The following is a 453243-nucleotide window of genomic DNA, read 5'->3' on the forward strand; positions in this document are numbered from 1 at the left end:
CTCTTGTGTGCGACCAGGCCCTGCCAGTTGAAGACGGCTACATTGGAGCCGCTACGTACCACCTGGTACCAGTGCGCTGTTCCCGACGACTCCCGCTTGAAGGCAAACGCCTCATCGGCCGGACCCGGGTCGGGGACAGGGAGGGCCGTGACGGTCGGGTTGAGGCCCATGTCGTCCTCGTACCCGGTGCAGCTCTTCGCCGCGTCACGGACACGGGTGAGGAGTTCCTCTGCGTCGGCCGCCTTGGCGTAGGCGTACAGCGTGATGTCGGTGGCCTTCGTGTCCGTCTTCGGGTGGACGGAGCGGGCTGCCGCAGCGGTCGGTGCCGGTTCGGGGGAGCGCAGCCGGATGTCTTCCATGGGCTGGCAGGCCGCCGGTTTGGCCGGCTTCCCCTTGCTGCCGAGGACGGTGCCCTGCTTGAAGACGGTGAAAGTGTATTCGGGCAGGTCCGCTTCGGTGACCGCTGCGTTCTCGAGGGCAGCAGCGTTCAGCGGGCCGTCGTTCGGTCTTCCCGACGCCGTCCCCTTTGCCGAGTCCTCGGTCACGGCGCCGCTTCCGCCGTCTCCGGTCGCTTCGTCGCCGCTTCCGCAGCCGGCCAGCAGGGCCACCGCAGCAAGCGCCACCACGACAGCCTGGACTCGCCGCAGTCCGTCCACTCTCATTCCCGCTCCTCCCATACCAGCGCCCGGGCACGTCGGCACCTGGGTCACATCCGGAAGAAGATGGCATAACGCGGCAGGGGTCGCGTCACTCGAAATGCGTACATTCGCTAAGCACACCGGCCAGTTGGAGAACGAGACGGTCGCGGAACCCAGCGAGTGCCTCGATGGGGATCACCGTGTCCGGATGTCGGCCTGCGCGGAGGCGCAGATCATGCCGTTGTCGAATGGCTTGAACCGATACACGCAGACTGCGCATACCGTGCGCATGCCCTTCCGTCGGGCCTCAGAGCCGAAGGGCCCTGCGTCTTCAAGAATCATCTGAGCACCGAGCGGGCCGGTCTGCCCATCTCTGTCGGGATCTCGGCGGCGCCCCGTGGCTGGGCCCTCCGGCACCATGTCCGGGTCCTTCGGCATCCTCTGCCGGAAGGGTTCTGGATGTTCGATGAAGACGACAGACGACGCGGCGACGGGAGGCATGGTGACTACGCCACTGACCTCAGAGCCCTGGAAGCGCTTCTCAGTTCTCCTGGCGGGCTCCACGGCGGTCACCTTCGTGCTCAGTGCAGCGCTCGACGCACTGACGCCAGGGACGCAGCGACGTCGTGCGCACCAACGACCTGTCGCCGACGAGAGCCAGAGTCCCCCCGCTGACTCGAGCGGACCCCTACATCGACGGACAGGAGAAACCGGAGCCACAGCGCAAGCCCGCGGCAGGACGCCGGCAGCCACCGGCCACCCGGGCACCCCTGTACGCACCGCCCGCCCCGCTCGACCGCTGTCCCCGGCCGACCCGTCACCTCCTGAATACCTGCTACCCAGACGGGGGAACTGCCAGGGTTTGTGCCTTCGCCCGCCTCGGGCCAGGCCGACAACCGGCTGCACACCCTCGCGCCCTCATCGTGGCCACCCTGGAGGACCAAACCCATGCGCATCGTCATCGCCCTCGGCGGCAATGCCCTACTGCACCGGGGCGAACGCCCTGACGCGGACGTGCAGGAGACGAACATCGACCGGGTGACCACCGCGATCGCCGGCCTCGCTCTCGAACACGAGATCGTCATCACTCATGGCAACGGACCGCAGATCGGTCTGCTCGCCGAAGAGAGCGCCGCCGATCCGGGGCTGAGCGCTCCGTATCCGCTGGACCTGCTCGGCGCCCAGACACAGGGCATGATCGGTTCGCTGCTGGTGCGTGCGCTGCACGACGCACTGCCGCGGCGTCGGATCGCCGCGCTGGTCACGCACACCCTCGTACGGGCCGATGATCCTGCCTTCGTCCGGCCCACGAAGTTCGTCGGCCAGGTGTGCTCCCGCAAGAAGGCCGAAGCGCTCGCCCGCAAGCAGGGCTGGCACATCGCCAAGGACGACACTGGCTGGCGCCGCGTGGTCCCCTCACCGTCGCCCGAACGGATCCTGGAGACCGAAACCATTCACGAACTTCTGGGCAGCGGTGCCCTGGTCATCTGCGCCGGCGGCGGAGGCGTGCCCGTCACCGCCGACAACGACACCGGTGCACTGACCGGCGCTGAGGCAGTCGTCGACAAGGACCTCACGGCGGCCCTGCTCGCCGAAGACCTCGGGGCCGACTTCCTGCTCATCCTCACCGACGTGCCGTGCGTCTACGCCGGCTACGGCACCCGCGACCCACAGCCCATCCTCGACGCAACGCCCGACGACCTGCGCCGGGGAGACTTCCCGGCCGGCTCCATGGGCCCCAAGGCGGAGGCCGCAGCCCGGTTCGTCGAACGCACCGGAGCATTGGCCGCCATCGGCGCCCGCGACGCGGCCTACGAAATCGTGCACGGGCGGTCGGGGACGCTTGTGCGCCGGGATCTGACCGTTGGCTGACAGGCCCGTGGCTGTACGAAAGCGTGGATGGGCGGGGCTGCGAGGGTCGGCGTTGCGACCAGGGCTGCTGTGGTCGCGGGACGCAACTCGCCGCCTCATGTGAGGACGCCACTTCGGATGGTGACTCGCCCGCGTGTCCCTCCGAAGGGCATGGCTTTCCACATCGACGGTCCTGCGGCCTCAGCGCGGGCCGAGCAGACATGAGGGGGAACGGGCAGAGATGAAAGGGTGGATCGGGCCGGTGCTCTGCCACCCGGTTCTACCCGGACCCGTTCCATGGGGCGGGGCGTCATCACCCACGACCGCCTCTGCCAACGCGACGGGCCGACGGCCCGTGGCTGTTCCTCACGGCCCTCGACCGGGGTGTGCCACGGGTCGTTCTCCGGGATGGCCGGGACCCATGGCCCCTCACCTCCGGGCCTCACCTGGTCCAGGGTGGAAGGACGCGAAAATGCTGTACCAGGCGAAGGATGGGCTGGCTCATGGACCCCAATGACGGTTTCCGCGAACTCGGGCGGCAGGAGTGTCTCCGGCTGATGGCCAAGGTGCCCGTCGGCCGCATCGTCTACACGTGCCAGGCCTTGCCCGCCGTGCTGCCGGTCAACTTCAGCCTGGATGGCGATGGCACGGTCCTGCTGTGCACCTCCGCGGTTTCGGAACTGGTCCGTGCGATCGACGGAGCGGTCGTCGCCTTCGAGGCCGACGACGTCGACGCAGTCCGGCAATCAGGCTGGAGCGTCGTCGTGACGGGCTCGGCGTCGGTGGTGACCGACCCTGCCGAGCATGAGCGCCTCGCTCGCACGGGACCGGTCTCCTGGGTGCCCGCGTCGCAGGAGGTCTTCATCCGCATCGAGCCGGAGCTGGTCACCGGTCGCGAGGTCGTCGGCGGACGCAGCCTGTACGGCGTGGACCTCACTGCCTGAACGTCTCGTCCCTCCCGTTCCCCCATCCGTCGGGGCACAGGGCCCACCGGCCAGACGAAGCGGGCCGGACGGCGTGCAGTCGGCTTCTGTCGGCCTCTGCCTGCGGCGTTCGCGGACGATGAGCATTGTTCGTGAAAACGTCACCACATCCACGTCCACCCGACCGGCCGACCAGTGCGTTACTGCACTCGCCCCCTCCAGGGGGAGGAACGGACGGGAGCAGGGCAATGACTGATGATCATGTGGTCGTCGGAATGGACGGCTCGCTGGTCGCGGTACGGGCGCTGGACTGGGCGCCCTGGACTGGGGCGCCGAGGAGGCGGTGCGCCGCGGCACCGCGCTGCGTATCGTCTACGCCGTGGTTGACCGCGCCGAGGAGGGCCGGTTCTGGCCCCGGCCGCCGAGCGGGTCCACGAACGCCACCTCGGTGCTGTTGGTGGAGACCAGCGCCGTGGAGGGCGGTGCCGTCGCAACACTGGCAGCGGGGAGCGAAGGCGTGGCCGTCACCGTCGTGGGCACCCGCGGGCTCGGCAGTGTCACCGGCTTACTGGCCGGCTCGGTGAGCCGGCGACTGGCCGCACGCGTGCACGGTCCGTTGGTGGTCGCCCGCGGTAGCCACTCCTTGCGAAAGGCAGCGCGAGGTGCTGCTCGGCCTGGGGGAGCGATGCCGACGAGGCCGCAGCCGCTGACGCCTTCGAGGAGGCGGCACGTGGCGGGCCCGGCTGCGCGTCCTGCACTCAGCGACGCACCGGCACATCACCCCCGAACTGCCGTCGCTGACTGCCGCGGCAAGTCCCGGCCAGGAGCGCCAGGCCCGCCACGACCGGGCGGAAGAAGCCGTCCCACGGTTCAGCATCACCTGGCTGCGCGAGGCTGGCGGCCGCCAGCCGCACGGTCCGCACCGGTCCGGCCCATGCTCTGATGGAGGGCACCCACGAGGTCGGCGTCGTGGCCATCGGGACGCGGCAGCACGCGGGCCGGCTCAGTCCGTCGCTCGGCCCGGTCGCGGAGGTCCTGTTGCAGCACGCCCACTGCCCCGTGCCGGTGCCGACGGCCCGTTGACAGACCGCACGAGGCGGATGGCCCGGTCGACCCTGTCGGGGATCCGGCGAACGGGGGAAGGTGGGGACGTACGGACCCGCATATACCTCTGACCGACCCCGATCCGGAAGGGAACCCAGGATGTCCGTCGACCCGCAACAGGCGTCTGCCCCACTCACCGACGACGAGCTGAGGACGCTGGACGCCCACTGGCGCGCCGCGAACTACCTGTCCGTCGGCCAGATCTACCTCATGGCCAACCCTCTGCTGACCGATCCGCTGCGCCCCGAGCACGTCAAGCCGCGCCTTCTCGGCCACTGGGGCACCTCACCCGGCCTGAACCTCGTGTACACCCACCTCAACCGCGTCATCCGGGCCCGTGACCTGGACGCGCTGTGTATCTGGGGCCCCGGTCACGGCGGTCCCGCGGTGGTTGCGGGTTCATGGTTGGAGGGCTCGTACAGCGAGACGTATCCCGACATCACCCGGGACGCGGCCGGCATGGCCCGCCTGTTCAAGCAGTTCTCGTTCCCCGGCGGCGTCCCCAGCCACGTCGCACCCGAGACCCCCGGCTCGATCCACGAGGGCGGCGAGCTTGGCTACTCACTCGCGCACGCCTACGGTGCCGCCTTGGACAATCCCGATCTGGTCGTGGCCTGCGTGATCGGCGACGGCGAGGCCGAGACGGGGCCGTTGGCGGCGTCCTGGCACTCCAACAAGTTCCTCGACCCCGTCCACGACGGCGCCGTCCTGCCGATTCTGCACCTCAACGGCTACAAGATCGCCAACCCCACGGTTCTCGCCCGGCTCCCGGAGCCCGAGCTCGACGAACTGCTCCGGGGCTACGGCCACGACCCCGTCCATGTCACCGGCGACGACCCGGCCTCCGTCCACCGAGCCATGGCGCAGGCCATGGACACCGCCCTGGACCGCATCGCCGCGATCCAGCGGGCCGCACGCGAGGACGGTACGACCGAGCGCCCCCGCTGGCCGGTGATCGTGCTGCGTACACCGAAGGGCTGGACGGGCCCGGCCCAGGTCGACGGGTTGCCGGTGGAGGGAACCTGGCGCTCCCACCAGGTCCCGCTGTCAGCCGTCCGCGACAACCCCGACCACCTGCGGGAGCTGGAGGCTTGGCTGCGCTCATACCGCCCTGAAGAACTGTTCGACGAGCACGGCAGCCCCCGCCCGGACGTCCTGGCCTGTGTCCCGGACGGCGCCCGCAGGCTCGGCGCCACCCCACACGCCAACGGCGGACTGCTGCTGCGTGAACTGCCCCTGCCGCCGCTGGAGCGCTACGCGGTCCCCGTCGACAAACCCGGAGCGACCCTGCACGAACCCACCCGCGTCCTCGGCGACCTGCTCGAAGACGTCATGCGAGGCACCACCGACCGCCGCGACTTCCGCCTGGTAGGGCCGGACGAGACCGCCTCCAACCGGCTCCAGGCCGTCTACGGCGCCAGCGGCAAGGCATGGCAGGCGGAGACCCGGAACGTGGACGAGCACCTGGATCGTCACGGCCGGGTGATGGAGATCCTCTCCGAGCACACCTGCCAGGGTTGGCTGGAGGGCTATCTGCTGACCGGCCGGCACGGGCTGTTCTCCTGCTACGAGGCGTTCGTACACATCGTCGATTCGATGGTCAACCAGCACATCAAGTGGCTGCGTGTGACCCGCCGCATGCCCTGGCGCGCTCCCATCGCCTCCCTCAACTACCTGCTGACCTCACACGTGTGGCGGCAGGACCACAACGGCTTCTCGCACCAGGACCCGGGCTTCGTCGACCACATCCTCAACAAGAGCCCCGAGGTCGTCCGCGTCTACCTGCCGCCGGACGCCAACACCCTGCTGTCGGTGGCCGACCACGCGCTGCGCAGCAAGGACTACGTCAACGTCATCGTCGCGGGCAAGCAGCCCTGCTTCGACTGGCTGACGATGGAGCAGGCCAAGGTCCACTGTGCGCGCGGCGCCGGGATCTGGGAATGGGCCGGTACAGACAGCGGCGAGCGGGAGCCGGACGTGGTGCTCGCGGCCGCCGGAGATGTACCCACACAGGAGGTCTTGGCTGCCGCTCAGCTGCTGCGCACCCATCTGCCGGAACTGGCGGTGCGGGTGGTCAACGTCGTCGACATCGCCCGGCTCATGCCGAGTGAGGAACACCCTCACGGTATGACCGACTTCGAGTACGACGGCCTGTTCACCCCCGACCGGCCGGTGATCTTCGCGTACCACGGCTACCCGTGGCTGATCCACCGCCTGGCCTATCGCCGCACCGGCCACAAGCACCTGCACGTGCGTGGCTACAAGGAGATCGGGACCACGACCACGCCGTTCGACATGGTCGTCCGCAACGACCTCGACCGCTACCGCCTGGTCATGGACGTCATCGACCGTGTGCCCGGCCTCGCGGTGCGTGCTGCGGCTGTACGGCAGCGGATGGAGGATGCCCGCCTGCGCCACCACGAGTGGATCCGCATCCACGGCACCGACCTGCCTGAAGTCGCCGACTGGTCCTGGGACGGCTGACCGATGCCAACGGGCTTCGGACAGGGGGTCGTTCGCGCCGCTGTCCGGGGCCTTGCAGCCCCTCCGGCGGGCGCCGACGGCGCGGGATATTGAAGCCGCAACGAGCAGGACAACACCTCAGGCGCAGCTCCCTCGGAGGGATGGGCATCATGGCAGTTCACGAGCATCCGCACCGCCATCTCGGATTCCGCTTCCCGTCGCGGCGCAGGGCCAGACGGCTCCCACCTCCGCGGATGAGGCGGCCGCCGCCGCGACCGCGACCAGCGCGTACGTGTTCGCCGGGCTCCGCCTGCTGGCCGGGTTCATCTTCCTGCGGGCGTTCCTGGACAAGACGTTCGGCTTCAGCTACGCCAGGCAGTCCGGCGAGGGCTGGATCGATGGCGGCTCGCCGACCAAGGGCTTCCTCAGCAGTGTCGCCGTTGGGCCGATGGAGTCCACCTTCCACGAGTGGGCGGGCACCGCTTGGGCGGACTGGCTGTTCATGCTCGGCCTGGGCGGCATCGGCCTCGCCCTGATCGCGGGCGTCGGCCTGCGGCTCACCGCCGCTGCCGGCACCGCGATGATGGCGCTGATGTGGATCACGGAGTGGCCGCCGGCCAAGCACCTGTCCGACGGGTCGGCGAGCATGTCGACCAACCCGTTCGCCGACTACCGCCTCATCTACGCCGTCGTCCTGATCGCCCTCGCGGGTGCCGGTGCCACCTGGGGCCTGGGCCGGGCCTGGGCGCAGCTGCCCTTCGTCAGCCGCAACCGCTGGCTGCTCTGAGTCCCACACGCTCGTCGGACCAGGGCGCCTCCGTTCGTGGGCGGGGCGCCCCGGTCCGTTCGTGTCCCCTCCGGCCCGGTGAAACACTCGGCCCGACCGGGCCCAACGGCCCGGCAAGCGCGTGACGGATGGCGCGCCCCGGGTACGCCGGCAGTCCCTCCTCGCGGGCACCCGCGAGCGACGAGCCCCGACAGTGGACAGTTCACCTGCACAGGTGAGGAAGAGACCGGCGGTGACAGCAACGATGGCAGCTGGACCCCGGGCGACGATCCAGGTATGCCGCGTAGCGAGGGACGGTCGGCCACGGCCTGGGCTCGGCCCTGCCCGTCGGCCTCCAGGCGGCCAGGACACCGGTGAGCCCCGCCGGACCGCGCCGAGAACGGCATCCGGCGTCCTCCGTTGTTTGGCGGGAACCCCTGGCGCTGGGGCGTCCGCCCCGCCCCGTGCCGGGCGCTCGGACGGCCGGGCACGGCACGGGAGACGGATGTGCCACGGCGTCGTCGTTCCCTCAAGGCGCCCCCGGAGCTCCTGCCGCGGGAGCGGCCTGGCATGCCGTTCGAGCGAGGACGTCCGGTCCCGCCGCAACTCCCGCCCGGGCAGTGGCAACCATCCCGTGAGCTGGGCCGATGGTCCCGCAGCGGTGCCCGGTCGCCCCTGTCGGACGAGGACCTCACGGGCAGACACTGAAGTCCGAGGGACTCCCGACACCGAAAGCGGGGAACCGCTCATGCCCGTCACCGGCACACCCATCAGTCACTCCTCCGCCTACCTGGTCCGCGCGGCCGTGACCGCGCCGTCGCTCCACAACACCCAGCCCTGGCGCTTCGTCGCGGACGGCGACAGGGATCTCGAACTGCACGCGGACACCCGTCGCTGCCTGCCGCTCGCCGACCCCCGCGGGCGGGAACTGCTGCTCGGCTGCGGGGCGGCCCTGTTCAACGTGCGGCTGGCCATGCTCCACCTCGGCTTCCGGCCCCTTGTGCGTGTTTTCCCCGACCTGCGGCAGCCCGCTCACCTCGCCACGGTCGCCTGGGGCGCCTACACCCGGCCCACAGCGGAGGAACAGCGCCTGTTCGACGCCTTGGGGCTGCGGCACACCGCGCACGGCCCGTTCCTGCCGGAGCCGTTGCCCGCCGGCCTCGTCGCCGCGTTGCGTGAGCAGGCCGACTGTGAAGGCGCCCGGCTGCACGTCGTGGGGGACGCTGTGGACCGCCGCCTGGTGGCCGCGCTGGTACGTGCGGGGGAGGACACCCACCGGGCCGACGAACGGTTCGCCGCCGAACAGGCGGGATGGGCCTGGCAGCCCGTGCGGCCGAGGCGTGACGGGGTGCCGGCCGACGCCGGCGTGCGTCACCCCGACGCGACCGCTCTCGCCGGTCGCGACTACGCCAGTCTGGCCGGCGCGAGCCCTCGGCATCCCCGGCCCTGGTCAGCGCGGACGGGTGAGGTGGTCCTGCTGGCCACCGATCGGGACGACCCGTCCACCTGGCTGACGGCCGGACAGGCCCTTCAGCGGATGCTGCTGCACGCGGCAGGACTCGGCGTGATGGCGGCCTTCCACACCCAGCCCTTGGAGGTGCCGGAACTGCGGGAACGCGTCCGGCGGACGCTCACCGCCGGGCAGTACCCGCAGGTCATCCTCCGCCTGGGACACCCGCCGTACGTGCGTTCCACGCCGCGCCGGGGCCTGGCAGAGGTACTCGCCAGTGCTCGGGTGTGAGGGACCTGGCCCACTGCGCACGGAGGCCGGGCGGAACCCGCGAAGGGGCCGCCCGGCCTCCGTGCGCGGTGGGAACGCAGAGCCGGGCCGGCAGTAGCCGGCCCGGCAGCACGCGCCGTCAGCCGTAGTAGGCGGCGCGCATGAGCGCCTGCATGTCGTCCAGCATCGGCATGCGCGGGTTGGCCGGCGCGCACTGGTCCTCGTAGGCGTTCAGCGCCTGCTGCGGCAGAGCCGCCAGGAACGTCTCCTCGTCGACCCCGAGCGACCTGAACGTCGGCTCGATGCCGACGGCCTCGCGCAGCCGCTCGACGGCCACGGCGAGGGACTCCACGCCCTCGGCCGCGGTGGCGGCCGGCAGTCCGAGCGCCCGCGCGATCTCCTGGAAGCGCTCGGGCGCCCGGTAGCTCTCGTACTTCGGCCACCCGGTGAGCTTCGCCGGCACCGTGCCGTTGTAGCGGATCACGTGGGGCAGCAGCACCGCGTTGGTTCGGCCGTGCGCGATGTGGAAGGTGGCGCCGAGCGTGTGCGACATGGCGTGCACGATGCCGAGGAAGGCGTTGCCGAAGGCCATGCCCGCGATGGTGCCGGCGTTGTGCATCTTCTCGCGGGCCTCCGGGGCGCCGTCACGGTCGTTCACCGCGGCCTCGATGTTCCGGAAGATCAGCCGGATCGCGTGCAGGGCGAGCCCGTCGGTGAAGTCGTTGGCGTAGACGGAGACGTATGCCTCGATCGCGTGGGTGAGGGCGTCGAAGCCGCTGTCCGCGGCGAGCGCCGGCGGCAGCGCCGCGGTGAGCATCGGGTCGACGATGGCGACGCTCGGGGTGAGCGCGTAGTCGGCCAGCGGATACTTCTTGCCGGTGGCCGGGTCGGAGATGACGGCGAACGGGGTGACCTCGGCGCCGGTGCCCGAGGTGGTCGGCACGCACACCAGCCGGGCCAGTCGGCCCAGCTCCGGGAAGCGGAAGGCGCGCTTGCGGATGTCGGAGAACTTCTGCCGCATGTCCGCGAAGTCGACGTCCACGCCGGCCGCGTGCTGCTCGTACAGCAGCCACATCACCTTCGCGGCGTCCATCGGGGAGCCGCCGCCAAGGGCGATGATGGTGTCCGGGCGGAAGTCGCCCATCAGACGGGCGCCGTCGCGCACCGAGTCGATGCTGGGCTCCGGCTGGACGTTGTCGATGATCTGCAGCACCACCGGCTCACGGCGCCGCTGCAGGACCCGGCTGATCCGGTCGACGAAGCCGAGCCGGGTCATCGTCGCGTCGGTGACGATCGTGACGCGGTGGACGTCGGGCATCGAGGCCAGGTAGCGGATGGACTGCGGCTCGAAGTAGATCTTCGGCGGCACCTTGAACCACTGGAGGTTGTTGCGGCGGGCGGAGACCCGCTTGATGTTGAGCAGCTGTGCGGCCGAGACGTTGTTCGACACCGAGGTGCTCCCCCAGGAGCCGCAGCCCAGCGTGAGCGAGGGCAGCAGGCCGTTGTAGATGCCGCCGATCGCGCCCTGCGACGACGGGGAGTTGACGATGACGCGGACCGTCTTCATCCGCCGGCCGTACGCCTCGGCGACCGCACGGTCCTCGGTGTGGACGACGGCGCTGTGGCCCTGGCCGTGGAAGGCGACCATGTCGGCGGCCAGGTCGAAGCCGTGGCGCTCGTCCTCGGCCCGCAGCACGGCCAGCACCGGGCAGAGCTTCTCCCGGGTCAGCGGCTCGTCCGGGCCGACCCGTCCGGCCTCCACCAGGATGAGCGAAGTGCCCTCCGGCACGCTGAAACCGGCCTGCTCGGCGATCCACACGGGGCTCTGCCCGACCGCGGCGGCGTTCACCTTCGGCTCGCAGCCGCCGCCCGGGGCGCGGCCCGCCGGGAAGAGGAACGCCTCCAGCTTCGCCTTCTCCTCGGCGGTCGCCAGGTGGGCGTGCAGGGTGCGGAACTCGGCGAGCGCCGCGTCGTAGATCTCCGCGTCGAGGATCACGGCCTGCTCGGAGGCGCAGATCATGCCGTTGTCGAACGACTTCGACAGGACCAGGTCGTTGACCGCGCGGGGGAGCTTCGCGCTGCGGTGCACGTAGGCCGGGACGTTGCCCGCGCCCACGCCGAGCGCCGGCTTGCCCGCCGAGTAGGCGGCCTTCACCATGGCGTTGCCGCCGGTGGCGAGGATCAGCGCGACCCCGGGGTGCCTCATCAGGATGCCGGTCGCCTCCACGGACGGCTCCTCGATCCACTGCACGCAGTTCTCCGGGGCCCCCGCGGCGACCGCCGCGTCACGGACCACGCGCGCCGCCTCGGCGCTGCACCGCTGGGCGGACGGGTGGAAGGCGAACACCACGGGGTTGCGGGTCTTCAGCGACATCAGCGCCTTGAAGACCGTGGTGGAAGTCGGGTTGGTGACGGGGGTGACCGCGGCCACCACACCCACCGGCTCAGCGATCTCCACCATGTCCTCGATGTCGTCGCGGGCGACGACGCCGACCGTCTTCATGCTCCCCATGCTGTGGGTGACGTGCTCGCAGGCGAACATGTTCTTGACGGCCTTGTCCTCGAACAGCCCGCGCCCCGTCTCCTCGACGGCCAGCCGGGCCAGGGCCGTGTGCTGGTCCAGGGCGGCGACCGACGCCTTGGCGACGATGTGGTCGACCTGCTCCTGGGTGAGGGACTCGTAGTCGGCGAGGGCCTTCAGGCCTCCCTCGACCAGGCGGTCGACGGCGACCGCGGCGTCCGACGGCGCCTCGGTCGCGGTTGTGACGCTGGTCGGCGTGTGCTGTCGGGTCATGGGTCTGCCTCCGTGGGGAGCTGGTTGGCCGGGTGGTGGTGCGAGCGGTGAGGTGCCCCGGGCGAGTGGTGTGGTGCGGCGCCGAAGCCGCGGTGGCCGCTTCCGTCATCCACTCTCCCGTCGAACGCGATGCGGATCCGGATGCCGAAGGGCCTCGACGCGGCCCGTACGGCCCGGCCGGGCAGGGACCGGTCGGCCCTGCCCGGCCGGGGACCACCGGACGGCCGCTCAGTTTCCGGGGCCGCCGCGCCACGGAGGCGGCGCGGACGTCCTGCGGGCGTCCTCCGCCCGGTGCGCCACGCGTTCCACACGGCCCCGCAGCCGGTCGTGGAGACGGTCGGCGAGCTCCCGCACGGTCGCCTCGCGGACGTGGACGACGACGAGGTCCTCGCCCACTTGGAGGTCGGCGCCGGCCCACCACGGCAGCTCCACGTGGGGAGCCGAGGCCCTCAGCACGCGCACCTCGCCGTTCACCGGTCCGAGTCCGGGCCGGCCGAGGGCGGTGGCGACCTTCTCCCGCACGTACGCGAGCGACTCCTCGTCCACGTCGCCGTCGGCGCGGACCCGTACCGCGTCGGTGAGGTCACGGATTCGGGTGTTCCTGGCAGTCATGTGCTCCACTCCCTGCGATCTCCGGGGCTGTGCGACAAGCCTTGCCGCCGCCCGCCGGCGCGGTCAGGGGCCGACCGGGCCCCGGGGCGGGGCCGTTGGGACCCGTGCCTCGGGCCGGACGGTCCGTGGGCGCGCGGCCCCTCATGGCGCAGGCTCGAGGACGTCCGGAGAGCGTCCGGAAGATCCAGGCCCAGGACCCGCCCCAGGAGGGGAAACCTCATGTCGCACGTCATCACCGTAGGGATCGACGGATCACCCGCGAGCCTCGCCGCCGCGCACTGGGCGGCCCGGGAGGCGGTGCGGCGGGGGACCGGTCTCGCCGTGGTGCACGCCTGGCACCCCCACGTCGGTCCCACGCCGCACGTTCCCCAGGACAGCAGCGAGCACGCCTGGGCCGAGGCGACCCTGCGGCAGACGGTCGAGGGACTGCGGAGCGCGCACGCCGGTGCGGACATCCACGGGCGGCTGGTGTGCGACTCGGCCGTCACGGCCCTGACCGCCGCGGCCGCCGACAGCGAGATGCTCGTCCTCGGTTCGCTCAGTCTCGGCGCACTCGGCGGCTTCGTCACGGGTTCCGTGTCGCACCGCGTGGTGGCCCGTTCCCCGCGTCCGGTGGTCTTGGTCAGGGCCGGCCGAGGCGTCGCCGCGGAGCACCTCCCGGCGGTGGACGGCATCGCCCCGGACGAGATACCGCAGACGCCCTGCCGCGAGGTGGTGCTGGGTCTGGACACGGCGCACCCCTGCGACGAGTTGATCGAGTTCGCCTTCGAGGCGGCCCGCCGGCGCGACACCGGGCTGCGCGTGGTGCACGCCTTCCGCACCGACTGGCCTCTGACGGACGCCTCACTGGTCGTCCCGCCCGAGGCCGTGGAACCGGAGCCGCAGGCCCGGGCACGGGCGGACGCGGAACACAAGGTGGCCGCCGTGATCAGCTTCTGGCGGGCGAAGTTCCCGACCGTGCCGGTGACCGGGTGGGTCACCGAGGGCAGGGCGGCGTCCGTCCTGCTGCACGAGGTGAGCGACGCGGGGCTCCTGGTGGTGGGCCGCCGGGAGACCGGCCACCGTGTCGGCGCGCGGATCGGTTCCGTCGCCCACGCCGCACTGCACCATGCCGGCTGCCCCGTCGCCGTGGTCCCGCACGACTGACCCGCCTGCCGGCCGGGCCGAAGGTCCCGGTCGGCAGGGGCCGCAGGGACCGCGGCGATGCCCTCATGGGCACTGCCGTCTCCCGCCCCGTGGGACGACCATCGAAGTGAAGTCAGGACCGACGAGAGGACCCGTGATGACCGCGACGGTGACAACCACCCCCCGGAACGCCGACGCCTGGCGCGAGTTCACCGGCGACGGGTGGCGTGAGCGCGTCGACGTGCGTGACTTCGTCCAGGCCAACTACACCCCCTACGACGGCGACGCGTCCTTCCTGGCCGGGCCCACGGAGCGCACGCGCGCGGTGTGGGAGAAGGTCTGCGCGCTGTTCCCGGAGGAGCGCCGCCGCGGGATCCTCGACGTCGACGCCGCCACGCCCTCCACGATCACCTCGCACGCCCCCGGCTGGATCGACCGGGACCGTGAACTGATCGTCGGGCTCCAGACCGACGCCCCGCTCAAGCGGGCGATCATGCCCAACGGCGGCCTGCGCATGGTCGAGAACGGCCTGCGCGCCTACGGCTACGAGCCCGACCCGGTCGTCTCCGAGATCTTCGGCAAGTACCGCAAGACCCACAACGACGGCGTGTTCGACGCCTACACCCCGACGATGCGCACGGCCCGCAAGGTCGGCATCATCACCGGGCTCCCGGACTCCTACGGCCGTGGCCGGATCATCGGCGACTATCGTCGGGTCGCCCTCTACGGCACCGACCGCCTGATCGAGGCCAAGCGGGCTGAACGCGCCCTACTGGACGAGCGGCCCTCCACCGCGGACGTCATCCGCGACCGGGAGGAACTGGCGGAGCAGGTCAAGGCGCTGAGGGAGCTCACCGAGATGGCGGCCGCCTACGGCTGCGACGTCTCCCGGCCCGCCTCCACCGCGCACGAGGCCGTGCAGTGGCTGTACCTGGGCTACCTGGCCGCCGTGAAGGAGCAGAACGGCGCGGCCATGTCGCTGGGCCGGACCTCGACCTTCCTCGACGTCTACCTTCAGCGCGACCTCGCCGACGGGGTCATCGACGAGTCCCGCGCGCAGGAGCTGATCGACGACTTCGTCATCAAGCTCCGGATGGTCCGCTTCCTGCGCACCCCCGAGTACGACGCCCTCTTCTCCGGCGACCCGACCTGGGTGACCGAGGCGATCGGCGGCATCGGCGAGGACGGACGGCCACTGGTCACCCGCACTTCCTTCCGGTTCCTGCAGACCCTCTACACCCTGGGCCCGGCCCCCGAACCCAACATGACCGTCCTGTGGTCGCCCGGACTGCCCGCCGGCTTCAAGGAGTTCTGCGCCCAGGTCTCCATCGACACCAGCGCCGTCCAGTACGAGTCCGACGAACTGCTGCGCCCGCGCAACGGCGACGACACCGCCATCGCCTGCTGCGTCTCCGCCATGGCGGTCGGCCGGCAGATGCAGTTCTTCGGCGCCCGGGTCAACCTCGCCAAGGCACTGCTGTACGCGATCAACGGCGGCCGGGACGAGATGACCGGCGAGCAGGTGGCCCCGGCCGCCGAGCCGCTGACGGGCGAGTACCTGGAGTACGAAGAGCTGTCGGCGGCCTACGACCGGATGCTGGACTGGCTGGCCGGGACGTACGTCGACGCGCTCAACGTCATCCACTACATGCACGACAAGTACGCCTACGAACGCCTGGAGATGGCGCTGCACGACCACCCCGTGCACCGCTTCATGGCCTGCGGCATCGCCGGCCTCTCCGTCGCCGCCGACAGCCTCTCGGCCGTCAAGCACGCGCGGGTGAAGGTGCTGCGCGACGGGACGGGACTCGCCGTCGACTTCCGCACCGAGGGGGAGTACCCGTCCTACGGCAACGACGACGACCGCGCCGACGCCATCGCCGTCGGCCTGGTGGAGTCGTTCATGGCGAAGGTGCGCACGCACCCCGCCTACCGGGACGCCGAGCACACCCAGTCCGTCCTGACCATCACCTCGAACGTGGTCTACGGCAAGCACACCGGCAACACCCCCGACGGCCGCCGCGCGGGCGAGCCGTTCGCGCCGGGCGCCAACCCGATGAACGGCCGGGACCGGCACGGTGTCGTCGCCTCGGCACTCTCGGTGGCCAAGCTTCCCTTCGAGCAGGCCCGCGACGGCATCTCCCTGACCACCACCATCACCCCCGAGGGTCTCGGCCACGTCCCGGCCGAGCGCGCCGGGCACCTGGTCGGCATCCTCGACGGCTACACGGGAGCCGGCGGGTTCCACATGAACGTCAACGTCCTCGACCGGGCCACCCTGGAGGACGCCATGGAACACCCGGAGAAGTACCCGGAACTGACCATCCGGGTCTCCGGATACGCAGTGAACTTCGTCCGCCTGACCCGTGAGCAGCAGCTCGACGTGATCAGCCGCACCTTCCACGGTGCCCTGTGACCACCGTGCCCACGGGGCCCGTCACCGGCCGGGTGCACTCCTGGGATCTGTCCACCGGCGTGGACGGTCCCGGGACCCGGTTCGTGCTGTTCACCAGCGGCTGCCCGCTGCGCTGCCTGTACTGCGCCAACCCGGACACCTGGCGGATGCGGGACGGACAGGAGCGCACCGTCGACGAGGTGATGGGAGAGATCGACCGCTACCGGCTGTTCATCACCACGGCCGGCGGCGGCGTCACCCTCACCGGCGGCGAGCCGCTGCTCCAGCCCCGGTTCACCGGCGCCGTCCTGCGCCGCTGCAAGGAGGCCGGCCTCCACACCGCGCTCGACACCTCAGGCCTCCTCGGCGAGCGGGCCACCGACGAGCTGCTCGCCGACACCGACCTGGTCCTGCTCGACGTCAAGTCCTTCGACGTCCGCGCCTACCGCCGGCTCACCGGCGGGGCCCTCGCGCCGACCCTGTCCTTCGCCACCCGGCTGAACCGGCTCGGCGTCAAGATCTGGATCCGGTACGTCCTCGTCCCCGGCTGGACCGACGACATGGCGGCGGTGGACGGCCTCGCCGAGTTCGCCGGCGGCCTGGACACCGTGGACCGGGTCGACGTCCTGCCGTTCCACAAGCTCGGCGCGGCCAAGTACGAGGCGCTGGGCATCCCCTTCCCCCTGAAGGACACCCCGTCCCCGGACCCGGAGCTGGTGGAGCGGGTATGCGAGCGGTTCCGCGCACACGGAATGGCGGCCCACTGACCGTCCGGTCCGCGGGCGCGGACTCAGCCGGCCGTCCCGCTCGCGGAGGGCAGCGGAGCCGTCCACTCCAGCAGCGTCCCGGCCGGGTCACGGCGGGTCACCCGGAAGGCGCCCCCGAGCTCCTCGGCGCGGCTGCGCAGGTTGGCCAGACCGCTCCGCCGGACGACCGCCGGGTCGATGCCGCGACCGTCGTCCGCGACGGTCAGCCGCAGCGCTCCCTCGGACGCCTCGGCGCCGACCTCCACCCTGGTGGCCCCGGCGTGCCGGGCGATGTTGGACAGCGCCTCACGCAGCACCGCCACCAGGTGCTCGGCGTGCCCGGCGGGGACGTCGGTGTCCAGCAGTCCGGTCATGCGCAGGGCCGGGGGGAAGCCGAGGTTCTGCGCGGCCTCGTCGGTCAGGGCGAGCAGCCGGGCGCGAAGTCCCCCGTCGCCCTCCTGCCGGTCGCGGTGCTGCAGGCCGAAGATGGTGGTGCGGATGATCCTGATGGTGTCGTCCAGGTCGTCGACGACCCGCTGGATGCGCTCGGCGGCGGTGGGCTGGTCCCGGATCCGGCCGAGTGCCGCCTGCAGGGTCAGGGCGCCGGCGAAGAGCCGCTGGATGACCTGGTCGTGCAGGTCACGGGCGATACGGTCGCGGTCGCCGAGCAGGGCGAGGTGTTCCGCGTCCCGCCGGTGCTCGGCGATCTCCAGCGCCAGCGCCGCCTGGTCGGCGAAGGTGAGGACCATGTCGACGGCCCCCTCGGTGAACGGCGGCCGGCCGGGAAGATTGGCCACCTGCAGCACGCCGCGCACCCCCTTCCGGTCGCCGACGGGGACGAAGAAGGCCGGCCCCAGCGCCACCTGCGAGCCGCTGCCGCCCATGGCACGGGGATCCTCGCTGAGCGCGTCGCTGATGACGGGCTCGCCCGTGCCGTACACCTTCGCCGCGAGCGTGGTGGGGGGCAGGGCGAGGCCGAGCAGCCGGTCGGCCTCGACCCCGGCGGTGGCCTCCACGACCAGGCCCTTGTCGTCGCCGACCGGCCGGGCCAGGGTGACCAGGTCACAGCCGGTCATCTCCCGCACCGTGTCGGCGAGCGAGTGCAGGATCTCCTCCGGAGGCGCCCCCGACAGGAGGGCACGGGTGATGTCCTCGCTGGCGGCCAGGCGACGTTCCCGCTGGCGGCTGTCCTCGTAGAGGCGGGCGTTGTCGATCGCCACGCCCGCGGCGGCGGCCAGGCTCCGCAGCACCGCCTCGTCGTCGGCGTCGAAGGGCACGCCGCCGCGCTTGTCGGTCAGGTACAGGTTGCCGAAGACCTTCTCCCGCACCTGCACGGGGGCGCCGAGGAAGGTCCGCATCGGCGGGTGCCCTGCCGGGAAACCGACGGACTCCCCGTGCGCGCCGAGGTCGTCCAGACGCAGCGGGTGCGGCTCGCGGATCAGCAGCCCCAGGATGCCGTGGCCCCGGGGGTAGTGACCGATGCGCGCGATCGTCGCCTCGTCCATGCCGACGGTGATGAACTGCCGGATCGTTTCCTCTTCGCCCAGCACCCCCAGGGCGCCGTACTCGGCGTCCACCAGGTCGACCGCGGACTGCACGATCCGGCGCAGCAGGTCCTCGAGCTCCAGGTCGCTGCCGATCGCCACCACGGCGTCCAGCAGGGTCTGCATGCGGTCACGGCCGCCGCGGACCCGCTCGACGTGCTCCTGCAGCTCGTTCAGCAACTCGTCCATCCGCAACGGCGGGACAGAACTCCGGCGGCCGTCTCCCGCCTGCTCGTTCCTCACTGCGCTCTCGCCCCTCCGATGTGTGTCGTCAGGGCAAGCATGCCGTACGGGACGCGGTGCGCGACACCGGTCCTTGGCCGGAGCCGCGAAGCGGCCGGGGCCGAACGACCCCCGGAGCGGGCCCGAGCGGCCCGTGGCCCACGACGCGGCACGGGGCGAGGCTGGAGCCAGGAGCAGCGCCCGTACCACCGGGCGCGGGCACCGGGCCCGGCGGACCGCCCGGGCCCGTCACATCACGATGAGAGGAAGATCATGCGCGGCAGTCGGTACACGGTCAGCGACGTCATGACCCACACGGTCGTCTCGGTCGGCCGGGACGCCACGTTCAAGGACGTCGTCGCGATCATGCAGCAGTGGAGGGTCAGCGCCCTGCCCGTGCTGGCCGGGGAGGACCGCGTCGTGGGCATCGTGTCCGAGGCCGACCTCCTGCCCAAGGAGGAGTTCCGCGACAGCGACCCCGACCGCCTCACCCAGAGGGACCGGCTGCTCGACCTGGCGAAGGCGGGCGCCCGCACGGCGGGCGAGCTGATGAGCGCGCCCGCGGTCACCGTCCGCGCGGACGCGCCCCTCGCCGAGGCAGCCCGGGTCATGGCGCGACGGCAGGTCAAGCGGCTCCCCGTCGTCGACGACCGGGGCATGCTCAAGGGCGTGATCAGCCGTGCCGACCTGCTGAAGGTGTTCCTGCGCCCGGACGAGGAGATCGCCGCGGAGGTCCGCCGCGAGGTCGTCGCGTACCTGTTCCCCACCCTGAGGCCCCCGGTGCGGGTGAAGGTCGCGGACGGCGTGGTCACGCTCTGCGGGCGGCTCCGGGACACCTCGATGGTGCCCGTCGCCGCCCGTCTGGCCCGCGCGGTCGAGGGCGTCGTCGACGTCCAGTTCGACCTGAAGGGACCGGGCGCCGCCACACCCGGCGCGTGACCGGCCGGCCGGCGGCCGGGGAGGCAGCCGGCCGGCCGTGGCGATCAGGCCTCGGGGAGCCGGGCCGCGACGTGCTCGGACAGGTCCAGCAGGCGGTTGGCGTAGCCCCACTCGTTGTCGTACCAGCCGAAGACCTTCACCAGGTCCCCGTGGGCCTGGGTGAGCGGCGCGTCCAGGACGCACGAGGCGGGATCGCCGACCACGTCCCGCGAGACGATGGGGGCGTCGGACACCCTCAGCACGCCCTTCAGCGGGCCACCGCGATCCGCCGGCCGTCCACGGTCAGCGACGTGTCGTCGTGCTCGACCCTTCGCCCCAGCCGGCCGTACGTCGAGTCGTACGCCAGCAGGTGCGCCAGCGCCTCCGGCGAGGTGAGGTCGGTGACCGCCACCACTTCCAGATCCGCGTTCGTACCGGCGGCCCTGTCGAGCACACAGCGCAGGTAGTCGCGGCCGATGCGGCCGAAGCCGTTGATGCCCACACGAACGGTCATGTCGGTCCTCCCGGCAAGGGCCGGTCGTCACCCGGTCGCCCCGGGACCCCTCCAGCCTCACCGTCGCGGGCCCGCCGGGGCACGGGCCGTGCGGTACCGGTTCGGGGGACCCTTGGCCCCCTGCCGAGGGCCGGGCGCCCCTCGCGGCGCGGGGCACGGCACCGGCACGCTGAAGACGTGCCGGCCCCCGCGGGTGCCCGTGCCGGCGTCCGCTCCCGGCCCGCCGTCAAGGAGAGAAGATCATGAGATTCCGCACCGTCGGTCAGGTGATGACCTGTGAGGTCGTCCGGGCCCGCCGAGGAACCCAGTTCAAGGAAGTCGTCCGGCTGCTCGACCACCACCGGATCAGCGGCCTGCCGGTGGTCGACGACGACGACAAGGTCGTGGGTGTGGTCTCCGGGACCGATCTGCTCCGGGCACAGGCCTACCGGGACGGCAGCGAGCCCAGGGGAGCCGTCACCGCCGGCGACCTCATGACCAGCCCCGCGATCACCGTTCATCCGGAGCAGTCCGTGCCGGACGCGGCGCGGCTGATGGAGCGCCGTGGTGTGGAGCGGCTGCCCGTGGTGGACGAGGAGGACCGGCTCATCGGCATCGCCACCCGCAGGGACCTTCTGCGGGTCTTCCTCCGCACCGACGACGACCTCCGCCGCCAGGTGGCCGAGGAGGTCCTCACCGGTGCGCTGGGACTGGCGCCCGGCGCCGTCCTCGTTTCCGTCCACGACGGCGTCGTCACCCTCGACGGCCGGATCGAGCGCCGCAGCCAGGCCGCGGAGGCCGTTCACCGGACATGGCGGCTGGAGGGCGTCGTGGGAGTGCTGAACGCGCTGACGTTCCACGTCGACGACACCCAGCCGCGTGTGGCGGCCACCTGGGCTCCCGTCCGGTGACTCCCGCCGGAAGACCCCGGCCGGCGAGAGCCGGTCGGACCGGCCGGAGGGCCTGACCGGCCCACTGACGGCACACCGGTGCCCGGGAAACGCTGAGGGCGAGCGGTTCCGCGGTCGAGGAGCCGGAGACCAGGGAGTTGTGCGATGGCGAAGGCGTATCTGGTGGGCAGTGGGGTCGCGGCACTCGCGGCGGCCGTGTTCCTGATCCGTGACGGCGGATTCGACGGAGGGGACGTCCACCTCTTCGAGGAACGGCCGGACATCGGCGGAAGCCTGAACGCCGGCGGCACGACAGGACCCGGACACACCGTGCCCGGCGGACGCCTGATCGACGCGGGATCACACTGCGCGTTCGACCTGCTGTCGGGCATTCCGAGCCTCGACGACCCGTCGGTGAGCGTGGCGCGGGAGATACTGGAGGACCACGAGAGCTTCCCCCTGGACGACGTCACCCGTCTCGTCGACGGTGAGGGGAGGCCCGTCGACCCTCGTGCGACGGGCCTCTCCGAACGCGACCGGCTCCAGCTCCTCCGGCTGCTGGCGCTCCCCGAGCGGTCGCTGGACGGCGAGCGGATCACCGACTGCTTCGGCGAACACTTCTTCACCTCGGCCTTCTGGCTGGTCTGGTCCACCACGTTCGCCTTCCGGCCGGGCCACAGCGCGGTGGAGTTCCGACGCCATCTCCGGCGCTTCGCCCACCTCCTGCCCGAGTTCGCGACCATGTCCGGCGACCACCGCACCCGGTACCACCAGTACGACTCCCTCGTCCTTCCGCTGGTCGCCTGGCTGCGCGAGCGCGGAGTGTCCTTCCACACGGGCTGCCGTGTCGTCGACCTCGCACTGGCGCCGGGACGGAAGGACATCACGGTCAGGACCCTCCACCTCGCCAGGAACGGACAGAAGGAGAGGATCGCCGTGGCGCCTGAGGACCTGGTTCTGGTGACCAACGGCGCGGTGACCGACGCCGCCGGTTTCGGCTCGCACACCACCCCGCCGCCCGCCCCTCCGCGCCGCTCGGACGCCTGGCTCCTGTGGCACCGGATGGCCCGCGGCCGCGAGGACCTCGGCGACCCGGCGGTCTTCGACAAGAACGTCAAGGAGTCCCTCGGGGTGTCGTTCACCGTGACCACGAAGGACCCCGTGTTCCTCGAGGCGCTGACGGAGTTCAGCGGCCGTGAGACGGGTAGGGGCGGCCTGATGACCCTCACCGGCTCCCCCTGGCTGCTCAGCGTCGTCGCCGACCGGCAGCCGGTCCACCGTGACCAGCCGGAAGGGGTGTCGGTCTGGTGGGGCTACGGCCTGTTCCCCGACCGCCGTGGCGCCCGGACGCCCAAGCCGATGACGCAGTGCTCCGGTCAGGAGATCCTGGAGGAGGTCCTGCACCACCTGCCGCTGGGCGAGGCGGTGGCGGCGCGCGTCCGGCAGACGTCGACGGTCGTGCCCTGCCTGCTCCCGTACTTCACCGGACCGTTCCTGCGCCGCACCCGGGACGACAGGCCCAGGGTCGTGCCCCGGGGCTCGGTGAACCTCGCCTTCGTCGGACACTTCGCCGAGCTCCCCGACGAGGCCGCCTTCACCGTCGAGTACTCGGTGCGGACCGCCTGGACGGCCGTGAGCAGTCTCCTCGATCTGGGCCGGCAGCCCCCGCCCGTGCACAAGGGGTACCACGACCGTCATGTGCTGGCGGCGGCCGCGGAGACCCTGCACCACCGCTGAACCGGGGTCTGACCGAGCTGTCCGCGGCGACCATGTGGAGGCCGGCGGCAATGTGCCCGCGGACCCGCGACCGCCGCACCGGCTGCCGCGGGTCCGTTGATTGCGGGGAAGAGGACGCTGGCCCTCCAGATCGCCCACAACCGGTCCGCCCGCGGGCTGGAAGGGCTGATCTTCACCCGGGACGACCGGGCCGGCGAGGGCAAGCTGTCGTCGCGCCTGGGCCTGGTGACGGACGCGGTGGAGGCCGGCACCGGGTTCGACCTGTACGCGTACGTGGTGGACCGGCTGCAGCGGGGCGGCCGGATCGACTACGTGATCGCCGACGAGGCGCAGTTCTTCGCCCCGGAGCAGGTCGACCAGCTGGCGCGGATCGTGGACGACCTGGAGATGGACGTCTACGCCTTCGGCATCACCACCGACTTCCGCACCCGCCTCTTCCCCGGCTCGCAGCGGCTGATCGAACTCGCCGACCGGGTCGAGACCCTGCAGGTCGAGGCGCTGTGCTGGTGCGGGGCGCGGGCCACGCACAACGCGCGCACGGTGGGCGGCGTGATGGTCGTCGAGGGCGAGCAGGTCATGGTCGGCGACGTCGCCAACCAGCCCGACGAGATCGGCTACGAGGTCCTGTGCCGCCGCCACCACCGCCGGCAGATGACCAGCGCCACGGCCAAGGCGGCGTCACTGTCCCCGGACGTGCTGCCGGTCAGCTCCGGCTGAGTGACGGGACGCTCCGCACTTCGCGCGGCGCGGCGCGCGTGGCGGCGGCCGATGTCCGGTCGAGCGGCCGAACCGCCCGGACCGGGCCGACGGCGGGTGCGGCGGCCCGGACCGGGCGGCGAGAGGGGACGAGGGGCGAGGGCGAGAGGACCGGGCGGCGAGGAGAGTGAGGGGCGGGCGGCGGGTCAGGGGCGGCGGGGGAAGGTGAGGGCCACGGTTGCCGTCAGGGCGATGCCCGCCGTCGCCGCGAGGAGGGCGACGCGCATGCCGTCCACCGTGGCGACCGCCGAGGTCCGCTCGCCGAGGCCCGCGAGGGCGACCAGGACCGCCAGGCCCACCGCGCCGCCGACCTGCTGGGCGGTGGACGCCATGCCCGAGGCGATGCCCTGCTCGTGCCCCGCGACGCCGGCGGAGGCCGCGCCGAACATCAGGGTGTAACCCGCCCCCTGGCCGAGGCCGAGGATCAGGAAGCCGGGGACCAGCGCGGCGTAGGAGCCGTCGGCGGAGATCGTCAGGGCCAGCAGTGCCGTGCCCGACCCGGCGAGGACCAGACTGCCGGTCATCGCGGTGCGCACGCCGAGCCGCGTGGTGACCCGGCCCGCCAGCAGCGAGCCCAGGGTGATCGCCAGCATCGGGACGAGGTAGGCCAGACCGGTCTGCAGGGCGTCGTAGCCGAGCACGTTCTGGAAGTGGACGGTCAGGAAGTAGGCGAGGGTGCCGACGGTCGCCATGTAGAGGAACGTCACCGCCATGCCCGTGCGCAGGCCGCGGTCGCGCAGCAGCCGCAGGGGCGTGCCGCGCGGGGGCCGGGGCGGCCGGACGAGGTCCGGCCGCCGTCGTCGTGGCGGCCATCAGCGGGCCGCCCGCTGGTCCTGGCCGGCGATCTTGGCGGTGCCGAGGGCGATGCGGTTCCAGGTGTTGATGGTGAGGATCAGGGCGAGGACGCGGGCGAGTTCCGGCTCGTCGAAGTGGCGGGCGGCCTCGGCGTAGACGTCGTCGGGGACGCCGGCCCGGGAGACCAGGGTGACGGCCTCGGTCAGGGCGAGGGCGGCCTGCTCCTTGCCCGTGAAGAAGCTCCGGGCCTCGCGCCAGACGCCGATCATGTGCAGGCGGGCCTCGTCCTCGCCTGCCTTGCGGGCGTCGGTGGTGTGCATGTGGAGGCAGTAGGCGCAGCCGTTGAGGAGGGAGGCCCGGATCTGGATCAGCTCGACCAGGGCCGGGTCGATGCCCTCGCGGGCGGCGGCGTCGAAGCCGACGAGGGCCTTGAACGCCTTGGGCGCCGCCTTCGCGAAGTCGAGGCGCGAGGCGTGGTGGTGGCCGGCCGCGGGGGCGGGGGAGAGGGCGGAGGCGGGGGCGGTCGTGGTGTGCGCGGTGTTCGTCATGCTGCGAATCTAGGGCGCGGAAAGACTCCCTCCAGGGTGCATTTCCGTGCCGGATTTCCGGGTCAATTAGGGGCCGCGCCCGTCGGTCGTCGTGCGCGGACCCGACCCCCTCCGGCCGGCGCCCGCCAGGAACCCCCGGCCCGTCGTCCTCCGGCCGCCGCCCGCCGGTCGGTGCCCTCTGGCCGGCCCGCTCCGGTCGGTGCCCTCAGGCCCGTCGCCCTCCGGTCGTCGGCCGTCCGGAGGAAACTTGAGCGCGCGTACGCCCTCCCCGGCGCGGCTCCCGGGTGAGGCGCCCCGGCCCTGGTGGGCGCACCCCGGGGCCCGGGCCGGGCCGGAGCCGTGCCGCTGCCGTCGCGGTCGAGCCCCCGGCCGGCGCGGGCCGGCCTGATTCGTCACCGGCCGCGCGGGGGAGTCCTGGCAGAGGCGTACCCCTCCCCGCGGAAAGGCCGAGCACCCGTGACGGTGAAGCACGAGGCCCACGACAGGAGCCGTGACCTGCAGGTCAACCCGGTGTTCAGCCGCGAGCCCCTGCGGGTGCCCCGGTACCAGCTGCCGGCCGGCGAGATGGAACCGGCCACGGCCTACCAGGTGGTGCACGACGAGCTGATGCTCGACGGCAACGCCCGGCAGAACCTGGCGACCTTCGTCTCCACCTGGGCGGAGCCCGAGGCCCGGCGGCTGATGGACGAGTGCGCCGAGAAGAACATGATCGACAAGGACGAGTACCCGCAGACCGCGGAGCTCGAGGCCCGGTGCGTGCACATGCTCGCCCACCTCTGGCACGCCGAGGACCCCCGGCACGCGATGGGCTGCTCGACCACGGGGTCGAGCGAGGCCGCCATGCTGGGCGGGCTGGCCCTCAAGCGGCGCTGGCAGCACCGCCGCCGTGCCGAGGGCAGGCCCACCGACCGGCCCAACCTGGTCATGGGCAGCAACGTCCAGATCTGCTGGGAGAAGTTCGCCGACTACTTCGAGGTCGAGCCCCGTTACGTGCCCATGGAGGGCGACCACTTCCACCTCACCCCCGACCGGGCGGTCGAGTGGTGCGACGAGAACACCATCGGCGTTGTCGCCGTGCTCGGCTCCACCTTCGACGGCAGCTACGAGCCCGTCGCGGACATCTGCGCGGCCCTGGACGACCTCCAGGCCCGTACCGGAGTGGACGTCCCCGTCCACGTCGACGGCGCCTCCGGCGCGATGATCGCCCCCTTCCTCGACCTCGACCTGCGGTGGGACTTCCGGCTGCCGCGGGTCGCCTCGATCAACACCTCGGGCCACAAGTACGGCCTGGTCATGCCCGGCGTCGGCTGGGCCCTGTGGCGGGACCGCGAGGCCCTGCCCGACGACCTGGTGTTCCACGTCAACTACCTCGGCGGCGACATGCCGACCTTCGCCCTGAACTTCTCCAGGCCGGGGGCCCAGGTCGTCGCCCAGTACTACAACTTCCTGCGGCTGGGCTTCGACGGATACCGGCGGGTCCAGCAGACCTGCCGCGACGTCGCCACCCGGCTGTCCGGGGAGATCGCGCGGCTCGGCCCCTTCGAGCTGATCACCGACGGCAGCGACATCCCCGTCTTCGCCTTCCGGGTGCGCGACGGGGAGCGGCGCTTCAGCGTCTTCGACGTGTCCGCGGCGCTGCGTGAACGGGGCTGGCAGGCCCCCGCCTACACCTTCCCCGAGAACCGCACCGACCTGGCCGTCCTGCGCGTCGTCGTCCGCGTCGACTTCAGCCACGACCTGGCCGACCTGCTCCTGGAGGACCTGCGCCGCGCCCTGAGCCGGCTGGAGACGCAGGACGCCCCCCGGCGGGGCGCGGAGGCCGGCGGCTTCGCCCACGGCGCCGAGACCAGGAACCCCCGCCGTCCCGGTCGCCGGTGACGGCGTACCACCGCTCCACGCCCCACGGAGGAACGCCGTGTGCCGCCTCTTCGGCCTCAGCAGCGCCCCACACCGCACGCACGCCACCTTCTGGCTCCTGGACGCCCCCGACAGCCTCAGCGACCAGAGCCACCGCGACCCCGACGGAACCGGCCTCGGCCACTTCACCGCCGACGGAGACCCCCGCGTCGACAAGGCCCCGGTCGCGGCCTACCGGGACCGGGCCTTCGCCCAGGAGGCCCGCCAGGTCGAGTCGGCGACCTTCGTCGCCCACCTGCGCTTCGCGTCCACCGGCGGCCTGGACACCCGCAACACCCACCCCTTCGAACAGGACGGACGGCTCCTCGCGCACAACGGGGTCGTCGAGGGCCTGGACGCGCTCGACGACCACCTGGGCGAGGACCGTTCGCGGGTGCGGGGCGACACCGACTCCGAGCGGGTCTTCGCCCTGATCACCCGGGAGACCCGGCGGCACGACGGCGACGTCACCGCGGGCATCCGGCAGGCGGCCCGCTGGATCGCCGCGAACCTGCCGGTCTACGCCCTCAACCTGATCCTCGTCACCCCCCGGGAGCTGTGGGCGCTGCGCTACCCGGACACCCACGACCTGTACGTCCTCGAACGCGGGGCCGGCGGCCTGCACGGCGGCCGGCACCTCGACCACAGCGGCAGCGGCGGCCGGATGCGCGTCCACTCCGCGCACCTGGCAAGCCGGCCCGCCGTCGTCGTCGCCAGCGAGCGGATGGACGACAGCCCGGGCTGGCGCCTGATGGAACCCGGAGAACTGCTCCACGTCGGCCCCGGCCTCGGCGTCACGCGGCACGAGGTCCTGTCCGGCCCTCCGGCCCGCCCGCTCGGCCTCGACGACCTGCGGCCCGACGCGGCAGCCTCGCAGAAGGCCGTCTGAGAGCCCTCATCGCGGGTGAGGGCGGGCACCGGCCTCGGCTAGGGTGCACTGCCATGCCGGAACCATGGGTCGATTCGGCGGAGCGCATCGGCAGTGACCTGCACCTGGACCTGTCCGGTCCTGGCAGTCGCCGCGCCGTGCTCATCCGCGCCCTGCGGGAGGCCGTACGCGAGGGACGCCTCGCGCCCGGCACCAGACTGCCGCCCTACCGCTCGCTGGCCGCCGACCTCGGCCTGGCCCGCAACACGGTCGCCGACGCCTACGCCGAACTCGTCGCCGAGGGGTGGCTGACCGCGCGCCGGGGTTCCGGCACCAGGGTGGCGGACCGCGCCGCCCCGCCTCCGCCCGCGCGGAGGCCGAAGCCGGCCGCCCGCCGGCCCGACGCTCCGGCACACAACCTGAGGCAGGGCGCGCCGGAGGCCGCCTCGTTCCCCCGCACGGCCTGGCTGGCCTCCGCCCGGCGGGCGCTGGCCTCCGCACCCGACGAGGTCTTCGGCCCCGGCGACCCGCGCGGCCGCGTCGAGCTGCGCCGCGCGCTCGCCGAGTACCTGGCCCGCGCCCGCGGGGTGCGGGCCGACCCCGACCGGATCGTGGTGTGCTCCGGCGTCGCGCACGCGCTGCGGCTGCTGTTCGACGGTTCGCGCGGCGCGGCCGGCGGCGGGGTGCTGCGCGGACCGTTCGCGGTGGAGTCGTACGGGCTGGGGTTCCACCGCGCGATCCTGGAGAGCGCCGGCGTGCGGACGGTGCCCCTGGGGCTGGACGAACAAGGTGCCACCGTCGAGGAGCTGGCCGATGTGAGACCGAGGGTTCGCGGCGTGCTGCTCACGCCCGCGCACCAGTTCCCCACCGGCGGCCCGCTGCACCCGGCCCGGCGTGCCGCGGTCGTCGACTGGGCGCGGGCCGGCGACGGACTGGTCCTGGAGGACGACTACGACGGGGAGTTCCGCTACGACCGTGAGCCCGTCGGAGCGCTGCAGGGCCTGGACCCCGAACGGGTCGTCCACCTCGGCTCGGTCAGCAAGAGCCTGTCCCCGGCGGTACGGATCGGCTGGATGGTGCTGCCCGACCACCTCGTCGACGGCGTCCTCGCCGCCAAGGGCGAGCGGGAGGCGTGGGCGAGCGTCCTCGACCAGCTGACCCTCGCCGACTTCATCACCTCCGGCCGCTACGACCGGCACGTCCGCCTGATGCGCCGGCGCTACCGGGGCCGGCGCGACCAGCTCGTCACCGCCCTCGCCGAACGGGCCCCGCACGTCACGGCCACGGGCATCGCCGCGGGGCTGCACGCGGTCCTGCGGCTGCCGCCCGGGACGGAGTCGTCCGTGGTCAAGGCCGCCGCCTGGCAGGGGATCGCGCTGGACGGCCTCGCCCACTTCCGTCATCCCGGGGCCACCACCCCGGCCGAGGACGGGCTGGTCATCGGCTACGCCGCCCCGGCGGAACACGCCTACCGGGCCGCCGTCGACGCCCTGCTGCGGGCCCTGCCGCCCGGCGACGTCGCCTAGGATCCGCCCGTTCGCCCCCTCGCTTCTTCGTCCGGCCCGGCCGGGTCACCCGAAGCCGCGGGCGTCCTGCTTGAGGGCGGTGTCCACCGTGAGGGCGGTGGCGACGACCAGGCTGCGCAGGGGCTCCGGCAGCTGCTGGTGGATCTGCAGGACGTAGTTGTCGGCGGTGGTGAAGAGGGTCTTGGCCAGTCCCTCCCAGGTCTTGGTGATGCGGGCGACCTCGGTGCCGGTGTGGTCCACGACGGCGAAGTTCCAGGCGCGCCAGTTCTCCGCGCGGATCTCGCCGAGCGTGGCGCCGTTCGCGGTGATCGCGAACCTGATCTTGCCGATCGCGTTCTGCTGGACGATCTCGCCGACCGGCGTGCCGTCCGGGCGGGTCACCACGACCCGGGACTTGATGAACTTCGCCGGGCGGGTGAGGAGCAGCAGCGGCCGGCCCCAGGCGTCGCGGATCTCCAGCCGGTGGGTCAGGTACTGGTCGAGGCTGCTGACGAAGCGGAGGGCCTTGCGCAGGGTGCTCTGGCCGACCTGGACGACCGAGCCGATGTGGGCGCCCTGCTGGTCCATCACCTTGTACTCGTTGACCAGCTCGACCAGCTTGGCCTTCTGGTTCACGACCAGGACCGGCTCGGTGAAGATCGTGCCGGTGCCGGTCACGGGCGCCTGGACGCCGGCCTGATGCTGGACCTGCCGGGCCACCCGGGGGTCGGGGATCTGGGGGGCCGCCTGCGGCGCGCCCTGCGTGGGCGCGGTCTGCTCGGTCCAGCGGGCGCCGTCCCAGTACCGCAGGAGCTGCGGGGCTCCCTGGGGGTCGGGGTACCAGCCGGCGGGGTGCGTGGGATGTGTGGTCACCTGCGGATGCTACGTGTGTTCGACCGAAACGCGCCATGAGCACGGGAAGCGCCGTCCCCCTCGGGCAGGGACTCCCGGTCCCCTCCGGGCGGGGCGAGGCCGGTCCCCGGCGGCCGCGTGCCCGCCGGCGTCGTCCTCCCACGGGCCCATGGGGCGGTCACTCCCCTTCCAGGTCGTTCGCCCAGCGGGCCGTCTCGTTGAGCGGTGCGACCGTGCAGCCGTCACCGGCGAGCGCAGCAGCCGGACCGTCTGGCTCCAGGTCGCGCCGAAGGTCGGCATCCGGACGGAGTGCTTGCCGGCGCCGCCGGCGACGAGGACGCGGATGTCCTCCGGCGCGCGGGCGATCGCCACCCGGTGTCCCCACGCCTCCGGCAGGAGCCGGTAACCACCCCGCAGACTCGCTTCCCGGAGCTTCTCCGCACCGACCCGGGTGGCGTCGACACGGGCGTTCTCGAACAGGTACTGCTGGACGTCGCCACGCGACAGGCCCGCGTCGGCCAGCAGCCGCGCGTGTTCGGGACCCAGCGCGAGGAACTGGTCGCCGCCGCGGTGGAGGGGGTTGGCGCCGGGCGTCGCCGTGGTCGCCGCGATGGTCCGCAGGAGGTTCGGGGCGGTGGACGACCGGTGGTCGTCGATGTTGTGCGGGCCCTCCACGGCGGCCACCGTGACCAGGTCGTCCGCCGGGTCCCAGCCGTCGGGCCGGTCCAGCTGCGCGCCGAAGGACGGCCAGGGGCTGTCCGCCTGGTTCTCGGCGAAGCAGAACGACCACTTCGCGGGGCGCCGTGGGTCGCCCGGTCGGTGCCGCGGGCCCCCTCGCCCCCGCCGGGGCGGGCGCCGCCGGCGTTCATCGCGACCAGCCGCACGGCACGGCCGATCGTGCCGTTGGCGCGGAACCCGGAGCCCGTGCAGCCCGTCCCGCCCGCGATGCCGAGCTCACCCGCGACCGGGCCCTGGACGACGACCATCAGCGTGCACGGGTGGGTGGTCGTCCGGGAGCCGTACAGGTTGAAGTCCGGCTGCCGCATCGCGACGACCGCGACCTCCAGCACCGGCACGTACGCGGGCAGGCAGCCGGCCATCACCGCGTTGGCGGCGAGCCCGCGCAGGGTCAGCTCCGCGCCGCGCGGGGCGACGGGGCCCAGCAAGGCGTCGGGGTGCCGGGTCGCCGCGGCGAGGAAGCGCTCCACCCGCTCCGGCGTGGGCACGACGACGGGCAGGCCGTCCGTCCATCCCCGCCCGTGCAGCTGCTCGGAGGCGGCCTCCTCGTCGCGGGCTCCCCCGAGACGACGAGGTCCGGTCCCCCTGCGGTCGCTGGACGCGGCGACGCGTGCGCACGTCCTCGCGACACTGGCGAGCATCGCGCCGGGGGCGGCCAAGGAGCCCGCCCAGGCGGAGCCCGCCCAGCGGGAGCCCGCCTAGGACGTGCGGCGGCGTCGCCGGGCGACCGCGTCAGGCGGAGGCGACGCGGGTTCCCCGGGCGTCGGCGGTGTTCCGTTCCGCCCGGGTGGCGGCGGGGGTGAGCAGCCCGAAGGGCGCGCCGTCGGGGTCGGTCAGCTGGGCGGAGCGGCCGTTGAGCCCGTTGGTGGGCGGGCGGCTGATCCGTCCGCCCAGCGCCACCGCGTGCTCGGTCGCGCGGTCCACGTCGGACGTGGCGAAGTAGGTCGTCCAGTGCGCGCCGCCCGCGCGGTGGACGGACAGCCCGGCACCGCGGATGCCGAGTACCGGCCGCCCCGCGTGACGCAGCACCACCCGCTCCTCGGCGGGGGACGGGGCGGTCTCCCGGCCGAGCCCGAAGACGCTCTGGTAGAACCTGACCGCGGATCTCGTCTCCGCCACCACCAGTTCCAGCCAGGCGGGCGTGCCGGGAAGTCCGGGGGCCGGCGGCGGGTACGCGCGCGGCAGGCGCCGCATGCCGAACACCGCGCCCGCCGGGTCCGAGCAGAACGCCACCCGCCCGCCCTCGGCGTCGTCCAGCGGCCCGACGCCCATGGTGCCGCCGCACTGCCGGACGGCCAGGGCCGCGCTGTCGATGTCGTCGGCCGTCAGGAACGGCGTCCACTCGGGGGTGAGCCCGGCACCCGCGGGCAGCAGGCCGATGCCGGCGACCGGACGCCCCTGGGCGGTGGCGATCAGCTCGCGCAGCGGGCCTCCCTTGCCCGGCGTGAACTCCCAGCCCAGCAGCGGCCCGTAGAAGTCGTGGGCGACACCGAGGCCGCGTGTCCTCAGACTCGTCCAGCAGGGCGCCCCGGGTGCGCCCGGTGCGCGTCCGGTGGTGGAGAAGTCATTCACGTCGGCCGCCCCCGTTCTGTCCGTCATCGGTCGGTTCACAGGTTTCCGTTCCCCGGATGCGGGGAGAGGAAAGTCCTTTCTTCTCGGCGGATCCCCGCCCCGGGCCGGAACATGCCCCACCGATGCGTGAGGAGTTCCTCCGTGGACGTCACCCGCACGGTGGGTGCGCGTTCCGGTGCGGTGCGTGACCGAAGTGCCGTGGCGGAGCAGCGTAGCCAACGCTGCGCGGTGTGGCCATCCGGTGCCCGCGCCCGGCGTGGCGCGGTGGCCGGAACGCGCGTGTTGGTGCGGGCGGCGGGGTGTCGGGCAGGATGCGGGCATGAACTCTGCACTGGTGTCGGCCGCCGAGCTGGCCGGTCTGCTGGACGGACCCACTCCTCCCGTACTGCTGGACGTGCGCTGGCAGTTGAGCGTCGCCAAGGCGGGCGGTGAACCCCCGTTCGACGGGCGCGCGGAGTACGAGCGCGGGCACCTTCCCGGCGCCGTCTTCGTGGACCTGGACGGCGAGCTGGCCGCACCGCCGGGGGAGGGGGGACGCCACCCACTGCCGGACCTGGCCGTCTTCGGCGCGGCGATGCGGCGCGCCGGGGTGTCGGCAGGGCGGCCGGTCGTCGCCTACGACGGCGGCATCGGCTGGGGCGCGGCCCGGGCGTGGTGGCTGCTGCGGTGGGCGGGGCACGGGGACGTGCGGGTGCTGGACGGCGGACTGCCGGCCTGGCGGGGGCCGCTCGAGGAAGGGCCGGAAGTGCCGCACGCGGCGGGGGACTTCCTCCCGGAGCCGGGAGCGATGCCGGTGGTCGACGCGCGGGGCGCCGCCGAACTCGCGGAGGCGGCGGACGGGTTGCTGCTGGACGCGCGGGCGGGCGAGCGGTACCGGGGGGAGGTCGAGCCGGTGGACCCGGTGGGCGGGCACATCCCCGGCGCGGTCTCCGCGCCGACCTCGCTGAACGTCGGGCCCGACGGCCTGTTCCGGTCCCCGGCCGAACTGGCCGAGCGGTACCAGGCGTTGGGCGCGGGGCGGGAAGGGGTCCGCGTGGGGGTGTACTGCGGTTCGGGGGTGTCGGCGGCGCAGGAGGTGCTGGCACTGGAGGTGGTGGGCGTACGGGCGGCCCTCTACCCGGGTTCCTGGTCCGAGTGGGTCACCGACCCCGCCCGCCCCGTCGCCAAGGGCTGACCCTCGCCGCCCCGCGCCGGCCTGCGCCGTCCGTGCGGGCGGGGCCGGGTCGGCCAGGGGGCGTCAGGCCGCCCGAGGGGCGGCACGACGGGCGCCGGGGGACGCGGGTGCCCGTACCGCCCCCGGGCGGCGGGCCGCCCGCGTCGCGGGCGCGGGGGTCAGTCGGAGTTCTTCTTGCGGCGGGTGCCGAAGACGATCTCGTCCCAGCTGGGGACCGCCGCACGACGCCCGGGACGCACCCCGTCCGCCTCTGCCTGCCGGTCCGTCGCCCCGATCAACCGGTCCCGGTGGCTGCTGACCGCCCGCGGCATCAGGACGTCCGCGTACGCGGAGCCCGCCCCCGCGGAGGCCGCCGGCGCGGGCGGCTCCTCGACGTCGGGCTCGGTGTCCGGGCCGTCGGGCGCCTCGCCGGGGATCTCCGGGACGACCAGATCGCCGCGGAAGCTCGGCACCGCCTCGAGGAGGCTGGTGAGCGAATCGCTGACGCTCTCCTCCTCCGGGTCGGACGGCTGCGCCTGCGCGGGCACGATCGCGGCCCGCTCCGACCGGTCGCCCCGGTCCCGGTCCCGGTCCCGCTCACGCGGCAGCCGCGCGATCCGCGGCACGAACGGGTGCGCCGGCTCGGCCGGCCCGAGGTCGTCGGACTCGCCGATCAGCGACCGCGCCTCGTCGTCGACCGCGGCGACCAGACGGCGCGGCGGGTCGTAGGTCCAGCTCGCCGTGTGCGGCTCGCCCGCCACGCGGTAGACCAGCAGCACCTCCCAGGTGCCGTCGTCACGACGCCAGGAGTCCCACTGCACGGTGTCCTTGTCGGCGCCGCGCAGCAGCAGCCGCTCCTGCACCGCCTCGCCCAGCGGGGGACCGGTGTTCTCGCCCGGGCGCCGCACCGGGGTCTTGCGCGCGCGCTCCGCCATGAACGCGCGCTCGGCCAGCACGGGGCCCTCGAAACGCCGCACGCGGTCCACCGGGATGCCGGCCAGCTGGGCGACCTCTTCGGCGGTGGCTCCGGCCCTTATACGGGCCTGGATGTCGCGGGGGCGGAGGTGGCTCTCCACCTCGATCTCGATCTGTCCGAGACGGGGACGGTCGCCGCGCACGGCGGCGCGCAGCCGTTCGTCGATCGGAAGCGTGTACTCCGTGCTGTCCGCAGCCTTGAGCACCAGCCGTGTGCCGTCATTGGAGACGGCCACGACACGCAGTTCGGGCATGGGGACCTCCCGGGTGGTGCCTGCCGACGTCACGTGCGTCGCTGCTTCCGCTAGTCGAGTGTGGCCTGCCCGGGTGCAGCCTGCCACAACCTTGCCGAGTTGCCCGGCGTGTCGGGCGCCGGGCCCAGGCTCACCGTCATGGCACGGCTACCTGCTTGCAACGTCAAGTGACCCACATCGGTCACCCTGCGCAACGGCCTCCCTCCCCGGCGCTCCTGACGGATCGCGGTCGCCCAGGCGGGAGTCCGGACCCAGGGCTCCGAACACTACTCCATTCGGGCCACGTGCGTGGATCGGCGCGCCGGTCGAAATCGGGGCGGGTCACCCCAAGATCGTCCCGGCCCGGCGTCCCAAGGTCCGGACGGCCCTTGCGACGTGGCGTGTTTCACGCCCCGGTCCACGCCCCTGATCCCTGCCCCGTCCCGCGGGTTCCAATCGCCCGCGCCGTGATCTTCCGTGCGCGGCACGGGCGGTGGCACGTCGTGGCTACCTCGTCCTGGTCCGCGTCCGGCGCCCGCGTCCGGCGCGCGCCGCTACTCCCCGAGCACCCGCCTCAGGTAGTCGTTCTGGAAACGCCGCTCGGGGTCCAGACGGTTCCTCAGCTCCAGGAATTCGCCGAAACGGGGGTAGACGGCCGCCAGGTGGCCGGCGTCCCGGGTGTGGACCTTGCCCCAGTGAGGTCTGCCCTCGTAGGCCGTGAAGATGCGTTCCGCCATCGTGAAGTAGGCCTGGTACGGGGTGCCCCGGAACATGTGGACGGCGATGTAGGCGCTGTCCCGGCCGGAGGCGGTGGAGAGCGTGATGTCGTCGGCGGGCGCGGTGCGCACCTCCACCGGGAAGCTGACCCGCAGCCCCGAGCGGTCGACCGCGGACCGCAGTTCGCGCAGCGCGTCGACCACCGCGGCGCGCGGCAGGGCGTACTCCATCTCCACGAACCGCACCCGGCGCGGCGAGGTGAACACCTTGTAGGGGATGTCGGTGTAGGTCCGGGCGGAGAGCGCCCGGCTGGATATCCGCGCGATCGCCGGTATGGTCGCCGGCACCGCCCGCCCCAGCCGGTTGACCGCTCCGAAGACGCCGTTGGAGAGGAGCTCGTCCTCCAGCCAGGCGCCGGCCCGGCCCAGCGGGCGCGGCGGTCCGGCGCTGCGGTTGTTGCGCTTGGTGTTGCAGTTGCCGGTGTGGGGAAACCAGTAGAACTCGAAGTGCTCGTTGGACGACCAGAGTTCCTCGAAGGAGCCGGTGACCTGGTCGAAGCTCATCGGCTCCTCGCGCGCGGTCAGCAGGAAGACCGGCTCCACCCGGAACGTCAGGGCGGTGACGACGCCCAGCGCGCCGAGCCCGATCCGCGCGGCGGCGAAGACCTCGGGGTTCTCCTCGCGGGAGCAGGTGAGCACCGAGCCGTCCGCGGTGACGAGTTCCAGGGCGGCGATCTGCGCGGCGATCGAGCCGGACTCCCGGCCGGTGCCGTGGGTCCCGGTGCCGACCGCGCCGGAGACCGTCTGCTCCATGATGTCGCCCATGTTGGTCAGCGACAGACCCTCGCCGGCCAGCGCCGCGTTGAGCTGCTTCAGCGGCGTGCCGGCCCCGACGGTGACCGTCCCGGCGGCCCGGTCCACGCGGTGCACCCCGGCCAGGCGTTCGGGGCGGATCAGCACGCCGTCGGTGGCCGCGGCCGCGGTGAAGGAGTGGCCGCTGCCCACGGGCTTGACCCGCAGCCCCCGTTCCGCCGCGTCGCGCACCGCGGCGGCGACCTCCTCCGCGCTGCCGGGAGCCACCTGCCGGGCCGGGCGGGCGGTGACGTTGCCCGCCCAGTTACGCCAGGTGCCGCTCTGCCGTGTCCGCCGTGTCCGTGCGTTCGCCGTGCTGCTCAACGGTGCCTCCCCGCGACGTTGCCGGCCTGGTCAGCCGGCGGTACCCGAGGAAACCGACCGCCACCGCGGCGGCCCCGGCGACGGCCGGCACCACGTACCCGGTCCGCGCGCCGGCCGAGTCGATCACCAGGCCGGCCACCGAGGACCCCAGTGCGACGCCGACCGCGAGGCCGGTGCTGATCCAGGTCATGCCCTCGGTCAACTGCGCGCGTGGTACGTGCTGCTCGATCAGGGACATCGTGGTGATCATCGTGGGGGCGATGAAGAGGCCCGCGACGAACAGCGCCACGGCCAAGAACGGCAGGTTCCCGACCAGTTGGAGGGGGATCATACTCGCGGCCATCGCACACACACCCGCCAGCCAGCGACGTTCCGGGCGGCCGTGGACGCGCAGCACGCCGAAGACCAGTCCGGCGACGCAGGAACCGGCCGCGTAGACCGCGAGGACCAGGCTGGCCGCGGCCTTGTGGCCCAGCTCCTCGGCGAAGGCGACCGTCACCACGTCGACCGCGCCGAAGACCGTCCCGGTGGCGACGAAGGTGGCCACCAGCACCTGGAGGCCGGGCGAGCGCAGCGCGCTGCCCCGCACGTGCTCCTCGGGCGGGTGCGGCCTCGGCTCGGTGGCGCGCTGGGAGGTCAGCCAGAACACCCCGGTCGCCATGAACAGCGCCGCCAGCAGGGGTCCCGCCTCCGGGAACCAGGCGGTGGACAGGCCGATGGAGACGATCGGGCCGACGATGAAGCAGACCTCGTCGATCACCGACTCGAACGAGTAGGCGGTGTGCAGCATCGGGGTGCCGCGGTAGATGGCCGCCCAGCGGGCCCGCACCATCGAGCCCAGGCTCGGCACGCAGCCGACCAGGGCGGCGAAGACGAACAGGGCGGCGTCCGGCCAGCGCAGGCGCGTCGCCACCAGCAGACCGGCGGCGCCGGTGAGCGCCACGAGGACCGCGGGGCGCAGCACCCGGCTCTGCCCGTGACGGTCCACCAGCCGGGATATCTGAGGGCCGAGCACCGCGGAGGAGAGCGCGATGGTCGCGGAGAGGGCGCCGGCCAGTCCGTAACGGCCGGTGACCTGGGAGATCATGGTGACCACGCCGATGCCCATCATGGACAGCGGCATCCGGCCGACCAGTCCGGCGGCGGAGAAGCCGCGGGTCCCGGGCGGCGCGAAGAGGGCGCGGTAGGGCGAGGGCACGGGCTCTCCGGGGAAAAAGGGGCGTCGCTGCCCAGGTCACGAAGTGGTTGGCCGATACAGCTTACGACTGGTTCGACCAGGTGTGCCCCGGGTGTACGGGCGTCCTGACGGGGAGCGTGGGGGCAAGGGGGGCGCAGGGATGCGGCGACCCGGCCGGGCGGCCCGGTTTCCCCGCCGCCGGTCGCCAGTGGGAGGATCCACTCATGCCAGATGTGCTCGAATCGTCCCCCTACGACGCGTTGCTGCTGCTCTCCTTCGGCGGCCCGGAGGGCCCCGAGGACGTGGTGCCGTTCCTCGAGAACGTCACCCGGGGGCGCGGCATCCCCAAGGAACGCCTCAAGGAGGTGGGCCAGCACTACTTCCTGTTCGGCGGCGTCAGCCCGATCAACGAACAGAACCGCGAGCTCCTGGACGCCCTGCGCGCGGACTTCGCCGGACACGGGCTGGACCTGCCGGTCTACTGGGGCAACCGCAACTGGGCCCCCTACCTCACCGACACCCTGCGCGAGATGGTCCGCGACGGGCGCCGCCGGATCCTGGTGCTGGCCACCAGCGCCTACGCCTCCTACTCGGGCTGCCGGCAGTACCGCGAGAACCTGGCCGACGCCCTGGCCACGCTGGAGGCCGAGGGGCTGGAGCTGCCCCGGGTGGACAAGCTGCGGCACTACTTCAACCACCCGGGCTTCGTGGAGCCGATGGTCGACGGCGTGGTGCGGGCCCTGGAGGACCTCCCCGAGGAGGTGCGCGACGGCGCCCAGCTGGCGTTCACCACCCACTCCATCCCGACCGCCGCGGCGGACACCTCCGGTCCGGTCGGCGAGCACGGTGACGGCGGCGCGTACGTGCGCCAGCACCTTGACGTCGCCCAGGTGATCGCCGAGGCGGTGCGCGGGCGCACCGGCGTGGAGCGGGCCTGGCAGCTGGTCTACCAGTCGCGGTCCGGCGCCCCGCACGTCCCGTGGCTGGAGCCGGACATCTGCGACCACCTCGAGGAGCGGCACGCGGCGGGCGTCCCGGCCGTCGTGATGGTGCCGATCGGTTTCGTCTCCGACCACATGGAGGTCCTCTACGACCTCGACACGGAGGCCAAGGCCAAGGCGGAGGAGCTGGGGCTGCCGGTGCGGCGCTCGGCGACGGTCGGCGCCGACCCGCGGTTCGCGGCGGCGGTCCGCGACATGGTCGTGGAACGGGCCGCCACCGAGCGCGGGCAGTCCGTGAAGCCGTGCGCGCTGGGCGCGCTCGGCGCGAGCCACGACGTGTGCCCGGTGGGCTGCTGCCCCGCCGCGCGCAACCCGAAGCCGGCCGCGGCGGGCGAGGACAGCCCGTACGCCTGAGCGGATCCGTGGGGCGGCGCGCCCGCGCCGCCCCACGGATCCGCCAGAACGCCCCGACCCGCTCCACGACCGCCCCAGACGTACCGACAGGACGCGAGGACACCGTGACGGACCTGCACCAGACGGAGCTGCACCGAGAGCTGCTGGAGATCGCCGGGGAGGCGGCCCGCCGGGCCGGCGAGCTGCTGCGGGACGGCCGCCCCGACGACCTCGAGGTGGCCGCCACCAAGTCGAGCCCCATCGACGTGGTGACCGAGATGGACATCGCCGCCGAGAAGCTGATCGTCGACCTGATAGCGGCCCGCCGCCCCGGGGACGGGTTCCTCGGTGAGGAGGGCGCCTCCTCGGCCGGCACCAGCGGCGTGCGCTGGATCGTCGACCCGCTCGACGGCACCGTCAACTACCTGTACGGCCTGCCGTCCTGGTCGGTCTCGATCGCCGCCGAGGTGGACGGGGCGACGGTGGCCGGGGTGGTGGAGATCCCCATGCGGGGCGAGACCTTCCGCGCCGTGACCGGCGGCGGCGCCTGGGTGACCGGGCCGTCCTGGCAGGGGGAGCGGCGGTTGTCCGTGCGGCCGTCGCCGCCCCTGGACCAGGCGCTGATCGCCACCGGCTTCAACTACGTCACCACCGTGCGCGCCCACCAGGCGGAGGTGGCGCGGGAACTGCTGCCGCTGGTGCGCGACATCCGCCGCGGCGGCTCGGCAGCGGTCGACCTGTGCGACCTGGCGGCGGGGCGCCTCGACGGCTACTACGAGCGCGGACTGCACCCGTGGGACCGGGCGGCCGGGGACCTGATCGCCCGCGAGGCGGGCGCCGTCACCGGCGGACGGGCCGGCGAGCGCCCCTCCGACGACCTCACCGTCGCCGCGACGCAAGGGGTCTTCCGGCCCCTTCAGGAGCTGCTGGAGCGGCTCGGCGCCTGGCACGACTGACCGTGTGACCTGTTTCACCGCGCCCCTGGAGACCGCCCTCCCGGGGGCGCGGCGGAGGCGGTGACCTGCGCACGCGGCGCGGGGTGTCCGCACGGTGAACGTCCGGCCTATGCCAGATTTCCTTGCCGCCCAAGGTTTCCGCCAGGTGACGCGTGGGGAGGACGGTTTCAACCCCGCGATCACGCTCCGCACGTGCCGTACCACCAAGCGGCACGGGCGTCCGGCTTCCCTTTTCCCCGGAGGCGCTGCCGGACACTCCGCCCGGCGTGATCGTCCCTTCCCGACCCACGACCCAGGACGAGGGGGCGCCGCATGGACGCATTCACCGCAGGGCTTCTCCAGCGCATAAGGGCTGCCGAGTCGCACCTCACGCAGGCGCGCGACGAGGGCGACGAGTTCGCCGCCGAGGTGGAGCAGGGAGAACTGGACGACCTGCGCCGTCTGGCCGCCGAGCACGGTGTGGAGGTCGGCGCCGCGAGCGTCTGACACCGACCCCACGGCTCCGTCACCGCGAACGGGCCCCGGCATCGGCCGGGGCCCGTTCCGCGTGTTCCCCGCGGCATCCCGCCCGTACGGGCGGGATGCCGCCTTACAGCCGACTTACCGGCACAAGAGGCAGGATGGAGGCTCCTCCCACCGGTATGTCAGGCCGGTGGAACGTCAGGAAGGAAGGCCGACGTGCGCGTACTCGTCGTCGAGGACGAGCAGCTGCTCGCGGACGCGGTGGCCACCGGTCTGCGCCGCGAGGCGATGGCCGTCGACGTCGTGTACGACGGCGCCGCCGCCCTCGAGCGGATCGGTGTCAACGACTACGACGTGGTCGTCCTCGACCGGGACCTGCCGATGGTGCACGGTGACGACGTGTGCCGCCGGATCGTCGAGCTGGGCGAACCCACCCGGGTGCTGATGCTCACCGCCGCCGGCGACGTCAGCGACCGGGTCGAGGGCCTGGAGCTGGGGGCGGACGACTACCTGCCCAAGCCCTTCGCGTTCAGCGAGCTGATCGCGCGCGTGCGGGCCCTGGGCCGGCGCACCAGCGTGCCGCTGCCGCCGGTGCTGGAGCGGTCAGGCATCCGGCTCGACCCGAACCGGCGCGAGGTCTTCCGGGACGGCCGGCAGATCCATCTCGCCCCCAAGGAGTTCGCGGTGCTCGAGGTGCTGATGCGCAGCGAGGGCGCCGTGGTGTCGGCGGAGCAGTTGCTGGAGAAGGCGTGGGACGAGAACACCGACCCGTTCACCAACGTGGTGCGGGTGACGGTGATGACGCTGCGCCGCAAGCTGGGCGAGCCGCCGGTGATCATCACCGTGCCGGGTTCCGGATACCGGGTCTGAACGCCGTGGCAGCCTCTCCGACCCCGATCCCGCCCCCTCCGCCGCCGGGCGTCCCGCCGCGACCGACCTGGGACCCCAAGGCGGAGCAGCCCTCCTTCCCGTGGCTGCGCCCGACCATCCGGATACGGCTCACGCTGCTCTACGGCGGCATGTTCCTGATCGCCGGCATCGTGCTGCTCTCACTGATCTACCTGCTGGCCGCCCAGGCCATCTCCACCGGCAACCAGCCCCCGTTCAAGATCGTCCAGTACGCCGGCCTCCGGGTCAGCAGTGACCGGTGCCCCGCCGTCAACGGGGAGCTCTCGCTGAGCGCCTTCAACGCGGAGATCGCCCGGTGCGTCAATCTCCAGCGGCAGGACGCCCTGGACAACCTGCTGAGCCGCTCCCTGCTGGCGCTGCTGGGCCTCGCGGTGATCGCGTTCGCCTTCGGCTACGCGATGGCGGGCCGGGTGCTCTCCCCGCTGGGGAAGATCATCCGCACCGCGCGGGCGGTTGCCGGGTCGGACCTGTCCCGCCGGATCGAGCTGGACGGCCCGGACGACGAGCTCAAGGAGCTCGCGGACACCTTCGACGAGATGCTGGAGCGGCTCCAGCGGGCCTTCACGGCCCAGCAGCGGTTCGTCGGCAACGCCTCGCACGAGCTGCGCACGCCGCTGGCCATCAACCGCACCCTGCTGGAGGTGCACCTCTCCGACCCGGGGGCGCCGCCCGAGCTCCAGCAGCTGGGGCGGACCCTGCTCGCCACCAACGAGCGCAGCGAGCAGCTGGTGGAGGGCCTGCTCCTGCTGGCCCGCAGCGACAACCAGATCGTCGAACGCAAGCCGGTCGACCTGGCGGAGGTGGCCGGCCGTGCCCTCGACCAGGTACGCGGCGAGGCGGCCGAGCGGAACGTGGAGTTCCGCGGCGAGCCGTCCTCCGTGGTCGTCCAGGGCAACGGCGTCCTGCTCGAGCGGATCGCGCTGAACCTGGTGCAGAACGCGGTGCGCTACAACGTGCCCGAGGGCGGCTGGGTGGAGGTCTCCACCGGGGCCCAGCACGGCCAGGCGGTGCTGGTGGTGTCCAACACCGGACCGGTGGTGCCGGCCTACGAGATCGACAACCTGTTCGAGCCGTTCCGTCGGCTGAGGACCGAGCGGACCGGCAGCGACAAGGGCGTCGGCCTGGGCCTTTCGATCGTCCGGTCGGTCGCCCGGGCGCACGGCGGGCACATCGCGGCCGTCCCCCGGGAGGGTGGCGGACTGGTGATGCGCGTCACGCTGCCGCTCTGAACGAGTGACCCCCTGTTCGCTCTGCGCTGAATCCCGGCGTGTCGTGTCAAGAGGGCGGCTGTGTGATCGATCACAGAAGCGTCACGGAGAGCGTCTACTCTCCGTGACGACAAGGGGCTCCGAAAATGAGGGAAATCCGGGTTTTCGGGCGTCCTGATGCCGGGCAGTACACGGAGAGATGCCTTTGGACTGGGGCATTCGCAGGGTGTACGGTCCGGTTCGCCATCCGAGCCGATCACTCTTCGGGAGTCCGGTTGGGTGTCGATTGAGTAACAGACCTTGATGTGAGGCAAAATCTCCGCCTCAGGTCGGGCACAAGTCCGGCCTCTCACGCGTTACCTGCGCTGGAGACACCCAAGACCACCCAGAGGGGGAGAGCGACATGGCAACCGACTACGACACTCCACGCAAGACCGACGACGACGTCGACTCGGACAGCCTGGAAGAACTGAAGGCGCGGCGGAACGACAAGTCCACCTCCGCGGTGGACGTCGACGAGTTCGAGGCCGCCGAGGGTCTCGAACTGCCCGGAGCGGACCTCTCCAACGAGGAACTCGCCGTCCGGGTGCTGCCGAAGCAGCAGGACGAGTTCACCTGCATGAGCTGCTTCCTGGTGCACCACCGCAGCCAGCTGGCCCGCGAGAAGAACGGCCAGCCGATCTGCCGCGACTGCGACTGAGGCGGGGCCGGCCGTGCCCGGCTCGACCCCACCCTGGAAGCGCCGTTCCCGCAAGCGGGGAGCGGACCTCGAGTCGTCCGACGGCTCGCACGGCGCACGTGACGCCGAAGAGCGGGGCCCTGATGCCGTGACCGGTGAGGGAGCCCCGCTCGAGACGGCCGGCGGCGGCGCACCGGCGCCGGCCGCGTCCGACGGGCCCGCCGCCCTGCGGCGGTCCGAAGGCCGGCTGCACGCCGCCCTGGGCGTCGTCGCCGAGCGGATCGTCGCCGTCGCGCCCCGTATCCCGGTGCGCGACCTGGACACCCTTCGGCGGCACTTCCCCGGGCTCGGCCCGGAGGAGATCGCCGACCGGCTGGTCGCCGGAGCGGCCAAGGCCTCGGCGGCCGTGGGCGCCGGCGTCGGCGCCGCGAACATGCTGCCGGCCCCGCCGGCCTGGGCCGCCGGAATGGCGACCGAGATCACCGCCGTCGCCGCCGTCGAGCTCAAGCTCGTGGCGGAACTCCACGAGGTCTACGGACGACGGCCCCCGGGCGACCTGCGCGCCCGGAGCATCGCCTACGTGCGGGTCTGGTCCTCCGAGCACGGAGTGGACCCCACCCGGCCCACCACCTTCCGCGCGGTGGTCGACACCGGCCTCAAGCAGCAGCTGAGGCGGCAGATCAAACGGCGCCTGATCCGCAACGTGCCGAACATGCTGCCCTTCATGGTGGGCGCCACGGTGGGCGCCGTCGTCAACCGGCGCGACACCCGGCGGTTCGCCGAACACATCCGCGCCGACCTGCGCAAGGTGCGGGTCCCGTGGGAGCAGCTCCAGGAGCTCCCGCCGCTGGACCGGCACCACGAGCCCCTCGAACTGCCCGAGACCGTGCACGAGGGGCACAAGGGGACCGTGCGCGAGGACCACAAGGGGCACGAGGACCACGAGGCTCCCGGAGGCGAGGGCTCCGGACACGGTGAGCCCGGACGCGACGGCCGCGGGCCCGGGACGCCCGGACCCGGGGACCCCCGCAAGGACTGACCCGGGCGGCTACCGCGCCGCCGGACGGGCCGCCTCGATCGCCGCCGCCAGCCGCTCCGGCTCGCGGGTGGACAGGTAGAGGTAGGGAGTCGGGTCCTGCGGGTCGACGACCTCCACCCGCAGCGCCCTCGGCACGTAGGCGCGCAGCAGCATGAACGCGCGCGGGTCGGCCTTGTGGGACCGCCAGGCGCGGGCCTCGGCCGGGTCCAGGACCTCCGCCGCGCCCAGCGCCCGCAGCGGCACGCGCGCCTCGCCCGCCAGCAGCGAGTCGCCCGCCACCCGGATCCTCGCCGAGCCGTAGGAGCTCACCACGATCGCCGCCGCGGCCCCGCCGAGGACCAGGCCGCCGAGCATCGGCAGCGCCCCGAACGGATAGACGACCAGGGCCGCCGCGACGCCGAGCAGCAGGCTGTACAGCCACCAGTGCCACGGCGCCGACAGGCGCTCGTCGTAGGAGACGACGGCGCGGGCGGGCGACGCCCCGCCGGAGGCCGGGGACGCCCCGGCCGCCGAGGGCGAGGGCGAGGCGGGCGACGACGGGGCGGACTGCCGGGGGTTCTGCGAAGGGGAACGCTCCATGCCGTCAAGCTTGGCACGGTGTCCGCCTCGCGCGTACGCGCGGGTAAGGTCTGCGCCGTGAGTGCAACGAACACGGCCGTGCAGCCCCCCGCCGACGCCGCCGCCCCGGTGCGGCACCCCGAGGCGCCCGCCCCCGGCGAGCCCGTCGGTTCCCACTACGAGAACTGCTTCGGCTGTGGCTCCGGTCAGCCCCACGGACTGCACCTGGCCACCCGGGCGGGCGAGGGCGTGAACGTCACCGCCGAGTTCACCGTGCGCCCCGAGCACCAGGGCGCCCCCGGCCTGGCCCACGGCGGCATCCTCGCCACCGCGCTGGACGACGCGCTGGGCTCCCTGAACTGGCTGCTGCGCACCATCTCGGTCACCGGCCGCCTGGAGACCGACTACCGGCGCCCGGTGCCGGTGGGCAGCGTGCTCCACATCGCGGCCGAGGTCACCGCCGTGGCCGGCCGCAAGATCTACGCCACCGCCGTGGGGCGCCTGGGCGGGCCCGAGGGGCCGGTCGCGGTCCGGGCGGACGCGCTGTTCATCGAGGTCAAGGTCGACCACTTCATCGAGAACGGCCGCAAGGAGGAGATCCAGGCCGTGATGGACGACCCCGACGCGGTGCGCCAGGCGCGTGCCTTCGAGGTGAATCCGTGAGCGACGGCCTCCAGGTGCTGATCCGCCGGATCGACGCCGAGGTGCCGCTGCCCGCCTACGCCCACCCGGGCGACGCGGGCGCCGACCTGCGCACCACCGAGGCGTGCGAACTGGCCCCCGGGGAGCGGGCCGTGCTGCCCACCGGGGTGTCGATCGCCCTCCCCGAGGGGTACGCCGCCTTCGTGCACCCGCGCTCGGGTCTGGCAGCTCGTTGCGGTGTGGCACTGGTGAACGCCCCAGGGACGGTGGATGCCGGGTACCGTGGGGAGATCAAGGTGATCGTGGTGAATCTCGACCCGCGCGAGTCGGTGCGGTTCGAGCGTTTCGACCGGATCGCGCAACTGGTCGTCCAGCAGGTCGAGAGGGTCCGCTTCCAGGAGGTGGCGGAACTTCCCGGCTCGGTACGGGCCGCGGGGGGCTTCGGGTCCACCGGCGGTCATGCCGCGGTGGGCGATGTGGCGGGTGGGAATCGATACGGTTCGGGCGTATCCGACCGGGAAGGACAGTGACGTGTTCGGACGTCGCAAGAAGGGCACTGCCGCCGACGGCGCGGCGGGCGAGGCCGAGCAGGTCGTCGGCGGTGTCGGCAGCGGGGCGGAAGAGGCCGGGCAGGAGCGGGTGAGGCTGGAGCCCGCCCCGCGCCCCGACGGCCCCTGGGACAGCTCCGAGGTCCGTGAGCCGGGCGAGGGCCGCGTGGACCTCGGCGGCATGTTCGTGCCGGGAGTCGACGGCATGGAGCTGCGTGTGGAGGTCGCCGGCGACGCCATCGTCGCCGCGACCGTCGTGCTGCGCGACAGTGCCATCCAGCTGCAGGCCTTCGCCGCTCCCAAGCGTGAGGGCATCTGGGGCGAGGTGCGGGAGGAGATCGCCTCCGGCATCACCCAGCAGGGCGGCATCGTCGACGAGACCGAGGGCCCGCTGGGCTGGGAGCTGCGGGCGCAGGTGCCGGTGAAGCTGCCCGACGGCACGGGCGGCTTCCAGGTCGTGCGGTTCGTCGGCGTCGACGGCCCGCGGTGGTTCCTGCGGGGCGTCATCTCCGGGCAGGGCGCCGTGCAGCCCGAGGCCGCCGGTCTGCTGGAGCACATCTTCCGCGACACGGTCGTGGTCCGGGGCGAGGGGCCGATGGCTCCGCGGGACCCGATCGTGCTGAAGCTGCCGAACGACGCGCAGATGGTGCCGGAGGGCATGCAGGCGCCGGCCGAGGACCAGGGCTCGCGCTTCGCGGGCGGCATCGGCCAGCTCCAGCGCGGCCCGGAGATCTCCGAGATCCGTTAGTCCCCCCCTCCGCCGCGCCCCCGCCGGGGGCGCGGCGGAGTGCGTCCGAGCCCCCGGCGTACGGGCCCGCGCACTCTTCCGGTGGAACCTGCGTCCCGCCCGGCGAGCGTGCGGAAGGCCTCGTTCCGCTTGGGTTCCGGCGGCTCCCGCGGCCCCGGTAGGCTGCAGACATGAGTGCTGTTCCCCGTTCCGACAAGCCGGTGGGCCGCTTCCGCCGCATGATCGACCGGCTCTCCTCGTCCCAGGAGGACCTGGAGCGCGAGGAGCTGCGGGAGGAGACGGACACCGCGGGAATGACCCGAATAGGTGACTGCAGCGACCGGGAGGTCGTCACCGTCACTGGTACCTTGCGCACGGTCACCCTGCGCCCGCGGGCGGGGGTCCCGGCCCTGGAGGCGGAGTTGTTCGACGGCTCGGCCTCGCTGGACCTGGTGTGGCTGGGCAGACGCTCCATCGTGGGCGTGGAGCCCGGGCGCAGGCTGATCGCGTCGGGACGGATCACCCTGATCCGGGGCCGCCGCGTGCTGTTCAACCCCCACTACGAACTGAGACCCCTCGGACGGGAGTAGCCGGTGACGTCGCTCGACAAGCCGACCGAAGAGGCACCGCAGACGGAGCACGACTCACGGGCGGCGACCGAGGCCGCACTCGGCGAGGCCTTCGGCGGGGTCCGCGGCATGATCGAGACGGTCGTGCCCGGCCTGATCTTCGTCGCGATCTACACCGTCAACAAGGACCTGCACGTCTCGGCGATCGCCGCGCTGGCGGTTTCCCTGCTGATGGGCGTCGTCCGGCTGGTCCGCAAGGACACCGTCAAGCACGCCTTCAGCGGCGTCTTCGGGGTGGCCTTCGGCGTGGTGTTCGCGATGATGACGGGCAACGCGAAGGACTTCTACCTGCCCGGCATGCTCTACACGCTGGGTCTCGCGGTGGCCTACCTGCTGTCCACGGCGCTGGGCTTCCCGCTGATCGGCGTGATCCTCGGACCGCTGTTCAAGGAGAACCTGTCCTGGCGCAAGCGGAACCCGGGCCGCAAGAAGGCCTACGCCAAGGCCAGCGTCGCCTGGGGCCTGATCCTGCTCGCCAAGTGCGCGATCCTCTTCCCGCTGTACTGGTGGGCGGACACCACCGAGCTCGGCTGGGTGCTGATCGGGCTGAAGATCCCGCCGTTCCTGCTGGCCGTCTGGCTGACCTGGATCTTCCTGGCGAAGGCGCCCGCCCCCATCGACGTCTTCGCGGAGATGGAGGAGCGGGAGCGGGCCGAGGCGGCGGCCGAGGCCGCGGCCCAGGACCCCGCCGCCGGCACCGCGGGCGTCGAGGCGGCCGAGGGCACCGCGGCCGCCGACGCTCCGGACCAGGGCGGGCGGCACCGGCGCGAGGCCTGACCGTCCCCGGCACCCCACGACGAAGCGGCGGGCCCGCGACACCCTTCCCGGGGTGCCGCGGGCCCGCCGCTCCGTCGTGTGCGGGCCCGCTGCCCGCCCGCCGCCGTCAGACGTTGTTGCGCACGGACAGCAGGGTCTCCAGCTGCTCCTCGCGGTCCTGCGCGGCCACGAAGAGGAGCTCGTCGCCGGCCTCCAGCGAGTCCTCGGGGGAGGGCGCCAGCACCCGCGAGCCGCGGATGATGGTGACCAGCGAGGTGTCCTGCGGCCAGGCCACGTCCCCCACCCGGGTGCCGGCCAGGGCCGACTCCGGGGGCAGGGTGAGCTCGACCAGGTTGGCGTCGCCGTGGCTGAAGCGCAGCAGGCGCACCAGGTCGCCGACGCTCACCGCCTCCTCCACCAGCGCGGACATCAGCCGCGGCGTCGAGACGGCGACGTCCACGCCCCACGCCTCGTTGAAGAGCCACTCGTTCTTCGGGTTGTTGACCCGGGCGACGACCCGCGGCACCCCGTACTCGGTCTTCGCCAGCAGCGAGACCACCAGGTTGACCTTGTCGTCGCCGGTGGCGGCGATGACGACGTTGCAGCGCTGCAGCGCCGCCTCGTCCAGCGAGGTGATCTCGCAGGCGTCGGCGAGCAGCCACTCGGCGCGCGGCACCCGCTCCACCGAGATGGCGGTCGGCGCCTTGTCGATCAGCAGGATCTCGTGGCCGTTCTCCAGCAGCTCGCCCGCGATCGAGCGGCCGACGGCGCCGGCTCCGGCAATGGCGACCCTCATCAGTGCCCCGCCTCCTCTTCCGGACCCTTGGCGAACGCGGCCTCGATCTCGGCCACGTCCTCGGTCCGCATCATGACGTGGACCAGGTCGCCGTCCTGGAGGACGGTCTGCGACGTGGGGATCATCGCCTCGCCGAACCGGGTGAGGAACGCCACCCGCACACCCGTCTCGTCCTGCAGTCGGCTGATCCGGTGGCCGATCCACGCCGGGGAGGTGTGCACCTCGGCCAGCTGGACGCCGCCGGTGGGGTCGCGCCACAGCGGCTCGGCGCCCGAGGGCAGCAGGCGGCGCAGCATCTGGTCCGCCGTCCAGCGGACCGTGGCCACCGTCGGGATGCCCAGACGCTGGTAGACCTCCGCCCGCCGCGGGTCGTAGATGCGCGCCGCGACGTGCTCGATGCCGAACATCTCGCGGGCCACCCGGGCGGCGATGATGTTGGAGTTGTCGCCGCTGGAGACGGCGGCGAAGGCGCCCGCCTCCTCGATGCCGGCCTCACGCAGGGTGTCCTGGTCGAACCCCACACCGGTGACCCGGCGGCCTCCGAAACCGGAACCCAGCCGGCGGAAGGCGGTGGGGTCGCGGTCGATCACGGCGACCGTGTGCCCCTGCTGCTCCAAGGTCTGGGCGAGCGCGGCGCCCACGCGTCCGCAGCCCATGATGACGATGTGCACGACCGTCCTTCCGGTGTCCCGATTGTCGTTCCGCACTGATGCTCTCGAGCCGTACGTGCCGCCCGGCGTCGCCGGCCGACACGAACAGGGTCTCAGACAGCCGCCCAAGGTACACACGCAGCGTCCGGAGCAAACCACCCCCCGCACCGGCCGGGTAAAGCCTTGGCGATGTTTTGCAACCCTTAACGCGATCCTGATGTCCCTGGCGCGGTCCTCCCCCTGCTCGGGCCTACGATCCTCTGTCGTGTCCAAACTGACCGACGTGCCCAAACGCATCCTCATCGGGCGCGCACTCCGCAGCGACCGGCTGGGCGAGACCCTCCTGCCCAAGAGGGTCGCCCTGCCCGTCTTCGCCTCCGACCCGCTCTCCTCCGTGGCCTACGCGCCCGGAGAGGTGCTGCTGGTCCTGTCGATCGCGGGCGTGTCGGCCTACCACTTCAGCCCCTGGATCGCCGTGGCGGTCGTGGTGCTGATGTTCACGGTCGTCGCCTCCTACCGGCAGAACGTGCACGCCTACCCCAGCGGCGGCGGCGACTACGAGGTCGCGACCACGAACCTGGGCCGCCGGGCCGGCAAGACCGTCGCCAGCGCGCTGCTGGTGGACTACGTGCTCACCGTGGCCGTGTCGATCGCCTCGGGCATCGAGAACCTCGGCTCGGCCGTGCCGTTCGTGGTCGAGCACAAGGTCGCCTGCGCGGTCGCCGTGATCGTGCTGCTCACCCTGATGAACCTGCGCGGGGTGAGGGAGTCGGGCAAGCTCTTCGCCGTCCCGACCTACGTCTTCGTCACCGGCGTCTTCGCGATGATCCTCTGGGGCGCCTTCCGCGGCATGTTCCTCGGCGACGACATGCGGGCGCCCACCGCCGACTTCGAGATCCGCGCCGAGCACCAGGGGATCGCCGGGTTCGCCCTGGTCTTCCTGCTGCTGCGGGCCTTCTCCTCCGGCTGCGCCGCGCTGACCGGCGTGGAGGCCATCTCCAACGGCGTGCCCGCCTTCCGCAAGCCGAAGTCCCGCAACGCGGCGACCACCCTGCTGCTGATGGGCACCATCGCCGTCACCATGTTCTGCGGCATCATCGCCCTCGCCATGGCCACCGGCGTCAAGATGGCCGAGGCGCCCGCCCGCGACCTGCTGGAGAACGGCCGGCCGGTGGGCTCCGGCTACGTCCAGGACCCGGTGATCACGCAGGTCGCCGAGGCGGTCTTCGGACACAACACGCTGCCCTTCCTGATCCTCGCCGGAGCCACCGCGCTGGTCCTCTTCCTCGCCGCCAACACCGCCTACAACGGCTTCCCGGTGCTCGGCTCGATCCTGGCCCAGGACCGCTACCTGCCCCGCCAGCTGCACACCCGCGGCGACCGCCTCGCCTTCTCCAACGGCATCGTGCTGCTGGCCGGCGCGGCCGCCCTGCTCGTGGTGGTCTACGACGCGGACTCCACGCGGCTGATCCAGCTCTACATCGTCGGCGTGTTCGTCTCCTTCACCATCAGCCAGATCGGCATGGTCCGGCACTGGAACCGCCACCTGGCGACCGAGCGCGACCAGGCGGCCCGCCGCCGGATGCAGCGCTCGCGCGCCATCAACGCCTTCGGCGCCACCTTCACCGGCCTGGTGCTGGTCGTGGTGCTGCTCACCAAGTTCACCCACGGCGCCTGGGTCGCCCTGCTCGGCATGGTCATCTTCTACGCCACGATGACGGTGATCCGGCGCCACTACGACCGCGTAGCCGAGGAGATCGCCGCGCCCGAGGAGCCCGGCGACGAGAGCCAGCGGCCCTCGCGGGTGCACTCGGTGGTCCTGGTCTCCAAGGTCCACAAGCCGGCCCTGCGGGCCCTGAGCTACGCCCGGATGATGCGCTCCGACACCTTGGAGGCGCTCACCGTCAACGTCGATCCCGCCGAGACGAAGGAACTGCGCGAGGAGTGGGACCGGCGCCGCATCGACGTGCCGCTGAAGGTCCTGGACTCCCCGTACCGCGAGGTCACCCGCCCGGTGGTGGAGTACGTGAAGAACCTGCGCCGGGAGTCCCCGCGCGACGTGGTGTCCGTCTACATCCCCGAGTACGTGGTCGGCCACTGGTACGAGCAGCTGCTCCACAACCAGAGCGCGCTGCGGCTCAAGGGCCGGCTGCTCTTCCAGGCCGGTGTGATGGTCACCTCGGTCCCGTACCAGCTGGAGTCCTCCGAAGTGGCCCGGCTGCGGGCGCGGCGGCGTGCGAACTGGAACGCCCCCGGATCCGTCCGGCGCGGCCCCGCGACCCCCTCGCGCAACGGGGGCAACGGCGAGCGGCGCGACCGGAAGGGCGGGACCCGGGCGGACGGGTCCGAGGGCAGCGGCTCCGCGTGACCTCAGGGTCCGCGTGACCTGAGGGTCCACGTGACCTCAGGGCCCGCGTGACCTCAGGGCCCGCGTGACCGCAGGGCCCGCGTGACCTCAGGGCCCCGCGCCCTGCGCGCCCCGCCCGTCCGGTCCGATACCGGTCCGGACGGGCGGGTGCGCCGACCGCGTAGACTGGTCGGCTGTTGTCCGGACGCGCGCCACCGTCGCGCGCGCCCGATTCGTCACCGAGGTTGTGGAGTCACCCCGCCATGCAGGCACAGGAGAAGAAGTCGCTGGTGGGGGAGGAGTACGAGGTCGAGGTCGGCCCCGTCGCCCACGGCGGGCACTGCATCGCCCGCACCGACGAGGGCCAGGTCCTGTTCGTCCGGCACACGCTGCCCGGCGAGCGCGTCGTCGCCCGCGTCACCGAGGGCGAGGAGGGCGCGCGGTTCCTGCGCGCCGACGCTGTGGAGATCCTTGAGGCGTCCAAGGACCGTGTCGAGGCGCCCTGCCCGTTCGCGGGCCCCGGCAAGTGCGGCGGCTGCGACTGGCAGCACGCCAAGCCGGGCGCCCAGCGCCGGCTCAAGGGCGAGGTCGTCGCCGAGCAGCTGCAGCGCCTCGCCGGGCTCACCCCGGAGGAGGCCGGCTGGGACGGCACCGTCATGCCCGCCGAGGGCGACAAGGTGCCCGCCGGCCAGGTCCCGTCCTGGCGCACCCGCGTCCAGTACGCCGTCGACCCGGGCACCGGGCAGGCCGGTCTGCGCAAGCACCGCTCGCACGAGGTCCAGGTCATCGACCGCTGCCTGATCGCGGCCGAGGGCGTCAGCGAGCTCGGCATCGAGCAGCGTGAGTGGTCCGGCATGGAGAGCGTGGAGGCCATCGCCGCCAGCGGCTCCCAGGACCGCCAGGTCATCCTCACCCCGCGCGAGGGCGCCCGGCTGCCCATCGTCGAGCTGGACCGTCCCGTGTCCGTGATGCGGGTCGGCGAGAAGGACGGCGGGGTGCACCGGGTGCACGGCCGCCCCTTCGTCCGCGAGCGGGCCGACGGCCGCACCTACCGCGTGGGCAGCGGCGGCTTCTGGCAGGTGCACCCGAAGGCCGCGGACACCCTCGTCACCGCCGTGATGCAGGGCCTGCTGCCGCGCAAGGGCGAGACCGCGCTCGACCTGTACTGCGGCGTCGGCCTGTTCGCCGGCGCCCTCGCCGACCGCCTCGGCGACGAGGGCGCGGTGCTCGGCATCGAGTCCGGCAAGCGCGCGGTGGAGGACGCCCGCCACAACCTGGACGGCTTCGACCGGGTCCGCATCGAGCAGGGCAAGGTCGAGGCGGTCCTGCCGCGCACCGGCATCACCGAGGTCGACCTGATCGTCCTCGACCCGCCCCGCGCCGGCGCCGGCCGCAGGACCGTCGCCCACCTCGCCTCCCTCGGCGCACGCCGCGTCGCCTACGTCGCCTGCGACCCGGCCGCCCTCGCCCGCGACCTCGCCTACTTCCGCGACGGCGGCTACCGGGTGCGGACGCTGCGGGTCTTCGACCTGTTCCCGATGACCCACCACGTGGAGTGCGTGGCGATCCTGGAGCCGGTGAAGAAGGGCGCCTGAGCTGCGGTCTCTCTGTTACCGGTCGGCTTGACGTGTTCTCCCCTGCCCAACAGGGTTGGGCGGGCCACACCCTTGCGACCTGTGGTTCTCCGCTGCCGAGAAGCGTGCGGTGGGCGACCCGAGCAGAATCCTGCCGGCGTTTTCCGCTGCTTCTCAGGGCGCGCCATGACATCCCGCGGCTCGGCGGGTCCTGTCGAGCCTTTCCGGACCGAGACCGAGGTGCCGCCTGCGGTCCCCCCCGTCTGCGAAGAGGGGCCTCACCGCGGCCGCGTGCGCCTTGTGAGCACAATGGGCGCCGTGACATCGAGGATGGACTACCAGCACGTATTGGAACAGGTCGCCGAGGAGGTCACGCGGACGCCCGGCCGGGGGCGGTCCGCCGACTACATTCCCGCGCTCGCCGCCCTTGACCCGCGCGTTTTCGGCATGGCCGTCGCCGAGCTGGACGGCACCGTCCACGGAGTGGGTGAGTGGCGCGAGCCGTTCTCCACGCAGTCCATCACCAAGGTCTTCACCCTGACCCTGGGCCTGGCCCTCGAGGGCGACGAACTGTGGGAGCACGTGGGCCGCGAACCTTCCGGCAACCCGTTCAACTCCCTGGTGCAGCTCGAGTACGAGAACGGCATCCCGCGCAACCCGTTCATCAACGCCGGCGCCCTGGTCGTCACCGACCGCCTCCACACCCGCACCGGAGACGCGGCGGGCGAGCTCCTGCGGCTGCTGCGCGCCGAGAGCGGGAACCCGGACCTCGATTTCGATCTGGCGGTCGCCGCCTCGGAGGCCGCGCACGGCGACCGCAACGCGGCCCTCGGCCATTTCATGGCTTCCTACGGCAACATCGACAACCCCGTGCCGCTCCTGCTCGACCAGTACTTCCGCCAGTGCTCGATCAAGGCCTCCTGCGCCGACCTCGCGCTGGCGGCCACCCTCCTGGCCCGGCACGGCGTACGCGCCGACGGCACTCGGCTCCTGACCCGCAGCCAGGCCAAGCAGGTCAACGCCGTCATGCTGACCTGCGGCACGTACGACGCCGCCGGCGACTTCGCCTACCGTGTCGGCCTGCCCGGCAAGAGCGGGGTGGGCGGCGGCATCATCGCCGTCGTGCCCGGTCGCTGCGCCGTGTGCGTGTGGAGTCCCGGTCTGGACGAGCGGGGCAACTCCGTCGCCGGAGTGGCGGCGCTGGACCTCTTCACCACGCTCACCGGGCTGTCGGTGTTCTGATCACGCCGGGCCCGTGGCGGGCCCGCGCATTCCCGTACCCGGCACGCTCCGCCTGTGTGAGCGGGCGGATGCCGCCCACGCGCCCACACCGTGCGAGTACCGACGACGCACGGTGTCGCCACCGTGCGCCTGCGGCATTCACTCGTCAGTCGATGGCGTCGACGACATCCCCGAGGTCGACGAACTTGAAGCCGGTGGCCTCACGGTCGCCGTCGCCGGGGGTTTCCTTGCCGTCCTGGACGACGAGCAGACCGTCGGGGTAGCGGGTACCGAGTGGGGCGTTGAGGGCGGCTGCGCCGTCACAGACCTCGGAGCCGTCGAGGGACGTGGAGGCTGCGGCGACACGGAAGGCGTCCTCGTACTCGTTGTCCTCGTCCCGCTCGCGGTCATAGGCGACGAAGGTGTCGTCGCCCTGGCTGGAGGCGAGCAGGTAGCCGTCGCCGTCCGGCTGGGTGAGGAGGGTCAGGCCTTCGACGTCGGCGCTGAGGTGGGTGCCGCCGAAGCCGGGATCGACGCCGGGCGCGCACTCCTCGGTCTGCTCGTCGTACGTGCCGGGGACGCCGTAGTCGCGCACCTTGTCGACCAGGGTCGGCGTGCCGGTCAGGCCCGCGTCGATGCGCCAGATGCCGACGTCCTCCTGCCCTGCGTAGAGGGTGCCGTCCACCGGGTCCACGACCATGCCCTCGACCTGCGGCAGTTCCCCCGGCTCGGCGCAGGGCGTCCAGGTGGCACCGGTGGGCAGGCGGAAGGAGGAGGGCAGGTCCAGAGTGCGGACCTGGCGGTAGCCGATGGTGCCGACCGGGGTGGCGACCAGTTCCACCAGGGCGATGCGGGTGCGGTTGCGCTGGCTGACCAGGGCGTAGGAGCGGCCGGTGGTGCGGTCGGTCCAGGTGGCCAGGCCGTACGCGGTCCGCTGTTCATTGATCTCGGCCTGGTCGGCGGAGAACACGGGCCGCACGGCCGGGTCGGTGACGTCGGTGAGGGGGCCGCCGGGCTTGTCACGGTCGATGCGGTAGATCCGCAGTCGGTCGTTGCCGCGGTCGCTGACCACCGCGACGTCCGCTCGGACGCCGCCCAGGCGCAGGCCCTGCACCAGGTCGACGTTGTTGAAGCGGCCGGGCTTGTCGTCGGTGCCCGGCCCGGCCGGGGCGGGGATCGACTGGACCTGGCGTGCGTTCAGGTCGTAGATCCGCAGGCCGCCCTGCTTGGCGGTCGCGATGACCAGGCTACGGCCCGGGTCGGCGCTGTTGCGCCAGATCGCCGGGTCGTCCGCGTTGGCGTCACCGCCGGCCTCGTCGTCGAACAGCGGCGCCGTCTCGGCCTTCGGGTGGACGCTGTCGATCCCGGAGGCCTGCGCCGGAAGCGCGAACGAGGTGGCCAGTGTCGTGCACAGAATGAACGCGGAGGCGCCAGTCGCCAGACGGAGCTTCATGTCTCTTCCTTGTATGAGAGGTTTGTCCCGATGGGGAAGACACTCACGGCCATGAACGTCGTGGTCACGACAAGATGATGAATGGCGGTTGAATACATCACGAAACCCGCAGAGTGCGGGGGATCCTGCGGCCGGAGCACGGGCTCCGGCCGCAGGAGCGCTGGTGGGGCGACGGCCCGGTCAGCCGATCGCGACGTCGTCGACCAGGAAGATGGTCGACAGGTAGGCGTCTTCGGTGCCGTCGACCTCCAGCTGACCTTGACCTTGAGGGTGTCGTAGACGCTGGAGCCGGACTCCTGAGTGGTGATCCGCAGCCAGAAGGTGAGCTTCGGGGTGCCGGTGGCCGGGACCGCGACGTTCGACTGGGACAGCGACTCGACGGCGGAGGTGCCGTATCGCCGCCACCCTCACCGTCAGCGTCAAGACGGTCGAGGCGACGCTCACCCGCGTCTACCGGAAACTCGGTCTGCACTCGCGCTTCCAGCTCGCACACGCCGTCACACCAGCACGTGAATGACTCGTGCGGACGGCGCGTGGGGCCGGAAGTCCGGCACCCGCCGCACGACCTGGCGCGACGGACAGCGGGGCGAAGGGGAGGGGGCAAGGCGGGCAAGGCGGGCCTCGTTGCGAGGGTCGGGCGGCTGAGACCCGGACCTGCCCGTATCCGGTACGACTTCGTCGCGTGTGGGTTTTGTCGGGCTCCGCCGATGCGGCTACCGGTACTCCCGGGGCGGGGTGATGATAGAAGTGACGGCGAATGAGACTGGCCGCCCGGACACGCGGTGGAGTGGCCCGCCCGGTTGGAATTGGGGGAATTCATGACGTTCGAGCAGGAGTGGGCGGAACTGCGCTCGGCGGCGGCCGCGCGCGGTTCCATGCGGCTCAACAGCATTCCGGCCGAGGGCGGCGGAGGCGGTGGCGGAGCCGATCTGGTGGTCAACAGGGACGACCTCGGCGCCATCGGCAGCGAGGCGTACGACCTGCTGGGCCGACTGGGCAAGGACGGCGACACCGCCAGCGCCTCCACGGCGGCCGCGGCGACGGCCCTGACCACCGGCAACTTCGTCAGCGGTGCGGCCGTGAAGAAGGTGCACGACTTCTGGCAGACGCATCTCAAGACGCTGCTGGACTCCTGCGCGCACATCTCCAACCACCTCGACTACAGCAAGGCCCAGGCGGCCAAGGACGAGGCGAAGATCCAAGGGGATCTGACGCAGATATCCGTCCTCTCGGAATACATGAAATAGAGCGCGGGGGAGCACTCGGCATGCTGAAGTACGAGGACATAGTCGACGCCCCGGTGGCAAAGCTCAAGGCCGCCGCCGACGACTGGTCGGAGATGGCGGGGAAGCTGGAGAAGCTCGCCACCGACGCTTCCGACGGAATGAAGGCCAAGGCCGACAAGGCGTCCTGGGAGGGCGTCAACGCGGGGGTCACAAGGGAGTTCATCGGCAAGACGGTCAAGGAGTTCTCGGACGCCGCGGCCGAGGCCAAGGGCGTGCACCTGATCCTGCAGGACGGCTACGCGGCCATCAAGAAGGCCAAGGACGACCTGGTCAACATCCGGGACGTCGAGGGGCCCGCGGCCGGTGTCCAGCTGGACGCGGCCGGCAAGGTCACGGCCAAGCACCCGCTGTCCGAGATCCCCGCAGCCCGCCACGACCCCGACTACAGCGAACTGCTGCAGCAGGAGCGGCGGAACATCGAGTCGTGGCAGAGGCGGATCGACCTCATCGTCGACAACTGCAACGACACCGACCTCTCCTTCAAGAACTCCCTCGAGGCCAACGTCACCGACCGCAAGGACTTCGCCGCTCCGACGTACACGAAGCTGGACCAGGAGGAGGCGGCCCGCGCCGCCGCCCTGGCGGCCAAGGGGCGCGACATCACCCACGCCGAACTTCAGCAGCTCAACGAGCTGCTGAAGGACAACAGTTCGTCGGTCGACTTCTCCAAGAACTTCTACGAGAAGCTCGGCCCCGAGAAGTCGCTCGCGTTCTTCGGTCAGCTCTCCACGGACACGTACGAGTACGGCAAGGTCGACAAGGAACGCCTCGCGGACGTCCAGGAACTGCAGAAGAACCTGGGCCTCAACCTGGCCACCGCCTCCCACGACAAGGACTTCACCGACAAGTGGGGCCCGGAGCTCCGCAAGCTGGGCACCGAGCGCGTGCCGCTGTACAAGCACGACTACGGCGGCCCGTACGGATACCAACTGCTCGGCGGGATCATGCGGTACGGGAACTACGACGCGAAGTTCCTCAACCCCATCGCCGAGCACGTCGCGCAGCTGCACCAGAAGGACCCGTACATGTTCGCCGACAACAAGGTGGTGAACAGTCCCTTCAAGAACCCCTTCAACCCCTCCGGCGTGAACGGAGCCGGTTACGACCCGGCCACCGCCATGCTGGAGGCTCTCGGCAACAGCCCGGAAGCGGCCAAGAAGTTCTTCACCGACCCCCCGACCGCCTACAACGAGGACGGTACGGTCAACCACGGGGCCACGGCCGACCTCGGCAAGGACGCGGACGGCAAGCGGATCGACAACTACCTCGACTTCTTCGGCGACGAGAAGTGGGAGTCGTTCCCCGACGTCAACACGCTCGACCAGAAGGAACTCGAGGCGTCGCTCAACCAGATGCCCGACGCCCTCGGCCACGCCCTGGAGGCGGCGACCCTCGGCTACCCGGCCGGGCATCCGGACGCCGGCGTGGTGCGCGACGCGGACAACGCCGCGGTCATGCAGCAAGTCATCGAGAAGTACGGCGAGGACCCCGGTCTGCTCAAGAAGCACGAGGTGATGGCCGACAGCCTGGGCGTCATGGGCGCCGGCTACATCGACGACATCAACTGGGCACTGGAGAAGAACAGCTCAGGCAGCGTGTTCGCCCCGGGCAGCAACCCGGACGGGCACGTCGACTTCGCGGACACCGAGGACGGGAACGGGCGGAGCGCCGTCCGGGGCTTCCTCAGCACCCTGGGGCAGCACCCGGACGCGTACGCCACGGTGTCGACCGCGGAGCAGGCCTACACCCGCAGCGTGCTGGAAGGGACGGTGGGCCCCGACGGGAAGATCGACCAGGGTGCTGCCAGAGCGACCGTACGCGTGGGTGCCGAGGTGCAGGGCATGCTCGACCAGTCCAGGGCCGATCAGGTGGAGGCGACGAACCTCAAGACGCACGAGGAGTACGAGAAGGCGGTCGAGAAGCGGGCGGGCTGGGTCGAGTTCGGGGCCACGGCGGGCATCGCGGCGGGCGTCGCCTTCCTGCCCGCGACCGCGGCCGTGGGTACGGCCGCGGTGCTCATCCCGCTGGCGACGGACACCGCGAGCGGGGCTCTCGAACAGGTCGTGGGCCAGATGGTCGGTGACATCTCCGGTTCCGCCGTGGACGAGCACAAGGAGAAGATGGACGAGCTCACCGACGAGGAGAGGAAGAAGATCTACTCCGCCGGTGAAAGCCTGGCCGAGGCCCCGCTGGAGGACTTCCTGCTGCGGAACGTCGACGACCCTGAGAAGGACGAGTTCGCGCAGGACCTGCGCGAGTCGATGCTGATCGGGTACGGGGTCGGCAACGACCGGGAGAACCAGCAGGGCAACGCCCCGGAGACCGGCTGAGTCCGCTGGACGGCCGAGGACACGTGAGGATGCGAACAGTGATCAGTAGCAGGTCGGCACGCGGAGGGCTCCTCGCTGCGGCGGTGGCCGGGTCGTTGATTCTTGCGGCCACCGCCTGTCAGGGAGACGGTGACGAGGCCCCGGCCGACAAGGCCGTGGCGGGGACGGAACTCTGCGGTGGAGACGCCGTGTCCACCGGCGCGTCCAAGGCGCTGAAGGTGATCACGGGGTCGTCGCGGTTCGGGACGACGGCACCGGAGTCCACCGTCGCGCAGGCCGCGACGGACCTCGTCGAGGCGTGGCCGTACCCCACCGACCGGCGCGACGACATCTGCCGCGTCTACACGGCCGCCGGCGAGCCGGAGTTCGAGCTCAGGATCACCTGGGGGCTGGCGGGCGGTCCTCCGACTCGCACCCCGGCCCCGCAGTTCACCGCGCTGAAGATGGGCGAGGAGACGCTGGCGGCGGAGTACAAGGCAGTCATCCAGTTCGCGTGCCGGAGCGACAGGTTCCCCAACGCGACGAAGCCGGCGCACGTCGCCGTCGGCGTGGAGCGCTGGGGCGTGCGGAGGGAACCCGAGGGTGACGTCGAGGCCTTGAAGGATGCCTACGCGACGGTGGCCCACTCCTTCTCGCTGGCCATGGCCGGGGAACTGCGCTGCGAGAAGAACGGCGGGCTCCCCGCGGAGCCCGTGCTGGATCCCGCGTAGCCGCTGACGCCAAGGGCGACGGCCACGGGCGGACGTCCCCTCCTGCCGCAGGAGGGGACGTCCGCCCGTGGCCGTCGGCGGGCCTAGTCCGTGAGCCGCAGCGCTCGGCGGAACGTCAGCTTCCCGGACGTCTGCATCAGCGCCCGGCGGTAGATCCGCTCGGCGAGCCGGATCACCACGACGGCCGCGGCCAGTGAGATCAGCAGGGCGACGCCCGCCTCCCACCACGCGGCGTCGTCCGAGACCAGCCGGGACGGCATGACCATCACCGAGCCCAGCGGCAGGAAGGACAGCACCGTCTTCACCGTCCCGCTCGCCAGCAGGCTTCCGAACATCATGACCATCAGCAGGGTCGAGACCGGGGTGGTGGCCGACGCGATGTCCTCGTGCCGGGTCGACACCGCCCCGGCCGCGGCGAAGACGCAGGCCAGGACGGCCACGCCCACGGTGTAGAAGACCAGGTACCAGCCCAGCCCCCCGCCGATCTGCTGCAGCAGCTGGTCCCGCCCGGTGGCCAGCAGGGCGACCACCGCCACCCCCGCCAGCAGCGCGATCTGCGCCAGCGCCATCAGCGTGGCGCCGAGCGTCTTGCCGATCAGCAGGTCCCGCACCTTGATCGAGGAGGCGACGATCTCCACGATCCGGTTCTGCTTCTCCTCCACCACGCTGGTGGCCAGCCCGGCGCCCAGCAGCACCGAGGAGAAGTAGAAGAGGAAGGTGAACACGAAGGTCGTGAAGTACAGCGTCATCCCGGACGGCCTGCCCGGTTCCAGCAGCGTGTAGGACACGTCCGCGTCCGCCGCCAGTTCGCTCAGGCTGGTGCCGGCCCTCGCGGCGTTCTGCTCATGACCGCCTGGCGGACGGCGGCGCCTATCCATATCTCCGCGTCGGAGTCCCGCTCGGCGGCGCCCACCAGCTTCCAGCCGCCGCGGTCGCCGGCCGGCAGCAGGCCCGCGTCGGCCTCGTCGTCCAGGACCAGCGCCCGCACCTCGCCGGCCGTGCGGACCTCGCGCAGCTCGAAGCGGACGTCCTCCCCGGACGCCTCGGCGAGCGCGGTGGACGCCTTCAGCAGCTGCCGAGACTGGTCGCCGATCGCCGCGACGCTCACCTCGCGCCCCGAGGCCCCCATGAGGAGCTGGAAGCCGAGCACGCCCAGGATCACCAGCAGCGTGATCCCGGTGGAGACCAGGAACCCCCGGTCGCGGGCCTTCACCGACATCTCCCGGGTGGCGACGATCCACCACGTACGGTCACGCAGGGCGGTCATGCGGTCATCTCCCGGTAGACGTCGGCGACACTCGGCACCAGCTCGGCGAACTCCCGTACCGACCCGCGGCGCAGGGCCTCCGCCAGCACGGCGTCGGCCGTCGCCTGCCCGTCGGCGAGCTCCAGCACGGCACGGCCCTCGCCGTCCTCGATCACCTCGACGCCGGCGAAGCCGTGCAGCCAGCCGGTCTCGCCGCCGGTGACCAGACGGTGTCGGCGCGGGCCGCGGCGGCGCAGCTCCCGGGCGGTGCCGTGGGCGACGACCTTGCCGCCGGAGAGAATCACCAGCCGGTCGGACAGGGCCTCCACCAGCTCCAGCTGGTGCGAGGAGAAGAGCACCGGTACACCGCGCGCCGCGAACTCGCGCAGCACCTGCGTCATGCTGTCCACGGCGCCGGAGTCCAAGCCGGAGAACGGTTCGTCCAGTACGAGCAGCCGGGGATCGCCGAGCAGGGCGGCGGCGATCTGCACCCGCTGCTGGTTGCCCAGCGACAGCGACTCCAGCCGCGAGTCGACCCGGTCGGCCAGCCCGAACCGCTCCAGCAGCGACGTGGCGGACGCACGGGCCGCCGAGGTGCTCAGCCCGCGCAGCCGCCCGAGGTAGACCAGCTGCCCGAGCACCGGCTGCTTCGGGTACAGGCCGCGTTCCTCGGGCATGTAGCCGAACGTCCGCCGGTCGGCGGCGGTCGGTGCGCAGCCGTTCCACCGGACCTCGCCGCCGGTGGGGGCCAGCACACCCATGATCATGCGCATGGTGGTGGTCTTCCCGGCGCCGTTGCCTCCGACGAACCCGGTGACCTTGCCACGCTCCACGTGGAACGACGCCGCGTCCACGGCGACACGGTCGCCGAAGCGGCGTGTCAGGCGGTCCAACTCCAGTACGGAAGTCTCTTCCTGAGGGGGGTGAGGTGGGAGTCCTGATCATGGTCCATCGGGTCGGCGTGGCACAACGGCCTCACGGGGGCCGCGGCGGGAACGGCGGGTTCCCAGTACTTGCCGAAGCGGAGAGGCACGCCCTACCATCGACCGAACGATCGGTCGGTAGGTCGCAGTGGCAGGAAGAGGTGACATGGCGATGACCGCGGAACAGGCCGTCCCGTCGGCCGCCGGCGGTGCGGGCGAGGAGGAGCTCCAGGAGCGGTTCGACGCGACGATCGCCCGGGACCAGCGGATCGAGCCGCGGGACTGGATGCCCGAGGGCTACCGCCGGACGCTGATCCGCCAGGTGGCGCAGCACGCCCACTCGGAGATCATCGGCATGCAGCCGGAGGGCGAGTGGATCACGCGGGCCCCGTCCCTGCGGCGCAAGGCGATCCTGTTCGCCAAGGTGCAGGACGAGGCGGGTCACGGCCTGTACCTCTACTCGGCCGCGGAGACGCTGGGCGTCGACCGCGCCGACCTCACCGAGCGGCTGATCGAGGGCCGGCAGAAGTACTCGTCGATCTTCAACTACCCGACCCTCTCGTTCGCCGACGTCGGCGTCATCGGCTGGTTCGTGGACGGCGCGGCGATCTGCAACCAGGTGCCGCTGTGCCGCAGCTCCTACGGGCCGTACGCGCGGGCGATGGTGCGGATCTGCAAGGAGGAGTCCTTCCACCAGCGGCAGGGCTACGAGATGCTGATGACGATGATGCGCGGCACCGAGGCGCAGCGCGAGATGGTGCAGGACGCGGTGAACCGCTGGTGGTGGCCGTCCCTGATGATGTTCGGCCCGCCGGACGACAACTCGCCCAACTCCGCCCGGTCGATGGCCTGGAAGATCAAGCGGCACAGCAACGACGAACTGCGCCAGCGGTTCGTGGACATGACCGTCCCGCAGGCCGAGAAGCTCGGCGTCACCCTGCCCGACCCCGAGCTGCGCTGGAACGCCGAGCGTGGCCGCCACGACTTCGGCACCCCCGACTGGGACGAGCTGATGCGGGTCATCAAGGGCGACGGTCCGTGCAACGCCGAGCGGATCGAGCGGCGGCGCGCGGCGCACGAGGACGGTGCCTGGGTGCGGGAGGCGGCTGTCGCGCACGCGGCGAAGCAGAGCGGGCGCGCCGGGAGCGGCGCGGAGAGGGGAGTGGCGGCATGACCGGCGAGAAGCGGGACTGGCCGCTGTACGAGGTGTTCGTGCGGGGCAAGCGCGGGCTGAACCACGTCCACGTCGGATCGCTGCACGCGGCCGACGACCGCATGGCGCTCACCCACGCCCGGGACCTCTACACCCGGCGCAACGAGGGCGTGTCGATCTGGGTGGTGCGCAGCGAGCACATATCCGCCTCCACCCGTGACGAGAAGGACCCGTTCTTCGCGCCCAGCGCGGACAAGGTCTACCGCCACCCCACCTTCTACGACATCCCCGACGACGTCCCGCACATCTAGGAGCAGGGCATGAGTGACGACCACGTCTACGCGGCCCTGGCCGAGGGGCACGAGGACGACACCCGGTGGGCCTACGGCACCGGCTTCGAGGACCCGCTGCACGGCGTGGACACCGCCGTCCCGGCGGGCGTCGACGGGGCGGAGCTCGCCGCACTGTGCCTGGAGCTCGGCGACGACGCGCTGGTGAGCGCCCAGCGGCTGGCGGAGTGGACCACCCGTGCCCCCGAGCTGGAGGAGGAGGTGGCGCTCGCCAACATCGGCCTCGACCTGCTCGGGCAGGCGCGCCTGCTCTACGCGCGCGCCGGCCAGGTCGACGGCACCGGCCGCGGTGAGGACGCCTACGCCTACTTCCGTGACGCCGGCGACTTCCGCAACGTGACCCTGGCCGAACTCCCCAACGGGGACTTCGCGTTCAGCACGGCGCGACTGCTGGTGCTGTCCAGCTGGCGGCTGGCCCACCTCCAGGCCCTCACCGCCTCGCCCGACCCGGTGCTGCGGGCCGTCGCCGCCAAGGGCGTCAAGGAACTGACGTACCACCGTCAGTACGCCGCCGAGTGGGTCGTCCGGCTCGGTGACGGCACCGAGGAGTCGCACCGCCGGATGCGTGCCGGCCTGCGGCAGGTGGGCGCGTACCTGGGTGAGCTGTTCGAGGCCCACGACGCCCGCGAGGAGGTCCTCGCCGTCCTCGGGCAGGTCGCCGACACGGCGGGCCTCCCCGTGCCGGAGGCCGTCCCCGGCGACGGGGGAGCGGGCCGCCTGGGCCGTCACACCGAGCACCTCGCCCCGCTGCTGGAGGAACTGCAGTCGGTGGCGCGCGCCCACCCGGGGGCGACATGGTGACCGTCCTCGGGGACGCGCGCCGTGCCCGGCACGTGGCCGAGCAGGTGCCCGACCCGGAACTGCCCATGCTGACCCTGGCGGACCTCGGAGTGCTGCGCGCGGTCGAGGTCGGCGCCGACGGCACGGTCGTCGCGAGCCTCACCCCCACCTACTCCGGCTGCCCCGCGATGGCCGAGATGCGGGCCCAGGTCGCCGCCCGGCTCAAGGAGGCCGGCTTCGGGCGGGTGGAGGTGCGCACGGTGCTCGATCCGCCGTGGACCACGGACTGGATCACCCCCGAGGGGCGGCGCAAGCTCGCCGAGCACGGCATCGCCCCGCCCGGCCCGGCGCCGCGCCACACCTCCGGACCGGTCCCGCTCACGCTGACGCCGACGCGGCGCCTGGTCCCCTGCCCGCGCTGCGGCTCGGCGGACACCGAGGAGACCTCCCGGTTCGGCGCCACGTCCTGCAAGGCGCTGTGGCGCTGCCTCGCCTGCCGCGAGCCGTTCGAGTACGTCAAGGAGATCTGATGGCCGACCAGTTGGCCCCCGCCGGCGAGGCCCCCGCCGCCGGACGGCGCGCGCGTCGCCGGCCGGCCTTCCACACCCTGCGGGTGTCCGCCGTCCAGCGGTTGTGCGAGGACGCGGCCGCGGTGAGCTTCGACGTCCCCGAGGAACTGGCGGAGGAGTTCGCCTTCGCGCCCGGCCAGTCCCTCACCCTGCGCCGCCGGGTCGACGGGCGCGACGAGCGGCGCTCGTACTCCATCTGCTCCGCGGCCGGCGCCCTGCCCCGGATAGGGGTGCGGGTGGTGCCCGGCGGGCTCTTCTCCTCCTGGCTGGTGCACGAGGTGCGGCCCGGCGACGAGGTCGAGGTGATGGCCCCGACCGGCGTCTTCACCCCCGACCTGTCCGTCCCCGGCCACCACGTGCTGGTCGCGGCCGGGTCCGGCGTCACCCCGATGCTGTCCATAGCGGAGTCGGTCCTCGCCGCCGACGTCCGCTCCCGCGTCACGCTCTTCTACGGCAACCGCCGCACCGACTCGGTGATGTTCGCCGACGAGCTGGCCGACCTCAAGGACCTCCACCCGGGCCGCTTCCAGCTCGCGCACGTGCTCTCCCGCGAGCCCCGCGAGGCCGAGCTGCTGTCCGGGCGGCTGGACGCGGAGCGCTTCGCGGCCCTCGTCGACGGCCTGGTCGACGTGCGGGAGGCGGACCACTGGTGGCTGTGCGGCCCGCACGGCATGGTCCTCGACGCCCAGAAGGTCCTCGCCGGGCTGGGCGTCCCCGACGAGCGGGTCCACCAGGAGCTGTTCTTCGCCGGTGACGAGCCGCTGGCGCCGGTGCGCCGGGAGGAGCGGGGGCCCGAGGGGCCGGTCAGCGAGGTCACCGTCGTCCTGGACGGCCGTTCCACCACCTCCGCGCTCTCCCGGGCGGAGACCCTCCTCGACGCGGCCTCCAAGGTCCGCCCCGACCTGCCGTTCGCCTGCAAGGGCGGCGTCTGCGGCACCTGCCGCGCCCTGGTCAGGGACGGCGAGGCGGACATGCGCCGCAACTACGCGCTCGAGGCGGCGGAGGTCGAGGGCGGCTACGTGCTGACCTGCCAGACCTTCCCCTGCTCCGACACCCTGACCGTCGACTTCGACAGCTGACGAGCGCCGCCGGAAACCCTGCGCCGGCCACGGCCGGGCAGGGTCCCCGCGCTGCCCGACCGCGCCCGCACCGTGCGGTGCCGGGCTCCCGCCGCACGGTCCCCGTGCCGTGCCGGGCTCCCGCCGCACGGTGCCCGTGCCGTGCCGGGCTCCCGCCGCAACGGGCACGTGCTTCACGCGGCTCGCACCGCACACGGGACTCGCACCGCACACGGGGCTCGTATCGTGCCGGGCTCCCACCCCACGCGGTGCGTACCGCACGCGGCTCCCACCGCACGCGGCTCCCACCCCACGCGGTGCGTACCGCACGCGGCTCCCACCGCACGGAGCTCGTGCTACACGGGGCTACGCGCACCGCACGCGGTGCGTACCGCACGCGGCTCCCACCGCACGGAGCTCGTGCTACACGCGGCTCGCGCCGCACCGCGCCGGCCCGTCGCGGGTCCCCGGCGGGCACCCGCTGTCACGAGTGGTGACGCCCCGCGCGCGCCGTAACGCGAGGCCGGACGGGTGCCGACGCCGTGGCCGACGGGCGTGGATTCTTCACCTATTATTCAAGCGGCCGCGGGGCGGTCACGCGTTGCCGCACGCGGCGTCCGCGGAACGGTCGGACCGACCGGACGAGGAGCGTGGCCCGCGCCGGAACCTGGGTCCTGGCGGGGACCACATGACGCCGATCATGCGAATCTCGGGGAATCGAGTGTCCGCCGACACGTGCCTGAGTGGTGTGGGACGCCCAGCCCACCCATCCGCGAACGGAAGATCCCCAGGGAGAAGTGAGGTATGCCAGTGATCTGCGTCGGAGGCATGATCGGCACCGGTAAGACGAGCGTCGCCGAGCTGCTGGCCAAGGGACTGGGGAGCCAGGTCTTCTACGAGAGCGTCGAGGACAACCCGATCCTCCCGCTCTTCTACACGGCGAGCCCCGAGGAGATACAGGCGAGGCGCTACCCCTTCCTGCTCCAGCTGTACTTCCTGCAGACCCGGTTCGCCTCGATCAAGGAGGCCTACCGGGAGGGCGACAACGTCCTGGACCGGTCCATCTACGAGGACTGGTACTTCGCCAAGGTCAACCACGAGCTCGGCCGGATCAGCTCCCTCGAGATGCAGGTGTACGAGGGCCTGCTCGACGAGATGATGCGCGAGATCGACGGCCTGCCGTACCGCAAGGCGCCGGACCTGATGGTGTACCTCAAGGCGTCCTTCCCGACGGTGCTGTCCCGGATCGGGATGCGCGGCCGCGACTTCGAGCAGGACGAGAGCCTCGTCGAGTACTACCGCACGCTGTGGGCCGGCTACGACGACTGGGTGCACAAGCACTACTCGGCCAGTGAGGTCCTGGTCATCGACATGGACCGCACGGACGTGGTGAACAACCCCGAGGACGCGGACCGCGTGCTGCGGGAGGTCGAGACGGCCCTCGCGGCTGCCCGCTGCCTGGGCTGAGGCCGCACAGGAAGACGCACCCGGTCGTGGACCGGGTGCGTCTCGCCGTGCCTGGGCTTGGTGTGCCGGGGGGCGTCAGCCGCCCACGTACCAGCTGAAGCCGCCGCTGTTGGCGGCCACGAGCATCAGCACGAGCCACAGGACCACGTCGACGACACCCAGGACGATGCCCGCCTTGGCCAGCCCGCCACCGTTCTTCACTCCCGCCTGGCGCCGCGCCACGACGCCCAGGACGATGGCCAGCGGGCCCAGGATGATGTTCATGATGAACAGGCCGACGATGCCGCAGCACAGGCTCGCGATCGCCAGGCCGTTCGTGCGCGATCCGGAGGACGCGGCCGAGGGGTTGCCGTAACTCGTCATTGCTCACTCCCGGTTGGGGTCGGCTCGCTTCTGTCGTGACATCCGACTGCCCCCATGTCGGGACTACATGTCAAATAGACGTAAGTAAAGCCCGGTTAAGTGACCGAAGGGCGATGGTGCCCGGCGGCCGAGGCGGCCGGAGGCGGCGCGGGCGGCAGGCAGCCGCAACCCGTCCGACCAGGTAACGGTTCCCGGCCCCGGCGGAATCAGCCGCCGTCCCCTCACCAGGTGATCGCACCCGGTCCTTGCCCCGTGAGCCGGTGACCGACGGACCCGGGCCGGACGGCCCCGCGTGGGGGCTGTCGGTGCAGCGGCGCATAATTCGTGCCCGACATAAATGGGATTTAGATATCATCCCCCGGTGGCGAAGCCGGACGACGCGGAGGTCGCGGACCCGCCGGAGTTTTTGCAGGGGCGGTGGCTGTCACGGGGGACGCCGTACCGCCGGGCCGGCCCCCCCGCCGGCCGCCCAAGGCACGCTCACCGACGCGCGCGGCCCTGGTGCACACCGTCGGGCCGACGTGGGCCCCGGCGCGTGACTACTGAGAGAAGGAACCCTTTCCATGAGCACTGACACGGGCTCACCCCCCGCGTCCGAAGCCGGTCCGCAGGCGGCGGACAAGCTGGACCGCGGCGTTCTCAAGATCGCCGGCGTGGTCGTCCTGGGCGCCATCATGTCGATCCTCGACGTCACCGTGGTCAGCGTCGCGCTGCCCACCCTGATGAACGAGTTCGACGCCACCTACGCCACCGTCGCCTGGACGATGACGGCCTACACCCTGGCCCTGGCCGCGGTCATCCCGATCACCGGCTGGGCCGCGGACCGGTTCGGCACCCGGCGTCTGTACCTGGCCTCGATCGTGCTCTTCGTCGGCGGTTCGGCGCTGTGCACCCTCGCCTGGGACATCGGCCCGCTGATCGCCTTCCGTGCGCTGCAGGGCCTCGGCGGCGGCATGCTGATGCCGCTGGGCATGACGATCATGACCCGGGCCGCCGGCCCGGAGCGCGTCGGCCGCGTCATGGCCGTGCTGGGCGTGCCCATGCTGCTCGGCCCGATCGGCGGCCCGATCCTCGGCGGCTGGCTGATCGAGGCGGCCAGCTGGCAGTGGATCTTCCTGATCAACGTGCCGATCGGTGCGATCGCCCTGGTCAGCGCCTGGATCGTGCTGCCCAAGGACGACCCGCAGCCCTCCGCGGCCTTCGACTTCGTCGGCATGCTGCTGCTCTCGCCGGGTCTCGCCCTGTTCCTGTACGGCGTCTCCTCCATCCCGGAGGAGGGCACCGTCACCGCGACCAAGGTGCTGGTGCCGGGCGTGATCGGTCTGGTGCTGGTGGTGGCCTTCGTGGCGCACGCGCTGCGCAAGGCGGACGCGCTGATCGACCTGAGCCTGTTCAGGAACCGCAACGTGACCATCGCCGTGGTCACCATGACGCTGTTCTCGGTCGCGTTCATGGGCGCGATGCTGCTGTTCCCCAGCTACTTCCTCCAGGTCCGCGCCGAGGGCACCCTCAAGACGGGTCTGCTGCTGGCGCCGCAGGGTCTGGGCGCGATGCTGACCATGCCGATCGGCGGTCGCCTCACCGACAAGATGGGCCCGGGCAAGCTGGTGCTGGGCGGCATCGTGGTGATCGGCGCGGCCATGGCGGTGTTCACCCAGGTCGGCGCGGAGACCTCGTACGTCGTGCTGCTGGGCTCGCTGTTCGTGATGGGCATGGGCATGGGCGTCACGATGATGCCGATCATGTCCGCGGCCCTGAGCACGCTGACCGACCACCAGATCGCGCGGGGCTCGACGATGATGAACATCGTCCAGCAGACCGCGGGATCGATCGGCACCGCCGTCATGTCGGTGATCTTCACCGACCACGTGCTCGACAGCAAGGCGGCCGGTGCGTACAGCGCCGTCATGCAGGGCAAGGTGCCCGTCGAGCAGGTGCCGCCGCAGCTGCTGCTGCAGGGCAGGACGGACCTGGCCGAGGCGTTCGGCAGCACCTTCCTGATCGCCCTGGTGCTGATCGCTGCCTGCCTGGTCCCCGCGCTCTTCCTGCCGCGCAACAAGCCCGCCGCGACGGAGGGCGAGACGAAGGCCGCGGCCGTGCCGATGCACTGACCCGCACCTCCACAAGGCTGCCGCCCCGCCGTGCACACGGCGGGGCGGCAGCTTTTCGTCGTTCCCGCCTTCGCGGTGCCCGTGGAACCGGGGAAGATCACCGGTGCGTCTTCGTCTCCGAGTCGTGGGGGAGGGGGCGAGGGCGGGATGCCGGCGTACCGACCGCAGCGGATGTCGGCGAAGGCATGGGCCGGGGCCGGCGCCGCGGGTGTCCTGACGGTGCTGGTGATCGCGCTGATCTGGCTGCCCGGGCCGTGGAGCGACCTGCGGGCGTACGAAGCGGCGCCGGTGTGCCGCGCCGGGCGCTCCGCGGACGACTGCCGGACGGTGACCTGGGCCACGGTGACCGGGACGGAACGCGTGCGCCGCGGCGGCACGGGCGCCTACCGGCTCACGCTCCGCCTCGCCGACGGATCAGAGCGCACGGTGACCCTGGCCGGACTGCGGGGCGGCCTCGGCGGCTCCGTCGGCGAGCGGGCCGGGATCGTCACCTGGCGCGGCTCGGCCGTCGAGGTGGCCCGGGGCCCGGACCGGGACACCGTGACCGGTTCGCGTCTGCTCGCCTGGCGGCCGCCCCTGGTGTTCCTGCTGCTGCTCACGCCCGCCACGGCCGCGGCGCTGTGGACGGCCGGATGGCTGCGACGGCGGCAACGGTGGCTCGGGCGACGGGTCACGGTGCGGGAGGCGGCGCCGGCCGGCGTCGTGCTCGTGGCGGCCGTGGCGGCCGCCGTCGGCGGCCTGCCGATCGCCCTCTCGGCGAGCGGCCCCGAGGACGCGCTGCGTGCCGGGGCATGGCTCCTGCCGGCCGCGGCGGTGGTGGCCGCGCCCTTCGCCCTGTGGGTGTCGGCCCGGCCGTCGAGGGAGCGCCGGGAGGTGCCGGTCAGCCCTCGCACACCGGTCTCGGAGCGGGTCGTGCAGGGCTTCGTGCGGGGTGACGTGCCGTACAGCAAGGAGGGGTTCGACCGTCTGGTGGTGGGCCCCGGGCTGCTCGCCGCCACCCCCGACCCCTCGGGCCGGGTCGCGCGCGCCCCGGTGCCCGTGCTGGAGGTCGTGCGGGTCCGGGAGAGCTGGCCCGACGAGGCCCTGCCGGAGGGCCGGGGGAGCGCGCCGACCCACGTCGTGGAGTGCCGGGACGCGGACCGCGAGGTGCTGATCGTGGTGCGGGCCGAGGACGTGCCGGAGGTGCTGGGAGCGCTGCGCTCCGCCGGCCGCGCCTGAGCCCGGACCGCGACCGGTGCTCCAGTGGGGCTGCAGCCGTCTGCGGCACGGTGGGCGGTGATGGCCGGCAGCCGCAAGGGGCGCCGCAGCGAGGGGAGTTCACCATGTCTCAGTCGGTCGGGATCCGTCCACAGGTCACCGGTGACCTGTACGCCGAGGTGCAGACCTTCTACGCCACGCAGATGCGGCGGGTCGACAGCCTGGACATCGAGGGCTTCGCCGCGACCTTCACCGAGGACGGCGAGATCGTGCACGCGGGCGGCCGGCGGCAGAGCGGCCGGGCGGAGATGCTCGCCGGGATGCGGGCGGCCCTGCCCCGCTACAAGGACATCGCCACCCGGCACTGGTTCGGCCACCTCCTGATCGAGGCCGACCCCGCCGACGAGGACACCGTGCGCGTCTCCTACTACACGCTGGTCACGCAGACTGACCGCGAGGGCAAGGTCTCCTTCCAGCCCACCTTCACCGTGGACGACGTGCTGGTCCGCCGTGACGGGGTCCTGCTGACCCGCTCCCGGGTGATCACGCAGGACGGCCCGGACACCCGCGCCGCAGCAGCCTGACACCGGCGCCCGGCACCGGCGCCGGTGCCGGCACATGGATGAGGGGCCCTCCGGCGGAGGGCCCCTCATCCATGTGCCGCGGGGTTCAGTCGATGCCGCGGCAGATGTGCGGTTCCGAGCCGTCGTCGTCGAGGTCCCCGGCGAGCAGCCAGGCCACCCAGTGGGGTGCTTCGCGCGGACCGCCCAGCGGCGGCAGCGATGCGGCGGTCTTCTCGCGGTCCGGCAGATTCGTCTCCATCGACGACTCCCTTTCGGTCGGCAGATCTTCTCTCCGCTCGATGCGGTCAGGCGTGACAGGAGGGCAGGCCTCCGTGGAAGGCGACCATCTCCTTGAAGGACGCGGCGACGTCGATCCGGGCGCCCGGCGCCAGCCCCTCCAGCTCGGCGTACGCCCGGTGCAGGTTGCCCACCAGGCGCTCGGAGTCGAGGAGGCCGGCGAACGCGCCGAGGTCGGCCTCGCGGGCGGCGGTCAGCGCGCTCACCCGGCGGCGCAGCCCGTCGCGGGCGAGCTCCCGCAGCCACCGCACGTACGCCTCCGTCCGGTCCAGCAGCTCCAGGCCGCCGACCTGCCCGTGGCCGGGGACGACCACCTCGGGGCCGAGGGCGCGCATCCGGGCCAGCGCCCGGAGCGAACCGCTGACGGAGCCCATGAGGAGGTAGGGGGTCACCCCCGACCAGACGACGTCGCCGGCGAACAGCACCCCGCGTTCGGGGACCCAGGCGACGACGTCGTTCGGGGTGTGGGCCGGGCCCACGTCGATGAGCTCGGTGCTCGGGCCGCCGTCGCCGTGCAGGGTGAGCCGGTCGCGGAAGGTGAGGTCCGGCGGGGTCAGGGGCGTGTCGCCCCACTCCACGCCGGGCCACAGGTGCCGCAGGCCCAGGCCCGCCTCGCAGATGTCGGAGCGCGTCCCCTCGTGCGCGACGACGACGGCGCGCGGGACGAACTGGCCGTTGCCGAAGGTGTGGTCGCCGTGGAAGTGGGTGTTGACGACGTAGTCCGGTCCCCCCGGCACCACGCGCTCCACCTCCTCGCGCAGGTGCCGCGCCCGCTCCTCGGTCGCCACCGTGTCGACGAGGACCGAGCGGCCACCGCCGACGACGAGTCCCGCGTTGTTCAGGCACCAGCCGCCCTCCGGCTGGAGATACGCGTACACGTCGTCGGCGACCCGCGTCAGGCTGCCCGGGGCCGCCTTGGAGGCCGCGGCGGCGACGGCGGCCGCCCCCGCGGCAGGAGGGGCGACCGGGGCCGGCGCCGTCACGCGGCGGCCCTCGGCGCCTCGGCGGCGGGCAGCGACCCGAACCGGCCCTGGTGGAACAGCAGCGGGTCCGGCGAGGACGCGCCGCCGGACAGCGCGACCACCCTGCCGATCAGCAGCGTGTGGTCGCCCGCCTCGTGCTCGGCGTGCAGCACGCACTCGACGTACGCCTCGGAGGCGGGCAGCACGGCGTTGCCGGTGACCCCCTCCACGGCGGACAGCCGGCGCATCGCGGCACGCCCCTCCGGCCGGTCGGGCCGGCAGAACTCCTGCGCCAGGTCGCGCTGCGCGTGGGTGAGCACGTTCACCGCGAAGCTGCCCGAGCGCGAGACGCGCGGGCGCATCCGGCCGTCCGCCTTGACCGACACCAGGATCAGCATCGGGTCGAGGGAGACGGAGGTCAGGCTGTTGAGGGTCATCACGATCGTCTCGTCGCCACTGCCCTGGGTGAGCAGGGTGACGCCGGTCGGGAACCGGCCCATGGCGGCTCGGAAGGCGGCCACGTCCGGTTCGGCCAGCGTGGCGCCGGCGGTCACAGCGGGGGTCATGTCGGTACTCCGTTTCAGCTCGTCCGGTCGTCCGTCCGGTGCGGCGGTCAGTAGTTGCCGAGCCCGCCGCACACGTTCAGCGCCTGCGCGGTGATGGAGCCGGCCGTGTCCGACGCGAGGTAGCCGACGAGTCCGGCGACCTCCTCGGGCGTCGAGTAACGGCCCAGCGGGATCTTCGCGTTGAAGCGCTCCTGGATCTCCTGCTCGCTCACCCCGTAGTGGCCCGCGTAGCCCTGCCGGACCCGCTGGGCCATCGGCGTCTCCACGTAACCGGGGCAGACGGCGTTCACGGTGATGCCGGTGGGCGCCAGCTCCTTGCCGACGGCCTTGGTGAAACCGATGACGCCGTGCTTGGACGCGGAGTAGGGCGCGGCGAGCTCGACGCCCTGCTTGCCGCCGGTGGAGGCGATGTTGATGATCCGGCCCCACGAGCCCTCGCGCATCAGCCCCGTGGCGAGCACCTCGCGGGTCACCCGGAAGGTGCCGTTGAGGTTGGTCTCGATCACGTCGTCCCACAGCGTGTCGGGCAGCTCCGCCGTCACGCCGCCGCCGCCGCGCCCCGCGTTGTTGACGAGGATGTCGATGCGCCCGTACTCGGCGACCGCGGCGCCCACCGCCTCCCGGATCTGCTCCGGGGACGTCACGTCGCACACCGTCCCCGACACCTCGCGGCCCAGCTCGCGCTGCTCCTTGACCAGGGTGCGCACGTTCTCGGCGTCGCGGGCCACGCCGAACACCGCGACCCCCTGTTCGGCCAGCAGCTCGGTCACGGCGAGGCCGATCCCGCTGGTCGCGCCGGTGACGAAGGCGACCCGTCGTTGCCCGTCTGTCATCGCGTTCTCCCCATCGCTCGTGTGGCTCGCTCGTGCGGCTCGTTGGGCCGGTCCACTTCGGCTCGACGGTGGGCCCGCCGCCTTGCGGGGTTCTCGGCCCGCGGTGGAGCACCCCTGGAGGACGGACGTTCGAGCGGGGCTCGACAGGCGGCCTAGCCGGGGCCGCCAGTTTGGGCGTAATCGATGCCGTGGCCGGGCGGACACCCGGCCGGCCTGAGCGAGGAGGCCCCGTGCCCGAGCAGACGCAGACGCTGCCTGATGTCAGGAAGTCGGTGACCGTCGCGGCGACGCCCGACGAGAGCTTCCGGATCTTCACCGAGCGGCCGGCCGACTGGTGGCCGCCGAGCCACGTCCTGGTCCGCAAGGAGCGGGCCGGCCTCGCCTTCGAGCCGGGCGTGGGCGGCCGCTACTACGAGTGGGACGTCGAGGGCACCGAGATCGCCTGGGGCCGCATCCTGGAGTGGGAGCCCGGCCGGCGGCTCGTCATGACCTGGCGCATCGACCCCAACTGGCAGTCCATCCCCACCGACGAGGGCGCCAGCGAGATCGAGGTCGACTTCGAGGCGGTGGACGAGGGGCACACCCGCGTCTCCCTCGCCCACGTCAAGCTGGACAACCACGGCCCGGGCGCCGAGCGGGTGTTCAAGGCCCTCGACGGCCCCAGCCCGGGCGAGACGCTGGAACGCTTCGAGCGGGCCGTCACGAACGGACCGGCCGCGTGAGCGTCGACACCGGCGTCGCCGCCCCCGCGCCGGCCACGACGACCGCGCCCCCCGCCGCCCCGCCGGCCCGACTCGCCGACGCCGCGGTCCGGCTGCGGGACCTGGCCGCCGCCCACGCTGCGGACGCCGACACCGCGCGCGGCCTGTACCGCGAGGTCACCCACGGCATCCGCGAGGCCGGGTTCGCCCGGCACTTCGTGTCCGCCCGCTTCGGCGGCACCGAGGGCACCTTCGCCGAGCTCACCCGGGCCGTCATGACCGTCGGCGAGGGCTGCGCCGCCTCCGCCTGGTGCGCCTCGCTGGCCGCCTACTCGGCCCGCTTCGCCGCCCACCTGCCCGAGGCGGGGCACCAGGAGCTGTGGGGCGCCGGTCCGGACACCGTCGTCGCCACCGGGCTGATGCCGGCCGGCCGGGCCGTCCCGGAGAACGGCGGCTGGCGCCTCACCGGCCGCTGGGCGTACGTCAGCGCCGTGGACTTCGCCGACTGGGTGATGGTCTGCGCCGCCGTCCCCGGCGGCGGTGGCGAAGGACCGCCGCAGCTGCGCTTCTTCACCCTGCCGCGCGGGGCGTACAGCGTGCTGGAGACCTGGGACAGCATCGGGATGCGCGCCACCGGCAGCCACACCGTGGTCGTCGAGAACGCGTTCGTGCCGGACCACCTGACGTTCGACCGCACGGACATGCTCACCGGCCGCAACGGCTTCTCCGAGGTGCCCTCGCACAACGTGCCCTTCCAGGCGGTCGGCGGGCTCACCTTCATCGCGCCCGTCGCCGGCGCCGCGACCGGGGCGCTGGCCGCCGTCGCCGACTCGGTCACCGGACGCCGCCGCACCCAGACGGCCGAGCTGACCGTGGTCCGCGCCTCCGGCCGCGTCGACGCCGCCCGCCACCTGGTGGAGCAGAACGCCCAGGTCCTCGACCAGCGGCTGTTCACCCCCGAGCACATGGCGCGCAACGAGCGCAACGCCACCTTCGCCGCCGAGATCCTGCGCGAGGCCGTCACGCTGCTGGTCGGCGCCGCCGGCACCGGCGGGCTCGGCGAGAAGCACCCGCTGCAGCGCCACTGGCGCGACATCACGTCCGCGACCAGCCACGTCGCCCTGCAGTACGACACGGCGGCGCGCAAGAACTACTCGGCGGTCCTGCTCGGCCCCGAGGGGTGAGGAACGGCGGGCTCAGGGGGCGTCCCACCGCGGGCGCCCCTTCGGCCGTTCGGCCCCCGCCGCCACCGTTTTCTTCCCGTACCCGTACACGCATCCCAGCGGAGGATCCATCGTGACTGTCACCCAGGAGACGACCCCCCAGGAGACGGCGCCCCAGGGCGGCGGCTGCCCGGTGGCCGGCGTCTTCCCGTTCAGCGGTTCCAGCTACCGGGGCCCCGCCCCGGCGTACGGCAGCCTGCGCGCCGAGCAGCCGGTCGTGAAGGTGCCGACCGCCGGCGGCGTCGACGCCTGGCTGGTCACCCGGTACGAGGACGTGCGCCGGCTGTCCGCCGACCCCCGGCTCAGCCGGGCCCAGGCCTGCGGCGAGGGCGCGCCCCGGGTGGGCGGCACCATGCACACCACCCCCGAGATGATCATCTCGCTGGACGCGCCCGAGCACTCCCGGCTGCGGAAGCTGGTGGCCGGAGCGTTCACCATGCGGCGGGTCGAGCGGATGCGGGAGAACGTCCAGCGGGTCACCGACGAGCTCCTGGACGACATGGAGGCCAAGACGGCCGCCGGGGACGGCGGCGGGGTGGTGGACCTCGTGCAGCAGCTCGCGGTGCCGCTGCCGCTGACCGTGATCGGCGAGCTGCTGGGCGTGCCGGCGAAGGACCTGCGGGACTTCGAGCAGTGGGCGCGGGCGTTCGCCACGGTCGACGACCGGGCGGGCGGCGAGGAGTCGCTGCACGCGCTGGGCAAGCTGAGCGAGTACATCGTCGGGCTGGTCGCCGACAAGCGGGCGCAGCCGACCGACGACATGCTGTCCGAGCTGATCGCCGCGCGCGACGAGGGCGACCGGCTCAGCGAGGCGGAGCTGGTCACCTTCGGGTTCACGCTCATCGGCGCCGGCTTCGACACGACGGCGAACCAGCTCGCCAACTCGGTGCTGGCGCTGCTGGCGGACCACCGGGACCAGTGGGACCTGCTGGTCGAGGACACCTCCCGCATCCCGCGCGCGGTCGAGGAACTCCTGCGCCACGTCAACCTGTTCGCCACGGACACGTCCGGGTTCCCGCGGATCGCCGCGGAGGACGTCGAGGTGGGCGGCGTGACGATCCCGAAGGGCGACGCGGTGCTGCTGTCCCTCGCCTCGGCCAACCGCGACCCCGAGGTCTTCGACGACCCCGACCGGCTGGACCTGGGCCGTGAGCGCAACCCGCACATCTCCTTCGGGCACGGGATGCACTACTGCCTGGGCAAGCACCTGGGGCGGATGGAGATGGAGGTCGCCATCGAGGGACTGGTGCGGAGGTTCCCGGACCTGCGGCTCGCGGTGCCGGAGAGCGAACTGCCCTGGCACGAAGGGGAGATCAACCACACCCTGACGTCCCTGCCGGTGGTGCGCGGGAGTTGACCCGCCGGCCCCGCGGGGCGTTCGGGTACGGGTGGCCGCGGCCCCGGTCCCTCGGTTGCCGAGGGACCGGGGCCTTCGCCGTCATCCGACGACGGCGACCGGTCCGTCCCAGGCGTTGCGGTCGACGTTGATCGTGTACCCGTTGCGCGTTTCCCTGCTGTTCGCCATGTACTGGTGACCGCGGCTGTGGCCGGTGTACAGCGACGGGTCCCAGGGCCAGTCGGCGGTGGTGGTGTACTGCCTGTCCCACAGCGCGTACCAGAGGTTGCCCGGCAGGTCCGTCCTGTTCGTCGCGGTGGCGACGGCCTTGGCGCTGGAGCTGCTGAAGCCGTAGTAGCCGGCACGGTAGGTCTTGGAGCGCAGCGTCCTGGTGAAGGAGCGCACGTACGTGAGCACGGCGTCGTTGCACGCCTTGTTCGTGAATCGGGATGATCCTCCAGTCGGCCGCGCCGACCGACTTCACCCAGGACGGGGTCGGATTCGCCTGGGTGCAGCCACGGTTCCTGCCGCCCACGTGGACGGCGACGCCGCCGTGGAAACCGTCGGACTTCCAGGCCTTCATCGCGGCCAGGGACGGCGCGGTGCAGGCGTCGAAGGCACGACCCGTGAAGGTCTTCTGGGCGGGCCAGGTGGTCGCCGCCATGGAGGTCTGCGCGGCGACCACGGTGCCAGCGACCACGACGGCGCCCGCCGTGGCCCATGCGAGGTAGCGGCCCTTGCGGGACCGTCGGTGACTGGTCATTGCCCACCCTGTTCGGATCTCGAAGGGGGACGTGGCTGTGCCCGGCTCCTCGCGGAGCCGGGCACGGGGTGGGGCCGGGGGCGGGTCAGGAGGCCGGGGGCGGGGAGACCCAGGTGGCGGTGGAGTCGACCTCGATGGGGCCCTGCGGCGGGACGCCGGCCTCGACGAAGACGAACGCGTGCGCCTGGGTGCTGAACCGCGCGCCCGAGATCTTGCCCAGGTGCACCGCCTGGACGGTGCCCGGTATGGCGCCCCCGTCGGCCCCGCCGTGGGTGATGTAGAAGGCGACCGTGCCGTCACCCCTGTCCTGCCAGTAGCCGGTGGCGGCGTACAGCGGGGAGCCGGCGTCGTCCGGCGGGCCCTGGGCGGAGAGCTTGTGGTCCGGCGCGAAGGTGAACCGCGGCGTCGTCACCGAGGTGGTGCCGTCGGGCAGGTGGACGGTCACCGTGAGGTCCCACACGCCCGCCAGCGGCTTGTTGCGGACCAGCTGGTGGACGGGGGCCGGCGCGGCCGACGCGGTGCCGACCCCGGTCAGGACGGTCAGCACGGCGAACAGCACGCCGAGCAGCCTCAGCGTGGCCGGACGCGGGCGCCGCGTCGGCGCGGCGGCGGGATAGGTCTCAGGCATGGACGGACAGCCTTTCCTCGGATCTCGAACCGGACGGTGACGCTGTGGGGGAGGTGGGGGCTGTGGGGGAGGTGGGGGCTGTGGGGACGGTGGGGGCCGGGGAGGCCGTGGGGGAGTGGGGGGCGCGGGGAAGCTTCTTCAGGTCGAAGCCGGGCTCGCGCGCCGCGGCCGGCGACAGCGCCGTGCCGGCGGCCAGCAGCCGCGCGGTGATCCCGTGGTCGGCGGGACGGTTGACGGACTCGACACCGATCAGCCGGCCCTCGCGGAAGCACAGGACGGAGAACCGGCCGCCCGCCACGTCGCCGACGGTGACGGTCTCGTCGTGACCGGAGGTCAGCCCGGCCATCTGCACCCGCAGCGCGTACTGCTCGGTCCAGAAGCGGGGCACGGCCGTGTACGGGTGCGGCTCGCCGCAGATCGCGGCGGCCACGCAGCGGGCCTGGTCGGTGGCGTTCTGCACGGACTCCAGCCGCATCCGGCGGCCGGTGCGCGGCTCGGGGAAGGAGGCGCAGTCGCCGACCGCCCAGACGTCCGGGTCGGCGGTGCGCAGACCGGCGTCGACCAGGACGCCGTCGTCGACCGCCAGGCCCGCGGCGCGCGCCGGTTCCGTGTTGGGCAGCACCCCGATGCCGACCACCACGAGGTCGGCGCCGATCCGCTCGCCGTCCGCCAGCTCCACGGCGCGGACCCGCTCCCGGTCGTCGCCGTGCAGCACGGCGACCTGGCGGCCGGTGAGGACCCGCACGCCCTGCGCGCGGTGCTCGGCGACGATCCGCTCGGACACGGCCGGCGTCAGCGCGCGGGTCAGCGCCCGGGGCTGGGTCTCCACCACGGTCACCTCGTGACCGAGGCCGCGCGCGGTGGCCGCCACCTCCAGGCCGACGAACCCGGCGCCGACCACCACCAGGCGCAGCGGCGGGCCCTGCAGCGCGCGCCGCAGCACCTCCGCGTCGGCCAGGCCGCGCAGCGTGCGCACCCCGTGCAGGGAGGCGCCGGGCACCGGCAGCGGGCGCGGACGGCAGCCGGTCGCCAGGACCAGCGCGCCGTACGGCAGGCGCAGGCCCGACTCCAGCAGGACCGTGTGCCGCTCCCGGTCCACGGAGACCACCGTCGTGCCGGTCAGCAGCTCGACGTCCTGCTCGGCGTAGAACGAGGCCGGCCGCAGCGGCACGTCCTCGGCCGGCACGGCGCCGGTCAGGTAGCCCTTGGACAGCGGGGGCCGGTGGCAGGGGCCGGGCGGCTCGTCGCCGACGAGGGTGACGCGCCCGGTGTACCCGCGGGCCCGCAGGGCGGCCGCCGTCTCCAGGCCGGCCTGGCCGGCGCCCGCCACCACCACCGCGTGCGGCGCCATCAGCTCTGCGCCTCGGGCAGGTGGACCAGCAGCCCGTCCAGCTCCTCGGTCACCGGCAGCTGGCAGCTCAGGCGGCTGAACTCGGTGCGCTCGCAGGCCGTGCCGTACAGGACGTCGTCCTCGACCTCGTCCATCGCGGGCAGCGGCAGGGTGTTCGCGCTGTCGACGTAGACGTGGCAGGTGCCGCACTGCGCGGACCCGCCGCACTGCGCCTCGATGCCGTCGACGTTGTTCAGCTTGGCTCCCCGCATGACCGTGTTGGGAGCCTCGACGTCGACGACGGTGACCGTTCCGTTCGGATGCTTGTAGGTGATCTTGGCCATGGCGTGGTCTCCTGGGCTGTCGTTCGTACGAATCCGGCCATCCGTGCGCAGGTACGGATCCGAACTGTGGCGACGCCCCCTTCAGCGGCGGTGGAGGGCTTCTGGACCGTCCGGGCCGCTCCAGCCGGTCACCACCGGTGGTCCATCGCCGCGGCGGAGCGTGCCCGGCATGACTGTCACCGATTCGACGGACCGGGCGACCGCACGCCCCCGCGGGGGCACCCGCGGACCACGCCTCGGCCTCGTGCTCGCGGCCTGCTGCCTGGGTCAGTTCATGAACGTGCTGGACGCGTCGGTGGTGAACGTGGCGCTGCCCGTCATCGCCGACGAGCTGGGCTTCACCCGGCACAACCTCCAGTTCGTCAACAACGCCTACACGGTGGTGGTGTGCGGGTTCCTGCTGCTGGGCGGGCGGCTGGCGGACCTGTTCGGCCAGCGTCGCGTGTTCCTGTGCGGGGTCGGCCTGTTCACCTTCGCCAGCCTGGTCGGGGGAGCGGCCGACGCGCCGCTCACCCTGGTGCTCGCCCGCGCCTTCCAGGGGCTCGGGGCCGCCGTCATGGCGCCCGCCACGCTGACCGTGCTCGGCACCACCTTCACCGAACCGGCCGCCCGGGCACGGGCGTTCGGCTGGTGGAGCGCCGTCTCCGGCGCCGCCGGGGCGATCGGCGTGCTGGTCGGCGGGGTGGTCGTGGAGTGGTTCTCCTGGCGCTGGATCTTCCTGGTCAACGTGCCGATCGGGCTGCTGCTGCTCGCCGGCGTGTGGACGGCCGTCCCCGAGACGCGCCCGCGCCGCGCGGAGTCCTCCGCGCGCCTGGACCTGCCGGGCGCGGTGACCGTCACCCTCGGCCTGATGTCCGCCGTGTACGCGGTCTCCCAGTCGCACGCGTACGGCTGGGGCTCGGCCCGGGTGCTCGTCCCGCTCACGGCGGGCGTGCTGCTGCTCGCCGCCTTCCTGCTGATCCAGGCCCGGTTCGCCCGCCACCCCCTGGTCCCCCTGGCGATCTTCCGCAACCGGTCGGTGGCCGCCGCCAACCTGGTCGCCTTCTTCGGGATCGCCGCCCTCTTCAGCACCTTCTACTTCTTCACGCTGGTCCTCCAGCAGGTCCTCGGCCACAGCCCGCTCAGCACCGGGCTCAGCTACCTGCCGCTGTCGCTCGGCATGGCCATGGGCGGCTGGGGCATCGCCCCCTTCGTGCCGCGCACCGGCCCGCGGCCGATCCTGCTGGGCGGCCTCGCCCTCGCCGCGACCGGTCTGCTGCTGCTCTCCCGGGTGGACGCCGGCTCGGCCTACCTCACCGACGTCCTCGGCCCCAGCGCCCTGCTGGGCCTCGGCATGGGCGCCGTCCTCAACGCCACCACCAACGCCGCCACCGCCGGACTCGCCCCGCACCAGACCGGGCTGGCCTCCGGGCTGCTGAACACCACCCGCCAGCTCGGCAGCGCCGTCGGCCTGGTCACCCTCGCCGCCCTCGCCGCCTCCCGGACCGACACCCGGACGGCGGCCGGCGCGCCGCCCGCCGAGGCGCTCGCCTCCGGCTACGGCCTGGCGCTCACCGGGGCCGCCCTGTTCGCGCTGGCCGGTCTGGCGGCCGCCCTGCTCGTGCCGGTCCGGAAGCAGTCCACCTCCTCTCGAGGCGACACCGAGAAGGTGGCGGCCTGACGAGATGGAGGTTTGCGGTGGTGAGCTGGTACCACACTCAGCGGCCCGACTGGTCGCCCGCACCCGGAACGGACCACGTCGAGCACGCGACGATCGAGGTCCCCCGCGACTACGCCGCACCGGAGGGCGAGCGGATCACCCTCGCCCTCTCCCGCCGCCGGGCCACCGACCCGGCCCGCAGGCGCGGCATCCTGCTGGGGGTCAACGGCGGACCCGGCGGCGACTGGGGACGCGGCAGGGACCTGCCCGACGCCTACGCCGCCACCCCCCTCGCCGAGGTGTACGACCTCGTCGGCTTCGACCCGCGCGGCACCGGCGCGTCGACCAACCTGTACGCCGAGGTCACCGTGCCCAAGGTGCCCTTCGACTCCCGGCCGCCGGACGAGGTCTTCGAGGCGATCGCCGAGGACATGCGGCTGCGCGAGGAGGCCTGCGCCCGCGCCGGCGGCGACCTGCGCCCGCACATCAGCACCCGCAACACGGCCCGCGACATGGACGTGATCCGCGCGGTGCTGGGCGAGGAGAAGATCAACTTCGTCGGCTACGCGTACGGCGCCTACGTCGGCGCCGTCTACGGCAGCCTCTTCCCCGCGGCGCTGGACCGGCTGGTGCTGGACTCCTGCGTCGGCCCCGACTGGACCTGGCGCGAGCAGTTCCTCCAGCAGGGCGACGCCGTGCAGCGCAACGTCGACCTGTGGGCGGCCTGGGCGGGCGAACGCGACGGCGCGTTCGGACTCGGGGACTCGCCGGAGCGGGTCCTCGGCACCGTCGAGGAGTCCGTCGCGGCCCTCGAGCGGCTCCCCGAGGACGGCGTGCGGCTGCGCACCCTCTTCGACGGCGCCGTCGGCAACCGGGCCGCCGACCGCGGGCAGTGGGCCACCCTCGGCGCGCTGACCGGCGAGGTCCGCCGGGCCGCCGCAGAGGGCGACGTCGACACCTGCCGGGAACTCCTCGCCGAGCAGGGCACCTGGCGGCCCGCCGACAGCGAGGGCGACCTGCGCGTCGGCGTCCTGGAGGCCATCACCCTCGAGCACGCCTGGCCCAGTGACCTGGAGGTCTTCTACCAGGACATGCGGGAGTTCCGGAAGCGGTTCCCGTACGGGTACGGCGTGCTGCGCGCCTCGCCGTGGGTGGGCGCCTTCCGCCGCTTCGAGGCCCCCGAGGAGCCGACCGTCCTCACCCGCGACGGCTACCCCACCGGGCTGGTCGTCCAGGCCGACGGCGACCCGATGGACCACTACGACGGCGGCGTCGCCATGGCCGGACTCCTCGGCCACCACCTGCTGACCGTCGAGGACTCCGGGGAGCACGAGGTCTACGTGCTCGGCGGCAACCCGCACGTGGACGACGTCGTCCACGCCTACCTGGTGGACGGCGTGCTGCCGCCCCCGCGTTCCTCCTGCCCGGGCCGCACCCCGCGCCCGGACGTCCCCGCCGACGCCGCCTGAACCGGCGCCGCACAACCGTGCCACCTGTGGAGGTGCTGTCTTGAACGTGACCGATGAGGTCCAGGAGACCCCTACGTTCCCCCTCGCCGGCTCGTCCTACCGCTGCCCCGCTCCGCAGTACGCGCGGCTGCGCGAGCAGGGGCCGGTCGTGCGGGTGCACACCGAAGGCGGTGTGGACGCCTGGCTGGTGACCGCGTACGAGGAGGCCAGACAAGCCCTCGCCGACCCCCGGCTGAGCCGCGCCGAGACCGTGAAGCCGGGGGCGCCGAGGATCGGCGGGGCGATGACCTCGTCCCCCGACATGATCATCTCGATGGACGGCGCCGAGCACGCCCGGCTCCGCCGGCTGGCCGCCGGGGCGTTCACCGCCCGCCGCATCGAGGCGATGCGGCCCGGCATCCGGCGGATCGCCGACGGCCTCCTCGACGGCCTGGCCGGCGAGACGGGCACCGTCGACCTGGTCGAGCGGTTCACCGTGCCGATGCCGCTGACCGTCATCGGCGAACTGCTGGGCGTCCCCATGCGGGTGCTGCGGCTGTTCGCCGACAACGCCCGGGACTTCGTCACCGTCGACGACCAGAGCGAGAACTCCGACTCGGTCAACGGCATGGCCAAGCTCTACGAGTACATGACCGAGGTCGTCGCGGAGAAGCGGGCCCACCCGACCCAGGACCTGCTGTCCGACCTGGTGCGGGCCAGGGACAGCGGGGACCGGCTGAGCGAGCAGGAGCTGGTGACCTTCGCCTTCACCCTCATCGGCGCCGGCTTCGACACCACGGCCAACCAGCTCGCCAGCTCGGTGCTCGCGCTGATCGCCCACCACCGCGACCAGTGGCGGTGGCTGGCCGAGGACCGCACCCGCATTCCGCGGGCGGTCGAGGAACTCCTGCGCCACGTCAACCTGTTCTCCACCGACTCGGCCGGCAACCCGCGGATCGCGGCGGAGGACCTGGAGCTCGGCGGGGTGCGCATCGCCAAGGGCGACGCGGTGGTCGTCGCCATCTCCGCGGCCAACCGGGACGCCGCCGTCTTCGCCGACCCGGACCGCATGGACCTGGCCCGCGAGCACAACCCGCACCTGTCCTTCGGCCACGGCATGCACCTGTGCCTGGGCAAGCAGCTCACCCGCATCGAGCTGGAGATAGCGATCGACGGACTGGTGCGCCGCTTCCCCGACCTGGAGCTCGCGGTGCCCGAGAGCGAGGTCCCCTGGCACCTGGGCGGCATCAACCACGCCCTGCACACCCTGCCGGTCCTCCTGAAGCCGTAGGCGCCCGGCCCGCACGACGAGGAAGCCCCCGCCGGACCGGCGGGGGCTTCCTCGTGTCGAGCGCGGTGTCCGGGAGCGGGTCAGGCGCCGGGGGCGTCCTGGGCGACCGCGGCGGGGTCCGCGCCGGCGATCCAGGCGTCCATGGACGGCTTCATGAGCGTGTTGAGCAGCTCGATCCGCACGCCGCCCAGGCCCCGGTGGTAGACCCACATGAGGGCGCCGTCGGCCTCCGCGTCGTTGGACGCCTCCACCGCGAAGCCCTGCGCGGCGAGCTCGCGGGACATCTCCGCGATGCGGCCGCTGTCGGCCCAGTAGCCGACGTGGTGGGCGCCGTTGCTGCCGTCGGACACCCAGACCGTGCCCGGGATCTCCTCGACCAGCTCCAGCCGGGGCTCCTCCAGGGTGAGCGCGAAGCGCTGGGAGGCGTGCTGCAGCCCCCCGTCCGCGGTGCGGGCCGTCACCTCCAGCTCCATCACGGTGGTGAAGTGGTAGCCGGCCGCGGCGCCGAGCGTCTTCATCGCCAGGTCCAGGTCCTCCACGACCAGACCGGTGTGGAACAGGGCCTCGGGGGAGAGCACCGGGCCCGCCGGGGCCTCGTGGCCTTCCGTCGTCTGCGGCATCGGTGTGCGTCCTTTCGTCGGTGGGGGAGGGGACGAGGTTCAGACCTGGCGGGCGCGCACCAGGTCGGCGCCGCCGTCCATGGTCAGGATCTGGCCGGTCACCCAGGCGCTGCTGGGCTCCGACAGCAGCGTGATCCACTGCGAGACGTCCTCGGGGACGCCCGTCACGCCCAGCGGCACGCCCTTGGCGGCCTGCGCGAACAGGTCGTCCACCTGCTCGGAGGTCATGCCGCTGCGCTCGTAGACCTCGGTGCGCACCCAGCCCGGGGCGACCGCGTTGACCCGGATGCCGCGCGGGGCCAGCTCCAGCGCCCAGGAGCGGGTGAAGGTGTCCACCGCCGCCTTGCTCGCGGCGTACACCGAGGCCATCGGCGTCGGGTTGTGGCCCGCCGGGCTGGTGACGAAGACGATGGAGCCGCCCGGCGAACGCAGGCTGGGCAGCAGCCGGTTGGTCAGCACGATCGCGCCGACGACGTTGATGTCGAACAGTTCGCGGGCGGTCGCCGGGTCGATCTCCCCGACCGCGCCGATGGTGTGCACGCCCGCGTTGTGGACCAGGACGTCGAGGACGCCGCCCAGCTCCCCGACCGCCGCGGCGACGGCGTCGGCGCCCTCCTCGGTGCTCACGTCGGCCCGCACCGGGACCAGCGCCGGGTGCAGCGCCGCCGCCTCGGCCAGCCGGTCGGCGCGCCGGCCGGTGATCACCACCTTGGCGGCGCCCTGCTCGGCGAGGTCCAGCGCGGTGGCCAGGCCGATGCCGGTGGCGCCGCCGGTGACCACGGCGTACTTGTGGGTGAACGGCTGCTCGGTCATGTGTTGCGTCCTTTCCGCTCCGCCCGCGCGGCGCGCGGCCGCGGCGGACTCCGGTGTAGGCGGACTCAGATGTAGATGGACCTCGACGTCCAGTCGGGGGTGGGCAGCGCCTTGCGGTCGGTCTTTCCGTTGCCGGTGACCGGCAGGGCGTCCACGGCGACGAAGGCCGCCGGAATCATGTGCTCGGGGACCCGGTCGCGCAGGTAGGAGCGCAGCGCCCGCCGGTCCAGGCCGGCCTCCTCCGGCACCAGCCACGCCACCAGGCGCCGGTCGCCCAGGTGGCTGTCGCGCAGGGCGACGGCCGCGCACCGCACCTGCGGGTGGGCGGCCAGGGTGCTCTCCAGCTCGCCGGGCTCGATGCGGAAGCCGCGCAGCTTGAACTGGTCGTCGTCGCGGCCCAGGAACTCCACGACGCCGTCCGGGCGGCGCCGGGCGAGGTCGCCGCTGCGGTAGAAGCGGCCGGCCGCCGGGTCCCAGGGCGCGGTGACGAACGCCCGCTCCGTCAGGTCCGGGCGCCGCCAGTAGCCGCGGGACACCCCGGCCCCGCCGATCCACAGCTCGCCCGGCGTCCCGTCCGGCACGGGGCGGCCGTCGTCCCCGACGATGCGGACGTCGACGTTCTGCACCGGGGTGCCGATCGGGACGGCGCGGCCCAGGTCCTCGTCCGCGCCGATGCGGTGGCACACGGCGAAGGTGGTGGTCTCGGTGGGCCCGTACCCGTTGACGATCCCGCAGTCAGGCACCGCCCGGCGCAGCTCGTCGATGTGCGGGACGGACAGCACGTCGCCGCCCGCGAGGACCGTGCGCAGGCCCGCGAACGCCTTGACGTCCACCTCGACCTGCCGGTGGAAGAGGGCCGCGGTCAGCCACAGCACGGTCACGCCCTCGTCCCGCAGCAGCGTGCCCAGCTCCTCCGCCTGGACCTGCTGCGCGGGCGCCAGCACCAGCCGGGCGCCGTTCAGCAGGGCGCCCCAGATCTCGAAGGTGGCGGCGTCGAAGGCGACGGGCGCCAGCTGCAGGACGCGGTCCGACGGGCCGAGCGTCACGTAGTTGGGGTCGGTCACCAGGTTGACGATGTTGCGGTGCTCGACCATCACCGCCTTGGGGCGGCCGGTGGAGCCCGAGGTGTACATCAGGTACGCCAGGCCGTCGGCGCGCGCCGGGGAGTCCACCGCCGGTGCGGGGACGTCCGGCTCGCCGGCCGGCCGGGGCGGCACGTGCAGCACCGGCACGCCGTACGGGGCGAAGCGGTCCGCGTCGTCCGGCTCGCACAGCACGGCCCGCACCTCGGCGTCGGAGAGCACCTCGGCGACGCGGCCCGCGGGGTCGGTCAGGCCGACGGGGACGAACGCGGCGCCGGCGTCGAGCACGCCGAGCAGCGCCGCGACCAGCTCCGGGGAGCGCTCCAGGCACACCGCGACCCGGTCGCCCGGCCCGGTGCCGGCGTCCGTGAGCAGGGCGGCCACCGCGCGGGCCCAGCGGTCGAGGCCGGCGTAGCTGAGCCGGTCGTCACCGGCGGAGACCGCCACGGTGGCGGGGGCCTGTGCCACCCGTCGGCGAAACGCCGCGACTACCGATGTCATCGGCTGACTCCTTTCGAGGTCCCGGTCCGGCAGGGTCCGCCCGGCCGCTCGACTGCCGGTGGAATCCGCACGTCCTTTCGAGCGGGTCCAGGCATGCGCGAGCGGGGAGCGGTTGGCTGAAGCGCCGGCTCCGCTTGGTCCGCCGGCCGTCCCACGAGGTCTCCGGCAGCCCCACGAGGGCGCGCCGCCGGGCCCCGGCCGGGTCGTACGGCGGGCCCCCCACCGATCTGGACCGGTACCGCACTCGACGGGAGTACTTTCGTGACCATCCTCGTAACCGGCGCACGCGGCAACGTCGGACGCCGTGTCCTCGACCGCCTGCACGCCGCCGGGCACCCTCTGCGCGCCTCCGGGCGCGTACCCGGCGACCTGTCCGTCCCGCGCGGCGTGGAGGTCGCCGAACTGGACCTCACCCGCCCCGCCACCTTCGACGCCGCGCTGCGCGGCGTGGACGGCGCCTTCCTGTACGCCGAACCCGACGGAGCGAAGGAGTTGTTCGAGGCCGCCGCCCGCGCGGGGGTCCGGCACGTCGTCCTGCTGTCCTCCTCCACCGTCTCCGGCCCGGCCGCCGCGACCGATCCGCTGGCCGCGCACCACGCCGCCGTCGAGGACGCCCTCGCCGCGTCCGCGGTGCCCGGCACCGTGCTGCGCCCCGGAGCGTTCGCGAGCAACGCCCTCGGCTGGAGCCACGCGATCGCCGCCGGGCAGCCGGTGCGGATCCCGTTCGCGGACGCTCACACGGCGCCCGTGCACGAGGACGACATCGCGGACGCCGCCGTCGCCGCGCTCGGTGACGCCTCGTCCGCCGGGCGCACCATCACCCTGTCCGGACCCCGGTCGATCACCTTCCGGGAGCAACTGGCCGTGCTCGGCGCCCTGCTGGGGCGCGAGATCCCGGTGCACGAGCTGACCCGCGAGGAGGCCGAGGAGGAGATGGGACGGTTCATGCCCGCCCCGGTCCTCACCTCGCTGCTCGACCAGTGGGAGGCCGCCGTCGGCCGCCCCGCCGAGGTGCACGACGTCGCACCGGTCACCGGCCGGCCCGGCCGCACCTTCGAGAGCTGGGCGCGCGAGCACCTGGACGCGTTCACCGCCCGGAGCTGACCCCCGGCCCCCGCCCGGCCGCGCGGCGCGCTGTCGAGCGGGGCTCGAGACGAGGCTGCGACGGTGCCCTGAGATGGGCCCCCCACCCCGGTGGGCAGGGCGGCGAACCCGCCCTGCCCGCCGCCGTGCCGCGGGGTCACTTCCGTGACTTGGAGGCCGGAATGTACGACGTCATCGTGGTGGGGGCTCGTGTGGCGGGAGCCGCCTCCGCCCTGCTCCTGGCGCGGGCGGGCCATCGCGTGCTGCTCGTCGACCGGGCGCGGTTCCCCAGCGACACCCTGTCCACGCACTACATCCACCAGCCCGGCATCGCCCGGCTCGCCCGCTGGGGAGTCCTGGACGCCGTCCGCGCCACCGGATGCCCGGCGCTGGAGCGCACCGTCTACCAGGTCGGCGACGACGTCCGGCTGGACGGCGGCACCGTGCCGCACGACGGGCAGTCGGCCGCCTACGCGCCGCGCCGCCACCTGCTGGACCAGATCCTGGTCGACGCCGCGGTCGCCGCCGGCGCCGAGTTCCGCGACGGCTGCTCGGTGTCCGGGCTCGTCTTCGACGGGGACCGGGTCGTGGGCGTCAAGTGCCGCGCGGCGGACGGCTCCCCGGTCGAGGAGCGGGCCCGCCTGGTGGTCGGCGCCGACGGCATGCGCTCGGCCGTCGCCCGCGCCGTCGGCGCCCCGTTCACCGTGCAGGACCCGCTGATGTCCTGCATCTACTACACCTACTGGCAGGGCGTCCCGTCGGGATTCGAGCTGTACGAGCGGCCCGGCCGCTGGATCGGCGCGATCCCCACCAACGACGACGCCACGCTGATCGCCGCCTACTTCCCGCAGGCCGAGTTCGACCAGGTGCGCGGCAACGCGCTGGAGAACTACCTGGAGAACATCCGCACCACCGCCCCCGACCTGTACGAGCGCGCCATGGACGGCGGCGAGCGCGTCGAGCGGCTGCGCGGCACCGGCGACCAGCAGAACTTCTTCCGCACCCCGAGCGGTCCCGGCTGGGCCCTGGTCGGCGACGCCGCCCACCACAAGGACTCGATCACCGCGCGCGGCATCAGCGACGCGTTCCTGCAGGCCGACCTGCTGGCCGACTCCGTCTCCGGGGTGCTCGACCACCCCGAGCAGCTGGAGAAGGGGCTGCGGAGCTACGGGGAGCGGCTGCAGGACGACCTGTTCGAGGGCTACCGCAACACCCTGTTCGTCAGCCGCCTCGAGGTCACCCCCGACCGCCTCGCGATGCTCCGCAGCATCCAGCACTCGCAGGACCTGACCGAGCGCTACTTCGCGGTCGCCGCCGGCGGCATGTCCGTCGACGACCTGTACGACGAGGAACTGCACAACCGGCTGGAGCGGGAGGCGGCGGCATGACGCACACCCCGCCCCCGGCGACCGGCCGGCAGCCCACCCGCACGCACGAGACGACGGAGGTCCCGGTGACCGACACGGAATGGGAGAACGAACTGCGGCTGCTGTTCGGCGAGGTGCTCGGACTGCCGCAGGTGGAGGCCGACGACAGCTTCTTCGACCTGGGCGGCCACTCGCTCCTGGCGTCGAAGCTGACCCGCCGCGTCCAGGAGGCGTTCGGCATCCGCATCCCGGTGCGCCGCGTCTACCAGGCGCCCACCCCCGCCACGCTCGCCGCGTACCTCCACGCGGCCTGAAGGAGAGACCGACATGCGCTGGAGAGACCTGTACGTCGCCGGTGTGGGCGGCTACCTGCCGGAGCGGATCGAGACCGCCGAGGAGGCGATCGCCGACGGCCGGTACACCGAGAAGAAGCGGTCCCTCAACGGCTTCCGCTCCGTCCACGTGGCGGCCCCGCACGAGACCGGCCCCACCATGGCGGCCGAGGCGGGCCGCCGCGCGGTCGCCCGCTCGGGCCACGAGCACGACGAGTTCGGCCTGGTCCTGCACAGCTACATCGGCCACCAGGGCCTCGACTTCTGGACGCCCGCGAGCTTCGTGCAGCGCGAGACGGTCGGCGGCACCGGCCCGGCGTTCGAGATCAAGCAGGGCTGCAACGGCATGCTGGCCGGCTTCGAGGTGGCCGCCTCCTACGTGACCGCCCGCCCGGACGTCACGGCCGCCCTCGTCACCGGCGGCGACGCCTTCCGGATGCCGTACATCGACCGCTGGGGCTCCGACGAGCAGAACGTCGACGGGGACGGCGCCGCGGCGCTGGTCCTGTCCGGCCGCCGCGGCTTCGCCCGGGTGCTGGCCACCTACTCGCACGCCGACCCCTCGCTGGAGCCGATGGGCCGCAGCGGCGCGAGCTGGACCGACGCCCCGTTCACCGGCGGCGCGCCGGTCGGCGTCAGCGAGCGCAAGTCGGACTACCTGCTCGCCGAGGACATGGACTTCGACGACGCGATCGAGAAGATCTCGGCCAGTGTCCAGCTCTCCCTGAAGCAGGCGCTGCACGACGCCGAGGTGGAGCTCGCCGACGTCCGGTTCTTCCTGCACCAGAACCTGGCGCTGTCCATCGTGACCCACGGCCTGTACGGGCTGCTCGGCGTCGACCGGGAGCGCACCACCCACGAGTGGGGCCTGTCGACCGGCATGGTCGGCACCGCGGACCCGGTCCTCGGCCTCAACCGGGTGGTGGAGCGCGGCGAGGTGAAGCCCGGCGACCTGGTGGTGCTGCAGGCGGCCGGCGCCGGCTACGTGTGGACCACCGTCGTCCTGGAGATCCTCGAGACGCCGCAGTGGACCGCCTGACGGCCGCGGCACGGGCCTGACGGCCTGGGCACGGCCCTGACGGCCGCAGGCACGGGCCTGACGGGAACACGCGGAGGGGGAGGGACCGGCACCGGTCCCTCCCCCTCCGCGTGCGCCGTGCCGGCGCCCGGAGTCAGGCGAAGCGGACCTCGCGCGAGGCCGCGGGGCCCGCGGCGAACGCGAGCAGCCGGCCGCCCTCCTCCGTCAGCGCCTCGCGGTCGGCCTCCCGCAGCGGGCCGAACGGCTCCAGCACCAGGGCGGCGGCGCCGCGCGTCTGCTCCAGGCGCCACATGCCCGCCACGAAGCCGTCGACCAGGAACGTCGGCCGGATCAGCCCGTTGCGGGTGAAGACCCGCGCCCGCTGCTCCTCGGTGAGGATCCGTGAACGGTCGGCGTGCGAGAGCAGGATGTTGTCGAAGTCCGGCAGGAAACGCACCGGGGCGGGCGCCCGGCCGCCGGGGCGGGGCGCCCCGGGCAGGTCGAACAGCTCCCGGCCGCTCTCGTCGCGGAACACCGCCAGCCGCGGCCGCAGCCGCTTCACCGCCTCGGCGAGCCGGGTCATGCCGGACCACACCTGCATGTCCTTGACCGAGGCCGGCCCGAACGCGGCGAGGTAGCGCTCGATCATCGTGTCCGGGGCGTCCTGCCCGGCGAGGGGCCGGCCCAGCCACGCCTCGGCGGTGGTGTGCGCGGCCTGGCCGCTCTCGCCCCACAGCCCCCGCGGCGGCACCTGCACCAGCGGCACCAGGTTGCGCACGGCGTTGGCCAGGGCGAACGGGTCCCGCTCCGGCCACCGGTCGGCGAGCCGCTCGCCCAGGCCGCCGAGGGTCAGCGGCTCCCGCTCGACCAGCTCACGCCCGAGCGCCGCCACCTTCTCCAGGTCCAGCCCCTCGAGCTTGCGCCCGAAGGTGCCCTTGAGCCCCTGCCGCAGCGCACCCGCCAGGACCGGCCGCAGCGCGACGCAGTCGTCGGCCGTGACCAGGTGGATCGTGCCGCGCATCAGCACCAGCCGCACCACCTCACGGCTCCTGACGAGCGACGCCAGGTCCTCCACGGCGAAGCCGGCCAGCCGGGTCCACAGGCCGACGTAGGGCGGGTTCGGCGCCTGGGCCTGCATGCCCACCAGGTGCGCGACCGCCCCGGCCGCCGGCAGCGTCGACCGCTCCAGCAGCAACTGCCGGGCCAGCAGCGCCCGGTTGAGGTCCCGCCGGTCCAGCACCCGCATGTCTCCGGTCGTCACGACAAGATGTTCCTTCCTCGGGTCCACTCATGACAGCACGGTGGCGTCCCGGGCCGTGCCCGGGACGCCACCGTCGTACCGCGATCACCGCTCAGCTCATGCGCACCAGCACCGTGCCGCTGTACCGGCGTTCCAGCAGGCCGAGGAACGCCTCCGGCAGGGCGGCCGTGCCGCCCTCGACGACAGTGTGGGGGAAGACGATGCGGCCCTCGGCGAGCCACGGGCCGAACCGCGCGTTCCACTCCTCGATCTGGTCGGGGGTGTGCAGCGTGGCGAAGCCGCGCAGCGTCAGGTCCTTGGTGATGGCCTGCATCAGCGGCAGCCGCGGACTCCCGCCGTCGCCCCCGTGCTGCCCGGCCAGCGCTCCGCACAGCGCGAACCGGGCGCCGCGGGCCGCCACCTGCACCGCCGCCTCGAACTGCTCGCCGCCCACGTTGTCGAAGACCACGTCCAGGCCGTCGGGCGCCAGCTCGGCGAGCTGCTCGGCCACCGGACCCTCGTGGTAGTCGAACGCGGCGTCGAAGCCCAGCTCGTCCACCAGGAAGTCGATCTTCTCCTTGGAGCCGGTGGAGCCGATGACCCGCTTGGCGCCCCGCAGCTTCGCGATCTGGCCGGCCAGCGCGCCGACGCCGTTGGTGGCGCCCGAGACGAACACCGTGTCGCCCTCGCCGACGCCGGCCGTGCCGACCATGCCGTGCCAGGCGGTCGGCCCCTGCGACAGGTAGTACTCGGGCCCCGGCAGCAGCGCGCGGTCGCGCTTGAAGAACCCGTGGGCGTCACCGGTGGCGTACTCGCGCCAGCCCAGGAAGTGCTCGACCAGGTCGCCGACGGCCAGCAGGTCGCTGTTGGAGGCGACGACCGTGCCGACGGTGCGGCCCCACATCGCCACACCCGGCTGGAAGATCGGGATGGGCAGCTTGGTGGCGGGGTTCATCTGGTCGCGCGCCACCGACCCCAGCGTCATCCAGTCGTTGCGCACGACGACCTCACCGGGCCCGGGAGCCGACAGCTCGCTCTCGCCGAACGCGAAGTGGTCCAGGGTGACGTCGCCCTCGGGATAGGCCGCCAGGCGGACCTCCCTGCTGACGGCGGGCAGCTCGACGGTGCTCATGCGGTGCTCCTTCTGAGGTGAACGGGGAGGCTGACCAGGTTGTGGTTGACGTCGCCGGCCCGCCACAGCAGCTCGCCCTCCGGCACGGCCAGGCGCGCGTCGGGGAAGCGGCGGGTCAGCTCCTCCAGCGCGACGGCCAGCTCCACCCGGGCCAGCGGCGCGCCCAGGCAGTGGTGGATGCCGTGGCCGAAGGCCAGGTGCGGGTTGTCGGCCCGGCCGAAGTCCACCGTCTCGGGGTCGGCGAAGACCGCCGCGTCACGGTTGGCCGAGGCGAAGGAGAGGAAGACGGCGTCACCCGCGGGGATCGTCGCCCCGCCGATCTCCACGTCCTCGGTGGCGATCCGGGGCATGCCCGAGGTGTCGTTGCCCGTCAGGTTGACCGTGCGCAGCAGCTCCTCCACCGCGGCGGGCACCTCCTCGGGGTGCTCCCCGAGCCGGCGCCACAGGTCCTGGTGGCGGTCGAGCAGGGTGAGGGCGAAGTTGGAGATCTGGCCCGCGGCCGAGTCGAAGCCGCCGCCCAGCAGGGTGTAGCCCAGGCCGACGAGCTCGCCGAAGTCGAGGCGGTCCTCGCCGTTCCGCGCGGTGATCAGCGCCGACAACACGTCGTCGGCGGGCGCCGCCTGCTTGCCGCCCACCAGCCCGGCGATGTACGCGCCGAGCTTCTCGCGGCCCTCCACGGCCAGCTCCTCCGGCCCGGAGACGTCGGCGAACTGCCGCACCCAGACCAGGAACTGGCCCCGGTCCTCCTCCGGCACGCCGAGCAGCTCGCAGATCACGCCCATGGCCAGCGGCGCGGCGAACCCCTCCACCAGGTCGACCGGCGTGCCGTCCGGCTCCTTCTCCAGGGCGTCGAGCAGCCTGCCGGCCATCTCGCGCACCCGCGGCCGCATGCCCTCGATCCGGGCCGGCGAGAACGCCTGCTCGGCCAGGACGCGCAGCCGGGTGTGGTCCGGCGGGTCGAGGGAGACGATCATCCCGGGCGGGGCCTGGAAGAGGCCGCTGAACTTCGGGGCGTCGGGCGCGTACGAGGCGGCCCGGCTGAAGCGGGTGTCGTCCAGCACCTGCCGGACGTCCGCGTGGCGGGTCACGATCCAGGCGTGACCGCCGCCGTTCCAGCGCACGCGCACCACGGGACGCTCCTCGCGCAGCCGCGTGAAGAGCGGGTCCGGACCCCGGTAACTCGTGTCCGGGAAGGGGAAGACGGGGAGTTCCTCGTCGCTCACCCCGGTTGATCGGGCGGTCATGGCAGTGCCTCCGGGTCTGGATGGGGATCTCGGGCGGGTCCGGCCGTCAGGTCAACGGGGCCAGGAAGGAGCGCAGTTCGCCGACGAGCAGGCCAGGCTGCTCCAGCGCGGGGAAGTGGCCGCCGCGCTCGTGGTCGGTCCAGCGGCGCAGGTCGGTGAAGCGGTGCTCGCACCAGGCGCGGGGCATCCGGCCGTCCTTCGGGAACAGCGAGCAGGCCGTGGGCACGCCGACCGGGCCCAGCGCCATCTTGTTGTGGCTCTCCCAGTAGATCCGGGCGGACGAGGTGGCCGTGCCGGTCAGCCAGGTCAGGGTCACCGCGTCCAGCAGCCGGTCGCGCGGGATGACCTTCTCGACGTCGCCGTCGTGGTCGCTCCAGGCCCAGTACTTCTCGACCATCCAGGCCAGCTGGCCGGCCGGCGAGTCGGACAGGCCGTAACCCAGGGTCTGCGGCCGGGTGGCCTGGAGCACCGAGTAGGCCCCCTCGTTCGCCTGGAACTCCTTCAGCGCGGCCAGGCCGGCCAGGTCGCGCGCGTCCAGTTCGACCTGCTCCTGGGGCGGCCTGGCGAACGGCATCGAGATGTGGATGCCGGTCAGCTGCCCGGTGTCCTTCTCGCCCAGGATCGCGGTGAGGAACGAGCCCCAGTCGGTGCCGTGGGCCGCGTACCGGTCGTAGCCGAGCCTGCGCATCAGCTCCGCCCAGGCGGCGGCGGTGCGCTCCACGGTCCAGCCCGGCGAGCGCGGGGCGTCGCTGAAGCCGAAGCCGGGCAGCGACGGGCAGACCACGTGGAAGGCATCGGCCGGGTCCTCGGGGTCGGTCAACGGGCCGATGACGTCGAGGAACTCGGTGACGTTGCCGGGCCAGCCGTGGCTCAGCAGCAGCGGCCGGGCGCCCTCGTGGCGGGAGCGGACGTGCAGGTAGTGGATGCCCAGGCCGTCGATCTCGGTGCGGAACTGCGGCAGGGCGTTGAGCCGGGCCTCGGTGGCCCGCCAGTCGTAGCCGTCCTGCCAGTGGGCGGCCAGCTCCCGCAGGTAGGCCAGGGGCACGCCCTGCGACCAGTCGTCCACGGTCTCCTCGTCGGGCCACCGGGTGCGGGCCAGCCGCTCGCGCAGGTCGTCGAGGTCACGCTCGGGGACGTCGACGCGGAAGGGCGTCGGTGCGGTGCTCATGCGGCTTCCTCCTGGGCTGCCGGGGGCTCCCGGGTCGCTGAGGGCTGCTGGATCGCCGGGGCCCCGGGCTTCGGCGACACGCTACGGACGGCGGCTGGAGCACCGGTCGAGCGTGCCGGCGGCACGCCCGCCACCCCGGCGGCCCCGGCCGGCGTCACCACTTGACGGGCAGCTCCCACAGCCCGTAGATCACGGCCCCCTCCTTCCGCGGGATCTCCAGGAAGGGCTTGGCGAGCTGCAGCGTCGGGATGCGCTGGAAGAGCTTGCTCCAGACGATCTCCAGCTCCAGGCGGGCGAGGTCCGCGCCGATGCAGTGGTGCACGCCGTGGCCGAAACCGAGGTGCTTGCGCGTGCCGCGGGTGATGTCCAGCTTCTCCGGGTCCGGGAAGACCTCCGGGTCCCGGTTGGCCGCCAGGCCCAGGCACAGGATGCCGTCGCCCTTGCGGATGACCTGGCCGCCGATCTCGATGTCCTCCAGCGCCACCCGCGGCACCGCGGTGTCGCCGATGGTCGCGAACCGCACCAGCTCCTCGACGGCCGGCTTGACCAGCGACGGGTCGGCCAGCAGCAGCGCCAGCTGGTCGGGGTTCTCCAGCAGGCAGGCGGTGCCCAGCGAGATCTGGCTCGCGGTGGTCTCGTGACCGCCGTTCATCAGCAGCCGCACCATGTTGAACAGGTCGCGGTCGGTGTACTCCTCGCCCGAGGCCTCGTAGTCGGCCATCGCGCGGCTCAGCAGGTCCTCGCCGGGTTCGCGCTTCTTCAGCTGGATCAGCTCGCTGATGTAGGCGTTCACCTCGACGATGGCGGCCTGCCGCTCCTCGGTGGAGCTGTGCCCGCCGAGCAGGGCGGTGCCGTGCTTGATGAAGAAGTCGTGCCGGTCCTGCGGGATGCCCAGCAGCTCGCAGATGACCGTCATCGGCACCGGCAGCGAGAAGGCGTGGTGGAAGTCGACCACGGGCGTCATCGCCAGCAGCTTGTCGAGGTGGTCGTCGACGATCTCCTCGATGCGCGGGCGCAGCCGCCGCACCTGCCGGCTGGTGAACGTCAGGGCCGCCTTGCGGCGGGTGGAGCTGTGCGCCTGGCCGTCGTAGCCGATGAACGACGTCTCGGTGCGGTACTCCGGCGGGGCGACGAAGTAGAACGGGAAGTTGTCGTGCTTGCGGGAGGCGCTCACCCGCGGGTCGGTGAGCAGCGTCCGGATGGTCTCGTAGCCGGCGACCGTCCAGATCCGCAGCCCGGATCCGGTCAGCGTGACCTGGGAGACGTCCTTCTCGACGATCTCCTTGTACTCCGCGGGCGGAGTGAACGGGCACTGCCGCTTGTACGGAAAAGTGGCGGCCTCCGCCTCGGCGGCGCCCCGCTCCGTGGCACTGGTGGTCACAGTGGGTCCTTCCTGCTGGGTGGGTCCTCGTGCGGAACCGGACGGACGTGCGTTCCCACGACACGCTGCCAAGGGCCGCTCGGGCGCAGGTGGAGCCGGGACGCGAGGGCTCCAGAGGGCCCCGAGGAGGGCTCCGGCGACGGGCCGCAGCCTTGCCGGATGGGTATCGCAACGACGCAGGGCGCGACCTTCGCGACGGGCCCGCTGAGCGGGCTGCGGGTGGTCGAACTGTCGGCCATCGGCCCGGTCCCGTTCGCCTGCATGATCCTCGCGGACCTGGGCGCCGAGGTGCTCCGCGTGGAGCGGGCCGACGGCGTGCGGTCGTTCGAGCGGTGGCACCGGGAACTCGACCGGGGCCGGCAGCGGCGCGTCGCGCTCGACCTCAAGGACGCGGACGACGTGGCGCGGCTGCTGCGCCTGGTGGACGACGCCGACGTGCTCGTCGAGGGCTTCCGCCCCGGCGTCGCGGAGAGGCTCGGCATCGGGCCCGAGGTGTGCCTCGCGCGCAACCCGTCGCTGGTCTACGCCCGCATGACGGGCTGGGGCCAGGACGGGCCGCTCGCCCGCACCCCCGGACACGACATCAACTACCTCGCGCTGACAGGGGCGTTGCACGCGATCGGGGAGGCGGGCGGTCCGCCCGTCGTCCCGCTCAACCTGCTGGGCGACTTCGGCGGCGGCTCGATGTTCCTGGTCGCCGGGGTGCTCGCCGCCCTGTACGGGAGGGCGGCCACCGGCGCCGGTCAGGTCGTCGACGCGGCGATCGTGGACGGGGTCGGCGCGATGCTCGGCATGCTCACCGCGATGCGGACCGCCGGGCAGTGGCGCGACGAGCGGGGCGCGAACCTCCTGGACGGCGGCGCCCCGTTCTACACCTGCTACGCCTGCGCGGACGGCGGCCACGTCGCCGTCGGGGCCCTGGAGGAACGCTTCTACGCGGCGCTCCTGCACGGGCTCGGCCTCGACGCCCAGGTCCTGCCCGACCGCGACGACCCCGCCAACTGGCCTGCTCTGCGACAGGAGTTCGCCCGCCGCTTCGCCGGCCACGACCGTGACCACTGGACGCGGCTGTTCGAGCCGACCGAGGCGTGCGTGACCCCGGTGCTGACCGCGGCCGAGGCCGCCTCGCACCCCCACCACCGGGCCCGCGACAGCGGCCCGGCCGCCCCGGCGCCGCGCTTCAGCGGCGCTCGAGCGGAACTCCAGCGGCAACCGGCATCCTGCACCTCCGGTGCTGTGAGGCCGTCCGGCCGTCCGTGGCGTTTTTCCGAGGGCCCCACCCGGTCCCCCCAATGATCTGAGAGGTACACCATGGCTATTTCCTCCGAGCAGGCTCCGCCCACGGAGAGGGAGGTACCAACAGCGGGCGAGAGCACCGCCCCCGTCCCGGACGGCGCGGCGACGCCCGACCCGAAGCGGTGGATGGCCCTCCTGGTGCTGCTCGTCGCGGCATTCATGGACATGCTCGACGGCACCATCGCCAACGTGGCCGCCCCGTCGATCCAGCAGGGCATCGGCGGCGGCTACTCCGTCATCCAGTGGGTGCTGGTCGGCTACCAGCTCAGCTTCGCGCTGCTGCTGATCCTCGGCGGACGCCTCGGCGACATCTACGGCCGCAGGAAGATGTTCCTGCTGGGCGTGGTGGGCTTCACCCTGGCCTCGCTGGGGGCCGGCCTCGCCCAGGAGCCGTGGCAGCTGGTCGTCTCCCGCATGGTCCAGGGCGCCTTCGCGGGCATCATGGTGCCGCAGATCCTCGCCATCCTGCACGTCACCTTCTCGGGCAAGGAGCGGGCCGGCGCGTTCGCCATGTACGGAGGCGTGGCCGGTCTGGCCGCCGCCGTCGGCATGGCCGCGGGCGGACCGCTCGCCGACTGGGACCTCTTCGGTCTCGGCTGGCGGCTGATCTTCCTGATCAACATCCCGGTCGGCATCCTCGGCATGATCTACGCCCCGCGCGTGCTGCGCGAGTCGCGTGCCCCGCACGCCCTCAAGCTCGACGTCCGCGGTGTCGTCCTGGCCACCGTCGGCCTCCTGCTGCTGCTCTTCCCGCTGCTGCAGGGCCGTGAGCTGGGCTGGCCGCTGTGGGGCTTCGTGTCGATGGCGGCCTCGGTGCCGGTCCTCGCCGCGTTCGTCATGTGGCAGCGGCGCCGCACGGTGCTGGACGGCTCGCCGCTGATGGAGCTCGCGCTGTTCCGCATCCGCAGCTTCTCCTCCGGCCTCGGCGTCAACCTCGCCTTCTACGTCGGCATCGGCATGTTCAACATCGGCTGGACCGTCTACATGCAGGTCGGCCTCGGCTGGTCCCCGATGCGGGCCGGCATGACCAGCCTGTCCTTCTGCATCGGCGCGTTCCTGACCTCCTCGGCGGCCATGGTCGTCCTGGTGCCCAAGTTCGGCCGCAAGGTGCTGCAGGCCGGCGCGGTCGTCACGGTGACCGGCGCGCTGTACTTCCTGTGGGCCTCCAGCCACTACGGCAGCTCCATCAGCTCCTGGGACCTCGTGGTGCCGATGCTGCTGGTGGGCCTCGGCTTCGGCCTGATCGCCGCCCCGCTGCCGCAGATCGTCATCTCCGAGGTGCCGCAGAAGGACGCCGGCTCCGCCTCCGGCATCGTGCACACCAACGCCCAGCTCGGCTTCGCGGTCGGCGGCGCGCTGGTCAGCGTGGTCTTCTTCGCGGGCCTCGGCGGCAACACCGGCTCCACGATCGACGACCAGGCCGCGAACCTGCGACGCGACCTGGTCGCCACCGCCCACCTCACCCCCGGCGAGGCCGACACCACCGTGGCCGCCTACCGCGCGTGCGCGGTCGACCGGGTCGAGGAGAAGGACCCGTCGGTGGCGCCCGCGAGCTGCGCCGCGGCCCCCCTGCGGGACGAGCGGTCGGCCCCGGTGGTCGCCGAGTACGCCAAGGACGCGCAGGGCGAGTCCTTCGCCCTCAGCCTGGGGACCACCCTGTGGGTGTTCGCCGGCGTGGTCGCCCTCGCCTTCGCGCTGATGTTCGCGATCCCGCGGCAGATGCGCCTGGAGGCGCCCGAGGAGGAGGAGAACGAGGGCGGCAAGGAGCCGGAGACCGCCACGGCCTCCTGACCGCACGGCCTCGCACCACCTCCCGCGCGGCGGGACCGGAGGGACACGCGTCCCCCGGTCCCGCCGCGTCGTCGTCCGCCCGGTCCATCCCCGCTCGAGCGGCCCTCCGGCCCGTCGCCGGACGGTGGGGGACAGCATCCGAGAGCGGCCGGAGAAGCCGGCACGCGAGAACTAGGGAGGGGCGATGGCCGAGCGGGGCTTCCAGCTCTACGACACGACCCTGCGCGACGGCGCCCAGCAGGAAGGCATGGCGCTGACGGTCGAGGACAAGCTCGCCGTCGCCCGCCTGCTCGACGGACTCGGCATCGGGTTCATCGAGGGCGGCTGGCCCGGCGCCGTCCCCAGGGACACCGAGTTCTTCCGCCGGGCCCGCACCGAACTGCGGCTCGAGCACGCCGAACTGGCCGCCTTCGGAGCCACCCGCAGGCCCGGCGTCCGGGCCGCCGACGACCCGCAGGTGCGGGCGCTGCTGGACTCCGGGGCGCCCGTGGTGACGCTGGTCGCCAAGAGCCACACCGGGCACGTCCTGCACGCGCTGCGCACCACCCTGGCGGAGAACCTCGCCATGGTCGACGACACCGTGCGCCACCTGGTGCGCGCCGGCCGCCGCGTCTTCGTCGACGCCGAGCACTACTTCGACGGCCACCAGCTGGACCGCGACTACGCCCTCTCCGTCGTGCGCACCGCCGCCGAGGCGGGCGCGGAGACCGTCGTGCTGTGCGACACCAACGGAGGCTCGCTGCCCGACGAGGTGGCCGCCGTGGTCACCGACACGCTGGCGGCCACCGGCGCCCGGATCGGCATCCACTGCCACAACGACACCGGCTGCGCCGTCGCCAACACCATGGCGGCCGTCGACGCCGGCGCCGACCACGCCCAGGGCACCGCCCACGGCTACGGGGAGCGCTGCGGCAACGCCGACCTGTTCACCGTCGTCGCCAACCTGGTGCTCAAGCGCGGACGGGAGATCGTGCCGCTGGAGCGGCTGGCTGCGCTCGCCGAGACGGGCCGCGCGGTGGCCGAGCTGACCCAGCTGCCCGGGGCGGTCGCCGCCCCCTACATCGGCGCCTCGGCGTTCACCCACAAGGCGGGACTGCACGCCTCCGCGCTGCGCGTGGACCCCGACCTCTACCAGCACACCCGCCCGGCCCTGGTCGGCAACGCCATGCGCACCCTGGTCTCCGACATGGGCGGACGCTCCTCCATCGAGCTCAAGGCCCGGGAACTCGGCTACGACGTGACCGCCGGCTCCCAGGAGGTGGCCCGCGCCGCGCGGCGGGTGAAGGAACTCGAGAACGTGGGCTACAGCTTCGAGTCGGCCGACGCCTCCTTCGAACTCCTGCTGCGCGAGGAGCTGTCGGGCGCCCCGCGGCCGCGCCCCTTCGAGGTGGAGTCGTGGTCGGTCGGCGTGCTGGGGGTCGGCGACGACGAGGTCCGCACCGAGGCCAGCGTGTCCCTGACGGTCGACGGCCGGCCGGTGACCGCCACCGGCCGGGGCAACGGCCCGGTCAACGCCCTGGACACCGCGCTGCACGCCGCGCTCGACCACTGCTTCCCCGCCCTGGCCCGGCTGCGGCTCGTCGACTACCGGGTGCGGGTCCTGGGCGGCGAGAAGGGCAGCGGCGCGGCCGCCCGCGTCCTGATCTCCTACGAGGACGGCGGCCGCCGCTGGAACACCGTCGGCGTCGACGCCAACACCACCGCGGCCAGCTGGCACGCCCTGCTCGACGCCGTCCACTACGTCCTGCTCGACACCGCACCCGCCGGGACGGGCCCGACGGCCGGCCGCCGCGCCGCCGTCGCCGCGGCGGCGGACGGGGCCGAGCCGCTGTGCCCCTGACCTCCGCGCCCCCGACAAGCAGAGCTGGAGAGACAGTGCGTCCCGAAGACGTCTACATACGGGGGACCTCCACCCGGCTCCCCTCCCGCATCGTGCTCGCCGACGCCGTCGCCTCCGGCGCCTGCCCGCCGGGGACGGCCGCCGCCACCGGCATGGAGTCGGTGGCGTACTCGCCCGACGAGTCGGCCGCCGAGATGGCCGCCGCCGCGGCGCGCACCGCGCTGCGCCGGGCCGGCAGCGACGGCGGCGACGTGGACCTGCTGCTGCACGCCGACACCTACCACCAGGGCCAGGACCTGTGGCCGGTCGCCTCGTACATCCAGCGCGAGGCGCTGGGCAACAGCTGCCTGGCCGTCGAGATCCGCCAGATGTCCAACGGCGGACTCGCCGCCCTCGACCTGGCCACCGCCTACCTCACGGCCGGCCACGGCCACGGCGACGCCCTGCTGACCACCGCGGACCGCTTCTGCGCGCCCGGCATCGACCGCTGGACCACCGACCCGGGCACCCCCTACGCCGACGGCGCCACCTCGCTGGTGCTCTCCCGGCGCGGCGGCTACGCCCGCCTGGTGTCCCTCGCGCTGCACGCCGACCCCGAGCTGGAGCCGCTGCACCGCGGCGACGACCCGTTCACCACGGCGCCGTTCGGCCACCGCATGCCCGTCGACTTCGAGGCGGCCAAGAAGGCCTTCGTCGGCCGCACCGGCCTGTCCTACGCCATCACCCGGGCCCACAACGGGCAGCAGACGGTGATCAAGCAGGCCCTCGCCGACGCGGGCTCCGACCTCGCCGAGGCCGACTGGGTGGTGCTGCCGCACTTCGGGCGGCGCCGGCTGACCGCCATCTACTACAAGCCGTTCGGCATCGACCCCGCGCGCACCACCTGGGACTTCAGCCGCACCGTCGGCCACCTCGGCGCGGGCGACCAGTTCGCCGGACTGGACCACCTCGTCTCCTCCGGCCGCGCGGCGCCCGGCGACCGGGTGGTCCTGGTCAGCGTCGGCGCCGGCTACAGCTGGGGCTGCGCCGTCGTCGACGTCCTCGAGCGGCCCTCCTGGGCCGCCGGCGAGACCCCCGCCGACTGACCGCAGTCCTGCCCCGCCGCCCCGCCGCTCCGGTGGCCCGCCGCCCCGGTGGCCCCCGCCCGGCCCGACCGGCGGTCCACCGCCGCTCCAGTTCCGCTCCAGCCGTTCATGCCAGCCTCGAGTTCCGCCCTCCGGCGGACCGTCCGAAGGGAGTTTCGCCGTGGCCCCGACCGCTGCGTCCGAGACCGAAGCACTGCACGTCACCGAGCACTCCATCACCGTGGCCGCGCCGGCCGACACCGTCTACGCGCTGGTGGCCGACGTCGCCGGGTGGCCGCAGGTCTTCGGGCCCACGGTGCACGTCGAGGTGCTGGAGGAGGCCCCCGCCGCGGGCGGCGAGCAGCTCCTGCGCATCTGGGCCGTCGCCGGCGACAAGGTCCGCACCTGGACCTCGCGCCGCGAACTGGACCCGGCCGCCCGCACCATCACCTTCCGCCAGGTCGTCACCGCCGCGCCCGTCGCCTCCATGGGCGGCGAATGGCGCCTGCGGGAACTGGAGGACGGCTCCACCCATGTCACGCTGCTGCACGACTACCGCGCGGTGGACGGCGACCCGGCCGCCGAGGAGCTCATCGAGCGCGCCGTGGACGGCAACAGCCGCGCCGAACTCCTCGCCCTGAAGAACACCGCCGAACTCGGCGACGCCCGCGAGGAACTGCACTTCACGTTCAGCGACTCCGAGACCGTCTTCGGCGCGGCCGGCGACGTCTTCGCCTTCCTCGACCGTGCCGACCTGTGGCCCGAGCGGCTCCCGCACGTGGCCCGCCTCGACCTCACCGAGGACGGCACCGGCATCCAGCACATGGACATGGACACCGCGAGCCCGGACGGCTCCACCCACAACACCACGTCGGTGCGGGTCGTCTTCGAGGACCGCAACGTCATCGTCTACAAGCAGCTCAAGGTGCCGGTCGCGATGAGCGGCCACACCGGGCGCTGGGTGATCGAGACGCTCGGCGACGGCAACGTGCGGGCCACCTCCTGGCACACCGTCACCCTCGACCCGGAGGGCGTGCGCACCGCGCTCGGCCCCGAGGCCACCCTCGCCGAGGCCCGCGCGCTGGTGCGCAAGGCGCTGGGCACCAACAGCTCGACCACCCTCAAGCACGCCAAACGGTTCGCGGAGGAAGCACGTGCCCGGGCGTAGGCAGGAAACCCCGCTCACCGTGATCAACCGGTTCACGGTCAGGGGTGACACCGGCCGCTTCGAACGCGCGTTCCGCGAGCACTCGCAGTACCTGCGGGGCCGGCCGGACTTCGGCTTCCTGGTCACCGTCAGGCTCGTCGACCGTCCCGACGTGTACGTGCACCTCGGGCATTGGCGGACCACCCGCGGCTTCCTCGACACCGTGCACGAGGACGCCTTCCACGGCCACGTCAGGAAGCTCGGCCCCATGGTCGACGCCGAGGCGGACCAGGCCGTCAGCGTGGGCCGGGTGCTGCGCGGGGAGGCCCTGGTGGGGGCGGAGAACGTCGTCCTGACCCGGGCCAGGACCTTCGGCGGCAGCGACTCCTCCGCCTTCCGCCGCCTGTTCGCCGAGACGACGGAGTACTTCGCCGGACTCGACGGCTTCGGCGGCAGCGACCTGCTGCGCTCCACGCTGCACCCCGGCGCCTGGACGGGCGTGCACTGGTGGCGCGACACCGAGGACTGCGAGCGGGCGCTGGCCGGCCGCGGCCACATCTCGCTGCTCGCCCGGATGAGGAACACCGCCGACGTCGAGGTGGAACGCACCCGGCACGTCGCCTACGAGCGCGTCCTGTCCTGAGATGCGCACCCCGCCGGAGCCGAGGACCCGACCGTGCCCGACACGGCCCGGGGGCCTCGGCTCCGGCGCGTGCGGGACGCGAGCCCGCTTCGAGCGGCGGGGCGCAGGCTGTCGGCATGGCGAATCCGATGCGTATCGAGGTGGTCCGCGGCCGGCCCGACGCCGCCGAGCTGGCGGCGGTCACGGCCGTGCTGCTCGCCCTGGCGCGCCGCGCGGGCGAACCCGGCGCGGCGGTCCGGCCCGCGTACGCCGGCTGGAGCGTCAGGAGCGGCGGCCACTGGCCGAGGCCCGCGGGGAACACCCCGTGACCGGCGGCCCGCGGCGAGGCCGCACATCAACGCGTGGCGGAGCCCCCCTCGACGGGTGCGTCGAGGGCCCGGGCCTTACGCCCGCCGACAGCAGAGCCGGCCGGCCCCCGTCCCGGGGGCGGGCGCACGGCGGGGGAGGGGGAGGCGTGATGGACCACCAGACGTTGACGGAGCACATCCGGGCCCAGGCGGTCAGGACGCCGGACCGGGAGGCGCTGGTCCTCCTCACCGAGCACCGCGGCGGCCTGCTGCCGAGGACGATCACCTACGCCGCCCTGGACCGCTCGGTGCGGGGCCTGGCCGCCGTGCTGGCCCGGCACGTCCGCCCGGGCGAGAGGGTGCTCGTCGCCCACCGCTCGCGGGAGCTGTTCGTCACCGCCTTCCTCGCCTGCCTCCACGCGGGCGCCGTCGCCGTGCCCGTCGCCGCGCCCGACGGGCGCGGCCACCACGACCAGCGGGTCGCCGGGATCGTCCGGGAGACGGCCGCGGCCTGCGTGCTCACCTCCACCGACGAGGCCGGCGAGGTGTCGCGGCTGCTCGCCCGCACCGGCCACGGCGACGTCGTCTGCCTGCCCACCGACGGCCCGGCCGCGGCAGCGGACGCCGGCACCGGCGAGCGGGCCGCGCCGGACGCCGACGCGGTCGCCTACCTGCAGTACACCTCCGGCTCGACCCGCGACCCCCGCGGCGTGATCGTCACCCACCGCAGCCTGCTCGCCAACCAGCGGGCCATCCGGCAGGCGCTCGGCACCCGCGAGGGCGTCCGGGTCGGCGGCTGGCTGCCGCTGTACCACGACATGGGCCTGGTGGGGCAGCTGCTGCACCCGCTGTGGCTCGGCGGAACCGCCGTCCTGCTGACCCCCGCCGCCTTCGTCCGGCGTCCCGCGAACTGGCTGGAGACGATCTCCCGTCACCGGCTCGCCGTGAGCGCCGCCCCGGACTTCGCGTACGAGATGTGCGTGCGCCGCGTCAACGACTCCCAGCTCGCCGGGCTCGACCTGTCCTGCTGGGAGACCGCCGTCGACGGCGGCGAGCCCGTCGACGCCACCACCCTGGCCGCGTTCGCCGAGCGGTTCGCCCCGGCCGGGCTGGACCCGCGGGCGCTGACGCCCTGCTACGGCCTGGCCGAGGCCACCCTGATGGTCTCCGGCTCCCGCGAGGACGGCCCGAGCGCCCCGCTCGCCGTCGACGCCGTGGCCCTGGAGAGCGGCCGGCTCGCGGAGCCCGCCGGCCAGGCCCGCCTCCTCGCGCACTGCGGGCCGCCCGCCTCCGCCGACGTGCGGATCGTCGACCCCGACAGCTGCGCCGAGGTCCCGGACGGCCACGTCGGCGAGATCTGGGTCCGCGGCTCGGGCGTCGGCCCCGGCTACTGGGCCCGCCCCGCCGAGACGGCCGCCGCGTTCGGCCGGCGGATCGCCGGACAGGGCGGCGGATACCTGCGCACCGGAGACCTCGGCGCCTTCCGCGACGGCCTGCTGTACGTCACCGGCCGCCTCAAGGACATGATCGTGGTCGCCGGGCGCAACCTGTACCCGCAGGACCTGGAGCGCACGGTCCAGCAGGTCAGCGGGTTGTTCGGCGCGGCCACCGCCTTCGCCGTGCCCGGCGCCCGCGAGAGGATCGTCGTCATCCAGGAGCTGCGGGCGGGCAGCCGCTACGACATCGACCTGGCCGGCCTCGCGTCCGCCGTCCAGCAGCGCATCACCGAGGAGTACGACGTGCGGGCCGCCGCCGTCCTGCTGGTGCGGCCGGGCACGGTCCGCCGGACCACGAGCGGCAAGGTGGAGCGGGCCGCGATGCGCCGCCTGTTCCTGCGCGGCGAACTGGCGCCGCTGCACCAGCGCGTGGAACCCGAGGTCGAGCAACTGCTGGTGGCCGGGGGCGGGCGGTGACCGGCGCACCCGAGCGCGCGGCCGCCCTGGAGCTGGCGTTCGGTCCCCTCGACGACCCGGACAACCCGCTGGGCGCCGCCGCCCTGCTGGCCGCCGACGCGGCCGGCGAGATGCTGCCGCAGGCCGAGCGGGTGCTCGACGACTTCGGACTCAACGCCGAGTTCGTGCCCGCCGACGTCGGCGGCCGGCTCGAGCGGATGGACCACCTGGGCCGACTGCTGCGCCCGGTGTTCCGCCGCGACGCCTCCCTGGGCTTCGGCTACGGCCTCAACTGCTTCTTCGCCGCCGCCCCGGTGTGGACCGCGGGCGACGACGAGCAGCGCCGGCACGCCGCCCGGCTGCTGCTGACCGGCCGGCGCATCGCCGTCGCCCGGCACGAGGTCGCCCACGGCAACGACTTCGTCCGCGACGAGTTCACCGCCCGGCCCGTCCCCGGCGGCGGCCTGGTGCTGGACGGCAGCAAGTCGGCCATCGCCAACGCCTCCCGCGCCACCGGCCTGGTCGTCTTCGCCCGCACCGGGACGGCCGCCCGCGGCCGCAGCCACAGCGTCCTGCTGCTCGACCGCGACGAGCTGCCCGCCGACCGGGTCACCGACCTCGCCCGCCGCACCACGACCGGCATGCGCAGCGCCGAGTTCGGCGGACTGGCGATCACCGACTGCCCGGTGCCCGCCGACGCGGTGCTGGGGGAGATCGGAGACGGCTACGAGCTGTCGCTGCGCTCCTCGCTGCTGATCCGCGGCCTCATCCCGTCGATCGTCCTCGCGGGCGCCGACACCGCGCTGCGCACCGTGGTGCGGTTCGCCGTCCGCCGCCGCGACGACGGCCGCTCGTCCCTGGACGTGCGGCACGTGCGCGACGTCCTCACCGGCGGCTTCCTCGACCTGCTCGTCATCGACTGCCTCGCCCTGGTCGCCACCCGCGCGCTGCACCTGCTGCCCGGGCAGATGAGCGCGTACGCGGCGGCCGCCGCCTACCTGGCCCCCAAGCTGGTCGCGGAGAGCATGGACGAGATGTCGTCGGTGCTGGGCGAGGAGACCTTCGCGCAGGACGGCGCGTACGGCATGTTCCAGAAGCAGCGCCGCGACCTGCCGGTGACCTCCCTCGGGCACGCCGGCAGCGCCGGCCGGCAGGTCAGCATCCTGCCGCAGCTGCCCTACTTCGCGCGGCACGCCTGGTTCGCCGACCCCGAACCACCGCCCTCCCTGTTCCGGCACGACGAGGCGCTCCCCCCACTCGACCTCTCCCAGCTGGTGCTCCTCGGCGACGGCGACCCGCTCGCCGCGACCCTGGTCGCCTGCACCGACCACCTGGAGGCGGCCCGGCCGCCGTACGACGAGGGCGGACCCGTCCTGCGCTTCCTGGTCAGGGTCCTCACCGGCGAACTCGCCGACCTGCAGAAGGCGTTCGAGGACATCGCCGAGGGGGACCGGGAGGCGCTGTCCAGCCCCCGCAGCTTCGGTCTCGCCGACCGCTACACCCTCGTCCTCGCCGCGGCGGCCTGTCTCGGCGTGTGGCGGGAGGAGCGCAGGGCCCCCACGGGACCCTCCGGCGCCTTCCTCGCGGCGCCCGCCTGGGTCACCGCCGCGCTCTACCGCCTCGTCGAACGCCTCGGGCTGCCGCTGCCCGACCGTCCGGAAGGGCAGGAACGGCTGGTACTCGACGAGGTCGTCGCGCGGCTGCACAACCGCCGCAGCTACGACCTCTACGCCTCCCGGCTCGCCTGACCCCCATCCCCCCGCAGAGCACGACAGGGAGCACCCCCATGAACGAGCGACACCACGACGACAAGGACGCCGACGACGACTTCGCCGTCGCGCACCGTGAATGGCTGAGCGAACGCGTCGCCCACTACATCGGGCACCCCGTCGACGACAGCGTGCCGCTGGTCGAGGAGGGCTTCGACTCGGTGGCGGCCCTCAGCCTGTACGGGGACATCGAGGAGGAGTTCGGAGAGCTCATCGAACCCGACGACGTCGAGGCGTACCCCACCGTGCGCCGGCTCGCCGAACTGCTGGCCATGCGCGGCGCGGGCCGGGACGGCAGCCGGGTGCGGACCGCGTTCGTCTTCACCGGGCAGGGCTCCCAGCACCCCGGCATGACCACCGGCCTCTACCGCAACTCCACCGGCTACCGGACCTTCCTGGACGAGGCGGACGCCGCCGTCCGTCCCTGGACGGGACGGTCCGTGGTGGACCTGATCCTCACCGGCGACCCGGCCGTCCACCGCACCGAGCTGACCCAGCCCGCCCTGTTCGCCGTCGGCTACGCCCTGGCGCGCACCCTGGAGGAGGCCGGGGTGCGCCCGGTCGCCGTCCTGGGCCACGGCATCGGCGAGTTCGCGGCCGCCGCCGTCGCCGGCGCGCTGACCCTCGCGGACGCCGCCCGCCTGGCCTGTGCCCGCGGCGCCCTCATGCAGGAACTGCCGCCCGGCGGCGGCATGATGGCCGTCTGCATCACCCCGCACGAGGCGGCCGAACTCGTCGCCGAGGAGCCCGCCGCGGGCATCGGCGCCGTCAACGCGGCCAAGTCGGTGGTGCTCTCCGGCGACCGGGCGGCCCTGGCCCGCATCGAGGGCCGGCTGGCCGAGCGCTCCGTCCGCTGCCGTCACCTGGCCGTCTCGCACGCCTTCCACTCGCCGCTGATGGCCCCGGTGGTCGCCCCGTTCGAGGCCGAACTGCGCAGGATCCGCGGGGCGGCCGCCCGGGTGCCGTTCTACTCGACCGTGCACGGGCGGCTGACCACCGAGCCGCTCTACACCTCCTACTGGAGCGAGCAGATCACCGCCCCCGTCCGGTTCGCCGACGCGGCCCGCGGCCTGCTCGCCCAGCAGACGCCGAGCCACGTCGTCGAGATCGGTCCGCGCGCCGTGCTCACCCCCTACCTGCGGCGGATGGGCGGCGGACCGCGCGGACCCGTCTGCCTGCCGGTGTGCCAGGGGCCGCAGAGCGACGCCGTCGACCTGGCAGGGGTGATCTCCGCCCTCGACGCCGGTCCGCTGGCCGCGGCCCTGCCGGGAGGCACCCGGTGAGGGAGCGGAACGGACGCCCGCTGTGGGCCGCGGGACCGGACGGCCCCTGGGACGAGGCGCGCGCCGAACTGCTGCGCACCGGGACCGTCGTGCTGTACGCGCGGATGGGGCCCTGGCTGCCCGAGGCCGGCTCGGAGGCCGAACTGCGGCGCCGGCTGGGACGCGACTGGCGGCGCTACGAGAGCATGGGGCGGGCCCGCTCACGGGAGCGGTTCGCGGCCTCGCGGCTCATGCTGCGCTGCTCGGCGGCCGCGGTCCTCGGCACCGCGCCCGAACTGGTCGACCTCGCCTACCAGCCGGGCGGCCGCCCCTACGTGCGCGGCTGCGACCAGATCGACGTCAGCCTCAGCCACACGGAGGACGTCATGGTCGTCGGCATCACCCGCCGCGGCCGGATCGGGGTGGACGTCGAGCGCGCCGACCGGCGTCTGGCGCACACCGGCTCCGAACGGCAGGCGTGCACCCCCTACGAGAAGGCGCGGCTGGACGCGGGCGGTGAGGAGGCGCGCAACGACACCATGGTGCGGCTGTGGACCCTGAAGGAGGCCTACAGCAAGGCGCTCGGGCAGGGACTGCGCTTCCGCTTCACCGAGTTCGGCTTCGCCCTGGACGACGCCGGACCCCGCCTGGTGCGGCCGGACGGCACCCCGGTGCCCGGCGGGGAATGGCAGTTCGGCACCTTCCCGGCCGGTGACGGGTACGTGCTGAGCGTCGCCGTCTGGGACGCCGGGTTCGGTGACCTGGCCGACCTGTCGGTGGGCACCATGCTCGACGACGGCATGCTCGACGCGCTGCTCGGCGCGAGCGGCCCGGCCCGCGGCCCGGCCCGCTCAGGGCAGCCAGCCGGCCTCCTCGGCGATGCGGATGGCGTCGATGCGGTTGCGGGCGCCCAGCTTGCCGACGATGGCCGTCAGGTAGTTGCGGACGGTGCCCTTCGACAGGTAGAGGCAGCCGGCGATCTCGGCGGCGTCGGCGCCCCGGGCGGCCAGGCGTAGGACCTCCAGCTCGCGCGGCGACAGCGGGTTCTCCGGGGAGTCCCACGCGGTCAGCGCGAGCTGCGGGTCCACCACCCGGCGGCCGGACGCCACCGACCGCACGGCCAGCGCCAGCTGGTCGGGCGGCGAGTCCTTGAGCAGGAAGCCGGAGACCTGCGCGGACAGGGCACGGCGGAGCGTGCCCGGGCGCCCGAGCGTGGTCAGGATCAGCGTGCGGCAGCTCGGCAGCCGCTCGTGCAGCTCCGCGGCCGCGGTCAGCCCGTCGATGCCCGGCAGGTCGACGTCTATCACCGCCACGTCCGGCTTGCAGGCCAGCGCGGCCTCGACGATGGTGTCACCGCGGTCGACGGTGGACACCACGTGCAGGTCCGGTTCCAGCTGGAGCAGCGCGACGAGCGCGCCCCGGACCATGTGAACGTCCTCCGCCAGGAGGATCCTCACCGACAACATCCTTACCCCCGGTCGGATGACGGTCATGCCACAGCGGTTCTCTCCATGCGGGCCGGCTCGAACATCAGCGGCTCCGCCTCCTCGGCGCTCTGGGGCCGCAGCGGCGCCCACACCTCCAGCAGGAACCCGCCGTCGTCCTGGAGGCCCGCGGAGAGCCCGCCGCCGATGGCGGCCAGGCGGCACCGCAGGTTGTCCAGTCCGCTGCCGCCCGAGTGGTCGGAGAAGATCCGGCCGTGCTCGTGCGGCCGGTCGTTGGTCAGCCGCAGGCGGACCGTTTCGCCGTCCATGGCCGCCTCGATGGCGCACACCCGCACCCGGCTGTGCCGGAGGATGTTGGTGACGCCCTCGCGCAGCGCCGTCGCCAGGACGGTGTCGACCACCGGGTGCAGCCGTCCGCACTGCACGTCCACCCGCGCCCGCACGTCGGCGGCGGCCAGCACGGTCCCGGCGGACTCCGCCTCCTCGGTGAGCGACATGTCGCGGTAGCCGCTGGAGACCAGGCGCACGTCGGCCAGCGCCTGGCGTGCCACCTCGAGGACGGAGGCGATCTCCTTGCGCGCCGTCTCGGGACGCGTGGTGATCAGACGCTGGATGAGTTCCCCCTTCAGCGTGATGGCCGAAAGGCTGTAGCCCAGCAGGTCGTGCAGGTCGCGGGCGAACCGCAGCCGCTCCTGCGCCACGGCCATGCGGGCCAGCTCCTCGCGGGTGTCGTGCACCTCGCGGACCAGGTCGGTGAGGCGGGTCAGGCCGTAGATCACCAGACCGGTCAGCGTGCCGGCGAGGGTGTAGTAGACCACCAGGTCGATCGGCGCCCCCGCCAGCAGGTTGTACACCGGGATGAACGCGATGAGCGCCCCGTAGCTCGGCCAGGCGTAGCGGGCCGGCAGCGTCAGCAGCAGGGAGGCCGCGAGCGGTCCCTCCATGCTGCCCCAGCTGACGCCGAACCAGGCCAGCGGCGCGAACGTGAGCAGCGCCTGGAGCCCGAGCATCAGCGCCTTGCGGCCCGGCGGCCACTGCCGGGCCCCCGGTGAGGAGACCGCCAGCTGCACGCCGAACAGTGCGAGCACCAGCCCGACGCAGACGGTCAGTTCGCCCGCCGGCGGGCTGGTGCGCACCACGTTCAGCACCGTGATGGTGCCGTAGAGGACCAGGGCCACGACGATGATCGCCTGCGCGAGCCGTGGAGCCGGTGCCTGCGTCCGGGGTGAGACCCGAAGGACGTTCCTCGTCGGCATCGCCGCCTCCTAGCGGGGGATCCGTGTGTGGCGGAACGCATGGTATGCCGTGACGCCGGACACAGGTCAACGGTTCGCAGCCGCCGCCGAACTCAGACAAACAGGGGGATCGGGTTGATTTCCCCGTATGGCGTGGGACGTGTCAGCCTGCCCAGCTCGACCGGGGTGTCGAACAGCCGCCCAGGGGCGAAACGCGCCCAGAAGTGACGCAAACCCGGGATGACGACCTTTACCACCGGAAGTCCCACGTCGGGACGGGTCTGGTCGAGCACCAGCATCTCCATGCCCCGGTCGCGGACGAGCCGCTCGGCGAACTCGACGTCCTCGCGCAGGTCCCCGCGGTGCGAAAAGGAGTAGGAAGCGGGGGTGCGCGGGGCTTCGGCCGGATCTTGGCGAAGGTATGGCTGATTCTCCACCGTAGCCCCGTGCCACCAGCGGGTCAGGTCCACGTCGTCGGATACCAGTTCGGCCGATTCCGCTTCCCCTGGCAACAACTGCGCGGCCTCGGTGACCGCCCTGCGCAGCGCCAGCCGCGGGTCGAAGTGGGCGCCGAACCCGAAGGAGACGCCCTGGACCGGTCCCGAGGCGCGCCGGGTCACCGCCGCCATGACCGGGATGCCGAAGTCGGCCGTCAGGTCGAGCACCCACAGTTCCCGGCCGAGCCGCTCGTAGGCGAGGCGGGTGCGGGCGAGCCACGGCTCGTCGAAGGCGTCGAGGTCCACGGCCGGCTGGCGGGTGCGGTTGTACCACCACAGGGCCACCGCGTCGCGTTCCACGAGCTCCAGGAACCCCTGGACGACGGCGTCCTCCGGGCTGCTGCCCGCCGCGTTCCCGTTGGAGTCCGCCCACGGCGCGCAGGCGACGCCGCCCGGCGGCGGGCCGAAGAACAGCATGGAGGTGGGCAGCAGCCGCTGGGCGCCGGCGGTCAGGGACCACACCGGCGTCCAGTCGACCGGCGCCTGCGGGTCGAAGGGCGGGGGGACCTGCTGGAACTGCGAGTGCAGCGGGTTCCACCGGGAGCGTTCCGCGAACTGCCGGTCGGCGAACAGCTGGCAGGCGTTGGGGTGCAGGGCCGCCTCGCCGAGCCCGGCGAGACTGTCGCGCACCACGGGCTCGTCGCCCTGCCGCGCGCCGCAGTAACGTTCCAGCGCCTCGCACAGCGCGCCGACCTCCGCCTCCTCGGGCGTCGTCCCCTTGCCGCCGCTGCGGCCGCGCAGACCGCCCCGCAGACCGGCCAGCGAACGGCTGTCGCCCAGGGCCAGGTTGCGGCCGGCCAGGTAGCGGTTCAGCCCCTCCGGGGACTCCGGGGCGGGCCGCAGCTCCGAGACGATCCCGGTGACCGGGTCGGCCAGGTGGCGGTAGCGGGCCAGCACCGCCGAGGCGCTCAGCGAGCGGTGGTTGCCGCCCACCACACCCGCCTTGGGACTGGAGACCGGCACGAAGGGCCGCAGCACCTGCCGGCCGACCAGCCGCGGATCGCCGCAGACCGGGCACTGCGGCCGGCGGGACACCGGATGCCGCTCGGTGGCCAGGGTGCGGGTGTCCAGGGTGCACACCGCGCGCTGCCCCTCGTAGCGCATCCCCGCCACCCACTTCGCCGCCTCCAGCACCGCGGTGTGCAAACCCAGCGCCCGCACCGCGCCGAAGGAGACCTCCGGGACCGGGACCGTCCCGTCCAGCCCCAGGGCGTGCAGCACCGGCGCCGTCGAGGTGCGGTGCTGGCGCAGCCGGTGCGCCAGGCACGCCCAGCAGGCGGCCCCGTCCTCGCCGAACACCGGGCCCACCCAGGTCTCCGCGCCGGACGGCTTGGCCGGCAGCCAGACCCGGCCGGCCGCCCGGTGCCGGGCGTCCACCTCCGCGAGCCGGGGGTCGAGATAGTCGTCGCACAGCACGAGGGTCAGCGCCGCCTCGCCGGGCTCGTCGGGGCCGACCACCCGCAGACCGGCCGCCCGGCACCCGGCCACCGCCGCGGCCGGGTCGTGGCGTCCGCCCAGATCCACGACCCGCACCGCGTTGAGGCGGAAGGAGGCCGACGCGCTCGGTCCGTGCAGCCCCGCGAACTCCCAGTACGCCTCGGCCGCCGCGTCCGAGGCGGGGTCGTGGTAGCCGACCAGGTCGGCCCGCGCCAGGTCGGCGATCAGGCGCGCCGCGGTGGCCGGCGGCACCGTGGCCGCCGCCTCCCGCAGCACGTCCGACAGGGTGCGGGTGCCGTCCAGCAGCGCCGCGAGCGCCTGCACCTCACGGCCCTGCAGCGCCGTCGTCCCCCACTCCGAGAGGAGGTAGACGGCGTCGCCGTCTATGGCCTCCACCCGCAGATGTCTCTTGAACCCCACCGGCAGCTCCGTGCCGGTCCCCCCGTCGGTGATGGTCATGCAAGCGCCGCCCCGGCCTCACCGGGAAGCGGCGCCATGATGGTGGCGCAGCCGTAACAGCCGCCGGCCGCACCGGAGCCCGGCCGGTCCAGGTGGTCGATGACCAGGGTGCGGCCGATGCCGCCGTCGGCGAGGGAGGCGCCGAAGGCCTCCGCGAAGTCGTCCCCGTACACCGGCTCCGTCGCCGCGAACCCGAACTCGGCGAGGACCGTGACCGGGTCGCTCGTGTAGCGCTGCGCCAGCTCGGGCTCGAGGCCGGCGCGGGCGGTCAGGAGGGCGAAGCGGTGGTCGCCGGAGAGCGGGAGGGGGCCGGAGGCGGCCGGCGCGGAGAGGTGCGTGACGGTGTTCATGGTGATCCCCCTGTGTTGGGTCGGACTCACGAAGCTGCGATCACTTCCCGATGGCCAGGATTCTGCTGGGCGCCGTGGCGGACGGCACAGTGCCGACGTCACCTGCGGGGCATGACATTTTCACGCCCGCCCACGTGACGCCCTCACTGGGACTCGAACGCCGCAGGTGCGAGGCTCGCCGCAGACTTCGCAGCAGCCCGTGCAGGCCCACAACGGACTTGCCGTACGCACCGAAGGAGGGACAGAACATGGAGATCCAGGTCCTGGGACCACTGGTGGCCCGTGAGAACGGGGTGTCCGTCGTCCCCACCGCGGCCAAGCCCCGGCAGATCCTGTCGCTGCTCGCCCTGCAGGCCGACCGGGTGGTGACGGTGGCGACCCTCATGGAGGAGATATGGGGGGAGGACATCCCGCGCAGCGCGGCCACCACCTTGCAGACGTACATCCTCCAGCTGCGCCGCAAGATCGCCGCCGCGCTCGACGGCGACCCGTCCCGCCGGCCCAAGGACGTCCTGGTCACCCAGCACGGGGGATACCTCCTGCAGGTGCAGCCCGGCCAGATCGACGCCCACGAGTTCGCCCGGATCGCCGCGGCGGGACGCGCCGCGCACGAGGCCGGCGACCACCGCACCGCCTCCGACCTGCTGGGCAGGGCGCTGAGGATGTGGCAGGGCTCCGCCCTCGTCGACGTCCGGGTCGGCACCGTCCTCGAGCTGGAGGTGCTGCGGCTGGAGGAGGACCGGATGGCCGCGCTGGAGCGGCGGATCGACGCCGACCTGCGGCTGGGCCGGCACGCCGAGATCGTGCCCGAACTGCGGGTGCTGGTCGCCCGGCACCCCATGCACGAGAACTTCTGCGCCCAGCTGATGACCGCCCTGCACCGCGCCGGCGGCGCCTGGCGCGCCCTGGAGGCCTACCAGCGGCTGCGCGGCACCCTCGTCGACGAGCTCGGCCTGGAGCCCTCGGCCCGCCTGCAGCGGCTGCACCAGGCGGTCCTCTCCGCCGACCCGGCCCTCGACCTCCCGGTGTCCGCCAAGCGCTGACCCCGCGGGGGCCGGGCGCCCCGGCACCCGGCACACCGAGGGCGGACGGGGCGCCGGCGGCGTCGGCGAAGGGCCGCCGGGAGGGCCGAGGCGAGGGCCTTTTGACAGCCCCTCCAGCACGTCTCGAGGCAGCGTTCCTACGTTCGGCCGATGACGATCCTCGAAGAAATCACCCTCGGCCGTGCCGCCCCCGACCTGCGCCGCGCCACCGCGGAACTGCGCCGCCTCAAGGAGGAGGTGAGCCGCGGTCCCGATCCGGCGGCCACCGAACGGCAGCACGCCAAGAACAAGCTGACCGCCCACGAGAGGCTCGACCTCCTCTTCGACGAGGGCACCTTCACCGAGATCGAGCCGCTGCGGCGGCACCGCGCCCACGGCTTCGGCCTGGAGGAGCGCAAGCCGCACGGCGACGGCGTGGTGATCGGCTGGGGCCTGGTCCACGGCCGCACGGTCTTCGCCTACGCGCACGACTTCCGCGTCTTCGCCGGAGCCCTCGGCGAGGCGCACGCCGCGAAGGTGCACAAGGTGATGGACCTGGCCGCCGACGCCGGGGCGCCGCTGGTCAGCCTCAACGACGGCGCCGGCGCGCGCATCCAGGAGGGCGTCACCGCCCTGGCCGGCTACGGCGGCATCTTCCGCCGCAACGTCGCCTCCTCCGGCGTCGTCCCGCAGATCAGCGTGATGCTCGGCCCCTGCGCCGGAGGCGCCGCCTACTCGCCGGCCCTCACCGACTACGTGTTCATGGTCCGCGAGACGGCGCAGATGTTCATCACCGGCCCCGACGTCGTCCAGGCCGTCACCGGCGAGCGGATCACCCACAACGGGCTCGGCGGCGCCGACGTGCACGCCGGCACCTCCGGCGTCTGCCACTTCGCCTACGACAACGAGGCCGACTGCCTGGAGGACGTGCGGTTCCTGCTCGCGCTGCTGCCCTCCAACAACCGCGAGCTGCCGCCCGCCGTGCCCTGCGAGGACCCCGCGGACCGGCGCACCGACGCCCTCACCGACCTGGTGCCGGCCGACCCGGGCCGCAGCTACGACATCCGCGCGGTCATCGAGGAGATCGTCGACGACGGGGAGACCTTCGAGGTCCACGAGGCGTGGGCGCCCAACGTGGTGTGCGCGCTCGCCCGGCTCGACGGCCACCCCGTCGGCATCGTCGCCAACCAGCCCTCGGCGCTGGCCGGCGTGCTGGACATCCACGCCAGCGAGAAGGCCGCCCGGTTCGTGTCGACCTGCGACTCCTTCAACATCCCGCTGGTCACCCTCGTCGACGTGCCCGGCTTCCTGCCCGGCGTCGACCAGGAGCACAACGGCATCATCCGGCACGGCGCCAAGCTGCTGTACGCCTACTGCAACGCGACCGTGCCGCGGATCTCCCTCGTCCTGCGCAAGGCCTACGGCGGCGCGTACATCGTCATGGACTCGCGGTCCATCGGCGCCGACCTGTCCTTCGCCTGGCCCACCAACGAGATCGCGGTGATGGGCGCCGAGGGCGCCGCCAACGTCATCTTCCGCCGTGAGATCGCCGCGGCCGACGACCCCGAGGCGGCGCGGGCCCGCCGCGTCGAGGAGTACCGCACCGAGCTCATGCACCCCTACTTCGCCGCCGAGCGCGGCCTGGTGGACGACGTCATCGACCCGGGGGAGACCCGCGCCGTGCTGATCCGCTCGCTGGCGATGCTGCGGGCCAAGCGGGCCGAGACGCCCTCGCGCAAGCACGGCAACGTGCCCACCTGAGCCGGCCACGGACGCATCCACGCGAACACGAGTCCGGTTCTAGGGGCCGGACGTTCCATGGCTTCACCGGACACCGGCGGCCCGTCACGAAGGGGCCGCCGCCCGGGCTGGCCGGCCGAGGGGGTTCACACCCCCGGACCCCCTCCGGCCCGCCGACACCCAATCGCGACAGCACGGACGAAGGGATCGACAGTGACCCCCACAGTGCCAGCCGGCCGGAGCGCGGCCGCGCACCCGGCTTCGTCGAAGGCCAGGCAGACCACGCGCCGAGTCGTCATCACCGGCCTGGGCGTCGTCGCGCCGGGCGGGGTCGGTGTCAAGGCGTACTGGGACCTGCTCACCGCGGGCCGCACGGCCACCCGCAGGATCTCCTTCTACGACCCCTCACCGTTCCGCTCCCAGGTCGCCGCCGAGGCCGACTTCGACCCGCTCCTGGCGGGTCTGTCCCAGCAGGAGACCCGCAGACTCGACCGGGCCGCGCAGTTCGCGGTCGTCTCCACCCGCGAGGCGCTCGCCGACAGCGGACTGGAGATCGCCTCCCTCGACCCGGGCCGCGTCGGCACGGCCGTGGGCAGCGCGGTCGGCTGCACCACCAGCCTGGAGCGCGAGTACGCCGTCGTCAGCGACAGCGGCCGCAAGTGGAACGTCGACCACGAGTACGCGGTGCCCGAGCTGTACCGGCACTTCGTGCCCAGCTCCATCGCCGCCGAGGTCGGCAGGGCCGCCGGGGCGGAGGGACCGGCCGCGGTCGTCTCCACCGGCTGCACCTCCGGACTCGACTCGCTCGGCCACGCGGTGGAACTCATCCGCGAGGGCTCGGCCGACGTCATGATCGCCGGAGCCACCGAGGCCCCGATCTCCCCGATCACCTCGGCCTGCTTCGACGCCATCCTGGCGACCACCCCGCGCAACGACACCCCGGAGAGCGCCTGCCGGCCCTTCGACCGCACCCGCAGCGGCCTCGTCCTGGGCGAGGGCGCCGCGATCCTGGTCCTGGAGGAGCTGGAGAGCGCCAAGCGGCGCGGCGCGCACATCTACGCCGAGATCGCCGGCTTCGCCTCCCGCTGCAACGCCTACCACATGACCGGACTCAAGCCCGAGGGCATCGAGATGGCCGAGGCCATCGACGCCGCCCTCGCCGAGTCCCGCCTCGCGCCGGACACCGTCGACTACGTCAACGCGCACGGCTCGGGCACCAAGATGAACGACCGTCACGAGACGGGCGCCTTCAAGCGCAGCCTCGGGGAGCACGCGTACCGCACCCCGGTCAGCTCCATCAAATCGATGATCGGCCACTCGCTCGGCGCGATCGGATCCCTGGAGATCGCCGCCTGCGCCCTGGCGATGGAGCACGGCGTCCTGCCGCCCACCGCCAACCTGCACGAGCCCGACCCGGACCTCGACCTCGACTACATCCCGCTCACCGCCCGCGAGAAGAGGGCCGACGTGGTGCTCAGCGTGGGCAGCGGCTTCGGCGGGTTCCAGAGCGCCATGGTGCTGGCCCGTCCGGACAGGAGGACCGCATGACCACCGCAGTGGTGACCGGCCTGGGGATCACCGCCCCCAACGGCCTGGGTACCGAGGAGTACTGGAAGGCCACCCTGGCCGGCGAGTCGGGCCTGGGGCCCGTCACCCGCTTCGACGCCGCCCAGTACCCCTCGTCCGTCGCGGGGGAGGTGCCCGGCTTCGCCGCCGAGGAGCACATCCCCAGCCGGCTGATGCCGCAGACCGACCACATGACCCGGCTCGCGCTCGCCGCGGCCGACTGGGCCCTCACCGACGCGGGCCTGGACGTCGGGGAGTTCCCCGAGTACGGCATCGGCGTGGTCACCTCCGCGTCCGGCGGCGCCGTCGAGTTCGGCCAGCGCGAGCTCCAGAACCTGTGGAGCAAGGGCAAGGAGTACGTCAGCGCCTACCAGTCCTTCGCCTGGTTCTACGCGGTCAACACCGGCCAGATCTCCATCCGGCACAAGCTCCGCGGCCCCAGCGGCGTCCTGCTCACCGAGCAGGCCGGCGGCATCGACGCCATCGGCCACGCCCGCCGCCACATCCGCAAGGGCTTCTCCGCCGTCGTCGCCGGCGGGGTCGACGCCGCGCTCTGCCCCTGGGGCTGGGTGCCGCAGATCGCCTCCGGCCTGATGAGCACGGTCGGCGACCCGGCCCGCGCCTTCCTCCCCTTCTCCGCCGACGCCGCCGGATACGTCCCCGGCGAGGGCGGCGCGATCCTGGTCGTCGAGGACGCCGGCTCGGCCGGCGCCCGCGACGCCGGGAACGTGTACGGCGAGGTCGCCGGGTACGCCGCCACCCTCGACCCGGCGCCCGGCACCGGACGCCCGCCCGGCCTGCGCCGGGCCGCCGAGAACGCCCTCGCCGACGCGGGGATCACCGCCGGGGACGTCGACGTCGTCTTCGCGGACGCCTCCGGCGTGCCGGAGCTCGACCGGGCCGAGGCGCAGGCGCTGACCGACCTGTTCGGCCCGCGCGGCGTCCCGGTCACCGCTCCCAAGACCATGACGGGCCGGCTGCTCGCCGGGGGCGCCGCCCTCGACGCGGCGACCGCGCTCCTCGCCCTGCGCGACGGCGTCGTCCCGCCCACGGTCAACGTGGCCGGCCCGGCCCCCGAGCACACCATCGACCTGGTCACCGAGGCGCGTGAGGCCGACCTGCGCACCGCGCTCGTCCTCGCCCGGGGCCACGGCGGCTTCAACGCCGCGCTCGTCCTGCGCCGCGCCCACTGACACCGGGCGTCCAGGACCCCGCCCGCGGCAGCCCGCCGCGGTCCGGAACCGGCGCTCCCGGGCGCCGGGGGCACGCACGGCCCGCCGCGGCCGCGCGTGCCCGGGGCGACACCGTGCTCCCGCGGATCGCCCTTTTCGTCCCGCACCACCATCGCGCCCAACCGAGAGGACGGCACCAGCCATGACCACCACCACCGCCACCGTGACCCTGGCCGACCTGACCCGCATGCTCCGCGAGAGCGCCGGCGAGGAGGAGGGCGTCGACCTCGACGGCGACGTCATCGACACGCCCTTCATGGACCTCGGCTACGACTCCCTGGCCCTGCTCCAGGTCATCGGCGAGATCCAGCGCGACTACGGGATCAGCATCCCCGACGACGCGGTGGTCGACGCGGAGACCCCGCGCGCGCTCCTCGCCCTCATCAACGCCGGCTCGGCGACCGCTGCCTGAGCCGGACACCGCGCGGACGCCCCGCCCCCGCACTCCCCCGGCGGGGGCGGGGCGCCCGCCTTCCCGCCTGGGGCCCGCACGCCGGGAGTCCGTGCCGGGGTTCCCCGCGTCCGGGGGGTCCGTGCTCGGGGTTCCCCTCGTCCGGGAGGTCCGTGCTCGGGGTTCCCGCGCTTGGGGTTCCCGCGTTTGGGGGTTCGGTGCTCGGGGCTCCCGCGCCCGAGGGTTTCGCGCTTGGGCATTCCGTGCCCGGGCACCCCGCGCTCGGGGATCCTGCGCCCAGGGCTCCGCACTCGGGCATCAGCGCTGGGTCCGCGTTTCCACTGGCGCCCCGGGCTTCGCACCGCACCGCGGGGCTCTCGGCGGCTCCAGGGCCTCGCACACCGGGGCTCTCCGGACCAGGGCCTCGCACACCGGGGCTCTCCGGACCAGCGCTTCGCGGGGGCTCTCCGGACCAGGGCCTCGCGCACCGGGATTCTCCGGACCAGGGCCTCGCACACCGGGGCTCTCCGGACCAGGGCCTCGCACACCGGGGCTCTCCGCACCAGGACTTCGCGCACCACGGCTCTCCGGACCAGCGCTTCGCGCGCCGCAGGGCTCTCCGCACCAGGGCTTCGCGCACCGGGGCCCTCCGCACCAAGGCTTCGCGCACCAGGGCCCTTCGCACCGCGGCTCCGCGCCGCGAGCCCCTTCGCACCGGCGCCCCGCGCTCCAAGGCTTCGCACCACGGCTCGTCGCGCCAGGGCCACGGCACACGCGGCCCGATCCGCGCTCCACGAGGAGGGAACCATGTCACTCACGTCCCAGAGCGCCGTCGTGCGCCGACTGATCGTCAGGCCCGGCCCGGCCCCGCGGGGGACCGCCCCCGTCACGGCGTCCGCCACCGCCGTCTCCGCCGTGCTGCGCGCCTTCGGCCGTTCCCCCGAGGACCTGCCGGCCCGCACCGTGGTCGTCGTCGGCGCCGCCGTCACCGACCCCGGGCTGGGCGCCGAGCACGAGGGTTTCACCGTGCGGACCACCACCACGCCCGGCGCCGCACTGCGCCGCGCGCACCACGAACTCCACGAGGGCACGGCCGACCTCGTCCTGGTCGCCGGCTTCGGGGAGCCCGACGCCCAGACCATCACCGTGTACGCCGTCAAGCGCGCCGCCGAAGCGGTGGCCGACGCGGACTCCGTGCTCGGCGTCCTGGACGTGGACGCCCCGCGCGGCGCCGACACGGCCCCGCCGCTGCGCCCGCTGCCGCCCGAGCCGCGCGGCTCCGACCCCGACCGCCACCGGCTGGTCCTGTGGTCCGGCCGCACCGCCGACGACGAGGCCCAGGTGCGCGGCGAACTCCTGGCCGCGCTCGACCACATGGACCGCCGGGCCTACCCGGCCCTCCCGGCGACGCTGCCCTGCGGCGTCCCGGCGGGAGCGGTGCGGGGCGCCGCCGTCGCCGTGTCCGCGCTCGCCGCCCCCGCCGTCCGGCGGGCCCGCGCCGCCGAGGCCGCCCGGCCCCGCCCGGTCGCCCTGCTCTTCCCGGGCCAGGGCTCCCAGCACGCCGGCATGGCCGCCGGCCTCTACCGCCGCGAACCCGTGTTCACCGCGGCCGTCGACGCCGCCCTGTCCCACATGGGGGAGGAGGGCGCCCGGATCCGCGCGGACTGGCTCGACCCGCGGAACGCGGCGATCGACATCGACGACGTGCGCCGGGCCCAGCCGCTGCTGTTCGCCGTCGACTACGCGCTCGGCCGCATGATCCTCAGCTGGGGCGTGAAGCCGGTCGCCTTCCTCGGCCACAGCGCCGGCGAGCTGGTGGCGGCGACCTTCGCCGGGGTGATCGGCCTGCCCGACGCCGTCGCGATGGTCCTGGCACGGGTCAGGGAGGCCGTGAAGATCCCGGCGGGCGGCATGCTCGCCGTCGCCGCGAGCGAGGAACGGCTGCGCCCCTACCTGGTCGACGGGGTGGCGATCGCCGCGGTCAACGCCAACCAGCAGGTCATGCTGGCCGGCGCGAGCGAGCCGCTGGCCGGCGTCGCGGCCCGCCTGAAGGCCGACGGGCTCACCGCGGTCACCGTCCCCGCCACCAGCCCCTTCCACTCCCCGGCGATGGCGCCCGCCTCCGACGCCGTCGAGGCCGACTACCGCTCCCTCCCGCTGCGCGAGCCGCGGGCGGCGCTGTACTCCGGCTACACCGGCGGCCCGATGAGCCCCGACGACGCCCGCGACCCGCGGTTCTGGGCCCGCCAGATCACCGACACCGTCCACTTCCGGGACGCCCTGGACGACCTGCTCGCCGCCGACGACGTCCTGCTGGTTGAGGCCGGTCCCCGTCAGACCCTCACCGCCTTCGCCCGCCGTCACCGCTCGGTGCGGCTGGGCGCCGGGGCGGTCACCCCGCTGCTGCCGGCCCGCGCCGGCACCCCGGAGGCCGACCGCCAGTCGGTGCTGGCGGCGGCGGCCCGGATCTGGACCGAGGGCCACGACCTCGACCTCGACGCCGTGTCCCGCCTGTGGACCTGGCACGAGGACACCGCCCCGGCCGGACGTGCCGCCCCGCTCGTCCGCGCGGAGGCCGTGAGTGCGTGAGGCACGGCCGGGACCGCCGCGGGCCGACCCGGCCGCGGTGGTCCCGGCGGCGCGCCCGGCCCCGGTCCCCGCGCCGGCCCCGGGGCCGGTCCCGACGGTGCGCCCGGCCCCGGTCCCGGCGGTGGCCCCAGGGCCGGTGCCCGTGCTGGCCACGGGGCCGGTCCCGGCGGCCGTGCCGGACTCGGTGCTGGCAGCGCCCCCAGCGGCGGTGCCGTCCTCGCCCCCGGTGGCGGTGCCGGCGTCGGCCCCGGTGGCGGTGCCGGGGTCGGCCCTGGCTTCGGTTCCGGCGGCGGAGTCCGGCCCGCTTCCGGCGCCGGTCTCCTCGGCGCCGTTGACCACAACGGCGCCGTTGGCCGTAGCGGTGCCGGTGGCGGCAGCGGTGCCGTGGGCCGCAGCGGTGCCGGCGGCCGCAGCGGTGCCGGTGGTGTCCGCGGCGGTGGCCGCGGCAGTGCCCGCGGCGTTTGCGGCGGCGGCCCTGGTGGCCCTGGCGTATCTCGCCCCGGTGTCGGCGGAACAGTGCGTTCCGGATTGTCGGACCCCTGCGGAAGAGTGATCCCCATGACGACTTCCCCCGCCGTAGAGGCGCTGACCACCCCTGCCCAGTACGAGGCCGCGATCGCCCGCGTCCGCGCCGCGGCGCGGGCCTACTACGGCGGCGACGGCGACATCGCCGCCGAGAGCGTCATGGACGACGCGATGTACGACCGGGAACTCCTGGCCGTCGCCGCCTACGAGCAGGCACACCCCGGGCAGGCGGCCGCCGACTCGCCCACCCACCAGGTCGCGGCGGGGGCCGCCCCGGTCGGCGACGTCGCGCACACGGTGCCGATGCTCTCCCTGGACAACGCCTTCTCCGCCGAGCAGCTGACCGCGTGGGGCGAGAGCCTGCAGCGGCGGCTGGGCCGGCCGGTCGAGGGCGGGTACACCGTGGAGCCCAAGCTCGACGGCGCGGCGATCGCCGCCCGCTACCGCGACGGCCGGCTGGTCCAGGTCGTCACCCGCGGCGACGGACGGTTCGGCGAGGACGTCAGCCACGTGATCGGCACCGTCGACGGACTCCCGGAGCGGCTGCGGACCCCGGCCACCGTCGAGGTGCGCGGTGAAGTCCTCTTCACCCAGGCCCAGTTCGAGGACGCGAACCGGATCCGCGCGGAGCACGGCGCGAAGGTGTTCTCCAACCCGCGCAACGGCGCGGCCGGCACCCTGCGCGCCAAGGACCGGCCCTACCGGCTGGGCCTGACCTTCTGGGCGTACGGCGCCGTCGACCTGGACGGCGGATCGTTCCTGCCCGCGGGGGCCCCGCACAGCGAGGTGCTGGCACTGCTGTCGGCGGCGGGCGTGCGGACCACGCGCGACAACCCGGCCGCGCTGCGGTGCGTGCGCACGATCGAGGAGGCGCAGGCGCGCGTCGAGGAGATCCAGGCGATGCGGCCGAGCCTGCCGTTCGGCATCGACGGCGTCGTGGTCAAGGCCGACGACGTCGCCGAGCAGCGGGCGGCCGGCTTCGGGTCCCGCTTCCCCTACTGGGCGATCGCCTACAAGCTCCCGGCGGTCGAGCGGACGACCCGGCTGCTGGACGTCGAGTGGAACGTGGGCCGCACCGGGGTGCTCGCCCCGCGGGCACGGCTCGAGCCGGTGGAGCTCGACGGCACCACCGTCGAGTACGCCACGCTGCACAACCCGGCCGACATACGGCGGCGCGACCTGCACATCGGGGACACCGTCACCGTGTACAAGGCCGGCGACATCATCCCGCGCGTCCAGGCCGCCGTCGTGGGGCTGCGCCCGGCGGACGCCGTGGAGGTGCCGCTGCCCGAGGCGTGCCCGCACTGCGGCGGGGACATCGACCGGAGCCAGGAGCGGTGGCGGTGCGTGAAGGGCGCCGCCTGCCGCCTGCCCGCGCTGATCGCCTACGCCGCGCAGCGCGACTGCCTCGACATCGACGGCCTGGGCACGACGTACGTGAACGCGCTGGTCGCCTCCGGCGCGGTCGCCGACATCGCCGACCTGTACACCCTGGACCTGGAGACGCTGTCCCGCGCCGCCGGCAGCGAGAAGCGCGGCGCGAACCTGGTCGCGCAGATCGAGGCCGCCCGGCTCAAGCCGCTGAGCCGTCAGCTCTGCGCGCTCGGCATCCGCAACACCGGCCGCCGCCTTTCGCAGCGGATCGCCGCCCACTTCCGCACCATGGACGCGGTCCGCGCGGCGGACGCGGAGGCGATGCAGGAGGTCGAGGGCATCGGGCCGGAGAAGGCGCCGGGCATCGTCGCCGCCTTCGCCGAACTCGCGCCGGTGATCGACAAGATGACCGCCGCGGGGGCCACCATGACCGAACCGGTCGGCGAGGGCGCGGGCGAGGGGCCGCTCGTCGGCGAGGACGGCCGCCCCATGAAGGTGGTCGTCACCGGCAAGATGACCGGTCCGCTCGCGGAGCTCGGCCGCACCGCCATGAAGGACCTGATCGAGCGCGCCGGCGGAAAGTCCGGCGACGGCGTCACCGCGCAGACCGCGTACCTGGTGGCGGCGCCCTCCGCGGGCGGCAAGCCGAGCAGCAAGGCGATCAAGGCGGAGCAACTGGGCGTGCGGGTGCTCACCCCGGAGGAGTTCGCCGACCTCCTCGGCGACCTGCTGGACTGACCCACCGCCCGGCCGTGGCCCGGCCACCGCCCGGCTGCCGTCCGACCGTGGCTCCGGCTCGGCCGCCCACGGCCCGCACGGTGTCCCGCTCCACCGCCGCGCGCGCCACCGCCCGGCCGTGTCCCGGCCGCTGCCCACCGTGTCCTGGCCAGTGCCCACCGTGTCCCGGCCAGTGCCCACCGTGGCTCCGGCCCAGTAGCCGACGGCCCGCACCGTGTCCCGCTCCACCGCCGCGCGCTCCAGCGCCGCGGTGCGGGCGGGCCACCGTGGACTCCTCCCGGGCCTCACGTCGGCGCCGGGCGGAGCGTCCCGCCCTTCCCGCCCGCCGGGCGATCCCGGCCGCCCGCCGGACCCCGGCTGTGGGAGCGCGGGTGGCTGGTTCGCGTCACCACCGGGCGCGGCAATTCCGCATGCCGGAGCGTCCGTTGACGGTGGCCGGGCTTCGTGCTTGCATCGGTGCATGCTGCGCCGGACGCTCACCTCCCGCCGCTGTGTCGACCTGGTCAGGGTCGCCGCGGCGCTCTGTCGCACGTCCTGACGTAGCCGGCGCCCCGGCCTCCCCGGGTTCCGCGCCCCCCGCGCTCCGCCGCGTCCCACGCGCCGCACGGGTCCCACGCCCCGCGCACTCCGCGCGACACCCGTCTCCTCCGCGTCCTGCTCGGCGGAGAGGCTCCCGCGCTTCCTCCCGGCGTCGCCGAGGACGTCCCGTCCCCGTGCCGCCGTCGCCCGTGGCGCCGTCGAGCGAGAGCGGACCGTTCGTCGCCCGGCCCGCCGACCGACGCGGGCGCCGCGGCCGCCCACCCCCGCCGCCCGGCGGGAGGGACCGGGGAATGGAACCGCGCACCGGACGGAAACCGGCACCGGGCGGGAGCCGGCCTCCGGGGCCGCCCACGCGTCCGCGCCCGACCCGGCACCCCCCACCCACGCCACCCGGCGTTCCCGACGGAAAGCAGAGACCATGACAGCCACCGCCCCGTACCTGTCCCCGCCCGCCCACGTGATCGCCGACGACGCGGAGGCCCTCGCCGTCGCGGCGGAGCTGGCCGAACGGTTCCGGCACGAGGCCGCCTACCGGGACGCCGAACGCCGGCTCCCGGAGCAGGAGCTGGGCGAGCTCTCGGCGTCCGGCCTGCTGGCGGTGACCGTGCCGGCGGAGTTCGGCGGGGCGGACGTGCGCCAGGAGACCCTCACCGAGATCTTCCGCCTGCTGGCCTCCGCGGACGCCAGCCTGGCGCAGATCCCGCAGAGCCACTTCGTGTACGTCAACGTCCTGCGTCTGCACGGCACCGAGGAGCAGCGGAAATTCTTCTTCGGCGAGATCCTGGGCGGCGCCCGCCTGGGCAACGCGCAGTCCGAGGCGGGCACCCGGCACGTCCAGGACATCCGCACCCGGCTCGAGCCCCTGGGCGACGGTTCGTACCTGCTGACCGGGACCAAGAACTACTGCACGGGCGCCCTGTTCGCCGACTGGATCCCGGTGCTGGCCCGCGCCGAGGACGGCGAACTGCACGTCGCCTACCTGCCGCGCGATGCGGAGGGGCTGACCGTCGTGGACGACTGGGACGGCATGGGCCAGCGCACCACTGCCAGCGGCACCGTCCGGCTGGCTGCGGTGCGGGTGCCCGCCGACCGGATCCTGCCCCACCACCTCACCTTCAGCGGCCCGCAACTGCACGGCGCCGTCGCCCAGTTGCTGCACGCGGCGATCGACGCCGGGATCGCGGACGGCGCCCTCGGCGAGGCGGTGGCGTTCGTGCGGACCAAGTCCCGCCCGTGGTTCGAGGGCGTGGACGCCGGTTACCCCGAGGCCTTCGACGACCCGCTGCTGATCCAGCGCTTCGGTGAGCTCGCCGTCCAGGTGAGAGCCGCCGAGGCGCTGCTGAGCTCGGCGTCCCGCGCCGTGGACGCGGCCCGCGCGGACCTGACCGACGACACCGCGGCGGAGGCCTCGATCGCCGTGGCGGCCGCCAAGGTGACCGCCGGGAAGGCGGCCGTGGAGGTGGCCGACGCCCTCTTCGAGGTGTCCGGCACCCGTTCCGCCCTCGCCTCCCACCAGCTCGACCGGTACTGGCGCGACGCCCGCACCCACACCCTGCACGACCCGGCCCGGTGGAAGATCCAGCACATCGGCCGCCACACCCTGCACGGCACCCGCCCACCCCGCCACGGCCTGCTCTGACGGGCACCGCCCCGGTCCCGGGGCCCGTCCTGCGGATCGTGCACAGGGGTCGCGGGGCTCGCTACTCGGTCCCGTCCCTTGCTCGACCTCGCTCGAGCAAGGGGCCCATCAGCTAGGGGTCGACGAGGTAGCGGGCACGGCAAAGGTGAGGGTAAACGGGGTTCCCGCACGAGCTTCTTGGAGCCCTTCCACTTCGCGGTCCGGTGGTCTTCCGTGACGCGCGTCGAAACGCCGAAGGGGCGGACCGGCAGTATGCATGCGGCCAGGTGGGAGCGGCGCGGGAGGGGTGCCGTCCGCTCTACCGAGGTGCCGCCCCGTGCAGGGCGTGGTCGACCAGGCGGGGGACGACGGACGCGTCGAACGGGGCCTTGAGGACCAGCATCCGGTGGTAGAGGGCGCCCCACAGCTGGTCGACCACGATGTCGAGGTCGGCGTCCTCCCGGAGCAGCCCTGCCCGCTGGGCGGTGCGCAGCCGTGCGCGCGCCAGCTCGCGGCGGGGGCGCCCGTACTCCTCGGCGAAGGCGCGGGCCAGGCCGGGGTCGAGCTGGGCGGCGCCGACCAGCTGCGAGACGGGCCTCTCCGCGCCCTCCTCCTTCAGCCAGCGGACGAAGGCGCCGAGCTGCGCGATCAGGTCGGCCCGCAGGTCACCGGTGTCGGGGAAGTCGAGCACCGGACGGCTGCGGGCGAAGTACGCCTCCGCCGCGAGCGCGCCGGGGGAGGGCCACCACTTGTGCAGGGTCGTCCTGCTCGCCCCCGCCTCCCGGGCCACCCGGTCGAAGGTGAGCGCCTGCAGGCCCTCGTCCAGCAGGATCCGGCCCGCCGCGGTCAGCACGGCCGCGCGCACCTCGGTCGCCGGCCGCCGGCCGCGGCCGGGCCGCCCGCCGGTGGCGGTCTCGTTCTCGGACATCGTCACCCCACCCGTCTTGTGGACAGTCTGTTCATTTCGCCGTAGCCTTGCATATGAACAGTACGTCCATATTCTAGAAGGAGCGCAGTCATGACCGACAGCACCGCAGGACGGGTGGCCCTGGTGACCGGCGGGTCCGGCGGCATCGGGCGGGCCGTCGTCGAGCGGCTGGCCGCCGACGGGTACGCCGTTGCCGTGCACCACGCGGGCAACGCGGCGCGGGCCGAGGAGATCCGCGACCAGGTCACCGCCGCCGGCGGCCGGGCGATCACGGTGGGCGGGGACGTCGCCGACGAGGAGGCGATGGCCCGGGCGTTCGACGCCACCGAGGAGGCCTTCGGCGGGATCGACGTGGTCGTGAACACCGCCGGGATCATGCTCCTGTCGCCCGTCGCGACGCTCGACCTCGCCGACCTGGACCGGATGCACCGGACCAACATCCGCGGCGCCTTCGTCGTGTCCCAGCTGGCGGCGAACCGGCTCCGGCCCGGCGGGGCGATCGTCAACTTCTCCACGTCCGTGACCCGCACCCAGTTCCCCGCCTACGCGGCGTACGCCGCCTCCAAGGCGGCCGTGGAGGGCATGACCCTCATCCTGGCGCGGGAGCTGCGGGGCAAGGACATCACGGTCAACGCCGTCGCCCCCGGCCCCACCGCGACGCCGCTCTTCCTCGCGGACAAGAGCGAGGAGCAGGTCGGCCGGATCGCCGCCATGAACCCGGCGGAGCGCCTCGGCACCCCCGAGGAGATCGCCGGGACCGTCGCCTTCCTCGCCGGTCCCGGCCGCTGGGTCAACGGCCAGGTGCTCTTCGCCAACGGCGGCCTGGCCTGAGCGCCCCCCGCCCGCACGGTGACGCCCCGCCCGGCACCCGCCGCCGCACGGCGACGCCCGGCCCCGGTCCGGGCCCGCACGACGACGCCCGGCCCCCGTCCGGCCCGCACGGCGACGCCCCACCCCGGTCCGGCCCGCACGGCGACACCCGACCCGCCCCGCGCGCATGAAGCCGCCGATCCTGCACACTCGTCCCCCATGGCCAGGTCCAACGACGAGGTTGCCGAGCTCCTGCGGGAGTACGCGGACCTGATCGCGATCACCGGCGGGGACGCGTTCAAGGCGCGCGTGTACGAGAAGGCGGCGCGGGCGATCGGAGGGCACCACGCCGACGTCCGGACGCTCGACGCCGAGGGATTGCGGGAGATCCCGGGGGTCGGCCGGTCGATCGCCGACAAGGTCACCGCGTACCTCTCCACCGGCGACTTCGCCGCGCTGGAGAAGCTGCGGGCGAAGATCCCCGAGGGGGTGCGACGGCTGACGGCCGTCCCGGGGCTCGGCCCCAGGAAGGCGTACACCCTGCACCAGGAACTGGGGGTCTCCTCCGTCGACGAGCTCGTCGAGGCGATCCACGCCGAGCGGTTGCGCGACCTCAAGGGATTCGGCCCGAGGACGGAGGAGAACATCCTCCACGGCGTGGAGCTCATGCGGTCGGCCGGCGGCCGGGCGCTGATCGACGTGGCCCTCGACCTCGCCGAGGACGTGGTCGCCACGCTGTCGCGGATCGACGGCTGCCTGCGGTGCGCGTACGCCGGGTCGCTGCGCCGGGGACGCGAGACCATCGGGGACGTCGACGTGCTGGTGGCGGCCGAGGAGTCCGGGCCGTTCATGGAGGCCTTCGCCGCCCTGCCGTACGTCTCCGAGGTGATCGCCCGCGGCCCGTCCAAGACCTCGGTCCGCACGGACAAGGGCCTCTCCGTCGACCTGCGCGTCGTGCCGCCCGACTCCTGGGGCGCGGCGATGCTGTACTTCACCGGCTCCAAGGCGCACAACATCCGCGTCCGGGAGATCGCCGTGCGGGAGAAACTGAAGCTGTCCGAGTACGGGCTGTTCGACGCGGAGAGCGGCGAGAGGATCGTCTCGCGGGCCGAGGAGGAGGTCTACGCCCGCCTCGGCCTGCCCTGGATCCCGCCGGCGCTGCGGGAGGACCGCGGTGAGATCGAGGCCGCGCGCGAGGACGCACTGCCCGAGCTGATCGAGGAGTCCGACCTGCGGGGAGACCTGCACACGCACACCGACCTCACCGACGGCCTCGCCCCGCTGGAGCGGATGGTCGCCGAGGCCGCGAAGCTCGGGCACGCCTACTACGCGGTCACCGACCACGCGCCCAACCTGTACATGCAGCAGATGACCGAGGAGCGGATCCTGGCCCAGCGCGAGGAGGTCCGCGCCCTCGACGGGGTCTACGGCAGACGGGGCAGGACGGACCGCCGCGGCGGCATGCGGCTGCTGCACGGGGTGGAGCTGAACATCGACCCCGACGGCGAGGTGGACTGGCCGGCCGGCTTCCTGGCCGGGTTCGACGTGTGCGTGGCCTCGATCCACTCGCACTTCGGCCAGAGCCGCGAGGAACTCACCCGGCGTCTCGTCCGCGCCTGCGAGAACCCGCACGTCAACATCATCGGCCACCCCACGACCCGCATCCTCGGCAAACGGCCGGGCATCGAGTTCGACCTCGACGAGGTGTTCGCCGCGTGCGCGCGCACCGGCACCGCCATGGAGATCAACGCGCACCCCAACCGCCTCGACCTGCGCGACGAGGACATCCTGCGGGCCAGGCGGCACGGTGTGCGGTTCGCCATCGACAGCGACGCCCACTCCGTCCCCGACCTGGGCCACCTGCGCTTCGGCGTGGGCACCGCCCGACGGGGCTGGCTCACCGCGGACGAGGTGATCAACACCTGGCCGCTGACCCGCCTGCGCCGCTTCCTGCGCAAGGGCCGCCGCGGCTGACCGGCTTCCGCCGCGGCCGACCGGCATGCGGTCAGGAATGGAACCTCCGGCCACGGCGTGCCAGTGTGACGCGTCACGACCGATCCGACTGGGGGGCCGGAATGAAGCCGGGCACAACGGAGCTGGCGGTGTCGGAGGCGACGCCGCAGGACCTCGAAGGCGTACTGAAGCTCCAGTACCTCTGCTACCAGAGCGAGGCCGAGCGGTACGACGACCACACCCTCCCGCCGCTCACCCAGGACCTGGCGGGTCTGCGCGAGGACCGCGAGGCCGGCGTGCTGCTCGTGGTGCGGCTCGGCAGCGAGGTGGTCGGCTCGGTCCGCGGCCGCCGGCGCGGTGACGCCTTCCACATCGGCCGGCTGGTGGTCCATCCCCGTCTCCAGCGGCGAGGCCTCGGCAGCCGGCTGCTGGCGGCCGTCGAGGAACGGGCGGGCGACGCGGCGTGGCTGGAGCTGTTCACGGGCGACCGCAGCACGGAGCAGCTCGCCCTGTACACCGCCGCCGGCTACCGTCCGTACCGGACCGAACGGGTCGCGCCGCACCTGGGCATGGTCCACCTGCGCAAGGAGGCGGCGGCGGGCCTACCGTCCGTCACCAATTGACGCTCCGACAACCAAGCACGCATGAGCGCACGTTCGATGCCCGCAAGCTATGGCGAAGATCGCCCGGCTCGTGTGAGGCTGCGCGCATGGGTCTCTTCGAACAGGAAAAGCCGGACCGGCTGCGCTCCGACCGCCCCCACTCCGCGCGGGTGTGGAACTACCTCCTCGGCGGCAAGGACAACTACCCTCCCGACCGCGAGGTCGGTGAGGCGATCCTCACCACGTTCCCCGACTTCGCGGCGGTCGCCCGGCAACAGCGGGTCTTCCTCGGCAGGGCCGTGCGGTTCCTGGCCGGGGAGGCGGGCGTGCGGCAGTTCCTGGACGTCGGGACCGGTCTGCCCACCGCGGACAACACCCACGAGGTGGCCCAGCGGATCGCCCCGGAGAGCAGGATCGTCTACGTGGACCACGACCCGCTGGTCCTGGTGCACGCGCAGGCCCTGCTCACCAGCGGCCCGGAGGGCGTCTGCGACTACGTCGAGGCCGACGTGAAGGATCCACTGCGGATCCTCGAGGAGGCGGCGCGCACCCTCGACTTCAGCCGGCCGGTCGGCCTGATGCTGCTGGGGATCATGGGCCAGCTGCCCGACGAGGACGACCCGTGGGGCGTCGTGCGCACGCTGGTGGAGGCCCTGCCGCCGGGCAGCTACCTGGCGCTCTCGGACGGCACGGACACCAGCGACGCGCTGAACACGGCGGTGGCCGCGTACAACGCGCAGTCCGCGCACAACTACCACCTGCGCCCCGCCGAGGACATCGCCCGCTTCTTCGACGGCCTGGAGCTGCTGGAGCCGGGCGTGGTCCGGTCCGCGGACTGGCGGCCGCACCTGTCCGGGCCGATGCCGGAGGCCCCGGCCCACGCGGTGTGCGGGGTCGCCCGCAAGCCCTGACCGCTGCCCGCCCTGACCGCCGCACGCCCGGAGCGCCTGACGCCCGACGCTCCGGACGCCCGGTCTGCCGTCCGCCGCACCCCCGTCACATCCCGGCCGCCGCCTTGATGGCGGCCCGGATGCGCGGGTAGGTGCCGCACCGGCCGACGGTGCGGATGCCGTCGAGGTCGGCCTCGGCGATGCCGCGGCCCTCCTCGGCGACGCGGCGGACCAGGGCGACGGCGGCCATGATCTGGCCCGGCCGGCAGTAGCCGCACTGGGCGACGTCCTGGAGGGAGGGGGCGAACCCCGACACCGGCGGCCAGCCTGTACGGTCGGTGCCCATGACCTCCTCGGACGTCCCGTCGCTGCTCGAGACCGCGTTCACCGGGGCCGCCGAGGGCGCGGGTCCGGACGACGAGATCGCCGCGCGCCTGCTCGACGCCGCCCACGAGCAGTTCTGCCGGATCGGCATCAAGCGGTCCACCATGGCGGACGTGGCCAAGCTGGCCGGCGTCTCCCGCATCACCGTCTACCGCCGCTTCGCCACCAAGGACGTGCTCGTCGAGCAGGTCGTACGGCGGGAGTTGCGGCGCTGCCTCGACCGCTTCGCGCACGACGTCCAAGGCGCCGAGACGGTCGCCGACCGGGTCGAGCTGGGCTTCGTCAGCTCCCTGCGCGCCATCCGCCGCAACGCCCTCATCGGCGGCCTGATGGCCGTGGAGCCGGACGCGGTGGTGCCGTCCATGACCAGCGACGGCGGCCGCACCCTGGCCGCCGTCCGCCAGTTCCTGGCCGGCGGGCTGCGCCGGGAGCAACAGGCGGGCAACGTCTCCGAGGACGTCGACGTCGACCTGGTGGCCGAGATGATGGTGCGGATCTCCGCGTCCTTCCTGGTCATCCCCAGCCACGTCGTCGACATCGAGGACGACGAGCAGATGCGCGCGGTGGCCCGGCGGTTCCTGGTGCCGATGCTCGAGCCACCGCGCCCGGCTCACTCGTAGAGCTCCCCGCTCTCCGCCCGCGCCACCGGCGAGGCCGGCGGCTCGAACCGCTCGCCGTACCGCCCGGCCGGCTCCCGTGCCCGGGCGACGAGCCCGCCCCGCACCCGAGCTTCTTCCTCGGCGACGGCATGCCCATCGCCCCGCGGCCCTCGGCGTACACCCCTGGCCCTTGCGGGGGTGCCCAGGCCGGTCACGAGCCGCAGCACCCGTCCGCCGGTGCCGCCCCGGCCACTTCGGCCGTGGCAGGGCTGTCCAGGAGTACGAGCTGCGGAGCGGGCGCGCAGCAGCCACCGCCGTCCGCCTCAGCGGCATCGGGGGCGTCGAACAGGCCTGCGCCGCCGCAGACCCCGGTCTCGGGCAGGGTCAGTTCCACGCGGTCGGCGGACTCGAGGTCACCGGCGATCGCGGCGGCCACGGAGCGGACCTGCTCGTAGCCGGTCATCGCCAGGAACGTCGGGGCGCGGCCGTAGGACTTCATGCCGACCAGGTACACACCGGGTTCGGGGTGGGAGAGCTCGCGGTGGCCGTGCGGATAGACGGTGCCGCAGGAGTGCTGGTTGGGGTCGATCAGCGGAGCCAGGGCGACGGGCGCCTGGAGGCGCTCGTCGAGGCGCAGGCGCAGCTCGTCGAGAAAGGTCAGATCGGGACGGAACCCGGTCAGCACGATCACTTCGTCGACCGGGTCCAGACGGCGGCCGTCCTCGCCGACCAGGACGAGGCGGCCGTCGTCCGTCCGCTCGATCGCCTCGGTGCGGAAGCCCGTGACCGCGTCCGCGTGACCCTCGTCGACGGCGGCCTTCGCCGCCAGGCCCAGGGCGCCGCGGGCGGGGAGCTGGTCGGCCTCGCCACCGCCGAAGGTGGAGCCGGAGATGCCCCGGCGCAGGATCCACACGCCCTTCGTTCCCGCACCGTCGTCGGACGTGGCGAGGTCGGCGAGGTGGGCGAGCGCGGTGAACGCGGAGGCGCCGGAGCCGATCACGGCGGTGCGCCTGCCCGCGTACCGGGCCCGGACGGCGGCGTCCTTCAGGTCCGGGACGCGGTAGGTGATCCGGTCCGCGGCGGCCTTCTCACCGAGCGCGGGCAGTCCGCTGCCGCCGGCCGGGGACGGCGTGGCCCAGGTGCCGGAGGCGTCGATGACGGCGCGGGCGAGGACGCGCTCCTCGCTGCCGTCGGTGTGGGTGACGTGCACGACGAACGGCTGCTGCTCGCGGTCGGCGTCCACGATCCGGTCCCGTCCGTTGCGGGAGACGCCGGTGACGGTGACGCCGGTGCGGACGCGGTCGCCGAGGACGTCGGCGAGCGGCAGCAGGTAGAGATCGGCCCAGTCGCCGCCGGAGGGATAGGTGGCCGGGTCGGGGCGTGTCCAGCCGGTGGGGGCGAGGAGCTTCTCGGCGGCGGGGTCGACGACCTCGGCCCAGGTGGAGAACAGCCGCACGTGCGCCCACTCGCGCACCGCCGCGCCGGCGGTGGGGCCGGCCTCGAGGACCAGGGGCTCGATGCCCCGGTCGACCAGGTGGGCGGCGGCGGCCAGACCGGCGGGGCCGGCCCCGATCACGACGACGGGCAGTTCGGTGGTGGCGGGCGCGTTCACGGAGACTCCTCGCGTGTTTCGACATCTGTCGATGGCTTGTGCGGCCCAGAATGGCACCTGTATTGATGACCGTCAACATAGACATTCATCGAACCGAGGGCTGCCCGGTGTCCGGCCGGTCGTCGCCGGTGGCGGACCTGCCTCCCTACTGGTTCGACATGTGTCAACATAGATGCATGTCGAATGCGAAGGTGCTGCCGCTGCTCGAGCCCGCCGACGGTCAGGGCGTGGCGCCGTGCTGCCCGCCGCTGACCGAGCGGCCGATGACCGCCGAGGAGGCCGAGACGGCCGCGCGGATGTTCAAGGCGCTCGGCGACCCGGTCCGCCTGCGTCTCTTCTCATCCGTGGCCTCCCACGAGGGCGGGGAGGCGTGCGTGTGCGACATCTCCGACGTGGGGGTCTCCCAGCCCACGGTGTCGCACCACCTGAAGAAGCTCAAGGAGGCCGGGCTGCTCACCTCCGAGCGGCGCGGCACCTGGGTCTACTACCGGGTCGAGCGGTCCGTACTGGCGGCGATGGGCAAGCTGCTGAGCCTGCCGGCCGCGCCCTGACCGCACCGGGTCCTTCTCGCCGGCGAGCCGGCTTCAGGCGCCGCGAGTCCCACTGGTGCTACGACCTGCGTGATGCGTCACGGGGCGTCGTCACCGCGTCGGCGCCGAACCTCCCCCGCCAGGCGAGCGCGACGCGGACCAGCACGATCAGCACCGGCACCTCGATGAGCGGGCCGACGACACCGGACAGGGCCTGGCCCGAGGTGACGCCGAAGGTGGCGATGGCGACCGCGATGGCCAGCTCGAAGTTGTTGCCCGCCGCCGTGAAGGCGAGGGTCGCGGTGCGGTCGTAGGCGAGCCCCAGGGCCTTGCCCAGGAGGAAGGTGCCGAAGAACATCACCGCGAAGTAGACCAGCAGCGGCAGCGCGATCCGGGCGACGTCCCCGGGCTGCGAGGTGATGGTCCTGCCCTGGAGGGCGAAGAGGACGACGATCGTGAACAGCAGCCCGTACAGGGCCCACGGGCCGATCTTCGGCAGGAACCGCTGCTCGTAGTCGGCGCGACCGAGCTTCTTCTCGCCCAGGCGGCGGGTGAGGAAGCCGGCGGCGAGCGGGATGCCGAGGAAGATGACGACGTTGAGCGCGATCCTCCCCATGGAGATGTCGAGGTGCTCGCCGTCGCCGAGACCGAGCCGGCCCGGCAGCAGGTCGAGGTAGAACCAGCCCAGCAGGCCGAACGCGACGACTTGGAAGACGGAGTTCAGGGCGACGAGGACGGCGGCGGCCTCGCGGTCGCCGCAGGCGAGGTCGTTCCAGATGATCACCATGGCGATGCAGCGGGCCAGGCCGACGATGATCAGGCCGGTGCGGTACTCGGGCAGGTCCGGCAGGAAGGTCCACGCGACCGCGAACATGACCGCCGGGCCGACGATCCAGTTGACGACCAGCGACGAGACCATCAGCTTCCGGTCGCCGGTGACGGCGTCGAGCCGGTCGTAGCGGACCTTCGCCAGCACCGGGTACATCATGATCAGCAGCCCGAGCGCGATCGGCAGGGAGATCCCGCCGGTCTCCACCTTCGCCAAGGCGTCGTTCAATCCCGGGACGAGCCGGCCGAGCCCGAGGCCGACGGCCATGGCGAGCAGGATCCAGACCGCGAGGTAGCGGTCCAGGGTGGAGAGCTTCTTGACGATCGATTCCCTGGCCGCCTCGGGGCTCGGGGTGCGGGCCGTGGTCGGCTCGGTGGACGTCACGGGCAGGCCCTCTTGTTCTCGGCGGCGGCGCGGGCGCATGCGGCGAGCTCGGCGAACCGGTCGGAGAGGCCGGCCAGGACGTCGGGCCTGAGCTTGTAGTAGGTGAAGCGGCCGCACGGCTCGGTCTCCACCAGCCCGGCCTCGCGCAGCACCTTCATGTGGTTGGACAGGTTGGTCTGCTTGGCCCCGGTCTCCTCCACCAGGTGCGTCGTGCACAGCGTCTCGCGCGCCAGCAGGGTCACGATCCGCAGCCGCAGCGGATCGCCCAACGCCCGGATCACCTCAGGATCGACTGAAGTCAGCATGCGCTGATAGTGTCACATCACTGTCCGCTGATATCAGCGGATGCTGATGCCGTGACGCATGCGGCCGCCGCGAGACCAGGGAGCCCTTCATGCCCGACAGCCCCGGCACGAAGCCGTCCGTCCTGTTCGTCTGCGTCCACAACGCCGGCCGCTCCCAGATGGCCGCCGCCTGGCTCACCCACCTGGCCGGTGACCGCGTCGAGGTCCGCTCCGCAGGCTCCGCCCCCGGTGACCAGGTCAACCCCGCCGCCGTGGAGGCCATGGCCGAAGTGGGCATCGACATCTCTCAGGAGACACCGAAGATCCTCACCGTGGAGGCGGTGAAGGAGTCCGACGTGTGCGTCACCATGGGCTGCGGCGACACCTGCCCCGTCTTCCCCGGCAAGCGCTACCTGGACTGGAAGCCGGCCGACCCGGCCGGCCAGGCTGTCGAGGCCGTCCGCCCCATCCGCGACGAGATCAAGACCCTGGTCGAGGGCCTGATTGCCGAGATCGTCCCGGCGGAGCCGCAGGCGACCGCGTGAGCGGGACGCGCGGTGCCCTCGTCCCGGATTCCGGCCCGTATCCGGAGACGGCGGACGGCCGCGTCCCGTTCAGCAGATCGACTGGCTGCTGTTGACCAGCGTGTTGTTGCGGAACGTGGTGTTCGTGCCGCAAGGGCTCTCACGGATCGCCGAGTTGGTGACCGTGAGGTTCTGGATCCAGATGTCGGAGTTGTTCGGGAACTCCGTGCGGGCCGCGAGACGGATCTCGCCGCCGCCGCTGACCGTGCCGCTCTGCGCGGCGAGCGTCACGTTGTAACAGTTCTCGATCAGCACCGCGTTGTTGCCGGTGTTGGAGATGCTCACCCGGTCGATGACCGCGCCGCCGCTCTCCGAGACGCAGAACACGCCGCGTCCCCCACCGCGGGCGACCACCTCGCCCACCCGGATGTTGGTCGGGTACGAGCTGCCCACCCGCCCGTTGCGGTTGGCCATCCGGAAGGCGGCGTACCCGGTGCCGGTCCCCGCGTTCTCCGCGTCCACCCTGGTCACGGTGGCGTTGATCGTCTGGTTGAGGAGCAGGCCCGACTCGCCGACGTTGCGGGCGGTGACGGTGCCGATCGTGAGGCCGTCCACGCCGTAGGTCTCCACGGCGTGGCTGGAGGCGCCGGAGACGTACACGTTGTCGATGCGGACGTTGCGGGTCCACTGGCTGGTGTCGCCGCGGTTGTCGATGCGCACGCCCAGGCCCGAGGACAGCCGCATGTCGATCTGGCCGAGGACCACGTTCTGCACGTTGCGCAGGAAGATCCCGTAGAGCGGGGTGCCGGTCACGTTGAGGTGCTGGACCTCCACGTCCCTGGTGCCGCGCGAGTACACCGGCGCCTGGTCGCCCGAGCCGCTGCCGGTGACGTTGATGGTGCCGCAGACGTCCAGGACGGTGTAACTGGGCAGCGAGATGCGCGAGCCCGCCGACATGGACCCCGACCCGCGGACCACCACCCGTTCCTTGTACGTCCGGCCCGCGGTGAGGCTGCCCACCGCCGCCTGGACGGCGGAACGCAGGTCGGAGCCGGTGTACACCGTCGTGGAGCCGCGCCGCGCCGTCCAGGTGGAGCCGCTGAGCACGGCCTCGGCCTGGTACGCGCCGTCCCCGCAGGCCGCTGCCGCCGACGCGGCCGCGGTGAGCCCGGCGGAGGTCCCCTCCTCGGGCGAGGCCAGTGCGGCGGCGGTGGTGGTGAGGGCCAGCGCGGCGGCGGCGAGCGCGCCGACGCGACGCCGCTCGGGCCCGCTCCTGCCCAGCAGCGCGGCGAATAAGGGGAGTTCTGATCGGCGTCCCATGAGGAGGGTCTCCGCTCGGGTCGTCGAACCGGCACGGGGGGAACCGGTTCGTTCACTTGTGGGGATCGTGAGTCTGCTGAGGGCACCGGCGCACCGTCAATGGGCTCTTGCGCCAGGCCGCCCCGTGCGGACGCGACACGTCCTGTTCCGTACGCGCCCGCGTCGTTACGCTGCCCCGGTCACGGACGATCCGGGGGCGGGGCATGGGGGCGCGGGGATGAGGGAGCCGACGTTCGGCATATTGGGCCCGTTGCAGATCAGAGGCCCGATGACCCGCGGTTCCGTCCCGCTCGGCGGGCCCAAGCCGCGGGCGGTCCTGGCGACGCTCCTGCTGCGGCCCGGGGAGTACGTCTCGCTGGACACTTTGACCGAAGTCCTGTGGCCCTCCCGGCCGCCCCGGTCGGCCGTCGCCAACCTTCGCACCTATATACGCGCGTTGCGCGCGGCGCTGGCCGCGGCCGGTGTGGACCACGCGGGGCTGCGCACCCGCCACGGCGGCTACGTCCTGGAGGTTCCCGCCCCCGAGCACGACCTGCTGCTCTTCGAACGCCGCCTCCACCGGGCGCGCACCGCCCGGAACGCGGGCCGGCACGCCGCCGCCCTGCGCGGCTACGAGTCGGCGCTGCGGCTGTGGCGCGGCGACGTCCTGCAGGACCTGCCGGGCAGCGTCCTGTGGGACCCGGCGCTGACCCGCCTGGGCCAGCTGCGCGCCGTCGCCCTCGACGAGTGCCTGCGCCAGCGGCTGCGCGTCGGGGACCACGGGACGCTCGTCGCCGAGCTGCGCGCCCGGATCGCCGCCGACCCGCTGCGCGAGGACCTGTGGCAGCTGCTGGTGCGCGCCCTGGACGGCGCCGGCCGGACCGCGGAGGCCGGCGCCGCGTACGCCGAGGCCCGGCGGCTGCTCGCCGCCGAGCTCGGCGTGCTGCCCGGCACCGCCCTCCGGGCCGCGGGGGAGGCCCTGTTCAGCAGCCGTTCGTGCTGGTCTGGTACCGCACCAGATAGTCGCTCCAGGTGACGCCCTGGACGACGGCGACGACCACCGCCCCGTCGTGGATCTGCTCGTAGTGCAGGTGGGGGGAGAGGGAGTACAGCGCCGAGGTGGCGCCCACCGTGCCGATCCGCTGCCCCCGGGTCACCGTGTCGCCGACCTGCACGTCGCGGCTCTGCAGGTGGGCGTAGCGGGTCCGCCAGCCGTCGCCGTGGCCGATCACGACGGTGTTGCCGTAGCCGGTGTCGGTGGCGTAGTACGACGACAGGACGGTGCCGCCCGCGCTGGCCAGGACCCGGCGGCCGAGGTCGTCGGGGTTGCCCGCGGCGTCGTAGTGGTTCCAGTCGATGGAGTGGGCGGGGCTGTGGCCCTCCCAGTTGCTGCCGCGCCAGCTCTGGTCGCAGACGAACGGCATGCGGAACGCCGGCCGGCCGGCGTCCGCCGCCGCGGACGCCGGCGCGGCCTGCAGCAGCGCGGTGAGCACGGTGAGCCCTGCCACCGCCGCCGGCACGGAGCGCACGGTGCGTCTTCGTAACGCCATGGATCCTCCCAAGTCGTGGGGATGATCCGGCGATTGAAGGGGGCGGGCATACAAAGGGCATACAAGTGCGGGCGGGGTGTGGCCGGGGCGCGGCCGGTCGGAGCGTGGTCAGAGCAGGGAGCCCAGCGGACCCAGGTCGAGGTTGAGGTCGTCGCGGCGGAGGCCGTGCTGGGCACAGAGGTCGTCCATGCGCTGCTCCAGCAGCATCAGGGCGGTGCCCAGCCGGTCCTCCTGCCCGGGCGTGAGGGTGCCCTCCTCGAAGCGGCGGATCGCCTGCTTCTCCATGAGCTGCCGCAGCAGTTCGACCACGGTGAGGACGAGTTCGGCCAGGCCGTCGGCGACCCGTTCGGGGTCGAGGTCGAGGGTGCCGTCGCGGGGGAGGGGAGCGGGGTTCACGGGAGCCTCACAGGGGGCCGCTGTCGGCCCAGGGGGAGGGGACGCGGGCGGAGACGGAGGAGAGCAGGGCACGCAGGGAGAGCCGGACCAGCGGAACGTCGGCGATGGCGATGACCAGGTCGCCGCTGATCACCACGCCGGTGCCGAGCACCCGGTCGAGGAGGTCGACCAGGGGCAGGCCGACCGGCGCGTAGGGCTCCTCCCCGTCCCAGGGGACGGTGGGCGGGAGGCCGTCCTCCCGCGCGTCGGGAAGGATCACGGCGCCCCCGCCCCCGCCCCCGCCGTGGCGGCCGGCTGCTCCGGACGGGCGAAGGAGTAGGGGACCCACGGCCCCGACCAGCTGATCTCCACCGCACGCAGCCGCTCGTCGGCGCGCAGCTGCTCCAGCGCGCCGACGAACTCCGCGCGGCGGGCGTCGTCGACCAGGTAGGCCGCGTTCAGCAGCTGCGGGGCCTTGACGCCGGTCAGCTGCTCGCTCTGCGGGCGGTGGGAGGCCGCGTCCACGGCGTACGCCCGCAACGCCCGGTCGACGGTGAGGGCGAGTGCCCGGGCCCTCTCCTGCCGGTCCCGCAGCACGCGCCGCCGGGCGCTCGCCCGGCTGAGGTAGCTCCGGCCGCCCCCCGCACCGGCCGTGGCGGGCTGCTCGGCGGAACCGGAGGAGGAGGGAGCGGGGGAGGGGGGAGGCGGGGAGGGGGGAGCGGGCGCCTCCCGGACGGAGGCGTGCACCTTGACCGCCCACTCGGTCCGGCCGGCCAGCCGCTTGAGGGCTGCCAGGACGGTCTCCTCCCGGGCGGTCACCGCCGCCACCGCGTTGTCGTCGCTCAGGTAGACCGTGGCCAACGGCAGCGGCACGACCGGCCCGTGGGACGCGGCCGCCGCCACGCCCCGGTGGTGGGCGAGCGCGCACCGCTCCAGCTCCTCGGAACGGTCGAGCCGCTCGGTCAGCGCCTGCTCCTGGAAGTCGCCGGCGGGCACGTCCTGCACCACGAGGACCACCTCCCCCGCCTCCAGGGTGCGCAGGGGGCCGCCCCCTGGGTGTCCGGGGACGGCGGAGAGCGCCTCGCGGGGCGGGCGGGATGCACACAGGGCGAAGAGGTACGTGACGGTGCCGGTGTCGCTGCTGCTCATCGGGTGGGGCTCTCCGTGTACGGGTTCGTCTGCGTCTGCGTCTGCGTCTGCGTGTGCGCGGGTGTGCCGGTGTCGCTGCGCGTGGGCGTGCCGGTGTCGTGTCCGCCCTCGCCGTCGAGGCGGCGTTCCAGGGCCGCCAGGCGTTCGCGCAGCGTCTCGTTCTCCTCGGCCAGGGCGTCCCGGGCGGCGCGGGAGGACATCGCGGGGTCGGTCTCCCACCAGTCGATGCCCGCCCGCTTCGCCGTGTCGACGGAGGCGATGAACAGGCGCAGCCGGATGGTCAGGAGCTCGATGTCCAGCAGGTCGACCTTGATGTCGCCCGCGATGACCACGCCCTTGTCGAGGATGCGTTCCAGGAGGTCGGCGAGGGTGCTGTTGTTGGGCCCCGGGACGTGGACCGTCGTGGCCGTGGGGTCCACCCAGTCGGTCACCTCCGTCACGACGCTCCCCGCCTGCCGCGGCCGCGACCGCGGCGCCGCCGGGGCCGGCCCTCCTCCGGTTCGCTCTCCTCACCGTCCTCGTCGGACTCGGAGTCCCCGGACCGCTCGTCGTCGTCCGTGTCGTCCTCGTCCTCGTCGTCGTACGCGGCCCGTTCGTCGTCGTCGACGTCCTCCTCGTCGGCGTACTCGTCGTCGTCCTCCGCGTCCTCGTCCTCCTCCTCGTCGTCGTACGGCTCCTCGCCCTCGTCGCCGTAGGGCTCGTCGTCGAGCGAGTCGTCCGCCTCGTCCTCCCGGCCCTCCTCCCGGGCGTTCTCCTCGTCCTCCATCGCCTCCTCGTGGCTGCGGACCACCTCGCCCTCGCGGATCTCGCCGCGCCAGCCCTCCAGCTCCTCGTCGCCGTGGAGCGTGACGTGGCGCGCGAAGTGCTTGAGGTCCAGGCGCAGGCGGCGGCCCTGGGCGCGCCACAGGTTGCCGGTCTTCTCGAAGAAGCCCGACGGGAAGTACTCCACCACCAGCACGATGCGGGTCAGCCGCGGGGCGAGTTCGTGGAAGGTGACCGCGCCGCGGGTGGTGCCCTTGGCGCCCTCGGAGCTCCACACGATCCGGTCGTCCGGGATCTGCTCCTGGACGGTGGCCTTCCAACTGCGGCTGGAGGGGCCGACCTTCAGGTTCCAGTCGGAGGTGATCTCGTCCTTCTGGCTCACCCCGCGGACACCCTTGGTGAAGCCGCTGAACTCCTCGAACTGCGTCCACTGGTCGTAGGCCGTGCGCAACGGGACGGCCACGTCGAGGACCTCGACGATGTTGGTGGCCTTGCCGCTCCCCCCGCCGCCCTTTCCTCCGCCTCCTCCGCCGCCGCCTCCGCCCGTCAGCTTGTCCTTGACGTTGTCCTTCATGCCCTTGACCTTCTCGGAGAGCATGACCTTCGCCGGGTTCTCGCCCTTGACGACCCGTCCGGCGATGCGGCCCAGGCCGCCCGCCTTCTCGGCCTTGTCGCCCAGGCCGTCCGCCGAGTCGAGGAGCCGCTCGGTCACGCCGCTGAGCCGGTCACCCGCCTTCGACACCAGGCTGCTGCCCAGCGCTCCGAGCAACTCGCTGAAGGCGTCCTTCAGTTCGTCGATCGGCAGCCCTTCGTCCCGGCCGCCGCCGCGTTCCTGTCGTCCGTTCGCCATGCCGTTCACTTCCCTCGCCGAGAGCCGGAGCCGGACGCCGAGCCGGATCTGGCCGCCGTCTTCTTCTTCACCGCCGCGTTGGCCACCGCCGGCCCGGTCGAGGCCGCGCGGCGCACCGTGGCCCTGCGCGCGCTGCCCCGGTCGGCCGCGGAGTTGCGCAGGCCCGCGGAGCCGGCGGAGGTCCGCCGCGGGACGCCCGCGCCGGCGGCGGGCCCGTCGTCGTCCTCCTCGTCCTCCCCGTCCTCGTCCGCGTAGTCGTCGGCGTCCTCCTCGCGGTCTTCGCCGGACGGCTCCTCGTCGTACGCGTCGTCCTCGTCGTCACGGTCGTCGCGGTCGTCGGCGTCTTCGTCCCCGCGGCCCTCGGCCGCACCGGAGAGACGCTCGCCGCGGTCGCGCAGCGAGTCGCTGAGGTCGAGGAGCTTGCGGCGGGCGGCCGCGGTGACCGCGGCGCGGCCGGCCTCCACCACCTCGTGGCGCACCTGGTCGGCGAGGTCCTGGAACTGCGGGGTCTCCCGCAGCTTGGTGAGGCCCTGGGTGGCGAGCTGGGTGGGGGACATGCTGAAGCGCCGCCCCGCCAGGTAGGTGCCGACGGCCAGGGCCAGCTTGGCCTTCTTCGTCCGGCCGAGGAGGTATCCACCGGCGACGGCCGCGGCCATCGCCGCCTTGCAGTTCTGGTTCATCGAAGTCCCTCGGGAGTACGGGTGCGGGTGCCGGTGGCGGGCCGGCCGCCCACGCGGCGAACAGGGTTCTCCAGCAACCTCAGGAGGCGGTCCTCCTCCTTCTCGAAGGCCGCCTCGTCGATCTCGCCCTCGTCCAGGGCGCGGTGCAGCGCCGCCAGCCGCGCCTGCACCAGACGCGGGTCGCGGGCCTGGCGGTCGGCCTCGCGGGCCAGTTGGTCGGCGATCCACACGGTTCCCCGGACCGGGGCGAAGGGCAGCAGCAGGATCTCGGTGAACAGCCCCACGCCCCCTACCCCCTGGTCCCGGTACCGGCTGCGGGCCTGGTGGACCCGACCGAGCTCGCGGACCTGACGGAGCCGGCGGGCCTGGCGGAGCCGGCGGACCTCGTGAGCCTGGTGGGGCCCGCTCCGGCCGGCCGCGCACGGCCCGCCGCCGGCCCCGTCGTGATGGGGGCGTCCACGAAGCTGTAACAGGGCAGCGGTCCGGTCAGAGAGAGCGCGAGCCGGGGGCCCTGGCGCCGGGCCTGCTCCTCGACGGCACGCCGGAAACGCTGCTCGGCCTCCGCCGGCACCAGGAACGAGGCGCTCAGGACGACTGTGTCGTCCACCTCGCCGCGCGCCGTGCGGCGCGCCAGCGGTGTCAGCCGGTCCAGCACCTCGCGGGCGGCGAGCCGCGCCTCCCGGGTGACCGCCCGGGCCAGGGCCTCACCCAGCCGGACGTTGGCGTCGTAGTCGGGGCGGCGGCGGGTGCGCCGGGCCAGTTCGCGCAGCCCCTCGTCCCGCAGGACCAGGTCCTCGAAGCATCCCGGCACGGTGTGCCCCTTGACGTTCATCTCGACGCAGCCCCGGATCCGCTCCAGCTGCTCCTCGAACCGCGGCCGCTGGTCCCGGAGGTAGGACAGCAGCGTCTCCTCGTCGTGGGCGAGCACGGCGAAGCGCATGGGCAGGACGGGGCCCTGCCGGGCCAGCTCGTCGAGCACCGACTGGTGCGCCGCGAGGTGGCGGCGGCGGGCCCGGATCGCTGCGGGGGCCGAGGAGACCGCCGCGGACAGGGACCCGGAGGTCAGCAGGCGGACGGCGGCTCCGTCCACGCCCCGGGAGCGGGGCGCCCGGACCCCGGCCGCCGCGATCCCGTAGACGTACAGGGAGCCGCCGGCGGCCGGCGGCGCCGCGGGGGCGCCGCCGGAGGGGACGGTGGAAGCAGTGGTGGCCACGGTCAGGCCTCCGAACGGCGGCGTGCGCGCGGCCGGTCCCGGTCGCGCTCCCGGTCCCGGTCGCGGTCGCGCCCACGGTCCCGGGCGGCCCCGGCCGGGCGGCGGCGGTCGTCGTCGGCCCTGCGGCGGCGCTGCCGGGGCCTCTCCTCGTACTCCTCCTCGCCGAGGTCCTCGTCCGCGGCGCCCTCGGCGTAGCCGGCGTCCTCGGCGTCCTCGTCGGCCGGCGCGTCCGTGCCGAGCACGCCGCGCACCTTGTCGCCCAGCGAGCGGCCGGCCTTGCGGGCGCCCGCCTTGACGGCCGTCCTGCCCACGGCCCCGCCGCCGAAGAGTTCCGGCACGGTCTTGCTGCGGGAGGTCCGCTCCAGGTCGAGACGGTTGCAGGCCTCGGCGAACCGCAGATAGGTGTCGACGCTCGCCACGACGATGCGGGCGTCGATCTTTATGATCTCGATGCCGACCAGGGAGACCCGGACGAACACGTCGATGACCATGCCGCGGTCGAGGATCAGGTCGAGGACGTCGTACAGAGTGCCCGCGCGCGGCACGCAGGCCAGTTCGTCGGCGTACGGGGACGGAGTCACGACGGTCATGGGCGTTCCTTCCGGAAGGGGTGCGGCCGCCTACTGGTCGGCGCCCCCGCGCCGGTAGCGAGCGGTGCGGCAGTACTGGACCATCCGGCCGTCGGCGTCCAGTTCCACCTCGTAGGTCGCGAGCAGGCTGGTGGTGTCGGGGATGCGGGCCAGTTCCAGCACGTCGAGGACGACGCTCCAGCCGCCCTCCTCGCTCCGGCGGACCGCCGACACGCCCTCCTGCGGATGGTGGACGAGTGCCGCCAGCTCGTCGGCGGCGCACCGCGCCGCCTCGACCGCGCTGCGGACCCTGCGCTCCCGGGGAGCACGCCTGGTGGCCGTGGCCGAGGCGCGTCGCCGCTCACCGTTGTCTGCCATGGGACAACTCTTGCCTCACCACGCGCTCCGGCGCGTGCGCAGGTGGTCCGACCGGGTGCCCGACCCCACCCCCGGTGGTTCGGAACCCGACCGCAGGGAAACCGTGCCCGGGACACCGCGTGGGACCCGCCCGGCGGGGACGGAAGGACAGGCATGGAGACACAGGACGGCGCGCAGGCGCGCACGGCGACGCCCAGCGGTCTCCGGCTGCCCGGCATCCTGCTGGGGGCGGGTCTCGGAGGGTTCGTCGACGGCATCCTCCTCCACCAGATCCTGCAGTGGCACCACCTGCTCAGCAGCACCGACCAGGACCGCGTCGGGATCCGGTACTACGACCCGGGGACCGTGCCGGGGCTGGAGATGAACACCGTCTGGGACGGCATCTTCCACGCGCTCTGCTGGCTGTTGGTGCTGGCGGGTCTCGCCGTCCTGTACGGCAGGGTGACGCACGACCGGCGGGCGGTGTGGACCTCGCCGGTGCTCTGGGGATGGGTGCTGTTCGGCTGGGGCGTCTTCAACATCGCCGAGGGCCTGCTGAACCATCAGATCCTCGGCGTGCACCACGTGCGCGCCGGTGCGCACCAGGCGTGGTGGGACGCCGGGTTCCTGGTGCTCGGCGTCCTGCTGATGGCGGTCGGCCACCTGGTGCGGCGCCGCGGCCGCGCGGTCGACCCGTCCGCCCCGCGTGAGGCCGGCCGGACGGCCCGCGGCCACGGCGTCTGATGGAGCACGGGCCGCACCACCACCACGACGGCGGCGGCGACCCCGGGGTGCCCGAGCTCCTGGGCTCCGCGTCCGCCCTGCCGGTCCTGCTGGTCCTGGCCGCCCTGGCGTGCGGCTTCCTCCTCGCCGTGCGGCGGGCCCGGCGCCGCAACCCGGCGCGCGGCTGGAACACCCGCCGCACGGTGTCCTTCCTGGCCGGTCTGGCACTGCTCGCCGTGGCGCTGCTGCCCCCGCTGGGACCGGCGGCGCACTCCGACTTCCGCGCGCACATGGCCCAGCACCTGCTGATCGGGATGTACGCCCCGCTCGCCCTGGTGCTGGCCGCGCCGGTCACCCTGCTGCTGCGGGTGCTGCCCGCCGCGTCCGCCCGCCGGGTGACGGCGGTGCTGCACAGCCCGCCGGCCCGCTTCCTCTCCCACCCGGCGGTGGCGCTGCTGCTGAGCACCGGCTCGCTGGTGCCGCTGTACTTCACCCCTCTGTACGGCACCCTCATGGCGCACCCGGCCGGGCACTGGCTGCTGCACCTGCACCTGCTCGCGTCCGGCTGCCTCTTCGCCCACGCCGTCGCCGGACCGGACCCGGCGCCCGCCCGCCCCGGGGTGCCGGCCCGGCTGGTGTACCTCGGGGCCGCGATCGCCGCGCACGCGCTGATCTCGCAGGCCCTGTACGGCGGGTTCCACGTGTACGTCGACGCCCCGGTCGCCGAGGTCCGGCAGGGCGCGGAACTCATGTACTGGGGCGGCGACCTCGCCGAGCTGCTGCTGGCCGGGGCGCTGGTGGCGACCTGGCGGCCGGCACGCCGGCCCGGCGCCGGGTCCGCTGCGGCGCTCGGCCCGGTACGCGCGGCCCCGGACGGGGTACCCGGGCCGGGACGCCGGAGCGCGGCGCACCCGTCGGCCTGAGCAGGACGCGCGGCTCCGGCGCGGGCCCGCACGCCGTGGTGCGTCGGGCCCGGAAGCAGGGCGACGCCGGCAGCACAGGGAGATGAACCGCCATGACGTCCCGCAGCGCCGAACTCCCCTCCCAGGGGGTGACCCTGGACGGCGACCTCGCCGTCCCACCGGGGGCGCGCGGCGTGGTGCTGTTCGCCCACGGCAGCGGCAGCTCACGCCTCAGCCCCCGCAACCGCGCGGTCGCCGAGGGACTGCGCCGGGCGGGGTTCGCGACCCTCCTGATGGACCTGCTGACGCCTGCCGAGGAACGCGAGGACACCGCCACGGCGGCGCTCCGCTTCGACATCGCCCTGCTCTCCGGGCGGCTCGCCGACGCCGTGGACTGGCTGGGCAGCGACCCGGACACCGCCGGCCTGCCGGTCGGCCTGTTCGGCGCGAGCACCGGGGCGGCCGCCGCCCTCACGGCGGCGGCCGGACGGCCGGGCGCGGTCGGCGCGGTCGTCTCCCGGGGCGGCCGCCCCGACCTGGCCGGTGACGCGCTGGCGCGGGTCGGCGCACCGGTGCTGCTGATCGTCGGCGGGCACGACGAGACGGTCCTCGACCTCAACCGGCAGGCCGCCATGCACCTGCCCGGCGTCCACCGCGTCCACGTCGTGGGCGGCGCGACCCACCTCTTCCCGGAACCCGGCGCGCTCGAGGAGGTCACGCGGGCCGCGGCCGACTGGTTCCAGGAGCACCTCGCGGTGCACGGCTGACCGCGGCCGACAGGGGGGGACGACCCGTTACGGGGGAGCGAGGAGACGAGACGTTCATGCGATTCCACGACCGCCGGGAAGCCGGCCAGGAACTCGGATTCCGGCTCATGCAGTGGGCCTCCGACGGCGAACTCTTCGAGCCCGTCGTCCTCGCGCTGCCCCGTGGCGGCGTACCGGTGGCCGCCGAGGTCACCCGCGCCCTCGGCGCGCCGCTGGACGTGCTGGTGGTGCGCAAGATCGGCGTGCCCGGCCGGCCCGAGGTCGGCATCGGCGCCGTCGTCGGCGACGACCCGCCCCTGTTCGACCGGACGTCGCTGGACATGCTGGGCCTGAGCGAGGAACGCCTCGCCGCGGACGTGGCCCGGGAGCGGGAGGAGGTGCGGCGGCGCTCCCTGCGCTACCGGGGCGAGCGGCCCCTGCCGGACGTCCTGCACCGGGCGGTGATCCTCGTCGACGACGGCCTGGCCACCGGCGTCACAGCCCGCGCCGCGCTGCGCCACCTGCGCCGCCGGGAACCCTCCCGGCTGATCCTCGCCGTCCCCGTCGGCGCCCCGCAGGCCGCCGCCGCTCTGCGGGCGGAGGCCGACGACGTGATCTGCCTGCGGCAGCCGCCGGACTTCCAGGCGGTCGGGCTCTGGTACGAGGACTTCGAACAGGTGGGCGACGACGAGGTGATCCGGATCCTCGACGCGTCGAGGCGACAGGAGGCGTCCTCATGAGCGGCGACGGCCCCGGCCGCCAGGACCCCGCGCGCGGTGACCGCCGGGCGGCCGACCGGCGCTCGCGCCGCAGCGGCACGGAACCGGTCACCGCGCGCAGCGCGCTCGGGCTGCGCCTGCTGCTGTCGGCCGTCTTCCTGCCGGTCTTCGTCGCGCTGACGGTCCTCTTCGCCCTCTGGGCCGCCGACGCAGGGCCCGGGGAGAGCCCCGACCGCGGCATGCTGGTCGCCTTCACCGTGGTGTGCGCGCTGGTCGCGCTGCTGGCCGCGGTGGACCTGCTGGTCGTCCTGCGCAGGCGCGGGCGCGCACGCCACGGCGCCTGACACCGGACGGCCGGTGGCCTCGGGGGCGGTCAGTGCAGCCGTGCCGCGAGCAGGGCGATGTCGTCCGTCTTGCCCTTGCCGAACCGGTCCAGGAGCACGTCGCACAGCTCCTCGATCTCGCGCGGGGCCTCGGCGAGGGTCGCCCCCAGTTCGTCGAGGCTCTCGGTGAGGTCCACGCCGGGCACCTCGACCAGGCCGTCGGTGAGGAGCAGCAGCGTCGAGCCCTCCGGCACGTCGTGGCTCACCCCCGGCGGATGCCGCAGGTTCAGGCCCAGCAGCGGGCCGTGCTCGGTCAGATAGCGCGTGGAGCCGTCCGGGTGCCGCAGCAGCGGCGGGATGTGGCCCGCGTTCGCGACGTGGACCCGGCGGGCGCCGGGCTCCACCAGCACCAGGCAGACGGTGACGGTGATCGCCGGCCGCAGCCGGGTGAGCAGGGCGTCCAGCCGGTCCAGCAGGGTGCGCGGGTCGTGGCCCTCGATGGCGTAGGCGCGCAGCGCGTGCCGCACCTCGCCCATGATCATCGCCGCCTGCAGGGAGTGCCCCGCCACGTCGCCGATGGCCAGCAGCAGACCGGCCGGCGTCTCGATCACCTCGTAGAAGTCGCCGCCGATCTCCGAGTCGTCGGCCGCCGGCTCGTAGCGCACCGCGAGGTCGACGCCCGGCAGCTCCGGGAGCCGGTCCGGGAGGAAGGTGCGCTGGAGGGTGAGCACCAGCGCGTGTTCCTCGCTGCGCGAGCGCAGCGCCTCCAGTGCCAGCGCGCACGCCTGGGCCAGCTGCGACAGCAGCTCCCGGTCGTCGACCAGCGTCTCGGCGTCCACGGCGAGCGCGAACGGAGGCCGGCCCTTCTTGGTGCGGGCCAGTATCAGGGCGACCTCGCCGGGGAAGACGTCCGCCCCGGCGGCGTCGCCCTCCCGGCACACCAGGGCACGCCACTCGGCCGCCGGCAGTATCGCCGTCGCCGTGCCGGTGCCGTCGCCGAGCACCCGGCCGGCCAGCAGGTCCAGCAGCCGCGGCTCCGGGGCGGACATGCGCACCGGCGGGGCGTCGCCCGCCGGGACGGGCCCGTGTCCCGGCGCGCGCTCCGCGGAGGCCAGGTGCAGCAGGCGGTTGTCCGGGCTCAGCGCCACGGCCACCGCGGGCGACCCCATCAGCGTGGCCGCGCCCGCCGCGGCCGCCTCGGTGAACGCGCGGCCGTCCCTGGCCGCGTACACCGCCAGGGTGCTGCTGTTGAGGGCCGCCACCCGGGCCGCCAGCCGCTCGGCGCGGCGGCGGGCCCGCGCGTAGCGCAGCGCGGCGGTGACGGTGGCCAGCAGCTCGTCCGGGGCGATCGGCTCCGTGAGGTACGCGTCGGCGCCCCGGTGCAGGCCCTGGGCGCGGTCGCTCACCTCGATGGCGGTCGCCGAGATGTGGATGACCGGCAGCGAGGCGGTGCGCGGGTCCGCCTTGATCTGCTCGCAGACCTCGAAGCCGCTCATGTCGGGCAGCCGCACGTCCACCACGGCCAGCTCCGGCAGCTCCCCGTCCGCCGCCGCGGCCAGCAGGGCCAGGCCCTCCGTGCCGTCGGCGGCCTCCACCACCGTGTGGCCCGCCCGGCGCAGCCAGCTGCTGATGATGTAGCGCTTGGTGTCGTTGTCGTCGAGCACCATCACCTTGGCGACGGCGCTGTCGTGCTGAAGACAGGGGCTCACGACCGTGGGTCCTTCCTGATCGCCCCCTGTGTCCTGCTCTCCCCCCGCTCCGCCCCGTCCCCCCGCTCCGCCCGGTCCCCGCGCAGCACGTGCTCGGTGAAGACCGCCGTGAGCTGCGCCGGCGACAGGGACGCCTTGTCCAGCACCGTGCGGGCGTGCCGGAGACGGCCGTGGTCCAGGCTCTCCCACCGTGCCGAGGTGACCACGACGACCGGGACGCCGCGCAGCTCCGGGTCGGCGGCGAGCTCGGCCAGCACCGCGTAGCCGTCCAGGTCCGGCATCTGCAGGTCCAGCAGGACCGCGTCCGGGCGCTCCTCGCGGACCACCGCGCACGTGCGGCCGCCCCGGTCCACCTCGACGACCCGCTCCGCCAGCTGTTCCAGCAGCGGCCGGACGGCGGCGCGGAAGGCGTCGTCGTCGTCCGCCGTCACCAGGACGGCCAGCAGCGGACCGCCCGCCACCTCGCCTCCCGCCCCGGACGGCGAGGACCGCACCGGCAGCCGCACGGTGACCTCGGTGCCCTGCCCCGGGGCGCTGGTCAGCGCGAGGGTGCCGCCGAGCAGCTCGGTCAGCCGGCGCGCGTACGGCAGGCCCAGACCGGTGCCGGAGCGGCCCCGCTGATGCGGCCCGCGCACCTGGTAGAACTCCTCGAAGATCTGCTGCTGCTCCGCCTCGGGTATGCCCACGCCGGTGTCCGTGACGGTGAAGACCACGAACTCGTCCCCCGCGCCGCCCTCGGTGGCGACGTCGAGCCGCACCGTGCCGGACTCGGTGAACTTCAGCGCGTTGGAGAGCAGGTTGCGCAGGACGCGGGTGAGCATCACCTCGTCGCTGACCACGGTCAGCTCCGGCTCGGCCACGACCAGCTCGGCGTCGCCGTGCCGCGCGTACCCGCGCAGCACGCCCGTCAGCTGACCGAGCAGCGCCCGCAGGTCCACCGGCCCCCAGTTCGGCTCCAGCCGGCCCGACTCCGCCTTCGCGACGTCCAGCAGCTCGTCGACGAGCGCGAGCAGCGTCGCGCCCGAGGCGGCGATCAGGGAGACCTGCCGGTGCTGCTCCTCGTCGAGCCGCTCCGCGTCGAACTCCAGCAGCATCCGCGCCAGACCCACCACGGCGTTGACCGGGGTGCGCAGCTCGTGGCTGACGTTGGCCCAGAACCGGGTCTTCGCCTCGCTCGCCTCCCGCAGCTGGCGCGACTTCTCCTCCAGCTCGGCGTACAGCGCGACGACGCCCCGGTTGGTCTCCTCCAGCTCCTCGGAGAGCTCCGAGTACAGGGCCATCACACCGCGGTTGGTCTCCTCAAGCTCGGCGTTGAGCCGGCGCAGCTCCTCGCGCTGGGCCCGCGACTCCTCCAGCGCCGCTATCAGGTCGACGGTCTGCGCCCGCGCGTCCTCCACCGCGGTCGCCCCCTTGTGGGTCCGCAGGGCCTGACGGGTGCGCTCGACGAGGGCGGGCGCGGGGGCGTCCACGCCCAGCGGCTGCTCGATCACCAGGCTCCGCTCCACGGGCAGGTGCTCCAGCGCCACCAGCCGGGAGGCGGCCCGCAGCGCCTCCGCACCCGGACCCGGGCCGTCCTTCCACACCAGCGCGAAACGCAGGCGGGGGCGCGTTCGGCCGACCAGGGTGCAGGAGACCGTCAGCTCGCAGGACCCGATCAGGTCCCGGCCCAGCTCGCTGAGAGCGGTGGCCAGGCGGATCTGGTCCTGCGGCTCCACGCCGAGCGACCGGGCCGCCGTCTTGCCGCTGCGGCGCAGCACGAAGACGTCCTGCTCGGTGGTGAGGGACAGCGAGACCAGCGGAACCGCCCCGGGGGACGAGGCTGTGCTCACCACGGCCCCTTGGCCACGACGACGCCGGCGTCGTCGCGGCGGACGCCCGCCTCGCGCAGCAGCTGGGCGGCCGCCACCAGTGGCGTGTGGTCGAGGAAACCGGGCAGGTCCGAAGGCTGCCAGCGCTCGGTGAGACCGTCGGAGTGCATCACCACCGCGCCCTGCGGCGGCAGGTCCAGCCGGACGGTGCGCAGGGTCGGCATCTGGTGACCCACGATCCCCGGCGCGGACAGCAGGGAACGCCGCGTCTCGGTCGCCGGGTCGACGACGAAGGTGCTGATGTTGCCGACGCCGCAGAAGAACACGCTGCGGGTCGCGGGCTCGATCCGCGCCACGGCGATCGCGCCGCCGCGGCTGCCGCGCAGCGCCTTGTGCACGTCCTGGAGCACGCCCTCGGGCTGATCCGACGCCGAGTTGCGGAACGCGGTGACCGCGGCCTGCGCGGCACGCCCGGCGAGCGGCCCGTGACCCAGGCCGTCGCAGCACATGACCAGGACGGCCCGCTCGCCGGACGCGGTCACGGCACGGGCAGCGCGCGGGGCACTCCGGTCCCGCAGCGGGGTGGCGTCCTCGGGCGGGGGCCGCAGACCGGTGAGTTCGGCCCACCCCAGGTGCCGGGCGGGCTTCGCGGTACGTCCGGCGGACGCCTCGTCGTCGGGCGCCTCGGAACCGACCGGCAGGGAGGCGGCCGCCTGGCACTCGTCCCGCGCGCCGACCAGGCGCGCCGCCCAGGCGTCGCCGCAGACCTCCTCGCCGGTGATCGTCCGCGTCAGGCCCTCGACCAGCGGTGTGCCGGCGGGCGGCTCCTGCCGCCGGTCCGCCGGCCTCCTCCAGAACCGGGCCGTGAGGACGGTCCCCCGCCCCGGCAGCGAGTGCAGCCGGAAGACGTCCGCGAGCCGGGATATCGCGCCCAGACCGATGCCGAGGGTGCCCGCGGTGGAGGTGCCGTCGGTGAGGGACTTGGCCACGTCGGCCATGCCCGGACCGGCGTCGGTCGTGACGAACTCCACGCCGGCCTCGTGCGGCGTGCGCACGACACGGAGCAGGAGGGCACCGTCGACGGCGTGCCGGCGCAGGTTGGTCGCGGCCTCGCTCACCGCGAGGGCGACCTCGGCGCACCGCTGCTCGTCGAAGCCGATGCGCCGGGCCACCGTCACGGCGGCGATCCGGGCCGCGGCCGGGAAGGACTCCTGGTCGCGGAGCCAGGTGACGTCCTCCGCGTCCAGGACCTCCCAGCTCAGCGGGCCCATTTGGTCACCGCGACCCGGGTTCCGCCGCCGACCTCGGTGTCCAGGGTGAACTCGTCGACCAGGCGGCGTGCGCCGCTGAGACCGAGACCGAGACCTCCGCCGGAGGTCCAGCCGTCGGTCAGCGCCTGGTCGATGTCGGGGATGCCCGGACCGTCGTCGTCGAAGATCGCGCTCACGCCGGTCCGGCCGGCACGCCGGACCAGACCGATGCGCAGGACCCCGCCGCCGCCGTAGACGAGCGTGTTGCGCGCCAGCTCGCTCGCCGCGGTGACCAGCTTGGTCTGGTCGACCAGCGACAGCTTGCAGCGCTGGGCGAGGGTACGCACCAGCTGGCGGGCCCGCACGACGTCGTCGTTCGAGTCGATCGGCATGGTCTCTTCGTCGGCGTCGAGATCGGGCAGCGGCGCCTTCATCGCTGTGCCGGACGGTGGTCGCCCGGCCGTGCCAGCATGGCGAGGCCCTTCTCCAGCGAGAGAGCGGTCCGCACGCCGCCGAGGGACAGGCCCAGCTCGACCAGGGTGATCGCCACGGCGGGTCTCATGCCGACGACCACGGTCTCCGCGTCGAGCATCCGGGAGATGGCGGCGGTGGTGGCGAGCATGCGGCCGACGAACGAGTCGACGATCTCGACCGCGGTGATGTCGATCACCACGCCGCGTGCCCCGGACTCCACGATCCGGCCGGCGAGGTCCTCCTGCAGGTCCAGGACGATCTGGTCCTCCAGGTCCACCTGGATGGACACCAGCAGGACGTCGCCGATCTTCAGTACGGGTACGCGCTCGGTCACGCCTGGCCGCCGTTGCCGGTCAGGTCGCCGCCGCGGCGGCCGAGAGCGTGCTTGAGGGCGTCGGCGAGCGACGCCTTGGTGACGATGTCGCCGAACTGGATGCCCAGGGCCACGATGGTCTGCGCAATCTGCGGGCGGATGCCGGAGATGATGCACTCGGCACCCATCAGCCGGGCGGCCACCACGGTCTTCAGCAGGTGCTGGGCGACCTCGGTGTCCACGGCGGGCACGCCGGTGATGTCGATGATCGCCTGGTCCGCGTCCGCGTCGACCAGGGCCTGGAGCAGCTTCTCCATCACCACCTGGGTGCGGGCCGAGTCGAGGGTGCCGACCAGCGGGACGGCCACCACGCCCTCCCACAGCTTCACCACCGGGGTGGAGAGCTCCATCAGCTGCTCGGACTGCGCGCTGATGATCTCCTCGCGGGTCTTGGCGTAGACCTCGAGCGTGAAGAGCGCGAGCGCGTCCATCAGCTTGCCGAGCTGCAGGTAGGCGTGGATGTCCGCGGCCCCGGTGTCCACCGTCGGCGCCAGGACGTCCTTGCAGGCGAGCACGCTGGTCGCGGTCTCGGTGGGGGTGAACCCCTGCCGGGCGCGGCTGCGCGACAGCTCGGCGAGCAGCGCCCGCAGCTCCGCGTACGCGTCGCCCTGCCAGTCGAACGCGCCGTGGCGCAGTCCGTCCACCAGCGCCGTGTACAGCTCGTTCAGCTCGCGCTCGAGTTCCGCCAGCGAGATCCGGCCGCGCAGCGTGCGCGAGACGGCCTCCACCCATGCCGAGGCCAGCTGGTCGTCCTTCGCTGTCAGCAGTTCGACCAGTCTGCTCGACTCTTCTTGCCCTGCCACCGCTGTGCTCCTTCGATACGCGCCCTGATGACCAGCGGTTTTCACGAGCCCGCCGGCCGTCGTCCACCCGGGCGGACAGCGTGGCCGAAGGGCCGCGCGGGGCGCGCGGGAAGTAGGACGACGGACATCATCTGGCTTCCGATACCCCAGCATGCCTGACACACACCTGCGAATTTTTCGCGAGGGTTCGGTGACCTCCGACGGCCGCCCGAGGGGGCCGGGCGGCCCGGGGCCTCGTGGCACGGGCCGTGGCCGAGTCGTACGGTGGACCGGGGAAAAGGTCCGCGGCGGCCGGAAATGGAGCCTGGCCGACCTGGGGTCGCCGGGGGCGTTTTCACTTCCTTCACAAGGTGAAGTAGCCTCCGGAATCGTCGTTCGACGGGGGCCGATCCCGTGAGCATGAAGCGGAGAACTTCGGGTATACGTGGAGTTCGCCGTGCGGCCCTTCGTCATGGCACCAACACGGAAAGAGGTCGGGCGTGGCTGAGGCGACGGCGGTCGAAGGTACGCGTGGCGCACCGCGGTCGCGGTCCTCGCGCGGGGGCGGGAAGACCGGAGCCGGCAAGATCGGCGAGGCGGAGCTGCGTCAGCTCCTGGCAGGTCTGACCGCGGTACGCGACGGCGACTTCGGGACCCGGCTCTCCGACGAGGAGGACGGCCTCCTCGGCGAGATCGCCACCGTCTTCAACGGGATGGTCGACCAGCTCTCCCTGTTCACCTCCGAGGTGACCCGGGTGGCCCGCGAGGTCGGCACCGAGGGCACCCTGGGCGGTCAGGCCGAGGTCCCCGGCGTCTCCGGCACCTGGGCGGATCTCACCGACTCGGTGAACGCCATGGCCGGCAACCTCACGACCCAGGTCCGCGACATCGCCCAGGTGGCGACCGCGGTGGCCAAGGGCGACCTGTCGCAGAAGATCGACGTCGACGCCCGGGGCGAGATCTTGGAGCTGAAGAACACCGTCAACACGATGGTCGACCAGCTCTCCTCCTTCGCCGACGAGGTCACCCGCGTGGCCCGCGAGGTGGGCAGCGAGGGCCGCCTCGGCGGCCAGGCCGAGGTGCCCGGCGTCGGCGGCGTGTGGCGCGACCTGACCGACTCCGTGAACTTCATGGCCGGCAACCTGACCGACCAGGTCCGCAACATCGCCCAGGTGACCACCGCGGTCGCCAAGGGCGACCTGTCGCAGAAGATCACCGTCAACGCCCGGGGCGAGATCCTGGAGCTGAAGAACACCATCAACACGATGGTCGACCAGCTCTCCTCCTTCGCCGACGAGGTCACCCGCATGGCGCGCGAGGTGGGCACCGAGGGCATTCTCGGCGGCCAGGCGGACGTCAAGGGCGTCTCCGGCACCTGGCGCGACCTGACCGACTCCGTGAACTTCATGGCCGGCAACCTGACGGCCCAGGTGCGCTCCATCGCCCAGGTCGCGACCGCGGTGGCCAAGGGCGACCTGTCGCAGAAGATCACCGTCACCGCGCGCGGCGAGATCCTGGAGCTGAAGAACACCATCAACACGATGGTCGACCAGCTCTCCGCGTTCTCCTACGAGGTGACCCGCGTCGCCCGCGAGGTGGGCACCGAGGGCCGGCTGGGAGGCCAGGCGGACGTCAAGGGCGTCTCCGGCACCTGGAAGGACCTCACCGAGTCGGTCAACGTCATGGCCGACAACCTCACCGCCCAGGTGCGCTCGATCGCCGAGGTCACCACCGCGGTCGCGCAGGGCGACCTGACGCAGAAGATCCGGGTGGACGCCCGTGGCGAGATCCTCGAGCTGAAGGAGACCATCAACACGATGGTCGACCAGCTCTCCGGCTTCGCCGACGAGGTCACCCGGGTGGCCCGCGAGGTGGGCACCGAGGGCAATCTGGGCGGCCAGGCGACCGTGCGCGGCGTCTCCGGCACCTGGAAGGACCTCACCGACAACGTCAACGTGATGGCCTCCAACCTGACCAGCCAGGTGCGCTCCATCGCGCAGGTCGCCACCGCGGTCGCCAGGGGCGACCTGTCGCAGAAGATCACCGTCGAGGCCAAGGGCGAGGTCGCCGCGCTGGCCGGTGTGATCAACACCATGGTCGACACCCTCTCCGCCTTCGCCGACGAGGTCACCCGCGTGGCCCGCGAGGTGGGCACCGAGGGACAGCTCGGCGGCCAGGCCCGGGTGCCCAACGTGGCCGGCACCTGGAAGGACCTGACCGACAACGTCAACTCCATGGCGAACAACCTGACCAACCAGGTGCGCAACATCGCCCTGGTGACCACCGCCGTGGCCAGGGGCGACCTGTCCAAGAAGATCGACGTCGACGCGCGCGGCGAGATCCTGGAGCTCAAGACCACCATCAACACGATGGTCGACCAGCTCTCCGCCTTCGCCGCGGAGGTCACCCGCGTCGCCCGCGAGGTGGGCAGCGAGGGCCGCCTCGGCGGCCAGGCCGAGGTCGAGGGCGTCTCCGGCACCTGGAAGCGCCTCACCGAGAACGTCAACGAGCTGGCCGGGAACCTCACCCGCCAGGTGCGAGCGATCGCCGAGGTCGCCAGCGCCGTGGCCGAGGGCGACCTGACCCGCTCCATCACGGTCGACGCCTCCGGCGAGGTCGCCGAGCTCAAGGACAACATCAACTCCATGGTGGAGTCCCTGCGCGAGACCACCCGGGCCAACCTGGAGCAGGACTGGCTCAAGTCGAACCTGGCGAAGTTCTCCTCCCTGATGCAGGGCCACCGCGACCTCGCCGTCGTCGCCGAGCTCGTCATGGACGAGCTCACCCCGCTGGTCTCCGCCCAGTACGGCGCCTTCTACCTCGCCGAGGAGAACGAGGGGAACACCGAGCTGAGCCTGGTCGGCTCCTACGGACGCCCCACCGCCTTCGAGGGCCACGCCCGCTACCGGCTCGGCGAGTCGCTGGTCGGCCAGGCGGCGCGCAGCCGCCGCACCATCGTCGTCCAGGAGGTGCCCGCCGACTACGTGGCCATCTCCTCGGGGCTCGGCGAGGCCGTCCCGAGCAGCCTGGTGGTCCTCCCGATCGTGGTGGAGGAGCAGGTGCTCGGCGTCATAGAGCTGGGCTCCTTCTCGCCGTTCAAGCAGGTGCACCAGGCCTTCCTGGAGCAGCTGATGGAGACGCTCGGCGTCAACGTCAACACCATCGTCGCCAACGCCCGTACCGACGAGCTGCTCGACGAGTCCCAGCGGCTCACCGCCGAACTCCAGGCCCGCTCCGCGGAGTTGCAGGTCCAGCAGGACGAACTGCAGCGCTCCAACGCCGAGCTGGAGGAGAAGGCCGCGCTGCTGGCCGCGCAGAACCGCGACATCGAGACCAAGAACCTGGAGATCGAGCAGGCCCGTCAGGAACTCGAGGCCCGCGCCCAGCAGCTGGCCCTGGCGTCGAAGTACAAGTCGGAGTTCCTGGCCAACATGAGCCACGAGCTGCGCACCCCGCTCAACAGCCTCCTGATCCTGGCTCAGCTGCTCGCGCAGAACCCGACGCGCAACCTGACGCCCAAGCAGGTCGAGTACGCGGGCATCATCCACTCGGCCGGCTCCGACCTGCTGCAGCTGATCAACGACATCCTCGACCTGTCCAAGGTCGAGGCGGGCAAGATGGACATCAACCCCGAGCAGGTGCCGCTGCGCCAGCTGGTCGAGTACGTCGAGGCCACGTTCCGGCCGATGACGACCCAGAAGAACCTCGACTTCACCGTCTCCACCGCGCCCGGCGTCCCCGAGCAGCTGCTCACCGACGACTCCCGGCTGCGGCAGGTGCTGCGCAACCTTCTGTCCAACGCGGTCAAGTTCACCGAGCACGGCAGCGTCGAGCTGCGCATCGAGACGGCCGAGACCGAGGACGTCCCGCCGTTCGTGCACCGCGGCGGACCGGTCGTCGCCTTCCAGGTGAAGGACACCGGCATCGGCATCGCCGAGCAGCACCTGGAGGCGATCTTCGGGGCGTTCCAGCAGGCCGACGGCACCACCAGCCGCAAGTACGGCGGCACCGGCCTGGGCCTGTCCATCAGCCGGGAGATCGCCCACCTGCTGGGCGGCGCCGTCACGGCCCGCTCCACGGTCGGCGAGGGCAGCACCTTCACGTTGTACCTCCCCGTCTCCCGCGGGGACTGGGAGAACGCCATAGGCGCGTCGCCCACGCCGGCCGCGCTGACCGCCGCCGCCGCCGACGAGTCCCAGGTGATCACCCAGGACGCCCGCCCGACGCCTGACGCCCGCCCCCGGCGACGTCTCCTGGTGGTCGAGGAGCGCAGCCGCGGGCTGCTCTCCCTGGTCGCCGAGAGCGCCGTCGGCGACCTGGCGGGCAGCGCCGGCCTCGGTAAGCCGGCCGGCGACATAGAGGTGATCACCGCGGTGGGCGCCCAGGAGGCCGCCGAGAGCCTGGCCGCCGGCCCGTTCCACTGCGTCGTGCTCGAGATCGACATGCCGCGCGACGAGGCCATCCGCTTCCTGCAGGCGATGGACGGCGACACCGCGCTCTCCACGGTGCCGGTGCTCGCCCACAACAGCCGCCGCCTGGACGTCTCCCAGGAGCAGCAGCTGCAGTTCCTCGCCCGGATGCGTCCGCTGGAGCTGATCTCCAGCCTGGACGAGCTGCGGGAGCGGATCACCCTGCACCTGTCGGCGGAGGAGCCCGGCGACGTCCTGCCCCTGGTACGCCAGGAGGAGAACCGGCGGCCCGCCGAGCGGACCGTGGCCGGCAGCCTCGCCGGGCGGACCGTGCTGGTCGTGGACGACGACGCCCGCAACCTGTACGCGCTCAGCGGCATCCTGGAGCTCCAGGGCATCGAGGTGCTGCACGCCGAGAACGGCCGCAAGGGCATCGAGTCGCTGCACACCCACCCGGAGATCGATCTCATCCTGATGGATGTGATGATGCCGGAGATGGACGGGTACACGGCCACCAGCGCGATCCGCCAGGACCCGCGCTACACGGACCTGCCGATCATCGCCGTGACCGCCAAGGCCATGCCCGGTGACCGGGAGAAGTCCCTGGCCTCGGGGGCCAGCGACTACGTGACCAAGCCCGTGGACGCCAACGACCTGATCGCCTGCATCGAGCGCTGGCTGTCCGACTGACAGTGGTGCGGGGCGCCGCGCGCCCCGCACCGTCCGCCCACGACCAGGAAAGCCCCGCACCCGCCAGCCGTCCACCGCCGACCGAGGAGTCAGCACCACCGTGAGCACTCCCGACAACTCCGCGCACCCCGTGCGGGCGGACGAACTCGTCGCCGGGGAGGGGTCGCGCGTACCCGCTGCCAGGACGGGGCACGACACGCAGCACGTCGCCGGTCCGGACGCCGAGGGCGGGGGCATGGGCCGGCTCGCCGCCACGGTGGCGCGGCTGCGCGACGAGATCCGCGCCGCGCAGGCCGCGGCCGACGGCCGGGCGCTGATCGAGCTCGCCAAGGGCGTCCTGATCGAGCGGCTGGGCTGCGGGCCGACCGCGGCCGGCCGTCAGCTGGCGGCCCTCGCCGAGGAGTCGGGGCTCTCCCAGCTGGAGCTGGCGGCGGACATCGTCAACCAGGCGGCCCGCGACCACGTCACCGAGGTCGCCGCCGACTTCGTCCGCCGCGCCACCGGCCAGGACGACGAGGCGGACCAGGACGTCCTCGAGGCCGAGGACGCCGCCGCGGTCGCGGTCCGGCTGCGCACCGCCGAGAGCGGCGCGGCGGCCGCCGGGGACACCCAGGCCGTCGCCGAGTCGCTGCTGGAGCACGCGCTGACCCCGCTGGGCGCCACCGCGGTGGCCGTCTGGGCGGCCGGCGCCGACGCCTCGCTCTCCCTGGTCGGTCACGCCGGCTTCGCCGCGGACGAGGCGGGCCGGTGGCGCTACGTCCCTCCGGGCGTCTGCACGCTGGCCCGGCAGGCGCTCACCGAACGCGACACCGTGTGCGCCGAGAAGCAGCCCTCCTCCGCGCTGCCCTCCATCGGCTGGTCCCACAACCCGCGCGGCGGGCGGATCGCCGTGCCCGCCGGCACCGGGGGCCGGGTCCACGGCATCCTGGAGATCTGCTGGCCCGAGCCGCTCGGTCCGCAGCCCCCGCAGATCATGCGGCAGGTCGAGGCGCTGGCCGAACTGTGCGCCCACACCCTCGAGGGCGGCCCGGGCTCCGTCGCCACCCCCGCGCCCGACACCTGGCAGACGCCGCAGGACCTGACCGAGTTGGTCGACCTCGCCGAGGGCCTCTACGACCCGGCACTGGTCCTCACCCCGCACCTGTGGCCGGACGGCCGGCTCGCCGACTTCCGCATCCACCACGTCAACAGCCGGTTCACCGACCCGGCGGGCCGGCCCCGCAACGCGGTCGGCGGCACCCTGCTGCTCGAGTCGTACCCGCTCGCCATGGGGGAGAGCGGCCTCTTCGAGAAGATCGAGCGGGTCTACGCGACCGGCGAGGCGTTCCGCTCGCGGCGGATGACGCTGACCACCCTGGTCGACCAGGTGCCGCTGGACACCATCGTCGACGTCAGCGTCAGCCGGCACGGCAACAGCGTGCTGCTGATCTGGCGCGTCGAGGACGACACCGCGCGGCTGGCCAACCTGCTCCAGCACGCCCAGCGGCTCGGCCGGATCGGCGGCTTCGAGGAGAACGTCCTCAGCGGCGAGATCGTCTGGAACGACCAGCTCTTCGACCTCTACGGCCTGCCGCACACCTCCCGCCCGGTGCCGCTGGAGGAGATGGCGGCGCACGCCCACCCCGACGACGCCGTGTCCATCGGGCGCTTCGTCCGCGCCGTGCTGCACCACCGCAGGCCCGCCTCGGCCGCCTTCCGCCTGCAGCGGCCGGACGGCATCACCCGGCACATCCGGGTGGTCGCCGAGCCCGTCCTCGACGAGGACAACCGGCTGCGCTCGGTGCGCGGCGCCTACCAGGACATCTCGGCGCAGCACTGGACCGAGGTCGCGCTGGCCGCCACCCGCGACCAGCTCGCCCACACCGAGCAGCAGGCCGCCGAACGCAACCGGCTCACCCTGCAGCTCCAGCACGCGATCATGCCGCCCAGCCACTCCGGCATGGACAGCCCCGGCCTGCAGGTCGCGGTCCGCTACCGGCCGGCCGAGTCGGAGTCGATGGTCGGCGGCGACTGGTACGACGTGGTGGTGCTGCCCTCCAAGCAGGTCATGCTGTGCGTCGGCGACGTCGCCGGCCACGGCATCGAGGCCGCCACCAGCATGGTCGTGCTGCGCAACGCCATGCGCGGGCTCGCGGTCACCGGCGCCGGTCCCGGCCAGCTGCTGGCCTGGCTGAACATCGTCGCGCACTACCTCACCGAGCACGTCACGGCGACCGCCGTCTGCGGCCTGTACGACCCGGAGACCCGCACGCTGCGCTGGGCCCGCGCCGGGCACCTGCCGCCGGTCCTGATCCGCGGCGAGCAGGCCTCCCCGCTGCAGCCGGCCGGCGGCATCCTGCTGGGCGCCCTCTCCGAGGCGACCTACGAGGAGGCGGAGCTCCAGCTGGACGTCGGTGACACGCTGCTGATGTACACCGACGGCCTGGTCGAGCGCCGCGACGAGTCGGTCCAGGACTCGCTGACCCGGCTGCTGACCAACGCCCGCAAGCCCAACCTCAACCTGGAACAGCGGCTGGACGGACTGCTGACCCACAGCAAGTCCGACACCGACGACGACACCTGCATCATCGGCATCCGGGTCGTCTGACCGCCCGGGCCGCCCGGCCGCCGGACCCCGCGCGGGGGCCCGGCGCCCGTCGTCAGCGCGCCGCCATCGACGCCAGGGCGGTGAGCCCCGCCGCGCAGGCCACGGTGGCGCAGGCGGCCCCCGCGTGGCGGCGCAGCAGGGTGCGCCGCAGGTCCTCGTAGCGTGCCTCGTACTCCTCGCGCAGCCGCTCGGCGCGCTCGGCGGTGTCCTTCAGCAGACGCCGGGTCAGGCCGATGCGCAGCAGCACGTACTGCCGTGCCACCTCCTCCGCCTGCGCCCCGGTCAGCCACGGCAGGCGGGCGCACAGGGTCTCGGCCTCCTCGCGCGCGCTCTCGCGGTGGGCGTGGGCGATCAGGTAGCCCTCCATCTCGACGGCCGGCGAGATCTCGCCGCCGCCCTGCTGCGCGGGGGTCACGTCCTCGACCCCCGGTGGCTCGCCGCGTCCAGGACGTCCCTCTTGCCGTCGTTCTCGTCCTCGTCGAAGGCGGCCAGGTCCGGGTGGTGCAGGTCGAACGCCGGCGACTCGGAGCGGATGCGGGGCAGGGTCTCGAAGTTGTGGCGCGGCGGCGGGCAGGAGGTGGCCCACTCCAGCGAGCGGCCGAAGCCCCACGGGTCGTCCACCGTGATCCGCCGCCCGTACCTGGCCGTCTTCCAGACGTTGTAGAGGAACGGCAGCGTCGACAGGCCGAGCAGGAACGCGGCGATCGAGGAGACCGTGTTGAGGGCGGTGAAGCCGTCGGCGGCCAGGTAGTCGGCGTAGCGACGGGGCATGCCCTCCGCGCCCAGCCAGTGCTGCACCAGGAAGGTGCCGTGGAAGCCCACGAACAGCGTCCAGAAGTGCACCTTCTCCAGCCGCTGGTCCAGCATGGTGCCGGTCATCTTCGGCCACCAGAAGCTGAAGCCGCCGAACATCGCGAACACCACGGTGCCGAACACCACGTAGTGGAAGTGCGCCACCACGAAGTAGGAGTCGGTGACGTGCCAGTCCAGCGGCGGCGAGCCCAGGATCACGCCGGTGAGGCCACCGAAGAGGAAGGTGACCAGGAAGCCCACCGCCCACAGCATCGGCGGCTCGAACGACAGGGAGCCCTTCCACATGGTGCCGATCCAGTTGAAGAACTTCACCCCGGTGGGCACGGCGATCAGGAAGGTCATGAAGGAGAAGAACGGCAGCAGCACACCGCCGGTGGCGAACATGTGGTGCGCCCACACCGCGACCGACAGGCCGGTGATGGCGATGGTCGCCCCGACCAGACCCATGTAGCCGAAGATCGGCTTGCGGGCGAAGACCGGGATGATCTCGCTGATCACCCCGAAGAACGGCAGCGCGATGATGTACACCTCGGGATGGCCGAAGAACCAGAACAGGTGCTGCCACAGCAGCGCCCCGCCGTTCGCCGCCTCGAAGACGTGGGCGCCGAACTTGCGGTCCGCCTCCAGCACGAACAGGGCGGCGGCCAGGACCGGGAAGGCCAGCAGCACCAGCACCGAGGTGAGCAGCACGTTCCAGGTGAAGATCGGCATCCGGAACATGGTCATGCCGGGGGCCCGCAGGCACAGGATCGTGGTGATGAAGTTGACCGCGCCCAGGATGGTGCCGAAGCCGGACAGCGCCAGCCCCATGATCCACAGGTCGCCGCCGAGGTAGCCGGTGCGCCGGATGCCGCTGAGCGGCGTGTACGCCGTCCAGCCGAAGTCCGCGGTGCCCTGCGGCGTGAGGAAGCTGCTGAGCACGATCAGGCTGCCGAAGAGGAACAGCCAGAAGGAGAACGCGTTCAGCCGCGGGAAGGCGACGTCGGGGGAACCGATCTGCAGCGGCATGATCGCGTTGGCGAAACCGGCGAAGGTGGGCGTCGCGAAGAGCAGCAGCATCATCGTGCCGTGCGTGGTGAACGACTGGTTGTACTGCTCGTTGGAGATCAGCTGCAGGCCCGGCCGGGCCAGCTCGGCCCGCATCAGCAGCGCCAGCAGGCCGGCCAGCAGGAAGAAGACGAACGAGCTGATCAGGTAGAGATGACCGATCTTCTTGTGGTCGGTCGTCGTCAGCCAGGAGACCACCACGCGGCCCGCCCTGCGGCGGCCCGCCACGGGTACCGGGGCAACAGGTTCTTCGGTGTGGGACGCCATCGGTCTCCTCGGTCGGTGGCGTGCGGCGCGCTCGACGCGCTCGACGCCTGGGCACGGGTGGACGAGCCCGGCGGCGCCGAGGACGTCGTCGCCCTGCCGTGGTGGCCGCGGCGTCACCGGTCCAGCGGAAGATAGCCGCGCCGGCGGGGCGTCACCGCGCGTCGCCTCCGGGTCCCAGGGCCGAACGGGGGCATGAAACACCCGTGAGGGTGAGGGGAGACCGTGGCCGGTGACGGCCCTGCACGCGGGCGCCCCGGCCCGTGCGGTCCGCCGCCGGGCCGCGGGACGGGACAGGTCAGCGGGCGGCCACCGTCACACCCAGGGCCTGCGCGAAGGCCGGGGCGAGGTCGAGGAGTTGAGCCTGGTCGATGGTGGCGCCGCGCAGCGCCTCCACACCGTCGGCGATGCCCAGCGACGCCGCGCCGCGCAGGTCCACCCCGCGCATGCGGGCGCGGCGCAGCCGGACCCCGTCGAGGACGGTTCCGGGGAAGGACACGTCGGTCAGCGTCGCCTCGCCGAAGTCCACGTCGCGCAGCAGGCAGTCCTCGAACCGGACCTCGCGCAGCGCCGCGGAACGCCAGTTGACCGAGTCCAGCTTGCAGTGCGAGAAGGTCACCCGGCGCAGGGTCGTGCCGAACGCCTGCACCCCGGCCAGCATGCCGGACAGCACCGAGACGTCCATCCACGAGGACTCGGCCAGGTCGGTGCCCACCCAGCGCACCGTGTGGCACCACACGTCGTCGAACCGCGCCCGCCGCATCCGCCCGCCCTCGAACGCCACCGACGTGAAGGCGCACTCGACGAACCGCGCACCGCCCGCCCGGGGTTCCGGGAACTCCCGGTCGTCGGCGTGCACGGTGTCGTAGGTCCCTTCCGTCTCCAGCTCGCCGCGCAACGGCTCCAGGTGGCGCGCGTAGGGAAGTTCGGCGAGCTCACGGGGGACGGCCGGCACGGGGCACCTCGCAGGGGTTCGGGGGAGGGGGGCCGACTCTACCGCCGGCGGGATTGACGGGCGCGTTCCTGGTCACTCGCAGGGCACGACCGCCCGACTCCTTCTTCACGTGAGGCGCCCGCATGACCGAGCAGTCCGCCCCGACCACCCGGCCGCAGTCCGTCGCGGACCTCGACACCGCCGAACTCGGCGGCGAGAACAGCATCCTGGCGCGCCAGCGCCGCGACCACGACGAACTCGACCGGATGATGAACGCCTACGAGCAGGCGGCGACCGACGGCCCGGAGCGCGACGAGCTCTGGAGGTCCATCGTCCAGCTGGTGTTCAGCCACGCCTTCGCCGAGGAGACCGTGCTGTGGCCGCTGCTGCGGCGGGTGTCCGACGACGGCGAGGCGCTGACCGCGGTGGTCGAGGAGGAACACCAGGCCGTCAACGAGCTGGTCGCCAAGGTCGAGGAGGCGGACCCGGCCGACCCCCGCCGCGCGGAGTGGATCGCCGAGGCGTTCGCCCTGATCCGCCAGGACATCCGCGACGAGGAGGACGAACTGCTGCCCCTGCTGCGGGCCGCCCTCGACGACCGGCGGCTGCGCCAGGTCGGCGCGTCCTGGGACGCGGTCCGGCGCGGCGCGCCCACCAGGCCGCACCCCGGCATCCCCCGGCGCCCGCCGGGCAACGCCGTGCTCGGCGTCCCGCTCAGCGGCTACGACCGGCTGCGTGACCTCGGCGCCCGCCGCCCGGGCGTCCTCGCCGGGGCGGCCCTCTCGGTCACCGGCGCGGCCCTGCTGGCGGCGCGGGCCCGGCGGTCGGGGCGCTGACCGCCCTGGCCGTTCCCGGCCGTTTCGAACCCGTCCGTCCCGGTACCCCACCGCTGACAGGACGGACACCGGACGCACTGCCGAGAGGACCGAATGAAGAAGATCATGTGGTTTCCCGTGCTCGCCGCCGGGGCCGTGGCGGTGCGCAAGGCCCGCAGCAGGAAGGCCGGGGACGGCCGGCCAGGTGACCGGTGGCTGACCGTCACCGTCAACCGGCCGCCCGAGGAGGTGGGGTCGAAGGGTGAACTGCCGCCCCCGCTGGACGCCTTCGCGACCCGGATCGACGTGGAGATCCGCACCGCGCCCGGCGACCGCGGGACCGAACTGGCGGTGCGCGCCAAGAAGCGGCCCTCCGCCCTCGCGACGTCCCTGCCGGGGCGGCTGGCCGCCCAGGACCCCCGCCAGGAGCTGCGGGTGGCGCTCCGGGAGGCCAAGTCGCTGCTGGAGACCGGCGAGGTGATGCGGCCGGACGCGCCGCCCACCACCCACGACCGGCCGGGCGGCAAGGTCATCGCACTGGCGAGCCGGAGGTCCGGCGGGGAGGGAGTGCTGTGAAGGCCCTGTGCTGGGAAGGCGTCAACGAGCTGGCCGTCGAACAGGTCCCCGAACCGGAACTGCGCAACGACCAGGACATGATCGTGCGGCTGCTGGCCGGCACGACCTGCGGGTCCGACCTTCACCTGATCGGCGGCTACATCCCCGCCATGCGGGCCGGCGACGTCATCGGTCACGAGTTCGTCGGCGAGGTGGTGGAGACCGGGCGCGGGGTCCGGAAGCACAAGCCCGGCGACCGCGTGGTGGTCTGCTCCTTCATCGGCTGCGGGCGGTGCTGGTACTGCGCCAACGACCTGTGGTCGCTGTGCGACAACACCAACACCAACCCGGGCATCGGCCAGGCACTCTTCGGCTACGAGACGGGCGGCATCTTCGGCTACTCGCACGCCATGGGCGGACTGCGGGGCAGCCACGCGGAGTACGTCCGCGTCCCCTTCGCCGACCACGGGGCCTTCCCCGTGCCCGAGGACGTCGACGACGTCAGCGCCCTGTTCGTCTCCGACTCCGTGCCGACGGGGTGGATGGGCGCGGACCTCGGCGGCGTGAAGCCGGGCGACGTCGTCGCCGTCTGGGGCTGCGGGGCGGTCGGGCAGATGGCCGCGCGGGCCGCCCTCCTCAAGGGGGCCGAGCGGGTCATCTCCATCGACCGGATCCCCGAACGGCTGGCCATGACGGAGCGGTACATCGGGTCCGAGACCATCGACTACACCCGCACCGACGTCGCCGCGGAGCTGCGCGAGCGCACCGGCGGGCGCGGGCCGGACGTCTGCATCGAGGCGGTCGGGCAGGAGGCCCACAGCGACGGCATCGGGCACCTCTACGACAAGGTCAAGCAGCAGCTGCGGCTGCAGACGGACCGGCCGACGGCCGTGCGGCAGGCGATCCACGCCTGCCGCAAGGGCGGCACGGTGTTCGTCCTGGGCGTCTTCGCGGGGGCCGTCGACAAGTTCCCGCTCGGCGCGATCGTCAACAAGGGCCTGACGTTGCGCGGCGCGCAGATGCACGGGCAGCGGTACATCCCGATGCTGCTGGAGAAGGTCGCCGCGGGGGAGATCAGCACCGCGCACCTCGCGACGCACACGGTGCCCCTGGACGAGGCGCCGCGCGCCTACGACCTCTTCAAGCACAAGGAGGACGGCTGCGTCCGAGCGGTGATCCGCCCCTGACCCCTCCACGCCCCGCCCCCGCACGCCCCCTCATGACCCGCCGCCCGCATCCCCGCGGGCGGCGGGTCAGGTGGCGGTGGGGCGGGGCCGGAGGCCGGTGGTGAGTGCGGTGCGGCCCGCGGCGAGGACGCGGTGGGCGCGCGGGGTGGCGTCGGGGAGGTGCGCGGCGAGCAGGTCCAGGGTGGGGTCGAGGCTCTCCGCGGGGACACCGCGGGTGGTCAGGACGTCCGCCGTCCAGGAGACGAACGAGGTGAACAGCTCGTCGTCGTCGACGTACAGCGCCGCCGCGAGGTGGTCGACGACGTGCGCCACGTCCTCCGCGGTCCGCTCGCGCTGCACGTCGTCGTACGCCCGCATCGGCGGGAACCGGTCCTCCAGCGCCGCCAGCGTCTCCCGCACCAGCCGCTGCCTCGCCCGCGTCACCGTCGAGTACTCCTGGTCCGCCAGGTGCGGCAGGTCGTCGACCGGCCGGTGCGCCGGCCGCGGCAGACTCCCGGCCAGCCCCGACTCCAGCACCTCCGCCGCCCCCTGCGCGTTCGGCGCCCACCCGTCCGCGCCCAGCGTCCGCGCGTGCCGCCCGTCCGGCCCGAAGGCCCGCCCGCCCGCCAGGACGGGGAAGCCGGCCGCCTGACAGGCCGCCACCACCCGGTGCGCGGTGGGCAGGTGACGCGGCATCGAACAGGACAGCGCGACCGCCCGCGGCGCCGAGGCGTGCAGGTCGGCGACCAGATGCGGCGTCGGCACGTGCGCCCCGAGGAAACCGACGTCCCAGCCGCGCCGCCGCAGCACCTCCGCGACCAGCCGGGCCGGCAGGGAGTGCCACTCGCCGTCCACGCAGGCCACCGTGATCCGCCCGCGGTGCGGGGGCGGCGGCCGGTACGCCGGGTGGTGGGCGAGGGCCGCCATCACCCGCTCGTTGACGGCGGTGGCGGTGTGCTCCTGGGCCACGGTGATCCGGTTGGCGGCCCACTCCGCGCCGATCCGCTCCTGGACCGGCGCTATCAGCCCCAGCAGCACGTCCTCCACGCTGACGCCCGCGTCCACGGCGTCCAGCACGACACCGGACGCCGTGTACTCGTCGCCCTGGCGCAGGGCCTCCCAAAGGTCCTCGTGGACCTTCGCGGGGACCCGCTCCCACGGGCTGCCGCCGCCGTCCGTGCCGCCGTCCGCGCGGTGCTGTGTCGTCATGCTGCCGGGCCTTCCTCAGAAGCTGAGCGGTACGGGGCCCCGACGGCCACCACCGCGATGTCGTCGTGGTCACCGCCGCCGAGCCAGTCGGCGGCCAGCATGTGCACATGATCCACCAGGGCGTCGACCGGCATGCCGGCGCACCGCCGGAGCGCCGCCGACAGCCGCCCCTGGCCGAACATGTCGTCGCCCAGCGGGCCGCCGCGCGCCTCGGTGATGCCGTCGGTGAACAGCACGCACGTCTCGCCGGGCCGCAGCACGACCTCGGCGGTGGTGGAGCTGATGCTGCGGAACGCGCCGACCAGGGTGCCCCGGGTGGGGACCTCCTCCACCTCGCCCGAGCGGCGGACCACCACCGGTGGCATGTGCCCGGCACTGGTGACCCGCAGCCGCACCAGCGGACCGTCCCGCACCACCGAGGCGAGCGCCAGGGTGACGAAGCGCGGGTTGTCGGGCGCCAGCAGCGCGTCGTTGAGCAGGCCCAGCAGCCGCTGGTGGTCGCCGGAGAGCGGCAGCAGCGCCTGCAGGGTGTTGCGTATCTTGCCGGTCAGCACGGCGGCCTCCAGGCCCTTGCCGCACACGTCGCCCAGCACCACCAGCGTCTCGTCCTGCGGTCCGGGGCCGGGATGGACGTCGTAGAAGTCGCCGCCCACCCGCTCGCTGGCCCCCGAGGGCCGGTAGACGCCCGCGTACTCCACGCCGTGCACGGTGGACAGGTCGGGCGGCAGCAGATTGCGCATCAGGGTCGCGGTGATCGCCGCCTGCTCCGCGTGCAGCCGGGCCGCGGAGAGCGCGGCGCCGGCCCGGGTGGCGAACAGCCGCGCGAAGTCGGGCCCGGGACGGGCGTCGTCCGCGCCGTCGGAGGCTCCCGTGTCGAGCAGCAGCAGCGCCCCGGCGGGCACGCCCTGGCCGGGCAGCGGCGTCAGCGAGGCACGGGTCACCGGCCCGGCCAGCGCCTCGGGCACCGCCCAGGAGGGCAGCACCGACGGGTCCAGCGCGATCGTGGCGGGGGAGGGCAGGCGGCCCCGCAGCGCCTCGTCCAGGTCCGGCACGGCCTCGGGGTCCGCGCGCAGCACCTGGTGCGTGGTCACGCCGTCCGGACCGCACACGGCGACCGGCAGGCCGCGACCGAGCACCGGGGAGACCACCACCGCCGCGTCGGCCAGGTGCTCGGCCGCGAGCCGCGCGGTCAGCTCCATGCAGCGCTCGGGGTTCAGCGTCGCGAGCAGCGCCCCGGAGACCTCGTTGAGCACGGTGCCGACCCGGCGCTCCTCCGCCAGTCGGCGCTCGGCGCGGTGGCGGGCGGTCTCGTCGGTGAGCCACCAGGAGACGCCGCCGTCGTCGGTGAAGACCGCCAGGGCGGTGAACCAGCGGTCGCCCACCGGACCGCAGGCGGGAGGCTTGGGGTCGTCCGACGCGGCCGAGGTCCGGCAGGCGCGCTCGTGCGCCTTGACCAGCCAGGAGGGGGCCGCCTCACGCATCGGCACACCGGCCGCCGCCCGCGGGAGGAGCGCCGCAGCGGCCGCGTTGAGCGTGGCGAGCACCCCCATCGGGTCCGCGGTCAGGACGGGGAAGGGGGCGGTACGGGAAGCACCCCCGTCGAACACGGCGGCCCGGGGGGTTTCGTGGAGGGAACGCGAAGAGTCCACGGATCAGGGGCGCAACAGGTGGATCTGCGCGCCGACCGCCCTTCTGAACGACATTGGTCCTTCCACCATCCCCCGGGGCGGCGGACCGGGGCAAGTGTGGGCGGAGATGTGTGCGTTGTCACGGCCGTGGCCTGGTGCGCTGCCAGCGGGGACGCGCGTCGGGACCGCGCCGTCCGGCGACCGAGGCGCACCGGGGGCACACCCGGCGGACGCGGTCCGCGTCGCCACCGGACTCCGGGAAGGCGTCCTGCCACAGGACGCCGGAGAAGCGGGTCAGCTCCGAACGGCTGATGGACAGCCCGCAGACGGTCTGGTTGGTCCCCGGCTCCCACGCGTGCACCTCGCCCGCGGGAAGCCGGCGCCCGTCCTCCTCGTCGGTCCACCGGCCGGACGCCGCGACCGCGTACCGCTTCGGCTTCGGCACCGGTGTCACCTCCCCGTCACGGTGATCCGCAGGCCGCTGCGCGGCCGGGCCGGCACCCGGTGCAGGGAGATCCGCATGTCCTGGTCGGGCACCTCGTGGTCCAGCCGGGCCAGCCGCAGCGTCAGCGCCTCCAGCAGCGCGATGGTGACCGCCTCACCGGGGCACCGGTGGCCCGTGGCCGGGTCGCCGCCGCCCTGCGGCACCAGTTCGTCGCGCTCCACCGGCCGCTGCAGGAAGCGCTCGGGCCGGAAGACGAACGGGTCGCCCCACAGCTCCTCGTCGTGGTTCTGGCCGAACAGGTCGATGAGCACCATGGCGCCCTCGGGGACCGGCTCGCCCTGGAAGGAGACGTCCGCCGGGGCGCGTCCGCCGACGAACGGGGCGAACGGGTAGAAGCGCCGCAGCTCGTGGACGAAGGCGGCCAGGTAGGCGGCGTCGTCCGCCCACAGCCGGTCCCGGACGTCGGGCCGGTGGTGCAGCAGGTGGCCGGCGAAGGAGAGGAACCAGGTCACCGCGACCGTCGGACGCAGCACGTTGAGCAGCTCGACGCCGGCCACCCGCGGCTCCAGCAGCAGGCCGTCGGCGTCGCGGTGGCGGGCGATCACGTCGAGCGCGGAACCCTCCGGCGGGGACAGCGCGTCGTCGCGGACCTCCTCGACGACGCCGGCCGCCCAGAACTCGCGCCGGGCGCGGGCCCGCCGGGCCCGCCAGTGCCGCGGACCGGCGGTGGCGAAGCCGTCGACCATGGCCACCAGGTCCCGGGCGAGCGGACGGGCGTCCGCCTCCTCGAGCGGCACCCCCGCCCAGCGGCACACGCCCTTGGTGAGCACCACGGCCGCCTCGTCGAACAGCACGACCTCCTCGCGGCCCGCCCAGCCCGGCACCGCCTCCTCCCAGGCGTCGGCGACCCGCTCGGTGAGGTCGGCGACCTGCGCCGGGTCGGCCAGCAGGGACAGGAACATCGCCTTGCGCACCCGGTGGGCCTCCCCGTCCAGGGTGTGCACGGCGCCCTTGCCGAACAGCGTGCTCAGCACCGGCTCCGGAATCGCGGGGCCGCGCACCACGTGGCGCTCGTCGTAGACGAACCGGACGGCCTCCGGGCCGCGCAGCGCCACGGCGGGGCGGCCGGCCAGCCGGGTGCGCAACGGGACGCCGTGCCGGCGGACCAGGCCGGGCAGCCAGTCGTAGCCCTTCAGCAGCAGTGCGGCGGTGCGGTCGGCGAGCGGAGACGTATCGCGGGACATGGCGGGCGAGTGCCCTCCCACGGGGCCGGAAAACTCCCGGCCCGCCCGATCGGGTGTCCGGCGGCGTGAGGCGTCGGCCGTGCGGGTGAGAGTCGGCGTACCCGCGTCCGGGGTGGGCACCGGCCGTGCACAGGGCGGAAGCCGAAGGCCGGCGCCGCCGTGAGGAGGTGGTACGCGATGACCACGAACGACGCGCGTCAGGGCGGTGCCCGCGCACCGGTGCAGCGGGCCGCCCAGGCGGTGGGCCTGGTGTTCGTGCTGGTGGGACTCCTCGGGTTCATCCCCGGGATCACCACCCACTACGGCGACATGGAGTTCGCCTCGCACGAGTCGGGGGCGAAGCTGCTGGGCGTCTTCCAGGTCTCCATCCTGCACAACCTGCTCCACCTGCTCCTCGGCGTCCTCGGCCTGGCCCTGGCCAGGACCGTGCCGGCGGCCCGCGCGTACCTGCTCGGCGGCGGTCTGGTCTACCTGGCGCTGTGGATCTACGGCTTGGTGGTCGACCGGCACAGCGACGCCAACTTCGTGCCGCTGAACACCGCCGACAACTGGCTCCACCTGGGCCTGGGCCTGGGCATGATCGCCCTGGCCCTGGCCCTCACCCGCGGCGACGGCCGCGCGACGGGGACGCACCGGGCGGGCGGGACCGGGGGCGACGGCGGGGTGCGGCCGGCGCGCTGAGGGTTCGAGCGGCGCGAAGGGGTGACTCGCGAGGGGACAGCCCGGCACCCCGCACGGAGGAGGACCCCGTCATGCCCGACCCGAAGGACCACGAGGCCGACGGCGACGCCGACAGGACGCCGCTCGAGGAGGTCACGGGGGAGCGGGACGTCACCCCCGAGGAGGAGCACCGGGACGACGCCCCCGACACCTCCGCCCCCGACGACCCCTCGTCCGACTGACCCGGCCGGCCCGACTGACCCGGCCGGCCCGACCGGTCCGGCACGATCCGAGCCCCCGAGCCGCCCCACCGGCCGGGGGCTTCCCCATGCCCCACGTCCCCGGGGCACGAACGGGACCGCCCGCCGGCGCACTCGGGCGCGGGCGGGCGGTGAGAGGGGCGCGGCAGGGATCAGCGGCCGGTGCTGCCGCCGGTGGTGCGGCGGCGGGCCTGCGAGGGGCGGCTGCGGCGACCGCGGCGGGAGGCCACCGACCGCGAGGCCGGGGCAGCGGCGGGCGGCGCCTGGATGACGACCGGGACACCGGACGGCGCCTGGGCGCCGGTGATCCGGGTCAGCTCCGCCTCGCCCGAGCGGACCCTGGCGATCTGCGGGGTGATGCCGGCGTCGGCCATCAGCCGGTCCATGTCCCGGCGCTGGTTCGGCAGCACCAGCGTCACGACGGTGCCCGACTCGCCCGCCCGCGCGGTGCGGCCGCCACGGTGCAGGTAGTCCTTGTGGTCGGCCGGCGGGTCCACGTTCACGACCAGGTCCAGGTTGTCGACGTGGATGCCGCGCGCCGCAACGTTCGTGGCGACCAGCACGTTCACCAGGCCGTCCTTGAACTGGGCCAGCGTCCGCGTCCGCTGCGGCTGCGACTTGCCGCCGTGCAGCGCCGAGGCCCGCACGCCCACCGACAGCAGGTGCTTGGTGAGCCGGTCCACCGCGTGCTTGGTGTCCAGGAACATGATCACGCGACCGTCGCGGGCGGCGATCTCCGTGGTCGTGGCGTGCTTGTCGGCGTCGAAGACGTGCAGCACGTGGTGCTCCATCGTGGTGACCGCGCCCGCCGACGGGTCCACCGAGTGGACCACCGGGTCGTGCAGGTAGCGGCGCACCAGCAGGTCCACGTTGCGGTCCAGGGTGGCGGAGAACAGCATCCGCTGCCCGTCCGGGCGCACCAGGTCCAGCAGCGCGGTGACCTGCGGCATGAAGCCCATGTCGGTCATCTGGTCGGCCTCGTCGAGGACCGTGATCGAGACCCGGTCCAGCCGGACGTCGCCGCGGTCGATGAGGTCCTTCAGACGGCCCGGGGTGGCCACCACGACCTCCGCGCCGCCGCGCAGCGCGCTCGCCTGGCGGCCGATCGACATGCCGCCGACCACCGTGGTGAGCCGCATCCGCAGGGCGTGCGCGTACGGGGTGAGCGCGTCGGTGACCTGCTGGGCCAGCTCACGGGTGGGCACCAGGACCAGGCCCAGCGGCTGACGGGACTCGGCGCGCTGCCCCGCGAGGCGGGCCAGCAGGGCCAGGCCGAAGGCCAGCGTCTTGCCGGAGCCGGTGCGGCCGCGGCCCAGGACGTCACGCCCGGCCAGCGAGTTCGGCAGCGTGGCCGCCTGGATCGGGAACGGAGCCGTGACGCCCTGCGCCGTCAGCGCGGACAGCAGCGCCGCCGGCAGGTCCAGCTCGGCGAACGCCTCCACGGCCGGCAGCGCCGGGGTGATGGTGGCGGGCGGCGCGAACTCGGCGGAACGGGCCGGCGAGGAGGGACGACGGGTGCCGCCCTTGCGGGACGGGGCGCCCTGACGGCCGCCGCCGGAGCCGGAGCCCTGCGAACGGAAACGGCCGGCGCCGCGGGCGGAGCCGCCCGAGCCGCCGAAACCGGCCGCGGTGCGGCGGTCGGGACGCGAGCCGTTGGAACGTGTGGTGCGGTTCATGCGGAACCTTCCTCGATGCGGCACACGTATCGAGGAATTCCCCCGGGCGGATGAACGCCATGCGGGTATTCGCAATACTGAGCCGGTGAACGGGCGAAACAGGGCCGGCCGGAAAAAGGGCGGGCGACTGCGCCGAAAGAATGAGCCGGACGGGTGGACGGGAGGCGCACCTCCGTCATGGGTTCGTCCGTGCGGTGCGGGCGGCGGCGTGAGGCCGGGCCGCCCGGTGGTGCCGGAAAGCACGGGACTGGGGCCCGCACCCCAAAGTGTGCGGGCCCCAGTCCGTCGTACGCGCGTCGGCGTCAGGCAGGAACGATGTTCTCGGCCTGCGGGCCCTTCTGGCCCTGCGTGACGTCGAAGTTCACCTTCTGGCCCTCCTGAAGCTCACGGAAGCCGGAGGTGGCGATGTTCGAGTAGTGGGCGAAGACGTCGGGGCCGCCGCCGTCCTGCTCGATGAAGCCAAAACCCTTTTCCGAGTTGAACCACTTCACGGTGCCAGATGCCATATTGAATCTCCTTCTGGGGCAGTGCCCGGATCCACACCGTGTGGAACCGGAGTCGCTGCGATGATTTCCCGTCCGGAGATCTCCGGCAAGCGGTGAGACCGCCGAAAACAAAAAGAGTGCTCGTCGACGAAAGGGTCGGAAGAGCACTCGAAGCCTCTGGGAACCAAAACTGCAACTTCTGTGACCGTAGCACAGGTGCAGGGCCGGTGGGTCGGTGGCGGTGCCGGGAGTGACCGGGGTCTCTCCCGTGTCGCCCGCCCCCGTGGTGTGATGACCGGCGGGAAACGGCGGGTGGGACGCCCGCGGGGGAGGAGCGGCGCGGTGGGACCGGCGGATCTGCTGACGGCCACGGGAGTGTGCCGGAGTTACGGGGAACGGGTCGCGCTGCGCGCCGTCCGGCTGGTCGTCCGGCGCGGAGAACGCGTCGCCCTGATGGGGCCGAACGGGTCGGGCAAGTCCACCCTGCTGCGGATCGCCGCCGGACGCGACCGGCCCGACGCCGGGACGGTCACCTTCGACGGCGCGCCGATGAGCGAGAACGACCCGCGGGTGCGGGCCCGGGTGGCAGTCGTCGCCGACACGCCGAGCTGGTACCCGGACCTCACCGTGCGCCAGCACCTGGAGCTGGTGGCCGTCGCCCACGGCGTGGAACGGGAGGGGATCGACACGGCTCTGCGCGCACTGCGCCTTCACGCGCACGGCGGGTCCGTCCCCGGCGCGCTGTCCTCGGGGCAGCTGCAGTCGCTGCTGCTGGCAGCCGCGCTGCTCCGGCCGCGCGACCTGCTGGTGCTCGACGAGCCGGAACAGCGGCTCGACCCCGGCGCCCGGCGCCGCCTGGCCGGCATGGTGCGCGCCGAGGGCGCGCGCGGCACGGCCGTCCTCTACGCGACCCACCACCGCGAGCTGGCGGGTGCCGCGGACCGCGTGGTGCTGATGGAGGACGGGGCGGTGGTCGCGGACGGTCCCGCGGACGAGGTGCTCGCGACGGTGGAACGGTGAGCGGCGGGCCGCCCGTGACTCCGCGTGCCCGGCCCCCGGAGCGGAAGGAGACGCCGCACGAGGACCGGACGGCCGAGGTCCTGGCCTGGCTGAGGGCGCGGCGCGGCGCGGAGCGCGGACGGCGGTTCGTCTCCCGCGCCTACACCGCGCTGGTGCTGCTCGCCGGGTGGTACGGCCTCTTCCTGGCGGGGCTGCTCGCCGAGGTGCGGCAACGGCCGTTCGCCGCGCACGCCGCCGTGGTCGAGGCGGCGCTGCCCGCGGGTCTCGTCGCGGTGGCCGCCGCCGCCCTGTGGGCGGCGCTGCGCGACGCGCTCTGGCGGGGCCCGGTCACGCCGCCCGGACCGGACGTGGACTGGCTGCTGGCCCTGCCGGTGCGGCGGCGGGCGGTGCTGCTGCCGTGGTTCGGGCTGTCCGCCGCTCTCTGGGCGGCCGCCGCGCTGCTGCTGGGAGTCGCCGGGGCGGCCGTGCTCGCGGCGACCGGTCAGGGCGCCCTGGGGCCGCTGACGGCCGCCTGCGCCGGCGCCGCCGTCTGCACGGCCCTGTGGGCCGTCGCCGCCGCGGCGGTGGTCCAGCGTTCGCGCCGGGCGGCGGACGCCGTGCACCGCGCCACCCCGTGGGCGGTGGCGGCCCTGCTGTCGGCGGGCGCCCAGGCGGTCGCCGCGGCGCTGGGGAGCAGGGCGCGGTGGCTGGAGACGGCGGAACTGTGGTCCGGGCCCTGGGGCTGGGCCGCGCAGCCGGTCGTGGCGGCGGCGGGAGGCAGGGCCCCGCTGTGGCCGGTGGCGGTGTTCCTCCTCCTGTCGGTCACGGCCGGCGCGCTGTGGCTCGCCGTGCGGTGCCTGGGGGGCATCCCCGCGGAGACGCTGCGGGTCCGGGCCGGGGCCGCGGGTGGTGTGCTGGCCGGAGTGCTCGCGGCGGACCCGCGGGTGGTGCGCCTGGCTGCGGCCCGCGCGCGGGAGGCCCGGGGCCGGGGGAGGACCGCCCGGTGGGCCGGGCGGCTCGCCGCTCCGCGCTCCCCGCGTCTGCTGACGGTCTGGCGGGACGCCGTGGCCCTGGCGGCAACGCCGCGGCGGACCGCCTCGGCGGTGGCCCTGCTGGGCGGAGCCGTCGCCTGGGCAGCGGCCGCCGCGGCGGGCGGCGCCGGACCGCCGGCCGCCGCGGCGGGCGGCGCCGGACCGCCGGTGACGGCGGCCGCGGCCGTACCGGCCTACGCGGCGGCCGCCCGGCTCCTGGAACCGGCCCGGCTGGACGGGGACGATCCCCGCCGGGCCGCCTGGTCACCGCGGCCGTTCGAGCGGACCGTGGTGGCGCACGCGGTGGTGCCGACGGCCGTGCTGACGGTGGCGGGGGCGGTCGTCGCGCTGGTGACGGGCGGACCCTGGACGCCGGCGGTCGTCGCCGCGGCGGTGTCGGTGATGGTGGCGGCCGGGCTGGTGAGCGCCTACCGCCCGCCCACCCGCGTCGCGCTGCTGTACGGGTCCGCCGCGCTGACCGGAGCCGGGCCGGGACTGGCCCTGCTGTGGAACGCGGCGGGACCTCTGGCGGGCGTCGCCGCGGTGACCGTGCTCCTCGGCGGCGCCGGTGATCCGGGCGCCGGGCGGATGACGGCCTGCTGGGCGGTCACGGCGGTCCTGCTGCTGTGGGCCCGGCGCCGGGCGGCGGCGCTGGTCCGGCCGTGAGAGCGGAACGGCTCCGGCAGGGGAACGGGACAGCTCGACGCGACCGGGCGCGTCACCGAGGTGGTGGACGATGATTGACGATCGGTAAGTCATAACAGCAAGAAGCGCGGCGTGACCGGAGAAGGCCGATACCGGCCCTTGCCGGGGGCGGGGCGGCGGTCCTACGTTCCGGGCGTCGCGTTCCGCGGCGTCCCCCCGTCCCGAGGAGCAACGTGTCCCTGCTCAGACGCCTCCCCGCCCTGATCGCCGTCGTGCTGCTCTCCCTCACCGGTCTCTCCGCCTCCCCGGCGCAGGCCGCCGCGGGCGCGGTCGCCGCCGCCCCCAACTTCAAGGCGCCCTACCCCTGCGGGCAGCGCTGGACGTACAGCCACCACTCCGCCGAGGTGCGCCGCGCCCTGGACTTCGTCCGTGCCGACGGCGGCGCCACCGCCGGCACCCCGGTCCTCGCCTCCGCCGCGGGCACGGCCACCCGCTACTACCAGGCGAGCGGCGCCGGCAACTACATCGTCATCGACCACGGCGGCGGCTGGCGCACCTACTACTTCCACCTCGCGGCGTACTCCGTGCCCAGCGGCGCCTACGTCGGCCAGGGCCAGCAGATCGGCACCACGGGCTCGACCGGGAACTCCTCGGGGGCCCACATCCACTACGAGCAGCTGTACAACGGCACCGGGCAGAACATCGTCATCAACGGCGTCGGGCTGTCCTACCCGGGCTCCTACAACCAGGCCTACCTGACCAGTGACAACGGCTGCGGGGGGAGCGGCGGCGCCGCCTTCACCACCTGGGGGAGCGGGGTCAACGTCCGCGCCGACGCGCGGCTGAGCGCCCCGGTGGTCGCCACCCTGGGCGGGCCGACCGCGGTGTGGGTGGTCTGCCAGAAGCAGGGCGACACGGTCAACGCGGAGGGCTACACCAACAACTGGTGGAGCAAGCTGCGCGACCAGAACGGCTTCGTGTCCAACATCTACATCGACCACCCGTCGGCCCAGTTGCCGGGCGTTCCGCTCTGCTGACCGTGCGGGTGCGGTGAGCCGGCGGTGTCCGGACGGGCCGGGTGTTGGTCCGTCCGGACGCCCACCGGTGGCGTGGGCCGCGGTCAGCCGTTCCGCTGGGATCAGGCGCGACCGAACCCCAGCGAGGAGCCGAGACGTGATGACCACCTGGACCCGCACCGAACTCGCGGGCATCGGCGAAGCGGAAGAACTCGAGATCGCCTCCGTCGGCGAGGACGGCGCACTGAGCGACTGGCGCACCATCTGGGTGGTCCGCGACGGCGACGACGTCTACGTCCGGTCGGTCTACGGCCCCGGCTCCCGCTGGTACCGGGGCACCCGGGCCCGCCACCAGGGCCGCATCCGGGCGGGCGGCGTGGAGAAGGACGTGACGGTCGTCGACGCCGATCCCCGGCTCAACGACCGCGTGGACGCCGCCTACTACGCCAAGTACGAGGCCTATCCGGCCTCGCTGGAGACCATCCTGACCGAGCCGGCCCGCTCGACCACCATGCGGCTGGACCCCCGCGAGTGACGGCGGGGTCCGGCTCCGCCGGACTCAGGCCCTCGGGGCCTTCGGGGCCAGGAACTCCGCGGCGCCGCGCACCCGGGTGCGCAGCAGACGCCCGGTGGCCCCGCCGTCCAGGCGGACGTCCGCCGGGCCCGCGTCCTCGCTGTCCGCGCGCCGGCCGGCCGGCACCGCCGCCGGGTCGAGGCCGTCGCGGCGGGCGATCAGGAGGCCGAGTTCGTGGCGGCTGACCGCGTCGGGTCCCGCGACGTGGAAGGTCCCCGCGTGCGTCGGCTCCGCCAGTTCCAGGAGTGCCGCGGCGAGGTCCGCGACGTGGACCGGGCAGCGGACCTGGTCGGTGAAGAGCACGCCGGCCCGGCGTCCGGCGGCCAGGTCGTGCACCAGCCGCTCGTGCACGGAGTCGCCGTCGCCGAGGATCAGCGAGGTGCGGACCACCGCCGCCGCGGGCGTGAGCAGACGGACGGCGGTCTCGGCCGCGGCCTTCGCCGCCCCGTACGGGGTGGTGGGGTCAGGACGGGCGTCCTCGTCGTAGTGGACCCGGGCGCCGGAGAAGACCGCGTCGCTGGACACGTGCACCAGCCGCAGGCCCCGCTCCGCGGCGGCCATGGCGACCCGGACGGCGCCCTCCGCGGTGACGCCCCAGTCCCCTTTGCGGTAGGCCGCGTTGACCACGGTGTCCGGGCGCGCCTCGTCCAGCACCCGGTCGAGCCGGGCCGCATCGCGCAGGTCCAGCGGCAGCCAGGCCACGCCGGGCACGGTGCCGGGCCGCCGGGTGAAGGTCCCGGCGACCCGCCGCCCGGCGGCCGTCGCCTGCCGCGCCAGCTCGGAGCCGAGGTAGCCGCCGGCCCCGACGATCAGCAACGTCATGGAACGACACGTTAGGCCAGGAGGGCGCGGCTCGGGCGGTCGAGGACCGGTCAGGTTTCGAGAAGCCCCGGCGGCGGCCCGGCCCCTGGCGTGGAGCACATGACGACGACCACCGCATCCCACGCGTCCCTGTCGTCCGGTGCACGTTGGCCGAAAGTCGTGCAGTCCGAGTGCCTCGAAATGTAGTACTTCTTATACATGAGCGAGCAGGTGCACAACAGATTGGCGATGGTGCGCGCTGAGCGGAAGGTGTCGCGGCAGGAGTTGGCCGAGGCCGTGGGCGCGCACTACCAGACCGTCGGCTACATCGAGCGGGGGCAGTACAACCCGAGCCTCGACCTGGCGCTGAGGATCGCGAAGTACTTCGGGCTGCCGGTGGAGGCGCTGTTCTCCCTCGAGCCGTTCCAGCCGCTCACCGAAGAGGTCTACGGAGGGAAGCAGTGATGACGACCGACCACCTCACCCGCTACGACCGGGCCATGGTTCGCCTGATGAACCGCGGCGAGGGGCGGACCCTGTACGCGTCGGCCCGTCGCCGCAGGGTGGTCGTCGCCGCCCACGTGGCGCTCACGGCGGCGCTCGGCGGGCTCATGACGTACCTCTACCTGGCGCAGCGGGAGCAGTGGTGGCTGCTCGTGCCGATGGTCCCGCTGCTGCTCGCCTGGATGTTCCTCACCGGGGTGATCAACAGTGCCACCCGCGGCCTGCTCGAACTGCGCGAACGTGCCCTGGACGAGCGCCAGCTGACCGACCGGGCCCGGGTCGGGGCGCTGGCCCACCGGGCGATGACGCTGCTGCTGCTGGCCGCCGTGGCCGTCCTGCTCTGCGCGGGCGCCGTCCTGGGCGCCGCCCCCACGGCCTACGCCGCACCCCTGCTGATCGCTGTGCTGGTCACCCACTGGCTGATGCCGCTGTGGGTTGCCGGAACGACGGCCCGGGACGAGCCGGAGGACGATCTCCCGCACGTCTGAGAAGGCGGCGCGCGGCGTCCGCGGCCGGGGCGCGGAGATGTGGGTCCGTCCGCGGAAGTGGGGTCGCGGGCGATGTGGGTCCGTCCGCGGAAGGGGGGGCGCGCGGACATGTGGTCGCGCAGAAATCCGATTGCGCGGCCGGGGCGCCGCCGCCGACCATCTGCCCATGAACGCGACCACCGCCCGCCCGCTGCCGCCCTCCGCCGCCCGATCGGCGCGGGGCCGACAGCGCCGGAGCGCCGGCCTGCCGGGAGCGACCCGCCCACGCCGGTGAACGGGGCCCTGGTCGCGGGGCTGCTCGCGGGGTACGGCATCGCCGTGCCGGTGGGGGCGGTCGGCGCGTACCTGGTGACGTTGAGCGCGCGGACCACGCCGCGCACCGGCGCCTGCGCGGCACTCGGGGTGGCCACGGCGGACGGGCTGTACGCGCTGCTCGCCGTCCTCGGCGGCTCGGCGCTCGCCGAAGTCGTGCGGCCCTTCGCGGACCCGCTCCGGTGGGCCTCCGCGCTGGTGCTGCTGGCTCTCGCGGTGCTGGGCGCCCGCGCCGCGGTCCGCGCCCACCGCGCCCGGCGGGCCGCGACCCGGGCCGGGAGGAGTCCCACCGGTCCGGGCCGGGCCTACCTGACGCTGCTGGGGATCACGCTGCTCAATCCCATGACGGTGGTGTACTTCGCCGCCCTGGTGCTCGGCGGCGACGCGGCCGACGCCCCCGCGCCGCCGGAGCGGGCCGCGTTCGTGCTGGCCGCGTTCGCGGCCTCCGCGAGCTGGCAGCTGCTGCTCGCGGGAGGCGGCACCCTGCTGGGGCGGATCCTCACCGGCGACCGCGGCCGCCTGGGGACCGCCCTGGCCTCCAGCGCGCTGATCGCGGTCCTGGCCGTCCGCACGGCGGCCGGCTGAGCCGCCGGCGGCCGGGAGGGCGCGGGACCCCGGTGTGCCCGCTACGCGGGGCCGGGCGGTGCGGCGGGCGTCACTTCCATCCGCCGTACGGCACCGTGATCAGTTCCATGGCGTGGCCGGCCGGGTCGAGGAAGTAGACGCCGCGGCCGCCGTCGTTGCGGTTGATCTCTCCCGGCAGGGTCTGCCGCGGATCGGCCCAGTGTTCGACGCCCCGTGCCGTGATCCGCGCGTACGCGGCGTCGAACTCCTCCTCGGAGACGAGGAAGGCGTAGTGCTGGGCGGCGAGGTGCTCCTCGGGGACGGTGGCGAAGTCGAGGGTGACGCCGTTGTCGAGTTCGACGGCCACGAACGGGCCCCACTCGGCGGTGATCTCGAGGTCCAGCAGCTCCGCGAAGAAGCGGGCGGATTCCCGGTTGTCCCGGGCGTGGACGATGGTGTGGTTCAACTGGACGGACAAGGTATGCCTCCAACGGGCATATCCCGGCACCTCCATGCTCCACCCGGACGGTGGCCGGCACGCGATGCGGCCACCGAGACTAGTGCGCGGCGGTGCGGCCGTAAAGCGGTGAAGGGACGCGTGCCGGCCGGGAAGGGCGGACGCCTCAGACCTGCACGCCCGGCACCCGGTCCTCGACGACCACGCTCGCTCGGGTGGCGACCGGGGCGCCGGGCCGCTGCACGTACGGCACGACGCGGAAGTCCGTGGTCCAGCGGCGGCGGTCGACGTGGACGCGGGCGTAGCCGCGCTGTGCGTTGAAGAACTTCATGTGCGGGTTGGCGGCGAGGAACGTCTCGCCGTCCGGGCCGACGTCCACGCCGTCACCGCCGCTGGTGATCGAGGTGCCGACGAACTCCGCCCCCACGGTGGGGGATTCGGGATCCTGGTAGTCGCGCTTGAGGTCCCAGGCGTAGTTCTGGTGGCGGTCGCCGGTGATGACGACCAGGTTGCGCACGCCGCGCCGGTCCGCCTCGGCGAGCAGGCGGTTGCGGTCGGCGACGTAGCCGTCCCAGGGGTCGAGCCAGACCAGTTCGGCCGGGCCGGGGTCCTTGTCGGTCCGGCCCATGGGAGCCTGGTTGCCGAGGATCTGCCACTGGGCCCCGGAGCGGGAGAAGTTGCCGAGCACCCAGTCGCGCTGGCGGGCGCCGAGGATGGTGCGGTCGGGGTCGAAGCGCGCGGTGCTGGTGGCGGACTCGCCGTCGCCGTCGGCCTGGTCGTCGCGGTACTGGCGGGTGTCCAGCATGGTGAGGTCGGCCAGGCGGCCGTAGCCGAGCCGGCGGTGGATCCGCATGCCGGGGCCCCGCGGCATCTGGGCACGGCGCAGCGGCTGGTGCTCGTAGAGGGCCTGGAAGGCGGCGGCGCGGCGCTGCCGGAAGACGGCGGGGTCCTGGTCGGGTTCGGTGTCGGCCTGGGAGACGTCGCCGGCCCAGTTGTTCTCCACCTCGTGGTCGTCGAAGGTGACGATCCAGGGGAAGCGGGCGTGGGCCTTCCGCAGCGGCTCCTCCGCCTTGTAGAGGGCGTACTGGAGGCGGTAGCGGGCCAGGTCGAAGGTCTCGGTGTGGAACTTCGGGTCGGTGGTGACGCCGCGCCGGTTGCTGCGCACGCCGGACTCGTACAGGTAGTCGCCGAGGTGCACGACGAAGTCGAGGTCCTCCTCGGCCATGTGGTCGTAGGCCGTGTAGTGGCCGTCCTGCCAGGCCTGGCAGGAGGCGAAGGCGAACCGCAGCTCGGCGGGCCGGCCGTGCGCCGGCGGGGTGGTGCGGGTGCGGCCCACGGGGGAGAGGTGCCCGGCGGCGCGGAAGCGGTAGTGGTACACGCGGTCGGGGAGGAGCCCGCCGACCTCCGGGTGGACGGAGTGACCGAGCTCCGGGGTGGCGACCACGCTGCCGCGGCGCACGACCTTGCGGAAGCGGTGGTCGGCGGCGACCTCGTACTCCACGCGCACCGGCGTGGGCGGCATGCCGCCCAGTCCGTCGGCGGCGAACGGGTCGGGCGCCAGGCGGGTCCACAGGACGACGCCGTCGGGCAGCGGGTCGCCGGAGGCGACGCCGAGGGTGAACGGGTCGTCGATCGCGGCGGGGGTGGACCAGGCGGGATCGGCGCTCCACAGGCCGGTGCCGAGCATCAGGGCGGCGGCCCCGGCGGTGCCGTGGCCCAGGACGGTTCTGCGGGACAGGTGCAGGTCGGCCATGCTGCCTCCTCGGAGGTCGGGCTGGGACATCCGGAAGGCTGCTCCCCGGCGATGACGCAACGAGGGTGACCCAGTGGCCGACACATGAATTCGCGTGAGGTGGCGCGACGGAGTGCTTCACGCGGACGACGGTTGACGACCCGTCCGATCCGTCCGATCCGCCGCCGAGGCCGACACCGGCACCGATGCCGACCCCGCCACCGATGCCGACATCGACACCGGCGCCGGCGCCGACGCCGCCCGTACCGCGTCGCGTACCGCGGCTCAGGCCTGCCCGGCGCCGGGATCGTCGAACGGCCGGCCCATGAGGTGCAGGACCTGGTCGGCGAGGTCGAGCAGCTCGGCCGGGTGCTCCGACTCGAACCAGGTGCGCATGGTGGTCCGCATGGCGGCCAGGAAGGCGGCGGCCAGGACGCGGGAGCGGAGCGGCTCGGCGCCCCGCTCGGCCAGGACGCGGGCGAGGTCCTGCTCCAGGCCGGCGTGGGTGGCGAGCTGCCGGCCCAGCAGCGAGGGATGGCGCAGGGCGAGCCGGGTGCGGGTGATCGTCTCCCGGTCGGGCGAGAAGGGCCCGGGCTCGAAGGAGCGCAGGGCGGCCCGCAACGCCGTCCAGGGACCCTCCTGCGCGGGCCGTCCGGCGACCGCGCGCAACAGGGCGGCGGCCTGCTGCTCCTCGCCCCAGAGGACGGCGTCCTCCTTGGTGGCGAAGTAGTTGGAGAACGTCCGGCGCGAGACCCCGGCCTCGTCGGCGATCGCCTCGACCGTGACGTGGTCCAGTCCGTTCTCCACCGTCAGCCGCAGTGCGGCCCGGTGCACCGCCTCACGGGTCGCGGCCTTCTTGCGTTCGCGCAGGCCGGGAGGGCTGTCCGGGGCGGCGCTGCGATCGGTGGTGTCCATCGTCGGCAATGGTAAGGCCACGGCAAGAAAAATGCCCAGTGGGAAAATTTGCACAGTGTGCATGTATTGTAGGGGCATCCAGCCCCCTTCCGTGCGGGCATCCCTGTTTCCCCACTCCTGCTCCGGAGGACTTCTTGAGCGCGCCCGTCGCCGATCCCCCCGCCACCGACCAGCCCGAGGCCGCCGCCCCGATGGGCCACCGGGCCGTCCTGCGGGCGATGAGCGGCCTGCTCCTGCTGCTGTTCGTCACGATGATCAGTAGCACCATCGTCTCCGTCGCGCTGCCGCAGATCATCGGAGCGCTGAAGGGCACCCAGTCGCAGTACACGTGGGTGGTCACCGCGATGCTGCTCACCTCGACCGCCTCCACGCCGATCTGGGGGAAGCTCGCCGACCTCTTCAGCAAGAAGACGCTGCTCCAGGTATCGATCGTGATCTTCTTCGTCTCCTCGCTCGGGGCGGGCTTCGCCCAGAACACCGAGACACTGATCGCCTTCCGCGCCGTGCAGGGCCTCGGCATGGGCGCGTTGCAGGTCCTGGTCCAGGTGATCATCGCCGCGATGATCAGCCCCAGGGAGCGCGGCCGCTACAACGGCTACCTCGGCGGCGTGATGGCCGTCGCGACGGTCGGCGGCCCGCTGCTCGGCGGTGCCATCGCCGACGCCTCGTGGCTCGGCTGGCGCTGGTGCTTCTTCTTCGCCCTGCCGTTCACGGCCGTCGCCTTCGTGATCCTCTCCCGGACCCTGAGGCTGCCGGTGGTGGAGCGCGCGGGCGACAAGCCCAAGGTCGACTACCTGGGCGCCACCCTGATCGCCGCCGGCGTCAGCCTGCTGCTCCTGTGGGTCACCTTCGTGGACGACAAGTTCGCGTGGATCTCCTGGGAGACCGGCGCCATGGTGGGCGGCTCGGTGGTCCTGCTGGGGCTCGCGGTGTTCGTCGAGTCGCGGGTCGCCGACCCCGTCGTCCCGCTGCGGGTCATCAAGCGGCGCGACCCGGCGCTGGCGATCGTCGCGAGTCTGGCGGTCGGTGTGGCCATGTTCGGCGGCGCCGTCTTCCTGGGCCAGTACTTCCAGATCGGCCGCGGCTACTCGCCGACCAAGGCCGGCCTGATGACCATCCCGATGATGGCGGGCGTGCTGCTCTCCTCGACGATCGCGGGCAAGCTGGTCTCCCGGACCGGCAAGGTCAAGCCGTACATCGTCGCCGGCACCGTGATCCTCACGCTCGGCTTCCTGACCCTGTCGGTGATCGACCACAGGACGCCGATGTGGCACGTCTTCGCGGGCATGTTCCTGATCGGCGTCGGCGTCGGCATGTCGATGCAGAACCTGGTCCTGGTGCTGCAGAACACCGTGCCGCTCTCGGAACTCGGCGCGGCCAGCGCCTCGATCACCTTCTTCCGCTCGCTCGGCGGCACGATCGGCGTCTCGGTGCTCGGCGCGGTCCTCGCCAACAGCGTGGCCACGAAGATCGCCGAGGGCCTGCGCGCGATGGGCGTCGACACCTCCGGCGGCGGCGCCGGGGCGGGCGCCAACCTGGACATCGCCTCGATGCCCGCTCCGGTCCAGGAGATCGTCCGCGCCGCCTACGGCGAGGCCACCGGCCAGATCTTCCTGGTCGCCGCGGCCGTCGCGGTCGTCGGCATCCTCGCGACCCTCTTCCTCACCTCCACCGAGCTGCGCGACAGCGTGGACCTGCAGCCGCAGGGCGCGGAGTCCGCGAAGGTCTGACCGCCCGCCGCCGCGACGCCCGTGGGGCCGCCTCCTCGAGGAGGCGGCCCCACGGGTTTCCGCGCGTTCGCGGAAGGCTCACAGCGAGGTGTACCCGCCGTCCACCAGGTGGTAGCTGCCGGTGATGAAGGAGGCCCGGTCGGACAGCAGGAAGGCCACCAGTTCGGCGACCTCCTCGCTCCGCCCGAGACGGCCGATCGGGTGCAGGCCCACCAGCGCGTCACGGGTGTCCGTGTCCAGGTTCTCCAGCAGCGGCGTCTCGATGAAGCCGGGACCCACGGAGTTGATCCGGATGTTCCTGGTGGCGTACTCCACCGCGGCGCACTTGGTCAGGCCCAGCACGCCGTGCTTGGCGGCGACGTAGGCCGAGGAACCCTGGAAGGCCACCGATCCGAGGATGGACGAGACGTTCACGATGGAACCGCCGCCGGCCTCCTCCATCGCGGGGATCTGGTAGCGCATCGAGTGGAAGACGCCGTCCAAGTTGGTGCGCACCACCCGGTCCCAGTTCGCCGGCGTCTGCTCGCCGGTGGGCGCGCTGTCACCGCCGATGCCGGCGTTGTTGACGCCCAGGTGGCAGCCCCCGAAGGTGTCGACGGTGAAGCGGACGGCGGCCTCGACGGAGGCGGCGTCCGACACGTCCACGGTGAAGGCGGCGGCCTCGAAGCCGTCCTCCCTCAGGCCGGCGGCCGCCTGCTCGGCGCCGTCGGCGTTGTAGTCGGCGATCACGACCTTGGCGCCGCCCTCCGCGAGGCGGCGGGCGATGGCGAGGCCGATGCCGGAGGCCGCTCCGGTGACGAGGGCGGCGCGTCCGGCGAACTCGGTGGCGTAGTCGGTGCTCACAGTCGGGCTCCCTTTCCTGGTGTGCGGCCGGCCCGGGCACGCGGCCGGGGGTGACGCGGTCCGGCGGACGCGGCGGGTGCCCTGCGGCGCTCCGCGGTGACATATCCGCACGAGCACCGTAGACCGGGCACATCCGGCGGGCACCTCGGTCCCTCGCGCGGCCGGGGAGGGTCCCCCGTCGCCCCGCGGCCGCCGGCCCCGGGCCGCGGGCGGGCAAGGGGGCGTGTGCCCTCGGGGCACGCCGGGAAAAAACCACGCGGTGCGCCTAGGCTGTTAGATGCAGAACAGCGGACAAACCGGGCAGGGCCGGAGGCTCCCGTCCCCCGCCCGGGGCGACGCGGATCCCCGCCCGGCTGGTTCGCCGGCGCCCGGTCGCCAGCCGACGGCTGGAAGGTGTCTTTCATGACGGACGCGGAGGTCAGGGCCTCCGGGCGGACGGACGTCGAAGCCCTGGAAGAGGTCCTGGCGGAGGTGACGAGGGACACCGCGGCCTCGGTGGGCGCCCTCTACCTCACGGATCCCGACGAGGACGTGCTGTGGCTCGCGCTGGTCTCCGGGGGCACCAGCCACCTGCTCGACCCGTGGGTCCGGGTGCCGCTGGACAGCCCCTTCCCGGTGGCGCAGGCGCTGCGCGAGAACACCATGGTCTGGGTGCCCGACCAGCAGGACATGGCGCGGCGCTACCCGGTCCTCGGAATGGTCATGCCGTACGACGCGATGCTGGCCGCGGTCCCGGTCCACGGCGAGGAGGCGTGGGGGGTGCTCGCGCTGCTCCTCCCGACGAACGACGAGGGCGCGCTGGGGCCGGAGGAGGCACAGGCCCTGCGGGCGGGCTGCCGGCGCGCGGCCCGTGTCCTGGACGAGCGGCGGGCGTCCGGCGCCGCGCCGGTGCGGGCCGGCGACCGGCCGCGCGTGGTCACCCCGCTGCCGCGGGAGGATCCCCCCGCCCCCTTCGTCGCGCGGGCCGCCTACGACCTCGTGCAGCGCCTGCCGATCGGCTTCTGCACCCTCGACCGGGACGGCCGGGTGACCTACGTGAACCCGACGGCCGAGCAGATGCTGGAGATCGACGCCGACGCCGTGCTGGGACAGCGGCCGCAGGCGGTCCTGCCCTGGCTGGGCGACCCGGTCTTCGAGTCCCACTACCGCGCCGCGGTGGTGACCCGGCGCACCGTGGGCTTCACCCGGCCGTCCCCCGAGGGCCACTCGCTCGCCTTCATGCTCTTCGCCCACGAGAACGGGGTCGGCATCAGGATCACCGACGCCGGCGTGAACCAGGCACTGTCCGACGTGATGCCGGTGCGCCACCCCCGTGCCTCGGACATCCAGCCGGCCGCCCTCTACCACCTGACCCACGTCGCCGCCCTGCTCGCCGAGGCGACCTCGACCCTCGACATCGTCCGGCTGGTGCGCGAGCAGGTGACCCCGGCCTTCGGACCGGACTCCTTCGTCCTGGCGCAGGCCTCGGAGGGGCGCCTCACCGTCCTCGGCTCGGGCGGGCTGGACGAGGCACGGGACGCGTTGCACGAGGGCATGCCGCAGGCCGTCGTCGGGCCCGCGGCCGAGGCCCTCGCCGACCACCGCCAGCGCTTCCACACCGCCCTGGAGGAACCGGCGGAACGCACGCCGTCCTCCCGGCCCGCGCGGGACCCGATGACCGCCTGGGCCGTGCTCCCGCTGATCACCGACTCCCGGGAGGTGGGCTGCCTGGTCCTCGGTTACCGGGAGCTGCGCCCGTTCCCGGTCGCCGAGCGCACCCTGCTGACCTCGCTGGCGGGCGTCATCGGCCTCGCCCTGGACCGGACCCTGACCACCGACACCGAGCACCGGCTGGCGCTCGACCTCCAGTCCGTCCTGCTGCCCCGCCGGCTGCCGGTCGTCCCGGGCCTCGCCCTCGCCGCCCGCTACCTGCCCACCACACGCGGCTCCGGGGTGGGCGGGGACTTCTACGACGTCATCCACCAGGAGGACGACGTGGGGGCGGCCGTCGCGGTCGGCGACGTGCAGGGCCACGACACGGAGGCCGCCGCGCTGATGGGCCAGGTGCGCACCGCGGTCCGCGCCATCGCCGGCGCGCCGCCGGGCGAGGTGCTGGGGCGCACCAACCGGCTCCTGCTCACCCTCGACGCCGAACGGTTCACGAGCTGCCTCTACGCCCACATCGATCCGGTCGCCCACCAGGTCCGGCTGGCCAACGCCGGACACGTCCCCCCGCTCCTGCGGCGCCCCGACGGCCGGACCGGCGCGGTGGATGTGCCGCCGGGGCTGGTGCTCGGCATCGACGGCGGTTTCGCCTACTCGACCACCACCCTGGACTTCCCCGCGGGATCGGTGCTGGCCCTCTACACCGACGGCCTGGTGGAGAAGCCGGACACGATGATCGACGACAGCGTCGGCGACCTGGCCCGGACACTCGCCGAGGCGGACGTGACCGACCTGGACGCGGCCGCGGAGACCCTGCTGCGCCACGCCTACGACTCGGGTCCCCGCTACGACGACATCGCCCTGCTGCTCATCAGGGCCGAGGACCGGCCGACGGCCCGTCCCGGCGCGGCCGGCGTCCGCCGCACGCCCTGACCCGCGCCGGACCCGGCCGCACGCCCGGCGTTAGCCCGTCCGCCGCGCCCGGGGTGCCGCGCACCGGCCCGCACCGCACGCTCGGGGGAGCGGACGTCACGGCGGAGGGACCGAGGCATGAACAGGCAGGCGGGCCCCGGCGGGAAGCAGTTGCTGGCGGCGAGCGGGACGACGTTCGCCGGCGTGCTGCTGGGCGTCTCGGGCACGGTGACGGTGCTGCAGGGCATCGCCGCGATCGCCGGCGACGACGTGTACGGCCGGATCGGCGCCTACGTCTTCGAGTTCACCCTCACCGACTGGGGCGTGGTGCACCTGGTCCTCGGCGCGCTGCTGCTGGTGACCGGCATCGGGCTGCTGGGCGGCAAGGAGTGGGCCCGGGTGACCGGCCTGGTGCTCGCGGTGCTCAGCATCGTCGAGCAGTTCATGTTCCTGCCCTACGCACCGGTGTGGTCGGTGCTGCTCATCGCCCTGGACGTGTTCGTCATCTGGTCACTGGCCACCTACCGGCCGGCCTGAGCCGCCGCCCTCCGTCCGGTGCCGGCCGCCCCGGCCGGCGTCGGCCGCCGCACCCCGGGCCGGTGTCAGCCGCGCTCGCGGGAGTGGCCGAAGAAGACCCGGTAGACGATCAGCAGGACCAGCGCGCCACCGATCGCGGACACCCAGGTCGCCGGGTCGTAGAAGTCCTGGTCGACCGGACGGTCGAAGAAGCGGGCGGACAGCCACCCGCCGAGGAACGCGCCGATCACGCCGATGACCGTGGTGCCGATCAGGCCGCCCGGATCGCGGCCCGGCATCAGGACCTTGGCGATCGCCCCGGCGACCAGCCCCAGCACCACCCACGCCACGACGCTCATGTCCGGCTTCCTCCGCATTTCCGTCCCGTCCGGCCTCGCGGCCGTACGGGGTACCTGCCCAGCGACGCGGCAGGTCACGCCAGGATGGGCCCATGGAGCGAACCAAGGACGACCTCGACGTACTGGTCCTCGGCGGCGCGGGCGTGGACACCATCGTGTACGTGCCCGAACTGCCCCTGCCGGACGCGGACAGCCGGCTGGTGCAGGGGGTGCTGGCACGGGCCGGGCACACCGGCGACTTCGTGGCGCTGGGCCTGAACCGCCTCGGCCTGAAGGTCCACCACCTCGACGTGGTGGGCGACGACCCCGAGGGCGAACTGGTCCGCGCCTTCCACCGCGAGCACGGCATCGCGCTCACCGCGCCGCACGCCCCCCACGGCACCCGGCGGGCCGTCAACCTGGTCGGCCCGGACGGCCGCCGGGCCTCCCTCTACGACGGCAGCCGGGGTGGCGGGCACTACCCCGAGGAGACGGTCGCCGCCCACGCGGGGCGCGCCCGGCACGCGCACGTCTCCATCACCCAGCCCGCCGCGGACGCCCTGCCGGTGCTGCGGCGGGCGGGCGTCACCGTCTCCACCGACCTGCACGACTGGGACGGCGAGGCCGCCCACCACCTGCCGTTCGCGCTCGCCGCCGACCTGGTGTTCCTCTCCGCCGCCGCCCTCCCCGCCGACCCCCGGCCGACCATGCGCCGGATCGCCGAGGAGGGCCGGGCGCGGGTGGTGGTGGTCACCGCCGGGGCCCAGGGCGCGCTGCAGCTGGCCGACGGCACGATCAGCCGGATCGCCCCGGCCGTCCCGCCCGCGCCGGTGGTCGACTCCAACGGCGCGGGGGACGCCTTCGCCGCGGGCTACCTGTACGGCTGGCTGCGCGGCGACGACGCCGAGCGGTGCGGACGCCTCGGCGCGGTCGCCGGCGCCCACGCCTGCACCGTGCCGGCCACCGTCGCGGACGCGGTCGACGAGACCACGCTGCTGCGCGCCGCCGAGGCCGCGCACTGAGCCGCCGGGTCGCCGCCCGCTCCGGCCGGGCCCACGCGGCCCGCTGACGGGTCCTCCGGCGGGGGAGGGGGCTGAGCCATCCAGGGCAGTGCGGCAGGCGGCGCGAGGTCAGGGCGTTAAGGCTGGGGCGATCAGGGAACCGGAGGCACACTGCCCAGCGCCCGGAGGTCGCGTGCTCGTCGTCGTGCTCTCGCAGCTGGCGTGCGCCGCCGTGCTGCCCGCTGCCGCCCGGCGTATCGGCCGGGGGGTGTGGGCGGTCGCCGCCCTCGTCCTCGCCGGCTCGCTCGCCTGGCTGCTCACCCGCACGGCCTCCGTGCTGGACGGCACGACGTACACCGAGACCTACGCCTGGTCCCCGGCGCTCGGCCTGGAGATCGCGCTCCGCCTGGACCCCCTGTCCCTGATGATGGCCCTGGTGGTCACCGGCGTCGGCGTCGCCGTGATGACGTACGCCGCCTCCTACCACCACCTCGGCCACGGCCGGGAGGCCGGACTGCTCCTGGCGTTCGCCGCGGTGATGCTGGGTCTGGTCCTCGCCGACCACCTGCTGCTGCTCTACGTCTTCTGGGAACTGACCTCCGTCGCCTCCTTCCTGCTGATCGCCGGGCGACGGGAGGGCGGCGACCGGCAGCGGGCCGCCGAGCAGGCCCTGCTCACCACCGTCGCCGCCGGTCTGGCCATGCTGCTCGGCATGGTGATGCTCGGCCAGGCGGCCGGCACCTACCGGATCTCCGCCCTGCTCGCCGACCCGCCGCCCCCCGGCGCGACGGTGACCTGCGCCCTGGTCCTGATCCTGGTCGGCGCGTTCGCCAAGTCCGCCCAGTTCCCCCTGCACGCCTGGCTGCCCGCCGCGATGGCCGCCCCCACCTCGGTCAGCGCCTACCTGCACGCGGCGACCATGGTGAAGGCCGGCGTCTACCTGGTCGCCCGGCTCGCCCCCGGCTTCGCGGAGACCACCGGCTGGCGGCCACTGGTCCTCACGGTCGGCCTGTACACCCTGGTGGTCGGCGCCTGGCGGGCGCTGCGCGAGACCGACATGAAGCGGCTGCTGGCCTACGGCACGGTCAGCGAACTGGGCATGATGATCGCCCTCTTCGGCATGGGCACCCGCACCGGCGCGCTCGCCGGGGCGGTGCTGCTGCTCTCCCACGCGCTGTTCAAGGGCGCGCTGTTCATGGTGGTCGGCATCGTCGACCACCAGACCGGCACCCGCGACCTCAGGGAGCTGTCCGGCCTGGGCCGGGCGCTGCCGGTCCTCGCGGGGGTGGCCCTGCTGGCCGGGGCGTCGATGGCCAAGCTGCCGCCGACGATCGGCTGGATCGCCCAGGACGGCGCCCTGGAGGCCATGCTGCACGGCCACATCACCGGTGAGGCGTGGGCGACGGCCGCCCTCTGCCTGGGCTCGGTGTTCACCGTCACCTACACCGCCCGCTTCCTGCAGGGCGGCTTCGCGGTCAAACGCGACCGCGGCCCCTCCGGAGCGGTCGAGGCGCCCCGGCCCCTCTTCCTCGCCCCGGCCGCCGCGCTCGCCGTGCTCGGGCTGGTGGCCGGCGTCGGCTACCCGGCGGTGGACGCGCTGACCGCGCCGTACGCCGACCGGTACCCCGCGACCGGCAAGCCCTTCCACGCCGAGCTCTGGCACGGCTGGACCCTCGGCGTGTGGCTGGCGCTGCTGATCGTGGTGCTCGGTCTCGCCCTGCACGCCGCCCGCCGGCCGTTCTCCCGGCTGCTGCGCCGCCTTCCCCGGCTGCCCGACGCGGAGTGGTGCTACCGGCGCACCATGGTCGCCCTGCACCACGGCGCCGTGGTGCTCACCCGGTACACCCAGGTCGGTTCGCTCCCGCTCTACCTGAGCGCCATCCTGATCACCGTCGTCCTGCTGCCGTCGATCGCGGTGCTGCACGAGATGCCGCCGCTGCACGAGATCCGCGCCTGGTGGACGCCGGCCGAACTGCCCCTCGCGCTCACCGTGCTGATCGCCGCCGCCGGCGCCGCGGTGATCAAGCACCGGCTCGCCGCCGTCCTGGTCACCGGCGCCGTCGGCTACGCCGTGGCCGGGCTGTTCGTGGTGCAGGGCGCGCCCGACCTGGCGCTCACCCAGTTCCTGGTCGAGTCGCTCACCCTGGTCGTGGTGGTCCTGGTGCTGCGCCGGATGCCGTCGCGCTTCACCCCCGCCTCCGGCACCGCGCTGGGACGCTGGACCCGGGCCGCGGTGGCCGTCCTGGTCGGGGTGTTCGTCGCCGGGTTCGCGCTGACCGCCCCTCAGGGACGGCAGAACGCCGGGCCGGCCGGCGAGTACCTGCGCCGGGTCGGCGAGACCGGCGGCCAGAACGTCGTCAACGCGATCATCGTGGACTTCCGCGCCCTGGACACCATGGGCGAGATCGCCGTCCTGATGGTCACCGCCCTCGGCGTCATCAGCCTGATCCGGCTGGGCACCCGTCAGGACGAGCCCCGGCAGGACGCGTCCGCGCAGGACGGCGACGGCAAGGACCGGTCCGCGCGGGACGAAGCCGCGGGCGACGAGGACGGGACGGGCCGGCGCCCCGGGCCCGACGGCGCCGCGGACCCCTCCGACTTCCCCGCCGCCGCCCGCTGGGACGAGCCCCGCGAGCACTGGCTGCCCGGCAGCACCGACCTGCTCGGCGCCGAACGCTCGGTGCTGATGGAGGTCGTCACCCGGCTGCTGTTCCCCTCCATCCTCGTCGTCTCGCTCTTCCTGCTGCTCTCCGGCCACTACCGCCCCGGCGGCGGGTTCGCGGGCGGGCTGGTCGCCGGACAGGCGTACATCCTGCGCTACGTGGTCGCCGGGGCCGGCGACGTCGAGCGCGCCGTCCCGCTGCGCCCCGGCCACCTGATCGGCACCGGCCTGACCCTCGCCGCCGTCACCGGCCTCACCCCGCTCGCCTTCGGACGGCCCCCGCTGACCAGCACCCTGTGGACCTGGCACCTGCCGGTGCTCGGCCAGGTGAAGAGCAGCAGCAGTCTCGTCTTCGACATCGGCGTCTACCTGCTCATCCTGGGAGTGATCCTGACCCTGCTCTCCGCCGCAGGCACCTCCCTGCGCGCCCCCGTGCCCCAGCTCGGCACCGGAACCGGCACGGTGGGAGGGAGGCGCCCGTGAGAAGCCTCGACCTCACCATGGCGCTGGTCGTCGGCGGCCTGTTCACGGCCGGCGTCCACCTGCTGCTGCAGCGCTCGCTGATGCGCGTCGTGCTCGGCATCATCCTGCTCGGCCACGGTGCCAACCTGCTGCTCCTGGAGGCCGGCGGACCGCTCGGCGACCCGCCCATCACCGCCGGCGGCCCCGACGTCGACGTCTCCGCCCACTCCGACCCGCTGCCGCAGGCCATGGCGCTCACCGCCATCGTCATCACCTTCGGCGTCACCACCTTCCTGCTCGCCCTCTCCCACCGCTCGTGGCGGCTCACCGGCCACGACGAGGTGCAGAACGACCCGGAGGACCGGCGGATCGGCGACGTGGCGGAGCGCGCCGACGACGACCCCACTCCGCACCTGCCGACCGACGACCGGGGAGACGCCGGATGATCCTCGCCCTCGTCGCCGTCCCCGTGCTGGTCCCGCTGCTCGCGGCCGGTCTCTCGCTGATCGTGTCCGCCAGCACCGACCGGCAGCGCACCGTCACCCTCACCGCGCTCGCCCTCGTCCTGGCCGACGCCGTCGCCCTGCTGGTGGTGGTCGAGCGGGACGGCACCGTGGTGGTCGCCGCCGGGGACTGGGCGCCGCCGGTGGGCATCGTGCTGGTCGCCGACCTGCTCGCCACCATGCTGCTGGCGCTGGCCGTGCTGGTCGCCCTGGCGGTGCTGCTCTTCGCCGTCGGGCAGGACAACGCCGACCGCGGACCGGGCATCACCGTGCCCTACCACCCGTCCTACCTGGTACTGGTGGCCGGGATCGCGCTGGCCTTCCTGGCGGGCGACCTGTTCAACCTGTTCGTCGCCTTCGAGATGCTGCTCTCCGCGTCCTACGTGCTGATCACCCTCGACGCGGGCCCCGGGCGGGTGCGCGCCGGCATGACGTACGTCATCACCAGCCTCACCTCCTCGCTGCTGTTCATCACCGCGCTCGGCCTGGTCTACTCGGCCGCCGGCACCGTCAACCTCGCCGACCTCGCCGTCCAGGCGGAGCGCCTGCCGCCCGGACTGCGCACCGCGCTCAGCCTGATGCTGCTGGTGGTCTTCGGCATCAAGGCCGCCGTCGTCCCGCTGCATTTCTGGCTGCCCGACAGCTATCCCACCGCGCCCGCCCCGATCACCGCCGTCTTCGCCGCGCTGCTCACCAAGGTCGGCGTGTACGCGATGGTGCGCACCGAGAGCCTGGTCTTCCCGCGGGAGGGCGCCTGGTGGGTGGCGACCGTGCTGGCGGTGGCGACCATGCTGGTCGGCATCCTCGGCGCCGTCGCCCAGGACGACATCAACCGCCTGCTGTCGTTCACCCTGGTCGGCCACGTCGGCTTCATGATCTTCGGCCTGGCGCTCTCCGACGTCGCCGGGCTGACCGGCACCATCCTCTACATCCTCCACCACATCACCGTGCAGGCCACCCTCTTCCTGGTGGCCGGCCTGATCGTCAACGCCGCCGGGACGGCCGAGCTCTCCCGCATGGAACGGGGCGAGGGCGCCCGCCGGGTGCACCCGCTCACCGGGCTGCTCTTCCTGATCGGCGCGCTCAGCATGGCCGGCGTGCCGCCGCTGTCCGGCTTCATCGCCAAGTTCGCGCTGCTGCGGGCCGCCGCCGCGCACGGCGGCGTCGCGGCCTGGCTGCTGGCCGGAGCCGGCCTGGTCACCAGCATCCTGACGCTGTACGCCATGGTCCGGGTGTGGCGCGGGGCGTTCGCCCCCGGGCAGGGCGACCCGCTCCCGCTGCGGGGCCGGCCCGGCATGATGCTGACCATGTCCGCGGCCGTCGCCATGGGACTGACCGGCCTCGGCCTCGCGGTGGCCGCGGGCCCGCTGGCCGACCTGGGGGAGCGCGCCGCCACCGAACTGGTGGAGCCGGGCGGATACCGCACGGCCGTGCTGACCGGGGAGCGTGAGGGCCGGTGAACCGCCCCGTGCTGCGCCGGCTGCCCGCTCTGCTGTGGCTATGGCTGCTGTGGGTCCTGCTCTGGTCCACGCCCAGCGCGCTGGTGATCGTCGGCGGCCTGCTCGTCGCCCTGTCGGTACTCGCGGTCTCGCGCTTCCCGGGCGTCTCCCGGCAGATCACGGTGCGACCGCTGCGGCTGCTCGCCCTGTGCTGGCGGCTGGTCGCCAACCTCGTCGTCTCCGCCACCGCGGTCGCCTGGGCGGCCGTGCGGCACGGCCCCAGGGTGCGGGCCGCGATCGTGGAGATGCCGCTCGACGCGGACAGCGACCTGCTGGTGACCCTGGCGACGCTCCTGACCAACGTCTCGCCCGGCAGCCTGGTCCTGGAGATCGACCGCCGCGGCGGCGTGCTCTACGTCCACGTCCTGCTGGTCGTCGCCTCCGGCGAGGCGGGGGAGGCCCGCCGCAAACTGCTCGCCAACGAGCGCCGCCTGGTGGCCGCGCTGGGACGCGACGACCCGGACGACGTGCCACCGCTGCCGCCTCCGCCCCCGTCCACACCCCCGTCACGGAAGGACGACGCGTGACCGCCGTCTACTACGTCGTGTTCGCCCTGCTCGGCCTCTCGTCCCTGCTGACCGTGGTGCGGCTGGTGAGAGGGCCGGGGGTGCTGGACCGCATCGTCACCCTGGACGTGCTGGTGACCCTGTTCGCGGCCGGCATCGCCGCGGAGGCCGCGCGGCGCGAGGACGGCACGGGGCTGCCGGTGCTGCTCGCCGTCACCCTGCTGGCCTTCGTCGGCTCGGTCACCGCGGCCCACCTGGTGGAGAAGCGGGAGGGCATGCGGTGAGCGTCGTCCTGGACGTGGTCTCGGCTGTGCTGCTGATCGGCGGGGCGCTGTTCTGCCTGCTGGCCTCGGTCGGCGTGCTCCGCTTCCCCGACGCGGTGTGCCGGCTGCACGCCGCGGCCAAGGCGCAGACGCTGGGGCTGCTGATGATCCTGCTGGGCGCCGCCCTGCAGAACGCGCCCCGGTACGCGGTACCGCTGGCCCTGGTCGCGCTGTTCCAGCTGCTCACCATCCCGGTGACCGGGCAGATCGTCGGCCGCACCGCCTACCGGACCTCGTCGCTGTCCGAGGCCTCGCTCACCGAGGACGCGCTGGCCCGCCGGGTGCCGCCGGAGGAGCGGCTGCCGAGCCCGGACGACTGACCGGCTCGGCGGGGCGTGCCGGGTAAGGCCAGGCAGGCCCGGGGGTTGCTCGGTGTGCGGGCCGCCCGTGCGGCGAGGCGTGCCGGACGGGCCGGGGCGCGGGCCGCCGGAGGGGCCGTCAGGCCCTGTCAGCCGGGTGGCCCGGTGCCGCGGCGTCGCGGGGGACGACCTCGCCCTGGACCACCTTCGGCTCGCCGGGTGCGGGCTCGTCCTTCAGCGCGCGCGACTCCGCCTTGAGGATGCGGGCCGACTTGCCCGCCGAACGGACCACGTCGGGCAGCCGCTTCGCCGCGAGGACGGCGGCGACGACGAGCAGGAGGAGGGCGAGCTCGCTCAGTCCGAACATGGGGTTCCGTTCTGTGATCGGTGGGGCGGGCAGGGGACCGCGCCGTCGGAGAATGTACCCGGCGACGTCCTCCCTGCCTACGCCCCGTCCGCGTGCCGGGGCGTGCCCTCAGCCGAGGCCGTTGGCCTTGAGCCACTCCGGGTCGGGGGCGACCTGCTGCAGCACCTCCACCAGCAGCCCGTCGGGCCCGGCCACCTGGAACCGGCGCTGACCCCACGGCTCGGTCACCGGTTCCATGATCACGTCGAGCCCGGCCCGGACCAGCCGCTCGTGCTCGGCGTCGACGTCCGCCACCAGGAACGCCAGCAGCGCGCCGACGATCTCCTTGCCGCGGGTCGCCGCCGGCCACGACTCGTGGTCGGCGCGGACGAAGTCCACGCAGAGCTGCGGGTGCTGCGGGTGCTGGGTGTTCACGTACCAGCCGAGGTCGACGTTCACGGCGAACCCGAAGTGCTCGGTGAGCCAGGCGGCGGCGCCGGCCGGGTCCTTCGCGGCGTAGGCGGCTCCCACTATCGAGGCCTGCATGCGCGATTCCTTTCGACGGTGACGGGCTGTCAGGCTAGGGCCTCGGGGGCCGCTGCGGTGCGCGTTCGCGGCAAACCATGATCGGTTCGAGCCGGCGCCTGGCGCCCGGCGCCTGGCGCCCGGTGCCCGTGCCGGTGCTGGGCGGGCCCGCGGGCGTGGGACCACAGCAGCCGTGCGGGGGCCGCGGCTCCGGCGGGCCCACCGGGCCTGCGACCATGGCGGGCATGACAGGCACGACAGCATCCGCCCCCCTGATCACCGTCGTCACCGGAGGAAGCCGCGGCATCGGCGCGGCGGTCTGCCGCCGTCTCGCCGCCGAGGGCCACGACCTGGTGATCGGCTACCGCTCCGGCGCGGAGGCCGCCGAACGCGTGGCGGCCGACGCCTCCGCGCTCGGCGTCCGGGCCGTCGCGGTCGCCGTCGACACCTCGGACGCGGCCTCGGTGGACCGGCTCTTCGACACGGCGGCCGAACGGCTGGGCGCGGTCACCGGCCTGGTGAACAACGCGGGCGTCAGCGGCCCGGTGGGCCGGCTCGCCGACGCGGACCCGGAGGGCATGCGCGACGCGCTGGGCGTCAACCTCCTCGGCTACCTGCTCTGCAGCCGGCGCGCCGTCCGGGAGATGACGGCCGCCTCCGGCGGAGCGATCGTCAACATCTCCTCCGCGGCGGCGACCCTGGGCAGCCCCGGCGAGTACGTGCACTACGCGGCGGCCAAGGCGGCCGTGGACACGATGACGGTCGGGCTGGCCAAGGAGGTCGCCGGCGACGGCATCCGGGTCAACTGCGTCGCCCCGGGCACCGTGTGGACCGAGTTCCACGCCGACCCGGAGCGGCCCGCACGGATGGGGGAGTCCACCCCGATGGGCCGCTCAGGACAGCCGGAGGAGATCGCCGGGGCGGTGGCCTGGCTGATGTCGGACGACGCGTCCTACACGACGGGTGCGGTGCTGCGGGTGGCGGGCGGCCGGTAGGTCACGCCCGGCCCGGCCGGTCACGCCCTGTCCGGCCTCCGGGAGGTGGGGCTCAGCGGCCGGACAGGTCCCAGGCCAGCTGGGCCACCTGCTGCATGATGGGCAGCATCCCCGGGTGGTCGCCGTTGTCCAAGTGGCGGTACTCGCTGCCGATGGTGATCACCAGCCGTTCGGGCAGGCCGAGTTCGGGGTAGTTGCCCTCGCCTATCACCCGGCGCGCGGCCTCGGCGGCGGGGACGCCGGCGGCGTGGAAGGCGTGCGCCCGCTCGGCGACGTACTCCAGGTAGCCGATGTGCACCTTGAGCCCGGCCGCGCTCAGCACCGGACCGTGGCCCGGCACGAAGGTCCGCGCCCCGGTGGCCAGGAACCGTTCGCAGGACTCGATCAGGTTGCCGAGCGGGCCCGCCCAGTGCGACGGGTGGTCGCCGGGCTGCGCGGCCGTGCTGCCGAACACCACGTCACCGGTGAACACCACGTCCGCCTCCGGCAGATGGACGAACAGGTCGCCTACCGTGTGCCCGGGCGGCAGCGAGGCGAGGCGGACCGTGTGGCGGCCCACCGTCAGCTCGTGCTCCCCGGTGAACGTCTCGGTCACCGTGGGCAGTTCGGTCGCCGACCAGTCGAAGACCCCGAAGTGCCGCCGGACGTACGAGCCCCACGGTGTCGCCGGGTCGACCGCCCCGGCCAGGGCGTGCAGCTGGTCCGGCGTGGGCTCCAGGCACAGGTGCGCCCTGGCCGCGTCGGTGGCGACCACCTGGGCCCCGGGCAGCACGCAGGCGCCCCACAGGTGGTCGCCGTTGGCGTGCGTGACGACCACCCGGTCCACGTCCGCGCCCGCCGGCAGCAGTGCACGGCTCGCGGCCAGGAACTCACCGGCCAGACGCCGGTCGTAGGGACTGTCGATCCATAGCGCGGAGTTCTCGCCGACCAGCAGCCCGCAGTTGGCCAGGCCCCATCCGCGTCGCCCCGGCAGAAGGGCGTACAGCCCCGCGCCGAGCTCCGTCAGTGGCCCTCCGTGCGTGATCGTCATGCCACGCGATTATGCAGACGCCCGCGACTTGCACCACCGCGCCGGACGGCGGTTGGCCGGAACTCGCCTCCGGCGCCGGCCGTGCCTCACGCCCCGCTGCTCACCCGGCACGCCACTACCGCGAGCCCGACCAACAGCGCAGGCGTCAGCCACGTCCACCGCATCACCGCGCGCGCCGACGGCACCAGCCGCAACGCGCCGACCGCGCCCGCCGAGAGGATGGCCAATACGCACCCCAGTTCGATCCCTCCGTACGCCGCGTCGTCCGACGCCTCGTCCGGCCGCGTCACCACGGCCCGTCAGTTCGGCGCCGCTGTGAAGGCCGGTGCAGGTGTCACTCCTGGGGCGCCGGCCCGGTCGCTGCGGCCGTCCGGTGCCCCAGGCCGACCGGCGGACCCGTGCATGCGTCGCCCTGTGCGCGCCTGAGCCCGTCAGCCGTCAGCCGTCAGCCGTCAGCCGTCAGCCGTCGGCCGTCAGCCGTCGGCCGTCAGCCGTCGGCCGTCAGCCCGTGAGCGCCGCCGGGGCGTCGTCGGCGCGACGGCGGTAGACGCCGTCGTGACGGTCGAGGTGGCCGAGGTCGACGAGGTAGCGGCGGAGGGTCACATGGTCGACGGGGGCGTCGTCGTCGCACCAGGCGGCGAGGCGCTCGTTCACGGCCCGCTCCGGGTAGGCGACGTCGAGGTCGAACGAACGCTCGGCGACGTGGCGCAGGACCTGCCGCTTGCGGTCCCAGCGGGCCGGCAGGCGCACCAGGCGGCCGTCGCGCACGAAGGTGCCCAGCAGGGCCTCGGTCGCCGCGTCCCCCGTGCCGTGGTCGACGGCCGGGGCCGCCGGGCGCCGGGCGGTGTCGCAGAACCGGGCGTACGCGACGGCGAGCCCGGCCTCGTCCTGGACCAGCGCCCCGCCGTCCAGCAGCCGCCGCACGGCCTGCACCGCGTCCTTCGGCCGCACCCCGGCGTCCTCCGCGGCCTCGGTGGTGGTCCGTGCCCCGAGGGTGACGGCGGCGAACACCCGGGCCCGGGTCGCGTCGGCGAGCAGGCGGACCAGGTCGGGGGCGTCGGAGGGTGTGGAGTTCATGGCGGGTCCTTCCTGGCGGTCGCGGGCGGCGACCGGGACGGTGGTGGGCGCGACGACGGGAGGCGATGGTGGCGGGGCGACGGCGACGGGGCGACGTCGGCGGGGCCGCGGTCCACGATGCCCCGCCGAGAGTGCCCGCCGCCTCCGGTTTTCGGCGGGGGCGTCCGGTCCCGGGTCCGGCGCGGGCACCCCCACATCGCCGACCCGGCGGCGGCGGGGTGACAACACCCCTAGAATCCCTGCCAATTGATCACGTCACCGTCCCGCCCACCCCCCGGGAGTCCGCCATGTCCGGAGCCGACAGCACGCCCAGCACCTCCAGCACGCCCGAGGTCCCCAGGATCGACACCAGCAAGCCCCACCCGGCCCGGATGTACGACTGGATGCTCGGGGGCAAGGACAACTACCCGGTCGACGAGGAACTGGCCCGGTACATGCTCACCCTGGAGCCGAACCTGCCGCTGATGGCGAAGATGAACCGCGGCTTCATGCACCGCTCCACCCGCTGGCTCGCGCAGCAGGGAATCCGGCAGTACCTGGACATCGGCACCGGCATACCGACCGAGCCCAACCTGCACCAGATCGCCCAGGAGGCGGCCCCCGAGGCACGGGTCGTCTACTGCGACAACGACCCGATCGTCCTCGCCCACGCCGAGGCCCTGCTGCGCGGCACCCCCGAGGGAGCGGTGGAGTTCCTGCACGCGGACGCCCGGGAGATCGACGTCGTCCTGGAGAAGGCCGCCAAGGTGCTGGACTTCGGCCGGCCGGTGGCCGTCTCGCTCATCGCCCTGCTCCACTTCGTGAGCGACGAGGACGGCGCCGGCCGGCTGATCGAGCGGGTCAAGGAGGAGCTGACCCCGGGGAGCTACCTGGTGCTGTCCCACTTCACCACCGACTTCTACTCCGAGGCGGACGTGCGCCAGGCGACCGCCACGGCCAGCGCCCGGGGCTACAACGCCAGCCCGCGCAGCCGCGAGCAGTTCGAGCGGTTCTTCGACGGACTGGAACTGGTGGAGCCGGGCGTGGTGCTCGCCGAGCAGTGGCGCCCCGAGCTGGGCGAGCCGGTCCCCGGCCAGGGGGACAGCACCAGCTCGGCGTACGCGGCGATCGGCCGCAAGGTCTGACCCCTCCATCCGCCCGGGGCCGCGCGCCGAGCCGGCCCCCACCCGGCGGCGGCGCCCGCCACCGCGCCGCCGCGACCCCCTGCCCGCCCTCGCCGATCCGCTGCCTCCACACTGGAGGGGACGCGCCGTCGAGCGAGAAGCAGAGGACCAGCCGCATGACCCCCGCCCGCGGACGACTCCGCATCTACCTGGGAGCCGCCCCCGGCGTGGGCAAGACCTGCGCGATGCTCGACGAGGCGCACCGCCGGATGGAGCGCGGCACGGACTGCGTGATCGCCGCCGTGGAGCACCGGGACCGGCCCCGCACCGCGCAGCGGCTGGAAGGGCTGGAGGCGGTGCCGCGGCGCCCGGACGGCGAGGTGGACGTGGCCGCCGTGCTGCGCCGGGCGCCCGCCGTCGCGCTGGTCGACGACCTGGCGCACACCAACGCACCGGGCGGCCCCCGCGCGAAGCGGTGGCAGGACGTGGCCGAGCTCCTCGACGCGGGCATCGAGGTGATCACCACCGTCAACATCCAGCACCTGGAGTCGCTGGGCGACCTGGTGGAGTCGATCACCGGCGTGCGCGAGAGCGACACCGTGCCCGACGAGATGGTGCGCCGCGCCGACCAGATCGAGCTGGTCGACATGTCGCCGCCCGCGCTGCGCCGCCGTCTGGCCCACGGCAACGTGTATCCGCCCGACCGGATCGACGCGCGGGTCTCGCACTACTTCCGCCTCGGCAACCTCACCGCCCTGCGCGAGCTGGCGCTGCTGTGGGTGGCCGACCGCGTCGACGAGTACCTGACCCGCTACCGCAGCGAGCACCGGGTGTCCGCCGTGTGGGGCTCCCGCGAGCGGATCGTGGTGGGGCTGACCGGCGGACCCGAGGGCCGCACCCTGATCCGGCGGGCCGCCCGGCTCGCCGAGAAGGGCGCCGGCGGCGAGGTGCTCGCCGTGCACATCGCCAGCCGCGACGGCCTGCCGGCCGCCCCGCCCCGGGAGCTCGCCCTCCAGCGGACCCTGGTCGAGGAACTGGGCGGTACCTTCCACCACGTCGTCGGCGAGGACGTCCCCAGCGCCCTGCTGGAGTTCGCCCGCGGGGTGAACGCCACCCAGATCGTGCTCGGCGTCTCCCGGCGCAAGGCCTGGCAGTACGTCCTGGGGCCCGGCGTCAGCTCGACCGTCGCCCGCGACTCCGGGCCCGACATCGACGTCCACCTGGTCACCCACGCCGAGGCCGGCAAGGGCCGCGGCCTGCCCATGGCGCGCGGCAGCCGGCTCGGCCGGTCCCGGACGGTGGCCGGCTGGGTGACCGGCGTCGCGGGCCCGGGGCTGCTCACCCTCCTGCTGCTCGGCATCGGCGTGGGCGGACCGATCGGGCTGGCCAACGAGATGCTGCTCTTCCTCGCGCTGACCGTCGCCGCCGCGCTGCTGGGCGGGCTGCTGCCCGCGCTGGCGTCCGCGGCGGTCGGCTCGCTGCTGCTCAACTGGTTCTTCACGCCGCCCGAGGGCACCCTCAGCATCTCCGAGCCGCACAACGTGCTCGCCCTCACGGTCTTCGTGTCGGTGGCCGTCTCCGTCGCCTCCGCCGTCGACCTGGCCGCCCGCCGCACCCAGCAGGCGGTCCGGCTGCGCGCCGAGGCGGAGATCCTCTCCTACCTCGCGGGCAGCCTGCTGGGCGGCGGCAGCGGGCTGCAGGCCCTGCTGGAGCGGGTCCGCGAGACGTTCTCCCTCCAGTCGGCCGCCCTCCTGGAACGCGAGGAGGCGGACGCCCGCTGGACCTGCGCCGGCAGCGTCGGGCCGGGCCCGGTGGCGGCCCGGCCGGAGGACGCCGACGTCGACGTGCCGGTGGGCGACCGGATGGCGCTGGCCCTGTCCGGCCGGGTGCTGCCCGCCGAGGACCGCCGGGTGCTGGCCGCCTTCGGCGCGCAGGCCGCCGTCGCCCTCCAGCACCAGCGGCTGCGGCGCGAGGCGGAACAGGCCCGCGAGCTCGCCGAGGGCAACCGCATCCGCACCGCGCTGCTGGCCGCGGTGAGCCACGACCTGCGCACCCCGCTCGCCGGGATCAAGGCGTCGGTCTCCTCGCTGCGGTCGGAGGACGTGGAGTGGTCCGAGGAGGACCGCGCCGAGCTGCTCGCCGCCATCGAGGACGGCGCCGACCGGCTGCACCAGCTGGTGGGCAACCTGCTCGACATGTCCCGGCTGCACACCGGCACCGTCGCCCCGCTGATCCGGGAGGTCGACCTCGACGAGGTGGTGCCCAAGGCGCTCGGCGGAGTGCCGCACGAACAGGCGGACCGCGTGGTGCTGGAGGTGTCCGAGTCGCTGCCGATGGTCGCCGTCGACCCGGGGCTGCTGGAGCGGGTGGTCGCCAACGTGGTGGAGAACGCCGTCAAGTACAGCCCCGACCCCGCCCCGGTGCGGGTGTCGGCCAGCGCGCACGGCGACCGCGTGGAGCTGCGGGTGGTGGACCGCGGGCCGGGCGTCCCCGAGGAGACCAAGGAGCGGATGTTCGAGCCGTTCCAGCGGCTGGGCGACGCCCCGCGCGGCGCGGGGGTCGGTCTCGGCCTCGCCGTGGCCCGGGGGTTCGCCGAGGCGATGGGCGGGGCGCTCGCCGCCGAGGACACCCCCGGCGGCGGGCTGACCATGGTCCTCACCCTTCCGGCCGCACGCACGGGGGTGGCCGGGGGAGCGGCGGCCAGGGAGCGCGCGTAGTCTCCCGGAGGACCGGTGAGCAGCACCGGCCGGGCGACCGGAGCGAGACGGAGAGAGGCGACCGCGATGCCGCGCAGCACGGGGGAGGCTGCCCGCAGGGCCGGGCCGACCCGGGTACTGGTGGTCGACGACGAACCGCAGATGGCGCGGGCGCTCGTCATCAACCTCAAGGCGCGCCAGTACGCGGTGGACGTCGCGGCCGACGGCGCGCAGGCACTGCGGCTGGCCGCCGAACGCCACCCCGACGTGGTGCTCCTCGACCTGGGGCTGCCCGACATGGACGGCGTCGAGGTGCTGCGGGGCCTGCGCGGCTGGACCCGGGTCCCGGTGATCGTGCTGTCCGCTCGGCACAGCAGCGACGAGAAGGTGTCGGCGCTGGACGCCGGGGCCGACGACTACGTCACCAAGCCGTTCGGCATGGACGAGCTGATGGCGCGGGTCAGGGCCGCGGTGCGGCGCGCCGAGCCGCTCGGGGCGGAGGACGCACCGGAGGAGGGCGTCGTCGAGGCCGGCGACTTCACCGTCGACCTGCGGGCCAAGAAGGTCAGCCGGGACGGCCGGGACGTGCGGCTCACCCCGACCGAGTGGCACCTGCTGGAGATCCTCATCGGCAGCCCCGGGCGCCTGGTGAGCCAGAAGCAGCTGCTGCAGGAGGTGTGGGGGCCGACGTACACCCGCGAGACCAACTACCTGCGCGTGTACATGGCCCAGCTGCGCCGCAAGCTCGAGCCGGACCCCTCGCACCCGCGGCACTTCATCACGGAGCCCGGCATGGGGTACCGGTTCGAGTACTGAACGGCCGACGAAGGGAGGCGCCGTGCGGATCGGTCTGTTCGCCACCTGTCTGGGGGACACGCTCTTCCCCGACGCGGTGAAGGCGACCGCCGTACTGCTCGCCCGGCTGGGCCACGAGGTGGTCTTCCCGCCGGAGCAGACCTGCTGCGGCCAGATGCACGTCAACACCGGGTACCAGCGCGAGCCCGTCCCGCTGGTGCGGAACTTCGCCGAGCAGTTCGGCGACCCCTCCCTGGACGCGGTGGTCATGCCCTCCGGCTCCTGCGCCGGCTCGGTCCGCCACCAGCACGAGATCGTCGCCGCACGCTACGGCGACGCGGCCCTGCGGGCCCGGGTCGCCGCCGTGAAGGCGAAGACGTACGAGCTCTCCGAGCTGCTGGTCGACGTCCTCGGCGTCACCGACGTCGGCGCGTACTTCCCGCACCGGGTCACCTACCACCCGACCTGCCACTCCCTGCGGATGCTGCGCGTCGGCGACAAGCCGCTGCGGCTGCTGCGGGCCGTCGAGGCGATCGACCTGGCCGAGCTGCCCGAGGCGGACACCTGCTGCGGCTTCGGCGGCACCTTCGCGCTCAAGAACGCGGGGACGTCCGCCGCCATGCTGCGGGACAAGACGGACGCCGTCCGCTCCACCGGCGCCGACGTGTGCACCGCCGGTGACTCCTCCTGCCTGATGCACATCGGCGGCGGCCTGTCGCGCATCGAGGCGGGCACCCGCACCCTGCACCTGGCGCAGATCCTCGCCTCCACCCGCACCGCCCCCCACCCGCTCCCGCAGCCGGAGGCCACCCGATGAGCAGCCCGACCGGCGGCGGCACCTTCCTCGGCCTGCCCGCCGTCCCGTCCCGCCCGCCCTACGGCACCGGCAACCTGCGCGGCGACCGCGCCTTCCCCGAAGCCGCCCGCGAGGAGCTCGGCAACGACCAGCTGCGCCGCAACCTCGCCAAGGCCACCCGCACCATCCGCGGCAAGCGGCTCGCGGTCACCGCCGAACTCCCCGACTGGGAGCAGCTCCGGGAGGCCGGCGCGGCCATCAAGACCGACACCATGAACCGCCTGCCCGAGCTGCTGGAACAGCTGGAACGCAAGGTCACCGAGCACGGCGGCACGGTCCACTGGGCCCGCGACGGCGTGGAGGCCAACGAGATCGTCACCCGCCTGGTCCAGGAGAGCGGCAGCGACGAGGTCATCAAGGTCAAGTCGATGGCCACCCAGGAGATCGGCCTCAACGAGCACCTGGAGAGCCGGGGGATCACCGCCCACGAGACCGACCTGGCCGAGCTGATCGTGCAGCTCGCCGGCGACAGGCCGTCGCACATCCTGGTCCCCGCCATCCACCGCAACCGCGAGGAGATCCGGGACATCTTCCGCGCCGGCATCCCGGGCGTCGACCCCGGGCTGGACGCGGTGCCGGCGCACCTCGCAGCCGCCGCCCGCGCCCACCTGCGGAAGAAGTTCATGACGGTGCCGGTCGCCGTCTCCGGCGCCAACTTCGGCATCGCCGAGACCGGCACCCTCTCGGTCGTCGAGTCCGAGGGCAACGGCCGCATGTGCCTGACGCTGCCGCGCACGCTGATCACCGTGATGGGCATCGAGAAGGTGCTGCCCCGCTACCGCGACCTGGAGGTCTTCCTCCAGCTGCTGCCCCGGTCCTCCACCGGCGAGCGGATGAACCCGTACACGTCGATGTGGACCGGCGTCACCCCCGGCGACGGCCCCCAGGAGTTCCACCTGGTCCTGCTGGACAACGGGCGGACCGCCGCGCTGGCCGACCGGATCGGCCGCGAGGCCCTCAACTGCATCCGCTGCTCCGCCTGCCTCAACGTCTGCCCGGTCTACGAGCGGACCGGCGGCCACTCCTACGGCTCCACCTACCCCGGGCCCATCGGCGCCGTCCTGACCCCGCAGCTGGCCGGCATGGACGCCGCGAAGAACGACCCGAACAGCTCGCTGCCGTACGCCTCCAGCCTGTGCGGCGCCTGCTTCGACGCCTGCCCGGTGAAGATCGACATCCCCTCGCTGCTGGTCGAGCTGCGGCACCAGCACACCGAACGGTCCGGGACCACTGCCGAGAAGCTGGTGATGAGGGCGGCCGCCGCCGTGATGCGGCGGCCCGCGCTGTTCACCGCCGCGCAGAGGGTCACCGCCGCCCCGGGTCGGCTGGTCGCGGGCCGGGACGAGGTCGTCTCCCGCCTGCCGCCGCCGTTCGACGGCTGGACCGACAGCCGCGACCTCCCCGCCCCGCCGCGGCAGACCTTCCGGTCCTGGCTGGCCTCCGAGGAGGGCGCCGCCACCCTCCGCGAGGCCGCGGAGGAGGGCCGCCGCGACCGCGAGGGCCGTGCGGCGGGACGTGAGGACGACGACGAGGAGGCACGGTGACCTCGACCGCACGCGAGACGGTGCTCGGCCGGATCCGCGACGCGCTCGCCCTGGCCGGGCCGGGTGAGGTGACGGTCGAGCGCGCCTACCGCACCGGCCGCACCCTTCCCGGCCGGGAGCGGCTGGAGCTGCTCACCGGCCGCCTGGTCGACTACAGGGCCGGGGTGCGCACCTGCACCGCGGACCGCACGGCCGAGGCGATCGCCGAGGCCCTGCGGGAGCGCGGCGCGCGCCGCGTCGGCGTCCCCGCGGGACTCGACCCCGCCTGGCTCGCCGCCTTCGACGGCGAGGTCCGGCAGGACTCCGCCGACGTCCCGGCGCCTTCGCTCGACGCACTCGACGGTGTGGTCACCGCCTCCGCCGTCACCTGCGCGGAGACCGGCACGATCTTCCTCGACGGGTCCCCGGACCAGGGCCGGCGCGCGCTGTCCCTCGTCCCCGACCTCCACGTGTGCGTGGTCGACCTGTCCTCGGTGGTGGCCGGCGTGCCGGAGGCGGTCGCCCGCCTGGTGCCCGAGCGGCCGACGACCCTGATCAGCGGGCCGTCGGCCACCTCGGACATCGAGCTCGAGCGGGTCGAGGGCGTGCACGGCCCCCGCACCCTCGAGGTGATCGTCCGCACCGACGCCTGAGGCGCGGCACGGCACCCGCGCCGCCGGCGCGCCTGGCCTGCCGTACGGGCCTGATGCGCCTGACGGCCCTGACGCGTCCGTCAGGCCCGACGGGTTCTACGCGACCACGCGGAAGGTCTCGACCTTCTGGTCGGCGGCGTCGGGCAGCAGCATGCCCGCCTTAACGCCGCTGGTGAGGTAGTCCACGACCTCCTGGGTGATCACCTCGCCCGGGGTGACGGCCGGCACGCCCGGCGGGTAGGGCGTGATGGTCTCGGCGGCGACCCGCCCCACGGCCCGGTCCGCCGGCACGTGGTCCACGTTGCCGAAGAAGGCGTCGCGCGGCCGGATCGCCTGCTCCAGCTCCAGCCCGCCCGGCGAGGGGAGCAGCACCCGCGGGGGCCGCTCGACGGAGCCGGCCTCCTTGACGAGCCGCCGCAGGGAATCCACCAGCAGCGCCTCGGAGCGGTCGTCGTCGCCGTGGGTGAGGGAGGGGCAGATCCGCAGCGTGTCGGCGGCGCCCACGTCCACGTGGCACTCGGTGCGCAGCCACTCCGCGGCCTGCATGCCGGTGATGCCGAGTTCGCGCACGTCGATGCTGATCTTCAGCGGGTCGTGCTCGTGGGCCAGCCCTTCGCGGACGATCTCCTCGCCCATCACCGTGAGCCCGTCGGTGGCCGACAGGGCCTCGCGGATCCGCCGCGCGCGGGCCAGGGCCGTACCCAGCAGCTCCTCGCCCTGCTCCACCATCTGCCGCCGCCAGCCGTCCAGCGTCGCGTAGACGAGGGAGGAGGAGCTGGTGGTGCCCAGCAGGTCCTCGCGCTGCTTCAGCACCTCGGAGGAGATGCGGTCGCCCTGCAGGTGGAACACCGAGCTCTGCTCGATCGCGCCGCCCATCTTGTGCACGCTGGTGATCACCATGTCGGCCTCGGCGTTCATGCCCCAGGCCGGGAGGTCCGCGTGGAAGGGGAGGTGGGCGCCCCAGGCCTCGTCGACGATCAGCGGGACGCCGTACTCGTGGCAGACCCGTGCCACGCCGCGGATGTCGGCGCACGATCCCCAGTTGGTGGGCGTGACCAGCAGCATGCCCTTCGCGTCCGGGTGCTCCTCGAGCTTGCGCCGCACGTCGTCCGGCTCCGGCGGGTGGGCCAGGTGGCGCTCCGCGTCGAACTTGGGGTGCACCCAGATCGGGATCACCCCGTTGATGATCACCGCGGCGATCACCGACTTGTGGGAGTTCCGCGAGATCAGCAGCTTCTCGCCGGGGCCGGCCACCGCCAGCATGCCCGTCTTCACGGACAGGGAGCTGCCGCAGGTGGAGAAGAACGCCTCGTCCGCGCCGACCGCGTCGGCCATCAGCTCCTGCGCGTCGCTGAGCACGCCCTGCGACAGGCGCCGGTCGTCGAGCCCGTTCATGTTGAGGACGTCCGCGGCGAAGAGACCCTCGCCGAGGATCTCCTTGACGCGGGGGTCCGCGCCGCGGCCCTGACGGTGGCCCGGGGGGCCGTAGACCACGTCCCCTCGTCGGCGGAACTCCTCCAGCGCCTCCAGCACGGGCACGCGTGAATGGTCCACGGTCCTCCTCCTTCACGTCCGGTGACCGGGTCCTCGGCCACCGTGTACGGGTCGCCCTGCCCCCCGCTGCCAAACGCCGGGGCCCCCGTGGTGCCCCACGGGGGCCCCGCGCGGACGGGCGGGAACCGGTGAGGACTGATCGCGGGAACCCCCGGGAACACGAGGGAAACCCCGTCGAGAGAAAGGCCCCCGTGCGCACCGTCGGCGTCGAAGAAGAACTGCTCCTGGTCGATCCGGAGACGGGCGACCCGCGTGCCCTGTCCGGGGCCGTGCTCGCCCGCGCCGAGCGCGACCCCGCGGACGCGGACGTGTTCGAGAAGGAGCTCCACGGCCAGATGCTCGAGTTCGCCACGCATCCGCAGTCCTCGCTGGAGGAGCTGCAGAAGGAGATCGTCCGCTGGCGGGCCGATGCCGCCCGGCACGCGGCCGGGACGGGCGCGGCCGTCACCGCGCTGGCGACCTCCCCGCTGCCGGTGAGCCCGAAGGTCAGCACCAGCGAGCGCTACCGGTGGATGGTCGAGCGGTACGGTCTGGCCACCCAGGAGCAGATGGTGTGCGGTTGCCACGTGCACGTCTCGGTGGAGTCCGACGAGGAGGGCGTCGCGGTCCTGGACCGCATACGCGACTGGCTTCCCGTGCTGACCGCGCTGAGCGCCAACTCGCCGTTCTGGCAGGGCAAGGAGACCGGCTACCGCAGTTACCGCCGTCAGGTGTGGGAGCGCTGGCCCTCGGCCGGTCCGACCGAGCCGTTCGGCAGCCCGGAGGAGTACCACCGGCGCACCGACGCGATGGTCGCGACCGGGGCCATCCTGGACCGGCACATGGCGTACTACGACGCCCGGCTCTCCGACGCGTACCCCACCGTGGAGATCCGCGTCTCCGACGTGTGCCTGGACGCGGACACGCCCGTGCTGATCGCCGCGCTGGCCCGCGGCCTGGTGGAAACCGCCGCCCGGCAGTGGCGCTCCGGGGCCGAACCCGCCTCGTCGGCCAGCGTGAGCCTGGTGAAGCTGGCCGCGTGGCAGGCCTCCCGCTCCGGCCTGGACGGTGACCTCCTGCACCCCCGCACCTTCCGTCCCGCGCCCGCGCGCGAGGTGGTCGACGCGCTGCTCGAGCACCTGGACGGGGCGCTGGGCGACACCGGCGACCGCGACCTCGTCCACCGCACGGTCGACCGCCTCTTCAAGGAGGGCAACGGCGCGCGCGTCCAGCACGAGGTGTGGGAGAGGACGGGCAGCCTCCGCGACGTCGTCCTGGAGTCCGTCCGCCGCACCGCCGCCGAGCCCGGCGTTCTGGGCGGGTCCCGCTGACCGTTCGCCCGCCCCTCGATTCCGAAGCCCCCGGCCCGCCCCGGCCGGGGGCTTCGCCGTGCCTCACCGCGCCGCGAGAAGTATCTCTTTTGACATAGGTATCGACAGATACCTATCCTGGTCGGCATGTCCGATCACAGCGCGCGCACCGACCGAGTGGCCTCCGGCCTCGCGACGTGCCTGCCCGCGCTGTACCGGGCAGTGGACCGGCGGGTGGCGCGCGAGTACCACGTGCCCAAGCCCCCGGAGGCGCAGCTCGCCCTCCTGCGGTACGTGGAGGGCCATGACGGCGCCACGGTCCGTGAGGCCGCCGAGGCGTTGCAGATGAAGCCCAACAACGTGAGTGCGCTGGTGTCCCTCCTCACCGAGCAGGGCGAACTGGAGCGTCGCCAGGACGGCGCGGACCGGCGCGTCGCCCACCTCCACCTCACGGCCACCTCGCGCCGCCGGATCGCCGAGGTGCGGGAGCTGGAGGCCGGCGTCCTCGCCGAGGCGCTGCTCAGGCTCACCGACGGCGAGCTCGACGCGTTGGGCTCCGCGCTGTCGGCCCTCGGCGCGCTGGAGCGCGCCGTCCGCGACGGCGGCTGAGTCCTCCCTCCGCCCCCGGTGCCCGGCACGGAGCTCGCACCCGCTCCAGCGCCCGGCACGGAGCGCGCACCAGCCATCCCATTCCACCTCTTCCACCTCTTCCACCTCGCCACGTCCTCCACGCCCGCGGCGTGCCGTTGGCGTGCCTTCGCCCTGCCCGGCGGACGCACGCGAGCCGTCCGCCCGTCAGTTCGGGGGCGGTGTCCGTGGCGTCCCCTCGTAGACCTCCTCGCAGACAAAAGGCTCGATCCTCCATGCCCTCCACTCCCGTGGACTCCTCCCCGGTGGCCGCCGCGCGCGGTCCTCGCCGGGGCAACCCCTGGCTCGCCCTGATCGCGGTGTCGTTCGGTCTGCTGATGGTGCAGCTCGACGGCTCCGTCGTCGCCATCGCCAACCCGGCCATCGGCCGCGACCTGGGCGCCGACACCTCCGAACTCCAGTGGGTGACCAACTCCTACCTGCTGGCCCTCGCCGCCTCGATGATCCTCGGCGGCAAACTCGGCGACCGCTTCGGCAGGCGCCGCCACTACCTGATCGGCATCGCCGGCTTCGTCGTCACGTCGGTGGCCATCGGCCTGTCCGACAGCATCGGGACGGTCATCCTCTTCCGCGCCCTGCAGGGCCTGTGCGGCGGCATCCTGATGCCCAACACCCTGGGCATCCTGCGCTCCGTCTTTCCGCCGCGGCAGTTCCCCGTCGCGGTCGGCATCTGGGGGATGGTCTCCGCCGTCTCCACCTCCCTCGGCCCGATCGTCGGCGGTCTGCTGGTCGAGAACGTCGGCTGGCAGTGGGTCTTCCACCTGAACGCCCCGATCGGCGTGGTGGCACTCCTCTTCTCGGCGTGGGTCCTGGCCGAGTCGAGGAACTCCACCGGCCGCCACCGGTTCGACGTCGTGGGCGTGGTCCTGCTGGCCGCCGGTCTGCTCGCCCTGGTCTACGGGATCGTCACGGGCGAGACCTGGGGCTGGACCTCCGCGGGCACCCTCGGCCTGCTCGCGGCGGGCCTGGCGGTCCTGGTGCTGTTCGGCTGGTACGAGACCCGACAGGAGCACCCGCTGCTGCCGATGCGCCTGTTCCGCGACCGCTCGCTGACCGTCGGCGCGGTGATGACGGTGCTCAACTTCTTCGTGATGCTCGGCGGCATCTTCTTCATCATGCTGTACCTGCAGAACGTCCGCGGGTACAGCCCGGTGGAGGCCGGCGTCGCCACCCTGCCCATGTCGCTGGCCTCCCTGGTCGCCTCCCCGCTGGGAGCGCAGCTGAGCCGACGGCTGGGCGCGCGGGTCACGGTGCCGATCGGACTGCTGCTGTCGGCCGTCGCGATGTTCTCCATGCTGACCTGGACCGTCGACTCGTCCTACGCCACCATGTGGCTCCCCTACATCGCCATGGGGCTGGGCGTGGGGATCGTGCTGCCCGCGACCGCGGACACCATCATCGGCAACGCGCCGGTGAAGGACGGCGGCGTCGCCTCGGGGCTGCAGTCCACCATGCTGCAGATCGGCGGCGCCCTGGGCACCTCGGTGCTCGTCTCGGTCATCGGCGGCAGGGTCGGCTCGTCGCTCTTCGGCGAACTCACCGGCGCAGGCGTGCCCGAGGCCGTCGCGCACGGCCTGCGGGAGGCGGAGGACGCGGTCACCATGGGCATCGCGCCCGTCTCGCCGGAGATGCCCGCCGGGCTCAGGACCGCGGTCGTCGAGGGCGCGGGCCAGGCCTTCGTCAACGGCCTGCACGCCGCCGTGGTCGTCACCGGCGTGCTGTGCGTCCTCGGTGCGGTCGTCGCCGCCGTCGGCATCCGGCCCCGCGCCACGGATCATCCGGCGCCGGCCGCCGTCGCGAGGCCGCGGACGTCAGAGGCCGCCACGGAGCCTCCGACGCCGGCCGCCGCCGAACTCGGGACGCCGGCCGCCGCGGATCCGCGGACGTCGCCGGCCGCAGCCGAGCTTCGGTCGCCGGCCGCCGTCGCGGAGGATCGGGCGGCGGCCGCCGGGCCCGCAGCGGATCGGCGGTAGGACGCGGCCCGGGTCCCCGGACGGGAGCGGACCGTGACGGGCGGCACCGCCCCGCGCTGACCAGGCAGGAAGCCACGCCGACCGCGCGCCCCGGAGTGATCCCCCGGGGCGCGCGGTCGTATCCGGGGCCGGCCACCGCCGGTGGGTGGGACGCGATCGCAAGAACCGCCCCGCCCGTTCCGCGCGTCGGTTCGGCCGAACGGGTGAGCGCACGCCACAATGGGTCCGGAACGACCATCCGGACATGACGCGGGGGACCGACGGTGATGAGCAGGCGCAGGCACGACGTCACCGACGAACAGTGGGAGGGCCTGGCCGAGGTCGTGCCGCTGCGCGGCAGGGACGCGTGGCCCTCCCAGGTGGACCACCGAGCCCTCCCGGTGGAGGCCACCGAACCACGCCGCCGCTTCGTCGTGCTCCGGGTGAACGTGTTCGCCGACGCCCGCGAGGTCGCCGAGACCCTGATGGCCGGCGCCCCCGTCCTGCTCGACCTCTCCGGGGCCGAGGGCGACGTCGCCAAACGCGTCCTCGACTTCTCCACCGGCGTGGTGTTCGGTCTCGGCGCCTCCATGCACCGTGTCGACCGGAACGTCTTCCTGTGCACCCCGAACGGCGTCGAGGTGCAAGGCCTGATGGAAGGCCTCGGCGGCCCGCGGCCGTAACCCTCACGCCCCTCCGAGCAGGGGTGATGCGGCCGGCTGCGCTGACCGCGTCCCCCGATCGTAGGAAGCCGGTCCGGGCGGAACGGTTCGCCGCGGCGGCCCGCGCCTACCGTCCGGTCATGACCGTGTCCATGCCGTCAGACGTCCCGTCCCCCTCCCCGGTCCCGCACGACGCGGAGGCGGCGCGGGTCCCCGCCCAGCGCGCCGTCGCCGGCCGGGCCCGGGTCACCGAACTGCGGCTGTCCGCGTTCGCCTCGCACCGGCGGCTGCGCGTCCCGCTGGACGCCCCGTTCACCCTGGTCGCCGGACCGAGCGGCAGCGGCAAGTCCGGCGTGCTGCGCGCCTACGAGGCGCTGGCTCGGCTGGCCGCCGGGGCGGAACTCAAGGAGGCTTTCCCCGACGCCCTCTCCTGCGTCCCGGACCGCGCCCGCCCGGACGAGCAGGGACGCCGGGGCTTCCGCATCGGCTGCACCGCCGACGGGCCCGAGGGGCCGGTGCGGCTCGACGTCGCCGTGCAGGTCGAGCCCGAACTGCGCATCGTGGGCGAGCGGTTGAGCAGTGAAGGGCTGGTCCTCCTGGAGACCGCCCTGCGCGACCCGGGCCGCCGCGCCGTCCAGGCGGCCTGGCACACCGCCGGCGCCGCACCGGTCACCCGCGCCCCGCTTCCCGACGACCGGCTCGGCACCGCGCTGCTGCCGCTGCGGGTCGCGGGGAAGACGGAGGGGCAGCGCCGGGTGCTCACGGCCGCCGAGCAGATGGTGGTCGCCCTGCGGTCGGTGTTCGTCTGCGACCCGCGGCCCGCGCGGATGCGCTCCGCCGTGCCGCTGGGCACCGGCCGGCTGCTGCGCGGCTGCGACAACCTCGCCGACGTCCTTTTCCGCACCGGCTCCGAGTGCGGGCGGCGGCACGGGTTGCTGGTCGACGCGGTCCGCGCCGGCTGCGCGGGCCCGGTGGCCGGCCTGTTCGCCGAGCGGACCACCGACGGCCGGGTGCGCGCCCTGCTCGACCGGGGCGACGGGACCCGCACCGAGCTCGCCCGCCTCGGCGACGGCGAACTGCGGTACATCGCCCTGGCGTTGGTGCTGCTCACCGGTCCGGGCGTGCTGGAGGTGGACACCGTCGACGTGCCGGAGGCCTTCCAGACGCTCACCGTCCTCGCCGACGGCTTCGGGCAGGGACTCGACGCCCGGCAGCGCCGCGAACTCCTCGGCCTGGCGGCCCGGATGTGCGAGCGCGGCCACATCCGGCTGGTGGGCGCGGTCAACGACCTGTCCTGGGTGGAGGGCGAGGACGGCGGCGAGTCGGCGCGGGTGGTAGACCTGGCGCCATGACAGGAGATCGTGAACTCGCCGCGCTGCAGGCGCGCCTGACCGAGTTCGCCGCCGCGCGCCGCTGGGAGCCGTTCCACACCCCCAAGAACCTGGCGGCCGCGCTGAGCGTGGAGGCGTCCGAACTGCTGGAGATCTTCCAGTGGCTGACACCTGAGCAGTCGGCCCGGGTGATGGAGGACCCTGAGCAGGCGCACCGGGTGGAGGACGAGGTCGCGGACGTGCTCGCCTACCTGCTGCAACTGTGCGCGGCGCTGGGCGTGGACCCGTTGTCGGCGCTGGATGCGAAGATCGGACGGAACGAGAAGAGGTTCCCCGCGCCAGGGGCGTGAAGCCGTGTGCGGCGGGCGCCTGCCCTTGGCGGGGGCCGGGGACCGCCGGTGCCGTCGCGGCGGCACCTTCACTCTCCGGAGTTGTGGAGCGGGTCGTTCCCGCAGAGTTTTCCACAGATTTCCGGCATGGTCTGGCGTAACCGTGCCCGACCCTTCACTCTGGGTAGTGGAATCGATACGGCGTGCGCGGGGGCACGCGGAGCGAAACGGGGCGGCGTGGATGGACGCGGTGCGACTCATCGAGGCGGGCAGACGCGCGCTGGCGGTCAGCGAGGAACCCAAGGCCGTGGTGGCCGAGGTCTGGCAGGCGCATGCCCTGGCCCAGGCGGTGGGCAGCCGCCTGGCCGTCTACGGGCCGCCGGAGCTGCGCGGCGAGGCGATAGGCCTGGCCGAGCTGGCCGGGCGGGGCTGCGGGGTGCTCGGGCAGGCACCCTTCGGCGCCGAACACCTGCGGGCGGCCCGGCTCAGCTCGCTCGGTGACCCGTCCGAGGTGCTGGAGATGCTGGGCGAGCTGTTGTCCGAGGCCGGCATAGCCATGATCGGCCTCGCCCCCGCGGCCCCCGACGACGACACGTACTGGCAGTGCATGGAGGCGATCGACGCCGCCGACGAGTCGCGCGACCGCGTCCTGCAGATGATCCGCCGCCTGTCCCCGGACGGCGGGGCCGCGGGAAGCGGGTCCGTGGGAGGCGGGGCAGGCGGAGGCGGGCCCGGAAGAGGCGGGGCAGAGCGCGGTGCGGACCGGGCGACGCCTGCCGCCCCGGGGAGGCGGTAGGGCCACCCCGGACACCCTTCCGGAGTGACGCGACCACCCGCGCCGGAGGAGCGAAGGCCCGCCGACCAGGGGCCGCCGGCCGCGGTCGCGCTACTTCCGGCGGGATCTGGCCGTCTTCTTCTTCCCCGAGCTCGACGAGGGCCTGCCCGCCCGGCCGCGCTGGGGGCCGAGCGAGGGGGCGGACGGTCGCGGGGCGACGGCGGCCTGCCGGGCCGCGAACGTCCGGGTGATCTCGGTCTGGGAGCGGACGGACGCGGGCAGGTCGGGGATGCCCAGCAGCGTGTCGCACGCCTGGAGCGAGGCCGCAAGGTCGCCCACCCAGTACGCGGTGACCGCGTACTCGAAGAGCAGGCCCCAGCGGTACACCCAGGGCCTGATGAAGAGGAGGTCGTCCGGTTCGCCCCGGCCGACGACGGCACGGAGGATGGCGTGCGCGGTGTGGTGGCGGCCCTGGGCGCGCAGGCGTGAGGCGAGTTCGTAACAGGCTTCCAGCCGTTGAGGGCGTGCGTCCCAGGCGCGGGAGAAGGCGTCCATGGCCCCGGCCCAGTCGTCGCTTCTGTCGGCCTTGAGGATGCCGGCCTCCAGCAGCGAGCAGTAGACCTCCTCCTCCCAGCCGCCCATCGCGGCGCGGCGCTCGTACAGCGCGATCGCCTCCTGCGCGTGACCCAGGTCGCGTTCGGTGTTGGCCAGGTAGAACACCGTGCGCGGATTGGAGGGGTCGCGCTGCAGTTCGCGCCGCAGCAGGTGCGCGTCGCGCGTGAACTTGTCGCCGCGGCAGCCGCCGTCGGCATGGTCCTCGATCACCAGCGCGTCGAGGTTCCGCTGGTCGTCGGCCTCGTCGGTGCAGGGGTATTCGTGGGTGACGCCTTCGTAGCGCCAGGCCAGGTCGCCGCGCATGAGGTGCTTGAACCGGTGCTGGGTGCCCGGCGTGTCGTAGCGCAGCATGTACGAGGTCGCGGTCAGGCGGGGCAGCGGCGCGTCCTGGCGCAGCACGTGGTCGGCGTCGAGCGTGAGCAGGTAGTCGGCCCTGCCGCGGGCCCGTTGGATGTTGCGCGTGCGGTTGTGGCCGAAATCGACCCAGCGCTCCTCGTGGAGTTCGCCGGGGATGCCGTCGAGCGCCTTGCGGATCAGGTCCTGTGTGCCGTCGGTCGAGCCGGTGTCGGAGATCACCCAGGTGTCGATCAGGTGACGCACGGAACCTAGGCACCGCTCGATCACGTGCGCCTCGTTCTTGACGATCAGGCACAGGCAGATGGTCTGTTTCGTCATGTCTCACCGCTCCCGGATGCTGACCGCCCCTTCACGTGGAGGAGGCGTCACTGTGGCGCGTGCTGGATCCGGGAGAGGGTATCCACGCGATGCCTGGATCAGACGTGATTGATCGCATGAGTGGCCTATGTGTCGATGTTGCTGCATTCGGGTTTGTATAAGCCGATTTGATGATATCTGCGCGCGGCGCGGTCCGGCGCACCGCACTTCGGCGGGGCGGCGGGTGAGACTCCTGCTGCGGAAACGTTCCGCGACATCGACGCAAGGGAGAGCACGCGCATGAGTTCTGGGGCCGCAGGACGCCCGTTGTGGGGGCCGCTTGCACGTGACAGGTTCAGGAAGGCAGGCATGCTGGCCTCGCTCGCGCTGGTCATGGCGACCGGTGTGGCCGGCCCGGCCAACGCGGTGCGGAGCATGCCGGACCAGCCGGCCGTGACGCACGGCGGCGACACGGACAGGTGCGCGGACGGCCAGGGCGGGCCGGGCGGACGGCACGCGGTCGCGCCCAACGGCGGTGGCTGGGGCCACGACCACTGCCGCGGCATCACCGGCCCCACGGGCCCGCAGGGGCCGCCCGGAGCCACCGGAGCCACCGGTCCCGCCGGACCCGCCGGCCCGCGCGGAGTCACAGGAGCCACCGGACCCGCCGGACCCGCCGGTCCCGCCGGTGCCGCCGGCCCGCGCGGAGCCACCGGCCCGTGCGCCGACATCGACTCCGTCGCTCCCTCGAGGTCGGAGCAGTTCAGCGCGGTGATCTCGGGTGGCGTGACGTTCGTGGGGCGCCAGGACCTCACGCCCACCGTGGGCCCCTTCACGTGGGTGGACCTCAGCGACAACCCCGGCTACCCAGGGCCTACGTCCTGCGGCGTCGGCGTCTCCACCCACGGCAACGACCTGTGGGTCCAGGTCCTGACGAGCGGCGGACAGATCTGGCAGACCCACTGCTCCCTGGAGGGGATGACGCTCGCCTGTACGGAGGCGTGGGTGTCACAGACGGTTCCGCCCGCGCTCAGGAGCGCCCCGGCTCCGAGGAACGGCTAGGCCGAGGGCCCGGACGCCCCGCCACCTCCGGGTGCCGGGGCGGGGCACCCCTCCGGTACGGCGAAGGGCCGCCGCGGTGTGTCCGCGGCGGCCCTCGCGAGCGGGGCGGGGAATCACCGGCCGGCGAGGACCGGGGGTTCCTCGGTGGGGCGGGAGCCCAGGACGGAGTGCTTGCGCCCGTAACCGAGGTACAGCGCGAGCCCCGCCGCGAGGAAGACGGCGAACTGCACCCACGTCCGCCGGCCCGTCTCATACATCAGGTACAGGCAGAACAGCACGCCCAGCACCGGCAGCACCGGACCCAGCGGCACCCGGAACGGCCGCTCCAGTTCCGGCTCGCGGCGGCGCAGCGTGATCACCGCGACGTTCACCGCGGCCATCGCTGCCAGCGTGCCGATGGTGGACAGGTCGATCAGGCCGTCCAGCGGCACGAAGGCGGCGACCAGGCCGAAGACCACGCCGATGATCACCGTGCCGGTCACCGGCGTCGAGGTCTTCGGCGAGACCTTCTCGAAGACCCGCGGCATCAGGCCGTCACGCGACATCGACATCAGGATGCGGCTCTGCCCGTACGTGACGGCCAGCGTCACCGAGGCGATGGCCACCACCGCGCCGAAGGCGATGACGGCCCCGCCGACGTCGGAGCCGGTGACCGTGTCGACCACGTGGGACAGCGCGGCCGGCCGACTGCCCGCCTCCTCGGAGCCGATGGCGCCGATCGCCGCCAGGGCGACCGCGCAGTACAGGACGGTCACCAGGCCGATGCAGACCAGGATCGCGATCGGCACGTCCCGGCGCGGGTTGCGCGACTCCTCGCCGGCGGTGGTGATGGCGTCGAAGCCGATGTACGAGAAGAAGGCCGCCGAGGTCGCCGCGCCGATGCCCGCCACGCCCTCGGGGGCGAAGGGGCTCAGGTGCCCGTCCTGGAAGGCGGTGAAGCCGACCGCGCAGAACACGACCAGGATGACCAGCTTGACGACCGCCATCACCGCGGTGGCCCGGGCGCTCTCCCGGACGCCACGCACCAGCAGCATCGTGGCCAGGCCGATCAGGACCACGGCCGGCAGGTTCACCAGGCCGCCCTCGGTGGGGCCGTGCGAGAGGGCGGCGGGGAGCTGGAGGCCCAGCACGCTGTCGAGCAGCTCGTTGACGTACTCGCTCCAGCCGACTGCGACCGCGGAGATGGAGATGCCGTACTCCAGGAGCAGGCACCAGCCGACCAGGAAGGCCCAGGTCTCGCCGAGACCGGCGTAGGCGAAGGAGTACGAGGAGCCGGCCACCGGGATGGCGCCGCCGAGCTCGGCGAAGGAGAAGGCGGTGAAGACGCAGGTGATCGCGGCGAGGACGTAGGAGACGACGACCGCGGGACCGGCCTCGGCGATCGAGTCGGACAGCCCGACGAAGATGCCGGTGCCGACCACGGCGCCGATGCCGAAGCAGATGAGGTGGAAGAGACTCATCGTCCGCTTCAGGCCGTGACCCTCGAGGTCATGGCCCGATTCGGCGATCAGGAGGCGTGACGACTTGACGCGTGGAGCGGGCATACGGGTGGTGCTCGTTTCTCGGTGGTGCGGTACGCGACGGGGTGGGTCGCTGGTCGGACGGCGCGGAAGGGATGGTTCCACGCCGCCCGGCGACACGCCCCGCGGCACCACGGCCACGAGACGTATCGGCAGGTCAGGCAGGTCTTTCCGAGCACGCCGGGCGTGCTCGGAACATGCGGGGGACGAGACTACGTCGTCGGCGGCGTCGTGTCACCGGCCGAGCGTGGCCACCATCACGGCCTTGATGGTGTGCAGGCGGTTCTCGGCCTCGTCGAAGACCACGGAGTGCTCCGACTCGAAGACCTCGTCGGTCACCTCCAGCGAGTCCAGGCCGTACTCGGCGTGGATCCGCCGGCCGACCTCGGTGCCGAGGTCGTGGAAGGCGGGCAGGCAGTGCAGGAACCGGACGTCCGGGTTGCCGGTGGCGCGCAGCACGTCCGTCGTCACCGCGTAGGGCGACAGGGCCGCGATCCGCTCGCCCCACACCTCCTTGGGCTCGCCCATGGAGACCCAGACGTCGGTGGCCACGAAGTCCGCGCCGCGCACGCCCTCGGCGACCTCCTCGGTCAGGGTGACGCGGGCGCCGCTGATCTCTGCCAGCTTGCGGGCGTGGGCGACGATCTCCTCCGCGGGCCAGTAGGAGCGCGGCGCGACGATCCGCACGTCCATGCCGAGCAGGGCGCCGGTGACCAGGTAGGAGTTGCCCATGTTGAAGCGGGCGTCGCCCAGGTAGGCGAAGGCGATCTCCTCCAGCGGCTTCGCGCAGTGCTCGGTCATGGTGAGCACGTCGGCGAGCATCTGGGTGGGGTGCCAGTCGTCGGTGAGGCCGTTGAAGACCGGCACGCCGGCGTGCGCGGCGAGCTCCTCCACCTTGGCCTGGCTGTCGCCGCGGTACTCGATGCCGTCGTACATCCGGCCCAGCACCCGGGCGGTGTCCTTGACCGATTCCTTGTGCCCGATCTGCGAGGCGGACGGGTCCAGGAAGGTGGTGGAGGCGCCCTGGTCCGCGGCGGCGACCTCGAACGCGCAGCGGGTGCGCGTCGAGGTCTTCTCGAAGATCAGCGCGATGTTGCGGCCCCGCAGGTGCTGGGTCTCGCTCCCGGCCTTCTTGGCGGCCTTCAGCTCGGCGGCCAGCTCGACCAGGCCGCGGAACTCCTCACGGGTGAAGTCCAGCTCCTTGAGGAAGCTGCGACCGGCGAGGGCGGAGGGGAGGAGAGGCATCACGAGCTCCTGGACTGCTGCGGGGACTATGGAATTCTATACGACACCAAGAATGATTATTCATGGCGTCGAGGAAAGCGAGACCTTATACCGGATCCCGCTCCACCGGACAGCTCATGCAGCGCGGCCCGCCCCGCCCACGGCCCAGCTCGTTGCCCCGGATCTCGATCACCTCCACGCCCTGCTTGCGCAGGTGGGTGTTGGTCGTGGTGTTGCGTTCGTAGGCCACCACCACGCCCGGCTCCACCGCCAGCACGTTGCAGCCGTCGTCCCACTGTTCCCGCTCGGCGGCGTGGACGTCCTGGGTGGCGGTGAGGACCCGGATCTCGGGCAGGTCCAGCGCCGCGGCGATCGCGCGGTGCATGTGCTCCGGCGGGTGGTCGGCGACGTCGAGCCGGCCCGCGCCGCCCGGCGTGATCGTGTACGAGCGCAGCATGCCCAGGCCCGCGTACTGGGTGAAGGTGTCCCGGTCCACCATGGTCATCACCGTGTCCAGGTGCATGGTCGCCCGCCGCTTGGGCATGTCCAGCGCCACCACGGTGCGGGCCGAACCGGTCGCGAAGAGCTTGCGCGCGATCATCTCCACCGCCTGCGGGGTGGTCCGCTCGCTCATCCCGATCAGCACCGCGCCGTTGCCGATCACCAGCACGTCGCCGCCCTCGATGGTCGACGGATAGTCCGCGTGCCCCTGCGACCAGATGTGGAAGTCCTCCCGGCGGAACAGCGGATGGTGCCGGTAGATCGCCTCGAAGTGGACGGTCTCGCGGCGGCGCGCCTGCCAGCGCATCGCGTTGATCGAGACGCCGTCGTAGATCCAGGCGGAGGTGTCGCGGGTGAAGAGGTGGTTGGGCAGCGGGTTCAGCAGGAACTCGTCCAGCTCCATCACGTGGAACCGGATGGAGACCGGCTCCGGATGCTCGTCCAGGTACTCCCGCTTGGTCATGCCGCCGACCAGCGCCTCGGCCAGCCGCTCGGACGGCAGCGCCTCGAAGACCGATCTCAGGTGGTCGGTGGCCAGCGGGCCGAACTCCCGGTCGTCGAAGACCTGGTCCAGGACCAGCGTCCGCGCCTCCGGCACGGACAGGGTCTCGGCCAGCAGGTCGCCGAAGAGGTGCACGGCCACGCCGCGCTCGCGCAGCACCGAGGCGAAGGCGTCGTGCTCCGCCTGGGCGCGGCGCACCCAGAGGACGTCGTCGAAGAGCAGGTCGTCCTTGTTGCTGGGGGTGAGCCTCTTCAGCTCCAGGCCGGGGCGGTGCAGCACGACCCGGCGCAGACGGCCGGTCTCTGAGTCGACGTGAAATCCCATGCCACTGATCCTGACCCCTCAGGTGCCACTTCATCCCTGTTCACCTGGCCTTTCCGCCCGCCGACGTGATCCACCGGCCGAGACGGGGTTTACGCCCGGCGTGATCCGTGCGAGGTTGCGGCATTGCGACATGGCATGAACCCGCCGTCCCCGGGCGGGACCGGAACGAGCGAGGGCCCACGATGATCCAGGACGTGCTGGGGCTGACGGAGAACGAGTCGAACGCGTACCGGGAGCTGTTGCGCAGGCCGTCCTGCTCCGCCGGGGAACTGGCCCGCGTGCTGGAGGTGCCCGAGGGCGAGGCGGCCCGGGTGATGGGGCGCCTGGAGGCGCTGGGCCTGGCCGCCCGCAACGGGGAGGCGGCCGGCCGGCTGAGCGCCTCCCCGCCCCGGCTCGCCCTCGGCTCGATGCTGGTGCGGCGGCAGAACGCGCTGCGGCTGGCCGAACTCGAGCTCGGCTCGCTGGAGGAGCTGTACCGGGCCACCATGGCCGAGCGGTCCTCCTCCGACGTCCTCGACGTGGTCCGCGGCGTCGACGCGACCCGGCAGCGTCTGGAACAGCTCCAGAGCGGCGCGCGCAGCGAGATCCTCGGACTGGTCCAGGCGCCCTCCCGGTTCGTCTCCACCGCCGAGAACTCCGCCACCGAGGCCGCGGCGGCGGCCCGCGGCGTCGCCTACCGGGTGGTGCTGGAGCGCCGCATGCTGGAGGAGGACGACGGCATCGTCGAGGAACTGGAACGCGCCGTCGACGCCGGCGAGGAGGTGCGGGTCACCGACTCCGTCCCGGTCAAGCTGGTGATCGTCGACCGTGAGCTGGCGATGGTCCCGATGGGCGGCCGGGGCCACGCGGCGGACGGCGTCCTGCTGATCCGGCCCAGCGGTCTCCTCGACGCCCTGGTGGGTCTCTTCGAGCTCGTCTGGCACCGCAGCTCGCGCCTGACGGTGCCGCGGGCGGGGCAGGTCGCGATGTCCACGCCGAGCGACCTGGACGAGACGGACGCCCGCATCATGAGCCTGCTGGTGGCCGGTCTCACCGACCAGGCGGTCGCCGTCCGGCTCGGCCTGTCCCTGCGCACCGTGCAGCGCCGGGTGGGCCAGCTGATGAAGCTCACCGGCGCCCAGACCCGCCTCCAGCTGGGCCTCCAGGCCGCGCGGCTCGGCTGGGCCTGAGCGGCGCGGCCGGGGCCTCGGCCGGGACGGCTGCGGAGACGGGGGTGAGGGCCGCCGCGCAGGTCAGGGCCGCCCCCCGTGACACTCCGTCATGTCCGGACCATTAAAATGATCACCGTGTCCGACCAACGCGCTCCCCGTTCCCTCATCGTCACGCTCTACGGCGCGTACGGCCGTCACCTGCCCGGACCGCTGCCCGTAGCGGAGCTCATCCGGCTCCTCGCGGCGGTCGGCGTCGACGCCCCCTCGGTGCGGTCCGCGGTCTCCCGGCTGAAGCGGCGCGGCATGCTGGTCCCCGCCCGCACCGCCGCCGGCGCGGCCGGGTACGAGCTGTCGCCCGGCGCCCGGCAGCTGCTGGAGGACACCGGACGCCGCGTGCACGCCGGCCCGTCCGACGAGGAGGACTGGCTGCTGGCCGTCTTCTCCGTCCCCGAGACCGAGCGGCAGCAGCGCCACGTGCTGCGCACCCGGCTGGCCCGCCTCGGCTTCGGCGCCGCCGCCCCCGGCGTGTGGATAGCCCCGGCCCGCGTCCACGAGGAGACCCGGCACACCCTCAGCCGCCTGGGCCTCGAACGCTACGTGGACCTCTTCCGCGGCGACCACCTCGGCTACACGCCCACCGAGCAGGCGGTCGCCCGCTGGTGGGACCTGGACGCCATCGCCGCCCGCTACCAGGACTTCCTGGGCCGCCATACGGGCATGCTGCGGGCCTGGGAACAGCGTGCGGACACCCCGGCGGAGGAGGCCTACCGGGACTACCTCCTCGCCCTCGACGCCTGGCGTGAACTCCCCTACGCCGACCCGGGCCTCCCGCCCCGCCTCCTCCCGCCCGACTGGCCCGGCCCCCGCGCCACCGCCCTCTTCCACGCCCTGCGCGACCGCCTCCGCGAGCCGTCGTCCCACTTCGTCACCCCCACGGGCTGACCCGCCGTCCGGCTCCCCGGCCGGTGTCGACATGACGACATCGCCGGGTGCGGGCCCCGCAGACGGGAGGAGCGCGGCCGGGCCGGGAGAGGGTGTCCTCTCCCGGCCCGGCCGCGCTTCGTCGCCGTCCTGCCGGCGGGCGGGCTACAGCCGCGGGTCCACCGGCTCGGACTCCAGGGACAGGACCGCGAAGACGGCTTCGTGGACGCGCCACAGCGGTTCGCCCTCGGCCAGGCGGTCCAGCGCCTCCAGGCCCAGCGCGTACTCCCGCAGCGCCAGCGACCGCTTGTGGCCGAGGTGGCGCTGCCGCAGCCGCTCCAGGTGGTCCGGCCGGGTGTACTCCGGGCCGTAGATGATCCGCAGGTACTCCCGGCCCCGGCACTTGACGCCGGGCTGCACCAACCGGCCCTCCGCGTCCCGCACCACGGCACCGAGCGGCTTGACGACCATGCCCTCGCCGCCCTGACCGGTCAGCTCCAGCCACCAGTCGACGCCCGCGGCCACCGAGGCCGCATCGCCGGTGTCCACCAGCAGCCGGCCGGTGCTCCGCAGCAGCCCGGAGCCGTCGGCCTCCACCAGCCGGTCCAGCCAGGCCAGCTGCGCGTCGTGCGGCACGCCGGCCAGGCTCCGCCCCTGCCCCGCGAGCAGCTGGAACGGGGCGAACCGCACCCCGTCCAGGCCCTCGGTGCTCCAGCAGTAGCGCCGGTACGCCTGCGTGAACCTCCCCGCGTCGGCGGCCCGTTCGCGCTGCCGGTCCAGCAGCGCGGACACGTCCACGCCCCGCGACCCGGCGGCCTCCAGCGCGGACAGCGCGCCCGGGAAGACCGCCCCGGAGGCGGCGCCCACGGCCGCGTACTGGTTGCGCAGCAGCCCGCCCGCCTTCAGCGACCAGGGCAGCAACTCGCCGTCCAGCAGCAGCCAGTCGGTGTCCAGCTCCTCCCACAGCCCCGCGCCGCCGATAGCCGACCGCAGCCGGCCGAGGACCTCCTCGGTGACCTGCTCGTCGTCGAAGAACGGCCGCCCGGTGCGGGTGTACAGCGACCCCGTCGGACCGTCCACGCCGAACCGCTCGCGCGCCGCGGCCGCGTCACGGCAGACCAGGGCCACCGCCCGCGAGCCCATGTGCTTCTCCTCGCACACGACCCGCTCCACGCCGGCCGCCGCGTACTGCGCGAACGCCTCCGCCGGATGCTCCAGGTAGTGCTCATCAGCGGCTCCGCCGCGGGCGTCCCCCTTGGAGGTGGCCGTCGGCGCCATGGTCGGCGGCAGGTACGGCAGCAGCCGCGGGTCCACCGCGAACCGGCTGATCACCTCCAGCGCCGCCGCCGCGTTCTCCTCGCGCACCGCGATCCGCCCGGCGTGCCGGGTCTCCACGATCCGCTTGCCGTGCACGTCGGCCAGGTCCAGCGGGCGCCCCTGGTGACCGCCCGGCGCCTCGCCCACCAGCGGCTTCACCGGCTCGTACCAGACCCGCTCGGCCGGCACCTCGACCAGTTCCCGCTCCGGGTAGCGCAGCGCGGTCAGCTTGCCGCCGAAGACGACGCCGGTGTCCAGGCAGATGGTGTTGTTGAGCCAGGTGGCCGTCGGCACCGGGGTGTGGCCGTAGACCACCGCGGCGCGGCCCCGGTAGTCCTCCGCCCACGGGTAGCGCACCGGCAGCCCGAACTCGTCGGTCTCCCCGGTGGTGTCGCCGTACAGCGCGTGCGAACGCACCCGGCCCGAGGTGCGGCCGTGGTACTTCTCCGGCAGACCCGCGTGGCAGACCACCAGCCGGCCCTCGTCCAGCACGTAGTGGCTGACCAGGCCGTCGATGAACTTCCGGACCCGCTCCCTGAACTCCTCGCTCTCGCCGTCCATCTGGGCGATCGTCTCGGCCAGGCCGTGCGTGTGCTGGACCTGGCGGCCCCGCAGGTAACGGCCGAACTTGTTCTCGTGGTTGCCCGGCACGCACAGCGCGTTCCCGGACTCCACCATCGACATCACCCGCCGCAGCACGCCCGGCGAGTCGGGCCCGCGGTCGACCAGGTCGCCGACGAACACGGCGGTCCGGCCCTCCGGGTGCACCCCGTCGACGTAACCCAACTTGCCGAGCAGTGCCTCGAGTTCGTTCGAGCAGCCGTGGATGTCGCCGACGATGTCGAACGGACCGGTCAGGTGGGTCAGGTCGTTGAACCGCTTCTCGGTGACGACGGTGGCGCCCTCGACCTCCGCCACCCCGCGCAGCACGTGCACCTTGCGGAAGCCCTCGCGCTCCAGGTGCCGCAGCGAGCGCTTGAGTTCGCGGGTGTGGCGCTGGACGACCCGGCGCGGCATGTCCGCCCGGTCCACCCGGGCGGCGTTGCGCTCCGCGCACACCGGCTCCGGCACGTCCAGCACGATCGCGATGGGCAGCACGTCGTGCTCCCGGGCCAGCTGGATCAGCTGCCGCCGCGCCTCCGGCTGCACGTTGGTGGCGTCCACCACGGTCCGCCGGCCGGCCGCCAGGCGCTTGCCGGCGATGTAGTGGAGCACGTCGAACGCGTCCTTGGTGGCGCTCTGGTCGTTCTCGTCGTCGGACACCAGCCCGCGGCAGAAGTCCGAGGAGATCACCTCGGTCGGCTTGAACAGCCGCCGGGCGAACGTGGACTTGCCGGAGCCGGAGGCGCCGATCAGCACCACCAGGGACAGGTCGGTGACGGGCAGCACGCGCCCGGCGGGCCGGGCCGCCTCGATGACAGGGGCGTCACTCATGCCGCGGCCTCCTCACGGTCGTTGTCGGAACGGGCAGGGGTGGCGGGCCCGGCGTGCTTCTCGCCGCCGGTGTCCGCGCACAGGGTGAACAGGGCCAGCTGGGTCGGCGGCCCCACCTCGGGGTCGTCCGGGCCGACGGGCCGGTACTCCACGTCGTAGCCGTAGCGCGCCGCCACCGAGTCCGCCCAGGCGCGGAACTCCTCCCGCGTCCACTCGAACCGGTGGTCGCCGTGCCGGGAGTGACCGGCGGGCAGCGACTCCCAGCGCACGTTGTACTCGACGTTCGGCGTGGTGACGACCACGGTGCGCGGCCGCGCCGAACCGAACACCGAGTACTCCAGCGCCGGCAGCCGCGGCAGGTCCAGGTGCTCGATCACCTCGCTGAGCACCGCCGCGTCGTACCCCTTGAGCCGGTTGTCGGTGTACACCAGCGACCCCTGGAGCAGCCGCACCCGCGACGCCTGCCGCTCGCCCATCCGCTCCAGCCGCAGCCGCCGCGAGGCGATGGTCAGGGCGCGCATCGACACGTCCACCCCCACGACCTCCCGGTACCGGGTGTCCTTCAGCAGCGCCTGCACCAACTGGCCCTGCCCGCAGCCGAGGTCGAGCACCCGGGCGGCACGGCGGTCCCGCAGCGCTTCCAGGATCGCCTCGCGCCGCCGCACGGCCAGCGGCACCGGCCGCTCCTCGGTGTCGGTGTCCGGGTCCACCGCGTTGTCGATCTCCTCGACCGCGGTGTCGTCGGCCTCCGCCAGCCGGGCCAGCTCCTCGCGCTCGGTCTCCAGCCGGTCCATGGCCTTCTGGGTCAGCGACCAGCGCCGCGACAGGTACCGGCTGGTGATCAGCTTGTGCTCCGGGTGTCCGGCCAGCCAGCTCTCACCCGCCCGCAGCAGCTTGTCGACCTCGTCGGCGGACACGTAGTAGTGCTTGGCGTCGTCCAGCACCGGCAGCAGCACGTACAGGTGGCGCAGCGCCTGGGCCACGGTCAGGGTCGCGGACTCCAGGGTCAGCGAGACGTACCGCGAGTCGCCCCACTCGGGGAACGCGGTGTCCAGCGGAACCGGCCGTACCTGCACCGTCCAGCCCAGCGGCTCGAACAGCTCGGTCACCAGGTCGGGGCCGCCGCGGGCCGGCAGCGACGGAATCTCCACCCGCAGCGGCAGCGGCCGCGAGGGCAGCTCCGGGCGGGCGTTGCACTGCCCCTTCATCGCCGTCGAGAACACCGCGCTCAGCGCGACCGCCACCAGCGACGAGGCCGCGTAGGGCCGGTCGTTGACGTACTGAGCGAGCGCCGAGTCCGGCGCCCCGCCCCGCCCCTTGCCCCGCCCGCGGCGCACCAGCGCCACCGGGTCCACCTCCAGCAGCAGCGCCGCCGTGCAGCGCTCCTCGGTGGCCTCCGGATAGAACACGTACGCCGTGCCGTAGGAGGTGGAGAAGAGCTGCGCCTTGTCGGGATGCTTGTGCAACAGGAACCCGAGATCGGTGGCGGGGTTCTCCGGCGTACCGGTCGTGGTGATGGTCAGGAACATCCGGACACCTCTCCTCATTCTCCTCCGCGCCCCGCGCGAGGGGCGCGCACGGCGGTGGGACGTGCGAAGCCCCCGGGACACGCGGTCCCGGGGGCTTCGCAGGACGACGCCGCTCACGATCGCACAACGGGCCCGACCTGCGCCCTTCGTTTATCGCGGGGCCGGCCGCGGCGATCATCGTGGTGTCCGTCGCGGTGGCGGAAAAAACGTCAGCCGAGCTGGCGCTGCACCTCCGCGGAGATCAGCTCGAGGTGGTCCAGGTCGTCCAGGTCGAGCATCTGGAGGTAGATCCGCTGCGACCCGGCCTCCTCGGCGTAGCGGCCGATCTTCTCGACGACCTCGGCGGGGGAGCCCGCGAGACCGTTCTCCTTCAGCTCGTCCACCTCACGCCCGATGCGCTCCGCCCGGCGGGCCACCTCGGCCTCGTCGCGGCCCACGCACGCCACCAGCGCGTTGGAGTACGTGAGGTCGTCCGCGGACCGCCCGGCCTCCTCGGCCGCGGCGCGCACCCGCGCGAACAGGGCCTTGGTGTCCTCGATGGAGATGAACGGCGCGTTGAACTCGTCGGCGTAGCGCGCGGCCAGCCGCGGTGTGCGCTTGGCGCCGGTGCCGCCGATCAGAACCGGCACCTTCTGCTGGGCCGGCTTCGGCAGCGCGGGGGAGTCGGTCAGGTCGTAGTACGTCCCGTGGTGGCTGAAGGTCTTGCCGACCTCGGTGGCCCACATCCCGGTGACGATCTCGAGCTGCTCCTCCAGGCGGGCGAGCTTCTCCTTGGGGAAGGGGATGCCGTACGCCTTGTGCTCGTCCTCGTACCAGCCCGCGCCCAGACCGAGTTCGACGCGCCCGCCGGACATCTGGTCGACCTGCGCGACCTGGATGGCGAGGACGCCGGGCAGGCGGAAGGTGCCGGCCGTCATCAGCGTGCCGAGGCGGATCCGCTTGGTCTCACGGGCGAGGCCCGCCAGCGTGATCCACGCGTCGGTCGGTCCGGGCAGCCCGCTGACGTCGCCCATGTGCAGATAGTGGTCGGAACGGAAGAACGCGTCGAAGCCGAGGTCCTCGGTGGCCTTCGCGACCGTGAGCAGGGTGTCGTACGTAGCCCCCTGCTGGGGCTCGGTGAAGATTCGCAGGTCCATGCCCCCATCCTGCACCGCTACCCAGGCCCGGGGCACGCCCGCCCCTCCGGCCGCCCACCCCGGCTCTCCTCCGGCCCCTCTCCGGTCCCTTGCCCGTCCCTCTCCGGTCCCACGTTCGCCGTGATCATCGCCAGAGTGAAAAAGCGTCAACCTGGCGAGTGTTCGGTGTCCCTTGCAGTTACCGCCACCTGCGGAGTTCGTTGTCCGGTGCGGAGCCGGGCCGACCCGGCTCCCGCGCCGGGGACCAACCGCCGGGGCGTCCACTCGTGCGCGCCCCTGTGGGGGCTGGGAGACATCGATGTCGGAAGAGACCGTGCCGCCGCAGTTCGTTCCGGGCGGGTCGGGGACGCAGGGCGTGCCGCAACAGCCGGCGGGTCTGCTGCAGCAGATGGAGGAGCTGATGGCTGCCCTCAACGCCGACCTCTCCGACCTGGGGGCGGCCCTCGGAACCACCACCGAGGGCCCCGACCCGGCGGCCTGACCCCGCCGTCGACCCGGCCGGCGGACACCGGCCGGCGGACACCGGCCGGCGGGTCCTGGGTGCGCCGGTCACCGTGGGAGGGCCGGACCGGCCGCGCGGAGCGATCCGGAACCACGACCTCGCCGGTCGCGTCCTGGAGTTCGGTGTCGGGGGAGTCCCGCGAGGGGGCCGAGGGACGGGCGGTGCGGAGTGCGGCGGCGACTGGTCCACCGGCGACTGCCGGGACGGCGTCCGGCGGAACGGCTCCCGCCGGGGCCACGGCACCCGGGCCGGACACGGCTCTTGGCCGCCGTGGCCGCTCCGGTGATCGTCCTCGCCGGCCTGGGCCTGAGAGCCGTCGCGACGGGAGACCTCGCCAAGTACGGCGGAGACGCGCTCTACACCTTGCTGCTCCTCGCGCTCGTCGTCCTGGCGGCTCCCCGGACGACCCCGTGGAAGGCTGCCACGATCGCCCTGGCCGTCAGCTGGGCCGTCGAGTTCTCGCAGCTCACCGGCGTGCCCGCGGAGCTCTCCCGGCACAGCGTCGCCGCCCGCCTCGTCCTCGGCTCGACCTTCAACGCGCCGGACCTGTTCTGGTACGTGGTCGGCGCGGCGGCGGGCTGGCTCGCGGTCGCCGGGCACCGGCGGGAACACCGGCGAGGCCGCGCAATGACCACGCGATGCCGACGCCACGACTGAGATCGCCCTGATGTCCGGCCCCAAGGCCGCCGCTGCCGGAACCGGCTGCAGCGAAGGACCGGCGAGCTGCTGCTGTCCGGCACGCACTCCCGGCACCGCTGCGGATCCGGCCCGCGACAACCCCGGTCGCACCGCTCGCAGTTGCGCAACGGGTGCCGCTCCGGCGGGCGCTCCGCGGCGGGCAGAGGAGTGCGCCCCGGCATGAAGGCGGGCCGGTCCGCGGTCACGGGGCGGCGACGAGCGCGCGGATGAGTCGCCGCACCTGTGCCTGCGGATCCGGTGTGCCCGCCCATCCGGTCATCAGCAGATGGTGCAGCGTTCCCACCAGGGCCAGCGCCACGCACTCCGTGTCCACTGCCTGTTCCACGCGTCCCAGCCGCTGCTCCTCGCGCAGATAACCGCCGACCGATCGTTCGACCACGCCGAAGCCCGGGGCGCCGGCCTGCCAGGCTTCGCGGATGCGCCGCGACGCCGTCGGGCGGGTCACGGCCAGTCCCACGACCCCGGGATCCAGCGACAGGACCGTCGAGGCCACTGCCGCGAGGTTGTCCGCCACCGCTCCCGTACCCGCCCGTGCCAACAGCCCTTCCACCTGCACCGCGATACGGGCGAACCGGTTCAGGACCAGTTCGGCGACGAACTCGTCCAAGCCCGCGAAGTGGGTGTGCAGCACTCCCTTGGCGCAGCCCGCCTCGCTCGTGACCGCCCTGCTGGTCAGTGCGGCAGTGCCGTCCCTGGCCAGGACGCGCTCCGCCGCGTCGAACAGCAGCTCACGCAGATCGGGAATCGCGACTCCACGCGGTGACATCAAGTCCCTCCAGGGGCAAGGGGATTGCCGGTTTGGGCGTACGCCCATACTGTTTGGGCACGCGCCCATACTACGGCGCCCATCACACTCCGCCGGAGGTCCTCCCCCATGCACGGCATCGCCAACACGGCCCAGGCACAGGCGTGGAACGGCCACGAAGGCTCCCACTGGGCCGCCCATCAAGACCGCTGGGACGCCGTCAACGCCGGCTTCGACCAGCCCCTGCTCACCGCCGCCGCCATCAGGTCCGGAGAACGCGTCCTCGACATCGGCTGCGGCGCCGGAACCACCACCCTCCTGGCCGCCCGCGCGGCCACCCCCGGTGACGCCCTCGGCCTGGACCTCTCGGCGCCCATGCTGGAACGCGCCCGTACGCGGGCGACCGAAGAGGGCATCACCGACGTCTCCTTCGAGCACGGCGACGCCCAGGTCCACCCCCTCACCTCCGGCGCCTTCGACGTCGCGATCAGCCGCTTCGGCATCATGTTCTTCGACGATCCCGTCGCCGCCTTCGCCAACATCGCGACAGCGCTGCGACCCGGTGGGCGCATCGCCTTCCTCAGCGCCGCCGAGCCCGAGGGCAACCAGTGGCTGCAGGCCCTCACCGCGCTCGGCGACATCCTGCCCATGCAGGGCTTCGGCGCACCCGGAGCCCCGGGCATGTTCTCCCTCGCCGACGCGGGCACCGCGACCGCGCTGCTCGCCGAGGCCGGTTTCCAGGACGTACGCGCCGAGCACGTCCAGGCGTACGGGATTTGGGGCCGCGACGCCCGGGAAGCGGCCCACTTCATGCTCGACTCCGGCCCCGGCCGCCACCTCCTCGGGCGCGTCGGCCCCGACGTCCAGGACCGCGCCCGCACCCGCCTGGTCGAGTGGCTCCGGCCGTACCGGACCGCCGACGCCCTCCGGCTCCGCAGCACCGCCTGGCTCCTGACCGCTGTCCGCCCGGACTGACCGGGAGCCGTCGAGTCCGTCCTCGTGGGCGGCCGGGTGGTCGGTCATTTCCTCGTCGCGTGGCCACCCCGTTCAGCACAGGCGCAGGCCCGGTACCTGGTTCTCCGGAACGTTCAGGTAGATGTTGGTGATGTAGCCACCGTACTGAGGCAGATACGCCCACCAGTCGTTGGTGTAGGGCGGGACGCTGACCTGCTGGCCGCGCGTCTGGCAGGAGACCAGGACCTCGACTCCGGCGGGCAGCGCCGTCAGCGCCCTGGACTCCGTGGTGGCTCCGGCGCGGACGTTGACGCCGCTGCCCCAGGTGCCGATCCAGGTACCCGCCGGGCGCGTCGCACCGGGGACGTTCAGGGAGCGGGTGAGGCGGCCCACGTCGGAGTACGCCTTGCCGTAGGACGTGCCGCTCGGGTGCAGGGTGAGGACTGCCACGACGGAGCGGTCGCCGGAACCGACGACACCGGTGCTGTGCAGGGCCGGGCGGTCGAGGTCGACATCGGCCGCCGCGGAACTGTCGGCGCCGGTGGCTGTGGCTGTGGCTGTGCCGGTGGTCGTGGCCGTGCAGCCGCCCGAAGTGAAGCGCGACCAGCCCTGCTTGACCGCCCAGGGCCGTTCGAAGGCGCCCGGAATGCCGAAGTGCTGGTCGTAGCCGTCGGCGGCGCAACGGGTCGAGGCACGCAGGTTGCCCATGACGTAGTCGCGTACGGCGGTGGGCGCGGTGTCGAGCACGTGGTTGTAGATCTTGACGGTGTCCCGCGCGGACAGAGCGGTGTAGCCCCAGTAGCCGGGATGGGTCGCCGGAGGCCGGGCGGTGTCGGTGAGACCGATCCTGGTGACCATCCGGTCGATGATGGCGCCGCCGCCGTTGGCGGCCCAGAAGTGACTGGCCGCGGCGTCGTCGCTGCCGCGCAGCATGGCGTCGACGAGGGCGCGGTCCTGGGCGGTGAGGGCACCGGGACCGCTGTCGCCCAGAACGTCCAGCGCGATCAGGAGCTTGACGACGGAGGCCGACCGCAGGGGCAGCGAGGGGTTGACCTGCTCGGTGAAGGAACGGGTCTGGCGGTCGAAGACGGCGACGCCCGCCGTCACCCCGGCCGGTATCACGGCACTCGCGGTCCTCGACGCGGTCGCGTGGTCCCGGTGTGGCGCGGCGGCGGCCGGCAGCACGGCCGTGGACAGCAGCGCCGCGAGTGCGGTGCAGAACAGGCCGACACGTGCGGCCCGTCGGGCCGGCCGGCGGTGGACGGTGAGGAAGGTGCTGGTGTGCGGCGAGGTCATGGTCCGTCCCGAAGTCCGTACGCGGTTGGGGTTCACCACCAGGCGGAGCAGTAGGGAATGTTGTCGGCGTTGAGCGAGCCGCACACCCGGAACTGGTACTCCGGATCGGTGCTGGTGCGCTTGAACGGGGTCGTCAGGCTCTGTCCGATGCTCTGGACGACGAACGGGCCGCACTGCAGCCAGGGGTACATCTCGGTGCCGGCGGGGCCTCCCTTGTCCCAGCCGGTGGCCTTCCAGTCCATCCAGACGTCGTCACCCGGGAACGTGACACCGCTGATCTTCCCGAAGGCGATCTGCTGCCCCGCGTACACCCCCTTCTCCAGGGTGAACGTGACGTTGTTGCCCAGCTTGAAGCTCCTGGGCTTGACCGTGTCGCCGGAGGCGTTGTCGGGGTGGTCGCGGAACCCGCGGGCGCCGCCCGTGCAGTCCGACGCGGCGGCCTGGGCGGATCCTGCGGGGCCGGCCACGGTGATACCGGCTGCGAGGGCGCAGACCGCCGTGAGGGAGGCGAATACGGAACGCAGTGGACGCATGTCGATGATGCCCTTTCCGGTGCTTGACGAAGCGGCGTCGGCCGCACCGAACAGTGACCCATCATGGCGCCGACTGGACATCCGGGACCATGGGGAGAAATACGCATGGACAGGCGCCCGTTACCGTGGTGGGGCGCAGTCGACCGTGGCTTTCGCGGGGAGTCGTCATGAGGAACCGGCATGCGCGGATGCTGGATTGGGCGGTGGAGGTCATGACCACCGAAGACCCGGAACGCGTATGGCCGTTCCTCACCGAGGAACTGCTCACGGCGCTCGACGCGACGCTGATCCTGGTCAAGGAGGAACCCTGGACCAGGGAACGGGGCAGCGTCGTGTCCTGGCCGCCCCGTCTGCCCCTGCGGGACCACCACGACGACGAGTCGGTCCAACGCCACATCCGAGGGGGGTACCCCTTCGCCGGCCGATACGGGTCCGGCGGCGACTGGACACCGCAGAGCGCCGCGCGCATCGTGGGGGCGCGGATCTGGCAGCACAGCGCGGCGGCCGACGCTCTCCGCGGGGCGTTCGGGACACGGCACATGCTCGGCATACCGTTCCCGGGCACGGGCCCGCACGTCAGTGGGTTCGTGGTGCACCGCTCGGGCAAGGACTTCTCCCCGCACGACGAGCGGTACGCCGCCCGCGTGCAGCCGCTGCTCAAGGCGGCGGCGACCCACCGCTCCCTGCTGACCGCATTGCGGGAGGGCCCGGGCGGCGACCTGAGGCGGCAGGCCAACCAGTCCTTGGCGGTGCCGCTGACTCCCCGTGAACTGAACGTCCTGCACCTGCTCGCCACCGGAATGCCGGCCGACGCCATGGCGCGCCGCCTGGGCATCTCACCGCGCACCGTGCACAAGCACCTGCACGCGCTGTACCGGAAACTGAGGGCCTCGGACCGGCTGAGCGCGGTGTTGCGCGCCCAGGACGCGGGCCTGCTCGCCCGGGGTGCCGGAGGTGCCCGCATCACGTGATCCGGGCGTCAAGGCCCCGTCGCCTCGGTCCTCTCCCCGACCGCATCGGTTGCGAAGGGCGGATGGCGGCCGGGTCCCGGCCCTCGGGACGACGAGGGCCGGGACCCGGCGAGCGGGTCAGGCGCGCCGGCGGCGGCGCATCAGGGACAGGGCGCACGCGCCGGCCGCGACCAGCGCGACACCGCCGCCGGCCAGCAGCAGGGTGCCGGAGTCACCACCGGTGGCGGCGAGGTTCTCGGAACCCCCGGCCTCGGAGCCCTCGGACCCGGTGACCTTCTCCTGGCCGCCGCTCTTGGCCTCGGCACCGTCGGGCAGGCCGTCGCCCGCGTCGGTGTCCGTCCCCGTGTGCTCCGGGGCGGGGGCGGCGGTCTCCTCGGGGACGTCCGCGACGTCGGAGAGGTCCTCGCCGTTGAGCGAGACCCTGACCGTGACCCCGCCGTCGCCGGAGGAGGTGACGGCCAGGGACACCTTGCTCGCCACGTCCTTGAGGGATGTGATGGCGTCCGCCTCGGCCGGGGCGTCGTTGCCGGCGGTCTTGTTCGCCTCGGTCAGGTCGATCAGCGAGGAGGAGCCGTAGTTGCCCTTGGGCACCCGGTAGGCGTGCACGCCCTCGAGGTTCTGGTCGAAGGAGCCCGCCGCGTGGCGGTACTCGACGACGAGGCGGTCCTCACCCATCGGGATGTCCAGCGCGCGGACGCCGCTGCCCTCGCCGTGCAGCGAGCGCAGCTCGTACGTGCCGGACTCGGCGACCTCGACCGCCTCGCTGTCGTCGAGCCAGCCGGCCCGGATCATCTCGGGCGCGGAGATGCCCATCGCCGGACCGCCGCCGCCCATCATCGACTTGGCGCTGGTGCCGTTCTCCTTGCAGTCGACCAGGTTCCCGTCCGTGCACACGGAGCGCATCTGGTGACCGAGGCCCAGGTTGTGCCCGAACTCGTGTCCCACCACGCCCAGTCCGCTGGCCGTGCCGTAGAGGTTGATCCAGGTGTACGGGCCGGGGACGGAGCCGAGGCCGGCCCAGGAACAGCCGGTCTTCTGCGCGGGGAAGACCATCGACAGGCTGTCGTAGTCCTCGCCCCGCACCAGGCCCTGCTCGGCCAGCGCCTTCTGGGTCAGGGTGTTGATCTCCCCGTGGTCGCAGCTCGCGGCCATCGGCAGCTTGACGGGCCCGACGTACTGGTCGTCGACCACGGGCACCACCTTGTACCGCCCGCGTGACAGCTCGGAGAAGAACGAGGCGAGCGAGTCCTTCTTCGCGCCGAAATAGGTGTCCGGCGTGCTCTCCTTCACCTTGTCGGGGTGCTGGAAGGAGCTGTCGGTGAACTCGACCAGGACGGGCAGCACCTTGCGCTCCACCGTGGCGTCGTCCGCGTGCGCCGTGGTGGGGATGAGGCCGGTGGTCAGCGCGGTGATGCCGGTGGCCAGGGCGATGCGGCCCAGGGCGGATGTCTTCATGGATCGATGTCCTTCAGAAAGGTCTGGGGGAAGTGTTTCCGAAGGGGAGGAGTCCGCCGCCCGCCGACCGTCCCGCTGCTTTGCGATCTCTTTACTCTCCGAGGAGTCCCGGCTCGAAGAGGAACCTCATGGAGTCGGATCCGTAGTAGTAGCGCGTGGTGCCGACGGCGGAGCCGTGCGCCTGGTTCTTGTCCGCCTTGGCCCATTCGACGAGCCCCAGGTAGCGGGTGCCGGTGTCGTCCCGCAGGGCCGCCTGGCCCTGCGCGGTGTCGGTCCACAGGTTCCACAGCTGGGTCGACTGCGCGGCGTCGCAGGGCTGTTGTGTCACCGGTGCGTGGTCCTCGGTGCTGCCGGAGCGCGTCAGGCACTGGCCGGTCGCCTCGTTGCGCACCTGCGTCCGCGCCAGGTCCCCCGCGAACGGCTCCAGCAGCAGCCAGCGTTGCGCCGCGCCGCCGTCGCAGGCGGCCTCCACGGGCCGGACGCCGGCCCGCGCGGAGCCGCCCGGGATCTCCATGCAGCTCTCGGTCGACACGAAGCGCAGGGTGCTCGGCCCGCCCAGGGCGGAGAGCTGCGGACTTGGGGTCGCCGAGGGCGACGGGGACGCGGACTCCTTCGGCGACGGGCTCGCGGTCGCCGAAGGAGTCCGCGGGGCCGGGGGTGCCGGGGAGGTCTGCGGGGCGGCGGAGGACGGTCCGGCGCTCGCCGCGGACGCCGGGCGGTCGGGTTCCTCCCCGCCGCCGGGCCACAGCGCCCAGCCGCCGAACAGCACCGCCGCCGTGCCCGTGGCGAGGACCGCGGCCTTCGCCCCGGTCACCCCGCCGCCCGCGGCGGAACCGGACGCCGTCGCCGTCGTCGCCGCGGCGTGCGCCTCCAGGTAGCCGCGCCCGCCGTACAGCAGGAACGCCGCCGGAAGCACCACGCGCAGCCGCTGGTTGAGGTCGGTCAGCTCCCGGACCGCCCTGCGGCAGCGTCCGCACTGCTGCAGGTGCCGGTCCAGGTGGGCGTCCCGGCGTGGACGGGCCCGCCGCACCGCCGCGGCGAGCCGCCCGCTGCACCTGCGGCACTCCTCGTCGACCGCGCCCTGCTCGGCGTGCGCGGCCAGGTATGCCTCCCGCAGCCCTTCGCGGGCCCGGGCCGTCAACGAGGACACCCCGCTCGGGGCGAGCCCCAGCAGGGTCCCCACCTTCGCCGCGGGTTCCTCCTCGACGACGGAGTGCCAGAGCACCGCCCGCCACCGTTCGGGCAGGGCGCGGAAGGCGGCCGCGATCAGGCCGTCGTCCACCGCGCGCAGCACGTGGTCCTCACCGCTCGGTCCGTGCTCCGCCGTGGCACCGTACGGGGTCGCGGTCTCCAGCCACTCGTCGAACTCGGGGGCGAGGTCGACCCGTCGGGCCCGCTCCGCCCACTCGGCCGCCGTGTGCCGGACGACGGCCAGCAGGTAGGGGCGCCACGCCTCGGTGGGTCCCTTGCCGTCGCGCACCGCCTGCACCGTCCGCGTGAACGCCTCCGAGGCGAGGTCCTCCGCGGAGTGGGAGTCACGGCAGCAGGTGCGGGCGTACGCGAGGACGGCGTCGGCGTGGCGGCGGTAGAGCTCCTCGGCCGCACCCGTACCCGCGTCACCGCCGTCGCGCAGCGCGGCCGTCAACTGCGCGTCCGTCCGTGCGTCACCGGCGAGGCCACCCTGCTCCGGTCGGCTCCGGCCGGCGCCCTGCCGCCTGCGGTCGGTGGCGCTGCGGTTGGTCATGTGCCTGCACTCGATCCGCGTCCGTACGACAATCGGTGCACAGTCTCGCACGGTCATCGGGGAGCGGTGCTCCTGCGGAGTCGCCACCGGCACCGGCACCGGCGACACGGCTCCGGACGCCACGCTCGGCCGGCAAGCCCGCCGATGTCAGCGGCGAAGGGCCGGCGAGCGGCCGCCTTCTGGCACGCACTCCCGGCATCGCTGCGGATCCGGCCCGCGATAACCCCGATCGCACTGCTCGCAGTTGCGCAGCGGATGCCGCTCGGGCAGGCGCTCCGCGGCGGGCAGCGGGACACGCACCGGCATGGGGGCGGGCAGGTCCGCGGTCAGTCGGTACGCCACGAACGCGGCTGGCCTGCGCAGCCCCTCCTCGGGCAGTCCGTGGAGCACCGCCCGCCGAACGGTGTGCGGCGTGGCCTCCCTCTCGAACCAGGCCACGACACCGGGCGTCAGGTGCTCCACATCGCACGCCGACAGCGTCAACTCCGGTGCGTGACGACGCAGTCCGGTGAGCAGCTCCACGGCCCGCTCCACCAACTCCGGCCGGGAGAAGCGCGGTTGCGGCACGGCGGGCAGGGGCTTGCGCTTCTTCCGCCCGGACCCGGACCGTGGGGAACCTCCGGGCGCGGCCGACCCCACCTGTTCTTCCCGCCCCGCTTCGGTTCCGACCCCGAGGGCGGACGGGGTGGACGGGGTGGGCTGCGCGGTCCGGTCGGTCGGCGCGGAGGCCGGTCCCGTCGCGAGGTCACGGCGGCCGGCGGCGCCCGGCTTGTCGCAGTACACGGTCCGCGTGACGATCCGCCCACCGGCGACGCGTGTGCGTTCCCGCCGCAGGTACCCGTGCCGCTCCAGCTCCCGCAGTGCCGCGGCGATCCGGGTCGTCCCCTCGGACCTGTCCCGCGCCAGCGTCTTGATGTCGACCCGCGCCCCCGGCGGCAACGACTGGATGTGGACCGCTACACCCATCGCCGTGAACGACAGGTCCTTGTGCTGCGCGAGGTGGTTGCCCACGACGGTGAAGTGCGAGTCGTGCCGATGCCTCTCGTGCACGACGCCGCCACACCGGGAGGCGTCACGCGCCCGCCCGGTAACATGCGTTTTACCCATCAGGAAGGTTCCGTCTTCCTCGGTGGTCAGGCCCTCGTCCAGGATTGCAGTCCCGGCGGGGGCCGTCTCATGTCTGCTGTTGTCTGGCCCGATCGTAGGCCCGCAAACCACCCTCAACGCGCCCACGTTGGCATATTCACCCACCCGTGTGACGCAAGCCCACGCGGTGCCGTGTCCTGCCGCGTGGGGAGGTGGGAGGGGCTTGGCTGGTCGTCCTTCGACCACCGTTCTTGTCCCTTGGAGCCGCCCGTAGCGCCGGAGCGCGACGACCTGGGTTCCGGTGCTGAGTCGCCTTCCGGCGCGGACCGTGGCCTGTGCGGGTACGCATGACAGGAGGAACGGACGGCACACGGTGGTGGGAGCGTATGGAGACGACAGGCCTGCTCACGTTCGGGCACGGCACCGCCGGGCAGGAGGAGGTGCTGCGCCTGCTCCACGACGCGCACGTCACCGCCGTGGTCGACGTGCGCACCGCGCCGGGCAGTCGCCGCAGTCCCCACCTCGGCCGTGACCGGCTCGCCCGGTGGCTGCCGGAGGGCGGCATCGCCTACCGCTGGGAAGCCGCCCTGGGCGGTTTCCGCAAACCGGCGCCCGACTCTCCCGACGTGATCTGGCGCAACACGTCCTTCCGCGGCTACGCGGCGCACACGCGGACCCCCGACTTCGTCGCCGCCATGGCCACCCTGCTGGAGCAGGCGTCCCGGGTCAGGACCACGGTGATGTGCAGCGAGGCGGTGTGGTGGCGCTGCCACCGGCGGCTGATCGCCGACTACGCGGTGGTGAGCCGCCACGTCCCCGTGCACCATCTGATGCACGACGGCCGCCTCGTGCCGCACCCGCCGACCCCGGGAGTGCGGCTGCGCGACGACGGCCTGCTCGTCTACGACGACACCGCGGAAGCCACCTCTCCGTGAGCCGCGGCCGTCCCCCCTCGTGAGCCGCGCCCGGTCGCCCGGCGGCCGGTCCGCCCGGCGGGGACCCGCCGGGCGGACCGGCGGGCTCAGTGACAGCTGAAGGACTTGTTGGCGAGGCTCGTGCTCAACGTGCAGACCTGGCCCCGCACCGCACCGTCCGTCCGGTGGAAGGTCAGGTCCCAGGTCCCGTTGTTGTCGTGGAGCTGACCGTACCCGTGGACGCCGTCGAGTCCCGCCGGAGGGTTCGAGGGGTTCTCCTCCTGGGTGATCGACCGGTGGACCGGCTGCGGAGGCGTGCCGACGGGCTGTCCGGTGACGTTGGCGTCGATCGGCCCGCGGTCCAGCGGTGAGCCCGAGGAGCCCACGGTCAGCTGGGGCGGACGGACGGTGTCGAAGTCGAGCATCTGGTAGAGGTGGATGTGCCCCGACAGCACCAGGCGCACGTTGTCCGCCAGGCGGTGCTGGGTGGTGCCGGCCACCGCCGCGTCGAGGACCCGGGTCAGCCAGGTCACCGAGCCGGTGGTCTGCCCGGCCGACTTCACCATCCACACCGGCTTGTGGGTGAGCAGGAAGAAGTCCTCGGCCGGACGCTGGCGCGCGGCCTGGTTCACGGCCTGGAACTGCGGGACGAAGGTGTTCACCTGCGCCGTGCTGCCGTTGTCCATGGGGTCGGCGAACGAGGAGTCCACGGAGACGAGGTTCAGCAGGCCGGCGCGGATCGTGGCGGGCGGGGGGAAGCGGCTGCACGTCCCGTTGGCGCGCAGTTCGTCGGCGAGGTACCGGAACCACGCGTCACCGGCGCCTCCGGCCTGTCCCGTGCAGTCCTCGTGGTTTCCCCTGGCCAGCACGACGGGCGCCACGGCCAGCAGCTCTTCGGCGGGCCGGAAGAAGTCCGCCACCACACAGGCCCAGCTCGCCGCCTCGGGGCGCAGCGTGCAGCCCGGGTTCCTGGCCTTGTCGTCCGCCCTGCTCGGATCGTTGCGGTAGAGGTAGTCCCCGGTGTGGACGACGAGGTCGGGCGCCCCACGGGCGATGCTGTTCGCGATCGGGGTGAAGGGCCAGGCGGTCGCGCAGGACTGCGCCGGATCCGCCGGGTTCACCGGCAGTTCGCAGCCGGTGTCGCCGATGACGTCGATGGTGCGGGGACGGGTGGTCGCGGTCCACCTCGGCAGGGGCAGGCGACCGCTCGCGGGATGGAGCGTCGCCGCCTGCACGGTCGTGAGGATCAGCTGCGCGTTGGCCGCTCCGAGGGGGACCGGTGTCTGTGCGCCCGACTCGCAGACGGTGGTGGGGAAGTGTGACCCGGTGGGGGTGCTCACCCGCCGCAGCGGGACGGTCACCTGTGTTCCCAGTGTGTAGCGCAGGGTGGGGCACGTCTGGCTCGTGTCGGTGGACACGTAACGGACCTGTGTGCCGTGGCTGGTCAGCTGGGTCCACGCCCAGGCCTCGCCGCCGGGCCCTCCGCCGGGAGGGGGAGTCGGACTCGGCGAGTGGGGCGGCCTCGGGTGGTGGGGCGGCTTGTGATGGTGGGGCGGCTTGTGGTGGTGCGGTGGTTGGTGATGGTGCGGTGGTTCGTGGGGGTGGGGCGGTTTGTGGTGGTGCGGTGGGGAGGGGCGTGGGTGAGGAGGGGGCCCGGGCGGGGTGGTCGGTCCCGGGGGCGGCGGCCACGCCATCTCGGGCGCCCGGGCCGGGGCAGCCGTGGCCGAGCCGGCCGCGGCCAGCGCACCCGCCACGGCAAGGGCGATGATCCGGTGCATCATGTGTCGGTTCCTCCGTCGGGATGCCCTGGACAGCGGCATCCCGTCGCCGGGCGTCGCCGAGGGCCACACCCGAAAGCGTCACCGAGGCTGTCCGCGCGTGCACCAGTACGGGGACAAACGGGCGAGCAGGGCGCCGGTGGTCGCGTCACGTCGACGTCCGAGGCCGTCGCCTCCCGTACTCGGCGCGCCGCCGCCCCCTCGCCGTGACCGCGTGACCGGACGGGCCCGGGCCCCCACCGCCGTGCGGACGGTCCTCGTCCCGCGGCGGTAGACAGTGTCTACGCGGTGGTGGTAGACACGGCCCATGTCTGGTGAGGGCTCCCTGCGGGAGCGGTTGATCGACGCCGGGGTGGACCTGGTGCTGGCCGAGGGGTCCGCGTCCGTGGGGCTGCGGGAGATCGCGCGCCGGGCGGGGGTGTCGCACGGAGCTCCGCGCCGCCACTTCCCCACGCACCACGCGCTGCTGTCGGCGATCGCCCGGCGCGGCTTCGAGGACCTGGGCGCCCGGTTCGTGGCGGCGGCGGCCGACGTGCCCACGCCGCGCGGTCGGCTGGAGGCGGTCGCGCGGACGTACGTCGGGTACGCGCTGGAGCGCCGCGGCATGTTCGAGCTGATGTTCCGCCACGAACTGCTGGACAGCACGTCGCAGCGGGCGGAGGGGGGACAGCCGCGACTGCGTGAGGCGACGCTGCCGATGTTCCGGCACTTCACGCGGATGGTCGCCGGGTGCCGCCCGGGGCGGGAGGCCGAGGTGACCGCGGCCGCCCTCTGGGCCAACCTGCACGGCGTCGCCCAGCTCTGGGCGTGGGGAAGCCTGCAACTGGCGCTCGGACACGAAGGGTCGGCGGACGAGGAACGCGACCGGCTGGTCATGGCGGTGCTGGACGCCCACCTCGGACCGGTGACCCCGTGACGGCGGTGACCGTGCCCCCGCGGCGTCGGCTCGCCCTCGCGGTCAGCGTGGCCGGCGCGATGATCGTCGCGCTCGACGGCAGCGTCCTGCTCGTCGCGCAGCCCCGACTGGCCGCGGACCTCGGCGCGAGCATGGCGCAGGTCCAGTGGACGAGTACCGCCTACCTGGTCGCGGTGGCCGCCTTCCTCGTCGTCGCGGGGCGGCTGGGGGACCGGTACGGTCACCGACGCCTGCTGCTGGCCGGGGTGCTCGGGTTCGGGGCCGCCTCGGCGGGCATCGCGCTCGTGCCCGGCGTGCACGGGGTGATCGCCCTGCGCGCGGTGCAGGGCGTCTGCGGCGCGATGTTGCAGCCCGCGACGCTCGCGCTGCTGCGGCTGACCTACCCGCCGGACCGGCTCGGCACGCCGATCGCGGTCCGCACCAGCGCCATCGCGGTGGCCGCGGGGGCCGGACCGCTCCTCGGCGGTGTCCTCGTGGCCCAGCTGGGCTGGCGTTCGGTGTTCTGGATCAACGTCCCGGCCGCGCTCCTCATCGCCGCCCTCGTCCTCGCCGTGCGCACGCCGGTGCCGGACAGGGAGCGGACGGAGCGGCTGGACCTTGCCGGGGCCGGGCTGCTCGCCGTCGCGCTCGCGGTCCTGGTCCACGCCCTGGCCGGAGTGCCGGAGCAGGGGTGGGCCGCTGCGACCCTGCTCGAACTCCTCGCCGTCGCCGTCGTGGGGGCGGTGTTCGTGTGCCATGAACGCCGCGTCCCCCACCCCGTCGTGCCGCCCCCCGTGCTCCGGTCCGTGCCGGTGACGGCCTCGCTGGTACTGCTGCTGGTCACCAACACCGGTCTGTTCGGGACGCTCTTCCGGGCCACGTTCCACCTGCAGGACGAACTCCGCCTCGACCCGCTCGGCGCCGGGCTGCGCCTGGTGCCCCTGACCGCGTGCATGATCCTCGGCGCACCCGTGGCCAACGCGGCCATGCGGCGGTACGGGGTGCGCGGCACCGCGGTCGCGGGGTCCGGGCTGGTCGTCGCCGGGATCGCGGCGTTGTCCGTGCTCGGCCCGGCGGGCACCTGGGCGGGCATGGCCGTGCCCTTCGCGGCCGTCGGAGCCGGGTGCGCCACCGTGATGGTCACCGCGACCGGGACCGTGGTCGGCAGCGCGCCGCCCGGATACGCCGGGGTGGTGGGAGGGCTGAAGCAGACAGCCATGAACGTCGGGCCCACGCTCGGCATCGCCGTCGCCGCCGGGGTCGCCGGGACGGCGGTCTCCTCGCTGAGCTCCACGCTCCTGGTCCTGGCCGCCCTCACCGCCCTCGGCCTCCTGGCCGCGTCCCGGCTGCCGCGGGTGGTGGGTGGTGCGGAGTCGGTGGCCGGTGCGGAGGCAGGGGGCGTCCCGCCGGCGTCGACCGTCGCCAAGTAGGCGCGGACCAGCCGTTGTCGGTGGCCTCGGGCAGGATCGGCGCGTCAACTCGGAGCAGAGAGTGGGGGCGTCATGCCGATCGGGAACCAGCAGATGGCAACTCGTGTGTTCCTCGCGGGGATGAGGGACCCGTACTACCCGCAGCCCGTCGTCGACAAGGGCCGGGCGATCCTGCGGCGGCTGTGCGAGCGGGTCGAGGCGGAGCGGCCGTCGGACCTGGCCGCGCTGTACGTGCTCACCCATGCCGCGACGGAGGAGTTCAACGCGCTGGAGGAGGAGTTCGAGGCCGCCGGGAGCGGGATCGAGACCGTCGCGCGCGAAGTGATCGCCGAGGACTTCTGGTTCGTCGCCTCGGCCTACGGCTTCACGGACGCGGACGTGGAGGAACTGATCGCCCCCCGGGAGTGGTGAGGGGGACTCCCGCCGCACGCTTCGCCCGCCCCAGCTGCGACGATGGACCGGTGAACCACATCGCGGGCATCGGTACCGGACCCGGTCACGGCCGGCAGGACACCGCGGAGCCCCGGCGGGCCGAGTCCGGCCGGTGGCCCCTGCTGGAGGCCGCTCTCGCCGCGGTCAACCGCGACCTGTCGGCCACGGTGCCGGGGCAGGACGCGCTGGTCCTGGTCGCGGAGCCGTCCCGTGGCGGGCCGCGCCCTGACCGGCACGTCCCGGAACAGGGCCACGTCCTGGAGCAGGGCCACGAAGTGGAGCACGGCCACATCCCGGAGCAGGTCTACGTGGCGATGCCGGACGGGCGTTGGCACGGCGACAGGGTGAACCATTGGGAGACGGAGGAGCCGGAGCCGGACGATCCGGCGACGGCCCTGGCCGTGGTCGCGGAGGCGGCGCAGTCGACCGTCATGGAGCTGCTGCGGCAGGTCTGGCCGGTCTGCCCCGAGCACGGGTCGGGCGTGCACGTGCGTCCGGCGGGGGCCACCGACGACCGGGACCACGGTCAGGCGGGCGCCGCCGGCCCGCCGGTCTGGTGGTGCGGGGGCGGCCGGGAAGGCCGGTGCCACGACGTCGCCCCGGTGGGGGAGCTGGCGACCCGGCCGGGGACCCGCCGCCTGCCGGAGTAGCGCGCGAGGGAACCGCGGCACCGCCGCCGCGCCCCCGGCAGCAGCCCGGGGGCGCGGTCCCCGCTCAGTCCCGGGCGCCCGCGGCGAGGAGCACCGCGACGGTCTCCGGGTGGGGCCCGGCCCTCGCCCACTCGAGAGGGGAGCGGCCCGTGCCGTGGTCCTCGCGGAGCGCGGGCTCGGCGCCGTGGGCCAGCAGGGCGCGGACCGTGTCGGTGTGGCCCCAGCAGGCGGCCGCGCACAGGGGCGTGCCCTCCGCGCCGTGACCGCTCTCGATGTTCGGGGAGGCGCCGGCGGCCAGCAGGGTGAGGGCGTTGTCCGTGGCTCCGGCGACCGACGCCGCGTACAGGGGCGTGGTGCCCTCGGTGTCGGGGGCGTCCGGGCCGGCCCCGGCCCGCAGCAGGGCGCGGATGCGGGCGCCGTCGCCGCACGAGGCAGCGTCGACGAGACGTCGGGACAGCTTCTTCCGTCGGCGGTTGTTCACTGTGGGCGGCTCCGGTTCGTCTCGGACGCGGTGACGTGGGCGAGCACCGCCCCCGCGCCGTCCTCGGCGGCCATGCGGGAGGCGAGGGCGGCGGCGCGGTGGCGGTAGGACGGTTCGGACAGGCAGGCCGTGATCCCGGCAGCGAGGGACTCGGCGGTGAGGTCCTCGAACGGCAGGGGCGGCGGGGTGACGCCCAGGCCGTGCAGCCGGGCGGCCCAGAACGGCTGGTCGGTCATGACCGGCACGGGCAGCGCGGGGACTCCGGCCCGCAGGCCGGCTCCGGTGGTGCCCGCCCCCGCGTGGTGGACGACGGCGGCGGTGCGGGGGAACAGCCAGTCGTGGGGGAGGTCGCCGACGGCCAGGACGTCGGGGCCGGTGGGGCCGCCGCCCAGTCCGGCCCACCCCGCCTGCACCACCGCGCGCACGCCCGCCCGCCCGACCGCCGAGGTCACCAGCTCGCCGAGCCGTTCGCCCTCACCCGGCGCCATGCTGCCGAAGCCGATGAACACCGGAGGCGGACCGGCCTGGAGGAAGTCGACCAGCTCGTCCGGCGGCTCCCAGCCGTCCGGCCTGGCGGGCCACCAGTAGCCCACCACCTCGGCCCGGGACGGCCAGTCCGCGGGGCGGGGAATCACCAGCGGGCTGTAGCCGTGGAAGACCGGCCCGGTGTCCGCCGGAGCGCCGCGGCCGGTCTCCGGCAGTCCGAGACGGTCGCGAAGCCGCGTGACCGCGCCCGCGAAGGCCGCCTCCGTACGCCGCTCCACGGCCCGGCCGGCGGCGAGGTTGCCCTCGGGCCCCGTGCCGTCGCCGTCGCGGGCGCCGGGCAGCCGGAACTCGCCCGTGGCGAAGGCCGGGACGAGGTAGGTCCCGACGACGGGGACGCCGAAGGCCTCGCCGGCGGTCCGGCTGAGCGGGGACGGGCCGTGGGCGGTCAGCACCAGATCGGTGCCGGCCGTCACGGCGTCCGCCACCCCCTCGGCGACTCCGTCCGCGTACGCCCTGGTCAGGGCCCTTGCCTCGTCCCGTGACGCCGCCCGGGACCACCCGCGGAGCAGCTCCCGCGGGTCTCCCGGGACGGGCCGCAGGCCGAGGCCGCACCCGTTGATCAGCGAGGCGAAGGACGAGTGGGCGGCCAGGGTGACCTCGTGCCCCGCGTCCCGCAGCCGACGCCCCAGCCCCGTGAAGGGCGCGACGTCTCCCCGCGAACCGGCGGTGACGATCAGGATGCGCATGGCGGTGATTCTCCCCCGTGACGTCACCGGGCCGTCGGGCGGACCGGGGTCCGGCGGTGCCACGGGGGGGAAAGAGGCCCGGCGGGGCGAGCGCCGGAGGCCGTGGTGGAACGGTGACCGTCGGTCGCCCGTTGGACGGGCATGACGGTGAGCATGCGAGCGGGGTACCAAGGGACCGGGCCGGGGCCGATCACCCCGGACGGGTGCGCGGTCGAGCTGTACGCCCGGCTGCCGGTCGGAGACGAGCCCGACATCGTCGCAGGGGCCGTGCCGAAGGGCGCCCGCCTCCTCGAACTGGGCTGCGGGGCGGGCCGTATGACCCACCCGCTGGTCGAGCGGGGCTTCGCGGTGACCGCGGTGGACGAGTCCCAGGACATGCTGGACCGGGTCCGCGGGGCGCGCACGGTCCGCAGTGCGATCGAGGCCCTGGACCTGGGCGAGCGGTTCGACGTGGTGATGCTCGCGTCGTTCCTCGTGCACGCGGGCGACCCGGACGTGCGGCGCGGGCTGCTGCGCACCTGCGTCCGGCATCTCGCGGAGGGCGGCTGCGTGCTGTTCCAGCGCGAGGGGGAGGACTGGCACGAGCGGGTGCCGCGCGAGCGGGTGGACCCGGCCGGGTTCACCGTGCGGCTGGTGTCGGCGGAGCCGGTGGGTGACGGCGTGAACTCGGTGCGCGCACGGTACGTGTTCCCGGACGCCACGTGGACGCAGACGTTCCTGTCCCGGCCCCTCACGCGCGAGCAGTTCGAGGGCGCGCTGGCCGAGGCGGGGCTGCGGGTGGACCGCTATCTGACCGAGGACCGCACCTGGGTGCGGGCGGTCGCCGGGCCCGGGCCGGGCGAGGCCGGAGAGCGGTAACGGGGGCGTCTCCTCCGCGCGCGGCCGCAGGCCGGGCCCGGCGAAGCGGCCGGCAGCCGGCCGGGGGCGTGCGGTCCACGAGGGCGGCGCGGTCGGCGCCTCGGGGCCCTCACGCCCCCCAGGTGTCGCAACTTCCCCCCACAGATGTGGAGTTGTCCGTATAGGGCGCTCTTGACGCGGTTGGTCCCGTGGTGGAACCTGGGCGTCGTGCCAGGGGGGCCAGGGGAGGTCTCCCGTGCGGCACGTCGCCGGGGGGCGCATGACCAGAGGGGTGGTCGGCGGGGCGGGGGCGCGATCGGGCATCCGGCTGGACCTGCTGGAAGACGCGATGCGCAGACGTCTGGGCCGTGCATGCATCTACGTTCCGTCGTGCCGTCTCGGCCTGTACCTGGCGCTGCGCCGCTGGTGCCGGCCGGGAGGCAGGGTGCTGATGTCGCCGGTCAACGACGACGTCATCCTCTTCGTCGTGCTGGCCGCCGGACTCAGGCCCGTGCAGGCGCCGTTGGACCCGCGCGACGGGTCCCTCGACCTGGCCGCGGTCGACGAGGAAACCTGGCGCGGGCTGGCCGGAGTGCTGACCGCGAACCTGTACGGGAACCCGGATCCGGCTCCCGGGCTCCGCGAGCGGTGCGACCGGTGGGGCATCCCGCTGATCGAGGACGCCGCGCACGCGATCGGCAGCGAGGTGGGCGGGCGGCCGGTGGGGTCCTTCGGGACCGCGGCGGCGTTCAGCCTCTCCAAGCACGTCGGCGCGAAGGCCGGGGGGTTCCTCGCCTTCGACGACGACCCGGCGCTGCGCGAGGAGCTGGTCCGGGCGCGCGACGAGCTGCTGGAACCGGCCGACTGGGCCGCCGAACTCGCCTACGCCGCAAGGCCGTTCGCGGAGGCCGCGGTGCGGGGACTGGGCCTGCGGAGGGCCGCCGGCGCCACCCTGCGGATGCTCGGGCTGAGCGAACGCGACGGCGTGCGCATGCCGTTGCGCGCCGGGGAGCTGGCGAGGGCGACGGCCGAAGCCCCGGGGCTCACCGCGCACCACTCGTGGGTCCGGGTCGACATGCACGACTACCGCCTCGCGCCCGGCCCGCTCCGCGCCCGCCGGATCACCCGCGCATTCGGCCGCCTCGACGAGGTGCTGCGCGTCCACCGCGAGGGAACCGCACGGCTGCTGGACACCGAGTGGGCCGCGCCCCGCACCACCGCGGGGCCCGTGCAGCCGCTGTTCCGGGTGCCGTTGCTGGTCGACGACCGGGACGCCGCCGTCGCCGCGCTGGCCCGCCACGGCATCGTCACCGGATACCTGTACGACCCGCCGCTGGACGATTACGCGGGCCCCGAGTTCACCGGCCTGTCGCCCCGGCCCGGTCCCGCCCGGTACTTCGCCCGGCACGCCCTGCCGGTGGACCCGCGCCGCGCCACCGAGGCGATCGCCGTGCTGCGGCGGGCCGGCGCGGCGCCCGCCGGGGCGCCGGCCGCCGGGCGACCCGACGCGGTCCCCGAGGCGGGAGGCGGCGGTGGCTGACATCCAGGAGGCGGCGGACGTCACGGACCCCGGCCCGGGGCCCACCCGGACCCGGCGGCCCGCGCGGCGTCCGCGCCCGGAGCGAGCGGAGGGCGGCGACTCCCTGTTCAGGAACGCGTACTTCCTCATGCTCAGCACGGGCGTGTCCGCCGTGCTCGGCCTGGCCTTCTGGCTGGTCGCCGCCCGCCACTACACCCAGGAGGCGGTCGGCCAGGGCTCGGCCGCCGTCGCCGCCATGCGCCTGCTCGCCGGCATCACCGCCACCACCATGATCGGCGCCGTGGTGCGCTTCGTGCCGCGCGCCGGACGCGCCACCGGATCACTGGTGCTGCGCGCCTACGCCGTCAGCTCGCTGGTGGTGACCGTCGCCGGCGTCGTCTTCCTGCTCACCCTCGACCTCTGGGGGCCCTCCTACGCGCCGCTCGGCACACCGGTGGCCGGGGCCCTCTTCGTCGCCTCGTGCGTGGCCTGGGCGGTCCTCACCCTGCAGGACGGGGTGCTCACCGGGCTGCGCGAGGCGGTCTGGGTGCCGCTCGGCAACGCGGTGTTCTCACTGGGCAAGTTGGTCCTGCTGATCCTCCTCGCCGGGGCGATGCCGGTCCTCGGCGTGTTCGTCTCCTGGGGCGCGGCGATCGCGCTGTCGACCGTGCCGCTGGGCTGGCTGGTGTTCCGGCGGCTCATCCCCCGGCAGGTCGCCGCCGACGGCCACCGCCGGCCGCCCACCCTGCGGGCCGTCGGACGGTTCATCGCCGGGGACTCCGTCGGCGCCATGTTCAGCCTGCTGATGATCAACCTGCTGCCGGTGATGGTGGCGGTACGCCTCGGCGCGGCGGAGAACGGCTACTTCTACGTCGCCTACACCGTCGGCGGCACCATGGAGTTCCTCGCCATCAACATGGCGTCCTCGCTCACCGCCCACGCCTCCCGCGACCCCCGCGCCCTCGCCGACGGTGTGCGGGGAGCGTTGCGGAGGATGGCCCTGCTGCTGGTGCCGGTGGTGGCCGTCCTGGTCCTCTTCGCGCCGCTGGTGCTCGCCCCGTTCGGCGCGGACTACGCGGACAAGGGCTCCACCGTGCTGCGGCTGCTGGCCGCCGCCGCGCTGCCCCGGGTCGCCGTCGAGCTGTACATCGGGGTGCTGCGGGTGGCCGGCCGCACCGCGATGCTCGCCCTGGTGCAGGGCGTGATGTGCGTGCTGGTCCTCGGCTCCGCCGCCCTGCTGCTCACCACGGCGGGCATCGACGGCGCCGGCTGGGGCGTGCTGCTGAGCATGACCGCGGTCGCGCTGCTGTGCGTGCCGGGGCTGCGGGCGGCGCTGCGGGGGGAGGGGGGTGAACGTCCGTCCCCCGCACCTCCCTCCGCCACGCCGTCCGTCTGCCGCAGGGTGGTCGCGCTCGCCGGGGCGTCGTCCGGGCCGCGGGGGGAGCGGAGGCTGCGGGTCGCCCTGTGGTGGCTGCTCGGCTCCGCCGGCGTCTTCTACGCCGCCGCCCTGCGCCACCTGCCGTGGCTGGACGACGACCCGCGCGGCGCCACGCGGGTCCGGGCCGTCGACGCCGACGCCGACCGCACCGCGGGGGAGGTCCTGGCCGCGCTGCCCGGCATCGCCCTCGCCGCCGCCGTGCTGATGCTGCTGGTGTACGTCGCCGCGCTCACCCTCCGCGTCCCCGCCGACGCCCCGCTGGCGGCCGCCGCGCTCGGCGTGCTGGTCCTCGCGCTCCACGCCGCCCCGGTGGCCCTCGGCCTGGAACCGGTCCCGGCGCGCGCCGCCGGCTGGTGGCCCGGCCCCGGTGACGGCCCGCTCGGCGAGGTGCTGCTGTGGGCGCCGTACGCCTGCCTGGTGCTCGGCCCGGTCCCGCTGTGGCTGGTGCTGCGGTGGGCGCTGCGGCTGCCGGCGCGGACCTGCTGGTGGCTGCTGTGGCCGGCCGCGGTCCTCGCCTGGGCGCTGCGCGACACGCTCGCCCCCGCGGCGCCGGGACTCCTCGCCGCCCTGCTGCTCCTCGCCGCGGCGGGTGCCCTCACCCGCCGCGGTGCCCGCCCCCGCGGCCGACCACCGGCCCCCGGGCCGCCCGCGCCGCGCGTACCCCGGCAGGGAAGGGGCGGCGATTGAAGTACCGGAGGCCGGACCGGCGAGGGCGCGCCGCACCCGGGGCGGGACCAGTGGGAGCTCGCCCTACCCGGGGCGAAACCGGCGGCGGCTCGCCGTACCCAGGGGCGGGACAGGCGAGGGCTTGCCGCACCCGGGGCGGGACCGGTGGGAGCTCGCCGCACCGGAGGGCCGGACAGGCGAAGGCTCGCCGTACCCGGGGCGGGACAGGCGAAGGCTCGCCGTACCCGGGCGGGACCGGCGGAGGCTCGCCGCGCCCGGGGCGGGACCGGCGAGGGCTTGCCGCATCCGGGGCGGGACCGGTGGGAGCTCGCCGCACCGGAGGGCCGGACCGGCGGAGCCCGCCACCGGAACGGGACGGCACCGCACGGGGCCGGCCCACCGGAACCGCACCCGGCCGGGTGGCGCCGTGATGCGCCGTGCCGACCAGCACCATCCGACAGAAGCCGCACCGACGACAGCCGCCGGGGGGACCGTGCGACCGACAGTGACGACGGGCCGGACAGCCGTGCCGGGCCCCGAGGGCGACAGACGTGACAGACGCGACGGACGGGGCAGAGGCACCGCAGGCGACGGCGGCTCCGGGCGCGACGCAAGCCCGCCGGACGCCACCGCACCCGGCGGCGCGGACCCCCGGGCCCCGCAGGCCGGGGTCCGGGGCCCCTCCGGCGGCACCGGCCCCCGCACCTCCGCGCGCCGCCGCTGGAGCGCCGTGTGGCCCGTCGGCCCCCTGGCCGTCGCGCTCACCCTGTGGGCGTACGCCGTGCGGACCACCCACGTGACGGAACTGGACGACTTCGGCCTGGTCAGCGCCGTGCACCCGGCCTACTGGGCGGGGCTCGCGGTGCTCGCCGCCGGGTTCTGGTTCACCGTCCGCCGCCCCGACCGGGCCGACGCCTGGGGTCTGGCGTACGTGCTCGGCCTGCTGGTCATGCAGCGTGCCACCCAGGCCCTCGTGTACCCGACGCCGCTGCACGCCTGGGCGTGGAAGCACGACGCCGTCGTCGGCCACCTGCTGACCGACGGCGGCCTGCGGACCGGGGCGGAACTCGGCGACATGGCCGTGTACGACCAGTGGCCCGGCTTCTTCGCCGCCCAGGCCGCCGTCGTGCGCCTCGCCGGGGTGGAGAACACCCTCACCCTGATGAGCTGGTGGCCGCTGCTCTCCAGCGTCCTGGTGCTGGCCCCGCTGGTGCTGATCCACCGCACGTTCACCCAGGACCGCCGGCTGATCTGGACCGGCGTCTGGCTGTTCTGCGTCGGCAACTGGGTCGGTCAGGACTACTTCTCGCCGCAGTCCCTCGCCCTCACCCTGCACCTGGCGGTGCTCGCCCTGGTGCTGCGCCGGTTCCCCGGCGCGGAACACCGCGGCTCCCGGCAGGCCGTGTGGACCACGGTGCTGGTCACCCTCATGGTCCCCGTGGTGCTGTCCCACCAGCTCACGCCGGTGGTCCTGATCGTCTCGCTCGGCGTGCTCGCGCTCACCCGCCGGCACCGCGACGGGGTGCCGTTCCTCGCCGCCGTCGCCCTCTTCGCCGCCTGGAACCTCACCGCCTCGCTGCCGTTCCTCTCCGCCGCGCTGCCCGAGATGCTCGCCTCCGTCGGCGACATCGGCGCCAACGTCGAGACCGGCTACGGCACCACGCCCACCGGCGCCGGAGCCGTCACCGCCTCCTGGGCGGCACGCGCCCTGTCCGCGACGGTCGTGGCGCTGGCCGTCCTCGGAGCACTGCGCCGACCCGAACTGCGGCGGCAGGCCCGGCCGTTGCTGCTGCTCACCGGGGTACCGCCGCTGCTGATCGCCGCCAACGGCTACGGCAGCGAGATGATCTTCCGGGTACTGATGTTCATGCTGCCCGGTGCCGCGTTCTTCGCGGCCGCCGCGCTGCTGCCCCGGAGCGGCGGCACGCGCGGGGCGGTGCCGCCTCCGACACCCGCGCGGTGGCTCTGGCTGCCGCTCCCGGTGGTGCTGGCCGTCACCCTCGCCTTCGTGCCGAGCTACGCGGGCAAGGACCGGCTGAGCTACTTCCCGCCCGCGGAGGCCGCCCTGGTCGGCGACCTCGTCGAGAGCGCCCCCGACGGTTCCCTGGTCGCCGCCGCCAACCGCAACTACCCGCAGGCGTACGGGGACTACTGGCGGCTCGACCACTACTGGTTCCTGGAGGAGGACCCGGCGAAGGTCGAACGCATCCTCTCGCGGCCCGCCCGCACGCTCGCCCTCGACATGAAGGACGTCGCCGAACCCGGCCGCGCCTACCTCCTGTTCACCGAGGGCCAGCGGGCCGACGCCGAGATGAACGGCCGGCTCACCGGGGCCGAGTGGCGGCGCGTGGAGAAGTCCGTGGCCACCTCCGCCTACTTCCGGCGGGTGGCGCACAACCGGGCCGGCACCGTGTACGAACTCGACGTCCGGGCCGTCGCCGTCGAGGAGGACGCCCGATGACGGCGCGGGACCTGCTGACGCGGATGCTTCCGCCCCTCACGGGCTGGCTGGCCGTCGGCGCGCTCACCCTGCCCGACGGCTCCCCGGCGCGCGTCGCCGCCGTGGCGGTGTTCCTGACGGCCGGCCCCGGCGCCGCGCTGGTGCGCATCTGGTGGCCCGCGCTGCGCGTGCCGCCCGCGGTGGGGCCGGCGGAGGACTGGGATACCCGCTTCACCGGCCGTTCCGGCGTGCTGGAGCGCCTGCTCCTGGTGCCGCTGGTCAGCCTCGCCGTCCTCACCGTCACCGCCACCGCCCTGCTGGCCGCGCAGGCCTTCAGCGGGCGGCGCGTCCTGTTGCTGCTCACCCTGCTCACCCTGCTCGCCGCGTACTGCCCGAGGACACGCCCGTCCTGACCCGAGGAAGGCCGGTTCCGTGAGGTTCCCCCGTCGCTCCCGACCCCAGGCCGCCGACGCCACGGCCACCGCCACCGCCACCGCCACCGCCGCGGACGCCGCCGTGAGAGCGCGGGGCCCGCGCCACGCGCGGCCGCGGTGGGCCGGCCCGCGCGGACGCCGCCGGTGGTGCGTCCTCGCCGTCGCCGCGGTCTGCGCCTCGCTGCTCACCACCCTGGCCGTCAGGGCGGGCACCGGCCGGCCCGCCGTGGGCGCGGAGTGCCGCGGGCCCGCCACCGAGCTCCTCGAGCCGCGCTGCGGCGCCTGGTTCGGCGCGTTCGTGCCGCACGAGAAGTCGAACCTCCGCGAGAAGGTCGAGGCCTACGAGCGGCGCCTCGGCCGACGCCTGGACATCGTGTACACGTACCACGACATGTCCGCGGTGACCTCCGGCCGCCTGGAGGGGCAGCTCCTCACCGAGCAGGAACGGCAGCTCGGCGAGGACCGGATGCTGCTGCTGTCCTGGGAGAGCAAGGTGTGGGGCGGCACCAAGGCGGAGCAGCCCCGGTGGGCGGAGATCGCCGCCGGGGCGTACGACGCCGACGTGATCGACGTGCAGGCGCGCCGGATCAAGGAGTACGGCCGGGGCGGCGACGGGCGGAAGGTGTTCCTCTCCTTCGACCTGGAGATGGACACCCGGGTCCCGGAGAACGGCACCGCCCGGGAGTTCGTGGCCGCCTGGCGCCACATCCACGACCGTTTCCGGAAGTTGGGCGTGGACAACGTCGTCTGGACGTGGATCACCACGGGTTACCCGGGGCACCACGACATGATCGAGGAGCTCTACCCCGGCGACGACTACGTCGACTGGATCGGCTACAACCAGTACAACTACTTCACGTGCCACGACGCGCGGTGGATGTCCTTCGAGGAGACGCAGCGGTCGGTGCACCGCTGGATCCGCACCCACCTGTCCGACGAGAAGCCGCTGATGCTCTCCGAGTTCGGCTCCGCCTACGACCCGCAGCGGCCCTCACGGCAGGCCGACTGGTACCGCGAGGTGCCGGACGTCCTCAGGGAACTGGACGGGGTCGCGGCCGCGCTCCAGTGGAACTCCCGTGATCCCGGCCCGCACTGCGACCTCTCCCTGGCCGACCGGAAGGCCTGGGACGCGATGCGGCGGCTGGCCTCGGACCCGTACCTCAACCAGCCGTCACCGTGATGCCGGCCGGACCTCACCCCGCGAACCCGGGCCCCCGCACGGCCGTGCGGGCCCGGCGGTACCAGCGCCAGCCGACGGTGAGCACCCCGTCCCGGTACGGCGCCACCCGGGCGCCCTCACCGCGCATCCACGCCCGCACGTCGGCGACGGTGTGGCTCCGCCGCACGATGAGCCGCGCCACGCGGTACCGCTCGTCCCGCTGCGAGCTCAGCGCGTGGCGCACCGCGGCCGCCGTCTCGTACCCGGCGAGCGCCGCCGCCCGGCGGACGGCGGCGCTGTTGTAGCCGTGGGGGTAGGCGAGGTGGCGGACCGGATGCCCCAGGGTGTCCTCCAGCACCCGTCTGGAGTCGCACAGTTCGCGCTCCAGGGCGTCGCGGCCCAGGGTGTCCAGCTGGGCGTGGGTCACCGTGTGACCGCCCACCTCGAGGCCGGCCTGCTCCAGCAGCGGCGCCTCCTCCAGCCGCATCATCGGCGCGGGCGGCAGCAGGCTGCGGCCGGACGGGGCGATCGCCCCCGTGGTGAGGTAGGCCGTGCCCGGCAGGTTCCGCTCCGCCAGCGCCGCCGCGGTCGGGCCGGGCAGGTCCGCGAAGCCGTCGTCGAAGGTCAGCACCACCGGCCGCGGCGGCAGCGGCGCCCGCCCCGCCAGGTGATCGGCGAGCGCGCTCATCGTCACCGGGGTCCGGCCGCTGTCCAGGACGGCGTCCAGATGCGCCGTGAACCGCCGCGGCGGGACGGTGAACTCGGCGATCCACTCCGGCGGGTCGTCCATCACCGCGTGGTAGAGCAGCACCGGGACGGCTTCGGTCCGCGGCGCCCCCGGCGGACTCACCGGGACGTCACCGCCCGCCGCAGCGCGCGGCGGGCCCGGACGTAGCCCAGCGGCCCGTACACCATGCCCCGGCGCTGCAGCCGGGACAGCCGCCCGGGCCACGGGTGGTCCCGCCGGTCGTGCCCGCCCGGCACCGCGCCACCGCCCTCCGCGCCGCCGCCCTCCGCGCCCGCGCCGCCCGTGCCCGCGCCGCCCGTGCCCGCGCCGCCCGTGCCCGCGCCGCCCGGGTCGCGGGCGGCGGTGAGCTGCCGGGCGTACGCGAGGCCGCGCGGGAGCCGGCGCAGCAGCGCGGGCAGCAGGGCGGGGCGGCGGACCAGTACCGCCGTGAGGTAGGCGGTCAGCCCGGCGCCGTAGCCGAACGCCTGGTTCTCCAGGTCGCGCCAGGTCTCCCGGTGGTGGTGCCAGACCAGTGCCCGCGGCACGTACCGCAGCCGGTGCCCCTCGGCGAGCACCCGGACGAAGGCGTACAGGTCGTCGCCGCCCTTGGCCCGCGTGCCCGTGCCGGTCGCCGGGTCGAAGCCGCCGACGGCGCGCAGCACGGTGGTGCGGAACGCCATGGCCGCACCGGAGCCGAACCGCCCCGCGGTGAACGGGAACAGCGGCTCGTCGGCGGGCGGGTCGGCCGGGTCGTACACGCGGGGCGTGAACCCCTTCGCGAAGCCGCCGTTGCTCTCCAGCAGCACCTGGGCCGGGGTGCGCAGCCGGGCGGGGAGGATCAGCCCCGTCGTGCAGCCGAGGCCGGGGTCGCCGGAGAACGGGACGCTCAGCTCCGCCAGCCAGCGCGGGTCGGCCACCACGTCGTCGTCGGTGAACGCCACCACGTCGCCCGAGGCCGCGGCCAGCCCCGCGTTGTGCGCCCGCGCCAGTCCCGGCACGGGTTCGCGCACGTACCGCACGCGCCCCCCGAACTCTCCCTCGACCAGCTCCCGGGTGGCTGCGGTGACCGGCGCGTTGTCCACCACGACGACGTCGAAGTCCGGGTGGTCCTGCGCGAGCAGCGAGCGCACCGCCCTGGCCAGCTGCCGCGGGCGCTCCCGCGTGGCGACCACCACCGTGGTGCGGGGCGGCCGGCCGGGCGGCGGGCCGTCCTCCGGCGGGGGCGCCGGAAGCCGCCGCGCCGCCTCGGCCACCGTGTCCCGAGGGTCGGCGCCCTCCGGCACCGTCACCAGCAGGGTTCCCATCGGCACGCCGCCCCGCCGGACCAGCGCGAACACCTCCCCGGGGCCGGGTGGCGGGCTGCCCGGGCCGGGGCGGAGCAGCGGCGGCGCCGTTCCGCCCCCGGTCTCCGCTCCCGCGCCGAGTTCCAGCTCCGCCACCTGGACGGGGCGGACGGCCAGGAATCCGTCGATCTCCCGCTGCGTCGTACGGCTCACGCGCGTGTTCCCCCTCGTCGTCGCCTCTCCGGTGCGGCCGCCCGGGCACGTGCCGTCAGGTGCGGAACTTCCCCACCGTCCGCAGGCTTCGCGCGGCCATCGCCTGCAGGTGGGGACGCCGCCGCACGAAGCCGTGCGCCCGGCGGGCCGGCTCGTGCTCCAGCCAGTGCAGCGCCGCGCCGAGCCCCGGCCGGATGACGGTCCCCTCGTGGACCGTCGACTCACCGGTCTTCAGCGCGTCCTTGTACTCGGCGGCCCCCCGCCCCATGTCCAACACCGAGATGCCGGCCGCGGCGGCCGCCTCCGCCATCCGCAGGTGCAGGATCAGCCCCGGTGAGTACCTGGCCAACTCCGGCTCGTACGCGGGGAACCAGCACGCCAGCACCGTCGAGGACCGCAGCCCGAAGTGCGCGGCCACCGGACGGTCGGCGGCGTAGAGCACCGACAGCACGCCCGCGCACTCCCGTGCCCGGGTCGCGGCGAGCGTCCGCACCAGGCGGCTGATCCATTCCCGGGCGAAGCGGTCCCGCCGCCCGGTCCGGCGGTACTGCGCCGACTTCCACGCCATCAGTGTCCGCAGGGCCCGCGGGTCCCGCTCGTCGAAGACGAACCGCACCTCCCCGACCTGCCGGCCGAGGCGGCGCTCCTTGGCCAGGGTGGTCCGCAGAAACTTGGGCGACTGCCGCCGCAGCACCTCCAGATAGGCCGGGTAGCCCTCCCCGACGTCGATCACGTACGAGGGGTAGGAGGCGGTGGCGTGCCCGGAGAACGGTGTCCGGCCGTCCTCCAGGTTGTCGAAGGTGAAGCTGTTCAGCGCGCAGGCGCGCAGCAACTCCTCCGCGCGCAGGGCGGTCCCGGGCCGCAGGACGGCACCTTGCAGGTCCGAGACCCCGAGCCCCAGGGCCCGCCCGCTGCCCCACGGACTGCGCTCGAAGGGCAGGAAGCCGACGATCCCCCGGTCGCCGCCGCCCCGCCCGCCGCCGTCGTCCCGGTCCTCGACCACCGCCACCCGGGCCCGCGGCCTGACCTGCCCCACGGCGACGGCGAACTCCGGCTCCATGAAGGGATTCCTGACCGCGCCCGACGCGGCCCGCAGTTCACGCCAGGTCTCGGACTCCTCCGCCCCGAGCTGCCCAGGTCTCAGTACCCGCACACGTCGTGCACCGCTCATGACGACCCCCCGGTCGAAGCCCCACGGCCTCCGGACCCCCCGGTCCGTGGACACCGCGAGGATCGTACAGCGGCAGAGGGCTTCCCGGTAGATACCGTCGCAGGACGTGACCAAGCGACGAGAAGCGCACAACCGGCGCATTGCGCCGCCACCGGGACGGCACGGGCGGAAGCGGCCGCGGTGGTCACCCGGCCGCCGCCCCGGTGACCCCGGGCCCTGTCGCGCTGTAGCGTTGGTCTTCCGGTCGCGGCGTCGTGCGCGTCGCGACGGAGCCCTTGCGACAGGCAGGGCGCGAGCATGTCGGGTGAGGCATCCACCGGGAAACCCTTCGGAGCCGGCTCGCCCCCCGGGCCGGCCAGTGGCTGCTGCGCAGGCCGGCCTCCCGTCCCACGGCCGCCTGACCCCACGGCATCCCGTCCCACGGACGCCTGACCCCACGGCATCCCGCCCCACGGCCGTCTGACCCCGCGGCATCCCGCCCCGCGGGCGTCTGCCCCGGGGGCCCGGCCCGGAGCCCGTGCCCCGGGCCGGGCGGGTGCGTCCCGTGACGCCCGTGAGCCCCTGCGCGGCAAGCGGGCGATCAGTTGGTCAGCAGGTCGATCACGCCCGTCAGGCCCTCCTCGCCGCCACCGGTCTCGCTCAGGCGGCGGCGCATCAACGCGAAGTACGGGCTGAGCAGTTCGGTGCTGACGCCCTGCTGTTCGGCGGTGAGCAGGAAGGTCGGCGTGCCGGCCACCTGCATGGCGAGGCCGGAGACGACCCCTTCGGTGTAGTCGCCGCTCCGCAGATGGCCGGCGGTCTGGTGCACGGAAGGAGCCATGGCGACGAGCCAGTCGGCGAGCAGTGGCGCGAGCGTGCCGGGGTCGATGTCCTCCTTGCGGATCAGGGCGAAGGCGTGCGCGGCCCCGGCGAACATGCCGTACATGGCGCTGAGCAGGGCCACGTCGTACAGGGCGGCGAAGCCCGCGTCGGCGCCGACGTAGGTGGTGCCGGCGGGGACACGCAGGGCCTCCCGATGCCGGTCGAACAGCTCCCGCGAGCCACTGTAGAAGACGTAACCACCGGCGTCCGGGACGCCGATCATCGGAGGGACGGCCATGATCCCGCCGTCCAGGTAGCGAGCACCGCGCTCGCGGGCCCGGTCCGCGCGCGTGCGGGCCTGGGCGGGGGTGCTGGTGGTCAGGTTGACCACGTCCTTGCCCTCCAGGCCGGTGCCGGCCAGCACCTCCCCGACCGAGGCGTCGTCCAGCAGGCAGACGACGACCAGGGTGTTCGCGGCGACCGCCTCGGCGGCGCTCCCCGCGACGGTCGCGCCCTCGGCGGCGAGGGCCGCGGCGCGGGCCGGGTCGCGGTTCCAGACGGTCAGGGGGTGGCCGGCGGCCAGCCAGGCCCGGGCGAGCGCGGTACCCATCGCGCCGAGTCCCAGCAGGGTGAGGGGGGTCTTCTCGACATCGTTTCGTCTCATGCCGACGATGCTCGGTGCCGCCCCGACCAGCATCAAGTACGCACTTCGGAGTGGGTGGTTACCCTGAGGTGAGCGAGCACGTCAGCGAGGCGCACGGGGGTGGGACTTTGACGACGCTGAACCGGCCGGGCGGCCCGGACGGACACGTCTGCGGGATCGACGCCGCCATGGAAGTGATCGGCGGGAGGTGGAAGGTGCTGATCCTCTGGGCGCTGCACGAGCACCCGGGCAGCCGCTTCGGCGCACTGCGGCGGCTCCTCCCGGGGATCACCGAGAAGGTGCTGGCCTCCCATCTGCGCGAGATGGAGGCGGACGGCGTCGTGCACCGCGTGTCCTACGACGAGGTGCCGCCCCGGGTCGAGTACACGCTGACCGAGGACGGCGCACGACTCAACAAGGCCCTCGAACCACTTGCCGCCTGGGGGAGCGAGCGGGTGACGCCGAGGCATGCCGCGGCCCCCTTGGAGGGGTGAGCCCCACGCCCGGCCGGGGCCCTGGCCCCGGCAGGCGGGCGCTCAGTGACGGAACGGCTCGAGGAGGGCGCGGACCTGCTCCGCCGCGCCCCAGTCGTGGTCGAACATCGCGACGAGGGCCAGGGACTGCCGCATCTGGATCAGCGGCATCCGGGCGCGCCAGCCGGCGTCCAGTCCGGTCAGCTCCGCGTACACGTCGAAGAACCGCGCGGCCTCCGGCGGGTGCGGGGAGCACCACAGGTGCGCCAGGTCGACCTCGGCCCACGTGTAGGAGACGGCCGGGTCTATGAGCGCGGGGCGGCCGTCCTCGGCGGCGAGGACGTTCTGCGCCCAGAGGTCGCCGTGCGTCAGGCAGGCGGGGCGGGGCGGCAGCAACTCGGGCAGCCGGTCGCACAGGCGCTCCAGCGCCCGCCGGTCCTCCGGTCCCAGGGCCGCCTCCACGCGGCGCTCCGGCAGCCAGCGCAGCAGCCGGTGTCGGGCGAAGAACTCGTACCCGTCGTCGGTCCACCCGTTCTCCTGGCGGTAGCGGCCCAGCCAGTTGTCGCGTTCCCAGCCGAACCGGTCGTGCACGGTGGAGGTGTGCAGCCGGGCCACCTCGTGGGCCAGCCGCTCCCAGAAGGCCTCGTCGCCGGCCGGGCGCTCGCGCAGCGCGGACAGCACCAGCAGTTCGCGGGTCGCCAGCACCACGTCCGGGGTGGCCAGGGCGCCGCGGTCCCGCAGCACGCCCAGTCCTTCCGCCTCCGCCGCGAACAGGCCGTCGGCCGGCACGTCCGCGAAGGACTTCACGAAGAGCGGCGCCGCGTCGGGGCGGACGGCGAGGCCGGCGACCGCGGCCATGCCGCCCTCCACCGGTTCCACCGCGGTGACATCGGTCAGTCCGGCGTCATGGAGGCGGTCGAGGAGAAGCGATGTGGTCTGCACGAGAGGGCAGGCTAGCCCCGGCCGCGGTGCCGCGCGAGAGTTTCCGCCCTGTGGGCAAGAACCAACTTCGCCCGACGCGAACGCCGTTGAGGTCGCGACGCGGCTCGAAGGGAAGGGCCGCGCGGGAACAGCCCCGCCTCGTTCCCGGCGCGGGACGGATGCCGGAGGCCCCGCCCGTGTCACAGGAGCGCGGGCCGTCTCGTCCCAGGGGGTGAAGGAACGCACCCGCCAGGACGAAGGAGCACACGATGGACGCACGGCTGAACTACTTCGCGAGCCCCACCGCCGGAAAGGCCCTCAAGCACTTCATGGCCGTCGGGAGGACCCTCAAGGAGTCGGCGCTGCCCGCGGCCACCCAGGAGCTGGTGTCGCTGCGGGTCAGCCAGATCAACGGGTGCGCCGCCTGCATCGACATGCACACCAAGGAGGCAGAGGCCGCCGGCGGGACGGCGCCGCGGCTGCACCTGGTGGCGGCCTGGCGGGAGGCGACCGTCTTCACCGAGGCGGAGCGGGCCGCCCTGGAACTCGCGGAACAGGGCACGCGGGTCGCCGACGCGGGCGAGGGCGTCGCCGACGAGGTCTGGGAGCGGGCCGCCCGCCACTACGACGAGGACCAGCTCGCCGCGCTGGTCGTGCTGGTCGCGTTCATGAACACGGCGAACCGGCTGAACATCATCGCCCGGCAGCCCGGCGGCGACTACCGGGCCGGTCAGTTCCACTGACGTGCGTCCGCCGACCACCGGGGGCGCCCGCCCTCGCCGCCCCCGTCCACAGACACCCGCAAGGAGAGCACACGTGAACAAGGCCGAGGAGTTCGAGGAGCTGCGGCCCCTGCTGTTCTCGATCGCCTACCGGATCCTCGGCAGCGTGGGGGAGGCGGAGGACGCGGTCCAGGAGACCTGGCTCCGCTACGACGCCTCCGCCACCCGGCCCGACTCGGTCAAGGCGTACCTGTCGACCACGGTGACCCGGCTGGCCATCGACGTGCTGCGCTCGGCCCGGGTGCGGCGCGAGGAGTACGTGGGGCCGTGGCTGCCCGAGCCGCTCCTGAACGACCCGTACGAGGACCCGGAACGCGCGGCGGAACTGTCCGACTCGGTGTCCATGGCCGCGTTGCTGCTCCTGGAGCGGCTGACCCCGCTGGAGCGGTCGGTCTTCGTGCTGCGGGAGGTGTTCGCGTTCGGCTTCGGCGAGATCGCGGAGACGGTGGGCCGCTCGGAGGCGGCGTGCCGGCAGCTGCTGGTGCGGGCACGCCGTCACATGAACGAGGGACGGCCCCGGTTCGAGGCCGACCGCCGGGAACGGCAGGCGCTCGCGACGCGGTTCTTCGACGCCCTGTCCGGGGGCGACGTGGACGGACTGCGGGCCCTGCTGTCCGCCGACGTCACGACGGTGGGGGACGGCGGCGGCAAGGCGCCGCAGCTCGCCAGGGCCGTCGTCGGAGCGGACCGGGTGGCGCGCCTGTTCGCCTCCGTCTATCCGCCCATGGCCGAGGTCGGGATCACCTGTGAGCAGCAGGAGATCAACGGGCAGGCGGGCGCGGTCTTCCGGGACCGCGACGGCCGGGTCCTGCACGCCCTGGTCCTCGACATCCTCGACGGCCGGATCCAGGCGATCCGCTCCGTCATCAACCCGGACAAGCTCCGGCACCTCGGCCCCGTCGCGGACGCCTGGGCCCTCGACCGGGAGGTGAGGCAGACCCTCAGGCGGTCGCGGTGAACGGCCCGCGGTGAGCGGCCCGTTGCCGCGGACGGTGGCGGTGGCGGTGCGGCGGTGGCCGGTTCCGGTCGGCGGGCGCTGCGTCTCGGCCATCGTGCAGAGAACCCTTTGCAGAGAACTCTCTGCACGTTACGTTCGACGGCATGAGCGACGACGCGACCGACCCGGGCGGCCCCGCCCCGCGCAAGCCCGTGCGCCGCCTGGACGCGCGCAGTCTGCGCGGTCTGGCGCACCCCCTGCGGATGAGCATCCTCGAGCTGCTGACCCTCGACGGCCCCGCCACGGGCACGGCCCTGGCGGCGCGGCTCGGGGAGAACACCGGCACCGTGAGCTGGCACCTGAGGCACCTCGCCCAGCACGGCTTCATCGAGGAGGAGACCGGACGCGGCACCAAGCGGGAACGCTGGTGGAGGGTCGTGGACGAGACCAAGGTGCTGGAGACCGCCGAGTTCCGCGACGACCCGGCCACCCGGGGCGCGCTCTCCGTCTACCTGCACGAGATGGTGCAGCAGTACTTCAACCGGGTCACCACCTACCTGGGCGAGAGCTGGGAGGAGGAGTGGCAGCGGGCCGGCACCCTCTCCGACTGGCGGGACCTGCGGCTGACGGCGGAGCAACTCACCGCGATGAACGCCGAGTTGATAGAGGTGGTCGCCCGCCACACCCCCGCACCGGGCGACGAGCCGGAGCCCGGCGCGCTGCCGGTCGTCGTGCAGCTCCAGTCGTTCCCCCGCAAAGAGCGGGGCACGGCGTGAGCCGGGCGGCAGGCCCCGGACTGCTGCGGCGGCACCGCGACTTCCGGCTGCTGTGGTGCGGTGAGACGGCCGGTAAGTTCGGCGCGTCCGTCACCTCCGTGGCGATGCCCCTGGTGGCCGTCTCGACCCTGCGGGCGAGCACCTTCGAGGTCGGGCTGCTGAGCGCCTCCGCCTGGCTGCCGTGGCTGGTCATCGGTCTGCCGGTCGGGGCGTGGGTCGACCGGATGCGGCGCAGGCCGGTCATGCTGGCGTCCGCCGCGGTGTCCTTCCTGCTCTTCCTGGCGGTCCCGCTCGCGGCGTGGGCCGGCCTGCTGAGCGTCGGCCTGCTGATCGTCGTCGCGCTGCTGACGGGCACCGCCGCCGTCTTCTTCCAGACCGCCTACAGCGCCTACCTCCCCGGCATCCTCGCCCCCGAGGACCAGCCCGAGGGCAACGCGAAGCTGCACGGCAGCGCGTCCGCGGCGCAGATCGCGGGTCTGGGTTCCGCCGGTCTGATCGGGCAGGTGGCGGGCGCGGTCAACGCGATGTTCGCCAACGCGGCGACGTTCCTCCTGTCGTTGCTGTGCCTGGCCGGCATCCGGCACCGCGAACCGCGCCGCGAGCCGGCGGCCGCTCCGCCCAGGGCGCTGCTGCACGAGGTCGGGGAAGGGTTACGGCTGGTCGCCGGCGACCGGTGGCTCCGCAGCCTCACTCTCTTCGGCGCCGCCTCCAACCTCGCCCTGATGGGCTACCAGTCGATCCAGGTGGTCTTCCTGGTCGGCACCGTGGGCCTGGCGCCCGGAGCGGTCGGCGGACTCATCGCGGCCACCAGCACGGGAGGCGTCGCGGGCGCGTTCCTCGCCCGGCGGATCGCCGCCCGGATCGGCACCGCCCGCGCGATGCTGGTCTTCGAACTGGGCCTCGCGGCCCTCGTGCTGCTCGTCCCGGCCACGCACGCCGGAGCGGGGCTGGCCCTCTTCGTCGCGGGCGGCTTCTGCGTCTCGGCCGGAGTGGTGGCCGGCAACGTCGTCAAGGCGAGCTTCCAGCAGCGCTACTGCCCGCCCCGCCTCCTGGGCCGGCTCACCGCGAGCACCGCGTTCCTCAACTTCGGGACGCTCCCGCTGGGCGCCCTGCTCGGCGGCTGGCTGGGCACCGTCCTGGACCTGCGCACCGCCATGTGGATCACCACGGCCGGAGTGCCGCTGGCCGCACTCGTCCTGCTCCTGTCACCCGTCGGCCGCACCCGCGACCTCCCGACGACCGCGCGCCCGGAGCCCGGCCCCTCGCGCCGCCCCCTGGAGCGGCAGGGCGGGTGAGCCCCCGTGCGACCGTCGCGGTCCGCACGGGACCGCTTCCCCGGCCGGGGAGGACCGAGCACCTCGGGGCCCGGGGGCGCGGACGGCGCCCCCGGGCCCGGCCGTGCCGTCAGAGGAGTCCGGCCTGCTCCGGGGCGGGCTGCAGGGAGAGGTACAGGCGGGTGCCCTGCGGGCGGAAACCGGCCCGTTCGTAGACGCGGCGGGAGCCCTCGCCCGAGTACTCCAGCCAGACCGATCCGGCGCCGCGGCCGAACATCGCCTCCGCCACCGCGGCAGTCACCGCGGCGGCGACACCGCGGCCGCGGAAGGCCGGCCGGGTGCCGACCCCGGACAGTTCGGCCGTGCCCTCCGCGGGCGCGGAGCAGGACGCCCCGCCGAGGACTCCCGCCCCGGGTTCGCGGACGAAGCGCACGGCGCCGCCGCCCCGCTCGGTGTTCCGCAGCCGGTCGGCGCCCTCCTGGGAGGAGCCGAACAGCCCGCCGAACGCCTCGGCCAGCGCGGCGTCGAGCTGCGCGAACTCCTCGTCGGTGGCGGGAGTCTCCACACGGGGGGAGTCCGCCACCGGGGGGAGGACCAGCGCGCCCGGGGTGCACACGAGGTACTCGTGCACCGCCTCCGTGCCGAACCCGGCGGCGCGCAGGGCGGGTTCGACGGCGGGGGCGGCCTGCGGCGCGAACTCCAGCCGGGGCAGCAGGCCGCGCTCGCGGAAGACGCCGATCAGCGAGGCGACGTCACGCCCGGTCGGCTCCGCACCGGGCAGCGGGGTCGCGTAGTTGAGGTAAGGGCTGTCCGTCCCCGGCATGAAGCCCGCGACGAAGCCCTCGGTCTCGACGACCTCGGGGCGGCGGCGCAGGTTGATGACGGCAAAGCTCTGGACCTGGTTGTCCATGGTGGTGTCGACCTCACGAAGTCTCAGCAGGATCCGCGCCGACGACGAACCCGGACACGGGTGCGGGGCGCGGCGGAGTGGCGGTGCGCGAAGGCACCGGTTCGTGGGGCCGCCGTACGTGACAGCGTGGCAGGACAGAGGCCGCGTGGAGCGGGCGCTCAGTGCCGACGGCGGCCGCTGGGGGACGCCGCAACCATGGACTTCGTTCCTCACCGTGAGTGCGATCCGCGTGATCGCGGACGCCGTCCACCCTCGCACGCCCGCGCGGGACGGGCAAGCGGTATAGCCAGGTGGACGGCCGGGCACCCGCACTAGGGTGCCGGGCATGAGACGCACGGACGTCGTGGACGACGACGGCACCTGGACCGGTCTGACCCTGGAGGCGGAGGACCGGCCGCGCCCGGGGCTGTGCCTGTTCGCCGGTGACGGGCGGATGCTGCTCACCCAGGAGACGCGCCCGGTCCTCCTCGCCGCCGTCACCGAGGACCACTGCGAGGTCGGGTTCTGGCGCACCGACGCCTACGGTTCCCTCCTCCCGCCCTGGCGCGCCGGCACCGCGCGGGACCTGGCCGGGCGGCCGGACCGCTGGGCCCACCGCTTCGCGCAGTGCCTGGCCGCGACGACGGGCGGCCCGCTGCACGACGGGCGGTGGCTGCTGTCGCCGCAGGGCCCTCCGCACTGGAGCCGCGGGTCCGAGCCGGCGGCGGAGTACTGGGGGCAGACGATCGTCGAGGGCCATCCCGGCGGATGCGTCGACTGGTTCTTCCTCCACGGAGACTGGGCACTCCTCCCGCTGCGCGCGATGCCCGGCCCGGACGACGCCCGGGTCAAGGCGTACCGCAAGCAGGCCCGCGACGGGGTCCTCCCGCCCGTCCTGCTGTGGTGGGTCAGCGGGCTCGCCTGCCACCTGATCCTCGACGGCCACGCCCGGCTCGCCGCCGCCGTCGCCGAGTCCGTCGAGCCGCCGCTGCTGCACCTGGTGCGCACGGCTCCGGGGGACGAGGTCACCGCGGGCACCCGGCGGGCGGTGGAGTGGTACGAGGCCGAACTGGCCCGGTTCGCCGCGCTCCGCGCCCGCCACGGCGACACGGTCCCCGACGGCGCCGGGAGCGCGGGCCCCGCCCTGGCCCGCCGGCTGGAAGACCTGCGCACGGCGACCCGCCCCACCTGGGCCTGGCCGCTGCCCGGCGGAACCGAAGGGTGGCGCCGCGTCGTCCGGGAGACGACGGGCGGTGCGTGGGACGGGCGGTGACCGCCCCTCACCCGGCCCCGGTGGCCGGCCATGAGGGGGCGGCCCCCTCGACGCGAAAGGCACGGCACGGATGACAGCTGTCGCAAGGGCGCGCGGGACGCTGCGGCTCCCCGCTCCCGCCTTCTGGTGCGTCGCTGCGGAGGCCACCCTGACGCTGGTCCTGGCGAGGACCCTGTGGACCTGGCGCGACGACGCCTACGTCGACGTTCCGACCGCCCCGTACCTGCCGTGGCTCGCCGCGGCCCTGACGGTGTCGGTGCCGGCGGGCCTGCTGCTCCTGTCACGCGAGCGAGCCCGGGCACGGAGGGCCGGGTGGGCGCTCACGGCGGTACGCCTGTGCCTGCTGCCCCTTGATCTGGGCGACGTGGCTGCCGGCGATGTCGCCGTACGTCTCCCTGTGGTGAGGTGACGGGGACCGGCCCGGGCGGGAGCCGCGCCGGAGTGGTCCGGCCGCGCCGCGGTCAGGCGAGCCAGTGGCAGGGCAGGCGGAGCAGGTCGACGGCGCGTGCCGCCACGGCCTCCGCGTGCGGCGGGGCGTCCTCGCCGGCGATGCCCCGGGTCAGGTGCAGGTGGAGCGACTGCAACGTGGCGAAGGTGTTGAACGCCCAGACGGGCACCGGCCCGGGGCCCCCGCCCTCCAGGGCGTCCGCCACCACGTCCAGCCAGCCGGTCGCCTCGCCGGCCCGAAGCCCCGGGGCCTGCAGGACACGGGTGACCGCCCGGGCCAGCCGGGCGTCCTCCAGCTGCTCGTAGCGGTGCGCCGCCCCGGGGGCGGTCATCCGGCGGGCGCAGAGCTCGAGCAGGTCGGTGCGGCGGCCGGGCAGCGCCCTGGCGAACGCCGCGGCGGCGTCCGCGCCGTGGGCCACCGCGTGCAGCCAGCCCAGGGCGTCGTCCCAGCCCCGGGTGTCCTCCTCGGCCGGGTACCAGGCGCTGAAGGCGGCGAACCAGCGCTGGGCCGCCGCCTCGCCCACCAGGCCGGGCACGGCGACGGAACGGGTCAGCACGCAGCTCAGCAGCAGCGGAGCAAAGGTCCGTGCCTGCACCTCGGGGTGGGTGAACCGGCCGGCGGCGCGGTCGCCGAGGTCCTCCAGGACGTCGTCGAGACGCCCTTCCGCGATCCAGCGGGCGGCGGCCGTGCAGCCGTGGTCGTCGCGGACCACCGGGTCGGGGGAGACCAGCATCGCCGACAGTTCCTCGGCGAGACGGGACGCCGGGACGGCTTCGGGCACGCGGAATCCGCCGGCTGCGATCGACGGCCGGTCGAGAAGGGCAGTGGTCATCGCGTCAGCCTGGCACAGCCGCCCGCGCGGGCAAGAGGCTTCTGCCCGCCGGGGTCCCCTCGCGGCTCGGGGCGTGACCCACGGCCGGCCGGGGCGGCTGAGGCCAGCGGCCGGGGCGGCTGAGGCGAGCGGCCGGACCGGCTCAGGTGAGGTTCAGGCCGCCGTCGAGGACGATCACCTCACCGGTGAGGTACCCGCTGTCGATCACCGAGGCCACCAGGGCGGCGACGTCCTCGGGCCCGGCCGGGCGGCGCATCGGCGCGCGCTCCCGCCACAGCTCGTGCGCCTGCACCCAGTCCCTGGTCATCGGCGTGTCCACGAGCCCCGGAGCGACCGCGTTGACCCGCACCCGGGGGCCCAGCGCGGCCGCCAGCAGCCGGGTCACGTGGTTGAGTGCCGCCTTGCTCGCCGCGTACGGCACCGAGGAGCCCTTGGGGCGCACCCCGGCATGGCTGGTGATGTTGACGACGCAGCCGCCCGCCGGGGCCTCGCGCAGCGCCGGCAGGGCCTCCGTGCACAGCACCCACGGCGCGATCAGGTTGACCTCCATCAGCCGCCGCCAGTCGGCGGGCGACGCGGCGGCCAGGTCGTCGTGCGGGATCGGCCAGCTGATGCCCGCGTTGTTCACCAGCACGTCCAGCCGCCCGCACCTCGCGAGCGCCGTCGCCACCAGTTCCCGGGCCTCCTCCTCGACCTCCAGGTCGGCCCGCACGTACTCCCCGCCGAGCTCGGCCGCCAGCGCCCGTCCGGCCTCCGCGCTGCTGCGCGAGTGCACCACCACCCGCATCCCGTCGGCCGCCAGCCGTCGCGCGACGGCCTCCCCGATGCCGGAGGTGGACCCGGTCACCAGGGCGACCGGGCGGTCCGCTTCGTCGATGCCCATACCGCGGATCCTGCCACGGCGGCGTGCGGGTTCCGTGCACGGCCGGGCGAGCGGGGCACCGTCGAACCGCCCGGGCCCGCGCACGGGGCGGCATGCCGCGGCTCCCCGGCCCGACGCCGGGCGCCGGCCGGCGGTCCGGAAAGCTCCTACCGGCCGGTCAGCCGTGGCACCAGGTCGTCCAGGCCGTCCACGTTCCAGTCCGCCCGCGCCGACGGCGTGCCGGCCCAGAAGTGGCCCAGCGCGCCCCGCCGGACGTGCGCGGTCCGGAAACCGGCCGCGCGCGCCGGCAGGAGGTCGTTCGCCGGGTGGTCGCCCACGTACACGGTCTGCCCGGGCTCCGCGGGCACCCAGTCGGCGAGCCGCTCGAAGAAGGCGGGGGAGGGTTTCTCGACCCCCCAGTCGCCTGAGACGGCCAGTGCGTCGCACGGAAGTTCCAGCGCGCGCAGGCAGCGGCCCGCACGGCTGCTCTGGTTCCCGGCGACGCCGACCCACACCCCCGCGGCCCGCAGGGCGGCCAGGGCGCCCCGGACGTCCGGGTACAGGTCCGACTCGTCGATGACCTCGCCGAGGCCGGCCGCCTCGCGGGCCCGCCACTCGGCGGCCACGTCGATGCCCGGGCGCACCAGGGGAAGCGCGTCCTGGTTGTGGCCGCCCCGGGCGACGACCGCGCCGACCAGCGCGGAGAGCGTGTGGCGGCGGACCCCGAGCCAGTCGGCCCAGTCCGACCAGTACCGGTCGTCGCCGACGAGCGTCTCACCGACGTCGAAGACGGCTGCGCGGATCATGGAGGCGCTCCTGTCCTCGGACGCCGACGGCGGATGTGCCCTCACATCATCGCCGCAGGACCGCCGGAGCGGTGACGGTTCGGCGATCCCGGTGCCAGGAAGCGGTTCCGCGCCGGGAGGCGGGCCCGTCCGCGGACGAGTAACCCGTCGCCGCCTGGGGACCCGGGCGGCGGAGGCGAGGCCCGTGGGACAGTCCGCACAGGTGCAGAAGCAGACGTCCGCAGGACGCCGGCCGCTCGAGGGCCGGGTCGCGGTGGTGACCGGAGCCGCCCGGGGAGTGGGGGCCGCGCTCGCGGCGGACCTCGCCGGGCGGGGCGCGGTCGTCGCCCTGCTGGGCCACGGGCAGGCCCGCCTGGAAGAGGTGGCCGCGCGACTGCCCACCCGGGCCCTGCCCGTGGCGGTGGACGTCACCGACGACGACGCCATGGCCCGGGCCGCCCGCACGGTGCGGGACACGCTCGGACCGCCGTCCGTGGTGGTGGCCAACGCGGGCATCGCCGAGGGCGGCCCCTTCGTCGACTCCGACCCCGCGCTGTGGCGGCGGGTCATCGACGTCAACCTCACCGGCAGCGCGATCACCGCACGGGTGTTCCTGCCCGACCTGCTGCGCACCCACGGATACTTCCTGCAGGTCGCCTCGCTGGCCTCGTTCGGCTCCGCGCCCATGATGAGCGCGTACTGCGCCTCCAAGGCCGGCGTGGAGGCCTTCGCCCACTCGCTCCGCGCGGAGCTGGCGCACCGGAAGGTGGGCGTGGGCATCGGCTACCTGAACTGGACCGACACCGACATGATCCGGGACGGCGACAAGTACCCCGTGCTGCGGGAGCTGCGCGGCCACATGCCGCCGCCGGCCCGGCGGATCTACCCGGTCACCACCGTCGCCCGGCGGCTCGGTGACGCGGTGGAGAAGCGCCGCGTCTCCACCTACATCCCCGTGTGGCTGCGCGCCGTGCAGGCGATCCGCGCGGCGATGCCCGCCGTGGTGACCGTGGTGTCCCGGCACGAGCTGCCCCGGCTGGAGGCCGAGGGGCCGCTGGAGGCCACCGGCCCGCTGGGCGCCGGAGGCGCCGCCGACCGGGCGGCCCGCCCGGCGGCCCCCCGCACCACCTGAGCCACGCCCCGGCCCCGCCCGCGCGTGCTGGAACCCGCACGCGCGGGGGTTCGGCCCGCGCCGGACGGGGCACCCGGCCCGCGACCTTCGGCGGCAAGGGGCCGACCGGGACGCGGACGCGGGGAGACGGCATGGCCAAACGGCACCGGTTGATCAAGGTGACGCCCGAGGCGGTCTGGGAGATCCTCGCGGACGGCGAGCGCTACGCGGACTGGGTGGTCGGCACCGCACGCTCCGAGCCCGTGCGCGGCAACTGGCCCGAGGTGGGCGCGGCGATCGCCTACGAGGTCCGCCTCGGCCCCCTGAAACTGCACAACGAGACCGTGGTGCGTCGCTGCGTCCCCGGCCGCGAACTGGAGCTCGAGGCCAAGGCGGGCCCCCTCGGCACCGCCAGGATCGCGCTGGAGCTCCGCTCCTGGGGCGACGACACCCTGATCATCGTCGACGAGCACCCGCTGCGCGGCGCCGGCGGGATGATCCACAACGTGGGCGTGGAGGCGCTGATCCAGCTGCGGCACCGCGAGATGCTGCGGCGGCTGGAGGAGGTCTGCGAGGAGGCACGCCGCCCGGCCGGGGCCGAGGCCGACGGACGGGGCGGACCGGCGGGCGGCGGCAGCCCCGCGCCCGCCGGAGCCTGAGGAGGGCTGGAGATGCCCGATGCCGTGGTCATCGGCGCCGGCCCCAACGGGCTGGTCGCCGCCAACCTGCTGGCCGACGCCGGCTGGAGCGTCGTCGTCCTGGAGGAACAGCCCGAACCCGGCGGGGCGGTGCGGCACGACCGGGGCGTCGACCCCGACTTCGTGCACGACCTGTTCAGCGCGTTCTACCCGCTGGCCGCCGCCTCGCCGGTCGTGGAGGGCCTGCGGCTCGAGCGGTACGGGCTGCGCTGGCGGCAGGCTCCCCGGGTCGTCGCGCACCCGCTGACCGACGGACGGTGCGCCGTCCTCGGCCGCACCCTCGGCCAGACGGTCACCTCGCTGGAGGGCTTCGCGGAGGGCGACGGCGAGTCCTGGCGCGAACTGCACCGGATCTGGGACCGGCTGCGCCCCGACCTGCTCGACGCGCTGTTCACCCCCTTTCCGCCGGTCAAGGCGGGTGCGCGGCTCGCCGTGAAACTGCGCGGCACCGGCGGCCTGCGGCTGGCCCGCAGCCTGGTGCTGCCGGTACGGAGGCTGGGGGAGGAGGAGTTCCGCGAGGCGGGCGGCCGGCTGCTGCTGGCCGGCAACGCGCTGCACGCCGACCTCCCGCCCGAGGCGGCGGGCAGCGGCGGTTACGGCTGGCTGATGGCCATGCTCGGCCAGACCTACGGCTTCCCCGTGCCCGAGGGCGGCTCCGGGCAGCTGATCGCCGCGCTGGTGCGGCGGCTGGAGGAACGCGGCGGCACCGTGCGGTGCGGACAGCGCGTCGCGGAGGTGGTGGTCCGGCAGGGCACGGCCGTCGCGGTGCGCACGGCCGCCGGCGACACCGTCGACGCCCGGCGGGCGGTGCTCGCCGACGTCTCCGTGCCGGCCCTCTACGGCGAACTCGTCGCCCCCGAGCACCTGCCCGACCAGCTCCTGGACGACCTCAAGCGCTTCCAGTGGGACTTCGGCACCGTCAAGGTCGACTGGGCCCTCGACGGCCCCGTCCCCTGGACGTCACCCGAGGCCGGGCAGGCCGGCACGGTGCACCTCGCGGACGGGGTCGACGAGCTCACCCGCTTCGCCGCGCAGCTCGCCATGGGCCGGATCCCCGACCGCCCGTTCTGCATCTTCGGCCAGATGACCACCGCCGACCCCACCCGCTCCCCGGCCGGCACCGAATCGGCGTGGGCGTACACCCACGTGCCGCACAGCGTCCGGGGCGACGCCGGGGACGAGGGCATCACCGGCGTGTGGGACGACGACGAGGCCCGGCGCATGGCGGACCGGATGGAACGCCAGGTGGAACGCTTCGCGCCCGGCTTCCGCGACCGGATCCGGGCCCGCCGCGTCCTCTCCCCGCCGACCCTGCAGGCGATGGACGCCAACCTGCGCCACGGCGCCATCAACGGCGGCACCACCGCCATGCACCAGCAGTTGTTCTTCCGCCCCGTCCCCGGCACCGGCCGCCCGGAGACGGCGGTGCGACGCCTCTACCTGGCGTCCGCCGGAGCCCATCCCGGCGGTGGCGTGCACGGCGCGCCCGGGGCCAACGCCGCCTGCGCCGCGCTGCACGGGCGCCTGCCCGGCGGCCTCGGCGGAGGCATGGCCCGCGCCCAGCGCCTGCTGACCCGGCGGGACCGCAAGGGGGAGCCGAGGCCGGTGCCGGACGAGTGGTGAAGCCGCCCGCCCGGCATGGGGGAGGCCGTGTCCGGGCAGGCTCGCCGTCAGGGCCTGTCCGGTGGATCACGCGGGCGGACCGCGAGGAGGGAGACCCCTGATGGCCGCGTACTTCGGCAACGCAGCCGAGGACCTGGTGCCCGACGGCCTGGCCGGCTTCGCCCGCGCCCACGCGTCGCTGCTGACCCACGACACGGAACACGGCTACCTGCTGGCCCGGGACACCGCGCCCGGCCGCCGCGTCGGGCTGCTCTCCGGCGGCGGCTCGGGACACGAACCCCTGCACGCCGGATTCGTCGGACGCGGCATGCTCGACGCGGCCGTCCCCGGCCGGATCTTCGCCTCCCCGCACAACCGCTCCCTCTACGAGGCGTCCGTGGCGGCCGCCCGCGAGGACGGCGTGCTCCACATCGTCAAGAACTACACCGGCGACCGGATCAACTTCGGCATCGCCGCCGAGCGCCTGGCACACCGCGGCATCCCCTGCGCGCGGGTGCTGGTCGACGACGACCTCGCCTCCGACTCCGAGGACATCCGCGCCGGACGGCGCGGCACCGGCGGCACCGTGCTGGTCGAGAAGATCCTCGGCGCGGCGGCCGACAGCGGCCTCGGGCTCGACGAACTCGCCCGGCTCGGCCACGACCTCGTCGCCCGGTGCCGCACCCTCGCGGTCGCCTCACGGGCCCACACCGCACCCGGCACCGACCGACCGGCCTTCGAACTGGACCCCGGGCAGCTGGAGTTCGGCGTCGGCATCCACGGCGAGCGGGCCGACCGGGCCCGCGTCCACGGCCCGTCGCGCGAACTGGTCGCCGAGATGACCGGGGCGCTGCTCGAGGCGCTCGCCCCGGCCCCGGGCGACCCGGTGATCGCCCTGGTCAACGGCCTGGGCTCGGTCACGCCGCTGGAGCTGTACGGCGTCTTCGGGGAGCTGGGCAGGCAGCTGGACGACCGGGGAACGGTGCTCTCGCGCTCCCTGGTCGGCGACTACGTGACGGCGCTGGACATGCGGGGGTTCTCGATCACGCTGATGGTGGCCGACCCCCTGGTGCTCGAGCGGTACGACGCGCCCGTGCGGACCGCCGCGCTGAACTGGTGACCCGTGACCGTCCCCGGAGGCACACCATGACCACGCACACCGTCCCCTTCGACGGCGCCTTCACCGACGCGTGGATGCGCCGCTTCGCCCGGTCCGCGCAGGCCGCCGAGCCCGAACTGACCGCCCTGGACCAGCAGACCGGTGACGGGGACTTCGGCGCCAACCTCACCGCGGGCACCCGGGCCGTGCTCCTGCGGCTCGACGCCCTCGACACCGGCGCCGCCGGTCTGCCGGCCGCGGCGCCGCTGGACGCCGCGGCCACCGCCTTCCTCGACGAGGTCGGCGGCACCAGCGGCCCCCTGTTCGGCCTGCTCCTGCAGGCCCTCGCCAGGGCGGCGGCCGCCGAGGCCCCCCTGCTGACGACGCCCGCCCTGGCCGAGGGCATCGCCGAGGGCCTCGCCGCGATCCGCCGGGTCGGCGAGGCGGAACCGGGCGACAAGACGCTGGTCGACGCGCTCCATCCGGCCGCCGGAGCGCTGGCCGCAGCCGACGACGCGACCCCGCCGGACGCGGCCCTGCGGCACGCCGCCGAGGCCGCCTGGCAGGGCGTACGGGACACCGCCGGGCTCCGGGCCCGGCTGGGCCGCGCCGCCTACCTGCGGGAACGCGCCACCGACGTGCCCGACCCGGGCGCCGTCGGCGTCGCGCTGTTCCTCACCTCCGCGGGCGGCACGGTCACCGCGCTGACGCCGTACCTGTCACCGGCGGTGAGCTGAACGCCCGCTCGGGCGTGGTGGCGGACGTTGCCGACGCGGTGCGACGCGGGTCAGAAGTAGTGCTTGCGTCCGCCCACCGCGTGACCCAGCGCGCCCGCGATCCACAGCGCCGCACCGATCACCACGAGGATGATGCCGATCGTCCACAGGACCGAGATGCCGGCGATGGCGCCGATGATCAGCAGGATGATTCCGAGGAGGATCATGACCGCCTCCAGTGGGGAAGTAGTGCCGATTCCAGTGTGCTCCCACGGCGAGGCGAACGCAGGCGCAGCGGACCGGTGATGCGGTGTGTCACCGGGCGGGCGCGGAACGCTCCGGTGACGGTGACGGTGACGGTGACGGTGACGGCGCCGCGCCGGGTGGCGGCCGGCCCCGGCCGCGGCGCACGAGTCGGACAGGTGACAGGCCTGTTGACGTCGGATGACAGGCGTCACGGTCCGGTCCCGAGTGGTCCGGAGCAGCGGAGACGGCGGTTAGTGTGATCGTTGCCGGCCGAAGCTTCGGGCGGCGCGGTTCGTGTGAGGGAGTGGTGAGGTGACGACCGACCGGAGCGCCGCGGGGCGGCCCACGCTGGAAGCCGTCGCCCGCAGGGCGGGGGTCTCGCGGTCCACCGTCTCCCGGGTGATCAACGGACAGCCGGCGGTGAGCCCGGACGCCGTGCGGCGGGTGCGCGAGGTGGTGAGCGAGCTCGGCTACGTGCCCAACCAGAACGCCCGCAGCCTGGTGACCCGGCGCAGCGACACCGTCGCCGTGGTGATCACCGAGCCGCAGCACCGGCTCTTCGTCGACCCCTACTTCTCGCTGCAGCAGCACGGCATCCGGCGGGAGCTCGTCGAGCGGGGCTCGTACCCGGTGCTGCTCTTCATCGAGGAGCCCGAGGACTACGCCCGGGTCGAGGACTTCCTCAGCCGCGGGTCCGTCGACGGGGCGCTGCTGCTCTCGCTGCGGGCCGACGACCCGCTGCCCGACATGACGGACCGGCTCGCGCTGCCCGCCGTGTGCGTCGGACGTCGGCCGCTGTCCGGGCAGGCGGAGCGGCCGGACCGCTACCTGTACGTCAACTCCGACAACCGCGGCGGCGCCCGCGAGGCGGTGCGGCACCTGGTGGGGCTCGGCCGCCGCGCCGTCGCGACGATCACCGGGGCGATGGAGCAGACCGCCGCGGTGGACCGGCTGCGCGGCTACCGCGACGTGCTGCCCGACGCGGCCCCGGAGATGGTCGTCGAGGGCGACTTCACCGAGGCGGGCGGCGCGGCCGCGATGCGCCGGCTGCTCGAGCGGAACCCGGAGGTGGACGCGGTGTTCGTCGCCTCCGACCTGATGGCGGCAGGCGCGCTGCGCGTGCTGCGGGAGCGCGGGCGGCGGGTGCCGGAGGACGTCGCGGTGGTCGGGTTCGACGACATCCCCGCGATCGCCGAGGCCACGGATCCGCCGCTGTCCACGGTGAACCAGGACGCGGAGGAACTGGGGCGGCTGATGGCCCGTACCCTCCTCGACCACATCGCGGACTGCGCCGCGGGGGAGGCCGTCGACCCGGCCCCCCTCGCCCCCGTCATCATGCCCACCCGCCTGGTCCTGCGCGCCTCCGCCTGACCCCCGGGCCCGGACCCCTCAGCCCTGCGGGCGGTCGTCCCGGCCCCTCGCGTGACGGAACCGCGCCAGCCCGTCCGCGAGGCCGACCAGCGGCGCGGGATACCCGAGAGCCGCCCGTTCCTCCTCCGGCAGCCGCCACGGCTCGTGCACGAACCGGTCCGGCACGTCCCGCAACTCCGGCACCCACCGCCGCACGTACGCACCGCGGGGGTCGAACCGCTTGCCCTGGACCACCGGGTTCAGCACCCGGTGCGGCCGGGTGTCCGTCCCCGTGCCGGCCACCCACTGCCAGTTCAGCTGGTTGTTGACGATGTCCCCGTCGACCAGCAGGTCCAGGAAGTGCCGCGCGCCGATCCGCCAGTCCACGTACAGCGTCTTGGTCAGGAAGCTGGCCGCCAGCAGCCGCCCCCGGTTGTGCATCCAGCCCTCGTGGGCCATCTGCCGCATCGCCGCGTCCACCATCGGATAGCCGGTGCGCCCCTCCCGCCACGCGGCGATCTCCTCGTGCGCCACCTCCTCCCCGCGCCAGTGGTCCTCCCGGGTGCGGTAGTCCCGCACGGACGCGTCGGGGCGGGCCGCCAGCACCTGGTGGTGGAAGTCCCGCCAACCCAGCTGCCGCACGAACGCCTCCGCCCCGGCGCCCCCGTGGTCACGCGCCCGCCGGACCAGCTCCACCGGGGACAGCGCGCCGAAGTGCAGGTACGGGGACAGCCGCGAGGTCGCGTCACCCGCCAGGTCGTCCTGCCCCTCGTCGTAGGCGTCGATCCCCGCCCGCAGCCAGTCGGCCAGCCGCTCGCGCCCCGCGCTCTCCCCGCCGGGGAGCAGCCCGGGCGAGACGCCCTCCCGCCCGTCGCGGGGCGGCAGCGCCTCTCCCCGGACCACGTCCGGCACCCGCACGGCACGCGGCGCCGGGATCGGGTCGCGCAGCCGCTCCTGGGACCAGCGGCGGAAGTAGGGGGAGAACACCGCGAAGTGGTCGGCCTTCGCCGGGGTGACCGCGCCGGGGGTCACGGCGGTGATCACCGCGTCGTGCGTCCGCACCTCCACACCCCGCCCGCGCAACGCCTCCCGCAGCCGTTCCTCCCGCCGGTGGGCGTACCCGGTGACACCCGCGGCCAGGTGCACCTCGCCGGCACCGCACTCCGCGGCGACCGCCGCGACCTCCCGTTCGACCGGTCCGGACCGCACCACCAGCCGCCCGCCGCGTCCGCGCAGGGACGCGTCGAGGTCGGCCAGGCACTGGGCGAGGAAGGCGGCGCGGTTGGGCACGTCGAACCCGAGGGCGTGCACCCCGGGATCGCGGACGAACAGCGGCACCACCTGGTCGGCCGCGGCGAGGGCGGCGGCCAGCGGGGGGTGGTCGTGCACCCGCAGGTCGGCGGTGAACAGGACGACCGCCACGGTCATGTCGTCGCTCCAGGTCCGGTGGGGCGGTGGGCGCGGGCGCGGCACCGCCGGACCCGTCCGGCCGAGCATCGCGCCGGACACCGGGGGATGCCGGACGCCACGCCGTACGACGCCGCCCCGGAACCGCGCGGCACCCCTGCGGACCGCTGCCCACCCCGAGGCGCATTGAGGCCGGGAACTGTCCTCAATCGCCCCTACCGTGGAGGCACGACGAACCCGGCGCCCGCCCGGCTCCTCGGCCCTCGCCCGTCTCCTCTCGCACGCCGCACCTCTTGCGTGCCGCACTCCCGCGCACCGCACCCCTCACTCCCGCACCCCTCACTCCGCACCCCTCACTCCGCACCCCGACAAGGACGGCACCCGAATGGCGCTCACCTCCACGCGACCGGCCACCCTGTCCCGGCGGGCGCTCAACCGGGCGTTCCTGGCCCGCCAGTTCCTCCTCGAGCGCGCCCCGGCGTCCGCGCACGCGGTGATCGAGCACCTGACCGGCATGCAGGCGCAGGACCCGCAGGCCCCCTACGTCGGCCTGTGGAGCAGGGTGCGCGACTTCGACGCCGAGGAGCTGTCCACGCTGCTGCTGGAGCGGTCCGCGGTCCGCCTCGCCCTGCTCCGCAGCACCGTCCACCTGGTCACCGCCGAGGACTGCCGCATGCTGCGCCCCACCCTGCGGTCCGGCCTCGAACGCGCCGTCGGGCCCCGCGTGTGGCGGCAGCTGGAAGGCGTCGACCCCGCCGAGCTGGAGGCCACCGGGCGCGCCTGGCTGGACGAGGAGCCGCGCAGTGCTGCCGAACTGGCGCGGCTGCTGGCCGAACGGTGGCCCGGCCGGGACGCCTCGTCGATGGTGCTCGCGCTGCGCGCCGCGGTGCCCCTGGTGCAGATCCCGCCGCGCGGCCTGTGGGGACGCTCGGGACAGCCGGTGTTCGCGACCGCCGAGACCTGGCTGGCGGGCCCCATGGCGCCGGCCGCCGACCCGGAACTGCTGGTGCGCCGCTACCTCGCCGCCTTCGGCCCGGCCTCGGTGGCGGACGTGCAGACCTGGTCCGGGCTGACCCGCCTGCGACCGGCCGTGGACGCCCTGCGGGACGAGCTCGTGGCCTTCACGGACGAGAACGGGACCGAACTCCTCGACCTCCCCGACGCCCCGCGCCCCGCCCCGGACACCCCCGCCCCGGTGCGCTTCCTCGCCGAGTACGACAACGCGGTCCTCTCGCACGCCGACCGGTCCCGGATCATCAGCCAGGGGAGCCGGCGGCGGATGATGACCCGCAACGCCGTCATCCCCGGCACCTTCCTGGTCGACGGCTTCGTGCGCGGCGTCTGGCGCAAGGAGAAGAAGGGCCGCGCCGCCGCCCGGCTGGTCGTCACCCCCTACGCCCCGCTGGGCGCGCCGGAGCGCGAGGAGGTGGAGCGGGAGGGCGCCGCCCTGCTCGCCTTCCTGGCCGCCGGCGCCGACGACCGCGAGGTGCTGGTCGAGCCGGCCGGCGACGCCTGACCGAAGGCCGGCCCGTCACCCGGGGGCTGGTCGCCGGGGAGCGGATCGGGGAGGATTCCGGTCGGCCGGTACCCTGGCCTGTCGGTTCGGCGCGAGCAACGAGGAGCAGCACATGGCGGACGGCGAGCGGCCCGGTCACGAGGAGCCGGTCCGGGTGTTCCTGCTGGACGACCACGAGGTGGTCCGCCGGGGAGTGCACGACCTGCTCGACGACGAACCGGACCTCACCGTGGTCGGGGAGGCCGGCACGGTCGAGCAGGCACTGATCCGCATACCCGCGCTGCGCCCGCAGGTCGCCGTGCTCGACGTGCGCCTCCCGGACGGTGACGGTGTGAGCGTGTGCCGCGAACTGCGGTCGCGCATGCCGGAGTTGGCGTGCCTGATGCTGACCTCCTTCGACGAGGAGGAGGCGCTGCTCGACTCGATCATGGCCGGCGCCTCCGGGTACGTGCTGAAGCAGATCCAGGGCTCCGACCTGGTGTCGGCGGTGCGCGCCGTGGCGCGGGGCGAGTCGCTGCTCGACCCGAGCGCCACGGCGAGGCTGATGGCCCGCCTGCGGGGCGGACCGGAGAAGGAGGAGCCGCAGGACGAGCTGACGGGGCTGACCGAGCGGGAGCGGGAGATCCTGGCCCTCATCGGCGAGGGCCTCACCAACCGGCAGATCGGCCTGCGGCTGTACCTCGCGGAGAAGACGGTGAAGAACCACATCTCCCGTCTGCTCGCCAAGCTCGGCGTCGAGCGGCGCATCCAGGCCGCCGTGATCGCCACCCAGGTGAAGGACCGCCTGCGGCAGCGGACCGACTGAGGGCTCCCGCCGGCGGACCCGGGCCCCGGCGGGGCCGGGACCCTCGGGCCCCCGGCCCAGGACCCTCGGCCACGGCGGTGGGACCAGTGGCCTCTGCCGGGGACGAAGCACGCGGCGAAGACTCGGGGGAGCCTGAAGGAGGTTCCCCCATGACCCGCACCATCACCGTCGGCCTGGACGGCTCGCCGGAGAGCCTGGCCGCCGCCGAATGGGCCGCCCACGAGGCCTTCCTGCGGGACCTGCCCCTGCGGCTGGTCAACGCCGCGGACTGGCAGCCGGCCGTCTACGTCTCCACGGCCCTCGGCGCTCCGCTGCCGCCGGGCGACCTGCGGCAGGACTGGTCCGCGCGGCTCCTCGACGAGGCGCGGGCCCGTCTCGCCCGCCGGCATCCCGAGTTGCGGGTCGAGTCCCAGGAGCTCACCGGGCAGCCCGTCACGGCGCTGCTGCGGGCCGCGGAGGAGTCCGAGCTCCTGGTGCTGGGTTCGCGGGGGCTCGGAAGGATCGCCGGGTTCCTGATCGGCTCCTTCTCCCAGGCGGTGCTGGCCCGCAGCGAGCGGCCGGTGGTCGTCGTGCGGCCCGGCGTGCACGGCGAGGATCCGGCGGAGCGGCCGGCGGAGCGACCGGGGGAGCGGTCGACGGGCGACGGAGCCGGTGCCGCGGCCGCCCGGGAGATCGTCCTGGGCCTCGACCTGGAGAAGCCCGGTGACGAGGTGATCGCCTACGCCTTCGCGGCCGCCGCCCGGAGCGGCGCGCCCCTGCGGGTCGTGCACGGCTGGACGGTTCCGCCCTACCTGTACGGCGGCGACCTCATGCCCGACGTGCGTGACGACCTGGCCGCGCGGGCGCCGCAGGAGCTGTCCGCCGTGCTGCGGCCCTGGCGGGAGAAGTTTCCCGACGTCGAGGTGAGGGCGCAGGCCGTGATCGGCGGAGCCGGATCGCACCTGATCGAGGCGTCGGGCGGGGCGGCCCTGGTCGTCGTCGGCCGCCGGATCCGCCGGTCGGCGGTCGGCACCCACATCGGCCCCGTCGTCCAGGCGCTGCTGCACCACGCCGCCGCCCCGGTGGCCGTGGTCCCGCACGAGTGACCGGCCGTCCCTCCCCGAATTCTCGCCCCGGTCCGGGCCGACCGGTCGGCACCGACCGATCCACCCGGACCCCGGTCCCGCACCGCCCCCCATCCGCACCGACCCCCGCGCCGCCCGGTCCCGCCGGGCGGCGCGTCGTGTCGCCCGGCGGGACCGGCCGCCGTTGCACCGTGCGCCGAACGTCCCTGCGGGGAGGGGACGTTCAGCACCGCACCATGGCCCCAGCGGCACCCGGTGCGCAGGGCGACGGCACAGGAGAGTGAGGGATGTCAGGGAACGCCCGGACACACACTCCCCGGAGGTGGCTGCCATGACCGGCACGATCATCGTTGGATTCGACGGCTCGGCCGAGAGCGGCGCCGCGGCCGACTGGGCCGCGCGCGAGGCGAGGCTGCGGGGCGCCGCCGTGAAGCTGGTCCACGTCTGGCAGCCGATGCCGGAACCGATGGGCGAAGGCCTGCTCACGACCGCCGGGACCCGCCGCCACTGGACCGAGCGCATACCGCGGGAGGCCGCCTCCCGGCTGAGGGAGCGCCATCCCGGCCTCGAGGTCGGCGTCGAGCACGTCGACGGCGCCTCCGCCCAGGGCCTCCTGGGCGCCGCCCGCGACGCGGAACTGCTGGTCCTCGGCTCCCGGGCGCTCAGCGGCGTCGGCGGCTTCCTCGTCGGCTCCGTCGGCCGGGCCGTGGTGTCCCGGGCCCAGGTCCCCGTCGTCCTGGTCCGCGCCGGCCAGGAGGCCGCCGACGAGCACGTCGAGGACGCCCAGGGCGCCCCGTCCGCCGCGACCCGCTTCCGGCCCGTCCTCCTCGGCCTCGACGCCGGCCACCCCGACGGCACGCTGATCGCGTTCGCCTTCGAGGAGGCGCTGCGGCGCGACGCCCCACTGGTCGTCAGCAGCAGCTGGTACCTGCCGCCCTACGCCGTGTACGACCTGACGGCCGACGGCGGCCCCGGTGACGGCCTCGCCCGGGAGGCGGCCGCCGCGCTCACCGAGGCGCTGCGTCCCTGGCGGGAGAAGTACCCGCGGACCGAGGTCGTCGAGGTCTGCCGCCCGGGCAGCCCCGCCGACCACCTGGTCACCGCCTCCCGCGAGGCCTCGCTGGTCGTCGTCGGCCGCCGGATCCGCCGCAACCCGCTCGGCACGCACATCGGCTCCGTCGCCCACGCGGTCATGCACCACGCCACCGCCCCCGTCGCGGTCGTCGCCCACGACTGACGCCGCGCCGGCCGGAAACGCCACGGGCCGGATCCGGGCCGTCCGCGGGACCCGGCCGCCCGCCGCGCCGACGCGGCCGCCGGCGAGATCCCGCGCGACGATGTCACGGCCCGCATCGTCTGCGACCTCACCCACGGAGGATGAGCACCGTGCCCCTGCCCCTGCCCCTGCCCCTGGTCGTCGGCGTCGACGGTTCCGAGCACAGTCTGAGGGCCGTCGACTGGGCGGCAGACGAGGCCGCCCTGCACGGCCTCCCGCTGCGGCTGGTCCACGCCTCCCTGTGGGAGCGGTACGAAGGTCCGGCACTCGCCGGCGAGATCGACGCGCCGGCCGGCGAGGTGAGCGGCGAGGACATCCTGCGCGCCGCCGCCCTGCGGGCCCGGCGCCGCCGCGCGGGCCTCGACGTCACCACCGACGTGGTGCCCGAGGAACCCGAGTACGTCCTGCTCCGCGAGGGACGCCGGTCCTCGGCCGTGGTCGTCGGCACACGGGGCCGCGGCGCCCTCGCCGGCGCCCTGCTCGGCTCGGTGAGTCTGACCGTCGCGACCCGCGCCCGCTGCCCGGTCGTCGTGGTCCCGGGCGACATCGAAGGCCGGGCACCCCGTCCCGGCCGGGAGCGGGTCGTCGTCGGCGTGGCCGCCGCGCCGACCGCCGCGCTGCGCCTCGCCTGCGAGGAGGCCGCACGGCGCCGGGTCCCGCTGACCGCCGTACGCGCCTGGCGCAGCCCCTCGCACGATCCGCTCGGCCACCGGCTGCCCTCCGGCGGCCCCGAGGAGCCGCACGCGGCACGCGCCGCGGCCGAACTGGAGGCCGCCCTCGCCGACGCCCCCGCGGACCTCGACCTGGAGCTGCGGACCGTCGAGGGCCCGCCCGGCCGGGTGCTGCTCGAGGCCTCGAAGGGGGCCGGACTGCTGGTGATCGGCCGCCGCGACCCGAAGCACCTCGGCCCCCGTCCCGGGCGCGTCGCGCACCGGGTCCTGCAGCACGGCGACTGCCCGGTCGTGGTCGTCCCCGACGCCTGACCCGCACACCACACGGCCGCCCCGCCCGGGCGACCGCCCACCACCGTCCCCGCCCTCCCGGCGGGGCGCCGAGTTCCACCGCCGACACGGCCGGCGCCGCTCCGGCGCCGGGATCCGTGCCCGCGCCGGCTGTACCGAGGAGGAAGCGCCATGAAGCAGACCAAGGTCGGTGCCGTGATGACCACCGACGTCGTCCGGGCCCGGCACGACACCCCGTTCAAGGAGGTGGCCCGGCTGCTCGCCGACCACCGGATCAGCGGGCTTCCCGTCGTGGACGACGAGGAACACGTCGTCGGCGTCGTCTCCGAGACGGACCTGATGGTCCACCAGGCACAGACTCCCGACGGCTGGGAACCGCCGGCCCGCACGTTCCGGCTCCCCTCGATGACGCCCGCCGCCCGCCGGTACGCGGCCAGGGCCCGGGCGCGCACCGCGGGCGGCCTGATGACCACCACGCCGGTCACCGTCCACGCCGAGGACAGCGTCGTCCAGGCCGCCCGCACCATGGTGCGGCGGCACGTGGACCGGCTGCCGGTGGTCGACGAGGAGGACCGGCTGGTCGGCATCGTCACCCGGCACGACCTGCTGCGGGTCTTCCTGCGCACGGACGAGGGCCTGCGCGAGGAGGTGGTCCGCGAGGTGCTGGGCCGCGGGCTGTGGCTGTCGCCGCAGAGCGTGGAGGTCCGCGTGGACCAGGGCGTCGTCACCCTGCGGGGCGTGCTGGACCGCCGCAGCGAGGCGGAGGCGGCCGTGTCGATGACCCGGAGGATCGACGGGGTCGTCGCCGTCGTCGACGAACTCGGCCACCGGACCGACGACACCCGGACCGAGCCCGAGCGGGCGACCGTGCACGGGGTCGCCGACGACTGGCTGCACAGGCTGTGACGCCCGCACGGCTGTGACGCCCGCGCGGCCGTGACGCCCGCACGGCCTTGACGGCACGATGCGGGCCGGGCTGGGGGCGGGGGCGGTGGGCACCGTGACGGCGCCCACCGCCCCCGCCCCCGCGCCCCGGCACGGACAGGTGAACGACCGGCGGCCCCACCGCCGGCTGCATCCCCGCACCAGTGAGAGAGGCAGGTCCGGCCATGTACCGGAACGACGGATTCCGTGAACTCGACCGCCAGGAGAGCCTGCGGCGGCTGGCGACCGCCACGGTGGGACGCGTCGTGCACACGCGGCAGGCGCTGCCCTCCGTGCTCCCCGTCAACTTCGCCCTCGACGACGACGGCAGCGTCCTGCTGCGCACCTCGGCCGCCTCCGAGCTGGCCCGCGCGGTCGACGGCGAGGTTGTCGCCTTCGAGGCCGACGCGGTCGACGGAGCAGCCCATTCCGGCTGGAGCGTCGTCGTCACCGGGACGGCGAGGGCGGTGACCGACCCGGCCGAGCACGAGCGCCTGACCCGTACCGGGCCCCGCTCCTGGGTGCCCTGGCCGCAGGAGGTGTTCCTGCGCATCGCCCCGCAACGGGTCACCGGCCGCGAACTGGTCGGCGGCCGCAGCGCCTACGGCATCCGCCTGCCGCTCCCGCCCCCCGAGACCGGCGGCCCCACCCCCGCGCAGGCGGAGAGGGACTGAGCCCGCCCCGTACGTCCGCCGCGCCGGAGGGACCGGCGGCCCAGGGGAGGGCACGGGGAAGGCCGGGCGGAACCCGCGACGGGTTCCGCCCGGCCTTCCCCGTGCTCACGCCCCGTCAGCCGTGGTACGCGTCCCGCATGAGGCGCCGCATGTCGTCCAGCATCGGCATGCGCGGGTTGGCCGGCGCGCACTGGTCCTCGTAGGCGTTCAGCGCCTGCTGCGGCAGAGCCGCCAGGAACGTCTCCTCGTCGACCCCGAGCGACCTGAACGTCGGCTCGATGCCGACGGCCTCGCGCAGCCGCTCGACGGCCACGGCGAGGGACTCCACGCCCTCGGCCGGGGTGGCGGCGGGAAGGCCCAGCGTGCGGGCGATGTCCTGGAAGCGCTCGGGCGCCCGGTAGCTCTCGTACTTGGGCCACCCGGTGAGCTTGGCCGGGACCGTGCCGTTGTAGCGGATCACGTGGGGCAGCAGCACCGCGTTGGTTCGGCCGTGCGCGATGTGGAAGGTGGCGCCGAGCGTGTGGGACATGGCGTGCACGATGCCGAGGAAGGCGTTGCCGAAGGCCATGCCCGCGATGGTGCCGGCGTTGTGCATCTTCTCGCGGGCCTCCGGGGCGCCGTCACGGTCGTTCACCGCGGCCTCGATGTTCCGGAAGATCAGCCGGATCGCGTGCAGGGCGAGCCCGTCGGTGAAGTCGTTGGCGTAGACGGAGACGTATGCCTCGATCGCGTGGGTGAGGGCGTCGAAGCCGCTGTCCGCGGCGAGCGCCGGCGGCAGCGCCGCGGTGAGCAGCGGGTCGACGATGGCGACGCTCGGGGTGAGCGCGTAGTCGGCCAGCGGGTACTTCTTGCCGGTGGCCGGGTCGGAGATGACGGCGAACGGGGTGACCTCGGCGCCGGTGCCCGAGGTGGTCGGCACGCACACCAGCCGGGCCAGCCGGCCCAGCTCCGGGAAGCGGAAGGCGCGCTTGCGGATGTCGGAGAACTTCTGCCGCATGTCCGCGAAGTCGACGTCCACACCGGCCGCGTGCTGCTCGTACAGCAGCCACATCACCTTCGCGGCGTCCATCGGGGAGCCGCCGCCAAGGGCGATGATGGTGTCCGGGCGGAAGTCGCCCATCAGACGGGCGCCGTCGCGCACCGAGTCGATGCTGGGCTCCGGCTGGACGTTGTCGATGATCTGCAGCACCACCGGCTCACGGCGCCGCTGCAGGACCCGGCTGATCCGGTCGACGAAGCCGAGCCGGGTCATCGTCGCGTCGGTGACCACCGTGACGCGGTGGACGTCCGGCATCGAGGCCAGGTAGCGGATGGACTGCGGCTCGAAGTAGATCTTCGGCGGCACCTTGAACCACTGGAGGTTGTTGCGGCGGGCGGAGACCCGCTTGACGTTCAGCAGCTGCGCGGCCGAGACGTTGTTCGACACCGAGGTACTCCCCCAGGAGCCGCAGCCCAGCGTGAGCGAGGGCAGCAGGCCGTTGTAGATGCCGCCGATCGCACCCTGCGACGACGGGGAGTTGACGATGACGCGGACCGTCTTCATCCGCCGGCCGTACGCCTCGGCGACCGAGCGGTCCTCGGTGTGGACGACGGCGCTGTGGCCCTGGCCGTGGAAGGCGACCATGTCGGCGGCCAGGCCGAAGCCGTGGCGCTCGTCCTCGGCCCGCAGCACGGCCAGCACCGGGCAGAGCTTCTCCCGGGTCAGCGGCTCGTCCGGGCCGACCCGCCCGGCCTCCACCAGGATGAGCGAAGTGCCCTCCGGCACGCTGAAACCGGCCTGCTCGGCGATCCACACGGGGCTCTGCCCGACCGCGGCGGCGTTCACCTTCGGCTCGCAGCCGCCGCCCGGGGCACGGCCTGCCGGGAAGAGGAACGCCTCCAGCTTCGCCTTCTCCTCGGCGGTCGCCAGGTGGGCGTGCAGGGTGCGGAACTCGGCGAGCGCCGCGTCGTAGATCTCCGCGTCGAGGATCACGGCCTGCTCGGAGGCGCAGATCATGCCGTTGTCGAACGACTTCGACAGGACCAGGTCGTTGACCGCGCGGGGGAGCTTCGCGCTGCGGTGCACGTAGGCCGGGACGTTGCCCGCGCCCACGCCGAGCGCCGGCTTGCCCGCCGAGTAGGCGGCCTTCACCATGGCGTTGCCGCCGGTGGCCAGGATCAGCGCGACCCCGGGGTGCCTCATCAGGATGCCGGTCGCCTCGACGGACGGCTCCTCGATCCACTGCACGCAGTTCTCCGGGGCCCCCGCGGCGACCGCCGCGTCACGGACCACGCGCGCCGCCTCGGCGCTGCACCGCTGGGCGGACGGGTGGAAGGCGAACACCACGGGGTTGCGGGTCTTCAGCGACATCAGCGCCTTGAAGACCGTGGTGGAAGTCGGGTTGGTGACGGGGGTGACCGCGGCCACTACGCCCACCGGCTCAGCGATCTCCACCATGTCCTCGATGTCGTCGCGGGCGACGACGCCCACGGTCTTCATGCTCCCCATGCTGTGGGTGACGTGCTCGCAGGCGAACATGTTCTTGACGGCCTTGTCCTCGAACAGCCCGCGCCCCGTCTCCTCGACGGCCAGGAGGGCCAGGGCCGTGTGCTGGTCCAGGGCGGCCACCGACGCCTTCCTGACGATGTGGTCGACCTGCTCCTGGGTCAGGGACTCGTAGTCGGCGAGGGCCTTCAGGCCTCCCTCGACCAGGCGGTCGACGGCGACCGCGGCGTCCGACGGCGCCGCCTCGGTGCCGGCCTTCGCCCTGCTCGGCGCGTCCTGTCGGGTCATGGTGGTCCGCCTCCGTGATCGGGGCCGCCGGTTCCTCCGGCGGCGTCGGGGGGCGGTGCCGTGCGGCCCGCCTCCGTCAACCACTGTGCTGGGTGCGGGAGTTCGGAACCCGGTGCCGTACGGCCCCGACCGGGCCCGTACGTCCCTGCCCGGCCGGGACTCTCGGCCCTCCCGCGGCGGAACGGCCGAGGAGCGGGACCACCGGTACCGGTCCCGCTCCTCGGCCGCACCCGCCCGGCCCCTCGCACCGCGGGGCCGGGCTCCGGTTCACAGGCCCGGACCTCCGCGCCACGGCGGCGGGACGGCCACCCTGCGGGCCCGCTCGTCGTGGTGCGCCACACGCTCCACCCGGGCGCGCAGCCGGTCGTGCAACCGGTCGGCGAGCTCCCGGACGGTCGCCTCACGGACGTGGACGACGACCAGGTCCTCGCCCACCTGGAGGTCCGCCCCCGCCCACCAGGGCAGCTCGACGTGGTGCGCGGACGCCTTGACGACGCGCACCTCGCCGCTCGCCTCCGGGAGTCCGGGCCGGCCCAGGGCGGCCGCCACCTTCTCGCGGACGTAGGCGAGTGACTCCTCGCCGACGGCGCCGTCGGCCCGCACCAGCACGGCGTCGGTCAGGTGACGGACACCGGTGTCCTTGGCAGTCATGAGCTCCACTCCCTTGGGATCGTCGAGGTGGTGACTGGAGCGTGCGCCCGCCGCCGCTCGCCGGCCAGGGCCCTTCCGTCCCCCGGCGGGGGCCGAAGAGACCCGTTCGAGGGCCCGCCCGGCCCCTCGGCCGCCCGCCCCTGCCAGAGCAGGGTTGCCGCGCAGAGAGTTGGCAACGGCCCTGGAGGGGACGCGTCATGCAGCACGACATCACCGTGGGGGTCGACGGATCGGCCGCGAGCCTGGCCGCCGCCCACTGGGCGGCCGCGGAGGCCGGGCGCCGGGGGGCCGGTCTGACCGTGCTGCACACCTGGCACCGTCACGTCCGCCCCGCGTCCGGCGTCCCGGCCGGGACCGGCGAGTACGAGCGGGCCCGCACGGTCCTCGGGCAGGCGGTCCACGGCCTGCGGGCGGCCCACCCCGGTCTGCTGATCACCGAGCGGCTGGTGTGCGACTCGCCGGTCGGCGCCCTCGTCTCGGCGGCCGCCGGCAGCGACCTGCTGGTCCTCGGCTCGCTCGGCCTCGGCGCGCTCGGCGGGTTCGTCACCGGATCGGTCTCCCAGCGGGTGGTCGCCCGCGCGGACAGGCCGGTGGTGCTGGTCCGGGCCGGGCGCGGCACGAGTGACGACCACCTGCCCGCCGCGGACGGGATCGCCCCCGAGGAGATCCCGCGGACGCCGTACCGCGAGGTGGTGCTCGGACTGGACACCGGTGAGCCGTGCGACGAGACCGTCGCGTTCGCCTTCGAGGCGGCCCGGCTGCGCGGCACCGGGCTGCGCGTGGTGCACGCCTTCCGCACCCCGCTGCGTGCCGTGACCGACTCCTCGCTGGTCATCGCGCTCCCGGCCACCGAACGCCTGGCGACGGGACCGGTGGCCGAGGCGGCCGCCCAGGCCCGGGCCGACGCGGAGCACACGGTGGCCGCGGTGGCCCACGCCTGGCGGGACAAGTACCCGGAGGTCCCGGTGACCTGGTCGGCCGTCGAGGGCCGGGCGGCGTCGGTGCTGGTGCACGAAGCCCACGACGCGGGGCTCCTGGTGGTGGGCCGCCGCGGCGGGCACCGCCTGGGCGCCCACCTGGGTCCGGTCGCCCACGCCGCCCTCCACCACGTCCCCTGCCCCGTCGCCGTCGTTCCCCACGCCTGACCCCGCCCCCGGGCCGGCCCGAGCCGGCCGGGACCCTTCGGTCCCGGCCGGCTCCTCCGTGGTCCCGGGCGCGCCCGGTCAGCTCCTGTGCCACCCTCGGCGGCCCGCCGTCCCGGGCCCTCCCGTGAACCGGGGGAGGGCCGAACGTCCCGGCGGGGCAGGGCCGCAGGGGCCACGGCGGTGCCCTGTCGGCACTCTCCCCGCACCGCCTCGCGGGACGACCATCGAGGTGACGGCAGAAGGCCGGACCCGACGAGAGGACCCGTGATGACCGCGACGGTGACAGCCGCACCCCTGACCGCCGACGCCTGGCGGCAGTTCGCCGGCGACGGGTGGCGGGAGCGCGTGGACGTGCGCGACTTCGTCCAGGCCAACTACACCCCGTACGAGGGCGACGCCTCCTTCCTGGCCGGCCCGACCGACCGCACCCGCGCGGTGTGGGGCAAGGTCAGCGCCCTGTTCCCCGAGGAGCGCCGCCGCGGGATCCACGACGTCGACGCCGCCACGCCCTCCACCATCACCTCGCACGCCCCCGGCTTCATCGACCGCGAGCGCGAGCTGATCGTCGGCCTGCAGACGGACGCCCCGCTGAAGCGGGCGATCATGCCCAACGGCGGCCTGCGCATGGTGGAGAACGGGCTCAGGGCGTACGGCTACGAGCCCGACCCGCTGGTCTCCGAGATCTTCGGGAAGTACCGCAAGACCCACAACGACGGCGTCTTCGACGCCTACACCCCCGCGATGCGAACCGCCCGCAGGGTCGGCATCATCACCGGCCTCCCCGACTCCTACGGCCGCGGCCGGATCATCGGCGACTACCGCCGCGTCGCCCTCTACGGCACGGACCGCCTGATCGAGGCCAAGCGCGCCGAACGCGCCCTGCTGGACGCCCGCCCCTCGACCGAGCACGTCATCCGCGACCGCGAGGAACTCGCCGAGCAGATCAAGGCCCTGCGGGAGCTGACCCGGATGGCCGCGACCTACGGCTGCGACGTCTCCCGCCCGGCCGCCACCGCCCACGAGGCGGTGCAGTGGCTGTACCTCGGTTACCTGGCCGCGGTGAAGGAGCAGAACGGCGCCGCCATGTCGCTGGGCCGCACGTCCACCTTCCTCGACGTCTACCTCCGGCGCGACCTGGAGGAGGGGACCGTCGACGAGTCCCGCGCCCAGGAACTGATCGACGACTTCGTGATCAAGCTGCGCATCGTCCGCTTCCTGCGCACCCCCGAGTACGACGCCCTGTTCTCCGGCGATCCGACCTGGGTGACGGAGTCCATCGGCGGCATCGGCGAGGACGGGAGGCCGCTGGTCACCCGCACCTCCTTCCGCTTCCTGCAGACCCTGTACAACCTGGGTCCCGCGCCCGAGCCGAACCTGACCGTCCTGTGGTCGCCCGCCCTCCCGGCCGGCTTCAAGGAGTTCTGCGCCCAGGTCTCCATCGACACCAGCGCCGTCCAGTACGAATCCGACGACCTGATGCGCCCGCGCTCCGGCGACGACACCGCCATCGCCTGCTGCGTCTCCGCCATGGCGGTCGGCCGGCAGATGCAGTTCTTCGGCGCCCGGGTCAACCTCGCCAAGGCCCTGCTCTACGCGATCAACGGCGGCCGGGACGAGATGACCGGTGAGCAGGTCACCCCCGAGATGCCCGCGCTGACCGGCGAGTACCTCGACGCGCGGGAGCTGACCGCCGCCTACGACCGCGTCCTGGACTGGCTGGCCGGGACGTACGTCGACGCCCTCAACGTCATCCACTACATGCACGACAAGTACGCCTACGAACGCATCGAGATGGCGCTGCACGACCATCCCGTGCACCGCTTCATGGCCTGCGGCATCGCCGGCCTCTCGGTCGCCGCCGACAGCCTCTCCGCCGTCGAGCACGCCCGGGTGAAGGTGCTGCGCGACGGGAGCGGCCTCGCCGTCGACTTCCGTACCGAGGGCGAGTACCCGGCCTACGGCAACAACGACGACCGCGCCGACGCCATCGCCGTCCGCCTGGTGGAGTCGTTCATGGCCAAGGTGCGCCGGCACCCCACCTACCGGGACGCCGAGCACACCCAGTCCGTGCTGACCATCACCTCCAACGTGGTGTACGGCAAGCACACCGGCAACACCCCCGACGGGCGCCGCGCCGGACAGCCCTTCGCTCCCGGCGCCAACCCCATGAACGGCCGCGACCGGCACGGAGTCGTCGCCTCGGCCCTCTCGGTGGCCAAGCTCCCCTACGAGTCTGCGCGCGACGGCATCTCGCTGACCACCACCATCACCCCCGAGGGCCTCGGTCACGTCCCGGCGGAGCGAGCCGGGCACCTGGTCGGCATCCTCGACGGCTACATGGCGGGCGGCGGCTTCCACATGAACGTCAACGTCCTCGACCGGGCCACCCTGGAGGACGCGATGGAGCACCCGGAGAAGTACCCGGAGCTGACCATCCGGGTCTCCGGCTATGCCGTCAACTTCGTCCGCCTGACCCGCGAGCAGCAGCTCGACGTGATCAGCCGCACCTTCCACGGATCGCTGTGACCACCGCGGCCCGAGCCGTCACGGGCCGGGTCCACTCCTGGGACCTGTCCACCGGCGTGGACGGTCCCGGGACCCGGTTCGTGCTGTTCACCAGCGGCTGCCCGCTGCGCTGCCTGTACTGCGCCAACCCCGACACCTGGCGCATGCGGGACGGCCGGGAGAGGACCGTCGAGGAAGTGATGGGGGAGATCGAGAAGTACCGGTCGTTCCTCACCACGGCCGGCGGCGGGGTCACCCTCACCGGCGGCGAGCCGCTGCTGCAGCCGCGCTTCACCGGCGCGGTCCTGCGCCGCTGCAAGGAGGCCGGCCTGCACACCGCGATCGACACCTCCGGCCTGCTCGGCGCACGCGCCACCGACGAGATGCTCACCGACACCGACCTGGTCCTGCTCGACGTCAAGTCCTTCGACGTGCGGACCTACCGCCGGCTGACCGGCGGGGCCCTCGCACCCACCCTGTCCTTCGCGACCCGGCTGAACCGGCTCGGCGTGCCGGTCTGGATCCGGTACGTGCTCGTGCCCGGCTGGACCGACGACCTCGCCGCCGTGGACGGCCTCGCCGAGTTCGTCGGCGGGCTCGACACGGTGCGGCGCGTGGACGTCCTGCCCTTCCACCGCCTCGGCGCCGGCAAGTACGAGGCCCTGGGCATCCGCTTCCCGCTGCGTGACACCCGCGCGCCCGACCCCGCTCTGGTCGAGGAGGTCCGGCGGCGCTTCCGCGCCCACGGGAAGGACGCCTACTGACGAAGCGGACCGGTCCGGCGGCGGAACCGCCCCCGGGCCGGGGGCGCCGTCACCCCCGGGCCGGGGGCGCCGTCACGTCAGCAGTGCAGCTGCTCGCGTGCCCAGCACCGGAGCGCCGCCGTGTGACCGGGAAGGTGCTCGGTGGCACGCATGCAGATCACATCGCCCCACTTCAGGTCCTCGTCGAAGACCACCTTGCCTTCACGGTCGACGAGGCGCGCCCGCACGGTGGCGTCCGACGTTTCCTCGGGACTGATGTCCAGCACGTCGATCAGCGCCGCCGCGTTCCGGCGGACCATCTCCACGCGCTCGCCGTAGGACGTCGAGCTGATGACCCGGCCGATCTCCGACTTCGACATGGCCTGGGCATTGTCCAGAACGGCGTCCTCACCGGAGAGAACCGCGTGTCCCACATCGACCAGCGCCCGGTCGCTCAGCGCGATGTGGGCCAGCGTCCAATCGACTTGCGTGCGGTCGGCTCCCACCAGAAGCGGATCGTCCGCGATGTGCTCGGCCGCGGCAAACAGTTCCTTGTAAGCGCGAAACAGTTCCTTGGTATCCACGGGGGCTCCGATGAGAGGTACGGGTGCCGCGAGTCACGTCCGGGGTCGGTCGCATTGGTCATGCCTCCCTCGCGGTCGCGCGAGAAGGTGGCACCCCTCGTCGCCGTCAGGCAGCCGAAGGAGGCACAAGCCCAAGATATGGCGAACACTAATTGACCGACGGTCGGTCCAGCAAGCGACTGACGGTCAGTCACAGACTTTCGATCGAAGGCCATCTCGACCACCCACAAGGCCCGTTGAGAACGCCGGTGAAGGGCCCGCGCCGTGCGGCGGCCGGAAGGACGACGTGCATCATCGCGCCGTCAGGGGTGTGTCAGGTGCCTTCGGCATCCTTGCGAGGTCTGCCTCACAGGGAGTTTGGATGAGAAGAAGAAGAAACCGGCTGTGGGTCTGGCTGTCCGCATTCGCCGTTGCCGGCGCATGGGGAATGGTCGGAAGCGCCCCCGCTGTCTCCGCCGACCCCGGCTGTGAAATTCGTGAGAGTTCTCCGCACGTCGACTGGACGACGATGTCGTTCCCCGTCGACCTCTACTGCACCAACACGACCGGAGACGTGACGTCCCAGTCGTTCTTCGGATCTCCGGTCACCGGACGGATGACGAAGACGACGAGCTGGTTCGTCTGTTGGAAGGTCGGAGCTCCGCACGCAGGGAAGAACAGCGTCTGGTACTACACCAAGGGCGACGTGGTCGTGAACAACCCGGGCCAGCAGGCCTGGGGTTATATGCCGGCGAGTGCGCTCGGCACCACCAAGGCGCCCTTCCCGGGGCTGCGAAAGTGCTCGTGGGGATAGGGGGCCATGAACATGCGTGCAACCAAGGAAACCGGCCGGCCGCGAGGCGCGTCCCGTCTCCGCCGTCTCGGCGGTGCCGCTCGCGGACTCATCGTGGCGGCCTTCGCTCTCCCTCTGCTGACCAGCGGCCTGAACACGGGCGTCGCCCACGCCGCCACCTGCGTGCTGGAGGAGAACGTCCTCCAGCAGGACAAGCTGGGCAACGTCTTCCGCACCGACGTCAAGTGCGAGAACCTCGCCGGAAACGTGTACGGCCGTGCGGCATACGACGCCCCGCTCACCGGAAAGAAGACCTCCACGCTGAGCACCTTCGTGTGCTGGACGCGAGGCGAGCGGCATTCCGGCGGAAACACCGTCTGGTACTACACGAAGGGCGACACGGCGGTTTCGCCCTTCGAGACTTTCGAGGGCTGGGGCGCGATGGAGTCCCACCGACTCCTGCTCCCGTCCGGAATCTCGCACCCATTCCCGGGGCTTCCCCGTTGCCCGTGGTACTGACGGATCCGGAGAAGTGTTCATGTCGATGAGGAATGACGTTGTGCGGGGGCGTGGCAGACGTTCCGCGCTCGCCCTCGGTCTCCTGGTGACCGTTTCCCTGCTGGGGACGGGGCTGGGGGTGGCCGCGACGGACTCCGATCAGGGTTCGGGCGCGGCGGGCAAGGGCGTCGAGGTGTCGGCGCTGGCGAAGGCGAAGTCCTCCGGGAAGCCGGTGGAGATCGTGGAGAAGCGGACCGAGGCCTCGGAGGTGCACGCCAACCCGTCCGGAACCCTCACGGTGACGACTCACCTGTCGCCGGTACGCACGCGGCAGGCGGGCAAGTGGGTGGCGATCGACACCGATCTGGTGGCGGGAAGGAACGTGGTGCGGCCGAAGGCCGCGGCGGCGGGCATCGAGCTGTCGGACGGCGGCAAGGGGCCGCTGGTGCGGCTGAACGACGACAAGCACGTGCTCGAGTACAGCTGGCCGGGCAAGTTGCCCAAGCCCGAGCTGGACGGCCCGGTGGCGACCTACTCCGAGGTGCTGCCCGGGGTCGACCTCCGGGTCGAGGTCGACGCCGAAGGTTTCCAGCAGCTGCTGGTGATCAAGAACGCCGAGGCCGCGAAGAACCCGAAGCTGAAGGAACTCACCTACGGCGTCGAGACCAACGGTCTGAAGGTGACCGCCGACGAGAAGCGGGGCCTGAAGGCGGCCGACGCCAAGGGCCGTGCGGTCTTCGTCGGACCTGCGCCGCGGATGTGGGACAACGGCAAGGGCACGGAGAAGAAGCAGGCGGTCATGGACACCACCGCCACCGCCGAGAGCCTCAAGGTCGTTCCCGACCAGGAGCTGCTCACCGACCCCGACACCACCTACCCGCTCTACGTGGACCCGTCCTTCAGCGCGGAAGTGCCCGGCGCGTACTGGGTGAGCGAGGCGAACCCCACGTGGAATCTCTGGGGCACCGAACGCCTCTATATGGGCAACTACCGGGCGACGGACGGAAAGGTCACGCGTACCCGCTCGTTCTTCCAGGTGAACGTTCCCTACCTGGCCGGGCGGCAGGTGGTGAAGGCGTCCCTGTCCCTCACGGACCTGACCGGGTGGACGGGCGACTGTGCCGCCGCCCCCGTGGAACTGTGGGAGACGGGTGCCGCGGGCACCACCACGACGTGGAACAACCAGCCGGCGTGGAAGACGCAGAACTCCTCCTACTCCTGCCCCAAGGGCACGATGACCCTGAACGCGACGAGCGCGGCGCAGTCCGCGTCGGCACGGAGCACGAGTCTGGTGGATCTGGGGATACGCACCTCCACCACCGCCGAGAGCGCCCGGGTCGACAGCCAGCGCCAATTCCTGCTGGCGTACGCGAAGTTCACCGTGGAGATCAAGAACAACGGTGAGTGCTTCCTGGTCACGGACGTGAGCCACACGGACCCCGAGGGCACGTCCTTCACCAAGGAGATGAACTGCGACACCCTGGCCACCGTCGCGAGGGCCGAGCCGTACACCTCCGCGGCGACGACCGGGCAGCTCCTGGCGGGCCCGCACGGCTTCGTGTGCTGGCGCAGTGGTGACATGAACGGTGCGGGCAACCGCATCTGGTACTACGGCAAGGGCGATTCGGCATCGGGCTGGACCAACTGGCAGGGCTGGGGCTTCGTGCCCGCCGACAAGATCACCGGAGTCGGTGCGGAGCCCTACGCCGGGCTGCCGGCCTGTGACGCGCACAAGGTCACGCCCGGTATCACGCCGCCGCAGGACTTCAACTCCGACGGGCTCTACGACGTCGTCGCTCTCCAGACGGACGGCAACCTCGCCCTCTTCCCGGGTCTCGGCAACGGCACCCTCGGGGACAAGCGGATGCTGTGGAGCGACGGCCGCGGCAGTGCGTACACCAGCATCTTCGTCGGCGACTTCAACGGGGACGGATACGGCGACATCGGCGGCTTCACCGACGGAGTCGTGTACTGGTGGGCCGGAGACGGCAACAGCGGTATCGGCGCGACGGCGCAGCCGCTGATGGACAACCGGTACAAGTCCCAGGCCGCCTTCTACCCGGGCCTCCACGAACCCTGCCGGGTCGCCTTCGCCGCCGACTTCAACGGCGACGGAAAGACGGACATCGCGGCAGCCTGCGGCCAGGGCAGTGAGCAGGGCAACTACAACGACGACGCCATCTGGTGGTGGCCCGGCGACGCCAACGGCGGGATCAACGCCACCCTGGGCGCGAGCCCCGGCTACGAGTACCTCTACGCGGCCCGCACGGAGACCCGGTTCTCCCCGATGGACGTGACCGGTGACGGCCGCATGGACATCGCGAGGATGCCCTCCTCGACGATCCTGGAGCTCAACCCGGGTCCCCTCGCCCGCAACGCCTCCTACGGCACGGGCACCAGGCAGGCCTGGCCGCCGAGCGGCTTCGGCAGCACGGTCACCAAGGTGTTCGCCGGCGACTTCAACGGCGACCGGTACGGCGACATGGCCGGCGTCGACAGCAGCGGCCAGCTGTGGCGCTGGCCCGGCAAGGGCGACGGCACCTTCGCCACGGCGGTGAAGATGTCGACCGCCACCAACTGGGGGACCTACAAGAACCTCCTGTGATCCAACGGCGCACCAAGGGCCGGGCATTCGTCACGACGGATGTCCGGCCCGGCCGTGATCCACCCACGCGGGGCTTGCCCGCTGCCCGTGCTACCGACCGATTCGGAGGAGCCTGCATGCTGACGAGGAATGGCAGAGTGCGGGGGCGTGGTCGAAGATCCACGTTCGCCCTTGGTCTGCTGGTGACCGTTTCCCTGCTGGGGACGGGGCTGGGGGTGGCCGCGACGGAATCGGACCGGGGTGCGGCGGGCGAGGGCGTCGAGGTGTCGGCGCTGGCGAAGGCGAAGTCCTCCGGCAAGCCGGTGGAGATCGTGGAGAAGCGGACCGAGACGTCCGAGGTGCACGCGAACCCTTCGGGGACGCTGACGGTGACCACGCATCTGTCTCCCGTGCGGGTGCGTCAGGGCGCCAAGTGGGTCGCCGTCGACACCGACCTGGTGGCCGACAGGAACGCCGTACGGCCGAAGGCCGCGGCGGCGGGCATCGAGCTGTCGGACGGCGGCAAGGGTCCGCTGGTGCGGCTCAACGACGACAAGCACGTGCTCGAGTACAGCTGGCCGGGCAAGCTGCCCAAGCCGAAGCTGGACGGGCCGGTGGCGACCTACCCCGAGGTGCTGCCCGGGATCGACCTCCAGGTCGAGGTCGATGCCGAGGGCTTCCAGCAACTGCTGGTCGTGAAGAACGCCGAGGCGGCGAAGAACCCGAAACTGAAGGAACTCACCTACGGCGTCGAGACCAACGGCCTGAAGGTGACCGCCGACGAGAAGCGGGGCCTGAAGGCGGCCGACGCCAAGGGGCGCGCGGTGTTCTCAGGGCCGACGCCGCGGATGTGGGACAGCGGCAAGGGCACGGAGAAGAAGCAGGCGGTCATGGACACCACCGCCACCGCTGAGGAACTCAAGGTCGTTCCCGACCAGGAGCTGCTCACCGGCCCCGGCACCACCTACCCCCTCTACGTGGACCCGACGTTCACCACGGGGATGACCGGCGCGTACACGGTGTACGAGGCCGAACCCGAGCGGAACCACTGGGACACCGGATACCTCCGGATGGGCAACTACCGGACGAGCGACGGCAAGTTCTGGCGCTCACGCTCGTTCTTCCGGCTGGACGTCCCCAACCTGGCCGGGCGGCAGGTGGTGAAGGCATCGCTGTCCCTGACGGACTCGATGGAGTTCGGGGACTGCTCCCTCGTCCCCGTGGAACTGTGGGAGACGGGCGCCGCCGGCACCACCACGACGTGGAACAACCAGCCGGCGTGGAAGACGAAGAACTCGTCCTACTCCTGCCCCAAGGGCACGATGACCTTGGACGCGACCGGTGCGGCGCAGGCTGCCGCGACGAGGGGCACGAGCCTGGTCGACCTGGGGATACGGACCTCCCCAACCGCCGAGGCCACCGCGCCCGTCTTCGCCCGGCATTTCCTGCAGCAGTACGCGAAGTTCACCGTGGAGCTCAAGAACGACGGTCAGTGCTTCCTCTACTCGGGCGTCAGCAGCTTCACGGACCCCGACGGCACGTCGTTCACCAAGGAGCTGAGCTGCAACAGTGCGGCGGCCGAGGTGAAGGCCGAGCCGTACACCACCGCGCAGACCACCGGGCAGATGCTGGCCGGTCCGCACAGCTTCGTCTGCTGGCGCAGCGGTGACAAGAACGGCGCCGGCAACCGCGTCTGGTACTACGGCAAGGGCGACACCGCCTCGGGCTGGACCAGCTGGCAGGGCTGGGGCTTCGTGCCCGCCGACAAGATCACCGGTGTGGGTGCGGAGCCCTACGCGGGGCTGCCGGCCTGTGACGCCCACAAGGTCACCGCCGGTATCACGCCGCCGCAGGACTTCACCTCCGACGGGCTCTACGACGTCGTCGCTCTCCAGACGGACGGCAACCTCGCCCTCTTCCCGGGGCTCGGCAACGGCACCCTCGGGGACAAGCGGATGCTGTGGAGCGACGGCCGCGGCAGTGCGTACACCAGCATCTTCGTCGGTGACTTCAACGGGGACGGATACGGCGACATCGGCGCCTTCGACGGTTACCGCGTGTGGTGGTGGGCCGGAGACGGCAACAGCGGCGTCGGGGCCACGGCGCAGCCGCTGATGGACAACCGTTACAAGACCCAGGCCTACTTCGACCCCGGGATCCACGCACCCTGCCGGGTCGCCTTCGCCGCCGACTTCAGCGGCGACGGGAAGACGGACATCGCGGCTGCCTGCGGCCAGGGCGGTGAGCAGGGCAACTACGACGACGACTCCCTCTGGTGGTGGCCCGGTGACGGCAACGGCGGGGTCAACGCCACCCTGGGCTCGGCCCTGGGCCGTGACTACTTCTACGTCTACCGTACGGAGACCCAGTTCTCCCCGATCGACATGACCGGTGACGGTCGCATGGACATCGCCAGACTGCCCCTCCCGGGCGTCCTGGAGCTCAACCCGGGGCCCCTCGCGCGCAACTACTCCTGGGGTACGCCGGCCCAGCAGACCTGGCCGCCGAACGGCTTCGGCACGGTGACCAAGGCGTTCGCCGGTGACTTCAACGGCGACCGCTTCGGGGACATGGCCGGCGTCGACAGCAGCGGCCAGCTGTGGCGCTGGCCGGGCAAGGGCGACGGCACCTTCGCCGCCCCGGTGAAGATGTCGACCGCCACCGGCTGGGGGGCCTACAAGGACATCCTGTGACCCTGCGGTGACGCCCGGCCCGGGTATCCGTTGCGACGCGGATACCCGGGCCGCGGCATGGAACGCCGTTCAGCGCCACGTCAGGCGCGTGTCAGGGGTTCTGGGCATCCTGACGATGCTTGCCTCGCTCTGGGGATGGATGGCGAGAACCGTGCGCCTGCCGACCGGGCGACGGTGCGGCTTTCCCTTCCGCGTCCCTCCCCAGACCGTCCCGCTGTCCTTGGCGCTCACCGATCCGGATTGGGGTCTGCATGTTGATGAGGAACGACGTTGTACGGGGACGCGGTCGAAGACCTGTCCTCGGTGTTGCTCTGCTGGTGACCCTGTCGGTTCTGGGAACGGGACTGGGGGTGGCCGCGACGGACTCCGACCGGGGTGCGGGTGCGGCGGGCAAGGGCGTCGAGATGTCGGCGCTGGCGAAGGCGAAGTCCTCCGGGAAGCCGGTGGAGATCGTGGAGAAGCGGACCGAGGCCTCGGAGGTGCACGCCAATCCGTCGGGCTCGCTGACGGTGACGACGCACCTGTCGCCGGTACGTACGCGCCAGGCCGGCAAGTGGGTGGCGATCGACACCGACCTGGTGGCCGACAGGAACGTCGTACGGCCGAAGGCCGCGGCGGCGGGCATCGAGCTGTCGGACGGCGGCAAGGGCCCGCTGGTGCGGCTCAACGACGACAAGCACGTGCTCGAGTACAGCTGGCCGGGCAAGTTGCCCAAGCCGAAGCTGGATGGGCCGGTGGCGACCTACTCCGAGGTGCTGCCCGGGATCGACCTCCGGGTCGAGGTCGACGCCGAGGGGTTCCAGCAGCTGCTGGTGATCAAGAACGCCGAGGCGGCGAAGAACCCGAAGCTGAAGGAGCTGACGTACGGCGTCGAGACGAACGGCCTGAAGGTGACCGCCGACGAGAAGCGGGGCCTGAAGGCGGCCGACGCCAAGGGGCGCGCGGTGTTCGTCGGACCTGCGCCGCGGATGTGGGACAACGGCAAGGGCACGGAGAAGAAGCAGGCGGTCATGGACACCACCGCCACCGCCGAGAGCCTCAAGGTCGTGCCCGACCAGGAGCTGCTCACCGACCCCGACACCACCTACCCGCTCTACGTGGACCCGACGTTCAGCACGGACCTGTCCGGCGGGCACTACGTCATGAACAGGTACCCCACCACACACGAATGGGACACCGACCGCCTCTGGGTCGGCAATCTCGGGTGGGGCGACGGAACGTTCCAGACGTACCGCTCCTTCTTCCAGGTGAACGTTCCCAACCTGGCAGGCCGGAAGGTGGTGAAGGCGTCACTGTCCATCACGGAAGGGACAGGGTACGACTGCGCCAACACCCCCCTGGAGCTGTGGGAGACGGGCGTCGCGGGCACCACGACGACGTGGAACAACCAGCCGGCGTGGAAGACGAAGAACTCCTCCCACGGCTGCCCCCACGGCTACATGAACCTCGACGCGACGAGCGCGGCGCAGGCCGCCGCGACGAGGGGCGTGAACCTGGTGGACCTCGGGGTCCGGACCTCCCTCACCGCGGAGAGCGCCAAGGCCGAGAACATCAGGCTGCTCAGGTTGAGCGACGCGAAGTTCAGTGTGGAGATGAACTACGACGGCAAGTGCTTCCTGGTCGCGGACGTGAGCTACACCGACCCTGACGGCATGTCGTTCACCCGGGAGATGAACTGCCAGACCTCGGCCTCCGAGCTGAAGGCCGAGCCGTACACCTCCGCGGCGACGACCGGGCAGCTCCTGGCGGGCCCGCACGGCTTCGTGTGCTGGCGCAGTGGTGACATGAACGGTGCGGGCAACCGCATCTGGTACTACGGCAAGGGCGACACCGCGTCCGGCTGGACCAACTGGCAGGGCTGGGGCTTCGTGCCCGCGGACAAGATCACCGGTGCGGGAACCGAGCCCTACCCCGGGCTGCCGGCCTGCGACTCCCACAGCGTCACCCCCGGCATCACTCCGCCTCAGGACTTCACCTCCGACGGGCTCCACGACGTCGTCGCCGTCCAGGCGGACGGCAACCTCGCCCTCTTCCCGGGCACCGGGAACGGCGCTCTCGGCAACAAGCGGATGCTGTGGACCGACGGCCGCGCCAACAACTACATCACCGTCTTCGTCGGTGACTTCAACGGAGACGGCATCGGCGACATCGGAGCCTTCGGTGACATCCCGGACGACGCCCTGCCGCCGGGATACGTGTGGTGGTGGGCCGGAGACGGCAACGGCGGAGTCGGCGCGACAGCTCAACCGCTGATCGACAACAGGCACGGCAGGCAGGCCAGATTCGAGCCGGGCGTCCACGAGCCGTGCCGGTACTTCTTCAGCGCCGACTTCAACGGCGACGGGAAGTCGGACATCGCGGCTGCCTGCGGCCAGGCCCGCGTGGAGGGCAACTACACCGACGACTCCATCTGGTGGTGGCCCGGTGACGGCGACGGCGGGATCAACGCCACCGTGGACCCGAGCAACGACTGGGGTTACGAGTACGTCCCCGCACTCCGTACGGAGACCAAGTTCTCCGCGCTGGACATCACCGGTGACGGTCGCATGGACATCGCGAGGATGCCTTCCGCGACGAGCCTGGAGCTGGTCCCGGGCCCCCTCGCGCGAGGCGCGACCATCGGTACCTCCCGGCAGACCTGGCCGCCGGCCGGCTTCGGCACGGTCACCAAGTGGTTCGCCGGTGACTTCAACGGCGACCGCTTCGGGGACATGGGCGGTGTCGACAGCAGCGGCCAGCTGTGGCGCTGGCCGGGCAAGGGCGACGGCACCTTCGCCGCCCCGGTGAAGATGTCGACCGCCACCGGCTGGGGCGCCTACAAGGACCTCCTGTGACCCACCGATGACGGGCCGGGCATCCGCCGCGAGGCGGATGCCCGGCCCGTACGGACGCGTTCCGGCGCGGCCGTTTTCGGCCCGTGCTTTTCGCGGGCCGTCGAGCACGACAGACAATCCGCTTCGTCAGTACATCGCCCACGCCGCCACGTGTGCGCCGATGGAGGTGAAAACTCCGCACGAGGAAAAGCTGGGCCATGTCTTCCGCAGGGACGTCGGATATTCCGCACCTTTTTCCGGGGCCTCCCCGGTGTCCGTCGTACTGACCGATTCGGAGAAGTTTCCATGTTGACGAGAAATGACAGATCGCGAGGGCGCGGTCGGCGTACCGCACTCGCTCTCGCTTCCCTGGTGAGCCTTTCGGTTCTGGGGACGGGGCTGGGGGTGGCCGCGACGGACTCCGGCCGGGGTGCGGGTGCGGCGGGCGAGGGCGTCGAGGTGTCGGCGCTGGCGAAGGCGAAGTCCTCCGGGAAGCCGGTGGAGATCGTGGAGAAGCGGACCGAGACGTCCGAGGTGCACGCGAACCCTTCGGGGACGCTGACGGTGACCACGCACGTGGCGCCGGTGCGGACCCGTCAGGCGGGCAAGTGGGTCGCCGTCGACACCGACCTGGTGGCCGGTGAGAACGGTGTGCGGCCCAGGGCCGCGGTGGCCGGCATCGAGTTGTCGGACGGCGGCAAGGGGCCGCTGGTGCGGCTGAACGACGACAAGCACGTGCTGGAGTACAGCTGGCCGGGCAAGCTGCCGAAGCCCGAGCTGGACGGCCCGGTGGCCACGTACCCGGAGGTGCTGCCCGGGGTCGACCTCCGCGTCGAGGTCGACGCCGAGGGCTTCCAGCAGCTGCTGGTCGTGAAGAACGCCGAGGCGGCGAAGAACCCGGAGCTGAAGGAGCTGACGTTCGGCGTCGAGACCAACGGCCTGAAGGTGACCGCCGACGAGAAGCGGGGCCTGAAGGCGGCCGACGCCAAGGGCCGTGCGGTCTTCTCCGGAACGGCGCCCCTGATGTGGGACAGCGGCAAGGGTGGCCGGAAGAAGCAGGCGGTCATGGACACCGACGTCGACGGCGGTGACCTCACGGTCGTCCCCGACCAGGAGCTGCTGACCGACCCCGACACCACCTACCCGCTCTACGTGGACCCGTCCTTCAGCGCGCGGCCGCCTGTCACGCGCGTGGTGAACGAGTTCAGCGGCACCGTCGCGTACGCCGATTACCTCTGGATCGGGACCCGCAGGATCGGCACGGGCAAGTTCGAGCGTACGCGCACGTTCTTCCAGGTGGACGTTCCCTACCTGGCCGGGCGGCAGGTACTGAAGGCGTCGATGTCCCTCAGGGACAGGACGGTCAACCTGGGTGACTGTTCGCTCTTCACCGTGGAGCTGTGGGAGACGGGCACCGCCGGCCCCACCACGACCTGGGCCGACCAGCCGGCGTGGAAGACGAAGAACTCCTCCTTCCCCTGCCCCTGGGGCGCGGTGACCCTCGACGCGACGAGTGCGGCCCAGGCTGCCTCCCAGAGGGGCACGAGCCTCGTGGACCTGGGCATCCGGACGTCCGCCGCCGCCGAGAGCTCCAAGACCGAGGGGACGCGGTACTTCCTCGCGGAGGACGCGACGTTCACCGTGGAGATCAAGAACAACGGCGAGTGCTGGCTGTTCTCGGACGCGCACCACACGGATCCCGACGGGACGACGTTCACCAAGGAGATGAACTGCGACACCCTGGCGACCGAGGCGAAGGCCGAGCCGTACGCCTCCGCGGCGACGACCGGACAGTTCCTCGCGGGCCCGCACAGTTTCGTCTGCTGGCGCAGCGGTGACATGAACGGCGCCGGCAACCGCATCTGGTACTACGGCAGGGGCGATGCGTCATCCGGCTGGACCAACTGGCAGGGCTGGGGGTTCGTACCGGCCGACAAGGTCGTCGGTGTGGGCGCGGAGCCCTTCCCCGGGCTGCCCGCCTGCGACGTCCACCACGTGACCCCCGGCATCACCCCGCCGCAGGACTTCACCTCCGACGGAATGTCCGACGTCGTGGCCCTGCAGGCCGACGGCAACCTCGCCCTCTTCCCGGGGCTCGGCAACGGCAGCCTCGGCAGCAAGCGGATGCTGTGGACCGACGGCCGGGGCAGCGGGTACACCAACATCCTCGTCGGCGACTTCAACGGGGACGGGTTCGGCGACATCGGGGCCTTCGACGGCACCCGGGTGTGGTGGTGGGCCGGAGACGGTGACAGCGGGGTCGGCGCGACGGCCCAGCCGCTCATGGACAACCGCGACAACACGCAGGCCGTCTTCGACCCGGGCCTGCGCGATCCCTGCCGGGTCGCCTTCGCCGCCGACTTCGACAACGACGGGAAGACGGACATCGCGGCCGCCTGCGGCTTCGGCGAGATCCAGGACGGGAACACCACCACCGACGACTCGATCTGGTGGTGGCCCGGCGACGCGGACGGCGGCATCAACGCCACCCTGGACGCGAACTGGGGCTCCGGCTACGAGTACCGCTACAACGTGAGCCCCACGCAGACGGAGTTCTCCCCGATGGACGTGACCGGTGACGGCCGCATGGACATCGCGATGATGACCTCCCCCACCAACCTGGAGCTCACCCCGGGACCGTACTCCGGGCTGCACCCCTCGTACGGCTACTTCCTCACCTGGCCGCCGAGCGGCTTCGGCAGCACGGTCACCAAGGTGTTCGCCGGCGACTTCAACGGCGACCGGTACGGCGACATGGCCGGCGTCGACAGCAGCGGCCAGCTGTGGCGCTGGCCCGGCAAGGGCGACGGCACCTTCGCCACCCCGGCGAAGATGTCGACCGCCACCGACTGGGGGGCCTACAAGGACATCCTGTGACCCGGCGATGAGAGGGGGCCGGGCATCCGCGTGGCGCGGATGCCCGGCCCGGCTGTTTCGAGAGAAGTCCTGCGAAAGAACTCCGGGAAAACCGGCCGGAAAGAGCACCCGACAGGCCCTCCGTCGCTCCGAAAGGAAGGGTCAGCCCGGTGTCAGAGACGGGTCAGGAGTGGCTGGCAGGATCGGGGACGTCGAATACGCACTTCCCTTGTCGGAATGCCACCGGCCGTGTCGAAAGGCCATTCATGCTCCCGGACGGAACCGTCGAGGAAATCTCCTCCACACGTTCTGCAGCACCATCGAACAGCGTCGGAAATGAACGTTCCGCCCCTCTGCGCAGTTACCCGCTCTACATCGCCGGAAAGGACACCGAGGGCGACGGCTGGGTGTACACCGTCAGCGGCAGGTCCCTGCTGGAGGACGTCTTCACCAGCGTGACCCTCAAGCGCACCCTCGAGAAGGACCCCGACTCGGACGCGGCGCACCACCCGTACGTGGTCGGCCGCTGCGCGGTGGCGGGTGACGCGGCCCTGGAGCTGGCGAGCGAGGCGGCGGCCGCGGCGGCTCCCTCCTGGGCGGAGGTCCCGCTGGAGCGCCGCATGCTCCTGGGTACCCGGTTCCGTGAGGAACTGGTGCGCCGGCGCGACGAGTTCCTCGACATGCTCACAGCCGAGGCGCACCCGTCGAAGCTGGCCCGCTGGGAGCACAGCTCGCTGCTGGAGATCTTCAGCGAGGAGAGCCTCGGCTGGTACCAGCAGCAGATGCACACGGAGTTCGAGCACCAGGGCAGACGCCTGATCGTCCACCGCCGCCCCGACGGCGTCGTGGCGTTCAACCCGCCGCAGAACGCCCCGCTGCCCAGCGCGGCGCTCGGAGTGCTGTGCCTGATGGCCGGCAACGCGGTCGTCATGCGGGCCCCGCGCAGCATCGCCCTGAGCACGATGTGGCTGATGCGCGACGTCGTCGCCCCGATCCTCGACGAGCTGGGCGCCCCGCCCGGAGTGCTCAACGCCGTGTGCGGCAACCCCAAGCAGACGATGGACAGCTGGCTGGCCAGCCCGCTGATCGACGACATCTTCTACATCGGCGGAAGTGAGGAGGGGCTGCGCTTCGAGCAGACGTGCATCGCGCGCGGCAAGAAGCCCATCCTCGAACTCGCGGGCAACGACACCGTGGTGGTCTGGTCCGACGCCGACCTGGCCCTGGCGGCCGAGGCCGTCACGGAGGCCTTCTACGGTTCCGGGCAGATCTGCATGGTGCCCAACTGCGTCCTGGTGCACCCGGCCGTCGCCGAGGAGTTCCTCGGCCACGTCAAGGAGCAGGTCAAGCGGATCCGTCCCGGGTACCCGGAGGACGAGGACGTCCTGCTCTCACCGGTCCGGCGCAGCGAGCGGTTCTTCCGGCTGCTCCACCAGGCCCTCGACCGGGGCGGGGAACTGGTCACCGGCGGCCGCCGGACCGAGGTCGACGGCACCCCGTCGGACACCGGCGTGTTCCTGCAGCCCACCGTGGTCAGGGTCAACGGCCTCGCGGGGGCGCGGGAGTTCGACCTCGTCCGGGAGGAGACGTTCTTCCCGCTGATCCCGGTGGTGATCGCCGAGCCGGCCTCGGACGACGAACTGCTCGACAGCTTCATCGACTTCACCAACTCCAACCCCTACGGACTGCGCAACTCCCTGTGGGCGGGCTCGGACGACGTGGTCGACACCTTCGTGCGGAGGGTGACCAACGGCGGGCTGCTGAAGATCAACGACTCGCACCTCGGCTGTGTGCCCTACCTGCCCACGCACGGCGGCACGGGGCTGACCGGCGGTGTGTTCGGCGAGGCGAACTACCCCATCCTCAGGACCTCGCGTCTGCAGGGCGTGAGCATCGCCCACGGCGTCAGCCCGTACGAGGCGGTGTTCGGTGCGTGACCCGCGCGCCGTTCCCGCTCCCGTTCCCCTGAACCTCGTCCGTCCCCCGAACCACGGAGGTTGATGTGCGCTCCCTGAACCAGGCCCGTGCCGTGTGCGAGCAGTACCACCCCGGCCTCCTCGAGGCGCTGGAGAAGATCCCGTACGCCGAGCGGGAGGAGCCCGGCAGCGAGGTCGTCGAGCTCTTCCGCGCCCACGGCGGGGTCGGGCTGCTGATCCCGGCCGAGTACGGCGGCTGCGGCGCCACGCCGCTGGAGGCCGTCCGGGTGCAGCAGGCCCTGGGCTCGCTGTCCCCCTCGCTGGCGGCGGCGGCCTGCATGCACCACTTCACGGCCGCCATGCTGTACGCGCTGACCGGGCAGGAGGGCAGGCTCACCGCCGCCCAGGTCGACCTGCTGCACCGGATCGTCCCGGAGCAGAAGCTGATGGCCTCCGGCTGGGCCGAGGGACGCACCCAGCAGAACATCCTCTCGCCCACGGTGACGGCGACCCCGGTCGAGGGCGGCTACCGGCTGTCGGGGTCCAAGCGGCCGTGCAGCCTGTCGGGCTCGATGGACCTGCTGACGGCGAGCATCGCCGTGCCCGGCGAGGACGGGGCGCCGGAACTGGCCGTGGCCGTCGTCCCGGCCGACGCGCCCGGCCTGAGCGTGCACCCCTTCTGGGGCAGCGACCTGCTGGCCGCCGCGGAGAGCGACGAGGTGCGGCTCGAGGACGTCTTCGTCCCCGAGGACCTGGTGGTGCGCACCTCGGCCGAGGACCCCCACCGCCTGGACGACCTGCAGACGGCCGGCTTCATCTGGTTCGTCCTGCTGATCTCCGCCGGGTACACGGGCGCGGCGGCCGCCCTCGTCGACGAGGTGGTCACCCGCGAACGCGGCACCGGCGTGGAGCGCGCCGCGCTCGCCCTGCGGCACGAGGCGGCCCTCGGCCTGCTGGAGGGCGCCGCGCGCGCCATGAGCGACGACTCCACCGAGGGGGAGGCCGCCGTGGCGGGGGCGCTGGTGGCCCGCTACGCCGTGCAGGACGCGCTGGTCCGCAACGCCGCGCAGGCGCTGGAGCTCCTCGGCGGCATGGACTTCATCACGGGATCGCACCACGCCCGGCTGGCCGCGGCGGTCCGCCCGCTCGCCTTCCACCCGCCCGCCCGGCCCGCGGCCGCCGACCCCCTGCTGCGCTACTTCGCCGGCGACTCGCTCGACCTGGCCTGACCTGCCCGTCGATCCCCGCGCACACGACAGCGCGCACCTACTGGGAGAGTGAAATCCCTTGACCGTGATCCAGGAATCCCGGGTGGGTTCGGAGGAGGACATCCTCCGCCTCTACCGGGCCCACCTCAGCAAGGGCAGGGCCACCCTCGCCGAGCTCTTCGGCAGCCACATGGAGGTGGAGTCCTCCGGAGCCTGGCTGACCACGAGCGACGGCGAACGCTTCCTCAACGCCGGCGGCTACGGCGTGTTCATCATGGGCGCCCGGCATCCGCTGGTCGTCGAGGCCGTGGAGCGCCAGCTGCGCACCCACCCCACCTCCACCCGCATCCTGCTGGAGCCGACGGTGGCCCGGGCCGCCGAGGCCCTGGTGTCCGTCATGCCGCCCGGCCTGGACCGCGTGCACTTCGCGCTGTCGGGCGCCGAGGCCGTCGAGACGGGCCTCAAGCTGGCACGGGCCGGCGGCTTCAAGCGCACCGTCTCCATGAACGGCGGCTACCACGGCAAGACGCTGGGCGCGCTGTCGGCCACCGCCAAGGAGGTCTACCAGCGGCCCTTCCGGCCCCTGGTGCCCGACTTCACCCACCTGCCGTTCGGCGACGCCGACGCCCTGGAGGCCGAGCTGTCGGCACACCCGGGCGAGGTCTGCGTCATCCTCGAGCCGGTGCAGGGCGAGGGCGGCGTCGTCATCCCGCCCAAGGGCCACCTCAAGCGCGTCGAGGAACTCGTCCGCGAGTACGAGGGCTTCCTGATCCTCGACGAGGTGCAGACAGGGTTCGGGCGGCTGGGCGAATGGTGGGGAGCCGACATCGACGGCATCACCCCCGACGTCCTGCTGACCGGCAAGGCGCTCGGCGGCGGTGTGCTGCCCGTGTCCGCCGCGGTCGCCACCCGCAAGGCGTTCCGCCCCTTCGACAAGGACCCGTTCGTCCACACGGCCACCTTCTCGGGCCAGCCGCTGCTGATGGCGGCCGTCCAGGGGGCGATCCAGGCGGTCCAGCAGGAGCGCCTGGTCACCCGCGCCATGGACCTCGGCGCCCGGCTGCTTCCCCGGCTCACCGAGATCGCCCGGCGGAACATCCCCGACCTGCTGGTGGAGGTCAGGGGCCGCGGCCTGCTCATCGGGATCGAGCTCGTCGAGGCCGGCCTGGCCGGGGAGCTGCTGATCGAACTGTTCAACCACGGAGTCGTCGCCAACCACTCGATGAACGGCAGCGCGGTGGTGCGCTTCACCCCGCCCGCCACCCTCGACGACGCCGAAGTGGCCTATCTCCTCGACTCCTTCGACAGGGCGACCCTCGCCCTGGTCCAGGGCATCGCCAGGATGCCGGAAGGCGGTAACTGAACGTGCGACACGTCGAACTGAAGGCAGTGGTCCCCGCGAAGCGGGGCCCGGACGTCTTCGACGAGATCATCCGCTGGGAGCGCTACCCGGAGCTGGCGCCCCACGTGCACGCGACCGAGGTGCACGCGACGCTGCCCTCCGACGACTGCAGCTCCAGCTGGGAACTGCACTTCCGCAGCGGCCTGCTGCGCTGGACCGAACGGGACGAGTTCTCCCGCGAGGCCCTCACGGTCCGCTTCGAGCAGACCGACGGCGACTTCGACAGCTTCACCGGGACCTGGACGCTGCGCCAGGACGGCGACGACGTCGAGGTCACCTTCGCAGCCGACTTCGACTTCGGCATCCCCTCCCTCGAGGGCATCCTCGACCCCATCGCCGAGCGCGTGCTCAAGGAGAGCGTCGCGTGGACGCTGACCGGGCTCTTCCCCGGCACCGTGCTGGTCGGCGACGTCAACCTGACCGACGCCCGCCCCGACGGGGTCGTCGCCGCGTGACTCCCTCACCGCACTGGAGCTGAACCGTGGACCAGGCCAACCCGTTCGAGACCCCGCGCACCTACGCGCTGCACCGGGCCGAGTACCTCGTCGGTCTCGCCGTCACCACCGGTCTGATCATCGCCCACTTCGGCGAGATCCGCTGGTGGGCCGCCGCCGTGCTGTTCTTCCACATCGACGTCATCGGCTACTTCCCGGGAGCCATCGCCTTCCGGCGCAGCGGCGGAAGACCGATCTCCAAGGCGTACTACGTCCTGTACAACGTCATGCACAGCCTGATCACGCAGGGCGCCGTGGCCGCGCTGTGGTGGTGGCTGATCGGGCCGGAATGGGCGCTGCTGGCGCTGCCCTTCCACCTCTTCGGCGACCGCGGCGTGTTCGGGAACTTCATGAAGTCCTTCGCCCTGCCCTTCGAACCGGTCCGCCAGTCCGGCTACCTGCGGCTCCTCGACGACCTGGGGCTGCCCCACCCCAAGCCGGTCGGCCACGCGAGTGACCCCGTCCCGGTCGGGCACACCCCGGCGGCGCGGCAGCTCGTCGACGCCGGCGCCCCGAAGGAGGCCGTCCGATGAGCACCGTACTGTCCACCCGGACCGCCGGCCCGGTGCGCGTGGGGGACCGGACACCCGAAGGACGCGCCGCACGGCGCCGCGCGCTCTACCACCTGGCGGCACCCGTCGCCGTGCTGACGGTCAGCCACGAGGGGCGGGTGCACGGCACCACGGTCAGCTCGGTCCCCTTCCTCTCCCGCGAACCCCTGCTGCTGGGCGCCTGCCTGCGCGCCGACTCGGAGTTCGCCGACCTCGCCGCGCGGGCCGGCCGCTACACCGTCAACGTCCTCACGGCGGAACAGGGCGACACGGCACGGCACTTCGCCGACTCGGGACGCCCCCCGGGCCTGGAGCAGTTCGCGGACCTGGCCTGGACGCCGGACCCGTACGCCCACGCTCCGCTGCTGGACGACGCCCTGGCGCAGTACACCTGCCGGTTCTCCGGCACGTCACGGATCGGGGACCGCAGTCTCCTGATCGGTCACGTGACCCATGCCGCCGTCGGGCAGGGAGACCCCCTGATCAGTTACGCGGGCGGGCTGTTCGCCGGCTCGCTCGACCCGGCCCGGGACCCCGGGCCGGTCCACCGGACCAGGAAGGAAACGGCAGCATGAGCGACTCCGTGGCCCCCGAGGCGGACTGGGACAAGGCGCCCGGCCTGCTCGACGGAGCGAAGGAACTGACGCTCGGCCCGCGTGACTGCGACCTCGCCTACTGGTTCACCTCGGTCGCCCAGGGAACCCTGCGCGACCGCGGGGCGACCGGCCACCACGCGGACGCCCTCGTCCCGGACTTCCTGAAGGAACCCGGCCCGCTGCGCGAGGCGCTGATCCAGGAGTTCGGGTTCCGCGCCCTGGCCGAGGAGTTCGCCACCCGGATCCTGGGCCGCTACGTGACCATCGCCCCGGGCATCCCGGAGATGGAGTTCTACGCCACCCAGCTCATCGACGAGGCCCGGCACGCCCGCGTCTTCCGCCAGCACCTGGTGGAGCTCGGGCAGCCTGCCGGCACGCTGGTCGAGGACGTCGCCGACATGGCGGCGGACTACCGGCGCCGCGTCCTGGAACCCGTCCTGGAGTTCACCGAGGAGATCGTCGGGGCCCAGGCCGACTTCGCGGGCGGCGTGGCCGTGTTCGCCATCGTCATCGAGGGGGTCCTCGCTCCGGCGGCCGAGCTGAGCGAGCGCAAGTGGACCCCGCTCTCGCCGGCCACCGGGGAGATCTCCCGGGGCACCGCCATCGACGAGATCCGCCACCTGACCGTGGCGAGCACGATCCTGCGCGACCACGTCGCCGCACACCCCGAGTACCGGCCGCGCCTGCTGGAGATCCTGCGCGCCGGGGCGCAGCTCTGGCAGGAGGTGCCCGACCGGGAGTTCGTCCTGCCCCGCGAGGAGCTGTTCCAGAAGGGCATGGCCGAACACGCCGACAAGATCGGCGACTACGAGATCTGGCCCGGCGTCCGGATGCTCGACACCACCGCCGAGCAGCGCTACGACATGGCCGAGCAGTGGACCGACGAGATGGCCGAGGCCCGCATGGCCTACATGGGGCTGCCCGTGGACGCCCTGTCCGCCCAGGAGAGCGGTCGGTGAGCGGGTGGGCCACGGCGTCCGGGCCCGGCCCGGGGCGGGCCGCGGTGATCACCGGCATCGGATCGTACGTGCCGCCCGACGTCGTCACCAACGAGGATCTCGTGGCCCGGCTGGACACCACCGACGAGTGGATCCGCACCCGCACCGGCATCGCCACCCGCCACGTGGTCGCCCCCGGCACCTCCACCTCCGACCTGGCCGTGGAGGCCGGGCAGCGCGCGCTGAAGTCCGCCGGCAGCGCGGTCGCCGACGGGGTGGTCCTGGCGACCACCACCCCCGACCAGCCGTGTCCGGCCACCGCTCCCGCCGTGGCCGCGCGACTGGGCCTCCGCGGGGTTCCCGCCTTCGACGTCTCCGCGGTCTGCTCGGGCTTCCTGTACGGGCTGGCCACGGCGGCCGGCCTGATCGCCGGCGGCGTCGCGGAGCGGGTGCTGCTCATCGCCGCGGAGGCGTTCACCACCCTCATCGACCCCCAGGACCGCGGAACGGCCGTCATCTTCGCCGACGGCGCCGGGGCGGTCGTGCTGCGCGCCGGCGACCCCGACGAGCCGGGCGCCGTGGGCCCGCTGGTGCTCGGCAGCGACGGCGAACTCAGCCACCTCATCGAGGTGCCGGCCGGCGGATCGCGCCGGCGTCGGGCAGAGCCGTCCGCGCCGCAGGAGCAGTACTTCCGGATGCACGGCCGGGACACCTACCGGCACGCGGTCGAGCACATGACGCGCGCCTCCCGGGAAGCCCTCTCCCGGGCCGGGGCGGGGCCCGCGGACGTCGACCGGTTCGCCGCGCACCAGGCCAACGCCCGCATCCTGACGGCCGTCGCCGACCGGCTGGAGATCCCGCCCGCCCGGCGGCTGTCGAACATCGAGCACGTCGGCAACACCGCGGGCGCCTCCCTGCCCCTGCTGCTCGCCGAGTCCGCGGCGGCCGGCCGGCTCACGGCCGGCCACCGGGTGCTGCTCACCGCGTTCGGCGGCGGACTGGCCTGGGGCGCCACCACCCTCGAATGGCCGGACGTCAAGGCCTTCTGACACCACCCCCTTCTCCCGACCGACCCGACCGACCCGACCCGACCGTCCCACTGGAATTCCTGGAAGGAAACCGTCGTGTTCGAACAGTTCAAGTCCCTGCTCGTGGACAAGCTGAAGGTCTCTCCCGAGCTGATCACCCCCGAGGCCACCCGCGAGGACATCGAGCTCGACTCGCTGGCCGTCGTGGAGCTCTCGCTGATGATCGAGAGCGAGTTCCAGGCCAGCGTCAGCGACGACGAACTGCTGGAGACGCAGACCGTCGGCGAGATGGTGGCGCTGATGGAGAGCCGGGGCGCGAAGATCTGATGGCCGGTACCGATGTCGCTGTCACCGGGCTCGGTCTCGTCACTCCGGGCGGCATCGGGGTCGGGCCGAGCTGGGCGGCCGTCCGCTCGGGCCGGGCCACCGCCGCGGTCGACCCGGTCCTCGAGCACCATCCGGTGCGGATCTCCTGCCGGGTCCCCGGCTTCGACCCGGACGCGCTGATCGGCGCCCGCAGGGCCGTGCGCCTGGACCGCTTCTCCCAGTTCGCCCTGGTGGCCGCCCACGAGGCGCTGGCCGACGCCGGCCTCGACCCGCGGACCTGGGACGGCGCCCGCGTGGGCGTCGTCCTGGGCTGCGGCGGCGGCGGACCGACGACCGTCGAGGCGCAGCACGAGGTGCTGCTCACCCGGGGGCCCGGCCGGGTCTCCCCGCTGCTCCTGCCCATGCAACTGCCCAACATGCTCGCCGGGCAGGTGGCCATCGAGTTCGGCGCCACCGGACCCAACCTGGTGGTGTCGACGGCGTGCGCCTCCGCCACGACGGCCATCGGCATGGCGCGGGACCTGCTCGCCCTCGACCGCTGCGACGTCGTCCTGACCGGTGGCAGCGAAGCCATGATCACTCCGCTGGTGATGGCCGGGTTCGCGCAGATGGGGGCGCTGTCGCGGCGCAACGACGACCCGGCCTCGGCGTCGCGCCCCTTCGACGTCGACCGGGACGGCTTCGTGGCCGGTGAGGGCGCGGGCATCCTGGTGCTGGAGCGCGCCGCCGACGCCCGCTCGCGCGGCGCCCGGGTCCGGGCCCGCGTGCTCGGGTACGGGGCCAGCGCCGACGCCCACCACATGACGTCCCCGCACCCGGACGGCACCGGCCTCGAGGCCGCCGTACGGGCGGCCCTCGCCGACGCGGGGGCAGCCCCCGGCGACGTGCGCCACGTCAACGCGCACGGCACGTCCACCCCGCTCAACGACGCGATCGAGGCCGCCGTGGTGAAGCGCACGCTGCCCGGCGATCCGCTGGTGACCTCGACGAAGGGCGTGACGGGGCACCTGCTGGGCGCCGCCGGCGCGGTGGAGGCGGCGTTCACCGTGCTCACCGTCGAGCAGAGCCTGGTGCCGCCCACGGCCAACCTCACCACCCGCGACCCGGTCGCCGACATCAAGGTGGCGGAGGAGGCCACCTCCATGCCCGTCGACCTGGCGCTGAGCCAGTCGTGCGGGTTCGGCGGACAGAACGCGGTCCTGGCCATCGCCTCGGCCTGATCCACCCCGTGGCCGGAGCCCGGCGGTTCACCGCCGCCGGGCTCCGGCCACGGCCCGCTCCGGCCGGTGTTCCGCTCCCCGCTCCGAGCACCGGCTCCGGCGCGAACGCCGCCGTCCCACATCCCGACCTTCGAAGGAGCATCCGTGCACGACCTCAGCGAACTCGTCGCGGCCGGACCGGACGCCGCGCGGAGGCTGGCCCGCCGCGGGTTCCCCCTGGACATCGACGCACTGGAGGCCGCCCGCCGCCACCGGGCCGCGGCGCAGGAGCAGGTGGACGGGCTCAGGGCACAGGCGAAGGCCGCCGCCCGTCAGGTGCGGGCCGGCGCGGACCGTGCGCCCACCGACGCCGGGCGTGAGGCGGCACGAGCCCTGCGCGAGCGCGTCCAGACGGCCGAGGCGGCCGCGCGTGCCGCCGCGGAGCACCTCACCGACCAGTTGCTGCGGATCCCCAACCTCCCGCTCGACACGGTGCCCGACGGCCGTTCGGAGAAGGAGGCGGTCGAGGTGCGCCGCGGCGGGCCTGCGGTGGACGCGGCCCCGGACGGGGCACGCCATCACGCCGACATCGGCAGCGCGCTCGGCATCTTCGACACCGAGCGCTCGGCCCGGCTGTCGGGCTCCCGGTTCCACGTCAGCCGGGGCGCGGGCGCACGGCTCGAACGGGCGCTGGCCGCGTTCCTGCTGGACCTGCACACCGAGACGCACGGTTACACCGAGCACGCCGTGCCGTTCCTGGTCAACCGCAGGACACTGACCGGTACCGGGCAACTGCCGAAGTTCGAGGAGGACCTGTTCGCCACCCGCGTCTCGGACCGGGAACTCTTCCTGATCCCCACCGCGGAGGTCCCGCTGACCAACCTGGTGGCCGGCGAGGTCCTGGACCCCGGCGACCTGCCGCTCGCCCTGACCGCGCACACCCCGTGCTTCCGCTCGGAGGCGGGCTCGTACGGCCGTGACACCCGGGGGGTGCTGCGGCTGCACCAGTTCGAGAAGGTGGAGCTGGTACGGATCTGCCGGCCCGAGCACGCCCAGGCCGAACTCGAGCTGATGGTCGGCCAGGTGGAGGAGTGCCTGAGGCGCCTGGAGCTGTCGTACCGGGTGATGCTGCTGCCCGCCGGGGACATGGGGTTCTCCGCGCGGATGACGTACGACCTGGAGGTGTGGCTGCCCGGCAGCGGGGCGTTCCGGGAGATCTCCTCGGTGTCGGACTGCGGGACGTTCCAGGCCCGGCGGGCGGGCATCCGCTACCGCACCGCCGACGGCCGCAAGGCGCCCGCCGCGACGCTCAACGGCTCCGCCCTGCCCATCGGCCGCACCGTGGCCGCCCTGCTGGAGCAGGGCCTGCGGGCGGACGGGAGCGTGGTGCTGCCGGAGGCCCTCGTCCCGTACACCGGGTTCCGCCGGATCCTGCCCGGCGGCCGCACCGGCTGAGCGGGCGCGGTGCAGGACCCGGCACACGCCGAGTCGTGCACCGCGCGGCCGGCCCCCGCTCGGGCGCGGGGCATCCCGCCGCGGCGCGGCCGGACCCCGCTTCCGCGCGGGGCAACCCGCGGCAGCCCCGCTTCGGCGCGGGGCATCCCGCCTCAGGCCGACTGGGAGACGGGACAGTCGTCACCCGGTGTGAGTTCGGGGGCGTGCGACAGGATCGCGTGCTCCACCCCGCGCAGGGACGGTGAGGGCAGGACGCCGATCTCGTCGCTGAGCCGGCGCCACATACGACGGTAGGCGTCAAGGGCGTCCGCCTGACGGCCCGACCGGTACAGAGCGATCATGAACTGTTCGCAGAAGCGTTCCCGCAAGGGGTTGCTGATGTGGGCCTCGTTGAGTTCGGCCAGGATCCGCGCATGCCGGCCGACCCTCAGCTCGGCGTCGAAGAGAAGCTCCATCGCGCGCAGCCGTTGCTCCTCGTAGCGGGCACCGGCCAGACGGCACACGGCGCCGCCCGGGAAATGGCCGAACGCCGGCCCCCGCCACATGCCCAGGGCCTGACGCAGCAGCTCCGCCGCCCGCTCGGGCCGCGCGGCCAGCAGCGTCTCCGCCTCCGCGATCTTCTTGACGAACTCGTCGGCGTCGAGTTCCCCCGCGGCCACCGTCAGCCGGTAACCGGAGGGATGTGTACTCAGACGCGAGACGGGGCTGTCGGGTTCGAGCGATTTCAGGCGCCGGCGCAGCCGGCTGATGTGTGCCTGGAGCGCGTTGGCCTGATTGTCCGGCGCGGAGTCGCCCCACATCTCCTCGGCGAGCGTCTCTCCGGATACGGACCGGCCCTCGCTCACGAGTAACACCTGGATGAGGGACCGCTGAAGATCTCCCGGTATCTCCGCCTTACCTGCGGAGGTTCTTATTTCCAAGGCCCCGAGTATCGAGAAATGCAGCACACCGTACTCCCTTGCAGTTGTCTGCGTCAGAATGCGGACCGACTCTCGCCCCGTCGAGAGTCGCTGCGAAAGGCTCGGAGACCGAAATGTCGTATGGATCCCACGTCATGCCGCCCCCCGTTGAACGCATGAGGCCCGATCGGCCGCTCTGCGTCACAGCTCTTTACACACGGTGCTGGATTCTCGCACACATGCATTCCCATCGGAAGGCATATTCAGTCGCAGCACCCGCTCTCCACCGACGGGAAACTTTCCGTACACCGCCGAAGCCAAACACGATGGCTGGATAGCGGCGGCAACCGGGCGCGAGGACGGCGAGCCGGATTCGGGGCGCGGGCGCCTGCCGGGAGGCGCTCGGGGGCACGGCAGTCCGATGCCGCAGGTCACGGCGTCGTGCACGGTCGGCGGCAGAACCGGCGGCCGGATGGCGGCACACCGGACCGGTTGTGCGGGGAGCGGCCGCCGTCTCCGGTCGAATGGCGGATTCCATGTGATCCCTTCCGGCGTCGACCGATGCCGGGTGGCGGGCGTACGGGTCCGCGGAGGGGGACACCGGGGAGTGCCTGGTGAGCGGAGCTGCCGGTCCCGGGTGCGCCGGAGCGACTCCGGGTCCCGGCCGGGAGGCCGAGCGCGCGCCAATCCTGAGCCGGGGCCGATGAGTTCGCGCGGTGCGGGCGGTCGTAAGGGGTGACCGGCTGTCCCGCCGGCGGCGGGGCGAGGGTGGCCCCGCGGTGCGGAGGGCGGGCCGGACCCGGGCGGCCCGCCGGCCCCGAGCCGTCACGGGGCCGGTGTTCCTCGGAGTGGAGGAAGGAGGGACAAAGCCGGTCAACGCGACGACGCGGCCGACCCATAACTGCAAGTCAGAGGCTTGCCCGGTCACGGGACCGACCGTCAGTCAGCCCATCGTCTGACGCCCGGTCATGTACGCTGACGATCAGCTGAGCCACGGAAGGAGGGTGTGCGGGGTGGCCGAGATCTCGAAACCGGTCAAGCGCAAGCGTGTCCACAAGAGTCCGGAGGCCCGGCGGGCCGACATCCTGCGGGCCAGCTGGGAGGTTTTCAGCACCATCGGGTTCTCCGAGGCCACCATCCAGGACATCACCACAGCTGCCGGCATGGGCAAGGGCAGCTTCTACATGTACTTCGAGACCAAGGACCACGTGCTCGGAGCCATGTGGGAGGAGTACGTCAGCGTCTTCTACGAGACCACCGAGTCGATCCTGGCGAAGGGCGAGGCCTGGTGGCCGACGCTGGACGAGCTGCTGACCCAGTTGATCCGGCACGCTGTCGACCATGCCGAACTGCGCCGTCTGGTCTACGGGTCGGCGAACGCGAAGGCGCTGGACCTGTGCAGGGAGTCCAACGCGCGGGTGATGGACCGCATTTGTGAGTTCGTCTCCCGCGGGGAGCGGGCCGGGGTCTTCCGCAGCCGCAACGCCGACTGGGGCTTCCGCATGATCTACCACGCGGCCGACGGGCTGTTGGACGAATTCATCGCGCGGGGCGGAGACCTCGACTGCGAGGAGATCACGCACAGTGTCCTGGAGCTCGCCCACCGGACGCTGGGATACCAGGAGGCCGTGCCGGCCGCCGGGTGAACGCCGGGCCGCGGCAGCGGTGGCGCCGTCCTGGGCCACACGGACCCCGCCCCGGCCGGCCGGCCTCGCGCCGGCCCGCCGGGGCGGGGTCCTCTCATCGGCGGAGAGGGCAGGATTCGAACCTGCGTGGACCACAAGGATCCGACCTCGAGTTTGCACTCAGGTCCCCGATAAACCGCTCCGGGCACCTCTCCTGAACTTTGCCCGGCTGGCGGGCGGCGGAGAGGGCAGGATTCGAACCTGCGTGGACCACAAGGATCCGACCTCGAGTTTGCACTCAGGTCCCCGATAAACCGCTCCGGGCACCTCTCCCGATCTTTGCCCGGCTGGCGGGCGGCGGAGAGGGCAGGATTCGAACCTGCGTGGACCACAAGGATCCGACCTCGAGTTTGCACTCAGGTCCCCGATAAACCGCTCCGGGCACCTCTCCTGAACTTTGCCCGGCTGGCGGGCGGCGGAGAGGGCAGGATTCGAACCTGCGTGGACCACAAGGATCCGACCTCGAGTTTGCACCCAGGTCCCCGATAAACCGCTCCGGGCACCTCTCCCTGTGAGCGAACCCGACCGGCGGGCTGTTCACGAGTAATACTCTGCCAGGCCCCCCTGATACGGGACTGACGTTCCGCTGACGTCCCGGAAAATACCCGTTTCCCCTTTCGGTGACCGGCCGGCAGGTGTTCTACTCTTCCCGGCCCAATTCCTTGAAGAGGGAGCATGGACGTGTCTGTGACAGAAACGGACAGCCCGGTTCTCCGGGCTGTCGCCACATTTACCCAGGCCGAGAATCCGAGCTCGTTCCTGGCGCTGAACGAGGGGAACAGCGTCTTCACCGCACCGGGAACCGACGGCGTGATCGTGTACCGCCGGACAGGTCGGTACGCCGTCCAGTTGGGCGGACCCTTCGCCGCCCCGGACTCCTACGACACCCTGCTCGAGTGCTTTCTCGACCACCTGCGCGGCGAGGGGCTGACCCTCGTCGGCGTCCAGTTGCAGCGACACGACGCCGAGGCATACGCCCGCCACGGCTTCACGGTCAACCAGATCGGCGCTTCGTGGGCCGTGGAGATCGCCGGGCACACCCTGCGCGGCACGCGCTTCATGCAACTGCGCAACAAGATCTCCCGCGCGCACCGCAACGGCCTGACGGTACGGGAGGTCATCCTCGAGGACTGGCATCAGGCGCTGGACGAGATCGACCAGGCGTGGCTGGGTTCCAAGGGTGAGCACGCCCGCCCGCTGGAGTTCCTGGTGGGTCAGACGGGTGGACCGGCGCAGCGTCTGCGCCGGCTCTTCCTCGGCACGATCGACGACCGGCCCGTCGGCTACATCTCCTACTCGCCCGTGTACGGCACCCGGTCCGGATGGATGCACGACCTGAGCCGGCGGATCCCCAGCGGCTCGCCCGGGATCATGGAGGCGATCAACGCCCACGCCATCGAGGAGTTCCGCCGGGAGGGCGTGGAGTGGCTCCACTTCGGCTTCACCCCCTTCACCGGGCTGGACGCCCGGCACGAGATCGCCGGACACAGCCCCGCCTTCCAGTGGCTGATGCACTTCCTGTGGGACCAGGGCGCCGCCCTGTACCCCGCGCAGACGCAGCTCTCCTACAAGCACAAGTGGGGGGCCGACGTCGCCATCCCCGAGTACGTGGCCTTCGAGAAGCACGCCTCACTGGCCGGCTTCGCGCACATCTTCCGCGCCAGCAACGCCTTCTGACACCCACTTCCGTTCTCGCGACAAGGAGTCACGCATGTCCCACTCCGACCTCAGCACGGATGCCCTGCGCCAGTCCATGGTCGAGCAGCTCATGCGCATCATGGGGCTGCCCGACGACGAGTCGGTGGCCCGGGAGGCCGACGAGCTCCTGCTCGCCCTCGACGCCCGCCTCGACACCGAACCGACCGCGGCCTGAACCCGCGCGCCTGCCCCCGGTCAGCCCCGTATCAGTCGTGCATCAGTGCGATACGGAAGGCTGATCGCCGTATCGCCCGAGGCAGGACACAGGCACCGCACCGATCCGGTACACCCGCGGTTCAGGGCTGCGAGCGACCGCGGCGACACCGTTGTCGTCGCCGCACAGCTTCCGGCCGCGCAACCGATGGTGTCGCGCCGCCCGCTCGTCGGGTACCTCATTCCAAGGAGTGCACCGTATGCCATCGCCACACGATTCCTCCTCGCCGGGCGTCGTCACGCCGCTGACGCCGGCCGGGCCGGCCCCGGCCCAGCCGGCCGTGGGGGCCTCGGCGACCTTCGCCGAGCTCCTCAAGCGGGTCAAGGCCGAGGGGCTGCTCGACTTCGACCCCAGGTACTACATGGGCCGGCTGACCCTGAACGCCTTACTCCTGGTCCTGGGCCTCGTCGCCTTCTTCCTGGTCGGCGACAGCTGGTGGCAGCTGGCGGTGGCCGTGTACATGGGCGTGTGCGGGGCCCAGAGCGCGTTCATGTTCCATGACGCGGGCCACAAGGCCATGTTCCGCAGCAAGCGCGCCGCCACCGCGGTCGGGTACATCCACGCGAACCTGATCAACGGTGCGAGCTACGGCTGGTGGGTCAATCACCACAACCGCCACCACAGCAATCCCAACCACCTGGACATGGACCCCGACATCGGGCGCCGCACGGCGATCTTCGACATCAAGCAGTACGCGGCACGCCGCGGCACGAAGAAGTTCATCGTGCGCTACCAGAGCGTGCTGTTCTTCGTGCTGCTCGTCCTGGAGTCGGCGAAGATGAACAAGACGGCCGTGAAGGAGATCCTCAACGGCCGGGTCAAGCAGCCGCTGCTCGAGGGCTCCCTGATCGTGGTGCGCGCGGCGATCTACCTGGGCCTGACGTTCTGGCTGCTCCCGCCCCTGCTCGCGGTCTCGTTCATCGTGGTCCAGTACGCCGCCCAGGGCTTCTACTTCGGCATGCTCTTCGCGCCGAACCACAAGGGGATGGAGGTGCGCGACGGCGAGGAGGAGACGCTGGACTGGCTGGAGCGGCAGGTCCTGACGTCGAGGAACATCCGCCCCTCCTGGATCGTCGACTTCATGTACGGCGGCCTGAACTACCAGATCGAGCACCACCTGTTCCCGTCCATGGCGCAGCGCAACCTCCCCCGGGCCCGGGAGCTGACCATGGAGTACTGCGCGGAGCGCGGTATTCCGTACCACGAGGTGGGGTTCTGGAGCTCCTACCGCGAGGTGGCGTCCTTCCTCCACGAGGTGAGTGCGCCCGTGCGCAGCGGCGAGGTGAAGCAGATCCTGAAGCGCGCCGCGTGAGCACGAGGGGGAACGTCGCCCCGGCCGGTTCGGCGAAGGCGGCCGCACCGCGCGCCGGCATGGCGGATGATCACTGCCAGGACGACGCCGGACGACATCCGCACGCGTGCCCGCATCCGAAAGGCAGCCCGCCATGTCCTCCTCCGAGACGACGTTCCCCCGACCGGCCGACCTCCTCGCCGCCCTTCCGTTCGCTTCCCACCTCGGCATCGCACTCCACGAGGCCGGCTCCGACCGCACCGTGGGCAGCCTGCCCTGGTCCCCGGAGGCCTGCACCGTGGGCGGCGCCCTGCACGGCGGGGCGCTGATGGCCCTGGCGGACTCGGTGGGCGCCGTGTGCGCCTACCTCAACCTCCCCGCGGGAGCCGGGACGTCCACAGTAGAGTCCAAGACCAACTTCCTGCGACCGGTGACCGGGGGCCGCGTCCACGCCACCGCGCGCCCCCTGCACGTCGGCAGGACGCTGATCGTTGTCCAGACCGACCTGAAGGACGACGAGGACCGGCTCGTGGGGCAGACCACCCAGACGCAGATCGTGCTCGCCGCGAAGGACGCCGCGGGCGACTGACCCGCGCGGCCCGGCCCGTGGAGCGCCGCGGGCCCGACGTCCCGGAGCGGCCGCCGCGGCCCCGTCCGACCTCACGCAGCGCGGGTCGGACGGGGCCGCGGCGGCTTTCGGCGATCGAGCGGCGGCCGCTCCGCCGCCCGCGGGCGGTCACCCGCCGCGCGCCGTGGCCTGGCGGGAGCGGGCGGGAACCCGGGAACGGGCGGGAACTTCAGAGCCGGGAGCCCTCGGTGGCGTCGACGACCTGGCCCGTCACCCAACGGGCGTCGTCGGAGGCGAGGAAGGCGACCACGTCGGCCACGTCCTCGGGACGGCCGACCCTGCCGAGGACCGACAGCTCGGCCGCGGCCTTCTCGGCAGCCTCGTTGCCGCGCAGCCAGCCGGCGTTCGTGTCCGTGTCGACGATGCCGGGCGCCACCGCGTTGACCGTGATGCGCCGGCCGCCGAGGGCCTGGCGAGGGAGAGGGTGAAGGCGTCGACGGCGCCCTTGCTCATGGCGTACGCGATGATGTCGGTGAGCGCGATCCGGGTGGCCCCGGAGGAGATGTTGATGATCCGCCCGCCGTCCCGCAGCCGCTCGAGTCCCCGCTGCGTGAGGAAGAACGGCGCGCGCATGGTGACCGCGACGGCCTCGTCGAACGCCTCGGCCGTGGTCCGGTCGATCTCGCCCCGCGGCGTGATGCCGGCGTTGTTGACCAGGATGTCGAGGCCGGCCCCGCCGGAGTGCTCCAGGATCCCGCGGTCGTAGCCCTCCCGGAGACCACGGCCGAGCTGCGGCGCGTGGTGGAGTACGCCATGGCGGCCTGGCCCGCGCCCCCGGCCCGAGGTGGCCGCACCGCTCGTCGGCCGGGCCGCCGTGGGAAGGCGCCGGCGGCCCGGACCGGACGTGCGGTCCACGGTGCGCGCGACGACGCGGGGTCCACCCCGTCGGCCACGGACCGGGGCGCCCCCCGGGAAGCGGGTCGAGCGCCGGTGCCGACGCCCGGATCCGCGGAGCTCACCATGTCGTATCCCGACGGGACCCCCGTGCCCGGGTTCCGGCTGCGCATCCACGGCGACGGGACCGCCGGCCGGCGCCGGCACCACGAGCCCTTCGACACACAGGCGCCGGGAACGGAAGGCCGGTAGCCTCACGGCCCAACTCGTCGATTCCTGACGTCAATTGCGCCGAAACGCCGCGGTAACAGTTCCCCACGACGCTGTGGAGGCGCTCCAGCGACCAGCCCGGACATCACCCCCGGAACGGCTGGGACCCGTGCGTCACGCCGCCGCCCCTGAAGCGCCGTCCCCTCGCCGCTCTTCCCGCCGCCCCCCGTGGGCAAGGAGGTTGTGCATGTCCGGGCTCAGCATCAGCAGGCGTGGTCTCCTGACCGGCCTCTCCGTCCTCGGCGCGTCCGCCGCGATCGGCGCCTGCGGCGCCAAGACCGGCAGCGACCGCACGTCCACCGCCGGCGCCAAGGCCGACACCTCCGGCGACACCGTCCGGGTCGGCCTCCTGAACTCCCTCTCCGGCACCATGGCCATCAGCGAGGTCACCGTCCACAACGCGCTGCTGCTTGCCGTCAAGGAGATCAACGCGGACGGAGGCGTGCTGGGCAAGAAGCTCGACCCCGTCAGCCAGGACGGCGCCTCCGACTGGCCCACCTTCGCGGAGAAGGCGGAGGCCCTGATCACCGGCGACAAGGTCGCCGCCACCTTCGGCTGCTGGACCTCGGCCAGCCGCAAGGCCGTCAAGCCGGTCTTCGAGCGGCACAGGTCGCTGCTGTTCTACCCCGTGCAGTACGAGGGCCTCGAACAGTCGCCGTACATCTTCTACACGGGCGCCACCACCAACCAGCAGATCGTGCCCGCCCTGGACTACCTCAGGAAGAAGGGACTGACCAGGCTCTACCTGGTCGGCAGCGACTACGTCTTCCCGCGCACCGCCAACAAGATCATCCGGGCGTACGCCAAGGGCAACGGCATGCGCGTGCTCGGCGAGGACTACGCGCCGCTGGGCTCCACGGAGTTCAGCACCATCGTCAACAAGGTGAAGGAGTCGGGCGCCGACGCGGTCTTCAACACCCTCAACGGCGACAGCAACGTGGCCTTCTTCAAGGAGTACAAGTCCTCGGGGCTGAGCGCGAAGGCCCTGCCGGTGCTGTCCGTCTCCATCGCCGAGGAGGAGGTCAAGAGCATCGGCGCCCCGTACCTGGAGGGCCAGCTGACCGCCTGGAACTACTACCAGACGACACCCGGCGCGGCGAACACCGCCTTCGTCGAGGCCTACCAGGCCGCCTACGGCAAGGACAAGCCGACGTCCGACCCGATGGAGGCCGCCTACCTCTCCGTCCACCTATGGAAGGCGATGGTCGAGAAGGCCGGCTCCTTCGACGTCGCGAAGGTGAAGGCCGCCGCGGACGGGATCACCTTCGACGCCCCGGAGGGCACGACCACCGTCGACGGCGCCACCCAGCACGTCCACAAGACCGCCCGCATCGGCAGGATCGGCGCAGACGGGCTGATCACCGAGGTGTGGAGCTCGGGCGGGCCGATCAAGCCGGACCCGTACCTCAAGGGCTACGACTGGGCCTCCGGCCTCTCCTGAGCGCGTGCCGCCACCGACACCCCCTCCCCGACCCGGAGCCGCCTCATGACGGTCGTCCTCAACCAGTCCTTCACCGGCGTCGGCATCGGCGCCGTCCTCCTGCTCGTCGCCCTCGGCCTGACCCTGACCTTCGGCCAGATGGGCGTCATCAACATGGCGCACGGCGAGTTCATCATGGCCGGCGCCTACACCGCCTACGTCCTGCAGCGGTCCGTCGACGGCACCGGCCTCTCCCTGCTCCTCGCGCTGCCGCCGGCCTTCCTCGTGGCGGGCACGATCGGTGCGCTCCTGGAGTGGCTGCTCGTCCGCCGCCTGTACGCCCGGCCGCTGGACACGCTCCTGGTCACCTGGGGCGTCTCCCTGATGCTCCAGCAGCTCGCCCGCGACGTCTTCGGCGCCCCCAACGTGCAGACCCGCGCCCCGGACCTGCTCACCGGCAACGTCTCCGTCGCGGGCGTCACCCTCGCCGCCAACCGGCTGGCCATCCTCGGCCTCGCCCTGCTGAGCGTGCTCGCCCTCACACTCGTCCTGCGGCTCACCCCGCTCGGACGGCGCATCCGCGCCGTCGTGCAGAACCGGGACCTCGCGGAGGTCTCCGGCATCGCCACCGAGCGGGTGGACCGCACGACGTTCTTCATCGGCTCCGGCCTGGCCGGCGTCGCCGGCGTCGCGCTGACGCTCGTCGGCCCCATCGGCCCGACCATGGGCACCAACTACATCGTCGACGCCTTCCTCGTGGTCGTCGTCGGCGGCATCGGGCAGCTGAAGGGCAGCGTGATCACTGCCTTCGCGCTCGGCGTGCTCCAGTCGGTGCTGGAATACTCCACGACCGTCAGCGTCGCCAAGGTCGCCGTCCTGGTGGCCATCGTCGCCTTCCTCCAGTGGCGACCCCAGGGCCTGTACACACTGCGCACCCGGAGCCTGGCATGACGACGACCGCCCCGCCCGGGCCCGCGTCCGCGACGACCCGGCCGCGGGCGTCCACGCCACGACGCCTGCGGGCGCCGGCCGCCTTCCTGCTCGGCGCGGTGCTGCTGCTCGGCGCCGCCCCGCTCGCCCTCCCCGACTCCCGGCTCAACCTCCTCGCCAAGTACCTCTGCTACGCGATCGTCGCCGTCGGCGTCAGCCTCGCCTGGGGCCGCGGCGGACTCCTCGTCCTCGGCCAGGGCGTCTTCTTCGGCCTCGGCGGCTACGCCATGGCCATGCACCTCAAACTGGCCGACGCCGCGACGGCGGGCGAGAGGCTCCCGGACTTCATGCTGCTCTACGGCTCCTCGGACACACTGCCCTGGTGGTGGCAGCCGTTCGCCGACCCGGCCTTCGCGCTCGCCATGACGGTGCTGCTCCCCATGACGGTGGCCGGGCTCCTCGGCTTCCTGGTCTTCCGACGGCGCGTGAAGGGCGCCTACTTCGCGATCCTCAGCCAGGCGCTGGCCGCCGCCCTGTCCATCTGGCTGGTCGGCCAGCAGGCCACCACCGGCGGCACCAACGGCCTCACCGGCATCCAGGGCTTCTTCGGCTACGACCTCGCCGACCCCGTCAACCAGCGGATGGTCTACTTCGTGATCGCCGTGGCGCTCCTCCTGCTGATGGCCGCCGCCCGCCAGCTGTTCGTCAGCCGGTACGGCGAACTCCTCGTCGCCGTACGGGACTCCGAGGAGCGGGTCCGCTTCCTCGGCTACGACCCGGCCAACGTCAAACTCGTCGCCTACGTGGTCGCGGCCGGCATGGCGGGTCTCGCCGGCGCCCTGTTCGTCCCGGCCGTCGGCATCATCTCCCCGGCCCTGATCGGGATCGTGCCGTCCATCGGCTTCGTGATCGGCGCCGCGGTCGGAGGCCGGGCCTCACTGGTGGGGGCGGTGCTCGGCGCCGTCGCGGTGGCCTGGGCGCAGAGCACCCTCTCCGACGCCTTCCCCGCCGCATGGACGTACCTCCAGGGGCTGCTCTTCGTCCTGGTGGTCGGCTTCCTGCCGGGCGGGCTGGCCTCCCTCGGCGCGCTGCGGCGCACCCGGCGACGCGCCCCGGCCTCCGTGCGGGCCGCGGCGCCCACGACGTCGGCGGTCGCGACCGCCTCCACGAAGGAGACGGCATGAGCGGCGCAGCACTGACCGTCCGGAACCTGCGGGTGACCTTCGACGGCTTCACCGCCGTCGACGGCGTCGACCTGGACATCGCACCCGGTGACCTGCGCTTCCTCATCGGCCCGAACGGAGCCGGCAAGACCACCCTGGTGGACGCCGTGACCGGTCTGGTCAGGGCCACCGGGTCGGTCCGCTTCGGGGACGAAGAACTCCTCGGCAGGCCCGTCCACCGGATCGCCCGGCTCGGCATCGGGCGCACCTTCCAGACGGCCACGGTGTTCGAGCAGCTGACCGTGGAGCAGAACCTGGACATCGCCGCCGGAGCGGGACGCGGGGCGTGGACGATGCTCCGGCGCCGCCGGGCCGTACCCGAACGGGTCGAGAGGGCGCTGGAGACCACCGGTCTGGCGGATCTGCGAGACCGGCCGGCGGGCGTGCTGGCCCACGGCCAGAAACAGTGGCTGGAGATCGGGATGCTGCTGGTGCAGGACGTGCGGCTGCTCCTGCTCGACGAACCGGTGGCCGGCATGAGCCACGAGGAACGCGAGGCCACCGGCGAACTGCTGCGGCGGGTCGGCGAGGACCACACGGTCGTCGTCATCGAGCACGACATGGACTTCATGAGGGCCTTCGCCCGCAGCGTCACCGTCCTGCACGCAGGCAAGGTGCTCAGCGAGGGCTCGGTGGCCGAGGTCCGTGCCGACGCCGAGGTCCAGGAGGTCTACCTCGGCCGGGCCTCCGTCGTGGCCGGGGAGGGGTGACGTCCATGCTGGAGATCGACGCGGTCCACGCCGGTTACGACCGCACCACGGTGCTGCACGGCGTGTCCGTCGCCGTCCCGGAGGGCGGCGTCGCCGCCGTCCTCGGACACAACGGCGCCGGCAAGAGCACCCTGCTGCGCGTGGCCATGGGCCTGCTCAGGCCGAGGAGCGGCACCGTCCTGCTGGACGGCGAGGACATCACCCGCCTCGCTCCCCACCGGCGGGTGGCCCGCGGCATGGCGTACGTCCCGCAGGGCCAGCAGTGCTTCCCGCACCTCACCACCGCCGAGAACCTGCGGCTCGTCGCCGACGGACGCGTCAACGGCAGGCGGGCCGTCGCCGAGGTTCTGGACCTCTTCCCCGTCCTGCGCGAGCTGTCCGGCCGCCGAGCCGGTCTCCTCTCCGGCGGCCAGCGCCAGCAGCTCGCCATCGCCCGGGCGCTGATCACCCGCCCCAGGCTCCTCCTCCTCGACGAGCCCACCGAGGGCATCCAGCCCTCGGTGGTCGCCGACATCGAGGAGACGATCCTCGCCCTGGCCGGGCGGCACGGCCTGTCCGTCCTCCTGGTGGAGCAGCACGTCGGCTTCGCCCTACGTGCCGCCCAGCGGTACCACGTGCTCGAGGCGGGTCGCGTGACGTCCTCCGGCGCGGGCGGCACGGCCGCGGAGCGGACCGTCCGGGAGGCCCTCAGCGTGTGAGCGCCGGCGGGCCCCGGCCCGCCGGCGTCCGCGGCGGGGCCGGCCGGGCGACCGCACGGGGCCCCTGCCGCACCCACGGGCACGGCGCAAGCCGTGCGTACCGGACATCGTGCATCATCTGGCTCATGAGCGACTCCCCGCCCGCCGCAACCCCGGACGGTGGCACCCGTCGCCGTCGCGTGGCGGTGCGCAGGGAGCGGATGACCGGCCGGGATCCGGCGGAACCGGGACGCACCGCCACGCCGCTGGAGCTGCTGTTCGACCTCACCTTCGTGGTCGCGGTGGGGACGGCCTCGTCCCTGGTCGCCGAGATGCTGGCCGAAGGACATCTCAGCGACGCCGTGACCGCCTTCGCGCCGGCGATGTTCGCGATCGTCCTGGCGTGGATCAACTACAGCTGGTTCGCCTCCGCCTTCAGCACCGACGACTGGCTGGACCGGGCGCTGACGATGCTGCAGATGATCGGGGTCGTCGTCCTCTCGCTCGGACTGCCGGCGCTGTTCCACTCCGTCGAGGAGGGAGCCCACCTGGACCTGCGGGTGATCGTCGCCGGCTACGTCGTGATGCGACTGGCGATGCTCCTGCAGTGGTGGCGTGCGGCCCGAGAGTCCCTGCGCCACCGGCGGGTCGCCCTCGCCAACATCCGCTGGACGGGGCTCGTCCAGGTCGGCTGGGTGGCCCTCGCCTTCTCGAGCCCGCCGCTCGCCGTCACCCTGGCCGCCTTCGGCGTCCTCGCGGCGCTGGAACTGCTGGTGCCCGTGTTCGCCCAGGGGAACGCCGGCGGCACCCCCTGGCACCCGCACCACGTCGCCGAGCGCTACGGCCTCTTCGCGATCATCACCCTCGGCGAGGGGGTGGTCGGCACGGTGGCGTCGTCCGGCGAACTGCTCGGCGGCCCCACCGGCACGCAGTGGACGGGTGACGCGGTCGCCGTCGTGATCGCCGGCGTCGGTCTGACCTTCGGCATGTGGTGGGTGTACTTCACCGTTCCGTTCGGCGAGATCCTCACCCACCGCCGCCGGCGCGGCTACCTCTTCGGCTACGGCCACATCCCGCTCTACGCGGCCGTCGCCGGCACCGGCGCGGGCCTGCACGTGGCCGGACTCTCCCTCGAGCACCACGCGAGCATCGGTGAGGTGGCCGTGGTCCTGCTCCTCGCCCTCCCGACGGCGGTGTACCTGTTCACGGTCCACGTCCTGCGGGCCCTGCTGCTGTCCGGCTGGGACCGCTTCCACCTGCTGACGACGTCCCTGACCCTGGCGGTCCTGGCCGCCGCCGTCCTGATGGCGGTCGCCGGTGCGGGGGTCGCCGTCTGCCTGCTGATCGTCATGGCGGCCTCCTTCGTCCCCGTCCTCGGCCACGAGACCGCGGGCCGCGACCACCAGCGCCGCCTGCTGCACCGCCTCCGCGGGGGCGCCGCGCCGTGAACGGCCCGTCACCGACCAGTCGGCGCAGGGCACGGTTCGCGGCGGATCTGCGACCGGAGGACGTGAAACGCCGCCCTGGACGCGGGAAGCCGACCGGTGCCGCCCCGCCCTTCCGGGATCCGCGTAACCGCAGCTCAGGAGGGACGCGGCGGCACCTGTACGTCAGATGTCGCGGAAGATCTCGATCTGCGCGCCCACCGAGTTGAGGCGGGCCGCGAGGTCTTCGTAGCCGCGGTTGATGACGTAGACGTTGCGCAGCACCGACGTGCCCTCGGCCGCCATCATCGCGAGCAGCACGACCACGGCCGGGCGGAGCGCCGGCGGGCACATCATCTCGGCGGCGCGCCAGCGGGTGGGGCCGTCGACCAGGACCCGGTGCGGGTCGAGGAGCTGCAGGCGGCCGCCGAGGCGGTTCAGGTCGGTGAGGTAGATGGCCCGGTTGTCGTAGACCCAGTCGTGGATGAGGGTCTGGCCCTGCGCCGAGGCCGCGATGGCGGCGAAGAACGGCACGTTGTCGATGTTCAGGCCCGGGAACGGCATCGGGTGGATCTTGTCGATCGGCGCCTCCAGCTTGGAGGGCCGGACGGTGAGGTCCACCAGGCGGGTGCGGCCGTTGTCGGCGCTGTACTCGGGGGAGCGGTCGTGGTCGAGCCCCATCTCCTCCAGGACGGCCAGCTCGATCTCCAGGAACTCGATCGGCACCCGCCTGACGGTCAGCTCCGACTCGGTGACCACGGCCGCGGCCAGCAGGCTCATCGCTTCGACCGGGTCCTCGGAGGGCGAGTAGTCGACGTCCACGTCGATCTCCGGCACGCCGTGCACGGTGAGCGTGGTGGTGCCGATGCCCTCGACCTGGACGCCCAGCGCCTCCAGGAAGAAGCACAGGTCCTGGACCATGTAGTTCGACGAGGCGTTGCGGATGACCGTGACGCCGTCGTGGCGGGCGGCGGCCAGCAGGGCGTTCTCGGTCACCGTGTCGCCGCGCTCGGTCAGCACGATCGGACGGTTCGGGCTGATCGTCCGGTCCACCTGCGCGTGGTACAGGCCCTCGGTGGCGGCGATGTCCAGGCCGAAGCGGCGCAGCGCGATCATGTGCGGCTCGATGGTGCGGGTGCCCAGGTCGCAGCCGCCGGCGTAGGGCAGCTTGAAGTCGCCCAGGCGGTGCAGCAGCGGGCCGAGGAACATGATGATCGAGCGGGTGCGGCGGGCCGCGTCCGCGTCGATGGACGCCATGTCCAGCTCGGCGGGCGGGACGATCTCCAGGTCCACGCCGTCGTTGATCCAGCGGGTCCGTACGCCGATGGAGTTGAGAACCTCCAGCAGGCGGTAGACCTCCTCGATGCGGGCCACCCGGCGCAGGGTGGTGCGGCCCTTGTTGAGGAGCGAGCCGCACAGCAGCGCCACGCAGGCGTTCTTGCTGGTCTTGACGTCGATGGACCCGGAGAGGCGGCGCCCGCCGACCACCCGCAGGTGCATCGGCCCCGCGTACCCCAGAGACACGATCTCGCTGTCGAGGGCCTCGCCGATCCGGGCGATCATCTCAAGGCTGATGTTCTGGTTACCGCGCTCGACCCTGTTGATGGCGCTCTGGCTGGTGCCCAGGGCCTCCGCCAGCTGCGCCTGTGACCAGCCGCGATGCTGTCGTGCGTCACGGATGAGGCGGCCGATGCGTACGAGATAGTCGTCTGCCATGCGACTGAGGCTATCTCAGATATGAGATGACGCATCCCGGGGGTCGGGTCCGCGGGGCCGGACGGGTGACGGAATCGTCCGTCCGGCCGACGGGTCAGCGCCGCCGGGTGGTGTGGCGGTAGCCGAACGGGCCGGGCAGGTCCATCGAGGTGGTGCGGCGGCCGCTGGAGCTGTAGGTGTGGCGCGGGCCGTTGCCGTCGCCGAACGTCAGCGACCAGGACTTCTTGTTGATGTTCAGGCGGACGCCGGGCCAGATGCGGAAACTCTTGCGGAAAGTGAGCGGCACGGTTCGGTCCTCTCCAGGTCTCCCGGTCGCCCGGGTTCTTTTTGAGTTCTCTCCGAGCGGATACCCGGACTCCGGCCGCACATGGCCCCGGGACATGACCTGCCGGACCCCATGTACTAGAGTTATCTCGACATCGAGATATCTTCGCACACCCGGGTGCGGCGCGGTGGTACGCGCACATGCGGTGGTACGCGCACATGAATGAAGGAGACTGTCGTGTCGGCGAACAGCTTCGACGCCCGCAGCACGCTGCAGGTGGGCGACGAGTCGTACGAGATCTTCCGGCTGGACAAGGTGGAGGGCTCGGCCCGCCTGCCGTACAGCCTCAAGGTCCTGCTGGAGAACCTGCTGCGCACCGAGGACGGTGCGAACATCACCGCAGACCACATCCGTGCGCTCGGCGGCTGGGACTCGCAGGCCCAGCCCTCGCAGGAGATCCAGTTCACGCCGGCCCGCGTGATCATGCAGGACTTCACCGGCGTGCCCTGTGTCGTGGACCTCGCCACCATGCGTGAGGCCGTGAAGGAGCTCGGCGGCGACCCGTCGAAGATCAACCCGCTGGCCCCGGCCGAGCTGGTCATCGACCACTCGGTCATCGCCGACAAGTTCGGCAGCAACGACGCGTTCGCCCAGAACGTGGAGCTGGAGTACGGCCGCAACCGCGAGCGCTACCAGTTCCTGCGCTGGGGCCAGACCGCGTTCGACGAGTTCAAGGTCGTCCCGCCGGGCACCGGCATCGTCCACCAGGTGAACATCGAGCACCTCGCGCGCACCGTCATGGTGCGGGGCGGCCAGGCCTACCCCGACACCCTGGTGGGCACCGACTCGCACACCACCATGGTCAACGGCCTCGGCGTCCTCGGCTGGGGCGTCGGCGGCATCGAGGCCGAGGCCGCCATGCTCGGCCAGCCGGTCTCCATGCTGATCCCGCGCGTCGTCGGCTTCAAGCTGACCGGCGAGCTGCAGCCCGGCACCACCGCCACCGACCTGGTGCTCACCATCACCGAGATGCTGCGCAAGCACGGCGTCGTCGGCAAGTTCGTCGAGTTCTACGGCGAGGGCGTCGCCGCCACCTCGCTGGCCAACCGCGCCACCATCGGCAACATGTCGCCGGAGTTCGGCTCCACCGCCGCGATCTTCCCGATCGACGGCGAGACGCTGAACTACCTCAAGCTCACCGGCCGCAGCGAGCAGCAGGTCGCGCTGGTCGAGGCGTACGCCAAGGAGCAGGGCCTCTGGCTGGACCCGTCCGCCGAGCCGGACTTCTCCGAGAAGCTCGAGCTGGACCTGTCCACCGTCGTCCCGTCGATCGCCGGCCCCAAGCGCCCGCAGGACCGCATCGTCCTGGCGAACGCCGCCGAGCAGTTCAAGACGGACGTCCGCAACTACGTGACGGACGAGATGGAGGCGAGCATCGAGTCCTTCCCCGGCTCCGACGCCCCCTCCACCCTCCCGGACGCCACCCCGTCCAAGCCGGTCCTCGTCACCGCCCCCGACGGCTCGACCTACGAGCTGGACCACGGTGCCGTGACCGTCGCCGCGATCACCTCCTGCACCAACACCTCGAACCCGTACGTCATGGTCGCCGCCGCGCTGGTGGCCAAGAAGGCGGTCGAGAAGGGCCTGACCCGCAAGCCGTGGGTCAAGACCACCCTCGCCCCGGGCTCCAAGGTCGTCACCGACTACTTCGACAAGGCGGGCCTGACCCCCTACCTCGACAAGGTCGGCTTCAACCTGGTCGGCTACGGCTGCACCACCTGCATCGGCAACTCCGGCCCGCTGCCGGACGAGGTCTCCCAGGCGGTCAACGAGCACGACCTGGCGGTCACCTCGGTGCTCTCCGGCAACCGCAACTTCGAGGGCCGGATCAACCCGGACGTCAAGATGAACTACCTGGCGTCCCCGCCGCTGGTCGTCGCGTACGCCCTGGCCGGCTCCATGAAGGTGGACATCACCAAGGAGGCCCTGGGCGTCGACCAGGACGGCAACCCGGTCTTCCTCAAGGACATCTGGCCCTCCGAGGCCGAGGTCAACGAGGTCGTCGCCTCCGCCATCGGCGAGGACATGTTCAACAAGTCCTACCAGGACGTCTTCGCGGGCGACGCCCAGTGGCAGGCGCTCCCGATCCCGACCGGCGACACCTTCGAGTGGGACGCCGAGTCCACCTACGTGCGCAAGCCCCCGTACTTCGAGGGCATGACCATGGAGACCACGCCGGTCGAGGACATCACCGGCGCGCGTGTCCTGGCCAAGCTGGGCGACTCGGTCACCACCGACCACATCTCCCCGGCCGGCGCCATCAAGGCCGACACCCCGGCCGGCAAGTACCTCACCGAGCACGGTGTGGAGCGTCGTGACTTCAACTCCTACGGCTCGCGCCGCGGCAACCACGAGGTCATGATCCGCGGCACGTTCGCCAACATCCGCCTGCGCAACCAGATCGCGCCGGGCACCGAGGGCGGCTACACGCGTGACTTCACGCAGGAGGGCGGCCCGGTCGCTTTCATCTACGACGCCTCGCAGAACTACCAGGCCGCCGGCGTTCCGCTGGTCGTCCTGGCCGGCAAGGAGTACGGCTCCGGTTCGTCCCGCGACTGGGCGGCCAAGGGCACCGCGCTCCTGGGCGTCAAGGCCGTCATCGCCGAGTCCTACGAGCGCATCCACCGCTCGAACCTGATCGGCATGGGCGTCCTGCCGCTGCAGTTCCCGGAGGGCCAGACGGCCTCCACCCTCGGCCTCACCGGTGAGGAGACCTTCTCCTTCTCCGGCGTGACCGAGCTGAACAACGGCACCACGCCGCGGACGGTCAAGGTCACCACCGACACCGGTGTGGAGTTCGACGCGGTCGTCCGCATCGACACCCCCGGCGAGGCGGACTACTACCGCAACGGCGGCATCATGCAGTACGTGCTGCGCAGCCTGATCCGCAAGTAGATCTTCCGCTGCCCCAGGCCGGGCCGCGTCCTCCTTCCCGGGAGGACGCGGCCCGGCCGTCGTTTTCCCCGCGGCGTGTCCCGGAGGTCTCAACTAGGAAAAGACCCGTCGCAACCCTGTGCGCGATCTTGTCCACGCGCGGAGAGTGGACTATACCTGTCGGTCATCGTCCGGGTCCGGAGGAGGAGGGGAGGGCAACACACCGAAGCCCCTGCCTTCCCCGCCTGTCAGGGCCTTGACGCTGTATGTGTTTCTGGCACCACCCGCACCACCCCTGCACGACCCAGCTCGACCGACCGCGGTGCCGGGGAGGAACCGGTTCACCGCCTGAGTCCTGGAGAAGGCGAGGACTTGCGCATGGGATCCACTTCCGCCGATGCCGAGAACAACACGAGCGGCGCGGTCGACGGCGTCGGACGCCGTGACCTGATCAAGCGGTCCGCCGCGCTCGGCCTGGCCGCCGTGCCGGCCACCGGCTTCCTCTCCGCCTGCGCCAGCGGCGGCGGGGACGAGGCGGCCGACACGTCCGGGCAGGGACCGAAGACCGCGAAGAACCCCCTGGGTGTCACGGCGAACGCCCCGATGGAGTTCGTCCTCTTCAACGGCGGGTTCGGCAAGGAGTACGGCGAGGACGCCGTCAAGATCTACGAGAAGAACTTCCCCAAGTCCAAGGTGAAGTTCACCGCCACCCTGAAGATCCAGTCCACCCTGCAGCCGCGCTTCAACGGCGGCACCCCGCCGGACCTGATCGACAACTCCGGCGCCGAGCAGATGGACATGGGCGTCCTGGTCGGCCAGAAGCAGCTCGCCGACCTCACCCCGCTGCTGGACGCCCCGTCCTACGACGACCCGGCCAAGAAGGTCCGCGACACGCTGCGGCCCGGCATCGTCGAGATGGGCCAGTTCGACGGCGACCCGGTGTACATCATGTACTACGCGTACACCACCTACGGCGTCTGGTACTCGCAGAAGGCCCTCGACGAGCTCGAGGTGGAGTACCCGGAGACCTGGGACGACATGCTCGCCGTCTGCGCGAAGGCGAAGAAGAAGGGCACGGCGGGCTGGACCTACCCGGGCCAGTACCCCTACTACATCCCCTTCTCGCTCTACGCGATGATCGGCAAGGTCGGCGGCGCCGACGTGCTCAAGGCGATCGACAACCTGGAGCCGAACGCCTGGAAGCACCCGGCCGTCAAGGCCTGCTTCGAGGCGTACTACGAGCTCTACCGGAAGGGCTACATCCTCAAGGGCACGCCGGGCCTCTCGCACACCCAGTCGCAGGCGGCCTGGGCCGAGGGCAAGGCGCTGTTCATCCCGAACGGCTCGTGGGTGGAGAACGAGTCGGCGGACGTCATCCCGGCCGACTTCGGGGTGTCGATAGGAGCCCCCTCCGGCCTGGACAGCTCCGACAAGATGCCCTTCGGCACCCTCTGGGCGTCCGGCGCCGAGCCCTTCGTCGTCCCGGCCAAGGCCAAGAACCCGTCCGGCGGCATGGAGCAGCTGCGCATCATGCTCAGCGAGGAGTCGTCGAAGAACTTCACCTCCAAGGTGAAGTCGCTGTCCGCGCTGAACGGCGGCACCGACGGCATCGAGCTGACCCCGGGCCTCAAGTCGGGTGTCGCCGCGCTGGAGAAGGCGGGCGACAACATCCTCAACCCGCGCATCCAGGACTGGTACGTCGCCCTCCAGAAGGAGAAGATCGGCACCGGCGGCATCGGCGAGATGATGGCCGGCCGGCTCACCCCGGCCGAGGCGATCAAGAAGATCCAGGGCTACGCCGACGAGGCGGCCAAGGACGACTCCATCAAGCACTACAAGCACGCGTGAGCCCGCCCGCCGGGCGCGGTCCGTCCTCGGACGTCCCGACCGCGCCCGGCGGAGGCCACCCCCGCCGTACCCACCGCCGCACAGATCGGGTCACCAGCGGATGCAGCACGGTAAGTACCGCTTCATCGTCGGGTTCCTGACGGTCCCCCTGGCGTTGTACGCCATCTTCGTCGTCTGGCCCTTCATCCAGTCGATCTTCTACTCCTTCACCAACTGGTCCGGCCTCAGCCCGGAGTTCTCCATGGTGGGGATCGACAACTACACGCGCCTGGTCGAGGACGACGTCTTCTGGAAGTCGCTCTGGCACAGCGTGCTGTTCGCTCTGCTCGTCCCGCTGGTGACCATCGGTCTGGCGCTCTTCCTGGCCTTCATGGTCAACGTGGGCGGCCGCAAACGGCGCGGCGGTCCGGCGGTCACCGGCGTGCGCGGATCGTCGTTCTACAAGATCGTCTACTTCTTCCCGCAGGTGCTGTCGATCGTCATCGTCGCCCTGCTCTTCCAGTTCATCTACAACCCGCGCAGCGGCGTGCTGAACGCCCTGCTCTCGGGGATCGGACTGGACGCGCAGCCCGAGTGGCTGGGCGACCCCGACCTGGCCCTGTGGTGCGTGATGGCCGTGGTCGTCTGGGCGACGGTCGGCTTCTTCGTGGTGCTGTTCTCGGCCGGCATGGCCTCCATCCCCGCCGAGCTCTACGAGGCCGCCCTGCTGGACGGCGCGAGCCGGGTCACCACCTTCTTCAAGGTCACCCTGCCGCTGCTGTGGGACACCGTGCAGTCCGGCTGGGTCTACATCGGCATCCTCGCCCTGGGCGCCGAGTCGTTCGCCGTGGTGCAGATCATGACGGTCGGCCCCGGCGGTCCCGACTACTCGACCACCGTCATGGTCCTGTACGTGTACCAGAAGGCGTTCCGTGACGGCCAGGCCGCCTACGCGACCACCATCGGCGTCGCCCTGCTCGTCGTCACGCTGGCGTTCGCCGCCCTCGTGATGCGACTGGGCCGCCGCGAGCGGCTGGAGTACTGAGAGATGAAGACCGACACCCCGCCGCCCGGCGACGACGCCGTCCTCCCCGGCCCCGGCGCCCTGACCAGCCGCGCCTCCGAGCGTCCGGAGCGCCCGGCGCGCCGGACCAAGGAGGGCGAGGGCAAGGTCCTCAACGTCTTCTCGCACGGCGTGCTGGTGCTGTGGGCGATCATGGTCACCCTGCCGCTGCTGTGGGCCGTGATGACCGCCTTCAAGGACAACCGGTCGATCCTCAGCTCCCCCTGGTCGCTCCCGGACAGCCTGCACTTCGACAACTTCACGCGGGCGTGGACCGAGGCGCAGATCGGCGACTACTTCTTCAACACGGTCGTCGTGGTGGGCGGTTCGCTGATCGGCACGCTGGTGCTCGGGTCCATGGCGGCCTACGTCCTGGCCCGGTTCGAGTTCCCGGGCAACCGGCTCGTCTACTTCCTGTTCGTCGGCGGGATGAGCTTCCCGGTGATGCTCGCGCTGGTGCCGCTGTTCTACGTGGTGAACAACATCGGCCTGCTGAACACCACGCACGGACTGATCCTGGTCTACATCGCGTACTCGCTGCCGTTCACCGTCTTCTTCCTCACCTCCTTCTTCCGCACGCTGCCCACCTCCATCGCGGAGGCCGCCTTCGTCGACGGCGCCTCGCACACCCGGACGTTCTTCCAGGTGATGCTGCCGATGGCGAAGCCCGGCCTGATCAGCGTCGGGATCTTCAACTTCCTCGGCCAGTGGAACCAGTACATGCTGCCCACGGTGCTCAACACCGAGGAGGACCAGCGGGTGCTCACCCAGGGCCTGGTGCAGATGACGGCGGTCGCCGGCTACAAGAGCGACTGGTCGGCGCTCTTCGCCGGCCTGGTGCTGGCCATGCTGCCGGTGCTCGGCGCCTACATCGTCTTCCAGCGGCAGGTCGTCCAGGGCCTCACCGCGGGCGCGCTGAAGTAGTCCGGCGGCCGCGCACCGGTTGGGTCCGCGGCCGCAAGCGGCACGAAGCACCCGGAAGCGGTCCCAAGCAGACCCCCGGTGTTCGCCTCCCGTTCAACGATCTGGTTCCACCTCTTGACGCAACGGTCGGCAAACCGATCAGCTTGGACTTCACTAGTTGGACAAGGCGGGGCCTCGCCGGAGCGGCCCCGTGCGGGAGGTCACCGTGGAGACTCCAGGCTCGCAGTCGTCACTGCACCGGGCAAACCTGGAGAGAGTGGTCAGAGCGGTACGTCTCGCCGGATCCCTGACCCAGGCGGAGATCGCCCGGACCACCGGTCTGTCGGCGGCGACCGTGTCGAACATCGTCCGGGAACTGAAGGACGCCGGAATGGTCGAGGTGACCCCCACCTCGGCCGGCGGCCGCCGTGCGCGGTCGGTCTCGCTGAGCGGGGACGCCGGCATCGTGGTCGGCATCGACTTCGGCCACTCCCACCTGCGCGTGGCGCTGGGCAACCTGGCCCACCAGGTGCTGGCCGAGGAGACCGAGCCGCTGGACGTGGACGTCTCCGCGGACCAGGGCTTCGACCGGGCCGAGCAGCTGGTGCGCCGCCTGGCCGAGAGCGTCGGAGCCGACCGCGGCAAGATCGCCGGGGTCGGCCTGGGCGTGCCGGGCCCCATCGACCTGCAGTCGGGCACGCTCGGCTCCACGGCCATCCTCCCCGGCTGGCGCGGCACCCGGCCCGCCGAGGAACTGCAGGCCAGGCTGGGCGTGCCCGTCCACGTGGACAACGATGCCAACCTCGGCGCGCTCGGCGAGCTGACCTGGGGGAGCGGCCGGGGCGTCAAGGACCTGGCCTACATCAAGGTGGCCAGCGGCGTCGGCGCCGGCCTGGTCATCGACGGCAAGATCTACCGCGGCCCCGGCGGCACGGCGGGGGAGATCGGGCACATCACGCTCGACGAGTCGGGCCCGGTGTGCCGCTGCGGCAACCGCGGCTGTCTGGAGACCTTCACCGCGGCCCGCTACGTGCTGCCGCTGCTGCAGCCCACCCACGGCCCGGAACTGACCATGGAGTCCATGGTGCGCCTGGCCAAGGAGGGCGACCCGGGCTGCCGGCGGGTGATCGGCGACATCGGGCGCCACGTCGGCAGCGGGGTGGCCAATCTCTGCAACCTGCTCAACCCCGGCCGGATCGTGATCGGCGGGGACCTCGCCGAGGCGGGGGAGCTGATGCTGGGTCCGATCCGCGAGTCGGTGGGCCGGTACGCCATCCCGAGCGCCGCTCGGCAACTGTCCGTGGTGCCCGGGGGGCTCGGCGGCAGGGCGGAGGTGCTGGGAGCGCTGGCGCTCGCGCTGAACGAGGTCGGTGACGCGGCCCTGCTCGGGGGCACGACGCTACGCTCCGTCGCTAACTCGTTCACTTAGAGAACACAAGCCGTCGTTGCAAGACCGTTAAGTATTCACTTCTTGACGCCAAACCAGAAAATCTTGTTGACTTCGGTCACTTACCTCGGCCGCGACGGTGCGGCCGCGTCAGGGAGGCACTCCTCTTATGAACAGCAAGATTCGTGGCGTTGTGATCGGCGCTGCCGCTGTTTCCATGGCTCTGGCCATGACCGCCTGTGGCAAGGCCGGCGACGACGACGCCAAGGACAAGGGCGCGTCGGGCGACAAGGGTGGCAAGTCCATCGGTCTGCTGCTGCCCGACACCGTCACCGCGCGGTACGAGAAGTTCGACAAGCCGTACTTCGAGGACAAGGTCAAGGCGCTCTGCTCGGACTGCACCGTCGAGTACGCGAACGCCGGCGCCGACCCCAACAAGCAGGCGCAGCAGGTCAGCGACATGATCACCAAGGGTGTCAAGGTGATCGTGGTCAGCGCCCAGGACTCCGCGGCCATCAAGTCCTCGGTGGAGGAGGCCAAGTCCAAGGGCGTCAAGGTCATCGCGTACGACCGCCTCGCCCAGGGCCCGGTGTCCGCCTACGTCTCCTTCGACAACGAGAAGGTCGGCCAGCTCCAGGGCGAGGCCCTCCTCGAGGGCCTCGGCGACAAGGCCGACCCGAAGTCGAAGATCGTCATGATCAACGGTGACGACGCCGACCCGAACGCCGCCCAGTTCAAGAAGGGCGCCCACAGCGCCCTGGACGGCAAGGTCGACATCGCCTACGAGCAGACCGGCCTCTGGAAGGACACGGTCGCCGCGGAGAAGATGTCCGCCGCCATCACCCAGCTCGGCAAGAAGAAGATCGCCGGCGTCTACTCCGCCAACGACGGCATGGCCGGTGGCATCGCCAACGTCCTCAAGGGCGAAGGCCTCGGCGACATCCCGCTGACCGGTCAGGACGCGGAGCTCGCGGCCATCCAGCGCATCGTCGCCGGCACCCAGTACGCCACGGTCTACAAGGCGTTCAAGCCGCAGGCCGAGGCCGCCGCCGAGGTCGCGGTCAAGCTGCTCAACGGCGAGGACATCAAGTCCCTGGCCTCCTCCGAGGTCACCAGCGGCTCCGGCGACAAGGTTCCCGCCCAGCTGCTGACCCCGGTGTCCGTGACCCAGAAGAACATCAAGGACACCGTGGTCAAGGACGGCCTGTACACGGTCGAGGAGATCTGCTCCGGCGAGTTCGCCAAGGCCTGCGAGAAGGCCGGCCTCAAGTAACACCCGGCTCCGCCCGGCCGCCCCGCGAGGGCGGCCGGACGGGCCCGGCGGCGGGAGACGCCGGGGCCACCCCGTCCCTCCCGCCGCCCACCCCACCCCCGCCCGGCCCTTGCCCCGTCCCGTCCCCCTCGGGACGGCTCGGGGCAGCGGCCGGTCGGCACCCCAGGAGCGCGCCCCCACGAGCGCGCGCCCACCCCGTACATCCTGTGCGTTCGCACATCCCACCGCGTTCTTCCCCCGGAACGCGGCATCCCCGCCGGGTCAGGCGGCGAAGGAGATGATTCACGTGTCCGCTACGCCCGTGCTGGCGTTGCGCGGAGCCTCCAAGCGTTTCGGTGCGGTCCAGGCCCTCACCGACGTCAACCTGGAGGTCCACGCCGGAGAGGTCGTCGCGCTGGTCGGCGACAACGGCGCCGGAAAGTCGACGCTCGTCAAGGCGATCGCCGGCGTCCACCCCATCGACGAGGGCGCCATCGAGTGGGAGGGCCGCCCGGTCCAGATCCACAAGCCCCACGACTCCCAGGAGCTGGGCGTCGCGACCGTCTACCAGGACCTCGCCCTGTGCGACAACCTGGACGTCGTCGGCAACCTGTACCTCGGCCGTGAGCTGCGCCGTCGCGGCGTGCTCGACGAGGTCACCATGGAGCAGAAGGCCCGCGAGCTGCTGAGCACGCTGTCCATCCGCATCCCCAGCGTCCGCATCCCGATCGCCGGCCTCTCCGGCGGTCAGCGTCAGGTCGTCGCCATCGCGCGCGCCCTGATCGGCGACCCCAAGATCGTCATCCTCGACGAGCCCACCGCCGCCCTCGGCGTCGAGCAGACCGCCCAGGTCCTCGACCTGGTCGAGCGGCTGCGCGAGCGCGGGCTCGGCGTCATCCTCATCAGCCACAACATGGCCGACGTCAAGGCTGTCGCCGACACCGTCGCCGTGCTGCGCCTGGGCAAGAACAACGGCACCTTCCCCGTGAAGGACACCAGCCACGAAGAGATCATCGCCGCCATCACGGGCGCCACGGACAACGCCGTGACCCGTCGCGCGGGGCGTCGCACCACGGAGGCGGCAAAGTGAGCGACACGACCAAGACCCCCACCCCGGCCCCGGCCGAGGACCCCACCGCCGCCGCGGCGGCCGCCCCGGCCGTCGACCCCCGCCTGCTGGTGCGCGAAGAGGGCTTCAAGGGCTACATCACCGAGTTCAAGCGCAAGGTCAAGGGCGGTGAGCTGGGCTCCATCCCGGTCGTCATCGGCCTGATCGTCATCGCGACGATCTTCCAGCTGAACAACGACCGCTTCCTGAGCGCCGACAACCTGTCGAACATCGGCTACTACATGGCGGCCACCGGCATGCTCGCCATCGGCCTGGTCTTCGTGCTGCTGCTCGGCGAGATCGACCTCTCGGTCGGCTCGGTCAGCGGCCTGGCCGCCGCCGTGTTCGCCGTCGTGGTGACCAAGCACGGCATGGACGCCTGGCTGGCCCTGCTGCTCACGATCGTCACCGGTGTCGCCATCGGCGCGCTGCACGGCTGGTTCTTCGCCAAGATAGGCGTGCCCGCGTTCGTCGTCACGCTGGCCGGCTTCCTCGGCTGGAACGGCCTCATGCTGTGGCTGCTCGGCTCCAGCGGCACCATCAACATCCCCTCCGACGAGGGCCCGGTGCGCCTGCTGGGCAAGGCGTCCTTCCTGCTCGACCAGGACATCGTCGGCGCCTACCTGCTGGCCGGCCTCGCCGTCCTGTCCCTGCTCGTCGGCTCCTTCATGGACCAGCGCCGCCGCCGCGCGGCCGGCGTCCCGTTCCGCCCGACCAGCGAGATCGTGCTGCGGGTGGTCGCCCTGGCGATCGTCTCCTTCGCCGCGGCCATGGTGTTCAACAGCTCCGCGGGCGTGCCCAACGCGCTGGTGATCTTCCTGATCTGCCTGGTGATCGTCGACTTCGTCCTGCGCCGCACCTCGTTCGGCCGCAAGGTCTTCGCGGTCGGCGGCGGCGTCGAGGCGGCCCGCCGCGCGGGCATCAACGTCGAGCTGGTCCGCATCACCGTCTTCGCCATCGCGGGCGGCTTCGCGGCCATCGGCGGCATGTTCTTCGCCGGTCAGACCTCCAGCGCCACCATGCTGGCGGGCGGCGGCAACACCCTGATGCTGGCGATCGCCGCGGCGGTCATCGGCGGCACCAGCCTCTTCGGCGGCCGGGGCACGGTGTGGTCGGCCCTCCTGGGCATGCTGGTCATCCAGTCGATCAGCACGGGCCTGTCCCTGCTGAACATGGAGGCCTCGATCCAGTACATGATCACCGGCGCCGTCCTGCTCGGCGCGGTCGTCATCGACTCCGTCTCCCGGCGGAGCCAGAAGGCGGCGGGCCGGGCCTGACGCCCGACCCCAGCCCGCGGTGCCCGGCGTCCTCGTGACGCCGGGCACCCGGCGTTTTCCGCCCGGACGATCCGGCCCCGCCGGGGCCGCCACCCGGGAACCGCCCCTCCCGCCCGCACGTTCAGTCGTCAGGACGGACGGGGCAGTCCTGCGGGAGCAGGAGGGGAACATTAGACTCGACAGGCCCCGCAACGCTCAACAGCTCTACTGCAAGGAGGCACGGGTGCCGCTGCTGACCCGCATCAGGGGACCGCGCGATCTGGACCGGCTCACCCCGGCGCAGCTTGACCAGCTGGCGGAGGAGATCCGGACCTTCCTCGTCGACGCCGTCTCCAAGACCGGCGGCCACCTCGGCCCCAACCTCGGCGTGGTGGAGCTCACCATCGCTCTGCACCGGGTGTTCGAGTCCCCACGGGACAAGATCCTCTGGGACACCGGTCACCAGTCCTACGTGCACAAGCTGCTCACCGGGCGGCAGGACTTCTCCCGCCTGAAGATGAAGGGCGGCCTCTCCGGCTACCCCTCGCAGGCCGAGTCCGAGCACGACGTCATCGAGAACTCGCACGCCTCCACCGTCCTCGGCTGGGCCGACGGACTGGCCAAGGCCAACGAGATCCTCAAGAAGGACGACCACGTGGTCGCCGTCATCGGCGACGGCGCCCTCACCGGCGGCATGGCCTGGGAGGCGCTGAACAACATCGCCGCCGCCAAGGACCGCCCGCTGGTCATCGTGGTCAACGACAACGAGCGCTCCTACGCGCCCACCATCGGCGGCCTCGCCAACCACCTGGCCACGCTGCGCACCACCGACGGCTACGAGCGCTTCCTCGCCCGCACCAAGGAGGTGCTGGAGAAGACGCCGGTGGTCGGCCGCCCGCTCTACGACACGCTGCACGGCGCCAAGAAGGGCCTCAAGGACTTCATCGCGCCGCAGGGCATGTTCGAGGACCTCGGCCTGAAGTACGTCGGCCCGATCGACGGCCACGACATCGAGGCGCTGGAGTCCGCGCTGGCCCGCGCCAAGCGGTTCAACGGCCCGGTCATCGTGCACTGCCTCACCGAGAAGGGCCGCGGCTACCGCCCGGCGCTCGAGGACGAGGCGGATCGTTTCCACGCGGTCGGCAAGATCCACCCGGACACCGGCCTGCCGGTGGCCACCGCCGGCGCCGACTGGACGTCCGTCTTCGGCGAGGAGATGGTCGCGCTCGGCAAGGAGCGCGAGGACATCGTCGCGATCACCGCCGCGATGCTCCAGCCGGTCGGCCTGGACAAGTTCGCCCAGGAGTTCCCGGAGCGGGTCTTCGACGTCGGCATCGCCGAGCAGCACGGCGCGGTCTCCGCGGCGGGCCTGGCGACCGGCGGCCTGCACCCGGTCTTCGCGGTCTACGCGACCTTCCTCAACCGCGCCTTCGACCAGGTGCTGATGGACGTCGCCCTGCACAGGTGCGGCGTGACGTTCGTGCTGGACCGGGCCGGCGTGACCGGCACCGACGGCGCCTCCCACAACGGCATGTGGGACATGTCGATCCTGCAGGTCGTCCCCGGCCTGCGCCTCGCCGCCCCGCGCGACGCCGACCAGGTCCGCGCCCAGCTGCGCGAGGCCGTCGAGGTCGACGACGCGCCGACGGTGGTCCGCTTCTCCAAGGGCGCCGTCGGCCCCGCCGTGCCGGCCGTGGGCCGCGTCGGCGGGATGGACGTGCTCCGCGAGGCGGGCGCCGAGCGGCCGGACGTGCTGCTGGTCTCGGTGGGCGCGCTGGCCCCGATGTGCCTGGAGATCGCCTCCCTGCTGGAGAAGCAGGGCATCTCGACCACCGTCGTCGACCCGCGCTGGGTCAAGCCGGTGGACGAGCAGCTGGCGCCGCTCGCGGCACGTCACCGCGTGGTCGTCACGGTCGAGGACAACTCGCGTGTCGGCGGCGTCGGTTCGGCGGTCTCCCAGGCGCTGCGCGACGCGGGCGTCGACGTCCCGCTGCGCGACTTCGGCATCCCGCCGCAGTTCCTGGACCACGCCTCGCGGGCCGAGGTCCTCACCGAGATCGGGCTCACCGCCCCGGACATCGCCCGCCAGGTCACCGGGCTGGTCTCCCAGCTCGACGGCCGCGAGGGCTTCGAGTCCGCCCCGGCGAAGGCGGGCTCCGGCCGCGGCTGACGCCTCCCGCCGGGTCCCCTCCCGGCGCCCCTCCGGACGGTCACGCAGGACGACTGGGCCGGTTCCGTCACCCCGTTCGCTCATCCCGGTGACGGAACCGGTCCGATCGTCCTAACGGGCCGCAATCGGGGAAGACGGATGACACCCTCTCGACCGCGTCGGGGACCCATGGGAGGAAATCCGTGAGCAACAGCGTCTTCAGGACGAAGCAGGTCGAGCAGTCCATCGAGGGCACCGAGGCGTCGGAGCACAAGCTCAGCAAGACCCTCTCCGCGACGGACCTGACCGTCTTCGGCGTCGGCGTCATCATCGGCACCGGCATCTTCGTCCTCACGGGGCAGGTCGCGAAGGAGAACGCCGGCCCCTCGGTGGCGATCGCCTTCGTCGTGGCCGGCGTCGTCTGCGCCCTGGCCGCGCTGTGCTACGCGGAGTTCGCCTCCACCGTGCCGGTCGCCGGATCGGCGTACACCTTCTCCTACACCTCCCTGGGCGAGCTGCCCGCCTGGATCATCGGCTGGGACCTCGTCCTGGAGTTCGCGCTCGGCACCGCGGTGGTGGCCGTCGGCTGGTCCGGGTACATCCGGTCACTGCTGGACAACGCGGGCTGGACCCTGCCGAGCGTGATCTCCGGACGCGAGGGCGCCGACGGCTTCGGCTTCGACCTCCTCGCGGCGCTGCTGGTCCTGGTGCTCACCGTGGTGCTGGTCATCGGCATGAAGCTCTCCGCGCGGATCACCACCGTGGTCGTGGCGGTCAAGGTCGGCGTGGTGCTCCTGGTGATCGTCGCCGGCGCGTTCTTCATCAAGGCCGAGAACTACAAGCCGTTCGTCCCCGAGTCGGTCCCCCAGGAGGCGGGTGACGGGCTGCACGCACCGCTGATCCAGCTGATCGCCGGTTTCGCGCCGGCCAACTTCGGCGTGCTCGGCATCTTCACCGCCGCCTCGGTGGTCTTCTTCGCGTTCATCGGCTTCGACGTCGTCGCCACGGCGGCCGAGGAGACCCGCAACCCGCAGCGGGACATGCCGCGCGGCATCATGGGCTCCCTGCTGATCTGCACCACGCTCTACGTACTGGTGTCGCTCGTGGTCACCGGCATGCAGCACTACACCCGGCTGTCCGTCGACGCGCCCCTCGCCGACGCCTTCAAGGCCACCGGGCACCCGTTCTACGCCGGTGTCATCAGCTTCGGCGCGGCGGTCGGTCTCACCACGGTCTGCATGATCCTGCTGCTCGGCCAGACCCGGGTCTTCTTCGCGATGAGCCGCGACGGGCTGCTGCCGCGGTTCTTCTCCCACGTCCACCCGCGCTTCAAGACCCCCTACCGGCCGACCATCCTGCTCGGCGTGGTCATCGCGATCGTGGCCGGCTTCACGCGGCTCAGCGCGCTGGCGGAGCTGGTGAACATCGGCACGCTCTTCGCCTTCGTGGTCGTCGCGCTCAGCGTGATCATCCTTCGGCGCACCCGGCCGGACCTGCACCGCGCGTTCCGTACGCCGCTGGTGCCCGCGCTGCCGATCGTGTCGGTGCTGGCGTCGCTGTGGCTGATGCTGAACCTGCCGGCGGAGACGTGGATCCGGTTCGCGGTGTGGATGGCGATCGGCGTGGTCGTGTACTTCGCGTACAGCCGCCGCCGGAGCCTGCTGGCCCCCGGCAGGGAGGCCGAGGCCCGCGCGGCCCGTCAGCTCGACTGACCCGCACGGGGACGGCTCCCGGCGGGCCCGCCACCTGCGCGCCCGTGCCCCCGCTCGGCCGCGGACGGCGGGGGCCGGTGCGGCGGGGAGGGATCAGTCCCGGGCGGTGCGGGGGCCCGCCGTGGTGGCGCCGAGGGCGGTCACCCGCTGCCGGAGCCCACGGTCGGCGGTGACCACGACGCACGGCCGGCCGGGCCGGGCCCCGGCGACCAGTTCCACGATCCGGTCGTCGCCGCTGCCCGCCGCGGACTCCACGCGCACGCCCGGCACGGACTCCACCCCGCGCGCCGCGCCCTCCACGACCAGGACGATCTCCGCCGGTCCTGCCGGTCCCGCCGCGGCGGGCAGCCCGGGCAGCCCTCGCGCGGCGAGCCGGTCACGCAGCCGCTCCGCCGCACCCCTGCGGTCCCGCCACCACCCGTCGGGCACGGAGCCGACCACGTTGGCGGCGTCGACGATCACCAGCAGCGGCAGGTCCTCATCCATGGACCCACCCTCCCAGACGCCCCGGCCCCTCGCGCCGGCGGCAGGTCACCGCGGGAGGCGGGCCGGCACGGACCGGTACGGAAGCGGGAAGGGCCCCCGCCGAGTGGCGGGGGCCCTTCCGTTGCTCTGCCGCGCGTGGGTGTTACGCGGGGACCGACGCCACGCCCGGCGCCAGGAACCGCTTGCCGTTGACGCGCTCGGAGACGCCCTCACGGTCCAGGTACGGCGTGATGCCGCCCAGGTGGAAGGGCCAGCCCGCACCGGTGATCAGGCACAGGTCGATGTCCTGGGCCTCGGCCACGACGCCCTCGTCGAGCATCAGGCCGATCTCCTGGGCGACCGCGCCCAGGACCCGCTCGCGGACCTGCTCCTCGGACAGGACGGTGTCGCCCTGCTGCAGGAGCGCGGCGACCTCCGGGTCCAGCTCCGGCTTGCCGGAGTCGTAGACGTAGAAGCCGCGCTTGCCGGCCTCGACGACCCGCTTGAGGTTGCCGGAGACGGTGAAGCGGTCCGGGAACGCGCGGTGGAGCGTCTCGGAGACGTGCAGGCCGATGGCCGGACCGACCAGCTCCAGCAGCACCAGCGGGGACATCGGCAGGCCCAGCGGCTCGACCGCCTTCTCCGCCACGGCCACCGGGGTGCCCTCGTCGATCACGTTCTGCACCTCGCCCATGAAGCGGGTGAGGATGCGGTTGACGACGAACGCCGGGGCGTCCTTCACCAGCACCCCGGTCTTCTTCAGCTTGCGGGCGACGGCGAACGCCGTGGCCAGCGAGGCGTCGTCGGTCCGCTCGCCGCGGACGATCTCCAGCAGCGGCAGGACGGCGACCGGGTTGAAGAAGTGGAAGCCGACGACCCGCTCGGGGTTCTTCAGCTTCGACGCCATCTCGGTGATCGACAGCGACGAGGTGTTGGTCGCCAGGATCGCGTGGGCCGGGGCGACCGCCTCGACCTCGGCGAACACCTGCTGCTTGACGCCCATCTCCTCGAAGACGGCCTCGATGACGAAGTCCGCGTCCGAGAAGCCCTCGGCCTTGTCCAGGACACCGGTGACCAGCGCCTTGAGGCGGTTGGCCTTGTCCTGGTTGATGCGGCCCTTGCCGAGCAGCTTGTCGATCTCGGAGTGGACGTAGCCCACACCCTTGTCGATCCGCGCCTGGTCGATGTCGGTCAGCACGACCGGCACCTCGAGGCGGCGCAGGAACAGCAGCGCCAGCTGCGAGGCCATCAGGCCGGCGCCGACGACGCCCACCTTGGTGACCGGGCGGGCCAGCGACTTGTCCGGCGCGCCGGCCGGGCGCTTGGCGCGCTTCTGCACCAGGTTGAAGGCGTACAGGCCCGAGCGCAGCTCGTCGCCCATGATGAGGTCGGCGAGCGCCTCGTCCTCGGCGTCGTAACCGGCCTGCAGGTCGCCGTCCTTGGCGTTCTCGATGATCTCCAGCGCCCGGTAGGCGGCCGGGGCCGCGCCGTGCACCTTGGAGTCGGCGACGAACCGGCCGCGCGCGACGGCCTGGTCCCAGGCCTCACCGCGGTCGACCTCCGGGCGGTCGACGACGATCTCGCCCTTGAGGACGGCGGCCGTCCACACGAGCGACTGCTCGAGGAAGTCCGCGCCCTCGAACAGGGCGTCGGCGATGCCCAGCTCGAAGACCTGCTTGCCCTTGAGCTGGCGGTTCTGGCTGAGCGAGTTCTCGATGATCACCGAGACGGCCTTGTCCGCGCCGATCAGGTTCGGCAGCAGCGTGCAGCCGCCCCAGCCGGGGACCAGGCCGAGGAAGACCTCGGGGAGGGAGAACGCGGGCAGCGCGGCGGACACCGTGCGGTACCGGCAGTGCAGACCGACCTCGACGCCGCCGCCCATGGCCGCGCCGTTGTAGTACGCGAACGTCGGGACGGCCAGGGTGCCCAGACGCTTGAAGACGTCGTGGCCGCCCTTGCCGATCGCCACCGCGTGCTCGCGGTCCTTCAGCGCCTCGACGCCCTTGAGGTCGGCGCCGACGGCGAAGATGAACGGCTTGCCGGTGATGCCCACGCCGACGATCTCGCCGGCCGCGGCCTCACGCTCGACCTGGTCGATCGCCACGTCCAGCCTGGCCAGCGACTGCGGGCCGAAGGTGTTCGGCTTGGTGTGGTCGAAGCCGTTGTCCAGGGTGATCAGGGCGAAGCGGCCCGCACCCAGGGGGAGGTCGAAGTGGCGCACGTGCGCCTCGGTGACGACCTCGTCGGGGAACAGCTCGGCCGCACCCTTCAGCAGTTCAGCGACGTTGCTCACTTGTCCCCCTCGAAGTTCGGGTTCTCCCAGATGACCGTGGCGCCCATGCCGAGGCCGACGCACATGGTGGTGAGGCCGTAGCGGACGTGCGGCTGGTCCTCGAACTGACGGGCCAGCTGCGTCATCAGACGCACGCCGGAGGAGGCCAGCGGGTGGCCGTAGGCGATGGCGCCGCCGTACTGGTTCACGCGGGCGTCGTCGTCGGCGATGCCGTAGTGCTCGAGGAAGGCGAGCACCTGGACGGCGAAGGCCTCGTTGATCTCGAACAGGCCGATGTCCTCGATGGACAGGCCGGCCTTGGCGAGGGCCTTCTCGGTGGCCGGGATCGGGCCGTAGCCCATGACCTCGGGCTCCACGCCGGCGAAAGCGTAGGAGACCAGGCGCATCTTGACCGGCAGGCCGTTCTCGGTGGCGAACTCCTCGGAGGCGAGGAGCGCCGCGGTGGCGCCGTCGTTCAGACCGGCGGCGTTGCCCGCGGTGACGCGGCCGTGGACGCGGAACGGCGTCTTGAGGCCGGCCAGGTTCTCCAGCGTGGTGCCCGGGCGCATCGGCTCGTCGGCGGTGACCAGGCCGAAGCCGGTCTCGCCGGCCTCAGCGTTGGTGCGGCGGACCGAGATCGGGACCAGGTCCTGCTGGATCTTCCCGTTCGCGTACGCCTTGGCGGCCTTCTCCTGGGAGGCGACGGCGTACTTGTCCGCGCGCTCCTTGGTGATCGCCGGGTAGCGGTCGTGCAGGTTCTCGGCGGTCATGCCCATGAACAGGGCGGACTCGTCGACCAGCTTCTCGCTGACCAGCCGCGGGTTCGGGTCCACGCCCTCGCCCATGGGGTGGCGGCCCATGTGCTCCACGCCGCCGGCGATGACGGCGTCGTAGGCGCCGAAGGCGATGGAACCGGCGGTGGTGGTCACCGCGGTCATGGCGCCCGCGCACATGCGGTCGATGGAGTACCCCGGGACGCTCTGCGGGAGACCCGCGAGCACGCCGGCCGTGCGGCCCAGGGTCAGGCCCTGGTCGCCGATCTGGGTCGTCGCGGCGATCGCGACCTCGTCGATCTTCGCCGGGTCGAGGTTCGGGTTGCGGCGCAGCAGCTCCCGGATCGACTTCACGACGAGGTCGTCGGCGCGGGTCTCGTGGTAGATGCCCTTCGGGCCCGCCTTGCCGAACGGGGTACGGACGCCGTCGACGAAGACGACGTCCCTGACGGTACGAGGCACGATGGCTCTCCTCCAGGGGTGTGCGGACTGCGGCACTGCTGCGTGATGCTGCGGTGAGGGGCGCGGCTGAGCGCCCGCTCACCGGTCATGCTACTCGCGGGTAACCATTGTGCCCACCCCGGGAGCCCGACGCGTCGAAGGTCACATCCCCGCGTGAGGCGCGCCGCGGGGTGCCGTCCGCCCGTGCGTGACCACCCCGACGCCGCGTGGGCGTGCCGTCCCGCGCGTACGGCACCGGCCTGCGCCCACCCGTGCCGCCCAGCGGCACGATTGCCCGCAGGGTGCGGCCCGAGAGCTTGGGGCAGGGCGGGCGTAGGCAGCGCGTCCGCGCGGGGCGGCAACGCCCACGCCGCCCGCGCCCCGCCGAGGCGGTGGACGCGCTGCCCCGCGCCAGGGTCACGCCTTCGCGGCGAGGGCCTCGACCAGGAGGGGGGTGACCTGTTCGACCTGCCAGGGGCGGGCGCCGTGCGCGGCGAGCGCGGCGGACACCGAGGCCTCGTCGGCCGCGGCGGGCGGCGCCCAGCAGACCCGCCGCACCGTGTCCGGCGCGATCAGGTTCTCCTGCGGCATCCGCAGCTCCTCCGCCCGCGCCGACACCGCCGCCCGCGCCGCGGACAGCCGCGCGGCGGCCGCCGGGTCCTTGTCGGCCCAGGCCCGCGGCGGCGGAGGCCCCGCCACCGCCTGCCCCGGCAGCGGCAGCGCGCTCTCCGGCAGCGCCTTCGCCCGGTCCACGGCCGCCTGCCACTGCTCCAGCTGCCGCCGCCCGGTCCGGCTGCCGAACCCGCTCAGCGCGGACAGCGCCTGCACGTCGGCGGGCAGCGCCAGCGCCGCCTCCACGATCGCGGCGTCGCCCAGCACCTTGCCCGGCGAGACGTCCCGCCGCCGCGCGATGCGGTCCCGCGTCTCCCACAGCTCGCGGACCACGGCCAGCTGCCGCCGCCGGCGCACCTTGTGCATGCCGGAGGTGCGCCGCCAGGGGTCCTTGCGCGGCGCCGGCGGGGGAGCGGAGGCGATGGCGTCGAACTCCTGCAGGGCCCAGTCGAGCTTGCCCTGCCGCTCCAGCTCCTTCTCCAGCGCGTCGCGCAGGTCGACCAGCAGCTCCACGTCGAGCGCCGCGTACCGCAGCCACGGCTCAGGCAGCGGGCGCGTGGACCAGTCCACCGCGGAGTGGCCCTTCTCCAGCACGAAGCCGAGGACGTTCTCCACCATCGCGCCCAGTCCGACCCGGGGGAACCCGGCCAGCCGCCCGGCCAGCTCGGTGTCGAAGAGGCGGCTGGGAACCATGCCTATCTCCCGCAGGCACGGCAGGTCCTGGGTGGCGGCGTGCAGCACCCACTCGGCGTCGGCGATCGCCTCGCCCAGCGCGGTGAGGTCGGGGCAGGCCACCGGATCGATCAGCGCGCTCCCGGCGCCGGCGCGGCGCAGCTGCACGAGGTAGGCGCTCTGTCCGTAGCGGTAACCGGACGCCCGCTCGGCGTCGACGGCGACCGGGCCGGTGCCCGCGGCGAAGGCGGCGACGGTCGCCGCCAGGCCCTCCGCGTCGGCGATCACCGGCGGGATGCCCTCGCGGGGCTCGAGGAGGGGAACCGGCTCCGCCGCCCGGGACACGCCATCCCCGTCGGTTCCGCCGTCGTCCGGAGGGGCGCCTCCGGTGGTTCGCAGTGGGCTGTCTGCTGCGGTGTCATGGGCGTCGGTCACCTGTCAAGGGTATCTGTGTACCGGGCACATGCACCGCGCCCGCCGAGGGAACGTTCCCTCGGCGGGCGCGGTGTCCGGGCGTTCGGCCTGCTCAGTGGATGATGCCGGTGCGCAGGGCCACCGCGACCATGCCGGCCCGGTCGCCGGTGCCCAGCTTGCGGGCGATGCGCGCGAGGTGGCTCTTGACGGTCAGGGCGGACAGCCCCATGGAGACGCCGATCGCCTTGTTCGACTGGCCCTCCGCCACCAGCCGCAGGACCTCGACCTCACGGCCGGAGAGCTCGCGGTAGCCGCCCGGGTGGCTCGGGGAGCCCGGAGGGCGGCGGTGCATGCGGTGGGCCCCGCCGAGCGGGGCGGCGCCGGGACGGCCCGGCAGGCCGATGTTGGTGCGGGTGCCGGTGACGACATAGCCCTTGACTCCGCCGGCCAGGGCGTTGCGCACCGCGCCGATGTCGTCGGCGGCGGAGAGGGCCAGACCGTTGGGCCAGCCGGCGGCCCTGGTCTCCGACAGGAGGGTAAGGCCGGAACCATCCGGCAGGTGGACGTCCGCGACGCAGATGTCACGGGGGTTGCCGATGCGGGGACGAGCCTCCGCCACGGACGAGGCCTCGATCACGTCGCGCACTCCGAGCGCCCAGAGATGACGGGTCACGGTGGAGCGCACGCGCGGATCGGCCACGACGACCATCGCGGTGGGCTTGTTCGGGCGGTAGGCGACCAGGCTTGAGGGCTGCTCGAGGAGAACGGACACCAGGCCTCCTGGGTGGGGGGACGGAGCCGGCTCACGGGGGATGAAGCCGGGACGGAAGAACCGTGCTTGCTAGGTCACTGTCTGCTTCGGCACCGGACGGGTCCGCCTTTAGGGAACGATCACTATTTGGTGAGGGGAAATCGGGGCAATTCGGACGCGCGATCGATCATCCGAAGAACGGCGCGAGTCGAACCCTGTCGACGGACGGTCAGGCAAAGTCGGAAAGTGTCCGTATCGACAAAGCCGCAATCACAATGCGGCGAGGGCGGCGCGGGGGAGGCGCGGGGAGGCGCGGCGACGGCCCGGCGACGGTGACGATCACGGTGACGGCGTCGGGCCGCTCGGGAGGGTCAGCGCTGCGGACGGGGTCCGCGCCGCTGCGGCAGCGGGACCACGGGGGCGGCCGGCGCCGCGGACGGGCCCTCGCCCGCCGGCGGACCCACCGGGGGCAGGCCCGTGACCTGGGCCAGCAGGTCGCACCAGGCCGCCAGGTGCCCTCCGGTGTCCGGGACGCCGCCCAGGCCCTCGTGCGGGGTCCAGGAGGCGCGGATCTCGATCTGTGAGGCGGCCGGCCGCTCCTCCAGGGCCCCGAAGTAGTGGGAGCTGGCCCGGGTGACGGTGCCGCCGGCCTCCTGGTAGCCCAGGCCCCGGGCGTCCATCGCGCCGGTCAGCCAGGACCAGGAGACCTCGGGGAGCAGCGGGTCGGCGGCCATCTCGGGCTCGTGCAGCTCCGCCCGGACGAGGGTGACCAGCCGGAAGGAGCCCCGCCAGGCCTCGTGCCCGTCGGGGTCGTGGAGCAGGATCAGGCGCCCGTCGGCCAGTTCGTCGCCGTCCTCGTCGAGCACCGCGGCCTCGAGGGCGTACGCGTAGGGCGCCAGCCGTCGTGGCGGCGTCACCGGCTCGAGTTCGATGCGCGGCCTCGGCCGCGCGGCCCGCAGCGCGTCGACGGCGGCCCGGAAGGGCAGTGGCGCAAAGGCGTCCGCATTCAGCTCCCGCTCCCCGTCCTTCCCGTCGCCCGCTCCGCCCGCACCGTCCGTCAGTCGTCCCTGAGCCGCAGCCATGCGCAGAAGATAAGGGGCGCGGGGCCCCCGCGGCGTGAAGGACACCCCAGCGCGGGCCCCCGGACGCATCGCGCTGCGCGAACAGCGACGAGGTTTGCCGACCGTCCTTCGCGATCACGCCTCGCCTCGGCGCCGTCCCGGCGTGTCGCACCCGCGTTGCAGCCGCCCCGCGCCGCCCCGCGGCCGGGAGGGCCGGCCGGTGCGGCAGGCCGCCTCGGGGCGGTATCGCGGAGTCGGGTCCGGCGGACAGGACGGGCATGGGAGACTTTCCGCGTGAGTGCCATGGACAAGCCCGAGAACCCCGCCGTCGCCGATTCCGCCTTCCTCAAGGCGTGCCGCCGAGAGCCGGTACCGCACACGCCGGTCTGGTTCATGCGACAGGCCGGGCGCTCGCTGCCCGAGTACCTGAAGGTGCGCGAGGGCATCCCGATGCTCGAGTCGTGCATGCGGCCGGAGCTGGTCACCGAGATCACCCTGCAGCCGGTCCGCCGGCACGGGGTCGACGCGGCCATCTACTTCAGCGACATCGTCGTCCCGCTCAAGGCCATCGGCCTCGACCTGGACATCAAGCCGGGCGTCGGCCCGGTGGTGGAGCAGCCGATCCGCTCCCGCGCCGACCTCGAGCGGCTGCGCGACCTGACCCCCGAGGACGTCTCCTACGTCACCGAGGCGATCCGGATGCTGACCGCCGAGCTCGGCTCCACGCCGCTGATCGGCTTCGCCGGCGCGCCGTTCACCCTGGCGAGCTACCTGGTCGAGGGCGGCCCCTCCAAGAACCACGAGCACACCAAGGCGCTCATGTACGGCGACCCGCAGCTGTGGGCCGACCTGCTGGACCGCCTGGCCGACATCACGGCCGCCTTCCTCAAGGTGCAGATCGAGGCCGGCGCCTCCGCCGTGCAGCTCTTCGACTCCTGGGTGGGCGCGCTGGCCCCGGCCGACTACCGCCGCTCGGTGCTGCCCGCCTCGCGCAAGGTGTTCGAGGCGGTCGCGCCCTACGACGTGCCGCGCATCCACTTCGGCGTCGGCACGGGCGAGCTGCTCGGCCTGATGGGCGAGGCCGGCGCGGACGTCGTCGGCGTCGACTGGCGGGTCCCGCTGGACGAGGCCGTGCGCCGCGTCGGTCCCGGCAAGGCGCTGCAGGGCAACCTGGACCCGGCCGTCCTCTTCTCCACCCGCGAGGCCGTGGAGTCGAAGGCGCGCGAGGTCCTGGACGCCGCCTCCGGCCTGGAGGGCCACATCTTCAACCTGGGCCACGGTGTGCTGCCCACCACGGACCCCGGCGCGCTGACCGCCCTCACCGAGTACGTCCACGAGCAGACGGCCCGCTGAGCCGATCACGTCAAGGGCGGCGCCCTTCCCGGGACCTCCGGGAGGGGCGCCGCCCTCGTCGGTGCCGAGGGTCCGCCCGCCGTCGCGCGGGCCGGGTGCTCCCGCGCGGCCGTCGCTCAGCGCACCACCCGCTCGCGCAGCGCGCTGCGCCAGGCGGGGGCGGGACCGTCCTCCTCGGCGGCTGCGTTGTCGCGGTGGCCGCCCCGGCTGAGGAAGTCGGCCAGCGGAAGGGTCGCCGCGCCGACCGTGACGGCGTCGGGGCCCAGCCGCCCGAGCTCGATCCGCACCCGGCCCGCCGGGTGGTGCAGCGAGTACGCCGTGGCGTGCCGGCGGACCGAGGGCAGGAACCGGGTGCCGAGCTGGAGTCCGGCCCAGCCGCCGATCAGGATGCGCTCCGGCTGGAAGAGGTTGACCAGGTCGGACAGGCCTGCGCCCAGGTACTCGGCGGTCTCCTCCAGCACCTCCAGGGCAACCGGGTCGGGCGTGCCGTCGCGCTCCGGGTAGGCCGCCGCCAGCAGCGCGGTCAGCGCGCTCTCCTCGTCGGCGCCCGCGGGCGGCCGTCCGCCCGCCTCCTGCCAGCGGGCCACCAGCGCCTCCGCGCCCGCGTAGGCCTCCAGGCAGCCGAGCGCCCCGCAGCGGCAGCGCCGCCCGCGCACCCGCACCGTCAGGTGGCCCCACTCCAGGGCACGGCCGTGCTCCACGTCGTCGGCGACCAGGCAGGCGCCGACACCGGAGCCGAACAGCACCACGACCGCGTCGCCGGCGCCCCGGCCCGCGCCGAACCACATCTCGGCCTGGCCCAGCGTCTTCGCGCCGTTGTCGATGAAGTACGGGACCCGCTCGGGGAGTCCGGCGCGCTCGCGCAGCAGCGCCTCCAGGGGGACGGCGTCCCAGCCGATGGTCTGGCCGTGCACCGTCGCGCCCCGCTCCGCGTCCCGGGCGACGATGCCGGGCACGCCGATGCCGACGCCCAGCAGCCGCTCCGGCGCCAGGCCCGCGGTGGCGAGCACCTCGGCGACCGAGTCGCGGATGTGGCCGGTGACCACCTCCACGTCGTAGCGCTGCGGCTCCAGCGGGCGCTCGGCGCGGGAGACCTCGGCGAGCGAGAGGTCGAACAGCTCGACGCGGACCCGGGTCTCGCCGACGTCCACACCGATCAGGTGGCCGCTCTCCGGCCGCACGCGCAGCAGCGTGCGCGGGCGGCCGCCGTCGGAGTCGACGCTGCCGGCCTCCTCCACCACGCCGTCGGCGATGAGTTCGGCGACCACGTTGCTGACCGAACCCGAGCTGAGTCCGGTGGCCGGACCGAGGTCGAAGCGGGTCAGCGGTCCGTCGAAGTACAACTGGCGCAGTACGGCCGCCCGGTTGCCCCGCCGCAGGTCACGCACCGTGCGGCCGTTCCGCGCCTTCATCCGGTTCCTTCCGTTTGTTTCCCCGCACGCAAGATACCTCTGCGCGACGGCTTGACGCGACCTTCTTACAGGTCTTAACTCACGCCCTGAATTAAGTCATGACGTACGGAGGCCGTGTCAGGTCCTCCGTCCGTCGACCCCGGGGAAGGGACCCTCGTACTCATGCGCAGAATCCGAGCCGCGGCCGCCGGTGCGGTCACCGTCTCCCTGCTGGCCGCCGTCTCCGCCTGCGGCGGCGGTTCGGCGTCCGGCGGCGGGTCCGGGGACTCGCCGAAGAAGCTCACCTACTGGGCCTCCAACCAGGGCCCCAGCGTCGAGGCGGACAAGAAGATCCTCTCCGCCGAGATCGCCAAGTTCGAGAAGGAGACGGGGATCGACGTCGAGCTCGAGGTCGTCCCGTGGAGCGACCTGCTCAACCGGATCCTCGCCGCCACCACCTCCGGCCAGGGCCCGGACGTGCTCAACATCGGCAACACCTGGTCCGCCTCGCTCCAGGCGACCGGCGCGCTGCTGCCCTGGGACGACGCGAACTTCGAGAAGATCGGCGGACGCGACCGGTTCGTGGAGTCGGCCATCGCCTCGGCCGGCGCGGAGGGCAAGGACCCGGCGGCCGTGCCGCTCTACTCCATGGCCTACACGCTGTACTGGAACAAGAAGATGTTCGCCGACGCGGGCATCACGAAGCCGCCGGCCACCTGGGACGAGATGGCCGAGATCGGCAAGAAGATCAGCGGCGACGGCAAGTGGGCGCTCGGGGCGGAGGGATCCAACCTCTCCGAGAACATCCACCACGTCTTCACCTTCGGTCAGCAGCACGGAACGAACTTCTTCACCCCCGACGGCAAGCCCGACTTCACCTCCGACGCCGCCGTCGACGCCGTCAAGAGCTACGTCGACCTGATGGCCGAGCACAAGATCATCGCGCCGGGCAACGCCGAGTACGCGCAGAACCAGTCTCTCCAGGACTTCGCCAAGAACAAGACGGCGATGGTCATGTGGCAGAACGCGCAGACCGCCTTCGCCTCCCACGGCATGAAGGACGACGACTGGGGCGTCGCCCCGATCCCCGTGCGGTCCGGCGACCCCGGCTCCGGCACCGGCGTCAACTCGATGGTGGCCGGCATCAACATGGCGGTCTTCAAGAACACCGACAACCTCGACGGCTCGCTGAAGTTCGTGAAGTTCATGACCAGCGACGCCGAGCAGAAGGCCCTGAACACCGCCTACGGCTCCATCCCGCCGGTCAAGGCCGCCCAGGAGGACCGCGCCTTCGACAGCCCCGCCCTGCGCATCGTCCGCGACACCCTCGCCAACAGCGCCGCGCCGCTGCCGCAGGTTCCCGCGGAGTCGCAGTTCGAGACGGCCGTCGGCACGGCCGTCAAGGAGCTCTTCGCCGAGGCCGCCGCCGGCAAGCCGGTCTCCAAGGACCTCGTCCGGGAGAAGCTCGCCAAGGCCCAGCAGCAGATGCCGCAGGGGTGACCTCTTCCATGACCGCCACACTCGCTCCCCCGCAGGGGAAGCGGGCGGCCCCCGGGGCGGCGCGCACACCGCGCCGCCCCGGACGGCTGCGCCGCGCCTGGCTGCCCTACCTGCTGCTCGTCCCCGCGCTGGCCCTCGAACTGCTGGTCCACCTGGTGCCGATGGTCTACGGACTGCTGATGAGCTTCAAGGAGCTCACGCAGTTCTACATCCGCGACTGGACCACCGCGCCCTGGAAGGGCCTGGACAACTACCGCGTCGCCGTCGACTTCGACACCCCCGTCGGCGCCGCGCTGCTCCACTCCTTCTGGGTCACCTGCCTGTTCACCGCGCTGTCGGTCGGCCTGTGCTGGCTGCTGGGCACCACCACCGCCGTGTACCTGCAGGAGTCCTTCCGCGGCCGCGGCCTGCTGCGCGGCCTCTTCCTGATCCCGTACGCGCTGCCCATGTACGCCGCCGTGATCACCTGGACGTTCATGTTCCAGCGGGACAACGGCCTGGTGAACCACGTCCTCGTCGACCAGCTCGGCCTGTTCGACGAACCGCCGTTCTGGCTGCTCGGCGACAACAGCTTCTGGGCCCTGCTGGTCGTCTCGGTGTGGAAGGGCTGGCCGTTCGCCTTCCTGATCGTGATGGCCGGCCTGCAGACCGTCCCGCGCGAGCTCTACGAGGCCGCCGCCCTCGACGGCGCCGGCCGCTGGCAGCAGCTGCGCCGGATCACCCTGCCCTCGCTCAGCTCCGTCAACCAGGTGCTCGTCCTGGTGCTCTTCCTGTGGACCTTCAACGACTTCAACACGCCGTTCGTCCTCTTCGGGAAGTCCGCGCCGCAGGCCGCCGACCTGGTCTCCATCCACATCTACCAGGCGTCCTTCGTCACCTGGAACTTCGGCACCGGCTCGGCCATGTCCGTCCTGCTGCTGCTCTTCCTGCTCGTGGTGACCGCCGTGTACCTGCTGATCACCTCACGCGGACGGAGGAGTGCCGGTGCCTAGCGCCCCGCGGTCCCCGATGGCCGCGCCCCGCTCCTTCGTCTGGTCGCGGCGCGTGTTCCTCACCCTGCTCACCGTCTTCGTGGCGGTGCCGGTGTACGTGATGCTCTCCAGCTCGCTCAAGCCGCTGCAGGACGTCTCCGGCGAGTTCCGGTGGCTGCCCGGCGACCTGACCCTGAGCCCGTACGTCGACATCTGGTCGACCGTGCCGCTGGGCCGCTACTTCGTCAACTCGCTGATCGTGGCCGGAGCGGCGACCGTCTGCTCGGTGGTGATCGCGGTGTTCGCCGCCTACGCGGTGAGCCGGTACGAGTTCCGCGGCAAGCGGGTCTTCACCGTCACCGTGCTGTCGACGCAGATGTTCCCCGGCATCCTCTTCCTGCTGCCGCTGTTCCTCCTCTACGTCAACATCGGCAACGCGACCGGCGTCGCGCTCTTCGGCTCCCGCGGCGGCCTGATCCTCACCTACCTCACCTTCTCGCTGCCGTTCTCCATCTGGATGCTGATCGGCTACTTCGCCTCCGTGCCCAGGGAGCTGGACGAGGCGGCGCTGGTCGACGGCTGCGGGCCGCTGGGCGCGCTGCTGCGGGTCGTGGTGCCGGCCGCGGTGCCGGGGATCGTCGCGGTCACCGTCTACGCGTTCATGACCGCCTGGAGCGAGGTGCTCTTCGCCTCCGTGATGACCAACGACACCACCCGCACCCTCGCGGTCGGCCTGCAGGCCTACTCCACCCAGAACGAGGTCTACTGGAACCAGATCATGGCCGCCTCCCTGGTGGTGAGCGTGCCGGTGGTCGCGGGCTTCCTGCTCCTCCAGCGCTACCTGGTGGCCGGCCTGACCGCCGGCGCCGTCAAGTGACGGGCCCGGCCCCCCTCCGTGCCCGTGTACCGCGGCGCCCGCGTGCCGCTGCTCCTCGTTACGTCCGAAAGGGAAACCTCGTGTCCATCGACCTCGCCGCGCTGCCCCGCGACTTCCTGTGGGGCACGGCCACATCGGCCTACCAGATCGAAGGCGCCGTCGCCGAGGACGGCCGCTCGCCCTCCATCTGGGACACCTACTCGCACACCCCCGGCCGCGTCGACAACGACGACAACGGCGACGTGGCCTGCGACCACTACCACCGCTGGCCCGAGGACGTCGCGCTGATGAAGGAACTCGGCGTCAACGCCTACCGCCTCTCCGCCGCCTGGCCTCGGGTGGTGCCCGGCGGCGACGGGCCGGTCAACGAGCGCGGGCTCGACTTCTACGACCGGCTGGTCGACGCCCTGCTGGAGGCGGGGATCACCCCGTCCGTGACCGTCTACCACTGGGACCTGCCGCAGGTGCTCCAGGACCGCGGCGGCTGGCCGGAGAGGGACACCGCCCACCACCTGGCCGCCTACGCCTCCGCCCTCGCCGGACGGCTCGGTGACCGGGTGCGGCATTGGGCCACGCTCAACGAGCCGCTCTGCTCGGCGTGGATCGGGCACCTCGAGGGCCGGATGGCCCCCGGCCTCACCGACCTGACGGCCGCCGTGCGCGCCTCCTACCACCTGCTGCTCGGCCACGGCCTGGCCGCTCAGGCGATCCGGGCCGCCGCGCCCGGCGCGCGGGTCGGCATCGTCAACAACCTCTCCGAGATCCGGCCCGCCTCCGACAGCGCCGAGGACCTGGCCGCCGCCCGCCGGATGGACGGGCACACCAACCGCTGGTGGCTCGACCCGGTGCACGGCCGCGGCTTCCCCGAGGACATGCGCGAGGTCTACGGCGTCGAACTGCCCGAGCGGCCCGGCGACATGGAGGTCATCGGCGGGCCCCTGGACTGGCTGGGCCTCAACTACTACTTCCCGATGACCGTCGCCGACGACCCGACCGCCCCCGCGCCCTTCGTCCGCGACGTCCGGCTGCCCGACGTGCCGCGCACCGGCATGGACTGGCAGGTGGACGCCGGCGGCATCGAGGGACTGCTGCTGCGCCTGACCGAGGAGTACGGAGCCCGCGCGTTGTACGTCACCGAGAACGGTTCCTGCTACCCGGACACGGTGCGCGAGGACGGCAGCGTCCGTGACCCGGAGCGGTCCGCCTACCTCGAGGGCCACCTGGCGGCCTGCGCCTCCGCGGCCCGCAAGGGCGCACCGCTGGCCGGCTACTTCGCCTGGTCGCTGCTGGACAACTTCGAGTGGGCCTACGGCTACGACAAGCGGTTCGGCCTGGTCCACGTCGACTACGCCACCCAGCGGCGCACCGTGAAGGCCAGCGGCCGGCGGTACGCGGAGATCGTGCGCGCGCACGCCGCGCGGGGCGCCGCGGACGTCACCGGCTGACGGCCCCCGCCCTGCCCGGGGCCCCGGCGCCCTCCACCTCCGGCGCCGGGGCCCGCATGCCCGCGAGCACGCCCACCGCGACGATCAGGGCGCCCACGACGTCCGCGGGGCCCACCTCGCCGAGTCCCAGCGCGACGGTGGTGAGCAGCGCGCCCACCGGGACGAGCCCGGCGAACAGCCCGGCACGGTCGGCGCCCAGCCGGCGCAGCGCGTCGTACCAGAGGAAGAACGCGGTGGCGGTGACGAGCACCCCGAGGTAGCCGAAGGCGGCGGCCTCGGAGGGCGTCGGCAGGCGCAGCGCGCCCGGGCCCTCCAGCACCGTGCTCGCGACGAGCAGCATGGGCACCGAGAGCGCCGCCGGGTAGGCGGCGACCCTCAGCGGGCCGATCCGGGGGAGCAGCGGGAGGGCGAGCAGCGAGAAGGCGACCTCTCCGGCGAGCGCGCCCAGCGACAGCAGCACACCGCGCGGGGAGCCGCCGCCGAGCCCGGCGGCGACGGCCGCGCCCAGGGTGACGACGGCCGCCGCGCCGACGGTACGGGCCGCCGGCCGCTGACCCCGGGCCGGCGGCCCGGTGAGGGCGAGGACCACGGGGATCGCGCCGACCACCGTGCCGATCATCGCGGGACTCGCGTGCCGGGTGGCCTCGACCAGGAAGACGTTGAAGCCCGCCAGGCCGGTGGCGGCCAGCGCCGCCAGCAGCAGGACGTCACGGGGGGTGAGCCGCACGCGCGGCAGGCGCCGGTGACGCACCACGACCAGCAGGATCGCGGCCGCGAGCGCGTAGCGCAGCGCCTGACCCGCGAGGACGGGGTAGTCGGCGACGGTCGCGGAGACGGCGGCCGAGGTGCCGACCAGCAGCATCGCGGCGGCGGCGCCGGTGGCCGCGGAGGCCGGGGAACTCACGCCGCGTGCTCCTTCACCGGCCGGGCGGAAGCCGGAGGGGCGAGGACCTTACGGGTGACGCGCTCGGCGACGGCCGCGACCAGGGTGCGCGGGCGGCGCGGCAGCAGGTGCGCCTGCAGAGCGTTGCCGAGCCCGGGGGTGACGTACCCGCGGTCCCGGTCGAGGGCGCGCAGAGCGGCGCGCACGACCGGCTCCGGCGTGCTCATCGAGCCGTTGACCGCCGCGTCGCGGGTGCCGATGACGTCGAAGAAGGCCGTGTCGACCGGCCCGGGGCACAGGGTGAGCACGCGGATGCCGCGCCCGCGGCACTCCTCGCGCAGGGCGAGCCCGAAGTTCAGCACGAACGCCTTGGCCGCGCCGTAGACGGCGAAGTACGGGGCGGGCTGGAAACCCGCCGTGGAGGCGACGTTGACGACCGCGCCCGTGCCGCGCTCCAGCATCCCCGGGAGCAGCGCGTGGGTGAGGCCCACGAGAGCGACGACGTTCACCATGAGCTGCTCGTGGTCGCGTTCGCCGGGGATGTCCTCGAAGCGGCCGCAGGTGCCGAAGCCGGCGTTGTTGACCAGCAGGTCCACCTCCACGCCGCGTAAGGCCAGCCGGTCGGCCACACGACGGGCGGCGCCGGGCTCGGCGAGGTCCTGGACCAGGACGTGGGCCGTGATGCCGTGCTTCGCGGACAGGCGCTCGGCGAGGGCGGTGAGCTTGTCCTCGGACCGTGCGACGAGCACCAGATCGTGTCCGCAGGCGGCCAGTTGGGCGGCGAACTCGGCGCCCAGCCCGGACGAGGCGCCGGTGACGAGAGCTGCGGTGTGCATGGAGAACTCCTCCGCTCAATCGGTCGATGAGACAGGACGGTACACGTTTTCCAGCTATCTGCAACAGCGTTGATGCATATCAAGCTCATCTGCTGCAGCGGTGTATCGTTTCGCGGGTCGATCGAAGGAGTGGAAGACCCATGGGCGAGTCGTCGGCGCGACCGTTGCGGGCGGACGCGGAGCGCAGCGTGCGCGCGATCCTGGAGGCGGCGGAGCGGGTTCTCTCCGAGGATCCCGGCGCGTCGATGGAGCAGATCGCGGCCGCCGCGGGGGTGGCCAGGACCACGATCCACCGCCGCTTCGCCCACCGGCAGGCGCTCGTCGACGCGTTGGCCCTGTCCGCGGCCCGCCGGCTCGCACAGGCCGTGGACGACGGCCGGCCGGACACCGCCCCTCCCTCGGTGGCACTGCACCGGATCACGGCCAACGTGCTCGAGGTGAAGGGGGCCTGGACGTTCGCCCTGGGGGTGCCCACCGCACCCGGCAGTGAAGCGGCGGCCATCCACCAGGAGATGGCCGGGCACTGCCTCACCGTCCTGGAGCGGGCCCGGGCCGAAGGACTCATCGACGCGTCGGCCGACCTCCACTGGGTGCGGCGCGTGTACTACGCGCTGCTCGGTGAGTCGCTGCACGGGGACGCGGACGACACCGGCGTCGACACCGACACCCTCGCCGCCCGCGTCGTCGACACGCTCCTGCACGGCGCCGGCCCGCGGCGGGCGTGACAAGGGCCCGGCGGGCAGGGAAAGGCCCCCCCGGCCGGAGCCGAGGGGCCTTCGGCGACCGCCGCACGCCCGTGGGCGCCCGGCGGTCGTCACCGCGCTAGGGGAAGCGGACGATCTTCGAGGGGACGGTGTCCGAGCCCGAGGTGGCCGCGCCGGTGTCGTTGATGACGTGCCGGTACTGGCCCATGCCGCCCAGGGAGATCACCTGCAGGTGGTTCATGCTGATCCCCGGCTTCACCGGCACCTGGAACCCGTGGTGCTGCACGATCGACGGGTCGGAGGTGTAGTTGCAGTAGCTGCCGAGCGCCCAGGCCTCGTGGGTGTTCACCGAGTCCGCCACCTTGTAGGCGGCCCAGCCCACGATCCCGTCGTGGGTGATCGCGGCGGCGTTCGGCGCGTCGTACGCCTTCTCGTTCTGGAAGAAGATCGTGCGTCCGCGCTCGCCCTGCCACAGGACGTCGTACTTGTTGAAGTGCTCGACGAACAGTCCGGTGGTGAGGACGTCGTCGCCGTTGACGACCATGCCGTAGTCCGACCGGTTGGTCTCCCAGCCGACGCCCGCGCCGTGGTCCGCGCGCCAGATCCAGGTGTGGTCGACCACCACGTCGTCGCTGTTGATCACCACGCCGTTGGTGGCCAGGCCGGGGCCCGCGCCGCCGACGCGGATGAACACGTCCTGCATGGTGGTCGGGTTGGCGGCGTGGTCCGCGGAGGCGCCGGACGGGCCGATGCGCAGCAGCGTTTCGGACCTGGCCGACCCGGCGTCGACCAGGAAGCCCGCCAGCCGCACGCCGTCCACGTCGGCGACGTGCACGGCGTCCACGCCGTTGTCGGGGATGAACGTGGCCAGGCCGAGGCCGAGCACCACCGTGTTCGCCCGCTCGATCTCGATCGGGCGGTCCAGGTGGTAGACGCCCGGCGTGACCAGCAGGTGCAGGCCCTGGGCGAGCGCGGCGTTGATGGTGGCCGCGGTCGCGCCCGGCTTCACCACGTAGAACTGGTCCAGCGGCAGCGAGGTGCCCGCGTTCGCCGGCCAGGACACGCCCCGCGCGTTGGTGCGCTTCGCGGGGACGAACACCTTGTAGGCGGAGCCGTCCAGGTACAGGAACGGCTTCTCCCGGGAGATCGGCGTGGTGTCCATCGTGGTGTAGGGGCCGGTGGCGAAGTTGGTCGCCGGAGCGCCCTGCACGCCCGTGAACGTCATGTTCCACACGCCGTTGGTCCAGCCGCCGACCGAGCTGTCCCGGGTGTACCACTGCTGCTGCGAGTAGGGGCCGACCGTGCCGTCGATCTTCGAGTCGGCGATGTAGCCGCCGGAGGCCCAACCGTAGCCGTTCGGCGCGAGGTTGAGCCCGCCCTTGACGTGGATGCGGCGGAACGGGGCCGCCTGGGCGACCGCCCAGCGGTTGGTGCCGTTGGACGGGGTGATGGCCAGGTTCTCCGCCGAACGCCAGAAGTTCTGCGTGGCGTTGCCGTTGAACCAGCCGGCGTCCACGGTGACGTCACCGTTGATCTGCGTGTCGTCCGGGTTCAGGCCGAGACCGGAGATCGAGGTGTAGAAGCCGATCTGGGCGTTGATGTTGTTGTAGGTGCCGGGCTTGAGGAGGAACTGGTAGCGGCCCTCGCCGAACTGGTTGGACTCCTGCCGCGCGAAGACGTCGTCGAAGCGCTGCTGGAGGTTGGCCGTCGAGGGGTCCACGACGATCACGTTGGGCCCGAGGTCGCCGCCCCCGGTGACCGGCGGCACACCGTCCCCGGAACCGGTGTGCACGGCCATCTCCCACAGCGAGTACCCGTAGGCGGTGGTGCGGGCGGTGCCGTGCATCCGCACGTAGCGGCCCGACCCGGCGACGTCGTAGGAGGCCTTGCCGCCGGTGGCGCCGGTGACGTTGCGCAGGGTCGTCCAGCTGCTGCCGTCGGACGAGACCTGCAGCGTGAAGTCCCGCGCGGAGGCGGCCTCCCAGTCCAGGTCGATCCGGCAGACGTCCTTGACGGAGCCCAGGTCGACGCGCAGCCACTGCGGGTCGGAGTGGGCGCTCGACCAGCGGGTGGTGCCGCTGCCGTCGAAGGCGGCGGAGGCGGCCAGCGCCGCGCTCTCGGTGGAGGAGGCGGTGGCCGGCCGGTTCAGCGCCGCGTTCGCGGTGGAGCAGCCGGACGAGGTCCCGGTCGTCCCGAAGACCTGGAACTCCCAGAGGGAGATCCCCCACTGGGTGGCCCGGCGGTCGGCGTACACCCGCACGTGGCGGGCGCCGCCGGAGACGTCGACGGTGTCGGTGCCGCCGTCGGAGCCGGTCACCTTGCGGGCGTCGGTCCAGGTGGAACCGTCCTGGGAGAACTGGATGCGGTAGTCGGCCGCGTAGGCGGCCTCCCAGCGCAGCACCACCTGGCTGACCGTGGCGCTCGCGCCCAGGTCGACGCGCAGCCACTGGTTGTCGGAGGCCGCGGAGGACCACCGGGTGCCGGTGTCGCCGTCGACCGCGAGCCCGGCGGCGTACACCGCGCTCTCGGTGGAGGAGGCGGTGGCCGTGCGGCCCTGGGACAGGGGGACGTCCGCGGCGGCGGCCGCGGGGGCGGCCGTCACGGCGGGGGCGGGGAGGGTGAGCAGCGCCGCGACGGCGGCGAGGGCCACACCCAAGGTCCTGAATCTCATACAGGGGCTCCAGGGGGATGGAGGGGTTAGGGGTCGAGGTTCGGGGGTTGGGGGTTGGAGGGGGGTCGGAGGTGATGGCACGACTTAATTCAGGGTTTGATTTAAGGGGTGACGGATCGGTCCGGCAAGCCCTCGCGCACGCATTGGCGCAACAAAAAACCGCCGCCGCCCTTCAGGGCGGCGGCGGTTCAGGTCGAGCTGTGGGGTCAGGCCCCGACGGCCTGCGGGCTCCGCCGCTGGTCGGTCCCGGGAACGGGCTCCGACGCGTCGGAACCGAGCGCCACGATCCGGTTCGCCTCGTCGACGTGCACCACGCGCGGCTTCATCGCGCGGGCCTCGGCGTCGTCGACCTGGGCGTAGCTGATGAGGATCACCAGGTCGCCGGGGTGCACCAGGTGGGCGGCGGCGCCGTTGATCCCGATCACACCGGAACCGCGCTCACCCTCGATGATGTACGTCTCGAGGCGGGCGCCGTTGGTGATGTCGACGATGTGGACGAGCTCGCCGGGCAGCAGGTCGGCGGCGTCCAGCAGGTCGGCGTCGACGGTCACCGACCCCACGTAGTGGAGATCGGCCTGGGTGACCGTGGCGCGGTGGATCTTGGACTTGAACATGGTGCGCAGCATGCGAACTCCCGAGATGACGGCTCCCTGCCCGCAGGCGCAGGTCAAGGGCTCCGGCCAGGGTACCGCCGGGCCGGACGGCGGCGGGAGCGGCCGTCGGGGATGCGGCGCAGCTCACTCGGCGCCCCCCTTCCTTCACCGCGGACCAACTCGACCTCGCTGAAGTACAAGGGGCCGCCTGAGAAGCGTCAGTTCCAAGGCTCCCGGTAGGGGTTTTCGCCCAGCAGCCTCGCTGCGACCACACAGAGGTCCTCGCCGAAGAGCTGGTTGCTGCCCCACTCGGAGCCCCACAGATCGGACGCGGCCTGGGCTACAGCGCGCCAGGAATAGTCCTCGTCACACCGCCACCTGCGGATCTGAGCAGCCATCTCCGGTGTGATCGTCGCCGGGTCAACAGTGTTGTGTTCCATCCCAGCGACCCTAGGGACGTCGCGGAGAAGGTGGCCACCCGATTCCGACACGGAGGAGCTGGCGGACCGCTTCGTGCGCCTGCGCGCTGTCGGCCGCGGATACGTGAGGCACGTTCCCCTGGCCGGCTCAGGGCGTCCGGGGGAGGACGGTCGGCCACCTCCCGACTGTGAGCCTTCCGCGTGGAACACGGGGTGGTCGGTGGCCGCGTGCGCGCCCGGCACGTTCTCGGCGGGCCAGAATCGGGCCATGCAGGCCGCGTACATCGAAGAGCTGGGTCCGCCCGACGTCATCCGGGTCGGGGAGCTGCCGGCGCCACGACCGGGGCCCTGCGACGTCCTGGTCGACGTGGGGGCGGCCGCCGTCGACCCGGTCGACACCTTCGTGCGGTCCGGGGCGTGGGCCACGCCGGTGCCCTTCCCGTTCGTGATCGGACGCGACCTGGTCGGGGCGGTCGCGGAGGCCGGGCCCGGCGCGCCCGGGTTCCGGCCGGGGGACCGGGTGTGGTGCAGCAGCCTGGGGCACGGCGGACGCCAGGGGGCCGCGGCGGAGCAGGCCGTGGTGCCCGCCGACCGTCTCTACCGCCTGCCCGACGGCGTCGACGCGGTGGACGCGGTCGCCCTGGCCCATCCGGCGTCCACGGCCTACCTCGCGCTGTTCACCCACGGGCGGCTGCGGGCCGGGGAGACGGTCTGCGTCCTCGGCACCGCCGGGAACGTGGGCAGTGCCGCCGTGGTGATGGCCGCGCAGGCCGGCGCCCGGGTCGTGGCCGTCGCCTCGGGCCGCGACGCCGCCCGCTGCCGGGCTCTCGGCGCCCGGCACGTGGTCGACCGCCGCGACCCGGACCTGCCCCTGCTGATGCGCGCGGCCGCGCCCGACGGGGTCGACCTGCACCTCGACACGGCCGGGCACAACGACCTCGAGGCGGCGGTGGAGCTCCTCGCGCCGCGGGGTCGGGTGGTGGTCATGGCCGGGCTGGGGGCCCGGCCGGTGCTGCCGGTCGGGCCGCTCTACCTGCGCGGCGGGTCGGTGACCGGCTTCGCCATCTCCCACGCACGCACCGACGAGCTCGCCGAGGCGGCCGCCTGCGTCAACCGGTTGCTGACGGATGACCTGCTGCGTCCCCGGGCCGTCGAGGTGCTGCCGCTCACCGCGGCGGCCGAGGCGCACCGCAGGATGGAGCAGGGGGACGTCCGGGGCCGGCTGGTCATGAGGGTGAGCGCCTCCGCGGACTGACGCGTGGACGCGTTCGCCGGAGGGACGTTCGCCGGCGGGGCGGTCGCCGGCGGAGCGTTCACCGGCGCCGGGGCTCACTCCTCGGCCGGCGCCCCGTGCGGCAGGTTGGCGACGATCAGCACGACGCCGCTCATCAGGAAGACCCGGGTGGCGGCCTCCAGCCCGTTCCACTGCTCGGACTGCCACATGGCGAACCACTCGCCGCCGATGCCGATGAAACCGGCGCCGAACAGCAGCATCGCCATCAGCAGCCCGTACGTGCTGATCCGCCGCGCCCGCGTCAGGTCGCGCCGGAACCACAGCGCCGTGCCGGCGAGCAGGACGAGTGCGGCGACGCTCTCCCACACGATGATCAGGACGTACGCGGCGTCCTGGAGCCGTGTGTCGGTGACGGCCCGCCACATCAGGTCGGGGTCCTTGAAGGTGGTGTCCATGGCGAGGACGTGACGGACGAAGGCCTGGTTGGTGCCGAAGTCGGTGATGTTCCCGACGGCCACCAGGGTCATGTAGAGGGCGACGGTCCCGGTCAGCAGGGCCGCGGCGGTCGTCAGGGCGCGTGAGGTGGATGCCATGCCCGTTCCCTTCCCGTCCGGGGACGGGGCCGCCCGTACACATCGCGTCAACTTGGGGCGGGGGAGGGGCGAGACCTCGGGGAGGTCACCGGATCCGCGTCCACGGCGACCTGTGTTTGCGGCCCGGGCTGTGGTGGTGGAGCAGCCAGTGGCCGAACAGCGCCCCGCCGTGGACGACGAAGCCCACGCCGATCAGCCAGGACTCGACGACCAGGACGATGCCGACCGCGCCGTAGCTGATCGCGTTGGTGACGATCAACGGGGTGAAGACGTAGTACGAGAACCCGCGCAGACCGACCAGGCCGATCATCGTGGCCAGGGCGCCGGGGAGCAGGCGGCGCCAGACGATCTGGCCGCCCAGGAGGAAGTGCTGGCCCCACCAGAAGAACAGGGCGCCCAGCACCGAGCTCAGGGCGATCCGCACCCCGCCGGGGAGGTCGCGGGTGAGGACCTCCTGGTACAGGTAGGCGGTCAGCGCGACCAGCCACACCCCTTGCCGCCAGACGCGGTGCCAGGGGCCGGCGGGCAGACCCCAGATCCGCTCGTAGCCGTTCTGGACGCTGCCGCCGAGGGCCACGCCGAAGAGGGCCAGGGTGATGCCGCCGAGGACGCTGGTGGAGCCGACGACCTTGGGGGGCGGACTGAAGATGTCGGTCAGGACCCGCGCCGAGCGGTCCGGCAGACCCATGCCGTCGGCGAGCCAGGAGGCGAAGCCGCCGCGGCCCAGCGGGTCGGCGGCGGCGATGACGATCAGCAGCGGGGCGAGGGTGACCAGGGCGAGGGTCGCGAACCCGAGCGCGCGGTGCATCAGCTCCAGGTCGCGGGCCTGACGGATCAGGGCGTACGCCGCGAGCCGCCGCCACGCCCGGAGCAGCGGCCCCGGCTGCCCCCCGGCGGCCCTGGCCGTTCGTCGCCTCATACCCCGACCTTCCGTGACGAGCCGCCGCGGGACAAACCCGCCGGGGCAGCCGGGGGACCGGCGGGGTGCCCGGTCGCCGTGGCTGGCCCGGCCACCCCGGTCCGGCGGCGCCGGCGGGTCCGCGTGGCAGCGGCGTCGAGCGCCGGGGCACGAGGTGTCCCGGCTGTGCCCGAGGAACGCCGGCCGTGTCCGAGGACGCCCGGCCTCGGACGCCCGGGCTCAGGCCTCCCGTCCCGTGCGGTGCGGTGCGGACGCCGGGCCTCGGACGCCCGGCCTCAGGCACCCCCTGCCGTGCGGACGGAGCGGGACCGGGCGCGCAGTCCGAGGACGGCGGCGGCCAGGCCGAGCGGGATCGCCAGGATGCCTCCGGCGAGGCCGTTGCCGGTGCCGAGGCCGTCGGCGGCGGTGGCCACGTGCACCGCCCCGAGCACCGCGCCCGCCGCCCCCGCCCCGACCGCCGCCCCCGCGAAGCTCCGCGCGCGGGCGCCCGCGCCGCCCCGGCCGGCGGTCCGCAGCGCCCACCAGCCGAGGGCCAGGCCCACCGCCCCCACCAGCAGCGCCAGGTTGGCACCGGTCCGTCCGTCGCCGATGAGCCCGCCCTCGGGCGCCGCCAGCCACATCTGTGCCGTGATCATGTCGCATCCCCTCTCGTCGGCCTCGAGCATGCCGTCGGCCGGGGCGCCGGGTCGTCCCCCCGACGTGGACATCACGCACTGCCGCACGGGCGGCAGTGCGCGCCCGTGTACCGCGGACGCGGTAGCCGTCCCTCCTCCGCACGCCGGATCCGCCCGCGCCGAGGGAGGGCTAGGGTGCCGGGCATGCGCATGGTGACGGGCCGCCGGCCCCACGTTCCGCCGGGCGCCGTGGACGGGGCGCTCGCGCTCGGCGTGGCGGCCCTGATGCTCGGCGGCGGACTGTCCACGGCGGAACCCGGCGTCCCGGCCCTGCTGCTCCTCGGCGCCGGCGGCCTCGCGCTCGCCCCCCGGCGCCGCGCACCGTCCCTGGTCCTGGTCGTCACCGGGGTGTGCGCCGTGGGCCACCTGGCGGCCGGCGTCGAGGTGCTCGCCGTCCCGTACCTGGTCGCCGTGTACGGCGCGGTGCGGGCCGGCCGGCGGGCCCTCGCGGTGGCGACCTCGGTGGCCCTGGTGGCCGCACTGCACGCTGTCGCACTCCTCCCGCACGACGGTCCCGTGACGGAGGCCCTGGCCCAGGCCCGCCACGTCCTCGAACTGGCCTGGCTCGTCGCCGCGTTCGCCGCCGGGGAGGCCGTGCGCCAGGCGGAGCGGCGGGCGGACGAGGCGGAGCGGACCCGGGAGCAGACCGCCCGGCGCCGCGCGGACGAGGAACGGCTGCACATCGCACGGGAGTTGCACGACTCGCTCACCCACCAGATCTCGATCGTCAAGCTCCAGGCCGAGGTCGCCGTCCACGTCGCCCGGCGGAGGGGCGAGGAGGTGCCGCAGGCGCTGTCGGCGATCCAGGAGGCCGCGCGGGAGGCGAACCGGGAACTGCGGGCCACCCTGGAGGCGCTGCGGGACGACGACACCGCCCCGCCGCGCGGCCTGGAGCACATCGCCGATCTGGTGGAACGCGCCCGGTCGGCCGGTGTCGAGGCGACGCTGCGGGTCGAGGGGGAGCGGCGGGACGTGCCGGCCGCGGTGGCCCGGACCGCCTACCGGATCGTGCAGGAGGCGCTCACCAACACCGCCCGCCACGCCGTCGGCGCGACCACGGCCGGAGTCAGCGTCCGTCACCAGCCGGACCGGCTGACCGTCCAGGTCGACGACGACGGCAAGGCAGCCGCCCCGGCGGTGCCGGCGCCGGGGCTCGGGCTGCTCGGCATGCGCGAACGCGTCACCGCCCTCGGCGGCCGGCTCGAGGCCCGGCCCCGTGAGCAGGGCGGTTTCACCGTCCGCGCCGAACTGCCCGTGGAGCCGTCCTCGTGATCCGCGTCCTGCTCGTCGACGACCAGCCGCTGATCCGCAGCGGATTCCGCGCCCTGCTGGGCCTGGAGGCGGACATCGAGGTGGTCGCGGAGGCCGGCGACGGCGAGGAGGGGCTCGTCCTCGCCGCGCGGCACCTGCCCGACGTGATGCTGGTCGACATCCGCATGCCGGTCCTCGACGGCATCGCGACCACCCGCCGGGTCGCCGCCGACCCGGCACTGGCCGGGGTGCACGTCGTCGTCCTCACCAACTACGGCATGGACGAGTACGTGCTGGACGCGCTGCGGGCCGGTGCCGCGGGCTTCCTGGTCAAGGACATCCTCCCCGACGACCTGGTGCACGCCGTGCGCGTCGCCGCCCGGGGCGACGCGCTGCTGGCGCCCGCCCTGACCCGGCGGCTGATCGACCGCCACCTCGCCCAGCCGCCCCCGGCCGCCCCGGCCGCCGTGCTGGACCGGCTGACCGCCCGGGAGCGCGAAGCCGTCGCCCTCGCCGCGCGCGGCCTAGCCAACGACGAGATCGCCGCCCGCATGGTGATCAGCCCGCTGACCGCCAAGACCCACGTCAACCGCGCCATGACCAAGCTCCACGCCCGCGACCGCGCCCAACTCGTCGTCCTCGCCTACGAGTCCGGCCTGGTCACGGCGCACCGGCAGCGGTGACGGTCCTCCGTCCGGAGTCCGGTGGGGTACCGGTGGCCAGGTGGGGTACCGGTGGCCCCCGGCGAACCGGTGCCTCGCGGACCACGGCCCCGGCCGGGGTCCTGGAACGCCGAGGAGGCGGTGGCCGAGCGGCCACCGCCTCCTGGGGTCCGGCCCGAGGGGGCCGGACGTCCGTTACTGGACGCCGAGGCCGGCGTCGTCGACCGCGTCCTTGCCCGCGGCCTTGAGGACCTTGTTCAGCGGGCCGAGGTCGTAGATGCCCTTCAGGCTCGGCTCCTCCAGCAGGCCGGCCTTCACCGCGTGCTCGGCCTGGGCGTCGAGCGTGGCGGCCAGCGGGTCGTCGAGGAAGGCGATGGACTTCCAGGCCGGGTCGAGGACCTCGGCCGGGAGGTCCTTGCCGGTCAGCTCCTTCAGCGCCGCGTTGGCGGAGGCCTTCGCCTCGTCCGGGTTGGCGTTGATCCACTCGTTGGTCTTCACGGAGCCGCGCAGCACCGCCTCGACGACGTCCGGGTGCTCCTTCAGGAACTTCTGCGACACGATGATGTTGGTGATGACGAACTTCTTGTCCGGCCACAGGTCGGACTCGTCGAGCAGCACCTTGCCGCCCTCGGTGACGAGCTTGGAGGCGGTCGGCTCGGGCACCCAGGCACCGTCGATCGACCCCGACTTGTAGGCGTCCGGGGTGATCTTGTTGTCGGTGCGGAAGACGGAGACGTCGCCCTTGCCGCTCTCGGCGTCCACCTTCCAGCCCTGCTCGGCGATCCAGTTGAGGAACGCCACGTCCTGGGTGTTGCCGAGCTGCGGGGTGGCGATCTTCTTGCCCTTGACGTCGTCCAGGGACTTGATCTTCTTCGGGTTGACGACCAGCTTCACGCCGCCGGAGGCCGAGCCGCTGACGATGCGCAGGCTCTTGCCGTCCGACTTGCTGTAGCCGTTGATGGAGGGGGAGGGGCCGATCCAGCCGATGTCGATCGACCCGGCGTTGAGCGCCTCGATCTCGGACGGGCCGGCGTTGAAGGTCGACGACTTGATCGTGGTGCCGCCCAGCTCCTTCTGCAGCAGTCCCTCCTGGACGCCCACCAGAGCCGTCGCATGCGTCAGGTTCGGGAAGTAGCCGATCTTCACCTCGTCGGCGGAGAGCTTCTTCGCGTCCGCCGAGACCTCGGTCTTCTTGCCGTCGTCGGCGGCGTCGGAACCGTAGCCGCAAGCGGTGAGCAGGAGGGGGAGGGCGGTGAGGGCGGCGAGGGTGCGCAGGGCGCTGAGCGGTCTGACGGCAGACACGGAGGTGTCCTCTCGAGGAAGGGCTGGAACGCGTGGAACGCGGGAAGGCATGGCGGAACCGGTGGGTACGCCGTTGCTCCGTCCGCCGGGCCGGTCGACGGCCGAGGGCCGTCAGGCGCCGGGGAGCGGAGGAAGAGGCACGGGTGGTGCGGACGCCCGGTGCGCGGCACGGGGCGCCGCCGTCCCGCGGGCCGGACCGCCGGGGCGGGCGGGACGGGGCGGGCGGCTCAGACGGAGCGACAGATGGCGCTCGAGGTGCGGCCGAGGTCGACGTGCCGGCGCGAGGTCAGGAGGAGTGCCGACAGGGTGGTGCGGTCGAACGGACGCATGACACCCCTCACTTCGGTTCCCGGTCTTTCCTACCTGAATGCTGGGGATCGTGGCAGAAAGCCGGCCGGGGACCAAGACGGGTTTCAGATGCTGGACAACGGCCTTTCGGATGATGGGACCGGACGGAATTCCCCGGTCCGGTCAGGGGTTCGTCCAGGCGTCCGGGCGCTCCGCCAACTCCGTTATTTCGTCCGGCAGTTGCGAGGCCTCGAGGTCGGCGAGCGACACGCCGTCAAGGATCTCGCGCACATTGGCCCGCAGGGCGATCCACAGCGGGAGCAGTGAGGCGGCGGGGCCGGAGTAGGCGAGGTCCGGCGGGCGGACGCCCCGCACCGAGACGAGGGGGCCGTCCACGACGCGGATGACGTCGGCGACACTGACGGACGCGGCCGGCCTGGCGAGGCGGTAGCCGCCGTTGCCGCCGCGCCGGCTCGTCACCAGGCCGCCGCGGCGCATGTCGTTGAGGATGCCCTCGAGGAACTTGTGCGGGATGTCCTGGGCGTCGGCGATGGCCTCGGCCGTCACCGGACCGTCGTCCCGCGAGGCGGCGAGCTGCAGTGCGGCCCGTACCGCGTAGTCCGCCCTGGCAGAGATGCGCATGTACCCATTGTCCGGGGGGCTCGGGGCCGCCCGGGAGGGGGGTGGCGGTTCCCTGGAGGACGTCCGGTGCGTGAGACCGGAGTCCGGATCGCAGACATGGGCTTGATGCATGTGCCCGGTGGATACAGAATGCGCCCATGGCCCCCTTCCTCGTCACCCGCCGACACGTGGATCTTCTGCGTGTCGCCGGGATGCTGTGTCGGGCCGACCACCTGTGCCGCGCCGTCCGCAGCTGACCGCGCGCACCTCCCTGCCGCGCTGAGGCTTCCTCCGTGCCCGGCCGGCGTCCTTCCCCGTTCCGCCGCCTCGCGGTGACGGCGCGCCCTCGCGCGCCACCTCCTCCTCGTGCGACGCCCACCCGGCGCCGCGCGCTCACCCCTCCCCTCACAGAGGTCCTTCGTCATGTCCGTGCGCCCTGCTCCCGTCCTGCACTGGTTCCTGCCGACCGGCGGTGACGGCCGGGATCCCGGCGGCGTCACCGCCGTCCAGGCCCGTTCCCGGACCGCGACCCGCCGCCCCGCCGACCTGGGCTACCTGGCCCAGGTGGCCCGGGCCGCCGAGCGGGCCGGCTTCGACAAGCTGCTCACCCCGGTGGGCCTCGGCTGCGTGGACCCCTGGGTGCTGACGCCGGCCGTCGCCGCGGTCACCGAACGGATCGGCTTCCTCGTCGCCTTCCGGGCCGGCCTGACCGGGCCCACGCTGCTCGCCCAACAGGCCGACAACTTCCGCCGGTTGTTCGGCGACCGGATCGCGCTGAACGTGGTCACCGGCGGCGACCCGGTCGAGCAGCGCGCGTACGGCGACCACCTGCCCAAGGACGAGCGCTACGCCCGCACCGGCGAACTCATGCAGGTGATCCGGGAGTTGCTGGAGGGCAAACCGGTCGACCATCACGGCGACCACGTACGGGTGACCGGAGCCCGGCTGGAGAACCCCACCCTCGCCGCCCCGGTGCCCCTCTACTTCGGCGGCGCGTCCCCGGCCGCCGAGGACGTCGCCGCCCGTTACGCCGACGTCCAGCTGCTGTGGGGGGAGCCCCCGGCCGCCGTCGCCGAGCGCGTCGACCGGCTCCGCGGCAAGGCGGCCGCCGCCGGCCGGACCGTGCGGTTCGGGCTGCGGCTGCACGTGATCACCCGTGACACCGCCGCCGAGGCATGGGCGGAGGCCGACCGCATCCTTGGGCGCCTGGACCCCGAGGCGATCCGCGCCACCCAGGAACGCTTCGCCCGCATGGACTCCACCGGCCAGGCCCGCATGACGGCCCTGCACGGCGGCACGGCCGAGAACCTGACCGTCGCCCCCAACCTGTGGGCGGGCATCGGACTGGTCCGCGAGGGCGCCGGCACCGCTCTGGTCGGCTCGCACGACGAGGTGGCCCAGCGTCTCTTCGAGTACCGGGAGCTGGGCATCGACGAGTTCGTCCTCTCCGGGTACCCGCATCTGGAGGAGGCCTTCCGGGTGGGCGAAGAGGTCGCCCCCCGGCTGCGCGCCCTCACCGAGGCCGAGGCGGCACGATGACCCTCGTCAAGGAGACGCCGCCGGTCGCCCCGCCCGCCGACGCGGCGCCCGCGCGGCGCCGCCGGCCCGCGGTCCTGCGCTGGACCGCCCTCCGGCTGGTCGCCCTCGCGGTCCTCCTCGCCGCCTGGCAGGCGATCGTCGCGGCGGGCGTGTGGCCGCGCGTCCTCGTCCCGTCGCCGGCCGAGGTGTGGAGCGCCTTCGTGGAGGCGTCGACCGTGCACGACGGAGTCCGCGGCTACAGCGGGTACCTGCTCGGCGAACACCTGGCGGTGTCGCTGCGCCGGATCGGCATCGGCACCGGGTACGCGGCCCTCACCGGGATTCCGCTCGGCCTGCTGATCGGCGTGGTGAAGCCGGTCGCCGTGGTGCTGGAGCCGGCGGTCACCTTCCTGCGGACCCTGCCGCCGCTGGCGTACCTCTCGCTGCTGGTCATCTGGTTCGGCATCGACGAGTCCCCGAAGATCTGGCTGCTGGTCGTCGCCGCGCTGCCGCCCATCGCGGCGGCGACCGCGGCGGCGGTGCGCGGCGTGCCGGGCGACCTGGTGGAGGCGGCCCGGACCCTCGGCTCGGGACCGGTGACGCTGCTGCTGTCGGTGCGCCTGCCGGCCGCGCTCCCCGAGATCCTCACCGGGGTGCGGATCGGCCTCGGCGTCGCCTACACCTCGGTCGTCGCGGCCGAGACCGTCAACGGCGTGCCCGGCATCGGCGGCATGATCCGCGACGCCCAGCGCTACAACCAGACCGACGTCGTCATCGCCGGGATCATCGCCATCGGGCTCTCCGGCATCCTCCTGGACGCGCTCTTCCGCGGGCTGGAACGGGTGACGGTCCCCTGGCGCGGCCGCCGGTGAGCACCCACCCCGGGCCACCACCCGCCCCCTGCCCCCGCCACCCGCGCCGCACGTGCCAACCGCGCCGCCCTCGCCACCCCCGCCGCACGCGCCGCTCCGGCGCTGCCCCCGCCCCGACCCTCGCTCCCGCCCCGGCGCCCGTCGCCGCCCCGAACCAGGACCCGCCGTCCGACTCCCGCCCCACCACCTGTTCCCGCCCCACCCCCGACTCCCGTCCTGCCGCGCACCTGCGCGACGCCCCGTACGAAGGAACCGTCATGGCCCCGTTCGCCCGTCGTACCGCCCGCCGCACCTTCCTCCTCGCCTCCCTCGCGGCGCTGACCACCCTCGCCGCGACCGCCTGCGGAACGGGCGCCGGCGACGACGGCGCGGGGAAGGCCGGAAGAACCCAGGTCCGCATCGCCTACCAGGCGATACCCAACGCCGACCTCGTGGTGAAGAACCACAGGCTGCTGGAGAAGGCGCTCCCGGACGCCGACGTGAAGTGGGTGAAGTTCGACTCCGGCGCCGACGTCAACACCGCGGTCATCGCCGGGTCCGTGGACCTCGGACTGGCCGGTTCCAGCGCCGTCGCCAAGGGCCTGTCCGAGCCGCTGAACATCCCCTACAAGGTCCTGTGGATCCACGACGTCATCGGTGACAACGAGGCCCTCGTCGCCAGGAAGGGCATCAAGTCCGTCAAGGCGCTCGAGGGCAGGAAGGTGGCCGCCCCCTTCGGGTCCACCACCCACTACTCCCTGCTGGCCGCACTCGAGGAGGCCGGGCTCGAGCAGTCCGACGTGAAGCTGGTCGACCTCCAGCCGCAGGACGCCCTCGCCGCCTGGCAGCGCGGCGACATCGACGCCGCCTACGTGTGGACGCCCACCCTCACCGAACTGAAGAAGGACGGCACCGTCCTCGTCACCAGCCGCGAGATCGCCGAGCAGGGCAGGCCCACCGCCGACCTGGGCGTCGTCACCACCGCCTTCGCCGACAAGCACCCCGACATCGTGGACGCCTGGCTCGCGGCGGAGAACCAAGCGGTGGAGCTCGCCAGGGAGAACCCCGACGAGGCTGCCGCGGCCATCGGCGCCGAGCTCAACCTGAGCCCCGAGGAGGCGAAGGAGCAGCTCGGCCAGCTGGTGCTGCTCACCGCCGAGGAGCAGGCGGGAGCCGACCACCTCGGCGCTCCGGGCGCCCCGGGCGCGCTGGCCGGCAGCCTCCACGACGCCGCACGGTTCCTGACCTCGCAGAAGGCGGTCGACGCCGCTCCCGCCCGCTCCGTCTTCGAGCAGGCCCTCGCCGTGGAGGAGCTGGCCCGTGTCACCGGCTGAGCCCGACATCCGGCTGCGGGACGTCACCGTCCGCTACGGCCCCCCGAGGAATCCGGTCACCGCCGTCGCCGACGCCTCCCTCACCGTGCGGCCGGGGGAGTTCGTGGTCCTGGTCGGGCCGTCCGGGTGCGGCAAGACCACGCTGCTGCGGCTGGTCGCCGGCCTGGAGCAGCCGGCGGCCGGCACGGTGGAGGTCCGCCGCGCCACCGGCGTGGTCTTCCAGACCCCGCGCCTGTTCCCCTGGCGCACGGTGGGCGGCAACCTCTCCTTCGCGCTCGCCCGCAACGGGGTGGCACGCGCCGAGCGGCCCGCCAGGGTGGCGGAACTGCTGTCCCTGGTCGGGCTGCCCGGCATGGCGGGGCGCCGCACCTGGGAGCTGTCGGGCGGCCAGCAGCAACGCGTCGCCATCGCCCGCGCGCTGGCCACCGAGCCGCAGATCCTGCTGATGGACGAGCCGTTCGCCGCCCTGGACGCGTTCACCCGGGAGCGGCTCCAGGAGGAGGTGCGGACCCTGGCCGCGAGCACCGGCACGACCGTCCTGTTCGTGACCCACTCCGCGGAGGAGGCCGTGCTGCTCGGCTCCCGGGTCCTGGTGATGGCGGCCGGGCCAGGGCGGATCGTCGACGAGATGACGGTGCCGCTCCCGCGCGCGGCGGCCACGGACACGGCCGCCCTGCGCGGTGACCCCCGCTTCGCCGCCCTGCGCGCCGAACTGGCCGCCGTCACCCGCGCCGCGACCGCCGCCTGACCCGCTCCGCGGCGCCCGGCCCGCGGCCGGGCGCCGCGGCCTGCTCCGGAGGGCCGACTTCCTTCGCACGGACCGGTGTCAGTGCCAGGAGGCATGCTCTGCCGCCATGGACAAGCAGCAGTTCTGGCAGCTCATCGAGACGGCCCGCCAGCAGGCGTCCGACCCGGACGACGGCGACGAGGTCGCCCGCCGGGCGACCTCGCAGCTGGCGACGCACCCCGCCGAGGAGATCGTCGCCGCCCAGCGGGCGCTGTGGGAGTTGATGGCAGCCTCCTACACGAACCCTCTGTGGGCCGCTGCCTACGTGATCAACGGTGGATGCTCCGACGACGGCTTCGACTACTTCCGTGGCTGGTTGATCACGCAGGGACGGGAGGTCTTCGAGCGCACCCTCGCCGACCCCGACGCCCTGGCGGAGCTGCCCGTCGTGCGAGCGTCCGCGGCCGACGGAGTCGACCTCGAGTGCGAGGAGACGCTGAGCATCGCCTGGAACGCGCACATCGCGGCGACCGGCGGGCAACTCCCCGACGACGCGTACACCATCCGGTACCCGGAGCTGGACCCCGCCTGGAACGTCGACTTCGGCGACCACGGCGAAATGAGGCGCCGACTGCCCCGCCTGGCAGCTCTCCATCTGGAGTAGCGGAAGCTCGCGGGGCAGCGCCGCCGTTGGCCTGAACCGTCGTCCGCACGGAGGGCCGCCTCGCTCCGGCCCCCGGGTCCTCACAGGCGGCCCGCCTCCACGACCCGCCGCAGGAAGCGCCGTGTCCGCTCCTGCCGCGGGTCGCCGAGGACCTGCTCGGGGGTGCCGCGTTCCAGCACCACACCGCCGTCCAGGAAGCAGACCTGGTCGGCGACCTCGCGGGCGAAGCCCATCTCGTGGGTGGCCAGCACCATGGTCATGCCGTCGCTCTTGAGGCCGCGCACCACGTTCAGCACCTCGCCGACCAGTTCCGGGTCGAGGGCCGCGGTGACCTCGTCGAGCAGCAGCAGCCGGGGCCGCACGGCGAGGGCGCGGGCGATCGCCACCCGCTGCTGCTGCCCTCCGCTGAGCCGGTCCGGGTACTCGCCCGCCCTGCCGCCCAGCCCGAGCCTCTCCAGGAGCTCCCGGGCCTGCTCCTCGGCCCGGGAGCGGGGGACGCGGTGCACCCGGCGCGGGGCGAGCGTGATGTTCTCCAGCACCGTCATGTGCGGGAACAGGTTGTACGCCTGGAAGACCACACCGATCCGGCGCCGCACCGCGTCCTGGTCGGCGCGCGGGTCGGTGATCTCCTCGCCGTCCAGCCTGATCTCCCCGTCGTCGACGTCCTCCAGGAGGGCGGCGCACCGCAGCAGCGTCGACTTGCCGGACCCGGAGGCGCCGATCAGCGCGGTCACCGTGTGCGGGGCGACCTCGAGGCCGATGTCCCGCAGGACGACCGAGCCACCGAAGGTCTTGCGCACGGACTCCATCCGCAGCACCGGCACGCCGTCGCTCAGGCCGCTCACGTGATTCCTCCTTGTGCCCGCCGGCGGTCCGTGCGGGCCGTCACCCAGTCCGTGAGGCGGGTCATCGGGATGGTCAGGGCGACGAACACCAGCCCGGCCACGATGTACGGCGTGTAGTTGAGGCTGCGGCCCACGACGATGTCCGCGGCGCGCACGGCGTCGACCGCGCCGCCGATCGACACCAGGCCGGTGTCCTTCTGCAGCGACACCAGGTCGTTGAGCAGGGGCGGCACCTGGCGCCGCACCGCCTGCGGCAGCACCACGAACCGCAGCGCCTGCCGGTTGGTCAGCCCCAGGGAGCGGGCCGCGGCGCGCTGCGAGGGGTGCACCGATTCGATGCCCGCGCGGAACACCTCCGCGACGTACGCCGAGTACGTCAGCGTCAGCGCCGTGCCGCCGAGCAGCACCGGGTCGACGGTGACGCCCTGGAGCCGCAGCGCGGGGACGCCCAGGACCACGATCATCAGGTTGATGATCAGCGGCAGTCCGCGGAAGAAGTCCGTGTACGCGGCCGCCAGCACCCGCAGCGGGAAGAACAGCGGGCCGCGTAGGGTGCGGGCCACGGCGACGAGCATGCCGAGGACCAGCACGGCGGCGCCGCACACCAGCAGCAGCCGCAGGTTCAGCCAGAGCCCTTCCAGGACCCTGGGGAACGCCTCGCGCGCGTACTGCGGGCTGAAGAAGGTCTCCTTCGTGCGGGGCCAGCCGGGCGCGTGGACGACGAGCAGGTACAGGGCGGCCCCGGTGACCAGGGTCGACAGGGCGGCGATCGCCGTGGCGCGGCGGGCCCGGGCGCGCCGGTACCGCTCGCGCTCCAGCCGGCGCGGCGAGGGGACGTAGGGGGCGGCGGCCGGGCCCTCCTTGTCGTCCCCGCCGTCCGCGTCGCCCTTGCCGTGCCCGTCGTCGCGGCCCGCCTCGCCCGCGGTGACGGTCACTTGAGCACCGGGACGTCGACCGCGTCGGCCAGCCACCGCTGCTCGAGCTTCGCCAGGGTGCCGTCCTCGCGGAGCGCGTCCACGGCGTCCGTCACGCACGGGGTGAGCGCGCTGCCCTTGTCCAGCACCAACCCGAACTGCTCGGGGGCGCCGCCCCGGTTCTCGAACTGGCCGACGATCTCGGCGTCGGTCACCTCGGCGGCGGTGATGTAGAACGCGGTCGGCAGGTCGACCACGATCGCGTCGACCTGGCCGTTCCGCAGCGCGGACTTGGCCTGGTCGTTCCTGCCGTAGACGGCGGCGTCCCGGGCCGGCTTCACCACGTCCTCGATGTGGGCGAGGCTCGTCGTGCCGACCTGGGCGCCCAGCCTGAGGCCCTTGAGGTCCGCGACGCCCGTGGCCTTCGCGGCCTCGGAGTCCTTCAGCGCGACGACGGCCTGGCGCACGTCGTAGTAGCCGGAGGAGAAGTCCACGGCCTTCCTGCGCTCGTCGCTGACGGAGACCTGGTTGATGTCGAAGTCGAAGGTCTTCGCACCGGGCGCGAAGGCCTTGTTGAACGGCACGCTCTGCCAGACCACGGCGTCCTTCCCGAACCCGAGCTCCTCGGCCACGGCGTAGGCGACGGCCGCCTCGAAGCCCTCGCCGTTGGACGGCGCGTCGTCCTTGAACCACGGCTCGTAGGCGGGCCGGTCGGTGGCGACCGTCAGCTTGCCGGACGCCTTCGTGGGGAGCTTGCCCTCGGCGCACGAGGAGTCGGCCGAGCCGGAGGGCCCGTCGGCGGACGGGTCGGTCCCCGGCTGCGGGGCGCAGCCCGCCGCGGTCGCGAGGAGGGCGGCGGTGGCGCCGGCGAGGACGCGGTGCAGAACACGAGGGGCGAGAGGCATGGCGGGAGACTGGCAGCGACCTCCCCCGTTTGTCGAGGCCGCCCCGCGACAATCCGCATGCTGGGAACGGGTGTTACGGAACCATGAACGGCACGCCGCACGAGGCCACGGTGTCCGCGACGCGGTGGCCGGCACCGTCGGACGGCTCGTGCCGCACGGCGGTCACCACGTCCGCCGTGCCTGCCGCCCGAAGGCGATCCGCGGCGGTTCCGGCGGCTGGGTGGTGCCCGGCCGCAGCGGCAGGGCCAGCAGCATGCCGGCCAGGAAGCCCCCGACGTGGGCGAGGTACGCGACGGTGCCGGCGCCGGTGACGCCGCCGCCGGAGGAGTAGACGGCCTGGAGGGCGAACCACGCACCCAGGACGATCCAGGCCGGCAACCGGAGCGGGAGGAAGACCAGGAAGGGCACCAGGACCCAGACCCGGGCGCGGGGGTAGAGCACCAGATAGGCGCCGAGGACCCCGGCCACCGCCCCGGAGGCGCCGATCAGCGGGGTGGTGGAGGCCGCGTTGAGCAGGGCGTAGGCGTAGGCCGCCGCGTAGCCGCAGACCAGGTAGAACAGGGCGAACCGCCCGTGCCCCATCCGGTCCTCGACGTTGTCGCCGAAGATCCACAGGAACAGCATGTTGCCCAGCAGGTGCAGCCAGCCGCCGTGCAGGAACATCGCGGACAGCACGCTGAGCTCCGGCGACTTCTCGTACCCCGCGGGACGCACCACGCAGCCCGCGCCCCCCGGGCCGACGCCGGTCTCACCCGTCGGCACCAGGCGCGGCAGCCGATGGTGGATCAGTTCCTGGGGGACGGCCGCGAACCGGTCCAGGAACGCCTCCAGCCGGCACAGTTCGGCCAGCGGCACGTTCCCGGTGAGCGACCCGGTGGTGCCGGGCGTCAGGAGGAAGACGACGACGTTCGCGACGATCAGCGCGTACAGCACCCACGGAGTGCGTCGCGCCGGGTTGAGGTCGTGCACCGGGATCACCACGTGATCAGGGGTGCCCGCCGTCCCGCGGTTCAGACGTGACCCCGGGCGGACCTTCCCGGGACGGGGCCCTGCGCCGTCCGACCTCCCCGGGACGCGGCCCTGCGCCGTCCCGGTCAGACGTGGTGCGCCCGCACCGCCGCGGCCGCCTTGCGGGCCGCCACCAGCACCGGATCCCACACCGGCGAGAACGGCGGCGCGTAGCCCAGGTCCAGGGCCGTCATCTGCTCCACCGTCATCCCGGCGGTCAGGGCCACCGCCGCCACGTCCACCCGTTTGGCGGCACCTTCACGGCCCACGATCTGCACGCCGAGCAGCTTCCCGGTGCGCACCTCGGCCAGCATCTTCACGGTCATGGACGAGGCGCCCGGGTAGTAGCCGGCCCGGCTGGTCGACTCGATCGTCACGGCGTGGAAACGCATCCCGGCCCGCAGGGCGTCCTTCTCGCGCAGGCCGGTGCGGGCGATCTCCAGGTCGCACACCTTGCTGACGGCGGTGCCCACCACCCCCGGGAAGGTGGCGTAGCCGCCGCCGGCGTTGGCGCCGATCACCTGGCCGTGCTTGTTGGCGTGCGTGCCCAGCGCCACGTGCTGCTGCTGTCCGGAGACCAGGTTGAGCACCTCCACGCAGTCCCCGCCGGCCCAGATGTTCCGGTGGCCGCGGACCCGCATGCCCAGGTCGGTGAGGAGGCCGCCGCTCGCCCCGAGCGGGAGACCGGCGTCGCGCGCCAGGGTGGTCTCCGGCCGGACGCCGATGCCCAGCACCACCACGTCCGCCGGGAACTCCCGGTCCCCGGCCCGCACGGCGCGGACACGGCCGTCCTCGCCGGCGAGGACGGCCGTCACGTCCGTCTCGTTCACCATGGTGATGCCCAGGCCCTCCATGGCGGTGTGCACCTTGCGGCCCATGTCCGGGTCGAGGGTGGACATCGGCTCCTTGCCGCGGTTGACCACCGTCACCTCGAAGCCGTGGTTGATCAGTGCCTCGGCCATCTCGACGCCGATGTAGCCGGCGCCCACCACCACGGCGCGCCGCCCGCCGGCCCGCTCCAGGGAGTCGATCAGCGCCTGCCCGTCGTCCAGGGTCTGCACGCCGTGCACGCCCGGCAGCTCGATGCCGGGCAACGCCGGCCGCACCGGGGTGGCGCCGGTGGCGATCACCAGCTTGTCGTAGGCGGTCCAGGACTCCTCGCCGGTCGCCAGGTCCCGGGCGCGGACCCGGCCGCCGTCGACGTCGATCCCGGTGACCTCGGTGCGCATCCGCAGGTCGATGCCCCGGGCGCGGTGCTCGTCCGGCGAGCGGGCGATCAGCCGCTCGCGGTCGGGGACCGACCCGCCCACCCAGTAGGGGATGCCGCACGCGGAGTAGGAGGAGAAGTGACCCCGCTCGAAGGCGACGATCTCCAGCTCCTCGGGGCCCTTCATCCGGCGTGCCTGCGACGCGGCGGACATGCCCGCCGCGTCGCCGCCGATGACCACCAGTCGTTCCCGGTCCCGCCTCGCGCCGCTGCTCATGGGGCCAACGCTAGCGCCGTGCACGCGAGGGGGGTCGGACGGGCATGCCCCGAGGGGCGGCCCGCCCGGTTCAGGACCGGTCGGCGTCCCGCGCGCCGGCCTCCTCGGCCGGGGCCTCCTCGTCCCCGGACGGGGTCTCGGCCGAGGCGTTCCCGCCGGTGACCTCCCCGGCGCGCCCGCGCCGGCGCAGGCGCAGCCACTCGTCGTCCGCGCTGCGCCCGCGGCGGCGCAGGCGCAGCCACAGCCACAGCAGGGCGCCCAGCACCACGGCGAACGGCAGGACCGCGCCGACGACCAGGACGATCCAGTAGAGCGTGGTGACGAAGGCGTCCCAGCCGCCCTTGAGGGCGTCCAGGACACCGGGGTCCTCGTCCGCCCCGTCCTCGTCCTCGGCACGGTCGCTGTCGAAGAGGCTCAGGGTGACGGTCGCCAGCGAGGTCCGGTCCTTCAGCGACGCCTGACGCGACAGCAGCGAGTCCAGCTCGGCCTCGCGGGAGGCGAGTTCGCCCTCGAGGAGGACGACGTCCTCCAGCTCGGTCGCGTCGTCCATCAGCTTGCGCAGCCGCTCGACGGCGGCCCGCTGCGACTTCACCCGGCTCTCCACGTCCACGACCTGGTCGGTGACGTCCTCGGCCTGCGAGGAGCGGTAGGTGACCAGGCCGGTGCCCTTCAGGTCCCTCATCACCTCGTCGTACCGCTCCGAGGGGACGCGCAGCACGACCTCGGTGGAGTCGATGCGCCCGCCCTCGTACGAGTCGGTCTCCTCCCTCGCGACGAAGCCGCCGGCCGTCTCGGCGACCGACCGGACCTCCGCCAGGGCGTCGGGGACGTCCTTGACCCGGACCGAGAGCCGGGCGGTGCGGATGATGTGCGCGCTCTCCAGCGCCGGGCCGGAATCCTCGGCCCTGCCGCCCTTGTCGCCCTTGCCCGAGGTGTCGAAGGCCCCCGCCTCGGCCGCCTGCGGCCCGTCCGCGCCACGCGCCTGGGACTTGGCGTCGGCCTTCACCGAGCCCTCGTCGCCCCCGCTCCCCGCGCATCCGGCGAGGGCGAGCGAGGCGGCGAGGAGGATCGCTGCCGGAATTCTTGTCCTGCGGACCATGCGGATCATACGGATCATGGGGTCCCCCCGATACGAACGTGCTGCTCGGCCTGTGCTGTCGCTCCTTCGACGCCGGAGCACCCCGACGCGTTTGCCCCCGCAGGTCGCGATGCGGTCACGGTCCGGTCTCCGAACGGCAGGGCGGGGCCGGACACCGGGGGAGGTGAGCGGGGCCGGGCACCGGGGGAAACGGGCGGTTTGAGAGAGTGGACCCATGGCAACTGGGACCCCTCACGGCTCGGGCCGTTCCCCGCACGTCCTCGTGGTCGGAGCCGGTGTCGCCGGCCTGGCCGCCGCCCACCGGCTGCTGCGCCGCGGCGCCACGGTGACCGTGGCCGAGGCCTCCGGCCGCGTCGGCGGGAAGCTGCTGCCGGGCGAGATCGCCGGCGTCCGCGTCGACCTCGGCGCCGAGTCGCTCCTCGCCCGCCGCCCCGAGGCCGTGGAGCTCGCCCGGGAGGCCGGACTCGCCGACGATCTCCAGCCCCCGGCCACCGCCACCGCGGCGCTCTGGACCCGCGGCGCGCTGCGCCCGATGCCCAGGGGTCACGTGATGGGCGTCCCCGGCACCGCCGACGCGCTGGCCGGGGTGCTCTCCGAGGAGGGCCTGCGCCGCGTCGGGCAGGACGCCGAGCTGCCCCGCACCGAGGTCGGCGAGGACGTCGCCGTCGGGCAGTACGTGGCCGAGCGGCTGGGCCGCGAGGTCGTGGACCGCCTGATCGAGCCGCTGCTCGGCGGTGTCTACGCGGGCGACGCCTACCAGATCTCCATGCGGGCCGCCGTGCCCCAGTTGTTCGAAGTGGCCCGCACCCACACCTCGTTGACCGAGGGTGTGCGCGCCCTCCAGGAGAAGACGGCGGCCAACCCGAGCACCGGACCGGTCTTCGCCGGCATCGCCGGCGGCGTCGGCAGGCTGCCGCTCGCGGTCGCCGAGGCGGTGCGCTCGCGCGGCGGCGAGGTCCTGCTGAACGCCCCCGTCACCGGTCTGCGCCGGGACGCCGACGGCTGGCACGCGCTCGCCGGGGACCGCCCCGTGCGGGCCGACGCCGTGGTGGTCGCCGCCCCCGCCGCGGCCGCCGCCACGGTGCTGCGCGAGGTCGCGCCGCGGGCCGCCGTCGAGCTGGACGGCGTCGAGTACGCGTCGATGGCGCTGATCAGCCTCGCCTTCCGCCGCGCCGAGGCCGACGCCCAGCTCCCCGCGGGCAGCGGCTTCCTGGTGCCGCCGGTGGACGGCCGGACCATCAAGGCGTCCACCTTCGCCTCCCGCAAGTGGGGCTGGATCGCCGACGAGGACCCCGACGTGCTGGTCGTGCGGACCTCGGTCGGAAGGTACCGGGAGACCGCGATCCTGGGCCGTTCGGACCAGGAACTCGTCGACGTCTCACGGCATGATCTTCATGAGGCCACCGGGCTGACCGCCGAGCCGATCGCCACGACGGTCACCCGGTGGGACGACGGCCTGCCACAGTATCCGGTGGGTCACCACACCCGGGTCGCCCGGATCCGGGAACACGTCGCGGCCGTCCCCGGCCTCGCCGTCTGCGGCGCCGCCTACGACGGTGTCGGGGTGCCCGCCACCATCGCGAGCGCGTACGCCGCCGTCGACGCACTGAGCGCCGACCCGGTGCTCGGCCTCGGAACCGGAGAGTGAGAATAGGGTCATGAGTGACGAAGCTCCCGCCAAGATCCCCAACATCGGCAAGAAGGCGAAGGACCTCAACGAGGTCATCCGCTACACGCTGTGGTCCGTCTTCAAGCTGAAGGACGTGCTCCCCGAGGACCGGACCGGCTACGCCGACGAGGTCCAGGAGCTGTTCGACCAGCTCGCCGCCAAGGACGTCACGATCCGCGGCACCTACGACCTCTCCGGCCTGCGCGCCGACGCCGACGTCATGATCTGGTGGCACGCCGAGACCGCCGACCAGCTGCAGGAGGCCTACAACCTCTTCCGCCGCACCCGGCTGGGCCGCGCGCTCGACCCGGTCTGGTCGAACATGGCGCTGCACCGGCCCGCCGAGTTCAACCGCTCGCACATCCCGGCCTTCCTCGCCGACGAGGAGGCCCGCGACTACGTCTGCGTCTACCCGTTCGTCCGCTCCTACGAGTGGTACGTGCTGCCGGACGAGGAGCGCCGGGCGATGCTCGCCGAGCACGGCCAGATGGCCCGCGGCTTCGCGGACGTCCGCGCCAACACGGTCGCCTCGTTCGCGCTGGGCGACTACGAGTGGCTGCTCGCCTTCGAGGCCAACGACCTGCACCGGATCGTCGACCTGATGCGCCACCTGCGGGCCTCCAAGGCGCGGCTGCACGTCCGCGAGGAGATCCCCTTCTACACCGGCCGCCGCAAGAGCGTGGCCGAGCTGGTGGAGAGCCTGGCCTAGCCGCACGCCTGTCGCGGTCCGGCCGACGGCGCCGGCGGTCCCACCGACCGCCGGCGCCGTCGCCGTCGCCCTTTTCCGGCCGTCGCCCGTTCCCGGGTCGTCGCCCGTTCTCGGGCCGTCGCCCCTTGCCGGCCGTTGCTCGCTCTCCGGCCGTCGCTCGTTCTGCGGCCGTCGGCCTTTTCCGTCTACGTCCCCGCCCGGTGCCCTGGCCCGGCTCCCGTCCCGGCTCCCGTTCCGGCTGCCGTCGGCATGTGGGGCGGGTGCGGCCTGGGCGCGGGGTGCGGAGCGCAGTCGGCCCGGCCGCCCGCGGGCAGGCGTCCGCGCAGCAGGTAGTCGAGCAGCCGGGCCTGGACGCAGGTGTTGCGCCCGCCCGCCAGTCCGTGCGAGCCCGCGGCCCGCTCGGTCACCAGCCCCGCCCCGGCGAGACGGTCCCGCAGCTCCCGGGCGCCCCGGTAGGGGGCCGCGGCGTCCCGCTCCGCCGCCAGCACCAGCACCGGCGGCAGCTCGCCGGGGGCGGTGCGCACGTCCCGCGGACGCCGCCCGGCACCCTTCCAGTACGCGCACGGCAGGTCGGCCCAGACGTTGTCCCAGGTCGCGAAGGGCGCGGTGCGGGCCAGGCGGGTGGCGTCGGCGTCCCAGACCCTCCAGTCGGCGGGCCAGGGCGCGTCGTTGCAGAGAACCGCCGTACGCACCGCCCTGGTGTTCTCCGCCGCGGCCGCCCGCTCGGTCCGGGCGCCGGCGTCCGGGGGCGGGCCCGCCTGGGCCAGCAACTGCCGCGCGTCGCCGCGCGCGTAGTCCGCGAGGGCCCGGGCGCGGTGCGGCCAGAAGTCGTCGAACTGCGCCGCGGTGACCATCGCCCGGTGCAACTGCCCCGGACCGACCGTCCCGTCGGCCGGCTCCCGCGCCAGCCGGGCGGCCAGCCGGTCGTAGGCGCGGCCCACGGCCCCGGCGTCCGGCCCGAGGCCGTAGACGTCGTCGTGCCGTGCCACCCAGGCGCGGAAGTCCGCCCAGCGCGTCTCGAAGGCCGCGGACCGGCCGAGACCGACCTGGTACCACGGGCGCGCGGGGCCCGGGCCCACCGGGGAGTCCAGGACCATCCGGCGGACCCGGTGCGGGAACAGGTCGGCGTACAGGGCGCCGAGGTAGCCGCCGTACGCGACGCCCAGGAAGGTCAGCCGGCGCTCGCCCAGCGCGGCCCGCAGGACCTCGAGGTCGCGGGCGTTGTCGAGCGAGCCGTGGTGACGCAGCGTGGATCCCGCGCGGCGCGCGCAGGACTCGGCGTACTCCTCGGCCTCGGCGCGGCGTTCGCTCTTGTACTCCGCCGACGGGTGTGCGGGCGCCCGGCGCGGGCCGGTCGGGGCCTTCGCGGGATCTGCGCAGTACAGGGGCGCCGACCGGCCCACGCCGCGTGGGGCGTAGCCGACCAGGTCGTACGCCTCGGCCAGTTCCCGCCACTCGGGCATCAGGGAGACGGCGGGGAAGGACATGCCGGAGACGCCGGGTCCGCCCGGGTGGAACACCAGGGCGCCCTGACGGGGCACGGGGCGCGGTCCGGCACCGGGGCTCGCGTTGCCGGGGGCTCCGTCGTCGGGGCGGCCGCCGGTCGCGAGGGTGCGGCTGACGGTGAGGCGGACGGACGGGCCCCCGGGGCGGGCGTAGTCCAGGGGCACGGCGACGCTCCCGCACCGGGCCCTGCCCGGCATCGCGTCCTGCCCGGTGCACCGGCCCCAGCGGATGCCCTCCCGCGCGGCTCGCGCGGCGGCCTCCGCCACCCCGCGTTCCTCGGCCGCGACGCCCCGGGAGCCGGCTCCACCGGGCCGCCCGGCGGAGTCGGGCTGCGGCGGAGCGGCGGCGGCACCCAGCGAGACCAGCGCCGAGGTGGCGGCGAACGCGACGAGTCGGCGCATGAGGTGTCCCTTCGGGCAAACGGTCCCTTGAGGGATGTTTCGCCCGCAACCCCTGCGGCGGCAAGCGCGCCGCGCCGAGTGGCAGGTGGTGCGGGAGAGGGGCCCGTGCCGATGACCGGTCCTCAGGAAGCAAAAATCATGACCACCAGGCAGAAAGGAAGGCCCAGCAGCAGTGCCGCGTACAGCCAACCGGCACGGGCCGTTGTCCTGCGCGCGATCAAGAAGCACAGCAGTGCCACGGGCAACGCATAGACGACGTAGAGGAACAGGACTATATGGCCGAAGGCCGTACCCATTTCTGTGTCCTTTCGCAAGCCGGTCCGAGGCCCAGCGCGGGCCTCGGACCGGTGTCTCACTTCTTCAGCGTCTGCGGTGCCGCGGTCTCACGGCGTGAAGTGCTCCTTGTACACGATCCCTGGAGCGTCGCAGTGGAAGACACTGTTCGGCCGTTCGCCCGGTCCGTCTCCGATCAGCGGAACGGGAGGGTCGATGCCCCAAGGGTTACCACTGCTTCCACGGTCTCTGACATGACAGTCTCCATAGGCGTTGGGGTCGAGGATCGGCAGCGCGCCGAAACTCTTCCAGTTACCGCCGTGGATCCTGCCACTGGACGGACGCCCGAGGTTGTCGGTCATCCTGTCGTCGACGTACAGGTAGAGGTCGGGCATGTGGCTCTGGAAGACGATGCCGTTGCGGGGCGTCGCCTCGATGTTCTCCTCGACGTGCGACGGCCTGACACTTCCATCCGCACAGAACTCGGCTGCGATGTCCTGCCAGATGGGCGGAGCGTTGCCGATCAGAGTGCCGAAGGTGTTGGTGTCACCGCTGTTCTTGAAGAACAACGCATAGACCTCGTCGGCGAAGGTGCGAACACCGATGTTGGTCTCCAGATGATTCCTCACCCGGTCGGCCCATGCCTTGACATTGTCGTTGACGTGCCGATTGGCGACCATCGGCCTGTATCCGTGGACTCCGCCGCCGACGGCGCGGATGTTCACGCAGGTGTTGTCCGCGTTGAAATGGGCTCCCCGCATGTGGGGGAAGTAGGCCTGTCCCGGAGTGTCTCCGTCCGCGAAGGGTTGGGCCAGTTCGTCGCGGCCGTACTCCAGCGCGTCGTAGGTCATGTAGTCGATCTTCGGCTTCGGGATGCCGTAGTCGTCCTCGATCGCCTCCATGATCTCCGTCACGAAGTGCGGCAGATGCGCGTTGCCCACCCGGACCCGATGGCCTGACGACTGGCTGCCCTGGATGATCTTCCCCGTGGAGTCGTCCACGATGAAGCTGACGTCCACCTCGCTCTTGATCTTGTAGCTGTTCTCGTCCTGCAGGGCGACGCTGGCCGGCTGTGCCGGATCGGGCCGCTTGTTGGACATGGCCATCCAGACCGGGATCGACATGGCCGGCGCCGATCCGTCGGAGCGTGGCGTATGACCGCCGGCCACAATGTCGTCGTACCACCTCTTCGCAGCGTCGTACGTCCTCTGACCGCTGCACTCTCCCACCGCCGTGGCGGTGGGACACCGGGCGGCCCCGGTTATGCCCATGGTGTCCGCCTCGGTATTGCTCCACAGGCGGCCCTTGTAGGACAGGCCGATGCCCCAGTCGTACAACGTCCTCATGGTGCGCAGCGGTGTGTACATCAACTCCAGCATGTTGGAGTCGAGATTCTGGTTCGGGTCGAAGATCGCGGCCGCGGTGAGGGAACGCTCCACGTACCGCCCCGAGATCGGTTCGACAGCGACCGCGTCGTAGGCAACGTCCTTCTCCCCGGTGCCGTCCGGGGTGATGGTGGACAGACTCACCTTGGGTTTGCCGTTGAACATGAAGGCGCCGATGGAGACCCACCGGTTGCTGCTGCCGTTCTGGTCGAGCGTGCGCGACTTGACGCCCTTCGAGGTCTGCACCTGGTATTTGGCGTACTTCGCCTGGGCCCCGTGGTCCGGCAGGTGCACCCAGATCCTGGCCGGCCCGTTGACGGCCTCGTTCAGCGTCCACGAGGCGGTCATCTTCAGGCGCTGCCCCTTGTCGTCGTCACTTCGGGTGTGCCCGAAGTAGAAGTGGCCGCCGAAGCCGGCGCCGAGTTGGTGCAGGTCGACCTTCGAGGGCCAGACCGGTGTCTGCGTTCCGTCATGGGCCGATCCGTACTCGCCGTCACCGAAATCGATGGAGAAGGTGCCCGCGTTGGTCCAGTCGGTGTTGCCGCAACCCGGTCGCACACTTGGCGTGCCCTGTGGTACGTCATCGATGATCTTCGCGCCGGACGGCAGCCCGGAGCGCGAGCACTTGGGCGGATAGGCGGTGCCGTCGGCCTGTTCGGCGTCGTAGTCGGGGGAGGTGAAGCGGAAGAACTCGTTGCCGCACGAGTAGGAGCAGTCCGTCTTCCAGGAGACGGACTGGTGCCACCAGCAGTGGTAGTCACTCCGCGTGCACGGCCCCTGTCCGACCTCGTTCTCCGCGCCGTCACTGATCTTCGACGGCTCGCACGCGTTGTAAGGGCCGCAGAACAGGTCCTCCGGCGGCTTCACCTTGGCCCGGTTCTGGAGCGCGGACCCGTCGATGGTGGCGTCCCCGGTCTTGCCGTTCCACCAGGCGGCGCGGAACGCGGCCACCATGGTGCCCGGCGACTCCAGATAGGCCGGCGGGTGCGCGGCAAAGCCCAGCACCTTCTCAGGGTAGGGCCAGTGCTGCGGACGGGCGGCAGCCGAGGCGTCCTCGTTGCCGAGCCGGTCCTCCATGAAGGGAGTACGGCCGGCGTCCCATTCGGGGTTGGCCGGGTTGTTGGTCCAGCCCACACCCCAGGGCTCGTTGCCGTTGACGTTCGGGTAGAAGCCGGAATTGTACGCCCACAGGGCGAAGAACCAGTTCTCCAGCTTGCTCGGATCACCGTCGTGCACGACCATCTGGGCGCGACGGGTCTCGTTCCATTTCGACACCAGGATCTGCAGACCGGCGGCTATGTTGGCCGCGTAGTCCAGAGCCACGGCGCGCTGCATCTGGTAGTCCCAGGCGGACCCGCCCTTGCCGTGCTCCCTGCCGCTCAAGCGCATGTGGTCGGTCACCTGGGTGACGCCGTATCCACAATCGGCCTCCGACCAGTCGACGTTCCAGTCGTTCGCCGTGTTGCCGTCGTAATAGTCGATGCCGTAGTAGTTGCCGATCAGCGGGTTGCCCGTCACGCCAGGAACCGCGGAGCGCGCGGCCTGCCACATGTTCGACTCCTGGGCGGTGACACCCAGCATCACCTGCGCGGGAACCCGGCCCCCGTCCACGAGTTGGGGATTGGAGAAAAGAGTCTGAGGCGCGTAGGCCGGCATCCCCAGGTTCTTCCAGTTCGCCGCCCGAGAGGCGCCGATGTTCAGCTTGCCGGTGATCGCCTTGTTGACCGCCCACTCCACCTGCCGCGGCTTGGGTTGCATCGCCTGATTGCGCGGATCGCTGCGCGGTACGGAGCAGGTGCGTTCGGACTCCACGATCTCGGTACTGCTACCGGCGGTTGCCGACGCGGTCCGCTGGGCTCCCTCGACGGTCTTGCGGTCCGTCTTCCCGCTCTCGAGCGCCGGAGACCGGACACGGGAGGACTCCCAGCCCTGCGACCTCTCCTTCATGGGGAGGACGGTGAAGTCCACTCCCTTCCCGCTGTCCCGGACGGTGACGTCGAGGTTCACCGATCGCGCGGCTGTCGCGGTCTCGGGATGCAGGTACTTCGGGGAGCCCTTGCCGTCCGCCCACACGGTGCGTTGCACCACCACCTCTCCGCGCGTGGACAGCACCGCGTCCTTCCTTGCGTGAGGCAGGTGCATGACACTGGCGGGGAGTTCTCCCTCCGGCTTCACGGAGCCGGTGAGGTACACCTGCCCACCGCGCCGTGTCAGACCGGTGTCCGCCAGCGGACCCTTACCGAGCCGACTGACCTTCTCGTCCGCCCACCGCTGCACCAGAGCGGTCTCCTGCTGCTTCAGGCTGTCGCGCTGCACCCGCTCCAGATAGACGTAGCCGCCCTGCCGGTCCTTGGCGATGCGGTAAGGCACGGTGCGGGCCGTCACCAGCCTCTTCTTGGCGCCGTGTTCGTCGATCTCGACCAGATCGCGCCCCGCGGCACCGACGACGGTTCCGTTTCCGGCCGGCGCCGACGAGGTGATCTGACCGTCGACCGTGACCGGTGGACTCGTCTTCCCCGTCTCCGTGTTCACCCGGACGAGCCTGGTCCGGTGCTTGTCCTCACCCGGCGATTGAGTGAGGACTGCCTCCTCACCCGTACCGCAGCCCGGGTTGTAGTACGACAGTGAAGCGTTGACCTTGAGTTTGGTCACCACGCCTGAGGTCAGGTCGACCACGGCCGTGAACCCGCCCCGTGCCAGCAGTCTCGGCTCGTTGGTGAACGTACGCGGCGCGTAGACCACCACAGCCCTCTTGCCGGAACCGGTGACACAGACGTTGCCGATCCACTGGTCGGCGTCGAAGCCCGGCTCCGCAAGTGATGCGAGCGTCTTCCAGGAGTAGCCGCTCTTCTCGGTCGCCGTCAGCAGATGAAAGCCCTGGGCGTCACCCGTCGTGGTCCACGCGACGTCCGACGACTGCCGGTAGTTCTCCCCCAGTAACTCCTCACGCTCCTGCGGCGGCACCTCGCTTCGGTCAGCCGTCCCCTCGGAGCCTTCCGCCGCGGTGGTCCGTGCCGGTTCGGGCGCGGCACTCCATGCCGCACCACCGAGTAATCCTGACAGCGCTCCGCTGGCCGTCGTGACAGCCAGCCATGCTTTCCATCTTCGCGGTTTCATGCACCTCTCGACTTTCTCTTCTGCGGTGAACTCTCACTCGACCGCTGCAGCGCTCGTGCGGCGTGCGTGGGGGAAAGCCGGGCCTCCTGGCGGCAGTCGGTCCCGCCGTACGAACGGACTCTTCGTATGCGAAGCAGACCAAGGAATGTGCGCCCGCCAGGAGGCCCGTGCCTCCGCCTTCCGCCCAGGAGCGATCAGTAACGGTCGGCGGAGGCGTTCTCGTTCTTGAGGGAGGAGACGAGGTTCTGGGAAGGCCAGTGAGTTCCGCAGTCCGGAAGGAAGGCCTGGCTGATACCGCCGTAACCCGAGTTGAAGTAGACGCGGTGCGTGGCGGAGCATTCCGCGTTGGCGCCCGACGCCGCGTTGTTCTTCACGGCTTCACCGCCGCCTTCTCCACGGCAGAGTCCGGCCAGACCGGTGCCCGCGTCGTTGAGTTCGCCGTGACGGAAGACGTACCGGACGAGCGTCGCGCCATTGGGGGAGTACCCGTAGTAGTCGGGCACGTCCTGGTTGGAGACGAAGCACGCGTCCAATCCGACCCAGGTGGTCTCACCCCTGCTGCCCCAGTTCAACTGGAAGCAGTACGTGTTGTTCGACGAGGTGCAGACGTCCGACACGTAGGACGTCGCCGCCGACGCGGGTGTGATGAAGGCGCCCGACAGGGCCGTGACTGCCGCCGCGACGAAAGCGGCGGCCTTTCCGGTGCGCTTCATCGGACACCCTCCTCGTACATCTGGCGAGCCTTGTTCGCCGTCCTGTCCTTCGCGGCCTTCTCCTTGCTGATCTTCAGCGAGTTCTTCTTGATTCCTTCCACCTGCTCCGCCCGTTCGGCGGAGCTCCAGATGCCGATCAGATCGGTCTCCTTCTTGCACTCGACGTCGGCCACCGCGTGCTCGATCTCCTCCGCGCCGGGGGTGGGGGCGGAGATCGAGATTCCCGGTGCGTCGATGTCTTCGAGGGGGTGATCCCTCTTGTAGCCCTTCTTCTTCATGCAGGAGGACCACTCGGTGATCGCCTTGACGACTTCCGGCCTTTCCTGCGCCTGGTCGAAGGACTCGAGGCTGAGGCGTAGCGCTTCGGGAGTCACCGGGGGAGGCAGCATGCGGCGTACCTCTTCGCGGCAGCCGCCGTTCGGTACGGTCTGCCCCTGATAGGCGCCGTCCTCGAGCTCGGCTCCCTTGCCGGTGAAGACCGAGGTCTCGGCTCCGGGTGCCGGCTCCCAGTGGGGAGGTTCCGGCACGTCGTCCGGGAGGTGATAACCGAACTCGGCGGCGGAAACCGGGTCCGAAAGGCCGTAACGGCGCCCCAACGCCGCGTTCGTCTGCGCGGCTACGGTGCGCTCGTCGACGCGGGGAGGGCCGAAGTCCTCGAATCCGTAGCGCGCCATGCACGTGCGCCATTCGTCCTGGACCGCCACCTGCCAGGTGTAGTTCTCCAAAGGACTGGAGACGTACTCGTCCAGAGGAAGGGCGAGTCCCTTGGCCAGACCTCGCGTGGGTGTGAGCGGAAGTGCGCCGAGAGCCGGCCGTTTCGCCGTGGGCGCCTGGTTCCCGGCGGATTGGGGGGCGGCGTCCGATGCCCCATGACTTCCGTATCCGGCGACGAGAGCCGTCACCAGGGCGGCGGCTCCGGCGAAGCCGGCCGTCGCTCTGGTGGCTAATTTCCTACCGATCCTGCTGTCCAATGCGTTCACTCCTCCGGAGTTGCGGTGTGCGCGGGCAGCGCTGAGCCCGGGTGCGTCACGAGATCGGCCGATCGGCAGCACGCTGTGACACGACCCGTGAGCCCGGCGTGATGATCCTGTGGTCGAGGAGCGGCAAAGTCAACTGCTGTATTCACTTGTGGCTACTAAGGAATCCATGGATCATGGCCCGGGGCGACACGAAGTCCAGGGCGTGATGACAGGTGTGCACCACCCGGACCGGGGGAGGGGTCATGGCACGCAGGGCTGTCGTCATCGGGGCGGGGCTGGGCGGGTTGCTGAGCGCGGTGGCTCTCATCGGCCACGTCGACGAGATCGTCGTGGTGGAACGCGACGAGCTGCCGGACGCACCTGCCGCGAGGAGAGGTCTGCCCCAAGGACGGCACGCGCACATTCTGCTGCCGAGCGGGCGGGAGGCGATCGAGGCCCTGCTCCCCGGTCTGGACCTGCGGCAGGAGGTGCTGGAGGCAGGAGGCCGCGAGATCTCCCTGTTGTCCGACGCCGTGATGACCGGTCCCGCCGGCTGGTTCCGGCGCTGGCCAGGGAGGAGCCACCGCCTCCTCACCTGCAGCCGGGACTTCCTCGACTGGACGATCAGGCGTCGCGTGCTGGCACACCCCACGGTCAGGCTCCGCAGGGCGACCGTCACCGGTCTCTCGGGCGGCGCGGACAGGGTCGAGGGGGTCCGTACAGGTGCCGTCACGCAGCCGGCCGACCTCGTCGTGGACGCGAGCGGGCGAGGCTCCCGGGTCACGCACTGGCTCAGCCGTCCGGGAACCACCACGATCCCTGCGCGTGTGGTCGATGCGGGTCTGGTCTACGCGAGTCGCGTCTACCGTGTCCCTGCCGGGGCCGAGGACTTCCCCCTGGTCCTGCTGCAGGCCCGCCCGGACCCGACAGCACCGAGCAGGTCCGCCGCCCTCGTCCCCGTCGAGGGGGGTAGATGGATCGTGAGCCTGAGCGGCAGCCGGGGCGGGGAGCCCCCCGCGGCGGCGGAGGACTTCGTCTCCTTCGCCCTGCGCCTGCGCCACCCCTTGGTGGGTCAGGTGATCTCAGGTGCCGTGCCGCTGTCCCGGGTGTCTCTGACCCGCAGTACGCGCAACGGGCGGCGCTACTACGAGAGGGCCGCGCACTGGCCGGACGGCCTGGTCGTGCTGGGTGACGCCGTGGCCTCCTTCAACCCGGTCTACGGCCAGGGGATGAGCGTGGCGGCGCTGAGCGCCCGGGCGCTGATGAGGCACGTCACGCAAGGAGACATCGGGAAGCGGGGATTCGCCCGCCGGGTGCAGCGCGCGATCGGCAGGGAGGTGGACGCGGCCTGGGCTCTCAGCACCTCTCAGGATCGGTGGGTTCCGGCCGTCAGGGGCGACGGACCGTCGCTGTTCGACCGCCTGCTGGCGGGTTACACCGGCCGCATGGCTCGTGTGGCGACCAGCTCGTCCCGGGTGTCCGCGGCCATGTGCGACGTCACCACCCTGCGGGCGAAGGGCACGAGCCTGCTACGTCCGTCCCTGCTGGCCGCCACCGTCGCCGGTCCACGGCTCCCGCCGCTCGACGGACCGCCGCTGACCGAGCACGAATGGTCGGTGGTGCGAAGCCTGGACCGGACGGCCCGGCGTGGAGGAGGGTGATCCAGCGCCCCGATGCGTGCGGATGCCGGCCATCCGCCCCGTCAGTGCTCTCGCGATGTCCACCAGGTCACCGGTCACCGTCGGCGTCTCGGGGTGCGCAGGGGGGCCCGGCGACACCGGCGGCTGTGCTCGGCGGCACCTCGCAACGGCGGCCAGGATCATCGCCGCGTCGGCCCACGCGGTGGCCTCGGCAGCACTCGCCCCGCGGGCCAGGGCGGTGGCTCGAGCCTCCTCACGGACGTCTGCTGCGAAGTAGCCGCGGCAGGCGACCAGACGGTCGTATATGTAGGTCTGCCGCTCGGTGAGGCGCAGGCGGACGGCGGGGCGCCACGGTGACATCGGCAGCGGCGGCGGGCTCGTCGCGGTAGGTACGGTGCTCACGGCCCGAGCCAGTGGAGCGAGCCGGAAGTAGCGCACGGCCTCCTTCCCGCTACGGGCCACCAGGGGAAAGAGGATGCCCGTCCACCCGAGGGCGGCACCGGGCACGATCACCGCACGAGCCACGTCCACGAGGGTGTCCCATGACTGGCCCGCCCATCGCCCGGCGACCGCCAGGGCCATCATCAGGTCATATCCGATCAGATGCGTCAGGTAGCCGGCCGACAAGATCCTCAGTCCTGGCCGGAGAGCGTCGTGCACCTGCGCGGACCACCGCCAGCACATGCGGCTGACGACCGCGGACGCCAGGGCGTGCGCCGCCAGGTACAGGACCAGCATCTCCCTGATGCAGGGAGTCGCGGCGTAGTGGAGATCGAAGTCCGTCGTCTTCTCCACCGGAGCACGGCCTGCCGCGAACAGCAGGACCATGAGGACGCAGACGGAGCCGTAGGCGGCGGCCGTCGTCCGCACCAGCCGGCGCACCCGTTCCTCCGGTCCTCCGCGCCAGTGGAGAACCAGCATGATCGAGAAGCCGGAGAACATGGTCAGCAGGACGTAGACGACGGGAGCTGCGAAGTTGTCGACCCCGGTCCGGGCGTTGAGCCACCTGATGGACGGTTGGGCGGTGGCGCACAGCACGCCCCCGGCGGTGACCAGCAGCGCCCACGTGAGAAGGAGCAGCTTGTCGCGGCCCCTGGTCCGGGCGACGGCGGGCACTTTCAGGACGCCGGCCGTGAGCAGCAGAGCCCCGGACAGGTACATGGCGCCGGTGGTCATCGGCGTCGCCTCCGACTGGTGCGCACGGAGCGGGTCCTTGGCCTGGCAGTGATCATCTACGGTGCCGCCGGGCTACTTGAGGAAGACGTCACGCAGCGCGTCGCCGCTGAGCGCGGTGACAGGGGCGACGGGCCGTGCGGGGAAAGCCCGGATGATCAGAGTCGCGCGCACCGCCTCCGACAGCTGCACCAGAGCGGGCTCCTCGAGGGGCACGCTCCCCCGATGCCCGGCGGGAACGACCTCGCGGTCAGGGCGGGTCGCGTGGGTCACCATGGCGGCAGCGGCGAAGATCTCGGCGCGCCGTGGATCGAGACCCGCCTCGCACAGCTCCTGGTGGACCCGGCTGCGTACGCGGTCGTCCAGATGGTCCCCCAGACGGTGGAGGGCGTCATGGATGGCGCTCACGCGCCGTGCGAGGTGGAGGTTGACGTCCAGCGCCGAGATGCCGCCCAGGCGGACGGCGCAGCGGCCGCCGTCCGCCACCACCAGGCGGTACAGCGGTCCCAGGGCGCGAGCCACGCGCAGGCTGTCGAGCCGGCGGCCCAGCGCGGGAAGGACGTAGCCCATCATGACGAAGCCCGCCCCCGCCGCGACGAGCGAGGGCGCTACCTGGGTGCTCAGCGCGTCCCAGGCGTGGCCGCTCCAACGGCCGCTCACCGCTATCAGTTTGCAGACGCTGTAGCCGGTCACGCTGGCCCAGCCGACGGCGAGGAAGAGGAGGGACCCGCGTACCCAGCCTCCGGCCGCGCGGGACCACTTGACGCAGAGAACACAGGTCGTCGAAGCGGCGGCGAGGTGGGCCGAGAGGTACAGCACGATCAACTCCCTGATGGCGGGAGTCGTGGAGTAGTAGGTGTCGAAGTCCGTGGGACGCGCCACCGGAGCCTCGCCGGCGGCGAACAGACTGAACAACGCGACCGCCACCGCCACGTACGCCGTCCCGCACGCGCGGATCGCCCGACGAGCGCGGTGGGTGGATCCGCCGTACCACCGGATCATCAGTGACAGGGACGCGGCGCTGAAGGCCATCATCGCGCTGTAGGTCAGGGGCGCCGCGGCGTTCGGCACGGATGTGATCCTGTTGATGACGGCAATGGTCGGTGGCGCGGCCAGGGCGAAGCAGCAGCTGCCCAGAAGCGCCACGCTGGCGATGGAGCGTCTCAGCGGGTCCTGCCGCAGGGCCCTCACCCCGGGCCACTGGGCCGCCACGCCCGCCAGGAGCACCGCCGCCGCGCCGTAGAAGATCCATGACTCCATGTCAGGTCCACGAGCCAGGGCCGACCGAGTCCTGGATGCGCCATCCGACGTCATGGCCGGGGCGGTGGTGTTGCATCCGCAGCAGCCGCAGGTCGGTGGCGAAGCGGAGCCCGAACGCCTCCGCCTCCGCCTCCTGTTCCTGGTGGAAGTCGCTGCGGGCCATGACGGATAAGTGCTCGTGTCGCGGACCCGCGAGTCGCAGGGCGGCCACGGCCGAGTGCAGCGCCCGGTGCGCGTCGGACCGAGCGGCTGCCCGCAGTCCCGTCGCGGTGTGCACGCCCTCATGTCCGCGCAGCATGTGCCATATCTCGTGTCCGAGGATCACGTCCTCGTGCTCCCGCCCCGCGGCATCGCGCCGCACGGCTATGACGTCCATGTCGGGCAGGTTGAGCCACAGGCCGCTGACGGTCTCCGGGGGGAAGTCGGCGCGTCGCAGGACGACGGGGCGGTCCCGCATCCGGCTCAGGACGACCGCCAGGGCCTCGAAGAGATCGTCGTCCGAGGACCCCGATCGCCGTACGCCGCGGATCAGCGTGGAGCTCACCCGGTTCATCTCCCGGACGCGGCTCTTCACGCCGTTCCGTCCGACCCGGCGCCCCCATGACCACGGGTTGCTGCGGCGCCCGTCGGACGGCGGCCGATGTGCGGAGTTCACGGGCGTCGAAGCTCCTCTCGGACCTGCGCTTCCAGGGTGGCCACGAAGCCCTCGACGAGCCGCCACTTGTCATCGGGCAGAGCCGCTGCCGACCGGAGCGTCACCGCGCGTCGGTGCGTGAAGGCCTCCTCGCCGGCCTCTCGCTGCAGGGCGGCCAGCACCGGCTGCAGTGCCTGGTCGAGGGCCATCTCGGGGGCGGCCGAGAGCCACCCGTTCTCCGCTCCGAAGAAGAAGCGTTCGACGCCGGCCTGCGTGCTGGCCAGGGGTCCGCCGGTGCGACGGTGCTCGGTGTTCCGTCTGCGCACCAGGTTGGACAGTGACGCCTTGGTCGCTCCGAAGCTCCTGGCGATCTCCTCGTACGAGTAGCGCCGTCCGTCGGGTCGCCGCCGGGTGTCGCGCAGGTGCTCGAAGCGCCGGATGATCCGGTCCGTGACGGACTCCTCGGGCGGCGTCCGGCCGGCGAGGAGCGCCTCGACGACGTCGACGGGGACACCGCTGGTCACCGACAGCTGGGCGGTGTCCAGGACGTCGTCCCGGCTCCTGTCTCCGAGGAGGCCATCGATGCCTGCCAACGTGTCGGCCAGCATCTGACGTGGATTCTGCACCGGCGGGACTCCAGGGGAAGCAAGGACGACTGGGTAACGCGACGATAGCCCTGACGCCACCGGCTGGCCATGGACCCGGGCATCACCGGTGGCCGCGGAAGGCCACAGCAGTTGACTTCACCTCTCACCCACGTGCGGAATCCTTACGCCAGGCTACCGGAGGACCTCGGAGCGTCGCGGGTGCGGTCCGGTGGAGGGCCGCGGGCCGCCCCGACGTGGCAGCTCCGGGAGAGGCCCGCGGTACCGCGATCCGCAGGTGGCTGCGCGGCCGTGGCACGTGGAGGTGGGCGCGTCGTCGGCCTGCCCGCCGGTCGGGACGAACGCCGGCGGGCGACAGCGGCCGTCGGCCGTGAGGTGCATTCCTGGTGGCCGGGTCTCCGCGGGACCGGCCGACGGCAGGGCCGGCCGGCCGTGCCGTCGGCCGCCCACGGCGCCGGCCGTCGCCGGGAAGGTGCCGCCCCGGCGAGCAAGGGCTTCAGGCGGTGGTGGGATTGCCTTGGCGTGCGGCGAGCGCGGCGTCGGCGCTGGGATGGGCGGGCAGGAAGGTGTCCATTCCGGTGACGCTGAGCAGGCGGCCCAGCCGGTCGGGGATGGCCGCCAGGGTCAGGGAGCCGTCGGCGTCCTTGGCGCAGCGCCAGATGCCGATGAGGGCACCCAGGCCGGAGGAGTCGCAGAAGGTGACGCTCGCCAGGTCGGCGACCAGGTCGGCGTGGCCCTTCGCGATGAGTTCCAGGGCGCGGGCCCGCACGGCGGGTGCGGTGGTGATGTCGAAGTCGCCGGACAGGGCGATCACGGCCAGGGTGCCGTCGATGTGCGGGACGTCGATGTGGAATGCGGCGGTCATGGGCGTCGGTTCTCCTGCCCGACGGGGGCGTCGGCGGCCGGGGCAGCGGCGCTGTGGGCGGTGGTGGTGATGCCTGCGGGAGCGGCATCGGGAGTGGGAACGGACAGGGCCAGCAGGGCCACGTCGTCGCGTTCGGTGTTGGGCAGGGTGTCCAGGAGCGCGACGGTGTCGTCGATCAGACGGCCGGCACCGACCGGTGCCGGCCGCCGGGCGAGGAAGTCGGTCAGGCCCGTGTCGGCGAGCATGTGGCCGTCGGTGGTGCGTGCCTCGGTCAGCCCGTCGGTGTAGAGGAGCAGTCCCTGGCCGGGCGCCAGGTGCAGGGTGCGTGAGGCGAAGGCGGCTTCGGCGAACGCGCCGACCAGCATGCCGCCCTTGGCGCGGACCGCCTCCACCCGTACGCCGCCGTCCTCGGTGGGGCTCAGGTGGTAGGCGGGCGGGTGGCCGCCGGTGGCCAGCGTGACCGTGAAACCGCCGTCCGGCGCGGGATCGAGCAGGCCGAAGATGGCGGTGCAGAACCGGGTACCGACCGCCGCGTCCAGCAGCAGCGCGGTGTTCAGGGCCTTGAGCGCGGCCGTGGGGTCGGCGTCGACGAGGGCTGCGGCCCGTAGCGTGTAGCGGGTCAGTGAGGTGACCGAGGCGGCTTCGGCGCCCTTGCCGCACACATCGCCCAGGAAGAACGCCCACCGGCCGCCGTCGACGGGGAAGACGTCGTAGAAGTCACCGCCCACTTCCTGCGGGGAAGCGGTCTTGTAATGGCAGGCCAGCTCCAGCCCGGGCACCGCGGGCAGAGTGGGAGGCACCAGGGTGCGCTGCAGGGTGGAGGCGAACGCGGCGATGGCCGCCTTGTCCCGCTCCGCCCGCTGCCGGGCCTCTTCCTCCGCCTGGCGCTTCTCCTGCTCGGCGCGTACGACGTGCAGCGCGGACAGCCGCAGCTCCAGCTGGTCACGCACCACCGCCGCCAGGTCCGCCAGCGTCGCCGAATCCGCCTCGCTGATCTCGCGGGGGCGGGTGTCGAGGACGTTGACCGTGCCCAGCCGGTACCCGTCGGCGGTGATGATCGGAGCGGCGGCGTAGAACCGCACCCCCATCGGGCCGGCGACCAGCGGATTGGAGCAGGCGACCGGATCGAGCAGGGTGTCGGGGATGACGGTGGGGTCATCGGTCAGAACCGCCGAGGCGCACAGGCCCGGGTCGCGGCCGATCTCGGTGACGCCTTCCAGACCGTGCGTGGCCTTGAACCAGATCCGGTCCTCGTCCACGATCGTCACCGTCGCCACCGGCACCTGGAACAGGCGCGCGGCCAGCGCCGCGACCCGGTCGTAGGCGCCGTCCGGAGGGGTGTCGAGAATGTCGTAACGGCGCACCGCCGCCATCCGCGCCGCCTCGGCCGACGCGGCCAGAGGTTCCTGCGGTGCTATCGCGGGCGGGCTCGCTTGCTCCGGCATGACCCTCGTCTCGCTCATCCCCCCAGGAAGACGCCGACCGGACAGTCAGCATCCTGGAACCCTACCGAACGCCCCCAGCGACACCGCCCGGAAGGCCTTGCAAAGGCGCCCGGCAGCAAGAACGGCAGGATGCACCGGGCAGGCCTAGTCGTCCCCCTCCGCGCGCGCCGTGAACGCGGCCCGCAGCCCCGGTTCCTCCGCCGCTGCCGGGCCGCGCAGCGCGACGGCGGTCAGCGCGCGGGCCTCGGTGTCCGGGCCGTCGCCGTCCAGGCCGCGGCGCAGGGAGAGGACCAGCCGGCGGCCGGCGGGGGAGGCGCGCCGGGGATAGGGGTACAGCTCCAGGCGGGCCGTCAGCAGGCAGCCCAGGGCCATCGCGAGCGGCGCGGCGAACCACGCCGCCGTGAGTCCGGCCGAGGGGCCGCCCTCCCCGCCCGGCAGCACCACCGCCACCGCGCCCAGGACGACCACCGTCGCCGCCGCCCGGCGCACCCGCCGCACCCCGTCCGCCACGGTGCCCGCCCGCTCCGGCACGGCCAGCCCCGCCGCGACCAGCCGGTCCGCCAGGTCGCGCACCGTCTCGGCGGCCGCGGCCGCCGTGCGCACCAGCGGTATCCGCCGTTGGCCGCCGGGCCCTATCGCGGTCAGCACCGCGCCCTCCACCGCGTCCCGCGCCTGCGGGTCGACCACCGTCGCCCAGCCGGTGTGGGCCAGCAGCAGGCGGCGTTCCCGGGCCATCGCCACCAGGGCCAGGTCGGCGACCCGGCCGGGTCCGCCCGCCAGGAACGCCGCCTCGTACAGCGTCAGCGACTCACGGTCGGCGCCGCGCCGTTCGACGGCCGCCGCGACGACCGCCGCACGGCACAGGCGCGCACAGGCCGCTCCCACGAGGACCCAGGCCGCCAGCAGGAGGAAGACCCAGAACATGCGGTGTTCCTATGCCACCGCGTGGGGGTCGCGCCATGGGCCGTTCACCATATGGACACACTGTGGAGCTCAACCGCCCAGCAGTACCCGCCGGGTGGCGCGGGCGACCCGGGCCGCCGGGGTGCGGGGCAGCGGCGCGGGACCCGACCGCTCGAGCCACCAGGCGCGCAGCCGGTTGCGGCGGCGGGCGTTCTCCGGGCGGCCGGAGAGCAGCAGGTGCTCCGCGAAGTCCAGCGCGTCCTTGCGGTACCCGCCGCCCTGCGGCCGGCCGAGGGCGTAGCCCACGAACAGCGGGCGGTAGGAGTCGCCCAGGATGCGGGGCAGTTCGGGCGCGACCTTCGCCACGATCCCGGCCCGCTTGGCGGCCAGCGCCCTGGCCTGCACCCGGATCCGGGCCCGGTCGAAGCCCTCCGGCACGGGACCGCCGGCCACCAGCGCGGAGAGCAGCGAGGCCTGGGCCACGGCGACGCGCTGCCGGGCCCGGTCGGTCGCCGCGGTCACCGCCGGGCGGGCGCCGTCGACCGCGCGGGGGCGCACGGCATCGGGGGCCTCCGCCTCCGGGTCCGCGCCCTCCGCCGCCGCCGCCTCCGGCTCCGCGCCCGCCCGGTCCACCCCCGCCGGGCCCGCGCCCGCCCGGTCCGCACCCGCCGGGTCCGCCCCCGACGGGCCCGCTGCCGTGCCCGCGTCGCCGCCGGCGGTGGCGCGGCCCCGGGCGACCGCGGCCCGGACGGACCCCAGCTCCCGCTCCAGCTCGGCGGGGCTCGGGAAGTCGTCGTCCCGCTCCAGCAGCACGCCCGGCGGACGGACACGCGAGGCCAGGTCGGTGAGGATGTCCAGCACGGGCTCCGGCACCGGATGCGCGTGGCTGTCGTGCCAGACCCCGTCCTTGAGCACGCCGCCCGCGACGTGGACGTAGGCGATCGCCTCCACCGGCAGGCCGGCCAGCGCCCGCGCCGCGTCCTCGCCCCGGTTGACCTGGTTGGTGTACAGGTTGGCGACGTCGATCAGCAGCCGCACACCGGTGCGCTCGGCCAGCTCGTACAGGAACTGGGCCTCCGTGAGCTCCTCGCCCGGCCAGGCCAGCAGCGCGGCGATGTTCTCCACCGCGAGCGGCACCGGCAGCGCGTCCTGGGCGATGCGCACGTTCTCGCACAGCACGTCCAGCGCGTCGCGGGTGCGCGGCACCGGCAGCAGGTGCCCGGCCTCCAGCGCCGGGGAGGCGGTGAGCGCGCCGCCCGCCCGGACGAAGGCGATGTGCTCGGTCACCAGCGGCGCCTCCAGCAGCCGGGCGCGCTCGGCGAGCGCCGCCAGCCGTGCGGGGTCCGGGCGTTCGGCGCCGCCCAGGCCCAGGGAGACGCCGTGCGGCACCACGGTCACGCCACGCCGGCGCAGCCGGGTCAGCGAGGCGGGGAGGTGGTCGGGGCAGATGTTCTCCGCCACCACCTCGACCCAGTCCACCCCGGGCATCGCCTCCACGGCGTCCGCGATCTCCGGCCGCCAGCCGATACCCGTCCCAAGGTGCGTCATCGTCGCCCTCCCCCCGTCACCGTGTACATCCCCCGTGTGAGGGAGTCTTGGCCCAGGAGCGGGTGACGTGAATCGTGTTCGCGTGTATTCAGAGCTTGATTTGAGCTAACCGCCCACGCCGCCCACGGCCGGCGCGTGGCGCGTCCGACGACGGGGCCGCCACCGTCAGCAGGTGCGGCGGACGTACCCGTCCTCCCCGGCCGGCACGAGGTCCAGGTCCCGCAGCACCACCGACAGCCTCCCGCCCCACTCCTCGCACGCGGCGGCGAAGCCGGAGGGCCGGTACTCCACGACGAGCACCCGGTCGTCGTAGGCGTCCGCGTAGGCGCCGCACTCGTCGTACTGGCCGCACTCCTCGGCCACGGCGAAGTCGAAACCGAGCTCACGGGCCTCGGGGGCCAGCGCGACCGTGTTCTTCTGGGCGACCGCCAGACCCGCCGAGTGGGCCCGCCGTGCGACCAGTTCGGCGAAGGCCAGGTTGTCGGCCGCCGTCAGGAGGCCGTCCGACCGCTCGTAGGAGTCGAGATTGTCCGGCTCGACGGCCTGGTACCCGGCCGCGGCGCAGCCGTCGACCCACCCTCCGACGATCTCCGCGAGCCGTCGGCGCCCGTCCGCCGTCGAGGTGTCGAGCAGGACCTCGTCCCAGTCCCGGTCGACGACCGGCTCGCCGTCCGCGTCGCGCAGGAGCAGTTCGGGGTGATGCTTGCGCCACCAGCCGAGGGCGTCCGGCTGGGCCTGGAAGGCGTTGACGTAGCAGACGTTGTAGAGCCCCGGAACGGGGCGCTCGGTGCGGTCGCGGACGACCGCGCCCACCGTGTCCGGCGGCGTGTAGGGGCCGCCGAGCTGGTAGTCGAAGTCCACCCCCGCCCGCGGGAGGGCCGTCTTCCCGGGCGCGGTGTTCCGCCCGGTGTCGTCCGCGGCGGTGGTGCACCCGGCCGCGGCGGTGAGGAGTGCGGCGCACAGCGCGGCGACGGCCGGCGCGCCGCGGCGCGCGGTCGGGCGCTTCGGGCGCTTCGGGCGGGAGGTCATGTCTCGGCGCCCTCCGGGGGCGGTGGGCGGCATCGCGGTCAGGCCCGGCGGAGCGCGGGGTGGTCGGCGATCACCGTGCACGAGCCCGGCGCGATCTCCGTGAAACCGGCGTCGCGCACCACGGGCAGACCGGACCGGAGCAACTCCGCCCAGCGCTCGGCCGAAGCGGTGCGGACGGCGAGGGCGAAACCGGAGTCCCGCCAGGCGGCGCGGTCGGCGTCCGGCAGCTCCCACCAGGCGAGCTGGGCGGCGTGACCGGTCTGGGCCATCGTCTTGCCCGCGGACATGTCCAGCCGCGGGTTGAGCCAGAGCACCGGGGCGGTGAGGTCGGCGGGCGGCGGGGGCTCCGGGTCGTCCAGGTCGGTGCCGGAGACCTGCAGCTTGGCCAGCTCCTTGGGCCAGCCGTCCAGCGGGACCGGCGGGTGGACGCGGACCTCGGCGCCGTGGCGGCCGGTGACGGTGATGCCGGGCAGGGTCTGCGCCTTGCGCCACTCCGCCCCGCGGGCGCGGCGGACGACCTTGCGGATCCGGGCGTCCTGCCAGGCCTCCATCGCCTGCGCCCACTCCCCGTCCCCGGTCGCCCGGGGGTCGTCCAGCATCGTCAGCACGGCGCGGGCGGAGGTCTCCAGCGCGTCGGTGCGGGCGGGCGGATCCGTCTTCTCCAGCCGGACGACGAGGGGGAGCACGTACTGGGGCTTGTCGTCCCGTGGGTCGGCGACGGTGGCGAACGGCGAGGTGGTCACGGCCCCCAGTCTGCCAAAACTCCGCCTCCACCCTCTCAGGGGGCCCGGCTGCCGGGCGGGCCGGCGCACGCGCGGGGCGGCAGGCGGTGCGCCTGCCGCCCCGCGCGGGTCGTGGGTCAGGAAGGGGACGGGGGATCGGAGCGGTGGCGCAGGGAGCGGCGGGGGAGGGGGCGGGTCGCGGGGCCCTGGAGGACGGAGCCGTCCGGGCCGAAGCGCGAGCCGTGGCAGGGGCACTCCCACGCCCGCTCCGCCGCGTTGAAGTCCACCAGGCACCCCAGGTGCGTGCACCGCGCGGACACCGCGTGCAGTTCGCCCTCGTCGTCCCGGTGCACGGCGACGGACTCCCCGCCGACGCGGACCACCGCACCGTCGCCGGGCTCGATGTCCTCCACCGGGGTCGCCCCGAACGCCGCCGCCAGCCGGTCGCCGACGAAGTGACGGGCGACCTTCGCCTGGGTCTGCAGGAACCGCGGGGCCTCCCGCAGCACCGGCGCCACCCGGCGCGGGTCGTACAGCTCGGCCCACGGGCTGGTCCCGCCGTCGATCAGCGTCGCCAGCAGCCGCCCGGCCATGATGCCGCCGCTCATGCCCCAGCCGCGGAACCCGGTGGCCACCCACAGGCCCCGGGCGCCCGGGTGCAGCGGCCCGACCAGCGGCACGGTGTCGGTCGCGTCCGTGTCCTGGGTGGCCCACCCGTACATCGGCTCGGTGCCGGGGAAGTTGGCCACCGCCCAGTCCGTGAGCCGCCGGAAGCACTCCTCCGGATCCCCGGTGCCGGGCGTGATGTGCTCGCCGGTGACCAGCAGCAGCCGCTTGCCGGGCGAGTCCAGCGGCGCCGTCCGCACCGAGCGGGTGTTCTCCTCGGACGTGATGTACATGCCGTCCGGATCGAGGGAGTCCGGCATCTTCCCGGCCACCACGAACTCACGCCGCGGCGAGAGCCGCGAGAAGAGCAGGGCCCGGTCGAAGACGGGGTAGTGGGTGGCGACCACGACGTCCCGGGCCCGCACCACGTTCCCGGTGTTCGTCTCCAGGGTGTGCGGCTCGCCTTCGGTGAGCCCGGTGACGCGGGTGTTCTCCAGTATCAGCGCGCCCTGCGCGGCCAGGTCCGCGGCGAGCGCGAGCAGGTACTCGCGCGGATGGAACTGGTACTGCCCCTCCACCCGGACGGCTCCGGCCACCTCGAAGGGCAGCCCGGTGACCTGGGTGAAGACGGCCGGCAGACCCGCCTCGCGGGCCGCCTCCGCCTCGGCCCGCACCTGGTCGGCCCTGGCGGGGTCGGTGACGTAGGAGTAGGCGTTGCGGGACTCCCAGTCGCAGTCGATGCCGAGTTCCTCGACCAGGGCCGCGGCGTGCTCGATCGCCTCGGTCTGCGACCGGGCGTACAGGCGCGCGCCCTCCGTGCCGCGCGTCCTGCGCAGGTGGGCGTAGACCATGCCGTGCAGGGCGGTCAGCTTGGCGGTGGTGTATCCGGTGACGCCGCCGGCCAGCCGGCCCGCCTCCAGCACGGCCACGGTCCGGCCGGCCCGCATCAACTCGTGCGCGGTGCTGATGCCGGCCATGCCCGCGCCGATCACGGCGACGTCCACGTCCACGTCGGAGGCCAGGGAGGGATAGGGCTCGTCGCCTGGAGCCGTCCGCATCCAGTACGACGGTCCGAGCGGAGGGTAGCGAGTACTCATGCCGCGCCGGGTACCCCGCGGGCGGACGATCAGTGCAGCCCTTCGGAGCTCCGGGCCCGGACGGGCCCGGTCCTTCCGGACGGGCCCGCCCGGCGCGGCCGTCAGGCCTCGACCAGCGGCTTGGCGTCCCGGGCCAGCGCCGTCAGCCGCGATATGGCCCGGTAGTACTTCTTCCGGTAGCCGCCGGCCAGCATCTCGTCGCTGAACAGCTCGTCGAACGGCGCCCCGGAGGCCACCACCGGCACCTCCCGGTCGTACAGCCGGTCGGCGAGGACCACGAGGCGCAGCGCGGTGGACTGGTCCGGCACCGCGGACACCCCGGTGAGGCAGACCGCGGTCAGGTCGTCCGTCAGCGCCCCGTAACGGCTCGGGTGGACGCGCGAGAGGTGGTCGAGGAGCGCGGGGAACGCGTCCAGCGAGGCCCCCGGCGTGCCGTGCGCGACCCGTTCGACCTGCTCCTCGGAGAACGGCGGCGGCGCCTCGGGCAGGCCCCGGTGCCGGTAGTCCTCGCCGTCGATGCGCAGCGTGCGGAAGTGCGCGGACAGGCCCTGGATCTCGCGGAGGAAGTCCACCGCGGCGAACCGGCCCTCGCCCAGCTTGCCCGGCAGCGTGTTGGAGGTGGCGGCCAGCGCGACCCCCGCCTCGACCAGCTTGCCCAGCAGGGTGGACACCAGCACGGTGTCGCCCGGGTCGTCCAGCTCGAACTCGTCGATGCACAGCAGCCGGTGCCCGGAGAGGGTCTTCACGGTCTGCTGGAAGCCCAGCGCGCCGACCAGGTTGGTCAGCTCCACGAAGGTGCCGAACGCCTTCAGCGAGGGCTCCGCCGGGGTGGCGTGCCACAGCGAGGCCAGCAGGTGGGTCTTGCCGACGCCGTACCCGCCGTCCAGGTAGACGCCGCGAGGACCGGCCGGGGCGGCCTGCCTGGTTTTGCCGAACCCGAACAGCCGGCGCATCGCGCCGCCCCCGGAGTCCGCCGGCGGGCCGTCGAGCGTGGCGGCGAAGCCCTCGAGGACGCGGACCGCCTCGCTCTGGCTGGGCTGGTTCGGGTCCGGGATGTACGTCCCGAAGCGGGCCTCGCCGAAGCGCGGCGGCGGCACCATCTCCGCCACCAGACGGTCGGCGGGAACGAAGGGCTCACGGGCGCAGAGGGACTGCGGGACCGTTTCGGCTATGGGTCCGCGACCGGCGGCGGAGGGGGAAGGCGACACGCTTCCCCATGTTAAGCGGCATGTCACACTGCGTGTCATGCGACGCCTGTTCCCTGTGACCCAAGAGACAGCCACCGCCGCCCCGGCAGCGCCGACGGATCCGGGCCGCGAGTGGACCCTCGACGAACTGGCCGACGCCTACGCCTACCCCACGCACGCCACCGACCCGCAGTGCGGCCCCGGATCCCGGGAGCCGTGGCTGCGCGCCAACATGGTCTCCAGCCTCGACGGCGCGGCCCAGCACGACGGCCGCTCGCACCCCATCTCCAGCGCCACGGACATGCGGATCTTCGGCACGCTGCGGGCGCTGGCCGACGTGATCGTGGTCGGCGCGCAGACCGTCCGGCAGGAGGGCTACCGGCCCGCCCGGGCCCGCAAGGAGTTCGCCGCCCGCCGGGAGGCCGCGGGGCAGGGCCCGGCGCCCGTCATCGCCGTCGTCTCGGCGAGCCTGGAGCTGGACCTGTCGCTCCCCCTCTTCACCTCGCCGCTGGTGCCCACCCTGATCCTCACCGGCGCCGCCGCCGAGCCGCACCGGGTCGCCGCCGCCGAGCGGGCGGGCGCCCGGGTGGTCGTCGCGGGCGACGGCATGGGCGTCGACCCGGCGCGGGCCGTGCACGCGCTCGCCGGACTGGGGCACACCCGGCTGCTCACCGAGGGCGGCCCCCGTCTGCTGGGGCAGTTGATCGCCGCGGGCGTGCTGGACGAGCTGTGCCTGACCGTCTCCCCGACCCTGACCGCCGGGGACGCCCAGCGCATCGCGGGCGGCCCGTCGGTCGCCGTGCCGCACCGCTTCGTGCTCGGCTCGCTGCTGGAGGAGGACGGCTTCCTCTTCAGCCGCTACCACCGGAGCTGAGGCCGGACGGGGCTCCGGGCGGGGCGCACGGGCCCGGTCGGCCGGGATTGAGGCGTGCGATCGGTGGAACATGGAGATCCCCCTGGTCCGGCCCGGCCGAGGAATTGCGTAGGTCGGGACCGGGACGAGGGGGCAGGATGGTTTCAGCAGCGGCCCGCGACGCCGCTGCCGGCCACGGACGACAGCGGGCCCCTCAGGTCCGTGCACGGAAGAGAAGGGGCGCCCACGTGTTCACGAGCGTACTGATGATCGAGAAGGCCCTGACCTCGGCCGACGTCGAGTTCGTCACCACGCTGCACGGCGACGAGCCGGTCGCCTTCCACGTCCTGCTCCAGCCACGGGGCGACCAGGCCGACCGGCTGCTGCGCGCCATCGACGACATCGCCATCGGGGCGCTGGACGAGGCGGCCCGGGAGTCCGCCAAGCCGGAGGGCAAGGACGCCGCCGCGCAGGGCCGCCAGGCCCTCGACATCTCCCTGGTGGCGCTGCGCGCCGCCGGCAGCGACGCGGAGGGGCGACTGGTCGAGGAGCACCCGCTGGACGCGCTGAGAGCCGTCGTCGAGGAGGTCGGCGCTGACGAGGTGATCGTGCTGACCGACCCGCACTACGTCGAGGAGTTCTTCCACCGCGACTGGGCCTCCCGGGCCCGCCACAAGGTGGGCGTGCCGGTGCTCAAGCTCTTCTCGCACAGCAGGACCCAGGGCCAGACCCCCGCCTGACCGGCCGCCCCGCCCGGCCCCGGCCGGACCCGCCCCGGTGCGGCCGTCCGGGACCGCGGCGGGCGCGGTACTAGGCTGTGGGCGGACACGACCGCACCACCGCAGGGGAGACACGCATGGCACCCGGCCTGCCCACCGCCATGGACCGACCGCACTTCATCGGCATCGGCGGCGCCGGTATGTCGGGCATCGCGAAGATCCTCGCCCAGCGGGGCGCCAAGGTCGCCGGCAGCGACGCCAAGGACTCCGCCACCGCCGACGCGCTGCGCTCCCTGGGCGCCACCGTCCACATCGGGCACGACGCCGCCCACCTGGCCGACGACGCCAGCTGCGTGGTGGTCTCCTCCGCCATCCGCGAGGACAACCCGGAGCTGGCCCGCGCCGCCGAGCTCGGCATCCCCGTCGTCCACCGTTCGGACGCGCTGGCCCGCCTGATGGACGGACTGCGGCCCATCGCCGTCGCCGGCACCCACGGCAAGACCACCACCACGTCGATGCTGGCGGTGTCCCTGGGCGCCCTGGGCCTCGACCCGTCGTACGCCATCGGCGGCGACCTCGACCTGCCGGGCTCCAACGCCGCCCACGGCTCGGGCGAGATCTTCGTCGCGGAGGCCGACGAGTCGGACCGCAGCTTCCACAAGTACGCGCCCGAGGTCGCCATCGTCCTCAACGTGGAGCTCGACCACCACGCCAACTACGCGTCGATCGAGGAGATCTACGACTCCTTCCGGATCTTCGCCGGGAAGATCGTCCCCGGCGGCACGCTGGTGATCTCCGCCGACCAGGAGGGCGCCCGCGAGCTCACCGCCCGCCTGGAGGGCACCGGCATCCGCACGGTCACCTACGGCGAGTCCCTGGACGCCGACGTCCGCATCGGCGCCGTCGTCGCCAAGGGCCTCACCAGCGACGTCACCGTCCAGATCGACGACGCCCCGCTCACCTTCACGGTCTCGGTGCCCGGCCGCCACTACGCCCACAACGCGGTCGCCGCGCTGGCCGCGGGCGTCGCGCTGGGCATTCCGGCCGAGGAGCTCGCGCCCGCGATCGCCGCCTACCAGGGCGTCAAGCGGCGCCTGCAGCTCAAGGGCGAGGCCGCCGGGGTCCAGGTGATCGACTCCTACGCCCACCACCCGACCGAGATGACCGCCGACCTCGAGGCCATGCGGGCCGGTCTCCCCGAGGGCGGCCGGATACTGGTCCTCTTCCAGCCGCACCTGTTCTCCCGCACCCAGGAGCTCGGCACCGAGATGGGCGTGGCACTGGCCCTCGCCGACGCCTCCGTCGTCCTCGACATCTACCCGGCCCGCGAGGACCCGGTACCCGGCGTCACCAGCGAGCTCATCATCGACGCCGCCCGGAACACCGGCGCCGACGTCACCGCCGTCCACGGCAAGGCCGACGCGCCCGCCGTGATCGCGGGAATGGCCAGGCCCGGCGATCTCGTTCTCACCATGGGAGCGGGCGACGTCACCGACCTCGGCCCGCTGATCCTGGACCGTCTCGCACAGCAGAACCGGTAAGGGAAGGCGCACACCATGGCCTACGAGATAGAGAAGCCCGACGAGCAGTGGCGCGCGGAGCTCACCCCCGAGGAGTACGCCGTCCTGCGCCAGGCCGGCACCGAGCGCCCCTTCACCGGCGAGTACACCGACACCAAGGCGAAGGGCGTCTACTCCTGCCGCGCCTGCGGAGCCGAACTCTTCACCTCCGAGACCAAGTTCGAGTCCCACTGCGGCTGGCCCTCCTTCTACGACCCGAAGGACACCGACGCGGTCGAGCTGGTCTCGGACACCTCCCTCGGGATGGTCCGCACCGAGGTCCGCTGCGCCCGCTGCGGCTCCCACCTGGGCCACGTCTTCGAGGGCGAGGGCTACCCGACGCCCACCGACCAGCGGTACTGCATCAACTCCATCTCGCTGCGGATGGAGCCGGCGGGAGACTGACCCGTTCCCCGCTCCCCTTCAGCTCTGGCCCCGGTCGCACGCCGACCGGGGCCAGGTGCGTTCGACCCGTCGGGGACCTCGTGCGGCGTGCGTTTGCCCGGGGGTAATACGCGTCATACGCTTGCTGGCATGGCCAGGACCAGGATCAGCATCAGCCTTGAGCCGGAGCAGGCGGAACGCATCCGCCGGCACGCCGAACGTGCCGGGATGGACGTCTCGGCCTATCTGGTACACGCCGCGACGCGGCAGATGGCCGAGACCGAGGCCATAGAGGAACAGTTCGCGGGCGTGGACGCGGTGATCGCCGCTGCGGAGACCGAGGCCGCACGTGCGGGAGAGCTCCCCGAGGAGCCGGTCGCCGACCTGACGGAGGAGGAGCGGCGCGACGTCGAACGGGCTCTCGGCCTGGTGTACGGGGCGGACCGGCCTGCCGCGCGGCCGGGAGAAGCGGCTTGAGCGCGCGCGTGCCCGTGTACGACACGGGGATGCTCATCGCACTCGCGGACCGCAAGGCCAAGGCTGTGCACCTGCACGAAGCGATGAGAGGGACTCCGCACCGTGCGGTCGTGCTGGGACCCGCGCTGGCGCAGGTGTGGCGTCCGGCCCCGAGACCGGTGCACGCCCTTGCGGGTGTCCTCGGCGACTGCACCGTGCCGCAGGCTCGTGGCTCTGCCCCGCCGATGCGCGACACCCGGGCCGGTCGGCCCGAATGCATCGGGTGCCTGGCGGGTCCCGACCTGACGGACTGGCGCCGGGTCGGTACGGCACTGGGGCAGGCGGCTCTCCCGGCGAAGAGGAAGCCCGACGCCGTGGACGCGTGGGTGGCGCTGGCGGCCGCCAAGCACGGCAGCGCGGTGATCTTCACCAGCGATCCGGAGGACATCGAGGCGTACGTGGCGGTGTTCAACCCGCCGGATGTGCACGTGCACGCCGTATGAGCCGGGCGTAAGGGCGCCTCTGCTGCGGCGCGAGCGCGTTTCTCGGGGGTGCGGGCTCGGTCGCTGGTCAGCGCAGCAGGGTGTCGAGGAAGGGGCTGGACACCACGTGGTGGGGGTCGAGCCGATCCAGGGTCGCGACGGCCTCGTCCCAGCCCGGGCCGCCCCCGGCGCGCAGGGCGGTGGGGACGGTGCGGGCGAGGACGTCCGGGTCGGACCACGCGGCGGTGGCGGTGTAGGCCCAGCCCTTGGACCATTCCGCCCGGACCGTCGCCCTGTCCCCGTCGAGGGCGAACAGGAACCGCTCGACCTCCCGGTAGAAGCGGTGCAGGGCGGGTGTGCCCGGCAGGGAGAGCACGTCGATCCACACGGCGGTGTCGACGTCCGGCCGGTCGGGGCGCGGTCGCAGCGCGGACAGCAGGGGCGGCCGCGCGCCGGGTACGCCGCACACGGACGGGTCCTCCAGGCCCGTGACACGGATCTCCACCTGCCCGTTGACCGGGTACTCGCCGCGCGCCGCGTACTCGGCGAGCAGCGTGCGGTAGAAGTCGGCGAACCGGCTGACCACCCACTGCAGATCGGCGCGGCGGACGAGGACGGCATAGCCGTTGGCCGTCTCGCGCAGCGTGGTGGGCCGGACGTACTGCAGCAGGGTGCGGGAGGCGCCCCACAGGTCCGACCGCAGCCCGCCCGCCAGCAGGTGGGTCAGGACGTCACCGGTCAGCACCTCCCGCACCAGGTCGCCGGAGAGCAGGACGTCGGTGATGTCGCCGGTCAGCGCCACCTTCGCCAGCAGGTACTGCACCTGGCCGAACAGCGGAGCGCTCGCCCAGGCCCCGGAGACCAGGGAACCGGCCAGCCGGGCCACCGGCTCGGGGAGCGAGTCGGAGAACGGGTAGTTGTACGGCTCGTCGACCGCGCGGGAGCCCAGCGGCCGCCGCGGAGCGACGCTCCAGACCTTCAGCCAGGGCTTGTCGGTGAAGGCGAACCAGATCGCCTCCGCCCGGCCGGTCCGCTCGACGAAGTCGGCCAGGGTCCGCTTCCCGGCCGCGGCGGCGGGGGCGGCGAACAGCTCGGAGGCGGGAACGTCCAGGAGGGACTGGCAGCGCAGGTTCTGGTCGGCGCCCACGCGCAGGACGGCCTCGGTGACGAGCGAACGACCGAGGTGCACGAGCAGCGCGTCGCAGTCGGGCTCTGCCCGGCCGACGGTCCGCAGGACGTAGCGGCCGGAGCCCTCGTCCCAGACGACCGCGGTCAGTTCGGTGACCAGGTTGCTGAGCGATCCGTAGCCGTGGCCGGGCGGCGGGCTCTCGCCGTCGGCGGGGACGGCCGTACCGTGCCCGCCGATGGCGAGCGCGCCGCCGACCGACAGCTGCCCGGGCGCGGGCGCGGCGGTGACGCCGTGACCGGCGGCGCCGGCGAACGCGAGCAGGTCCTCCAGGGTGGCCCCGGTCTGGACCCTGACCTCGGCCGAGCCGTCGGCGGCCCGCCGCTCCAGCGACATGGCGGTCAGGTGCGCGGTGGTGTCCAGCAGGACGACCCGGGTCGCGGCCGGGGTGCCGTCGGCCACCGTGAGCGGGGCCCAGCCGTGCCGCTTGCCCTGCGCGCGCACCGTCCAGCCGGCGCCGTGGGCCCAGTTGACCACGTCGAGCACGTCCTGCGGGTGGCGTGGGGCGCACGTCCACAACTGGTCGGTGTGGATCTCGCCGGCCCAGTTCTCGTAGACGCGCCGGTAGAGGTCGGGGCCTGCCGGGAAGCCCGGGGGCGCGGAGGGCGCGTCGGCGGCGTACGCCCCGTCCGGCCGGATCAGCCCACGCAGCAGCCACGCCGCGCCACCCGCGGCGGCGGACGACGCGAGCAGCTCGCGCCGCGACAGGCCACCACCGTGAACCGAACGATCCTCCGCCATGTCGGAGACCTCCCTCGTCCCGCCGGCTCCGTCGTGCCGGGCCGGCCGGGTGCACACTAGCCGCGTGCCGGCGTCGGGTGCCCGGACGTTCGCGGTTTCCTCACGCGGCGACCGCCGCTCCTGCCACGATGCGATCGCGCACCTACGCCGCCGCGCACGGGGCGCCTCCCGCGTGTGTCCTGGCTCGGAGACGCTCGCCTGTTGGAGCGGCGGATATCCTGGGGCGATGGTGGAGAGAACGGGTGACGGGGCGCAGACCGACGGACGCTCCACCCGCTGGGACGAGCACCGTGCGCAGCGTCAGGGCGAGCTGGTGGACGGGGCGGTCGCGCTCATCGAGGAGGAGGGCGCGCACTTCCGCATGCAGCGCCTGGCCGAGCGGATGGGCCTGCCCCGGTCGGTGCTCTACCGGCACTTCAAGGACCGCGCCTCCCTGGACGAGCTGATCCGCCGTCGGGTGGTGGAGTCGTTCGTGCAGCGCATGGAGCCCACGCTCACCTTCGAGGGCACGATCGAGGAGTCCGTGCACCGCGTCGTGGGCGCGCACCTGGACTGGGTGTCCCAGCATCCCCGCCTGTACGCCTACATGGGCATCGCCGAGCACTCCATGGGGGACGGCTCCCTGGTGGCGGACACCAAGTCGGCCATCGCGCTGACGCTCGGCGAGCGGTTCGGCGACGTGCTGAAGGCGCTCGGGGTGCCCAAGGTGCCCGTCCGGTCGGTCGCGGTCGGCATCGTGGGCTTCGTGGACACCGCGGTCAACCAGTGGATGCGCGACCCCGAGCCCGAGCAGTCGGAGGACGAGCTGCGCGCGATGCTCTGCCGGTCGGTCTGGGCGGTCCTGGACTCGACGCTGCGGAGCGTGGGCGTGGAACTGTCGCCGCAGCAGCGTGTGTCCGACCTCGAACGGCTCGCCGCCGCCCAGGGCTGACCGCCCCCGCGGCGCCGACCGGACCACGGGTCCGGGGGCCGCGGGAACGGGCGTTCCCCGGACGCGCGCGGTCAGCCGGCCACGGCCGGTATGCCCGTGGCCGCGCGGCGCAGGGACTCCCGGTCGGTGAACTTGACGCGGGGCCGGCCCTGGGCCCGGCCCTCCGCCCGCTCCGCGCGGTCGATCGCCCGCCAGGCCGCGAGGTCCAGGGCGTCCGGCGCCGGTGCTCCCGGCACCGGCGGGGTGAGGAGGCCCTCGGCGAAGTCGTCGAGGAGGGACTCGACCGTCTCGTGGGCGCAGGTCTTGTTCGTGCCGATGAAACCGGTCGGACCGCGCTTGATCCAGCCCGCGACGTAGACCCCGGGCCGGACCCGGCCCGCCCGGTGCGGGACGGTCGCGCTGTCCTCGTCGAACGGCAGGCCGGGGACGGGCCGGGCGCGGTAGCCGACGGCGCGCAGCACCAGTCCGGTCTCCAGGGTCTCGGTCCGCCCGGTGGACCGGGCCCTGACGGCGCCGTCTGCTTCGGTGTGCAGAGTGGTCGGGGTGATCTCCAGGGCCCGTACCCTGTCCTCGCCGGTGATCCGCACCGGACCCGCCAGGAAGCGCAGCACGATGCGGCGGCGGCCTCCGACCGGTGTGCGCGCGGCCAGTTCGGACAGCAGACGGGTCTTCTCGTCGGCGTCGGGCGCCAGACCGTCGGGCCAGCCCTCGACGCTCACGTCGACGTCCTCGAGGGCGGACAGCGCGAGGAGCTCGGGAACGGTGAACGCGGCCTGGGCGGGCCCGCGCCGGCCGAGGACGACGACCTCGCGGATGCCGCTGTCGCGCAGCGCGGCGAGCGCCCGGTCGGAGATGTCGGTGCGGGCCAGGGACCCGGGGTCGGCGGTGAGGACGCGTGCGACGTCGAGGGCGACGTTGCCGTTGCCGACGACGACCGCGCGTTCGGTGTCCAGACGGTGGTCGTCCCGCGCGCGGTCGGGGTGGCCGTTGTACCAGGCGACGAAGTCCGTGGCGGAGACGCTGCCGGGCAGGTCCTCGCCCTCGATGCCCAGGCGCTTGTCGGTCGCGGCGCCGACCGCGTAGATCACCGCGTGGTGCGTGCGCAGCAGGTCCTCGTGCGTGACGTCGACGCCGACCTCGACGCCGAGCCGGTAGCCGAAGCCGGGCTGGGACTCGATGGTCCGGAAGAGCTCGGTGACCTGCTTGGTGTCCTGGTGGTCGGGCGCCACACCGGCCCGCGCGAGACCGTACGGGGTGGGCAGCCGGTCGTGGACGGTGACGCGGACCCCCGGGTGGCGCAGCAGCTCGTCGGCGGCGAACAGGCCGGCGGGGCCCGCGCCGACGACGGCCACGGACAACTCACCGGCCGGCAGCGTCCGCTGCCGGGGAACGACGTACATCGGCGCGCGGTCGGCGTGCGGATTCTCCCGGTAGTAGGAGGCGTTCAGTTCGATGAACGGCAACTCCCCGGCGCCCAGCGCGGTGTGCGGCTTGAGCGCGTCCACCGGGCAGGCGGTCGTGCAGGCGCCGCAGTCCACGCAGGTGCGCGGATCGACGTACAGCATCTCGGCGGTCGCGAAGCCGGGCTCGCCCGGTGCGGGGTGTATGCAGTTGACCGGGCAGGCCAGCACGCACGAGGCGTCGGCGCAGCAGGATCGGGTGACGACGTACGGCACGGCGGGCTGGTCTCCGTTCGGGCGTGCAGACAAAGGCGGTGCGGGATCGGCGCCCCGCGAGGGTCCTAGTCGATGAGCGGGGCGGGCTCGCCGCGGAAACGGGCCGGGCGGCCGTCGATGCGCAGGGCGCGCCACAGCGGGCGGGAGACCTTGTTCATCAGGCCCAGTTCCTCGGCGAGCATCCGCACATCGGAGAAGAGCTCGCGCAGCATCTTCCGGCCGGCCTCGGACTTCCAGAAGACGTCCTTGATCACCCAGTCCGGGATGCCGGCCAGCGCGGCGGACTTCTTGTCGGGGATCATGATGACGTCGCACAGGACGCGCATGATCAGCGGGAAGAGGACGGACAGCGCGCCGCGACGGGCCCTGCCGAAACGCGGGACGCGCAGGCGCAGGAACTCGTGGGCGAAGGAGATGTGCCGGGCCTCCTCGGCGATGTGGATCTGCATGATCCGCCGCGGGAGGGGGTGCACCGGCTCCCCGCTGCGCAGGGCGCCCTTCTGCAGGTGGTCGATGGGCTCCTCGCCGGCCAGGATGCCGGTGAAGAACGCCTCGGGGTAGAGGGAGCCGAACAGCGGCAGGATCCGGCTGACCTGGCGGAACCAGCGCTTTCCGCCCGCGGTGTCCACGCCGGTGCGGTTGACCAGCTCCTGGAACATCTGGGTGTGGTGGGTCTCTTCGGTGATCTCGTGGGTGAGATACCGGAACTCCTCGTTCTTGTTGCCGAGTTGGAAGACGTAGTCCAGCGCGCCGCGCATGAGCAGGTTCTCGAACTGCATCCCGACCTTGGCGATGACCGCCCAGCGCCAGATCCCGATGCGGATCCGGGTCTCGAGCGGCTGCTCCCGGTACCAGGGGTGGGCGCCCAGGGCGTCCGCGGAGGTCAGCACCCAGCGGGGGTCGCTGGTGTCCACGGCGAACTCGGGGTCGTCCCAGTCGATGTCGGTGAAGGGGTTGAAGTTGACGTTGACGGAGCCCTCGGACAAGGTCCGCAGGCGCTCGTCGTAGGCCTTCCTGGTCAGGTTCGCGGTCATCTTCGTCCTCGGTTGTCGGCCGGGCCGCCCCGGAGCCGGGGCGGGTGGGGGTGCGCGGATCGTCGGTGCGGAGGTGCGGAGGTGCGGAGGTGCGGAGGTGCGGAGGTGGCGGTACCGGACGGGGTCAGGCGGCGCGGGCCGTTTCCCGGACGGCCGCCGTCTCGAAGCGCAGGGCGGCGTCGTCGATCGGGGCGTCCCGGAGCATCGCGCGGTCGCGGTAGTAGTTGTTCCACAGCCGCCACGGGGCACGGGTGCCCTGGCGCGGCATGACCGCGTCGGCACGGGTGATGTAGCCGGAGGTCAGCGCCTCACCCATGACGGAGAACTGCGAACGGTCGCCGTCGGAGGCCACCGGGGTGGCGATGTCGTGTCCGTGGCGGCGCATGTGCGCCAGCAGGCGGGCGGTCCAGCCGGCCGCGAGGTCCGCCTTCAGCGTCCAGGAGGCGTTGGTGTAGCCGATGACCAAGGACATGTTGGGCACCCCCTCGAGCATGACGGCCTTGTAGAGGACGCGGTTCCTGACGTCCACCGGGCGGCCGTCGACGGTCACGTCCATGCCGCCCATCAGGCGGACGCTCAGCCCCGTCGCGGTGACGACGATGTCGGCCCGGAGTTCCTCGCCCGACCTCAGACGGATTCCGTCGGCGGTGAACCTGTCGACGTGGTCGGTGACGACGGACGCCTTGCCGCTCCTGAGCACCTTGAACAGGTCGCCGCCGGGCACGACGCACAGCCGCTGGTCCCAGGGCTTGTACGTGGGGCTGAAGTGACGCATGTCGACGCCCTTGCCGGCCTGGGCCCGCACGAGAGCGAGCAGCGCCTTGCGGGCCAGGCGGGGGAACTTGCGGCAGAAGGCGTAACTCCCGCGTTGCAGAGCGATGTTACGGGTCCGGACAAGCTTGTACGTCAGCCGGTCGGGAGCACGCAGCTTCTGCAGCACCGAGGTCAGCGGGTCGACCTCGGGGAGCGTCAGGACGTAGGTGGGCGAGCGCTGCAGCATCGTGACGCTCGCGGCGGCGTCGGCCATCGCGGGCAGCAGGGTGATGGCGGTGGCGCCGGAGCCGATGACGACCACGTGCTTGCCGCTGTGGTCGAGGTCCTCCGGCCACTGCTGGGGGTGCACGAGAGCGCCCCGGTAGTCGGCCTCACCGGGGAACTCGGGGCGGTACGGCTCGTCGTAGTCGTAGTAGCCGGTCGCGCCGACGAGGTAGCCGGCGCTGTACGACTCGCGTGCGCCGGTGCTCTCGTCCTCCACCTCCACGCTCCAACGTCCGGTGGCGTGCGAGAAGTCGGCGCTGACCGCGCGGCGGCCGAACCGGACGCGGTCCAGGATGCCCGCGTCCGTGGCGGCCTCCTCGACGTACTGCCGGATCCGTGCGCCGTCGGCCAGGATGCGCGCGTCGCGCCACGGGCGGAAGCCGAAGCCGAAGGTGGGCATGTCGGAGTCCGAGCGGATCCCGGGGTACCGGAAGAGGTCCCACGTCCCGCCCACACGGGCACGGCGCTCCAGCACGACGAGCGAGCTGTCGGGGTTGTCACGCAGGACGTGGTGTGCGGCGCTGATGCCGGATATACCGGCGCCGACGACCAGGACGTCGACGTGCTGCTGTTCCATCGAGGGGGGCCTCGCTCTCGCTCGTGAGCCCTGGGGGGACAGGGACGGGAAGGGGCGTACGCCACTGGGGGCGTCGGCGGAGGATCGGGCACGTGGCTCTGCGGCTCGCGTCTGCGGTACTCGCAATTTACCTGCGACGCACTGTTTCAGATACCGCTGGTAACGTGATGCAGGTCACATATGGTCCGCCCCTGGTGAGCGTCCGGACGCAGGGTCAGGTACGGCCCGGGAGCCTGACGTGTGCGAGTTTGTCCGGGTTGCGGATCAGTCGGATCGCGCTGACGGCGCCGTCCTCGGCGAGCTCGCAGCAGGCGACGGAGTCCGGACGGGCCCCCGAGCTGATGAGCAGCGCAGGGCTGCCGTTGACCAGCACCCGGTGCACGCCGGGGTCCGGGAGGGGCCTGGCCGTCACCCTCGTCAGCCAGCGGGCGACCTTGTCAGCGCCGTGCAGCGGACGCAGCGCGGCCCGGACCTTTCCGCCGCCGTCGGTCCACGCCGTCACGTCGGGGGCCAGCATGGCCATCACCCGGTTGACGTCCCCGCCGAGGCAGGCGGCCAGGAACTCGTCGGTGACCTTCCGCCGCAGCTCGGCGGGCGCGTCGTAGCGCGGCCGGCGGGCCTGCACGTGGCCGCGTGCCCGGCTGCCGACCTGGCGCACCGAGGCCTCGCTGCGCTCCAGCATCCCGGCGATCTCGCGGTACCCGAAGCCGAACACCTCCTTGAGGACGAAGACCGCCCGCTCCAGGGGCGACAGCGTCTCCAGCACCACCAGCATCGCCAGCGAGACCGCCTCCGCCCGCTCGATCCCGCCTCCGGCGTCCGGCCCGGTCACCAGCGGTTCGGGCAGCCAGGGGCCCACGTACGACTCCCGCCGGGCGGCGGCCGACCGGGCGCGGCTGATGCACAGGTTGGTGACGGTCCGGCACAGGTAGGCGCGCGGCTGCCCGACCGCGCCGACGTCGACGCCGCTCCACCTCAGCCAGGCGTCCTGCAGGACGTCCTCGGCGTCGGCGACGCTGCCCAGCATCCGGTAGGCGATGCCGAACAGCGTCGGCCGGTGTTCCTGGAAGGTCTCCAACGCCGTCACGCGCGTGACGCTACCGCGCACCGGTCCGAGAAGCCCTGACCGGTGAGGCCGAAGGCGCTGTTCATCCGGGAGCGCAGGTTCTCCACCGCGACCATCGCGGTGAGCTCCACGAACGCCGGCTCGCCGAGCCGCCGGAGCAGCCGGGCCGCCAGCTCGTCGGTGACCGCCGGGGGAGTCGCCGACATCGCCTCGGCGTACTCCAGGACGTCCTGCTCCACCTCGGTGAACGCCTCGCGGTGCTCGCGCCAGGACGGCACGGCGTGCAGCTTCGCGCTCGGCACCCCCACGGCGCGCGCCTCCCAGTGGCCGAAGTCGGTGCACCAGGAACAGCCGATCAGGTGGGAGGAGGTCATCACGGCGAGGAGCTTGAGCCGCGGGTCGAGCGCGTCCCACCTGGCGAGCGACAGCTCGAGACGCATGTCGGTCAGCATCACCCGGCGGTGGTGGGCGAGCGCCCTGAGGGGGTCGAGGACCTCGCCGTAGGCGCGCCGGGAGTACCACGCGCCGATCCGGTACAGCAGGGTGCGCGGCGGGTCGAGCGAGATGCGGGCCATGGTGATCGCCTCCGGGTCGGGAAGGTTCCTTCACCAGGGAGGACCGGGCAGGCCGCCCGGATGTGACATGGGGCCGCCGCAGCCCGCCGCACGCCCGACCGGGGCAGGGCTGCTACGTTGCGGCACGGTCCGGTGGCGAGGGGAGAGACGGTGGACGTCCTCGGGGTCGACGCCTGCGGCAAGCAGGGATGGGTGGGCATCACGCTCACGGACGGCGCGTACGCGGGCAGCCTGGTCGACCTCCGTCTGGAGCGGCTGGTCGAGCGCGCGGGCGAGGTGGCCGCCGTCGCGGTGGACATGCCGTTGGGCCTGGTCGAGGAGGGCTGGCGGGCCGCGGACCTCGCGGCCAGGGCGCTGCTCGGGGCGCGGCGCAACAGTCTGTTCCTCGCCGCGCCGAGGGCGGCCTGGCAGGAGCAGCACCACACCGCGGCCGCCGACCGGTGCCAGGAGCTCACCGGCAACCGGCTCACCCAGCAGGCGTGGGCGCTGAAGCCGAAGCTGCTGGAGGCGCGGGCGTGCTGGCTGCGGGACGAGCGGCTGCACGAGGTGCACCCCGAGCTGTCCTTCCGCGCGCTGGCCGGCGGGGTGCCACTGTCGTCCACGAAGAAGACGTGGGGTGGCCAGAACCTGCGGCGCGCCCTGCTGTCCGCGGCCGGCCTGGTGCTCCCCGACGAGCTCGGGGAGGCGGACCGCGTCCCCGCCGACGACGTGCTCGACGCCGCCGCGGCGGCCTGGTCGGCGCACCGGATCGCGCTCGGGACGGCGCGGCGGCTGCCGGAGACCCCGGAGCGCGACGCGGAGGGACCGCGAGCGGTCGAGATCCGCTACTGACGGGACCGCACGGCGACGGGGCGCGGCCGACGGTCCGTGCCGTCGGCCGCCCCCGGCGGATCGTCAGCCGAAGAGGCCGTCGATCACTCCTTCGACCGCTTCCTCGGCGATCTCCTCGGCCGTCTCCTCCACGATCTCCTCGACGAAGTCCCCGAAGATGTCGTCCATGGAATGTCCCCTCCTGTCGGCGTGACTGGGCCCGCCGCCGTTCGAGTCGGCGACGGGCTCGGACATCCTCTCAACTGCACGTCCTCGTACGCCAGTTCACGGGTGATCTTCTTCGCGGCGAGAGGGGGAGGGGGAGGGCGGGAAAACGTGTTGGCGCGCCACGGTGGGCGGTTGCTACCCTCGCGGAGGCCGTGCGAGAGAACGAGGAGGTGGTACCCGTGAACGCAGTATCGACATGGGTGCTCCCCTCCGGGGTCACGGCCGGGCGACAGGTCGTCCGGGAGCGCCGTTCCACGAGCACTCCCGAAAGGCACGACCGTGCACTTCACCTCCGAACAGCACCTCGACGACGGCGTCCTCGAGCGTGAGTTCACCCTCGGTGAGATCCCCGGCACCCTGTGGACACCCGGTCCCGCGTCCGGCTCCGCCGCCGTCCCGCTGGTCCTGATGGCCCACAACAACGGCCTGCCCAAGGCGGACGCCCGGCTGGTGGCCCGGGCCCGGTACACGGCGGCGCGCGGCTACGCGGTGGCGAGCATCGACGCCGCCGGGTGCGGTGACCGCCCCCGTACCGCCGCCCAGGAACAGGCCCGCGCCGAGCTGCGGCGGGCGATGCGGGCCGGCGAGCCGGTCGACGAGATCTTCGAGTCCTTCATCGGTCCGATGGTCGAGAACGCGGCCCCCGACTGGCGGACCGCGCTCGACGCCCTTCTCGGCCTGCCGGGCATCAGCGGCCCCGTCGGCTACTCCGGCGGGTGGGCCGCCCTCGGCATCCGGCTGGCGGTGACCGAGCCGCGCATCGCGGCCGCCGGCTTCTTCGCCGGGGGATACGTGCCCCGCGCCCAGCGTGAGGAGGCCCGGCAGGTCACCGTCCCGCTGCTGTTCCTGCTGCAGTGGGACGACGAGGGCAATTCCCGGCAAGGGGCGCTGGACCTGTTCGACGCCTTCGGCAGCGAGGAGAAGACGCTGCACGCGAACCTCGGGGGCCACACCGGCACCCCGTGGTTCGAGCTGGAGGACGGCTGCCGCTTCTTCGACCGGCACCTGAAGCGGTGACGGTCCGGAAGCGGTGACGGTTCTGAAGCGGCAATGGTCCTGAAGCGCCCGTCCTGACGCGGGACCAGGAGCCGGCCGGCGGTCCCTCGCACGGCCCGGGCGGCGCGGTGGCTCCGGCCACCGCGCCGCCCGGGCCGGGAGCCCGGCGGGAGAGCGGAGCCGTCAGCTCGTGCTGCAGGAGACCGTCGGCCAGGTGCTGCTGCCGTTCTTCATGATCGTCATGCCCCAGTTGTTGCCGCTGCCGTTGGGCGTGGCCACCAGCGTCTGGGAGTCGGGGTAGGTGGCGTTGACGTTCCAGGTCGTGGCGACCCGCTGCGGGGACGGGACCCGCACGGTCACCTTCCACGTGCTGGAGCCGGACACCGCGACGTTGAGGTTGTACCGGTCGCTCCACGAGGCGCCGGCCGAGAGGGTCGCCGTGCAGCTGCCGCTCGGGGGCGGCGTGGTGCCGCCGCCGGGAGGCGGAGTCGTGCCGCCGCCCGACCCGTCGGGAGCCACGGCGCGGCCCGTCGACGGGGAGATCATGCCGGCGCACAGGCCCTTGCTCGAGAGGGTCTGCGCGATCCGCGGGATCGCGGCCAGGGTGTTGGCCGGCCAGTCGTGCATCAGGATGATCTGGCCGTTGGTCAGCCGGCCGGCAGCCTGGACGATGGCGTCCGTGCTGGCGTTGTTCCAGTCCTGCGAGTCGACGTCCCACATGACCTCGGTCAGGCCGTACTTGGCCTCCACCGACTTGAGGGTCGCGTTGGTCTCGCCGTAGGGCGGCCGGAACAGCTTCGGGGTGCCGCCGCCGGCGCTGGCGATGGCCTGCTGGGTCCGCGAGATCTGCGAGTCCATGGACGACTGGGAGAGCTGCGTCATGTGCGGGTGGTCCCAGCTGTGGTTGCCCACCCACATGCCGGCGTCGACCTGGGCGCGGACCTGGGAGCTGTAGGACGCGGCGTAGTTGCCCTGGTTGAACATGGTGGCCCGCAGGCCGTTCTGCTTCAGGGCGTTGAGGAGCGCGGGCGTCTGGCTGGAGGGGCCGTCGTCGAAGGTGAGTCCGACGTAGCCGTTGCAGGCGGCCGCGGCGGCCCGCTCGGGGGCGGCCTGGGAGGGCCCGGCGGCGAGCGTGGTGGTGGCCGCCGCGGCCAGGGCGATCGCGGCGAGCGAGCCTGCCGCGGAGCGGAGGCGCGACGTGGAACGCCGTGGCGCACCACTCCTTGCGGGAACACGTGCGAGACGCATGGGGGTTGTCCCTTTCTCCGTGGTGGAGGGCAGCCGGAACCGATGGCCCGGTGCGGAGGAGTGGCCCGGCGGGGGCACTGAGAGCGGGTGCGCCGCGCCGGACCATTGACAGTGTGAACCGCCGCGCGCCAGGATTGTCAACGCTTTCGACGTGGGTTTCGAAAGCTTCGGTTCGCCGAACTGACTGTCCGTCTCGCATAGTTGCTGGTCATGGCGTTGTTCGGGATGTACCTGCCGGGTGGCGTGAGGATGGGTGGTGGTGTGCGGCGCCGGCCGGCGGGAATTGACGCGAATGTTTCGAACCGGCCGGGCGCCGCATCCGTGACGCGCGCGGTCGCGCGGTGATCGGTGTGCGCGACCGTCAGAGCACGTGGGCCGCGTACCGCTCCACCACCTCGGCGAGCACCTCGGCGCCGTCCCGGGCCCACAGGTCCTCGTTGAAGATCTCCACCTCGATCGGCCCGGTGTGGCCGGCGGCGTCCACCAGTTCGCGCAGGGCCCGCATGTCCACGCTCCCGTCGCCGAGTTGACCGCGTCCGAGCAGCACGCCGGCGGGCAGCGGGGTCACCCAGTCGGCGACCTGGAAGGCCGCTATCCGGCCGCCGTCCGGGCCGGCCGCTCCCGCCCGGCGGATCCCTTCGGCCACCGTGTCGTCCCACCAGAGGTGGTACGTGTCGACGACCACGCCCACCTCCTCGACGGGGAAGCGCTCGGCGATGTCCAGGGCCTGCCCCAGGGTGGACACCACGCAGCGGTCGGAGGCGAACATCGGGTGCAGCGGCTCGACCGCGAGGCGCACCCCGCGTTCGCGGGCGTACGGGGCCAGTTCGCCCAGCGCCTCCGCGACGCGCTCACGCGCCCCGCGCAGGTCGCGGTCCCCGGCGGGCAGCCCGCCCGAGACCAGCACCAGGGTGGACGTGCCCAGGGCCGCCGCCTCGTCGATCGCCGCCCGGTTGTCGTCCAGGGCGGCGGCACGCGCACCCGGGTCGGTCGCGGTGAGGAAGCCGCCGCGGCACAGGCTGGTGACGGTCAGGCCCGCCTCCCGCACCAGGCGCGCCGCCCGCTCCACGCCGTACTCCTGGACGGGGGCGCGCCACAGGCCGACCCGCGTCACCCCCGCCTTCCGGCAGCCCTCCGCCAGTTCGGGCAGGGACCACTGCTTGACGGTCTCCTGGTTGAGGCTGAACCGGGACAGCACGGCGTCCGTGTTCGTTCCGGGGGCGGTCACCGGTCCGCCCCGTACACCGCGAGGAGGTTCCGCATGCGGGTCTCGGCGAGCGCAGGGTCCGGGAACAGGCCCAGCCGGTCGGCGAGTTCGTACGCGCGCGCCAGGTGCGGGAGGGAGCGGGCCGACTGCAGTCCACCGACCATCGTGAAGTGGTCCTGGTGACCCGCGAGCCAGGCCAGGAACACCACGCCCGTCTTGTAGAAGCGGGTGGGCGCGGCGAACAGGTGCCGGGCCAGCTCCACCGTCGGGTCGAGGACGGCCCGGAAGCCCGCCGTGTCACCGGTGTCCAGGATCCGCACCGCCCGCGCGGCCAGCGGCGCCAGCGGGTCGAAGACGCCGAGCAGCGCGTGGCTGAAGCCCCGTTCGTCGCCCGCGATCAGCTCCGGGTAGTGGAAGTCGTCACCGGTGTAGCAGCGCACCCCGTCGGGCAGCCGCCGCCGCAGCGCGACCTCCCGGCCGGCGTCCAGCAGCGACACCTTGACGCCGTCCACCTTGTCCGGGTGGGCGGCGACGACCTGCAGGAACGCCTCGGTGGCCGCGTCCAGGCCGTCGCCGCCGGACCAGTAGCCCTCCAGCGCCGGGTCGAACATCGGGCCGAGCCAGTGCAGCACCACCGGTTCCGACGCCTGCCGCAACAGCGCCTCGTACACCTCCAGGTAGTCGTCCGGGCCCTTGGCGACGGCGGCCAGCGCCCGCGACGCCATGAGGACCGCCTGCGCCCCCGCGTCCTCGACGACGGCCAGCTGCTCCTCGTAGGCGGCCCGTACGTCGGCGAGGCCGAGGTGCGGCGACGCGCCGGGCGCGGTGAGCTGGTCGGTGCCCACGCCGCAGGCGACGTGCCCGCCGACGGCCCGCGCCTCGGCGGCGCTGCGGCGGATCAGTTCCCGGGCGCCCGCCCAGTCCAGGCCCATGCCGCGCTGGGCGGTGTCCATGGCCTCGGCGACCCCCAGACCGTGCGCCCACAGGTGACGGCGGAAGGCGAGGGTGGCGTCCCAGTCGACCGCGGCCGGGCCGTCCGGAGTGGCGTCGGCGTACGGGTCGGCGACCACGTGGGCCGCGGCGAGGACCGTGCGGGAGAGCAGCGGCGTGCCGTCGGCCGTGAGGTCCGCGGGCGCCGTGCGGGGCGTGTAGGGGGAGGTCCCGCCGTCCGGGCGGGGCAGCGTGATCGTCACAGGGTCAGCTCCGGAACGTCGAGGCGGCGGCCCTCGGCCGAGGAACGCAGGCCGAGTTCGGCGAGCTGCACGCCGCGGGCGCCCGCCAGCAGGTCCCACGTGTACGGCTCGTCGAGGACCACGTGGCGCAGGAACAGCTCCCACTGGGCCTTGAAGCCGTTCTCGAACCCGCCCCCCGGCGGCAGGTTGTCCGGCACCTCCTGCCACTGGTCGCGGAAGGACTCGGTGACCGGCAGGTCCGGGTTCCACACCGGCTTGGGCGTGGCGGAGCGGTGCTGGACGCGGCAGCCGCGCAGCCCCGCGACGGCGGAGCCGTGCGTGCCGTCGACCTGGAACTCGACCAGCTCGTCGCGGTGGACCCGCACCGCCCAGGAGGAGTTGATCTGGGCGACGGCGCCGCCCTCCAGCTGGAAGACGCCGTACGCGGCGTCGTCGGCGGTCGCCGGATAGGGCTTGCCGCCCTCGTCCCAGCGGCGCGGGAGGTGCGTGGTGGCGAGCGCCTGCACGGAGGTGACCCGGCCGAACAGCTCGTGCAGCACGTACTCCCAGTGCGGGAACATGTCGGAGACGATCCCGCCGCCGTCCTCGGCCCGATAGTTCCAGCTCGGGCGCTGCGCCTGCTGCCAGTCACCCTCGAAGACCCAGTAGCCGAACTCCCCGCGCACCGACAGGATCTCGCCGAAGAAGCCGCCGTCGACCAGTCGCTTCAGCTTGAGCAGGCCCGGCAGGAAGATCTTGTCCTGGACGACGCCGTGCTTGATGCCGGCGTCGCGCGCCAGCCGGGCCAGTTCCAGGGCTCCGTCGAGCGAGGTGGCGGTGGGCTTCTCCACGTACAGGTGCTTGCCGGCGGCGACGGCCCGGCGGACGGCGTCGACGCGGGCGGAGGTGATCTGCGCGTCGAAGTAGACGTCCACGGTGTCGTCGGCGAGGACGGCGTCGAGGTCGGTGGACCACTCGGTCAGGCCGTGCCGGTCGGCGATCTCCCGCAGCGCGTGCTCCCGGCGGCCGACCAGGACGGGCTCGGGCCACAGCACCGTGCCGTCGCCGAGGGCGAGGCCGCCCTGCTCGCGCAGGGCGAGGATCGAGCGGACCAGGTGCTGGCGGTATCCCATCCGCCCGGTGACGCCGTTCATCGCGATGCGCACCGTTCTGCGTGTCATGTGCTCTCCTCCGTGTGGTGGGGCGGGCGGTCCACGGCACCGGGGCAGCGGGGCGCCGAGGCCCCGGGTGCCGGTACCCGACGGGCCAAGAGCCCCGAGGAACGGGGCCCCAGGTGGACGCAGGCCCGCCGGACCCGGGCCCGGGTGGCCGGTGCACCGGGCCCGGGGGGCCGAGGGCCGGGTCACCGGGGCGGACCGACCGCCCTGTGCCGGACGCCCCGCGTCGGGCGTCCGCGCCGGGCGCCCCGTACCGGGCCGGTGGAACGAGTGGAGCCGGTGACGGCACCACGGAAAGCGCGCCGTAGAAAGCGCTTTCTACGGCGATACGCTAGCGACCGCGCGCACCCGCGTACAGAGTTCCGGGACTTCCTGGCTCGGATTGGTCGTCCCGCGCCGCGCCGGGGGCGGCCGGGATGGGACGATCGCCCCGGAGCCGGGCGGGGCGGCGCACCGGCCCGCTCCCCGTCGTCCACCACGACCCGCCGGCGCCTGGAGGGCCCCATGTCAGTGACCCTGTCGGACGTGGCGAACCGCGCCAAGGTCTCGCCCGCCACGGTCTCCCGCGTACTCAACGGCAACTACCCCGTGGCCGCCGCGACCAGGGAACGCGTGCTGCGCGCCGTGGACGAGCTGGACTACGTGCTCAACGGCCCGGCGAGCGCGCTGGCGGCCTCCACCTCGGACCTGGTCGGCATCCTCGTCAACGACATCGCCGACCCCTTCTTCGGCATCATGGCCTCGGCCGTCCAGGCCGAGATGGGATGCCAGGACGGCGACGGAACCGGCCGGGCGGGCGGCGAGAAACTCGCCGTCGTCTGCAACACCGGTGGCGCCCCGGACCGCGAACTGACCTACCTGACCCTCCTGCAGCGTCAGCGCGCAGCGGCCGTCGTGCTCACCGGCGACACCGTCGACGACCCGGCCCACGCGGCGGCGGTCGCGGCGAAACTGGCGCGGCTCGCGGAGGCGGGGACGCGGGTCGTGCTGTGCGGCCGGCCGCCGCTGACCGCGCACCCGGACGCCGTACTCGCCGCGCTCCCCTTCGACAACCGGGGCGGCGGCCGGGCCCTCACCTCGCACCTGCTGGAGCTGGGTCACCGGAGCATCGGCCACGTCGCCGGTCCGGCCGAGCGCACCACCACCCGCCACCGGCTGGAAGGGCACCGCGAGGCGCTGGCCGCCGCGGGCCTCGGCGGCGACCGGGCCGGTGGGGGGCTCACCGTGCACGGCCCGTACGACCGGCGGAGCGGGTACGAGGGCGCGCGGGAACTGCTGCGGCGCGAGCCCGGCCTGACGGCGGTGGTGGCGGCCAACGACACGGTGGCCCTCGGCGTCTGCGCCGCCCTGCGCGAGGCGGGACTGCGCATCCCGCAGGACGTCTCGGTGGCCGGCTTCGACGACCTGCCGTTCAGCGCGGACGCCGTGCCCGCCCTGACGACGGTGCGGCTGCCGCTGCAGGCGGCGGGCGCGCGAGCGGGGCGGCTGGCGCTGGGCACGGAGAAGCCGCCGCCCGGGAGGGTGGCCGAGATCGCCGCCGAACTCGTCGTCCGCGACTCGACGGGGGCGCCGCGGACAGGGTGAGACGCTGCGGCGCGGACGGCGTGCGGCGCGGGTGTCGTGCGGCGCCGGCTGCGTGGGGCGCGGTCGTGCGACGCGGGCGGCGTGCGGTGCCGGTGGCGTGGGGCGCGGGTGGCGTGCGGCGCGTGTCGCGCGGGCCGTGTCGTGCGGCGCGGGCGGCGCCGGTCGGCCGTGCCGGTGGTGCGGCGCGCCGGTCGGCCGTGCCGGGGGCGCGGCGCCGGACGGCCGCGCCGGGTGGCTGCGGCGCCGGTCAGTGCGGCCAGATCGGCGGGTCGGTGGTGAAGTGCCCGCCGAGCAGCGCCTGTTCGGGCTTGGAGCGGTCCAGCTCGCCCTGCTCGGCGATGAGCTTCGCCGCGAACGGCTCGGAGTCGTCCTGCGGCTCGTACCCGAGTGCCCGCGCCGAGGAGAGGTCCCACCACAGCCGGGTGTTGGCGGAGCTCCCGTAGACGACGGTGTGGCCGACGTCCTCGGCGGTCAGCGCCGCGTGGAAGAGCCGCGCGGCGTCGGCCGGGCTCATCCAGATCGACAGCATCCGCACCGTCGTGGGCTCGGGGAAGCAGGACCCGATGCGGACCGACACCGTCTCCAGGCCGTGCCGGTCCCAGTAGAGCTGCGCCAGGTCCTCGTCGAACGCCTTGGAGAGGCCGTAGAAGGTGTCGGGACGGCGCGGGGTGTCCACCGGGATCAGCGGCCCACCCGGTCCCGGGGCCGGGGTGTAGCCCACGGCGTGGTTGCTGGAGGCGAGGACGACGCGCCCCACGCCCTCCTCGCGGACCGCCTCGTAGAGGTGGTAGGTGCCCTCGATGTTGGCGCGCAGGATCTTCTCGAAGGACGACTCCAGGGAGATGCCCGCGAGGTGGAGGACGGCGTCCACGCCGCGCACCGCCTCGCGCAGCGCCGCCCGGTCGGCCAGGTCCGCGGTGACGACCTCCTCGGTGTCCCGCACCTCCTCGACGGGCATGACGTCGAACAGCCGCAGGCGGTACCCGTAGGAGGGGAGCAGCTTCCGCAGGTGGGTGCCGAGTCCGCCCGCGGCGCCGGTGAGCAGGAGGGTGCGGGGAGCGGGCATGGCGTTCTCCTCAAGTCTGGGGGCGGGACCGGATCCGCATCCGTGGACGGCGTTCAGGGTCGTGCGCACGCTAAGGAGGTGTCCGACGCGGCGTCAAGTGTGTGTTTACGCGTCTTGACCGGGATTGGCGGCTGCCCTAGCGTGACCAGCGTTCAGAGATGTAAACGTCAGTCAGATTCATGTACACCGCCGCACGTACGCGCTTCACCTGCACGCCGGCGCGTCGCCGTCCGTAGTCCAGGGAGTCCCGTGACCACCACCCCACCTCCGCTCAGCGCCCGGCTCGACGGCGTGCTGTTCTTCCCCGTCACCGCGTACGGGTCCGACGGGTCCGTCGACACCGACGCGTTCCGCGCGCACGTGCGCGACGGCATCGACGCCGGTGCCGCGGCCGTCTTCGCGTGCTGCGGCACCGGCGAGTTCCACGCCCTCACGCTCGAGGAGTTCCGGCGCTGCGTCGCCGCGGCGGTCGCCGAGGCCGCGGGGCGGGTGCCGGTCTTCGCGGGCGCCGGTTACGGCACCGCACTGGCGGTCCAGTACGCCCGCGCCGCCGAGGAGGCGGGCGCCGACGGGCTGCTGGCCATGCCCCCGTACCTGGTCGTCGCCGATCAGGAGGGGCTGCTGGCGCACTACACCGCCCTCGCGGACGCCACCGGACTCGACGTCGTCGTCTACCAGCGCGACAACGCCGTGTTCGCCCCCGGCACGGTGGCCCGGCTGGCCCGCCACCCGCGGATCGTCGGCCTGAAGGACGGCCTCGGCGACCTCGACCTCGTGCAGCGGATCGTCAGCGCCGTGCGCACCGAACTGCCCGGCACGGACTTCCTCTACTTCAACGGACTCCCCACGGCCGAGCTCACCGCGCTCGCCTACCGGGGCGTCGGCGTCACGCTCTACTCCTCCGCGGCCTTCTGCTTCGCCCCGGAGGTCGCCGTCGCCTTCCACCGGGCGCTCGCCACCGGCGACGACGCGACCGCCGACCGCCTCGTCGACGGCTTCTACCGCCCCCTGGTCGAACTGCGCTCCCGGGGACGCGGCTACGCGGTCTCGCTGGTCAAGGCGGGCGTGCGGCTGCGCGGCGGGAAGGTCGGCGAGGTGCGTCCGCCGCTGAGCGAACCGGCTGCCGCGCACATCGAGGAGCTCGGCCGCATCATCGAGCGCGGGTACGCGCTGCTGGGCGAAGGGGGCGCGGCGTGAGGGCCTCCGCCTTCCTGTACCCCTGGGACGTCGTCGGCGACAAGGAGGCCGCCGCCCGCACCGCCGCCCTCGGCGTGCGGCAGGTGACCCTCGCCTCCGCCTACCACTCCACGCGCGCGGTGACGCCCCGGCACCCCGTCCACCGGATCGTCACCGCGGAGCACGCCGCCGTGCTCTACCCGCCCGACGCCGGACGCTGGGAGGGCCGCGCACTGCGGCCCCACCCCGCGGGCGACTGGGCGCCGGCCGGTGAGGACCCCTTCGGGCAGGCCGCCGAGACGCTCGCCGGCGCGGGCCTCGAGGTGCACAGCTGGGTGGTGCTCGCCCACAACTCCCGCCTGGGCGCCGAGCATCCGGACACCTGCGTGGTCAACGCCTACGGCGACCGCTACCCGTGGGCGCCGTGCATCGCCCGTCCCGCGGTGCGGGAGTACCTCACCGCGCTCGCCGCCGAGGCGGCCGTCCGCCCCGGTGCGGCGGGCACCGAGCTGGAGTCCTGCGGCTGGTACGGCTTCGCGCACCTGCACGCCCACGACAAGGTCGGCGGGGTGGTGCTGGGCGACGCGACCCAGTACCTGATGTCGCTGTGCTTCTGCGCCGACTGCCGTGACGGGTACGCCGGCCAGGGGTGGGACGCCCGTGAGCTGGCCGCGCACGTGCGGCGCGCGCTGGAACCCGTGTGGGCGGTGGGCGGTTCGGAGGCCACCGGGTGGGCGGCCGTGGAGCGGCTGCTCGGCTCCGGCCCGGCCGCGGCGACCCTCGCCTGGCGGGTCCAGGCCGCGCGCGCACTGCAGGAAGCCACCGTCCGGGCCGTCCGGGCCGCCGCGCCGCCCGGCTTCCGGGTCCTGCTGCACGCCGACCCGGCGCCGTACCGCTGCGGGGCCAACGCGGGGGTCGACGCGGGGCACGTGCTGGGCCTCGCGGACGGTGTCGTCCTGCCGTGCACCGGGGGCGCCGCGGCCCGCGAAGCGGTCCTCGGCCCCTTCGCCCCCCACCGGCGTGAGGGCGCCGTGCTGGCGGCCAACCTCACGGTGGTCTCCGGCATGGGCGGCAGCCCGGGCACCCTCGCCGCGGACGCCGCCCACGCCGCCTCACTGGGCGCCACGGAACTGCGGCTCTACCACGCGGGTCTCGCCTCCGACACGGACCTGCGCGCCGTCACGGAACAGCTCGCCGAACTCGGCTGACCGCCCCCGCGCACGTCGCCGGGGCCAGGGCTCCGGGGGCCGGTCCGCCGCCCCCGGAGCCCTGGCGCCCGTCGGCTCCCTCGCCGTCGGTCACCGGCCGCCGGCGACGTGGGCACGGACCGCGTCGCGGCAGTTCTCGCCCCCGACCCCGGGCCGCGGGAAGAGCAGGACGCCGCCCTCCCGGCCCTCCCGCCCGGCCTCGGCCGGCTGCCTCCCGGCCTCCGCGACGTACGCGGCGCACTCGGCGCCGGGAGGTCCCCCGGGCTCCCGCGAGGCGGGCGCCGGGGCAGGTGCCGGGGAGGCCTCGAGCACGAGGGTGGCGACGAGACTCGCCCCGCACAACACCGCCCACACGGCGACCAGTACGCGTGGGTCCTTCCATGCCGACTGCTGCATCCCGGCATCCTACGGGCACCCCGCGCCGCACAACTTCCCCCGGAAACAAGGGATTTCCTCGTCGGAAGCGTTGACGAAACACCGCCACGGCCCTAGCTTCGTCGCGTCGTACTTCGTACGTCATATATGAGACGCGATACGTCGGATATGAAAGAGACCCCATGGCCTTCGCCGCCCCCGCTCCCATCCCCTCGCGCACCCAGTACGTGCTGGACGCGATCAAGCACGGCATCCTGACCGGACAGCTCGTGCCCGGTCAGGCGCTGGTGGAGACCGAGCTCGCCGCGCGGTTCGGGGTGTCCAAGACACCGGTGCGCGAGGCGCTGAAGACGCTGGCGGGCACCGGGCTCGTGGTGATGAGCCAGTACAAGGGCGTCACCGTGCGCGAGGTGGACGCGGCCATGGCCCACCAGGTGTACGACGTCCGCCTGCTGCTCGAGCCGGAGGCGCTGCGGCGCACCATCGCCCGCCAGGCTTCCCTGGACGTCGCGGCGGACGCGCTGGTGCGGGCCGACGAGGCCGAGGACAACGCCGAACGCAGCCTCGCCAACCGGGAGTTCCACCGCGCCCTGTACGTGCCGTGCGGCAACCCGCTGCTCTCCCGGATGCTCGACGAGGTCCGCGACCAGGCCGCGCTCGTCTCCGCGGTGGTGTGGGGCGCCATCCCCTCCTGGGAGCGGGAGGCCACCGAGCACCGGGAGATCCTGCGGCTGGCCCGGGCCGGCGACGCGGACGGGGCGGCCCGCGCCCTGCACGACCACATCGCCTCGTTCGTCCATCGGGCGTTCCCCGCGCAGGAGGACGCCGTGTGAGAGCGACCGGCCGGACCGAGCAGGTGCAGGTGCAGGGACATCGTCACGGAGATGAAAGGGCGGCCTCGATGGCGCACGCGGACCACACTCCTCTCAGGGCAGCACTGGCCGACGTCGTCGCGATCCCCGCGACGCCGTTCGACGCCGACGGCGGTCTGGACCTCGCCGCGCACCGGGTGCTGCTGCGCCGCCTGCTGGACGCGGGCGTGCGCACCCTCACCCCGAACGGCAACACCGGGGAGTTCTACACGCTGACCCCCCAGGAGCGGCGCACCGTCACCGAGGTGACGATCGAGGAGGCGGGGGACCGGGCGACGATCGTCGTCGGCGTCGGCCACGACGTGCCGGCAGCCGTGGCCGCCGCCGTCCACGCCCGCGGGGCGGGCGCCCGGATGGTCATGGTCCACCAGCCCGTCCACCCCTACGTCTCCCGCGACGGCTGGATCGCCTACCACCGCGCCGTCGCCGATGCCGTGCCGGAACTGGGCGTGGTGCCCTACATCCGCAACCCGCACCTGGACGGCGGGGCCCTCGCCGAACTGGGCGAGCGCTGCCCCAACGTGGTCGGCGTGAAGTACGCGGTGCCGGACGCCGCCCACTTCGCCGCCTTCGCCCGCGACGCGGGCCTGGAGCGCTTCGTGTGGGTCGCGGGCCTCGCCGAGCTGTACGCCCCGGCCTACTGGGCGGGCGGCGCCACCGGATTCACCTCGGGGCTGGTCAACGTCGCCCCGACGCTGTCCCTCGCGATGCTGGAGGCGCTGCGCGGCGGCGACCTGCCGGCCGCCATGGAGGTGTGGGAGCGGGTCCGGCCGTTCGAGGAACTGCGCGCGGACCGGCAGTCCGCGGACAACGTGAGCGTGGTCAAGGAGGCCCTCGCCGCGCTGGGCCTGTGCCGGCGCGACGTCCGCCCGCCGAGCCACGAGATCACCGAGGAACGCCGCGCCGCGGTCGCCGCCCTGCTGAAGGGGTGGGGGATATGACCGACCGCCCCGAGACCCCGCGCCCCGGGACCCCGCGCCCCGAGACCTCGCGCACCGGGACCCCGCGTCCCGCCGCCCTGCGTCCGCAGGACCTGCGCAGCCACCGCTGGTACGGCGACTCCGTCTCGGCGGGACTGCGCACCTTCAGCCACCGCGCCCGCACCCGCCAGCTCGGCTACCTGCCCGAGGAGCACCTCGGCAAGCCCGTCGTCGCGATCCTCAACACCTGGTCCGACATCAACCCCTGCCACGTCCACCTGCGCGAACGCGCCCAGGCGGTCAAGCGCGGGGTGTGGCAGGCAGGCGGCTTCCCGCTGGAGTTCCCGGTCTCCACGCTCTCGGAGACCTTCCAGAAGCCGACCCCCATGCTCTACCGCAACCTCCTCGCCATGGAGACCGAAGAACTGCTGCGCTCCTACCCGGTGGACGGCGCCGTGCTCCTCGGCGGCTGCGACAAGACCACGCCCGCCCTGCTGATGGGCGCCGCCAGCGCCGGCCTGCCCGCCGTGTTCGTGCCGGCCGGCCCCATGCTGCCGGGCCACTGGCGCAAGGAAGTCCTCGGCAGCGGCACCGACATGTGGAAGTACTGGGACCAGCGGCGCACCGGTGAGATCGGCGACGGCGAACTCGGCGAGCTGGAGAACGGCCTGGCCCGCTCGCCCGGCCACTGCATGACCATGGGCACCGCCTCCACGCTCACCGCCGCCGCCGAGGTGCTCGGCATGACGATGCCCGGCGCCTCGTCCATCCCCGCCGTGGACTCGGGCCACGAGCGGATGGCCGCGGCCGCCGGCGCCCGCATCGTCGGCATGGTGTGGCAGGACGTCACCCCGTCGAAGATCCTCACCCGCGAGGCGTACGAGGACGCGGTCGCCACCGTCCTCGCGCTCGGCGGCTCCACCAACGCGGTCATCCACCTGATCGCCATGGCCGGCCGCTCCGGCGTCACACTCACCCTCGACGACTTCGACCGCATCGCCCGCACGGTGCCGGTCCTCGCCAACCTGCGGCCCGGCGGCGCGTACCTCATGGAGGACTTCCACTTCGCGGGCGGCCTGCCCGGCTTCCTCACCCGCCTCACCGACGTGCTGCACCTGGACCGCCCCACCGCCGCCCACCCCACGCTGCGCGCCCAGCTCGAGGGCGCCCTCGTCCACGACGACGAGGTCATCCGCCCGCGCGAGCGGCCGCTGGCCGACGAGGGCGGCGTGGCCGTCCTGCGCGGCAACCTCTGCCCCGACGGCGCGGTGATCAAGCACATCGCCGCCGAGCCCCACCTGCTGCGGCACACCGGACCGGCCGTCGTCTTCGACGACTACCGCACCCTCCAGCGCACCATCGACGACCCGGCGCTCGGCATCACCGCCGACCACGTCCTGGTGCTGCGCAACGCCGGACCGCGGGGCGGGCCCGGCATGCCGGAGTACGGCATGCTGCCGATCCCCGAGTACCTCCTCAAGGAGGGCGTGCGGGACATGGTGCGCATCTCCGATGCCCGGATGAGCGGCACCAGTTACGGCGCGTGCGTCCTGCACGTGGCGCCCGAGTCGTACGTCGGCGGCCCGCTGGCCCTGGTGCGCACCGGCGACCTCATCACCCTCGACGTCCCGGCCCGCACCCTGCGCCTGGAGGTCGACGAGGCCGAACTGGAGCGCCGCCGCGCCGCCTGGACGGCGCCGGAGCAGCGGTGGGAACGCGGCTACGGCGCGCTCTACCAGGAGCAGATCACCCAGGCCGACACCGGCTGCGACTTCGCCTTCCTGGCCCGCCCGGGAAAGGTGCCCGAACCCTACGCCGGCTGAACCGCCGCCGGCCGGCCGTGCCCCGCGCCCCGGCCGGCGGCGCACCACCCCCACCGCGTGCGCTTCCGCGCGGACCACCGCACGCCGTGGAGCAAGCGCTTTCTGCCGCCCCCGTCGGCCCCTCCGCCGCCCTCCGGACACCCGGACCGGGCCCGGCTCCCCGTACGACACGCACCACCGTGAACGAAACGGAGACAGAGGTCATGGCCCCAGCAGCCCCCGCCGCCACCGCGGCGAAGACACCGGGCAGGACGTCCCGGGGCGCGCCCGGACGACGACGCGGGACCGGCAGCAGCACTCCGCGCCGCCTGCCCTACCTGCTGATCGCCCCCGCCGGGCTGCTCATGCTGGGCTTCATCGCCTACCCGGTGCTCAGCGTCTTCTACTACAGCCTGCAGCACTACAACGTCACCAAGCCCTGGCGCGACGGCTTCGCGGGCTTCGACAACTTCACCCGCGTCTTCACCGACGACCCGCTCTTCCGCGACTCCCTGGTGTTCAGCGCCAAATGGGTCGTCACCGAGGTCTCGCTGCAGCTCCTCCTCGGCCTGGGGCTGGCCCTGCTGGTCAACCAGACGTTCGTCGGACGCGCCGTCGCCCGCGCCATGGTCTTCTCCCCGTGGGCCGTCTCCGGCGTGCTGACCACCACCATCTGGATGCTGCTCTACAACCCCTCGACCGGGGTGAGCCGCTACCTGGCGGACGCGGGCGTCGGCAGCTACGGCACCTCCGTGCTGTCCGACACCGACACCGTCTTCTGGGCGGTGGTCGTCACCGAACTCTGGCGCGGGGTGCCGTTCTTCGCGATCCTCATCCTCGCCGACCTGCAGTCCGTGCCCAAGGATCTCTACGAGGCGGCGTCCGTCGACGGCGCCGGCCGGCTGCGGCAGTTCGTCCACATCAC

402 protein-coding genes, 4 tRNA genes and 10 pseudogenes (2 of these 416 running past the window's edge) are annotated in these 453243 nt (G+C 73.3%); 240 read left to right on the forward strand and 176 right to left on the reverse strand.

All coding sequences use genetic code 11. The annotated features are described in order from the left end of the window. Positions 1 to 656, reverse strand: the 5' portion of a protein-coding gene (locus Sfr03f_RS02550; RefSeq protein ID WP_159105519.1) for a hypothetical protein. 73 nt of this gene lie to the left of the window's left edge; only the first 656 of its 729 coding nucleotides appear in the window; it begins with the start codon at positions 654 to 656; its stop codon lies off the left edge, out of view. Between the two features lie 930 nt (positions 657 to 1586). On the opposite strand from Sfr03f_RS02550, the gene Sfr03f_RS02560 reads away from it, so the two are divergent. The 7 genes and pseudogenes from Sfr03f_RS02560 to Sfr03f_RS02585 all read left to right on the forward strand — a co-directional run bounded on the left by Sfr03f_RS02560 (position 1587) and on the right by Sfr03f_RS02585 (position 9486). Then, a complete protein-coding gene (locus Sfr03f_RS02560) occupies positions 1587 to 2510 on the forward strand; it encodes a carbamate kinase (protein ID WP_108953389.1) in 924 nt (307 codons plus the stop codon). Between the two features lie 482 nt (positions 2511 to 2992). After that, positions 2993 to 3433: a pyridoxamine 5'-phosphate oxidase family protein gene (locus Sfr03f_RS02565; RefSeq protein WP_108953390.1), complete on the forward strand. Its 441-nt coding sequence runs from the start codon at positions 2993 to 2995 to the stop codon at positions 3431 to 3433. 322 nt (positions 3434 to 3755) lie between these two features. Then, the gene (locus Sfr03f_RS02570; RefSeq protein ID WP_245967365.1) at positions 3756 to 4355 is read left to right on the forward strand and encodes a universal stress protein; all 600 of its coding nucleotides are present in this window, start codon (positions 3756 to 3758) and stop codon (positions 4353 to 4355) included. Then, complete coding sequence (locus tag Sfr03f_RS31020) at positions 4355 to 4495, forward strand: hypothetical protein (RefSeq protein ID WP_245967366.1); 141 nt, start codon at positions 4355 to 4357, stop codon at positions 4493 to 4495. Before Sfr03f_RS02570 ends, Sfr03f_RS31020 begins: the two co-directional genes overlap by 1 nt. 120 nt (positions 4496 to 4615) lie before the next feature. Beyond that, positions 4616 to 7000, forward strand: a complete 2385-nt coding sequence (locus tag Sfr03f_RS02575) for a phosphoketolase family protein (protein ID WP_108952050.1) — start codon at positions 4616 to 4618, stop codon at positions 6998 to 7000. Between the two features lie 149 nt (positions 7001 to 7149). After that, positions 7150 to 7766, forward strand: a pseudogene (locus Sfr03f_RS02580) (hypothetical protein). A 727-nt stretch (positions 7767 to 8493) separates the two neighbouring features. Then, positions 8494 to 9486: an Acg family FMN-binding oxidoreductase gene (locus Sfr03f_RS02585; protein ID WP_108952051.1), complete on the forward strand. Its 993-nt coding sequence runs from the start codon at positions 8494 to 8496 to the stop codon at positions 9484 to 9486. Positions 9487 to 9604: 118 nt separating this feature from the next. Here Sfr03f_RS02585 and adhE (Sfr03f_RS02590) read toward each other — a convergent pair whose 3' ends face one another. Together adhE (Sfr03f_RS02590) and Sfr03f_RS02595 are read right to left on the reverse strand one after the other, a co-directional pair. After that, positions 9605 to 12259 (reverse strand): bifunctional acetaldehyde-CoA/alcohol dehydrogenase, encoded by a 2655-nt coding sequence (gene adhE / locus Sfr03f_RS02590; RefSeq protein WP_108952052.1) that lies wholly within the window; start codon positions 12257 to 12259, stop codon positions 9605 to 9607. Positions 12260 to 12487: 228 nt separating this feature from the next. Then, complete coding sequence (locus Sfr03f_RS02595; RefSeq protein WP_108953391.1) at positions 12488 to 12871, reverse strand: hypothetical protein; 384 nt, start codon at positions 12869 to 12871, stop codon at positions 12488 to 12490. 219 nt (positions 12872 to 13090) lie between these two features. On the opposite strand from Sfr03f_RS02595, the gene Sfr03f_RS02600 reads away from it, so the two are divergent. The 3 genes from Sfr03f_RS02600 to pflA (Sfr03f_RS02610) all read left to right on the forward strand — a co-directional run bounded on the left by Sfr03f_RS02600 (position 13091) and on the right by pflA (Sfr03f_RS02610) (position 17158). Then, positions 13091 to 14017 (forward strand): universal stress protein, encoded by a 927-nt coding sequence (locus Sfr03f_RS02600; protein ID WP_108952053.1) that lies wholly within the window; start codon positions 13091 to 13093, stop codon positions 14015 to 14017. A 136-nt stretch (positions 14018 to 14153) separates the two neighbouring features. Then, positions 14154 to 16412, forward strand: coding sequence for a formate C-acetyltransferase (pflB, locus tag Sfr03f_RS02605; RefSeq protein WP_108952054.1), 2259 nt, complete (start codon positions 14154 to 14156; stop codon positions 16410 to 16412). Next, complete coding sequence (pflA, locus tag Sfr03f_RS02610; RefSeq protein ID WP_108952055.1) at positions 16409 to 17158, forward strand: pyruvate formate-lyase-activating protein; 750 nt, start codon at positions 16409 to 16411, stop codon at positions 17156 to 17158. The genes pflB (Sfr03f_RS02605) and pflA (Sfr03f_RS02610) overlap by 4 nt, the downstream gene beginning before the upstream one ends. A 23-nt stretch (positions 17159 to 17181) precedes the next feature. On the opposite strand, the gene Sfr03f_RS02615 is transcribed toward pflA (Sfr03f_RS02610), so the two are convergent. After that, positions 17182 to 18870: a GAF domain-containing sensor histidine kinase gene (locus tag Sfr03f_RS02615; protein WP_108952056.1), complete on the reverse strand. Its 1689-nt coding sequence runs from the start codon at positions 18868 to 18870 to the stop codon at positions 17182 to 17184. A 306-nt stretch (positions 18871 to 19176) separates the two neighbouring features. Here Sfr03f_RS02615 and Sfr03f_RS02620 point away from each other — a divergent pair, with 306 nt between their 5' ends. Beyond that, positions 19177 to 19842, forward strand: coding sequence for a CBS domain-containing protein (locus Sfr03f_RS02620; protein WP_108952057.1), 666 nt, complete (start codon positions 19177 to 19179; stop codon positions 19840 to 19842). A gap of 44 nt (positions 19843 to 19886) precedes the next feature. Here the strand turns inward: Sfr03f_RS02620 and Sfr03f_RS31765 are convergent. Beyond that, a pseudogene (locus Sfr03f_RS31765) lies at positions 19887 to 20099 on the reverse strand (type I glyceraldehyde-3-phosphate dehydrogenase); the annotation flags it as partial. Further along, a pseudogene (locus Sfr03f_RS31770) lies at positions 20099 to 20335 on the reverse strand (glyceraldehyde 3-phosphate dehydrogenase NAD-binding domain-containing protein); the annotation flags it as partial. The pseudogenes Sfr03f_RS31765 and Sfr03f_RS31770, both read right to left, overlap by 1 nt. Before the next feature lie 242 nt (positions 20336 to 20577). Between Sfr03f_RS31770 and Sfr03f_RS02630 the strand changes: the two are divergent. The 3 genes from Sfr03f_RS02630 to Sfr03f_RS02640 all read left to right on the forward strand — a co-directional run bounded on the left by Sfr03f_RS02630 (position 20578) and on the right by Sfr03f_RS02640 (position 23658). After that, positions 20578 to 21225, forward strand: coding sequence for a CBS domain-containing protein (locus tag Sfr03f_RS02630; protein WP_170145024.1), 648 nt, complete (start codon positions 20578 to 20580; stop codon positions 21223 to 21225). Positions 21226 to 21369: 144 nt separating this feature from the next. Then, complete coding sequence (locus Sfr03f_RS02635; protein ID WP_108952058.1) at positions 21370 to 22941, forward strand: oleate hydratase; 1572 nt, start codon at positions 21370 to 21372, stop codon at positions 22939 to 22941. 96 nt (positions 22942 to 23037) lie between these two features. After that, a complete protein-coding gene (locus tag Sfr03f_RS02640; protein WP_108952059.1) occupies positions 23038 to 23658 on the forward strand; it encodes a thymidine kinase in 621 nt (206 codons plus the stop codon). A gap of 185 nt (positions 23659 to 23843) precedes the next feature. Here the strand turns inward: Sfr03f_RS02640 and Sfr03f_RS02645 are convergent. Both Sfr03f_RS02645 and Sfr03f_RS02650 read right to left on the reverse strand, forming a co-directional pair. Then, positions 23844 to 24479: pseudogene (locus Sfr03f_RS02645) on the reverse strand (MFS transporter); the annotation flags it as partial. Positions 24480 to 24509: 30 nt separating this feature from the next. Then, positions 24510 to 25040, reverse strand: a complete 531-nt coding sequence (locus Sfr03f_RS02650) for a carboxymuconolactone decarboxylase family protein (RefSeq protein WP_108952061.1) — start codon at positions 25038 to 25040, stop codon at positions 24510 to 24512. A 456-nt stretch (positions 25041 to 25496) separates the two neighbouring features. On the opposite strand from Sfr03f_RS02650, the gene gad reads away from it, so the two are divergent. The 3 genes from gad to pdxR are packed head-to-tail and all read left to right on the forward strand — an operon-like array spanning position 25497 to position 29330. Then, positions 25497 to 26918, forward strand: a complete 1422-nt coding sequence (gad, locus tag Sfr03f_RS02655) for a glutamate decarboxylase (RefSeq protein WP_108952062.1) — start codon at positions 25497 to 25499, stop codon at positions 26916 to 26918. Between the two features lie 37 nt (positions 26919 to 26955). Beyond that, a complete protein-coding gene (locus tag Sfr03f_RS02660) occupies positions 26956 to 27825 on the forward strand; it encodes a class II glutamine amidotransferase (RefSeq protein ID WP_108952063.1) in 870 nt (289 codons plus the stop codon). 53 nt (positions 27826 to 27878) lie between these two features. Next, positions 27879 to 29330 carry a MocR-like pyridoxine biosynthesis transcription factor PdxR gene (gene pdxR / locus Sfr03f_RS02665; protein WP_108952064.1) on the forward strand — a complete coding sequence of 484 codons (1452 nt, stop codon included), beginning with the start codon at positions 27879 to 27881 and terminating at the stop codon, positions 29328 to 29330. Positions 29331 to 29375: 45 nt separating this feature from the next. On the opposite strand, the gene Sfr03f_RS02670 is transcribed toward pdxR, so the two are convergent. After that, positions 29376 to 30182 (reverse strand): LURP-one-related family protein, encoded by an 807-nt coding sequence (locus Sfr03f_RS02670; protein WP_108952065.1) that lies wholly within the window; start codon positions 30180 to 30182, stop codon positions 29376 to 29378. A 9-nt stretch (positions 30183 to 30191) separates the two neighbouring features. Then, a complete protein-coding gene (locus Sfr03f_RS02675; protein WP_159105520.1) occupies positions 30192 to 30836 on the reverse strand; it encodes a hypothetical protein in 645 nt (214 codons plus the stop codon). Between the two features lie 270 nt (positions 30837 to 31106). On the opposite strand from Sfr03f_RS02675, the gene Sfr03f_RS02680 reads away from it, so the two are divergent. After that, positions 31107 to 31601 carry a hypothetical protein gene (locus Sfr03f_RS02680; protein ID WP_159105521.1) on the forward strand — a complete coding sequence of 165 codons (495 nt, stop codon included), beginning with the start codon at positions 31107 to 31109 and terminating at the stop codon, positions 31599 to 31601. A 30-nt stretch (positions 31602 to 31631) separates the two neighbouring features. Here the strand turns inward: Sfr03f_RS02680 and Sfr03f_RS02685 are convergent, their stop codons facing one another. Continuing rightward, positions 31632 to 32498, reverse strand: a complete 867-nt coding sequence (locus Sfr03f_RS02685; RefSeq protein ID WP_159105522.1) for a VOC family protein — start codon at positions 32496 to 32498, stop codon at positions 31632 to 31634. A gap of 292 nt (positions 32499 to 32790) precedes the next feature. Here Sfr03f_RS02685 and Sfr03f_RS02690 point away from each other — a divergent pair, with 292 nt between their 5' ends. Beyond that, positions 32791 to 33645, forward strand: coding sequence for a sulfurtransferase (locus Sfr03f_RS02690; protein WP_108952069.1), 855 nt, complete (start codon positions 32791 to 32793; stop codon positions 33643 to 33645). 158 nt (positions 33646 to 33803) lie between these two features. Here Sfr03f_RS02690 and sepH read toward each other — a convergent pair whose 3' ends face one another. The 3 genes from sepH to Sfr03f_RS02705 all read right to left on the reverse strand — a co-directional run bounded on the left by sepH (position 33804) and on the right by Sfr03f_RS02705 (position 37922). Continuing rightward, the gene (gene sepH / locus Sfr03f_RS02695; RefSeq protein WP_108953393.1) at positions 33804 to 34853 is read right to left on the reverse strand and encodes a septation protein SepH; all 1050 of its coding nucleotides are present in this window, start codon (positions 34851 to 34853) and stop codon (positions 33804 to 33806) included. Between the two features lie 533 nt (positions 34854 to 35386). After that, on the reverse strand, positions 35387 to 36724 hold the full coding sequence (locus Sfr03f_RS02700; protein WP_108952070.1) for a D-arabinono-1,4-lactone oxidase: 1338 nt from the start codon (positions 36722 to 36724) through the stop codon (positions 35387 to 35389). Beyond that, on the reverse strand, positions 36666 to 37922 hold the full coding sequence (locus Sfr03f_RS02705; protein WP_108952071.1) for an MFS transporter: 1257 nt from the start codon (positions 37920 to 37922) through the stop codon (positions 36666 to 36668). Before Sfr03f_RS02705 ends, Sfr03f_RS02700 begins: the two co-directional genes overlap by 59 nt. A gap of 203 nt (positions 37923 to 38125) precedes the next feature. Here Sfr03f_RS02705 and Sfr03f_RS02710 point away from each other — a divergent pair, with 203 nt between their 5' ends. The 7 genes from Sfr03f_RS02710 (at position 38126) to Sfr03f_RS02735 (ending at position 44488) form a co-directional block, all read left to right on the forward strand. Next, a complete protein-coding gene (locus Sfr03f_RS02710) occupies positions 38126 to 39256 on the forward strand; it encodes a ferrochelatase (protein WP_108952072.1) in 1131 nt (376 codons plus the stop codon). A gap of 104 nt (positions 39257 to 39360) precedes the next feature. After that, entirely contained in the window at positions 39361 to 40191 is an 831-nt protein-coding gene (locus Sfr03f_RS02715) for an inositol monophosphatase family protein (protein WP_245967367.1), read from the forward strand. A 312-nt stretch (positions 40192 to 40503) separates the two neighbouring features. Next, positions 40504 to 40677, forward strand: coding sequence for a hypothetical protein (locus Sfr03f_RS30485; protein WP_170145025.1), 174 nt, complete (start codon positions 40504 to 40506; stop codon positions 40675 to 40677). A gap of 192 nt (positions 40678 to 40869) precedes the next feature. Continuing rightward, positions 40870 to 41523 (forward strand): response regulator transcription factor, encoded by a 654-nt coding sequence (locus Sfr03f_RS02720; RefSeq protein ID WP_108952073.1) that lies wholly within the window; start codon positions 40870 to 40872, stop codon positions 41521 to 41523. A gap of 26 nt (positions 41524 to 41549) precedes the next feature. After that, positions 41550 to 42791 carry a sensor histidine kinase gene (locus Sfr03f_RS02725; RefSeq protein ID WP_108953395.1) on the forward strand — a complete coding sequence of 414 codons (1242 nt, stop codon included), beginning with the start codon at positions 41550 to 41552 and terminating at the stop codon, positions 42789 to 42791. 382 nt (positions 42792 to 43173) lie between these two features. Next, entirely contained in the window at positions 43174 to 43470 is a 297-nt protein-coding gene (locus tag Sfr03f_RS02730) for a DUF4193 domain-containing protein (RefSeq protein ID WP_005481602.1), read from the forward strand. A gap of 127 nt (positions 43471 to 43597) precedes the next feature. Then, entirely contained in the window at positions 43598 to 44488 is an 891-nt protein-coding gene (locus Sfr03f_RS02735) for a hypothetical protein (RefSeq protein ID WP_359290850.1), read from the forward strand. A 9-nt stretch (positions 44489 to 44497) separates the two neighbouring features. Here Sfr03f_RS02735 and Sfr03f_RS02740 read toward each other — a convergent pair whose 3' ends face one another. Further along, positions 44498 to 45067: a DUF3093 domain-containing protein gene (locus Sfr03f_RS02740; protein WP_108952074.1), complete on the reverse strand. Its 570-nt coding sequence runs from the start codon at positions 45065 to 45067 to the stop codon at positions 44498 to 44500. A 57-nt stretch (positions 45068 to 45124) separates the two neighbouring features. On the opposite strand from Sfr03f_RS02740, the gene Sfr03f_RS02745 reads away from it, so the two are divergent. From Sfr03f_RS02745 to Sfr03f_RS02765, 5 genes are all read left to right on the forward strand, one after another. Next, entirely contained in the window at positions 45125 to 45709 is a 585-nt protein-coding gene (locus Sfr03f_RS02745) for a PaaI family thioesterase (protein WP_108952075.1), read from the forward strand. Between the two features lie 14 nt (positions 45710 to 45723). Then, positions 45724 to 46218, forward strand: coding sequence for a dUTP diphosphatase (dut, locus tag Sfr03f_RS02750; RefSeq protein ID WP_108953396.1), 495 nt, complete (start codon positions 45724 to 45726; stop codon positions 46216 to 46218). A gap of 1 nt (position 46219) precedes the next feature. Then, the gene (locus Sfr03f_RS02755) at positions 46220 to 46984 is read left to right on the forward strand and encodes a DUF3710 domain-containing protein (RefSeq protein ID WP_108952076.1); all 765 of its coding nucleotides are present in this window, start codon (positions 46220 to 46222) and stop codon (positions 46982 to 46984) included. Between the two features lie 170 nt (positions 46985 to 47154). Continuing rightward, the gene (locus tag Sfr03f_RS02760; protein ID WP_108952077.1) at positions 47155 to 47553 is read left to right on the forward strand and encodes an OB-fold nucleic acid binding domain-containing protein; all 399 of its coding nucleotides are present in this window, start codon (positions 47155 to 47157) and stop codon (positions 47551 to 47553) included. Positions 47554 to 47556: 3 nt separating this feature from the next. Next, positions 47557 to 48369, forward strand: coding sequence for a DUF3159 domain-containing protein (locus Sfr03f_RS02765; protein WP_108952078.1), 813 nt, complete (start codon positions 47557 to 47559; stop codon positions 48367 to 48369). A gap of 106 nt (positions 48370 to 48475) precedes the next feature. Here Sfr03f_RS02765 and Sfr03f_RS02770 read toward each other — a convergent pair whose 3' ends face one another. Both Sfr03f_RS02770 and Sfr03f_RS02775 read right to left on the reverse strand, forming a co-directional pair. Beyond that, positions 48476 to 49144 carry a potassium channel family protein gene (locus tag Sfr03f_RS02770; RefSeq protein ID WP_108952079.1) on the reverse strand — a complete coding sequence of 223 codons (669 nt, stop codon included), beginning with the start codon at positions 49142 to 49144 and terminating at the stop codon, positions 48476 to 48478. Next, complete coding sequence (locus Sfr03f_RS02775; RefSeq protein ID WP_108952080.1) at positions 49144 to 49815, reverse strand: potassium channel family protein; 672 nt, start codon at positions 49813 to 49815, stop codon at positions 49144 to 49146. The genes Sfr03f_RS02770 and Sfr03f_RS02775 overlap by 1 nt, the downstream gene beginning before the upstream one ends. A 244-nt stretch (positions 49816 to 50059) precedes the next feature. Between Sfr03f_RS02775 and Sfr03f_RS02780 the strand changes: the two genes are divergently transcribed. The 3 genes from Sfr03f_RS02780 (at position 50060) to Sfr03f_RS02790 (ending at position 54957) form a co-directional block, all read left to right on the forward strand. Then, positions 50060 to 52162 (forward strand): APC family permease, encoded by a 2103-nt coding sequence (locus Sfr03f_RS02780; protein WP_108952081.1) that lies wholly within the window; start codon positions 50060 to 50062, stop codon positions 52160 to 52162. 242 nt (positions 52163 to 52404) lie between these two features. Then, positions 52405 to 53736, forward strand: coding sequence for a class I SAM-dependent RNA methyltransferase (locus Sfr03f_RS02785; protein ID WP_108952082.1), 1332 nt, complete (start codon positions 52405 to 52407; stop codon positions 53734 to 53736). A gap of 288 nt (positions 53737 to 54024) precedes the next feature. Beyond that, positions 54025 to 54957 (forward strand): glutaminase, encoded by a 933-nt coding sequence (locus tag Sfr03f_RS02790; protein ID WP_108952083.1) that lies wholly within the window; start codon positions 54025 to 54027, stop codon positions 54955 to 54957. A 145-nt stretch (positions 54958 to 55102) separates the two neighbouring features. Here the strand turns inward: Sfr03f_RS02790 and Sfr03f_RS02795 are convergent, their stop codons facing one another. Further along, on the reverse strand, positions 55103 to 56389 hold the full coding sequence (locus Sfr03f_RS02795; protein WP_108952084.1) for a phytase: 1287 nt from the start codon (positions 56387 to 56389) through the stop codon (positions 55103 to 55105). Positions 56390 to 56783: 394 nt separating this feature from the next. Here Sfr03f_RS02795 and Sfr03f_RS02805 point away from each other — a divergent pair. The 4 genes and pseudogenes from Sfr03f_RS02805 to Sfr03f_RS02820 all read left to right on the forward strand — a co-directional run. Further along, a pseudogene (locus tag Sfr03f_RS02805) lies at positions 56784 to 56906 on the forward strand (LuxR C-terminal-related transcriptional regulator); the annotation flags it as partial. Between the two features lie 301 nt (positions 56907 to 57207). Further along, positions 57208 to 57636 (forward strand): hypothetical protein, encoded by a 429-nt coding sequence (locus Sfr03f_RS02810; protein ID WP_108952085.1) that lies wholly within the window; start codon positions 57208 to 57210, stop codon positions 57634 to 57636. Between the two features lie 20 nt (positions 57637 to 57656). Further along, a complete protein-coding gene (locus Sfr03f_RS02815; protein ID WP_108952086.1) occupies positions 57657 to 60005 on the forward strand; it encodes a hypothetical protein in 2349 nt (782 codons plus the stop codon). Positions 60006 to 60034: 29 nt separating this feature from the next. Continuing rightward, positions 60035 to 60715 (forward strand): hypothetical protein, encoded by a 681-nt coding sequence (locus tag Sfr03f_RS02820; protein WP_108952087.1) that lies wholly within the window; start codon positions 60035 to 60037, stop codon positions 60713 to 60715. A gap of 83 nt (positions 60716 to 60798) precedes the next feature. Here the strand turns inward: Sfr03f_RS02820 and Sfr03f_RS02825 are convergent, their stop codons facing one another. The 3 genes from Sfr03f_RS02825 to Sfr03f_RS02835 are packed head-to-tail and all read right to left on the reverse strand — an operon-like array spanning position 60799 to position 62854. Beyond that, the gene (locus Sfr03f_RS02825) at positions 60799 to 61593 is read right to left on the reverse strand and encodes an ABC transporter permease (protein ID WP_108952088.1); all 795 of its coding nucleotides are present in this window, start codon (positions 61591 to 61593) and stop codon (positions 60799 to 60801) included. After that, the gene (locus tag Sfr03f_RS02830; protein WP_108952089.1) at positions 61527 to 61982 is read right to left on the reverse strand and encodes an ABC transporter permease family protein; all 456 of its coding nucleotides are present in this window, start codon (positions 61980 to 61982) and stop codon (positions 61527 to 61529) included. The genes Sfr03f_RS02825 and Sfr03f_RS02830 overlap by 67 nt, the downstream gene beginning before the upstream one ends. Further along, entirely contained in the window at positions 61979 to 62854 is an 876-nt protein-coding gene (locus Sfr03f_RS02835) for an ABC transporter ATP-binding protein (RefSeq protein WP_245967368.1), read from the reverse strand. Before Sfr03f_RS02835 ends, Sfr03f_RS02830 begins: the two co-directional genes overlap by 4 nt. Before the next feature lie 202 nt (positions 62855 to 63056). Between Sfr03f_RS02835 and paaA the strand changes: the two genes are divergently transcribed. From paaA to Sfr03f_RS02865, 6 genes are all read left to right on the forward strand, one after another. Then, complete coding sequence (paaA, locus tag Sfr03f_RS02840) at positions 63057 to 64058, forward strand: 1,2-phenylacetyl-CoA epoxidase subunit PaaA (protein ID WP_108953398.1); 1002 nt, start codon at positions 63057 to 63059, stop codon at positions 64056 to 64058. Then, entirely contained in the window at positions 64055 to 64348 is a 294-nt protein-coding gene (gene paaB / locus Sfr03f_RS02845; protein ID WP_108952091.1) for a 1,2-phenylacetyl-CoA epoxidase subunit PaaB, read from the forward strand. The genes paaA and paaB overlap by 4 nt, the downstream gene beginning before the upstream one ends. Positions 64349 to 64357: 9 nt before the next feature. Then, the gene (gene paaC, locus Sfr03f_RS02850) at positions 64358 to 65188 is read left to right on the forward strand and encodes a 1,2-phenylacetyl-CoA epoxidase subunit PaaC (RefSeq protein ID WP_108952092.1); all 831 of its coding nucleotides are present in this window, start codon (positions 64358 to 64360) and stop codon (positions 65186 to 65188) included. Further along, the gene (paaD, locus tag Sfr03f_RS02855) at positions 65182 to 65697 is read left to right on the forward strand and encodes a 1,2-phenylacetyl-CoA epoxidase subunit PaaD (RefSeq protein WP_108952093.1); all 516 of its coding nucleotides are present in this window, start codon (positions 65182 to 65184) and stop codon (positions 65695 to 65697) included. Before paaC ends, paaD begins: the two co-directional genes overlap by 7 nt. After that, positions 65697 to 66815: a 1,2-phenylacetyl-CoA epoxidase subunit PaaE gene (gene paaE / locus Sfr03f_RS02860; RefSeq protein ID WP_108952094.1), complete on the forward strand. Its 1119-nt coding sequence runs from the start codon at positions 65697 to 65699 to the stop codon at positions 66813 to 66815. The genes paaD and paaE overlap by 1 nt, the downstream gene beginning before the upstream one ends. A 783-nt stretch (positions 66816 to 67598) precedes the next feature. Beyond that, a complete protein-coding gene (locus tag Sfr03f_RS02865) occupies positions 67599 to 68261 on the forward strand; it encodes a deoxynucleoside kinase (protein ID WP_108952095.1) in 663 nt (220 codons plus the stop codon). Between the two features lie 75 nt (positions 68262 to 68336). On the opposite strand, the gene Sfr03f_RS02870 is transcribed toward Sfr03f_RS02865, so the two are convergent. Continuing rightward, positions 68337 to 68624 carry a DUF4190 domain-containing protein gene (locus Sfr03f_RS02870; RefSeq protein WP_108952096.1) on the reverse strand — a complete coding sequence of 96 codons (288 nt, stop codon included), beginning with the start codon at positions 68622 to 68624 and terminating at the stop codon, positions 68337 to 68339. Positions 68625 to 69187: 563 nt separating this feature from the next. On the opposite strand from Sfr03f_RS02870, the gene Sfr03f_RS02875 reads away from it, so the two are divergent. The 3 genes from Sfr03f_RS02875 (at position 69188) to Sfr03f_RS02885 (ending at position 72516) form a co-directional block, all read left to right on the forward strand. After that, on the forward strand, positions 69188 to 70735 hold the full coding sequence (locus tag Sfr03f_RS02875; RefSeq protein ID WP_108952097.1) for a DHA2 family efflux MFS transporter permease subunit: 1548 nt from the start codon (positions 69188 to 69190) through the stop codon (positions 70733 to 70735). 147 nt (positions 70736 to 70882) lie between these two features. Beyond that, on the forward strand, positions 70883 to 71953 hold the full coding sequence (locus Sfr03f_RS02880) for a hypothetical protein (protein ID WP_108952098.1): 1071 nt from the start codon (positions 70883 to 70885) through the stop codon (positions 71951 to 71953). A 104-nt stretch (positions 71954 to 72057) separates the two neighbouring features. Continuing rightward, entirely contained in the window at positions 72058 to 72516 is a 459-nt protein-coding gene (locus Sfr03f_RS02885) for a nuclear transport factor 2 family protein (RefSeq protein WP_108952099.1), read from the forward strand. Between the two features lie 85 nt (positions 72517 to 72601). Here Sfr03f_RS02885 and Sfr03f_RS30100 read toward each other — a convergent pair whose 3' ends face one another. Genes Sfr03f_RS30100 through Sfr03f_RS02900 form a run of 4 tightly spaced genes read right to left on the reverse strand, consistent with a single transcriptional unit; the run spans position 72602 to position 75153 of the window. After that, on the reverse strand, positions 72602 to 72754 hold the full coding sequence (locus Sfr03f_RS30100; protein ID WP_159105524.1) for a hypothetical protein: 153 nt from the start codon (positions 72752 to 72754) through the stop codon (positions 72602 to 72604). 46 nt (positions 72755 to 72800) lie between these two features. Then, positions 72801 to 73775, reverse strand: a complete 975-nt coding sequence (locus Sfr03f_RS02890) for an MBL fold metallo-hydrolase (RefSeq protein ID WP_108952100.1) — start codon at positions 73773 to 73775, stop codon at positions 72801 to 72803. Next, a complete protein-coding gene (locus Sfr03f_RS02895) occupies positions 73772 to 74320 on the reverse strand; it encodes a flavin reductase family protein (protein WP_108952101.1) in 549 nt (182 codons plus the stop codon). Before Sfr03f_RS02895 ends, Sfr03f_RS02890 begins: the two co-directional genes overlap by 4 nt. A gap of 47 nt (positions 74321 to 74367) precedes the next feature. Then, complete coding sequence (locus Sfr03f_RS02900; protein ID WP_108952102.1) at positions 74368 to 75153, reverse strand: SDR family NAD(P)-dependent oxidoreductase; 786 nt, start codon at positions 75151 to 75153, stop codon at positions 74368 to 74370. Positions 75154 to 75383: 230 nt separating this feature from the next. Between Sfr03f_RS02900 and Sfr03f_RS02905 the strand changes: the two genes are divergently transcribed. The 3 genes from Sfr03f_RS02905 (at position 75384) to Sfr03f_RS02915 (ending at position 78434) form a co-directional block, all read left to right on the forward strand. Then, entirely contained in the window at positions 75384 to 75875 is a 492-nt protein-coding gene (locus Sfr03f_RS02905) for an SRPBCC family protein (RefSeq protein ID WP_159105525.1), read from the forward strand. Next, positions 75872 to 77038: an acyl-CoA dehydrogenase family protein gene (locus Sfr03f_RS02910; protein ID WP_108952104.1), complete on the forward strand. Its 1167-nt coding sequence runs from the start codon at positions 75872 to 75874 to the stop codon at positions 77036 to 77038. The genes Sfr03f_RS02905 and Sfr03f_RS02910 overlap by 4 nt, the downstream gene beginning before the upstream one ends. A 112-nt stretch (positions 77039 to 77150) precedes the next feature. Continuing rightward, a complete protein-coding gene (locus Sfr03f_RS02915; RefSeq protein ID WP_108952105.1) occupies positions 77151 to 78434 on the forward strand; it encodes a cytochrome P450 in 1284 nt (427 codons plus the stop codon). A gap of 81 nt (positions 78435 to 78515) precedes the next feature. Here the strand turns inward: Sfr03f_RS02915 and Sfr03f_RS02920 are convergent. The 4 genes and pseudogenes from Sfr03f_RS02920 to Sfr03f_RS02935 form a co-directional block, all read right to left on the reverse strand. Further along, positions 78516 to 79176: pseudogene (locus tag Sfr03f_RS02920) on the reverse strand (glycoside hydrolase domain-containing protein). An 85-nt stretch (positions 79177 to 79261) separates the two neighbouring features. Beyond that, positions 79262 to 79804: a hypothetical protein gene (locus Sfr03f_RS02925; RefSeq protein ID WP_108952106.1), complete on the reverse strand. Its 543-nt coding sequence runs from the start codon at positions 79802 to 79804 to the stop codon at positions 79262 to 79264. Further along, positions 79797 to 81155: an NAD(P)/FAD-dependent oxidoreductase gene (locus tag Sfr03f_RS02930; protein ID WP_108952107.1), complete on the reverse strand. Its 1359-nt coding sequence runs from the start codon at positions 81153 to 81155 to the stop codon at positions 79797 to 79799. The genes Sfr03f_RS02925 and Sfr03f_RS02930 overlap by 8 nt, the downstream gene beginning before the upstream one ends. After that, positions 81155 to 81478, reverse strand: coding sequence for a 2Fe-2S iron-sulfur cluster-binding protein (locus Sfr03f_RS02935; protein WP_108952108.1), 324 nt, complete (start codon positions 81476 to 81478; stop codon positions 81155 to 81157). Before Sfr03f_RS02935 ends, Sfr03f_RS02930 begins: the two co-directional genes overlap by 1 nt. A gap of 169 nt (positions 81479 to 81647) precedes the next feature. On the opposite strand from Sfr03f_RS02935, the gene Sfr03f_RS02940 reads away from it, so the two are divergent. From Sfr03f_RS02940 to Sfr03f_RS02950, 3 genes are read left to right on the forward strand one after another with little or no spacing between them, the layout of a single operon-like run. Then, entirely contained in the window at positions 81648 to 83138 is a 1491-nt protein-coding gene (locus Sfr03f_RS02940; protein ID WP_159105526.1) for a DHA2 family efflux MFS transporter permease subunit, read from the forward strand. Positions 83139 to 83158: 20 nt separating this feature from the next. Then, positions 83159 to 84586: an alpha/beta fold hydrolase gene (locus tag Sfr03f_RS02945; protein ID WP_245967369.1), complete on the forward strand. Its 1428-nt coding sequence runs from the start codon at positions 83159 to 83161 to the stop codon at positions 84584 to 84586. 46 nt (positions 84587 to 84632) lie between these two features. Beyond that, positions 84633 to 85856: a cytochrome P450 gene (locus tag Sfr03f_RS02950; RefSeq protein ID WP_245967487.1), complete on the forward strand. Its 1224-nt coding sequence runs from the start codon at positions 84633 to 84635 to the stop codon at positions 85854 to 85856. 80 nt (positions 85857 to 85936) lie between these two features. Here the strand turns inward: Sfr03f_RS02950 and Sfr03f_RS02955 are convergent, their stop codons facing one another. The 3 genes from Sfr03f_RS02955 to Sfr03f_RS02965 all read right to left on the reverse strand — a co-directional run bounded on the left by Sfr03f_RS02955 (position 85937) and on the right by Sfr03f_RS02965 (position 88872). Further along, positions 85937 to 86476, reverse strand: coding sequence for a VOC family protein (locus tag Sfr03f_RS02955; RefSeq protein WP_108952112.1), 540 nt, complete (start codon positions 86474 to 86476; stop codon positions 85937 to 85939). A 39-nt stretch (positions 86477 to 86515) separates the two neighbouring features. Continuing rightward, positions 86516 to 87289 (reverse strand): SDR family NAD(P)-dependent oxidoreductase, encoded by a 774-nt coding sequence (locus Sfr03f_RS02960; protein ID WP_108952113.1) that lies wholly within the window; start codon positions 87287 to 87289, stop codon positions 86516 to 86518. Between the two features lie 65 nt (positions 87290 to 87354). Next, entirely contained in the window at positions 87355 to 88872 is a 1518-nt protein-coding gene (locus tag Sfr03f_RS02965) for an amino acid adenylation domain-containing protein (protein WP_108952114.1), read from the reverse strand. Positions 88873 to 89133: 261 nt separating this feature from the next. Here Sfr03f_RS02965 and Sfr03f_RS02970 point away from each other — a divergent pair, with 261 nt between their 5' ends. The 4 genes from Sfr03f_RS02970 (at position 89134) to Sfr03f_RS02985 (ending at position 92693) form a co-directional block, all read left to right on the forward strand. After that, the gene (locus Sfr03f_RS02970; protein WP_108952115.1) at positions 89134 to 89976 is read left to right on the forward strand and encodes an SDR family oxidoreductase; all 843 of its coding nucleotides are present in this window, start codon (positions 89134 to 89136) and stop codon (positions 89974 to 89976) included. A gap of 161 nt (positions 89977 to 90137) precedes the next feature. Further along, positions 90138 to 91343 carry an NAD(P)/FAD-dependent oxidoreductase gene (locus Sfr03f_RS02975; RefSeq protein WP_108952116.1) on the forward strand — a complete coding sequence of 402 codons (1206 nt, stop codon included), beginning with the start codon at positions 90138 to 90140 and terminating at the stop codon, positions 91341 to 91343. Further along, on the forward strand, positions 91340 to 91636 hold the full coding sequence (locus Sfr03f_RS02980) for an acyl carrier protein (protein WP_108952117.1): 297 nt from the start codon (positions 91340 to 91342) through the stop codon (positions 91634 to 91636). Before Sfr03f_RS02975 ends, Sfr03f_RS02980 begins: the two co-directional genes overlap by 4 nt. Positions 91637 to 91649: 13 nt before the next feature. After that, complete coding sequence (locus tag Sfr03f_RS02985; RefSeq protein WP_108952118.1) at positions 91650 to 92693, forward strand: ketoacyl-ACP synthase III family protein; 1044 nt, start codon at positions 91650 to 91652, stop codon at positions 92691 to 92693. Positions 92694 to 92826: 133 nt separating this feature from the next. Here the strand turns inward: Sfr03f_RS02985 and Sfr03f_RS02990 are convergent, their stop codons facing one another. The 5 genes from Sfr03f_RS02990 to Sfr03f_RS03010 form a co-directional block, all read right to left on the reverse strand. After that, positions 92827 to 93933 carry a winged helix DNA-binding domain-containing protein gene (locus Sfr03f_RS02990; RefSeq protein ID WP_245967370.1) on the reverse strand — a complete coding sequence of 369 codons (1107 nt, stop codon included), beginning with the start codon at positions 93931 to 93933 and terminating at the stop codon, positions 92827 to 92829. A 91-nt stretch (positions 93934 to 94024) separates the two neighbouring features. Then, entirely contained in the window at positions 94025 to 95044 is a 1020-nt protein-coding gene (locus Sfr03f_RS02995) for an MDR family NADP-dependent oxidoreductase (RefSeq protein WP_108952120.1), read from the reverse strand. Continuing rightward, positions 95041 to 96288, reverse strand: a complete 1248-nt coding sequence (locus tag Sfr03f_RS03000; RefSeq protein WP_108952121.1) for a cytochrome P450 — start codon at positions 96286 to 96288, stop codon at positions 95041 to 95043. The genes Sfr03f_RS02995 and Sfr03f_RS03000 overlap by 4 nt, the downstream gene beginning before the upstream one ends. A 46-nt stretch (positions 96289 to 96334) precedes the next feature. Further along, on the reverse strand, positions 96335 to 97456 hold the full coding sequence (locus Sfr03f_RS03005; RefSeq protein WP_108952122.1) for an epoxide hydrolase family protein: 1122 nt from the start codon (positions 97454 to 97456) through the stop codon (positions 96335 to 96337). Between the two features lie 154 nt (positions 97457 to 97610). Further along, positions 97611 to 98837: a cytochrome P450 gene (locus Sfr03f_RS03010; RefSeq protein ID WP_108952123.1), complete on the reverse strand. Its 1227-nt coding sequence runs from the start codon at positions 98835 to 98837 to the stop codon at positions 97611 to 97613. A 159-nt stretch (positions 98838 to 98996) separates the two neighbouring features. Here Sfr03f_RS03010 and Sfr03f_RS03015 point away from each other — a divergent pair, with 159 nt between their 5' ends. The 11 genes and pseudogenes from Sfr03f_RS03015 to Sfr03f_RS31025 all read left to right on the forward strand — a co-directional run. Continuing rightward, positions 98997 to 100133 carry a CaiB/BaiF CoA transferase family protein gene (locus Sfr03f_RS03015; protein ID WP_108952124.1) on the forward strand — a complete coding sequence of 379 codons (1137 nt, stop codon included), beginning with the start codon at positions 98997 to 98999 and terminating at the stop codon, positions 100131 to 100133. Positions 100134 to 100148: 15 nt separating this feature from the next. After that, positions 100149 to 101924 (forward strand): MFS transporter, encoded by a 1776-nt coding sequence (locus tag Sfr03f_RS03020; protein ID WP_108952125.1) that lies wholly within the window; start codon positions 100149 to 100151, stop codon positions 101922 to 101924. Positions 101925 to 102108: 184 nt separating this feature from the next. Beyond that, complete coding sequence (cimA, locus tag Sfr03f_RS03025) at positions 102109 to 103764, forward strand: citramalate synthase (RefSeq protein ID WP_108952126.1); 1656 nt, start codon at positions 102109 to 102111, stop codon at positions 103762 to 103764. 35 nt (positions 103765 to 103799) lie between these two features. Then, positions 103800 to 104849 (forward strand): ketoacyl-ACP synthase III family protein, encoded by a 1050-nt coding sequence (locus tag Sfr03f_RS03030; protein ID WP_108952127.1) that lies wholly within the window; start codon positions 103800 to 103802, stop codon positions 104847 to 104849. A 160-nt stretch (positions 104850 to 105009) separates the two neighbouring features. Then, the gene (locus tag Sfr03f_RS03035) at positions 105010 to 105996 is read left to right on the forward strand and encodes an aromatase/cyclase (RefSeq protein ID WP_108952128.1); all 987 of its coding nucleotides are present in this window, start codon (positions 105010 to 105012) and stop codon (positions 105994 to 105996) included. After that, on the forward strand, positions 105983 to 106618 hold the full coding sequence (locus Sfr03f_RS03040; RefSeq protein WP_159105527.1) for an antibiotic biosynthesis monooxygenase family protein: 636 nt from the start codon (positions 105983 to 105985) through the stop codon (positions 106616 to 106618). Before Sfr03f_RS03035 ends, Sfr03f_RS03040 begins: the two co-directional genes overlap by 14 nt. Before the next feature lie 116 nt (positions 106619 to 106734). Continuing rightward, positions 106735 to 106926 carry an acyl-CoA carboxylase subunit epsilon gene (locus tag Sfr03f_RS03045; RefSeq protein ID WP_108952130.1) on the forward strand — a complete coding sequence of 64 codons (192 nt, stop codon included), beginning with the start codon at positions 106735 to 106737 and terminating at the stop codon, positions 106924 to 106926. 149 nt (positions 106927 to 107075) lie between these two features. Beyond that, positions 107076 to 108818 (forward strand): fatty acyl-AMP ligase, encoded by a 1743-nt coding sequence (locus Sfr03f_RS03050; RefSeq protein ID WP_108952131.1) that lies wholly within the window; start codon positions 107076 to 107078, stop codon positions 108816 to 108818. Further along, complete coding sequence (locus tag Sfr03f_RS03055; protein ID WP_108952132.1) at positions 108815 to 110545, forward strand: acyl-CoA dehydrogenase family protein; 1731 nt, start codon at positions 108815 to 108817, stop codon at positions 110543 to 110545. Before Sfr03f_RS03050 ends, Sfr03f_RS03055 begins: the two co-directional genes overlap by 4 nt. A gap of 38 nt (positions 110546 to 110583) precedes the next feature. Further along, the gene (locus Sfr03f_RS03060) at positions 110584 to 111849 is read left to right on the forward strand and encodes an acyltransferase domain-containing protein (RefSeq protein WP_108952133.1); all 1266 of its coding nucleotides are present in this window, start codon (positions 110584 to 110586) and stop codon (positions 111847 to 111849) included. A gap of 365 nt (positions 111850 to 112214) precedes the next feature. Then, a pseudogene (locus Sfr03f_RS31025) lies at positions 112215 to 112550 on the forward strand (4'-phosphopantetheinyl transferase family protein); the annotation flags it as partial. A 129-nt stretch (positions 112551 to 112679) separates the two neighbouring features. On the opposite strand, the gene Sfr03f_RS03070 reads toward Sfr03f_RS31025, so the two are convergent. The 4 genes from Sfr03f_RS03070 to Sfr03f_RS03085 all read right to left on the reverse strand — a co-directional run bounded on the left by Sfr03f_RS03070 (position 112680) and on the right by Sfr03f_RS03085 (position 117251). Further along, positions 112680 to 113294: a response regulator transcription factor gene (locus Sfr03f_RS03070; protein WP_108952134.1), complete on the reverse strand. Its 615-nt coding sequence runs from the start codon at positions 113292 to 113294 to the stop codon at positions 112680 to 112682. Positions 113295 to 113317: 23 nt separating this feature from the next. Further along, positions 113318 to 114529 (reverse strand): sensor histidine kinase, encoded by a 1212-nt coding sequence (locus Sfr03f_RS03075; protein ID WP_108952135.1) that lies wholly within the window; start codon positions 114527 to 114529, stop codon positions 113318 to 113320. Positions 114530 to 114621: 92 nt separating this feature from the next. Continuing rightward, a complete protein-coding gene (locus Sfr03f_RS03080) occupies positions 114622 to 116901 on the reverse strand; it encodes a TOMM precursor leader peptide-binding protein (protein WP_108952136.1) in 2280 nt (759 codons plus the stop codon). Continuing rightward, positions 116898 to 117251, reverse strand: a complete 354-nt coding sequence (locus Sfr03f_RS03085) for a hypothetical protein (RefSeq protein WP_108952137.1) — start codon at positions 117249 to 117251, stop codon at positions 116898 to 116900. Before Sfr03f_RS03085 ends, Sfr03f_RS03080 begins: the two co-directional genes overlap by 4 nt. Positions 117252 to 117499: 248 nt before the next feature. Here Sfr03f_RS03085 and Sfr03f_RS03090 point away from each other — a divergent pair, with 248 nt between their 5' ends. From Sfr03f_RS03090 to Sfr03f_RS03130, 8 genes are all read left to right on the forward strand, one after another. Continuing rightward, on the forward strand, positions 117500 to 118294 hold the full coding sequence (locus Sfr03f_RS03090; RefSeq protein ID WP_108952138.1) for an AfsR/SARP family transcriptional regulator: 795 nt from the start codon (positions 117500 to 117502) through the stop codon (positions 118292 to 118294). A 150-nt stretch (positions 118295 to 118444) separates the two neighbouring features. Beyond that, positions 118445 to 120034, forward strand: coding sequence for an acyl-CoA carboxylase subunit beta (locus Sfr03f_RS03095; RefSeq protein WP_108952139.1), 1590 nt, complete (start codon positions 118445 to 118447; stop codon positions 120032 to 120034). A gap of 204 nt (positions 120035 to 120238) precedes the next feature. Next, entirely contained in the window at positions 120239 to 121561 is a 1323-nt protein-coding gene (locus tag Sfr03f_RS03100; protein ID WP_108952140.1) for a beta-ketoacyl-[acyl-carrier-protein] synthase family protein, read from the forward strand. Beyond that, positions 121558 to 122772 (forward strand): ketosynthase chain-length factor, encoded by a 1215-nt coding sequence (locus Sfr03f_RS03105; protein WP_108952141.1) that lies wholly within the window; start codon positions 121558 to 121560, stop codon positions 122770 to 122772. Before Sfr03f_RS03100 ends, Sfr03f_RS03105 begins: the two co-directional genes overlap by 4 nt. 181 nt (positions 122773 to 122953) lie before the next feature. Then, entirely contained in the window at positions 122954 to 123223 is a 270-nt protein-coding gene (locus tag Sfr03f_RS03110) for an acyl carrier protein (protein WP_108952142.1), read from the forward strand. A gap of 786 nt (positions 123224 to 124009) precedes the next feature. Next, entirely contained in the window at positions 124010 to 125791 is a 1782-nt protein-coding gene (locus Sfr03f_RS03115) for an acyltransferase domain-containing protein (RefSeq protein WP_245967371.1), read from the forward strand. Positions 125792 to 126349: 558 nt separating this feature from the next. Next, entirely contained in the window at positions 126350 to 128428 is a 2079-nt protein-coding gene (gene ligA, locus Sfr03f_RS03125) for an NAD-dependent DNA ligase LigA (protein ID WP_108952144.1), read from the forward strand. Between the two features lie 958 nt (positions 128429 to 129386). Beyond that, a complete protein-coding gene (locus Sfr03f_RS03130) occupies positions 129387 to 130607 on the forward strand; it encodes an SfnB family sulfur acquisition oxidoreductase (RefSeq protein WP_108952145.1) in 1221 nt (406 codons plus the stop codon). A gap of 298 nt (positions 130608 to 130905) precedes the next feature. On the opposite strand, the gene Sfr03f_RS03135 is transcribed toward Sfr03f_RS03130, so the two are convergent. Then, positions 130906 to 131514: a TetR/AcrR family transcriptional regulator gene (locus Sfr03f_RS03135; protein WP_108952146.1), complete on the reverse strand. Its 609-nt coding sequence runs from the start codon at positions 131512 to 131514 to the stop codon at positions 130906 to 130908. 90 nt (positions 131515 to 131604) lie between these two features. Here Sfr03f_RS03135 and Sfr03f_RS03140 point away from each other — a divergent pair, with 90 nt between their 5' ends. The 4 genes from Sfr03f_RS03140 (at position 131605) to Sfr03f_RS03155 (ending at position 135790) form a co-directional block, all read left to right on the forward strand. Next, positions 131605 to 132345, forward strand: coding sequence for an SDR family oxidoreductase (locus tag Sfr03f_RS03140; RefSeq protein WP_108952147.1), 741 nt, complete (start codon positions 131605 to 131607; stop codon positions 132343 to 132345). Between the two features lie 198 nt (positions 132346 to 132543). Continuing rightward, positions 132544 to 134298 (forward strand): DNA polymerase/3'-5' exonuclease PolX, encoded by a 1755-nt coding sequence (gene polX, locus Sfr03f_RS03145; RefSeq protein WP_108952148.1) that lies wholly within the window; start codon positions 132544 to 132546, stop codon positions 134296 to 134298. A 101-nt stretch (positions 134299 to 134399) separates the two neighbouring features. Then, complete coding sequence (locus tag Sfr03f_RS03150) at positions 134400 to 134900, forward strand: GNAT family N-acetyltransferase (RefSeq protein WP_108952149.1); 501 nt, start codon at positions 134400 to 134402, stop codon at positions 134898 to 134900. A gap of 86 nt (positions 134901 to 134986) precedes the next feature. Further along, complete coding sequence (locus Sfr03f_RS03155; protein ID WP_108952150.1) at positions 134987 to 135790, forward strand: SAM-dependent methyltransferase; 804 nt, start codon at positions 134987 to 134989, stop codon at positions 135788 to 135790. Between the two features lie 85 nt (positions 135791 to 135875). Here Sfr03f_RS03155 and Sfr03f_RS30895 read toward each other — a convergent pair. Beyond that, positions 135876 to 136061 (reverse strand): annotated as a pseudogene (locus Sfr03f_RS30895) (2Fe-2S iron-sulfur cluster-binding protein); the annotation flags it as partial. Positions 136062 to 136113: 52 nt separating this feature from the next. Between Sfr03f_RS30895 and Sfr03f_RS03165 the strand changes: the two are divergent. Continuing rightward, positions 136114 to 136773, forward strand: a complete 660-nt coding sequence (locus Sfr03f_RS03165) for a TetR/AcrR family transcriptional regulator (RefSeq protein WP_245967372.1) — start codon at positions 136114 to 136116, stop codon at positions 136771 to 136773. Positions 136774 to 136963: 190 nt separating this feature from the next. Here Sfr03f_RS03165 and Sfr03f_RS03175 read toward each other — a convergent pair whose 3' ends face one another. Continuing rightward, positions 136964 to 138364, reverse strand: coding sequence for an NAD(P)-binding domain-containing protein (locus Sfr03f_RS03175; RefSeq protein ID WP_108952151.1), 1401 nt, complete (start codon positions 138362 to 138364; stop codon positions 136964 to 136966). A 176-nt stretch (positions 138365 to 138540) separates the two neighbouring features. Between Sfr03f_RS03175 and Sfr03f_RS03180 the strand changes: the two genes are divergently transcribed. Further along, positions 138541 to 138915: an ArsR/SmtB family transcription factor gene (locus Sfr03f_RS03180; RefSeq protein WP_108952152.1), complete on the forward strand. Its 375-nt coding sequence runs from the start codon at positions 138541 to 138543 to the stop codon at positions 138913 to 138915. Positions 138916 to 138973: 58 nt separating this feature from the next. Here the strand turns inward: Sfr03f_RS03180 and arsB are convergent, their stop codons facing one another. Both arsB and Sfr03f_RS03190 read right to left on the reverse strand, forming a co-directional pair. Further along, entirely contained in the window at positions 138974 to 140107 is a 1134-nt protein-coding gene (arsB, locus tag Sfr03f_RS03185; RefSeq protein WP_108952153.1) for an ACR3 family arsenite efflux transporter, read from the reverse strand. Continuing rightward, positions 140104 to 140412, reverse strand: coding sequence for an ArsR/SmtB family transcription factor (locus tag Sfr03f_RS03190; RefSeq protein ID WP_108952154.1), 309 nt, complete (start codon positions 140410 to 140412; stop codon positions 140104 to 140106). The genes arsB and Sfr03f_RS03190 overlap by 4 nt, the downstream gene beginning before the upstream one ends. A gap of 89 nt (positions 140413 to 140501) precedes the next feature. Here Sfr03f_RS03190 and Sfr03f_RS03195 point away from each other — a divergent pair, with 89 nt between their 5' ends. Further along, a complete protein-coding gene (locus tag Sfr03f_RS03195) occupies positions 140502 to 140936 on the forward strand; it encodes an arsenate reductase ArsC (protein ID WP_108952155.1) in 435 nt (144 codons plus the stop codon). Between the two features lie 69 nt (positions 140937 to 141005). On the opposite strand, the gene Sfr03f_RS03200 is transcribed toward Sfr03f_RS03195, so the two are convergent. Further along, complete coding sequence (locus tag Sfr03f_RS03200) at positions 141006 to 142235, reverse strand: right-handed parallel beta-helix repeat-containing protein (protein WP_245967373.1); 1230 nt, start codon at positions 142233 to 142235, stop codon at positions 141006 to 141008. Positions 142236 to 142485: 250 nt separating this feature from the next. Here Sfr03f_RS03200 and Sfr03f_RS03205 point away from each other — a divergent pair, with 250 nt between their 5' ends. After that, positions 142486 to 143250, forward strand: coding sequence for an AfsR/SARP family transcriptional regulator (locus Sfr03f_RS03205; protein ID WP_245967374.1), 765 nt, complete (start codon positions 142486 to 142488; stop codon positions 143248 to 143250). On the opposite strand, the gene Sfr03f_RS03210 is transcribed toward Sfr03f_RS03205, so the two are convergent. The 11 genes from Sfr03f_RS03210 to Sfr03f_RS03260 form a co-directional block, all read right to left on the reverse strand. Then, positions 143198 to 143764: a M23 family metallopeptidase gene (locus Sfr03f_RS03210; RefSeq protein ID WP_108952157.1), complete on the reverse strand. Its 567-nt coding sequence runs from the start codon at positions 143762 to 143764 to the stop codon at positions 143198 to 143200. The genes Sfr03f_RS03205 and Sfr03f_RS03210 overlap by 53 nt on opposite strands. Positions 143765 to 143872: 108 nt before the next feature. Beyond that, positions 143873 to 144160, reverse strand: coding sequence for a gas vesicle protein K (locus Sfr03f_RS03215; protein ID WP_108952158.1), 288 nt, complete (start codon positions 144158 to 144160; stop codon positions 143873 to 143875). Between the two features lie 7 nt (positions 144161 to 144167). Continuing rightward, the gene (locus Sfr03f_RS03220; RefSeq protein ID WP_170145026.1) at positions 144168 to 144419 is read right to left on the reverse strand and encodes a gas vesicle protein; all 252 of its coding nucleotides are present in this window, start codon (positions 144417 to 144419) and stop codon (positions 144168 to 144170) included. Further along, positions 144416 to 145288 (reverse strand): GvpL/GvpF family gas vesicle protein, encoded by an 873-nt coding sequence (locus Sfr03f_RS03225; protein WP_108952159.1) that lies wholly within the window; start codon positions 145286 to 145288, stop codon positions 144416 to 144418. The genes Sfr03f_RS03220 and Sfr03f_RS03225 overlap by 4 nt, the downstream gene beginning before the upstream one ends. Then, positions 145285 to 145719, reverse strand: coding sequence for a gas vesicle protein GvpJ (gvpJ, locus tag Sfr03f_RS03230; RefSeq protein WP_108953404.1), 435 nt, complete (start codon positions 145717 to 145719; stop codon positions 145285 to 145287). The genes Sfr03f_RS03225 and gvpJ (Sfr03f_RS03230) overlap by 4 nt, the downstream gene beginning before the upstream one ends. A gap of 5 nt (positions 145720 to 145724) precedes the next feature. Beyond that, positions 145725 to 146900, reverse strand: a complete 1176-nt coding sequence (locus tag Sfr03f_RS03235) for an SRPBCC family protein (protein WP_108952160.1) — start codon at positions 146898 to 146900, stop codon at positions 145725 to 145727. Between the two features lie 5 nt (positions 146901 to 146905). Beyond that, complete coding sequence (locus tag Sfr03f_RS03240) at positions 146906 to 147580, reverse strand: hypothetical protein (RefSeq protein WP_108952161.1); 675 nt, start codon at positions 147578 to 147580, stop codon at positions 146906 to 146908. Further along, positions 147577 to 147864: a gas vesicle protein GvpG gene (locus tag Sfr03f_RS03245; protein WP_108952162.1), complete on the reverse strand. Its 288-nt coding sequence runs from the start codon at positions 147862 to 147864 to the stop codon at positions 147577 to 147579. Before Sfr03f_RS03245 ends, Sfr03f_RS03240 begins: the two co-directional genes overlap by 4 nt. A gap of 5 nt (positions 147865 to 147869) precedes the next feature. Next, positions 147870 to 148793, reverse strand: a complete 924-nt coding sequence (locus Sfr03f_RS03250) for a GvpL/GvpF family gas vesicle protein (RefSeq protein ID WP_245967375.1) — start codon at positions 148791 to 148793, stop codon at positions 147870 to 147872. 2 nt (positions 148794 to 148795) lie between these two features. Further along, on the reverse strand, positions 148796 to 149383 hold the full coding sequence (gene gvpJ / locus Sfr03f_RS03255) for a gas vesicle protein GvpJ (RefSeq protein WP_108952163.1): 588 nt from the start codon (positions 149381 to 149383) through the stop codon (positions 148796 to 148798). Positions 149384 to 149413: 30 nt separating this feature from the next. Next, positions 149414 to 149740: a gas vesicle protein GvpO gene (locus Sfr03f_RS03260; RefSeq protein ID WP_108952164.1), complete on the reverse strand. Its 327-nt coding sequence runs from the start codon at positions 149738 to 149740 to the stop codon at positions 149414 to 149416. A gap of 153 nt (positions 149741 to 149893) precedes the next feature. Between Sfr03f_RS03260 and Sfr03f_RS03265 the strand changes: the two genes are divergently transcribed. The 5 genes from Sfr03f_RS03265 (at position 149894) to Sfr03f_RS03285 (ending at position 153153) form a co-directional block, all read left to right on the forward strand. Further along, positions 149894 to 150463, forward strand: a complete 570-nt coding sequence (locus tag Sfr03f_RS03265) for a DUF2243 domain-containing protein (RefSeq protein WP_108952165.1) — start codon at positions 149894 to 149896, stop codon at positions 150461 to 150463. Beyond that, positions 150463 to 151365 carry a cytochrome c oxidase assembly protein gene (locus Sfr03f_RS03270; RefSeq protein WP_108952166.1) on the forward strand — a complete coding sequence of 301 codons (903 nt, stop codon included), beginning with the start codon at positions 150463 to 150465 and terminating at the stop codon, positions 151363 to 151365. The genes Sfr03f_RS03265 and Sfr03f_RS03270 overlap by 1 nt, the downstream gene beginning before the upstream one ends. Positions 151366 to 151457: 92 nt before the next feature. Further along, positions 151458 to 152111, forward strand: a complete 654-nt coding sequence (locus Sfr03f_RS03275) for a dienelactone hydrolase family protein (RefSeq protein WP_108952167.1) — start codon at positions 151458 to 151460, stop codon at positions 152109 to 152111. Positions 152112 to 152167: 56 nt separating this feature from the next. Further along, a complete protein-coding gene (locus tag Sfr03f_RS03280) occupies positions 152168 to 152830 on the forward strand; it encodes a phosphoribosyltransferase (RefSeq protein ID WP_108952168.1) in 663 nt (220 codons plus the stop codon). After that, positions 152827 to 153153, forward strand: coding sequence for a DUF6343 family protein (locus tag Sfr03f_RS03285; protein WP_170145027.1), 327 nt, complete (start codon positions 152827 to 152829; stop codon positions 153151 to 153153). The genes Sfr03f_RS03280 and Sfr03f_RS03285 overlap by 4 nt, the downstream gene beginning before the upstream one ends. A gap of 29 nt (positions 153154 to 153182) precedes the next feature. Here the strand turns inward: Sfr03f_RS03285 and Sfr03f_RS03290 are convergent, their stop codons facing one another. From Sfr03f_RS03290 to Sfr03f_RS03315, 6 genes are read right to left on the reverse strand one after another with little or no spacing between them, the layout of a single operon-like run. Further along, on the reverse strand, positions 153183 to 154799 hold the full coding sequence (locus Sfr03f_RS03290) for a fused response regulator/phosphatase (RefSeq protein ID WP_108953406.1): 1617 nt from the start codon (positions 154797 to 154799) through the stop codon (positions 153183 to 153185). Between the two features lie 38 nt (positions 154800 to 154837). Beyond that, positions 154838 to 156670 carry an ATP-binding response regulator gene (locus Sfr03f_RS03295; RefSeq protein ID WP_108953407.1) on the reverse strand — a complete coding sequence of 611 codons (1833 nt, stop codon included), beginning with the start codon at positions 156668 to 156670 and terminating at the stop codon, positions 154838 to 154840. After that, positions 156667 to 157920 carry an ATP-binding SpoIIE family protein phosphatase gene (locus Sfr03f_RS03300; RefSeq protein ID WP_108952169.1) on the reverse strand — a complete coding sequence of 418 codons (1254 nt, stop codon included), beginning with the start codon at positions 157918 to 157920 and terminating at the stop codon, positions 156667 to 156669. The genes Sfr03f_RS03295 and Sfr03f_RS03300 overlap by 4 nt, the downstream gene beginning before the upstream one ends. After that, positions 157908 to 158333: an anti-sigma regulatory factor gene (locus Sfr03f_RS03305; protein WP_108952170.1), complete on the reverse strand. Its 426-nt coding sequence runs from the start codon at positions 158331 to 158333 to the stop codon at positions 157908 to 157910. The genes Sfr03f_RS03300 and Sfr03f_RS03305 overlap by 13 nt, the downstream gene beginning before the upstream one ends. Beyond that, positions 158330 to 158707 (reverse strand): STAS domain-containing protein, encoded by a 378-nt coding sequence (locus Sfr03f_RS03310; protein ID WP_108952171.1) that lies wholly within the window; start codon positions 158705 to 158707, stop codon positions 158330 to 158332. The genes Sfr03f_RS03305 and Sfr03f_RS03310 overlap by 4 nt, the downstream gene beginning before the upstream one ends. Further along, a complete protein-coding gene (locus tag Sfr03f_RS03315; protein ID WP_245967376.1) occupies positions 158704 to 159549 on the reverse strand; it encodes an STAS domain-containing protein in 846 nt (281 codons plus the stop codon). The genes Sfr03f_RS03310 and Sfr03f_RS03315 overlap by 4 nt, the downstream gene beginning before the upstream one ends. 479 nt (positions 159550 to 160028) lie before the next feature. Here Sfr03f_RS03315 and Sfr03f_RS03320 point away from each other — a divergent pair, with 479 nt between their 5' ends. Both Sfr03f_RS03320 and Sfr03f_RS03325 read left to right on the forward strand, forming a co-directional pair. Beyond that, the gene (locus tag Sfr03f_RS03320; RefSeq protein ID WP_108952173.1) at positions 160029 to 164627 is read left to right on the forward strand and encodes a hybrid sensor histidine kinase/response regulator; all 4599 of its coding nucleotides are present in this window, start codon (positions 160029 to 160031) and stop codon (positions 164625 to 164627) included. A gap of 100 nt (positions 164628 to 164727) precedes the next feature. After that, complete coding sequence (locus tag Sfr03f_RS03325; RefSeq protein ID WP_245967377.1) at positions 164728 to 167214, forward strand: SpoIIE family protein phosphatase; 2487 nt, start codon at positions 164728 to 164730, stop codon at positions 167212 to 167214. 52 nt (positions 167215 to 167266) lie between these two features. Here the strand turns inward: Sfr03f_RS03325 and Sfr03f_RS03330 are convergent, their stop codons facing one another. The 3 genes from Sfr03f_RS03330 to Sfr03f_RS03340 form a co-directional block, all read right to left on the reverse strand. Beyond that, a complete protein-coding gene (locus tag Sfr03f_RS03330; protein ID WP_245967378.1) occupies positions 167267 to 167629 on the reverse strand; it encodes a hypothetical protein in 363 nt (120 codons plus the stop codon). Beyond that, on the reverse strand, positions 167626 to 169341 hold the full coding sequence (gene ctaD / locus Sfr03f_RS03335; RefSeq protein WP_108952174.1) for an aa3-type cytochrome oxidase subunit I: 1716 nt from the start codon (positions 169339 to 169341) through the stop codon (positions 167626 to 167628). Before ctaD ends, Sfr03f_RS03330 begins: the two co-directional genes overlap by 4 nt. A gap of 295 nt (positions 169342 to 169636) precedes the next feature. Continuing rightward, positions 169637 to 170293, reverse strand: coding sequence for a pentapeptide repeat-containing protein (locus Sfr03f_RS03340; RefSeq protein ID WP_108952175.1), 657 nt, complete (start codon positions 170291 to 170293; stop codon positions 169637 to 169639). Between the two features lie 122 nt (positions 170294 to 170415). On the opposite strand from Sfr03f_RS03340, the gene Sfr03f_RS03345 reads away from it, so the two are divergent. The 3 genes from Sfr03f_RS03345 (at position 170416) to Sfr03f_RS03355 (ending at position 172829) form a co-directional block, all read left to right on the forward strand. Then, positions 170416 to 171108: a hemerythrin domain-containing protein gene (locus Sfr03f_RS03345; RefSeq protein WP_108952176.1), complete on the forward strand. Its 693-nt coding sequence runs from the start codon at positions 170416 to 170418 to the stop codon at positions 171106 to 171108. Positions 171109 to 171201: 93 nt separating this feature from the next. Further along, on the forward strand, positions 171202 to 171663 hold the full coding sequence (locus tag Sfr03f_RS03350) for a hypothetical protein (RefSeq protein WP_108952177.1): 462 nt from the start codon (positions 171202 to 171204) through the stop codon (positions 171661 to 171663). After that, complete coding sequence (locus tag Sfr03f_RS03355) at positions 171660 to 172829, forward strand: zinc-dependent alcohol dehydrogenase (protein ID WP_108952178.1); 1170 nt, start codon at positions 171660 to 171662, stop codon at positions 172827 to 172829. The genes Sfr03f_RS03350 and Sfr03f_RS03355 overlap by 4 nt, the downstream gene beginning before the upstream one ends. A 66-nt stretch (positions 172830 to 172895) precedes the next feature. Here the strand turns inward: Sfr03f_RS03355 and Sfr03f_RS03360 are convergent, their stop codons facing one another. The 4 genes from Sfr03f_RS03360 to Sfr03f_RS03375 form a co-directional block, all read right to left on the reverse strand. Next, positions 172896 to 174017 carry a cobalamin B12-binding domain-containing protein gene (locus Sfr03f_RS03360; protein WP_108952179.1) on the reverse strand — a complete coding sequence of 374 codons (1122 nt, stop codon included), beginning with the start codon at positions 174015 to 174017 and terminating at the stop codon, positions 172896 to 172898. Then, positions 174014 to 175567, reverse strand: coding sequence for a PP2C family protein-serine/threonine phosphatase (locus Sfr03f_RS03365; protein WP_174721524.1), 1554 nt, complete (start codon positions 175565 to 175567; stop codon positions 174014 to 174016). The genes Sfr03f_RS03360 and Sfr03f_RS03365 overlap by 4 nt, the downstream gene beginning before the upstream one ends. Positions 175568 to 175784: 217 nt before the next feature. Next, positions 175785 to 176090 carry a hypothetical protein gene (locus Sfr03f_RS03370; protein ID WP_108952180.1) on the reverse strand — a complete coding sequence of 102 codons (306 nt, stop codon included), beginning with the start codon at positions 176088 to 176090 and terminating at the stop codon, positions 175785 to 175787. Positions 176091 to 176095: 5 nt separating this feature from the next. Continuing rightward, on the reverse strand, positions 176096 to 177334 hold the full coding sequence (locus Sfr03f_RS03375; protein WP_108952181.1) for a cytochrome P450: 1239 nt from the start codon (positions 177332 to 177334) through the stop codon (positions 176096 to 176098). Positions 177335 to 177511: 177 nt separating this feature from the next. Between Sfr03f_RS03375 and Sfr03f_RS03380 the strand changes: the two genes are divergently transcribed. Together Sfr03f_RS03380 and Sfr03f_RS30105 are read left to right on the forward strand one after the other, a co-directional pair. Next, positions 177512 to 178015 carry a DUF4383 domain-containing protein gene (locus Sfr03f_RS03380; protein WP_108952182.1) on the forward strand — a complete coding sequence of 168 codons (504 nt, stop codon included), beginning with the start codon at positions 177512 to 177514 and terminating at the stop codon, positions 178013 to 178015. Positions 178016 to 178086: 71 nt separating this feature from the next. Continuing rightward, positions 178087 to 178236 (forward strand): hypothetical protein, encoded by a 150-nt coding sequence (locus tag Sfr03f_RS30105; protein WP_159105528.1) that lies wholly within the window; start codon positions 178087 to 178089, stop codon positions 178234 to 178236. A gap of 170 nt (positions 178237 to 178406) precedes the next feature. Here Sfr03f_RS30105 and Sfr03f_RS03385 read toward each other — a convergent pair whose 3' ends face one another. After that, positions 178407 to 179930, reverse strand: coding sequence for a DEAD/DEAH box helicase (locus tag Sfr03f_RS03385; RefSeq protein WP_108952183.1), 1524 nt, complete (start codon positions 179928 to 179930; stop codon positions 178407 to 178409). Between the two features lie 302 nt (positions 179931 to 180232). Continuing rightward, a complete protein-coding gene (locus Sfr03f_RS03390; RefSeq protein ID WP_108952184.1) occupies positions 180233 to 180436 on the reverse strand; it encodes a cold-shock protein in 204 nt (67 codons plus the stop codon). Positions 180437 to 180757: 321 nt separating this feature from the next. Between Sfr03f_RS03390 and Sfr03f_RS03395 the strand changes: the two genes are divergently transcribed. The 4 genes from Sfr03f_RS03395 to Sfr03f_RS03410 all read left to right on the forward strand — a co-directional run bounded on the left by Sfr03f_RS03395 (position 180758) and on the right by Sfr03f_RS03410 (position 184641). Beyond that, on the forward strand, positions 180758 to 181435 hold the full coding sequence (locus Sfr03f_RS03395; RefSeq protein ID WP_245967379.1) for an ATP-binding cassette domain-containing protein: 678 nt from the start codon (positions 180758 to 180760) through the stop codon (positions 181433 to 181435). Between the two features lie 14 nt (positions 181436 to 181449). Further along, the gene (locus tag Sfr03f_RS03400) at positions 181450 to 183111 is read left to right on the forward strand and encodes a hypothetical protein (RefSeq protein WP_159105529.1); all 1662 of its coding nucleotides are present in this window, start codon (positions 181450 to 181452) and stop codon (positions 183109 to 183111) included. A gap of 212 nt (positions 183112 to 183323) precedes the next feature. Further along, the gene (locus tag Sfr03f_RS03405) at positions 183324 to 184127 is read left to right on the forward strand and encodes a peptidoglycan DD-metalloendopeptidase family protein (RefSeq protein ID WP_108952187.1); all 804 of its coding nucleotides are present in this window, start codon (positions 183324 to 183326) and stop codon (positions 184125 to 184127) included. A gap of 139 nt (positions 184128 to 184266) precedes the next feature. Next, a complete protein-coding gene (locus tag Sfr03f_RS03410; RefSeq protein ID WP_108952188.1) occupies positions 184267 to 184641 on the forward strand; it encodes a DUF2255 family protein in 375 nt (124 codons plus the stop codon). Positions 184642 to 184665: 24 nt separating this feature from the next. On the opposite strand, the gene Sfr03f_RS03415 is transcribed toward Sfr03f_RS03410, so the two are convergent. Further along, positions 184666 to 185502 carry an SDR family oxidoreductase gene (locus Sfr03f_RS03415; RefSeq protein WP_108952189.1) on the reverse strand — a complete coding sequence of 279 codons (837 nt, stop codon included), beginning with the start codon at positions 185500 to 185502 and terminating at the stop codon, positions 184666 to 184668. 198 nt (positions 185503 to 185700) lie between these two features. Between Sfr03f_RS03415 and Sfr03f_RS03420 the strand changes: the two genes are divergently transcribed. The 3 genes from Sfr03f_RS03420 to Sfr03f_RS03430 all read left to right on the forward strand — a co-directional run bounded on the left by Sfr03f_RS03420 (position 185701) and on the right by Sfr03f_RS03430 (position 187370). Continuing rightward, the gene (locus Sfr03f_RS03420) at positions 185701 to 185946 is read left to right on the forward strand and encodes a helix-turn-helix transcriptional regulator (protein WP_108952190.1); all 246 of its coding nucleotides are present in this window, start codon (positions 185701 to 185703) and stop codon (positions 185944 to 185946) included. Next, complete coding sequence (locus Sfr03f_RS03425) at positions 185946 to 186473, forward strand: hypothetical protein (protein WP_108952191.1); 528 nt, start codon at positions 185946 to 185948, stop codon at positions 186471 to 186473. The genes Sfr03f_RS03420 and Sfr03f_RS03425 overlap by 1 nt, the downstream gene beginning before the upstream one ends. A 270-nt stretch (positions 186474 to 186743) precedes the next feature. Beyond that, the gene (locus tag Sfr03f_RS03430; protein ID WP_245967380.1) at positions 186744 to 187370 is read left to right on the forward strand and encodes a LysE family transporter; all 627 of its coding nucleotides are present in this window, start codon (positions 186744 to 186746) and stop codon (positions 187368 to 187370) included. Between the two features lie 70 nt (positions 187371 to 187440). Here the strand turns inward: Sfr03f_RS03430 and Sfr03f_RS03435 are convergent, their stop codons facing one another. The 3 genes from Sfr03f_RS03435 to Sfr03f_RS03445 all read right to left on the reverse strand — a co-directional run bounded on the left by Sfr03f_RS03435 (position 187441) and on the right by Sfr03f_RS03445 (position 190453). Further along, positions 187441 to 187827, reverse strand: coding sequence for a VOC family protein (locus Sfr03f_RS03435; protein WP_108952192.1), 387 nt, complete (start codon positions 187825 to 187827; stop codon positions 187441 to 187443). Between the two features lie 145 nt (positions 187828 to 187972). After that, on the reverse strand, positions 187973 to 189559 hold the full coding sequence (locus tag Sfr03f_RS03440; RefSeq protein ID WP_108952193.1) for an alkaline phosphatase D family protein: 1587 nt from the start codon (positions 189557 to 189559) through the stop codon (positions 187973 to 187975). 264 nt (positions 189560 to 189823) lie between these two features. Next, complete coding sequence (locus Sfr03f_RS03445; protein WP_108952194.1) at positions 189824 to 190453, reverse strand: TetR/AcrR family transcriptional regulator; 630 nt, start codon at positions 190451 to 190453, stop codon at positions 189824 to 189826. 191 nt (positions 190454 to 190644) lie between these two features. Between Sfr03f_RS03445 and Sfr03f_RS03450 the strand changes: the two genes are divergently transcribed. Beyond that, complete coding sequence (locus tag Sfr03f_RS03450; protein WP_108953412.1) at positions 190645 to 192183, forward strand: MDR family MFS transporter; 1539 nt, start codon at positions 190645 to 190647, stop codon at positions 192181 to 192183. Positions 192184 to 192261: 78 nt separating this feature from the next. On the opposite strand, the gene Sfr03f_RS03455 is transcribed toward Sfr03f_RS03450, so the two are convergent. Further along, positions 192262 to 193026 (reverse strand): SDR family NAD(P)-dependent oxidoreductase, encoded by a 765-nt coding sequence (locus tag Sfr03f_RS03455; protein WP_108952195.1) that lies wholly within the window; start codon positions 193024 to 193026, stop codon positions 192262 to 192264. A 402-nt stretch (positions 193027 to 193428) separates the two neighbouring features. Between Sfr03f_RS03455 and Sfr03f_RS03460 the strand changes: the two genes are divergently transcribed. Next, positions 193429 to 195603, forward strand: a complete 2175-nt coding sequence (locus Sfr03f_RS03460) for a SpoIIE family protein phosphatase (protein WP_108952196.1) — start codon at positions 193429 to 193431, stop codon at positions 195601 to 195603. A gap of 117 nt (positions 195604 to 195720) precedes the next feature. Next, entirely contained in the window at positions 195721 to 196119 is a 399-nt protein-coding gene (locus Sfr03f_RS03465) for a DUF7144 family membrane protein (RefSeq protein WP_108952197.1), read from the forward strand. A gap of 65 nt (positions 196120 to 196184) precedes the next feature. On the opposite strand, the gene Sfr03f_RS03470 is transcribed toward Sfr03f_RS03465, so the two are convergent. Continuing rightward, entirely contained in the window at positions 196185 to 196457 is a 273-nt protein-coding gene (locus Sfr03f_RS03470) for a GlsB/YeaQ/YmgE family stress response membrane protein (RefSeq protein ID WP_108952198.1), read from the reverse strand. Positions 196458 to 196549: 92 nt separating this feature from the next. On the opposite strand from Sfr03f_RS03470, the gene Sfr03f_RS03475 reads away from it, so the two are divergent. From Sfr03f_RS03475 to mnhG, 7 genes are all read left to right on the forward strand, one after another. Next, a complete protein-coding gene (locus Sfr03f_RS03475) occupies positions 196550 to 197458 on the forward strand; it encodes a PfkB family carbohydrate kinase (RefSeq protein ID WP_108952199.1) in 909 nt (302 codons plus the stop codon). Positions 197459 to 197630: 172 nt separating this feature from the next. Further along, entirely contained in the window at positions 197631 to 200582 is a 2952-nt protein-coding gene (locus Sfr03f_RS03480; protein ID WP_159105530.1) for a Na+/H+ antiporter subunit A, read from the forward strand. Further along, complete coding sequence (locus tag Sfr03f_RS03485) at positions 200579 to 201007, forward strand: Na(+)/H(+) antiporter subunit C (protein WP_174721525.1); 429 nt, start codon at positions 200579 to 200581, stop codon at positions 201005 to 201007. The genes Sfr03f_RS03480 and Sfr03f_RS03485 overlap by 4 nt, the downstream gene beginning before the upstream one ends. Beyond that, complete coding sequence (locus Sfr03f_RS03490) at positions 201004 to 202524, forward strand: Na+/H+ antiporter subunit D (protein WP_108952201.1); 1521 nt, start codon at positions 201004 to 201006, stop codon at positions 202522 to 202524. Before Sfr03f_RS03485 ends, Sfr03f_RS03490 begins: the two co-directional genes overlap by 4 nt. Next, positions 202521 to 203090: a Na+/H+ antiporter subunit E gene (locus tag Sfr03f_RS03495; RefSeq protein ID WP_108952202.1), complete on the forward strand. Its 570-nt coding sequence runs from the start codon at positions 202521 to 202523 to the stop codon at positions 203088 to 203090. Before Sfr03f_RS03490 ends, Sfr03f_RS03495 begins: the two co-directional genes overlap by 4 nt. After that, the gene (locus tag Sfr03f_RS03500) at positions 203087 to 203353 is read left to right on the forward strand and encodes an MrpF/PhaF family protein (RefSeq protein WP_108952203.1); all 267 of its coding nucleotides are present in this window, start codon (positions 203087 to 203089) and stop codon (positions 203351 to 203353) included. The genes Sfr03f_RS03495 and Sfr03f_RS03500 overlap by 4 nt, the downstream gene beginning before the upstream one ends. After that, complete coding sequence (mnhG, locus tag Sfr03f_RS03505) at positions 203350 to 203712, forward strand: monovalent cation/H(+) antiporter subunit G (protein WP_108952204.1); 363 nt, start codon at positions 203350 to 203352, stop codon at positions 203710 to 203712. Before Sfr03f_RS03500 ends, mnhG begins: the two co-directional genes overlap by 4 nt. Positions 203713 to 203830: 118 nt before the next feature. Here mnhG and Sfr03f_RS03510 read toward each other — a convergent pair whose 3' ends face one another. After that, complete coding sequence (locus tag Sfr03f_RS03510; protein WP_108952205.1) at positions 203831 to 204058, reverse strand: twin-arginine translocase TatA/TatE family subunit; 228 nt, start codon at positions 204056 to 204058, stop codon at positions 203831 to 203833. 108 nt (positions 204059 to 204166) lie between these two features. Further along, the gene (locus Sfr03f_RS03515; protein ID WP_108952206.1) at positions 204167 to 204583 is read right to left on the reverse strand and encodes a VOC family protein; all 417 of its coding nucleotides are present in this window, start codon (positions 204581 to 204583) and stop codon (positions 204167 to 204169) included. A gap of 215 nt (positions 204584 to 204798) precedes the next feature. Here Sfr03f_RS03515 and Sfr03f_RS03520 point away from each other — a divergent pair, with 215 nt between their 5' ends. Beyond that, positions 204799 to 205557, forward strand: a complete 759-nt coding sequence (locus tag Sfr03f_RS03520) for an SDR family NAD(P)-dependent oxidoreductase (RefSeq protein WP_108953414.1) — start codon at positions 204799 to 204801, stop codon at positions 205555 to 205557. A 52-nt stretch (positions 205558 to 205609) separates the two neighbouring features. Here the strand turns inward: Sfr03f_RS03520 and Sfr03f_RS03525 are convergent, their stop codons facing one another. Together Sfr03f_RS03525 and Sfr03f_RS03535 are read right to left on the reverse strand one after the other, a co-directional pair. Then, positions 205610 to 206587: an MBL fold metallo-hydrolase gene (locus Sfr03f_RS03525; protein WP_108952207.1), complete on the reverse strand. Its 978-nt coding sequence runs from the start codon at positions 206585 to 206587 to the stop codon at positions 205610 to 205612. A gap of 501 nt (positions 206588 to 207088) precedes the next feature. Then, positions 207089 to 207664, reverse strand: coding sequence for a DUF2087 domain-containing protein (locus Sfr03f_RS03535; protein WP_108952209.1), 576 nt, complete (start codon positions 207662 to 207664; stop codon positions 207089 to 207091). A gap of 287 nt (positions 207665 to 207951) precedes the next feature. Here Sfr03f_RS03535 and Sfr03f_RS03540 point away from each other — a divergent pair, with 287 nt between their 5' ends. The 6 genes from Sfr03f_RS03540 (at position 207952) to Sfr03f_RS03565 (ending at position 215290) form a co-directional block, all read left to right on the forward strand. After that, positions 207952 to 208788, forward strand: coding sequence for an SAM-dependent methyltransferase (locus Sfr03f_RS03540; protein ID WP_108952210.1), 837 nt, complete (start codon positions 207952 to 207954; stop codon positions 208786 to 208788). A gap of 155 nt (positions 208789 to 208943) precedes the next feature. Continuing rightward, positions 208944 to 211484 carry a sensor histidine kinase gene (locus Sfr03f_RS03545; protein WP_108952211.1) on the forward strand — a complete coding sequence of 847 codons (2541 nt, stop codon included), beginning with the start codon at positions 208944 to 208946 and terminating at the stop codon, positions 211482 to 211484. Positions 211485 to 211550: 66 nt separating this feature from the next. Further along, entirely contained in the window at positions 211551 to 212279 is a 729-nt protein-coding gene (locus Sfr03f_RS03550; protein ID WP_108952212.1) for a response regulator, read from the forward strand. Between the two features lie 22 nt (positions 212280 to 212301). Continuing rightward, positions 212302 to 213075 carry a (Fe-S)-binding protein gene (locus tag Sfr03f_RS03555; RefSeq protein WP_108952213.1) on the forward strand — a complete coding sequence of 258 codons (774 nt, stop codon included), beginning with the start codon at positions 212302 to 212304 and terminating at the stop codon, positions 213073 to 213075. Further along, a complete protein-coding gene (locus Sfr03f_RS03560; protein WP_108952214.1) occupies positions 213072 to 214658 on the forward strand; it encodes a lactate utilization protein B in 1587 nt (528 codons plus the stop codon). Before Sfr03f_RS03555 ends, Sfr03f_RS03560 begins: the two co-directional genes overlap by 4 nt. Next, complete coding sequence (locus tag Sfr03f_RS03565) at positions 214655 to 215290, forward strand: LutC/YkgG family protein (RefSeq protein WP_108952215.1); 636 nt, start codon at positions 214655 to 214657, stop codon at positions 215288 to 215290. The genes Sfr03f_RS03560 and Sfr03f_RS03565 overlap by 4 nt, the downstream gene beginning before the upstream one ends. 96 nt (positions 215291 to 215386) lie before the next feature. On the opposite strand, the gene Sfr03f_RS03570 is transcribed toward Sfr03f_RS03565, so the two are convergent. Beyond that, complete coding sequence (locus Sfr03f_RS03570; RefSeq protein ID WP_108952216.1) at positions 215387 to 216844, reverse strand: aminotransferase class I/II-fold pyridoxal phosphate-dependent enzyme; 1458 nt, start codon at positions 216842 to 216844, stop codon at positions 215387 to 215389. A 191-nt stretch (positions 216845 to 217035) separates the two neighbouring features. On the opposite strand from Sfr03f_RS03570, the gene Sfr03f_RS03575 reads away from it, so the two are divergent. From Sfr03f_RS03575 to Sfr03f_RS03605, 7 genes are all read left to right on the forward strand, one after another. Then, positions 217036 to 218154, forward strand: coding sequence for a glutamate--cysteine ligase 2 (locus Sfr03f_RS03575; protein WP_108952217.1), 1119 nt, complete (start codon positions 217036 to 217038; stop codon positions 218152 to 218154). 126 nt (positions 218155 to 218280) lie between these two features. After that, positions 218281 to 218742 (forward strand): MarR family winged helix-turn-helix transcriptional regulator, encoded by a 462-nt coding sequence (locus Sfr03f_RS03580; RefSeq protein ID WP_108952218.1) that lies wholly within the window; start codon positions 218281 to 218283, stop codon positions 218740 to 218742. A 254-nt stretch (positions 218743 to 218996) separates the two neighbouring features. Continuing rightward, entirely contained in the window at positions 218997 to 220754 is a 1758-nt protein-coding gene (locus Sfr03f_RS03585; RefSeq protein ID WP_245967381.1) for an MFS transporter, read from the forward strand. 266 nt (positions 220755 to 221020) lie between these two features. Beyond that, on the forward strand, positions 221021 to 221416 hold the full coding sequence (locus Sfr03f_RS03590; protein ID WP_108952219.1) for a cell division protein SepF: 396 nt from the start codon (positions 221021 to 221023) through the stop codon (positions 221414 to 221416). 119 nt (positions 221417 to 221535) lie between these two features. Continuing rightward, entirely contained in the window at positions 221536 to 222747 is a 1212-nt protein-coding gene (locus Sfr03f_RS03595) for an AAA family ATPase (RefSeq protein WP_174721526.1), read from the forward strand. Continuing rightward, a complete protein-coding gene (locus Sfr03f_RS03600; RefSeq protein ID WP_108952220.1) occupies positions 222744 to 223076 on the forward strand; it encodes a nucleotide pyrophosphohydrolase in 333 nt (110 codons plus the stop codon). The genes Sfr03f_RS03595 and Sfr03f_RS03600 overlap by 4 nt, the downstream gene beginning before the upstream one ends. A gap of 220 nt (positions 223077 to 223296) precedes the next feature. Continuing rightward, a complete protein-coding gene (locus tag Sfr03f_RS03605) occupies positions 223297 to 223851 on the forward strand; it encodes a DUF6099 family protein (protein WP_372514439.1) in 555 nt (184 codons plus the stop codon). Positions 223852 to 223941: 90 nt separating this feature from the next. Here the strand turns inward: Sfr03f_RS03605 and Sfr03f_RS03610 are convergent, their stop codons facing one another. Next, positions 223942 to 225120, reverse strand: a complete 1179-nt coding sequence (locus Sfr03f_RS03610) for a glycosyltransferase (protein WP_108952221.1) — start codon at positions 225118 to 225120, stop codon at positions 223942 to 223944. Between the two features lie 348 nt (positions 225121 to 225468). On the opposite strand from Sfr03f_RS03610, the gene Sfr03f_RS31470 reads away from it, so the two are divergent. Continuing rightward, complete coding sequence (locus Sfr03f_RS31470) at positions 225469 to 226161, forward strand: hypothetical protein (RefSeq protein WP_108952222.1); 693 nt, start codon at positions 225469 to 225471, stop codon at positions 226159 to 226161. Positions 226162 to 226274: 113 nt separating this feature from the next. On the opposite strand, the gene Sfr03f_RS03620 is transcribed toward Sfr03f_RS31470, so the two are convergent. The 3 genes from Sfr03f_RS03620 to Sfr03f_RS03630 form a co-directional block, all read right to left on the reverse strand. Beyond that, positions 226275 to 227705: an amino acid permease gene (locus Sfr03f_RS03620; protein ID WP_108952223.1), complete on the reverse strand. Its 1431-nt coding sequence runs from the start codon at positions 227703 to 227705 to the stop codon at positions 226275 to 226277. A 210-nt stretch (positions 227706 to 227915) separates the two neighbouring features. Continuing rightward, positions 227916 to 228926, reverse strand: coding sequence for an ornithine carbamoyltransferase (gene argF, locus Sfr03f_RS03625; RefSeq protein WP_108952224.1), 1011 nt, complete (start codon positions 228924 to 228926; stop codon positions 227916 to 227918). 85 nt (positions 228927 to 229011) lie between these two features. Further along, positions 229012 to 230232, reverse strand: coding sequence for an arginine deiminase (locus Sfr03f_RS03630; protein WP_108952225.1), 1221 nt, complete (start codon positions 230230 to 230232; stop codon positions 229012 to 229014). 182 nt (positions 230233 to 230414) lie between these two features. On the opposite strand from Sfr03f_RS03630, the gene Sfr03f_RS03635 reads away from it, so the two are divergent. Further along, positions 230415 to 231401 carry a helix-turn-helix transcriptional regulator gene (locus Sfr03f_RS03635; protein WP_108952226.1) on the forward strand — a complete coding sequence of 329 codons (987 nt, stop codon included), beginning with the start codon at positions 230415 to 230417 and terminating at the stop codon, positions 231399 to 231401. Positions 231402 to 231509: 108 nt separating this feature from the next. Further along, positions 231510 to 232325 carry a PaaX family transcriptional regulator gene (locus Sfr03f_RS03640; protein WP_108952227.1) on the forward strand — a complete coding sequence of 272 codons (816 nt, stop codon included), beginning with the start codon at positions 231510 to 231512 and terminating at the stop codon, positions 232323 to 232325. A 144-nt stretch (positions 232326 to 232469) separates the two neighbouring features. Here Sfr03f_RS03640 and Sfr03f_RS03645 read toward each other — a convergent pair whose 3' ends face one another. From Sfr03f_RS03645 to Sfr03f_RS03655, 3 genes are all read right to left on the reverse strand, one after another. Continuing rightward, positions 232470 to 235055, reverse strand: coding sequence for a polynucleotide kinase-phosphatase (locus Sfr03f_RS03645; RefSeq protein ID WP_108952228.1), 2586 nt, complete (start codon positions 235053 to 235055; stop codon positions 232470 to 232472). Beyond that, complete coding sequence (locus Sfr03f_RS03650; protein WP_108952229.1) at positions 235052 to 236584, reverse strand: 3' terminal RNA ribose 2'-O-methyltransferase Hen1; 1533 nt, start codon at positions 236582 to 236584, stop codon at positions 235052 to 235054. The genes Sfr03f_RS03645 and Sfr03f_RS03650 overlap by 4 nt, the downstream gene beginning before the upstream one ends. Positions 236585 to 236793: 209 nt before the next feature. Beyond that, on the reverse strand, positions 236794 to 237720 hold the full coding sequence (locus tag Sfr03f_RS03655) for an LLM class F420-dependent oxidoreductase (protein ID WP_108952230.1): 927 nt from the start codon (positions 237718 to 237720) through the stop codon (positions 236794 to 236796). 298 nt (positions 237721 to 238018) lie between these two features. On the opposite strand from Sfr03f_RS03655, the gene Sfr03f_RS03660 reads away from it, so the two are divergent. Both Sfr03f_RS03660 and Sfr03f_RS03665 read left to right on the forward strand, forming a co-directional pair. Beyond that, entirely contained in the window at positions 238019 to 238201 is a 183-nt protein-coding gene (locus Sfr03f_RS03660) for a hypothetical protein (protein ID WP_108952231.1), read from the forward strand. Between the two features lie 282 nt (positions 238202 to 238483). Continuing rightward, entirely contained in the window at positions 238484 to 238879 is a 396-nt protein-coding gene (locus tag Sfr03f_RS03665) for a ribosomal maturation YjgA family protein (protein ID WP_372514438.1), read from the forward strand. Positions 238880 to 239102: 223 nt separating this feature from the next. Here the strand turns inward: Sfr03f_RS03665 and Sfr03f_RS03670 are convergent, their stop codons facing one another. Further along, complete coding sequence (locus Sfr03f_RS03670) at positions 239103 to 239687, reverse strand: TetR/AcrR family transcriptional regulator (protein ID WP_108952232.1); 585 nt, start codon at positions 239685 to 239687, stop codon at positions 239103 to 239105. 108 nt (positions 239688 to 239795) lie between these two features. Between Sfr03f_RS03670 and Sfr03f_RS03675 the strand changes: the two genes are divergently transcribed. Further along, positions 239796 to 240641, forward strand: a complete 846-nt coding sequence (locus Sfr03f_RS03675) for a class I SAM-dependent methyltransferase (RefSeq protein ID WP_108952233.1) — start codon at positions 239796 to 239798, stop codon at positions 240639 to 240641. A 72-nt stretch (positions 240642 to 240713) separates the two neighbouring features. Here the strand turns inward: Sfr03f_RS03675 and Sfr03f_RS03680 are convergent, their stop codons facing one another. Both Sfr03f_RS03680 and Sfr03f_RS03685 read right to left on the reverse strand, forming a co-directional pair. Then, positions 240714 to 241916: a serine hydrolase gene (locus tag Sfr03f_RS03680; protein WP_245967383.1), complete on the reverse strand. Its 1203-nt coding sequence runs from the start codon at positions 241914 to 241916 to the stop codon at positions 240714 to 240716. Between the two features lie 32 nt (positions 241917 to 241948). After that, complete coding sequence (locus tag Sfr03f_RS03685; protein ID WP_108952234.1) at positions 241949 to 242449, reverse strand: hypothetical protein; 501 nt, start codon at positions 242447 to 242449, stop codon at positions 241949 to 241951. Between the two features lie 167 nt (positions 242450 to 242616). Between Sfr03f_RS03685 and Sfr03f_RS03690 the strand changes: the two genes are divergently transcribed. After that, positions 242617 to 243420 carry a helix-turn-helix transcriptional regulator gene (locus tag Sfr03f_RS03690; protein ID WP_108952235.1) on the forward strand — a complete coding sequence of 268 codons (804 nt, stop codon included), beginning with the start codon at positions 242617 to 242619 and terminating at the stop codon, positions 243418 to 243420. Between the two features lie 117 nt (positions 243421 to 243537). Here the strand turns inward: Sfr03f_RS03690 and Sfr03f_RS03695 are convergent, their stop codons facing one another. The 3 genes from Sfr03f_RS03695 to Sfr03f_RS03705 form a co-directional block, all read right to left on the reverse strand. Further along, positions 243538 to 244875 carry an LAETG motif-containing sortase-dependent surface protein gene (locus Sfr03f_RS03695; protein ID WP_108952236.1) on the reverse strand — a complete coding sequence of 446 codons (1338 nt, stop codon included), beginning with the start codon at positions 244873 to 244875 and terminating at the stop codon, positions 243538 to 243540. Between the two features lie 91 nt (positions 244876 to 244966). Beyond that, positions 244967 to 246619 carry a sigma-70 family RNA polymerase sigma factor gene (locus Sfr03f_RS03700; protein WP_159105532.1) on the reverse strand — a complete coding sequence of 551 codons (1653 nt, stop codon included), beginning with the start codon at positions 246617 to 246619 and terminating at the stop codon, positions 244967 to 244969. 147 nt (positions 246620 to 246766) lie between these two features. Beyond that, positions 246767 to 247669 carry a helix-turn-helix domain-containing protein gene (locus Sfr03f_RS03705; protein WP_159105533.1) on the reverse strand — a complete coding sequence of 301 codons (903 nt, stop codon included), beginning with the start codon at positions 247667 to 247669 and terminating at the stop codon, positions 246767 to 246769. A 422-nt stretch (positions 247670 to 248091) separates the two neighbouring features. Between Sfr03f_RS03705 and Sfr03f_RS03710 the strand changes: the two genes are divergently transcribed. After that, positions 248092 to 248640: a DUF488 domain-containing protein gene (locus Sfr03f_RS03710; RefSeq protein WP_108952239.1), complete on the forward strand. Its 549-nt coding sequence runs from the start codon at positions 248092 to 248094 to the stop codon at positions 248638 to 248640. 86 nt (positions 248641 to 248726) lie between these two features. Here Sfr03f_RS03710 and Sfr03f_RS03715 read toward each other — a convergent pair whose 3' ends face one another. Further along, positions 248727 to 250037: a metallophosphoesterase family protein gene (locus tag Sfr03f_RS03715; protein ID WP_108952240.1), complete on the reverse strand. Its 1311-nt coding sequence runs from the start codon at positions 250035 to 250037 to the stop codon at positions 248727 to 248729. Between the two features lie 667 nt (positions 250038 to 250704). Here Sfr03f_RS03715 and Sfr03f_RS03720 point away from each other — a divergent pair. The 4 genes from Sfr03f_RS03720 to Sfr03f_RS03735 all read left to right on the forward strand — a co-directional run bounded on the left by Sfr03f_RS03720 (position 250705) and on the right by Sfr03f_RS03735 (position 253804). Continuing rightward, positions 250705 to 251313: a TetR/AcrR family transcriptional regulator gene (locus Sfr03f_RS03720; RefSeq protein WP_108952241.1), complete on the forward strand. Its 609-nt coding sequence runs from the start codon at positions 250705 to 250707 to the stop codon at positions 251311 to 251313. Positions 251314 to 251372: 59 nt separating this feature from the next. Then, a complete protein-coding gene (locus tag Sfr03f_RS03725; RefSeq protein ID WP_108953418.1) occupies positions 251373 to 252722 on the forward strand; it encodes an MFS transporter in 1350 nt (449 codons plus the stop codon). A gap of 72 nt (positions 252723 to 252794) precedes the next feature. Further along, positions 252795 to 253133: a DUF5713 family protein gene (locus tag Sfr03f_RS03730; RefSeq protein WP_108952242.1), complete on the forward strand. Its 339-nt coding sequence runs from the start codon at positions 252795 to 252797 to the stop codon at positions 253131 to 253133. 50 nt (positions 253134 to 253183) lie between these two features. Beyond that, complete coding sequence (locus tag Sfr03f_RS03735; protein WP_245967385.1) at positions 253184 to 253804, forward strand: hypothetical protein; 621 nt, start codon at positions 253184 to 253186, stop codon at positions 253802 to 253804. Between the two features lie 64 nt (positions 253805 to 253868). Here the strand turns inward: Sfr03f_RS03735 and Sfr03f_RS03740 are convergent, their stop codons facing one another. After that, a complete protein-coding gene (locus Sfr03f_RS03740; protein WP_108952243.1) occupies positions 253869 to 254285 on the reverse strand; it encodes an ankyrin repeat domain-containing protein in 417 nt (138 codons plus the stop codon). Continuing rightward, positions 254282 to 255517 (reverse strand): glycosyltransferase, encoded by a 1236-nt coding sequence (locus Sfr03f_RS03745; RefSeq protein WP_108952244.1) that lies wholly within the window; start codon positions 255515 to 255517, stop codon positions 254282 to 254284. Before Sfr03f_RS03745 ends, Sfr03f_RS03740 begins: the two co-directional genes overlap by 4 nt. 141 nt (positions 255518 to 255658) lie before the next feature. Here Sfr03f_RS03745 and Sfr03f_RS03750 point away from each other — a divergent pair, with 141 nt between their 5' ends. From Sfr03f_RS03750 to Sfr03f_RS03775, 6 genes are all read left to right on the forward strand, one after another. Continuing rightward, complete coding sequence (locus Sfr03f_RS03750) at positions 255659 to 256375, forward strand: class I SAM-dependent methyltransferase (RefSeq protein ID WP_170145028.1); 717 nt, start codon at positions 255659 to 255661, stop codon at positions 256373 to 256375. 259 nt (positions 256376 to 256634) lie between these two features. Further along, positions 256635 to 257894 (forward strand): DegT/DnrJ/EryC1/StrS family aminotransferase, encoded by a 1260-nt coding sequence (locus Sfr03f_RS03755; RefSeq protein WP_108953421.1) that lies wholly within the window; start codon positions 256635 to 256637, stop codon positions 257892 to 257894. Between the two features lies 1 nt (position 257895). Further along, the gene (locus Sfr03f_RS31040; RefSeq protein ID WP_439959676.1) at positions 257896 to 259998 is read left to right on the forward strand and encodes a lipopolysaccharide biosynthesis protein; all 2103 of its coding nucleotides are present in this window, start codon (positions 257896 to 257898) and stop codon (positions 259996 to 259998) included. A gap of 709 nt (positions 259999 to 260707) precedes the next feature. After that, complete coding sequence (locus tag Sfr03f_RS03765) at positions 260708 to 262438, forward strand: glycosyltransferase (protein WP_108953422.1); 1731 nt, start codon at positions 260708 to 260710, stop codon at positions 262436 to 262438. Continuing rightward, entirely contained in the window at positions 262435 to 262830 is a 396-nt protein-coding gene (locus Sfr03f_RS03770; protein WP_108952245.1) for a hypothetical protein, read from the forward strand. Before Sfr03f_RS03765 ends, Sfr03f_RS03770 begins: the two co-directional genes overlap by 4 nt. A gap of 19 nt (positions 262831 to 262849) precedes the next feature. Then, complete coding sequence (locus Sfr03f_RS03775; protein WP_281262819.1) at positions 262850 to 264031, forward strand: glycoside hydrolase family 26 protein; 1182 nt, start codon at positions 262850 to 262852, stop codon at positions 264029 to 264031. A gap of 13 nt (positions 264032 to 264044) precedes the next feature. On the opposite strand, the gene Sfr03f_RS03780 is transcribed toward Sfr03f_RS03775, so the two are convergent. From Sfr03f_RS03780 to Sfr03f_RS03795, 4 genes are all read right to left on the reverse strand, one after another. Further along, positions 264045 to 264800: a polysaccharide deacetylase family protein gene (locus tag Sfr03f_RS03780; RefSeq protein WP_174721557.1), complete on the reverse strand. Its 756-nt coding sequence runs from the start codon at positions 264798 to 264800 to the stop codon at positions 264045 to 264047. Positions 264801 to 264856: 56 nt separating this feature from the next. Beyond that, positions 264857 to 266233, reverse strand: a complete 1377-nt coding sequence (locus Sfr03f_RS03785) for a glycosyltransferase family 2 protein (protein WP_174721527.1) — start codon at positions 266231 to 266233, stop codon at positions 264857 to 264859. Positions 266234 to 266288: 55 nt separating this feature from the next. Then, positions 266289 to 267404: a GNAT family N-acetyltransferase gene (locus Sfr03f_RS03790; RefSeq protein ID WP_108953425.1), complete on the reverse strand. Its 1116-nt coding sequence runs from the start codon at positions 267402 to 267404 to the stop codon at positions 266289 to 266291. Between the two features lie 580 nt (positions 267405 to 267984). Next, positions 267985 to 268869 (reverse strand): NAD(P)-dependent oxidoreductase, encoded by an 885-nt coding sequence (locus tag Sfr03f_RS03795; protein WP_108953426.1) that lies wholly within the window; start codon positions 268867 to 268869, stop codon positions 267985 to 267987. 107 nt (positions 268870 to 268976) lie between these two features. Between Sfr03f_RS03795 and Sfr03f_RS03800 the strand changes: the two genes are divergently transcribed. Beyond that, on the forward strand, positions 268977 to 269342 hold the full coding sequence (locus Sfr03f_RS03800; protein ID WP_108952247.1) for a winged helix-turn-helix transcriptional regulator: 366 nt from the start codon (positions 268977 to 268979) through the stop codon (positions 269340 to 269342). A 42-nt stretch (positions 269343 to 269384) separates the two neighbouring features. On the opposite strand, the gene Sfr03f_RS03805 is transcribed toward Sfr03f_RS03800, so the two are convergent. Further along, positions 269385 to 270263, reverse strand: coding sequence for a fructosamine kinase family protein (locus Sfr03f_RS03805; RefSeq protein ID WP_108952248.1), 879 nt, complete (start codon positions 270261 to 270263; stop codon positions 269385 to 269387). 248 nt (positions 270264 to 270511) lie between these two features. Here Sfr03f_RS03805 and Sfr03f_RS03810 point away from each other — a divergent pair, with 248 nt between their 5' ends. The 4 genes from Sfr03f_RS03810 (at position 270512) to Sfr03f_RS03825 (ending at position 274032) form a co-directional block, all read left to right on the forward strand. Further along, positions 270512 to 270985 carry a carboxymuconolactone decarboxylase family protein gene (locus Sfr03f_RS03810; protein ID WP_108952249.1) on the forward strand — a complete coding sequence of 158 codons (474 nt, stop codon included), beginning with the start codon at positions 270512 to 270514 and terminating at the stop codon, positions 270983 to 270985. A 73-nt stretch (positions 270986 to 271058) separates the two neighbouring features. Then, positions 271059 to 271982 (forward strand): RNA polymerase sigma-70 factor, encoded by a 924-nt coding sequence (locus Sfr03f_RS03815; protein ID WP_108952250.1) that lies wholly within the window; start codon positions 271059 to 271061, stop codon positions 271980 to 271982. A 143-nt stretch (positions 271983 to 272125) separates the two neighbouring features. Beyond that, positions 272126 to 272737 carry a helix-turn-helix domain-containing protein gene (locus tag Sfr03f_RS03820; protein ID WP_108952251.1) on the forward strand — a complete coding sequence of 204 codons (612 nt, stop codon included), beginning with the start codon at positions 272126 to 272128 and terminating at the stop codon, positions 272735 to 272737. Then, positions 272734 to 274032 (forward strand): MFS transporter, encoded by a 1299-nt coding sequence (locus Sfr03f_RS03825; RefSeq protein WP_108952252.1) that lies wholly within the window; start codon positions 272734 to 272736, stop codon positions 274030 to 274032. The genes Sfr03f_RS03820 and Sfr03f_RS03825 overlap by 4 nt, the downstream gene beginning before the upstream one ends. 109 nt (positions 274033 to 274141) lie before the next feature. On the opposite strand, the gene Sfr03f_RS03830 is transcribed toward Sfr03f_RS03825, so the two are convergent. Continuing rightward, entirely contained in the window at positions 274142 to 274921 is a 780-nt protein-coding gene (locus Sfr03f_RS03830) for a GNAT family N-acetyltransferase (protein ID WP_108952253.1), read from the reverse strand. A 325-nt stretch (positions 274922 to 275246) separates the two neighbouring features. On the opposite strand from Sfr03f_RS03830, the gene Sfr03f_RS03835 reads away from it, so the two are divergent. After that, on the forward strand, positions 275247 to 276173 hold the full coding sequence (locus Sfr03f_RS03835) for a hypothetical protein (RefSeq protein WP_108952254.1): 927 nt from the start codon (positions 275247 to 275249) through the stop codon (positions 276171 to 276173). A gap of 70 nt (positions 276174 to 276243) precedes the next feature. Continuing rightward, positions 276244 to 276582: a hypothetical protein gene (locus Sfr03f_RS03840; protein WP_108952255.1), complete on the forward strand. Its 339-nt coding sequence runs from the start codon at positions 276244 to 276246 to the stop codon at positions 276580 to 276582. 52 nt (positions 276583 to 276634) lie between these two features. Here Sfr03f_RS03840 and Sfr03f_RS03845 read toward each other — a convergent pair whose 3' ends face one another. The 3 genes from Sfr03f_RS03845 to Sfr03f_RS03855 form a co-directional block, all read right to left on the reverse strand. Next, positions 276635 to 277453, reverse strand: a complete 819-nt coding sequence (locus tag Sfr03f_RS03845; RefSeq protein ID WP_108952256.1) for a DUF2785 domain-containing protein — start codon at positions 277451 to 277453, stop codon at positions 276635 to 276637. 142 nt (positions 277454 to 277595) lie between these two features. Then, a complete protein-coding gene (locus Sfr03f_RS03850) occupies positions 277596 to 278336 on the reverse strand; it encodes an SDR family NAD(P)-dependent oxidoreductase (protein ID WP_108952257.1) in 741 nt (246 codons plus the stop codon). Between the two features lie 146 nt (positions 278337 to 278482). After that, positions 278483 to 279121, reverse strand: coding sequence for an HAD family hydrolase (locus Sfr03f_RS03855; RefSeq protein ID WP_108952258.1), 639 nt, complete (start codon positions 279119 to 279121; stop codon positions 278483 to 278485). 202 nt (positions 279122 to 279323) lie between these two features. Here Sfr03f_RS03855 and Sfr03f_RS03860 point away from each other — a divergent pair, with 202 nt between their 5' ends. From Sfr03f_RS03860 to Sfr03f_RS03880, 5 genes are all read left to right on the forward strand, one after another. Continuing rightward, on the forward strand, positions 279324 to 280232 hold the full coding sequence (locus Sfr03f_RS03860) for an SDR family oxidoreductase (protein WP_245967386.1): 909 nt from the start codon (positions 279324 to 279326) through the stop codon (positions 280230 to 280232). Positions 280233 to 280363: 131 nt separating this feature from the next. Continuing rightward, entirely contained in the window at positions 280364 to 280870 is a 507-nt protein-coding gene (locus tag Sfr03f_RS03865; RefSeq protein WP_108952260.1) for an SRPBCC family protein, read from the forward strand. 12 nt (positions 280871 to 280882) lie between these two features. Further along, positions 280883 to 282532 (forward strand): phytoene desaturase family protein, encoded by a 1650-nt coding sequence (locus tag Sfr03f_RS03870; RefSeq protein WP_108952261.1) that lies wholly within the window; start codon positions 280883 to 280885, stop codon positions 282530 to 282532. 100 nt (positions 282533 to 282632) lie between these two features. Continuing rightward, positions 282633 to 283631, forward strand: a complete 999-nt coding sequence (locus Sfr03f_RS03875) for a dihydroxyacetone kinase subunit DhaK (protein WP_108952262.1) — start codon at positions 282633 to 282635, stop codon at positions 283629 to 283631. A gap of 26 nt (positions 283632 to 283657) precedes the next feature. Further along, positions 283658 to 284347, forward strand: coding sequence for a DAK2 domain-containing protein (locus tag Sfr03f_RS03880; RefSeq protein ID WP_108952263.1), 690 nt, complete (start codon positions 283658 to 283660; stop codon positions 284345 to 284347). A 50-nt stretch (positions 284348 to 284397) separates the two neighbouring features. Here the strand turns inward: Sfr03f_RS03880 and Sfr03f_RS30490 are convergent, their stop codons facing one another. Then, a complete protein-coding gene (locus Sfr03f_RS30490; protein WP_170145029.1) occupies positions 284398 to 284553 on the reverse strand; it encodes a DUF6131 family protein in 156 nt (51 codons plus the stop codon). Between the two features lie 331 nt (positions 284554 to 284884). Between Sfr03f_RS30490 and Sfr03f_RS03885 the strand changes: the two genes are divergently transcribed. Next, positions 284885 to 285943, forward strand: a complete 1059-nt coding sequence (locus Sfr03f_RS03885) for a LacI family DNA-binding transcriptional regulator (RefSeq protein ID WP_108952264.1) — start codon at positions 284885 to 284887, stop codon at positions 285941 to 285943. Positions 285944 to 285961: 18 nt separating this feature from the next. Here the strand turns inward: Sfr03f_RS03885 and Sfr03f_RS03890 are convergent, their stop codons facing one another. After that, positions 285962 to 287350 carry a cryptochrome/photolyase family protein gene (locus Sfr03f_RS03890; RefSeq protein WP_108952265.1) on the reverse strand — a complete coding sequence of 463 codons (1389 nt, stop codon included), beginning with the start codon at positions 287348 to 287350 and terminating at the stop codon, positions 285962 to 285964. 364 nt (positions 287351 to 287714) lie between these two features. Here Sfr03f_RS03890 and Sfr03f_RS03895 point away from each other — a divergent pair, with 364 nt between their 5' ends. The 7 genes from Sfr03f_RS03895 to Sfr03f_RS03925 all read left to right on the forward strand — a co-directional run bounded on the left by Sfr03f_RS03895 (position 287715) and on the right by Sfr03f_RS03925 (position 294550). After that, a complete protein-coding gene (locus tag Sfr03f_RS03895; RefSeq protein ID WP_108952266.1) occupies positions 287715 to 288845 on the forward strand; it encodes a winged helix DNA-binding domain-containing protein in 1131 nt (376 codons plus the stop codon). Positions 288846 to 288957: 112 nt separating this feature from the next. Next, complete coding sequence (locus tag Sfr03f_RS03900; protein WP_108952267.1) at positions 288958 to 289650, forward strand: response regulator; 693 nt, start codon at positions 288958 to 288960, stop codon at positions 289648 to 289650. A gap of 149 nt (positions 289651 to 289799) precedes the next feature. Continuing rightward, entirely contained in the window at positions 289800 to 290735 is a 936-nt protein-coding gene (locus Sfr03f_RS03905) for a universal stress protein (protein ID WP_108952268.1), read from the forward strand. Positions 290736 to 291045: 310 nt separating this feature from the next. After that, positions 291046 to 291951: a universal stress protein gene (locus Sfr03f_RS03910; protein ID WP_108952269.1), complete on the forward strand. Its 906-nt coding sequence runs from the start codon at positions 291046 to 291048 to the stop codon at positions 291949 to 291951. Positions 291952 to 292091: 140 nt separating this feature from the next. Beyond that, complete coding sequence (locus Sfr03f_RS03915) at positions 292092 to 292973, forward strand: universal stress protein (protein ID WP_170145030.1); 882 nt, start codon at positions 292092 to 292094, stop codon at positions 292971 to 292973. A 150-nt stretch (positions 292974 to 293123) separates the two neighbouring features. Further along, positions 293124 to 293858 (forward strand): CBS domain-containing protein, encoded by a 735-nt coding sequence (locus tag Sfr03f_RS03920; RefSeq protein WP_108952270.1) that lies wholly within the window; start codon positions 293124 to 293126, stop codon positions 293856 to 293858. A gap of 203 nt (positions 293859 to 294061) precedes the next feature. Continuing rightward, entirely contained in the window at positions 294062 to 294550 is a 489-nt protein-coding gene (locus Sfr03f_RS03925) for a pyridoxamine 5'-phosphate oxidase family protein (protein ID WP_108952271.1), read from the forward strand. A gap of 115 nt (positions 294551 to 294665) precedes the next feature. On the opposite strand, the gene adhE (Sfr03f_RS03930) is transcribed toward Sfr03f_RS03925, so the two are convergent. Together adhE (Sfr03f_RS03930) and Sfr03f_RS03935 are read right to left on the reverse strand one after the other, a co-directional pair. Continuing rightward, positions 294666 to 297323 carry a bifunctional acetaldehyde-CoA/alcohol dehydrogenase gene (gene adhE, locus Sfr03f_RS03930; RefSeq protein ID WP_108952272.1) on the reverse strand — a complete coding sequence of 886 codons (2658 nt, stop codon included), beginning with the start codon at positions 297321 to 297323 and terminating at the stop codon, positions 294666 to 294668. Between the two features lie 267 nt (positions 297324 to 297590). Next, positions 297591 to 297974 (reverse strand): hypothetical protein, encoded by a 384-nt coding sequence (locus Sfr03f_RS03935; protein ID WP_108953428.1) that lies wholly within the window; start codon positions 297972 to 297974, stop codon positions 297591 to 297593. Between the two features lie 197 nt (positions 297975 to 298171). Here Sfr03f_RS03935 and Sfr03f_RS03940 point away from each other — a divergent pair, with 197 nt between their 5' ends. From Sfr03f_RS03940 to pflA (Sfr03f_RS03950), 3 genes are all read left to right on the forward strand, one after another. Further along, positions 298172 to 299119 carry a universal stress protein gene (locus Sfr03f_RS03940; protein ID WP_108952273.1) on the forward strand — a complete coding sequence of 316 codons (948 nt, stop codon included), beginning with the start codon at positions 298172 to 298174 and terminating at the stop codon, positions 299117 to 299119. Between the two features lie 267 nt (positions 299120 to 299386). Next, positions 299387 to 301645, forward strand: a complete 2259-nt coding sequence (gene pflB, locus Sfr03f_RS03945) for a formate C-acetyltransferase (RefSeq protein WP_108952274.1) — start codon at positions 299387 to 299389, stop codon at positions 301643 to 301645. Further along, positions 301642 to 302388 carry a pyruvate formate-lyase-activating protein gene (gene pflA / locus Sfr03f_RS03950; RefSeq protein WP_108952275.1) on the forward strand — a complete coding sequence of 249 codons (747 nt, stop codon included), beginning with the start codon at positions 301642 to 301644 and terminating at the stop codon, positions 302386 to 302388. Before pflB (Sfr03f_RS03945) ends, pflA (Sfr03f_RS03950) begins: the two co-directional genes overlap by 4 nt. A 77-nt stretch (positions 302389 to 302465) precedes the next feature. Here pflA (Sfr03f_RS03950) and Sfr03f_RS03955 read toward each other — a convergent pair whose 3' ends face one another. Then, positions 302466 to 302951, reverse strand: coding sequence for a hypothetical protein (locus Sfr03f_RS03955; protein ID WP_108952276.1), 486 nt, complete (start codon positions 302949 to 302951; stop codon positions 302466 to 302468). Between the two features lie 508 nt (positions 302952 to 303459). On the opposite strand from Sfr03f_RS03955, the gene Sfr03f_RS03960 reads away from it, so the two are divergent. The 17 genes from Sfr03f_RS03960 to serS all read left to right on the forward strand — a co-directional run bounded on the left by Sfr03f_RS03960 (position 303460) and on the right by serS (position 326281). Continuing rightward, positions 303460 to 303744: a hypothetical protein gene (locus Sfr03f_RS03960; protein ID WP_108952277.1), complete on the forward strand. Its 285-nt coding sequence runs from the start codon at positions 303460 to 303462 to the stop codon at positions 303742 to 303744. A 93-nt stretch (positions 303745 to 303837) separates the two neighbouring features. Next, positions 303838 to 304242 carry a hypothetical protein gene (locus tag Sfr03f_RS03965; protein ID WP_108952278.1) on the forward strand — a complete coding sequence of 135 codons (405 nt, stop codon included), beginning with the start codon at positions 303838 to 303840 and terminating at the stop codon, positions 304240 to 304242. A gap of 25 nt (positions 304243 to 304267) precedes the next feature. Further along, entirely contained in the window at positions 304268 to 306826 is a 2559-nt protein-coding gene (locus tag Sfr03f_RS03970) for an FG-GAP-like repeat-containing protein (protein ID WP_159105534.1), read from the forward strand. 182 nt (positions 306827 to 307008) lie between these two features. Continuing rightward, a complete protein-coding gene (locus tag Sfr03f_RS03975) occupies positions 307009 to 309498 on the forward strand; it encodes an FG-GAP repeat domain-containing protein (protein ID WP_159105535.1) in 2490 nt (829 codons plus the stop codon). Positions 309499 to 309815: 317 nt separating this feature from the next. Continuing rightward, positions 309816 to 312332 carry an FG-GAP-like repeat-containing protein gene (locus tag Sfr03f_RS03980; RefSeq protein ID WP_159105536.1) on the forward strand — a complete coding sequence of 839 codons (2517 nt, stop codon included), beginning with the start codon at positions 309816 to 309818 and terminating at the stop codon, positions 312330 to 312332. 351 nt (positions 312333 to 312683) lie between these two features. Then, complete coding sequence (locus Sfr03f_RS03985; RefSeq protein WP_159105537.1) at positions 312684 to 315188, forward strand: FG-GAP repeat domain-containing protein; 2505 nt, start codon at positions 312684 to 312686, stop codon at positions 315186 to 315188. A gap of 245 nt (positions 315189 to 315433) precedes the next feature. Next, the gene (locus Sfr03f_RS03990; RefSeq protein WP_108952283.1) at positions 315434 to 317104 is read left to right on the forward strand and encodes an aldehyde dehydrogenase family protein; all 1671 of its coding nucleotides are present in this window, start codon (positions 315434 to 315436) and stop codon (positions 317102 to 317104) included. Between the two features lie 65 nt (positions 317105 to 317169). After that, positions 317170 to 318312: an acyl-CoA dehydrogenase family protein gene (locus Sfr03f_RS03995; protein ID WP_108952284.1), complete on the forward strand. Its 1143-nt coding sequence runs from the start codon at positions 317170 to 317172 to the stop codon at positions 318310 to 318312. A 58-nt stretch (positions 318313 to 318370) separates the two neighbouring features. Next, entirely contained in the window at positions 318371 to 319654 is a 1284-nt protein-coding gene (locus tag Sfr03f_RS04000) for an aspartate aminotransferase family protein (protein ID WP_108952285.1), read from the forward strand. Positions 319655 to 319656: 2 nt separating this feature from the next. Further along, positions 319657 to 320148, forward strand: a complete 492-nt coding sequence (locus Sfr03f_RS04005; protein WP_108952286.1) for an aromatase/cyclase — start codon at positions 319657 to 319659, stop codon at positions 320146 to 320148. 26 nt (positions 320149 to 320174) lie between these two features. Next, positions 320175 to 320720: a hypothetical protein gene (locus Sfr03f_RS04010; RefSeq protein WP_108952287.1), complete on the forward strand. Its 546-nt coding sequence runs from the start codon at positions 320175 to 320177 to the stop codon at positions 320718 to 320720. Beyond that, a complete protein-coding gene (locus Sfr03f_RS04015; protein ID WP_108952288.1) occupies positions 320717 to 321313 on the forward strand; it encodes a flavin reductase family protein in 597 nt (198 codons plus the stop codon). Before Sfr03f_RS04010 ends, Sfr03f_RS04015 begins: the two co-directional genes overlap by 4 nt. Beyond that, entirely contained in the window at positions 321310 to 322293 is a 984-nt protein-coding gene (locus tag Sfr03f_RS04020) for a ferritin family protein (RefSeq protein WP_108952289.1), read from the forward strand. The genes Sfr03f_RS04015 and Sfr03f_RS04020 overlap by 4 nt, the downstream gene beginning before the upstream one ends. After that, the gene (locus tag Sfr03f_RS04025) at positions 322290 to 323321 is read left to right on the forward strand and encodes a beta-ketoacyl-ACP synthase III (RefSeq protein WP_108952290.1); all 1032 of its coding nucleotides are present in this window, start codon (positions 322290 to 322292) and stop codon (positions 323319 to 323321) included. Before Sfr03f_RS04020 ends, Sfr03f_RS04025 begins: the two co-directional genes overlap by 4 nt. 75 nt (positions 323322 to 323396) lie before the next feature. Next, the gene (locus tag Sfr03f_RS04030; protein WP_108952291.1) at positions 323397 to 323627 is read left to right on the forward strand and encodes an acyl carrier protein; all 231 of its coding nucleotides are present in this window, start codon (positions 323397 to 323399) and stop codon (positions 323625 to 323627) included. Further along, positions 323627 to 324847 (forward strand): beta-ketoacyl-[acyl-carrier-protein] synthase family protein, encoded by a 1221-nt coding sequence (locus Sfr03f_RS04035; RefSeq protein ID WP_108952292.1) that lies wholly within the window; start codon positions 323627 to 323629, stop codon positions 324845 to 324847. Before Sfr03f_RS04030 ends, Sfr03f_RS04035 begins: the two co-directional genes overlap by 1 nt. Before the next feature lie 144 nt (positions 324848 to 324991). Next, a complete protein-coding gene (gene serS / locus Sfr03f_RS04040; RefSeq protein WP_108952293.1) occupies positions 324992 to 326281 on the forward strand; it encodes a serine--tRNA ligase in 1290 nt (429 codons plus the stop codon). A gap of 152 nt (positions 326282 to 326433) precedes the next feature. Here the strand turns inward: serS and Sfr03f_RS04045 are convergent, their stop codons facing one another. Then, a complete protein-coding gene (locus Sfr03f_RS04045; protein WP_108952294.1) occupies positions 326434 to 327228 on the reverse strand; it encodes an AfsR/SARP family transcriptional regulator in 795 nt (264 codons plus the stop codon). Positions 327229 to 328193: 965 nt separating this feature from the next. Here Sfr03f_RS04045 and Sfr03f_RS04050 point away from each other — a divergent pair. Continuing rightward, positions 328194 to 328826, forward strand: coding sequence for a TetR/AcrR family transcriptional regulator (locus Sfr03f_RS04050; protein ID WP_159105538.1), 633 nt, complete (start codon positions 328194 to 328196; stop codon positions 328824 to 328826). 101 nt (positions 328827 to 328927) lie between these two features. Here Sfr03f_RS04050 and Sfr03f_RS30110 read toward each other — a convergent pair. The 4 genes from Sfr03f_RS30110 to Sfr03f_RS30125 all read right to left on the reverse strand — a co-directional run bounded on the left by Sfr03f_RS30110 (position 328928) and on the right by Sfr03f_RS30125 (position 329374). Then, positions 328928 to 329020, reverse strand: a tRNA-OTHER gene (locus Sfr03f_RS30110). A gap of 25 nt (positions 329021 to 329045) precedes the next feature. Continuing rightward, positions 329046 to 329138 (reverse strand) — tRNA-OTHER (locus Sfr03f_RS30115). Between the two features lie 25 nt (positions 329139 to 329163). Further along, positions 329164 to 329256, reverse strand: a tRNA-OTHER gene (locus Sfr03f_RS30120). 25 nt (positions 329257 to 329281) lie between these two features. Continuing rightward, positions 329282 to 329374: transfer RNA gene (locus tag Sfr03f_RS30125), tRNA-OTHER, on the reverse strand. 166 nt (positions 329375 to 329540) lie between these two features. Here Sfr03f_RS30125 and Sfr03f_RS04055 point away from each other — a divergent pair. From Sfr03f_RS04055 to Sfr03f_RS04065, 4 genes are all read left to right on the forward strand, one after another. Then, the gene (locus tag Sfr03f_RS04055) at positions 329541 to 330542 is read left to right on the forward strand and encodes a bifunctional lysylphosphatidylglycerol flippase/synthetase MprF (RefSeq protein WP_108952296.1); all 1002 of its coding nucleotides are present in this window, start codon (positions 329541 to 329543) and stop codon (positions 330540 to 330542) included. A 34-nt stretch (positions 330543 to 330576) separates the two neighbouring features. Continuing rightward, on the forward strand, positions 330577 to 330738 hold the full coding sequence (locus Sfr03f_RS30495) for a hypothetical protein (protein WP_170145031.1): 162 nt from the start codon (positions 330577 to 330579) through the stop codon (positions 330736 to 330738). A 238-nt stretch (positions 330739 to 330976) separates the two neighbouring features. Beyond that, entirely contained in the window at positions 330977 to 332089 is a 1113-nt protein-coding gene (locus Sfr03f_RS04060) for a fatty acid desaturase family protein (RefSeq protein ID WP_108952297.1), read from the forward strand. Positions 332090 to 332222: 133 nt separating this feature from the next. Beyond that, positions 332223 to 332657 (forward strand): PaaI family thioesterase, encoded by a 435-nt coding sequence (locus Sfr03f_RS04065; RefSeq protein WP_108952298.1) that lies wholly within the window; start codon positions 332223 to 332225, stop codon positions 332655 to 332657. 208 nt (positions 332658 to 332865) lie between these two features. On the opposite strand, the pseudogene Sfr03f_RS04070 reads toward Sfr03f_RS04065, so the two are convergent. Then, positions 332866 to 333551: pseudogene (locus Sfr03f_RS04070) on the reverse strand (SDR family oxidoreductase). Between the two features lie 436 nt (positions 333552 to 333987). Between Sfr03f_RS04070 and urtA the strand changes: the two are divergent. The 6 genes from urtA (at position 333988) to Sfr03f_RS04100 (ending at position 340208) form a co-directional block, all read left to right on the forward strand. Further along, a complete protein-coding gene (urtA, locus tag Sfr03f_RS04075; protein WP_108952299.1) occupies positions 333988 to 335241 on the forward strand; it encodes an urea ABC transporter substrate-binding protein in 1254 nt (417 codons plus the stop codon). 45 nt (positions 335242 to 335286) lie between these two features. Beyond that, entirely contained in the window at positions 335287 to 336171 is an 885-nt protein-coding gene (gene urtB / locus Sfr03f_RS04080; RefSeq protein ID WP_108952300.1) for an urea ABC transporter permease subunit UrtB, read from the forward strand. Next, positions 336168 to 337334 carry an urea ABC transporter permease subunit UrtC gene (gene urtC / locus Sfr03f_RS04085; RefSeq protein ID WP_108952301.1) on the forward strand — a complete coding sequence of 389 codons (1167 nt, stop codon included), beginning with the start codon at positions 336168 to 336170 and terminating at the stop codon, positions 337332 to 337334. Before urtB ends, urtC begins: the two co-directional genes overlap by 4 nt. Next, on the forward strand, positions 337331 to 338083 hold the full coding sequence (urtD, locus tag Sfr03f_RS04090) for an urea ABC transporter ATP-binding protein UrtD (RefSeq protein ID WP_108952302.1): 753 nt from the start codon (positions 337331 to 337333) through the stop codon (positions 338081 to 338083). The genes urtC and urtD overlap by 4 nt, the downstream gene beginning before the upstream one ends. A 5-nt stretch (positions 338084 to 338088) precedes the next feature. Next, positions 338089 to 338781, forward strand: coding sequence for an urea ABC transporter ATP-binding subunit UrtE (gene urtE, locus Sfr03f_RS04095; RefSeq protein ID WP_108952303.1), 693 nt, complete (start codon positions 338089 to 338091; stop codon positions 338779 to 338781). Positions 338782 to 338906: 125 nt separating this feature from the next. Continuing rightward, on the forward strand, positions 338907 to 340208 hold the full coding sequence (locus Sfr03f_RS04100) for a low temperature requirement protein A (protein ID WP_108952304.1): 1302 nt from the start codon (positions 338907 to 338909) through the stop codon (positions 340206 to 340208). A gap of 162 nt (positions 340209 to 340370) precedes the next feature. Here Sfr03f_RS04100 and Sfr03f_RS04105 read toward each other — a convergent pair whose 3' ends face one another. Together Sfr03f_RS04105 and Sfr03f_RS04110 are read right to left on the reverse strand one after the other, a co-directional pair. Then, positions 340371 to 341900, reverse strand: coding sequence for a UDP-N-acetylglucosamine 1-carboxyvinyltransferase (locus Sfr03f_RS04105; protein WP_108952305.1), 1530 nt, complete (start codon positions 341898 to 341900; stop codon positions 340371 to 340373). A gap of 94 nt (positions 341901 to 341994) precedes the next feature. Then, positions 341995 to 342186 (reverse strand): DUF4236 domain-containing protein, encoded by a 192-nt coding sequence (locus Sfr03f_RS04110; protein WP_174721528.1) that lies wholly within the window; start codon positions 342184 to 342186, stop codon positions 341995 to 341997. Positions 342187 to 342402: 216 nt separating this feature from the next. On the opposite strand from Sfr03f_RS04110, the gene acnA reads away from it, so the two are divergent. From acnA to Sfr03f_RS04160, 10 genes are all read left to right on the forward strand, one after another. Next, positions 342403 to 345120, forward strand: a complete 2718-nt coding sequence (gene acnA, locus Sfr03f_RS04115) for an aconitate hydratase AcnA (RefSeq protein ID WP_108952307.1) — start codon at positions 342403 to 342405, stop codon at positions 345118 to 345120. Between the two features lie 357 nt (positions 345121 to 345477). Further along, complete coding sequence (gene ngcE, locus Sfr03f_RS04120; RefSeq protein ID WP_108952308.1) at positions 345478 to 346947, forward strand: N-acetylglucosamine/diacetylchitobiose ABC transporter substrate-binding protein; 1470 nt, start codon at positions 345478 to 345480, stop codon at positions 346945 to 346947. 100 nt (positions 346948 to 347047) lie between these two features. Continuing rightward, a complete protein-coding gene (locus Sfr03f_RS04125) occupies positions 347048 to 347971 on the forward strand; it encodes a carbohydrate ABC transporter permease (protein WP_108952309.1) in 924 nt (307 codons plus the stop codon). A gap of 3 nt (positions 347972 to 347974) precedes the next feature. Beyond that, positions 347975 to 348913: a carbohydrate ABC transporter permease gene (locus Sfr03f_RS04130; protein WP_108952310.1), complete on the forward strand. Its 939-nt coding sequence runs from the start codon at positions 347975 to 347977 to the stop codon at positions 348911 to 348913. Between the two features lie 205 nt (positions 348914 to 349118). Continuing rightward, positions 349119 to 350321, forward strand: coding sequence for an ROK family transcriptional regulator (locus tag Sfr03f_RS04135; protein WP_108953429.1), 1203 nt, complete (start codon positions 349119 to 349121; stop codon positions 350319 to 350321). A 175-nt stretch (positions 350322 to 350496) separates the two neighbouring features. Next, positions 350497 to 351552, forward strand: coding sequence for a sugar ABC transporter substrate-binding protein (locus Sfr03f_RS04140; RefSeq protein WP_372514434.1), 1056 nt, complete (start codon positions 350497 to 350499; stop codon positions 351550 to 351552). Positions 351553 to 351829: 277 nt separating this feature from the next. After that, a complete protein-coding gene (locus tag Sfr03f_RS04145; RefSeq protein WP_108952311.1) occupies positions 351830 to 352621 on the forward strand; it encodes an ATP-binding cassette domain-containing protein in 792 nt (263 codons plus the stop codon). Beyond that, entirely contained in the window at positions 352618 to 353916 is a 1299-nt protein-coding gene (locus Sfr03f_RS04150) for a sugar ABC transporter permease (protein WP_108952312.1), read from the forward strand. Before Sfr03f_RS04145 ends, Sfr03f_RS04150 begins: the two co-directional genes overlap by 4 nt. Positions 353917 to 354139: 223 nt before the next feature. Then, the gene (gene dxs, locus Sfr03f_RS04155) at positions 354140 to 356065 is read left to right on the forward strand and encodes a 1-deoxy-D-xylulose-5-phosphate synthase (RefSeq protein ID WP_108952313.1); all 1926 of its coding nucleotides are present in this window, start codon (positions 354140 to 354142) and stop codon (positions 356063 to 356065) included. Between the two features lie 182 nt (positions 356066 to 356247). Then, on the forward strand, positions 356248 to 357756 hold the full coding sequence (locus Sfr03f_RS04160) for an amino acid permease (protein ID WP_108952314.1): 1509 nt from the start codon (positions 356248 to 356250) through the stop codon (positions 357754 to 357756). Between the two features lie 93 nt (positions 357757 to 357849). On the opposite strand, the gene Sfr03f_RS04165 is transcribed toward Sfr03f_RS04160, so the two are convergent. The 6 genes from Sfr03f_RS04165 to Sfr03f_RS04190 all read right to left on the reverse strand — a co-directional run bounded on the left by Sfr03f_RS04165 (position 357850) and on the right by Sfr03f_RS04190 (position 365238). Continuing rightward, entirely contained in the window at positions 357850 to 358242 is a 393-nt protein-coding gene (locus tag Sfr03f_RS04165; RefSeq protein WP_108952315.1) for a PIN domain-containing protein, read from the reverse strand. A 142-nt stretch (positions 358243 to 358384) separates the two neighbouring features. Beyond that, positions 358385 to 360514, reverse strand: coding sequence for a 3-hydroxyacyl-CoA dehydrogenase NAD-binding domain-containing protein (locus Sfr03f_RS04170; RefSeq protein ID WP_108952316.1), 2130 nt, complete (start codon positions 360512 to 360514; stop codon positions 358385 to 358387). Then, positions 360511 to 361728 (reverse strand): thiolase family protein, encoded by a 1218-nt coding sequence (locus Sfr03f_RS04175; protein WP_108952317.1) that lies wholly within the window; start codon positions 361726 to 361728, stop codon positions 360511 to 360513. Before Sfr03f_RS04175 ends, Sfr03f_RS04170 begins: the two co-directional genes overlap by 4 nt. 396 nt (positions 361729 to 362124) lie before the next feature. Further along, positions 362125 to 363426 carry an HRDC domain-containing protein gene (locus tag Sfr03f_RS04180; protein WP_108952318.1) on the reverse strand — a complete coding sequence of 434 codons (1302 nt, stop codon included), beginning with the start codon at positions 363424 to 363426 and terminating at the stop codon, positions 362125 to 362127. Positions 363427 to 363517: 91 nt separating this feature from the next. Then, positions 363518 to 364177, reverse strand: coding sequence for a helix-turn-helix transcriptional regulator (locus Sfr03f_RS04185; RefSeq protein ID WP_108952319.1), 660 nt, complete (start codon positions 364175 to 364177; stop codon positions 363518 to 363520). Between the two features lie 350 nt (positions 364178 to 364527). Beyond that, on the reverse strand, positions 364528 to 365238 hold the full coding sequence (locus Sfr03f_RS04190) for a DUF3000 domain-containing protein (protein ID WP_108952320.1): 711 nt from the start codon (positions 365236 to 365238) through the stop codon (positions 364528 to 364530). Between the two features lie 282 nt (positions 365239 to 365520). On the opposite strand from Sfr03f_RS04190, the gene hemE reads away from it, so the two are divergent. Continuing rightward, on the forward strand, positions 365521 to 366570 hold the full coding sequence (gene hemE / locus Sfr03f_RS04195) for a uroporphyrinogen decarboxylase (protein WP_108952321.1): 1050 nt from the start codon (positions 365521 to 365523) through the stop codon (positions 366568 to 366570). A gap of 116 nt (positions 366571 to 366686) precedes the next feature. Here hemE and Sfr03f_RS04200 read toward each other — a convergent pair whose 3' ends face one another. Continuing rightward, positions 366687 to 367982 (reverse strand): ROK family transcriptional regulator, encoded by a 1296-nt coding sequence (locus tag Sfr03f_RS04200; protein ID WP_108952322.1) that lies wholly within the window; start codon positions 367980 to 367982, stop codon positions 366687 to 366689. 162 nt (positions 367983 to 368144) lie between these two features. Between Sfr03f_RS04200 and Sfr03f_RS04205 the strand changes: the two genes are divergently transcribed. The 4 genes from Sfr03f_RS04205 (at position 368145) to Sfr03f_RS04220 (ending at position 372754) form a co-directional block, all read left to right on the forward strand. After that, complete coding sequence (locus Sfr03f_RS04205; protein ID WP_108952323.1) at positions 368145 to 369461, forward strand: ABC transporter substrate-binding protein; 1317 nt, start codon at positions 368145 to 368147, stop codon at positions 369459 to 369461. Between the two features lie 8 nt (positions 369462 to 369469). Then, the gene (locus Sfr03f_RS04210; protein WP_108952324.1) at positions 369470 to 370453 is read left to right on the forward strand and encodes a carbohydrate ABC transporter permease; all 984 of its coding nucleotides are present in this window, start codon (positions 369470 to 369472) and stop codon (positions 370451 to 370453) included. Positions 370454 to 370469: 16 nt separating this feature from the next. Then, positions 370470 to 371309 carry a carbohydrate ABC transporter permease gene (locus Sfr03f_RS04215; RefSeq protein WP_108952325.1) on the forward strand — a complete coding sequence of 280 codons (840 nt, stop codon included), beginning with the start codon at positions 370470 to 370472 and terminating at the stop codon, positions 371307 to 371309. An 80-nt stretch (positions 371310 to 371389) separates the two neighbouring features. Next, positions 371390 to 372754, forward strand: a complete 1365-nt coding sequence (locus tag Sfr03f_RS04220) for a GH1 family beta-glucosidase (protein WP_108952326.1) — start codon at positions 371390 to 371392, stop codon at positions 372752 to 372754. Here Sfr03f_RS04220 and Sfr03f_RS04225 read toward each other — a convergent pair. Then, positions 372744 to 373658: a DMT family transporter gene (locus Sfr03f_RS04225; protein WP_218028122.1), complete on the reverse strand. Its 915-nt coding sequence runs from the start codon at positions 373656 to 373658 to the stop codon at positions 372744 to 372746. The two genes, Sfr03f_RS04220 and Sfr03f_RS04225, sit on opposite strands and share 11 nt — an antisense overlap. After that, on the reverse strand, positions 373655 to 374473 hold the full coding sequence (locus tag Sfr03f_RS04230) for an SDR family NAD(P)-dependent oxidoreductase (protein WP_108952327.1): 819 nt from the start codon (positions 374471 to 374473) through the stop codon (positions 373655 to 373657). The genes Sfr03f_RS04225 and Sfr03f_RS04230 overlap by 4 nt, the downstream gene beginning before the upstream one ends. Positions 374474 to 374613: 140 nt before the next feature. On the opposite strand from Sfr03f_RS04230, the gene Sfr03f_RS04235 reads away from it, so the two are divergent. Beyond that, complete coding sequence (locus Sfr03f_RS04235) at positions 374614 to 375198, forward strand: TetR/AcrR family transcriptional regulator (protein WP_108952328.1); 585 nt, start codon at positions 374614 to 374616, stop codon at positions 375196 to 375198. A gap of 97 nt (positions 375199 to 375295) precedes the next feature. Here the strand turns inward: Sfr03f_RS04235 and Sfr03f_RS04240 are convergent, their stop codons facing one another. From Sfr03f_RS04240 to Sfr03f_RS04250, 3 genes are all read right to left on the reverse strand, one after another. Continuing rightward, the gene (locus Sfr03f_RS04240) at positions 375296 to 377848 is read right to left on the reverse strand and encodes a discoidin domain-containing protein (RefSeq protein ID WP_108952329.1); all 2553 of its coding nucleotides are present in this window, start codon (positions 377846 to 377848) and stop codon (positions 375296 to 375298) included. Between the two features lie 206 nt (positions 377849 to 378054). Then, positions 378055 to 378474: an aspartate 1-decarboxylase gene (gene panD, locus Sfr03f_RS04245; protein WP_108952330.1), complete on the reverse strand. Its 420-nt coding sequence runs from the start codon at positions 378472 to 378474 to the stop codon at positions 378055 to 378057. Between the two features lie 185 nt (positions 378475 to 378659). Beyond that, positions 378660 to 378881, reverse strand: coding sequence for a hypothetical protein (locus tag Sfr03f_RS04250; RefSeq protein WP_108953432.1), 222 nt, complete (start codon positions 378879 to 378881; stop codon positions 378660 to 378662). Positions 378882 to 379128: 247 nt separating this feature from the next. Here Sfr03f_RS04250 and Sfr03f_RS04255 point away from each other — a divergent pair, with 247 nt between their 5' ends. Then, the gene (locus tag Sfr03f_RS04255) at positions 379129 to 380115 is read left to right on the forward strand and encodes an NADPH:quinone reductase (RefSeq protein WP_108953433.1); all 987 of its coding nucleotides are present in this window, start codon (positions 379129 to 379131) and stop codon (positions 380113 to 380115) included. A gap of 74 nt (positions 380116 to 380189) precedes the next feature. Here the strand turns inward: Sfr03f_RS04255 and Sfr03f_RS04260 are convergent, their stop codons facing one another. From Sfr03f_RS04260 to Sfr03f_RS04270, 3 genes are all read right to left on the reverse strand, one after another. Then, entirely contained in the window at positions 380190 to 380687 is a 498-nt protein-coding gene (locus tag Sfr03f_RS04260; RefSeq protein ID WP_108952331.1) for a DUF2165 domain-containing protein, read from the reverse strand. Positions 380688 to 380772: 85 nt separating this feature from the next. Further along, on the reverse strand, positions 380773 to 381606 hold the full coding sequence (locus tag Sfr03f_RS04265; protein ID WP_245967389.1) for a ribonuclease BN: 834 nt from the start codon (positions 381604 to 381606) through the stop codon (positions 380773 to 380775). Between the two features lie 275 nt (positions 381607 to 381881). Then, positions 381882 to 382241 carry a DUF6223 family protein gene (locus Sfr03f_RS04270; RefSeq protein WP_108953435.1) on the reverse strand — a complete coding sequence of 120 codons (360 nt, stop codon included), beginning with the start codon at positions 382239 to 382241 and terminating at the stop codon, positions 381882 to 381884. Between the two features lie 183 nt (positions 382242 to 382424). Between Sfr03f_RS04270 and Sfr03f_RS04275 the strand changes: the two genes are divergently transcribed. Continuing rightward, the gene (locus Sfr03f_RS04275; protein ID WP_372514433.1) at positions 382425 to 383552 is read left to right on the forward strand and encodes a sensor histidine kinase; all 1128 of its coding nucleotides are present in this window, start codon (positions 382425 to 382427) and stop codon (positions 383550 to 383552) included. Further along, a complete protein-coding gene (locus Sfr03f_RS04280) occupies positions 383549 to 384214 on the forward strand; it encodes a response regulator (RefSeq protein ID WP_108952332.1) in 666 nt (221 codons plus the stop codon). The genes Sfr03f_RS04275 and Sfr03f_RS04280 overlap by 4 nt, the downstream gene beginning before the upstream one ends. 174 nt (positions 384215 to 384388) lie before the next feature. Here the strand turns inward: Sfr03f_RS04280 and Sfr03f_RS04285 are convergent, their stop codons facing one another. The 3 genes from Sfr03f_RS04285 to Sfr03f_RS04290 form a co-directional block, all read right to left on the reverse strand. Beyond that, entirely contained in the window at positions 384389 to 385495 is a 1107-nt protein-coding gene (locus Sfr03f_RS04285; protein WP_245967390.1) for an ABC transporter substrate-binding protein, read from the reverse strand. A gap of 227 nt (positions 385496 to 385722) precedes the next feature. Then, complete coding sequence (locus tag Sfr03f_RS31620; protein ID WP_359290250.1) at positions 385723 to 385824, reverse strand: putative leader peptide; 102 nt, start codon at positions 385822 to 385824, stop codon at positions 385723 to 385725. Between the two features lie 142 nt (positions 385825 to 385966). Then, positions 385967 to 386425: an RrF2 family transcriptional regulator gene (locus tag Sfr03f_RS04290; RefSeq protein ID WP_108952334.1), complete on the reverse strand. Its 459-nt coding sequence runs from the start codon at positions 386423 to 386425 to the stop codon at positions 385967 to 385969. Between the two features lie 137 nt (positions 386426 to 386562). On the opposite strand from Sfr03f_RS04290, the gene Sfr03f_RS31625 reads away from it, so the two are divergent. The 6 genes from Sfr03f_RS31625 (at position 386563) to Sfr03f_RS04315 (ending at position 391498) form a co-directional block, all read left to right on the forward strand. After that, positions 386563 to 386661, forward strand: a complete 99-nt coding sequence (locus tag Sfr03f_RS31625; protein ID WP_359290252.1) for a putative leader peptide — start codon at positions 386563 to 386565, stop codon at positions 386659 to 386661. A 166-nt stretch (positions 386662 to 386827) separates the two neighbouring features. Continuing rightward, the gene (locus tag Sfr03f_RS04295) at positions 386828 to 387943 is read left to right on the forward strand and encodes an LLM class flavin-dependent oxidoreductase (RefSeq protein WP_108952335.1); all 1116 of its coding nucleotides are present in this window, start codon (positions 386828 to 386830) and stop codon (positions 387941 to 387943) included. Next, positions 387940 to 388794: an ABC transporter permease gene (locus tag Sfr03f_RS04300; RefSeq protein WP_108952336.1), complete on the forward strand. Its 855-nt coding sequence runs from the start codon at positions 387940 to 387942 to the stop codon at positions 388792 to 388794. The genes Sfr03f_RS04295 and Sfr03f_RS04300 overlap by 4 nt, the downstream gene beginning before the upstream one ends. A gap of 257 nt (positions 388795 to 389051) precedes the next feature. Next, entirely contained in the window at positions 389052 to 390107 is a 1056-nt protein-coding gene (locus Sfr03f_RS04305) for a taurine ABC transporter substrate-binding protein (protein WP_108952337.1), read from the forward strand. Beyond that, positions 390094 to 390855: an ABC transporter ATP-binding protein gene (locus Sfr03f_RS04310; protein ID WP_108952338.1), complete on the forward strand. Its 762-nt coding sequence runs from the start codon at positions 390094 to 390096 to the stop codon at positions 390853 to 390855. The genes Sfr03f_RS04305 and Sfr03f_RS04310 overlap by 14 nt, the downstream gene beginning before the upstream one ends. Positions 390856 to 390961: 106 nt before the next feature. Continuing rightward, positions 390962 to 391498: a DUF4240 domain-containing protein gene (locus tag Sfr03f_RS04315; protein WP_108952339.1), complete on the forward strand. Its 537-nt coding sequence runs from the start codon at positions 390962 to 390964 to the stop codon at positions 391496 to 391498. 80 nt (positions 391499 to 391578) lie between these two features. Here the strand turns inward: Sfr03f_RS04315 and Sfr03f_RS04320 are convergent, their stop codons facing one another. The 6 genes from Sfr03f_RS04320 to Sfr03f_RS04345 form a co-directional block, all read right to left on the reverse strand. Next, positions 391579 to 392307, reverse strand: coding sequence for an amino acid ABC transporter ATP-binding protein (locus tag Sfr03f_RS04320; RefSeq protein ID WP_108953437.1), 729 nt, complete (start codon positions 392305 to 392307; stop codon positions 391579 to 391581). Between the two features lie 32 nt (positions 392308 to 392339). After that, a complete protein-coding gene (locus Sfr03f_RS04325; protein ID WP_245967391.1) occupies positions 392340 to 393278 on the reverse strand; it encodes an amino acid ABC transporter permease in 939 nt (312 codons plus the stop codon). Beyond that, complete coding sequence (locus tag Sfr03f_RS04330; protein WP_108952341.1) at positions 393275 to 394162, reverse strand: ABC transporter substrate-binding protein; 888 nt, start codon at positions 394160 to 394162, stop codon at positions 393275 to 393277. Before Sfr03f_RS04330 ends, Sfr03f_RS04325 begins: the two co-directional genes overlap by 4 nt. 162 nt (positions 394163 to 394324) lie before the next feature. Further along, positions 394325 to 395143 carry a rhomboid family intramembrane serine protease gene (locus Sfr03f_RS04335; RefSeq protein WP_108952342.1) on the reverse strand — a complete coding sequence of 273 codons (819 nt, stop codon included), beginning with the start codon at positions 395141 to 395143 and terminating at the stop codon, positions 394325 to 394327. A gap of 113 nt (positions 395144 to 395256) precedes the next feature. After that, a complete protein-coding gene (locus tag Sfr03f_RS04340) occupies positions 395257 to 396654 on the reverse strand; it encodes an FAD-dependent oxidoreductase (RefSeq protein WP_108952343.1) in 1398 nt (465 codons plus the stop codon). 70 nt (positions 396655 to 396724) lie between these two features. Further along, on the reverse strand, positions 396725 to 397771 hold the full coding sequence (locus Sfr03f_RS04345) for a DUF4349 domain-containing protein (RefSeq protein ID WP_108952344.1): 1047 nt from the start codon (positions 397769 to 397771) through the stop codon (positions 396725 to 396727). Positions 397772 to 397967: 196 nt separating this feature from the next. Between Sfr03f_RS04345 and hemG the strand changes: the two genes are divergently transcribed. Both hemG and hemQ read left to right on the forward strand, forming a co-directional pair. Beyond that, positions 397968 to 399401 carry a protoporphyrinogen oxidase gene (gene hemG, locus Sfr03f_RS04350; protein ID WP_108952345.1) on the forward strand — a complete coding sequence of 478 codons (1434 nt, stop codon included), beginning with the start codon at positions 397968 to 397970 and terminating at the stop codon, positions 399399 to 399401. Positions 399402 to 399411: 10 nt separating this feature from the next. Beyond that, the gene (hemQ, locus tag Sfr03f_RS04355) at positions 399412 to 400131 is read left to right on the forward strand and encodes a hydrogen peroxide-dependent heme synthase (RefSeq protein ID WP_108952346.1); all 720 of its coding nucleotides are present in this window, start codon (positions 399412 to 399414) and stop codon (positions 400129 to 400131) included. 185 nt (positions 400132 to 400316) lie between these two features. Here the strand turns inward: hemQ and Sfr03f_RS04360 are convergent, their stop codons facing one another. The 5 genes from Sfr03f_RS04360 to Sfr03f_RS04375 form a co-directional block, all read right to left on the reverse strand. Next, a complete protein-coding gene (locus tag Sfr03f_RS04360; RefSeq protein ID WP_108952347.1) occupies positions 400317 to 402038 on the reverse strand; it encodes an alpha/beta fold hydrolase in 1722 nt (573 codons plus the stop codon). Positions 402039 to 402160: 122 nt separating this feature from the next. Next, a complete protein-coding gene (locus Sfr03f_RS30130; RefSeq protein WP_159105539.1) occupies positions 402161 to 402334 on the reverse strand; it encodes a hypothetical protein in 174 nt (57 codons plus the stop codon). Between the two features lie 87 nt (positions 402335 to 402421). Continuing rightward, positions 402422 to 406813, reverse strand: a complete 4392-nt coding sequence (locus tag Sfr03f_RS04365; RefSeq protein ID WP_159105540.1) for a golvesin C-terminal-like domain-containing protein — start codon at positions 406811 to 406813, stop codon at positions 402422 to 402424. A 194-nt stretch (positions 406814 to 407007) separates the two neighbouring features. Next, positions 407008 to 407526 carry a hypothetical protein gene (locus tag Sfr03f_RS04370; protein WP_108952349.1) on the reverse strand — a complete coding sequence of 173 codons (519 nt, stop codon included), beginning with the start codon at positions 407524 to 407526 and terminating at the stop codon, positions 407008 to 407010. Further along, entirely contained in the window at positions 407523 to 408497 is a 975-nt protein-coding gene (locus Sfr03f_RS04375) for a hypothetical protein (protein WP_159105541.1), read from the reverse strand. Before Sfr03f_RS04375 ends, Sfr03f_RS04370 begins: the two co-directional genes overlap by 4 nt. 251 nt (positions 408498 to 408748) lie before the next feature. Between Sfr03f_RS04375 and Sfr03f_RS04380 the strand changes: the two genes are divergently transcribed. After that, complete coding sequence (locus Sfr03f_RS04380) at positions 408749 to 410146, forward strand: FAD-dependent oxidoreductase (protein ID WP_108952351.1); 1398 nt, start codon at positions 408749 to 408751, stop codon at positions 410144 to 410146. Between the two features lie 60 nt (positions 410147 to 410206). Here Sfr03f_RS04380 and Sfr03f_RS31630 read toward each other — a convergent pair. From Sfr03f_RS31630 to zapE, 12 genes and pseudogenes are all read right to left on the reverse strand, one after another. Continuing rightward, positions 410207 to 411301, reverse strand: a pseudogene (locus Sfr03f_RS31630) (DUF6545 domain-containing protein); the annotation flags it as partial. A gap of 72 nt (positions 411302 to 411373) precedes the next feature. Next, the gene (locus Sfr03f_RS04385) at positions 411374 to 412558 is read right to left on the reverse strand and encodes an MAB_1171c family putative transporter (protein WP_108952352.1); all 1185 of its coding nucleotides are present in this window, start codon (positions 412556 to 412558) and stop codon (positions 411374 to 411376) included. Between the two features lies 1 nt (position 412559). Then, entirely contained in the window at positions 412560 to 413132 is a 573-nt protein-coding gene (locus Sfr03f_RS04390; RefSeq protein WP_108952353.1) for a toxin-antitoxin system, toxin component, read from the reverse strand. A gap of 77 nt (positions 413133 to 413209) precedes the next feature. Beyond that, entirely contained in the window at positions 413210 to 413818 is a 609-nt protein-coding gene (locus Sfr03f_RS04395) for an XRE family transcriptional regulator (RefSeq protein WP_159105542.1), read from the reverse strand. Positions 413819 to 414293: 475 nt separating this feature from the next. Then, positions 414294 to 414662 carry an STAS domain-containing protein gene (locus tag Sfr03f_RS04400; protein WP_108952355.1) on the reverse strand — a complete coding sequence of 123 codons (369 nt, stop codon included), beginning with the start codon at positions 414660 to 414662 and terminating at the stop codon, positions 414294 to 414296. Then, positions 414659 to 416125, reverse strand: a complete 1467-nt coding sequence (locus Sfr03f_RS04405; protein WP_308216793.1) for a PP2C family protein-serine/threonine phosphatase — start codon at positions 416123 to 416125, stop codon at positions 414659 to 414661. Before Sfr03f_RS04405 ends, Sfr03f_RS04400 begins: the two co-directional genes overlap by 4 nt. A 126-nt stretch (positions 416126 to 416251) precedes the next feature. Next, entirely contained in the window at positions 416252 to 417031 is a 780-nt protein-coding gene (locus tag Sfr03f_RS04410; RefSeq protein ID WP_108952357.1) for a TIGR04222 domain-containing membrane protein, read from the reverse strand. Positions 417032 to 417100: 69 nt separating this feature from the next. Further along, a complete protein-coding gene (locus tag Sfr03f_RS04415) occupies positions 417101 to 418558 on the reverse strand; it encodes an MbnB/TglH/ChrH family RiPP precursor modification enzyme (RefSeq protein ID WP_108952358.1) in 1458 nt (485 codons plus the stop codon). Between the two features lie 165 nt (positions 418559 to 418723). Further along, the gene (locus Sfr03f_RS04420; protein ID WP_108952359.1) at positions 418724 to 419587 is read right to left on the reverse strand and encodes an endo alpha-1,4 polygalactosaminidase; all 864 of its coding nucleotides are present in this window, start codon (positions 419585 to 419587) and stop codon (positions 418724 to 418726) included. 38 nt (positions 419588 to 419625) lie between these two features. After that, positions 419626 to 420330: an aminoacyl-tRNA hydrolase gene (locus tag Sfr03f_RS04425; RefSeq protein ID WP_174721530.1), complete on the reverse strand. Its 705-nt coding sequence runs from the start codon at positions 420328 to 420330 to the stop codon at positions 419626 to 419628. A 116-nt stretch (positions 420331 to 420446) separates the two neighbouring features. Continuing rightward, entirely contained in the window at positions 420447 to 422012 is a 1566-nt protein-coding gene (locus tag Sfr03f_RS04430) for an FAD-dependent oxidoreductase (RefSeq protein ID WP_108952360.1), read from the reverse strand. Between the two features lie 101 nt (positions 422013 to 422113). Continuing rightward, positions 422114 to 423220, reverse strand: a complete 1107-nt coding sequence (gene zapE / locus Sfr03f_RS04435; RefSeq protein WP_108952361.1) for a cell division protein ZapE — start codon at positions 423218 to 423220, stop codon at positions 422114 to 422116. A gap of 37 nt (positions 423221 to 423257) precedes the next feature. On the opposite strand from zapE, the gene Sfr03f_RS04440 reads away from it, so the two are divergent. From Sfr03f_RS04440 to Sfr03f_RS04465, 6 genes are all read left to right on the forward strand, one after another. Continuing rightward, positions 423258 to 424073: a pyrimidine reductase family protein gene (locus Sfr03f_RS04440; protein WP_108952362.1), complete on the forward strand. Its 816-nt coding sequence runs from the start codon at positions 423258 to 423260 to the stop codon at positions 424071 to 424073. A 227-nt stretch (positions 424074 to 424300) separates the two neighbouring features. Then, positions 424301 to 424792, forward strand: coding sequence for an indole-3-glycerol phosphate synthase (locus Sfr03f_RS04445; RefSeq protein ID WP_108952363.1), 492 nt, complete (start codon positions 424301 to 424303; stop codon positions 424790 to 424792). A 116-nt stretch (positions 424793 to 424908) separates the two neighbouring features. Next, on the forward strand, positions 424909 to 426312 hold the full coding sequence (gene murC, locus Sfr03f_RS04450) for a UDP-N-acetylmuramate--L-alanine ligase (protein WP_108952364.1): 1404 nt from the start codon (positions 424909 to 424911) through the stop codon (positions 426310 to 426312). 15 nt (positions 426313 to 426327) lie between these two features. Continuing rightward, positions 426328 to 426735: a peptide-methionine (R)-S-oxide reductase MsrB gene (gene msrB / locus Sfr03f_RS04455; protein WP_108952365.1), complete on the forward strand. Its 408-nt coding sequence runs from the start codon at positions 426328 to 426330 to the stop codon at positions 426733 to 426735. A gap of 129 nt (positions 426736 to 426864) precedes the next feature. Then, complete coding sequence (locus Sfr03f_RS04460; protein ID WP_108952366.1) at positions 426865 to 427191, forward strand: plasmid mobilization protein; 327 nt, start codon at positions 426865 to 426867, stop codon at positions 427189 to 427191. A 29-nt stretch (positions 427192 to 427220) separates the two neighbouring features. Further along, positions 427221 to 427673, forward strand: a complete 453-nt coding sequence (locus Sfr03f_RS04465) for a hypothetical protein (RefSeq protein ID WP_245967392.1) — start codon at positions 427221 to 427223, stop codon at positions 427671 to 427673. A 67-nt stretch (positions 427674 to 427740) separates the two neighbouring features. Here Sfr03f_RS04465 and Sfr03f_RS04470 read toward each other — a convergent pair whose 3' ends face one another. Next, positions 427741 to 429579 (reverse strand): cholesterol oxidase substrate-binding domain-containing protein, encoded by a 1839-nt coding sequence (locus tag Sfr03f_RS04470; RefSeq protein ID WP_108952368.1) that lies wholly within the window; start codon positions 429577 to 429579, stop codon positions 427741 to 427743. 226 nt (positions 429580 to 429805) lie between these two features. On the opposite strand from Sfr03f_RS04470, the gene Sfr03f_RS04475 reads away from it, so the two are divergent. Beyond that, positions 429806 to 430510, forward strand: a complete 705-nt coding sequence (locus tag Sfr03f_RS04475; protein ID WP_108952369.1) for a TetR/AcrR family transcriptional regulator — start codon at positions 429806 to 429808, stop codon at positions 430508 to 430510. A gap of 71 nt (positions 430511 to 430581) precedes the next feature. Here Sfr03f_RS04475 and Sfr03f_RS04480 read toward each other — a convergent pair whose 3' ends face one another. The 5 genes from Sfr03f_RS04480 to Sfr03f_RS04500 form a co-directional block, all read right to left on the reverse strand. Then, a complete protein-coding gene (locus Sfr03f_RS04480; RefSeq protein WP_108952370.1) occupies positions 430582 to 432186 on the reverse strand; it encodes an FAD-dependent oxidoreductase in 1605 nt (534 codons plus the stop codon). 65 nt (positions 432187 to 432251) lie between these two features. Then, positions 432252 to 433220 carry an AurF N-oxygenase family protein gene (locus tag Sfr03f_RS04485; RefSeq protein ID WP_108952371.1) on the reverse strand — a complete coding sequence of 323 codons (969 nt, stop codon included), beginning with the start codon at positions 433218 to 433220 and terminating at the stop codon, positions 432252 to 432254. A gap of 124 nt (positions 433221 to 433344) precedes the next feature. Next, the gene (locus Sfr03f_RS04490) at positions 433345 to 434835 is read right to left on the reverse strand and encodes a flavin-containing monooxygenase (RefSeq protein ID WP_108952372.1); all 1491 of its coding nucleotides are present in this window, start codon (positions 434833 to 434835) and stop codon (positions 433345 to 433347) included. 214 nt (positions 434836 to 435049) lie between these two features. Further along, complete coding sequence (locus tag Sfr03f_RS04495) at positions 435050 to 435922, reverse strand: RNA polymerase sigma-70 factor (RefSeq protein ID WP_108952373.1); 873 nt, start codon at positions 435920 to 435922, stop codon at positions 435050 to 435052. Next, the gene (locus tag Sfr03f_RS04500) at positions 435919 to 436476 is read right to left on the reverse strand and encodes a carboxymuconolactone decarboxylase family protein (RefSeq protein WP_108952374.1); all 558 of its coding nucleotides are present in this window, start codon (positions 436474 to 436476) and stop codon (positions 435919 to 435921) included. The genes Sfr03f_RS04495 and Sfr03f_RS04500 overlap by 4 nt, the downstream gene beginning before the upstream one ends. 150 nt (positions 436477 to 436626) lie before the next feature. Between Sfr03f_RS04500 and Sfr03f_RS04505 the strand changes: the two genes are divergently transcribed. Further along, on the forward strand, positions 436627 to 437307 hold the full coding sequence (locus Sfr03f_RS04505; RefSeq protein ID WP_108952375.1) for a DUF429 domain-containing protein: 681 nt from the start codon (positions 436627 to 436629) through the stop codon (positions 437305 to 437307). Positions 437308 to 437793: 486 nt separating this feature from the next. Beyond that, positions 437794 to 438531 (forward strand): dienelactone hydrolase family protein, encoded by a 738-nt coding sequence (locus Sfr03f_RS04515; protein WP_108952377.1) that lies wholly within the window; start codon positions 437794 to 437796, stop codon positions 438529 to 438531. A 162-nt stretch (positions 438532 to 438693) separates the two neighbouring features. Here Sfr03f_RS04515 and Sfr03f_RS04520 read toward each other — a convergent pair whose 3' ends face one another. The 4 genes from Sfr03f_RS04520 to Sfr03f_RS04535 form a co-directional block, all read right to left on the reverse strand. Continuing rightward, complete coding sequence (locus tag Sfr03f_RS04520; protein WP_108952378.1) at positions 438694 to 439758, reverse strand: polysaccharide deacetylase family protein; 1065 nt, start codon at positions 439756 to 439758, stop codon at positions 438694 to 438696. 361 nt (positions 439759 to 440119) lie between these two features. Next, the gene (locus Sfr03f_RS04525; protein WP_108952379.1) at positions 440120 to 440986 is read right to left on the reverse strand and encodes a sugar phosphate isomerase/epimerase family protein; all 867 of its coding nucleotides are present in this window, start codon (positions 440984 to 440986) and stop codon (positions 440120 to 440122) included. Then, positions 440983 to 442158 (reverse strand): dihydrodipicolinate synthase family protein, encoded by a 1176-nt coding sequence (locus Sfr03f_RS04530; RefSeq protein ID WP_108952380.1) that lies wholly within the window; start codon positions 442156 to 442158, stop codon positions 440983 to 440985. Before Sfr03f_RS04530 ends, Sfr03f_RS04525 begins: the two co-directional genes overlap by 4 nt. Beyond that, complete coding sequence (locus tag Sfr03f_RS04535; protein ID WP_108952381.1) at positions 442155 to 443318, reverse strand: Gfo/Idh/MocA family protein; 1164 nt, start codon at positions 443316 to 443318, stop codon at positions 442155 to 442157. Before Sfr03f_RS04535 ends, Sfr03f_RS04530 begins: the two co-directional genes overlap by 4 nt. A 501-nt stretch (positions 443319 to 443819) precedes the next feature. Here Sfr03f_RS04535 and Sfr03f_RS04540 point away from each other — a divergent pair. Continuing rightward, positions 443820 to 444899, forward strand: coding sequence for a LacI family DNA-binding transcriptional regulator (locus tag Sfr03f_RS04540; RefSeq protein ID WP_108952382.1), 1080 nt, complete (start codon positions 443820 to 443822; stop codon positions 444897 to 444899). 247 nt (positions 444900 to 445146) lie between these two features. Here Sfr03f_RS04540 and Sfr03f_RS04545 read toward each other — a convergent pair whose 3' ends face one another. After that, positions 445147 to 445965 (reverse strand): NAD-dependent epimerase/dehydratase family protein, encoded by an 819-nt coding sequence (locus Sfr03f_RS04545; RefSeq protein ID WP_108952383.1) that lies wholly within the window; start codon positions 445963 to 445965, stop codon positions 445147 to 445149. A 249-nt stretch (positions 445966 to 446214) separates the two neighbouring features. On the opposite strand from Sfr03f_RS04545, the gene Sfr03f_RS04550 reads away from it, so the two are divergent. Both Sfr03f_RS04550 and Sfr03f_RS04555 read left to right on the forward strand, forming a co-directional pair. Then, entirely contained in the window at positions 446215 to 447162 is a 948-nt protein-coding gene (locus Sfr03f_RS04550) for a 5-dehydro-4-deoxyglucarate dehydratase (RefSeq protein ID WP_108952384.1), read from the forward strand. Next, a complete protein-coding gene (locus tag Sfr03f_RS04555; RefSeq protein ID WP_108952385.1) occupies positions 447159 to 448349 on the forward strand; it encodes an alpha-amylase family protein in 1191 nt (396 codons plus the stop codon). The genes Sfr03f_RS04550 and Sfr03f_RS04555 overlap by 4 nt, the downstream gene beginning before the upstream one ends. Before the next feature lie 90 nt (positions 448350 to 448439). Here the strand turns inward: Sfr03f_RS04555 and Sfr03f_RS04560 are convergent, their stop codons facing one another. Next, positions 448440 to 448745 carry a hypothetical protein gene (locus Sfr03f_RS04560; RefSeq protein ID WP_108952386.1) on the reverse strand — a complete coding sequence of 102 codons (306 nt, stop codon included), beginning with the start codon at positions 448743 to 448745 and terminating at the stop codon, positions 448440 to 448442. A gap of 161 nt (positions 448746 to 448906) precedes the next feature. On the opposite strand from Sfr03f_RS04560, the gene Sfr03f_RS04565 reads away from it, so the two are divergent. The 4 genes from Sfr03f_RS04565 to Sfr03f_RS04580 all read left to right on the forward strand — a co-directional run. Further along, entirely contained in the window at positions 448907 to 449557 is a 651-nt protein-coding gene (locus Sfr03f_RS04565; protein ID WP_108952387.1) for a GntR family transcriptional regulator, read from the forward strand. Positions 449558 to 449625: 68 nt separating this feature from the next. After that, positions 449626 to 450537, forward strand: a complete 912-nt coding sequence (locus Sfr03f_RS04570; protein ID WP_108952388.1) for a dihydrodipicolinate synthase family protein — start codon at positions 449626 to 449628, stop codon at positions 450535 to 450537. Beyond that, positions 450534 to 452339, forward strand: a complete 1806-nt coding sequence (gene araD / locus Sfr03f_RS04575; protein WP_108952389.1) for an L-arabinonate dehydratase — start codon at positions 450534 to 450536, stop codon at positions 452337 to 452339. The genes Sfr03f_RS04570 and araD overlap by 4 nt, the downstream gene beginning before the upstream one ends. 203 nt (positions 452340 to 452542) lie before the next feature. Further along, positions 452543 to 453243, forward strand: partial view of a carbohydrate ABC transporter permease gene (locus Sfr03f_RS04580; RefSeq protein WP_108952390.1) — the 5' portion only. The gene runs 265 nt beyond the window's last position; only the first 701 of its 966 coding nucleotides appear in the window; the start codon lies at positions 452543 to 452545; its stop codon lies off the right edge, out of view.

This window comes from Streptomyces fragilis, assembly GCF_003112515.1.
Taxonomy (GTDB): Bacteria; Actinomycetota; Actinomycetes; order Streptomycetales; family Streptomycetaceae; genus Streptomyces; species Streptomyces fragilis.

Excerpts from the sequence above, each read along its gene's own strand:
- Sfr03f_RS02560 (WP_108953389.1), top strand. The coding sequence starts at position 1,587 with ATGCGCATCGTCATCGCCCTCGGCGGCAATGCCCTACTGCACCGGGGC.
- Sfr03f_RS02565 (WP_108953390.1), top strand. The coding sequence starts at position 2,993 with ATGGACCCCAATGACGGTTTCCGCGAACTCGGGCGGCAGGAGTGTCTC.
- Sfr03f_RS31020 (WP_245967366.1), top strand. The coding sequence starts at position 4,355 with ATGGAGGGCACCCACGAGGTCGGCGTCGTGGCCATCGGGACGCGGCAG.
- Sfr03f_RS02575 (WP_108952050.1), top strand. The coding sequence starts at position 4,616 with ATGTCCGTCGACCCGCAACAGGCGTCTGCCCCACTCACCGACGACGAG.
- Sfr03f_RS02585 (WP_108952051.1), top strand. The coding sequence starts at position 8,494 with ATGCCCGTCACCGGCACACCCATCAGTCACTCCTCCGCCTACCTGGTC.
- adhE (WP_108952052.1), bottom strand. The coding sequence starts at position 12,259 with ATGACCCGACAGCACACGCCGACCAGCGTCACAACCGCGACCGAGGCG.
- Sfr03f_RS02595 (WP_108953391.1), bottom strand. The coding sequence starts at position 12,871 with ATGACTGCCAGGAACACCCGAATCCGTGACCTCACCGACGCGGTACGG.
- Sfr03f_RS02600 (WP_108952053.1), top strand. The coding sequence starts at position 13,091 with ATGTCGCACGTCATCACCGTAGGGATCGACGGATCACCCGCGAGCCTC.
- pflB (WP_108952054.1), top strand. The coding sequence starts at position 14,154 with ATGACCGCGACGGTGACAACCACCCCCCGGAACGCCGACGCCTGGCGC.
- Sfr03f_RS02615 (WP_108952056.1), bottom strand. The coding sequence starts at position 18,870 with ATGGACGAGTTGCTGAACGAGCTGCAGGAGCACGTCGAGCGGGTCCGC.
- Sfr03f_RS02620 (WP_108952057.1), top strand. The coding sequence starts at position 19,177 with ATGCGCGGCAGTCGGTACACGGTCAGCGACGTCATGACCCACACGGTC.
- Sfr03f_RS02630 (WP_170145024.1), top strand. The coding sequence starts at position 20,578 with ATGAGATTCCGCACCGTCGGTCAGGTGATGACCTGTGAGGTCGTCCGG.
- Sfr03f_RS02635 (WP_108952058.1), top strand. The coding sequence starts at position 21,370 with ATGGCGAAGGCGTATCTGGTGGGCAGTGGGGTCGCGGCACTCGCGGCG.
- Sfr03f_RS02650 (WP_108952061.1), bottom strand. The coding sequence starts at position 25,040 with ATGACGAACACCGCGCACACCACGACCGCCCCCGCCTCCGCCCTCTCC.
- pdxR (WP_108952064.1), top strand. The coding sequence starts at position 27,879 with ATGCCGGAACCATGGGTCGATTCGGCGGAGCGCATCGGCAGTGACCTG.
- Sfr03f_RS02680 (WP_159105521.1), top strand. The coding sequence starts at position 31,107 with ATGCCGAGCTCACCCGCGACCGGGCCCTGGACGACGACCATCAGCGTG.
- Sfr03f_RS02685 (WP_159105522.1), bottom strand. The coding sequence starts at position 32,498 with ATGACGGACAGAACGGGGGCGGCCGACGTGAATGACTTCTCCACCACC.
- Sfr03f_RS02690 (WP_108952069.1), top strand. The coding sequence starts at position 32,791 with ATGAACTCTGCACTGGTGTCGGCCGCCGAGCTGGCCGGTCTGCTGGAC.
- sepH (WP_108953393.1), bottom strand. The coding sequence starts at position 34,853 with ATGCCCGAACTGCGTGTCGTGGCCGTCTCCAATGACGGCACACGGCTG.
- Sfr03f_RS02710 (WP_108952072.1), top strand. The coding sequence starts at position 38,126 with ATGCCAGATGTGCTCGAATCGTCCCCCTACGACGCGTTGCTGCTGCTC.
- Sfr03f_RS30485 (WP_170145025.1), top strand. The coding sequence starts at position 40,504 with ATGGACGCATTCACCGCAGGGCTTCTCCAGCGCATAAGGGCTGCCGAG.
- Sfr03f_RS02730 (WP_005481602.1), top strand. The coding sequence starts at position 43,174 with ATGGCAACCGACTACGACACTCCACGCAAGACCGACGACGACGTCGAC.
- Sfr03f_RS02740 (WP_108952074.1), bottom strand. The coding sequence starts at position 45,067 with ATGGAGCGTTCCCCTTCGCAGAACCCCCGGCAGTCCGCCCCGTCGTCG.
- Sfr03f_RS02760 (WP_108952077.1), top strand. The coding sequence starts at position 47,155 with ATGAGTGCTGTTCCCCGTTCCGACAAGCCGGTGGGCCGCTTCCGCCGC.
- Sfr03f_RS02770 (WP_108952079.1), bottom strand. The coding sequence starts at position 49,144 with ATGAGGGTCGCCATTGCCGGAGCCGGCGCCGTCGGCCGCTCGATCGCG.
- Sfr03f_RS02785 (WP_108952082.1), top strand. The coding sequence starts at position 52,405 with ATGCAGGCACAGGAGAAGAAGTCGCTGGTGGGGGAGGAGTACGAGGTC.
- Sfr03f_RS02790 (WP_108952083.1), top strand. The coding sequence starts at position 54,025 with ATGGGCGCCGTGACATCGAGGATGGACTACCAGCACGTATTGGAACAG.
- Sfr03f_RS02795 (WP_108952084.1), bottom strand. The coding sequence starts at position 56,389 with ATGAAGCTCCGTCTGGCGACTGGCGCCTCCGCGTTCATTCTGTGCACG.
- Sfr03f_RS02810 (WP_108952085.1), top strand. The coding sequence starts at position 57,208 with ATGACGTTCGAGCAGGAGTGGGCGGAACTGCGCTCGGCGGCGGCCGCG.
- Sfr03f_RS02815 (WP_108952086.1), top strand. The coding sequence starts at position 57,657 with ATGCTGAAGTACGAGGACATAGTCGACGCCCCGGTGGCAAAGCTCAAG.
- Sfr03f_RS02820 (WP_108952087.1), top strand. The coding sequence starts at position 60,035 with ATGCGAACAGTGATCAGTAGCAGGTCGGCACGCGGAGGGCTCCTCGCT.
- Sfr03f_RS02825 (WP_108952088.1), bottom strand. The coding sequence starts at position 61,593 with ATGGATAGGCGCCGCCGTCCGCCAGGCGGTCATGAGCAGAACGCCGCG.
- Sfr03f_RS02830 (WP_108952089.1), bottom strand. The coding sequence starts at position 61,982 with ATGACCGCCCTGCGTGACCGTACGTGGTGGATCGTCGCCACCCGGGAG.
- paaA (WP_108953398.1), top strand. The coding sequence starts at position 63,057 with ATGACCGCGGAACAGGCCGTCCCGTCGGCCGCCGGCGGTGCGGGCGAG.
- paaB (WP_108952091.1), top strand. The coding sequence starts at position 64,055 with ATGACCGGCGAGAAGCGGGACTGGCCGCTGTACGAGGTGTTCGTGCGG.
- paaC (WP_108952092.1), top strand. The coding sequence starts at position 64,358 with ATGAGTGACGACCACGTCTACGCGGCCCTGGCCGAGGGGCACGAGGAC.
- paaD (WP_108952093.1), top strand. The coding sequence starts at position 65,182 with ATGGTGACCGTCCTCGGGGACGCGCGCCGTGCCCGGCACGTGGCCGAG.
- paaE (WP_108952094.1), top strand. The coding sequence starts at position 65,697 with ATGGCCGACCAGTTGGCCCCCGCCGGCGAGGCCCCCGCCGCCGGACGG.
- Sfr03f_RS02865 (WP_108952095.1), top strand. The coding sequence starts at position 67,599 with ATGCCAGTGATCTGCGTCGGAGGCATGATCGGCACCGGTAAGACGAGC.
- Sfr03f_RS02870 (WP_108952096.1), bottom strand. The coding sequence starts at position 68,624 with ATGACGAGTTACGGCAACCCCTCGGCCGCGTCCTCCGGATCGCGCACG.
- Sfr03f_RS02875 (WP_108952097.1), top strand. The coding sequence starts at position 69,188 with ATGAGCACTGACACGGGCTCACCCCCCGCGTCCGAAGCCGGTCCGCAG.
- Sfr03f_RS02880 (WP_108952098.1), top strand. The coding sequence starts at position 70,883 with ATGCCGGCGTACCGACCGCAGCGGATGTCGGCGAAGGCATGGGCCGGG.
- Sfr03f_RS02885 (WP_108952099.1), top strand. The coding sequence starts at position 72,058 with ATGTCTCAGTCGGTCGGGATCCGTCCACAGGTCACCGGTGACCTGTAC.
- Sfr03f_RS30100 (WP_159105524.1), bottom strand. The coding sequence starts at position 72,754 with ATGGAGACGAATCTGCCGGACCGCGAGAAGACCGCCGCATCGCTGCCG.
- Sfr03f_RS02895 (WP_108952101.1), bottom strand. The coding sequence starts at position 74,320 with ATGACCCCCGCTGTGACCGCCGGCGCCACGCTGGCCGAACCGGACGTG.
- Sfr03f_RS02900 (WP_108952102.1), bottom strand. The coding sequence starts at position 75,153 with ATGACAGACGGGCAACGACGGGTCGCCTTCGTCACCGGCGCGACCAGC.
- Sfr03f_RS02925 (WP_108952106.1), bottom strand. The coding sequence starts at position 79,804 with ATGCCTGAGACCTATCCCGCCGCCGCGCCGACGCGGCGCCCGCGTCCG.
- Sfr03f_RS02930 (WP_108952107.1), bottom strand. The coding sequence starts at position 81,155 with ATGGCGCCGCACGCGGTGGTGGTGGCGGGCGCCGGCCAGGCCGGCCTG.
- Sfr03f_RS02935 (WP_108952108.1), bottom strand. The coding sequence starts at position 81,478 with ATGGCCAAGATCACCTACAAGCATCCGAACGGAACGGTCACCGTCGTC.
- Sfr03f_RS02940 (WP_159105526.1), top strand. The coding sequence starts at position 81,648 with ATGACTGTCACCGATTCGACGGACCGGGCGACCGCACGCCCCCGCGGG.
- Sfr03f_RS02955 (WP_108952112.1), bottom strand. The coding sequence starts at position 86,476 with ATGCCGCAGACGACGGAAGGCCACGAGGCCCCGGCGGGCCCGGTGCTC.
- Sfr03f_RS02960 (WP_108952113.1), bottom strand. The coding sequence starts at position 87,289 with ATGACCGAGCAGCCGTTCACCCACAAGTACGCCGTGGTCACCGGCGGC.
- Sfr03f_RS02965 (WP_108952114.1), bottom strand. The coding sequence starts at position 88,872 with ATGACATCGGTAGTCGCGGCGTTTCGCCGACGGGTGGCACAGGCCCCC.
- Sfr03f_RS02975 (WP_108952116.1), top strand. The coding sequence starts at position 90,138 with ATGTACGACGTCATCGTGGTGGGGGCTCGTGTGGCGGGAGCCGCCTCC.
- Sfr03f_RS02980 (WP_108952117.1), top strand. The coding sequence starts at position 91,340 with ATGACGCACACCCCGCCCCCGGCGACCGGCCGGCAGCCCACCCGCACG.
- Sfr03f_RS02985 (WP_108952118.1), top strand. The coding sequence starts at position 91,650 with ATGCGCTGGAGAGACCTGTACGTCGCCGGTGTGGGCGGCTACCTGCCG.
- Sfr03f_RS02995 (WP_108952120.1), bottom strand. The coding sequence starts at position 95,044 with ATGAGCACCGTCGAGCTGCCCGCCGTCAGCAGGGAGGTCCGCCTGGCG.
- Sfr03f_RS03000 (WP_108952121.1), bottom strand. The coding sequence starts at position 96,288 with ATGACCGCCCGATCAACCGGGGTGAGCGACGAGGAACTCCCCGTCTTC.
- Sfr03f_RS03005 (WP_108952122.1), bottom strand. The coding sequence starts at position 97,456 with ATGAGCACCGCACCGACGCCCTTCCGCGTCGACGTCCCCGAGCGTGAC.
- Sfr03f_RS03015 (WP_108952124.1), top strand. The coding sequence starts at position 98,997 with ATGGGTATCGCAACGACGCAGGGCGCGACCTTCGCGACGGGCCCGCTG.
- Sfr03f_RS03020 (WP_108952125.1), top strand. The coding sequence starts at position 100,149 with ATGGCTATTTCCTCCGAGCAGGCTCCGCCCACGGAGAGGGAGGTACCA.
- cimA (WP_108952126.1), top strand. The coding sequence starts at position 102,109 with ATGGCCGAGCGGGGCTTCCAGCTCTACGACACGACCCTGCGCGACGGC.
- Sfr03f_RS03045 (WP_108952130.1), top strand. The coding sequence starts at position 106,735 with ATGGCGAATCCGATGCGTATCGAGGTGGTCCGCGGCCGGCCCGACGCC.
- Sfr03f_RS03050 (WP_108952131.1), top strand. The coding sequence starts at position 107,076 with ATGGACCACCAGACGTTGACGGAGCACATCCGGGCCCAGGCGGTCAGG.
- Sfr03f_RS03060 (WP_108952133.1), top strand. The coding sequence starts at position 110,584 with ATGAACGAGCGACACCACGACGACAAGGACGCCGACGACGACTTCGCC.
- Sfr03f_RS03070 (WP_108952134.1), bottom strand. The coding sequence starts at position 113,294 with ATGTTGTCGGTGAGGATCCTCCTGGCGGAGGACGTTCACATGGTCCGG.
- Sfr03f_RS03075 (WP_108952135.1), bottom strand. The coding sequence starts at position 114,529 with ATGCCGACGAGGAACGTCCTTCGGGTCTCACCCCGGACGCAGGCACCG.
- Sfr03f_RS03080 (WP_108952136.1), bottom strand. The coding sequence starts at position 116,901 with ATGACCATCACCGACGGGGGGACCGGCACGGAGCTGCCGGTGGGGTTC.
- Sfr03f_RS03085 (WP_108952137.1), bottom strand. The coding sequence starts at position 117,251 with ATGAACACCGTCACGCACCTCTCCGCGCCGGCCGCCTCCGGCCCCCTC.
- Sfr03f_RS03090 (WP_108952138.1), top strand. The coding sequence starts at position 117,500 with ATGGAGATCCAGGTCCTGGGACCACTGGTGGCCCGTGAGAACGGGGTG.
- Sfr03f_RS03095 (WP_108952139.1), top strand. The coding sequence starts at position 118,445 with ATGACGATCCTCGAAGAAATCACCCTCGGCCGTGCCGCCCCCGACCTG.
- Sfr03f_RS03105 (WP_108952141.1), top strand. The coding sequence starts at position 121,558 with ATGACCACCGCAGTGGTGACCGGCCTGGGGATCACCGCCCCCAACGGC.
- Sfr03f_RS03110 (WP_108952142.1), top strand. The coding sequence starts at position 122,954 with ATGACCACCACCACCGCCACCGTGACCCTGGCCGACCTGACCCGCATG.
- Sfr03f_RS03115 (WP_245967371.1), top strand. The coding sequence starts at position 124,010 with ATGTCACTCACGTCCCAGAGCGCCGTCGTGCGCCGACTGATCGTCAGG.
- ligA (WP_108952144.1), top strand. The coding sequence starts at position 126,350 with ATGACGACTTCCCCCGCCGTAGAGGCGCTGACCACCCCTGCCCAGTAC.
- Sfr03f_RS03130 (WP_108952145.1), top strand. The coding sequence starts at position 129,387 with ATGACAGCCACCGCCCCGTACCTGTCCCCGCCCGCCCACGTGATCGCC.
- Sfr03f_RS03135 (WP_108952146.1), bottom strand. The coding sequence starts at position 131,514 with ATGTCCGAGAACGAGACCGCCACCGGCGGGCGGCCCGGCCGCGGCCGG.
- Sfr03f_RS03140 (WP_108952147.1), top strand. The coding sequence starts at position 131,605 with ATGACCGACAGCACCGCAGGACGGGTGGCCCTGGTGACCGGCGGGTCC.
- polX (WP_108952148.1), top strand. The coding sequence starts at position 132,544 with ATGGCCAGGTCCAACGACGAGGTTGCCGAGCTCCTGCGGGAGTACGCG.
- Sfr03f_RS03150 (WP_108952149.1), top strand. The coding sequence starts at position 134,400 with ATGAAGCCGGGCACAACGGAGCTGGCGGTGTCGGAGGCGACGCCGCAG.
- Sfr03f_RS03155 (WP_108952150.1), top strand. The coding sequence starts at position 134,987 with ATGGGTCTCTTCGAACAGGAAAAGCCGGACCGGCTGCGCTCCGACCGC.
- Sfr03f_RS03165 (WP_245967372.1), top strand. The coding sequence starts at position 136,114 with ATGACCTCCTCGGACGTCCCGTCGCTGCTCGAGACCGCGTTCACCGGG.
- Sfr03f_RS03180 (WP_108952152.1), top strand. The coding sequence starts at position 138,541 with ATGTCGAATGCGAAGGTGCTGCCGCTGCTCGAGCCCGCCGACGGTCAG.
- Sfr03f_RS03190 (WP_108952154.1), bottom strand. The coding sequence starts at position 140,412 with ATGCTGACTTCAGTCGATCCTGAGGTGATCCGGGCGTTGGGCGATCCG.
- Sfr03f_RS03195 (WP_108952155.1), top strand. The coding sequence starts at position 140,502 with ATGCCCGACAGCCCCGGCACGAAGCCGTCCGTCCTGTTCGTCTGCGTC.
- Sfr03f_RS03200 (WP_245967373.1), bottom strand. The coding sequence starts at position 142,235 with ATGGGACGCCGATCAGAACTCCCCTTATTCGCCGCGCTGCTGGGCAGG.
- Sfr03f_RS03210 (WP_108952157.1), bottom strand. The coding sequence starts at position 143,764 with ATGGCGTTACGAAGACGCACCGTGCGCTCCGTGCCGGCGGCGGTGGCA.
- Sfr03f_RS03225 (WP_108952159.1), bottom strand. The coding sequence starts at position 145,288 with ATGAGCAGCAGCGACACCGGCACCGTCACGTACCTCTTCGCCCTGTGT.
- Sfr03f_RS03235 (WP_108952160.1), bottom strand. The coding sequence starts at position 146,900 with ATGGCGAACGGACGACAGGAACGCGGCGGCGGCCGGGACGAAGGGCTG.
- Sfr03f_RS03240 (WP_108952161.1), bottom strand. The coding sequence starts at position 147,580 with ATGAACCAGAACTGCAAGGCGGCGATGGCCGCGGCCGTCGCCGGTGGA.
- gvpJ (WP_108952163.1), bottom strand. The coding sequence starts at position 149,383 with ATGACCGTCGTGACTCCGTCCCCGTACGCCGACGAACTGGCCTGCGTG.
- Sfr03f_RS03260 (WP_108952164.1), bottom strand. The coding sequence starts at position 149,740 with ATGGCAGACAACGGTGAGCGGCGACGCGCCTCGGCCACGGCCACCAGG.
- Sfr03f_RS03265 (WP_108952165.1), top strand. The coding sequence starts at position 149,894 with ATGGAGACACAGGACGGCGCGCAGGCGCGCACGGCGACGCCCAGCGGT.
- Sfr03f_RS03270 (WP_108952166.1), top strand. The coding sequence starts at position 150,463 with ATGGAGCACGGGCCGCACCACCACCACGACGGCGGCGGCGACCCCGGG.
- Sfr03f_RS03275 (WP_108952167.1), top strand. The coding sequence starts at position 151,458 with ATGACGTCCCGCAGCGCCGAACTCCCCTCCCAGGGGGTGACCCTGGAC.
- Sfr03f_RS03280 (WP_108952168.1), top strand. The coding sequence starts at position 152,168 with ATGCGATTCCACGACCGCCGGGAAGCCGGCCAGGAACTCGGATTCCGG.
- Sfr03f_RS03285 (WP_170145027.1), top strand. The coding sequence starts at position 152,827 with ATGAGCGGCGACGGCCCCGGCCGCCAGGACCCCGCGCGCGGTGACCGC.
- Sfr03f_RS03290 (WP_108953406.1), bottom strand. The coding sequence starts at position 154,799 with ATGGTGCTCGACGACAACGACACCAAGCGCTACATCATCAGCAGCTGG.
- Sfr03f_RS03300 (WP_108952169.1), bottom strand. The coding sequence starts at position 157,920 with ATGGGCCCGCTGAGCTGGGAGGTCCTGGACGCGGAGGACGTCACCTGG.
- Sfr03f_RS03305 (WP_108952170.1), bottom strand. The coding sequence starts at position 158,333 with ATGAAGGCGCCGCTGCCCGATCTCGACGCCGACGAAGAGACCATGCCG.
- ctaD (WP_108952174.1), bottom strand. The coding sequence starts at position 169,341 with ATGGCGTCCCACACCGAAGAACCTGTTGCCCCGGTACCCGTGGCGGGC.
- Sfr03f_RS03345 (WP_108952176.1), top strand. The coding sequence starts at position 170,416 with ATGACCGAGCAGTCCGCCCCGACCACCCGGCCGCAGTCCGTCGCGGAC.
- Sfr03f_RS03350 (WP_108952177.1), top strand. The coding sequence starts at position 171,202 with ATGAAGAAGATCATGTGGTTTCCCGTGCTCGCCGCCGGGGCCGTGGCG.
- Sfr03f_RS03360 (WP_108952179.1), bottom strand. The coding sequence starts at position 174,017 with ATGACGACACAGCACCGCGCGGACGGCGGCACGGACGGCGGCGGCAGC.
- Sfr03f_RS03365 (WP_174721524.1), bottom strand. The coding sequence starts at position 175,567 with ATGGGGGTGCTCGCCACGCTCAACGCGGCCGCTGCGGCGCTCCTCCCG.
- Sfr03f_RS03375 (WP_108952181.1), bottom strand. The coding sequence starts at position 177,334 with ATGTCCCGCGATACGTCTCCGCTCGCCGACCGCACCGCCGCACTGCTG.
- Sfr03f_RS03380 (WP_108952182.1), top strand. The coding sequence starts at position 177,512 with ATGACCACGAACGACGCGCGTCAGGGCGGTGCCCGCGCACCGGTGCAG.
- Sfr03f_RS30105 (WP_159105528.1), top strand. The coding sequence starts at position 178,087 with ATGCCCGACCCGAAGGACCACGAGGCCGACGGCGACGCCGACAGGACG.
- Sfr03f_RS03385 (WP_108952183.1), bottom strand. The coding sequence starts at position 179,930 with ATGAACCGCACCACACGTTCCAACGGCTCGCGTCCCGACCGCCGCACC.
- Sfr03f_RS03390 (WP_108952184.1), bottom strand. The coding sequence starts at position 180,436 with ATGGCATCTGGCACCGTGAAGTGGTTCAACTCGGAAAAGGGTTTTGGC.
- Sfr03f_RS03410 (WP_108952188.1), top strand. The coding sequence starts at position 184,267 with ATGACCACCTGGACCCGCACCGAACTCGCGGGCATCGGCGAAGCGGAA.
- Sfr03f_RS03415 (WP_108952189.1), bottom strand. The coding sequence starts at position 185,502 with ATGACGTTGCTGATCGTCGGGGCCGGCGGCTACCTCGGCTCCGAGCTG.
- Sfr03f_RS03420 (WP_108952190.1), top strand. The coding sequence starts at position 185,701 with ATGAGCGAGCAGGTGCACAACAGATTGGCGATGGTGCGCGCTGAGCGG.
- Sfr03f_RS03425 (WP_108952191.1), top strand. The coding sequence starts at position 185,946 with ATGACGACCGACCACCTCACCCGCTACGACCGGGCCATGGTTCGCCTG.
- Sfr03f_RS03440 (WP_108952193.1), bottom strand. The coding sequence starts at position 189,559 with ATGGCCGACCTGCACCTGTCCCGCAGAACCGTCCTGGGCCACGGCACC.
- Sfr03f_RS03445 (WP_108952194.1), bottom strand. The coding sequence starts at position 190,453 with ATGGACACCACCGATCGCAGCGCCGCCCCGGACAGCCCTCCCGGCCTG.
- Sfr03f_RS03450 (WP_108953412.1), top strand. The coding sequence starts at position 190,645 with ATGGGCCACCGGGCCGTCCTGCGGGCGATGAGCGGCCTGCTCCTGCTG.
- Sfr03f_RS03460 (WP_108952196.1), top strand. The coding sequence starts at position 193,429 with ATGACGGACGCGGAGGTCAGGGCCTCCGGGCGGACGGACGTCGAAGCC.
- Sfr03f_RS03465 (WP_108952197.1), top strand. The coding sequence starts at position 195,721 with ATGAACAGGCAGGCGGGCCCCGGCGGGAAGCAGTTGCTGGCGGCGAGC.
- Sfr03f_RS03470 (WP_108952198.1), bottom strand. The coding sequence starts at position 196,457 with ATGAGCGTCGTGGCGTGGGTGGTGCTGGGGCTGGTCGCCGGGGCGATC.
- Sfr03f_RS03475 (WP_108952199.1), top strand. The coding sequence starts at position 196,550 with ATGGAGCGAACCAAGGACGACCTCGACGTACTGGTCCTCGGCGGCGCG.
- Sfr03f_RS03490 (WP_108952201.1), top strand. The coding sequence starts at position 201,004 with ATGATCCTCGCCCTCGTCGCCGTCCCCGTGCTGGTCCCGCTGCTCGCG.
- Sfr03f_RS03510 (WP_108952205.1), bottom strand. The coding sequence starts at position 204,058 with ATGTTCGGACTGAGCGAGCTCGCCCTCCTCCTGCTCGTCGTCGCCGCC.
- Sfr03f_RS03515 (WP_108952206.1), bottom strand. The coding sequence starts at position 204,583 with ATGCAGGCCTCGATAGTGGGAGCCGCCTACGCCGCGAAGGACCCGGCC.
- Sfr03f_RS03520 (WP_108953414.1), top strand. The coding sequence starts at position 204,799 with ATGGCGGGCATGACAGGCACGACAGCATCCGCCCCCCTGATCACCGTC.
- Sfr03f_RS03525 (WP_108952207.1), bottom strand. The coding sequence starts at position 206,587 with ATGACGATCACGCACGGAGGGCCACTGACGGAGCTCGGCGCGGGGCTG.
- Sfr03f_RS03535 (WP_108952209.1), bottom strand. The coding sequence starts at position 207,664 with ATGAACTCCACACCCTCCGACGCCCCCGACCTGGTCCGCCTGCTCGCC.
- Sfr03f_RS03540 (WP_108952210.1), top strand. The coding sequence starts at position 207,952 with ATGTCCGGAGCCGACAGCACGCCCAGCACCTCCAGCACGCCCGAGGTC.
- Sfr03f_RS03545 (WP_108952211.1), top strand. The coding sequence starts at position 208,944 with ATGACCCCCGCCCGCGGACGACTCCGCATCTACCTGGGAGCCGCCCCC.
- Sfr03f_RS03550 (WP_108952212.1), top strand. The coding sequence starts at position 211,551 with ATGCCGCGCAGCACGGGGGAGGCTGCCCGCAGGGCCGGGCCGACCCGG.
- Sfr03f_RS03560 (WP_108952214.1), top strand. The coding sequence starts at position 213,072 with ATGAGCAGCCCGACCGGCGGCGGCACCTTCCTCGGCCTGCCCGCCGTC.
- Sfr03f_RS03580 (WP_108952218.1), top strand. The coding sequence starts at position 218,281 with ATGTCCGATCACAGCGCGCGCACCGACCGAGTGGCCTCCGGCCTCGCG.
- Sfr03f_RS03585 (WP_245967381.1), top strand. The coding sequence starts at position 218,997 with ATGCCCTCCACTCCCGTGGACTCCTCCCCGGTGGCCGCCGCGCGCGGT.
- Sfr03f_RS03590 (WP_108952219.1), top strand. The coding sequence starts at position 221,021 with ATGAGCAGGCGCAGGCACGACGTCACCGACGAACAGTGGGAGGGCCTG.
- Sfr03f_RS03595 (WP_174721526.1), top strand. The coding sequence starts at position 221,536 with ATGACCGTGTCCATGCCGTCAGACGTCCCGTCCCCCTCCCCGGTCCCG.
- Sfr03f_RS03600 (WP_108952220.1), top strand. The coding sequence starts at position 222,744 with ATGACAGGAGATCGTGAACTCGCCGCGCTGCAGGCGCGCCTGACCGAG.
- Sfr03f_RS03605 (WP_372514439.1), top strand. The coding sequence starts at position 223,297 with ATGGACGCGGTGCGACTCATCGAGGCGGGCAGACGCGCGCTGGCGGTC.
- Sfr03f_RS03610 (WP_108952221.1), bottom strand. The coding sequence starts at position 225,120 with ATGACGAAACAGACCATCTGCCTGTGCCTGATCGTCAAGAACGAGGCG.
- Sfr03f_RS31470 (WP_108952222.1), top strand. The coding sequence starts at position 225,469 with ATGCTGGCCTCGCTCGCGCTGGTCATGGCGACCGGTGTGGCCGGCCCG.
- Sfr03f_RS03620 (WP_108952223.1), bottom strand. The coding sequence starts at position 227,705 with ATGCCCGCTCCACGCGTCAAGTCGTCACGCCTCCTGATCGCCGAATCG.
- argF (WP_108952224.1), bottom strand. The coding sequence starts at position 228,926 with ATGCCTCTCCTCCCCTCCGCCCTCGCCGGTCGCAGCTTCCTCAAGGAG.
- Sfr03f_RS03630 (WP_108952225.1), bottom strand. The coding sequence starts at position 230,232 with ATGGGATTTCACGTCGACTCAGAGACCGGCCGTCTGCGCCGGGTCGTG.
- Sfr03f_RS03635 (WP_108952226.1), top strand. The coding sequence starts at position 230,415 with ATGATCCAGGACGTGCTGGGGCTGACGGAGAACGAGTCGAACGCGTAC.
- Sfr03f_RS03640 (WP_108952227.1), top strand. The coding sequence starts at position 231,510 with ATGATCACCGTGTCCGACCAACGCGCTCCCCGTTCCCTCATCGTCACG.
- Sfr03f_RS03645 (WP_108952228.1), bottom strand. The coding sequence starts at position 235,055 with ATGAGTGACGCCCCTGTCATCGAGGCGGCCCGGCCCGCCGGGCGCGTG.
- Sfr03f_RS03650 (WP_108952229.1), bottom strand. The coding sequence starts at position 236,584 with ATGTTCCTGACCATCACCACGACCGGTACGCCGGAGAACCCCGCCACC.
- Sfr03f_RS03655 (WP_108952230.1), bottom strand. The coding sequence starts at position 237,720 with ATGGACCTGCGAATCTTCACCGAGCCCCAGCAGGGGGCTACGTACGAC.
- Sfr03f_RS03660 (WP_108952231.1), top strand. The coding sequence starts at position 238,019 with ATGTCGGAAGAGACCGTGCCGCCGCAGTTCGTTCCGGGCGGGTCGGGG.
- Sfr03f_RS03670 (WP_108952232.1), bottom strand. The coding sequence starts at position 239,687 with ATGTCACCGCGTGGAGTCGCGATTCCCGATCTGCGTGAGCTGCTGTTC.
- Sfr03f_RS03675 (WP_108952233.1), top strand. The coding sequence starts at position 239,796 with ATGCACGGCATCGCCAACACGGCCCAGGCACAGGCGTGGAACGGCCAC.
- Sfr03f_RS03680 (WP_245967383.1), bottom strand. The coding sequence starts at position 241,916 with ATGACCTCGCCGCACACCAGCACCTTCCTCACCGTCCACCGCCGGCCG.
- Sfr03f_RS03685 (WP_108952234.1), bottom strand. The coding sequence starts at position 242,449 with ATGCGTCCACTGCGTTCCGTATTCGCCTCCCTCACGGCGGTCTGCGCC.
- Sfr03f_RS03690 (WP_108952235.1), top strand. The coding sequence starts at position 242,617 with ATGAGGAACCGGCATGCGCGGATGCTGGATTGGGCGGTGGAGGTCATG.
- Sfr03f_RS03695 (WP_108952236.1), bottom strand. The coding sequence starts at position 244,875 with ATGAAGACATCCGCCCTGGGCCGCATCGCCCTGGCCACCGGCATCACC.
- Sfr03f_RS03700 (WP_159105532.1), bottom strand. The coding sequence starts at position 246,619 with ATGACCAACCGCAGCGCCACCGACCGCAGGCGGCAGGGCGCCGGCCGG.
- Sfr03f_RS03710 (WP_108952239.1), top strand. The coding sequence starts at position 248,092 with ATGGAGACGACAGGCCTGCTCACGTTCGGGCACGGCACCGCCGGGCAG.
- Sfr03f_RS03720 (WP_108952241.1), top strand. The coding sequence starts at position 250,705 with ATGTCTGGTGAGGGCTCCCTGCGGGAGCGGTTGATCGACGCCGGGGTG.
- Sfr03f_RS03725 (WP_108953418.1), top strand. The coding sequence starts at position 251,373 with ATGATCGTCGCGCTCGACGGCAGCGTCCTGCTCGTCGCGCAGCCCCGA.
- Sfr03f_RS03730 (WP_108952242.1), top strand. The coding sequence starts at position 252,795 with ATGCCGATCGGGAACCAGCAGATGGCAACTCGTGTGTTCCTCGCGGGG.
- Sfr03f_RS03745 (WP_108952244.1), bottom strand. The coding sequence starts at position 255,517 with ATGCGCATCCTGATCGTCACCGCCGGTTCGCGGGGAGACGTCGCGCCC.
- Sfr03f_RS03750 (WP_170145028.1), top strand. The coding sequence starts at position 255,659 with ATGACGGTGAGCATGCGAGCGGGGTACCAAGGGACCGGGCCGGGGCCG.
- Sfr03f_RS03755 (WP_108953421.1), top strand. The coding sequence starts at position 256,635 with ATGACCAGAGGGGTGGTCGGCGGGGCGGGGGCGCGATCGGGCATCCGG.
- Sfr03f_RS03770 (WP_108952245.1), top strand. The coding sequence starts at position 262,435 with ATGACGGCGCGGGACCTGCTGACGCGGATGCTTCCGCCCCTCACGGGC.
- Sfr03f_RS03780 (WP_174721557.1), bottom strand. The coding sequence starts at position 264,800 with ATGGACGACCCGCCGGAGTGGATCGCCGAGTTCACCGTCCCGCCGCGG.
- Sfr03f_RS03790 (WP_108953425.1), bottom strand. The coding sequence starts at position 267,404 with ATGAGCGGTGCACGACGTGTGCGGGTACTGAGACCTGGGCAGCTCGGG.
- Sfr03f_RS03795 (WP_108953426.1), bottom strand. The coding sequence starts at position 268,869 with ATGAGACGAAACGATGTCGAGAAGACCCCCCTCACCCTGCTGGGACTC.
- Sfr03f_RS03810 (WP_108952249.1), top strand. The coding sequence starts at position 270,512 with ATGGACGCACGGCTGAACTACTTCGCGAGCCCCACCGCCGGAAAGGCC.
- Sfr03f_RS03820 (WP_108952251.1), top strand. The coding sequence starts at position 272,126 with ATGAGCGACGACGCGACCGACCCGGGCGGCCCCGCCCCGCGCAAGCCC.
- Sfr03f_RS03830 (WP_108952253.1), bottom strand. The coding sequence starts at position 274,921 with ATGGACAACCAGGTCCAGAGCTTTGCCGTCATCAACCTGCGCCGCCGC.
- Sfr03f_RS03835 (WP_108952254.1), top strand. The coding sequence starts at position 275,247 with ATGAGACGCACGGACGTCGTGGACGACGACGGCACCTGGACCGGTCTG.
- Sfr03f_RS03840 (WP_108952255.1), top strand. The coding sequence starts at position 276,244 with ATGACAGCTGTCGCAAGGGCGCGCGGGACGCTGCGGCTCCCCGCTCCC.
- Sfr03f_RS03845 (WP_108952256.1), bottom strand. The coding sequence starts at position 277,453 with ATGACCACTGCCCTTCTCGACCGGCCGTCGATCGCAGCCGGCGGATTC.
- Sfr03f_RS03850 (WP_108952257.1), bottom strand. The coding sequence starts at position 278,336 with ATGGGCATCGACGAAGCGGACCGCCCGGTCGCCCTGGTGACCGGGTCC.
- Sfr03f_RS03855 (WP_108952258.1), bottom strand. The coding sequence starts at position 279,121 with ATGATCCGCGCAGCCGTCTTCGACGTCGGTGAGACGCTCGTCGGCGAC.
- Sfr03f_RS03865 (WP_108952260.1), top strand. The coding sequence starts at position 280,364 with ATGGCCAAACGGCACCGGTTGATCAAGGTGACGCCCGAGGCGGTCTGG.
- Sfr03f_RS03870 (WP_108952261.1), top strand. The coding sequence starts at position 280,883 with ATGCCCGATGCCGTGGTCATCGGCGCCGGCCCCAACGGGCTGGTCGCC.
- Sfr03f_RS03875 (WP_108952262.1), top strand. The coding sequence starts at position 282,633 with ATGGCCGCGTACTTCGGCAACGCAGCCGAGGACCTGGTGCCCGACGGC.
- Sfr03f_RS03880 (WP_108952263.1), top strand. The coding sequence starts at position 283,658 with ATGACCACGCACACCGTCCCCTTCGACGGCGCCTTCACCGACGCGTGG.
- Sfr03f_RS30490 (WP_170145029.1), bottom strand. The coding sequence starts at position 284,553 with ATGATCCTCCTCGGAATCATCCTGCTGATCATCGGCGCCATCGCCGGC.
- Sfr03f_RS03890 (WP_108952265.1), bottom strand. The coding sequence starts at position 287,350 with ATGACCGTGGCGGTCGTCCTGTTCACCGCCGACCTGCGGGTGCACGAC.
- Sfr03f_RS03895 (WP_108952266.1), top strand. The coding sequence starts at position 287,715 with ATGGCGCTCACCTCCACGCGACCGGCCACCCTGTCCCGGCGGGCGCTC.
- Sfr03f_RS03900 (WP_108952267.1), top strand. The coding sequence starts at position 288,958 with ATGGCGGACGGCGAGCGGCCCGGTCACGAGGAGCCGGTCCGGGTGTTC.
- Sfr03f_RS03905 (WP_108952268.1), top strand. The coding sequence starts at position 289,800 with ATGACCCGCACCATCACCGTCGGCCTGGACGGCTCGCCGGAGAGCCTG.
- Sfr03f_RS03910 (WP_108952269.1), top strand. The coding sequence starts at position 291,046 with ATGACCGGCACGATCATCGTTGGATTCGACGGCTCGGCCGAGAGCGGC.
- Sfr03f_RS03915 (WP_170145030.1), top strand. The coding sequence starts at position 292,092 with ATGAGCACCGTGCCCCTGCCCCTGCCCCTGCCCCTGGTCGTCGGCGTC.
- Sfr03f_RS03920 (WP_108952270.1), top strand. The coding sequence starts at position 293,124 with ATGAAGCAGACCAAGGTCGGTGCCGTGATGACCACCGACGTCGTCCGG.
- Sfr03f_RS03925 (WP_108952271.1), top strand. The coding sequence starts at position 294,062 with ATGTACCGGAACGACGGATTCCGTGAACTCGACCGCCAGGAGAGCCTG.
- adhE (WP_108952272.1), bottom strand. The coding sequence starts at position 297,323 with ATGACCCGACAGGACGCGCCGAGCAGGGCGAAGGCCGGCACCGAGGCG.
- Sfr03f_RS03935 (WP_108953428.1), bottom strand. The coding sequence starts at position 297,974 with ATGACTGCCAAGGACACCGGTGTCCGTCACCTGACCGACGCCGTGCTG.
- Sfr03f_RS03940 (WP_108952273.1), top strand. The coding sequence starts at position 298,172 with ATGCAGCACGACATCACCGTGGGGGTCGACGGATCGGCCGCGAGCCTG.
- pflB (WP_108952274.1), top strand. The coding sequence starts at position 299,387 with ATGACCGCGACGGTGACAGCCGCACCCCTGACCGCCGACGCCTGGCGG.
- Sfr03f_RS03960 (WP_108952277.1), top strand. The coding sequence starts at position 303,460 with ATGTCGTTCCCCGTCGACCTCTACTGCACCAACACGACCGGAGACGTG.
- Sfr03f_RS03970 (WP_159105534.1), top strand. The coding sequence starts at position 304,268 with ATGAGGAATGACGTTGTGCGGGGGCGTGGCAGACGTTCCGCGCTCGCC.
- Sfr03f_RS03990 (WP_108952283.1), top strand. The coding sequence starts at position 315,434 with ATGCTCCCGGACGGAACCGTCGAGGAAATCTCCTCCACACGTTCTGCA.
- Sfr03f_RS04015 (WP_108952288.1), top strand. The coding sequence starts at position 320,717 with ATGAGCACCGTACTGTCCACCCGGACCGCCGGCCCGGTGCGCGTGGGG.
- Sfr03f_RS04020 (WP_108952289.1), top strand. The coding sequence starts at position 321,310 with ATGAGCGACTCCGTGGCCCCCGAGGCGGACTGGGACAAGGCGCCCGGC.
- Sfr03f_RS04035 (WP_108952292.1), top strand. The coding sequence starts at position 323,627 with ATGGCCGGTACCGATGTCGCTGTCACCGGGCTCGGTCTCGTCACTCCG.
- Sfr03f_RS04055 (WP_108952296.1), top strand. The coding sequence starts at position 329,541 with ATGGACGTGTCTGTGACAGAAACGGACAGCCCGGTTCTCCGGGCTGTC.
- Sfr03f_RS30495 (WP_170145031.1), top strand. The coding sequence starts at position 330,577 with ATGTCCCACTCCGACCTCAGCACGGATGCCCTGCGCCAGTCCATGGTC.
- Sfr03f_RS04060 (WP_108952297.1), top strand. The coding sequence starts at position 330,977 with ATGCCATCGCCACACGATTCCTCCTCGCCGGGCGTCGTCACGCCGCTG.
- Sfr03f_RS04065 (WP_108952298.1), top strand. The coding sequence starts at position 332,223 with ATGTCCTCCTCCGAGACGACGTTCCCCCGACCGGCCGACCTCCTCGCC.
- urtA (WP_108952299.1), top strand. The coding sequence starts at position 333,988 with ATGTCCGGGCTCAGCATCAGCAGGCGTGGTCTCCTGACCGGCCTCTCC.
- urtB (WP_108952300.1), top strand. The coding sequence starts at position 335,287 with ATGACGGTCGTCCTCAACCAGTCCTTCACCGGCGTCGGCATCGGCGCC.
- urtC (WP_108952301.1), top strand. The coding sequence starts at position 336,168 with ATGACGACGACCGCCCCGCCCGGGCCCGCGTCCGCGACGACCCGGCCG.
- urtD (WP_108952302.1), top strand. The coding sequence starts at position 337,331 with ATGAGCGGCGCAGCACTGACCGTCCGGAACCTGCGGGTGACCTTCGAC.
- urtE (WP_108952303.1), top strand. The coding sequence starts at position 338,089 with ATGCTGGAGATCGACGCGGTCCACGCCGGTTACGACCGCACCACGGTG.
- Sfr03f_RS04100 (WP_108952304.1), top strand. The coding sequence starts at position 338,907 with ATGAGCGACTCCCCGCCCGCCGCAACCCCGGACGGTGGCACCCGTCGC.
- Sfr03f_RS04105 (WP_108952305.1), bottom strand. The coding sequence starts at position 341,900 with ATGGCAGACGACTATCTCGTACGCATCGGCCGCCTCATCCGTGACGCA.
- ngcE (WP_108952308.1), top strand. The coding sequence starts at position 345,478 with ATGGGATCCACTTCCGCCGATGCCGAGAACAACACGAGCGGCGCGGTC.
- Sfr03f_RS04125 (WP_108952309.1), top strand. The coding sequence starts at position 347,048 with ATGCAGCACGGTAAGTACCGCTTCATCGTCGGGTTCCTGACGGTCCCC.
- Sfr03f_RS04130 (WP_108952310.1), top strand. The coding sequence starts at position 347,975 with ATGAAGACCGACACCCCGCCGCCCGGCGACGACGCCGTCCTCCCCGGC.
- Sfr03f_RS04140 (WP_372514434.1), top strand. The coding sequence starts at position 350,497 with ATGGCTCTGGCCATGACCGCCTGTGGCAAGGCCGGCGACGACGACGCC.
- Sfr03f_RS04145 (WP_108952311.1), top strand. The coding sequence starts at position 351,830 with ATGATTCACGTGTCCGCTACGCCCGTGCTGGCGTTGCGCGGAGCCTCC.
- Sfr03f_RS04165 (WP_108952315.1), bottom strand. The coding sequence starts at position 358,242 with ATGGATGAGGACCTGCCGCTGCTGGTGATCGTCGACGCCGCCAACGTG.
- Sfr03f_RS04190 (WP_108952320.1), bottom strand. The coding sequence starts at position 365,238 with ATGGCTGCGGCTCAGGGACGACTGACGGACGGTGCGGGCGGAGCGGGC.
- hemE (WP_108952321.1), top strand. The coding sequence starts at position 365,521 with ATGGACAAGCCCGAGAACCCCGCCGTCGCCGATTCCGCCTTCCTCAAG.
- Sfr03f_RS04200 (WP_108952322.1), bottom strand. The coding sequence starts at position 367,982 with ATGAAGGCGCGGAACGGCCGCACGGTGCGTGACCTGCGGCGGGGCAAC.
- Sfr03f_RS04205 (WP_108952323.1), top strand. The coding sequence starts at position 368,145 with ATGCGCAGAATCCGAGCCGCGGCCGCCGGTGCGGTCACCGTCTCCCTG.
- Sfr03f_RS04210 (WP_108952324.1), top strand. The coding sequence starts at position 369,470 with ATGACCGCCACACTCGCTCCCCCGCAGGGGAAGCGGGCGGCCCCCGGG.
- Sfr03f_RS04215 (WP_108952325.1), top strand. The coding sequence starts at position 370,470 with ATGGCCGCGCCCCGCTCCTTCGTCTGGTCGCGGCGCGTGTTCCTCACC.
- Sfr03f_RS04230 (WP_108952327.1), bottom strand. The coding sequence starts at position 374,473 with ATGCACACCGCAGCTCTCGTCACCGGCGCCTCGTCCGGGCTGGGCGCC.
- Sfr03f_RS04235 (WP_108952328.1), top strand. The coding sequence starts at position 374,614 with ATGGGCGAGTCGTCGGCGCGACCGTTGCGGGCGGACGCGGAGCGCAGC.
- Sfr03f_RS04240 (WP_108952329.1), bottom strand. The coding sequence starts at position 377,848 with ATGAGATTCAGGACCTTGGGTGTGGCCCTCGCCGCCGTCGCGGCGCTG.
- panD (WP_108952330.1), bottom strand. The coding sequence starts at position 378,474 with ATGCTGCGCACCATGTTCAAGTCCAAGATCCACCGCGCCACGGTCACC.
- Sfr03f_RS04250 (WP_108953432.1), bottom strand. The coding sequence starts at position 378,881 with ATGGAACACAACACTGTTGACCCGGCGACGATCACACCGGAGATGGCT.
- Sfr03f_RS04255 (WP_108953433.1), top strand. The coding sequence starts at position 379,129 with ATGCAGGCCGCGTACATCGAAGAGCTGGGTCCGCCCGACGTCATCCGG.
- Sfr03f_RS04260 (WP_108952331.1), bottom strand. The coding sequence starts at position 380,687 with ATGGCATCCACCTCACGCGCCCTGACGACCGCCGCGGCCCTGCTGACC.
- Sfr03f_RS04265 (WP_245967389.1), bottom strand. The coding sequence starts at position 381,606 with ATGAGGCGACGAACGGCCAGGGCCGCCGGGGGGCAGCCGGGGCCGCTG.
- Sfr03f_RS04270 (WP_108953435.1), bottom strand. The coding sequence starts at position 382,241 with ATGATCACGGCACAGATGTGGCTGGCGGCGCCCGAGGGCGGGCTCATC.
- Sfr03f_RS04275 (WP_372514433.1), top strand. The coding sequence starts at position 382,425 with ATGCGCATGGTGACGGGCCGCCGGCCCCACGTTCCGCCGGGCGCCGTG.
- Sfr03f_RS31620 (WP_359290250.1), bottom strand. The coding sequence starts at position 385,824 with ATGCGTCCGTTCGACCGCACCACCCTGTCGGCACTCCTCCTGACCTCG.
- Sfr03f_RS04290 (WP_108952334.1), bottom strand. The coding sequence starts at position 386,425 with ATGCGCATCTCTGCCAGGGCGGACTACGCGGTACGGGCCGCACTGCAG.
- Sfr03f_RS31625 (WP_359290252.1), top strand. The coding sequence starts at position 386,563 with ATGGCCCCCTTCCTCGTCACCCGCCGACACGTGGATCTTCTGCGTGTC.
- Sfr03f_RS04295 (WP_108952335.1), top strand. The coding sequence starts at position 386,828 with ATGTCCGTGCGCCCTGCTCCCGTCCTGCACTGGTTCCTGCCGACCGGC.
- Sfr03f_RS04300 (WP_108952336.1), top strand. The coding sequence starts at position 387,940 with ATGACCCTCGTCAAGGAGACGCCGCCGGTCGCCCCGCCCGCCGACGCG.
- Sfr03f_RS04305 (WP_108952337.1), top strand. The coding sequence starts at position 389,052 with ATGGCCCCGTTCGCCCGTCGTACCGCCCGCCGCACCTTCCTCCTCGCC.
- Sfr03f_RS04315 (WP_108952339.1), top strand. The coding sequence starts at position 390,962 with ATGGACAAGCAGCAGTTCTGGCAGCTCATCGAGACGGCCCGCCAGCAG.
- Sfr03f_RS04320 (WP_108953437.1), bottom strand. The coding sequence starts at position 392,307 with ATGGAGTCCGTGCGCAAGACCTTCGGTGGCTCGGTCGTCCTGCGGGAC.
- Sfr03f_RS04330 (WP_108952341.1), bottom strand. The coding sequence starts at position 394,162 with ATGCCTCTCGCCCCTCGTGTTCTGCACCGCGTCCTCGCCGGCGCCACC.
- Sfr03f_RS04340 (WP_108952343.1), bottom strand. The coding sequence starts at position 396,654 with ATGAGCAGCGGCGCGAGGCGGGACCGGGAACGACTGGTGGTCATCGGC.
- Sfr03f_RS04345 (WP_108952344.1), bottom strand. The coding sequence starts at position 397,771 with ATGATCCGTATGATCCGCATGGTCCGCAGGACAAGAATTCCGGCAGCG.
- hemG (WP_108952345.1), top strand. The coding sequence starts at position 397,968 with ATGGCAACTGGGACCCCTCACGGCTCGGGCCGTTCCCCGCACGTCCTC.
- hemQ (WP_108952346.1), top strand. The coding sequence starts at position 399,412 with ATGAGTGACGAAGCTCCCGCCAAGATCCCCAACATCGGCAAGAAGGCG.
- Sfr03f_RS04360 (WP_108952347.1), bottom strand. The coding sequence starts at position 402,038 with ATGCGCCGACTCGTCGCGTTCGCCGCCACCTCGGCGCTGGTCTCGCTG.
- Sfr03f_RS30130 (WP_159105539.1), bottom strand. The coding sequence starts at position 402,334 with ATGGGTACGGCCTTCGGCCATATAGTCCTGTTCCTCTACGTCGTCTAT.
- Sfr03f_RS04365 (WP_159105540.1), bottom strand. The coding sequence starts at position 406,813 with ATGAAACCGCGAAGATGGAAAGCATGGCTGGCTGTCACGACGGCCAGC.
- Sfr03f_RS04370 (WP_108952349.1), bottom strand. The coding sequence starts at position 407,526 with ATGAAGCGCACCGGAAAGGCCGCCGCTTTCGTCGCGGCGGCAGTCACG.
- Sfr03f_RS04380 (WP_108952351.1), top strand. The coding sequence starts at position 408,749 with ATGGCACGCAGGGCTGTCGTCATCGGGGCGGGGCTGGGCGGGTTGCTG.
- Sfr03f_RS04385 (WP_108952352.1), bottom strand. The coding sequence starts at position 412,558 with ATGGAGTCATGGATCTTCTACGGCGCGGCGGCGGTGCTCCTGGCGGGC.
- Sfr03f_RS04400 (WP_108952355.1), bottom strand. The coding sequence starts at position 414,662 with ATGACCGCCGCATTCCACATCGACGTCCCGCACATCGACGGCACCCTG.
- Sfr03f_RS04405 (WP_308216793.1), bottom strand. The coding sequence starts at position 416,125 with ATGAGCGAGACGAGGGTCATGCCGGAGCAAGCGAGCCCGCCCGCGATA.
- Sfr03f_RS04410 (WP_108952357.1), bottom strand. The coding sequence starts at position 417,031 with ATGTTCTGGGTCTTCCTCCTGCTGGCGGCCTGGGTCCTCGTGGGAGCG.
- Sfr03f_RS04415 (WP_108952358.1), bottom strand. The coding sequence starts at position 418,558 with ATGACGCACCTTGGGACGGGTATCGGCTGGCGGCCGGAGATCGCGGAC.
- Sfr03f_RS04420 (WP_108952359.1), bottom strand. The coding sequence starts at position 419,587 with ATGACCTCCCGCCCGAAGCGCCCGAAGCGCCCGACCGCGCGCCGCGGC.
- Sfr03f_RS04430 (WP_108952360.1), bottom strand. The coding sequence starts at position 422,012 with ATGAGTACTCGCTACCCTCCGCTCGGACCGTCGTACTGGATGCGGACG.
- Sfr03f_RS04440 (WP_108952362.1), top strand. The coding sequence starts at position 423,258 with ATGCGACGCCTGTTCCCTGTGACCCAAGAGACAGCCACCGCCGCCCCG.
- murC (WP_108952364.1), top strand. The coding sequence starts at position 424,909 with ATGGCACCCGGCCTGCCCACCGCCATGGACCGACCGCACTTCATCGGC.
- msrB (WP_108952365.1), top strand. The coding sequence starts at position 426,328 with ATGGCCTACGAGATAGAGAAGCCCGACGAGCAGTGGCGCGCGGAGCTC.
- Sfr03f_RS04460 (WP_108952366.1), top strand. The coding sequence starts at position 426,865 with ATGGCCAGGACCAGGATCAGCATCAGCCTTGAGCCGGAGCAGGCGGAA.
- Sfr03f_RS04465 (WP_245967392.1), top strand. The coding sequence starts at position 427,221 with ATGCTCATCGCACTCGCGGACCGCAAGGCCAAGGCTGTGCACCTGCAC.
- Sfr03f_RS04470 (WP_108952368.1), bottom strand. The coding sequence starts at position 429,579 with ATGGCGGAGGATCGTTCGGTTCACGGTGGTGGCCTGTCGCGGCGCGAG.
- Sfr03f_RS04475 (WP_108952369.1), top strand. The coding sequence starts at position 429,806 with ATGGTGGAGAGAACGGGTGACGGGGCGCAGACCGACGGACGCTCCACC.
- Sfr03f_RS04485 (WP_108952371.1), bottom strand. The coding sequence starts at position 433,220 with ATGACCGCGAACCTGACCAGGAAGGCCTACGACGAGCGCCTGCGGACC.
- Sfr03f_RS04490 (WP_108952372.1), bottom strand. The coding sequence starts at position 434,835 with ATGGAACAGCAGCACGTCGACGTCCTGGTCGTCGGCGCCGGTATATCC.
- Sfr03f_RS04500 (WP_108952374.1), bottom strand. The coding sequence starts at position 436,476 with ATGGCCCGCATCTCGCTCGACCCGCCGCGCACCCTGCTGTACCGGATC.
- Sfr03f_RS04520 (WP_108952378.1), bottom strand. The coding sequence starts at position 439,758 with ATGCGTCTCGCACGTGTTCCCGCAAGGAGTGGTGCGCCACGGCGTTCC.
- Sfr03f_RS04535 (WP_108952381.1), bottom strand. The coding sequence starts at position 443,318 with ATGACACGCAGAACGGTGCGCATCGCGATGAACGGCGTCACCGGGCGG.
- Sfr03f_RS04540 (WP_108952382.1), top strand. The coding sequence starts at position 443,820 with ATGTCAGTGACCCTGTCGGACGTGGCGAACCGCGCCAAGGTCTCGCCC.
- Sfr03f_RS04545 (WP_108952383.1), bottom strand. The coding sequence starts at position 445,965 with ATGCCCGCTCCCCGCACCCTCCTGCTCACCGGCGCCGCGGGCGGACTC.
- Sfr03f_RS04560 (WP_108952386.1), bottom strand. The coding sequence starts at position 448,745 with ATGCAGCAGTCGGCATGGAAGGACCCACGCGTACTGGTCGCCGTGTGG.
- Sfr03f_RS04565 (WP_108952387.1), top strand. The coding sequence starts at position 448,907 with ATGGCCTTCGCCGCCCCCGCTCCCATCCCCTCGCGCACCCAGTACGTG.
- Sfr03f_RS04570 (WP_108952388.1), top strand. The coding sequence starts at position 449,626 with ATGGCGCACGCGGACCACACTCCTCTCAGGGCAGCACTGGCCGACGTC.
- araD (WP_108952389.1), top strand. The coding sequence starts at position 450,534 with ATGACCGACCGCCCCGAGACCCCGCGCCCCGGGACCCCGCGCCCCGAG.